We start from the raw sequence: 420,196 nt of genomic DNA, 5'->3' as shown, positions 1-420,196 counted from the left end.
TGCTTTGCACGCAGGAGGTCAGCGGTTCGATCCCGCTTGGCTCCACCATTAACTCTAGTCGCCGAAAGCTCAGAAATCAGTGTTTACCAGGATGAGATTGATTGCCTGGGCTGAACATTGATTTCTGGACTTTGCGCCAGAACTGTTCTTTAAAAATTTGGGTATGTGATAGAAGTAGACCGATGTGTTGTTTTCACTGGCAGCATGTCGCGTCAAGGTAAAATTTGCGTGTTCTCTATGCAAATTTTCGGCGAATGTCGTCTTCACGTTATAGACAGTAACCAGATTGCTTGGGGTTATATGGTCAAGTGAAGAAGCGCATACGGTGGATGCCTTGGCAGTCAGAGGCGATGAAAGACGTGGTAGCCTGCGAAAAGCTTCGGGGAGTCGGCAAACAGACTTTGATCCGGAGATGTCTGAATGGGGGAACCCAGCCATCATAAGATGGTTATCACACACTGAATACATAGGTGTGTGAGGCGAACCAGGGGAACTGAAACATCTAAGTACCCTGAGGAAAAGAAATCAACCGAGATTCCCTTAGTAGTGGCGAGCGAACGGGGACTAGCCCTTAAGCTTCTTTGATTTTAGCGGAACGCTCTGGAAAGTGCGGCCATAGTGGGTGATAGCCCTGTACGCGAAAGGATCTTAGAAGTGAAATCGAGTAGGACGGAGCACGAGAAACTTTGTCTGAACATGGGGGGACCATCCTCCAAGGCTAAATACTACTGACTGACCGATAGTGAACCAGTACCGTGAGGGAAAGGCGAAAAGAACCCCGGAGAGGGGAGTGAAATAGAACCTGAAACCGTATGCGTACAAGCAGTGGGAGCCTACTTTGTTAGGTGACTGCGTACCTTTTGTATAATGGGTCAGCGACTTATTTTCAGTGGCGAGCTTAACCGAATAGGGGAGGCGTAGCGAAAGCGAGTCTTAATAGGGCGTCTAGTCGCTGGGAATAGACCCGAAACCGGGCGATCTATCCATGGGCAGGTTGAAGGTTAGGTAACACTGACTGGAGGACCGAACCGACTACCGTTGAAAAGTTAGCGGATGACCTGTGGATCGGAGTGAAAGGCTAATCAAGCTCGGAGATAGCTGGTTCTCCTCGAAAGCTATTTAGGTAGCGCCTCGTGTATCACTGCTGGGGGTAGAGCACTGTTTCGGCTAGGGGGTCATCCCGACTTACCAAACCGATGCAAACTCCGAATACCAGCAAGTGTCAGCACGGGAGACACACGGCGGGTGCTAACGTCCGTCGTGAAAAGGGAAACAACCCAGACCGTCAGCTAAGGTCCCAAAGTCATGGTTAAGTGGGAAACGATGTGGGAAGGCTTAGACAGCTAGGAGGTTGGCTTAGAAGCAGCCATCCTTTAAAGAAAGCGTAATAGCTCACTAGTCGAGTCGGCCTGCGCGGAAGATGTAACGGGGCTCAAACCATGCACCGAAGCTACGGGTTCAACGCAAGTTGAGCGGTAGAGGAGCGTTCTGTAAGCCTGTGAAGGTGAGTTGAGAAGCTCGCTGGAGGTATCAGAAGTGCGAATGCTGACATGAGTAACGACAATGCGAGTGAAAAACTCGCACGCCGAAAGACCAAGGGTTCCTGCGCAACGTTAATCGACGCAGGGTGAGTCGGTCCCTAAGGCGAGGCTGAAGAGCGTAGTCGATGGGAAACGGGTTAATATTCCCGTACTTCTAGTTACTGCGATGGGGGGACGGAGAAGGCTAGGCCAGCAAGGCGTTGGTTGTCCTTGTTTAAGGTGGTAGGCAGAGATCTTAGGTAAATCCGGGATCTTAATGCCGAGAGCTGATGACGAGCTTTCTTTTAGAAAGCGAAGTGGTTGATGCCATGCTTCCAGGAAAAGCCTCTAAGCTTCAGGTAACTAGGAACCGTACCCCAAACCGACACAGGTGGTTGGGTAGAGAATACCAAGGCGCTTGAGAGAACTCGGGTGAAGGAACTAGGCAAAATGGCACCGTAACTTCGGGAGAAGGTGCGCCGGTGAGGGTGAAGTATTTACTACGTAAGCCCATGCCGGTCGAAGATACCAGGCCGCTGCGACTGTTTATTAAAAACACAGCACTCTGCAAACACGAAAGTGGACGTATAGGGTGTGACGCCTGCCCGGTGCCGGAAGGTTAATTGATGGGGTTAGCGCAAGCGAAGCTCTTGATCGAAGCCCCGGTAAACGGCGGCCGTAACTATAACGGTCCTAAGGTAGCGAAATTCCTTGTCGGGTAAGTTCCGACCTGCACGAATGGCGTAACGATGGCGGCGCTGTCTCCACCCGAGACTCAGTGAAATTGAAATCGCTGTGAAGATGCAGTGTATCCGCGGCTAGACGGAAAGACCCCGTGAACCTTTACTATAGCTTTGCACTGGACTTTGAGCTTGCTTGTGTAGGATAGGTGGGAGGCTTTGAAGCGTGGACGCCAGTTCGCGTGGAGCCATCCTTGAAATACCACCCTGGCAACCTTGAGGTTCTAACTCTGGTCCGTTATCCGGATCGAGGACAGTGTATGGTGGGTAGTTTGACTGGGCGGTCTCCTCCTAAAGAGTAACGGAGGAGTACGAAGGTGCGCTCAGACCGGTCGGAAATCGGTCGCAGAGTATAAAGGCAAAAGCGCGCTTGACTGCGAGACAGACACGTCGAGCAGGTACGAAAGTAGGTCTTAGTGATCCGGTGGTTCTGTATGGAAGGGCCATCGCTCAACGGATAAAAGGTACTCCGGGGATAACAGGCTGATACCGCCCAAGAGTTCATATCGACGGCGGTGTTTGGCACCTCGATGTCGGCTCATCACATCCTGGGCTGAAGCCGGTCCCAAGGGTATGGCTGTTCGCCATTTAAAGTGGTACGCGAGCTGGGTTTAGAACGTCGTGAGACAGTTCGGTCCCGATCTGCCGTGGACGTTTGAGATTTGAGAGGGGCTGCTCCTAGTACGAGAGGACCGGAGTGGACGAACCTCTGGTGTTCCGGTTGTCACGCCAGTGGCATTGCCGGGTAGCTACGTTCGGAAGAGATAATCGCTGAAAGCATCTAAGCGGGAAACTTGCCTCAAGATGAGATCTCACTGGAGCCTTGAGCTCCCTAAAGGGCCGTCGAAGACTACGACGTTGATAGGTTGGGTGTGTAAGCGCTGTGAGGCGTTGAGCTAACCAATACTAATTGCCCGTGAGGCTTGACCATATAACACCCAAACAATTTGGCTGTTAGACGGTAAGTCGACAAACAGACCGAAAATCTGCACGAACACGCAATACCGATTCGATCACATACCCAATTCGCTGCAGCGGCTAAACCCCGAGGCAGCAACCGAATTGCTTGACGACCATAGAGCGTTGGAACCACCTGATCCCATTCCGAACTCAGAAGTGAAACGATGCATCGCCGATGGTAGTGTGGGGTTTCCCCATGTGAGAGTAGGTCATCGTCAAGCTCCTACACCAAACCCCCGATCCGCGTAAGCGGGTCGGGGGTTTGATTTTGGAGCGCAGAAAAGCGGCCGCGCAGAACTGAGCCTGAACCGAGGCAGGCTGCTCCGATGCTGCCGGTGGCTGTAAAGGCGCTACGGCGGTTGAGGTAAAAGTACGGCTGCTGCACTGGTACAGCATTGTCGGTGATAGCTTGGCTCGCTAAGCGGACGCTGCTGGATGAAAGCAGGCAAGCTCATATGGCCAAGCATAATGATGTTGGAGCCATATCGTTGAAGGGTGTCCTGGCTGCCGCAGCGAGGCTAGCGCTTACGGCGGTGCGATAAGGTCGACCATTTAACATGAGCCCGGCAAGCCTGCCTTTGCGCTGTAACCGACCAAGTCCAAAGACCGACGAGAGGCAAGGTACTCGTTCTTCCACCTCGTTCCGATTCTGCCCGGGGGCCTGGTCAACAATCCTGCCTGAATGACGATTACCATTCGTGCCACCTGGCATATTCACTGGCTGGCAGAGCGGGGAGATTCCTCATCCCGGTCAGCTCGAATGAATGAACGGCTGCGTCCGATGCGCGGCATTCGTCATGCAACAAATCGAACGGGCTGCCGTTTGAGTTGATGGTTCGGCAGCGTGACGTGCTCGAGTCGTCGACGATTCCGATAGATGGACCGCAGTGTGACTACGCCCCGTCGTCCTCCACAGCAAGCGTCACGGCTGAGCAGAGCCTACTTCGGAAGGTTTGAAGCTGTTCGTACGTTAGCCAGACCTTGCGCTGTAGGAATGGGACCCGCCGCGATAGGCGACCCACTATCGCTTCTGGTGAAAGTCCACCACAACAGCGCCCTTGCCTGAAGGCCCTATCGATTGCTGAATGGCGTCCAGAAGGGTCTGTTGGGTGAACGGCTTGGCCAGGACTTGAAGCTGACGTGGGCTGTCGGCGAGATCGGCGTAGCCGCTGACCACAAGGACAGGCAGCTCTGGCCGCTCGTTTCGCAGCCGGTCCGCCAGTTGAGCGCCGGTCATGCCAGGCATCATGTGGTCCGTTATCAGAATGTCGTAAGCAACACGTTGGGTAAGTAGACCCAATGCCGTTTCCGCACTGTTGACCGCGGTTACCTGGCAGCCGAGATCCTCGAGCATCGAAGCCGTATTGTCCAACACCAGGGGATCGTCATCCACGACCAAGACCGACAGCGATAGCTCGGCAGGGGCAGTTAGCTGTGGGCCGGGGCCAGGTTCGACACGGTCCGACGTTTGCTCGGCCTGTCGCTCTGTGGCGATGGGTAGCCAGATTTCCACTATGGTGCCCTTGCCGGGGCGGCTGTGGATCTGCAGACGACCCCCGGATTGTTCGGCCAGGCCATGGGCCATCGACAAACCCAGCCCCGTGCCATTGCCGGGGCCCTTGGTTGTAAAAAATGGATCGGTAGCGCGGGCAAGAACTTCCGGCTCCATACCGATACCGTCGTCTCGAACGATAAGAATGACGTAGCCGGGCGCATCGATTCTTCCGGCTTCGGCGGCTGTTCGGGACTGTCCCTCGATGCAGATCGATCCGCCGTCCGGCATGGCGTCCCGGGCGTTGACGACCAGGTTGATCAGGACCATCTCCAGCTGGTTCGCATCGACGTACGCCTGTGGCAGATCTAGCGGAAAACGCAGATCGATGCTGATGTTGGTTTCCACCGAGCGCTTCAAGAGCTCTCGCATCCCGATCACCAGATCTGGCAGTGCGACGGCGCTTGGTCGCAACTCCTGTTTACGCGCGAAGCTCAACAGACGTTGCACAAGCCCCGCACCTCGGCGAGTCGCCTGCAAGCCATTTTCGATCAGGGATTCGGTACGGGGATCTGACGGCGGCAGCCGTTTGCGCAACAGTTCGAAGCTGCCACCGATGACGGCCAAGAGATTGTTGAAGTCATGGGCGATGCCGCCGGTCAGCTTGCCCATCGCCTCCATCTTTTGCGCCTGCCGCAAGGCCGCTTCAGCCTGCCGGCGTTCCGTCACGTTGATGAGCCCGCCGAGGATAAGCGGCCCGGTAGATGTACGTTCCACCCGGCTCGAGGCCAGCACATCGACGAACGTTCCGGCTCGGGCGACCAAGCGGTACTCCGCGTCTCGGCATTCGCTAGTTTCGAGCAGCGACGGCCAGTCATGCTCGAGGAACTGACGAGACGATGCCTCGGTCATGAAACACACGAGCGGTCTGCCGATCACGTCCTCACGGCGGTAGCCCACCAGTGACAGCCACGCATCGCTTACCGATTCGAGACGCCCATCCTGATCCAGTGAGTGCAATGGCAGAGGCGTCTTGCTGTACAACTCGCGCAATCGCTCTTCGCTCAGGCGCAGGGCCGAAGCCTCCTGCCAGCTACGACGCGCCTGACGCCTGTCGTACATCGAGGCCACCAGCCCAAAAAACAGAACGATGAAGGTCGCCGCGGATATCGCAACAGCCAGCGATAACATATCCAGGTCACCGCCATGCGTGGCGCTCATGGCGTCGTCCAATGGCGTGAAATGCGCGCCGATCATGGCCACGTAGTGCATGCCGGAGATCGCGACTCCCATCGCCGCAGCCGACAGCGCCTGCCCTGACAGGCTGGTACCTCGGCCTGATAGCCACAACGCTACCGTCGCGGCGCTGATTGCGATGATGAACGACAGTACCACCCAACCGGTGGCGTAGCTGAGCTCGGCATCTACGACCATTGCCGCCATGCCGATGTAGTGCATTGCACCGATGCCCAGTCCCATGAAAAGGCCACCCAAGCCAAGCGTTCGGGGCGTAATGCCGCGCTTGCTTACGGCAAAGAAGCTGATGGCGGTAACTGCGATAGGTACCGCAAAGGATGCGAGCGTCAACGCCAGGTCATAACGGACCTGCATGCCCGGCATGCCGAATGCCAGCATGCCTACGAAGTGCATGGCCCAGATGCTGCCGCCCATGCAGAGGGCAGCGGCGCCGACAAAGGCCTGTCGAGGCCAGCCGTCGGTCTCTCTTGTGCGGCTGGAGAGGTCCAGGGCGGTGTAGGAGCCGGCTATCGCGATGATGACCGACAGTACGACCAGAGAGACGTTGTAAGTGGTATGCATCATGCGGATCAGCTCCCGGTAGCGCAGCGAGAGAAACGTGCACGACGTCGTCTAAGAACTTTGACTCATATAGCGCCGATACGTCCCGTCACCGGGCGCCCGATTATCGGTCAAGTACGCGGAGCTTGGAAATCTGCGCGGATCTTTACCTGCGCGCCTCAACGGCTTTTGAACGATCGGCAAGTCTACGCACCTTGAGGATCGCGCCTCCAACACAGTGGGACAACACCGTCGCGGGACGTCGAGCTGACGCGAGCGGGATTGCGAAGTTCTAAGTAAAGCGGTCATCGGCCCATGCCGTCCCGCCCATATTGCTTATCTACTGGAACGCCGGCGCGCCTCGAAGCTCCAACAGGACGTTAATGGAGAATACCATCCCGATGCTTTTCGCTTTCGTTAATCCCGCAGACGGCCTTGCCCGCGTCCCTTACCGTTCCGTTTCACGGTTTACTAAGGCCGTGCACGGATGAAAGCCAGCCGATGGATCATCGTGGCCCTGCTGATTGTCGCAGTGCTCTGTTTCTTCGCCTTTCGACCTCGGCGAGTACCTCACCCTCGAATCCATCAAGGCCCACAGCGGCGCCCTGAAGGCCAAAGTCCAGGATCATCCATGGTGGGCCGCTGGGGTGTTCTTCGTTGTTTACGCGGCGCTTACGGCGCTGTCGTTTCCCGGAACGGTGGTGCTGACCTTGCTTGCCGGGGCCCTGTTCGGTCTGATAGAGGGGACGTTGCTCGTATCCTTCGCCTCGAATGCGGGGGCACTGGTGGCCATGCTCATCAGTCGTTTCATGCTGCGAGACTGGGTGCAGAAGCGATTCGGCAAGCAGATCGCCGGGATCAACAAGGGGCTGACGCGCGATGGCACCTTCTACCTCGTCTCGTTGCGACTGATCCCCATCGTACCGTTCGTGCTGCTGAATCCAGCGTTGGGTCTGACGCGAATCAAGGTCTGGACCTTCTGGTGGACCACCCAACTCGGCATGCTGCCCGGCAATGCCATCTATGTTAACGCGGGCGAGAAGCTGGTCGCCGTGCGCGCGCTGTCCGACATCCTGTCGCCGAGCATCATCAGCACGCTGGTATTGCTTGCGGTGTTCCCGGTCATCGCCACGCGGCTCCTTACCTATTACAAGGCTCGCAAGGTGTACCGCGGCTGGCGCAAGCCGAAGCGCTTCGATTACAACCTTGTGGTAATCGGTGGCGGTGCGGGCGGGCTGGCGACGGCGCGCATAGCGGCGACCTACAAGGCGCGGGTGTGTCTGGTTGAGCGCGAGCGCCTCGGTGGCGTTGCCATGCATGAGGGCGGTGTGCCAACCAAAGCATTTCGACGCCTGGCAAACGAACTTCATACGAGGCACGGCGGCCAGCCCCCCGTCGAAGCGTTTGGCGAATTGATGATGCAGGTCCGCCAGTTGACCGAGTCCGCCCGGCATCACGCATCGGTCGACGATTGCACGCGGCATGGCGTCGAGGTGGTTGAAGGCGAAGCACGGCTGAGCTCGCCCTGGACGGTCGAGGTGGAAGGCCGCACGCTGACCACCCGGGCGGTCGTCATTGCCACTGGAAGCCGGCCGTGGCTACCGCCTATCCCCGGTCTGGACGCAGTCGAGCCCCTGACCTGCGATACCTTGCTGCAATTGCACGAGCGGCCCGAGCGCCTGCTCATTCTCGGCGGCGGGGCAGGCGCCTGCGAGTTCGCCCAGCTCTTTCAGCGCATGGGTTCCAGGGTCACCGTAGCCAGCCCCGACGAGCGCCTGCTTGACCAGGAAGATGCTGAAGCTGCCCAGGCGCTGACCGCTGCACTGATTGCCGCCGGCATCGACCTGCGCCTTGGACTGACGGCGCAGCGGGTCGAGTCGACCGGCAGTGAGCACCGGCTGATTTGCCGGGCAGGCGAGGGCGAAGAGCAATCGCTGCCCTTTGATCGGTTGTTGCTGATGCTCGGGCAATACGCCGATGTCGAAGGACTGGGACTGGACGAGTTGAAGCTGCATTGTGGCGATGACGGTACGCTGGAAGCGGACGAGTATCTGGCCACGCGTTACCCGAATATCTACGCGGTGGGTAGCGTCGCCGGGCCGTACGGGGCTCCGCATGTGGCGGAGCACCAAGCCTGGTACGCAGCGGTCAACGCGCTGTTCGGCGGGCTCAAGCGGTTCGTGGTAAGCGATCGAGTCCTGCCTCGGGCCGTGTATACCTCGCCGGAGATGGCTACGGTGGGCCTGACCGAACACGAAGCCGGGGCGTTGAAGCTCGAGTTCCAGACTACCCGACTGGACCTGGCGACCCTTCCCGGTGCAGTTGCCGAACGCGCCGAGCAGGGGTTCGTCAAGGTGCTCACCGAGCACGACCACGACCGCATTCTGGGAGTCACCATCGTTGGCGAGCAGGCGAGTGAAACACTGGCCGGGTTCGTTGTGGCGATGAAATACAAGGTGGGCATGCACAAGCTGGGCGACGCAGTCCAGCTGAGTCCGACCCAGGGTGAAGCACTGCGACGTGTCGCCGAAGCCTGGCGGCAACAGCATCGCTCGCCGAGGATGCTCACCTGGGCCGAGCGGCTGAACCGCTGGCGGGTCGAAAGGTAGACATCAACCTGGCTGTAGTTGCTGTCACTGGTGTTTGCGCCGCATTCACCTAGGTCGAGCGATCATCGATTCGACGGCTGCGGCTGGAATCCGACGACACTGGCGAGCACCGGCACGGGGGTGGTCCGCGCCTGCCGTGCTCGCCGAACCAGGAAGGATCGCTCAAATGACCGGCGTCCAAATCATCAGCAGCGTCCGTTACTCCCGCTGTCCCGACTCGAGCATCGTTTCCGGCCGCACCCACTGATCGAACTCTTCACTGGTCAGGTAGCCAAGCTCCAGCGCTGCCTCTCGCAAGGTGGTGCCTTGCGCATAGGCCTTCTTGGCGATTTCGGCCGCTCGGTCGTAGCCGATATGCGGATTCAGCGCAGTGACCAGCATAAGGCCGCGCTCGAGATGTTCTGCCATGCGTGCCGGGTCGGGCTCGAGGCCGGCGATGCAGTGGGTATTGAAGTTGCGACAGCCGTCGGACAGAAGCCGAATCGACTGGAGCAGGTTGTGGATGATCACCGGCTTGAACACGTTGAGCTGCAGATGACCCTGGCTCGCTGCGAAGCTGATGGTCATGTCGTTGCCCATCACCTGGCAGGCGAGCATGGACAGCGCTTCGCACTGGGTCGGGTTGACCTTGCCAGGCATGATCGAGCTGCCAGGCTCGTTGGCTGGCAATCGCACTTCGGCGAAGCCTCCGCGAGGTCCTGAGCCGAGCAGACGAAGGTCATTGGCGAGTTTCATCAAGGCGACCGCCAGCGTCTTCAGCGCGCCTGAGAGCGCGACCAGTGGCTCGTGGCCGGCCAAGGCGGCGAACTTGTTCGGTGCCGAGACGAACGGCAGGCCGGAAAGGGCGGCCAGCTCGGCTGCGATCGCTTCGGCGAAGCCATGCGGCGAGTTCAAACCGGTACCTACTGCGGTGCCGCCTTGCGCCAGTTCATAAACAGCCGGAAGGCACTGGCGAATCGTCCGCTCGGCGATGTCGAGCTGAGCGACGAATGCCGACATTTCCTGGCCGAAGGTGATCGGCGTGGCGTCCATCATATGGGTGCGCCCGGTCTTGATCAGCTTGTTGTGCCGCGCGGCCAGTTCGGCCAGCCCGCCGGACAGCTCGGCCAAAGCCGGAAGCAGCTCACCGTGGACCGCCTTGGCAGCGGCAATGTGCATCGCTGTGGGGAAGCAGTCGTTGGAGCTTTGCGCGCGATTGACGTGGTCGTTGGGATGCACGGGAGACTTGCCGCCACGCTTGCCACCGGCCAGCTCGTTGGCGCGTCCGGCGATGACCTCGTTGACGTTCATGTTGCTCTGCGTGCCGCTACCGGTCTGCCAGACCACCAGCGGAAACTGGTCGTCGTGCTGGGCATGCAGGATCTCGTCGGCGGCCTGTTCGATCAGTCGCGCGACATCGGGCGGCAGGTCGCCGATGCGGTTGTTGACCCTGGCTGCCGCCTTCTTGATCAGCGCCAGCGCATGCAGCACCTCGATCGGCATGCGCTCGGCACCGATTGCAAAATTGCTCAGCGAACGTTGCGTCTGGGCACCCCAGTAAGCCTGCTCCGGTACTTCGACCTGCCCCAGGCTGTCGGTTTCTATACGCGTCATGCCATGCTCCTGCTCGATATTGCTGGTTTAGGCCGCCTTGCGGTGCCGGCGGTTCCATAGCCCGCCGGTCGTTGCTTGAGGCATTGGAACTCTCGGCGCAGAATGTGTCCATTGAGGGCTACCTATCGCCTTCCCAAGGGATTTCCAATGCCAACCTTACGTACCCAGGCGTTGCGCTGTGCAATGCTGTTTTTCTGCATCAGCTCTTCGGCATTGGCCGACACCGCCAGCCACGCCAGCAACGCGGAACGTTTCCTCAAGATGGCGAACGCCGATCGGCTTGCAGTGCCTGTCTATGCACAAGTACAGCAGATGTTCGCGCAGCGTTTCGCCGAGGCTCAGGCGCCCGAGAGCAAGAAGGCGATGCTCGAGCGCTATCAGGCCCAGGCCAACACCGCGCTGGACAAGGCCATAGGCTGGGACAAGCTGAAGCCCGATCTGGTGTCCCTCTATACCAGTCAGTTTTCCGAAACCGAGTTGAATCAGCTGATCGATTTCTATCAGTCGCCACTGGGCAAGAAGATGCTCGCCAAGTTGCCGGAGCTCAATGCACGGTCTGCCCAGCTAACCCAGGCCAAACTCGAAAGCGCGGTGCCGGAAGTGAACAAGCTGTTAGCCGACATGACGGCCGAACTCGAAAAACAGAAGCCTTGAGAGAGCAGGCAATGCGCAAACTCGATCTGATCCAAAACGCCCTGCAGGTTTTGCAGCCCGAACACCTGGAAGTGCTCGATGAAAGCCACACTCACAGCCGCGGCCTGGAGACGCACTACAAGGCGGTCATCGTCAGCGAGCAGTTCGCGGGTCTGAACTCGGTCAAGCGGCACCAGAAAGCCTACGCCGCCATGGGCCCGCTGATGCAGCAGATCCATGCACTCGCCCTGCACACCTACACGCCGGAAGAATGGGCCCAGCAGCGTGTGGCTCCGGCATCACCGGTTTGCGCCGGTGGGCATAAATAGAGGCGACAACAGACGGGAAACATCCCGGATGTTCTTTGCTAGAATCGCGCTCGCGCCGGCCCACGCCGGCGCTTTCGTTTGTATCCGGTCCACCCTTTACGCGGGTGACCACTGGTGGAAAAGCCCATGACACGAAAAATCGTTGTGGCAGCGCTTTACAAGTTCGTATCGCTGCCGGACTACGTCGCCTTGCGTGACCCTCTCTTCGCGACGCTTACCGAAAACGGCATCAAGGGCACCCTGTTGCTGGCGGAGGAGGGCATCAACGGTACGGTATCCGGCACCCGCGAGGCGATCGATGCGCTGCTCGACTGGTTTCGCCGCGACCCTCGCCTGGCTGACATCGACCACAAGGAATCCTACTGCGACGAACAGCCGTTCTATCGCACCAAGGTGAAGTTGAAGAAGGAGATCGTCACGCTGGGCGTACCCGGTGTCGATCCCAATCAGCGGGTCGGTACCTACGTCGAGCCGCGGGACTGGAACGCGCTGATCGACGATCCCGAGGTTCTGCTGATCGACACCCGCAACGACTACGAAGTGGCAATCGGTACCTTCGAGGGCGCGATCGATCCGCAGACCAAGTCGTTCCGCGAATTCCCCGATTACATCAAGGCGCATTACGACCCTGCGAAGCACAAGAAGGTCGCGATGTTCTGCACGGGTGGCATTCGCTGCGAAAAGGCCTCGAGCTACATGCTCGGCGAAGGGTTCGAAGAGGTCTATCACCTCAAGGGCGGCATTCTCAAATACCTGGAAGAGGTACCCGAGGCCCAGTCGCGCTGGAAGGGCGACTGCTTCGTGTTCGACAACCGGGTCACCGTTCGCCACGACCTCAGTGCCGGTGAGTTCGACTTGTGCCATGCCTGTCGCGCCCCGCTGTCCGTGGAAGACCGGCAATCGGAGCACTACGCTGCGGGTATCAGCTGCCCGCATTGCTGGGACACTCTGAGCGAGAAGACGCGAGCCGGCGCGCGCGAACGGCAGAAGCAGATCGAACTGGCCCGCCAGCGCAACCAGCCTCACCCCATCGGCCGTGATCCGCGGGAGCAGGAACGCTGATTCACGCCGGCCCGCGAGCACGCCAAGCATTGAGGGGAGTAACGAAGTGGCCCGACTGATCTATGTGATGGATCCCATGTGCTCGTGGTGCTGGGGCTTCGCTCCCGTGCTGCAGGGGCTTGCCGAGCAGGCCGCGGAGCAAGGCGTGCCGCTCGTGCTGAGGGTCGGCGGCCTGCGCCGAGAACAGGTCGCGATGGATGAGGCCGGGCGCTCGCGCACGCTGTCCTACTGGCAGGCCGTGCACGCTGCCACCGGCCAGTCATTCGACTTCGACACGGGGCTGCCGGCCGGATTGATCTACGACACCGAACCCGCCTGCCGAGCCCTGGTCGCCGCGCGCGGGCTCGAGGAAAGCCGGGTCTGGCCGCTGTCGCTGCTGATCCAGCAGGCCTTCTACCAGCAGGGGCGTGATGTCACGCAAGCCGCGCTGCTGGTGGAGCTGGCCGAGGCGGCCGGGCTCTCCCGCGAGCGCTTCGCCGAGCGCTATTACGACCCGGCCACCAAGGCCGAAACGTCAGCGGATTTCAGCTGGGTCGAGAATCTTGGTATCGCCGGGTTCCCGACCTTGCTCGCCGAGCACCAGGGCCAGCTGGCCTTGCTCACCAATGGCTACCAGCCTCTGACGGTGCTGGCTCCATTCCTGGGCCGCTGGCTGGAGCACAACGCGCATGCCTGACCAGCTCAGTTGGGCGGAGATTCGCCGCCTTGCGCTGCACCACCGCAAGGCCTTGATTCTGGCCAATCTGGTCGCGGTTCTGGCCACGCTCTGCAGCGTGCCGATCCCCTTGCTGTTGCCGCTGCTGGTAGACGAAGTGCTGCTCGGCACCGGCGACGCGGCGCTGCGCGTGATGGATCGCTTTCTGCCCGCCAGCTGGGAAAGTGCGGCCGGCTACATCGGCCTGATGCTTGGCATGACCCTGCTGCTGCGGGCCTCGGCGCTCGTGTTCAACGTCCTGCAGGCACGGCTGTTCGCCCGGCTTTCGAAGGACATCGTCTACCGCATTCGCGTGCGGTTGATCGAGCGCCTCAAGCGCATTGCCCTTGGCGAGTACGAGAGCCTTGGCGGCGGTACGGTCGCGACCCATCTGGTCACCGATCTGGAGACCATCGACAAATTCATCGGTGACACCCTCAGCCGTCTGCTGGTGGCGGTGCTATCGATCATCGGCACAGCGGCGATCCTGGTCTGGATGCACTGGCAGCTGGCGCTGCTGATCCTGCTCTTCAACCCGCTGGTGATCTACGCCACCGTGCAGCTGGGCAAGCGGGTGAAGCACCTGAAGAAGCTGGAGAACGACAGCACCTCGCGCTTCACCCAGGCGCTTACCGAAACCCTCGATGCGATACAGGAAGTGCGTGCCGGCAACCGCCAGGGATTCTTCCTCGGTCGACTGGGGCTACGCGCGCGGGAGGTCCGCGATTACGCCGTCGCTTCGCAATGGAAGACCGACGCCTCCAACCGCGCCAGCGGTCTGCTGTTCCAGTTCGGCATCGACGTGTTCCGTGCCGCGGCGATGCTGACCGTGCTGTTTTCCGACCTGTCGATCGGCCAGATGCTCGCGGTATTCAGCTACCTGTGGTTCATGATCGGCCCGGTGGAGCAACTGCTGAGCCTGCAGTACGCGTTCTACGCGGCCGGCGGGGCGCTGGGGCGGATCAATCAGCTGCTGGCGCGAGCCGACGAGCCGCAATATGTCGGCGGTCGCAACCCATTCGCCGATCAGGCGACGGTGGCGATCGATGTGCGCGACCTGCGCTTCGCCTACCAGGACGAAGCGGTCCTCGAGGGGTTGAACCTGAGCATCGCGCCGGGGGAAAAGGTCGCGATCGTCGGCGCCAGCGGCGGTGGCAAGAGCACCCTGGTGCAGCTGCTGCTGGGGCTTTACCAGCCGCAATCGGGGCAGATTCGGTTCGGCGGCGTTCCGCTCGAGGAAATCGGCTTGGCTACGGTGCGCGACAATGTGGCGGTCGTGCTGCAGCATCCGGCGCTGTTCAATGACAGCGTGCGTGCCAACCTCACCATGGGGCGCGAGCGGGACGATGAGGCGTGCTGGCGGGCGCTGGAGATCGCCCAACTGGCCGATACCATTCGCCAGCTGCCGAACGGGCTCGACAGTATCGTCGGGCGCTCCGGTGTGCGACTGTCCGGCGGTCAGCGGCAGCGGCTGGCCGTGGCGCGCATGGTGCTCGCCGAACCCAAGGTGGTGATCCTGGATGAAGCGACCTCGGCCCTCGATGCCGCGACCGAGTACGCCTTGCATCAGGGATTGAATCGGTTCCTCCGCGACCGCACCACCTTGATCATCGCCCATCGCCTGTCAGCGGTGAAACAGGCCGATCGAGTGCTGGTGTTCGACGGTGGGCGCATCGCCGAGGATGGTGATCATCAGCAACTGATCGCTGAGGGCGGGCTTTATGCGCGCCTGTATGGGCATCTGCAGCACTAGATTGCCCCACGCAGTACCGGACCATCGCCGTTTCGCCTGCCGGTGATTGTTTCGCCGCCCCGAGCCAGGCGGCGACCGCCAGTCTTAAGGCGTCAAAAATATCCTGACGCCACACTCAACTATTAGTAATCTCTGCCGACTTCCCGAGCGTGCCCCTTTTTGTGGAACCTTTCTGATGGAACCAGTGCAGAACCTATTCACCAATCTTTCAGTTGCCAAAAAGCTTATCTGCGGCTTCGGTCTGGTACTGCTGCTCACGCTGGGCGTCGCGGCGACCGGCTTCGTTGCGGTCGACGAGATTCTGGGTCGGGCGCAACAGATCGAGCAGCTGTCCAGCGTCAATGCGTCGATTCTTGCGGCGCGCGGCGCAGAGCGTGACTACGCGCTGACACGTCAGCAGGCCTCGGCCGACGCGCTGCACACATCGCTACAGCGACTCGGTTCCGAGCTGACCGGCCTGGCCGCCACTTCGAGCACGCAGGAGCGTGCCTACCTGACGCGAATCCAGCAGGCCGCCGACGAGTACGGCCGACAGTTCGACCGCTACATGCAGCTGATCGAACGCGGCATGGCGCTGCGCACGCGCATGCAGGATGCCGCGCAGGTCAGCCGCGAAGAGTTCGAGTTCATCGAGCTGGACATGTACGACGCCGTGCGCGTGCTGCGCCTGGAGGGGGATCGCCTCAAGGGCAGCGACCCGCTGACGGTGGCCGAGGCGACCTCGGGCCTGACCAAGCAGATTCTCGACATGCGGACCCAGGAAAATCTGTTTGTGGCCAACAGTTCCGATGCGGCCGCCAAGAGCTGGAGCGAGCTGCACGCCAACGTGGTTGCCATCGGCAGCAATCTGAAGATCTGGCTGAACGACGATCAGCAGGCCTCCATGGACAAGGCGCTGGTGGAGCTGGAGCACTATCGCAGCGCATTCGACGAATTCCGCCAGAATCGCGCCGAGCGAATCGCCCTGGAAGGCTCGATGGCGCAACAGTCCGAGGTGGTGATCGCCGCTGCGAACGAGGCGCTGGACAACGCGAGCAATGCCATGCAGCAACAGCGCCGCAGCAGCTACCTGCTGCTCGGTGTGATCGGTTCGCTGGCGATCTTCGTTGGCCTGCTGGCTGCCACGATGATCTCGCGGATGATCGTCGGCCCCCTGCGCACCACCGTCCAGCAAGCGCAGCGCGTCGCCAGCGGCGACCTCACGCACTCCCAGCCCAGCTCGCGCCGTGACGAAGTGGGGCAGTTGCAGGACGCCATGCATGGCATGACGCAAAGCCTGCGCAACCTGATCGGTCGCATCGGCGGTGGCGTCAGCCAGATCGCCGCGGCAGCCGACCAGCTTTCCGCCGTGACCGCGCAGACCAGTGCCGGCGTTCAGACCCAGCGGGTGGAAACCGAGCAGGTCGCCACTGCCATGCATGAAATGGCGGCCACGGTGCAGGAAGTCGCACGCAACGCCGAGCAGGCCTCCATCGCCGCGCGTCAGGCGGATCAGCAGGCGCGCCAGGGGGATCGGGTGGTGCAGGACGCCGTGGGGCAGATCGGCCATCTGGCCGGTGAGGTGGATCAGTCCGCCCATGCGATCGAGGCGCTGCACGCCGAAAGCGGGCGGATCGGCAGCGTGCTCGAAGTCATTCGCGCGGTTGCCGAGCAGACCAACCTGCTGGCGCTCAACGCGGCCATCGAGGCGGCCCGTGCCGGCGAGCAGGGCCGCGGTTTCGCCGTGGTGGCCGACGAGGTGCGGGCTCTGGCGCGCCGTACCCATGATTCCACCGAGGAAATCGAAGGGCTGATCGCCAATCTGCAGCGGGTTGCACAGCAGGCCGTCGAGCAGATGCAGAGCAGCCGCAGCCTCACTCAGCGCACCGTCGACCTGGCCAACGAGGCTGGCGTCGCGCTGGGTCGGATCACCGAATCGGTGTCTACCATCGAGCAGATGAACCAGCAGATCGCCGCGGCAGCCGAGCAGCAGAGCGCGGTAGCCGAGAACATTTCCGAAAGCGTGACGCGCGTGCGTGATATCGGCGATCAGAGCGCCAGTGCCACAGAACAGACCGCCGGTGCCAGCGCCGAGCTGGCTCGCCTGGGCGTGGAGCTGCAGGAGCTGGTCCGCCAGTTCCGTACCTGACGGCGCGTGGCAGACGCGGCTCGCGCGCGAGCCGCGTTATCTGATCGTCTTGCCGTTCAGCTCGGCCGCCCAGGCGGCCAAGGGCAGCGCGGGTTCCTGCTGCCAGATGCGCTGCCAGATGCTCTCCAGGCGGCGCATATTGCCCCGATTGGCCGGCAGGCGTTCGGGGCGTTCCACCAGCTGCCAGCCCTCGGCGCTGCGTTCGGCCAGAGGAAAACGAAACGGATGGAAGCCGGTCATGCCCAGCCGCAGATCGGTCACCAGCAATTGGTCGCCGTCCACGTCGTAGCGCAGTACATCGCCGCTGAACCAGCGCAGCCGTTCATGCTGAGGAGAGCCGTCCAGCGCATCGGCCAGGTGGGCATTGCGTGGCAGGCGCACCAGCACCGGTGGCGCGTCGTCCCACCAGCTCACCAGCGTCTCGTAGTAGTGCTCGCCATCTACCAGAATCACCCGCCAGAGCAGGCTGTTGAACGGCGTCGGTGTGCTGAACATCCGCTCGACCTCGATGCCCTGGCGGGTGATGCTGGCCTGCACGCGCTGTTCGGCCATCTGCTTGCCGGCAAGGGTGAAACCCAGGTAGCAAGTGGTCAGCACCAGCGCGTAAGCGGGCCATCGGGCCGTGCGGCCATGCAAGCCGAACAGCGCGCCGGCCAGCACCGCGATCAGCAGCGGCACGCTGTAGAGCGGGTCGATGATGAAGATGCTGGACCAGGCGATCGGTGGGGTGGTCAGCGGCCATAGCAGCTGGGTGCCATAGCTGGTGAAGGCGTCCAGCAACACATGGGTGACCAGCACCAGCCAGACGGTGAGGAACAGTCGGGTGCCGGAGTATCGCTCATCGGGGCGGAAGCGCCTGATCAGCCAGGTCAGCAACACGGCCACGATGCTGAGGACGAACAGCGAATGGCTGAAGCCGCGGTGATAGGTCATGTTGGCGACTGCATCGCCGTAGTCGATGACCACGTCGAGGTCGGGCAGGGTGCCGAGCACGGCGCCGTAGGCGAGCGCCTTGCGGCCTTGCCAGCGTCCGAGCATCGCGCCCTGTACGCTGGCGCCGAGTAAGGCCTGGGTGATCGAGTCCATGTGCAGATCCCTGGGGGCGGGGAAATTACCTTAGCCGAAGCGCCGGCGGCACCTGATCGGCAAATTTCGAAAAAGTATGTCGTGGTTCGGCACGGCGTAGGACAATCGCCAGCTCAATCGTCCATGGCGCACTCCATGCTGGAAATTTCCAATACCGTGCAGCTGCCGGATGCCGAGATCGAATTGACCGCGATACGCGCCCAGGGTGCCGGCGGGCAGAACGTCAACAAGGTGTCCAGCGCGTTGCACCTGCGTTTCGACATCCGGGGCTCGTCACTGCCGGCGTTCTACAAAGAACGTTTGCTGGCGCTGCGCGACAGCCGCATCACTGCGGAGGGTGTGGTCGTCATCAAGGCGCAGCGCTATCGCACTCAGGAACAGAACCGCCTCGATGCGCTCGAGCGGCTGGCGGAGCTGATTCGCAGCGTCGGCAAGGTGGAGAAAGCCCGCCGCCCGACCAAACCGACCCTCGGCTCGAAGACGCGCCGGCTCGAAGGCAAGAGCCGGCGAGGCGCGATCAAGGCGGGGCGAGGTCGGATCGACTACTGAGGTCAGGTGCCGGTGCGCACGTCGGGCGTTGCCTCGGGGGGCGGCACGTCATCCAGCTCGACTTCGTTGGCCGGCTCATGCTTGGCGGCGTCTTCCGGCGTGTCGGGCATCAACTCCATGACGGTGGGGCTGGTGCGCAGGATCGGCGTGAAGTGGCCGTGCGGCTCGGTCACCAGATCGAACACCTTGCGCGGCCGGTAGAAGGCATAGAACGCCAGTACGCCCAGGCCCACCGCGAAGAACAGCGGCAGGGCGATGGGCCCGACCAGATGCATCAGGCCGCCGGCTGCCACCGGGCCCAGCGCGGCGCCGAAGCCGTTGGCCAATAGCAGGCCGCTGGAGCCGGAAAGGATCTCGTCGGGATTGAGCTGATCGACCATCTGCGCGACGGCGATGGAATAGATGGAAAATGCCAGACCACCCCAGACGAACATCAGCCCCAGCAGCAGCGGGCTGGCCATCAGAGGTGCCACGGCAAGCGCGAGAACGGCCGCCAGCGCCACTACCCAGAGCAGCACGGTGCGTCGCTCGTGCTTGTCGGAAAACAGCCCGATCGGCCACTGCAGCACGGCCCCGCCCAGAATGGTGACACTCATCAGCAGCCCCACGCCTGCCGCATCGAAGCCGATCTCGCTGGCATACACCGGTGCCAGGCCCCAGAAGCCACCCAGCACGAAACCCGAGATGCCGGCCGCCATCAGCGGCAGTGGGGCGATGCGCGCCAGCTGCAGCAGGTCGGTCGGCGGTATGTCGGGCAAGGTCGGCTGTGGCTGGCGGGTCAGGGTGATGGGCATCATCGCGCCGCCGATGAGGATGGTCGCCAGGGCAAACAGGGTGAATTCCATCGGGCTGTCGAGCCCAAGCAGTTGCTGAGCCGCCGCCAGCGCACCCAGGTTGACTGCCATGTACACGGCGAATACCTGGCCGCGTTTCTCGCCGCTCACCTGGGCGTTGAGCCAGCTCTCGATCACCATGTAGAGCGTGACCAGGGCGATACCGTAGACCAGGCGAAGGACCAGCCATACCCACGGATTGACGATCATCACGTGCAGTAGCACGGCGGTGGCGGCCACCGAGGCGTAGAAGGAGAACGTACGAATATGGCCGATGCGGCGAATCAGCGATGGCGCCAGCCAGGTGCCGATCAGGAACCCGGCGAAATAGCCGGACATCAGCAGGCCGACCATCCCCGTCGAGTAGCCTTCGGCCACACCGCGCAGGGTCAGGAGTGTGTTGAGTAGCCCGTGGCCGAGCAGCAGCAGAGCCACGCCGGCGAGCAGTGAACTGATGGGAGCGATCAAGGACGTCATGCGGTAACCCTAGGCAGCGAAGCCGGCGAAGGCAAGTCCAGGTACGTCGGGCGCTGGCCGATGGCGCCACCTAACTTGCTGATTTCAGAATAAATTCGCAATGGATGGCGAAATGGTGCGAGTCGGCGGCACCCCTGCGTTGTGCATTTGGCAGCGGACGGCATTCAGGATTCCCGCAACGTGGCGCACTGCAGGGGCTCGGCATGACGCACGGCCTGATTCAACGACCGCACGGCCTCGACCATCGCCTGGCGGTCGAGCGCGCCGCTCAGACTGATCGCTGCCTGGTCGACCACCGCCTGGGCGTGGCGCAGCAGCACTCGTTCGGTGTCAGCGTCCTTGGCGGCGTAGAGCAGGTTCTTGCAGGCTTGCAGCAGTGCTTGCAAAACCTGCAGGTCGTCCGCGCCGTAGCGGCGTTGAGGGCCGAAGGTCATCTGCAGCAGCTGGTGCAGGTTCAGTTCGCGGATGAATATCCGCGGTCGATCCTGGGCGTGAGCGACCTCATGGTCGGGCATCTCCATGCGCTCGGCCAGCAGCACGCTCAGCATGTCGATCGCCTTGATCGCGGTTCCCGGGTCGTTGATACCCGGGCTCAGCGCGCGCACGGCGATCTCGACGATCTGCTTGAAGCCGAAGAAGAAGTGTCGGTGCGCATACTCCTCGACGTAGAAATCGAAACAATCGAGCAGACGGTTCGTGCAGTCATCGTCGAGTTCACGGTCGATGCGCATCAGCGGGTGCCCGGGCATGACGAAGAAGCCGTAATGCACTTGCACCGTCATGCGCGCGTCGTGCTCGTCGAGAACGTCGTGGGCGGCTGTGACATTCAGCGCCTTGAAGTACCCCGAGCGCCGCGCCCGCACGACGGACCACTGCGCGTCGTCCGGCCAAGCCGGGCCATGGCTGTCTTGCAGCTGACGACGGCGTGTGCGCAGCTGAGCGAGAGTCTGTTTGTAGACGCGGTTGAGGATGAAATCGACCTGGATGGAGAGCGAAATGGAACGGATGAAGTAGACGAAAAGGCAAAGGCAGATGACTGCGAGCCCCAGCGCCAGGAAGATGCCCAGGCTCGGTACGTTAATGTCGTCGCCTTCCTGAATGGTCGAGATCAGCATCAGTGAATTGATGATGGTGCCGAGGTAAACGCCCAGCACGACCTGATGGCTGCGACTGCTGATCAGCCCCGGGATCACCCGCGGTGACAGCGACGACGCGGCCGAGTTGAGCACCACCATGACCATCGAGAAGCTGAACACCATCAGCGAGATGATGCCCGCCACCAGCGTGCCGAGGATCAGACGGGCGTTGTCGGCGTTCTTCACCAGCCCCAGATCGAGGTCTTCCTTGTAAGGCTGCAGCCAGGTCATCTCCAGGACGATGGTGACGACGCACAGGCTGGCGAGGCCGACCGCGATCAGAGTCGGGTAGAAGGCGATGCTACCGGTGACGCGGTGATACAGGCGAAACAGCCTGTTGGTGACTGCGGACATTGGGGCTCCCTGCGATGGTCCGCCGAAGCGGGGCTACCCGCCTTTCGGCAGCATCGGGGGCGTAACGTTCGCTCAGGCCTTGTCACCGGGAACCAGGGTCGCGATCAGCGCGCGCACGCTGCCGGGCAGGGCGTCCAGCTCACGGACCAGAATGCTGCGTTCGCGCACTGCCCAGGGTTCGTCCAGTGTCACCAGCGCGAGCTGCATGGTGCGGCTGTGTCGGCGCGCTGCCGACTCGGGGATGATGCCGATGCCCACACCGGCCTCGATCATCCGGCAGACCGCCTCGAAGCTGGAGACCTGGATGCGCAGGGAGAGCTGGCCGCCGAGTTTTTCCACCTGATCGCGCAGGAATGTCAGCAGGGTGCTGCCCTCGTGCAGGCCGATGTGCTGATAGGCCAGGGTCTGGCGCAGCGTGACCTGTGCTTCCCCGGCCAGCGGATGGCCGACCGGTACCGCCAGCAGCAGGCGGTCGGTGCTGAAGTGCAATACCTGCAGCCCTTCGGCCTGCACCGGGCCCGCGATGATGCCCATGTCGGTGCTGCCGTCCAGCACACCACGCACGATGTCGCGGCTCAGGCGCTCCTGCAGGTCCACCGTGACGCCGGGGCGCTCGGCGAGAAATCCGGCCAGCACCTCCGGGAGGAATTCGGTTACGGCCGTGGTATTGGCGAAGATGCGGATGTGACCGGCCGAGTCGGTGCCGTATTCGGCGAACTCGCTTTTCAGATAGTCCACCTGGCGCATGATCAGCCGCGCATGCTGCAGCAGCTTGTGGCCGGCCGGCGTCAGCTCCACCCCGCGGCTGTCGCGGTAGAGCAGGCGGCTGTCGAACTGGGCTTCCAGCGCCTTGATGCGTGCACTGGCGGCTGCCGGTGAGAGGTGCGCGCGGCGCGCGCCCTGGGTCAGGCTGGGGGACTCGGCGATATGGATGAACAGGCGCAGATCGGCCAGATCGAAATGCATGAGGCGCCTCGGCTTGGGTCGGGCGTTCAGCTTAGCCGAACGCTGGTGTCGGTAAATACAAATTCTCGGAACGCCGGCTTCGTAGCATCCTGCGGCAAAACAAGACAACAGCGGAACCCGACGATGACCGATACCTCTGCCTGGATTGGCCGCAGCGAAGAAGTCCACGACCAGCTCAGCCGCAACCTGCTGATGCGCATCGCCGCGACCTTCGGTGAAAGCACTCCCGCCCATGGCGAAGCGCTGCCGCCTTTGTGGCAATGGTGCTTCTTCCAGGACCCGATTGCCGAAAACGGGCTGGGCGAGGACGGCCACCCGGCGCGCGGTGGCTTCCTGCCGCCGGCGGACAACCGCAACCGGATGTGGGCCGGTGGCCGCGTCGAATTCTTCCGCCCGCTGGAAGCGGGTGGCGAGGCCCGGCGGGTATCGACCATCAAGCACATCGAGGAGAAGCATGGCCGCACCGGTGCGTTGCTGTTCGTTACCGTGCAGCACGACTACCTGCAGGACGGCCGCCTGGCCATCCGCGAGGAGCAGGACATCGTCTACCGCGAGCCGAGCCCGCCGAAGACCAGCAGTGGCGAACCCATGGTCGCCGGAGGCTGGCGCGAGGCGGTCACACCGACGCCGACGTTGCTGTTCCGTTATTCGGCGGTCACCTTCAACGGCCATCGCATCCATTACGACTGGCCCTACGTCACCGAGACCGAAGGCTATGCCGGCCTGGTCGTTCACGGCCCGCTGATCGCCACGCTCAACCTGCGCGCCTTCTGCCGCGCCAATCCCGACGCCCGCCTGCGCCGCTTCGCCTACCGCGGCCTGCGCCCGCTGATCGCGCCGCAGCCGTTCGAGGTCGGCGGCCGCATCGTCGCGCCGGGCAAGGCCGAACTCTGGGCCGGCGACCACAACGGCCTGGCGCAGAAAGCCGAAGTGGAATTCGACTGAATCGTAGGGTGGATCACGGCGCAGCCTTATCCACCGTTGAGGCCGCGTGCCGCACAAGCGAGAAACCGAGATGACCCCGAACAAGACCGAAGAACTGAGCTTCATCCGCGAAGGCGTGCGCGCCCTCTGTGCCGAATTTCCCGCCGAATACTGGCGCAGGATCGATGAGGAAAAGGGCTTTCCGGAAGCCTTCGTCACCGCCATGACCGAGGCCGGCTGGCTCTCGGCGATGATCCCGGAAGAATACGGCGGCTCCGGCCTGGGCCTGGCCGAGGCCTCGGTGATCCTTGAGGAGGTCAACCGTTGCGGCGGCAACTCCGGGACCATTCACGGGCAGATGTACAACATGTTCACCCTGCTCAGAAACGGCAGCGAGGAGCAGAAACGCTACTACCTGCCGAAGCTGGCGAGCGGCGAGCTGCGCCTGCAGTCCATGGGCGTCACCGAGCCGACCACCGGCACCGACACCACCAAGATCAAGACCACCGCCGTGCGCCAGGGCGACAAGTACGTCATCAACGGGCAAAAGGTGTGGATCTCGCGCATCCAGCATTCCGACCTGATGATCCTGCTGGCACGCACCACGCCGCTGGCCGAGGTGCAGCGCAAGTCCGAGGGCATGTCGATTTTCCTCGTCGACCTGCGCGAGGCCATCGGCAACGGCCTGACCGTGCAGCCGATCGCCAACATGGTCAACCACGAGACCAACGAGCTGTTCTTCGACAACCTGAAAATCCCCGCCAGCAGCCTGATTGGCGAGGAGGGCAAGGGCTTTCGCTACATCCTTGACGGCCTGAATGCCGAGCGCACGCTGATCGCCGCCGAGTGCATCGGCGATGGCCGCTGGTTCGTCGAGAAGTCCGCGCAGTACGCCCGCGATCGCGTGGTATTCGGCCGGCCCATCGGCCAGAACCAGGGCGTGCAGTTCCCCATCGCCGAAGCGCATATCGAGATCGAGGCCGCCGACCTGATGCGCTGGCGCGCCTGCGAGGAATACGACGCCGGTCGCAATGCCGGGGCGGCCGCCAACATGGCCAAGTACCTGGCAGCGAAGGCCAGCTGGGAGGCGGCCAATGCCTGCCTGCAGACCCACGGCGGCTTCGGCTTCGCCAACGAATACGACGTCGAACGCAAGTTCCGCGAGACGCGGCTGTACCAGGTGGCGCCGATCTCCACCAACCTGATCCTGTCGTACGTGGCCGAGCACTTGCTCGAGCTGCCGCGTTCGTTCTAACGGAGCCAGACGTAGGGTGGAAAACGGCGAAGCCTTTTCCACGCGTATCGAACAGGCGACACAGGGGGTGGAAATGCTTCGCGGTTTCCACCCTACGAAAAAGGGAAGTGCGTCATGAATATCAGCCATCTCGACCACCTGGTGCTGACCGTCGCCGACCTCGAGGCAACGATCGACTTCTACACCCGCGTGCTCGGCATGCAGGCGGTGACCTTCGGCGAAGGGCGCAAGGCGCTGGCCTTCGGCAACCAGAAGATCAACCTGCACCAGGCCGGGCGCGAATTCGAACCCAAGGCCGAGCGGCCGACCCCGGGTTCGGCGGACCTCTGCTTCATCGTTGCCACACCGCTGGCCGAGGTGATCGCACACCTCCAGGCGCAGCAGGTCGCCATCGTCGAAGGTCCGGTGCAACGCACCGGCGCGACCGGACCGATCCGCTCGGTGTACCTGCGCGACCCCGACCAGAACCTCATCGAACTGTCCAATCCGTTAGAGAATCCGCTGGAGCCCAACGCATGAGCCAGCACACCCGTGCCCTGACCGAATTCCTCTCCGGGCTCGCCTACGAGCAGATCCCCGAACCGGTGCTCGCCCGCACCGAAGACCTCTTTCTCGACTGGCTCGGCTCGGCCCTGGCCAGCGCCGGCGCGCAACCGATTCCGCTGTTCGAGCGTTACGCGCAGAAGATGGGTCCGGCCGACGGGCCGGCGCGCATTCTGGTCAACGGCCAGAGCAGCTCGGCCTATTTCGCCGCGCTGGTGAATGCCGCCAGCTCGCATCTGGTGGAGCAGGACGACCTGCACAACAGCTCCGTGCTGCACCCCGCCACCGTGGTGTTTCCCGCGGCGCTGGCGGCGGCGCAGGATCTCGGCAAGTCCGGCCGCGAGCTGCTGGTGGCCTCGGTGGCCGGCTACGAGGCGGGCATCCGCATCGGCGAGTTCCTCGGCCGCTCGCATTACCGCATCTTCCACACCACCGCGACGGTCGGCACCCTGGCCGCGGCGGTGGCCGTTGGCAAGCTGATGGAGTTCGACCAGCAGCAGTTCACCCATCTGCTTGGCAGCGCCGGTACGCAAGCGGCGGGGCTGTGGGAGTTTCTCCGTGACGCGGCGGACTCCAAGCAGCTGCACACCGCCAAGGCGGCTGCCGATGGCCTGCTCGCCGCCTACCTGACCGCCGATGGCCTGACCGGCGCGCAAGACATCCTCGAAGGCGAGCAGGGCATGGCGGCGGGCATGTCCCGCGATGCCGAGCCGAGCAAGCTGTCCGACCGGCTCGGCACGCGCTGGGCGCTGGCGGAAACCTCGTTCAAGTTCCACGCCTCTTGCCGGCATACCCACCCGGCGGCCGATGCGCTGCTGGCGCTGATGCAGCGCGAAGGGCTCGGGGCCGATGACATCGCCTCGGTCACCACCCGCGTGCACCAGGGCGCGATCGACGTGCTCGGCCGCGTGACGGTGCCGCAGACGGTGCATCAAGCCAAATTCTCCATGGGCACCGTGCTGGGGCTGATCGCCCTGTACGGCAAGGCCGGCCTGACCGAATTCCACAGCCATGCGCTCAGCGACCCGCGCGTCGGCGAGTTCCGCGAGAAGGTCTCGATGACGCTCGATCCCAAGGTGGACGGCGCCTACCCGGCACGCTGGCTCGGTCGCGTCGAAGTGACCACCACCGATGGCCGCACGCTGCACGGCGCCATCGACGAGCCCAAGGGCGACCCGGGCAACACGCTGAGTCGCGCCGAGCTGGAGAACAAGTTCCGCCGCCTGGTGCAGTTCTCCGCGGCGCGCAGCGATGACCAGGCGGGCGCGCTGATCGATACGGTCTGGCGCCTGCGCGAGCTGCAGCGGCTGGACGCATTGGCCTGAACTGAATCGTAGGGTGGATGACGGCGAAGCCTTATCCACCAATGTGGCGCCAGAGCCCCAGGGGCTGGAACAAACGCGTGGAAATGGCTTCGGCGATTTCCACCCTACGCCGAAATTGCAGGAACCGAACATGAACGACACCCAAGTCAAACCCCGCCCACTCGATGGCATCACCGTGGTCAGCCTCGAGCACGCCATCGCCGCGCCGTTCTGCACGCGCCAGCTGGCCGACCTCGGCGCACGGGTGATCAAGATCGAGCGGCCCGGTGCCGGCGACTTCGCCCGCGGCTACGACGAGCGGGTCGACGGCCTGGCCTCGCATTTCGTCTGGACCAACCGCTCGAAGGAAAGCCTGAGCCTGGACGTGAAACAGGACGCCGCCGCCCGGGTACTCGACCAGCTCTTGGCCAAGGCTGACGTGCTGGTGCAGAACCTGGCTCCGGGCGCCGCCGCGCGCATGGGGTTGTCCTTCGAGGCGCTGCACGAGCGCTTTCCGCGGCTGATCGTCTGCGACATTTCCGGCTACGGCGAGGGCGGCCCCTACGAGCAGAAGAAGGCCTATGACCTGCTGATCCAGAGCGAGGGCGGCTTTCTCTCCGTCACCGGTGGGCCGGGTGAAACCGAGATGGCCAAGGCCGGCTGCTCCATCGCCGATATCGCCGCGGGCATGTACGCCTACACCGGCGTGCTTTCGGCGCTGATGCTGCGCGACAAGACGGGCGAGGGCAGCCGCGTCGACGTTTCCATGCTCGAAAGCCTGGTGGAGTGGATGGGCTACCCGTTGTATTACGCCTACAAGGGCGCGACGCCGCCGCCGCGTGCCGGCGCCGCCCACGCCACTATCTACCCCTACGGCCCGTTCCCCACTGGTGACGGCGGCACGGTGATGCTCGGCCTGCAGAACGAGCGTGAGTGGCTGGCGTTCTGCGACAAGGTGCTGCTCCAGCCGGAGCTGGCGCAGGACGAGCGCTTCTCCAGCAACGCCCGGCGTTCGGAGCATCGCACCGAATTGCGTGCACTTATCGTCGAAGCGTTCAGCCACCTGAGCGCCGAAGAGGTGATCGCCCGGCTGGATGCCGCGCCCATCGCCAATGCCCATGTCAACGACATGGCCGGTGTCTGGGCGCATCCGCAGCTGGAGGCCCGCCAACGCTGGAGCGAGGTGGACAGCCCGGCCGGTCGCTTGCCTGCGCTGCTGCCGCCGGGACGCAACAGCGCCTTCGCCCCGCGCATGGACCCGATCCCCGCCTTGGGCCAGCACACCGACAGCCTGCTGGCCGAGCTGGGTTACGCCCCCGGCGACATTCAGCGCTTGCACGAGCAGGGCGCGGTATGAGCGTGCCCAGGAGCCAGCCCATGAACTCATCGATCATCCGTAGCGCGCTGTTCGTCCCGGCGACCCGCCCGGAACGCATCCCCAAGGCGCTGGCGAGCGGCGCCGACGCGGTCATCGTCGACCTCGAGGATGCGGTCGCGGAGAACCTTAAGGCAGAGGCGAGGGGCAACCTCGATGCCTTCCTGGCTGCCAACCCGGCGGCGCGCCTGCTGGTGCGCATCAACGCGCCAACCCATGCCGAGCAGGCCGCGGACCTGGCGCTCTGTGCCCGTCATGCCGGCGTCGCCGGCGTGCTGCTGCCAAAGGTCGAAAGCGCGGTGCAGGTTGCGCTGGCGGCCAGCTGCGGCAAGCCGGTCTGGCCAATCGTCGAAAGTGCCCGCGGGCTGGCCAATCTGGCGGAAATTGCCGACGCCCAGGGTGTCGAGCGGCTGTCCTTCGGCGCGCTGGACCTGGGCCTCGATCTCGGCCTGGCCAATGGCACCACCGGCGCCGAGCGCATGCTTGACCAGGCACGCTATGCGCTGCTGCTGCAGTCGCGATTGGCCGGGCTGGCAGCACCGCTGGACAGCGTCTTTCCCGACATCAAGAACCTCGAAGGCCTCGCCCGTGCCGCTGCCGACGCGCGTGACATGGGCTTTGGCGGCCTGCTGTGCATCCACCCGAGCCAGGTGGCCGTGGTGCACGAAACCCTGATGCCCAGTGCCGCGGAACTGGACTGGGCGCAACGCCTCCTCGCCGCCGGAGCTTCCGGCGATGGGGTTTTCGTGGTGGACGGACAGATGGTCGACGCCCCCGTCATCGGCCGTGCCCGCCGCCTGCTGCAACGTGCCGGGCAAGCGGTGCCCTGACCGCAACGCTTGCCCGCGAAACGTACCAACCGACAAAAACAAGAGGGTACTTCCATGCTGAGTAACAAGCTCAAGGCACTCGCCTGCGCGCTTTCTTTCACCGTCGCCGGGTTGGTGCATGCCGCCGACCCCGTGACCATCAAATTCGCCCATGTGGTGGCGGACAACACACCGAAGGGGCAGGGCGCCCTGCTGTTCAAGAAACTCGCCGAGGAACGCCTGCCGGGCAAGGTGAAGGTCGAGGTGTATCCGAACTCCTCGCTGTTCGGCGACGGTAAGGAAATGGAGGCCCTGCTGCTCGGTGACGTGCACATGCTGGCGCCCTCGCTGGCCAAGTTCGAGCACTACGCCAAGGCCATCCAGATCTATGACCTGCCGTTCCTGTTCGACGACCTGGCGGCAGCCGATCGTTTCCAGAGCGGCCCGCAGGGCAAGGCGCTGCTGCGCGCGATGGAGGACAAGAACATCACCGGTCTGGCCTACTGGCACAACGGAATGAAGCAGCTTTCGGCGAACAAGCCGCTGCGCGAGCCGAAGGATGCCCGCGGGCTGAAGTTCCGCGTGCAGGCCTCGGCAGTGCTCGACGAGCAGTTCAAGGCGGTGCGCGCCAACCCCCGCAAGATGAGCTTCGCCGAGGTCTACCAGGGCTTGCAGACCGGCGTGGTCAACGGCACCGAGAACACCTGGTCGAACTATGAAAGCCAGAAGGTGCACGAGGCCCAGCCTTACATGACCGCCTCCGACCACGGCCTGATCGACTACATGGTGATTACCAACACCAAGTTTTGGAACGGCCTGCCGGAAGACGTGCGCGGCGAGCTGGAAACGATCATGGAAGAGGTCACCGCTGAGGTGAACCGCCAGGCCGACGACCTTAACCAGCAGGCGCGCCAGGCCATCGCCGCCTCCGGCAAGACCGAAATCATCGAACTGACCCCCGAGCAACGCGCCCAGTGGCGCGAGGCGATGAAACCGGTGTGGAAGAAGTTCGAGAATGAGATCGGCGCCGAGCTGATCGAAGCGGCGCAGGCGGCCAACCGCTCCTGAGCCTCCAGAGGCACCAAGCGGCGGAGAACGAACGGGCCTGTCCGATGTGACCGGCCCGTTTTTTTTGGTTCTTCGCGGACTCTGGGGGAAGAGCGAGTTGACAGTCAGGGAAGCAGGTAAATTGGCAGTCGCCAAACACACCCTTCACCTGTCCCTGCTGTCGCCGTGCATCCTATTGATCTTGCCTCGTTCTGGCCAGGCTATGACGTCGTTGCCTGCCGTTCATCTGCCAACAACTCCCTTCTGATTGAGCTTGAGCCTCAAGCCGGTTCAGTGCCCAGGTGCGGGCGTTGTGGTCAGCTCAGCCCGTTGATTCACGAGCGCCGGATTCGTCTGGTGCGTGATCGCGATCTGTTCGATCAGCGCGTCCTGCTTCAACTACCCGTGCGCCGAGTCGATTGCCTGAACTGTGGTCGGGTGACCGAGCGGATCGACTGGCTGGAGCCTGCATCTCGCCTGACCCGGCGGTTACGGGTCTGGCTCGAAAGCCTGCTGCGGCTGCTGCCGATCAGCCACGTCAGCCGGCTCACCGGCCTGCACTGGCACACCCTCAAGACGCTCGATAAACGACGCCTGGAAGCCGAGGTAGGCACCTTCGATTCAAGCGGTGTCCGCCGGTTGGTGATGGACGAGTTCGCCCTGCACAAGGGGCATCGCTATGCCACGGTCATCATGGATGCCGAGCGAACACGGGTGCTGTGGGTCGGCCACGGCAACAGCCGTGAGGCGATCCGCCCGTTCTTTGAATTGCTCGGCGAGCACTGCCAGCAGATTGAGGCGGTGGCCATGGACATGAACACGGCTTTCGGCCTGGAGGTAAAGCAACATTGCCCGCAGGCCGAAGTGGTGTACGACCTGTTTCACGTCGTCGCGCGCTACGGCCGGGATGTGATCGACCGTATCCGGGTCGACCAGGCCAACCTCCTGCGCGAAGACAAGCCGGCACGAAAGGCGGTCAAGCAGAGTCGTTGGCTGCTGCTGCGAAATCGCGACAACCTGAAGGACGGACAGGCCGTGCAGCTACAGGAACTGCTCGCAGCGAACCAGCCGCTGGCTACGGTCTATGTACTCAAGGATGCCTTGAAGGATGTCTGGTACGCCCCCAGCGTACGAGAGGGTTGGCGACGCTGGCGAACCTGGCTGCGACATGCTCGCGAGAGCGGCCTCGCGCCGCTGCAACGCTTCGCTCGCAACCTGCGCAAATACGCCCGAGGCATCCTTGCCAGTGCTCACTTCCACATGCATACCAGCGTCCTTGAGGGTGTTAACAACCGCATCAAGGTGATCAAGCGCATGGCCTATGGATTTCGGGACTCGGAATACTTCTTTCTGAAAATCAAGGCCGCCTTCCCCGGGAAAGCGCGATGAACCTTTTTTTATGCCTGAAACCAGGCTTATGCTGACCGACCAAAGCGCGCAAGGAGACGCCGGCATGAACCGTTACGCCACGGTCAGCACACCCGTGCTGGATATCGCTTATCTCGAATGGAACCCCCGCGGCCAGCAGGTGGCCGTGCTCGTGCACGGCTGGCCGGATTGCCCCGCAGGCTGGGAGCCCGTGGCCGAGCGCCTGGCCGCAGCTGGCTACCGGGTACTCTGCCCGACGCTGCGCGGCTTCGGCCAGACACGCTTTCGCGATGCGCTGACCCCACGCAGCGGTCAGCTCGCCGCGCTGGGGCGCGACCTGCTGGATTTCGTCGACGCATTGCGCCTCGACCAGCCGGTGCTGGTCGGCCATGACTGGGGGGCGCGGGCGGTGGCCAATGCCTGCGGGCTGCGCCATCACGCGGCGGCACGGCTGGTAATGCTCGCGGTGGGTTACGGCACCAATGACCCGAACCAGCACATCTCGCTCAGCCAGGCGCGCAACTACTGGTACCACTGGTACATGGCCACCCCGCGCGGCGAGCAGACGGTAGTTGAGGATCGCGCGGCCTTCACGCGGCTGCTGTGGGATACCTGGTCACCGGCCGGCTGGTACGCCGAGGCGGATTTCATCCAGGCGCTGGAGGCGTTCGACAACCCGGACTGGGCTGCCGTGGTACTGCACTCCTACCGCCACCGCTGGGGCTTCGTCGACGGCGATCCTGCCTATGCATCGGACGAGGCGCTGCTGCAACCGGCCCCGGTGCTCGCCGTGCCGACGCTGGTGCTGCACGGCGAGGCCGATACCTGCAACGCACCGGAAACCTCGGCCGGGCGTGAGGCCTTGTTCAGCGGCCCATACCACCGACAGCTATTGCCGGGCGTCGGCCACTTCCCCCAGCGCGAAGCGCCGCAGGCGGTGGCCGAGGCGATTTTGCATTTCTGTCAGGGGGATTGAGCCGTTGCTAGATGCTACGAACTGAGAGAACTTGTTTTTCCGGGCTGCAAAAACTGTCGTCGGCTTTGCTTGACCTGTCGGTTTGTCTCCGCGGAAGACGGTTTGGGGATATCGACAGCTTATCTAGCGGCAATGGTTGAGAGTGTCCGTAAGGTCGCAGGATGGGCAATGTTGGTTGCACGGATTTCATACCTCGTTGGGCTGGTGTATAAACACTCTGCCTTCCTAGAGAGGCTCGAGCTAGAGGCTTGAAAAGGTGAATGGAAACCTATCAACCACTCCCCTTCGTCAGCTATGCACCGACTGGTGCCTAATATAGCTATGCACCATTGGTGACTATTCATAGTGTGCGGCTACGAAGTTATCGGCATGGTGGAGAAAAAAGAATAGCAGGAGATTTTGATGCGACGGCGATGGGGTACACCTGAAGAACAAATCAAGAAGCTCGAGCAGGAACTATGTTCGGCCCGATACGCGATTGTGGACTTGGCGCCAGTTGCTTACCGACAAGTTTTAACTAGCTACTACCACTGCAGTGATCGGTCTGAGTCTTACCATTGGTTAGATTCGGTGGTTGAACAAATAATAGAAACAGTGGAGGCACTGCCAGACGAGAAGGGGGCGTTCTTTGGGGCTCGGGCCTATTGTCCGCTGTGTGGCGAAGGAACTTCTTCCGCCTATGAAAGAGGGTATGCTTTGCCTGAAGGGCTGCGTAGGCACCTAACGGGCTGGGGCAAATCTCAGATATGTGTGGTAACGGAAACCGCGCATAAGCTCGCGCTCGATCACTTTCATGACGAATTCAGCGCGGCTGAAGAGGCACAGAAGCTAGAGCAGCAAAAAATAAAAAATGAGCGAATGCAGCGCGAAATTTTGATTCGAACTGGTCCGACAAGCAAACCAGAGCTGTTGGGCGAAACCGGATATTTTGGCGAACCGCGCAAGCCAAGTGATTGGGTAAAGGCAGAGTCGCGTTTAGTTGAGCTCGGATTTCAAATGTCAGAAGAGGAGCGCGTGAGGCAATATGTACTCGATGCCGAAGAGTACGGAGTTTATGCAGATCCTCGAAGCAACAAGGAAATAGAATTTCGCGTCTATCGAAAGCCATTTCCGAAGTACGTCTCGCGGACACGCGTTCGCGCATGTTCCCGGTTCGTGATCAAAGATTCTTGGAAGAATGATATCCAGGGTAAGTTCCAAGCAAGGTTGGAAAAGGCGTTAACCGAACTGTGAGTGCTGTAGGGGAAGTTTGACTCGCCGGCCATTTTGCTGTCACGAAAAATTTGTCGCCTCGAACACTCCTGAGTTCAAGCGTTAGGTTTCTCTAGCAGATACGGAGTTGTCCGCGATGAAGGAAGACATCGGCTTACCGAAAATATATATTGAAAAAATAAAAAACAGCTACAGTCTTCATTGGGACTACCAATCAAGCGAAGCCAGCAATATTTTTTTTCAAAAGAAGGAATATCTTGATGGGTATATCGACGGAATTATTAATGCTCTAGCTAATTCTGAAACTAAAATTTTGTGTGCTTCTGGAGTAACAGGAATAATTCATAATTTGACTAGCGAGGCAGCTTTAAAGCTTGAAAAGCTTATCTCCGAACTGTTACACCCACTGGTGAAGAGAGAACACGAGAGGCTAGTCAAATACAATAATCTCCCGCATATCAAAATTGAGCGTGAGAAAAGTGGCATCTGAAAATGCGCTCAAAGCGCTTACTCAGTTGGCTGAGGCCGGCGAAGCCGGCCCCTTAGCTTAATCGTTAGATCGCTTGGAAAAGCATATGCCCCCATCGTCACAAAACGACCGCTCGTTGATGCCTTTGCTGATCACCAGCATGGCCGTTGTTGCTCCACTTCTCTTTATACTTGGGTTGGTAGTCGGCAACCACCTCCAAGGAAACGCAAGCCTCACCGCGGACTCAATCTCTTCATGGTTGTCTGCAATTGCAACTGTCGCTATTGCAATCTTGACATTCGTACTCGCAAAGGAAACCTGGTATTTGCGAGAGGCGCAGGTTCGACAACTTGAAGAGCTGAAGCGCGAGAATATTCGGCCTAGTATCGGAATTCAGCTTGATAGCAGCCCCGTCGGGATCCACTTCATAGATGCAAGAGTCACCAATTCCGGTAAAGGCATAGCAAAGAAGGTCCGCTTTGCCTTTAAGGACCGGTCGGGGGCAGCACTGCCTCCTGACAACGATCCCGTCACAGAAAAGTTCCTAAAACTTTCGATGTTCAGCAAAGGAATAGAGACAATCGGTATTGGTCAAACAATGTCTAGCTTTGTCTTCAGTTTCCTCGATCTGGGCAAAGAACTGGAAGGCAATATATTTGAACCGTACCTCAACATCGTCATCGACTTCGAAGATGTTGAGGGCAACAAATATCAGAACACATTCGAAATTGACTTTGCACAGTACGAAGGCGTGAGTCACCTAGGCGGTGCAGATGCTCTGCACAAGATTTCGGATGAGATGAAGAGGATTCGAGAACTACTCGGAAAGGTAGTAAAGACCTCGAGAAACAGACTTGAGGGAGACACTGCATAAATAGCCAGCCGCCCCCACCCTTGGCACACTGAGCCCCCTCAACCAGCCCCCTCCATGAGCTTTGTTACGCGCGTGCAGAAGACCTTCTCCGAACTCGAATACACCGGCAAGAAAAAGCAGACTCGCCGAGATCGCTTCCTGGCTGACCTTGAACAGCTGGTGCCCTGGGCACAAGTGGAGGCGCAAGTGGCGCCGTTCTATAGCGACACCACAGGCAAGCGTGGACGCCCTGCGATTGGGTTGTCGCGCATGCTGCGCATGTATGTCGTGCAGCAGTGTTTCGGTCTCTCCGATGAAGGTACCGAAGATGCCGTCTACGACAGCCAGGCCATTCGTGGTTTCATCGGCATCGACCTGGGCCGTGAGTCGGCACCGGATGCCACTACCTTGTTGCGATTTCGCCGCTTGCTGGAAACCCATCAGCTAACGCGGGTGCTGTTTGAAACGATTAACCAGCATCTGGCCAGCCGGGGTCTGCTGCTCAAGGAAGGCACTATCGTCGACGCTACCCTGATCGCCGCGCCGCCCTCGGTCAAGAACCGAGAAGGTAAGCGTGATCCTGAGATGCATCAGGCCAAGAAAGGCAATCAATGGCACTTCGGGATGAAGGCCCACGTTGGTGTCGACGCCACATCGGGACTCGTGCACAGCGTGGTAGGGACTGCCGCCAACGTGGCGGATGTCACCCAGGTCGATCAGTTGCTGCACGGCGCCGAAACCTATGTTTCGGGTGACGCTGGATACACTGGTGCGGCCAAGCGACCGGAGCATGCTGAACGGGACGTTGTCTGGTCGATTGCAGCACGGCCAAGCAGTTACAAACATCACGGCAAAGACAGCGTGCTGTACCGAGTCAAGCGCAAAGTCGAATACGCCAAGGCGCAGCTGCGTGCCAAGGTCGAGCATCCCTTCCAGGTGATCAAGGTGCGCTTCAATCATCGTAAGGTTCGCTACCGTGGACTGGAAAAGAATACAGCGCAGTTGTTCAGTCTGTTTGGGTTGGCCAATCTGGTACTGGCCAAGCGGTATTTGCAACGGACGGCGGGATAAGTCCGTCCGAAAGGCGGGGCTGGCCCGCTAATCAGCAAAATCAGGGTAGAAATCGGCCCAAGAAACGCAGAATAAGGCCGGTAGGTTGAAAAAACCGGGTTGAAAAAGGGGGACGGTGAGAATTGGCTAATTGTTCAGCGTCTCCTTGAGGTGGATGTATTCAACGAAATCGATAGGCAGGTCGAGATCGAGCTGAATCGTAAACGTCTTGAAGAGGCCCGCAGCCAACATAGCGGTGGAGCGGCCTAACCATTCGATCAACCTGACTACCCAAAGCTGCGCTTTGGGTACCCTCCATGCCTCCGCATTCCGGCGGCAGGTTATTTCCAACGTAAGCGTTCATTCCAAGACATCCTGCCATCCCGCTGACTTCCGCCCTAGAGTGACCTCGCATTCAACAACGCGAGGTTATTTCCATGAGAAAACACCGCACCGCAGAACAGTGGCAAGTCCTAATCGGTCAGCAGCGTGACAGCGGCCTGTCGGCCACGCAGTTCTGCAAGGAGCACAAACTCGGTTATGCCAGCTTCTGTAGTTGGCGCAAGCGCCTGTTGAGTCAGCCGGTCGGTGAGGCTGCGGATTCTGGTTATGCCAGCTTCCTGGATCTGTCATCGCTGATGGATGACTCGGCCTCTCCCGGAAGCGGCTGGAATATCGTGCTGAGCCTGGGTAATGGTGTTGAGCTAAGGCTGAGCCAGATCAGATGATCGGTCTGGATAGCCAGGCCCGGATCTGGCTGTGCACCGAGCCCACGGATATGCGCAAATCCTTCCGGGGGCTGAGCGCTCTGGTCCGCAATCAACTCAAGCAAGATCCGCTCAGCGGGCAGTATTTTGTCTTCGTTAACCGTCGCAAGACCCAAATGAAGATGTTGTATTTCACGCCCACGGGCTACTGCCTGTGGGCCAAGCGACTGGAGCAGGGGCAGTTCCGGGTACGGCCGTCTTCTTCGGGACAGCGCCCCTTAAACCTGACTGATCTCCAGTTGCTGATTGACGGTATCGAGGTGCAAAAGTACCGTCAGTTCAAGCGTTTTCGGGGCACGTAGCGGGTTGTGTTCCGGTATAATATCGGCCATGAATTCAATGGCTTCCGCGTCCTATTCCAACGCCCCTTCCTACTCGGTACTGGCCGAGGAGAATGCCCTGTTGCGTGAGCAGCTACAGGTCATGCAGCGGCAGTTGGACTGGTTCAAGAAGCAGCTGTTCGGCCCCAAGTCCGAGAAGCAGGTGTATGACCTCCCGGAGCAGGGCGGCCTGTTCCAATCGAATGATGCGGCTAGCCCGGAGAAGCCTCTCGATGCGGAGAAACGCCCGGTTCGGGCTTATCAGCGAGGCACCGGAAAGAAACAGCGGGACGACGACTGCCTGAACGATACGGGTCTGCGTTTTACAGCGGACGTGCCAGTGGAAGTTGTTGAACACCTGCCGCCGGAGCTAAGCGGCCCCGACGCCGACCAGTACGACATCCTTGGCACCAAAACGACCTATCGGCTGGCCCAGCGGACGTCCAGTTACGTGGTGTTGCAAGTGGAACGCCCCGTATTTCGGCGCAAGGGCAGCGACAAGCCCGTGACCACGCCGGCCCCGTCCAACGTACTGGACAACAGCCTGGCCGACGTCAGCTTGTTGGCGGGTCTGATGGTCGACAAGTTCCAGTTTCACCTACCGCTGTATCGCCAACACCAACGCATCCAGCAAGCGGGTATTACCCTCAGCCGCAGCACCCTCACCAATCTGATCAAGCGATCTATTGATCTGCTGCGGCCGATCGTGGATGCCCAGACCGACAATGTTCTGCGCAGCCGGGTGTTGGCGATGGATGAGACGCCGATTAAAGCTGGCCACCAGGGTCGGGCAGGCCCACAAAAAGGCAAGATGAAATCCGGCTGGTTCTGGCCGTTATACGGCGATGCCGATGAAGTGGTGTTCACTTACTCGAACAGTCGAGGCCGAGCCCATATCGAGCAGGTACTGAACGAACAGTTCAGCGGAACTCTGATCAGTGACGGCTATGCTGCTTATGCCCGCTATGCCGCCGCACAGCAGAACATCATCCACGCGCAGTGCTGGGTGCACAGTCGTCGTTACTTCATTGAGGCGCAGAAGGACCACCCGATAACTGCCACCGAAGCCCTTCAGCAGATTGCCAAGCTATACACCAACGAAGAAGAGATCCGCGTCCAGCAACTGACCGGCGAAAAGAAACGCCAGTACCGGCTGCTCCACTCAAAGCCGGTGGTCAGCGACTTCTTCCAATGGTGCCGGGATCAACTGGCACAGGGCGGTCTGCTGCCCAGTGATTTATTGACCAAAGCACTGAACTACGTGCTCAGCCGTGAAGCCAGCCTGACCGTCTTCCTGGAAGACCCAGACGTCCAGCCAGACACCAACCACCTGGAACGGGCCCTGCGCCCCATTCCCATGGGACGCAAGAACTGGCTGTTCTGCTGGAGTGAACTCGGCGCGGAACACGTGGGCATCATCCAGAGCCTGATCACTACGTGCAAACTGCACGACATCAACCCGTACACCTATCTGGTGGACGTGCTGCAGCGCATCAGTCAGCACCCGGCCAGCAAGGTCGCTGACCTGACGCCTCGGCTCTGGAAGACCCGGTTCGCCGATAATCCGTTACGCTCGCTGATCGATCCGCGCCATTCTGATCGACAGACCGCACAGCCAAAGGGCACCCTCCATGCGCATTGAAGACATGAGCATCGATCAGCTATTGGAGCTGAACCGAATGATCTGCCGGCGCATTGATGAACTGCAAGATCAAGAAAACCTGCAGGCGCTGAGTCGGCTGCACGTGGGGCTGAAGGTGACCTTCGAAAGCCGAACTGGCTTGACTATGGGGATCGTCACCAAGATCAACCGCAAGAGCGTGATCGTCCTGGCCGAGAACGGCACGAAACAGTACAAGGTCTCACCGGAATTGCTAAGGCCCCTTCGGGACGTAAAGTAAGTCCAGTACGTCGTGGAATGAACGCTTACTTTCCAACGTTCCGCAGCAGAATCTGTCTGTTCCGACTGCCTCGCTGCTCTCATGGCGCCACACCGTCCAATAGGCGCTCCGCACGCGATCAAACGCCGGCTTCCTGCATCCACTTCGGTTTCGGGTAACGGCGATCGGCCTTGCCGGCCTTGAGTACCGCGCCCGGCACGTCGTGGCCGACTAGTTGGGGCAGGTCGGCGGCGTATTGCAGCAGGCGGTCGAGATCGACGCCGGTGTCTAGGCCCATGCGCTGGAACATATGCACGAGATCTTCGGTGCAGATATTGCCGCTGGCGCCAGGGGCGTAAGGGCAGCCGCCGAGTCCGCCGAGAGAGGCATCGAAGCGGTCGATGCCGGCGTTCAGCGCTGCCAGCGCGTTGGCCAGGCCCATGCCGCGCGTGTTGTGGAAGTGTGCGGTGAATACTGCCTGCGGCCAGCTGTTCAGCACTTCGCGGCAGATGCGCTCGACCTGCGCCGGGTCGGCCATGCCGGTGGTGTCGCAGAGGGTGATGCCCTGCACGCCGATTTCCAGCAGGCGTTGCACCAGCTCATAGATGCGCCGCTCGGGCACGTCGCCCTCGAAGGGGCAGCCGAAGGTGGTCGATAGCGAGGCGTTGATGAATACGCCACTGCCGCGAGTGACTTCGATGATTTCGCGGAACTGCACCAGCGACTGTTCGGGCGTCATGCGCAGGTTGGCCAGGCCGTGGGTGTCGCTGGCCGACATCACCAGGTTGATCTCGTCCACCTCGCAGGCCAGCGCGCGCTCGCAGCCCTTCACGTTGGGCACCAGCACGGTGTACTCGACGCCCTCCGCACGGCGGATGCCGCGCATCACGTCCTCAGCGTCGCGCAGGTTGGGGATGGCCTTGGGCGAGGTGAAGGAGGTGACCTCGATCTTCGCCAGCCCGGTTTGCGAGAGGCGGTCGATCAGGGCGATCTTGGCTTCGGTCGGCACGAAGTCCGCTTCGATCTGGAAGCCGTCGCGGGTGGCGACTTCCTGGATATACAGGCGTTTGCTCATGGGGAGTCCTGGGGTTTCGTAGGGTGGATGACGCTCTACCCATCCACCGTTGTGGCTTGCTGGCTGGTGGACAAGCTTCGCCTTGTCCACCCTGCGTGGCGTTCAGATGATCCCGCGTTCGCGCAGGCCCTGGCGTTGTTCATCGGTGAGGCCGAGGCCGGCCAGCACATCGTCGGTGTGCTCGCCCAGTTGCGGGCCGCCTTCGCCGATGCGCCCTGGCGTGCGCGACAGCTTGGGCAGCACGCCCGGTACCTTGAGCGGGCCGGCGAAGGTCTGCACCTGCTCGATCATCTGCCGCGCCAAGTAGTGCGGGTCCTTGACGATATCGGCGGCGGTGTAGGGATAGCCGGCCGGCACGCGGGCGCCCTTGAGTGCTTCGATCACCTCGTCGCGGCTGTGCTGGATGGTCCATTCGCCAATGGCGGCATCGATCAGCTCGGCGTGCTGGGCGCGGCCGTCGTTGTGGGCGAAGCGCGGATCATCGGCAAGGTCCTGGCGGCCCATCAGGGTCATCAGGCGCTTGTAGATGCTGTCGCCATTGCCGGCGATCAGCACGTAAGCGCCGTCGTTGCACAAATAGGAATTGGACGGCGTGATGCCGGGCAGGGCACTGCCAGCCGGCTCGCGTACATAGCCGAAGGCGTCGTATTCGGGCACGAGGCTTTCCATCATGGCGAACACCGACTCGTATAGCGCCACGTCGATCTCCTGGCCCTGGCCGCTGCGGTTGCGCTCCTGCAGGGCGAGCAATACACCGATCACCCCATACAGCGAGGACAGCGAATCGCCAATGCTGACGCCGACCCGCACCGGCGGCTGGCCGGGATAGCCGGACAGGTGACGCAGGCCGCCCATGGCTTCGCCGATCACGCCGAAGCCCGGCAGGTCGCGATAGGGGCCGGTCTGGCCGTATCCGGAGATGCGCAGCATGATCAGCCGAGGGTTCAGCTTCGACAGCTCATCCCAGCCCAGGCCCCATTCTTCCAGCGTGCCGGGGCGGAAGTTCTCCACTAGGATGTCGGCTTCGGCCACCAGCTGGCGGACGATTTCCTGGCCTTCCGCGGCTTTGAGATCGAGCGTCACCGAGCGCTTGTTGCGCGACTGCACATGCCACCAGAGCGAGGTGCCGTCCTTGAGCTTGCGCCACTTGCGCAACGGGTCGCCGACCTTGGGCGGCTCGATCTTGATCACATCGGCGCCGAATTCGCCGAGCAGCTTGCTGGCGAAAGGGCCGGCGATCAGTTGGCCCATCTCGATCACCTTGAGGCCCTGCAGCGGCAGGTTCTTGTCTGTCTGTTCGCTCATCACGACACCTGTGCCGGTTGATTCATGGTGCCGAGCATGACCGACCCATCGGCAGCGGACAATTGGTCGTTGGCCAAGCATGGCTTCGCGCTCCACGAAGCCGGGAGACGTGGGGCCGTGGAATAGCGGCGGGAATAGGTGCATGCTTCGTCACCCGCGAATACGGAAGCTTGCCCATGCGCCGCATCGATTTCGTTACCCTTCGGCTGTTCGTCGCCATCGCCGAGACCCGTAGCCTGACCCGCGCCGCCGAGCGCGAGCATCTGGCGCTGGCAGCGGTGAGCAAGCGCGTCAGCGATCTGGAAGGGCAGCTCGGCGTCAGCCTGCTCTATCGCCAGCCCAAGGGCGTCGAGCTGACGCCGGCCGGCCACGCGCTGCTGCACCACGCGCGCAACCTGCTGGACAACCTGCAGCAGCTGGACGCTGACCTCAGCGAGTTCAGCCAGGGCGTGAAGGGCCATGTGCGCATCCACGCCAACACCTCGGCAGTGATCGAGTTCCTGCCCGAAGACCTGAGCGCCTTCGCTCGCCAGCACCCGGAAGTGAAGATCGACCTGGAGGAGCGCGTCAGCAGTGACACCCTGCGCGCCCTGCGCGAGGGGCTGACCGATATCGGCATCTTCGCCGGGCACCTGCCGGCCGAGGACCTGCAGGTGTTTCCCTACCGCGAGGATCGGCTGGTGCTGGTCACGCCACGCGAGCATCCGCTGGCCGGCCGCGAATGCATTGCACTGCGCGAGGCGGCAGGCTTCGACTTCATTGGCCTGCAGCAGGACGCCTCACTGCATGCCCTGCTGCAGCAGTCGGCACAGCAGATGGGCATGCCGCTGCGCCTGCGCATCCAGGTACGCAGCTTCGAGGCGATCTGCCGGATGATCCACACCGGCATGGGCATCGGCGTGCTGCCCGAGCAGGTGGTGCGCAACTACCTGCCGGCGCTGGACGTGGCGATGGTGCCGCTGACCGATGTCTGGGCGCGGCGTGAACTGAAGCTCGGCGTGCGCAACCTGGAAAGCCTGTCGGTGACTGCCCGGCAGATGCTCGAGCACCTCACGCTTCGCGAAGGCCAGGCCTGAACGAAGCCGTTCGGCGGCGCGATCGCGTCACGGCCTTCGCCAAACGCGAAGTCGCGCTTGGCCAATTAGCAATTCAGCCCGAGGGGGCAGCGGGGTAGAGTCGGGCCAGCGATATGGCTCACACAACTACAAAACGGAGCTCCCCATGGCACGACTCACCCGTGGCATCACCCGTCTGCTCGCCGCTTCGGCACTGTTCACCGTCCTCGGCGCCCAGGCCGATCCGATCCTGATCAAGTTCTCCCATATCACCGCCGACAGCACGCCGAAGGGCCAGGGCGCGCTGATGTTCAAGAAGCTCGTGGAAGAGCGCCTGCCCGGCCAGGTGGAAGTGCAGGTGTTCGCCAACTCCTCGCTGTACGGCGACGGCAAGGAGATAGAGGCACTGCTGATGAACGAGGTGCAGCTGCTGGCGCCGGCACCGTCGAAGCTCGAGCAGTACACCAAGCAGCTGCAGCTGTTCGACCTAATGTTCCTGTTCGACGACATGGCCGCGGCGCAGCGCTTCCAGCAGTCGGACAAGGGGCGCGCCATGCTCAAATCCATGGAGGACAAGGGCATCACCGGCCTGGCCTACTGGCTCAACGGCATGCGCCACTTCACCGCCAACAAGCCGCTGCGCGAGCCGGCCGACGCCCGCGGGCTGAAATTCCGCGTACAGCCTTCGGACCTGCAGGCCGCCCAGTACACCGCCCTGCGGGCGGTGCCGCGCAAGATGGCCTTCGCCGAGATCTACCAGGGCCTGCAGACCGGCGTGGTCAATGCCCAGGACAATCCCTGGTCGAACATCTACAGCCAGAAGTACCACGAGGTGCAGAAGTACATCACCGAGTCCGGCCACGGCATCGGCAACTACCTGCTGATCACCAACACCAGGTTCTGGAACGGCCTGCCGGCAGAGGTGCGCGGCGAGCTGGAAGCGATCATCGACGAGGTCACCGTGGAGGTGAACCGCCAGGCCGAGGCGCTGAACGAGAAGGCCAAGCAGGGCGTGATCGACTCGGGCAAGAGCGAGATCCTGGTGCTGACCGACGAGCAGCGTGCCCGCTGGCGCGAGGCGGTACAACCGGCCTGGAAAAAGTTCGAGGGCGAGATCGGCAAGGAGCTCATCGAGGCGGCCCAGGCAGCCAACTCTGCGCCCTGAGGCAAGCCCGCCAATGGTCTGTTAGACCAATGTGCAGTTTCGGCCACGGCGCTGGCTGCACAGAATGGCGGCGTCTATCTGCGTGATCGGACAAGTGTGTATTCCAACCGGATGGTTGACCGAGCGGCCCCTGAGGCCGCTTTTTTTTGCCTTCAGCTTTTCGCCGGAATTGGCAGTAATGCCAGCGGCGCCAGTTCGTCATGCAGGCGGTTGATGCGCTCCAGCAGATCGTTGACCGCACGGCGGTCACGGTCGTTCTGCAGGTCCGTATCCGCGGCGTCGCGCAGTGCCGCCAATTCATCCACGTAGGCCTCCAGCTGGTCGCTGGAGGCCTGCCCGTGCAAGGCAGTCTTCAGGCACTGCATCAGCGCCATGACGATCGCCGGGTCATTGCTGCCATAGGTACGAATCGGGTCGAGGATAAGCGTCAGCCGTCGTTGCGGGCTCAGCCGTGGATAGAAGAGCCTGGGCTTGCCATTGTCGATGCAGCCCACGTCCAGCGGCGGAACGCCACCCAGGCGACCGAGCAACACACCGTGCAGATTGAGCACGCGTATTGCCGTGCCCGGGTCGTTGATCGACGGGCTGATGGCCTTTACCGCGATTTCGGTCATCTGCCGCATGCCATAGAAAACGTTGGCGCCGGCGAACTCTTCATCGTGGAAATCGAAGCAGTCGAGTAGCTGTCGGGTTCGCCGGGCATCCAGTTCGGCGCTGACCTTGAGCAACGGATGCCCTTCGACCAGAAAGAAGCCGGGTTCCACCTGTAGCACCGCCTGCAGATCGTCCGGCCCCAAGAGCTCCCGCAGGCGTTGCTCATTGACCTCGCGCAGATAGCCGGGCGTGACCGCTTCGATGCAGTACCAGTCGCGGTCATCCGGCGCCGTGGTGATCGACCCCAGGCGCTCGCAACGCTGCGCCAGGTTATGGCAGGCGCTGCGGTAGAGCTGGCCGACGATCCAGTCCACCTGGATGGACTGCGAGATGGAACGGATGAATACGACGAACAGGGCCATACAGCCCAGGCCCATCAGTACGGCGAGCAGCACGCCGAATGCAGGCAGGCTATCGGGTTCGTTCTTGTTGATGAAGGCGATCATCAGCAGGAAGAACAGGATGCAGCCCAGGTAGTTGCCGAGGATCAGCTGGTTGCGCCGATCGCTGATCAGCCCGGGCAGCACGCGCGGGGAGAGTCGCGAGGCGGCCCCGTTGAGCACGACCATGACCATGGAAAAGCTGAACACGGTCAGCGAAATGATGCTGGTGATGAGCGTGCCGAGGATTTCCCGGGCGTTGTCCGCCTCTGCCAGGCCGGGCGGCAGCATGTTTCGCCAGGCGTGAGCCAGGTCGGTCGTTTCGAAGAGCAGGACGAGACCGCCCAGCATGAAGTAGCCGGCCGGAATCACGGTGGGGTAGAAGACGATGCTCTGGGGGATCCGCTGCAGCTGACGAAACAGGGCATTGCTTGGTGCTGACATGGGGGCTCCCGGCGATGGCTGTTACGAATTGAGACAGCAGCCCTCGGCAAATGGCCGCGAAACAGTGTCTATGCTTGGAGAGTGGCCGCTAGTCGCGGCCGCTGCGGTATTCGGCATCGGCTGAAGCAGACGTCTGACAGGCGCGTGGTTGGCGATCCGCACGGGAAGGGTGGATCGATCGGGTGGTGAGGGTTCGCCTGCGAGACAAGGCTGCGACCGGAAAATAACCAGATAACCCGAGGTGACTGCCATGTGTGCTGCGTCCGTGTATCCCGTGTCCCCTGAGGCTGCAAAGCACTCCCTGACCGACGAGGCCGCTTATCGGGCCATGTATCAGCAGTCGGTGATCAACCCTGAAGGATTCTGGCGTGAACAGGCGGCACGGCTGGACTGGATGCGGCCCTTCAGCGAGGTCAAGCGCACCTCCTTCGACGACCACCACGTCGATATCAAGTGGTTTGCCGACGGCACGCTGAACGTGTCGGCCAATTGCCTGGACCGGCACCTGGCCGAGCGCGGCGATCAGGTGGCGATCATCTGGGAGGGGGACGACCCCTCGGAGCACCGCGAGATCACCTACCGCGAGCTCTACCAGGAGGTCTGCAAGTTCGCCAACGCCCTGCGTGGCCAGGATGTGCACCGCGGTGACGTGGTGACCATCTACATGCCGATGATTCCCGAGGCCGCAGTGGCAATGCTGGCCTGCGCGCGCATCGGTGCGATCCACTCGGTGGTGTTCGGCGGCTTCTCGCCGGAGGCATTGGCCGGGCGCATCATCGATGGCAGCTCGAAGGTGGTGATCACTGCCGATCAGGGCATACGTGGCGGCAAGACCATCGCCCTGAAGGAGAACGTCGACGAGGCGCTGACGAACCCGCAGACCCGTTGCGTGCAGAAGATCATCGTGGTGCGCCGCACCGGAGCGAACATCCGCTGGCACCCGCACCGGGACGTCTCCTACGACGACCTGATGCGCGTGGCTGGCGAGGTCTGCGCGCCGAAGGAAATGGGCGCCGAGGAGCCGCTGTTCATTCTCTACACCTCGGGCTCCACCGGGAAACCCAAGGGCGTGCTGCACACCTGCGGCGGCTACCTGCTGTACGCCGCGCTGACCCACGAGCGGGTCTTCGACTACCGCCCCGGCGATATCTACTGGTGCACCGCCGACATCGGCTGGATTACCGGTCATAGCTATCTGATCTACGGCCCACTGGCCAACGGTGCGACGACCCTGATGTACGAAGGCGTGCCGAACTATCCGGACGTCACCCGCATCGCCAGGATCATCGACAAGCACCGGGTCAACATCCTCTACACCGCGCCAACGGCAATCCGCGCGATGATGGCCGAGGGGCCGGCGGCGATGGAGGGTGCCGACGGTTCGAGCCTGCGCCTGCTCGGCACGGTCGGCGAACCGATCAATCCGGAAGCCTGGCACTGGTACTACGAGACGGTCGGTCGGTCGCGCTGCCCGATCGTCGATACCTGGTGGCAGACAGAGACCGGCGGCATCCTCATCAGCCCGTTACCCGGTGCCACGGCGCTCAAGCCCGGCTCGGCGACGCGGCCGCTGTTCGGCGTAGTGCCCGGGCTGGTGGACAATCTCGGCAACCTGCTGGAAGGCCCGGCGGAGGGCAATCTGGTGATTCTCGACTCCTGGCCAGGGCAGATGCGCACCATTTACGGTGACCACGACCGTTTCGTCGATACCTACTTCAAGACCTTCCGCGGCATGTACTTCACCGGCGACGGCGCGCGCCGCGACGAGGACGGTTACTACTGGATCACCGGGCGCGTCGACGATGTGCTCAACGTCTCCGGACACCGCATGGGCACCGCCGAAATCGAGAGCGCCCTGGTGGCGCATGCCAAGGTGGCCGAAGCCGCGGCCGTTGGCGTGCCGCATCCGCTCAAGGGCCAGGCCATCTATGTTTACGTGACTCTGGTTGCTGGTACCGAGCCCAGCGACACGCTGCGCCAGGAGCTGCAGCAGTGGGTCCGGCACGAGATCGGTCCGATCGCGGTGCCGGATACCATCCAATGGGCGCCGGGGCTGCCGAAGACGCGGTCCGGCAAGATCATGCGCCGCCTGCTGCGCAAGATCGCCACGGACGACTACGACACTCTGGGCGATACCTCGACGCTGGCCGACCCTGGCGTCGTCGACCAGTTGATCGCTGCCCACGAGGCGGTGAAGCAGCGCTGAACTCGCGGGCGTCCTGCGAGCGGTCTACGAGGCGGCCGGAATGCCGTTACGGCTCCCCGTGACCGCTGCGTGCGAGCTTGCTCGCGCGCCGGTCGACTCGCGGGGCTCATGTCGCCTGGCAGCTTCGTTCGCGGACAAGTCCGTTTGCCACAGGCCCGCAGGGCGATGTTCAGACGCCGGCGGGCGGGCTTTTCAGATCGTCGTTGCCGGTGACCGTGGTGCCGTTGGTGGCAGCTGCGGCGTTGGCCTGCAGTTGCTCCTTGTTCGAGTCATAACGCTCGAACGGCATATGGTGCGAGCGCCCTTCGGCCATGCCCGCCTGTTCGCTGACTTCATTGAACACGCGCTTGGCCTCGCAGTGGCCGGTCACGCCCCGGGCAACGGCCATCCCGCCGATGCCCAGTTGCAGCAGGCCGCCGAGGCCCCCGCGGCGCAGACCCTTTGCGAGGAAGTACAGGCCGCCGGCCAGGGACATGGCGCGCTCCCAGCCGTGGACGTTCTGTTCGAGGTGCTTGGAAGAGTTGTTCATGGGGGGGCTCCGACGAAGACATTCTCAATGAATGACTCTTGCCGGAGCCGCCTGTTCGCCACCGCAGGTCGGCAGGCATGGTCCGATCAGGCCATGCCGAACACCTTGAGCACGAAGGCGTACTCCAGCGCCACGTCCTTGAGCGCCTGGTAGCGTCCGCTCATGCCACCGTGACCTGCGCCGAACTCGGTCTTGAGCAGCAGCAGGTTGTCGTCGGTGCGGGTGGCACGCAGCTTGGCGACCCACTTGGCGGCCTCCCAGTACTGCACGCGGCTGTCGTTGTAGCCGGCCACGGCAAGCAGTGGCGGATAGGCCTGGGCCCGGACGTTCTCATAGGGCGCATAGGCGCGGATGCGTTCGTGCACCTCGGGCTGGTTCGGGTCGCCCCATTCGTCGTACTCGGTCACGGTCAGCGGCAGGTCGGCATTGAGCATGGTATTGAGCACGTCGACGAAGGGCACCTCGGCGATCGCCGCGCCGAACAGTTCCGGACGCAGGTTGAGTACGGCACCGATCAGCAGGCCGCCGGCACTGCCGCCGCTGATGGCCAGGCGTGGCGATGTGGTGTAACCGTCGGCCAACAGCTGCTCGGCACAGGCGATGAAGTCGCTGAAGGTGTTCGGCTTGTGCTCCAGCTTGCCGGCGCGGTACCAGGCCTCGCCGAGATCGCCGCCGCCACGCACATGGGCGATGGCGAAGATGAAGCCGCGGTCGAGCAGCGACAGCCGCGCGTGGGAGAACCAGGGGTCGAGGCTGTGGCCGTAGGCGCCGTAACCATAGAGGTAGAGCGGTGCGGGCTTGCCGAAGCTGTCACGCCGGCCGACCAGGCTGATGGGAATCTGCGTGCCGTCCTGGGCGGTGGCCCAGATGCGCCGACTTTCATAGGCGTCCGCATCGAAGGGGCCTTCCACCGGGGTTTCCTTGAGCACCTCCTGTGTGCCGTCGGCCAGGGTCAGCTGGCGGATCTGCGCCGGGCGATTCAGCGCCTCGTAGCGCAGGCGGATCACCGTGCTGGTGAATTCCAGCGAGTTCTGCACGTGCAGGCTGTAGGCCGCATCGGGCAATTGCAGGCGATAGGGTTGGACGCCCTGCGGTCGTACCTCGATCACCGGCAGGCCGCTTTCGCGCAGGGTCAGGGTGATCGCCTCGGCGTTCAGGCTGACATCCTCGAGCATCACCGCGTCATCATGCGGGACCAGCTCCTGCCAGTGCTCGCGGCCTGGTTCGGCCTCGCTGGCGTGATAAAGGGCGAAGTTGATGCCCGCCTGGTTGCTGCGGATCAGCCAGCGCCACTGGCCTTCGTACAGGCCATGATCGGGGAAGTACTCGTGATCCTCCTGGCGCGGCGCCAGGCAGGTCCAGCTGCCCTCCGGCTGGTCCGCCGACAACACCCAGGCTTCGCTGGTGGTCTTGCTGTGGGAAAGGATGACCAGCTGGCGGTCGGAGCTGGCGCGGTAGCAATGCACGAAGAAGCGCCCGTCCGGGTCGTGATAAACCTCGCTGCTGTCCGTATCGCCAAGGCGGTGGCGGTAAACCTTGTGCGGGCGGTGGGTGTCGTCCAGCTCGCCGTAGAACAGGGTCTGGCTGTCGTTGGCCCAGGTCATGCTGCCGTCGCAGTTGTCGAAGGGCAGCTCGGTGACCTCGCCGCTGGCCAGGTCCTTGACGTACAGCCGGTAGATCTCGTCGCCCTCGCGGTCGAGGCTGTAGGCGAGCTTGCTGTGGTCCTGGCTGACGCTGAAGGCACCCAGCGAAAGAAAGCCGCCGCCGGCCAGCTCGTTGGGGTCGAGCAGCAGCTGTTCGGCGCTTTCATCGACGGTCAGCGAACCATCCAGCGGGCGCGGGCAGCGGTAGTGCCGCGGATACTCGTCGCCTGCGGTGGTGCGCTGGTAGTACAGCCACGGCCCCCACGGGGAGGGCAGTGACAGATCGGTTTCGCGGATGCGGCTCTTGATCTCCTGAAACAGGGCTTCACGCAGTTCGGCCTGATCGGCGAGCTGCTCCTCGAGATAGGCATTCTCCGCCTTGAGATAGGCCAGCACGTCCTCGGCGTCGCGATTCTCCAGCCAGCGGTAAGGGTCGGTGCCGGTGTCGGCGCGGGCGATGGGGGCTTGGGACATGCAGTACTCCGGATTCGGTGGTGCGTTGGCCGCACATGGCGTGCAACGAAATGCGGCAGTGTACCTGCTCGACTGCGTCTAGGATTGACCCGGTTGGTACGGCCCGGTTTCAGCCGGGCCGACCGCCGAGCAACGCGGCCATGGATAGGGTGAATGCAGGCGGATCGGCGCTGTCGATGATGACCGGGTAGTCGCGAAATGTCCGCTTGCAGGTTACTTTCGGTTAGGCAAAGCAGCCGATTGACAATGCTGCGCTTTTCCCCGAAGGTGTGCCGACCCAAATCAAACGGGCGTATGAATCGAGCGTTTGCCAGAGCAGATGCCGGTCACCCGGATTATCGTGTCGGTGGGTGTCGTTCGCCGTGAGGCGCGGTCGAGTCAGGGCCGAAGACGTGAGACACGTAACGTTCAGCTTCCATACCTGGAGATCAGTTGATGATTTACGAAGGTAAAGCCATCACGGTTAAGGCTCTTGAGAGCGGCATCGTCGAATTGAATTTCGACCTCAAGGGTGAGTCCGTCAATAAATTCAATCGCCTCACTCTCAACGATCTGCGCCAGGCTGTCGATGCCATCAAGGCCGACGCTTCGGTCAAGGGCGTGATCGTCACCAGCGGCAAGGATGTGTTCATCGTCGGTGCCGACATCACCGAGTTCGTCGACAACTTCAAGTTGCCCGATGAAGAGCTGGTTGCCGGCAACCTCGAAGCGAACAAGATCTTCAGCGATTTCGAAGACCTGGGCGTACCCTCCGTGGTCGCCATCAACGGCATCGCCCTGGGTGGCGGTTTCGAGATGTGCATGGCTGCCGACTATCGCGTCATGTCCACCACCGCCAAGGTCGGCCTGCCGGAAGTCAAGCTGGGCATCTACCCGGGCTTCGGCGGTACTGTGCGTCTGCCGCGCCTGATCGGTGTGGACAACGCCGTCGAGTGGATCGCCTCCGGCAAGGAAAATCGTGCCGAAGACGCGCTCAAGGTGCACGCGGTCGATGCCGTCGTCGCTCCGGAGAAACTGCAGGAAGCTGCCCTGGACCTGGTCAAGCGCGCCATCTCCGGCGAGCTGGACTACAAGGCCAAGCGCCAGCCGAAGCTGGACAAGCTCAAGCTCAACGCCATCGAGCAGATGATGGCCTTCGAAACCAGCAAGGCCTTCGTGGCTGGCCAGGCCGGCCCGAACTATCCGGCTCCGGTCGAAGCTATCAAGACCATCCAGAAAGCCGCCAACTTCGGACGTGACAAGGCCATCGAAGTCGAGGCCGCCGGCTTCGTCAAACTGGCCAAGACCTCGGTTGCACAGAGCCTGGTCGGCCTGTTCCTCAGCGATCAGGAATTGAAGAAGAAGGCCAAGGCCTACGACAAGCAGGCCCGCGACGTGAAACTGGCTGCCGTACTCGGCGCCGGCATCATGGGTGGCGGCATCGCCTACCAGTCGGCCGTCAAGGGCACGCCGATCCTGATGAAGGATATCCGCGAAGAGGGTATCCAGATGGGCCTGGACGAAGCCTCCAAGCTGCTCGGCAAGCGTGTCGAGAAGGGCCGTCTGACGCCGGAGAAGATGGCGCAGGCGCTCAACGCGATTCGTCCGACCATGTCCTACGGCGACTTCGGCAACGTCGACATCGTCGTGGAAGCCGTGGTCGAGAACCCGAAGGTCAAGCACGCCGTGCTGGCCGAGGTGGAAGGGCATGTACGCGAGGACGCGATCATCGCCTCCAACACCTCCACCATCTCCATCAGCTACCTGGCCCAGGCGCTCAAGCGTCCGGAAAACTTCTGCGGCATGCACTTCTTCAACCCGGTGCACATGATGCCGCTGGTGGAAGTGATCCGCGGCGAGAAGACCAGCGAAACCGCCATCGCCACCACCGTCGCCTACGCCAAGAAAATGGGCAAGAGCCCGGTCGTGGTCAACGACTGCCCGGGCTTCCTGGTCAACCGCGTGCTGTTCCCGTACTTCGGCGGCTTCGCCCGCGCCATCGCCCACGGTGTCGACTTCGTTCGTGCCGACAAGGTGATGGAGAAGTTCGGCTGGCCCATGGGCCCGGCCTACCTGATGGACGTCGTCGGCATGGACACCGGCCACCACGGCCGTGACGTGATGGCCGAAGGCTTCCCGGATCGCATGAAGGACGATACCCGCACCGCCGTCGACGTCATGTACGACGCCAACCGCCTCGGTCAGAAGAACGGCAAGGGCTTCTATGCCTACGAGATGGACAAGAAGGGCAAGCCGAAGAAGGTCGTCGATGCCGAGGCCTACGAGCTGCTCAAGCCGATCGTCGCCGAGACGCGCGAGCTGTCCGACGAGGACATCATCAACTACATGATGATCCCGCTGTGCCTGGAAACCGTGCGCTGCCTGGAAGACGGCATCGTCGAGACCGCTGCCGAAGCCGACATGGGCCTGATCTATGGCATTGGCTTCCCACCCTTCCGTGGTGGCGCGCTGCGCTACATCGATTCGATCGGCGTCGCCGAGTTCGTCGCGATGGCCGACAAGTACGCCGACCTGGGCCCGCTGTACCACCCGACCGCGAAGCTGCGCGAGATGGCTGCCAACGGCCAGCGCTTCTACGGTTAATCGAGGGAGAGAGAATTCATGAGCCTGAATCCAAGAGATGCAGTCATCGTCGACTTCGGTCGCACCCCGATGGGGCGCTCCAAGGGCGGCATGCACCGTAACACCCGCGCCGAGACTATGTCCGCACAGCTGATCGACGGCCTGCTGGCGCGCAATCCGAAGATCGACCCGGCCGAGGTCGAGGACGTAATCTGGGGCTGCGTGAACCAGACCCTCGAGCAGGGCTGGAACATCGCCCGCATGGCGTCGCTGCTGACCCGCATTCCGCACACCAGCGCCGGCCAGACCGTGAGCCGTCTGTGTGGTTCGTCCATGAGCGCGCTGCACACCGCCGTGCAGGCTATCCAGACCAACAATGGCGACGTGTTCGTCATCGGTGGCGTGGAGCACATGGGCCACGTCAGCATGATGCATGGCGTCGACCCGAACCCGCAGCTGTCGCTGCACGCGGCCAAGGCGTCGGGCATGATGGGTCTGACCGCCGAGATGCTCGGCAAGATGCACGGCATCACCCGTGAAGCCCAGGACCAGTTCGGCTACCGCTCGCACCAGCTGGCATGGAAAGCGACTCAGGAAGGCAAGTTCAAGGACGAGATCATCCCGATGGAAGGCTACGACGAGAACGGCTTCCTCAAGGTCTTCGACTACGATGAGACCATTCGCCCGGAAACCACCCTCGAGGGTCTGGCCGAGCTCAAGCCGGCGTTCAACCCGAAGGGCGGCACCGTGACTGCTGGTACCTCCTCGCAGATCACCGACGGTGCGTCCTGCATGATCGTCATGTCGGCCCAGCGCGCCAAGGACCTCGGACTGCAGCCGATGGCCGTGGTTCGTGCCATGGCGCTGGCGGGCGTGGACCCGGCGATCATGGGTTACGGCCCGGTTCCGTCGACCCAGAAGGCCCTCAAGCGTGCCGGTCTGACCATGGACGACATCAGCCACGTCGAGCTGAACGAAGCCTTCGCCGCACAGGCCCTGCCGGTGCTCAAGGACCTCAAGCTGCTCGACAAGATGGAAGAGAAGGTCAACCTGCACGGCGGTGCCATCGCCCTGGGTCACCCGTTCGGCTGCTCCGGTGCGCGCATCTCCGGCACCCTGCTGAACGTGATGAAGCAGAACAACGGTACGCTGGGTGTCGCTACCATGTGTATCGGTCTGGGCCAGGGGATCAGCACGGTCTTCGAGCGCCTCTGACAGACAGATGCAGATGACTGCGCTAGGCTGACAACCATTTCTGCAGTTTTGCGGAAAGAATGTTGTCAGCCGGTGCATGGAAGCCGGGGCCTGGTGCCCCGGTTTTTCTTTTTTGTCGTTGCGTGGAGGTAGGCATGCAGTTGGAGCCGGGGCGTTATCGCCATTACAAGGGGCCGGAATATCGCGTATTCGCCGTGGCCCGGCACTCCGAGACGGAGGAGCTGGTGGTGTTCTACCAGGCGCTGTATGGCGAGCGCGGACTCTGGGTGCGGCCACTGTCGATGTTTACCGAGACGGTCGAGGTCAACGGTGAAACGGTGCCGAGGTTCGCGCTGATCGAAGCCGAGCCCAGCGTCTTTCGGGATTGAGCTGGCACAGGGCTACCAGTGCCGCGCTTGACCTCAGCTCCATCGCCACTATATATAGCGGTGCTTTTTAGACAGAGCGCTAACCCAGGCGTCCGGTTCATGGCCTCGAATCGTCGCTCTGGTCCGCGCCAGGCCGAGCCGAGCAGGAATATCCTGCAGAGCCGCCCCGTTCGCAAAACGCGCACGAACGTTCGCTGATGCCTTGCCGATTACCGACGGCACGGGTATTCAAACTGCCGGAGGCGCCGCCTCTGTTCACCTCTAGATTCAGGAACTCTCCTCTCCATGGGTAAATCGCTGGTCATCGTGGAATCACCGGCCAAGGCCAAGACAATCAACAAGTATTTGGGCAACCAGTACGTGGTGAAGTCGAGTATCGGCCACATCCGCGACCTTCCCACCAGCGGCTCGGCCAACAAGGAGCCGGTCAAGCGCGGCAAGGCTGCGGCGGCCGAAGCGCCCGCGCTGTCGCCCAAGGAGAAGGCCAAGCGTCAACTGATCGCGCGCATGGGCGTCGATCCGGAACATGGCTGGAAGGCCAAGTACGAGATCCTGCCCGGCAAAGAAAAGGTCATCGAGGAGCTGCGCCGCCTGGCCAAGGAAGCCGACACCATCTATCTCGCGACCGACTTGGATAGAGAAGGGGAGGCCATCGCCTGGCACCTACGCGAATCCATCGGTGGCGATGACAGCCGTTACAAGCGCGTGGTGTTCAACGAGATCACCAAGAAGGCGATCCAGGAGGCCTTTTCCCAGCCGGGCGAGCTCGATCTGAATCGTGTCAACGCCCAGCAGGCGCGGCGCTTCCTCGATCGGGTGGTTGGCTACATGGTTTCGCCGCTGCTCTGGGCGAAGATCGCCCGCGGCCTGTCTGCCGGTCGCGTGCAGTCGGTGGCGGTGAAACTGGTGGTCGAGCGCGAGCGCGAGATCCGCGCCTTCGTCCCGGAAGAATACTGGGAAGTTCATGCCGACCTGGCGACTGCCCAGCAGGCCAAGGTGCGCTTCGAAGTCGCCCGCGAGAAGGGCGAGGCGTTCAAGCCGCTGAACGAGGCGCAGGCCAATGCTGCGCTGGAGAAGCTCAAGGGCGCCAGCTACAGCGTGACCAAGCGCGAGGACAAGCCGACCAGCAGCAAGCCTTCGGCGCCCTTCATCACCTCGACCCTGCAGCAGGCGGCGAGCAATCGCCTCGGCTTCGGCGTGAAGAAGACCATGATGATGGCCCAGCGCTTGTACGAAGCCGGTTACATCACCTACATGCGTACCGACTCGACCAACCTGTCGGCCGACGCCATCAGCATGGTGCGCGGTTTCATCGAAGGCGAGTTCGGTGACAAGTACCTGCCCGAGAAGCCGAACCTGTATTCGAGCAAGGAGGGCGCCCAGGAAGCGCACGAGGCGATTCGCCCGTCCGATGTCAACCTGCGGCCGAACCAGCTGTCCGGCATGGAGCGCGATGCCGAGCGCCTGTACGAGCTGATCTGGCGCCAGTTCGTCGCCTGCCAGATGCCGCCGGCGCAGTACCTGTCCACCAGCGTGACGGTCGAGGCCGGTGACTTCGAGCTGCGTGCCAAGGGGCGCATCCTCAAGTTCGACGGCTACACCAAGGTCATGCCGCAGCAGAGCAAGGCTGGCGAGGACGACGTGCTGCCGGAAATGAGCAAGGGCGACGCCATGAAGCTGCTCAAGCTCGACCCGAGCCAGCACTTCACCAAGCCGCCGGCCCGCTATTCCGAAGCCAGCCTGGTCAAGGAGATGGAGAAGCGCGGCATCGGCCGGCCATCCACCTATGCGGCGATCATTTCCACCATCCAGGATCGGGGCTACGTCTCGCTGCACAATCGCCGTTTCTACTCGGAAAAGATGGGCGACATCGTCACCGAACGCCTCTCCGAGAGCTTCAACAACCTGATGGACTATGGCTTCACCGCTGGCATGGAAGAGCATCTGGACGACGTCGCCCAGGGCGAGCGCGACTGGAAGCATGTGCTGGACGAGTTCTACGGTGATTTCCGCAAGAAGCTCGAGGTCGCCGAGTCCAGCGAGAATGGCATGCGTGCCAACCAGCCGACCCTGACGGACATCCCGTGCAAGGTCTGCGGCCGGCCGATGATGATCCGCACCGCGTCCACCGGGGTGTTCCTCGGTTGTTCCGGCTACAGCCTGCCGCCGAAGGAGCGCTGCAAGTCCACGGTGAACCTCATTCCGGGTGACGAGATCGCCGCGGATGACGAGGGCGAGTCCGAATCCCGCGTGCTGCTGGGCAAGCATCGCTGCCCGATCTGCAGCACCGCGATGGATGCCTACCTGCTCGACGAGACGCACAAGCTGCACATCTGCGGCAACAACCCGGACTGCTCCGGCTACGAGATCGAGGAAGGTCAGTACCGTATCAAGGGGTACGAGGGGCCAAGCCTGGAATGTGACAAGTGCGGCAGCGAGATGCAGCTCAAGACCGGTCGTTTCGGCAAGTTCTTCGGCTGCACCAACGCCGAATGCAAGAACACCCGCAAGCTGCTGAAGAATGGCGAGCCGGCGCCGCCGAAGATGGATGCGGTGAAGATGCCGGAGCTCAAGTGCGAGAAGGTCGACGATACCTACGTACTGCGCGATGGCGCTTCCGGGTTGTTCCTGGCTGCCAGCCAGTTCCCGAAGAATCGCGAGACCCGCGCGCCGCTGGTGCGAGAGCTGATTCCCCACAAGGACGAGATCGATCCCAAGTATCACTTCCTGCTCCAGGCACCGCAGCAGGATCCGGACGGCCGCCCGGCGGTGATCCGCTTCAGCCGCAAGACCAAGGAGCAGTACGTGCAGAGCGAAGTTGATGGCAAGCCCACCGGCTGGAAGGCGTTCTACGACGGCGGCAAGTGGCAGGTCGAAGACAAGCGCTGATCCTGGCTCGACCGACTCGCCAGGCGAGTCGGTCGGGTTGATTGCCTCACGCCCACGCCGTCTGTTCGTCGTTCGCTCTGGTGCGGCGTTCGTCGAAGGTCCATTCTCTGCACATTCTCTTCCGGAGAGCATGCCATGGCTCACGAGCTCTACACCCGTACCAACCAGAAGATCTTCTTTGCAGGCCTCTCGCTGGAAAGCTGGCGCAAGGCCGAAGAGACTGCCTCGATGAACTCTCAGGGGCTTATCCAGGCCGAGCGCGAGGCGTGTCTGTTTCACCTGTACGGCGCGTTGCTCGGCCTTTGCCACGAGATCGCCGGCTACTATCGCTCGCCGGGCGCCGATGCGCCGGTGGTGGAGGCGTTCCTGACGCGCAGCGTTCTAGAGGCCGCGCCGAGTCCGGAGCTCGCCGAGCTGCTGGAACTGTCGGAACAGCCGAGTACCTGGCTCGGGCAGTTGCTGGCCGCCTATCGTCAGCTGTTCCAGCCGCCGCGCGCCCCGGCCAAGGCCAAGACCGATCCGCGGCAGCCATTGATCGAGGCGGTCACCGTCGAGGACGAGACTCCGCCGCTGACCCGCGCCGAGCTGGAAGCGTGGCGGCAGAACCTCAAGGGGCTGGCGCTGCGCTTTCGCGAATCGCTCACCGAGTGGTAACCGGCGACGCCGGGCTAATGGCGATGCCTGATGCGCAGGACCAGGGCGATGCCGCCCAGAATCGCGGTGCCGGCCAACAGTAGCGTTGTGGTCATCGCTTCGCCCAGCAGCACGGCACCGGCAATGGCCGCCAGTAGCGGAACGCTGAGTTGCACGCTGGCGGCCTGTATCGCCGCCAGACCGGGCAGGGCGGCGTACCAGATGGCATAGCCGACCCCTGACGTCAGCGCCCCGGAAAGCAGCGCGTAGGCCACGCCCGGCCAATCCCACGTCTGCTGGCCCAGCGAAAGCAGGCAGAGCACCGCGGCCAATGGAACCGCCCGGAGAAAATTACCCGCAGTGGCTGCAAGCGGTGTGGCTGCACCACGTCCACGGAGCGAATAGACGCCCCAGGCGATGCCGGACAGGATCATCAGCAAAGCGCCATCCAAGGGCGGGGTGCTGCTCCCCGGGAGCAGCAGGATCACCAATCCACTGACCGCCAGCAGCAGGCCGGCGAGCTGCCCGGCGCTGAAACGCTCGCCTCTCAGCAAGCCCCAGGCAAGCATGCTCAGCTGTACGGCACCGAACAGCAGCAGTGCGCCGGCGCCGGCGTCCAGGTCGATATAGGCAAAGGAAAAGCAGGCCGCGTAGACGAACAGCGCCATGGCACCGACCCAGTCGCCCCCCAGAGGCTGGTCGGTCCTGTCGGCGCGCAACAGCAGCCAGAGGGTGAGCGCTCCGGCGACTATCCGCAGGCCGGTGAAGCTGGCTGGATCGATGGCGGTGTCCCGCAGCGCGATCCGGCAGAGGATCGAGTTGCCGGCGAACGCCAGCATGGCCAGAGCGGTGAGCAGCAAGGTGCGGGTGGTCATGCACGATTCCTTGTCCCGGCGCAGAGGTGCGCGCGCTTTTTTCAGCGCATGCTACGTTGCCGATCCGCCTTGGGCACGTCATTTCGGGGCGCAACGCACGAGGTGTGCGCCCAGCAACGCGCCGGACTGGTGGCCTGAAGCGCCAAAGGCTGCCGCGACGGCGACCGGCTGCTACAATGGCGGCCTTTCACGCGGAGCTGATCCATGCCTACATCTTTTCTGGAAATCGTCGAGCTACCAGACGGGCGCATCGTGCTTCGTCGTGCCGAGGACGAAGAGGTGTTGGTCACGCTCGACTTTTCCGACGACGCCAAGCTCTTCCTGCAGGGGCAGCATGTGGAGATTGCCAAGGCGATGTTCAATGTTGGCGTTCAGATGGCGGGTCGGATGACAGAAGGCGATTTCGACCACGATGCAGAAGAGCCGCGCGTTCTGCACTGAGCGCAGCTGCTCCGGGGCTCGACCTTCACTTCACAACAGGCAGCACGTCCCTGTGCCCGCCACTCAACAACCCAGACGAATATTCAGGCTCTGCGCCTCGCCCAGGCTGGCGGCGTTGCGCAGCTTGCTGCGTGTCGCGTCGTCGATCTGACCGAGCCAGCTGATGACGGTATGGCTGCAGCCGGACGCCAGCGCCTTGCACGCGAGTTCCAGCGCGCCTTCCGTGTTGCGTGGTTGCAGCAGGATGATGCGCTCGCGGTTCAGGCCGCACTTGCGCAGGAAGCTCTGTGAAAGGAAGGCGGGCGGCGCGATCAGTGTCAGCCAGCGGCTGTCCGTCGCGTCGCCGAGTTCGCGCAGGATCGGCGTGAGCAGCAGATGGCAGTGCTGACTGCTGCCGCTGAGGCTCAACTCGCTCAGGTGATCCTTTTTCTCCTGCTCGGCTTTGCTGCGCGGTGCAAGGCTGCCGAACGGTGCCAGGCTTTGTGCGATGACACCGTCGAACAGCGATAGCTGGGGCCGGGAAGTGCTGGTCTGGTACTGCATAACCTTCTCCTCAGCGGCGTATGACGCCGACACTCAAGCCTTCGATGACCAATTCCTGATGTTCGAGGTCGACTTCGATGGGGGCGAATTCCGCGTTCTCCGCCAGCAGCCAGACCTTCTTGCCGTCGCGCTTGAAACGCTTGACGGTCACCTCATCGCCGACCCGCGCCACCACGATCTGGCCGTTGCGGGCCTCACGGGTGGTGTGCACGGCCAGCAGGTCACCGTCGTAAATGCCGATGTCCTTCATGCTCATGCCGTGCACACGCAGCAGATAATCGGCGCGCGGATGGAAAAAGGCGGGGCTGATCTGGCAGGATTCCTCGACATGCTGCTGGGCCAGTATCGGTGCGCCAGCAGCGACGCGGCCGATGATGGGCAAGCCGGTTTCGGCAGGTGCGGGCTCGAAGTCGGGAATACGTATCCCGCGGGAGGCGCCGGGCGTCATCTCGATGGCGCCTTTGCGGGCGAGCGCCTTGAGGTGCTCCTCCGCGGCATTGGGCGACTTGAAGCCGAGCTCCTGAGCGATCTCCGCGCGGGTTGGCGGATAACCGTTGTCTTCCAGGCAGCGCTTGATGAAGGCGAGGATTTCCGTCTGGCGAGGCGTCAGCTTGATCATGTCGGTCTCTGTTCTTTTATACAGTGACTGGGATTATATACAGTGATCCGGCCTTGGCAATGAATGTTTCATGTCGGGTCAGCCGGCGCGCTGGGCAGTGCGTCTGCGACAATGACGCTAGTGCCATGCGGCGTTTCGTGGTTGACTTGCCGGTCGGTGAAACGTAAGTTTCAAACAGTTGTTTGTCTTTCGGAGGGGGCATGGCGCAGTCGGAAACAGTTGAGCGCATTCTTGATGCAGCGGAACAGCTGTTCGCGGAAAAAGGCTTCGCCGAGACCTCGCTTCGTCTGATCACCAGCAAGGCTGGGGTCAACCTCGCGGCGGTCAACTATCACTTCGGTTCGAAGAAGGCGCTCATCCAGGCGGTGTTCTCGCGTTTCCTCGGGCCGTTCTGTGCCAGCCTGGAGCGTGAGCTGGATCGCCGCGAGGCGCTCACCGACAAGAAGGACACGCTCGAGGAGCTCCTGGAAATCCTCGTGGAGCAGGCATTGGCGGTCAAGCCGCGTAGCGGCGACGACCTGTCGATCTTCATGCGCCTGCTGGGCTTGTCCTTCAGTCAGAGCCAGGGCCACCTGCGGCGCTACCTGGAAGACATGTACGGCAAGGTGTTCCGTCGTTACATGCTCAAGGTTCACGACGCCGCGCCGGCCATTCCGCCCATCGAGCTGTTCTGGCGCGTGCACTTCATGCTCGGGGCTGCGGCATTCAGCATGTCCGGTATCAAGGCGCTGCGTGCGATCTCCGAGAACGATTTCGGCGTTCGGACTTCCATCGAGCAGGTGATGCGTATGATGGTGCCGTTCCTGGCCGCCGGCATGCGTGCCGACAGCGGTATCGATGACAATACCCTGGCGGCGGCGCAACCGATCGCGCGGCGCAACGCCGTGGCCATCCCGGCGAAGGCTTGAGCTACAAGCCTGCCGGGTGATCGGCTAAGCTAGCCGCCCATGGCCTTTCTCGATCTTCTGCATATCTCCGTCGCTGACCAGCAGCTTTATGGCTTTGCCGGCGGGCAGCTGCGTCTGCGCTTTCCGGTGTCCACCGCTCGTAACGGTGTCGGCGAACAGAATGGTTCCGGCTGTACACCGCGCGGCGTGCATCAGGTGCGTGCGCGCATCGGTGATGGCCTGCCCGAGGGGGCGGTGTTGCGCGGGCGGCGCTGGACCGGTGAAATCTGGACACCCGAGCTGCATGCGGTGTTTCCCGGGCGCGACTGGATCCTGACCCGCATCCTCTGGCTCAGCGGTTGCGAGCCGGGCGTCAACCGGATGGGGCAGGTCGACACGTTCCGCCGCTACATCTACATCCACGGCGCGCCCGATTGCGAACCTATGAGTGTGCCGCTTTCCCACGGTTGCGTGCGTATGCGCAATGCCGATCTGCTGCAACTTTTCCCCAGGGTGCCGCCTCACTGTCAGGTGCGCATCACCGAGGCACCTTGCCCGAGCTGGGCTGCCGCTGAACTCGAATAAGGATCTGCGTCTGTATGCACGGTTCATTGATGCTGGACATCGCCGGTACCTGGCTGACTGCCGAGGATCGGCACCTGCTGCGCCAACCCGAAGTGGGTGGGCTCATTCTGTTCGCTCGCAATATCGAGTCTCCGCGACAGGTGGAGGAACTGTGCCGTGCGATCCGCGCCGTGCGCCCCGATCTGCTGCTGGCGGTGGATCAGGAAGGCGGCCGCGTGCAGCGGCTGCGCCAGGGTTTCGTGCGGCTTCCGGCAATGCGCGAACTGGCGCGTTGCACCGACGCTCCCAGGCTGGCCGAAGCCTGTGGCTGGGTCATGGCCAGCGAGGTGCTTGCAGTGGGCCTGGATTTCAGCTTCGCGCCGGTTCTCGATCTGGATCATCAGCGCAGCGCGGTGGTAGGCGCACGCGCCTTCGAGGGTGACCCGCAGGTCGCGGTGACGCTGATCGACGCCTTTATTCGCGGCATGCATGCCGCCGGCATGGCCGCCACTGGCAAGCACTTCCCCGGGCACGGCTGGGCCGAGGCCGATTCGCATGTCGCGATACCGGTGGATGAGCGCAGCCTCGACGAGCTGCGCCGCTGTGATCTGATTCCCTTTATGGCGCTGAGTGGCACGCTCGATGCGATCATGCCGGCGCATGTCATCTATCCTCAGGTCGACGAGCAGCCCGCCGGTTTTTCCCGACGCTGGTTGCAGGACATCCTGCGCATTGAGTTGGGCTTCAAAGGCGTGATCTTCAGCGACGATCTCTCGATGGCCGGGGCGCATGTCGCAGGCGACGCGGCGCAGCGGATCGAATCCGCTCTGGGCGCTGGTTGCGACATGGGGCTGGTCTGCAACGATCGTGGGGCCGCAGAGCTGGCGCTGACTGCGCTGCAGCGCTTGAAGGTGACGCCGTCGACCGCGCTGGCGGGAATGCGTGGCCGGGCGGGCTGCCCGGCGGACTACAAGCAGAACCCTCGCTGGCTGGACGCCATCGGCGCGCTGAAGGCTGCCGATCTGATTGACTGATCCTTCTCTTTTCAAGGAATCCCCATGACTGTCCATGCCATCATCGGCGGCACCGGCCTGACCCAGTTGACCGGCTTCAAGCTGCACCGCGCACAGCTGATCGATACGCCCTATGGACGTCCCTCTGCGGAAATCATGCGGGGCGAGTATGGCGGTCGCGAGGTGCTGTTTCTTGCGCGGCACGGCCATCCGCATCGTGTGCCGCCTCACCAGGTGAACTATCGCGCCAACCTTTGGGCATTGAAGCAGGCGGGCGCTGACGCGGTGCTCGCGGTCAATGCAGTGGGTGGCATTCAAGCGGCGATGGGGTCCGGACATTTCTGCGTGCCGCACCAGATCATCGATTACACCTATGGTCGTGAGCAGACCTTCTTCGAGGGTGACATCGATCATGTGACGCATATCGATTTCAGCTACCCGTACGACGAAGCGCTGCGCGAACGACTGATCGGCGCGCTGGCGGCAGAGGGTTTCGCCTTCAGCAGTCACGGTGTTTACGGCTGCACCCAGGGCCCGCGCCTGGAAACCGTGGCGGAAATCGTTCGGATGGAGCGCGACGGATGCGACATCGTGGGCATGACCGGCATGCCCGAGGCGGCTCTGGCCCGCGAGCTGGAACTGCCGTACGCCTGCCTGGCGCTGGTGGTCAATCCGGCTGCGGGCAAGGCGAGCGGGGTGATCACCATGGCGCAGATCGAGGCGGCACTCGCCGCGGGCATCGGCAAGGCCCGACTGGTCCTGGCGCGGATGCTGGCCGGTTGACTGCTCTTCAGGCAGGTGCGCGCGGTCCGGGCGGCTGCCTGCCACGACGTTGTCATAATGCGGCCTGAGACTGGTATTTTTGCGGCGGCACCCCATTGCGGTGAAGATGCTGCTTGCTACACTTGGCCGTCCTTTGGAGTACCGGAATGTCTTGCCAGGCACACACAATAAGAATTCTAAGAACGGTCGTGTTGCTGACGCTGCTTGGCGGCCTGGCCGGTTGTTCGACCTGGTTCTCGGGTAACTTCAAGGACCCGAAAGTCGAACTCACCAAGGTCGATATCATCAAGGCGCGGCTGCTGGAACAGCAGTTCATGCTGCGTTTTCGCATCGACAACCCCAACGATCGCAGCCTGCCTGTACGCGGCCTCATCTACACCGTCCATCTCAACGACGTGGAGCTGGCCAGCGGCGAGTCCAGCGGTTGGCTGACCGTTCCCGCCAACAGCTTCGAATATTACGAAGTGCCGGTGCATACCAACCTGTGGCGGCACATGAAGTACATCGTGCGGCTGCTGGAAAAGCCGGATCGGCCGATCAACTACCGACTGGCCGGCGAGCTCAAGACCGGGCTGATGGCCGGGCGACGCGTGCACATTTCCAGCAATGGCGAGATAATCCCGGGCAACTTTATTCCGGAGTAGTACCCAGATGAGTCACGAGCCCCATGTGCATGGTCCCGACTGCAACCACGATCACGACCATGACCATCACCACGTTCACGGTCCGCATTGCAATCATGGCCACGAGCCGGTGCGTAATCCGCTGAAGGACGTCGGACGCAACGACCCGTGCCCTTGCGGCAGCCAGAAGAAATACAAGAAGTGCCACGGCGCCTGAGCCTGTCATGACACTTTCCATGAGCCTGTTCGCCGCCGCCACGCTGCTGATCGCCGCGCTGGCGGGCTATGCGCTGTATCTCTGGCGCCGTGTCTGGCGCAATGAACGGCAGCAGGCCGAGCTGAAGGAAAAACAGCAGACGGCGCTGGCGGAGGATCTGCGGATTCTCGCCAGCTGTCTGCTGGACGAGCAGCTGCCGCTCATCGAGGGCGCCATCCGCATCAAGGTGCTGCTCGACAATTACGACGCCGAGCTCGGGCAACATCCGCGCTGTCAGGTGTTCCAGCAGTTGTTTGAGGCCACCGAACAGGTGCCGACCCATGCTGCCTGGAAGGCCCTGGACAAGAGCGAGCGCCGTCGCCACGAAGCGCAGTTCAGCGCGCTGGAACTGCGGCACAAGGCAGAGGCGCGCCGCTCGGCCCGTTGGCTGCTCGACGAGGCTCTGCCAAAATCGCGCGACGCGGCCTGACCGACCTTCTTCGCCGTACGCCCTCTAATCTGTTAGCACCATCCTCGCCAAGCCCGCACAGGAGTCTTCGATGTCTCTGCGTCTGCCGTACGCCCTGGTTCGCCTGACGCTGGGGGCCGCGCTCGGCCTGGCCGGCCTCGGCGGTTGTCAGGCCTATCTCGATAACCGCTACAGCGCCAGTCTGCCGCCGGCACAGGGCATTCAACCGCTGACCGGACTGGCGGGCAGTGCGAGCATCCGGCGCAATTCCATGGGCATGCCGCTGATCGAAACCTCGTCGTTTCACGATGCGCTGTTTGCCATGGGATACGTCCACGCCACCGACCGACTGAGCCAGATGGTCAGCCTGCGGTTGATGGCCCAGGGCCGCCTGGCGGAAATGGTCGGCCCCGGGGTGCTGGAAACCGACCGTTTCATGCGGGCGGTCAATCTGCGCCAGAGCGCCGAGCTGCTGTACCGTGAATCCTCGCCGAGGATGAAAAAGTTCTTCGAGGTGTACGCCCGTGGCGTGAACGCCTACCTGTATCGCCATCGCGACAAACTGCCGATGGACCTCGCCGAGTCCGGCTACAAGCCGGAGTACTGGAAGCCCGAGGATTCGGTGCTGGTGTTCTGTCTGCTCAATTTCGGCCTTTCGCAGAACCTGCAGGAAGAGGTCGCCGCGTTGCTGATGGCACAGAAAGTGGGTAGCGACAAGCTGGCCTGGCTGTTGCCCATCTACCCGGACGAGGTGTTGCCGTTCGACGAGGTGGACAAGCTCAAGGGCTTGAAGCTGGGTGGCAATGTGCCCGGGCTGGCGGCACTCGAACGTGCCACACAGCCGCTGGCGGCTCTGACGCCGGCCGGCATGGCGGCTTCCAACAACTGGGCCATCGCCGGCAGCAACACGCGCAGCGGCAAGCCGATCCTGGCCAACGACACGCACCTGCCGCTGTCGATGCCCTCGTACTGGAATTTCATGCAGATCCGCGCACCGAAGTTCCAGGCGGCGGGTGTCACCATCGCCGGCGTCCCCGCCGTGGTGGCGGGCTTCAACGGCAAGCTCGGCTGGGGCATGACGATGGTCATGGGCGACAACCAGGACCTCTATCTCGAGCAGGTGCGTCGCGAAGGCTCGCGGCTGATGTACCTGGCCGACGGCAAATGGCTGCCGGCCCGCGAGCGCCACGAGACCTACTTCGTCAAGGGCGAGCGGCCGATCCGCGAGACCATTTTCGAGACTCGCAACGGCCCGCTGCTCAACAGCGTACTCGGCGAGCGCAAGCACCCGCTGCAACCGTTGCAGCTCGGTAGTGGCTACGGCCTGGCCCTGAAGACCACGCAGCTGGAAGCCGATCGCACGCTGGACGCCTTCTTCGACCTGTCCCGCGCGCAGTCGGTGGACCAGGCCTTCGAGGCGGCCCGGGAGATTCGCGCCGCCGCGCTCAATCTGGTGTTCGCCGACCAGCAGGGCATTGGCTGGCAGGTGACCGGGCGCTTCCCCAACCGTCGCGAGGGGCTGGGGCTGGTGCCGTCGCCGGGCTGGGACGGTCGCTACGACTGGGATGGCTATGCCGACCCGATGCTGCATCCCTACGACCAGGACCCGTTCCAGGGCTGGCTAGGCACCGCCAACCAGCGCAGCGTGCCGCGCGGCTATGGCATGCAGCTGTCCAGCTCCTGGTACGGCCCGGAGCGCTACGAGCGACTGGCGGAGCTGGCCGGGCGGGGCAAGCATGACACCCGCAGCACCATCGCCATGCAGTACGACCAGGTCACGCCGTTCGCTGCCAAGCTCAGGGCGATGTTCGAGGCGCCGGGCATGGCCGGGCCGCTGCGCCAGGCGATCGATGCCCTACCGGCCGCCGAACGCAGCAAGGCGCGCGAGGCGCTGGATCGGTTGCTCGCCTTCGATGGCAAGCTCGCGGCCGATTCGGCCAACGCCGCGCTGTATGGCGCCTTCCTGCACGAGAGTGCGCGGCACATCTTCCTCGACGAACTGGGGCCTGAGGACTCGCCGGCCTGGCGTGCGCTGGTACAGACCGCCAACACTTCCTATTCGGCTCAGGCGGACCATCTGCTCGGTCGCGAAGACAGCCCGTTCTGGAACGACCAGCGCACCGCGCAGAGCGAAGACAAACCGGCGATCCTGGCGCGCAGCCTGGCCGCTGCGGTGAGTTTGCTGGAAACCCGTCTGGGCAACGAGCGCAGCGCCTGGCAATGGGGCAAGCTGCATACCGCTCGCTGGACCTCCGGCGCGACGCAGCTGGCACCGCACATGGCGGCCGGCCAGCGCAGCAGAATCCACGCCATCGGCAACTACCTCGATCGTGGTCCCTATGCCATGGGCGGCGATCACAGCACGCTGAACGCCTCGGCCTATCACCTGGGCACGGACTTCGATACCTGGCTGATCCCGGCAATGCGCATCATCGTCGACTTCGGACTGGACGAACCGATGATCGGGCTGAACAGTTCGGGCCAATCCGGCAACCCGGCCAGCCCGCACTACGCCGACGGCATCGAGGCGTGGCTGAAGGCGCAGTACCTGAGCTTCCCGTTCAAGACGGAAAATCTCGACAAGGTCTATGGCACGCAGCGTCTGTTGCTGACCCCGGCCGGCAAGTGAGGTCGCCCCGCGCCGGCTTCAGGTCGGTCGCGGCGTCGCGGGTATCACCTCGAGCACGCGGATCGTGTCCGGCGCAGGGTAGTGCCAGCGCACGTCGACATCCCAGAACTGCGCGCCGTAGCGCCGCTCGGGCTCCGGCTTCTGGTATGCGGGGCGCGGGTCCTGTGCCAGGCATTGCTCGATGAGTTCCAGTAGTGGCTCGCCGAGGCGCAGCGCTTCGCGGTGGGCCTGCAGCAACCCGCTTTCCGTCCACTGCACCTCGATCAGTGTCGGCGCGTCCGCAGCCATGTCGTTGCGCGCATCCGGCAGGGCATCGGCGTAGGGCACATAGGGCTTGATGTCCAGCACCGGCGTGCCATCCAGCAGGTCGATGCCGGAGATGAACAGCCGATCCGCTTCGACGCGATCCAGCCTGACCACCGATTGACCGATTCCGTTGGGGCGATGCGTCGCGCGGGTGGCGAACACGCCGACCATGCGATTGCCGCCCAGGCGCGGCGGTCGCACCTTGAGACGTGGTGTGCTTTCCAGCGCCTGATGGAAGAGGAACAGCAGCCATACATGGCTGACCTGTTCGAGTCCGGCCACCGCATCGCCCTTGTCGAACGGCGGCAGCAGTTCCAGCACGCCGCGTGCGGCCGGGGCCAGGCTGGGTTGGCGCGGAATGGCGAACTTTTCCTTGAAGCAGGAACGGACGTAGCCGATCGGCGAGACGCTGTGTTGCATGGGGCAGGCCTGGATACGGACGGGCGGCTGCGCATCTTACCCGCTATGGCGCCGCGCTGCGCGACGTCGGGCCGCGTCCTCTCGGGAGGTGGCGGCCCGGCGCCGGAGGCTTACAGGCCGAGCAGCTTGGCGACGTAGTCGGCATCCTTGTCGCCGCGGCCGGAGAGGTTGACCAGGATGTGGCTGTCCTTGCCCAGCGTCGGCGCGGTACGAATCGCCCAGGCCACCGCATGGGCACTTTCCAGAGCGGGGATGATGCCTTCGACGCGCGACAGGGTCATGAAGGCATCCAGGCACTCCTGGTCGGTCGCGGTCTGGTAGTTCACCCGGCCGATGTCCTTGAGGTAGCTGTGCTGAGGGCCGACGCCGGGATAGTCCAGGCCGGAGGCGATGGAGTGCACTGCGGACGGGTTGCCCTCGGCATCTTCCAGCACGTAGCAGGCCATGCCGTGCAGTTCACCGGGTTTGCCCTTGGACAGGGTGGCCGAATGGCGGCCGGGCTTGTCCAGGCTTTCGCCGGCCGGCTCGATGCCCACCAGCTCGACCGCGGCGTCTTCCAGGAAGGCTGTGAAGATGCCCATGGCATTGGAGCCGCCGCCGACGCAGGCGACCACCTGGTCCGGCAGGCGACCATGCCTGGCAAGAAACTGGCCGCGCGCCTCTTGACCGATGATCGACTGGAAATCGCGGACCATCTTCGGGAACGGATGCGGGCCTACCACCGAGCCGATGGCGTAGAGGTAGTTCTGCGGATCCTTCAGGTACTCCTCGAAGGCGCTGTCCACCGCTTCCTTGAGCGTCGCCGCGCCTCGGGTGACCGCCACCAGCTTGCAGCCGAGGATCTTCATCTTGGTGACGTTGGGATGCTCCTTCTCGATGTCCACCTGACCCATGTGGATTTCGCAGGGGATGCCCACCAGCGCGCAGGCGGTGGCCAGGGCGACACCGTGTTGGCCGGCGCCGGTCTCGGCGATCACCTTGGTCTTGCCCATGAACCGGGCAAGCAGTGCCTCGCCCAGACAGTGATTGATCTTGTGTGCCCCGGTGTGATTCAGGTCCTCGCGCTTCAGGTGAATCTGGGCGCCACCGAGCTGCTCGGAAAGGCGCCGGGCATGGAAGATCGGGCTCGGCCGGCCCACGTAGTCGGCGAACAGGGCCGCCAGTTCCTGCTGGAAATCCTCGCGCTGGCGGATCTCTTCGTAGGCCAGGTTGATGTCGTCCATCGCCTGCTTGAGGTGCGGCGGCACCAGCTGGCCACCGTACGGGCCGAAGTAGCCGTTGGCGTCGGGCATGGCAGTGAAACGAGGATCGGACGACATGGGTTCATCTCTGCAGGTTGAAGGGAGCGCCTGGTTACGCGGGGCCGATCATAAGCCAGCGTCCGTACCGCTGAAAATGCAGCCGCAGCCACGCCGCGATGCTCACCGGTTCGCTGCTGCGCATTGTCGAACGCCGGGGTAGCGAAGGCGCTGGCCGGCACCGAGCAGGCTGTGGGTGGTTCGCGTTGTTAGCGGGATTGGCATTTATCGTGTAGGATGCCTCGCTTATTTCATCTGATCGGAGCAAATCAACGCTTTTGTTTTGTCGGCGCTCTTGTCGCCGAAGGGTATGGCTGTCATCAGCACAGCACGTCTTGCATGCCCGCCCCGCCATCAGGCCCGCGCAATTCCCATGGAATTGCACGCTACCTGCCGCAATACGTCGCACTGCGATGTCGTAAAGCCAGAACAAGTTCAGGAGATAGAACTGATGAACGAGGCTGAGCTCTCGCCCAATGATTCCGAAGCGCCCGCTGATCGAATCAATCCCGTAGTGTTCTACGGTTCCGCCATCGCCATCGTGGTATTCGCCGTATGGACGATGTTCTTTACCGATCGCTCGCTGGCGGTCATCAACACGGTACTCGGCTGGATATCCAACAGCTTCGGCTGGTTCTACTTTCTCGCCGTGCTGCTGTACCTGCTGTTCGTGGTGATCGTCGCCACCAGTCGTTACGGCAAGATCCGCCTCGGGCCGGATCACTCCAAACCCGAATTCAATGTGGTGACCTGGGCGGCGATGCTGTTTTCCGCCGGGATCGGCATCGACCTGCTGTTCTTCTGCATCGCTGAGCCGATCACCCAGTTTCTCGAACCGCCGGTAGGTGAGGGCGGCACCACCCAGGCGGCACGCCACGCCATGGAGCTGACCTTCCTGCACTGGGGACTGTCCGGTTGGGGCGTATACACCCTGGTGGGCATGTCGCTGGCCTATTTCAGCTTTCGCCAGGGGCTGCCGCTGTCGATCCGCTCGGCGCTGTATCCGATCTTCGGCAAGCGCATCCATGGCCCGATCGGCCACACCGTGGATGGCGCGGCCGTGCTGGGCACGATCTTCGGCATCGCCACGAGTCTGGGCATCGGCATCATCCAGCTGAACTTCGGCCTCAACTACATCTTCGGCATCCCCGAAGGGACCCTGACCCAGGCCGTGCTGGTGGTGCTGATCGTGGTGTTTTCGGCCATCTCGGCGGCCACCGGCGTTGAGCGCGGCATTCGCCGGCTTTCCGAGTTCAACATGCTGTTGGCCGTATTGTTGCTGTTGTTCGTGCTGGTGGTGGGCGACTCGGTGTTCCTGCTCAATGCTCTGGTGATGAATGTCGGCGACTACTTCTCCAACTTCATCAGCCTGTCGCTGGACACCTACGCCTACCAGCGCCCGACCGACTGGCTGAACGCCTGGACGGTGTTCTTCTGGGCCTGGTGGATCGCCTGGGGGCCTTTCGTCGGGCTGTTCCTGGCGCGCATTTCCCGCGGCCGGACCATTCGTGAATTCGTCATCGGCACGCTGTTGCTGCCGCTGGCCTTCATGATGGCCTGGATGTCGATCATGGGTAACAGCGCCATCGAGATGGTCATGGGCGGCGCGCTGGAGTTCGGCGAGCAGGCCATGAACAACCCTGGCTCATCGATCTACCTGTTCCTGCAGAGCCTGCCGTGGTCGGGCATCACCACCATCGTGGTGACCATCCTGGCCATCGTCTTCTTCGTCACCTCGGGCGACTCCGGTTCGCTGGTGCTGTCGAACTTCACCTCCATCCTCAAGGATGTGAACAGCGATGCGCCGGTGTGGATGCGCATTCTCTGGGCCGCGATCATCGGCGTGCTCACCCTCGCGCTGCTGATCGCCGGTGGCCTGACGGCGCTGCAGGGCACCGTGGTGATCATGGGGCTGCCGTTCTCCATCGTGCTGCTGTTCATGATGGTGGGGCTGTTCAAGGCCCTGCATGTTGAAGGGGTAATGGCCGACAGCTACCAGAAGAGCCTTGCCGGATATCTGTCCGGGCGAGCCACGCTGGAGCACACCCACATGAACTGGAGCCAGCGTCTTTCGCGGGCGATGAGCTTCCCCAGCCTGTCGCAGATTCGCCGCTATCTGAAGGAGGTCGGCAGGCCGGCCATGGAAGAGATCAAGAAGGCGCTGGGCGAGAAGGGCGTACCGGTGGAGATCCTCGAGGGCGAGCCGGGCAACGAGCATCTGATCCTCAACGTCAACCTGGGCAGCGAACAGGATTTCACCTATCAGATCTGGCCGGTGCGCAGCACCATGCCGTCGTTCGCCATGCGCACCCAGAGCAGCAAGGCCGATTACTACCGGCTCGAGGTGCACCTGCGCCAGGGCAGCCTGGGTTACGACCTGATGGGCTACTCGCGGCGCCAGCTGATCGAGGACGTTCTCGACCACTACGAACACCACATGCACTTCCTGCATCTGCAGCGCGAGAACGGTGGGGGTGAAAGCGGCATGCCCAACCCGGGCGCGACACCGACGCCCTGACCACACGCGTCCGGGCGATCCCTGGGCGTTCCATTCACATCGCGGCAGCGTCGATCCGCTGTCGCCTCGATTACAGGAGCTAGAACATGGCCCGTTTTCCACGGCAGCAACTCTATATCCATGGCGGCTACGTCGACGCCAGCAGCAACCAGACGTTCCAGAGCATCAACCCGGCCAACGGCGAAGTCCTGGCCGATGTGGCTGAGGCCGGTGCGGCCGACCTGGAGCGCGCGGTCGAAAGCGCCGAGCGGGGCCAGCACATCTGGGCGGCACTGACCGGTATCGAGCGGGCGCGAATCATGCGTCGCGCGGTCGATCTGCTGCGCGAGCGCAACGACGAGCTGGCGCTGCTGGAAACCCTGGATACCGGCAAGCCGCTGAGCGAAACCCGCAGCGTCGACATCGTCACCGGCGCCGACGTGCTGGAGTACTACGCGGGCCTTGCCCCGGCCATCGAGGGTGAGCAGATTCCGCTGCGCGACAGCAGCTTCGTCTACACCCGACGGGAGCCGCTTGGCGTGGTCGCCGGCATCGGCGCCTGGAACTATCCGATCCAGATCGCCCTGTGGAAGGCGGCTCCGGCGCTGGCCGCCGGCAACGCGATGATCTTCAAACCCAGCGAAGTCACCTCGCTGAGCGCGCTGAGGCTGGCGGAAATCTTCAGCGAGGCCGGGCTGCCCGATGGCGTGTTCAACGTGCTGACCGGCAGTGGTGCCGGTGTCGGGGCGCTGATCACCGAACACCCACGCATCGCCAAAGTGTCTTTCACCGGTGGCGTAGCGACGGGCAAGAAGGTCATGGCCAGCGCGGCAGGCTCTTCGCTGAAGGACGTGACCATGGAGCTGGGCGGCAAGTCGCCGCTGATCATTTGCGAGGATGCCGATCTGGATCGCGCAGCCGATATCGCGGTCATGGCCAACTTCTTCAGCTCCGGCCAGGTGTGCACCAACGGCACCCGGGTGTTCGTCCCGGCGGGCCTGAAAGCGGCGTTCGAGGCCAAGCTGCTGGAGCGTGTGCAGCGCGTTCGCCTGGGTGATCCGCAGCAGGAGGCGACCAACTTCGGCCCGCTGGTCAGCTTTGCGCACATGGACAAGGTGCTCGACTACATCGCCCAGGGCAAGGCCGCCGGCGCGCGCATTCTGTGTGGCGGCGAGCGGGTGACCGAGGGCGAGTACGCCAAGGGCGCCTTCGTCGCCCCGACCATCTTCAGCGACTGCAGCGACGACATGAGCATCGTGCGCGAAGAAATCTTCGGCCCGGTGCTGAGCCTGCTCGAATACCAGGACGAAGAGGAGGTCATCCGTCGCGCCAACGCCACCGAGTACGGCCTGGCCGCGGGCGTGGTCACCCCTGACCTGGCGCGGGCGCACCGCATCATCCATCGCCTCGAGGCCGGCATCTGCTGGATCAATACCTGGGGCGAATCGCCGGCGCAGATGCCGGTCGGTGGCTACAAGCAGTCAGGCATCGGCCGCGAGAACGGCATCGCCTCGCTGGCGCACTACACGCGAGTCAAATCGGTACAGGTGGAGCTGGGCGAGTTCGCCTCGGTGTTCTGAGGGAAAGGAGGACGCATGGAATACGACTACATCGTCATCGGCGCGGGTTCGGCCGGTAATGTGCTGGCCGCGCGCCTGACCGAGGACGCCGACGTCAGCGTGCTGCTGCTGGAAGCCGGCGGCCCGGACTACCGGCTGGATTTCCGCACCCAGATGCCTGCCGCGCTGGCGTATCCGCTGCAGGGCACGCGCTACAACTGGGCCTACAAGACCGATCCCGAACCGCACATGAACAATCGCCGCATGGACTGCGGCCGCGGCAAGGGCCTGGGTGGTTCCTCGCTGATCAACGGCATGTGCTACATCCGCGGCAACGCCCTGGACTACGACAACTGGGCTAAGGCACCGGGGCTGGAGGACTGGACCTACCTCGACTGCCTGCCGTACTTCCGCAAGGCCGAGTCGCGCGACATCGGCCCCAACGACTACCACGGCGGCGACGGCCCGGTCAGCGTGACCACGCCCAAGGCCGACAACAACGAGCTGTTCCATGCCATGGTGGAAGCGGGCGTGCAGGCTGGCTATCCGCGTACCGATGACCTCAACGGCTACCAGCAGGAAGGCTTCGGCCCGATGGATCGCACCGTCACGCCCCAGGGCCGGCGCGCGAGCACGGCGCGCGGTTATCTGGACCAGGCCAAGGAGCGGCCGAACCTGACCATCCACACCCATGCTGTCACCGACCGCGTGCTGTTCGAGGGCAAGCGTGCCGTCGGCGTTCGTTACCTGCGCGGCCGCGAGCAGCCACAGGTGGCGCGTGCGCGCCGTGAAGTGCTGCTGTGTGGTGGCGCCATTGCCTCGCCGCAGATCCTGCAGCGCTCGGGGGTTGGCCCTGGTGCGTTGCTGAAGAAGCTCGGCGTCACGCTGGTGCAGGAGCTGCCCGGCGTCGGCCAGAACCTGCAGGACCATCTGGAGATGTACCTGCAGTTCGAGTGCCTGAAGCCGGTGTCGCTGTACCCGGCGCTCAAGTGGTGGAACCAGCCGGCGATTGGCGCCGAGTGGCTGTTCCTCGGCAGCGGCATCGGTGCCAGCAACCAGTTCGAGGCCGGCGGCTTCATCCGCAGCAGCGACGAGTTCGAATGGCCGAACATCCAGTTCCACTTCCTGCCGGTAGCGGTCAGCTACAACGGCAGCAACGCCCATGACGGCCACAGCTTCCAGGCCCACGTCGGCTCGATGCGTTCACCCAGTCGCGGTCGTATCGAGATCCGCTCCACCGATCCGCGGGTCGATCCGAGCATCCTGTTCAACTACATGGCCCACGAGCAGGACTGGCGCGAGTTCCGCGATGCCATTCGCCTCACCCGCGAGATCATCGCGCAGCCGGCGCTCGATCCCTACCGTGGTCGCGAGCTGAACCCGGGTGTGGAAGCGCAGAGCGATGCCGAGCTGGACGCCTTCGTCCGCGAGCACGCGGAGACGGCCTATCACCCGTCCTGCTCCTGCAGGATGGGCACCGACGACATGGCCGTGGTCGACGGGCAGGGCCGTGTGCATGGAGTGGACGGGTTGCGCGTGGTGGATGCCTCGATCATGCCGCAGATCATCACCGGCAACCTCAACGCCACCACCATCATGCTGGCCGAGAAGATCGCCGACCGGATTCGCGGTCGCGAGCCGTTGCCGCGCAGCACGGCGAGCTACTACGTCGCCAACGGCGCACCGGTGCGGCAACCGCCGCAGCGTTGACGGACCTGCAGTCCGTCGGTGGAGAAGGCTTCGCCGAGGACTGGTTGCACAGAAATGAAAACGCCCCGCTAGTGCGGGGCGTTTTCCTGTAGCGGAGCAGTTCAGATCACTTCGGCCCAGAGGTCGTACTCGTCGGCGTGGGTGACGCGTACGCGGACCTTGTCGCCCGGCTGCAGGGGCTGTTCGCTGTCGATGTAGACCATGCCGTCGATCTCCGGGGCATCGGCCCAGGAACGGCCGATGGCGCCGTCCTCGTCCACTTCATCGATCAGCACGTCCAGTTCCTTGCCGACCTTCAGCTGCAGGCGCGCGGCGCTGATGGCCTGCTGATGCGCCATGAAGCGGTCCCAGCGATCCTGCTTGATCTCGTCCGGTACCGGCTCCAGGCCCATGACCTCGGCCGGTGCGCCGTCCACCGGCGAGTACTGGAAGCAGCCAACGCGGTCGAGCTGGGCTTCGGTCAGCCAGTCGAGCAGGTACTGGAAGTCTTCCTCGGTCTCGCCGGGGAAGCCGACGATGAAGGTCGAGCGAATGGTCAGCTCGGGGCAGATCTCGCGCCATTTCTTGATGCGCGCCAGGGTCTTGTCTTCGAAGGCCGGGCGCTTCATGGCCTTGAGCACCTTCGGGCTGGCGTGCTGGAAGGGGATGTCCAGGTACGGCAGGATCTTGCCGGCGGCCATCAGCGGGATCACGTCGTCGACGTTCGGGTACGGATAGACGTAGTGCAGGCGCACCCACACGCCCATCTTGCCCAGCTCCTCGCACAGCTCGAGCATGCGCGTCTTGACCGGCTGGCCGTTCCAGAAGTCCAGCTTGTACTTGAGGTCGACGCCATAGGCGCTGGTGTCCTGGCTGATCACCAGGACTTCCTTCACGCCGGCCTTGACCAGGCGCTCGGCTTCGCTGAGCACATCGCCCACAGGACGGCTGACCAGCTTGCCGCGCATGGACGGGATGATGCAGAAGCTGCAGCTGTGGTTGCAGCCTTCGGAAATCTTCAGATAGGCGTAGTGACGCGGGGTGAGCTTGATGCCCTGTGGCGGCACCAGGTCGACGAAGGGGTCGTGCTCAATGTTTGGCGGCACCACTTCATGTACCGCATTGACCACCTGCTCGTACTGCTGCGGGCCGGTAACCGCCAGCACGCTGGGATGCACGCCGCGGATGTTGTTTTCGTCCACGCCCATGCAGCCGGTGACGATTACCTTGCCGTTCTCGGCGATCGCCTCGCCAATGGCGTCCAGCGATTCGGCCTTGGCGCTGTCGATGAAACCGCAGGTATTGACCACCACCACATCGGCATCCTCGTAGGACGGCACGATCTGGTAACCCTCCATGCGCAGCTGGGTGAGGATGCGTTCAGAGTCGACCGTTGCCTTGGGGCAACCCAAGCTCACGAACCCGACTGTTGGCGTTTTGCTCATCGACTTTGAACCTCGAAAACCGCGTATGAAAAAGGCGCGCGAGTATATAGAGCTGAGCATTTTTTAGCCAGACTGGAGGCGTCAGCGCTCGACCGTTCAGCGGTTCGTCGCTCCTATGCTAAGGCCGCGAGCGAGATGCCATGGCGATCTGGCTGGACTAACGTCCACATCCCTTTGGCCCTATGAGGAGGTCTAATTCGGGCCGTGTTGAATGGATGTCAAAACGCTATCATTGCCGTCTCATTAGACCGAGCAAAGGGACTTCATGAAAACGTTGCTATCGAACTGTCTGGCGATTGTGACCGCCATGGGCTTGTGTACGGCGGCAATCGCCGAGGATGCGCTATTCAAGGAGCATATATATGGCGCGCCGTTCAGCACTTACAGCAATCAGGCAGGCTATTACGATTGTTCTGCAGAAATTGGGGCCACCGCACTGTGCGTGGATGACGTCAAGTTCGTAGGTCACTCTTTTACCGCAGCCTTACTGTTTTCCGGCGAGAAGCTTTATATGGTCAGTCTGCTGTCGAGTTTCGAGCAGCAGGCCTACGTGCAGGCGGTCGCTGCGCTGGCTAAGTCCTTCGCCCTCGTTTCGCTGGCCGACGCCAGCTCGCAGCTAGATCTTCTTGATCTGGATCGTCAGAACAACCGGCAGGATTTTGCGGCCAAGTTGTCGAGTTACGAAAGTGTGGCCGCTAACGCGGGCAACCTCACCTACACCTTCATTGAAGGCCTGGATCGGGCGAAAAAGTACCCCAATGTCACGACAGCAGTAGCCGCCGCCAAGGACAACACCCGTGCTGCTGAACTAGTGATAATGGATGATGGTGCAGACTCGATACTTGCGATCCGCTTTTCCTTTCCCAAGCTGGAGGCAAGAAAGCTCCAGGACGCGCTCGCCAGTCCGGTAGAGGATTTCTAGCTGATCCATGCGTCCGCTTACTTTCTCTCAGCGGTTTGCCGCCGCAACTGCATTCGCAGCGGGGCGTCGCCGGCGAGGCAGATAGCGTTTGAGCGCCAGTGCCGGTGATTCGATCAGATGCCAGGACAACGCGGCAGCGATAAAGCTGCCGGCGAAGGCCAGGAGCATGAACGGTATCAGCGGTAGCTGGCCGTCGGTCCAGTGCATGATCAGCTGCTGGATCGGAAAGCTGAAGATATACAGGCCGTAGGAGAAATCGCCCGCCTTGCCGAACCCGGCCAGCCGCGGTATGCGCAGCTGGGCGAGGTATAGCGTGAGGTAAGGCAGGGTCAGCACGTGCACCAGCTGCCAGTATTCGCTGCGTGCACTGAGCACGTTCACGGACACCAGCAGCGCGACGAGCTTCCAGTTCCATACGATGCGTTCGCGGTACAGATAGAACGCTACCCCCGCGTAGAAGAACATTCCCAGCCGAGTGACTTTGCGCAGCAGATCGGCTTGCATCTCGTAGGCCGGTATGAGGTGGAAATGCACGGCCATCATCAGTGCCAGACCAACCAGTGCGGCACTGCGCCCGAAGACCTTGAGTAGCCCCAGCGTCATTACCGTGGCGTACATCAGTACTTCGTAGGGCAGTGTCCAGAGAGAGCCGTTGACCGTATTTGCAAACGGGTTGGACTCGAACACTCCTGGCAGTCGGAACTCGGTAATCAGCAGCATGTTGCCCAGGTAGTTCCAGGTACCCGGTGCCGCTATGTAATCACCCAGCGACCATTCGGTTGCCAGTGGGCCGACCAGCAGTACGGCGAACAGCACCGACACGATCAGCGCAGGAAAAATGCGCAACGCTCGTTTGGCGGCGAACTCCAGCACGCTGTGACTGTTCAGCCAGGATGCTGCAATGAGAAAACCGCTCATCACGAAGAACACGTGTACGGCGATGTCCGCCGAGTCGTAGCTGCCGCTGAATAGCCTCAATGGCTCGCTTGCACCTCGGCCGGACAGCCAGAAGCTGTGGCCGAATACCACCATCGCGGCGGCGAAAAAGCGCAGGAAATCGAAATTGTTGTCTCGGTTCGCCGGGGTGGGCACGGACATTGGAACCTCCTTGTGGGTGTGGTCAACGCAGCGGGAATGTCCGGCTCATCCCAAGCGTGCGGCTCTCGCCGTCGCGGATGGCCTGTTTGATCAGCCGCAGCCGTTCCGGCGCCTGCTGGCGGCGCGCGACATGGTGCAGTAGGCCGAGAAAGATCAAACGGTTCAGGCGGTACAACCAGGGCGACGCTGCCCAGACATAGGTGTCGAACCAGGCTTGGTTGCGGGCGGTGTAGTAGGCGCGGAAATCGGAGTCGCCTAGCAGGAAGGCCTCGTAGATGTTGCGAGTGTGGGCCTTGATGTTCCACGACAGCTCCAGCTCGTCGATCAGTGCGCCGGTGACCAACCGCAGGCGGCCTCCTTTTGCTGTGATACGCCGGGTGTACTCGGTGTCGTCGGCATACAGCATCAGCTCGCGCAAAGGCACTCCGATGGCCTGATACAAGCTGCGATGCGCGAGCATGCCGCCGTACGGTGCGAACGGCAGATCCATGGCCCGTGGTGGCGTTCCTTGCGGTTTACCCCATGGCAGACGGCGCCAGATCTTGTAAGGCAGCTGTGCTATGTGGAAGCCGAAATAGCTGGAGCGCGGCTGAATGGCAAAACGCTGTGGCACACCGCGAGCGATGTCTTCCTGCTGACTGGGGCGGAAGCCCAGCACCGCGGCATTCTGCAAGCCCACCTCATCGCCCAGCCGCGCCAGTTCCTCGTGCAACAGGCGCACGGCGGACGCGGTGGGCGCGTTGTCGTCATCCATCATCCACAGGTATTCGGCGCCTTCTTCGAGCGCGGCCTGCAGGCCCACCGCATAGCCGTTGGCCGAGCCGGTGTTCTGCTCCAGCGGGATGATGCGGACCTGGCCGGGCCAGCGGCTGGTGAGCTGTTCGAGCGGTGCGCGGGAGGCGTTGCTGACCACCACCACGCGGGTGATCTGCTCGAAGGCAAAGGCCTGTTCGATCAGGCGACGCAGGTAGATGAGGCGATCGCCATAGGTGACCGTGACGATGGTCGTCTGGCGCTTGACCGGCATGTCGCAGGCCATGTCCGCCACGGCCGGCGTCTGTTGGCGGCACGGTTGAATGCGAGCCTGGTTGTGCATGGTGACGGTCCTCAGCTCTGTTCCGGTGTGGCAAGCGGCGTGTGGTACGCCTCCACCTCGGGCTCGGGTGTTTCTTCCTGCGGGCTGAAGAAGGCGTGGAAGGTGCGGATGAAGCCGGAAGGGCTGTCCGGCACGGGAATGAGTTCGGTGTACGAGTAGCCATCGGCCAGAACCAGCGAGGTTCTGGCGGTTCCTTCTGTGCTCATGCTTTGGCTCCTGGGCGGCCGGCTGCTGCGTCGCCGATGATCAAAATGAATAACGTCTGCTGTCCGTCGGGGCATACCAGAACGAGCCGGAGGCTGGCTCGACGACGCGATGGCCCGGATGGCCAGGCGACTGACTGGTGCCCTGGCTGCCGCTGGTGGTGGCGCAGGGCAGCGCTGAATCGTTGGATGACTCGCTGTAGGCGATCGGGCTCGGGCTGCGGGCGTTGTCGCAGGACGGCGAGGTGCTGCCCAGAACGTCCGGTATGCCCGCGTCGGCGCTCAGCGACTCGACGATCACCATGGCACTGGCCGGATCGACCACCAGCACGAGTGCGAAACCGAGGGCGCGGGTGGCCCTCATCCACTGCTTTACCGTGTTCATCCTTGAAACCTCGTAAATGCGTACATGAATGGCTGGGTAGGTTGTTCAGGCTTGCTTGATCGGCACCACCGCGGCTGGGTAGAGCGGGGTGCTGGGCTGCGCTGCGGAGCCAAGGTCCTGGCCTTCGAAGCGGGCCTCGCGCTCGCGGGCCTCGACGAAGGCGCGGATTTCCTGCTCGAAGCGCTCGCCGGAGAAACGTTCCGAGTTGCTGCGGCAGTTGGCAGGGGTGATGCGTGCGCGATTCGCTTCGAATTCCGCGATGGCGGCAATGATCGAGTCGGTCGTCTGCTCCGGGTAAAACACGCCGGTCGGCTCCGGCTGGTCGAGCCCGCGCACGGTTTCCAGCACCCCGCCGCGGCCGTAGGCGATCACCGGCGTGCCGCAGGCCTGAGCCTCGATCGGGGCGATACCGAAGTCTTCCTCGGCGGCGAAGACGAAGCCCTTGGCGCGCTGCATGTGGTGCAGCAGTACCTCGAAGCTCTGATAGCCGAGCAAGGTCACGTTGGGCCCTGCGACTTCGCGTGCCTTGTCCATCTCAGGCCCGGTGCCGATGACGATCAGGCGCTTGTCCGGCATCGCCGCGAAGGCCTCGATGATCAGCGGGATCTTCTTGTACGGCACCATGCGCGAGGCGGTCAGGTAGAAGTCCTCCTTGGCCTCGTGGAGCGTGAACTGGCGCGTGTCTACCGGTGGGTAGATCACCGTGGACTGGCGCCGGTAGCTCTTGTTGATGCGCCGGCCGATGAAGTGCGAGTTGGCGATGAACTCGTCGACGCCGCTGGCCGTGCGCTGGTCCCACATGCGCATGTAGTGCAGCAGCATGCGCGCGAGCTTGGCCTTGATGCCACGCTCCAGGCTGGCCTCGTGCAGGTACTGGTGCTGCAGGTCCCAGGCATAGCGGATCGGCGAATGCACATAGCTGATATGCAACTGGTTGGGGCCGGTCAGTACGCCCTTGGCCACCGCGTGGCTGCTGGAAATGATCAGGTCGTAGGAGGACATGTCCAGCTGCTCGATGGCCAGCGGCATCAGCGGCAGATACTTCTGGTAGTGCGTCCGCGCCTTCGGCAGCTGCTGGATGAAGGTCGTGGTAGCGCGCTTGCCGCCCAGATGGGCGCGGTCTTCATCGGAGAGGAAGTCGATGACGGCGAACAGGTCGGCCTCCGGCCAGACCGCGCACAAACCGGCCAGCACGCGCTCGGCGCCGGCGTAGGTCACCAGCCAATCGTGAACGATGGCAACTTTCATGGGATGACATCCTTGGTCGAAACGAATGAGCGGCCAGGCCGCGATACGGAAAGCGTTGGTCAGCGGCTGTGCAGGCGGCCCAGGGGCAGTACGCCGCGCTGTCCGGTGAGCCGATTGCCGGCGCGCGTCAGCGGGTGCTCGAGCAGGCGGCGGCAGAGCAGGGCGGATGTGATGGCCAGCGCCAGGCCAAATACCGCGCTGGCACTGGCCGCCAGCGGACCGTTCAGGCCCAGCGTCTGCGTCAGCAGCTGGCCCAGGCGCTGCATCGCCGGCAGCAGCAGGTAGAGCGAGCAACTGAGGCTGCCGAACCAGATGAGCAATGGCGCCCGCAGGCGCAGGCGACCGGTGAACAGCAGGAACAGGGCGACGGCCACGGCGTAGCCGAGCAACTGTCCCGGCCAGGCGGCCTGCTGTGCCGAGCCGTCCCGCGCCCAGCCGGCAACGAAAATCACCGGCAGCACCAGCAGGTAAACCCGCAGCGTGTAGCGCGCATATTCACGGGCGCGCCGGCGGGCGTAGCTGCTGGCCTCGTGCTGCACCTCGTAGCGCAACGAGGCGAAGAACATCAGCGACAACACCAGCGGCAGGGTGACCGGCAGCGTCCTGTCGATCAGCTGCTGGGTCAGGGCCAGCAGCAGTGCGGCCGCGAGCAGCACCAGGGCGCAGCCGGCCCGCAGGCTCACGCTGTGCAGCAGGCCGAGCGCATGCAGCAGCAGGCACAGCCCGTAGAACAGCAGAAGGGGCGGCAGGGCGCCGTAGGCGCTCACGGCCTCGAATGCCATGCCTGGGTAGCGGCTCGTCACGCCGGGCAGCCAGGCCGGCAAGCTTGGTAGCAGCACCGCAGTCAGGAGGACCGCCAGCAGATACACCGGCAGCAGGCGCAGCAGGCGCCGGATGGCGAAGCCGCGTCCGTCATTGCCACCTGCATGCAAGGCGGCCGGTACCAGAAAGCCGCAGCCGAACAGCAGCCACAGCGTGGCCACCAGCCAGAGGTCGATGGCCGGCGAGGAACCGGGCTCTGTCAGCAGCGACAGCGCTACGACATGAACAATCAGAAGGATGGATGCGCCGCCTCGCAGCGCGTCGATGTGCACCAACCGTTCCATGGTCTGCCTCGTTTGACGGATGGAAATGTACGGGCCGGGCATAGGCTCGGCGCTGCTAGGGGCGGTCCGACGACCAGGCGATGAAGGTCGGCGGCTTGCTTCTGCCCATCAGCGTCTCGTCGATCAGCTGGGAAACCGTCTGCGCGGAGCGCTTCCAGGAGTAGCGCTCGACGTTGGCCAGCCCGAGGGTGCGCAGGTCTTCGCGCAGGCCGGCGTCCTGCAGCACGTGGCGCATGCAGCGGGCGATGTCCTCGATGTTCAGTGGCTCGAAATACAGGACGCTTTCGCCGAGCACTTCGGGAATCGACGCCGCCCGCGCCGCGATTACCGGGCAGCCACAGGCCTGCGCCTCCAGCGGCGGTATGCCGAAGCCTTCGTAGAGCGACGGAAAGACGAACGCGGTGGCGCCTTGGTATTCGCGCACCAGCTGCTCGTCGTCGAGGCGGCCGAGCACGCGTACGCGAGGATTGCCTTCCAGCCGGTAGTCGCTGCCGGAGAACACCGAGTGGGAGTCGCCGACGATGTGCAATTCCACCTCGTCGAAGCCTTCCAGGCTGAGGAAGGCGGCCACCATGCGAGCGAAGTTCTTGTGCGCATTGGGCGACGACACGGCCAGCAGATATGGCCTGCCAGCCGGCGGCTGGCTTCCCGCGGCGGGTGGGCGGAACTTCGCCGATACGGCATTGGGTACCACACAGATGTTCTCTCTCGGGTAGCCGTAGTAGCGGGCGATTTCCTTGCGGGAAAAGTCGCTGACCGTGATCAGTGCCTTGATGCGCTTGAGCAGCAGCGGCGTCAGGCTCTTGTAGGCACCGCGGAAGGTGCGCGAGTAGCTTTCCGGATGGCGCACGTAGGTGATGTCGTGGTGGGTGGCGATCTGGTTGCGGTAGATCAGCGGGGCGGTGTTGCACAGCGATACCAGCGGCGGCCGACCATTGCGCGCCAGCCACAACGGCAGGTCCAGTTGTTCCCACAGGTGCCCGCGGTTGCGTCCGATACGGCGTACCTGCAAGCGTTCGGCGCTGCCGTGCACGGGCGTGTCCTGAGGCGCGACAAAGGTGAGGTCCTTGCGCATGGCGCCTAACTCCAGGCAGACCTGTTCGGCGAAACGTTGCACGCCGCGGGTTTCCTGGGTCAGGAAGCGAGCGTTGATGACGATCATGGGGCTCTCCTTGCAAAGGGCGATCGCGCGGGCCGGCAGCGCTCGCGCGATGACTGTGACGCAGCGGGTGCGTTGCGTTGTGATTGGCAGCGGGCCAGTGGACCTGGCCCGGTTCTATCGGCCGGCGGCCGAGCGCAGGGCCGGCGCGGCGGCCGGTTGCGCGCAAAGCGGCGGGGCGCTAGTCCTGCACGGCGCGCAGGCTGACGATCTTGGGAAAGCCATCGAGCTTGAGCGTTGTGCGGCAACGACCGCCCCTGCCCGTGCATTCCCAGCGGGCGTTGCTGGTGACACGGCCGTGCTGTGGTTGCGCCGTATCGATCAACGCCACCCGGCCGGGTTGCGGGTCGAGCGCTTCGAGCTCCAGGTTGCGCGGCTTGCCGGCGCTCCAGGCCACCAGCAGTTCGTCTTCACCACGGGCGAAACGCAGCGCCACCACGTCACCGTCGCTGTTCTCGTCGCGGCCGATGAAGCGGTAGTTGGCGACGATATCGCTGACGGCGGTGAGCACGCGGTAGGCCGGCTTCGGTGTGAAGTCCTGGCGGACCAGGCCGAAGTTGTGCTCGCGCTCGGTCCTGTCGGTACCGTCGTTGCGGAAGTCGTACCACCACATGCCGCGGATGCTCGGCAACGTCCTGGCGAGGAAGAACGCCCGTGCCAGGTAGGCCGCCTGCAGGTTCTCGTCGATGCCGCAGGCACCCTGATGCGAGGGCCAGGCCATCTCGGTGAGGTAGAGCGGCACGGGCCGTCCCGCGGCGCGGGTCAGCTCCTTGTCCACCTCGGCCATCCAGTCGATCCAGGCTTCCGGGGTGTTGCGTCGCCAGCCGCGGCAATGCACGTAGGGATGCAATGACAGGCCGTCCACCGATTGCATCAGCCCGTTCTCCAGCAGACGCAGGGCGAATCCCGACTCGATGCCCTGGGTGGTCACCGCGCCGGCCAGCACCTTGGCGGCGGGGTCGCGCTGGCGAACGATACCGGCCGCATCGGCGATCAGGCGGGCGTAGTCCTGGGTGAACCTGGGGTCGCGCGGGTCCTCCACGTCCCATTCGTTCCAGATCTCGTAATAGGCCACCTGACCCTTGAAAGCCTCGCTGAGGTGATTGACGTAGCGGTTGAACGCCGCCCGGACCGGCTCGGTGCGGGGTTTCTCGCCGCCGCCGTGGTGCTGGTTGCCATAGCCGAGGATGAACTGGGTGCTCAGGCCGTGACGGGCGGTTTCCTTGAGGTAGCGGTGCCAGGACGGCTCGATCTTCAGCTGGTTCGGCTGGCGCTCGACATAGGCCCAGTGGGCATCGGTGCGCACGGAGGTGATGCCGGCATCGCGCATCATGGCGTAGGCGCGGCCGCTGGGATCACCGCGGTGCAGCTCGTGGGCGCAGACACCGACGACGAAGGGTTCCTCGGTGGTCTGTGCGGCGATCTGAAGGGATGCACCGAGCAGCCCCCCGAGCAGCAAAGCGTGGAGCAGGGTAGAGCGAATCGTCATGTGGATCATCCGTGATGGTTGATGCTCAGGTCAGGTGTCGCAGTTCCGGCAGCCGTTGCGGGGCGAGGCCGCGGGCCGACGCCCGGGCTGGCGTCAGCACGTGGGAAATGGCCAGGCCGAGGAACAGCGTGGCGGTGGTCACCTCCAGTACGTCCGTGGCCCAGGCCACCAGGCACAGGCAGAAGACGATCGGCAGCAGTGCGTCGCGCAGCCTTGGCCCGCGCTCGTGCAGGCGCAGCATCAGGGGAAAGCAGAGCAGGTAGAGCAACACGCCGAACACGCCGAGCATCCCCCACAGGTACAACGCGGTGTTATCGGCGATGACCAGCAGTTCCAGGCCTGGCACCGGATAGGCGTGACCGGCACTGCCCACCGCACCGAAGCCCGCGCCCCACCAGCCCCAGCCCTCGCGGAGCATGACGCCGATGAAGTTCGGCCAGCTGTTGATCAGCCGGTCGGCGAACGAGGCGAGCAGCGTGCCGCTGTTGGCCGCATTCGGGTCCAGGCTCAGCACCAGACTGATCGCCGGCAGCATCAGGCCGACCAGCACGGCGATGAGGAAGGCTGCGGCGCTGGCGAAGCGATAGGCCGTGAAGATCAGCATCAGCAGCGTCAGTACATAGGCCGCCGCGGTGGACTTGTTGGTGGTCAGCACGATGCCGATAAGGGCCGCGACGTAAAGCAGCAGCCGCAGCAGCCGCGAGCGGATGAATGCGGCGATGAACAGGCTGTAGACCGCGATCATCACCGACAGCGCGGTGGACATGCGGGCGAAACCGCCGATGCGGTCGATGTCGTCGAATGCCCAGGAGCGGTTGGCGCTCAGTTCCACCTCGCCGACCATGTAGCTGTAGCCCTTCCAAGGCACGCTGGTCGTCAGGTCGAGGGCGATGCCGACGAACGAGGCGATCAGGCAGAAGCCGATGACTCGCCGCAACAGCCCGAGCCGCAGCTCCAGATGGCGGCCGCAGATCAGGCCGAACAGCAGCGGAATGTAGATGAACAGGCTGAAACCGATGTTATGCAGCTCCGCCCCGTGCATCAGCGCCAGCTGGCTGGATGTCACCAGCCCCAGCATCACCAGCCAGAACAGCGGCCAGCCGCGGTAGCGCAGCAGCTCCAGACTCAGCGCTGCCAGGCAGGCGACCTTCGGCAGGTACAGCAGCCAGGAGATCCCGGCCATGTCGAAGTAGTAGCGCAGGGCACCGGAGAAGGTTTCAGTCAGCAGCAGCGAGGCGACGACCAGCGTCAACAATGTCGGCTTGTCGAAGGCCAACGGGTTCGAGTCGCGTCGCCGTGGAGTGATCAGCAGGCTCTGGTTCATGGTGAATTCTCGTTCCCTGAAGTGTCTCGTGCAGGATGGACTGGTACTGGCCCAGCATGCGTTCCATATCCAGCAGCGACAGCACGCTGGCTCGTGCCTGGCCGGCGAGGCGCTGGCGCAATCCGCCGTCGATGTAGAGCCAGAGCATGGCGATGCCGAGCGAATCAGGATCGTCGGGCGAGCAGAGCAGGCCGTTGTGCTCGTCGCGGATGATCTCCGGCAGGCCGCCCATGTTGCTGGCGATCACCGGCAGGTTGTTGGCGCAGCCTTCGACGGCCACCAGGCCGAACGGCTCGGCCCACAGCGACGGCACTACCAGTACGTCGATGCTCTGCATGAACTCGTCGCTGTCGCAGTAGCCGAGGAAGCTGACCTTGCTCGGGTCGGCCATGGCCTTGAGCTTGCTCTCGTAGTCCAGCTTGCCGCGCCCGGCGATATCCAGCCGGGCATCGATCTCCAAGCGCTGGAACTGCTCGATCAGCCAGCCCACGCCCTTGTTCTCCGAAAGCGTGCCGATGTAGCCGAAGCGCAGCGGATGGCTGTTGCGCAGCTTGGGCTTGCTGTTCTGCCCGGTAGTGGCGGGCGTGCGGTTGTGCACCACGTGCTGGCGCGCGCGGCTGAAGTAGCCCTGGGCGGTGATGCGCTCGAGCACGAAGCGGCTGACCCCGATCACCGTCGCCACCTGCGCCGAGGCGCGGGCATGGCCGAGGCGGAATACCGAGCACAGGCCGCACTGGCGCTGGCAGCTCTTGCCGTGGTTGAACATGGTGTCCTTGGGGCAGAGCAGGTAGAGGTCGTGCAGTACCTGGACGATCGGCAGACCCGCGGCGGAGATTTCGTCCCAGGCGGAAACCGACCAGCCGGTTAGGTTGTTGCTGACGACGATCTCGGGCTGCTCGCGCTGGATCACTTCGCGTACGTACTGGCGCATGTCGGCGTTGTAGCGGTCGCGGTAGTGCCAGCCGAGGCGGGCGAGGCGACCGGGGCGCTGCTGGGTGTAGTGCCAGTAGTGATTCGCCAGGCCGGCACGGTAGACCCGTACCCCGTCCTGCAGCTGCATGCTCAGGCCGGCATCCGGGCCGGTCGCCAGCACGGCTACTTCGCAACCGCGGCGCTGCAGCCCCTCGGCCAGATGGCGGAGGATGACTTCCGCACCTCCGCCGATGTGCGGTGCGTAGAACGCATTGAGAAATAGGATCTTCATCGTTGGCTCGCTGTTTGAACCTGTCAGGTCTTCGGGCGACGCGCCTTGCCTGGTTCAGGAGTGGCACTGGAGATAGCGGGTCGGCACCCGTACCTTCTGTTCCCGCTGCAGCAGGTTGAGGAGGATGACGGAGCGCTCCTCGCCATCGCTGCTGACGAAGATGGCTTCGATCTCGCTGAAGCTGCCGCCACTGACCTGTACCCTTTCGCCGGGCTTGAAGTTGGCAGCAGGGGCACGTTCGTCCTGTGCCAGGCGCTGGCGCAGCTGCTCGATCAGCTCGTCACGCACGGGTGTCGGCTGGCCGCCGAAGGACACCACGCGGTTCACGCCGCGGGTGGAGCGAATCGGGTACCAGTTGTCGTGGGTGCTATCGAGGCGAATGAACAGGTAGCCGGGAAACAGCGGCTCGCCAGCCTTGGCGCCCTGTCCGCTTCGCGTCGCCGCCGACGCCTTGAGCGGGCGATAGCACTCGAAGTGCTGGCGCAGCAGGTGCTCCTCGGCGCGGGCCTCCTGGCGCGGCTTGGTCTGGATCAGATACCAGCGTGCGGTCTTGTTCGTTGTCATGAGGATGTCCTTTCCTGATTGACCTGCTCGGTTCCGGATGGCCGGTACCCATCATGCCGTCGCCAGTGCTGCGCGCTTTTCGTGGCCCTCGAACACGCTGAAGCGCAGCAGCAGATCCTTGAGTTGTTCGCGACTGTTGAACATCAGCACGTCGATGATCGACAGCGAGGGCACGAACGGGTGCTTGAACTGCGGATAGGTGAGGTCATCCATGCGCAGGAAGCGAAGCAGCAGCCCGTCGGCCCGGAAGCGAGCGGGGCAGTACAGTTCGATGCCGCCTATCGGGTTCAGGTATAGCTCACCGTCCATGCGATGCACGATCTGGATGACGCGGTCCTGCATGTCCATCTTCGCCGGCAGGCCCAGGCTGGAGCCGCGGTAGATCGGTGTGCGAATGTCCATGTAGGCGCAGATCCTGCGCAGGGCGTTCTCGGTGAACAGCGCCAGGTTGCGCTCCGGATACGCGAGGATGCTGCGGATCAGCGGCAGCACGGTGTCGCGCTGCGGAGCCTTGGCATAGCAGCGCTCGAGCATTTTCATCAGCGCCTCGGCTTCGCGGTCGAAGTCGTCGCAGAGCCAGCGCTCCCTGATCTGCTCGGCCTGGTGACCTTTGCGCAGCGGGAAGGTGATCAGCTTGGGCTGGCCGTTGACCAGCACGCGGTTGCGGTTCATCCACGAGCCCTTCACATACTGCAGGTCATCGCCCAGGACGAACACATCGCTGAGGGCGATCAGCTGGAAATAGCCCAGGTACGGAAAGAGATAGGGCTGCATCATCGAGACGGTTCTGAGCACGGCGCACCTCCTTGTCTGGCGTTCAGGCTTGCTGGGTATAGGTGTAGTAACCGTAGGCGCCGCTGTCATAGGGCGACGTGGACGCCTTGCGTTTCACGGCATTGAGGATCACGCCCTTGAGCAGCACGCCGTTCTGCGCGAGGCGGCGCTTGGAGGCGTCGATCTGCGAGCTGGTGCTGAGGCCGAAGCGGGCCACGAGCAGATTGGTGCCGGCCTGCTGCGCGACCAGCACCGCGTCGGTGACGGCCAGTACCGGGGGCGTATCGATGACGATGAAGTCGTACAGCCGCTCGGCCTCCTTCAGCAGGCGCGAGAAGTTTTCATGCATCAGCAGCTCGGACGGGTTCGGCGCGGAGAAACCGGCGGAGATGAAGTGCAGGTTCTTCACCTCGGTGCGGTTGGTGATCTCCGCCAGGCTCAGGCCACTGGCCAGGGCGTCCGACAGACCATTGCGCGGCGCCATGCCGAACAGCGTGTGCAGGTAGCCGCGACGCATGTCCGCGTCGATCAGCAGCACGCGCTGACCGGTCTGCGCGATCACCGCGGCGAGGTTGCTGGAGACGAACGACTTGCCCACCGCAGGCGTCGGGCTGGTGATCATCAGCACCTTGTTGCGTGCTTCGAGCATGGCGAACTTGAGGCTGGTGCGCAGGCTGCGCAGTGATTCGACGGCCAGGTCGGTCGGCTCGGTCAGGCTGAGCAGGCGAGTCTTGCCGTCGCGTGCCTTGCGGCGGCGGTTCAGTTGTTCCTGCGACGGGCTGTATGGCAGGCCGGCATAGACCGGTACACCGAGCTTCTCGATCACGTCCGGGCTTTCAACGCCGCGGTAGAAGGCCTGGCGCAGCAGGATCACGGCGGCCGATACCAGCAGCCCGACGAAAATGGCCAGCGCCACCACCAGCGGCCGAACCGGCTTGGATGGCTTCTCGGTCATCGAGTAGGCGTTGTCGATGATGCGCACGTTGCCGATGGTGCCGGCGCGCAGGATGTCTTGCTCCTGTGCCTGGTTCATCAGCAGCGTGTAGGTCTGGGTCGTGACTTCCATGTCACGTTGGAGGCGTAGCAACTCCTGCTGCGTCATGGGGAGGGCGTCGACCTTCTTCAGCAGCTGTGCCTTTTGCGCCTGCAGCTCGTTCATCTGGGTGATCAGCGTGCGATAGGTCGGGTGCTCGCGGGTATAGAGGCGGTCGTACTCCACGCGCTTGAGCGACAGTTCGGATATCTGCGTTTCCAGCGCGACGATCTGGTCCAGCACGCCCTTGGTCTCGATGCTGATATCCACCGACTTGGAGCTGGTCTGGTAGGCATTCAGCGCGGCTTCGGCCTTCTCCAGCTCCTTGCGTACCTGAGGTAGTTGAGAGCGCAGGAAGTCCAGGCGCTGGGCCGCCTCGGCGGAGCTGCGTTGGATGTTCTGGCTGACGTACAGACGGCTGATTTCGTCCAGCACGCGGCTGGCCAGCTGCGGGTCGGGATCTTCCAGCGACATGTAGATGATCCCCGAGTCCTTGCCGGCCTCGCCGACTTTCAGGCGATCCTGGTAGTCCAGCGCAGTCGTCTGCGGGCGATTTCTGACCAGCCTGAACTCGGTGCCCGGACGAGCCTCGAGTTCGGCGATCTGCACCTTGAAGCCCTGGGTTTCCACGGCCTGGTTGACCTGGCCGCGGAGGATCAGCTGCTCCTCGTCGTCATACAGGCTGTAGTTACCGGCCGTGCCGGCTACCAGGGTGAGGTCCATGCCCAGATAGGCCTCGGGTACGTCGAGCTGGAAGACGTCGAGCTTCTCGCCGCCCCAGGCAAAGGCGGTCAGCCCGAACAGGGGCTTGGCCAGCGCGCCGTCGGTTGCCGGGTCATGCTGACGGGCCATGTAGCCGCCGATCAGCGGAAACTGCCGCGGCTTGGCGACGATGTAGAGCTTGAGTTCCTCGACGGCCTTGCCGAGCACTGCGCGGGATTTCAGCAGGGAAATTTCGGTGACCGCCTGGGAAACCGAGTCCGGGCGGGGGGATATTTCCGGTATGCCGGTAATGGCGGCCTTCTTCGGCTCGATCTGGATCATCGCGGTGGCCTGGTAGATCGGCGTGGCGATGAGGGCGTAGAGCACGCCGAGCACGGTGAACAACCCGGTGATGGCGATGATCAACGCCTTGTGGTCGTAGGCCGTGCGCATGATGCCGGCCAGGTCGATGCGATTGTCCGCATCGTATTCCAGTGAAGAGCGGGTCAGGGCAGTCATTGGGAGTCCTTCCTCATGGTGCGTGTATGCAAGATGGCGGTTGGGCTGATCAGCTCCTGGCCAGCCGTGGAGTCAGCCTGCGCAGCAGGTTGAGCGAGATGTTCTGGGCGATGGTCGAGAGTGCCTGGAGCTTGCTGAATGGCGAGACCAGCGAGAGGCACTCGCCGAAGACCTGGACCAGGAAATACTCGTAGAGCGCGTTGTTGCCGATGCGGTGGTAGTAGCGCGCCAGGCAGTAGTGCGCGTGCATGGCCATATGAATGCGCTGCTTGCTCGAGCGCATGGAGAAGATTCCGCCTTCGTGCACGCGGTATGCGGCCGGGCTGATCTCGGCCATGAACTTGCCCTTGCCGTAGGCGCCGAGCAGCGACCACCAGCAGATATCCAGCACTTCCACGCCCAGCAGCTCAGGCGGCAGTTCCTGGATCAGGTTGCGGAAGCACACCGTGAGCGTGGAGATCGGGCGGCCCTGCATCAGTTCGAGGGCGGTGGCGTCCTTGCGCAGCTTTCCGGTGAGCTGCGGGCTCTGGATGATGCCCTTGCTGTTGAACATGAAAGCGTCGTGGTAGGTGATGACGTAGTCACGATGCTGTTCGAGGAAATCCACCTGCTGTTGCAGCTTGCTGGGGTCGGTCCAGTAGTCGTCGCCCTCGCAGTAGGCGATGTACTTGCCGGCCGCACGGGCGAACAGCCGCGTGCTGAACGGCACTCCGAGGCTGAACTGGTTCTGCGTCTGGTAGATCGGTTTGATGATGCTGGGATAGCGCGCCGCGTAGTCGGCGACGATCGCGGCGGTGGTGTCGGTCGAGGCGTCGTCGTGGACGATCACCTCGAAGGGGAAATCCGTTTCCTGCTGGAGAAAGCTCTCCAGCGTCTTCCGAATGAAGGACGCATGATTGTAGGTGAGGCAGACGATGCTCAGCAGCGGTTCGGTCTTGCCGCCCCAGCGCTCAATCAAGGCTTGCTCGCTCTTCAATTCCATTTTTGGATGCTCGCTTGGTGATGAGTAGATAAAGCTTGTTGACCAGTGACTTCGAGCTGGCGGCCACCAGCAGCAGGCAGACCGCCCCGCTCGTGGCCAGCGCCAGCAGGATGTCGAAGCGGTTGTCGCTGACGATTGCCTCGAACAGGGGCGCGCCGATGAGCAGCCCGAGAACGGTCGTGGCGGTGATACGCAGCATCTCGCCCATCCAGACGCCGTTGAGCCTGGGGGCGAAGCGTCGATGCACCACGGGCGGCCAGATCAGGAACGTCGCCAGCCGCAGGAAGAACCACGCCAGTGCCGCGCCGTAGGCGCCGTGCACCAGCGCTGCGTAAATCACGATCGGCATGCTGATCGCCGTCGAAATGACGCTGTACCAGATGTGCAGACGTAGCTGGCCGTAGGCGTACTGCAGGTAGAACTGGAACGCGCCCACCGCCATCAGCGCACTGCCTGGCACGTACCAGAACAGCAGGCGCTCGCTCCACTGGGCGGCGGCCTGGTCGCCGGTCCAGGCGAATATCAGTGCCTGTCCGTGCCAGGCGATCACTGCAGCCAGGGGAAACAGCACGCTGCAGACGAAGCGGCTGGCGTTCAGGTAGAGCCGCTCCATGTCGGCGATTCGCCCTTCGGCCACCAGCATGGTCATGCGCGGCAGAATGGTCTGCACCAGCGGGTTGGTCAGCGTCATGATTCCGGTGGTAATCAGCGCCACCAGCGAGAAATAGCCGTACTCCTTGAGCAGGAGCACCTTGGAAAGCAGCACCTTGTCCAGCTGGGTCAGGGCGATCCACAGCAACGAGGTGAAGCACATGCCGCCGGCGAACGGCAGCACCGGCCGCACGACCTTCCAGTCGATCCCGGCCAGCAGCCCGGGCCCGGAGAGCTGTACATAGGCCTTGCTGGCGAAGGCGAAGGTTTCCACCAGCGCGACCGCGGTCTGGAACAGGAAGAAGTCCAGTGGCTCCTTCGACACGTAGGCGACCAGGAACAGCCCGCCGAAGTAGCGCAGTGTGGCGATCAGCATGTTCGCCGCATTCAGCCAGCCGTGCAGTTCCACGCCCTGCAGGCCGCTCTTGTACAGCGTCGCGTAAAGGCGCAGGCCGATCATCAGCCCCATCAGGCTGATGCAGTTCATGATGGTCCCGGTGCTCAGCTCGCGTGCCTGCAACCAGGTCTCGGCGATCCAGCCGCTGGCCAGGTAGATGGTCAGGCAGGCGAGCAGGGCGATCGGCAGCAACAGCAGCTCGAACGAGCGCAGCAGGCGACCGGCAGGGCCGCGGCCTGCGGCGAGGTCGCCCTGCCCACGGTAGTGTGCGACCTGCCGCACCAGCGCCGGCGACATCCCTGCATCGAGCAATTGCAGCCAGGCCTGCAGCACGGCGAAAAAGCCGATCAGTCCGTACGCCTCCGCGCCCAGGTGGCCCAGATAGAACGGCAGAATCAGGATGCCGATCAGCAGGGCATAGGCCTGGCCGAGGTAATTCAGGCTGGTGTTGCGGATCACCGATAACCGCTTGGGATCAGACATGAGCTGTGGTCGCCCTCGAACTTCAGGAGATGTGCTTGTACTCGGCAGTAGCCATCTGGTCTGCGCCGAGCAGTCCGAAGGCATCGGCGAAGGGCTGGAACAGGGTCCGGCTAGATTCGGTGCTGTGGATCGATTCCTGGATCAGCGTCTGCACGACCTTTTCCTGCACCTTGCGCGGCAGGCCGGGATAGATCGGCAGGCACAGCACCTTGCGGCTCAGCGCCCGTGATCGGGTCTGCGGAACCTGCGGCTGCAGGTGCTCCAGCGTGTCCAGGGACGGATAGAAGTAGCGCCGTGGATTGATGCCATTCGCATTGAGCTGGCCGCGGCAGCGCAGCAGCTGGGACTCGTCGGCCAGCGCAACGGGGAAATAGCTGTAGTTGCACCGCGAATCCGGCTGCGGCCGCTGCAGCTCGAAATGCTCGCCCAGGCGCCGTTCGTAGCGCTGGCCGATCTCCGCTCGGCATTCGAGGATCATCTCGATGTCATCGAGCACGCACATGCCCATGGCGGCGGAAAACTCGTTGAGCTTGGCGTTGATGCCGATGCCGTCGATCTGATCGGTGTCGACGATGCCGAAGTTGCAGAGCAGGCGAACCCGCGCGGCCAGTTCGTCATCGTTGGTGACGATGGCACCGCCTTCGATAGTGTGGAACAGCTTCGTGGCGTGAAAACTCAGGGTGCTGATATCGCCCCAGTTGTAGACCGACCGGCCCTTGTGCAAGACGCCGAAGGCATGGGCGCCGTCATAGACGACCTTCAGGTTGTGCTTGCGCGCGATCTGTTCGATGCGCTCCACATCGCAGGGGTTGCCGAATACATGAGTCGCGACGATGGCCGAGGTGTCCCGCTGGATGTGTCGTTCGATCTGCTCCGGGTCGAGGTTCCAGGTGTTCGTATCGATATCGGCGAAGATCGGCCGGATGCCTTCCCATTGCAGCGAACTGGTGGTGGCGACGAAGCTGAACGGGGTAGTGATGGCACTGCCGGTGATGCCCAGTGCGCGATAGGCGATCTGCAGGGCAATGGTGCCGTTGTTGGTGAGAATGATGTTGCGAACGCCGAGGTAGTCCTTGAGGCGTTGTTCCAGGGCCGCCACCAGGGGTCCGTTGTTGGTGAGCCAGCCGGTGTTGTAGATGCGGTCGACATATGCCTTGAACTTGTTCTTGCTGCCCAGGTAGGACTTGGTCACGTTGATCATGGGGATTTCCTTATCGAATGGCTCGCCAGCCGGAACGGCCCGGCAAGCGAGCGGATGGGCCGAAGGTGCGCTCGCTCAGACGGGCTGTTGCTCACCCACTTCGCTGGCGCGTCTTGCTCTGCGCTGGTTGTTTCGAAGGATCAGGCGGGTCAGCAGACTCCCGGCATGCGGGTCGCCGTAATGGAAGATGGCGGTGGCGCGCAGCTTCGCCGGGTCACAGGGTTTGTTGGCGTGCAGCGAGCGATAGCCCCAGAACAGGTAGAGGTTGCCGGGGACCAATTGCAGCCGCTGCGGCCTGAGCAATCCGATGCCGATCGCACAGGTGATCAGCTTTCGGCTCAGGCGGTTTTGCAACAGCGCCTTTTCCAGCACGTTTAACAGCACGAAGTGGCGGATGGGGCGAAGGTTGGGAAACATCAGCAGATCGCCCCGTTCGTTGCCGTCCTGGGGGATTTCCACGGGCAGCAGGGCGGTGACCAGCGAGGCGTCGAAGTGGTAACAGTTCGACTCCTTGCGCCCCGTCTGCCCTTGCACGCAGCGCATCACCATGTAAATGCGATTGCTGTGTGCGGCTCGCCCGGCGCAGGCCCGGTAGACATCGGCCAGCAACTTCTGGAATTCCGGCGCGGCCCCCAGCACGGATAGCAACGAGTCTGCTACTTCCTCGCCGCCGTGGTAGGCGAAGTACTCGCCTTTATGTCGTCGAGCCTGTTCCTGTACTTGCTCGCGTAGTTGATGCAACTGAATGCTATTCAGGAAGTCGTGCAGGCAGGCAAAGCCTTGTTTGTTTATTTGCGAAGCGATGTAAGCCTGATCCTGATCTTTCAAATTATAAAAGATGGATGACACGGTCGTTCTCCCTGCGCAAAGGCTAGGTGAGGCAATGCTGATTTGAATGGAGCGGCGCTGGGCGTCGTTCAGCTTGGGCTGTAGCGGGACTGCAACTAATACGGACGGCAGGTAAACGAGGGCACGCTTAATGCGGAGGCTTTAAATTAAAGAGACAAAGCTACCGCCATCAGCCTATATAAGCTGTTGAAAAATTTTCTTGTCATATATATGCCTGGCCTGCGGGCTTGAACTGTCTGTCACCCAGGTTTCATGGGGCCTGTAGCCATTCGGGCAAAGCTACCGCACCCGGAACAGTTTTCCAGAAGCCATTTGAAAACGAGTGACAACAAGAGCCCTCGCGCTTCTACTAAAAAAGAAACGCTTAGTTCAGACAGGGGATTAAATCTTTCATCACAAAACTTGACCTGTCCTGTTGGTCTTAAACTGCTCTGTGACGTATTGCTCCCTGGTGCGAATAGATATCCGTCATAATGTGAAACAAGTCAAGCGGGCAAGCCAAAAATTTGTTATGGCGGCTGCGTGGGTGGCGCTCAGCGAGTCTAACTTATTGACCGGAAAAGGTTTGCGTCCCGCAAGAGCGAAAAGAAGCGCTATCAGCTAACGTTATATAAAAAAGCGATAATTAGATGCGCGCTGAATAGTCAACCCGGGGTGTATGATGCAGTTGTATAAAGATACAGGGTGTTATTCCGAGTGCATCAAGCAACTATTTGCCTGAAGGTTTAATTCCGTGCGTCGATTCGGAGAAGGAGGTCCGTGGCGAAGAAAGGAGCAGATAGAAATCGAGCTTGATAGGCAAAACGAAAAAGGGGCCACTCTTTCGAGTGGCCCCTTTTTCTGAGGTGGTTGCGGGAGCCGGATTTGAACCGACGACCTTCGGGTTATGAGCCCGACGAGCTACCAGACTGCTCCATCCCGCGTCTGTGGGGGCGCATTCTACAGCCCGGAGAGGCGATGTCAATCACCTGGGCTGAAAAAAGCTTTTTTCTTCAAATGCTTAGCAGTGCCATGGCTTGCGGTGTGCAATCTGGAACAGCGCCATAACAAAAAAGGCCACTCATTTGAGTGGCCTTTCGAATTGGTTGCGGGAGCCGGATTTGAACCGACGACCTTCGGGTTATGAGCCCGACGAGCTACCAGACTGCTCCATCCCGCGAGGCGCATTCTACAGCTTTGAACGCTGCTGTCACGGGTTTATTTCAAATCGCCTGGAAACCAGGCTGGCCTGCCAGGAGCGAAGGGGCAATGGGGCAGGGGAGTCAGGCGAAGCAGCGGGCCGGATGGGGCGGGGCGTCTGCCGTGGCTGGTGCCGCCGGGCGATCCGCAACATGCCCCAGAGCATGGCGAGCGCGACCGAGATCCAGCCCAGTACCATCATCGCAACTATGAGCGCAGGTTCCATCCGGTGCTTCCTCTGTGTAATCGATCATCGTCCTTGAGGTTGTGACCCCGGTGGCGAAAAGCGGTTCCGGAGCGCCATCGGTCGCCAGCCATCGCACTCAAGGCGAGGGCTGCTGCCAAACGTTCAGGCGGACGAATGCGGAGGTACCGGTTATGCGTATTCCAACGACGTTGCTGCTCGCGCTACTCGCTTCCACGGCGGGCGCACAGAGCCTGGAGCTGCCTTTCGCTGGGGTGCCCGTGGCGCAGAACACTGGCGCGCCGGATCGCGGTGCAGCCGGTAACGGTTCGATGGGCATCGGCAGCGGCGTAGAGCATCTCGACGAAGCTGAGCGCACCGATCAGGGCGGTTCCAGGCAGCCATCTGGCGAGCAGCTGGATGATTCGGCCGAGCCCGGTCATGGTGGCAATGAAACCGAGATGGAACATCGCCGTCGGCCGAAGCTGGAGAGGCGCAGCGATTAGCGGCTCTCAACCATCAGGAGGTTTCCATGAAATCGATAATTGCCTCAGTGGCTGCACTGGTTCTGCTCAGCTCAGCCGGTGCGTTCGCGGAGTCGTCGGATAAGCAGCACGGCGACGCTCGAGCTTCCGGAGCCGCGGAGGACGCGGTGGATACCATGCCTGCGTCCCCGGAAGAACGCGGCGGCTCCGATGGCGAAAAGGATTCCAGCGGCCAGCGCGACAGCGATCTGGGCACCATGGGCACCGGCAATACCGGAACGACGGGTGGCATGGGCGCGACTACCGGGACCGATTCCATCGGCGGAACCATAGAGGAATAGGTCGGCCAGCTAGCGCCGATTCATAAAGGCGCGACGCATCCGTACAATGCCGGCCTTTTCATCATGTAGTGACCGGTATGCAGATTGCTTTGGCACCCATGGAGGGGCTGGTCGACGAAATCCTCCGGGACGTCCTTACCCGAATGGGCGGCGTCGACTGGTGCGTGACCGAATTCATCCGCGTGTCTGATCGCCTATTGCCGCAGAGCAGCTTCGGCAAGCTCGCCCCGGAGTTGAAGAACGGTGCGCTCACTCGCGCGGGCACACTGGTGCGCGTTCAGTTGCTGGGTTCCGACCCGATCTGCTTGGCGGACAATGCCGCTTTTGCCTGCACGCTCGGGGCACCGGCCATCGACCTCAACTTCGGCTGCCCGGCCAAGACCGTCAACAAATCCCGTGGCGGTGCGGTGCTGCTGAAGGAGCCGGAGCTGCTGCATGCGATTCTCTGTGAAGTACGCAGAGCCGTGCCGGCGCATATCCCGGTAACCGCCAAGATGCGCCTCGGCTTCGACAGCCCGGACGGCGCACTCGATTGCGCCCGCGCGCTGGTGGCTGGCGGGGCAGAGCAGTTGGTGGTGCACGCACGAACGAAGGTCGAAGGCTACAAGCCGCCTGCGCATTGGGAGTGGGTCGCGCGGGTGCAGGAGGTTGTGCCGGTGCCCGTCTATGCCAATGGCGATATCTGGTCGCTGGAGGACTGGCGCCGCTGCCGTGAGGTCAGCGGGGCAGAGGACATCATGCTGGGGCGCGGGCTGGTTTCACGTCCGGACCTGGCCCGGCAGATCGCTGCGGCTAAAGCCGGCCAGCAGATCGCGCCGATGAGCTGGGAGGAATTCCGACCCGTGCTGCTGGATTTCTGGCAGCAAGCGCGGGGAAAGATCGCGCCGCGTTATGCGCCGGGTCGGCTCAAGCAGTGGCTGGCCCTGCTGACTCGCAATTATCCGGAGGCGGTGGCGCTGTTCGCCGAGCTGCGCCGGGAAAACGATTGCGCGCGGATCGATGCGATGCTCGGCGTCGATACGCGCGAATTGCGTGCCGCCGCATTGGCCTGAGCCGAATCAACGCCCACCGGCTACATCCAGTAGCGCTCCGCTGGTATAGCTGGCCTGTTCGCTGGCGAGCCAGAGGATGGCTTCGGCGATTTCCTCGGCTTGCCCGCCGCGCCCCATCGGCACACTTGCCTTGACCCGCTCGACACGATCCGGCTCGCCCCCGGCGGCGTGGATATCGGTATGGATCACGCCCGGGCGCACCGCATTGACCCTGATGCCTTCGCTGGCGACCTCTTTGGCCAGGCCCAGGGTCATGCTGTCGATGGCGCCCTTGGCGGCCGCGTAGTCGATGTATTCGCCTGGTGCGCCGAGGCGGGCGGCCACCGAAGACAGGTTGACGATGGCGCCGCCCCTGCCGCCATGGCGCGTCGACATCCGCTTGATCGCCTCGCGTGCGCACAGGAAGCTGCCGATCACGTTGGCGCCCAGTACGCGGGTCCAGCGCGCCGCATCCATCTGTTCCAGGCGCATCTGCTGCTCGAGCATGCCGGCGTTGTTGACCAGCACGTCCAGCCGGCCGAACTCCCGGTCGATGGCTTCGAACATGTGCAGCACCTGGGTCTCGTCAGCGACGTCGGTCTGTACGGCGATCGCTGTTACGCCCAGGCCGCGGACCTGCTCGAGCACCGCGTTCGCGGCATCCGCGCGCTGGTGATAGTTCAGGCACAAGGCATAGCCCTGTTGCGCCGCCAGTCGTGCAGTGGCGGCGCCGATGCCGCGGCTGGCGCCTGTGATCAGCATGACTCTGGACATGTGCTACCTCTCGTCGCCTGGCTCGTTTGCGGCCTCTTGAAATCCGTTTTTCGGTACCTATCTACGGCTCAGCGGGATGCCGAAGTCGGGTCCCGCCCGTTTCAACTCGCTGATTTCAGGAGGTTTATCATGAGTTCATTCCCCATGGCCCCTCTGTTCCGGCAATCCGTGGGCTTCGATCGCTTCAACGACCTGTTCGAGTCGGCCTTGCGTAACGACACCGGCAGCTCGTACCCGCCCTACAACATCGAGAAGCACGGCGACGATCAGTATCGCATCGTGGTGGCTGCCGCCGGTTTCCAGGAGTCCGACCTCGATCTGCAGGTAGAGCGTAGCGTACTCACCATCACTGGCGGCCGCCGCGAGAACGAGGCGGAGAACGTCACCTACCTGCACCAGGGCATCGCCCAGCGGGCGTTCAAGCTGTCGTTCCGTCTGGCCGATCACATCGAAGTGAAGGGCGCAGCGCTTAATAGCGGCCTGCTCCACATCGATCTGGTCCGGGTCGTGCCGGAAGAGGCCAAGCCCAAGCGCATCCCGATCAATGCCGACCAGCGACCCGCGCTGGAGGGTTGATCCGCTGACAGGAGAAGGGCGCCGCATGGCGCCCTTTTTCATTCTAGCCAGTCAGTCGCGTTCGGCATCCAGCAGCGCCATGAAGGCCCTGGCCGCGTTGGACAGGGTGCGTTCCCTGTGCAGGATGTAGCCGAGCTCTCGTGTCAGCTGGACACCCGGCAAGGGTAGGCTGACCACCTGTTCGTCCAGCATGCGACGTGGCAGCACGCTCCAGGCGATGCCGATGGAGACCATCATCTTGATCGTCTCCATGTAATTGGTGCTCATGGTGATGTTGGGTGTGAGTCCCTCGCGCTCGAACAGGCGCTGGGCGATGTGGTGGGTAAATGTATTGCCGCCCGGGAATACCGCCGGATGGCCGGCGACGTCCGCCAGGGTGATATCCGCCTTGCTGGCCAACGGATGCTCGGGCGCGACGACGAAATCCAGTGGATCGTCCCAGACCTTCACCGCCAGCACCGGTTCGGCGGTCTGTGGCGCCAGGGTGATCACCGCCAGCTCGGCACGGCCGTGCAGTACCTCGTCATAGGCCACTTCCGAATCGAGAAAACGGATGTCCAGGCTGACCTGCGGGTGCGCGCGGGTAAAGGCGCGCAACAGAGGCGGCAGCCGATGCAGGCCGATGTGATGGCTGGTCGCCAAGCTCAGCCGTCCGCCAATATCGCCGTTGAGGTTGGTCAAGGCACGGCGGGTGTCGTCCAGTACATTCAGGATCTGGTAGGCGCGGGGGAGCAGGGCGCGGCCAGCTTCGGTGAGACTGACGTCGCGGCCCAGCCGATCGAACAGGCGCACATCCAGCTGCGCTTCCAGCGCGGCGATGCGCTTGCTCACCGCCGGCTGGGTCAGGTGGAGGCGTTCGGCGGCCAGGGAAAAGCTGCGGGTTTCCGCGACTGCGATAAAGGCGTTCAGGTTGGCGAGATCCATGGAAGACTTCCGGATGGTTGTGAATTCCAGTCAGGAATGCATCGGATGAAAAATATGAATTTGAGTAATTCAATGCAAGCCCCTAGCATCGACCCCATAAGCGCAAGGGCTATTCGCCCCGCATAGAAAGCAGATGAGGAAAAGTCCGATGGCCGGCAAGACGCTCTACGACAAGCTCTGGGAAATGCACGAGGTGAAACGTCGCGATGATGGTTCGTCGCTGATCTACATCGACCGTCACATCCTCCACGAAGTGACGTCGCCGCAGGCCTTCGAAGGGCTGCGCCTGGCCAATCGCAAGCCGTGGCGCATCGACGCCAACATCGCCACCCCGGACCACAACGTGCCGACCACCAAGGGCGAGCGCCAGGGTGGTCTGGAGGCCATTGCCGACGAGGTTTCGCGCATTCAGGTGCAGACGCTGGACGAGAACTGCGACGATTTCGGCATCCTCGAATTCAAGATGAACGACGTGCGTCAGGGCATCGTCCACGTGATCGGCCCGGAGCAGGGCGCGACATTGCCGGGCATGACCGTGGTTTGCGGTGACTCGCACACTTCCACCCACGGCGCCTTCGGTGCGCTGGCCCACGGTATCGGCACCTCCGAGGTCGAGCATGTGCTCGCCACCCAGTGCCTGGTGGCCAAGAAGATGAAGAACATGCAGGTGCGCGTCGAAGGCAAACTGCCGTTCGGCGTCACCGCCAAGGACATCGTGCTCGCCGTAATCGGCAAGATCGGTACCGCCGGTGGCAATGGCCATGCACTGGAATTTGCCGGCAGCGCGATTCGCGACCTGTCCATGGAGGGTCGCATGACCATCTGCAACATGGCCATCGAGGCGGGCGCCCGCGTGGGCATGGTCGCCGTGGACGAGAAGACCATCGCCTACGTCGAAGGGCGGCCTTACGCCCCGAAGGGTGCCGATTGGGACAAGGCCGTGAAGCTGTGGCAGGACCTGGTTTCTGACGACGACGCGGTGTTCGACACCATCGTTGAACTCAAGGCCGAGGACATCAAGCCGCAGGTCAGCTGGGGCACCTCGCCGGAAATGGTACTGGCTGTCGATCAGAACGTGCCGGACCCGGCCGTAGAGGCCGACCCGGTGAAGAAGGATTCCATCACCCGCGCGCTGAAGTACATGGGCCTGCAGGCCAATCAGGCCATTACCGACATTCGTCTGGATCGCGTGTTTATCGGTTCGTGCACCAACTCGCGGATCGAGGATCTGCGCGCCGCAGCCGAAGTCGCCAAGGGGCGGAAGGTCGCCGCGAACGTCAAGCAGGCGCTGGTGGTGCCGGGCTCGGGCCTGGTCAAGCAGCAGGCCGAGGCCGAAGGGCTGGACAAGATCTTCATCGAGGCCGGCTTCGAATGGCGCGAGCCGGGCTGCTCCATGTGCCTGGCGATGAACCCGGACAAGCTTGGCAGCGGCGAGCATTGCGCCTCGACCTCCAACCGCAACTTCGAAGGCCGCCAGGGTGCGGGCGGGCGTACCCACCTGGTCAGCCCGGCGATGGCTGCTGCCGCAGCGGTTACCGGCCACTTCATCGACGTACGCGAATTGATCCAGGCCTGAGGAGACGAGACATGAAAGCCTTTACCCAACACACCGGCCTGGTCTGCCCACTCGATCGCGCCAATGTCGACACCGACCAGATCATTCCGAAGCAATTCTTGAAGTCGATCAAGCGCACCGGCTTCGGTCCCAACCTGTTCGACGAGTGGCGCTATTTGGATGTCGGTCAGCCGAACCAGGATTGCTCGCAGCGTCCGCTGAACAAGGACTTCGTGCTGAACTTCCCGCGTTATCAGGGCGCCAGCGTATTGCTGGCCCGCGAGAACTTTGGCTGTGGCTCCTCCCGTGAGCATGCGCCGTGGGCGCTGGACGAATACGGCTTCCGCGCCATCATCGCGCCGAGCTTCGCCGACATCTTCTACAACAACAGCTTCAAGAACGGCCTGTTGCCGATCGTGCTGAAAGAAGAGGAGGTGGACGAGCTGTTCCAGCAGGCCGAGGCGACGGAAGGCTACCAGCTGACCGTCGATCTGGCTGCGCAGACGGTTACCCGTCCGGACGGCAAGCAATACGGCTTCGAGGTCGATGCCTTCCGCAAGCACTGTCTGCTCAATGGTCTGGACGATATCGGTCTGACCCTGCAGGACGCCGAGGCGATCAAGGCCTTCGAAGTTCGCCACCAGCAGAGCCAGCCTTGGTTGTTCGGCGCGATCAAGTAGTCTGTACGACAAGCAGGGTGGGGTTCGGTCTCATCCTGCGGAAAGATCCTCGCAATGGCGCCCCGACTGCTCGGCGCCATCTGGCAACGCAAAAAAGCCGAGGCTGGTGCCGAACGAAAAACCAGGTGGGCTCAGCCCATCGGTACGCCCTGCCTCGATGTGACCTCTTATAAGGAATAGGAAATGTCCAAACAGATTCTGGTTCTCCCCGGCGATGGCATCGGCCCGGAAATCATGGCCGAGGCGGTCAAGGTGCTGCAGCTGGCCAGTGACAAGTTCGATCTGGGCTTCGAGCTGAGCTATGACGAGCTGGGCGGCGCGGCCGTCGACAAGTACGGTGTGCCGCTGGCCGACGAGACGCTGGAGCGTGCCCGCGCCGCTGACGCCATTCTGCTGGGCGCGGTCGGCGGGCCCAAGTGGGACACCATCGATCCGGCCATCCGTCCGGAGCGTGGTCTGCTGAAGATCCGTTCCCAGTTGGGCCTGTTCGGCAACCTGCGTCCTGCGCTGCTCTATCCGCAGTTGGCCGATGCCTCGTCGCTCAAGCCCGAAATCGTCGCCGGTCTGGATATCCTGATCGTGCGCGAGCTGACCGGTGGCATCTACTTCGGCCAGCCGCGCGAGAGCAAGGTGCTGGAGAACGGCGAGCGCATGGCGTACGACACGCTGCCGTACAGCGAGAGCGAGATCCGCCGCATCGCCAAGGTCGGTTTCGACATGGCCATGGTGCGCAACAAGAAGCTCTGCTCGGTGGACAAGGCGAATGTGCTGGCTTCCAGTCAGCTGTGGCGCGCGGTCGTCGAGGAAGTCGCCAAGGACTACCCGGAAGTCGAACTCAGCCATATGTATGTCGATAACGCGGCCATGCAGCTGGTGCGCGCGCCGAAGCAGTTCGACGTAATCGTCACCGACAACATGTTCGGCGACATCCTGTCGGACGAGGCCTCCATGCTCACCGGCTCCATCGGCATGCTGCCGTCCGCCTCGCTGGATGCCGGCAACAAAGGCATGTACGAACCGTGTCATGGCTCGGCACCGGACATCGCCGGCAAAGGTATCGCCAACCCGTTGGCGACCATTCTTTCCGTTTCGATGATGCTGCGTTACAGCTTCAACCAGGTCGCGGCGGCCGATGCCATCGAACAGGCGGTAAGCGATGTGCTCGATCAGGGCCTGCGTACTGGCGACATCTGGTCCGAAGGTTGTAACAAAGTCGGTACTCAGGCGATGGGTGATGCAGTAGTCGCGGCCCTCGCGAAGTTGTAATCTTTCGGCCCGCCTTAATCTGCGCGGGCCACTTTTTCTATAGGTGTAGTTGCGATGAAACGTGTAGGTCTGATCGGTTGGCGCGGTATGGTCGGTTCCGTGCTCATGCAGCGGATGCTGGAAGAGCGGGACTTCGACCTGATCGAGCCTGTGTTCTTCACCACCTCCAACGTCGGCGGCCAGGGCCCCGATATTGGCAAGGAAACCGCTGCGCTGAAGGACGCCTACAGCATCGATGAGCTGAAAGGTCTCGATGTGATCCTGACCTGCCAGGGCGGCGACTACACCAACGAAGTCTTCCCCAAGCTGCGCGAAGCCGGCTGGCAGGGCTACTGGATCGACGCCGCCTCGGCCCTGCGCATGCAGGACGACGCGGTGATCGTGCTCGACCCGGTGAACCGCCGCGTGATCGACCAGCAGCTGGATGCCGGGACCAAGAACTATATCGGCGGCAACTGCACTGTCAGCCTGGCGCTGATGGGGCTGGGTGGCCTGTTCGAGGCCGGCCTGGTGGAGTGGATGAGCGCCATGACTTATCAGGCGGCGTCCGGTGCTGGCGCGCAGAACATGCGCGAGCTGATCAAGCAGATGGGTGCCATCAATGCGGCGGTGGCCGACGACCTGCTCAATCCCGCCAGCGCCATTCTCGACATCGACCGCAAGGTGGCCGAAACCCAGCGTAGCGAGGCTTTCCCGGTCGACAATTTCGGCGTGCCGCTGGCCGGCAGCCTGATCCCCTACATCGACAAGGAGCTGCCGAACGGGCAGAGCCGCGAGGAGTGGAAGGCACAGGCCGAAACCAACAAGATCCTCGGTCGCTTCAAGAACCCGATTCCGGTCGATGGTATCTGCGTACGTGTCGGGGCCATGCGTTGCCACAGTCAGGCGCTGACCATCAAGCTGAACAAGGATGTGCCGATCTCCGACATCGAGGGGCTGATCAGCCAGCACAACCCCTGGGTCAAGCTGGTGCCCAATCATCGCGACGCCAGCATGCAGGAGCTGAGCCCGGCGGCAGTGACCGGCACGCTGAGCGTTCCGGTCGGGCGCCTGCGCAAGCTGAACATGGGCTCGCATTATCTGGGCGCGTTCACCGTCGGCGATCAGCTTCTGTGGGGTGCCGCCGAGCCTTTGCGCCGCATGTTGCGTATCCTGCTGGAACGTTGATGAGCATTGCTTGAAGTGCCGAAACGCCGCGATTCGTCGCGGCGTTTTCGTCTGCGCAGCGCGCCGCTCGGCGGCGCTGCTTGCAGCGATCAGCCATTTCGCTACAGTGCCCGTCCTGATGCATGGAGAAGATGATGCCCTCGCTTGTCGGAGTTGCGGTTGTAGGAGCGGTCAGCCTGGTAGGTGAGGCCCTGGTCGAAGTGCTCGAAGAGCCTGGATTTCCACTTTCCGAGCTGCACTTGCTGGATAGCGGCGAGGGTATCGGCCACAGCGTGCCGTTCAAGGGACGTAACCTGCGCACTGGCGATGCGGATCGGTTCGATTTCACTCGCGTGCAATTGGTGTTTCTCGTCGGAGCGAGCGATATGGGCGCTCGATGCCGAGTCAGCGCGAAGGCCGCTGGATGCAGAGTCATCGATCTGTCCGCTACGGTCGCGGTCGAGCAGCAGCCTTGTCTGGTGCCGGAGGTCAATGGTGGCCGAGTCGAGGCGATCTCCGATTGCCGCTGCTTCAGCAGCCCGCTGCCGGAGTCGGTCGCGCTCGCGATTGCGTTGGCACCTATCCAGCAGCAGTTGGATCTGCAGCGAGTTACGGTTACGGCTTGCCTGCCGGTCTCCAGTCGCGGTAGTGCGGGTGTCAAGGAGCTTGCGCGGCAGACCAGCGAGCTGCTGAACGCGAGGCCGCTCGAACCGCGAGTATTTGGTCGGCAAATGGCTTTCAATATGCTCGCCCAGGTCGAGGAGCTTGACGGCGCCGGGCATGCCGATCAGGAGCGACGTGTGGCAGCAGAGCTTCGGCAGCTGCTGGGCCTTCCGAAATTGCAGGTTGCCGCAACCTTCATCCAGGTGCCGGTTTTCTTTGGCGAGAGTCTGGTGGTTTCTCTGCTGGGTGGCGCCGAAGCCGACATGCAATCGTTGACGGCAGCACTGGACGCGGCGCCCGGCATCGAACTGGTCGAGGCTGGTGACTATCCGACCGCGGTCGAGGATGCTGTGGGGCAGGACGTCATTCATGTAGGCCGCGTCCGCCAAGGCACCAGCGACCCGCGTGAAGTCAATTTGTGGATTGTGTCTGATAACGTGCGAAAAGGCGCGGCACTGAATGCTGTGCAGTCCGGTGAGTTGTTGATAAAAGACTATCTGTAAAAGATACTTACTGGAAATTCAAAGAATATTTCTAGCCGATGCGCTGAACGGCTTATCGCTGAAGGGGAGCCACCGTAAGGTGGCGCGGGCAGTGAAATAAGACCCTCTCGTAGTTCGAGAAAAAGATAAACAAGGGATTAAATAATGGTTCGGGTTCGCAATCTGGTGCTGGCAATCGCGGCTGCTACCGCGCTGACTACAGAAATGGCCCATGCGCTTGGGTTGGGAGAGGTCACGCTTCAGTCGTCTTTGAATCAACCGCTGATCGCCGAAATCGAGCTGCTCGATGCCAAAAACCTGGCACCGGGAGAGGTGATTCCGGTTCTCGCCTCGCTTGAGGAATTCAATCGTGCCGGTATTGATCGCCAGTACTTTCTGACCGACCTGAAGTTCACGCCCGTACTGCGTCCAAACGGAAAAAGTGTCATCCAGGTTTCGTCGAGCAAGCCGGTACGCGAGCCATATCTCAATTTTCTCGTAGAGGTCCTCTGGCCTAACGGTCGCCTGCTGCGCGAGTACACGCTGCTGCTGGACCCTCCGCTTTATTCGCCTGAAACTGCTGCCGCTGCTGCGCCGCAGTTGCCTATTTCTGCCCCTGCTCGCGCCGTCGAGCCCGTTCGCACCGCACCGCCTCGTCCGGCAGCCGCACCTGCGGCGCCCGCTACTGGCGTTTCCGTGGCAGCGCCAGCGCAGTCCGGTAGCGAATACAAGGTATCGGCTCGCGATACGCTGTGGGATATCGCGGAGCGTAATCGTCGTAACGGCACGGTCCATCAGACCATGCTGGCGATCCAGGATCTGAACCCCGATGCCTTCATCGGCGGCAATATCAATCGAATGAAGAGCGGGCAAGTGCTTCGTCTGCCTGATGCAGAGCAGATATCCCGCCGTTCGCAAGCTGAAGCGATCACCCAGGTCGCCGAGCAGAACGCTGCCTGGCGTCAGAGCCGAGGAGGCGCTGTAGCAGGTGCTCGTCAACTGGATGCGACCCGTCGCACCGAGGCCGGTGCTGCGCCCTCCCGTAGCGACTCCGGAGACAACCTCCGTCTTGTGGCTGCTAATGCCGGGAAGTCGACGGCAGGATCCGAAACCGGCTCTGCCGATGGTGGTAAGGCTCTTCGTGACAAGCTTGCGGTAACTCAGGAAAGCCTCGATTCCAGCCGGCGTGAGAATGACGAGCTGAAAGATCGGTTGAATGATCTGCAAGGACAGCTGGAAAAACTGCAGCGGCTCATGCAGCTCAAAGATGATCAGCTGGCCAAACTGCAGGCGCAGCTCGGTGCGGAAGGGCAGGTTCCGGAGGCGTCCGGTGCCGAGAATGCCGGTCAGGCTGAGCCGTCTGCTGGCGCGCCGTCTGAAGGCGGTGCCGCCAACGAAAGCGCCGCACCTGATGAGCCGTCGGCTGGCTCGGGCACAGGTCAGCAAGACTCTGCGCCAGTCGCCGCGCCTGCCCCCGCTGAGCGTCCTGCGGCGGCGCAGCCGGCCGCCAAGCCCGCCGCGCCGGCCAGACCGGTCGCCCCCGCGGTAGAGCCTGAGCCTCGCGGGCTGATCGACGACCTGCTTTCGAACACCCTGCTGCTCGGCGTGGTCGGCGGTAGCGCACTGTTGCTGCTGCTGTTGGGGCTCATGGCCTTGTCACGTCGTAACGCGATGAAGGAAGCCGAACTGCAGGAAAGCCTGCTGGCTGAAGAGGCTGTCGAAGACCTGCGCGTCGGAACGCCTGCTTTCGTCGATATCGGACAGGAGCATCCAGAGCCCGCCCCCTTTTCCGGCTCCGCCAGCACTGCGTCGGACGAGCTGACGTCTAGCACTGGGGATGCCTTGGCCGAGGCTGACATCTATATCGCATATGGCCGCTTCAATCAGGCTGCCGAACTCTTGCAGAACGCACTCAATGACGAGCCGCACCGACGCGACCTGCGCCTGAAACTCATGGAGGTCTACGCAGAGCTCGGCAATCGCGATGGTTTCGCTCGTGAAGAAAGCGAACTGCGCGAAATCGGCGGGGCTGCCGGCGAAGTCGAGCTGCTCAAGCAGAAGTACCCGGCCATGGCCGCTGCGCTGGCAGGTTCGGCAGTTGCGGCTGCGGCTGCTCATAAGAATGTGGATAGCCTCAGTCTTGATGACCTGCAGCTTGACGAGCCTGTTGCGCCGGCTGCAGGGCAGGATCTGGATGATGCCTTCGATCTCAGCCTGGATGATCTGGATATCGATCTGAATAACGAGCGTCCTACGGCGGTACCGGCTGACGACTCGCTGAACTTCGATGACCTGATGCTGGATGAGACTCCTGTCGAGCGGAACGAGTCGCCAGCTACAAGTGACTTCTCTTTCGAACTCGATCAGGGCGAAAGCCTGCAGGAAACTTCGCAGGAGAATATCTCCGACTTCTCCTTCGATCTCGAGGCTGAGAAAAGCACGCCGGCCGATAGCGGGTTTTCGCTGACTCTCGACGACGAGCCGACCGAAGCACCCACGGCTTTCGACGGTGACGATCTCGATTTCGAACTGGCCGAGCCGGTCAACACGAACACGCCTGAGCAGCTGCCAGAAGATTTCGATATCTCCCTGGACGAGCCTGAGGTGGAAGCGCAACCCCAGAGTTTTGCCGAGCAGTTGAATGTGGTCGAAGCTGAGCTGGATGATCTGTCCAATGATCTGAGCGAACCAACCCCAGTGCCGGCTGCGACGAGCGCTGCAGGCGGTGCGGACGATGACTTCGACTTCTTCTCCGATACCGATGAGACCACCACCAAGCTGGATCTTGCCCGCGCTTACATCGACATGGGGGATGCCGAAGGTGCTCGCGATATTCTGGACGAAGTGATTTCCGAGGGCAGCGACGTGCAACAGCAAGAGGCGCGCGAGATGCTCGCCAAACTAGCCTGATCATGAACCAAGCAGTACCCGAAACGGCAGCCGAAATGGCTGCCGTCGGCGTTTCCAGAATAGCTCTCGGTGTCGAGTACAAAGGATCCCGTTATCGCGGGTTCCAACGCCAGCGCGCCGGTGTGCCTTCCATTCAGGAGTCGCTGGAGAATGCCTTGACCAGAGTCGCCGGCGGGCATCCCGTTACGCTCAGTTGCGCCGGCAGAACCGATGCGCTGGTGCATGCCAGCGGCCAGGTGGTGCATTTCGACACCCCGGTAGAACGGAGCATGCACGCCTGGGTAATGGGGGCGAACATGAACCTGCCGCCCGATATCAGCGTGACCTGGGCCAAGAAGATGCCCCCGCATTTTGATGCGCGTTTCAGTGCAATGGCTCGTCGTTACCGCTATGTGATCTATAACGATCAGATTCGGCCGGCGCATATGGCGGAAGAGGTCACCTGGAACCATCGCCCGCTGGATATCGAGCGGATGCGTGCCGCCGCGGCAGCGTTGGTTGGCACGCACGATTTCAGTGCGTTTCGTGCTCGACAGTGTCAGGCCAAGTCGCCGATCAAGACCATTCATCATCTCGAGTTGCTCCAGTTCGGACGGCTCATCGTGATCGACGTACGCGCGAACGCATTCCTTCATCACATGGTGCGTAATTTTGCCGGTGTGCTGATGACCATCGGAGCAGGCGAAAGGCCGGTGGAGTGGGCTGCGCAAGTGCTGGAGTCGCGAGTTCGACGCACAGGCGGCGTAACTGCTCATCCCTATGGCCTTTATTTGGTCGAGGTCGATTATCCGGCAGAGTTCGAACTACCTGAACGCTACCTCGGTCCGCATTTTCTTTCCGGCTTGCCAGATGTGCGGCGCTGATGGGAGAGGGCTCCGCAGCATTCGCTTGCAGCTGGCAGGCCTTTTGTTACCATCCGGTTTCCCTGTAGATAGGTAAGCTCCTTTGCCAGTCGTTCGCAGCAAGATTTGCGGCATAACCCGGGTTGAAGATGCGCTGATCGCAGCCAAGGCCGGCGCCGACGCCATCGGGCTGGTTTTCTATGGCAAAAGCCCGCGTGCGGTCAGCCTGCAGCGGGCGCGCGAGATCGTTGCCGCGTTGCCCCCATTCGTCACGACGGTAGGTCTGTTCGTGAACGCCAGTCGCTGTGAAATCAACGAGATTCTCGACGCCGTTCCGCTGGATATGCTGCAGTTCCATGGCGATGAGTCGCCGGCACAATGCGAAGGGTTCCACCGGCCGTGGTACAAGGCGTTGAGAGTAGGCGGCGGAGAGGATATAGCCGCGCAGGTGGCGCTCTATGCCAACGCCAGTGGCATTCTCCTCGATACCTTTGTCGGCGGCGTTCCTGGAGGCACAGGAGAGTGCTTCGATTGGTCGTTGATTCCGCCGAACTTGTCCAAGCCGCTGATTCTGGCAGGAGGGTTGACGGCGGATAACGTCGAACAGGCCATTGCCCAGGTTCGACCGTACGCGGTGGATGTCAGCGGTGGGGTGGAGGCGAGCAAGGGCATCAAGGATGCCGTCAAGGTTGAAACCTTTGTCAGGCGTGTGCGCTCGGTCATGTGACGCCTGACCAGCCGGGGCCGTCCAGTAACGAGTCGCCGGTGGACCGGCACCGTTTCGCTGATTCATCTCCCCCCGGGCGGTAATCAGGTTTTTGCGGCTGCGCCTCCAGGCGCGTCCGATGAGCGATCAGGAGAGCAGCAAGCCTCCGATCGCAAAACGATCAATCTGCCTGCAGCGCGTGTGCGCTCGGGACTGAAGCTTTGGAGAACAAGAGCATGAGCAACTGGCTGGTAGACAAACTGATCCCTTCGATCATGCGCTCGGAGACGCAGAAGAGTTCGGTACCCGAAGGCCTCTGGCACAAATGCCCCTCCTGCGAGGCGGTACTGTACCGCCCCGAGCTGGAGAAGACCCTCGATGTATGCCCCAAGTGCCAGCATCACATGCGCATCGATGCGCGTACCCGACTCGACATCTTCCTCGATGCCGACGGCCGCGAAGAGATCGCTGCGGAGCTTGAGCCGGTCGACCGTCTGAAGTTCCGCGACAGCAAGAAGTATAAGGATCGTCTGTCTGCAGCGCAGAAGCAGACGGGGGAGAAGGACGCCCTGATCGCCATGAGCGGCAAGGTCCTCAACGTTCCGGTAGTGGCTTGTGCGTTCGAGTTTTCCTTTATGGGCGGCTCCATGGGTGCAATCGTGGGCGAGCGCTTCGTGCGTGCCGCTAACGTCGCTCTGGAAAAGCGCTGCCCGCTGGTGTGCTTCTCCGCCTCGGGCGGCGCACGCATGCAGGAGGCGCTGATCTCGCTGATGCAGATGGCCAAGACCTCCGCGGTCCTGGCACGCATGCGCGAGGAAGGCTTGCCGTTCATTTCTGTGCTGACCGATCCGGTCTACGGCGGCGTTTCCGCCAGCCTGGCGATGCTTGGTGACGTGATCGTGGCGGAGCCTAAGGCCCTGATCGGCTTCGCGGGTCCGCGGGTAATCGAGCAGACTGTGCGCGAGAAACTGCCGGAAGGCTTCCAGCGCAGCGAGTTTCTGCTTGAACACGGTGCGATCGATCTGATCATTCCCCGTGCCGAGCTGCGTAGCCGCCTCGCTCGCCTCTTGGCCCAGATGCAGAAACTGCCGACGCCGGTAGAGACATCTCAGGTAACGGCCAAGGCATGACCAGCCGGAGCCTGGCCGACTGGCTCGCCTACCTGGAACAGTTGCACCCGACCGCCATCGACATGGGCCTCGATAGGGTTCGCGCGGTGGCGGCCAGGATGGCCATGACACGGCCGGTCCCTCTGGTGGTCACGGTCACTGGCACCAACGGCAAGGGCTCCACCTGTGCCTTCATCGCCTCGTTGCTGAATGCTCAGGGGCTGAAAATTGGCAGCTACAGCTCCCCCCACCTGTTGCGCTACAACGAGCGTGTCCTGCTGAGTGGTCGTGAAGCGAGCGACGCAGAGCTTTGCGAAGCGTTTGCCGTGGTCGAAGCGGCTCGTGGCGAGATTTCCCTTACCTATTTCGAAATGGGCACGCTGGCGGCGTTCTGGCTGTTCGAGCGTGCCGGGCTGGATGCCGTAGTGTTGGAGGTCGGGCTCGGCGGGCGGCTGGATGCCGTCAATATCGTCGATGCCGATCTGGCGGTGATCACCAACATCGGCCTGGATCATGCCGACTGGCTGGGCAATAGCCGCGAGAGCGTCGCGTACGAGAAGGCCGGTATCCTCCGCGAGGGCAAGCCCGCGCTCTGTGGTGACCTGGATCCGCCACAGCCATTGCTGGACCACGCCAATTCACTGAGTGCACCCCTGCTGCTGCGTGGGCGAGATTTCGATCTGGCGATGGGGGCAGGGGATTGGCATTGGCGGGGCGTCGACGCCGCTGGAGCGCCGCTGGAACTACACGGCTTGCCGCTGCTCACCTTGCCAATGGAGAACGCGGCGCTAGCGTTGCAGGCCTACGCAATGCTCGGGCTGCCGTGGGACCCGGCAAGGCTGGCCCGCGCGCTTCTGCAGACACGGGTCGTGGGGCGTCTCGATAGCCGACAGGTCGTCTGGAATGGTCGGCGGATTGCGCTGTTGCTGGACGTTGGCCATAACCCGCATGCCGCAGCCTTTCTCGCGCAACGTCTCGAACAACGGCCGGTCGCTGGGACAAGACTGGCGGTCTTTGGGTTGCTGGCAGACAAAGACCTGTCGGGCGTGCTCGATGCCCTCGTGCCATCGATTTCGGATTGGGCGGTGGCCCCGTTGCCTACGCCGCGGACGCAATCGGCTACACAGTTGGCTCAAGCGCTGCTTGAGCGCGGTGCATCGGTCAGCGAGTATGCAACTATCGAGCAAGCACTCGATGCTCAGTGCGCCAGGGCGGAATCGGTCGACGAGATACTGGTTTTCGGTTCGTTCTACTGCGTGGCCGCGGCACTCGAGTGGCTGGAACAACAGGTAGGGGATGGTGGACATGGCACTGCTGGATAAAGGATTGCTGCAACGCATGGTCGGCGCGCTGGTGCTTATAGCGATCGCGGTCATATTCGTGCCGATGCTGTTCAATCGGCAGGACGACCTGCGGCATGTCACCGTTGATGCGCCCAGCATTCCAGCTGCACCAGTGGTGGCGGAGATCGAAATGGAGCCGGTCGACGTTCCGGAACCGCAGTCCGTACCCGAAGGTTTCGAGATCATCGAGGAAGGCGCCGAGCCGGACGCCGCGCCGCCTGCCGTCGCATCGGCTCCAGCACCCATCGAGCCCATCGCGCCTGCCGCGCCGACAGCCTCCGCGCCAGCGACGCCCGAGCAGCCAGCACCGGCGAAGACCGAGCCACCGGTTGCGGAGCCGCGGCTCGACAACAATAACCTGCCTGTCAGCTGGTCGATTCAGCTGGCCAGCCTGTCGAATCGGGCAAGCGCGGAGAGTCTGCAGCAGGCGTTGCGCTCCCAGGGCTACAACGCCTACATTCGCACGGCGGACGGCATGAATCGTGTGTTTGTCGGGCCGCTCGTGGAGCGCAGCGAAGCGAACAGGCTTCGTGATGTGTTGCAGCGCCAGCAGAAGCTGGACGGTTTCGTGGTGCGCTTCAAACCTGAAGGAAGCTGACTCGCTCGGCTGGTCAGGCAGCGGATGGCCGGTCGCAGTTGTCCTCTCATCGCCGGGTCACTGGCGCGTACCCCTGGCGCTTGCGCTCTGCTAAAATGCGCCGCCTTTTCCTCCTTGCAGAAAACATCGTGGCATTCACCTGGGTCGATTGGGCCATCATCGCCGTCATTGCCGTTTCCAGCCTGATCAGCCTGAAGCGCGGCTTCGTCAAGGAGGCGCTTTCGCTGCTGACCTGGATCATCGCTGGCGTGGTTGCCTGGATGTTTGGTGGTGCGTTGTCCCACCACCTCGCTGAGTACATCAGCACACCGTCGGCCCAGGTGATCGCGGCCTGCGCGCTGTTGTTCGTGGCGACCCTGCTGGTCGGAGCGCTGGTGAATTTTCTGATCGGCGAGCTGATCAGGGTGACCGGTCTGTCGGGGACCGATCGGTTCCTCGGCATGGTATTCGGTGCCGCACGAGGTGGCCTCTTGATCGTGGTGCTCGCCGGCTTGCTGAGCCTCGGACCGGTGGAGCAGGACCTGTGGTGGCGCGAATCGGCATTGTTGCCACACTTTCTCCTGATCGCCGATTGGTCGAAGAACCTGATTCTCGGATTCAGCGGGCAATGGTTCGCTGGGTCGCTCAACCCGCCGGGTTGAGGTCTTTCGTTTACGGATGCTCGGCCTGCCGCGGTATCCGGTCTGCCTGTAATAACTGAGAGGTTCCTTGCATGTGTGGCATTGTCGGCATCGTCGGTAAGTCGAACGTCAATCAGGCGCTGTATGACGCGCTTACCGTACTGCAGCACCGCGGCCAGGACGCAGCCGGTATCGTGACCAGCCACGATGGGCGGCTGTTTCTGCGCAAGGACAACGGCCTGGTGCGCGATGTGTTCCAGCAACGCCACATGCAGCGCCTGGTCGGCAACATGGGCATCGGTCATATCCGCTATCCCACGGCTGGTAGTTCGAGCTCGGCCGAAGCGCAGCCGTTCTATGTGAACTCGCCGTACGGCATCACGCTTGCGCATAACGGCAACCTGACCAACGTCGACCAGCTGACCAAGGAAATCTACGAGTCGGACCTGCGCCACGTGAACACCAGCTCCGACTCGGAGGTGCTGCTCAACGTGTTCGCCCACGAACTGGCCGTGCGCGGCAAGCTGCAGCCGACCGAAGAGGACGTCTTCGCCGCCGTCAGCAAGGTCCACGAGCGTTGCCGCGGTGGCTACGCCGTGGTGGCGATGGTGACCGGTTATGGCATCGTCGGGTTCCGCGACCCGAATGCAATTCGCCCGATCGTTTTCGGCCAGCGCCACACCGACGAAGGCGTCGAGTACATGATCGCTTCGGAAAGCGTGTCGCTCGATGTGCTCGGCTTCACCCTGATTCGCGACCTGGCGCCTGGCGAGGCGGTGTACATCACAACCGACGGCAAGCTGTTCACCCGTCAGTGCGCCGATGCACCGAAGCTTGCGCCCTGCATCTTCGAGTACGTCTACCTGGCGCGTTCCGACTCCCTGATGGACGGGGTTTCGGTGTACAAGGCTCGTCTGCGCATGGGCGAGAAGCTGGCCGACAAGATTCTGCGCGAGCGCCCGGACCACGGCATCGACGTGGTCATCCCGATTCCGGATACCAGCCGCACCGCGGCGCTGGAGCTGGCCAATCGGCTCGGTGTGAAGTTCCGCGAAGGCTTCGTCAAGAATCGCTACATCGGCCGCACCTTCATCATGCCCGGACAGGCGGCGCGCAAGAAGTCGGTGCGCCAGAAGCTCAATGCCATCGATCTGGAGTTTCGCGGCAAGAACGTCATGCTGGTGGATGATTCCATCGTGCGCGGCACCACCTGCAAGCAGATCATCCAGATGGCTCGCGAAGCCGGCGCGAAGAACGTCTACTTCTGTTCGGCGGCGCCGGCGGTGCGTTATCCCAACGTCTATGGCATCGACATGCCCAGCGCCCACGAACTGATCGCCCACAACCGCACCACCGAGGAGGTGGCCGAGCTGATCGGGGCCGACTGGCTGGTCTATCAGGATCTCGAGGATCTGATCGATGCGGTGGGTGGCGGCAAGGTGAAGATCGAGAACTTCGATTGCGCGGTGTTCGACGGTAACTACATCACCGGCGACATCGACGAGGCCTATCTGCACAAGATCGAACAGGCGCGCAATGACCTGAGCAAGGCCAAGACCAATGCCGTCAGCGCGATCATCGATCTGTACAACAACTGATTCATGCCGGCACGCCAAGCGCTGCCGGCTGAGGTAAGACTATGACCATCGAATGGGAAGCCGGACGGCTGGATAGCGAGCTCGACGGGGTCGGGCTCGACACCCTGGCCGTGCGCGCCGGTCAGCGCCGTACGCCGGAAGCCGAGCATGGCGAGCCGCTGTTCTTCACGTCCAGCTACGTGTTCCGTAGTGCCGCCGATGCGGCCGCACGTTTTGCCGGCGATGTACCGGGCAATGTCTATTCGCGCTATACCAACCCGACAGTGCGGGTCTTCGAAGAGCGCATCGCTGCGCTGGAAGGTGCCGAGCAGGCGGTCGCCACCGCCTCAGGAATGGCGGCGATCCTCGCCACGGTGATGAGCCTGTGTTCGGCGGGCGACCATGTGCTGGTATCGCGCAGCGTGTTCGGGGCCACCGTCTCGCTGTTCGAGAAGTACTTCAAGCGCTTCGGGGTGCAGGTCGATTACGTCCCGCTCACCGACTTCGCCGCATGGGAATCGGCGTTCAAGGAAAACACCAAGCTGGTATTCGTCGAATCGCCGTCCAATCCGCTGGCTGAGCTGGTGGACATCGCCGCGCTGGCGCGCCTCTGCCACGGCAAGGGCGCCATGCTGGCGGTGGACAACTGTTTCTGCACGCCAGTGCTGCAGCAGCCGCTGAAACTGGGGGCCGATATCGTCATCCACTCGGCGACCAAGTACATCGACGGCCAGGGCCGCTGCCTTGGCGGTGTGGTTGCCGGGCGCAGCGAGCAGATGAAGGAAATCGTCGGCTTCCTGCGTACCGCCGGGCCGACGCTCAGCCCGTTCAATGCCTGGGTGTTTCTCAAGGGGCTGGAAACCCTGCGCCTGCGCATGCAAGCTCATTGTGCCAGCGCTCAGATACTGGCCGAATGGCTGGAACAGCAGCCGGGCGTCGAGCGGGTGTTCTACGCTGGCCTGCCGAGCCATCCGCAGCACGAGCTGGCCAAGCGGCAGCAGAAGGGCTTCGGCGCGGTGCTGAGTTTCGAGGTGGTCGGAGGGAAGGAGGGCGCCTGGCGTTTCGTCGATGCCACCCGGCTGATCTCGATCACTGCCAACCTGGGCGACAGCAAGACCACCATCACCCATCCCGGCTCGACCACCCATGGTCGGCTGTCGGCCGAGGATCGCGCGACCGCGGGCATCAGCGACAGCCTGATACGCGTTGCGGTGGGTCTGGAAGACGTGGACGATCTCAAGGCCGACCTGGCCCGCGGGTTGGCCGCACTCTGAGCCACCGCACCATCCCATAGCGGCACCGTTCGACTGCCGCTGTGGGGTTGGTTGCCTCATCCCCCGCTGAATACGCAACGCCGCCAGGTGCCGTCGGTTACTGACGTAGATCGATGGCCGGTGCGGGCTCGCCACGGCCATCGAACAGCTGCGTAGGATTGGCCGGAAGGATGGTCGGACTGGCCGAATCGGTCTCGATCACCCGGATATCGCTGTACTTCTTCCCGGACAGCGCGGCGAGCCCGGCGCGATCGCGTATCACCGTCGGCCGCAGGAAGACCATCAGGTTGCGTTTGACGTGAGTCTCCTGTGTGGAGCGGAATAGCGCGCCGAGCAGGGGGATATCGCCGAGCAGCGGTACCTTGGCGTTGGTCCGCGTCACGTCGTCCTGGATCAGGCCCCCAAGGACGATAACCTGGCCATCCTCGGCGAGGATGGTGCTCTTGATCGAGCGCTTGTTGGTCACCAGATCGACTGCCTGGGCGGTCAGGCTGGCGCTGGGAGCGATGGAGGAAATCTCCTGCTCGATCTGCAGGCGCAGGGTCGCGCCTTCGTTGATGTGTGGCGTGACCTTCAGCGTGACGCCGATATCCTGGCGCTCGATGGTGGTGAAGGGGTTGTTAGCGCCCGCCGCGTCGGTGGTGTACGAGCCGGTCTGGAACGGGACGTTCTGGCCGACAAGGATTTCCGCTTCCTGGTTGTCCAGGGTCAGCAGGCTCGGCGTCGAGAGCAGGTTGCTCTTGCTGTTGGACGACAGTGCAGTGATCAGCGCGCCGAAGCTGCGCGTGCCGACGCCGATGATGGCGCCGTCGGGCAGGTTGTTGGGAATTTCATTTTCGTTGATCGCATTGAGCACGCTGCCGACGGAAATGCCGGTGTTGCCGAAATTGACCCCGCCCGCGCCACCCGTGCTGCCGCGCGCATCGATGGCCCACTGCACGCCCAGGGCATCGGTAATGTCACCGGACACCTCGACGATTGCCGCCTCGACCATGACCTGGGCGCGTGGAATGTCCAGCTGTCGGACGATGCTTTCCATGGTGCCGATCAGCTCCGGGTCGGCGAGCAGTACCAGTGCGTTCAGGCTCTCATCGGCACGGATGAGGATGTTCTGTGGGCGGCTGGTGGTGGCTTCGCCGCCTTCGGGGCTCTTCAGACCTTCCGATATGTCGCCTAGGGTCTCGGCCAGGGACTTGGCGTCGTTGTGGCGCAGCCGGATGACGCGCGTGTTGGCCGAGCGTGTGGTGGGCGTGTCGAGGGTCTGCGCGAGCGCCGCGAGCTTGCTGCGCGCCTCGCTGGGGCCGATGAAGATCAGGCGGTTGGTGCGTGAGTCGGCGATGATCTGCACGCCGGCAGTGGACTTCGCTTCGCCGCGTACCAGTGAGTTGCGCAGGACCTCGGCTATGTCCACCGCCCAGCCGTGCTGCAGGTTCAGCACGCCGTAATCGTTGCTTTCGGCTCGGTCGAGCTGGCGCACCAGATCCTGGATACGAGCGATGTTGGCGCTGCGGTCGCTGATGATCAGTGCGTTTGCCGAAGATACGGCCGCGAGGTGACCGTACTGCGGCACCAGGGGACGGATCAGCGGAATGAGTTCCGCAGCTGAGGTGTGCTGCACCTGGATAACCCGTGTTTCCAGCTGATCGCCACCGCTCGGGCCGCTGCCGGCCTCGGCCTTGGCTTCGGCATTGGGCACTACCCGTGCTACATCACCCTGGGTGAGCACGCTGAATCCATGGGTGGCCATGACGGAGAGGAAGAGCTGATATACCTCGCTCAGCGACAGCGTGGCGTTCGACACCACGCTGACCTGGCCCTTCACGCGCGGATCGACGATGAACGTCTGGCCGCTGAGCTGGCTGATCTGATCGATGAAGGCGCGTATGTCGGCGTCCTTGAGATTGATCGTCCAGCCATCTTGGCGAGTATTGCTGGGCTCGATGCCGGGTTCGGCGGCCAGCAGGGGCAGGGGGGCGGCCAGCAGGCTGGTGGCGATTAGGGCAAGCAACGGGCGCGAAAAAGGCTTCGACATCGGTCAATCGTCTTCCATGGGCTGGTCGTTGGAGGGTGCGGCATCCGGCTGGTTCACGGCTTCTTCCAGCTGCTGGCGCAGGGCGTCCATCTGTTGCTGCATCTGCTGTGTCTCCTCGTCCTGCGGTTCGGCATAGGGGACCTCATCCTGATAGGACACGTCGGCCGGCTCGTCCGGAATGTAGCTTGGCGAGCGCACCTGTGGGAAATGGAGCACCTCGACGGTACCGTTGCGCAGCAATTCGACGCGATCAGGGAACACCTGATGCAGGCTGACGCCGCTGCTGAGTTCCTCGCCTTGCCAGTACAGCCGCGGTGGCTGGCCATCGACCTGGACGATGGCGCTGGAGCGCTGCGGCTCGGCATGGACGAAACTGCCGCGTAGCGTGAATCCGCTCGCCGCTGCGGTTGGCGTATAGGTTTCGGAGGCGGCGGTGGTGCCAAAGAGGATTTCAAGTCGCTGCATGTCGGGCCTGCCCAGGCTGGCGGCCTGATCTTCATATAGGTCGGCAGGTGCCGGGGCACGGGTCAACTGGACCCATTGCTCGATCTGGGTCGCCAGATAGAAGGCGAACAGGCAGAGAAGCACGGCGCTGAAAAACAAAGGGACGTAGCGGCGGTAACTGTGAAGTTTTCCCGGCAGTGGCAAGCGAAATACTCCGTGGCGCTTTTGTTGTTCGGTTCCCTGTACGCAGGTTGCCTCTGTCAGGCGTTACAGCATTTCTAGAACACTTTCGGCACTGGCGCAGCGAATTTGCCGGCACGTGCGACGACTCGATGATGGGCCGCCAAGATTACAAAGCGAGGTGGCAGCTCCTGTTGACCACGGTTCAGTAAAAAAAATTCAATGCTGTTGTTGACTTAGCTTAGGGGGGTGAGTAAATTGCGCGCCTCGCAAGGCGATCGGCTGATTAGCTCAGCTGGGAGAGCACCTGCATCACACGCAGGGGGTCGGCGGTTCGATCCCGTCATCAGCCACCAACCTTTGTGAGATTACGGACGAAAGTCCGGCCGACGCGCAGCGGTAGTTCAGTCGGTTAGAATACCGGCCTGTCACGCCGGGGGTCGCGGGTTCGAGTCCCGTCCGCTGCGCCATACATCGCCACCTTTCGACTGAAGGTGGAACAAGGAAAGCTGCCAAGGGCAGCTTTTTTTGTGCCCACTGCTTGGCCCTTGGAAGTCAACACGAATGCCGCTTCGTAGGGGGCGGCTGCAACGTCGTCGCCCTTCATTCCTGTTCCGGCATTTCATCCGATAGCCACCGCCGCGGTCCCGTACCGCCATTGCCGGCCGAGTCGTTCGGATTGGCCAGCTTGCAATGCTGCAGCGAGAGGCAACCACAACCGATGCAATGGTCCAGATCCATGTCGAGTCGTTGCAGTTCATTGATGCGCTGCGCGACCTGCTGCTTCCAGCCGCGAGAAAGCGCCTGCCAATCATCGTTGGTTGGCAGTTTGTCGGTGGGAAGGCGCGCAAGCTGCTTGCCGATCTCATCGAGCGAATAGCCTATCTTCTGCGCGAAGATGATGAAGGCCACTCGGCGTAGCGTCGAGCGTGGGAAGAATCGCCGGCTGCTGCCTTGACGCGAGGAGCTGATCAATCCGAGCGATTCGTAATAGCGAAGTGCAGACGCGGCCACGCCGCTGCGTTTGGTGATTTCACCGATCGGTAGCAAAGGATCCTTCTTGAACGCTTGTGCAGGCATCCGTTGGTCTCCCTGATTCGACAGACGAAGGTACGTTTGGGTTGGGGAAGAGCAGGGCATCGCCATGATCGAGAGCCCGTGTCTGGCTATTTACGGAAAACTGGCAATGCGTGTCATGGCGGCAAATCATCCAAACAGAAGCGGGTACAGCGACAGCACCAGCATTATCGCCATCGATACGTTGAATACCCGCAGGTGTCGCAGGTCGGTCAACCAACGGCGTAGGGCCGTGCCGAACGTAACCCAGACCGTCACGCTAGGGGCGTTCACCAGCGCGAACAGCAGGGCGAGCAACACGACCGCCTGCATGCCGCCCCCAGTGGGCAAATACGCCGTTATGGCCCCGATCGCCATGATCCACGCCTTGGGATTGACCCATTGAAAGCCTGCTGCTTTCCAGAACCCGAACGGCCGGCCATTGGGTGAAGCGTCCTGCATCGGCGCGGCCGTCGCGGTCTGCCAGGCCAGGTACAGCAGGTAAGCGCCGCCCACGATGCGCAGCGCGGCGTACAGCGAGGGATAGTCCTCGAAAAGGCGCCCCAGCCCCGCGCCCACTCCCACCACCATCACACCGAAGCCGATACTGATCCCTAGGACATGGGGCAGGCTGCGTACGAACCCGTAGTTCACCCCGGAGGCCAGCAGCATGGTGTTGTTCGGGCCAGGAGTGATGGAGGTCACGAAGGCATAGGTGATGAAGGCAAGCAGGGTCTCTGGCGGCATGGGTCCTCCCGGTGCTGTCGACTGGCAGCGGTGTGCTTTCGGCTGGCAGGCATGAGCCAGGAAGTTTCTGCCATCGGGTAACCGTGATCCATGTACAGCCGTCATCGAATCGACCCGGTCAGTGGTCCCGCGGCCCTTGTGATTGCGGGTGACGGTGGGGCTCAAGGTTCAAGCTCTCCGTTGCTCCCGGTCGGGGCTGTGCCACGTCATGTCGATATGGGTTTTCCCGCCTTGCGACGTGATGAACCCGAGGCGCTCGTAGAAGCGCCTTGCCGCCACGTTCGTCCTGAAGACGCTGAGCTCGATGGGCATATCACGTGCGGTCGCCTTCGCCTGGAGCTGGACCAAGAGCCGAGTACCGACCCCGCGGCCTTGAAGCACAGGCAGCAGCGCAATGTTGCGCAGGTAGATCCGCTCTGCTTGATCCTGTACCTGCAGGTAGCCCGTGAGCTCGTTGTCCACTTGCGGCACCCAGGTGCTGGCTGTGGCCATCTCTTCGAGGAAGTTGGCGCGTTGCCAGCGCTCGTCCCATCCCCAGATCCGGGCGATGTGGGGCAGGAACACGGCCCGGTGGATCTCGAACAGCTTGAGCAGATCACTGCAGGCGGCTCGACGAAGTCCCACCCGACTCATTTGTGGCAACGAACAGCTGTGCAATGGGCCATGCGTGTCTGCTTCACTTTGGTCGATCATGGTGCCCGGCCGTCCTGGGCCCTGCCCAGCGCCAGCGGAGTCGGTATGGCGGTGGTCTGTGTAGCCGACCGATTTGCCTGCATCCAACGAGAGCTCATTGAAAAGGCACATGGGCTTCTGGTCCTGTTCTGCGCGGAGTTGAAGGTGTCGTCATGAGCGAGCGACAGACGCAACGAACTCTAGAAGTTCAAGCGAACTTGAGGTCAATAGAGGGAGCGATGTTTTTCGGGTACTGGGTCTATGAGACCGAGTGCCGTCGTTTCGCGGCGGAGGTGGCAATGGCACGCAATGGAATTCCGTCCATGGCTCAATGCAGGCATGGTGAGCATCGCCCAAGCTCTGATGCGCGGCAGCTGACGGTCAATGCGCTGCGCGCCTGCCGAGAAGGCCGAGGTCATCTCGACGTGACGCTGATCGGCATGCCATTGATCCATGCCCGTGGGCGCGTAAGTTAGTTGGTGCTTTCCGGCACGTAGATCATGCGTCCATCGTTCAGTTGGTAAGTGACGCCGGCCTTGGAGCCTTGCCCCTCGCCGATCTCGCCGCTGGACTGGTACTGCTTCAGTTCCTTTCCGTCCTTGATCAGCATGCGCATGTTCGCTTCGCCCGGATTCTCGACGACCACGACCTTGTCTTGGCTGAACGGGTTGAGGGGGTTCTGCACGATGACGATGAGCAGGATCCCGATCACCACCAGAAAGAGGTCGATGAGGTTGACGACCGAAAGCAGTGGGTCGTCTTCATCGTCATGGTCGAGAAAACGCATCAGTTCTGCTCTCCCATGCGCTCGATGGCACGCAGCTCCTGAAGCAGCCAGCGGCGGCGCACGGTGAGCACGAAGAATGCGATGCTCGATGCGATCAACGCCAGGATCACGGCCGAAAAGGCGATCACCAGATTTTCACCGATGCCCTTGGCGTCGCTCTCCGTCAGCGCCAGCAGGGCAGGACCCATGGGGATCATGGTGGCCACGAGCCCCAGCATCGGAGCGCTGCGCGATGTCACCCGCAGCCATTCCAGGCGCTGCATGATCCACAGCTCGAGATCGTCACTGGTGCCGCCATGGACGCGCTGATGTGCGGCCAGCGCCGAGCGGTAGCGACCGGCGCGGCGCTGCCAGGCCTCCATGACAAAACTGCCCAGCGCAAGAAACGCATAGGCCAGTGCCGCCAGGATGAGCAGCAGAACGGGTGCGAGAAATACTCGGGTAAGTTCGTACAGACTGGACTCAAGGATGTTCATCAGATTCTTTTCGTTCGTTTTAGGGAAGGACGGTGATACGGCGATTGGCCCGTTGCTGGTGCCCTGCACCGAGCAGCAGCAGAAGAAGCAAGGCGCTGGCGCCCAGCAGCAGCGGCAGGCGATCGTGTTCGCCGGTCGGCTCGGACAACGGCTGCATCACCTGTCCGCGTACCGTCTCGCCAGCTTCAGGCGCGCCGGATGAGGCCGACTCGGTAGGCGATTGCACCGGTGTCGGTGCCAGACCGAAGCCGGACGCCAGTTGCTGGATGAACTCGCGAGTTACCGGCTCGCCGGCGTCGGCGTCAGCGCCTCGCTCGGTGGTCAAGGCTTGCCAGCGTTCGGCCAGCTCGCGCCGCGTCTGCGCCGGGGCATCCCAGTAGCCTTTGCGGATCGCCTCGACCATGCGCTCGATCAGCTGGGCCTGAGCCGTGGGATTGTGTGTCTCGAACCACTCATTTACGCCAAGCGCTCGCTGGTCCTTCACGAAGGTGTCGTGCAGCGCCTGCCATTGGTCTGCGCGCACCATGCTCCGGTCGGCCGCCTGCCAGCCCCACAGGTTGTTGGCCACGTTCAGGACTTCCAGCGTGCCGGCGTATCCTTCCTGCTGCATGGCGGCGATCCATTGCGGGTTCAGATAACGACTGCGCAGCTCGCTGGCGAGGTAACCTGCCGCCCCTGTGGTGCGCGGTTCCCGCTTGCGCAGATCGGAGATGTAGAGCGATGGGCTCGTGCCATCAAGATGGCGGACGGCCAAGGAAAGCCCCCCGAGGAACTCAAATGGATGATCGGTGGCGAGCACGCCGTTGAGCTCGCTGGAGCGTGCCATGACCGCCGCCTGAACACCTTTCAGCTGTTCGGCGAAGAGATTCTGGCCGTCGACTTTTTCGCCCCAACTGCCGGTGCCGTAGGCGTACTGCAGGCGGGACAGGAACTGCTGCGCCAGCTCCGATTCCTCTTTCCAGCTCGTCGAGTCCAGCGTCAACTGCGAGACGCCGGTGCCGTAATCACCTGGCTCGTTGCCGAACAGCCGTAGCTGCGAGAGGCGCTCTGCCTCGGCGGCTCCCAAACCCTGATCGCGCAGGCGGGTTGCCAGCGAGCGGCTGTTGCTGGCCAGGACGTTACCTGGTTCGTCCAGGCGGGAGAGCCGTTCAACCACCTCCGCCAGCAGGCGCATGAACCCGTCAAACTGATCGCGGTAGACACTGGTGACCTGTACCACGACGTCGATGCGCGGCCGGCCGAGCTCTGCTACCGGGATTATCTCCAGCGCCTGCACGCGCCCACCTGCGTCCCAGACGGGACGTACGCCCAGTGCGTGTAGAACCTGGCTTTCGAGGATGCCCAGATGGCGCATCGCCTCGGACGACCACAGGCTGAAGGCGAGCTTTTCTGGCGACTTGCCTTCATGATCCTGGCGGTAGCTTTCGAGCAGTTGCTCGAATGCCTCGGCGCCTGCCTCGTAAGCTGCCCGAGTCGGCAGCTTGTCCGCCTCGAACGCATAGAGGTTGCGACCACTGGGTACGCCCGGGTTGCGTACCGGATCGCCGCCCGGGCCAGGCGCGACGAAACCGCCGGCAAGTCCTGCGAGCAACGCTTGGAGCTCACCCGTCTCGGCCAGTTGCGCGTCCAGCTCTAGCGCTCGTTCGAGCTGCTCGCGCAGCCGACCATCGTCAATCGTGTCGAGGCGTTCGCCGTCGCGCAAGAAGCGCTGCAGGGTGCGGTAGGGGAGACTCGCCTGCAGCCCGGCGAAGTCCTCGGCTATTGGCTCGTCTTCGGCGAGGCCCAGCGCACGAAGAAAGGGCTGCCCCAATTGCTGCATCACCGTTGCGAGGCGATGTTCGGGCTGCGCGGGATCTCCGAAGGTATGCAGCCCCAGGGGCACGTTCGCTTGTGCCATCTCGTGCAAATGATCATGCAGCGCTTGCATGAACCTCTGAGGCTCGGCGCGCATGCGGGCATCGTCCCAGCCCAGGTCCGCCAGCATCTTCGCGTCCACGGCCTTCTGGCGGATCTGCTCGGCAGTCGCTTGTAGCACCGCGCCCTCATCGAGCTGCTGGTATTCGTGGATCAGCGAGTGGAGATCGCGCAGCTCGTCGTAGAGCCCGGCGGGCGCAAACGGGGGCGTCTGATGGCTGATGATCACGGCACGACCCCGCCGGCGTGCCTGGATGGCCTCGCCGATGTTGTCCTGGATATAGGGGTAGAACACCGGCAGGTCACCGAGTGCGAGGAAGGGGTAGTCGCCGACGGCGAGCCCCCGATCCTTGCCCGGCAGCCATTCCTGAGTCCCATGGGTGCCGAAGTGGATCAGCGCATCGGCTCCGAACTCCTCTCTCAACGCCTGGTAGGCGGCGAGATAGAGGTGATCGGGCGGCACCTTGCTGTCGTGGTATGCCTCGCCAGGACGACCCGCACGTGGCGGTTGCGGCAGCAGCAATACGCTGCCCAGACGGATTGCGGGTATGACGAAGTGGGGCTGTCCTTCGATCTGCCGCAGCGCCCAGTGTGTGGCAGGATCACCCCAGCGTTCGACCAGGAGCCGCCGGCTTGGCTCCGGCAGCTCCGTGAGCCAGCCCAGGTAGTTGTCCAAGGGCAGCGAGATGGCGAGCTTGTCGGCGAGCAGAGTATCGAGCGTCTCCGGGCGGTAATAGCCGCCCAGCAGGCGTTGTGCGGTTTCGATCAGCTCGGTCTCGCCGCGTTCGGGCACGACATAACCCGCTTCCCGCAGCGCAGACGTCAGCTTCGCGAGGCTGCGCGGTACATTGAGGTTGGAGGCGGCAACGTTCTTTTCCCCATCGGGATGGTTCCAGAACATCAGCGCCAGACGCTTTTCGGGAGCGGGAAGATGACGCAGTCGGGCCAGACGATCGACCTTGTCTAGCAGGGCGTCTAGCTGTTCGGGAAGCGGTGCAGGCTCGCCATTCTCGATGGCGGCGATTACCAGCGGATCGGTCATCCCCCAGCTTTCCGGGACGGTCAGCATGGTCGCTGCGGTCCTCGGCGTGATCCCGCTGGCCGAGGCACGCCAGTGCGCACGGTCACCTTCGCGCCAGGTGAGGGCTGTCAGCACCGGGATGCCCAGCGCCAGAAACTCCGCCTGCCGTGCCGGCCCATTCTGCATGTGCTGCAGGTTGACAAGCACATCGCTGCGGGCGGGCCCCAGTGCATTCGTCAATGCCTCTGGGTCTCTGTCGTCCATCCAGAAGGCCATGGGCGCCTGGCCACGTGCCTCGCTGCGTGCAACCAGTGCGTCGATCAGCCGGAGCTGGTCGTCGACCAGCGCACCGCGATGAATAGCGAAGGCCACACGCGGCGCGCTCGGTGCCCAGCGGTCGGCACCCCAGGCCAGATAATCCTCCACTCGCTCGAAGGGGTTCGGTGCTGCAGGGTGGTAGTAGCCGGTTTCGGCCAACTCGGCTGGAGGCGCGATCGAGTCGGTAGGCTTGCCGTCATGCCAGGCGCGCAGATAAGCGAAGAGGTGCCTGAGATTCTGCTGGCCGCCATTGGCGTAATAGCCGATCAGCCGCCTGGCCACCGGCTCGGGCAGGTTGCCGAACGCGGGCGGACCGCCGCCTACGCGAATCCAGGGTGCGCGCCTGTCGGACAGTGTCTCGCCTAGGGCACGCTGCACCGCGGAAAGGTCAGCTGGCCGAGGCGTGTCGAGGATGAGCAGGTCGGGGGGATCGGCCTCCAAGTCCGGCATGCTCAGGGCGGCACGGCTCAGCACGACATGGGAATCCGCTGCCAGCTCCTTGAGCTTGTCGATCTTGCCCTGCAATACGAAGTCGGTCGCGACGACCCGTACAGTGAGGGGCTCGCGCGGCAACTGGGCGAAGGCAGGCAGGCTCGCGCCCGCCATCAGGATGGTGAGCCCGATGTGGATCAATCCGCGCATTTCAGAAGCTCAAGCTCACACCGACGTGATAGGTCCGCCCGGGCTCGGTAAAGGCGTAGTTGTCCGCGGCGTCGCTGAAATCTCTGTCCGTCAGGTTCTCGATCCCGCCACGGATGCTCAGGGTGTCGCTGATGCGCTGGCTGATTTCCAGGTGCCAGAGGCTGTAGGCGGGAACTGCATGGGCCGTGTTGCTGGAGTAGGACAGTTGGCTGCCGACATACTCGCCGCGCAGTTGTCCGGTGAAGTCTGCAGTGGGCGTCCATTGCAGCCGGGTGTTGGCCAGGTGACGGGCACGGTCGCCCAGCCGGCGATCGGCGCTACGATCGATGGCGTCGAGGTAGGTGTAGTTCAGCTCCCAGCGGAGATCGGCCGGCAGATCCAGACCGCCACCAAGCTCCAGGCCGCGGATTCGCGCCTTGTCGACGTTGTCGTAGTTGCGGACCTCACGGCCGCGGAGTCCGCAGCTGGCGACGCACACGGTCTGGATGAGCCCGCGAACATTGTTCTGGAACACGCCGCCATTGAGCGTCCAGCCACTGCCCTGGTAGTCCGCGCTGAGCTCGTAGGTGGTGTTGATCTCGGGTTCCAGATCGGGGTTGCCGTAGATGGTGAACATCCCGCCGCCGCCGATGGCCGAGTAGCCAGGGGAGAGCTGCTTGAGCGACGGCGCCTTGAAGCCGCGCCCACCGCCACCCTTGAGCGTCAGCGCATCGCTGACGTGATGCACGAGGTAGGCGCGCGGGCTGTTGTGCCAACCGTATTCCTCATGCCGATCGAAGCGATTTCCAACGACGAGCGACCAGGACGGGGCGAATTCGATTTCGTCCTGCAGGAACAGGGCGCGATGGATGATCCGCGCATCACCGCTGGCAAAACCTCGGTCCTCAAGCTGCTCCTTGCGCCATTCGCCGCCGAGGGTGAACAGGTGGGTGTCGGCCTGGAGGGACGCGCTGCCATCGATCACGTCGTCGGTGAGCTCCTGGCGCGGCGAAGTTGGGATGACCCCGTTGGTGTAGCGATTGTTGCGCTCCAGTGAGTTGCGATAGGCGCGCACGGAGGTTTTGCCCCAGGCCCATTCTCCACTGTGCGCAAGCGACAACCGCTCACGCTCGATGCGATCACGGGATTCGTAGTCGACCGGTGCACGGCCTGCGCTGCGGGTATTGCGCCAACGATCTTCCTCGCCGCTTGCAAATCCGAGGTCGATGCGTTGTGCCGCGTCCGGTGTCCAGCTGAGCGTTGCGCTTGCGCTTTGGGCGTCTCGACCTTCGATCTCGGACAGATGCGTATCCCGGTGCAGGGGTGTTTCCTGACGGCGCCGCGTCTCTCCTGTCAGCGACAGGCCAATCACGCCAGGCACCAGCGGACCGCCGGTATAAACACCTAACTGATGGGTCTGACCTCCTCGGCCATCTTCCCTCACTCCGCCGTTGAGCTGCGCCGCTCCCTGCCAAGTATCAGTGCTGCGGCGGGTGATGACGTTTACCACGCCGCCGAGGGCTTCGGAGCCGTACAGCGAGGACATCGGGCCGCGCACGACCTCGATGCGCTCGATGGCTTCGACCGGCACCCAGCCCAGATCGAAATCCGCGTGCGCCACGGCGCCGCCTGCGTTGCCGATGCGCTGTCCATCGATCAGTACCAGGGTGTGTTCGCTTCCCATTCCACGGATGCTCACGCCCCGGCGCGTCATGCCAACGCCGGTGAACTGCAGCCCGGCAGTACCGCGCAGCGCATCCTCGAGATCCTGAACCGGTCGCAGTGCGAGCTCCTCCCGACTGATCACCGACACGCTGGCAGGCGCATCGCCAAGCTGCCGGAGGGTCGACGTGGCGGTCACGACGGTTGGTTCCAGATGCAGCGCCTGGTCGGCGAAGGCCGACAGTGGAAGGAGGGCGAAGGCGGGGATCAGGCGTGCGCGGTGGCAGGCATTGCTCAGGCGGTTACGGCGGGACATCGGGTCGTCTTCCTTGAAGGATCGGGCGGACGGGCACAGCGGTGCCGTCCGCTCAAGAGAGCGGGTCGGATCGCTGTGACGCGGGAGATTTATTTCTTCGTGGCGAAACCGGCGAAGCGCTTGTTGAAGCCGGCAATGCGCCCTTCGGTGGTGGTCTTGCGCTGCTTGCCTGTGTAGATGGGATGCGAAGCACTCGAGACATCAAGGGCGATGTACGGGTAGGTATTGCCGTCGGTGTGCTGGTGGGTGCGCGTTGTCTCGGCCGTCGAGCCGATCAGGAAATAAACGTCTGCTGCCGTGTTATGGAACAGCACAGGCCGATAGTCGGGGTGGATGCCTGGTTTCATGTCAGAGTCTCCGAGAAGGAATACGCTGATGATGTTATATCATAACAATCGGTGCAAGCCTCCGGAGCCGGATATGACTTCAGACGTCGAACTTCTGCAGGATGCTTGAAGAATCCTTGAGCCATTCGCTGCGCCGTCCTTGTCGCGATGTGCCTTCGGTCTACACGGCAGGCCAGACCGAAGGTCGAATGACTAACCTGCGAAGCCAGGGCTGCGAGCCAGCCTAGCTGGTCGGTGGGCAATTCCCGTTTGCGCTCGGAGGCGCTGGGCTCTACAAACTAACGTGCTGCCCAGTAACAGTCCGGCAGTGCCACACGACGAGGACTCGATGACCACCGCCAATCAGCAATTTGCCAGCGACAACTATTCCGGCGTATGCCCAGAAGCCTGGGAGGCCATGGCCAGAGCGAATCAGGGGCATGACAGGGCGTACGGCGACGATCAATGGACAGCGCGCGCGGCCGATCACTTTCGGGCGCTGTTCGATACCGACTGCGAGGTGTTTTTCGCTTTCAATGGCACGGCTGCGAATTCCCTGGCGCTGTCGTCGCTCTGCCAGAGTTACCACAGCGTGATCTGCGCCGACATTGCCCACGTCGAGACCGACGAATGCGGCGCCCCCGAGTTCTTCTCCAATGGTTCCAAGCTGCTGCTCGGCCGGTCCGAGCAGGGCAAGCTGACGCCCGCGGCCATTCGTGAAATCGCCCTGAAGCGCAAGGACATCCACTACCCCAAGCCGCGCGTGGTGAGCCTGACCCAGGCCACCGAAGTCGGTACTGTGTACCAGCCCGAGGAGTTGCGCGCGGTCAGCGATACCTGCAAGGAGCTTGGCCTGCATCTGCACATGGATGGTGCCCGCTTTGCCAATGCCTGCGCTCATCTCGGCCTTGCTCCTGCCGAGTTGAGCTGGAAAACCGGGGTCGACGTGCTCTGTTTCGGTGGTACCAAGAACGGCATGGCGGTGGGCGAGGCCATCCTGTTCTTCAATCGGGATCTGGCCATCGATTTCGAGTACCGCTGCAAGCAGGCCGGCCAACTCGCCTCCAAGATGCGATTCCTTTCTGCGCCGTGGGTTGGCCTGCTGGAAAACGGGGCTTGGCTCAAGTACGCCGAGCACGCCAACCGCTGCGCTCGGCTGCTGGCCGAGCTCATAGGCGAATTGCCGGGGGTTGAGCTGATGTTTCCGGTACAGGCCAATGGTGTCTTCGTCAGCCTTCCGCCAGCGGCGCTGGAAGCGCTGAAACACCGCGGCTGGCTGTTCTACACCTTCATCGGCGTCGGCGGCGCACGCTTCATGTGCTCCTGGGATACCAGCGAAGCGCGGGTGAGGCAGCTGGCCGATGACATTCGTGCGGTCGTGATCGGCGCTATATAAGCGAGGCCAAACCTCCAAGCTGGCCGCCCCCTGACGCAACATGGCCAGCGACAGCTGATGTGGTCGGTCGACGATCTCGAACACCGGCCGCTTTGTATAACAGCTCGAGGCATTAGGCTGAGGTTTAACTGTGTGAGTGTTCGAGGAGTGCGCGACGGAATGCCTGGGCAACAGGGCCCAGCGGCTCGTCCAGGCGGTGCGCCAGGTAGGCTTCGGACTGCACCTCGCTGTTGCGCCCGAGGTCGGGAATGGGCACGCGCACCAGGCGGCCCGAATCCAGATCGTTCTGCACCTGCCATGTCGGCAGTCGCCCCCAGCCGAGGCCCTCGCGTATCAGCGCCAGCTTGGCATCCTGAGTGTTGACCCGGCAGGTGAAGGGGGACAGAACGCCGAATGAGCGGCCCTCCGAGAGCGGGGTAGGGTCGGTCAGAACGATCTGCAGATGGTTGGCGAGATCGGCGATTCCGAGCCGCTCGCGCTCTTCCCGTGCAGCGAGGGGATGTGTAGCGCACACCACCGCAACCTGCTGTACCGAGCCGATGGCTTCCAGCGACAGCCGAGGATTACGGAAGTCCTCACCGACGATTATCGCCAGCGCGCAGCGCCTGTCCTCCAGCGCGGCGATCGGCCCTCCCAGCGCTTGCACATCCATGCGAAAGCAGGTCGACGGAAATTCGGCGCTCGCTGCGGCAACCGCCCGCGCCACCGACTCGATCGGGAACAGGGTATCGACTACCAGAGCCAGTTCCAGCTCCACCCCGGCGCCCAGCGCACGGGCGCGCGCCCGCATGGCATCGGCACGCAGCAGGATGTCGCGCGCATGCGCCAGCAGGGCCTCGCCTTCGGGCGTCAGTACCGGCCGATAACCGCTGCGATCGAACAGCTGCAGTTCCAGCTCTGCCTCCAGATTTGCAATCGCATGGCTGACCGCCGATTGCACGCGCAACAGCCGCGCCGCGCCGGAGCGAAAGCTGCCGCTGTCGGCAACCGTGACGAACGTCCGGATCTGATCCAGCGTCATTGCATCGAGCGTGATCTGCTCCGTAGATCGTGTTGATCGAAATTTAATCACTCTTGCAGAGCATCGCCAGTGCTTATCGTTGGCTCGGTCCAATGACAACGAGGATTCGAGCGATGACTAAGGTACTGGTGCTGTATTACTCCTCTTATGGGCATGTCGAGACGTTGGCCCACGCCGTGGCCGATGGGGTTCGTCAGGCAGGAGCGCTCGCACAGGTTAAAAGGGTGCCGGAACTCGTTCCGGAGCACGTCGCACGCAAGGCGGGCTACCGGACGTTGCAGCCGGCGGATGCCGCTTCCGTTGCCGTGCTACCCGAGTACGACGCCATCGTCATCGGCACGCCAACGCGCTTCGGCAACATGGCTGCACAGATGAAGAATTTCCTCGACCAATGCGGCGGCCTGTGGGCGGACGACCGTCTGGTGGGCAAGGTTGGCAGCGTTTTTACCTCGACCGGCAGTCAGCACGGGGGACAGGAGAGCACGATCCTGGCGACCCATACGGTGTTGCTGCACCTGGGCATGGTGATCGTCGGGTTGCCCTACAGCTTCAAGGGTCAGTTACGGATGGACGCCGTCACTGGCGGATCGCCCTACGGTGCCTCCACGCTTGCCGATGACGGCAGCGGCGGCGACCGTCAGCCAAGTGAGAACGAACTGGAGGGCGCCCGTTATCAGGGCCGCCACGTCGCACGTGTGGCGGCCGCGCTCGCAGGTGCTGGCGGTGGTATCGCCGGATGAGCCGCTCGCTACGAGGCGCTCGATCGGCGCTTGCCAATTGGTTGGTGCTGGCCAGCGGCGTCGTCGCGGCACTGCATCTGGGCAAGGCCGCCATCGCCACCCCGATGCTGCAGACGGACATGGGGCTGAGTCTCGCTCAGGCCGGCTGGCTGACCAGTGTTTTCGCTGTGCTGGGCTTGCTGGGCGGTGCCCCGGCAGGTGCGCTGGCTGCCGTCATGGGACGGCGCACAGCGCTGTTGCTCGGCCTCGCGATCATGGCGCTGTCCGGTTTCGCCGGTACCCTGGTGCCTTCATTCGGTACGCTGCTGGTTTCCCGGCTGTTGGAAGGGCTCGGGTTTCTGCTGGTGATCGTCGCCGGGCCGGCGATACTGGAGCGCCTCGCGACCGGTGCGGAGCGTGATCGTGCGCTGGCGCTTTGGAGCTGCTTCATGCCATGCGGGATGGCCCTGGCCATGACGGCCGGGCCGTTTTTCTCGGCCTGGCAATGGCTGTGGTGGTCCAGTTCGACTCTGGCGCTGATCGCTGCGCTGGCGGTTTTCTACTGCGTCCCCGGGGACCCGAGGCACCGCGTGGCAGGGCGACTGTTCGACGGTGTTCGGCGGGCATGGTCCAGCGCCACGGTCCTGCTGGCGTCCACATTCGCGCTGTACAGCCTGATGTTCTTCGCCCTGTTCGCTTTTCTGCCGGTGCTTCTGATGGAGCGCATGGACGTCACGTACCGCGATGCCGGCTTGCTCAGCGCCTTGGCCAGTGCGGTCAACATCAGCGGCAACCTCGCCGCCGGCTGGCTGCTGGCGAGAGGGATCGGGCGCGGTGCGCTGATCCTCTTTGCCAGCGCGACCATGGGCGCAGCCGCGCTCGGAATCTTCCTCGGACTGTTCCAGCCACTGACGACCTTCCTGCTGTGCCTGCTTTTCTCGGCCGCTGGCGGCCTGATTCCGGCAACGTTGCTGGCATCGGCGCCGCTGGCGGCCCGGGAATCGACCCTGGTGCCTGTCGTGGTCGGTGTCGTCATGCAGGGAAGCAATCTTGGCCAGCTCTCAGGCCCGGTGCTGGTGGGAGGGATGACGGCAGCCCTTGGATGGGGGGCCGCCGGATGGATCGTCGCCGCCGCAGCCATGATCACTGGCGCCATCGCGCTCGTGCTTCAGGCTACGCTGGTCCGCAACGGCTGACGCGCAATCACGTGCTATGGCCTGTCTCGGCGATCGAACATCCCGTCGAGCTCTGCACCGGAGGCCGCGTCGGCGAAACCATCGAAACGGCCGTGCTCGGCAAGGGAGCGAGCGGCGCGCAGGAAGCCTGCCCACGCCGTGCGGGCCAATGCACCGCCGACACTGATGCGCCTGACGCCGAGGTCCGCGAGGTCCTGCACGGTGAGATCGGTGTCCCAGCCGATCAGCACGTTGACCGGCTTCGGCGCCACCGCCGCAATCACCGCACTGATCTGCTCTCGCGTCCTGAGCCCCGGTGCATAGAGGCAATCGGCGCCAGCATCGGCGTAGGCTTTCAGGCGCCGGATGGTGTCGTCCAGATCGGGACGGCCGACGAAAAAGTTCTCGGCGCGTCCGGTCAGGATGATTTCGCCGCCCGCCGCATCGATGGCTTGCCGCGCGGCCTGCATGCGTTCCGTTGCCTCGGCGATCTCGCGCAGGGGCGCGCGCGAATCGCCCGTCGAATCCTCGATGGATATCCCCGCCACGCCGGTCTCGATTGCCATGCTCACGTTCTCGGCGACGCCATCAGGCGTGGCGGCGTAGCCGCTCTCGAAGTCGGCATTGATCGGCAGGTCTGTAGAGCGAGCCATCAGGCGCAGGTGGGCGAGGACATCATCACGCGTCATCTGTCCATCTGCATGCCCGCAGGACCAGGCGTAACCTGAGCTGGTGGTGGCCAGGGCCTTGAAGCCGAGGCTGGCGAGAGCCGCTGCGCTACCGACATCCCAGGGGTTGGGCAATACGAAGCAGCCCGAACGGTGAAGCTCGCGGAAAATGGCTCGTTTCTCGGACTGGCTGCGATCGACCATGGGTACCTCGGCTGGCTGGTGGGCGCGCCGGATTCGCTATGCCGGCGCGGTTAAGCGTAGATGGTGCGCTGCGACTTGGCATTCGTGCCTGATTTCGGTGCGTCGAGACGATCGCTGCGCCTTTCTGGAGCGTACTGCACGTATTTGCAGCCTGCCCAGGCGGGTAGCCTGACGCAAACAGGCTGGAGCGTTTCTTGCTCGGTGATGGCTTTCTGCCTTTTCGCAGCCGACCGTACGGTCACGCGAAACACCTCAAGCCCGAAACGATGATCGATAAATCCGCCAACCGCCGCAGCAGCCTGCTCACCTGCGAGGTCCTAGACCGCTCTCGCGTACTCGATACCCTGGTCAACAACCTGGAAGGAATGGCCTATCGCTGCCGTAACGATGCGTCGTGGACGATGATTTTCGTCAGCCAGGGCTCGCTGGGGTTGTGCGGCTACAGCGCCGCGGCGCTGGTGGATGACGCGGAGGTATCGTGGGAGCAGATCACCCATCCGGATGATCGCGCGCGGGTGCGCCGCAGCATCGATGGAGCCATCGCAGCCCTTGGCCGCTTCACCGTGCATTACCGGATCCGCACCGCGGCGGGTTTCATCAAATGGGTCATCGAGCGCGGCGTCGCGGTGCCGGACGAGCAGGGCGAAATCGTCGTCGAAGGCTTCATCGAAGACATCACCGCCCAGCGCGCCGTGCTCGAGGCACTGGAGCAGGCGGAGCTGCGCTATCGCAGCATCTTCGAGAACGCCTCGGAGGGGATCTTCCAGTCGACCCGCGATGGCCGCTACCTGGCTGCCAACCCCGCGCTGGCCCGCATCTATGGCTACGACAGCGCCTCCGAACTGGTTGCCGACCTGGCGGACATCGAGCGTCGTCTGTACGTCCAGCCGGGGCGGCGCGAGGCGTTCTGCCAGCTGATGGAGCAGCATGGCGAGGTGCTCAACTTCGAGTCAGAGGTCTACCGGCGCGATTGCACGCGCATCTGGATTTCCGAGAACGCCCACGTGGTGCGCGGCCCCAATGGCGAGTTCATCTGCTACGAGGGCACGGTGCAGGACATCTCCGAGCGCAAGCATTACCAGCAGCAGTTGGAGCGGCAGGCCAACCACGACCTGCTGACCGGTCTGCCCAACCGCATACTGCTCAACGACCGGATCGAGCAGGGCTTGGCGCGGGCGGCACGCCTGGGCTACTACCTGACGCTGGTGTTCATCGACCTGGACAACTTCAAGTTCATCAATGACGGCCTCGGCCATGTCGCTGGCGACGAGCTGCTCAAGAGCATCGCGGCGCGCCTGGCCGGCAGCCTGCGCGGCTCCGACACCGTGGCGCGGGTGGGGGGCGACGAGTTCGTGCTGGTGCTAGGAGACCATTACCGCATCAGTACCGTGATCTCCTTGCTCGAGCGCGTGCTGAACGAGATTCGTCGCCCTGTGACCCTTGCCGGGCGCGAATTCCAGGTTGGCGCCAGCCTCGGCGTGGCGATGTTCCCGGATGACGGAGAGGATGCGCAAACCCTGCTCAAGCATGCCGATATCGCCATGTACGCGGCGAAGAAACGGGGACGCAACAACTTCCAGTTCTTCACCCATGACCTCAACCGCATCGCCGATGAGCGTCTGAATCTCGAGGCTGCGATGCGCACCGCACTGGAGCGCGACGAGTTCGCGGTGCATTACCAGCCGAAGGTGGATGCCCAGCGGCGCATCGTCGGCTTCGAGGCGCTGGCCCGCTGGACACACGCCGACCTTGGGGTGATCGGCCCCGATCGCTTCGTGCCGGTGGCCGAGGAAAGCGGCCTGATCATGCCCCTGACGCTGGCCGTGCTGCGCCGCGCATTCAGCGACGCCCGGCGCTGGAATGCGGGACGCCAGGTACCGCTGCTGGTGGCGGTGAACCTCTCACCGCTGCTGTTTCTCGGCGACGATGTGGTCGAGCGGGTCATGGCGGTGCTCGACGAGGTGGGATTGTCGCCGCTGCTCGTCGAACTGGAGATCACCGAAACGGTGTTTCTCGGCGATGGCAGCCGCGCCGTATCCATTCTTGCCGACTTCAAGGCACGCGGCTTTCGCCTGGCCATGGATGATTTCGGCACCGGTTACTCGGCGCTCGGCTATCTGCGGCGGTTCCCGCTGGACATCATCAAGATCGACCGTTCGCTGGTCACCGGTCTCGAGCAGGAGGACGAGGTGGCGATGATCGCCCGCGCCGCCATCTCGCTGGGCAAGAGCCTGCACAAGACCGTGGTTGCCGAAGGCGTAGAGAACGCCGCGCAATTCGAGTTCCTGCGCCACAACGGCTGCGACGAATTCCAGGGTTACCTGCTGTCGCGGCCGTTGCCGGCGACGGGAATCGACGCGCTGCTCGCTGCAGGGGACGAGCTGCGCTTCTAGCCGTTCGCTCAGCCTGGCGGATCGGGGATCGCGCCGTCCTGCCAGAGCCGCAGCAGCTCCTGTGGCGCGCGCTCCTCGGCGATCTGCAGGATCATCTCGGCATCGCTGTCCTCGCGGCGATAGTGCAGTTCGACCTTGAAGAAACGCTGGTCGCCACGACCGACGTCCTTGCTGGCGATCGGCAGGCAGCGCTCCACAACCGAGCAGAGGCCACGGCGCTGCGCCGGGTCGCAGTCGGCGAATTCGATCTGCCGGGGGCGGGCGAGCGCCGGCGCGGCAACGAGACCGCCCTGGCGCGAGATCCGCAAGGATGTTTCAGGGCCCAGGGCCGGCATCTTCATGTTGCCTCCTCAGCGCGGTGAAACGCCGACCTGCAGCCATGCCTGCTGCACGGCTTCGGCTTCGCTGGAGCCGCGGCCGAACAGGCGCGTTGCCTGTTGCAGCGTGACGCCTGCGAACGTCGCGAAATCGGCATCGTTCGGAAGTTGCGGGTCGCAGATGGTGGCGTACCAGATGCGCCCGGCCTGTTCCCATGCGTAGCCGCCCAACGCTATGGCCGCGAGGTGGAATGCGCGGTTGGGGATGCCGGAATTGAGGTGCACGCCGCCGTTGTCTTCGCGGGTTTCGATGAAATCGCACATATGCGCCGGCTGCGGGTCGCGGCCGAGCAGCGGGTCGTCGTAGGCGGTGCCGGGGTTGGCCATGGAGCGCAGCGCCACGCCCTGGACCTTGTCGGTCAGGAGTTCGGCACCGACCAGCCAGTCGGCTTCGGCGGCGGTCTGGCCAAGCGCATATTGCTTGGTCAGCACCCCGAAGACGTCGGAAACCGACTCATTCAGCGCCCCTGGCTGGTTGTAGTAAACCAGCGCGACCTCGCTCTCGATCAGCCCGTGGGCCAGCTCGTGAGCGACCACGTCGAGGGAGCGGGTGAAGCGTTGGAAGAGCTCACCGTCGCCATCGCCGAACACCATCTGCTCGCCGTTCCAGAAGGCGTTTTCATAACCCTGGCCATAGTGCACGGTGCCGATCAGCGGCATGCCCAGATCGTCGATGGAGTCGCGCTGGAACACCTGCCAGAAGAAGGTGTAGGTCGCGCCAAGGGCATCGTAGGCCTCGTCCACCGCGGGGTCGCCTGAAGCGCTCTGACCCTCGCGGCGACGGAGCGTGCCGGGCAGCTGCATGCGCTGCTCGGCATCGTGGATGCGCCGTTGTGGATGACCGGGCGTGCGCAGCTCGCCGAGCTCCGCGATCGCCGTGGGGCGTGGCGGTCCCGGGTTGGGCTGCAGGCTCTGCACGTGGTCCAGCGTTTCGCGAGCACAGCTGCGCAAGTAGGGCGAGCCGCGATCGATCATGCGGTCGAGAATGTACGGCGGGATGAATGAACGGATGGGCACCGGCGAAACTCCTGGTCGGATGCGGCTAGCTGCAGCATAGACCGCTCAGGTTCGATCGGGCCGACCGCCGATCCAGAGGCTGCGACGACTTGCTGCGGCGGTTGCGCTGCACCCTTGGCGCAATCTGCTGTCACTTGTGCTGGACCCCGTATTCGCCGTCACAGACGAGGCGGGAGGTCATCAGACGAGGAGTTGCCCAATGTTCGGACTGGAAGCACTCGAGCTGGCACGTGTGCAGTTCGCGTTCACCATTACCTTCCACATCATCTTCCCGGCCATCACCATCGGCCTGGCCAGCTACCTCGCCGTACTCGAGGCGCTGTGGCTGAAGACAAAGCAGGAGGTCTACCGGGACCTCTACCACTTCTGGCTGAAGATCTTCGCGGTGAACTTCGGCATGGGCGTGGTCTCGGGCATCGTCATGGCATACCAGTTCGGCACCAACTGGAGTGCCTATTCGGAGTTCGCCGGTAGCGTCACCGGGCCGCTGCTGACCTATGAGGTGCTGACGGCCTTTTTCCTCGAGGCCGGCTTTCTCGGCGTGATGCTGTTCGGCTGGAATCGCGTCGGGCCCAAGCTGCACTTCTTCTCCACGGTGATGGTGGCCGTGGGCACCCTGATCTCCACCTTCTGGATCCTCGCTTCCAACAGCTGGATGCACACGCCGCAGGGCCACGAGATCATCGATGGCGTGGTGGTGCCGGTGGACTGGCTGGCGATCATCTTCAACCCGTCATTCCCCTATCGCCTGGCGCACATGTCGGTAGCGGCGTTCCTTGCCACCGCGTTCTTCGTCGGCGCTTCGGCGGCCTGGCATCTGCTGCGCGGCAAGGACAACCCGGCGATCCGCAAGATGCTCTCGATGGCGATGTGGATGGCGCTGCTGGTCGCTCCGGTACAGACGGTAATCGGTGATTTTCATGGTCTGAACACCCTCGAATACCAGCCGGCGAAGATCGCAGCGATGGAAGGGCACTGGGACAATTCCGAAGGCGGGCCGACGCCGCTGCTGCTGTTCGGCTGGCCGGACATGGAGGCCGAGGAAACCCGCTACAAGATCGAGATTCCCTATCTCGCCAGCCTGATCCTCAATCACAGCCTGACCGAGCCGATCCCGGCGCTGAAGGATTTCCCGCCCGAGGACCGGCCGAACTCGACCATCGTGTTCTGGACGTTCCGCATCATGGTCGCGCTCGGGCTGCTGATGATCATCACCGGCATCTGGAGCCTGCTGCTGCGCCGTGGCGATCGGCTGTACAGCTCCCGGGCGTTTCTGCGCATGGTGCTGCTGATGGGGCCGTCCGGGATCATCGCCATTCTCGCCGGCTGGTACACCACCGAGATCGGACGTCAGCCCTGGGTCATCTACGGCCTGATGCGCACCGCCGACGCGGTCTCGAATCACGGCGCGGGGCAGCTGGGGCTCACCCTGGCGATGTTCGTAGTGGTCTATTTCGCCGTTTTCGGCATCGGCATGGTGTATGTCCTGCGGCTGGTGAAGAAAGGGCCGGTGATCAGCGAAGGACGCGAGAAAGGTGCCGGCGGGCCGGGCGAGGCGCGCACGCCGATGCGTCCGATATCCGCCGCGGACGAGGCGATCAACCATGAACAGGGCGATCAACTGGGCGAGAGGAACTGAGCCATGGGTATCGATCTTTCACTTATCTGGGCAGTGATCATCATCTTCGGGATCATGATGTACGTGGTGATGGACGGCTTCGATCTAGGCGTCGGCATCCTCTTCCCGTTCGTGCAGGACACTTCCGATAGGGACGTCATGATGAACACCGTGGCGCCGATCTGGGACGGCAACGAGACCTGGCTGGTGCTGGGCGGGGCAGGGCTGTTCGCGGCCTTTCCGCTGGCCTATTCGGTGGTGTTATCGGCGCTCTACCTGCCGATCATCTTCATGCTGATGGGACTGATCTTCCGCGGCGTGGCATTCGAGTTCCGCTTCAAGGCCAGCAAGCAGAGGCAGCACGTATGGGACAAGGCCTTCATCGGCGGCTCGCTGGCGGCGACCTTCTTCCAGGGCGTGGTGCTCGGCGCATTCATCAGCGGCCTGCCGGTGGAGGGGCGCGCCTATGCCGGCGGCGCATTCGACTGGCTGACGCCGTTCTCGCTGTTCTGCGGGCTGGCGCTGATCGTCGCCTATGCACTGCTCGGGTGCACCTGGTTGATGATGCGCACCGCCGGCGAGCTGCAGCGGCGCATGCACGACATCGGCATTCCTCTGGTCTGGGCGGTGTTGGCAGTAACCGGCATCGTCAGCCTGTGGACGCCGCTGACCCACCCGGATATTGCCGAGCGCTGGTTCAGCATGCCGAACCTGCTGTACTTCATGCCGGTCCCGGTGCTGGTTCTGCTATGTGCCTTCGGCCTGCTGCGCTCGATCCAGCGGTACGCCAACTACACGCCGTTCCTGCTCACCCTGGCGCTGATCTTCCTCGGCTATAGCGGGCTGGGTATCAGCCTCTGGCCGAACATCATCCCGCCATCGGTGACCATCTGGGAGGCGGCCGCACCGCCGCAGAGCCAAGGCTTCACGCTGGTCGGGGCACTGCTGATCCTGCCGCTGATCCTGATGTACACGGCGTGGAGCTATTACGTGTTCCGCGGCAAGGTCAGTGCCGAGGATGGGTACCACTGATGGCCCCGCATGAACGAAAGCCCGCCGGCGAGGGCGAGCCGAAGCCACTCTGGCAGCGCATGAGCTGGCTAGTACTGATCTGGAGCGGCAGCGTGCTGGCGCTGGGCGTCGTGGCCTGGCTGCTGCGCCTGGCAATGAACGCGGCGGGGTTGTCCTCGCCGTCCTAGCTGCACACCTGCTCCAGCTGCCGGCGACAGTCGATCGTTGGCGTCGCCCCGTGCTCTCCGGTCACGATAGGTTCACCAGCGGGCTGTAGGCTCCCTGGCACGAAGCTTGATAACTGATCGATGAACATTGGCTCGACGTAGCCGCAGGCTGGGAGATTCGCGATGGACGACTATCAGGATGAACTATTGGAATGGCATGCCGCCGAGCATGATCATCCGGACAGTGCCGAGGACGCCGTCGAACTCTAGTCCGAAGGGTCGACTGGTCAGCCGCCGCGCCGCTGCGCGCGCCGGTAATCACCGGGCGTCTGACCGCTCCAGCGCTTGAAGGCGCGCTGGAACGCCTCCGCGGAGGAAAAGCCGAGCAGCCAGGCGATTTCGCCGAAGGCCGATTCGGTATCGCGGATATAGGCCATCGCCAGATCGCGACGTGTGTCGTTCATGATTGCGCGGTAGCTGCTGCCTTCTTCGGCCAGTTTGCGCCGCAACGTCCAGGCGGGCATCTGCAGGCGGGAAGCGATCTGCTGCAGGTCTGGCTCCTGCCCCTTGAGCATGGGCCCGAGCATCTGCGTGACGCGTTCGCGCAGGCTGCGTGTGCGGGTACGCCGCTCCAGCTCGCCTTCGCACAGCTCGACCAGGTGCCTCCAGGTGCCGGGACAGTGCTCCGGATTGCGCAGGGCCAGCGCGCGCTGATCCAGCTGCAGCTGGTTCGCTTCGGCGCCGAAGGCCACCGGGCGACCGAACAGCGCTTCGTAACGCGCCGCATATTCCGGTGCCTCGAACTCGATATGGATTGCCGCGGGCACCAGCGGCTGCCCGCACAGGCGTGTCAGCTGGGCGATCCAGCTGGCGAGCACGGTGTCGACCACGAAACGGTTGTAGGCGTTGTACGGGCTGATGGAATAGAAGCGCAGCCAGGCACCGGCGGCGTCTTCGTGGAAGCTCGAGCTGCCGCGATAGTTGGAGGCATACAAGGGTTCGTAACGGATCAGAGCCCGCCCCGCGTCTCGCACCGTCGGCGCCTGGGCGGCGGTCAGTCCGGCGAGCCCGAGGTGGCTCGGCTTGCGCAGACGTCCCATCTCCAGGCCCAGCGCGGGATCGCCGGCCAGCTGAATCGCCGCATGGCCGAGCCGCATATAGCGCGGGATGGACAGCCGTGCATGAGGCTCGGCGAGGCGCTCTGCATCCAGCCCATAGGCCTGCAGCAGCGGTTGCGGATCCTGCCCATACAGCTGCAGCGCCTCGCCCAGACTGTGCAGGAAGCCGACCGAAAGATCGCCCAGCCGCACCCGTTGCGCATTCATGGCGCGCTGCCAAGCCAGTGGTTCTTGATCTGTACCGGAATGCCATGCCCCGGTGGGGCCGGGCGGCGCGGGGAGCCGAGCAGGTTCCAGGGTACGGCCAGGGTATGCACGGACATGGCTGAGGGTTCGGCGAGCCGGTTGTCGGGTGCGCTGCCGCAGGCAGATTGTGGGTCCGCCAGGGCGCCCGGTACCGCCAGCAGTCTCGCCTCCGCTGGCGGTCGCTGCAGGTAGGCATCGCAACCTAGCAGCACCGCCAGCGAACCTGCGGGCGTTTCGATCAGTCGGTGCGGTTCGGGGATCGGGGCGACGCTGTAGCGTCGCTCGTACCGGCTCAAGGCGTGCTTGTACTGCAAGGCACCGAGCGGCTTGCCGCGGCCGTCGAAGGTCAGGCTGATCTGGCGCAGCGGTCCGTCGCCGATCTTGAGCCGGTCGTTTTCCAGATAGGGCTCGGGCAGCACGATCGAGCCCGCTACCAGGGTGACGCCGAACTCCTTGGCGAGGCCGCCGAAAATCGCCTGGTACTCTTCGGCCATCTGCCGCGCTTTGAGGCGCAGCACGGCACCGGTGCGGCGGTCGTCGCCCTGGTTGCCGGTCAGGGCGCGCAGATACCGCCCGGGGTTGCTCAACGCCATCCACTGCATGGCGTCGCGTAGCGTTCGCGCCTGCTGGACTTCCGGCTTCTCGCCCAGGGCGAAGAGGCCGGTGCCGACATGCTCGGGCAAGACCACGACGGTGCGCTCGCTGAGCAATCCTTCATCCGCCGCCTGTTGCAGGTAGGTACGGAACTTCAGCTGCAGCCGCTCGCGGCTCTGGTAATCGGCCGGTTGCAGTCGGGTCTCGATGCCCAGCAGATTGCCCGCGGCGCCGGCCTGACCGCGGCTTTCGATGGGCAGGGTGCGCAGGTCGGATAGCAGTGGGCCGCTGCGGCGGTCGTGGGTCCAGTCGAAATAGACCGCGAGCGAGACGCCGGCCAGGACCGCCAGCAGTGCGAGATTCAGGTAGGTGCGCATGAAAAGAAGGCCGTGATGAACGCCGTCAGACTAGGTAAAGCGGCGTGGCTTGCCAAGCGTTTTGCGCTGAATGATCAGAAAGTTGTCATTTATGATCATTGAGCGTGAGGTTTGGGCTGTTTATCGTCGCTGCATATCCGACCGCAGCCCCAAGAGGCTCGGCACCGACAATGATGAGGACACACCGATGACCGCCTTCCCGCATCTGCTGGCTCCGCTCGATCTGGGCTTCACCACGCTGCGCAACCGCACCCTGATGGGCTCCATGCACACCGGTCTGGAGGAGATGCCCAACGGCTTCGAGCGGATGGCGGCGTTCTTCGCCGAGCGCGCCCGCGGTGGTGTCGGCCTTATCGTCACCGGTGGCGTGGGGCCCAATGAGGAGGGCTCGGTGCGCGCCGGTGCCGCCAAGCTGTCAACGCCGGAAGAGGCCGAAGAGCACAAGATCGTCACCCAGGCCGTGCACGAGGCCGGCGGCAAGATCTGCATGCAGATTCTGCACGCCGGTCGCTATGCCTACAGCCCGCAGCTGGTCGCACCCAGTGCGATCCAGGCGCCGATCAACCCGTTCACCCCGCGGGAGCTGGACGAAGAGGGCATCGAGAAGCAGATTCGCGATTTCGTCAACTGCGCGACCCTGGCCCAGCGCGCCGGCTACGACGGCGTAGAGATCATGGGTTCGGAAGGCTACTTCATCAACCAGTTCCTGGTCGCCCACACCAACCACCGTACCGACCGCTGGGGCGGTAGCTACGAGAACCGCATGCGTCTGCCGGTGGAGATCGTGCGCCGGGTGCGCGAGGCGGTCGGCCCGAACTTCATCATCATCTATCGCCTGTCCATGCTCGACCTGATCGAGGGCGGCAGCATCTGGGAAGAGGTGGTGCAGCTGGCAAAGGCCATCGAGCAGGCCGGCGCCACGCTGATCAACACCGGCATCGGCTGGCACGAGGCGCGGATTCCGACCATCGCCACCAAGGTGCCGCGCGCGGCGTTCACCAAGGTCACCGCCAAGCTGCGCGGCGAGGTGAACGTTCCGCTGATCACCACCAACCGCATCAACACGCCGGAAGTGGCCGAACAGGTGCTGGCGGAGGGTGATGCCGACATGGTGTCCATGGCACGCCCGTTCCTCGCCGATCCGGAGTTCGTCAACAAGGCGGCCGCTGGGCACAGCGAGCGGATCAATACCTGCATCGGCTGCAACCAGGCCTGCCTGGACCATACCTTCAGCGGCAAGCTGACCACCTGCCTGGTCAACCCGCGTGCCTGCTATGAAACCGAGCTCAACTACATTCCCACCACCGCGGTGAAGAAGATCGCGGTGGTTGGCGCCGGTCCGGCTGGCCTCGCTGCAGCGACCGTTGCAGCGGAGCGGGGGCATCAGGTGACGCTGTTCGACGCAGCAAGCGAAATCGGTGGGCAGTTCAATGTCGCCAAGCGCGTGCCAGGCAAGGAAGAGTTTTACGAGACCCTGCGCTATTTCCAGAATCGGCTGGAGGAAACCGGGGTCGAGGTGCGCCTGAATACCCGCGCCACGGCAGAGGCGCTGCTGGCAGGCGGTTTCGACGAGATCATCCTGGCCACGGGCATCGTGCCGCGCACCCCCGAGATTCCCGGAATCGACCATCCGAAGGTGATCGGCTATCTAGACGCGATTCTCGAACGCAAGCCGGTCGGTCAGCGCGTGGCGGTGATCGGTGCCGGTGGCATCGGCTTTGACGTGTCGGAGTACATCACCCACGATGGACAATCCACCAGCCTGGACCGCGAGGCATTCTGGAAGGAGTGGGGCATTGATCTCGGTCTTTCCGTGCGCGGCGGCATCGCTGGCATCCAGCCGGCGCCGCATGCACCCAAGCGCCAGGTCTATCTGCTGCAGCGCAAGAAATCCAAGGTTGGCAACGGGCTGGGCAAGACCACCGGCTGGATTCATCGTACGGGACTGAAGAACAAGCACGTTCAGATGCTCAATTCGGTCGAGTATCTGCAGATCGACGACGCCGGGCTGCACATCCGTGTCGGCGAGGGCGAGCCGCAGGTGCTGCCGGTGGATACGGTCATTCTCTGCGCCGGTCAGGAGCCACTGCGTGAGCTTCAGCAGACGCTGGAGGCGGCAGGCGCCCGGGTCCACCTGATCGGCGGTGCCGATGTGGCGGCTGAACTCGATGCCAAGCGCGCCATCAATCAGGGCTGCCGTCTGGCCGCGGCGCTCTGATTCCATTCAGGCTTAACCCACGGAGCACGCGTATGGACATCAAGACAATGCTGCAGCCGCAAGCCGCCGAATGCCTGCAGGCCTGGCACGCGATGATCGCCCAGCGCGATCTGAGCGGCTTGCCGGAACTGCTGCACCCCCAGGCGGTGTTCCGCTCGCCGATGGCTCATAAGCCTTATGAAGGAGCCCCTGCGGTCAACCTGATCCTCAATACCGTTCTGCAGGTGTTCGAAGGCTTCCGCTATCACCGCGAGCTGGCCAGCGCCGAAGGCCGAGACGTCGTGCTCGAGTTCAGTGCCAGGGTGGGTGATCGCGAACTGAAGGGCATCGATCTGATCCGTTTCGACGAAACGGGCCGGATCATCGAATTCGAGGTGATGGTTCGCCCCATGAGCGGCTTGCAGGCACTTGGCGACGAGATGAAGCGCCGCCTCGCCGCCTATGGCGGTAGCTGAATTAGCTAAGCTCATCGCAAATCCGCCGGACGGCTCTGGCGGGTCGCGCGATGCGCGGGCTCGCTGCCAACCGAGTCACATTGCACGCTTGATCAATTCCCCTAAACTCGAGCCCCAAAGAGACGCGATCGTGGATGAGCGTTTCAGTATTCGGGCTCGCGGTGACGGGCGATAAGGGAAGTCGAGCATGCAGAACAAACCGCAGATGGTCGAGGCCGTGCTGTTCTACAACGAAGGCACCATCTGCAAGGAAATGCTGTATCCGGAGTTCGAAGCGGTGCTGGACGGGGTGGTTGCGTTGCCCGAATTCGCTGACCGCCAGATGCATGCCGTCTACGTGATGATCAACCCGCGGCTGCAGGTGCGTGCCGCCGTCTTTTTCTGCCTCGACTTCAATGAAGATGGTTCCGCCGATGACGGCTGGAACATTCCGCTGCGCCAGCTGGCCGAGCGCACCGGCCGCGGGCCGGACATGGGGGCCGGCCCCATTCGCCTGGCCTGTCGCAGCCAGTGCCCCGTCTCCTGGCACCAGATGCATATGTGGGATCCCAAGGTCAGCGCCGAGCGCAACGATCTGGCAGTGCTGCGCGACACCATCAAGCGCAACCAGCTTGGCCTGCTGGTGGAGGACGAGGGCGCGCCTGTCGTGCCTGCCGAACGCCTGCAGATGGTGGCCGAAGACGCCTGGTATGCGGCCGAGGCTGGCAAGGAGGCCACTACCCAGCGATCCGAAAGTCACGAGCGGGAGCAGCGCCAGAAAGCCGCGTTGCTCATCAAGCAGCAGCGTCAGCGCATCGCCAATCTCGAACGTTTGCGGGAAGAGGACGCGCTCAAGAGCGCTGCTGCGGCGGACAAGGAGCGCAAGCTTCTGCAGGACGAGATCCGCTCGCTGCAGCAGCAGCTGCAGCAACAGACCGAACTCAATGCCAGCCTGCATGCGCAGATGACCGCGCAGGCGGAAAGCTTCCAGAAAGCCCGCGAGGAGATGAGCAAGCAGTTGCGGACGCTGGAAGTCAGCGGTCGTGTCGAGATCGGCGCGGCGCGAGAGCAGTTCGAGCATGAGGCCCAGGCGCGCATCGCCGCAGCAGTGGCCGAGTACAAGGAGCAGGTGGCGATCCGCGACGTAGAACTGGCCTATCGCAATGAGCTGGACGCGCAGCAGGATGAGGAGATCCAGCGGCTGAAGAACGAATGCGAGACGCTGCGGCAGAGCGGTGACCGGGTGCTGGAGGACCTGTCGCGCCAGGGCGTGGTGTTCATGGCCTACCATCCGGGCGCCGGGCATCTGACCATCGCGCTGCAGGACCTTGCTCGCTACCGAGCCAACCCCCTTGCTTATGCCGCTGCCAAGTGCTTCGTCTCCGAGGAACAATACCGGCAATGGCTCGAGCACTACCAGAAACCCGCCTGTATCGCGACCTTGGCCAGTGGTGAGCGTTGCGCCATGCCGCTGGACAAGGTCGATGCACCGAGTCGTTTCGTGATCGGCGAATCCAACTGCTGTGCCCGGCATCGCAAGGAAGACCGGCAGCGTACCGGTAGCTGAGCCGTTTGTTGATTTCCGAACATTGCGTCGTCTCCGATGCCTCGCTGATTCTGCAACGTCTGCATCTGGACTGGTTGCAGCAGGCCGCTGTCGACGTGGTGGTGTTGCGGCTCGACCTGGTGGACCCGGAGCTGTCCGGAAACAAGTGGTTCAAACTCGTTAACCATCTGGACGCAGCCCGCCGTGCCGGCTCGCCGGGGCTCATCAGCCTTGGTGGTCCGCATTCCAACCATCTGCACGCTCTGGCCGCGGCCGGTCACCGTTTCGGTTTCGCGACGGTCGGCCTGCTGCGCGGACACGAGCAGGACACGCCGACGGTGGCCGATCTGCAAGCCTGGGGCATGCAGATCCACTGGCTGGGCTACGGTGGCTTCCGGGCACGCAACCTGCCCGGCTTCTGGCAGCCATGGCAGCAACGCCATCGCGGTTACTACTGCATTCCCGAGGGCGGAGGCGGGCTACTTGGCGCCCTGGGTTGCGCCGAACTCGTGCCAAGGCTGCCATCGGCACTGGCTGCGGTCGGCTGGGACGATTACGACGCTGTCTGGCTTGCCGCCGGAACCGGAACGACCCTGGCCGGACTGGTCATCGGTGAGGCCGGGCGGCATCCGGTAATCGGCGCGCTGGCCGGCCCGCCATCGCATGCTGTCGATGACAATGTGGCGGCGCTGCTCGCGCAGGCGGGCGTTGCCAATGAGGGCTACGAGCTGCTGGATGCCAGCCGCGGCGGTTTCGCCCGGTTCGACAAGGAGCTGGCGCAGTTCATGTACACGGCCGAGCGTGACGGCGGGGTGCCGCTTGATCCGATCTATACCGCAAAGACCATGATGGCATTGCGCCTTTATATCGAGCGCGGTTATGTTGCCGCCGGCACACGCGTGCTTTTCGTCCACACCGGTGGATTGCAGGGGCGCCGTGCTGCTGAGAGTCAGCTGCACAAGCTGATCCATGGCTAGAGGTTGGATTTTCCAGGATGAACAAACCGCTGCACCCTGATCAGCTGCGTGATCTGATCCCGTTGAACGCGCTGTCGCCACGTCAGCTCTGGGAGCTGCGTGCGCGCACCGTGCCGCTTGTGCTCACCGCAGGCGAGGTGCTTGAGCTGGACGAACGGCACGCGACGACACGCTACTACCTGATGGCCGGGAAGCTGCTCGTCAGCGATGTCGAGGGGCAACAGGGGCTGCTCGCGGCGGGGACTCCGGCGGCGCTGCATAGCCTGCTGTCAGAACGGACGCGGGAGGTGCGGGCACTGGAGGATTGCCATCTGCTGAGCGTGGATGCCGTGGAACTCGATCGCCTGCTTTCCTGGCGCCAAGCGCTGCAGGATGTGCTGTTGCAGCTGACCATGGACGGCGAAGAAACGGAGTGGCTGGAACGTCTGCTCGACAATCCCCTGTTCGCCCAGGTTCCTCCGCAGAACATACGCAGCATGCTGCACCGGCTCGTGTCGGTCGAGGCACCGGCCGGGCAGACGCTATTGCGTGAAGGCGAGGCGGGGGACTGCTGCTACTTCCTCAAGAGTGGTCGCGCGCAGGTACTCAAGGCCGAGGGCAGTGGCGAACAGCTCTTGGCGGAACTCGAAACCGGCGCCTGTTTCGGCGAGGAAGCGCTGCTGGAAGATCGTCCGCGCAACGCCAGCGTGGCAATGATCGAGGACGGCAGCGTGCTGCGCCTGGGCCGGGCCGACTTTTTCGAATTGCTCAAGGCGCCGGTGGTGAGCGAGGTCGATCTGGACGAAGTGGCCGATCTGCTCGGCTGCGGCGCTCAGTGGCTGGACGTTCGGCTCGCCGATGACTACGAGCGCGGCCATGCCATGCAGGCGCTGCACATGCCGCTGCACCTGCTGCGGCTGAAAACGCGACTGCTGAATCCCCGCCGCACCTACCTGTGCTATTGCGAAAGTGGCAAGCGCAGCGCGAGTGCGGTCTTCCTGCTGACCCAGCTCGGTTTCACTGCCTATGCGCTGCGGGGCGGGCTCGATGCGCTCGGCAGCGATGATCGCGCGGCGCTGCTGTGGGAGTGCGGCACCGGCTATCTGGCTCGGTCCGATGGACGCATAGAACGCAGCCTCTGAGCGGGTTGGCTCAGGCCGCGCTTCTGCGCAATGCGGCATGGCGGCGGATTTCCCGGCGCGCACTACGTGCCAGCCGCACGCTCAGCAGCAGCGCCGCGCAGCTGAGGCCAGCGATCAGGCCCTGCCAAAGCCCGCTTGGCCCGCTCGCTGGGCCAAGCTTATCGGTCAGCCCCAGCAGGTAACCCACCGGCAATCCGATGCCCCAGTAGGCGAACAGCGTGTAGACCATGGTCATGCGGGTGTCCTGATAACCGCGCAGCGCGCCCGCCGCGGTGACCTGAACCACGTCCGAGAACTGGAACAGCGCGGCATAGAAGAACAGGCTGGCGGCGACCGCGATCACCGCTGGATCAGGCGTATAGATCCGTGCGATCTGCTCGCTGAACAGCAGCATGACGCTCGCCGAGAAACAGGCATAGACCAGCGCTGCGGCGATCCCGACGCCGGCTACGAAACGGGCATCACGCGGTGCGCTACGGCCCAGCTCCTGACCGATGCGCACGGTCACGGCCATCCCCAGCGACAGCGGGATCATGAAGATCAGCGAGGTGAAGTTCAGGGCGATCTGATGCCCGGCCACCACCGTCGCACCGAGCGCACCGATCAGCAGCGCGATCACGGAGAAAATGCTCGCTTCGGCAAACACGGCGATGCCGATGGGCACGCCGACCGACAGCAGGCGACGAAGCAGCGGCCAGCGCGGGCCCTCGAAGTGGGAGAACAGCTGGCTTGCCTGATAGGCCGGCGCACGCTTCACCCAGATGGCCATGGAGGTCAGCATGAACAGCATCACCAGTGCCGTGGATACGCCGCAACCCACACCACCCAGCGCCGGCATACCGAGCTTGCCGTAGATGAACACGTAGTTCAGCGGGATGTTCAGCAGCAGGCCGAGAATGCCGATGACCATGCTCGGCCGTGGGTGACCCAATCCGTCGCTGAAGCAACGCAGTACCTGATACAGCGCCATGGCCGGGAAGCCGCAGGCGACGGCGCGCAGGTATGCCATGGTTGGATCGATCAGGGCGGGTTCGACCTTCATCAGATGCAGCACCGGCTTCGCGTTCCACATCAGCAGTGCACTGCCGATGCCGATGCCAACGCCCATCCACAGGGCCTGGCGCACCAGCGGGCCGATTTCGGCGTGATGCCCGGCGCCGAAGCGCTGGGCGACGTTGGGTGTGGTGGCCAGGGTAATGCCGCTGACCAGCAGGTAGACCGGCACCCAGATCGAGTTGCCCAGCGCGACGGCAGCCAGGTCGTGCGGACTGACGCGGCCGGCCATCACGGTATCGACAAAGCCCATGGCAGTGCTGGCCAGCTGAGCGATCATCATGGGCAGGGCGAGGGCGAAGAGGGTGCGCAGTTCAAGGCGGACCCGTCTGAGTCGAAGCTCAGTGGGCATTGCGAGGCGTTCCAGTTGTATACAAGAAACGCGCTAGTCTACGCCGGGTCGCTGCACGCAGGAAGGCGGCAAAGCGTCGGCGGCCCGTCTAGAATGTGCTTCCCCCAACCGGAGCCACACCATGCACATCCTTGCCGACGAAAACATCCCGCTGGTCGATGAGTTCTTTGCCGGTCTCGGCGAGATCCGTCGCATGCCCGGGCGTCGCATCAATCGGGCGGCGCTGGAGGGCGTGGATGTGCTGCTCGTGCGCTCGGTGACGCGGGTCGATCGCGAATTGCTGCAAGGCACCGCGGTGCGCTTCGTCGGCACCTGCACCATCGGCACCGACCATCTGGACCTCGACTATTTCGAACAGTCCGGCATCGATTGGGCCAGCGCGCCTGGCTGCAACGCGCGGGGGGTGGTCGATTACGTATTGGGTTGCCTGTTGGCCTTAGCCGAAGTCAGGGGCGAAGCCCTGGCGCGACGCCGCTTCGGCGTGGTGGGTGCCGGCGAGGTAGGCGGGCGCCTGGTCGAAGTGCTGCGAGGCCTCGGCTGGGATGTGCGCGTTTGCGACCCGCCGCGCCAGACTCGCGAGGCAGGCGGTTTCGTGACGCTGGATGAAGTGATTGCCGAGTGCGATGTCATCAGTCTGCACACCCCGTTGAGCATGAGCGGCGACTGCCCGACCTTCCATCTGTTCGACCGTCAGCGCCTGAGTGGGCTGCGACCGGGGGCCTGGCTGATCAACGCCAGCAGAGGAGCGGTGGTGGATAACGCGGCGTTGCGCGATCTGCTACTGCAGCGCCCGGATCTCGAGGCGGTGCTGGATGTCTGGGAAGGCGAGCCACAGGTGGACGTCGAACTGGCTGATCTGTGTCGCATCGCCACGCCACACATCGCCGGCTACAGCCTGGACGGCAAGTTGCGTGGCACGGCGCAGATCCATGCGGCCTACTGCGCCGCTCGCGGCCTTGAGCCGACCGTCGAGCTGGCGCAGTTGATGCCTGGCCCTGCGCTTGCCGGGCTCACCTTCGCCGCATCGGCAGAGCCGGCCGAGATGCTGGCAACGCTGTGCAGGGCGGTCTACGACCCGCGTCGCGACGACGCGGATTTCCGCCGCAGTCTCCAGGGCGACGATGCGCAGCGCCGGGCCGCCTTCGATCTGCTGCGCAAGGCCTACCCGGCGCGACGTGAGATCGACGGTCTCGCCGTAAGGATAGAGGGGGACAATCCGGCGTTGACGGCGGTGGTGAGCGCGCTCGGGGCCCGCTTGCTGCGCTAGCCACGGATCGGACTCAGCTCGGATGCAATTTCCATCCTGCTCCGCTAGCATTACCCGTCCTGTGCGACACGTGTGTACGTGTCGTGCTTGGTTTGGTTTACTGCACCATGGCTCCAAACCCTTTGCTATCAGGGGGTTAATGCTTAAAACAGCAGTCAATGTACCGGCTCTGCCTGGTAAACCTATGCTTCGGACGCTCTGCGTTTTAGCGAAGCTAGGCAATAAATCTGCATCAGTTCGCGCCCAAAATGGGTTCAGAGTGAGGTGCAGACACAGGAAAGTAGCTTTCCGGTCCGTCTGGATTGTTACAAATAATGTCTAAGCCTGAGGGTGAATTCCGCCCTCAGGGCAGAACTTCGTCCTCTTGTTTGGCATAGAGCCTTATCACCGTCGTGAGACGTTGGGGACGTTGAACCAAGCACGGAGCGTCAAGCTCCGAAACGCATTGCTCAGCTCCGCTTGCACAGGGAGTACCGAGCCGGGCATGTACCTGCCCGTTCATTAGATCGGCATGCGTCAGGGGCCAACCCTGGGGTGTGAAGCCCGATTAACAATGTCTCGCTCGCAAGAGGGTGTTATCCGGTGACGGAGAACGCTTCGCGTCCGAATTGCACGGACGTGTCGAGGCTAATGACCCAACCCGCATGGCTAACACATGTGAATCGTCGCCAGAACCCTCGTCATAATGGACGGGCCTACGGCAATTATTGGCCTCAGCCAAAAACGGCAATGCAGTCGGTCATCACTGTGGGATGAGGTGATGCGGTACCGCAGACTGCCGGGGGAGAGACGAAGCCTAAACGGGGAATTGATGCGTCTCGGGGAACGTGGCAATCCCGACCACCCGCCTGGTCAGCAACATCGGTCAGGCAGGCAAACCGCAAGGGGCGCTGATGGGTGTGGGGAATGGGAGGATGCAAAAAGCGAAGGGCTGCCTGTAATGGGTGGCATACCGGTTGAAACATCACCGGCAGGGGCAACCCTGGCTGACTTGCATCTGGTTTACGAGCGCAAAACATAGCCGCTGATTCCAGCGATAACAAACGACCCTATGGGCGACTACTGCCCATAGGGGAGTAGTCCGTCCTGAAAGTCGTGATCTCAGGAGGACAGTATGAAAACGCAACCAGCAGCACCGGTCGCGTCTGCGTCCTTCGACGGGATGACGAACTGGCACGATCTTGATTGGGCCAGGATTCAACAAGCCGTTCGGAAAACGCAGCTAAAGATTGCGCAGGCAACTGGGGAAGGCGACTGGCGCAGGGTTAAACGCCTGCAACGACTGCTGACCCACTCGTTCTATGGCCGCTGTCTGGCTGTAAGGCGAGTCACGGAGAACCGGGGTCGCAAGACGCCGGGTGTCGATGGAGAAACCTGGGGAACGCCTCAGGCCAAGCTCCAGGCCGTGGGACGTCTGTCGAAAAAGCGAGGCTATCGGCCCAAGCCGCTACGGCGGGTTTGGATACCGAAGCCCGGCAAGCCAGAGAAACGCCCACTGGGTATCCCGACGATGTTGGATCGGGCCATGCAGGCGCTGTATCTGCAAGCGTTGGAACCTGTAATCGAAAGCACCAGCGATCTGAAATCCTATGGATTTCGCCCGGATCGTTCGACTGCTGACGCAATGGTCGAGCTTTTCCACCTGCTGTCGCCACAAACGGCGCCGGTCTGGATTCTGGAAGGCGACATCAAAGGTTTCTTCGACAACATTAACCATGAATGGCTGTGCCGGAATGTTCCGATGGACAGGACGGTGCTGCGCAAGTGGTTGAAGGCCGGAGTTATCGACCGGCGACAACTCATGGCTACGGAGGCCGGGACGCCGCAGGGTGGGATCATCTCGCCCTGTCTGGCAAACGCCACCCTGAATGGTCTGGAGACTCAGCTAAAGCGCCATCTGGTGAACAAGTTGGGGACCCGGAACGCTAAGAAGAGCAAGGTACAGTGTGTTCGCTATGCGGATGACTTCGTCGTAACTGCAGCCTCGAAAGAGCTGTTGGAGGAAGAGGTCAAGCCCTGGGTAGAGCAATTTCTGTCGGTACGAGGAGTTGCGCTGTCACGGGAGAAAACGCAGATCACGCACATCCACCAAGGCTTCGATTTTCTGGGGTGGAATTTCAGGAAGTACGTGCCGAAATCGCCGTATAGGAATGCCAAGCTGCTGATCAAGCCCTCGAAGAAGAACGTCTCGGCGTTCTATCGGAAAGTGCGTGAGATCATCAAAGGCAGCGGAGCACTGACGCAGGACGCGTTGATCGGCCAGCTGAACCCGGTACTGAAGGGGTGGGCGCAATACCACTCCACGGTCGTGGCAAAACAAACCTTCAGCAAGCTGGATAGCCTTATCTTCTGGCGACTCTGGAGGTGGGCGAAGCGGAGGCATCCGCGGAAGTCGGCTGACTGGATCAGGAAAAAATACTTCCGATCCATAGGTGGGCAGAACTGGGTGTTTGCGTATCCCTACAAAAATGGCAAGGGAGAAAGGCAGTTCCGGCGGCTGTACGAGCTGGCGGAGACCGCAATCGTGCGTCACAAGCGTTTATCGGGAGAGTATCAGCCCTACGACGCGACGCAGGAGCTGAAGTGGGAGGCGTTGAGGGTTCAACGGATGCAGCACACGCTGCGTTATCGAGGACAGATCCTCAGCATCTTCCGTAGGCAGAAGGGGCTATGTGCCCTGTGCGGGCATGCGATCAGCAAGGAAACCGGTTGGCACGACCATCACGTCATCAGGCGTGTGGACGGCGGGACGGATACCTTGAGGAACCGTGTGCTGCTTCATCCCAACTGTCATGCGCTGGTGCATAGCCGGCGTGAAAAGGTAACTCTGCGATACGGTGGCCAGAGATGCTAATATCTCGCACCATTAATGTCGGTTAGCCTCTTGGCTGGCTTTTCGTAAACTTGAGCCGTATGCGGTGAAAGCCGCACGTACGGTTCTTAGGGGGGGACGGGCCAGTAATGGCCTGTCCCTACCCGACCTGCCTAGTTCCCCGCGATGGTGTTATGAGTTATCAGGTTCTTGCACGTAAATGGCGTCCGCGCTCGTTCCGCGAAATGGTCGGCCAGACGCATGTGCTCAAGGCCCTGATCAACGCGCTGGACAATCAGCGCCTGCACCATGCCTATCTGTTCACCGGTACCCGCGGCGTCGGCAAGACGACGATCGCGCGGATCATCGCCAAGTGCCTGAACTGCGAGACGGGCGTCAGTTCCACACCCTGCGGGCAGTGTTCGGTCTGCCGGGAGATCGATGAGGGGCGCTTCGTCGACCTGATCGAGGTGGACGCCGCAAGCCGCACCAAGGTCGAGGACACGCGCGAACTGCTGGACAACGTGCAGTACGCGCCGAGCCGCGGACGCTACAAGGTCTACCTGATCGACGAAGTACACATGCTCTCGTCGCACTCTTTCAACGCGCTGCTCAAGACCCTCGAAGAGCCGCCGCCCCACGTCAAGTTTCTGCTCGCGACCACCGATCCGCAGAAGCTGCCAGTGACCATCCTGTCGCGCTGCCTGCAGTTCTCGCTGAAAAACATGCCGCCGGAGCGAGTCGTTGAGCACCTGACCCATGTGCTTGGCGTCGAGAACGTTCCTTTCGAGGAAGATGCGCTGTGGCTGCTCGGTCGCGCCGCGGATGGTTCGATGCGCGATGCCATGAGCCTGACCGACCAGGCGATCGCCTTCGGTGAGGGCAAGGTGCTGGCCGCCGATGTGCGGGCGATGCTCGGCACGCTCGATCACGGTCAGGTCTATGGCGTACTGCAGGCGCTGCTCGAGGGCGACGCCCGGGCACTGCTCGAAGCCGTTCGTCATCTCGCCGAGCAGGGGCCGGATTGGGCCGGCGTACTCGCGGAAATGCTCAATGTGTTGCATCGCGTCGCCATCGCCCAGGCGCTACCGGAAGCGGTGGACAATGGCCAGGGCGATCGCGATCGGGTGCTGGCACTGGCGCAGGCGCTGCCAGCCGAAGACGTGCAGTTCTATTATCAGATGGGTCTGATCGGGCGACGCGATCTGCCATTGGCACCCGATCCGCGCAGTGGCTTCGAAATGGTTCTGCTGCGTATGTTGGCGTTCCGCCCGGCGGATACGGGTGACGCGCCACGAACATCGCTAAAGAATTTGGGAATCAGCCCGGCCACAGCTGATTCCAAGCCTGCAGCGGTGGCCGGTACCGCTGCCCCCGGCGTGTCGCCTGTTTCAGCCCCCGCTCCGGTTGCTCCTGCCGCCGCTGTGGCGCCGGCTCCGGTGGTGATAGCCAGTCCGGCTGAGTCGGTGGCCACAGTGGCCCCCGAACTGCCTGCCGTGGCGACGTCGCCGGCAGCGCCTGCGCAAGAGCAGGCCGTGCCGGTGATCGATGTACCCTGGAACGAACCGCCCGAGGTCCCGCCGGTTGCCGTCGAGGCCAATGCAATACTGCCCGAGCCGGCACTGGACGGGCCACCCGATCATGTGGCTGCCGTGGTTCAGGTCGAAGAGCCTGACGATGATGAGCCGCCGCTGACCGACGAAGACTATTTCGAGGTCGAAAATCAGGCCGAGGCTTACTTCGAGGAGCTGCAGCGGGACGAGACGGACCAGCAGGAGGTCGAACCGCTGCCGGCAGTTGAGCCTGCCACCGGGCTGGCTGCCGAATGGCTGGAGCTCTATCTCAAGCTCGGTCTGTCCGGCCTGACCGGCAGCATCGCGGCCAACTGCACGTTGATTTCGGTGGAGGGCGATCGCTGGCTGATGCACCTCGACCCGGCCCAGAGTGCCCTGTTCAACTCGACGCAGCAGCGCAGGTTGAACGATGCGTTGAATCAGTACCACGGGCGTACGTTGCAGCTCGATATCGTGCTGCAGAAGCCCGAGCAGGAAACGCCGGCGCAGGCCGCGCAGCGTCGTCGCGCCGAGCGACAGCGCGCCGCTGAACAATCTATTCATGCGGACCCGCTGGTCCAGCAGTTGATGCAGCAGTTCGCCGCGGTGATCCGCGAAGGCACCATCGAACCCGTAGAACACTCAGAACCCTGATCGAATTGAGGTGATACCCATGATGAAAGGTGGCATGGCCGGCCTGATGAAGCAGGCGCAGCAGATGCAGGAAAAGATGCAGAAGATGCAGGAAGAGCTGGCGAACGCCGAAGTCACTGGCCAATCCGGTGCCGGCCTGGTCAGCGTGGTGATGAACGGCCGTCATGACGTCAAGCGCGTCAGCCTCGATGACAGCCTGATGCAGGAAGACAAGGAAATCCTCGAAGACCTGATCGCTGCGGCCGTCAACGATGCGGTACGCAAGATCGAGCAGAACAGCCAGGAGAAGATGGCCGGCATGACCGCAGGCATGCAGCTCCCGCCGGGCTTCAAGATGCCGTTCTGATCCAGCGCGCAGTTCCAGCCGGGCCGCCCCCTCGCTGTGGGGCGGCCGGTTTTTTCAGTGATTCCATTTCGAGACGTACATGAGCTTCAGCCCGCTGATTCGGCAACTCATCGATGCCCTGCGCATTCTTCCTGGCGTAGGACAGAAGACCGCGCAACGCATGGCGCTGCAGCTGCTCGAGCGTGACCGCAGCGGTGGTCTACGCCTGGCGCAGGCGTTGACCCGGGCGATGGAAGGGGTCGGCTACTGCAGGCAGTGCCGTACGCTGACCGAAGACGAACTCTGCCCGCAGTGCGCTGACCCGCGGCGCGATGATTCCCTGCTATGCGTGGTGCAGAGCCCGGTCGACGTGTTTGCGGTCGAGCAGACGGGCTTCCGTGGGCGTTACTTCGTGCTCAAGGGACATCTGTCTCCGCTCGATGGCCTGGGGCCGGAGGCCATCGGTATTCCCGAGCTGCTGGGGCGGGTGGCGGATGGCGCATTCAGCGAAGTCATCCTGGCAACAAACCCCACTGTCGAAGGGGAAGCCACCGCGCACTACATCGCACAGATGCTCATTCCCAAAGGTCTGACCATCAGCCGAATTGCCCATGGTGTTCCACTGGGCGGCGAGCTGGACCTGGTCGATGGCGGCACACTGGCTCACGCCCTCGCAGGGCGCAAGCCGATCAGCCTATAACTCGACGTCTTTAGCTTATTGCTACTTGCTAGTGCCGTTCTGCAGATAGTTCGGGTAAAGTTCTAAGCCATAAACGTTAGATAACCAAAGCGAATATACTGCTTTGTTTTGGTTATATGCGCTGGCTATCCGAATCGAGGTCGAAATGAAAGCGAAGCTCTGGCTGGTTCCTGCTCTTGTGCTCCTGAGTGCGTTCGCGCAGGCGCAGGAAAAGTTCAAGGTAGGTTACATCCGGGTGATGGACGATGCCCAGGCCATGGTCGCCCACGAGGCAGGGCTGTATAAGAAGCACGGCCTGGACGTCGAACTGATCGAGTTCAGTTCGGGCACCGATCTGATCAAGGCCATCGTCGGCGGTCAGCTGGATACCGGTGTGCTGGGCTTTACCAATGCGGTGGCCTGGGCGTCCAAAGGGGCCGATCTGAAGGTGGTGGGTGGTGCGCAGCAAGGTTATCACTCGATCCTGGTGCGTGAAGATACCGACATCCAGGACGTTGCAGGCCTCAAGGACCGCACACTGGCTTCGCAGCGCGAAGGCAGCACTGCCGATGCGGTGCTGCGTGGCGTGACCTTGAAGAATGCCGGCCTCAAGCCGAGCGATGTCAACATCATGGGCGTCAGCCCGGCAGTTGCGGTGCAGTCGCTGGTATCCGGGCGAGTGGATGCCGCCTTCCTGTTCGAGCCCTACGACCGCATCGCACAGCTGGTGGCGCCGGTTCGCCAGGTCTACGAGATCGGCGAAGTGTGGCCGTTCCCGTGCATGGTGGTGATCACCTCCGGCGACACCCTGGCCAAGCGCAAGGATGCCGTCTGGAAATCCCTGGATGCTCAGCGCGATGCCATCGAACTGCTGGACAAGCAGCCGGCCGAAGCGGCGAAGCTGATCGCCGGCTACTTCATCGCCGAGCCAACCTTGAAAACCCTCAAGCGCGGCGAACTGGCCCGCGAGGTGGTCATCGAGGAGGCCATTGGCACCCAGACCTTCAGCGCCAAGCTTGGCGACGACGATCTGGCCCGTATTCAGGAGCTTGCTGACATCCTGCAGGAGCAGGGCTCGCTGAAGACTCGCGATGGCAAGCCGTTCGATACCCGAGCCATTCTCGATCTGAGCTGGCAGGAAGCACGGGAACTCTGATCGGCGCTGTGCCTTTCGGCAACACAAAGGCCCGACCCTGAGTCGGGCCATTCATTTTGCCCGCATTGCCGGGCCGTTTCGTTTCTGGATTTGCGGATTTTTATGCAGCTCAGGTTTGAAGATGTAGACAAGCGCTTCGGGCAGCTCGAAGTCATCAAGGGGTTCAGCGGCGAGTTCGCCCAGGGCGAGCTGGTCGCCCTGGTCGGGCCTTCGGGCTGCGGCAAGTCGACCTTGTTGCACCTGGTGGCGGGGCTGGAGAAGCCCAGCGCTGGCCGCGTGCTTGCCGATGGCAAGCCGATCACCGAGCCGAGCCCGCGACGTACCCTGGTGTTCCAGGAGCATGCGCTGTACCCCTGGCTGAGCCTGCAAGGCAATGTCGCCATGGCGCTCGAGCTGCAAGGCGTCGCCAAGAGCGAGGCCTTCGAGCAGGCGCGTGTCTGGCTCGAGCGTGTCGGGCTAAATGGCTTCGAGCATTACTATCCCCACCAGGTTTCTGGCGGTATGCGCCAGCGCACCGCGCTGGCCCGCGCCTTTATCGCCAAACCGGAGGTGCTGCTGCTGGATGAACCGTTCGGCGCCCTCGATGCTCTGACCCGCATGGCACTGCAGGACGTGCTGCGCGAGCTGATCGAGGAGCATCAGCCGACCGTGCTGCTGGTCACCCATGATGTGGACGAGGCGCTCTATCTCGCCGATCACGTACTGGTGTTCAGCCCGCGGCCGACTCGAGTGCTCAAGACCTTCAACTTCACCCATTGTGAGAAAAGCCACGACTTGTCGGCGTTTGCTGCCGAGCGTAAGGAGATTCTCAGCCTGTTGGGTATCAAGACGGAGGTAGCGCACCCATGAGTCAGGCTCGTCGTCTAACCGGCCCGAAGAAATACCTGGCCGTCGTTCTGGCCATCCTGTTCATTCTGCTGATCTGGCAGGCGGCGGCCTGGAGTCTGCCGGCATTCCTCATGCCGGGTATCCCGACCGTGGTCGAGCGCCTGATCACCACCATCCAGCAACCCGAGTTCCGCGACGGCCTGTATGGCAGCATGAGCCGCCTGGGCAGTGGCTACGGCTTCGCCTTGCTGTTCGGCATCGGTTTCGGCCTTGTCGGCGGCGTGTTGTTCTTCTTCCGCGAGATCCTGCGCTCGGCCATCGTTATCCTGCAGTCGATTCCGTCGATTGCCTGGGTGCCGCTGTTCCTGATCGTGATGGGGTTCGGCAATCTGCCGATCATCGTCGTGGTGGCGCTGGCGGCGTTCTTCCCGATGGCGCTTTCGGTGATGAACGCCACCGAGAGTGTGCAGCCGGTGCATGTCTCTGCCGCACGGGTGATGGGCGCTTCGCGTTGGCAGCTGCTGCGGCGCGTCTATCTCCCGGCGGTGATGCCCGAGCTGATCACCGGCGCCCAGCTGGCCTTCGGCAACGCCTGGCGTGCACTGATCTCTGCCGAGATGCTGATCGGCTTCGGCCAGGGGCTGGGGCGCTCGCTGGCTTACTCCGGGGAGATCGCCGATATGGTGGGAGTCATGATGAACATTCTGGTGATCGCCATTCTTGCCACCCTGATCGATCAGGTGGTGCTGGAGAAGTTCAAGCAGCGGATGCTGCGCTATCAGTACGTCTGAGGTTCGGCCAGTGCCTGTCTTTTCGCACATCGTTCTCTGGCTCGCCTTGTTCACGCCCGCAGTGGGGCTGACCGAGTCGCTGCGGATGGAGTTGCCCGAGCATCGCGTGCTGTCGAGCAGCGAGACCGAAAGTTTCGAGGCGGCGCTGGCCGAGCAGCTTGGCGTCGAACTCGGGCGCCCGGTGCAGTTCGGGGTGCCGGAAGGGCAGGTCGGCGTGCGCGTGGAGGCCAGCCAGCAACGTGGCGTGACCACTTACTATCGCGCTGTCCCCGCGGCTCTTGTCCCCACCGACGCAGGGCCCGCCGCCTGGGCGGAACTTCGCGACCAATCCGTCTGCGTCAGTACTGCAAGCCCCTATGCGCCAGTGCTGCGCGAGCGTTTTGTGGCATCGCCGCGAGAGTATCCCAGCTCGGCGCATGCGCTTATCGGTCTCAAGCTGGGCGAGTGCCAGGCCGTTGTCGAGGATGAAGCCTTGCTGACCGAACTGGCTACGTTGCCGGAGTGGCGCCGCTACAAGCGCCTGCTGCCGCCGCTGGCGGATGCCGAGCGGCAGCTTCGGCTGACCGCGGATCAGGCGGGGTTACAGCAGGAAATCGACGCACTCGTCGCGCAATGGAGTGTGGACGGGCGCCTGGCAAAGCTGACGCAGCAGTGGATCGACGAAGTTGCCTTTCAGGCCTATGTGTTGGCCGACACCCTGGATTGCCACTGACTGCTTGATTGCTTTCGAGCTGCGCGTGTGCGAAGGGCTCGTCAGCGTTCTGTATCAACGATCTGCGGCAACATCCGCCGCAACCCCTCGAGCTGGAGCGGGGCACGAATATGCCCCCGCAGCGTGCCGTCGGGGCCCACCAAGGCCAGATTGCCGCTATGGCTGACGCTGTAGTCCCCCTGCGTCTCGCTTGCTGGAACGAATGGCAGGCCCAGTGCCCTGGACAGCCGCTGCAGCTGCTCCATATCGCCGGTGAGGCCGTTGAACCCGCCGCGGTAGTAGTCCAGGTACGTTTTCAGCTGCTGAGGTGTGTCACGCGCAGGATCGGCAGTGATCAATACCAGCTGCAGCTGGTCGCGGGTTTCCTTCGGGAGCTGGCTGAACAGCCGGCGCATGTCGCTCAGCGTGGTCGGGCAGATATCCGGGCAGGCGGTGAAGCCGAAGAACAGAATATGCCAGCGTCCCTGTAACGATCGCGTGTCGAACCGCTGGCCATCCTGGTCGACCAGTTCCAGAGGCGGTATCGCGCGCTCACGGGGCAACAGGAGGATATTGGCCTGATCCAGCAGGACGTCGCGATCCAGCGCCAATGCGGGTGTGGCCAAGGCCAGCGCAAGAATCAGCAGGCAGCGCCAGAGAGTCATTGGCACAGCGGCTCCTCTAGATCGCGTCGAGGCCGTAACTGATCAGCGGTCGCTCAGCGCGAAAGCGGTCAGGGTAAAGGTTGGAATGCCAATGTCCTGCAGCTTCTGCGATCCGCCGAGCTCGGGCAGGTCGATGATCGCGGCGGCTTCATGGATGCTGGCGCGCATGCGTCGCACCAGCTGGGCAGCGGCGAGGAGGGTGCCGCCGGTGGCGATCAGGTCATCGAACAGCAGTACCGAATCGCCTTCGCACAGGCTGTCGGCATGGATCTCCAGGTGCGCTTCACCGTACTCGGTGCAGTAGGCCTGCGACAGTACGTCTGCAGGCAGTTTGCCCTGCTTGCGGAACAGTACCAGTGGCTTGTTCAGCTCATATGCGAGGATCGAGCCGATCAGAAAACCGCGGGCGTCGAGCGCGCCGATATGAGTGAAGTCGGCTTCCACGTAGCGCTGGATAAGACTGTCAGCCACCATGCGCAGCGCTTTCGGCGACTGGAACAGAGGGGTGATATCGCGAAAGATCACGCCCGGCTGCGGAAAATCCGGCACCGGGCGGATCAGGGTCTTGATGCTGAATTCGTCGAAGATCATCGGGTTACTACTCCAAAAACTCGGTGACTCAGACGTCCATGGCGCCGCCGGCGAGGGCGCACAGTCCGATGGAATCCAGGATGCGCACTTCCTTGCCCTCGGCTTCGAGCAGACCGTTCTGCTGGAAGCGGGTAAACACGCGGGATACGGTCTCGACTGCCAGCCCTAGGTAGTTGCCGATCTCGTTGCGCGACATGGGCAGGCGGAACTGATTGGCGGAAAAGCCCCGAGCGCTGAAACGAGCCGACAGGTTGATCAGGAAGGTGGCGATGCGCTCGTCGGCAGTCTTCTTGGACAGCAACAGCATCATCTGCTGATCGTCGCGGATTTCGCGGCTCATGATGCGCATCAGTTGGCGGCGAAGTTGCGGCAGCAGCACGCTCAGCTCGTCGAGACGCTCGAAGGGGATTTCGCAGACCGATGTGGTTTCCAGTGCCTGGGCCGTGACTGGGTAGCTTTCGGTATCCATGCCGGAAAGGCCGACCAGCTCACTGGGCAGGTGGAAGCCGGTGATCTGTTCTTCACCGCCATCGGTCACGCTGAATGTTCGAAGCGCACCGGAACGCACGGCGAAGACCGAACTGAAGGTATCGCCCTGGCGGAACAGTGTCTCGCCTTTCTTCAGCGGGCGGCCGCGCTTGACGATATCGTCCAGCGCGTCCATGTCCTGCATGTTCAACGACAGGGGCAGGCAGAGCCCGGAAAGGCTGCAATCCTTGCAATGAGCTTGCCGCTGCGCACGGACCTTGATCGATTCGGACATAGAGGGCTTCCTGGAAACCGGTTTATAGCGCGCAAGGTTAACTCAGTACGAACGCTATGGCCAATTGGCGCAAGGGTCGCAGGTCGGAAAATTGGACGATGGTCTGAGCCGCTAGATGACGCGCGAGAAGCCCTGGTTGCCGTGCTCGGGCAGGTAGTGATCGAAGAGCATGCAGATCGAACGCACCAACAGGCGTCCGGCCGGCTGAACGATGAGATGGCTCTCGCTGATCTCGATCAGTCCGTCTGCGGCCATCTGTTCCAGCATCGGCCAGGGCTCGGCGAAGTAATGGCGGAATTCGATGGCATGATCGTGTTCGATTCGGGCGAAGCTGAGCTCGAAATCACAGATGAGCGCCTGGATGACGTCGCGGCGGATCAGATCGTCCTGATTGCAGCGCAGCCCCCTGGCGGTGGCGAGCTGACCCCGGTCCAGCTGATGCTGGTACTCCGCGATGTCGCTGTGGTTCTGGCAGTACAGGTCGCCGATCTGACTGATGGCCGACATGCCCAGGCCGACCAGATCGCAGTGGCCGTGGGTCGTGTAACCCTGAAAATTGCGTTGCAGGCTGCCGTCTTCCTGAGCCATGGCCAGTTCGTCGTCGGGTAGCGCGAAGTGATCCATGCCGATATATCGATAACCGGCATCGGTGAGCAGGTGGATGCTCTGCTCCAGCATTGCCAGTTTCTCTGCAGGCGCCGGCAGATCACTGGCGTTGATCCGTCGCTGCGGTGCGAACCGCTCGGGCAGGTGAGCGTAGTTGAACAGTGACAAGCGATCGGGTTGCAGATCGATAATGGCCTCAACCGTCTTGGCGAAGCGTGCCGGGGTCTGCAGCGGCAGACCGTAGATCAGGTCGATGTTCAGCGAGCGATACTGCAGTGTACGTGCCGCTTCGATGATGGTGCGGGTCTGCTCCAGTGTCTGCATGCGATTGATGGCGCGCTGAACATCCGGGTCGAGATCCTGCACGCCGATGCTGATGCGATTGAAGCCAAGCTCGCGCAACAGGCCGATGGTCGGCCAGTCCGCTTCCCTCGGGTCGACCTCGATACTGAAGTCTCCATGGTCGTCGTCCTGCAGATTGAAATGCTGACGCAGATGTTTCATCAGGCGGCGCAGCTCGTCATGGCTTAGGAAGGTCGGCGTGCCGCCACCGAAGTGCAGTTGCTCGACCAGCTGGTCCTTGCCCAGATGGCAGGAGATCAGCTCGATTTCCTTTTCCAGGCGCTCCAGATAAGGCTGCGCCCGACCACGGTCCTTGGTGATGATCTTGTTGCAGCCGCAGTAGTAGCAGACGTTGGCGCAGAAGGGCAGATGGACGTACAGAGACAACGGGCGGGACGCCTGGCGGCTGCTGCGCAGGGCGTGGAGCAGATCGAACGAACCGATCTTGTCATTGAACTGGGCCGCGGTCGGGTACGACGTGTAGCGCGGGCCGGCCTGATCGTAACGACGGATCAGGTCGGAATCCCAGCGAATGGAGTCGAGCATGTGGCGTTCCCGGTCATGACGGCGGTCGCTGGATTCTAGGTGCAGGGCCTCGCGACGGACTTGACCTGTATCAAAGTTGATCAGACCCTAGTGCGTTGGGTCCGATCGCTCCCGACATGCGGAAGGATCGCCGTGATTCGTGGTCAGATGGTCACCTTCCTCCGTTTCGAACCAGTAGATCCTAAATGTCGCTAGAGGAGAGTTTCATGCACAGTCGTCAGCAGGAAATCGCAGCCGCGCTCCATGTCTGCGCACCTTTCACCGGGCCGGAGTCCGTACAGACGGAAATCGACCGTCGGATACGCTTCATCCAGTCCTGCCTGCGCGAGTCCGGCATGAAGACACTGGTGTTGGGTATCAGCGGCGGGGTCGACTCGACGACTGCTGGCCTCTTGGCGCAGCGGGCCGTCGAGGGGATGCGCGCCGCTGGCGAGGGAGACCACTACCGTTTCATCGCCGTGCGTCTGCCGTATCAGGTCCAGCATGACGAGCATGAAGCTCAGCTGGCGGTGGATACCATCAAGCCCGATGAATGCCACACGGTGAACATCGGCACCGCGGTACTCGGTCTGGCGGCCGCTACCGAAGCACTCGAGCCGCTGAGCCCTGAACAGCGTGATTTCGTGCTGGGTAACACCAAGGCGCGGATGCGCATGGTTGCTCAATACACCATCGCCAATGCCCGTCAGGGGCTGGTGATCGGAACGGACCATGCGGCGGAGGCGGTGATGGGTTTCTTCACCAAGTTCGGTGACGGTGCGTGCGACCTGACGCCACTGGCCGGTCTGGTCAAGGATCAGGTTCGGCAGATCGCCGCCGCGCTGGGAGCGCCAGAGCAACTGGTGCACAAGGTGCCGACCGCTGACCTCGAAGAGCTGTCACCGGGTAAGCCTGATGAGGCGGCGCACGGCGTCAGCTACCGCAACATCGACGACTTCCTGCAGGGCAAGCCGGTACCGGACGAGGCCGCCCAGATCATCGTCGACACCTATGACAAGACCGCACACAAGCGTCAGCTACCGAAGGAGCCTTGAGTTCCGCGCTCAGACAGACTAGTGCGAATGCTCGCCGTGGACTGCTGCATTGCCGTGCCCCATGAGCCATTGCTGATGAGGACCCGGCAGGGTCCACAGGCCGAACAGGATCACCATCAGGCCACCGGCGATGCGTACGCCGCGTTTGCGCAGCAGTCCCGTCAGGCGCTCGGCGGCCAGGCCCGTGGCAAGCAGAACCGGCCATGTGCCGATGCCGAAGGCCAGCATCAGCAGAGCACTGTCCCACGCATCGCCCTGGCTGGCCGACCAGAGCAGGGTGCTGTACACCAGACCACATGGCAGCCAGCCCCAGAGTGCCCCGAGAACGAGCGCGCGGGGCAGGCTGGTTACCGGCATCAGCCGGCTGGCGACGGGCTGGATATGGCGCCAGAGACCACGCCCTAGCGCTTCCACGCGGGTCAGGCCGCTCCACCAGCCAGCGAGATAAAGCCCCATGCTGATCAACAGCAACGCGGCAACGACACGCAGTGCCGTCGCCGCCGGGCTATTCGCAATCGCCCAGCCTGCCAGACCGATCAGAAAGCCGGCAACGGCATAGCTGGCCACCCGCCCCAGGTTGTAAGCGAGCAGCAGGCGCAGGCGCTTTGCGCGCTGTTCCGGCGGAATGGCCATGGTCAGCGCGCCCATCAGTCCGCCGCACATCCCCAGGCAATGTCCGCCGCCCAGCAGGCCCAGGACCCAGGCGGAAAGCAGAAGCGGAGCCAGTTCAGTCACCTTTGCGCTGCTCCGGCTGCTGTTTGGCATCATCCTGTGCGTCCGCGGGACGCTGGGGCTCTTCGTCATCGAACAGAATGCTGTGCGCCGGCCCGTCTAGGTCGTCGAACTGACCGCTGTCCACTGCCCAGAAGAACACCCAGATCGCAACGGCCACCAGGACCACGGCAACAGGGATCAGGATATACAGAGCGGCCATCAGGACCTCCAGAGGCCGAAATCAGCGTTTCGGCTGCGATTAATGGCGTGTCGCCTTGCGCATCGGCGCCAGTGGGGCGGTCCGCTGGCGGATCAGCCGCGGCCCGCTGGATCCGGCTGGCGCGTGAGCCGTAGGGCGTTGAGTACCACCAGCAGCGAGCTGATCGACATCCCGAGCGCCGCCCATAGAGGAGTGACCCAGCCCACTGCGGCGAACGGCAGAATCAGGCCATTGTACAGACTTGCCCAGGCAAGGTTTTCGATGATGATGCGTCGGCTGCGCCGGGCGATATCGAAGGCCTGCGCGAGGCTGCCGAGACGATTGGACAGCAACACGGCATCGGCGCTGGTCTTCGCCAGATCCGTTGCCGAGCCCATGGCGACGCTGATATCGGCCGCGGCCAGCACCGGGACATCGTTGACGCCATCGCCGAGCATCAGCACGCGATGCCCTTCGGCCTGTAATGCCTGCAGCCTGGCGAGCTTCGCCGCCGGAGTCATGCCACCTTCGGCCTGGTCAATGCCCAGGTCGCTGGCGATCTGCGCCACCATCGGCGAGCTGTCCCCGGAAAGCAGCAGTGTCCGCCAGCCGCGTCGGCGGCAGGCTTCCAGCAGAGCCGGGGCGTCGTCGCGTAGCCGGTCGTCGAGTACCAGCCAGGCCAGCGGGCCTTGCTCGTCGCCCAACAGAAGCCACTGGCCGTGTTCGCCAGGAATGGCCGGCGCGGAACCGGCGAAACCTTCGGCCACGAAGCCCGGCTGGCCGATGCGCAGGTTGCGGCCTTGAACGCTGCCCTGCAGGCCGACGCCTGGTACCGTCTCGACGGATTCGGCAGCCAGCGGCGCGCGGCCGAAGGCGCGGGCGATCGGATGCTCGGAGCGGTTCTCCAGCGCCGCGGCCAGCGCGAGACAGCTATCGGCATCGAGCTCACCGAGCGGGTGCACGGCGCAGAGCGTGAGGCGCCCTTCGGTGAGGGTCCCGGTCTTGTCGAAAACAACGGTGTCGATCTGGTTGAGGCCTTCCAGGACATGTCCGCGGGTCAACAGCAGGCCGAGCTTATGCAGGGTGCCGGTGGCCGCCGTCAGCGCAGTGGGGGTCGCCAGCGAAAGGGCGCAGGGGCAGGTTGCTACCAGCAGCGCGAGGACAATCCAGAAGGCGCGTTGCGGGTCGATCTGCCACCAGACCAGGCCGACGATGCTGGCCACCACCAGCACCACCAGCAGAAACCATTGGGCGACGCGGTCAGCCAGTTCGGCGAGCTTGGGTTTGTCGCCCTGGGCGCGTTCCAGCAGGCGGACAATGGCGGACAGCCGGGTGTCGTCGCCCAGTGCCTGGACCTCCACGGTCAGCGGGCCTTCGACATTGAGGGTGCCGGCGGTAACCGAATCGCCGGCACCGCGTGGAAGAGGCAGGTATTCCCCCGTTAGAACCGACTCGTCGACGCTGGATTGCCCGCTGAGAATCACGCCGTCAGCCGGGATCAATCCGCCGGGCTGCACCAGCACCTGGTCACCGAGCTGCAGTTCGCTGAGCAGGATGCGGTGACTGTGACCGTCGGCATCCAGCTTCAGGCAGGACGCCGGCAGCAGGTTGACCAGTTGCGCGGTGGCGGCCGCCGTGCGCTCGCGTGCCCTGCGCTCCAGGTATCGCCCGGCCAGCAGAAAGAGGGCGAACATGCCCACCGCATCGAAATAAAGCTCGCCTTGGCCGGTGACGGTCGACCATATGCCGGCGACATAGGCGCCGCCGATGGCCAGCGATACCGACACGTCCATGGTCAGGTGGCGGGTACGCAGATCCCGTAACGCACCCTTGAAGAAATCGGTACAGCAGTAGAAGACGATGGGCGTGGTCAGCAGCAGCGCGGTCCAGCGGAGGGTGACGAAGAAGCTCTCCGACAGGTCCAGGTTGAACTCCGGCCAGGTCGCCATGGTTGCCATCATGACCTGCATCCAGAGCAGGCCGGTGACACCCAGTTGGCGCAACGAGCGCCGGTTCTCGCTCGCCAGGCGTTCGGCCGCCTGGTCGGCCTGATACGGGTGGGCCGCGTAGCCGATGCGGCGCAGTTCGCCCAACAGCTCGCTGAGCGGTAACTGCGCATCGCTCCAGCGCACGTTCAGGCGATGATTGGACAGGTTGAGGTTGGCCTCGGCCACGCCCTTCAGGTTGCGCAGATGGCGTTCAATCAGCCAGCCGCAGGCCGCGCAGCTGATGCCTTCGATCATCAGGGACGTGCTTGCCAGCTCGCCCTGGTGCTGAACGAAAGGTTGCTGTACGTCCTTGCGGTCGTACAACGCCATTTCCTCGCTGAGCTCCTGTGGGAGCGCCTGGGGATTGATCGCCGTGTCGCTGCGGTGCAGGTAGTAGCTTTCCAGGCCGCCCTTGACGATGGCTTCGGCCACCGCCTGACAGCCCGGGCAACACAAGGCCCGCGTCTCACCCAGCACGCGGGCCTGAAAGGGGCTGCCGGGAGGAACCGGCAGCCCGCAGTGGTAGCAGGGGAGGGGCTTTGCCATCAGCAGCTCAAGGCTTCAGTTCGAGCGCGCGGCCGGTTTCAACCGTCTTTTCACCATACAGGCGCCAGTCCTGGTCGCCTTCTCGGCCGAGGAGCTCGATGAAGCGTCGGCCGGTGATCGACTCCTGCATCTGTCCCTGATAGATGCCATCGCCCTGCGGTTGCAGGACCACGCGGCGGTCACGCTCCGGCTGGGTCGGGGAGAGCAGATTCAGCACCAGTTGCTGAGGCCGGCTCGCACCGCTCAGCTGCACCTCGGCCAGACCGCGCTCGTCATTGAGGACGATACGGGCCTGCATCTCCAGACGCTCCGCCAGCTTTTCGCGCTCGAGGGACTGGTTGATTCCTTTGCCGGCATCGTAGTAGTTGTCCGCCACCAGCGTATCGGCGTTGCGGATGGCAATCGTCAGCAACGACACCCCCAACACAACCGAACTCAGCAGAATCGCGATGACAAACCAGGCCCAGAACTGGGTGTACCAACGTGTTTGTTCGTTATCGGAGCGCATGCATTACCTTTCTAGCGGATGCTTGGGCCGATGAAACGGCTGTCGGCATCGTCATTGATCGATTCGTCGTCTACCGAACGGACATGGAAGACGATCTCATTGGTGCTCGAGGGCAGCTTCTCCGGTGCGATGGACAGTTCCACCGGCACGGTCACCAGCTCACCCGCTTCGGCCCGTATCTCGCTTCGGCCCTCATAGACCAGGCCGTCGAGACCCGAGGCCTCGATCACGAAGGTCTGCTCGCGCTGAGCCTTGTTCATGACCTTGAGGGTGTACACGTTCTCGATATTGCCTTGCTCGTTCTCGCGATAGAGCACGCGATCCTTGAGCACGTCCAGCTTGACCAGCGGGCGATCATACACGGCATAGGTGAACAGCCCCATCATCGCCAGCAGCGCGACCGCGTAACCGATCAGCCGCGGACGCAGCAGATGGGTCTTCTGGCCGGACAGGTTGTGTTCGGTGGTGTAGCTGATCAGCCCGCGTGGGTAGTTCATCTTGTCCATGATCGCGTCGCACGCATCGATACAGGCCGCGCAGCCGATACATTCGATCTGCAGACCGTCGCGGATGTCGATGCCGGTCGGGCAGACCTGCACGCACATGGTGCAGTCGATGCAATCACCCAGGCCCATGGCCTTGTAATCGGCGTCCTTCTTGCGCGGGCCACGCTTCTCGCCGCGGCGCGGATCGTAGGAAACGATCAGCGTGTCCTTGTCGAACATCACGCTCTGGAAGCGTGCATACGGGCACATGTAGATGCAGACCTGCTCGCGCAGATAGCCGGCGTTGCCGTAGGTGGCGAGCGTGAAGAAAGCCACCCAGAACAAGGCCCAGCCGCCAACCTGCAAGGTGAGTAGGTCAGGTACCAGTTCGCGGATGGGGGTGAAGTACCCGACAAAGGTGACCCCCGTCGCGAAGGAGACGAACAGCCAGATGCTGTGCTTGCCCAGCTTGCGGATGAACTTGCCGCCGCTCATGGGAGCCTTGTCCAGCTTCATGCGCTGGTTGCGATCACCCTCGGTGACCTTTTCGGCCCACATGAAAACCCAGGTGAACACGCTTTGTGGGCAGGTGTAGCCGCACCATACGCGGCCGGCGAACACAGTGATGAAGAACAGGCCGAAGGCGCAGATGATCAGCAGCCACGACAACAGCATGAAGTCCTGAGGCCAGAAGGTAGCCCCGAAGACATGGAATTTGCGCTCCGGAAGATCCCACCAGACAGCCTGTCGGCCGTTCCAGTTGATCCATGCGGTGCCGAAATAAAGGATGAAGAGAACCGCTCCGCCGACGCGGCGGACATTGCGAAACAGGCCGGAGAAGGCTCGGGTGTAGATTTTTTCACGCGCGGCATAGAGGTCAGCGGACGCTCCTGCCTTGGACGGAGGGGTTACATCACGAACGGGGATCTGCTCAGTCATCGAGTGCGTACCACGGCGGAAGGTGGGTGTCCCGGCCGATACGTGCCAACCGGGATCATTTTTCTGTCCAGCTGCGAATGGTACGCCCGGAGCGTTGAGGTCGGGTGTGACAGGTCGTCACTCCCGACCTCGGTCAATCACTGCTCCGGTTGCTGCGACAGGCTGTAGACGTAGGCTGCCAGCAGGTGAACCTTGTCATGGCCAAGGATCGCTTCCTGGGCAGGCATGCGGCCATTGCGACCGTAGCGCAGGGTCTGTTGGATCTGAGCGAAGCTCGAACCATACAGCCAAACGTTGTCGGTCAGGTTCGGCGCGCCCATGGCTGTAACGCCCTTGGCTTCCGGTCCATGGCAGACTACACAGTTGGCCGCGAAGATTTTTTGACCCTGCTCAATGTCGACGTTAATACCCTCTGGGGTATCACGGCCGGACAGGCTGCGAACGTAGCCAGCCACGTTGCGAATGCCTTCTTCGCCGATCACGTCCTTCCACGCCGGCATTGCAGCCTGACGGCCATGCAGGATGGTGGTCTTGATCGTCTCGGGCTCGCCGCCCCACAGCCAATCATCGTCGGTCAGGTTGGGGAAGCCATAGGCGCCCTTGGCGTCGGAGCCGTGGCAGACGGAGCAGTTGGAGGCGAACAGACGGCCACCCATCTTCAGCGCCTGCGGGTCCTTGGCCACTTCCTCTACCGGCATGGCGGCGTATTTGGCGTACAGCGGGCCGTACTGCTCGTCGGCCTTGTCCATCTCGCGCTGCCATTCCTTGACCTGAGTCCAGCCGTCCTCATAGCCGGGCAGCAGGCCTTTCCAGTTGCCCAGGCCGGGGTAGAGTGCCAGGTAGCCGAGTGCGAACACCACGGTGCCGACGAACAGCATGAACCACCAGCGCGGCAGCGGGTTGTCGTACTCCTCGATGCCGTCATAGGAGTGGCCAACGGTTTCTTCGGTGCTGTCAGGGCGTTGGCCCTTGCGAGTTGCCAGTAGCAGCCAGACCAGCGCGGCAATGGTGCCGAGGCTCAGCAGGGTGACGTACCAACTCCAAAACGAGGTCATTTATTTCTTACTCCTGGAAGCTTCTTCATCACGCTTCTTGGCGTCGGTCTCGTCGTCCGCGAAGGGCAGATTGGCGGCTTCGTCGAAGCTTTGCTTGCGTTTGCTGCTGTAGGCCCAGAGCACCACGCCAATAAAGGCGACGAATACCAGAATTGTGCCCAGGCCACGAAGAGTCCCGATTTCCATCATGCGTTACCGTTTGTTGGTGAGTGCGGTGCCGAGTACTTGCAGATAGGCCACCATGGCGTCCATCTCGGTCTTGCCACGAACGGCATCCCGCGCGCCGGCGATGTCTTCGTCGGTGTAGGGCACGCCGAGGGTGCGCAGCGCCGACATCTTCTTGGCGGTGTCCTTGCCATCGAGGGTCTTCTCGACCAGCCACGGGTAGGACGGCATCTTCGACTCGGGCACGACGTTGCGCGGGTTGTACAGGTGCGCACGGTGCCAATCATCGGAGTAGCGGCCGCCGACACGGGCCAGGTCCGGACCGGTACGCTTGGAGCCCCACAGGAACGGATGGTCGTAGACGCTTTCGCCGGCGACGGAGTAGTGGCCGTAGCGCTCGGTTTCGGCGCGGAACGGGCGCACCATCTGCGAGTGGCAGCCCACGCAACCTTCGCGGATGTACAGGTCACGGCCTTCCAGTTGCAGCGCGGTGTACGGCTTCATGCCCTCGACCGGCTCGTTGACGGCGTCCTGGAAGAACAGCGGGACGATCTGGGTCAGACCACCGATGCTCACCGCCAGGATCATGAACAGGGTCAGCAGACCGATGTTCTTTTCAAGTATTTCGTGGTTCTTCATCTATCCGTTTCCTCAAGCGATCTGCGCGGCAGCGTCGTACTGGGCTGCTTTGGCGACACGCACGGTGCGCCAGGTGTTGTAGGCCATCAGCAGCATGCCGGCGAGGAAGAAGGCGCCGCCGAGCGCACGGACGATGAAGCCCGGGTGGCTGGCTTCCAGCGCTTCGACGAAGGAGTAGGTCAGGGTGCCGTCTTCGTTGATTGCGCGCCACATCAGGCCCTGGGTGATGCCGTTGACCCACATCGAGGCGATGTAGAGCACGGTGCCGATGGTGGCCAGCCAGAAGTGCGCATTGATCAGGCCGATGCTGTGCATCTGCTCGCGACCGAACACTTTCGGGATCAGGTGGTACATCGAACCGATGGTGATCATCGCTACCCAGCCGAGGGCGCCAGCGTGTACGTGGCCGATGGTCCAGTCGGTGTAGTGGGACAGGGCGTTGACGGTCTTGATGGCCATCATCGGACCTTCGAAGGTCGACATGCCGTAGAACGCCAGCGAAACCACCAGGAAGCGCAGGATCGGATCGGTGCGCAGCTTATGCCAGGCGCCGGAGAGGGTCATCATGCCGTTGATCATGCCACCCCAGCTCGGTGCCAGCAGGATGATCGACATTACCATGCCCAGGCTCTGCGCCCAGTCCGGCAGGGCGGTGTAGTGCAGGTGGTGAGGACCGGCCCAGATATAAAGGGTGATCAGCGCCCAGAAGTGGACGATCGACAGGCGATAGGAATACACCGGACGCTCGGCTTGCTTCGGCACGAAGTAGTACATCATGCCAAGGAAGCCGGTGGTCAGGAAGAAGCCCACGGCGTTGTGGCCGTACCACCACTGCACCATCGCATCGGTCGCGCCCGAATAGATCGAGTAGGACTTGAACCAGCTCACCGGGATTTCCAGGTTGTTGACGATGTGCAGCATCGCCGTCACCAGGATGAAGGCACCGAAGAACCAGTTACCCACATAGATGTGCTTGGCCTTGCGCTTCATGATGGTGCCGAAGAACACGGCAATGTACGACACCCATACCAGGGTGATCAGGATGTCGATCGGCCATTCCAGTTCCGCGTATTCCTTGGAGCTGGTGAAGCCTTGCGGCAGCGTGATGACCGCCAGCACGATCACGGCTTGCCAACCCCAGAAGGTGAAGGCAGCGAGACCATCGGAGAACAGCCGCGTCTGGCAGGTGCGCTGAACCACGTAGTAGGACGTGGCGAACAGTGCGCAACCACCGAAGGCGAAGATCACCGCGTTGGTGTGCAAGGGACGCAGACGACCGAAGCTCGTCCACGGCAGGTCAAAATTGAGCGAGGGCCACACCAGCTGCGCGGCGATGAAAACACCCAGGCCCATCCCAATGATTCCCCACACCACCGTCATGATGGCGAATTGGCGAACCACCTTATAGTTATAAGCAGTCTCACTTATTGCTGTGCTCATGCAAGGCTTCCACGCTAATGGCATTTTCGAAGGCAAAAACGGCGGCAAGTATGGAGAAAGCAGGGGGGCAATGCAAACGACGCCCGGGCTCTCTTTGCTGGCCGAAACCCTGATTTAAAGCGTCTTCCGTGTGCTGTGCAGGGACGATTCGCACCAGGCCGGTGCGCGGGATTTATCGAGTTCGCCTTATGGTTCTAGGCGGGGCGGCGAATCGGAAGCAAAGCTTAAAAGTGCTGCTGCGGAGGGGGAAGGTCTTCGGTCGGCTGAGGATGCGACAGATAGTCGCAGCGCCGTGGAAGTTGCCTTGGAACAAGGCGGGAAGGGCGGTACGAGTGTACCGCCCTTTTACGACTCACTGCTTGGCGACTTGTTCCGGGTTTTTCGACAAGCTGTAAACGTAGGCAGCGAGCAGGTGCACCTTGTCGTTACCCAGGTACTGCTGCTGAGCCGGCATCTGGCCGTTGCGGCCGTGACGGATGGTCTGCTGCAGTTGGCCCAGGCTCGAACCGTAGATCCAGCCGGAGGCATGCTGCAGGTTCGGCGCGCCCAGCGCGGCCATGCCTTCGCCACCCTGGCCGTGGCAGACGGCGCAGGTCTGCGCATAGACCTCCTTGCCTTTGCCCAGATCGGCATCGGTGCCTTCCGGCAACGGCAGGCCAGCAAGTTCCTTGCGCACGAAGGCAGCAACGTTCTTCACGCCTTCTTCGCCGATGGCCTGGCCCCAGGCCGGCATTGCCGCGATACGGCCGTTCAGGATGCTGGTCTTGATCGACGCCGCATCACCGCCCCAGCGCCAGTCCTGGTCGGCCAGGTTCGGGAAGCCGAGAGATCCCTTGGCGTCAGAGCCGTGGCAGATCGCGCAGTAGTTGGCGAACAGGCGAGCACCCATTTTCACGGCTTGCGGGTCCTGTGCCACTTCTTCCACCGACATGGCAGCGTACTTGGCGAAGATCGGGCCGTACTTCTCATCAGCCTGGGCGACCTCGCGCTCCCACTGCTTCTCCTGGGTCCAGCCACCTTCGTAGCCGGGCAGGACGCCTTTCCAGTTACCCAGGCCCGGATAGAGCACGAGGTAAAGGATGCCGAATACCAGGGTGCCGATGAACAGCAGGAACCACCAGCGCGGTAGCGGGTTGTCGTATTCCTCGATGCCGTCGAAGGCATGACCCATCGTTTGATCGGTGGTGCCGGCCGACTCGCCCTTGCGGGTGGCGAAGATCAGCCAGAACAGAGCGACGATGGTGCCCAGCGTCAGCAGGGCGATGTATCCACTCCAGAAAGTGCTCATGTGCTACTCCTGGACAGCCCGAGCAACTCTGGCTGTCCGCGATTGAAGTCCCTGACGGCTGGCTTGGCAGCCGTCATTTTTTCTTGGCTGCGATTAGCGCTTGTTGGTCAGAGCCGTACCGAGCACCTGCAGATAGGCCACCATGGCGTCCATCTCGGTCTTGCCCTTGACGGAGTCGCGAGCGCCGGCGATGTCTTCTTCGGTGTAAGGCACACCGAGGGTGCGCAGCGCCGACATCTTCTTGGCGGTGTCCTTGCCGTCGAGGGTGTTCTCCACCAGCCACGGATAGGACGGCATCTTCGACTCGGGCACTACGTTGCGCGGGTTGTACAGGTGCGCGCGGTGCCAGTCATCGGAGTAGCGGCCACCGACACGGGCCAGGTCCGGACCGGTACGCTTGGAGCCCCACAGGAACGGATGGTCGTAGACGCTTTCGCCGGCAACGGAGTAGTGGCCGTAGCGCTCGGTTTCAGCACGGAACGGACGGATCATCTGCGAGTGGCAGCCGACGCAGCCTTCGCGGATGTACAGGTCACGGCCTTCCAGTTGCAGCGCGGTGTAGGGCTTCATGCCTTCGACCGGCTCGTTGACGGCGTCCTGGAAGAACAGCGGGACGATCTGGGTCAGACCACCGATGCTCACCGCCAGGATCATGAACAGGGTCAACAGCCCGACGTTCTTTTCTAGTTTCTCGTGCGATTTCATTTACCTAGGCTCCTCAGGCGATCTGCGCGGCAGCGTCGTACTCGGCGGGCTTGGCAGCCTGCACGGTGCGCCAGGTGTTGTAGGCCATCACCAGCATGCCGGCGAAGAAGATCGCACCACCGATCATCCGCACCACGAAACCGGGGTGGCTGGCTTCCAGTGCTTCGACGAAGGAGTAGGTCAGGGTGCCGTCGTCGTTGATCGCACGCCACATCAGGCCCTGAGCGATACCGTTAACCCACATCGAGGCGATGTAGAGCACGGTGCCGATGGTGGCCAGCCAGAAGTGGGTGTTGATCAGGCCGATGCTGTGCATCTGCTCGCGACCGAACACTTTCGGGATCAGGTGGTACAGCGCGCCGATGGACACCATGGCAACCCAGCCGAGGGCGCCAGCGTGTACGTGGCCGATGGTCCAGTCGGTGTAGTGGGACAGGGCGTTGACGGTCTTGATCGCCATCATCGGGCCTTCGAAAGTGGACATGCCGTAGAAGGCCAACGAGACCACCAGGAAGCGCAGGATCGGGTCGCTACGCAGTTTGTGCCAGGCGCCCGACAGGGTCATCATGCCGTTGATCATGCCACCCCAGCTCGGTGCGAGCAGGATCAGCGACATCACCATGCCCAGGCTCTGCGCCCAGTCCGGCAGGGCGGTGTAGTGCAGGTGGTGCGGGCCGGCCCAGATGTAGACGGTGATCAGTGCCCAGAAGTGGACGATCGACAGGCGATAGGAATAGACCGGACGTTCGGCCTGCTTCGGCACGAAGTAGTACATGATCCCGAGGAAGCCGGCGGTGAGGAAGAAGCCCACGGCGTTGTGGCCGTACCACCATTGGACCATGGCATCGGTCGCCCCGGCGTATACCGAGTAGGACTTCATCGCGGTGACCGGCATTTCCAGGTTGTTGACGATATGCAGAATCGCCACGGTCAGGATGAAGGCACCGAAGAACCAGTTGCCGACGTAGATGTGCTTGACCTTGCGCGTCGCCAGCGTGCCGAAGAAGACGATCGCATAGGCCACCCAGACAATGGTGATCAGGATGTCGATCGGCCACTCCAGTTCCGCGTACTCCTTGGAGCTGGTGAAGCCCAGCGGCAGGGAGATCGCGGCGAGCAGGATGACCAGCTGCCAGCCCCAGAAGGTGAACGCGGCCAGTTTCGGCGCGAACAGGGTGGTCTGGCAGGTGCGCTGGACCGAATAATAGGACGTCGCGAACAATGCACAGCCACCGAAGGCGAAGATCACCGCGTTGGTGTGCAATGGGCGCAGACGACCGAAACTGGTCCATGGGAGGTCGAAGTTCAGGAAAGGCCAGGCCAATTGTGCTGCGATGAAAACGCCGAGCCCCATCCCGACGATTCCCCACACCACCGTCATGATGGCGAATTGGCGGACCACCTTGTAGCTGTAGGCGGTACTGGTTGCTGTGTTCATGTATGGGCTTCCATCCACGGGTAATGAGCAGTTTTTTCTTTCTAATAGAAAGCGGGGCAAGGATGGGGAAAGGGCAATCTGCCGGTATTGACGCGGGTCAATACACACAAAGTGACAAAGGGCATCTCGTCGGCTGGAACCATCCGCAGGGCGTGGCGTCGGCCAGTCTGATTCTGGCCCACGGCGCCGGTGCGCCGATGGACAGTCCGTTCATGGAGCAAATGGCTGTGCGCCTTGCCGCGCGCGGGGTTGCGGTGTGCCGCTTCGAGTTCGCCTATATGGCCGCGCGGCGCCTGGGTGCGAGCAAAAGACCACCCAGCCCGCAGGCGCAGCTGCTGGCTCAGTGGCGGGAGGTCCATGCCGAGGTGCGACAGCAGGCCACAGGACTGCTGGCCATCGGTGGCAAGTCCATGGGCGGGCGAATGGCCAGCCTGCTGGCCGACGAGCTGGGTGTCGACGGTCTGGTGTGTCTGGGCTATCCGTTTCACCCGGCCGGAAAGCCGGAGAAAACGCGCACCGCCCACCTGGAGAAATTGCTCACGCCTACGCTGATCGTCCAGGGCGAGCGTGATGCGCTGGGTAATCGCGCGACAGTCGAGCAGTACCCGCTGTCAGCTGCCATCAGCTTGCACTGGCTGGCCGCCGCCGACCACGATCTCAAGCCGCTGAAGCGTTCCGGGCAGACGCATGATCAGCACATGAACGCTGCGGTCACGGCGGTGGCGACGTTTCTGCGAGGCTTGGCCTAGGCTTCAGGCCCGGTCGGCCGCCCAACTGGCTGACCGGGCGGGTTACCCGATCAGCGGTTGAAGCGCTCGACCAGCGAATACTGGCCCTCGGCCGTTGCGGTCAGCGCTTCGCTGAGCAATGCCGAGCTGCGCGCGTCGCCGGACGTCTGATCGGCCAGACGGGCGATGGTGCTGACGTTCTGGCTGATCTCCTCGGCCACTGCGCTCTGCTCTTCGGTGGCGGAGGCGATCTGGGTGGTCATGTCGATGATGTTGCCCATCGCCTCGTTGATTCCACTCAGGGCCTGGTCTGCCTGGATCATCTGCTCGACGCCACGGGCCGCGTGCACACGGCCCTGCTCGGTCGTGGACACCGCATGCTGAGCTTGCGATTGCAGCTTCTCGATCAGCTGGTGGATTTCGCCGGTAGCTGCCGCGGTACGTTGCGCCAGCTGACGCACCTCATCGGCGACCACCGCGAAGCCGCGGCCGCTGTCACCGGCTCGTGCGGCCTCGATTGCAGCGTTGAGCGCCAGCAGGTTGGTCTGGTCGGCGATGCTCTTGATCACATCAACCACGCTGCCGATGGCCTCGCTGTCGCTTGCCAGCTGGTTGACCGACTCGCCGGCTTTGCTGACCGATTCCGATAGCTGCTGAATCGCCTTGCGGGTGTCGGCGGTGACTTCGCGGCCGTGAACGGTCAGCCGGCTGGCTTCACGCGTGGCGTCGGCTGCCAGCGCGACGTTGCTGGCCACCTCCTGCGTCGTTGCGGCCATCTCATTGATCGCCGTGGCCACCTGCTCGGTTTCCTGATGTTGCTGCGCCAAGCCGTTGGCGCAATTCTGCGCCAGGGTATCGGCCTGTTTGGCCTGGCCCTGCAGCTGCACCGCCGTGTCCTGCAGGCGGGTCAGGCAGGTCTTCAGATGCGCCTGCTGGCTGAGCATCGCCATTTCCAGCTGGGCCTCGACGCCTCGGCTATCGGTGTACATGCAGGCGATAAGCGGGTCGCTGGTGGTCTCTTGAGCAAGCTGCATCAGGCGCCGCAGACCGCGCTGTTGCCAATGCAGCCCGGCAAGCCCGAGCGGAACGGACAGCAGCGCGGCCGCGACGAATCCCATCGCGTGATCGAAGGAAGCGCCTACCAAAAAGCCGACCTGGCTGACGAGGATGAACGGCAGCCACTTCTTCAATACCGGAAGCCAACTATTGCGGCGGGGCACACCGCTCTTGCCGGCGTTCAGTCGGGCATATAGCGCTTCGGCCCGTTGGACCTGCTCGCGGCTCGGCTTGGTTCGCACCGATTCATAGCCGGTTACCTGGCGTTGCTGATCCAGGATCGGCGTGACGTAGGCGTTGACCCAGTAGTGATCACCGGTCTTGCGCCGGTTTTTCACGATCCCCATCCACGGCTTGCCCTGCTTGAGGGTCACCCACATGTGTTCGAACACCGCGGGCGGCACATCGGGATGGCGCACCAGATTGTGTGGTGCTCGAATCAGTTCGTCGCGGCTGAAACCACTGACTTCGGCGAAGATGTCGTTGCAGTAGGTGATCTGCCCTTTCAGGTCGGTGGTCGAGATGAGGCGTTGCTGGTCGGGGAAGGCATATTCACGCTGGGATACGGGCTGGTTGTTACGCATCGACTTTTCACGCCTGGCATTGAATGTTCGGAGGAGCGCGCCTGACCTTTGATGTTCTTCTGAGTCTGGGCTGACCTATGGGTCGGCCATGGCATGGCGTTCTTGAGACGGCAAAGCTGATTCGAGGATCAACTTTGGTCGAAAGGCGACTGACGGCAGATTCGGCTTAATGGTTCTGCAATCTTTTTGCGAGAGGGTTAATGCGTGTCCGGACGTTCCGGTCGGCGGGGCGGTGGCGAAGTCAGGGACCGGACAGCGTGCATGGATGTTCAGGCGGCTGGAGATTGGACGCCAGTGGACGGCGAAACGCCGGTGCGAACGGATTCGCACCGGCGTTTTTTCTGCCTAATCAGCTGCCGATCAGCTGGCGCAATACATAGTGCAGGATGCCGCCGGCCTTGAAGTACTGGACCTCGTTCAGCGTGTCGATGCGGCTCAGCACCTGGAACGAATCGCGCGAGCCGTCCTGCCGTTCCACGTCGACGGTGAGCAGCTGGCGTGGCTTGATGTCCGCGCCGAGCCCTCGGATCGACAATTTCTCCGTGCCGTTCAGACCCAGCGACTGACGCGTCTGCTCGCCGACGAACTGCAGCGCCAGCACGCCCATGCCGATGAGGTTGGATCGGTGGATGCGCTCGAAGCTCTCGGCGATGACCGCCTTCACGCCCAGCAGGTTGGTGCCCTTGGCGGCCCAGTCACGGCTGGAGCCGGTGCCGTATTCCTTGCCGGCGATCACCACCAGCGGCACGCCTTCGGCCTGATAGCGCATGGCGGCGTCGTAGATCGACAGCTTTTCACCACTCGGCTGGTAGAGCGTGTTGCCGCCTTCCTCGCCGCCGAGCATCTCGTTCTTGATGCGGATGTTGGCGAAGGTGCCGCGCATCATCACTTCGTGGTTGCCGCGGCGCGAGCCGTAGGAGTTGAAGTCTTCCGGCGCCACCCCCAGCGACTGCAGGTACAGGCCGGCCGGCGAACTCGCCTTGATGTTGCCGGCGGGCGAGATGTGGTCGGTGGTGATGGAGTCGCCGAACACCGCCAGAACCCGGGCATTCTCGACGTCCGCCGGTGGCGCTGGTGGCTGGCCGATATCTTCGAAGTAGGGCGGGTTCTGCACGTAGCTGGAGCCGGCATTCCACTGATAAGTGTCGCCGGCGCTGATCGGAATCTTCTGCCAGTGCTCGTCACCGCTGAATACGTCGGCATAGCGGCTGCGGAACATCTCGCCATCGATACGCGCCACGGCTTCGGCGATTTCGGCGCTGCTCGGCCAGATATCCTTCAGGTACACCGGCTGATTCTGGCCGTCGTAGCCCAGCGGCTCGCGGTCCATGTTGATGCGCGTGGTGCCGGCCAGGGCGAAGGCGACCACCAGCGGTGGCGAGGCCAGCCAGTTGGCCTTGACCAGCGGGTGCACGCGGCCCTCGAAGTTGCGGTTGCCGGACAGCACCGACGATACGATCAGGTCGTTGTCGGTAATCGCCTGGCCGATTGCATCCGGCAACGGTCCGGAGTTGCCGATACAGGTGGTGCAGCCATAGCCCACCAGGTTGAAGCCGAGCTGGTCCAGATAGCGCGTCAGCCCGGCCCGCTCGAGGTAGTCGGTGACCACCTTGGAGCCCGGCGCCAGTGAGGACTTGACCCAGGGCTGACGCTTGAGCCCGCGCTCAACAGCCTTCTTGGCGACGAGGCCGGCGGCCATCAGTACATTGGGGTTCGAGGTATTGGTGCAGGAGGTGATTGCCGCGATGACCACCGCGCCGTGCTTGAGGTGGAAGTTCTCGCCCTTGACCTCCACCGAGGTGTCGGCCTGCTGCTTGCGCCCGCCGGTTTCCAGTAGCAGGTCGAAGTTGGCGCCGATATCGCCGAGCGTGACCCGGTCCTGCGGGCGCTTGGGCCCGGCTACGGACGGCTGCACCTGGGCCAGGTCCAGCTCCAGGGTAGCGGTGAACACAGGGTCCAGCGAATTGCTGTCACGCCACATGCCCTGCGCCTTGCTGTAGGCCTCGACCAAGGCAATGCGCTCCTCGTTGCGGCCGGTCAGGCGCAGGTAGTCGATGGTGATCTGGTCGACCGGGAAGAAGCCGCAGGTAGCGCCGTACTCGGGCGCCATGTTGCCGATGGTGGCACGGTCGGCCAGCGGCAGGTGATCCAGCCCCGGGCCGTAGAACTCGACGAATTTGCCGACCACGCCGTGCTTGCGCAGCATCTGCGTCACGGTCAGCACCAGGTCGGTGGCGGTGACGCCCTCGTTGAGCTTGCCGCTAAGGCGGAAACCGATCACCTCAGGAATCAGCATCGATACCGGTTGGCCGAGCATCGCCGCTTCGGCCTCGATGCCGCCGACACCCCAGCCGAGTACGCCGAGGCCATTGATCATGGTGGTGTGCGAATCGGTGCCGACCAGGGTGTCCGGGTAGGCGACGGTTTCGCCGTTCTCTTCGCGGGTCCAGACAACCTGGCCGAGGTATTCCAGGTTGACCTGGTGGCAGATGCCGGTACCCGGCGGCACCACGCTGAAGTTGTCGAAGGCCTGCTGGCCCCAGCGCAGGAACTCGTAGCGTTCGCCGTTGCGCTGCATCTCGATCTCGACGTTCTGCTCGAAAGCCTGGTCGCTGCCGAAGCGGTCGACCATCACCGAGTGGTCGATCACCAGGTCCACCGGCGACAGCGGGTTGATCTTCTGCGGATCACCGCCGGCCCTGGCCACGGCATCGCGCATGGCCGCGAGGTCGACTACTGCCGGGACGCCGGTGAAGTCCTGCATCAGCACCCGGGCGGGGCGGTACTGGATTTCCTGGTCCGAGCTGCGGGTTTGCAGCCAGCTCACCAGCGATCTGAGATCGTCACTGCGTACGGTCACGTCGTCTTCCCAGCGCAGCAGGTTCTCCAGCAGCACCTTGAGGGAGGTGGGCAGTCGGCTGATGTCGCCCAGCTGGGCGGCTGCGTCGGGAAGGCTGTAGTAGTGGTAGGTCTTGCCGGCAACCTCGAGGCTGCGGCGACATTTCAGGCTATCCAGGGAAGGCATTCCTCATCTCCTTGTGCCCACACGGTGAGGGCTGGCTGATGAACGAGCTTTGAAACTAGCCCTTGGGCAGGTGTTTCGCTACTGCACTGGACCGGGCGATGCGGGCGAGGGTTCCCGCGGTCGGCTATGATGCGCGGCTTTGGCGCAGACCCGACCGCTCACAGGAGCCGAACATGAATACATTGTTGCTGCATTGCCGCCCCGGGTTCGAAGGCGAGGTCTGTGCCGAAATCAGTGAGCACGCCGCCATCCTCGAAGTCGCCGGCTATGCCAAGGCGCGGCCTGACAGCGCCTGTGCCGAGTTCATCTGCAGCGAGCCCGGCGGCGCCGAAAGGCTGATGCGCCGGCTGCGCTTCGCCGATCTGATTTTTCCGCGGCAATGGGCACGTGGCGACTACCTGCAGCTTCCGGAAACCGATCGCATCAGCGTGTTGCTGGCGCACCTGGCGGACTACCCGGTGTGCGGCAGCCTGTGGCTGGAGGTGCTGGATACCAACGATGGCAAGGAGCTTTCCAACTTCTGCCGCAAGTTCGAGGCGCCGCTGCGCAAGGCGCTGGTCAAGGCCGGGCGCCTCGACGAGCAGGGCAAGGGGCCGCGCCTTCTGCTCACGTTCAAGAGCGGTCGCGAAGTATTCGTCGGCATCGCCGAGGCGAACAACAGCGCGCTGTGGCCGATGGGCATCCCGCGCCTGAAGTTTCCGCGCCAGGCACCCAGCCGCTCGACGCTCAAGCTGGAGGAGGCCTGGCACCATTTCATCCCGCGTGAGCAGTGGGATACGCGGCTGGCGGCGGGCATGACCGGAGTCGATCTCGGCGCGGCGCCGGGCGGCTGGACCTGGCAGCTGGTCAACCGGCATATCAAGGTCAGCGCGGTGGACAACGGGCCGATGAACGCCGACCTGATGGATTCCGGGCTGGTGGAACATTTTCGCGCCGACGGCTTTACCTTCCGCCCGAAAAGGCCGGTGGACTGGATGGTCTGCGACATCGTCGAAAAGCCGGCGCGCAATGCTGCGCTGCTGGAAACCTGGATCGGCGAGGGCCTGTGCCGCGAGGCGGTGGTGAACCTCAAGTTGCCGATGAAGCAGCGCTACGCCGAGGTCAAGCGCCTGCTCGAACGTATTGCCGACGGGCTGGCCGAACGCGGCGTCAAGGCCAGTATTGGCTGCAAGCAGCTGTATCACGACCGGGAAGAGGTGACCTGTCACCTGCGCCGCCTCTGATCGTTGATCGGCAGCGGATGACCTGTTCTCCCGCTTGCGCCACAATGCACGCCTGTTTTCCGGAGCCCACTGATGAGCCAATCAGCTGAAATGACTGTCGACGCCGTTCTCGACGCCACCGGCCTGAACTGTCCCGAGCCGGTGATGATGCTGCACAACAAGGTGCGCGACCTGGCTGGCGGGGCCATGCTCAAGGTCATCGCTACCGATCCCTCGACCCAGCGCGACATTCCCAAGTTCTGCGTGTTCCTCGGCCATGATCTGGTCGAACAGCAGGCCGAGGCCGGTACCTATCTGTACTGGATTCGCAAGAAACTCGACTGACCGCGCCTTCCCGCAGGGCCGACGCTCGGCGCCGTTGCGTGTCAGAGATCGGGCGCGGCGGCTCGCGTATTCTGCCGCCGCCACATGCGGGTCAGCCAGCGCCAGGCGATCCAGCCGCCGCCGATCAGGTAGATCAGCCCCCCCGGCACCCACATGATCAGCCCGGCCAGCTGCTGATCTTCCACTGAGCGGCCTTCACCGTAGAACGACACGCTACCGAAGGTGAGCAGGGCGCCCAGCAGACCGGTGTGCATCAGCGTCAGCAGCACCGCCATCAGTGCCTGTGGAACCTGCTTCGGGTTCGCGCGCAGCACCGACCACCAGAACAGCCAGCCGGTGAACAGGAAGCATGCATGCTCGAAGGCATGCCACCAGAGGTTGTCCAGCGCCAGCACATAGAGCTTCGGTGTGTGCCAGATCCAGATCACCGCGCCATGCAGCAGCGCCAGCAGCGTGGGGTAGCGCCCGGCACGCAGGATCCCGGTCCATAGCGGATGGGCGAGGCGGCCGGTGACCCCGCGCCATTGCGGCAGCGGTCGCGCCAGCGCCCACAGCGGGGCGATCACGATGATGAACAGCATGTGTTGAGTCATGTGCCAGGCTGTGCTGGTTTCCGCCCAGTCGTCGATGGGGCCGAACACCGAGAACACCACCAGCAGCATTGCCGCGTGAAAGCAGAGGGCTTCATGGCGCCGCGGCGCAACCTTGCGACCGCCGAGCAGGTACAGCAGCCAGGCCGCTGCCACCAGCAAAGCGGTCAGCAGCAGCGGCGCGCGGTCGAGCACATGGGCGTCGAACAGGCCGTGGGCGAAGGCAGGCGTCGATACACTCAGGGCTACCGGCAACGTCAGCAGTCCCGGTGATATTCGCCGTTTGGCTCGGGAGATCACAGGCATGGCGGTATCTGCAACAGCGGAATGCCGACGAACAGCGTGGCCAGGGCCGCGATGAAGTGAATCCCCGCAGCGATCTTGGTGACGAACTGCTGCCGTTCGTTCTGTTCCTCCGGTGCCCGCGACAGACGCCAGAAATAGCGCGCCATCCACAGCAGCAACGCGAGGGTCAGCAGGGTCAGGGCACCCAGGCTGCCGTTCAGCCAGTTCCATACGCCCTGGGCCGGGTCGGGCGGGCTGAGCTTGCAGATCACCGCCTGGCCGCCATACATGGCGATGAACCACAGGCTCCAGATGATCAGGCCGATCGGAATCTGGATCGGATGGTAGGGCGACGTCCGCGCATACCTCATCACGCACCTCCCCAGGTGGCCGGAAACAGCACGATGGCCGCATAGCTGACCCAGAGCACACCCAGGTTGTAGTACCAGAGCTGCTCGACCACGACGGGCTCGTATGGCGCCTTGTCGCCCACGTAACCGAGGGCTACGCGCCATGCCTGCAGACCGGTGAGCACCGCTGCCAGCGTGCAATGGATCAGGCTGTACGCGAGCATCACGAACACCACGGCATCATGTGCGGTTTCGGTAGGTGCCAGCCCCGCGCTCAGCATCAGCCACAGCAGCATCACCGACTGCGCCAGTGCCAGCAGCCCCAGCCACGCCAGCTGCGCCATCAGCCCGTGGTGCGTGCCGGCCCGCAGGCGCTTGATCAGACGGTGCAGCCAGAGCGTGCCCGCACTCAGCAGCACGGCGCTGGCGAACATCAGCCAGCCGTTGAGCTGGCTCTCCGGCACCCGCCATTGCGGCGAAACGGTCCAGAGGTAGAACCAGCCGAACAGCAGCGACAGATACAGCGCGCCGTTGGCCAACAGCGTTACGCCCATGCCCCACAGGCCCGGCCCGTCGAAGGTGCGTGAATGCAGCGGCGGCTCACCGGGCTGGGTATGGGCATCCGGCGCGGCGGCGGGGTGGGCACCGTTCTCCCACGACCAGCGCAGCAGTACCACCACTGTCGCCACGGTCGCGCCGAGGGCGACCCAGTAGAACTTGTTCAGCAGGCTGAGGCAGAGCACGGCGAGGAACACGGACGCGATGAACGGCAGCCAGCTGTTGCCCGGTAGGTGAATGATCTCGCGCACCTTGCCGGTCAGCGGGTCGCTGCCCCAGGTCTCCCGGCGGCCATGATCGATGACCGTCAGCGCGTGCTCGCCTCGGGCTACGCTGTCTGGCAGGTCCGGGTCCTTCCATAGCGGGTGGCGATCGGTTACGTCCGGCAGGCTGACGAAGTTGTAGGCGCTCGGTGGCAGGCAGGTGGCCCACTCCAGCGTATCAGCCTGCCAGGGGTTCTTCGGCGCCGGCTTGCCGAAACGAAAGTGCAGGACGATATCCAGCAGGATGGTCGCGACGCCCACCGCCATGATGAAGCTGCCGATGGAGGACACCAGGTTGGGCATGTCCCAGCCCAGTCCCGTGTCATAGGTGTAGACCCGCCGCGGCATGCCGATCAGCCCGGTCCAGTGCATGATCAGGAAGGTCACGTTGAAGCCGATGAAGAACAGCCAGAAGCCCCAACGGCCGAGCTTGGCCGAGGGCATGCGGCCAGAGAAGTGTGGCAGCCAGTAATACAGCCCGGCCATCAGCGGGAAAACCATGCCGCCCACCAGCACGTAGTGCATGTGAGCAACCACGAAATGGGTGTCGTGTACCTGCCAGTCGAACGGCACCAGCGCCAGCATTACCCCGGTCAGGCCGCCGGCGACGAAGACGATCAGAAAGCCCACCAGCCAGAGCATTGGCACCCTGTACACCGGCTTGCCGAGCCAGAGTGTCGCCAGCCAGGCGAAGATCTGCACGCCGGTGGGGATTGCCACCAGCATGCTCGCCGCCGAGAAGAACGCTGTGGCCAGCTGCGGAATGCCGACCGTGAACATGTGGTGCACCCACAGCCCGAAACTGATGAAGCCGGTGGTCAGCACGCCCAGCACCACCCAGCGGTAGCCCACCAGCGGACGCTGGCAGAACACCGGGATCAGCGTCGAGACGATTCCCGCGCCCGGCAGGAAGATGATGTACACCTCGGGGTGGCCGAACAGCCAGAACAGGTGCTGCCAGAGCACCGGGTCGCCGCCCCGGGCGACATCGAAGAACGGCATGCCGGCCGCGCGCTCCAGCTCCAGCAGAATGGAGCCGAGGATCAATGGCGGGAAGCCGACCACGATCATCATGGCCATCACCAGGATGTACCAGGCGTACAGCGGCATCTTGTGCAGCGCCATGCCGTTGGTACGGGTGCGCAGGATCGACACCACCAGCTCGACCCCCGCCGACACCGCGGAAATCTCCACGAAGGTGATGCCGAGCAGCCAGAAATCCGAGTTCACCCCCGGCGTATGCGCTGAACTGGACAGCGGCGTGTACATGAACCAGCCGGCCTTCGGCGCGATGTCGAGGAGGATGCTCGACAGCAGGATCAGCCCGCCGAACAGGTAGCAGTAATAGCCCAGCGCGGACAGCCGCGGGAATACCAGGTCGCGGGCGCCGATCATCTTCGGGATCAGGTAGACCGCCAGCCCCTCCATCATCGGCACGGCGAAGAGGAACATCATCACCGTGCCATGCATGGTGAAGACCTGGTTGTAGACGTCCGGCTCCATCAGCTCGTAGCCGGGCAGGGCGAGCTGCGTGCGGATCAGCATCGCCAGCAGGCCGCCGACGAGGAAGAAGAAGGCGCCGGTCACCAGGAAGCGAAGACCAATGCTGGTGTGGTTGACGATGGTCAGCGCGCGCCAGCCGCGCGGGTTGCCCCACACCTCGTTGAACTGGTCGTGCAGCTGGTCAGGGTCGGTGGCGGGGGCGCCAGTGTTACGGGTCGGGGTCATGGAGCGAGCGTCTCCAGCCAGTCGGCAAGCTGGCCGAGGGTTTCTTCGGGAATGTCATCGTGGCGGGGCATGGCAATGCCGTGCTTGATGCTCTGATGATCGCTGAGCCAGCGGCGCAGGCCTTCGGCGTCGTTTGCAATCACCCCGGCACCCAGCGTCGGGCGGGTCGCCAGGTCGCTCAGATCCGGGGCGCGATTGCCGTCACTGACACCGGCGACGCGGTGGCACTGCCCGCAGCGCTCGTCGAACACCTGGCCGGCGGCGCCGCCCGGCGGCTGGTGCTCACGCCCGGTGCGGGCCTCGATCCAGGTGGCGAACGCATCGGCTTCGAGTGCTTCGACATGCAGGATCATGTGCGCGTGCTGGCTGCCGCAGAACTCCGAACACTGCCCGCGGAAGACGCCAGTCTGGGAGGCCTGCAGACGCAGGGTGTTGGTTCGCCCGGGGACCATGTCCAGCTTGCCCCCCAGGCGCGGCACCCAGAATGAGTGGATCACGTCGGCGCTGGTGACCTCGACGTCGACGGGGCGGTCCACCGGCAGGATGAACTGGTTGGCCGTCACCACGCCGCTTTCCGGATAACGCACCTCCCACCACCACTGATGGCCGATCACCTGAACCCGCAGCGGCTGTTCGCCTTCCACCGGCAGCGGCAGCATGCTGCGTCCGGTAGGGATGCCGAAGGCCAGCAGCGCGACGATGCTGACCGTGGGCAGGACGAGGCCGCCACCGATGATCCAGCGCCGGTTGATGCGCTTGGCCTCTTCGGCGCTGTGGGTGCGCGGCTGACGCAGCATGGCGTAGATCCACAGCGCGCTGACCACCACCAGCACCACCACGGAGAAGCCGAACATCGCCCACCAGACATTAGCCACATCGCGCGCCATGGGGCCGGCCGGCGACAGCGCCGATTGCGGCCCCTCGCAGCCGAGCAGCGAAGGAACTGCCAGCGCCAGCGTGGTCCATTTGAAAGGGTTGCCGCCTCGTCTCGTTGAGCGGGCGGCCTGTTTCAGTTTGGAGCCTGGGAGGGCCGGATGGCCACAGAACGCGAGTCCATCAACAGTAACGCTGCCATTGCGGGCCATCCGCTGCACCCGATGATGATCCATTTCCCGGTCGCTGCCCTGATCGGTCTGGTGCCGGCGGACCTGGCCTACCTCTGGACTCTCGACGAGTTCTGGTGGCGTGCTGCGCTCTGGCTGTCCGGCGTCGGCGCGATCGGCGGCTGGATCGCCAGCATCGCGGGTGTCATCGACCTGGTATCGGTCCAGCAGATCCGCCGCAAGGTCACCGCCTGGTGCCATGCGATCCTGGCGGTGATGATGCTGTCGTTGGCCTCGCTGAACTGGCTGCTGCGCTACCAGGGCATGGACCGCGGCGACGGCGACGCGATGTGGGGGCTGTATCTCTCGCTGCTTACGGCCGTGCTGATCTCCCTGGCCGCTTTCCTTGGCGGGCGGCTGGTCTACGAGCACGCGGTCGGTGTGGATCTGGATGGCGAGCAGGCGCCCTGAGCCGTCGCAACGACGTGCCGGAGACGGCCAGCTCGGGCAGGCGGGATGGGAATGGTCGAGGCGGGCCGGGCGATCGGTCATGCGAGGTGGTCATTCCTTGAGTCAGAAGGGTTTGGCCAGTACCAGCCACAGGGTCAGGGCAATCAGAACCGGCACCAGTACTCCCAGTGCCATGCACTGGTATGTGACGCCGCGCTCCGGCTCACGTTCGATACGCAGGACCAGAACGCCACACAGCGCATGACAGAGCGCCATGGCGGTGACCACCGTGAGTTTCATGATCAGCCAGCCGGCGAGGGTGCCGTCACGCAGGAACAATGCCGTGCCGGACCCAATGGCCAGTAGCGCGGCCGGTGTGCTGATGAGGGTGAAGACCATGCGGGTGAGGTGGGCATGGTCGCGGTAGAACAGCTGCTCGCTGCGCTTGGTGCCAGCGGCGATCATCGCCGGAAGATAGAGCAGCGAGCCGCACCAGCAGAGCAGGGCGGCGAAATGCAGCAGTTTGAGCAAGGGCATGCCGGTCTCCATCCTGCCTGACGCGAATCTGAGGATGTGACAGTGGCGCTTCAGGGCAGTTCGTCGCTTTTGCCGGCGAACTGCCTTCCCGGTCGTTCGCGGGCGTCAGCTTTGTGTCTGCTGCTCTCGCGGCTCGAACAGCTGGCTGCCGCAGCGGCTGCAGAATGCTGCGTTGGGTTCGTGGGTGAGCTTGTCGCAGGTGGGGCAGTTGTGGCGCAGGCTGTCCTGGCGCATCGCATTGGCCAGCTCGGCGGTGAAGATGCCGGTCGGCACGGCGATGATCGAGTAACCAGTGATCATCACCACGGTGGCCAGCGCCTTGCCCAGCGGTGTCAGCGGGACGATGTCGCCGAATCCGACGGTGGTCAGGGTGACTACCGCCCAGTAGATGCTTATCGGAATGCTGGTGAAGCCGTTGCTCGGGCCCTCGATGACGTACATCAACGTGCCGTAGACGATGATCAGGGTGGTCACGCTGAGCAGGAAGACAATAATCTTCTGCCGACTGCCCTGCAGCGCCACCAGCAGGAAGTTGGCCTGGCTGAGATAGGGCGCGAGCTTGAGGACGCGGAATATCCGCAGCATCCGGATGACGCGCACCACCAGCAGGTACTGCGCATCCGGGAACAGCAGGGCGATGAAGGCCGGCAGCACCGAGAACAGGTCCACCATGCCGTAGAAGCTGAGGATGTACTTGCGGGGTTCGGGGTGAGTGTAGATGCGCAGCACGTACTCGACGGCGAAGATCGCCGTGAAGCCCCATTCCAGATTGGTCAGCAGCTGGCCGTGCCGCTCGTTGAACGAGGCGATGCTGTCGAGCATCACCACCACCAGGCTGGCGAAGATGATCACCAGCAGCCAGGTGTCGAAGCGCTTGCCGGCCGGGGTGTTGGTGAAAAAGATGATGGTGTAAAGGCGCTCACGCCAGCTCATCGCTTTCAGGGAGTCGTTGTCCATTGGCCGTGGTCTCTCGCATGGGTGGCAGATTTCGCGGTCGCCTGCCAAAGCGGCCCATTAAAGCATTGCCCCGGGCCGGCTGCATGCCACTCGGTGGCGTTGGCGGTACGCCATTGGTAACGTCGCTTTGCCTGAATCGTACTTAGCGCATAGTCTGAACACAGGCGCATCCCGCAGTTGGAGAGTTCCATGCCCGATTCCCAGTTGGTCGACCCATTCGGCCGGCGCATCACCTACCTGAGGTTGTCGGTAACCGACCGCTGCGATTTTCGCTGCACCTATTGCATGAGCGAGGACATGGTCTTCGCGCCCCGTGCGCAGATCCTCACGCTCGAAGAGCTCTATGCGGTGGCCGATGCCTTCATCAGCCTGGGCGTCAAACGCATCCGCGTGACGGGTGGCGAACCGCTGGTGCGCAAGGGGCTGACCGGCTTGTTGGCGCGGCTCGGTGCGCGCAACGAACTGGAAGATCTGGCCATCACCACCAACGGCTCGCAGTTGCCGAGCCTGGCTGCATCGCTGCGTGAAGCCGGCGTGAGACGGCTTAATATCAGCCTCGACTCGCTCAAACGCGAGCGTTTCGCCGAGCTGACCCGCCGTGATCGGCTCGACCAGGTGCTCGAAGGCATCGAGGCTGCGCGTAGCGCCGGCTTCAAACGCATCAAGCTCAACAGCGTGGTGCAGAAGGGCCGCAACGACGACGAGATTCTCGACCTGGTGGAGTTCGCCATCGAGCGTGGGCTGGATATCAGTTTCATCGAAGAGATGCCGCTGGGCAGCGTGTCCAGCCATCAGCGCCAGATAACCTTCTGCTCCAGCGACGAGGTACGTGAGCGCATCGAGGCACGCCATACGCTGGTGCGTAGCAGCCATGCCACAGGTGGTCCTTCGCGCTACTGGCAGGTGGCCGGCAGCGAGACGCAGGTCGGCTTCATCTCGCCGCACAGCAACAACTTCTGCGGCAGCTGCAACCGCGTGCGCGTGACAGCCGAGGGCAAGCTCGTGCTGTGCCTTGGCCACGAGGGCGCGCTGGATCTGAAAAGCCTGATGCGGCGCTATCCGGGCGACAGCGAGCGCCTGCGCAACGCCCTGGTGGATGCGTTGCAGCTCAAGCCGGAAAAGCATCACTTCCGCACCGACGAGCAGGTTCAGGTGGTGCGTTTCATGAGCATGACCGGCGGCTGAGACCGTTTCGTCTTCCATTCACTGAATGGCGCTTCATTTCCTTGATCATCCTGTCGCCATAGAGCATGGCGTGGCCCGCGGCTGCGTTTCTGTGCACCGACGCGCTGCGAGTCAACCGGGGTGCCGTGATAAACTTCGCGGCTTCTTGCCAGCAGCCCAATCGATGCCAGGAATCCCGATGCTCATGGCGACTCCGCTTGTTCGTTCCCCCGTCGACCGCCACGGATAGGCCGCATGCGACTGAAAAGCATCAAACTCGCCGGTTTCAAATCCTTCGTCGATCCCACTACGGTCAGCTTCCCGAGCAACATGGCGGCGGTGGTCGGCCCGAACGGCTGCGGAAAATCCAACATCATCGACGCCGTGCGCTGGGTCATGGGCGAAAGCTCGGCGAAGAACCTGCGCGGCGAGTCGATGACCGATGTCATCTTCAATGGCTCCAATACCCGCAAGCCGGTAACCCAGGCGAGCATCGAGCTGATCTTCGACAACTCCGACGGTACGCTTACCGGCGAGTACGCCGCCTTCGCCGAAATCTCCATCCGCCGTCGCGTCACCCGTGACTCGCAGAACACCTACTTTCTCAACGGCGTGAAGTGCCGGCGCCGCGACATCACCGACATCTTCCTCGGCACCGGGCTCGGGCCGCGCAGCTATTCGATCATCGAGCAGGGCATGATCTCCAAGCTGATCGAGGCCAAGCCGGAGGATCTACGCAACTTCATCGAGGAGGCGGCCGGCATCTCCAAGTACAAGGAGCGTCGGCGCGAAACCGAGAATCGCATCCGCCGCACTCACGAGAATCTGGCGCGCCTGACCGACCTGCGCGAAGAGCTGGAACGCCAGCTCGAACGCCTGCACCGTCAGGCGCAGTCGGCGGAGAAGTATCAGGAATACAAGGCCGAAGAGCGCCAGCTAAAGGCGCAGCTGTCGGCACTTCGTTGGCAGGCCTTGAACGAGCAGGTCGGCCAGCGCGAGCAGGTCATCGGCGATCAGGAGGTCGCCTTCGAGGCTCTGGTGGCCGAGCAGCGCAGTGCCGATGCGAGCATCGAGCGCCTGCGTGACGGTCACCATGAGCTGTCCGAACGTTTCAATCAGGTGCAGGGTCGCTTCTATTCGGTGGGCGGCGATATCGCACGTGTCGAGCAGAGCATCCAGCATGGCCAGCAGCGCCTGCGCCAGTTGCAGGACGACCTGCGCGAGGCGGAGCAGGCGCGGCTGGAGACTGAATCGCACCTCGGCCACGACCGCACGCTGATCGCTACCTTGGGTGAAGAGCTGGCGATGCTCGAGCCCGAGCAGGAGCTGTCCGACGCTGCTGCCGAGGAGTCTGCCGCCCAGCTGGAAGAAGCCGAAGCCGCCATGCAGGCCTGGCAGGAGCAGTGGGAGCGCTTCAACCAGCACAGCGCCGAGCCGCGCCGCGCCGCGGAAGTGCAGCAATCACGCATCCAGCAGCTGGAGCAGAGCCTGGAACGCCTGGCCGAGCGGCAGCGCCGTCTGGATGACGAGCGTGCGTTGCTGGCGGCCGACCCGGAAGATGTCGCGATCCTTGAATTGGACGAGCAGCTTGCGGCCAGTGAGCTCGAGCTCGAAGCATTCGCCGCGGCGGGCGAAGCGCTCAATGAACGTCTTGAGCAGCTGCGTGAAGAGTTGCAGCTGGCGACCCGAACCCAGCAGCAGGCGCAAGGTGAACTGCAGCGGCTGAACGGGCGAATCGCGTCGCTGGAGGCGTTGCAGCAGGCGGCAATGGAGCCGGGCAAGGGCGTCGCTGAATGGTTGCGCGAACAGGGGCTGGACCAGCGCCCACGCCTGGCGGATGGGCTGCGGGTCGAGCCGGGCTGGGAGCTGGCGGTGGAAACCGTGCTGGGCGCAGATCTACAAGCGGTGCTGCTGGACGATTTCGCCAAGGTCGAGCTTGCAGGCTTCCAACAGGGCGCATTGAATCTGGTCAGCGCGCCGCGCGGCGGTGACCGCCGCCCGGGCAGCCTGCTGGAGCGGGTCGAGTCGGCGCTTGATCTTTCGCCATGGCTGGGCCACGTGCGACCGGTCGAGTCGCTGGAACGCGCATTGGCCGAGCGCCCGTCGCTGGCGGAGGGCGAGAGTCTGGTCAGCCGGGATGGCTATTGGGTCGGCCGGCATTTTCTGCGGGTGCGTCGCGCCAGCGAGGCGGAATCCGGCGTGTTGGCGCGTGGGCAGGAACTGCAGCGTCTGCTGGCCGAGCGTGATGAACGCGAAGCGAGCCTGGCGGCGATGGAGGATCGCGTCGCCGCGTTGAGCGGCGAACAGTCCCGACTCGAAGGTGAGCGCGAGCTGCAACGTCGTCAGCAACAGGAAGAAGCACGCAAGCACAGTGACCTCAAGGCCAGGCTGTCGGCCGGTCAGGCGCGGCTGGAACAGCTAGCGCTGCGTCGTCGTCGGCTGGACGAGGAGCTTGCCGAGCAGCAGGAACAGCGCGAGATCGAGACCGAACAGCTGGGTGAAGCGCGCCTGCAGTTGCAGGAAGCGCTGGAGACGATGGCGCAAGACACCGAGCAGCGCGAAACCCTGCTGGCCAGCCGCGATGGCATCCGCGAGCGGCTCGATCGTATCCGCCAGGACGCCCGGCAGCACAAGGATCATGCCCATCAGCTGGCACTGACGGTCGGGTCGCTCAGGGCGCAGCACGAGTCGACGCGTCAGGCCCTGGAGCGGCTGGAGCAGCAGTTCGAGCGCGCCGTCGAACGCCGCGAGCAGCTGACGCTGAACCTGGAGGAGGGCGAGGCACCGCTGGAAGAGCTGCGGATGAAGCTCGAAGAGCTGCTGGAGCGCCGCATGGGCGTCGAGGACGAGCTCAAGCACGCGCGGCTGGCCCTGGAGGACGCCGACCGCGAGTTGCGTGATGCCGAGAAACGGCGCACGCAGGCCGAGCAGCAGGCACAGCTCCTGCGTGGGCAGCTGGAGCAGCAACGGCTGGATTGGCAAGGGCTGAGCGTCCGGCGCAAGGCGTTGCAGGATCAGCTGCAAGAGGACGGCTACGACCTGCACGGCGTGCTCGGCACACTCCCTGCCGATGCAAGCGAGCCGAGCTGGGAAGCGGAGCTGGAGCGGCTGAGCCAGCGCATTCAGCGTCTGGGGCCGATCAACCTGGCGGCGATCGATGAGTATCAGCAGCAGTCGGAACGCAAGCGCTATCTCGACGCGCAGAACGATGATCTGGTCGAGGCGCTGGACACACTGGAAAACGTCATCCGCAAGATCGACCGGGAAACGCGCAACCGCTTCAAGGAAACCTTCGACCAGATCAACAGCGGTTTGCAGGCGCTCTTTCCGAAAGTCTTCGGTGGCGGTAACGCTTATCTGGAACTTACAGGGGAAGATTTACTCGATACCGGGGTGGCCATCATGGCGCGCCCGCCCGGAAAGAAGAACAGCACCATCCATCTACTGTCCGGCGGCGAGAAAGCGCTGACTGCGCTGGCGCTGGTATTTGCGATCTTCCAGCTCAATCCGGCGCCGTTCTGCATGCTCGACGAAGTTGATGCGCCATTGGATGACGCCAACGTCGGTCGCTATGCGCGGTTGGTTAAGGAGATGTCGGAGAAAGTTCAGTTCATCTATATCACCCATAACAAGATCGCCATGGAAATGGCCGATCAACTGATGGGGGTGACCATGCATGAGCCAGGCTGCTCGCGGCTGGTGGCGGTGGACGTCGAGCAGGCCGTTGCGCTTGCCGAAGCCTAGGATTAAGCCGCTTGTTTGAGCGTTTTTGATACAAGGAAGGGCACAAAAAGAGAACTACCGCACGGTGCAAATCTACCGTTCGTCGTGCTAGCTTAGAGCACAATTTTTACGATGCGCTAAAAGCAGTCCCGGCTTGTTGCGTCTTTATCATCGAATTCAGAGGTTAAAGCATTAATGGATATCGGTCTGCGCGAGTGGCTGATCGTCATCGGCATCATTGTCATTGCCGGCATTCTGTTCGACGGCTGGCGTCGCATGCGTGGTGGCAAGGGCAAGCTCAAGTTCAAGCTGGACCGCAGTCTTTCCAACCTGCCCGACGTCGACGACTCCCCCGAGCTGCTCGGGCCGGCGCGTGTCGTGAATCGTGAGCATGAGCCCTCGCTGTCCGAGAATGATCTCCCACCGGTAACTGCGCGCGAATCCAGCAAAAAGCGCCGCCAGGACGAGCCCTATCAGGGCGATCTGCAGCTCAGCACCGAAGAGCCGGTCCCGACGTTGCTCGACCCCGTGGTCGGAGACGATGACGACTTGCAGGAGCGGCCGCAGAAGGAGCAGGCGCCGGTGGAAGAGGTGCTGGTCATCAACGTCATTTCCCGCGACCCGCACGGCTTCCGCGGCCCGGCTCTGCTGCAAAACATTCTGGAAAGCGGTTTGCGATTCGGCGAGATGGATATCTTCCACCGCCATGAAAGCATGGCCGGCAACGGCGAGGTGCTGTTCTCCATGGCCAATGCGGTCAAGCCCGGCACCTTCGACCTGGACGACATCGATCACTTCACCACCCCGGCCGTGAGCTTCTTCCTCGGTCTGCCCGGCCCGCGCCATCCGAAGCAGGCCTTTGATGTCATGGTCGCTGCCGCGCGCAAGCTCTCCCAGGAGCTTAATGGCGAACTGAAGGACGACCAGCGCAGCGTGCTGACCGCCCAGACCATCGAGCATTACCGTCAGCGCATCGTCGAATTCGAACGCCGGCAGATGACCATCAAGCAACGCTGATAACTCACCGCACCGGGCCTCGCGCCCGGTGTTGCGTTTGAAGGGGCAGACTCGCTTTCACTGGCCTGTCGCCTCGCTCTGCAGAGCATCGTAGGGTGGGCTTCAGCCCACCGGCACTTCGCTTCAGCGCATCGTCACGCAACCTGCCTGCCAAGTCCGACCCCAGCCAACAGAACCTGCAGACCTGCCTTCGGACTCGCATTCGGCTAGAATCCGACGCCTTCCATATCAACCAAGGTGTGCTGATGCGGTCTGAATCAGCACAGCCCCAGTCACGGCTTCGTCCTATGCCTTCTGCCCAAACCGCCGCCGAGCGTATTGCCGAACTACGCAGCGAAATCGACGCCCACAACTACCGCTACTACGTGCTCGACGAACCCAGCGTTCCCGATGCCGAGTACGACCGTCTGTTCAATGAGCTCAAGGCGCTCGAGGCAGAGCACCCGGAGCTGGTGACACCCGAGTCACCAACCCAGCGGGTGGGAGGGGCGGCACTGGCGGCGTTCGGTCAGGTACGCCATGAAGTGCCGATGCTGAGCCTGGGCAATGCCTTCGAGGAGCAGGACCTGCTCGATTTCGACCGCCGCGTGCGCGAAGGGCTGGATCTGCCGGCGGGCGACCTGTTCGGCGATGGCGCTGTAGTCGAGTACAGCTGCGAACCCAAACTGGATGGTCTGGCGGTCAGCCTGCTTTATGAGAACGGTCATCTGGTGCGCGGCGCCACCCGGGGCGATGGCAGCACGGGTGAGGACATCAGCACCAACGTGCGCACCGTACGCAACATTCCATTGAAGCTGCATGGCAGTGGCTGGCCTGCGGTACTCGAGGTGCGCGGCGAAATCTACATGCCCAAGGCCGGCTTCGAAGCGCTCAATGCGCGACAGCTGGAAAGCGGCGGCAAGCCCTTCGCCAATCCCCGTAACGCCGCAGCCGGCAGCCTGCGCCAGCTGGATTCGAAGATCACCGCCAGCCGGCCGCTGGAACTGTGCGCTTACGGTGTTGGACGCAGTGATGGTGAGCTGCCAAATACGCACATCGGAATTCTCGAAGCGCTGAAAGGCTGGGGTCTGCCGATCAGTCGCGAACTGAAGCTGGCCAAGGGCGTTGCCGAATGCCGCGCCTATTACGACGCCATCGGTGCAAAGCGCGACGCGCTGCCTTACGAAATCGACGGTGTGGTGTTCAAGGTCAATGCCGTCGAGCAGCAGCGCGAACTGGGCTTCCGTGCACGCGAACCGCGCTGGGCCATCGCCCACAAGTTTCCCGCGCGGGAAGAGATCACCGAGCTGCTCGACGTGGAGTTCCAAGTCGGTCGTACTGGCGCCATCACCCCGGTCGCCCGGCTCAAGCCCGTGCAGGTTGCAGGCGTCACGGTGTCCAACGCAACCCTGCACAACATGGACGAAGTTGCACGTCTGGGCGTGATGATCGGCGATACGGTAATCGTGCGCCGCGCCGGTGACGTCATTCCGCAGATTCTCGGCGTGATCGCCGAGCGTCGCCCCACCGATGCCCGCGCTGTGCATGTGCCAGAGCAATGCCCGGTGTGCGGCTCTGCCGTAGAGCGCACCCAGCTGATCAAGCGCAGCAAGGGGCGTGAATCCGTCAGCGAAGGTTCGATCTACCGCTGCGTGGGGCGCCTGGCCTGTCAGGCGCAGCTGAAGCAGGCGATCATTCATTTCGTTTCGCGCCGCGCCATGGATATCGACGGGCTGGGCGACAAGATCGTCGAACAACTGGTCGACCGCGGCTTGGTCAGTTCGCCAGCGGATCTGTACTGCCTGACCTACGAGCAGATCATCGAGCTGGAAGGGTTCGCCGATATCTCCACGCGCAATCTGCTCAACGCCATCGACGCCAGCCGCAGGCCGACCCTCGCGCGTTTCATCTTCGCCCTGGGCATTCCCGATGTCGGTGAAGAAACCGCCAAGTTGCTGGCCCGTGCGTTGGGCTCCCTGGAGCGCATTGGTAGGGCGCTGCCGGATGTGCTGGTCTACCTGCCGGAAATCGGCCTTGAAGTGGCCCACGAAATCCATAGCTTCTTCGAAGATGAGCACAACCGCACGGTCATCGCTCAGCTGCGCGAACGCGGTGTGGAACTGCAGGAGGAGGGCGAGCTGCATCCCGAATTCGCCGCCTGCGCCACCCTGGCTGGCCTGATCGATAAACTGAACATCCCCTTTATCGCCAGCACCGGCGCAAAACGCCTGGCGGATCGCTTCGGCAGTCTGGAAGCCATCATCGCCGCCGACTGGCTCGACCTGCGCCAAGTCGAACGCCTCACCGAAAAGGCCGCCCGCTCGCTGCGCGAATACTTCGGCAACCCCGCAAACGCCAACCGCGCCCGCCTTATCGAAGCGCAACTGCGCGAGTTCGGCATGCACTGGCAGAGCGAACGCAAGCAAGCCGCAGGCCTGCCACTCGCCGGCCAGACCTGGGTCCTTACCGGCACCCTCGAAACCATGAGCCGCGACCAAGGCAAAGCCCGCCTCGAAGCTCTTGGCGCCAAGGTTGCGGGTTCCGTATCGGCCAAAACCAGCTGCGTGGTTGCGGGGCCGGGCGCCGGCTCGAAACTGACCAAGGCCAATGAGCTGGGGCTGGAGGTGCTGGATGAGGAGGCATTTCTGCAGCGGCTGGCGCAGCTGGAAGGCTTTTGACCGAGACCCGATAACCATCACCTGTTATGTCCCATCTGCTTGATGGCATAACCGCATTTGACTACTGCACCCGCCCCCGGTAGGAGCGGGCCATGCCCGCGAAAACACCCGCATCCCTACAGCTGCCCAGCCGTCCTCTTGCACGTGCGCGGCGCGCAATTAAAGTTTCCCGCCCCCTGTCCGAAAACCTGTGCAGGCAGGCTCGCTTATTTCGTGAGCAGGCCGGCGTCGTACAGGTTGTTTCCGGGGCGTGCAATATTATTTTCAACCGCCTCCTAAAGCTCACCGAAACGGCGCCGATAAGCTAATCGAATGCGAACTCGATGGGTGCCTGGGCAAAGCCGGACCCGGAGTCGCAAGCTCAGGCAAACCAAAGTAACCAGCGCCCTTGGAGGCTCATCATGGCTCTTACTGTCAATACCAACATTGCTTCGCTGAATACTCAGCGCAACCTCAGCAACTCTTCCAATGCTCTCAGCACCTCCATGCAGCGCCTGTCTACTGGTAGCCGCATCAACAGTGCTAAAGATGACGCAGCCGGTCTGCAGATTTCCAACCGTCTGACCAGCCAGATCAATGGCCTTAATGTTGCGGTTCGTAACGCCAACGACGGCATTTCCCTGGCGCAGACCGCTGAAGGTGCTCTGCAGCAGTCGACCAATATTTTGCAGCGTATGCGCGACCTTTCTCTGCAGGCCGCAAACGGCAGTAATAATCTGGATGACCGTACCTCGATCCAGAAGGAAATTACCGCCTTGGTTAGCGAGATGGATCGTATTAGCGAGACCACCACCTTCGGTGGACGCAAATTGCTTGATGGCAGTTTCGCTACTCAGTCATTCCAAATAGGCGCGAATGCTAATGAAACCATTAGCGTCTCTATCGAAAAGATGGACACGGCCACATTGGAGGGGACAGTTACCACTCCCGCCACTACAGCCAAAACCGTGGGTGCATTTACTGGGCCTACCGGCGGAACAGGGACACTTTCCGTCACATACGATGGCGGAACCGCAATCGATGTAACACTTGCCGACGGTGATGATATCGATGCCGCTATCACTAAGCTCAATGCAGACGCCGGCGTTAGTGCAGTGGCGACGGCATCCAAAGATGCTGATGGCAATCTGGTTCTCGAGGCCAAAGAGGCTGGTAAAACCATGACGATTGCGGCAAGCGGTGGAAACGGAACTGCCTACACCTCCGACACGGCTAAAACTGTGGTTGGCGCGCCCGCAGAAGCGGAAGTTAAAACGGTTGCATCGATCAACGTAGCCGATGAAACCGGTGCTGGTGCCCAAGCGGCTATTCAAATTATCGATGGTGCCATCAAGCAGATTGACTCCCAGCGTGCTGACCTTGGTGCGGTGCAGAATCGCTTCGATAACACCATCGCGAACCTACAGAACATCGGTGAAAACGCTTCTGCAGCCCGCGGCCGTATCCAGGATACCGACTTCGCCGCTGAAACCGCCAACCTGAGCAAAAACCAGATCCTGCAACAGGCTGGTACCGCGATTCTGGCCCAGGCCAAGCAGCTGCCGCAGGCAGTTCTCAGTCTGCTCCAGTAAGCCTAGAGTAATGAATGGGGTGGTTTGCCGCCCCATTTGTCCATTGAGAGGTGAACCATGGACGTCGCAAGAATTGCGCTCAATTCCCTTGCGTCATCCTCTGGCAACACTGCGATGCCCAGCTCCCGTTCGGAGGCTGGGCTTTCGGCCTTGGGCGCAGAGAATGAAGCCGGCAAGGCCGAGCAGAAACCGGATGTTGGCGAGGCGGTAGAGCGGATTCGCACGCAGATGCAGGCGTTGCAGCGTAACCTCAACTTCAGCGTGGACGATTCCACCGGCGAAGTGGTGGTGCAGGTGCTCGATGGCGAATCAGGCAAGGTAGTACGGCAGATTCCTTCCGAGGATCTCCTGCGGCTGGCCGAGCGCCTGGATGAAATGCGCAGTCTATTGTTCGAGGCTACTGCCTGACGGCACGGTTCTTGTTTGCTTTTTTGCAGTGATGCGTGATGTGGTTAATTTGACGAGGTGAGGCTATGGCAGGCGTAACAGGTATTGGTTCGGGCATCGACATCGACAGCATCGTAAAGAGAATGGTCGCTGCCGAGCGTGCGCCCAAAGAGTCGCAGCTCGCCAACCTCGAAAAGAAGACCACTACGCAGATCACTGCAGTTGGCGCGCTGAAAAGCGCGATCAGTGATTTTCAAACTGCCCTTCGCGGCTTGAACAAGCCGGAGCTGTTTCAGGCACGTTCAGCAACGTCGAGCAAGTCGGACCTGGTAGGTGTTACCGCTGGCACAACGGCCGGCGCGGGGAGCTATCAGGTTGAGGTTAAGGAGCTTGCAACCAGCAGTAAGGTTGCATTGGCTGCCGTGAAAAGTACGGCAGAAGCACCCGCGCGCTTTGGAAGTGGCTCACTGGAGATAAAGCTCGGCAATGAGGGCTCGTTCTCCATTACGGTCGATGAAAGCAACAATACATTGGCTGGCATACGCGACGCCATCAACAAGCAGGGCGCTGAAAAAGGCGTAACGGCAACCATCGTTACCGACGATCAGGGCGCTCGCCTGGTGCTGAGCAGCAGTAAGACGGGGGCGGATAAGGACATCACTGTTGGAGCCTCGCCGTCCGGGGTAGCAGGTGAAGGCCAGCAAAGCCTGAGTGTTCTGGCGTTCGATGGCGTGGAGCCAGATGATGACGCTGGGCCTCGCATCCTGGCCCAGGCTCAAAGTTCGGTTATTACCGTAGACGGGCTCACAGTCACCAGCGAAACCAATAAGGTCGAGGGCGCCATTGAGGGCGTCACGCTCGATCTAAAAGCCAAGACAGCCAAAGATGAGCCGCTGACCATCAACGTCGCGGAAGACAAAGCGGGCGTTAAAAAGCAGATCCAGTCTTTTGTCGATAGCTACAACAAGCTGATCGGCGTGATCAATGAGCAGACGAAAGTTACCAGCGTGGGTGATGGCAAGGCGCCGGTCACCGGTGCTCTGGTGGGTGATGCCACGGCGCGAACCTTGTTGGGGACGATTCGCAGCGAGTTGACCAATGTGCAAGGTGAAGGCGCCCTCCGTGCGCTGGCCGACTTGGGCATTACCACGCAGAAAGATGGCACGCTGAAAATCGACGATGACAAGTTGAGCAAGGTAATGGACAGCAACTTTGCCGAGTTGCCGGCGTTGTTCACGGGTGAAAAAGGCATTGCCACTCGCCTAGACGAGAAGCTGAAGCCCTATACCGAAACGGGCGGTATTCTTGAGCAGCGCAACAAGGTGATGACCGAGACGATTTCGAACATCGACAAGCAGAAGGAAGATCTTAATAGGCGCATGACCTCGCTGCAGGATCGCCTGTTCAAACAGTTCAACGCGATGGACTTGCTGGTGGGTCAGCTCGCCAATACATCCAGCAGCCTGCTTGCTTCTCTGGAAAATCTGCCCTGGGCAGCTAATAACTCCAAGAGGTAAGTTGGGTCACTAGCGGAAATCGCCCACCCAGCACCTAACACTAACTTGTTGTTGGCGGCTCGGGGTGGGTCGTAGCCTTCGTGCATGCCTGTAGCTCCGTTCGCCGCGAGGGCGCGCCTTGTACAGATTGGTTGCTCACTGCTGCTTTCGTGGGAGGCCAGACCTCGGGGTGATGTTGCTGGGCTGAACAGCGTTGCGCCCCTGCAGACAGCCTTTTTGTTTATTCATTTGCTCAAGTCTGGCCGTTCGCTACCGATACCTTGGGCATGTGATTGATGTGACGAGAGGCTCATCCAAATGTACGCAATGGCAGCAATGAAGCAGTACCAGCAGGTCGGGGTTCAGGCTCAGGTAGGCGAGGCCGATCCGCATCGCTTGATTCAGATGCTGATGCAGGGCGGTCTGGATCGTATTGCGCAGGCCAAGGGCGCCATGGAGCGTGAAGCCTATGCCGAGAAGGGCGTGCTCATTGGCAAGGCGATCAACATCATCGGCGGGCTGCGTGACGCGCTGGATAAGGACGTCGGTGGAGAGTTGGCAGACAACCTTGACCGCCTTTATGAATACATGACGATGTGCCTGTTCGAGGCCAGCCGGCATAACAATATCGACAAGCTGAACGAAGTAGGCAGGCTGCTGGGCGAGATAAAACTCGCCTGGGATCAGATTGCCCCGAAGGGTTGATCTATCATGTACCCAGTTCATCATATAGCGCGTTCAGCGACGCTGATCGATCTGGAGAATATATGAGTTCAAAAGCACGCCTTTTCGCCGACTTCACTGAGCGGTTGCGTAATGCGCTAGCAAACGGGGATTGGGAAGGGATCGCCGCTCTGGACGATGACTGCAGCGCTCTGATTGCGACTTTACAGGATGAAGATGCAGCGGACGCTGAGCTGCGTGAAGCGATCGAGGCGATGGCCGAGGTATACGCCAAGCTTCAAGCGGCGGGACGCTCGGAGCGCGAACGGCTTGCGCAGGAACTCACCAAGTTGAGCCAGGGCAAACAGGTGACACAGGCCTATAAGCCGTTGGGCTGATGGTGGGGCATCAGCTGTTCTGCGTTTGGTGATGTTCAGTCGGTGAGTGAGCTGCGACGCTCAAGCCTCAAAAGTCCCTTACGGAAGGTGGATGGCGCAACGTCCATCCACCTGGCTAGCGCCTCAGGCAGTGTTCGTTCGCCTTAGCGATACTCGCAAAGATAAGCCGTATCCACCTTGACCTTCAGCTGAAACTTGCTGTTCGCCGGCACGGTGAACCGGCTGCCGCTGGCGAAGGTTTCCCAGGCGTCGCTACTCGGCAGTTTCACGTCCAGGCTGCCGGCAACTACGTGCATGACTTCCAGTTGGGCGGTGCCGAACTCGTATTCACCTGGCGCCATGACGCCGATCGTGGCCGGGCCTTCAGTCATGTCGAAGGCGATGGATTTGACGGTGCCGTCGAAGTACTCATTGACCTTGAACATTTGGATTCCTTTGCAGGGTCGGGAAAAGGGTCGCCAGTATGCCCAAGCGCCAGGCCTGGCGTCACCTGGCAGAAGTGCTAGCTGCGAAAAATGAAGTAGACCGCTCCGACCATGCAAAGCCCTGCCCATAGATAATCGAGCTTCAATGGCTGCTGCATGTACAGCACGCTGAAGGGCACGAACACCATCAGCGTGATCACCTCCTGCATGATCTTTAGCTGGCCGATCGACAGCTCGGTATAGCCGATGCGGTTAGCCGGCACCATCAGCATGTATTCGAAGAAGGCGATGCCCCAGCTGATCAGTGCGGCGATCAGCCAGGGTTTGCCGTTCAGGCTCTTCAGGTGGCCGTACCAGGCGAAGGTCATGAAGAGGTTGGAGCAGCAGAGTAGGGCGGCGGTTTGCAACCAGACAGGCATGATGGTTGTGGGCTCGAAATGATGACGCGCTAGGGTATTTCCAAGCGTTTTCGCCTGCAATGATGCATCTGGTGCGCGAGCTTCAGCCGGATTATTATCGCGCCCGTTTTTTCACTGAGTGGCAGTTTTATGGATTGTCGCCCTGGTTGCGGTGCATGCTGTATCGCGCCCTCCATTAGCTCCTCGATACCTGGCATGCCTCATGGCAAGCGCGCTGGGGAGCGCTGTATTCAATTAAGCGCTGACTTTCTCTGTTTGCTGTTCGGCGATCCGCGGCGGCCGGCGGTGTGCTCGGCTTTTTCGGCTGATCCTGTTTGTTGTGGGGAAAACAGGGAGGACGCGATTCGTCTGCTTGGCTGGCTGGAGCAGGCGACGGCGTAGCGATAGCCCCGGGTGGTACTGCCTAGAGGCCGCGTCCTCTAGGGGTTCCGGCTCGTACTTACGGCTACAACTAATGGTCCTGCAAAAGCAAAAAAGGCTGCCCAAAGGCAGCCTTTTTGTGCGCGGGGTTTGTCGCTTAACGCGGCAGGTCGCGCTTGGTGTGGCCGGTGTACAGCTGGCGCGGACGACCGATCTTCTGGCCGGAGGCGATCATTTCCTTCCAGTGGGAGATCCAGCCGACAGTACGCGCCAGGGCGAAGATGACGGTGAACATGCTGGTCGGGATGCCGATGGCCTTGAGGATGATGCCCGAGTAGAAGTCCACGTTCGGGTACAGATTGCGCTCGGCGAAGTACGGATCGTTGAGAGCGATCTCTTCCAGCTTCATGGCCAGATCCAGTTGCGGATCGTTGATGCCCAGCTCGCCCAGAACCTCGTCGCAGGTCTGTTTCATGACCTTGGCGCGCGGATCGAAGTTCTTGTAGACGCGATGGCCGAAGCCCATCAGCTTGAACGGATCGTTCTTGTCCTTGGCCTTGGCCAGGAACTTCTCGACGTTCGACACGTCGCCGATTTCGTCCAGCATGGTGAGTACGGCTTCGTTCGCGCCACCGTGTGCCGGTCCCCACAGGGCGGCGATACCGGCGGCGATACAGGCGAACGGGTTGGCACCGGTGGAGCCAGCCAGGCGCACGGTGGAAGTCGAAGCGTTCTGCTCATGATCGGCATGCAGGATGAAGATGCGATCCATGGCCTTGGCCAACACCGGGCTGATCGGTTTGATCTCGCATGGGGTGTTGAACATCATGTGCAGGAAGTTTTCCGAGTAGCTCAGGTCGTTACGCGGATACATCAGCGGCTGACCGATCGAGTACTTGTAGACCATCGCGGCGATGGTCGGCATCTTGGCGACCAGGCGCACGGCGGAAATTTCGCGGTGGTGCGGATCGTTGATGTCCAGCGAATCGTGGTAGAAGGCCGAAAGCGCGCCGACAACGCCACACATGATGGCCATGGGGTGGGCGTCACGACGGAAACCATTGAGGAAGGACTTCAGCTGCTCGTGAACCATGGTGTGGTTCTTCACGGTGCTGACGAACTGTGCCTTCTGTTCGGCGGTCGGCAGTTCCCCGTTCAGCAGGAGATAGCAGGTTTCCAGATAGTCGGATTTCTCTGCCAGCTGCTCGATCGGATAGCCGCGATGCAGCAGGATGCCCTTGTCGCCATCGATGTAGGTGATCTTGGACTCGCAAGAGGCGGTCGACATGAAGCCGGGATCGAAGGTGAAGTGACCCGTGGAGGTCAGGCTTCGTACGTCAATTACATCAGGCCCTACGGTACCGGTTAAAACGGGCAGTTCGACGGGGGCAGCGCCCTCGATGATCAACTGCGCTTTCTTGTCAGCCATGTATGGCCTCCTGTTTTGTGCTTGGAATCATCATGGCCCCCCACGCAGGGCCCGCATCACTATAGTGTGATAAAGCGCAAAGTCAATTTGCGCGAACCCATGCCGTAGAGGGCTCTGCAGGGGGATGCGTACAGCTTGGGTGCACTGTTTACGGCATTTATATAGAGGTCGCTATCAGCCTTTAGTGGCACTTCACCACATTGTCATTAGTGACCTAACTGTTTATACTCGGACACCGACCGGCAGGGGCCTTACAGGCAGTATTCTGTAGGTTGTCACTCGTGGGTAGCGGGTACTGCTGCGTACTCTTCCCAACAACTTTGCCCTGCGCTCTGGGGCTCTCAAGTGTGAAAAAAGCCGTGAAAAGCCAACGACCTGTAAACCTAGATCTTAGGACAATAAAACTCCCCATCACTGCTTACACGTCGATTCTCCACCGTGTATCCGGTGTCATCCTGTTCGTCGGTATCGCCTTGTTGCTGCTCGCGCTCGATACCTCGCTGTCTTCGCCAGAAGGCTTCGAGGAGGTTCGTGCGTACCTGGGTAGTCCTCTGGCCAAGCTGGTGAGCTGGGCGTTGCTGTCCGCACTGCTGTACCACCTTGTGGCGGGTGTTCGTCACCTGATCATGGATTCTGGCCATGGTGAGACGCTGGAAGGCGGCAAGCTGGGCTCGAAAATCGTTATCGTCGTATCGGCGGTGCTGATCGTTCTGGCGGGAGTGTGGATATGGTAACCAACGTCACCAACTTTTCGCGCTCGGGTCTGTATGACTGGATGGCGCAGCGCGTTTCTGCAGTGGTTCTTGCGGCTTATTTTCTGTTCCTGCTTGGGTACCTGATTGCGAACCCAGGGCTGGAGTATTCCCAGTGGCACGCGCTGTTCTCGGCCAACTGGATGCGAATCTTCAGCCTGCTGGCTCTGGTCGCCCTGAGTGTGCACGCGTGGGTAGGCATGTGGACGATCTCCACCGACTACCTGACCAATATGGCGATCGGTAAGTGGGCTACCGGCGTTCGTTTCCTGTTCCAGGCGGTGTGTGGCATTGCCATGTTCACCTTCTTCGTCTGGGGCGTGCAGATTCTTTGGGGTATCTGATTCATGGCTAACATTCGTACGCTTTCTTTTGACGCCATCATCGTCGGTGGCGGTGGCGCCGGTATGCGCGCGGCGCTGCAGCTGTCCCAGTCTGGTCACAAGACCGCTGTGGTCACCAAGGTTTTCCCGACTCGTTCGCACACCGTTTCCGCTCAGGGCGGCATTACCTGCGCCATTGCTTCGGCCGACCCGAACGATGACTGGCGCTGGCACATGTACGATACCGTCAAGGGCTCCGACTACATCGGTGACCAGGATGCGATCGAGTACATGTGTTCTGTCGGTCCTGAGGCTGTGTTCGAGCTCGAGCACATGGGCCTGCCGTTCTCCCGCACCGAGCAGGGCCGCATCTATCAGCGTCCGTTCGGTGGTCAGTCGAAGGACTTCGGTAAGGGTGGCCAGGCCGCTCGTACCTGTGCCGCTGCAGACCGTACCGGTCACGCACTGCTGCACACTCTTTATCAGGGCAACCTGAAGAACGACACCGTGTTCCTCAACGAGTGGTACGCGGTCGACCTGGTGAAGAACCAGGACGGCGCAGTCGTTGGTGTCATCGCCATCTGCATCGAAACCGGCGAAACCGTCTACATCCGTTCCAAGGCTACCGTGCTTGCCACTGGTGGCGCTGGTCGCATCTATGCATCGACCACCAACGCCCTGATCAACACCGGTGACGGTGTAGGTATGGCTCTGCGTGCCGGTGCCCCGGTTCAGGATATCGAGATGTGGCAGTTCCACCCGACCGGTATCGCCGGTGCCGGTGTGCTGGTAACCGAGGGTTGCCGCGGTGAAGGTGGCTACCTGATCAACAAGCATGGCGAGCGCTTCATGGAGCGTTACGCGCCGAACGCGAAGGACCTGGCCGGTCGCGACGTCGTTGCACGTTCGATGGTCAAGGAAATCCTGGCGGGCAACGGTTGCGGTCCGGATGGCGATCACGTGATGCTGAAGCTGGATCACCTGGGCGAAGAAGTGCTGCACAGCCGTTTGCCTGGTATCTGCGAGCTGTCGAAGACCTTCGCTCACGTCGATCCGGTCGTCGCGCCGGTGCCGGTCGTGCCGACCTGCCATTACATGATGGGTGGTATCGCCACCAACATTCATGGTCAGGCCATCACTCAGGACGCCAACGGCAACGACAAGATCATCGACGGTCTGTTCGCTGTGGGCGAAGTGGCCTGCGTATCCGTACATGGTGCCAACCGTCTGGGCGGCAACTCGCTGCTCGACCTCGTTGTGTTCGGCCGCGCTGCCGGTCTGCACCTGGAGAAGGCGCTGAAGGAAGGTATCGAGCATCGCGGTGCCAGCGAAACCGATCTGGATGTTGCGCTGGGGCGTCTGGCTGGTATCAACGAGCGCAGCACCGGCGAAGACGTTGCTCCGCTGCGCAAGGAGCTGCAGAGCTGCATGCAGAACTACTTCGGTGTATTCCGTACTGGCGAATACATGCAGAAGGGCATCGCTCAGCTGGTGGATCTGCGTCAGCGTATCGCCAACGTCAAGATCTCGGACAAGAGCCAGGCGTTCAACACTGCGCGCATCGAGGCGCTTGAGTTGCAGAACCTTCTGGAAGTCGCCGAGGCTACTGCAATTGCCGCGGAGCACCGCAAGGAATCCCGTGGCGCCCATGCTCGCGAAGATTTCGAAGAGCGTGATGACGAGAATTGGCTGTGCCACACCCTGTACTTCCCGGGTGACAAGCGCGTTGCCAAGCGTGCCGTGAACTTCGCTCCGAAGACCGTTCCGGCATTCGAGCCCAAGGTTCGGACTTATTGAGGTCGCCGATATGTTGCAAGTGAGTGTTTATCGCTACAACCCCGATCAGGACGAAAAGCCGTTCATGCAGGACTTCCAGGTCAATACCGAAGGTAAAGACCTGATGGTTCTGGACGTCTTGGCTCTGATCAAGGAACAGGACCAGGGTTTCTCCTATCGTCGCTCCTGCCGCGAAGGCGTGTGCGGTTCCGACGGGATGAATATCAATGGCAAGAACGGTCTGGCTTGCATCACCCCGCTGTCCTCCGTGGTCAAGGGCAACAAGCTGGTCATCCGTCCGCTGCCAGGTCTGCCGGTCATTCGTGACTTGGTCGTCGATATGAGCATCTTCTACAAGCAGTACGAGAAAGTGCGCCCGTATCTGATGAACGATACGCCGCCGCCGGCTATCGAACGACTGCAAAGTCCGGAGGATCGCGAGAAGCTGGACGGTCTGTACGAGTGCATTCTGTGCGCTTGTTGCTCGACCAGCTGCCCGTCGTTCTGGTGGAACCCTGACAAGTTCCTCGGTCCCGCTGCGTCGCTGCAGGCCTACCGTTTCCTGGCCGACAGTCGCGACACCGAAACCGAGAATCGTCTGGCCGGTCTGGACGATCCGTTCAGTGTGTTCCGCTGCCGCGGTATCATGAACTGCGTCGACGTTTGTCCGAAGGGATTGAACCCTACCAAGGCAATCGGTCACATACGCAACATGCTGCTGCAGAGCGGTACCTGATGACACCCCGGTCGGGAAAGGTTATGCGCTAGCCTGGAACGGCCGGATTGCTTTACCCGTGACACCTGCGGCGCCGAAGTCGAAGCTCGGCGCCGTAGTTTTAGTAGGAATCCCAGCTCACAAAGCCGGGATTTCACTCTGAAAATTTGATGACCAGCAGGAGCATCCGGGTTGTGCCCGGGAACTATCTGCGCGGTCCGTAGTGGCTTTACCTGAGTCGCTGCTTCAGAACTTGGGAAGTCATGCTGCGGTTTCCACGCTGGTGGTGTCTCCTTATCGAAGGTGACCAGACATGCAAGAAAGCGTAATGCAGCGCATGTGGGACAGTGCCCACCTATCCGGTGGTAACGCTGCCTATGTGGAAGAGCTTTATGAGCTCTACCTGCACGATCCCAACGCTGTGCCCGAAGAGTGGCGCACTTACTTCCAGAAGTTGCCCTCCGGTGGCAGCGCTTCAGCCGATGTATCGCATTCGACGATCCGCGACCACTTCGTCCTGCTGGCCAAGAACCAGCGCCGTGCTCAGCCTGTATCCGCAGGCGCTGTCAGCAGCGAGCATGAGAAGAAGCAGATTGAAGTCCTGCGCCTGATCCAGGCCTACCGAGTGCGCGGCCATCAGGCAGCACAGCTCGATCCGCTTGGCCTGCAGCAGCGCACCGCACCCGCCGATCTGGCGATCAACAATTACGGTCTGACCGACGCTGATCTCGACACCGTGTTCCGCACCGGTGACCTGGCCATGGTCAACGGCCAGGCCACTCTGCGCGAAATCGTCAACGCTCTGCAAGAAACCTATTGCCGCACCATCGGCGCGGAATACATGCACATCGTTGATTCCGAGCAGCGCAGCTGGTTCGTCCAGCGCTTGGAAAGCGTGCGTGGCCGTCCGGAGTTTTCGCCGGAAATCAAGAGCCATCTGCTTGAGCGTCTTACCGCTGCCGAAGGTCTGGAGAAGTACCTGGGTACCAAGTATCCGGGTACCAAGCGTTTCGGCCTGGAAGGTGGCGAGAGCCTGATTCCGCTGCTCGACGAGATCATCCAGCGCTCTGGCTCTTACGGTACCAAGGAAATCGTCATCGGCATGGCCCACCGCGGCCGTCTGAACGTGCTGGTCAACACCTTCGGCAAGAACCCGCGCGATCTGTTCGACGAGTTCGAAGGCAAGAAGGTCGAAGGCCTGAGCTCCGGTGACGTCAAGTATCACCAGGGTTTCTCGTCCAACGTGATGACCCCGGGCGGCGAGATCCACCTGGCCATGGCGTTCAACCCGTCGCACCTGGAGATTGTTTCTCCGGTGGTCGAGGGTTCCGTACGCGCCCGCCAGGATCGTCGCAACGACCCGATTGGCGACAAGGTCCTGCCGGTCACCATCCACGGTGACGCAGCCGTCGCCGGTCAGGGTGTCGTGATGGAAACCTTCCAGATGTCGCAAACCCGTGCCTACCGCACTGGTGGCACCATCCGCATCGTGGTCAACAACCAGGTCGGCTTCACCACCAACAAGCAGGAAGATGCTCGCTCCACCGAGTATGCGACCGACGTGGCGAAGATGATCCAGGCGCCGATCTTCCACGTGAACGCTGACGATCCCGAGGCGGTGCTGTTCGTCACCCAGCTTGCCGTCGACTATCGGATGCAGTTCAAGCGCGACATCGTCATCGACCTGATCTGCTACCGCCGTCGCGGCCACAACGAAGCGGACGAGCCAAGCGGTACCCAGCCGCTGATGTATCAGAAGATCGCCAAACAGCGCACCACCCGTGAGCTGTACGCCGACTCGCTGATTCAGTCCAAGGTACTGGACGACGAGCGTGTTCAGGCGAAGATCGACGAGTATCGGACTGCGCTGGACAACGGTCTGCACGTGGTCAAGAGCCTGGTCAAGGAGCCGAACAAGGAACTGTTCGTCGACTGGCGCCCCTATCTGGGTCATGCCTGGACCGCGCGTCACGACACCAGCTTCGATCTGAAGACCCTGCAGGACCTGTCCAACAAGCTGCTGCAGACGCCGGAAGGCTTCGTGGTGCAGCGCCAGGTTTCGAAGATCCTCGAGGACCGCCAGAAGATGGGCGCAGGCGCGCTTGCCATCAACTGGGGCTATGCCGAGACCATGGCCTACGCAACGCTGCTGTTCGAAGGCCACCCGGTACGTATTTCCGGCCAGGACGTGGGTCGCGGTACTTTCTCGCATCGCCACGCAGCGCTGCACAACCAGAAGGATGGCAGCACCTACATCCCGCTGCAGCACCTGTACGAAGGCCAGCCGCGTTTCGATCTGTACGACTCCTTCCTTTCCGAGGAAGCGGTTCTCGCGTTCGAATACGGTTACGCCACTACCACGCCGAACGCGCTGGTGGTGTGGGAAGCGCAGTTCGGCGACTTCGCCAACGGCGCCCAGGTGGTCATCGACCAGTTCATCACCAGCGGTGAGCACAAGTGGGGCCGTCTGTGCGGTCTGACCATGCTGCTGCCGCATGGCTATGAAGGGCAGGGGCCTGAGCACTCGTCCGCGCGTCTGGAGCGTTACCTGCAGCTGTGCGCCGAGCACAACATCCAGGTCTGCGTACCGACCACGCCGGCGCAGGTCTACCACATGCTACGTCGTCAGGCGATTCGCCCGCTGCGCAAGCCGCTGGTAGCACTGACGCCCAAGTCGCTGTTGCGCCACAAGCTGGCCACCTCGACCTTGGAAGAGCTGACTCAGGGCTCCTTCCAGACGGTGATTCCGGAGATCGATCCGATCGATCCGGCCAAGGTCGAGCGCGTCATCATGTGCAGCGGCAAGGTCTACTATGACCTGCTGGACAAGCGCCGTGCTGAAGGTCGTGACGATATCGCCATCGTCCGTATCGAGCAGCTTTATCCGTTCCCAGAGGAAGACCTCGCCGAGGCGCTCGCGCCGTATCAGAACGTCAAGCACATCATCTGGTGTCAGGAAGAGCCGATGAACCAGGGCGCCTGGTACTGCAGCCAGCACCACATGCGCCGTGTTGCGACCGCACACAAGAAGGAACTGTTCCTTCAGTATGCGGGTCGTGATGCATCGGCGGCACCGGCGGTCGGTTACGCCTCGATGCATGCCGAGCAGCAGGAAAAACTGCTGCAGGACGCGTTCACCGTTTAATCCATTCGTGCGAGAGGCCGCGAACGTTCGCGGCCTCGATGTAGAAACCGAATCAATAGGACCCCTGAATAATGGCTATCGAGATCAAAGCCCCTACATTCCCGGAATCGGTCGCCGACGGCACCGTTGCCACCTGGCACAAGCAGCCGGGCGACGCGGTTAAGCGTGATGAACTGATCGTCGACATCGAAACCGACAAGGTGGTCATGGAAGTACTGGCCGAAGCTGACGGCGTGCTGACCGAGATCGTCAAGAACGAAGGCGACACCGTGCTGAGCGGCGAGCTGCTCGGCAAGCTGGAAGCAGGCGCTGCTGCCGCCGCTGCACCCGCTCAAGCTGCCGCCCCGGCCCCGGCCGCTGCTGCTCCGGCAGCCGCTGCCAGCGCGGGTGGCGAAGAGCCGATCCTGGCCCCGGCGGCCCGCAAGCTGGCCGAAGAGAACGGTATTGATCCGAACAGCATCCGCGGTACCGGCAAGGACGGTCGCGTGACCAAGGAAGACGTCGTCGCCGCCGTCGAAGCCAAGAAGTCCGCTCCGGCTGCCGCTGCCAAGCCGGCCGCTCCTGCCGCTGCGGCTCCGATCTTCGCCGAGGGTGATCGCGTCGAGAAGCGCGTGCCGATGACCCGCCTGCGTGCCAAGGTCGCCGAGCGTCTGGTCGAAGCCCAGTCCTCCATGGCTATGCTGACTACGTTCAACGAAGTCAACATGAAGCCGATCATGGAACTGCGCGCCAAGTACAAGGACCTCTTCGAGAAGACCCATAACGGCGTGCGCCTGGGCTTCATGTCCTTCTTCGTCAAGGCTGCGGTGGAAGCGCTCAAGCGCCAGCCGGGCGTCAATGCCTCCATCGACGGCAACGACATCGTCTACCACGGTTATCAGGACATCGGCGTCGCCGTTTCCAGCGACCGCGGTCTGGTGGTGCCGGTCCTGCGTAACGCCGAGCACATGAGCCTGGCGGAGATCGAAGGCGGCATCAACGAGTTCGGCAAGAAGGCCAAGGCCGGCAAGCTGACCATCGAGGAAATGACTGGCGGTACCTTCACCATCTCCAACGGTGGTGTGTTCGGTTCCCTGCTGTCGACCCCGATCGTCAACCCGCCGCAGACTGCCATCCTCGGCATGCACAAGATTCAGGAACGTCCGATGGCCGTCAACGGTCAGGTGGTAATCCTGCCGATGATGTACCTGGCGCTGTCCTATGACCATCGCTTGATCGACGGCAAGGAAGCTGTGACCTTCCTGGTTACCATGAAGGACCTGCTGGAAGACCCGGCCCGTCTGCTGCTGGATATCTGATAGAAACGCCCCGGGCTGCAGTTGGCAGGTCAGGTGAAAGCCGGTCTTGCTGCCTGCAGCCTTTGGCTTTTAGCTGCTTTTGAAGAGGATTCGTAATGAGCCAGAAATTCGACGTCGTCGTCATCGGTGCCGGCCCCGGCGGCTATGTTGCCGCTATTCGCGCAGCCCAGCTGGGTCTGAAGACCGCGTGTATCGAAAAGTACCAGGGCAAGGATGGCAAGACCGCTCTGGGCGGTACCTGCCTGAACGTAGGCTGCATTCCTTCCAAGGCTCTGCTGGACAGCTCCTACAAGTTCCATGAAGCCCACGAGAGCTTCAAGGTGCACGGCATCAGCACTGGCGAAGTGGCCATGGACGTTCCGACCATGGTCGCGCGCAAGGACCAGATTGTTAAGAACCTCACCGGTGGTGTATCGGCCCTGCTGAAAGCCAACGGCGTGACCGTCTTCGAAGGCCACGGCAAGCTGCTGGCCGGCAAGCAGGTCGAAGTTACCGGCCTGGACGGCAACGTACAGACTCTCGCTGCCGAGAACGTCATCCTGGCTTCGGGTTCCACCCCGGTGAACATCCCGCCGGCGCCGGTTGATCAGAAGGTCATCGTCGACTCCACCGGCGCACTGGATTTCCAGAGCGTGCCGGGCAAGCTGGGCGTCATCGGCGCCGGTGTGATCGGTCTGGAGCTGGGTTCGGTCTGGGCCCGTCTGGGCGCTGAGGTCACCGTCATCGAGGCCATGGACAAGTTCCTGCCGGCCGCCGACGAGCAGATCTCCAAGGAAGCGTTCAAGGTCCTGTCCAAGCAGGGTCTGAAGATTCTGCTGGGCGCGCGCCTGACTGGCTCGGAAGTGAAGGGCGATCAGGTGACTGTCAACTTCACCAGTGCTGAAGGCGAGCAGCAGATGACCTTCGACAAGCTGATCGTTGCGGTCGGCCGTCGTCCGGTCACCACCGATCTTCTGGCGGCCGATGCCGGCGTCGATATGGACGAGCGTGGTTTCATCTTCGTCGACGATTATTGCGCCACCAGCGTTCCGGGCGTATACGCCATCGGTGACGTGGTTCGCGGCGCCATGCTGGCGCACAAAGCGTCGGAAGAGGGCGTGATGGTTGCCGAGCGCATCGCTGGCCACAAGACCCAGATGAACTATGACCTGATTCCGTCGGTCATCTACACTCACCCGGAAATCGCATGGGTCGGCAAGTCCGAGCAGGCGCTCAAGGCCGAAGGCGTTGAAGTCAACGTCGGCACCTTCCCGTTCGCGGCCAGTGGCCGTGCCATGGCTGCCAACGACACCGCCGGCCTGGTTAAGGTCATCGCCGATGCCAAGACCGACCGCGTGTTGGGCGTGCATGTAATGGGCCCAAGCGCCGCTGAGCTGGTTCAGCAGGGCGCCATCGGCATGGAGTTCGGCACCAGTGCCGAAGACTTGGGCATGATGGTGTTCTCGCATCCGACCATGTCCGAAGCGCTGCATGAAGCGGCCCTGGCAGTGAATGGCCACGCCATCCACATCGCCAATCGCAAGAAGCGCTAATCGGTTTAGTGCTGTACCCGGGGCCCGACGTATCCAGCGATACACCGGGCCTTTTGCAAACTGCAGGTTCGAAAGGATTGCAGGTCGCTGAGAGGTATCGTGAATTCGCAGATAGTTTTCAGCGACTTGTGAGGGAGGCACGGCGGTTCGTCGTGCCGTAAATGCGCCAATACCAAAACAGACGGTAGAAAGCATGAATCTTCACGAGTACCAAGGTAAACAACTGTTCGCTGAATACGGTCTGCCCGTGTCCAAAGGCTATGCGGTAGATAGCCCGAAGGAAGCAGCGGAAGCCTGCGACAAGATCGGCGGCACACAATGGGTGGTCAAGGCCCAGGTGCATGCCGGTGGACGTGGCAAGGCGGGTGGCGTAAAGCTGGTTCGCAGCAAGGATGAGGCCCGGGCGTTCGCCCAGCAGTGGCTCGACAAGCGTCTGGTGACCTACCAGACCGATGCCAATGGTCAGCCGGTCAGCAAGATTCTGGTCGAGGCGTGCACCGATATCGACAAGGAGCTCTACCTGGGCGCCGTGGTCGATCGCGCCAGTCGCCGGATCGTCTTCATGGCGTCCACCGAAGGTGGCGTGGACATCGAAAAAGTCGCTCACGACACGCCCGAGAAAATCCTCAAGGCCACCATCGATCCGCTGGTAGGCGCGCAGCCCTTCCAGGCGCGCGAACTGGCGTTCCAGTTGGGCCTCAAGGGTGACCAGGTCAAGCAGTTCGTACACATCTTCGTCGGCCTCGCCCAGCTGTTCCGGGACTATGACCTGGCCCTGCTGGAAGTGAACCCGCTGGTGATCAAGACCGACGGCAATCTGCACTGCCTGGACGCCAAGATCAACATCGATAGCAACGCCATCTATCGCCAGCCGAAGCTGCGCGACATGGCCGACCCGTCACAGGACGATCCGCGCGAGGCGCATGCTGCCAAGTGGGAGCTGAATTACGTGGCGCTCGACGGCAACATCGGTTGCATGGTCAACGGTGCCGGTCTGGCCATGGGCACCATGGACATCGTCAACCTGCACGGCGGCGCGCCGGCGAACTTCCTCGACGTGGGCGGTGGCGCCACCGAGGAGCGCGTGACCGAAGCGTTCAAGATCATTCTCTCCGACAGCAACGTCGCTGCGGTTCTGGTGAACATCTTCGGTGGCATCGTGCGTTGCGACATGATCGCCGAGGGCATCATCGGTGCCGTACGTGAAGTGGGGGTCAAGGTGCCGGTGGTGGTGCGGCTGGAAGGCAACAACGCCGACCTGGGCGCCAAGATGCTGAGTGAGAGCGGTCTGAACATCATCGGTGCGAACAGCCTGACCGATGCGGCCATTCAGGTTGTCAAAGCCGCGGAGGGCAAGTAATGAGCGTACTGATCAACAAGGACACCAAGGTCATCTGTCAGGGCTTCACCGGCTCGCAGGGCACCTTCCATTCCGAGCAGGCAATTGCCTACGGTACCAAGATGGTCGGTGGTGTAACGCCCGGCAAGGGTGGCACGATGCACCTCGGGCTGCCGGTGTTCAACACCGTGCGCGAAGCGGTCGAGGCGACGGGCGCCGATGCGTCGGTCATCTACGTACCGGCACCGTTCTGCAAGGACTCCATCCTCGAAGCGGCCTTTGGTGGCATCAAGCTGATCGTCTGCATCACCGAGGGCATTCCGACGCTGGACATGCTGGAGGTGAAGATCAAGTGCGACGAGCTCGGTGTGCGCCTGATCGGGCCGAACTGCCCCGGCGTGATCACGCCCGGTGAGTGCAAGATTGGCATCCAGCCGGGGCACATCCATATGCCCGGCAAGGTCGGTATCGTCTCGCGCTCCGGCACGCTGACCTACGAAGCCGTGAAGCAGACCACCGACGCCGGTTTCGGCCAGTCGACCTGCGTCGGCATTGGTGGCGATCCGATTCCGGGCTCGACCTTCATCGATATCCTCAAGCTGTTCCAGGACGATCCGCAGACCGAGGCTATCGTGATGATCGGCGAGATCGGCGGTTCGGCCGAGGAAGAAGCGGCGGCCTTCATCAAGGCCAACGTGACCAAGCCGGTAGTTTCCTATATCGCGGGCGTTACGGCTCCGGCCGGCAAGCGTATGGGCCATGCCGGTGCGATCATCTCCGGCGGCAAGGGCACGGCGGAGGAGAAGTTCGCCGCGCTGCAGGACGCAGGCGTTAAGACCGTGCGCTCGCTTGCCGATATCGGCAAGGCGCTGGCGGAAGTCACAGGCTGGCAAATGAAGGCTTGATGAAAAAAGGCCCGGCGAAAGCCGGGCCTTTTTCGTTGGGCTTACCCAGGCCGCTTGCGCGGCGCACCTTGGGCGCTCTCATGGGTCGGCTGCGACCTTCTGGCCGCCGGCTTCCGCAGCGAATATCGACGTTCTGATCGGCATTCGCGCTGCATCGTGGCATCATTGCCACTCATTCATACGTGTTTCGCTCCACAAGAGCGATGGCGTGCATCGAAGGTTCGGCCCAACCGGCTGAGTGACGTTTCCCCTTATCCCTGAAGGAAACCCGTATCCCATCATCAGGCCTGTGTGATCGCTGAACCGCCGCTTTGGCTGCGCGGGCGTCGCGCCATTTGTGCCGTTATCTCTCTGGTAGTTTTCCCTGCATGAATCGTTTGAAAGGTTTTGACCTGCTTGCCCTCGGCTTCATGACGTTTGCGCTGTTTCTCGGTGCGGGCAATATCATCTTCCCGCCCAGCGCCGGCATGGCGGCGGGCGAGTTCATCTGGCGCGCGGCGCTGGGCTTCCTCCTCACGGGCGTCGGTTTACCGCTGCTGACCGTGGTTGCGCTGGCGCGCGTTGGCGGCGGGATGGATCGACTCACCGCACCTCTGGGCAAATTCGCCGGTACGGTGCTGGCTGTCGCGGTGTACCTGGCGATCGGTCCGCTGTTCGCCACACCGCGCACCGCAGTCGTTTCGTTCGAGATGGGTATCGCGCCGTTCAGTGGCAACTCGGGCATGCCGCTGTTCATCTACACGCTGGTGTTCTTCGCGGCCATGCTGTTTCTGGTGCTGAATCCGGGGCAGTTGGTCAACCGCATCGGCAAGTTCATCACGCCGGTGCTGTTGGCGGCCTTGCTGGTGCTCGGTGGCGCTGCGATCTTCGCTCCGGCGGGCGAGGTGGGAGCGGTCAACGAGAGCTATCGTGGCGCGCCGTTGATCAAGGGCTTCCTCGAGGGATACCTGACCATGGATACGCTGGGTGCTCTGGTGTTCGGTATCGTGATCGCCACGGCCATTCGTGATCGCGGTGTAACCGAGCCGGCGCTGGTGACCCGTTACTCGATGATTGCCGGCGTGATCGCCGCCATCGGCCTGTCGCTGGTCTACCTGGCCCTGTTCTATCTCGGTGCCACCAGTCAGGGCATCGCCGGCGGAGCGGAGAACGGCGTGCAGATCCTGACCACCTATGTGCAGCACACCTTCGGGACGCCGGGCAGCCTGCTGCTGGCTGTGGTCATCACCCTTGCGTGCCTGACCACCGCCGTGGGGCTGACCACCGCCTGTGGCGAGTTCTTCAGCGCGCTGCTGCCGGTCTCCTATCGCAGTGTGGTGATCGTGTTCGCGCTGTTCAGCCTGCTGGTGGCGAACCAGGGGCTGACGCAACTGATCAGCGTGTCGGTGCCGGTACTGGTCGGTCTGTACCCGCTGGCCATCGTGCTGGTAGCGCTGAGCCTGCTGGATCGCTTCTGGCTGTCGTCGTCGCGTGTCTTCGTGCCCGTGATGGCGGTGACGTTGGTTTTCGGCGTTGTCGATGGCCTCGCCGCGGCCGGTCTCGGCAGCTGGGTGCCGGCGCTGTTCACGCAGCTGCCGCTGGCGGATCAGAGCATGGGCTGGTTGGTTCCGGTTCTGGTGATGTTGGTACTGGCGGTCGTCACCGATCGACTGCTCGGCCGTGCCGAGCGGGTGCAGCACCGCGCGTAAGCTCAGGCAAGGCGCCGCATCGCTCGACGATGCGGCGCTGACCTCGGAAGCGGCTGGCTATAATCTGACGACCTTTCCGAGGACCCGCCATGACGTTATCCGATACACACGTGCCGCATCTGATCGCCGTCCTGTGGTTCATCCTCTGCTGGGTCGGCTATACACGCTATGCGGATTGGCGGGGGCGCGATACCGCCTGCCTGGCGAGTGTCATGCATCTTTATCGGCAAGACTGGATGCAGCGCCTGCTGTTGCGGGAGAACCGCATCGCCGATGCCAATGTCATTGGTAACCTGGAACGCAACGCCTCGTTTTTCGCCTCCAGCACGCTGATCATCCTCGCGGGCATCCTGACTGCGCTGGGCGCGTCCGACCGCGCGGTTTCGCTGCTGGCCGATCTGCCGTTCGCGCAACCTGTCAGCCGCGGGCTTTCGGAGATCAAGCTGCTGTGCCTCGCGGTGGTTTTCGTCTATGCGTTCTTCACCTTCAGCTGGTGCATGCGCCAGTACAACTTCGCCGCCGTGCTGGTGGCCTCCGCTCCGATGGTGGGGGAGCGCAACGTCAGCGATCAGGAGCGCAGAGCTTTCGCCGATCGGGCTGCACGGGTCATCTCCATGGCGGCCAACCAGTTCAACTTCGGCTTGCGCGCTTACTATTTCGGCATGGCGACGCTGGCCTGGTTTATCCATCCGTGGTTCTTCATGCTTGTCACCGCTGGCGTGGTGCTCATCCTCTATCGCCGGGAGTTCCATTCCGACGTGCTCGAGGTGATGGTATTCACGCCAACTTCGCCGACCGAATCGCCCAAGGAATAGGGCGCGCTGCTGGCGAGACGGTATCATGCGCGGCCCGACCCACATCCGAGAGTTCGAATGAGCGATAGCCAGATACTCGAGCGCACGCAGCGCTTTCTGTCTTTTCTGCGGCACTGTCAGGTGCTCGGGCTGAGCGTTGAGCATGCCGATCGCCGGGGGCTGACCTTGCGCCTGCCGTACAGCGAAAAGATAGTCGGCAACCCCGAGACCGGCGGCGTCCACGGCGGCGCCATCACCACGCTGATGGACACCACCTGCGGAATCTCCACGGCCTGTGCATTGCCAGAGCTGGAGGTGTGTCCGACGCTCGATCTGCGCATCGACTACATGCATCCCGCCGAGCCCGGTCACGACATCTTCGGCTTTGCCGAGTGCTACCGCGTCACACCAACGGTGATCTTCACCCGTGGCGTGGCCTATCAGCGAGATATCAACGAGCCGATCGCGCATGCCGTGGGCACCTTCATGCGCATGGGCAAGGCGGCTCAGGGCCCGTTCGGCAAAGGCGGTGCAGCATGAGCGAGCTCAATCTCAACGCGCTGGTGCAGAGCGCTCATGCCAACAACGATTACGATTCGCTGATCAAGCTGGTTCCCTATGCCCGGCTGATCGGGATCGAATGCCTGCGGCTTGGCGACGAGATGGTGTTCCGTCTGCCGCAGAACGAAGACAACATCGGCAACCCGCTGCCGGCCATCCATGGCGGCGTCATCGCGGGCTTTATGGAGCATGCGGCAATGCTGCATCTGCTGATGTTCATGGGGGCGCCACATTTGCCCAAAATCATCGACTTCTCGATAGATTATCTGCGTGCCGGTCACTATCGTGACACCTTCGCTGCCTGCCAGGTCTGGCGCCAGGGCCGCAGGGTCGCCAATGTCGCGATCACCGCCTGGCAGACCCATCAGGCCGAACCCATCGCCACCGCCCGCTGCCACTTCAAGATCGACGAGCCCTGACGCATCGACGGGTAGCGGCGCTGCGGTGTGCGCTGTTACCCCCTGCGATTGCGTGAAGGAACTCGAATGGAAGCACTGTTGATACTCGGCGGCCTGTTACTGATGCTCGCCGGTTTCGTCTGGCTGATCAGCCAGGCATTCACGACCAGCCTGCTGTGGGGGCTGGGCAGCTTGCTGCCGCCGATGACGCTGGCTTTCGCGTTCAGCCATTGGCGTGTGGCACGCAAGGCCGTGGTGCTTTCCTGTCTCGGAATCATTCCCCTCGTGGTCGGGCTGTCTTTGCTGGCCAGCCGCGATTCCGAGCGGCTGACTGCCATATTCAGCCTGGGCTGGCTGCCCGCCCAGTCGCAGCCCGAGCTGGAGATGGGCATGCGGGGGCAGTTGAACGGCCGCCGGTTCGTGCCGCAGCAAGGGGAGCTGATCAATGGCGTGCTGAGCTTGCGCGCAGGGCAAGGATTTTTTGCTCGCCAGGAAGTCACCATCCGTCTGCACCAGCCCGTAGACGGGGCGGTGCGTGTAGATGTCCTGCCGGATGACAGCGGCGACCTGCCGGAAGTGGAGATCGCCTGGTTGGGGCAGGATGAGGAGTTGCCCGAGACGCGACGTCTTGATCGCGGCTACACCCTGCATCTTGAGCTGCAGCCGGTAGCGCCGAATCGGCTGAAAGGCGATTTCCATCTGGTCTTGCCGCCGCAGTACGACACCAGTCTCACTGGCGTTGTCGAGCTGTATACAGACCGTCTGCGTTATCGCGACGGTCAGGTCGATCGCCGTCACGACTCGCGCGACACCATCGCTTACGTCGTCGAAGACTATCTGCAGCGCCGTCACGCAAGCCGCGATGTCGTGCTGCAGGCCTTGCCTTCGCTGACATTGCCCGCCGATGAGTTGCAGCTGGAGGCGCAGGCGCAGGTGAAGGGGGAGCCGCAGGCGTTTACGCTGCGTCTGGGCAAGAACGAGCAGGGCTGGCATGTGAAGGGGGATGACTATCCGCCTCTGGCGGCGGAGAAGGCAGCCTCCGTGCCGGCAAGCAAGACGGTGGAACCCGTCGGCGCTGTGCCCGCCGCACCGCGCAAGGTCGATGGGCGCCTGTACTTTTCCATGGAGCAGGTGCTGCGCAATCCGGGGCGCTACCAGCACCGGCTGATGCGTGCCCATACCGAGCGTGGCGGCATTGCCGAAGGGCGCTTCGCCGGGCTGGACGGCGATGGCAATCTCGTCATCCGACGGATCATTCGCGGGCCTGGCGAGGCGACCTACAATCTGGCGCCCGGCGAGATCGTCCTGCTGGAGCTGATCGAGCCCTGATGCGGGTCGGCCGGCGCCCTGTCGCGTCGGCCGCCCTTGAAATTCGTCGTCCCGTCCCCATCTGCCAGACATCGCCGCAGCCGCGGTCCGTGCCCTATAGATGACGTGGAGTTCGTAGACGATGAGTGTGGAAACTCAAAAAGAAACCCTGGGCTTCCAGACCGAAGTGAAGCAGCTGCTTCACCTGATGATCCATTCGCTGTATTCGAACAAGGAAATCTTCCTTCGCGAACTGATTTCCAACGCTTCCGACGCCGCCGACAAGCTGCGCTTCGAGGCGCTGGCCAAGCCGGAGCTGCTCGAAGGTGGCGCCGATCTGAAGATTCGCCTGTCCTTCGACAAGGACGCCAAGACTGTAACCCTCGAAGACAACGGCATCGGCATGAGCCGCGAGGACGTGATCGCCCACCTCGGCACCATCGCCAAATCCGGCACCGCGGATTTCCTGAAGAACCTTTCAGGCGACCAGAAAAAGGATTCGCACCTGATCGGCCAGTTCGGCGTGGGCTTCTATTCGGCGTTTATCGTCGCCGACAAGGTCGACGTCTACAGCCGCCGCGCCGGTACCCCGGCCAGCGAAGGCGTGCACTGGTCGTCGAAGGGCGAGGGCGAATTCGAAGTCGCGACCATCGAAAAGGCCGAGCGCGGTACCCGCATCGTCCTGCATCTGAAGAAGGATGAGGAAGAATTCGCCGATGGCTGGCGTCTGCGCAATATCGTCAAGAAGTACTCCGACCACATTGCCCTGCCCATCGAGTTGCCGAAGGAGCACTACGGTGAAGAGAAGGACAAGCCTGCCGAGGTCGAGTGGGAAACCGTCAACCGTGCCAGCGCCCTCTGGACCCGTCCGCGCAGCGAAGTGAAGGACGAGGAATATCAGGAGTTCTACAAGCACGTCGCTCACGACTTCGACAACCCGCTGTCCTGGAGCCACAACAAGGTCGAGGGCAAGCTGGAGTACACCTCGCTGCTCTACGTGCCGGGGCGCGCGCCGTTCGATCTGTACCATCGCGAAGCGCCCAAGGGCCTCAAGCTCTACGTTCAGCGCGTGTTCATCATGGATCAGGCCGACGAGTTCCTGCCGCTGTACCTGCGTTTCATCAAGGGTGTGGTGGACTCCAATGACCTGTCGCTCAACGTTTCGCGCGAGATCCTGCAAAAGGATCCGGTAATCGACTCGATGAAGTCGGCGCTGACCAAGCGCGTGCTGGACATGCTGGAAAAGCTGGCCAAGGACAAGCCGGAGGACTACAAGAAGTTCTGGTCGCAGTTCGGCCAGGTGCTCAAGGAAGGCCCGGCAGAAGACTTCGCCAACAAGGAGAAGATCGCCGGTCTGTTGCGTTTCGCCTCTACCAGCGACACATCGGGCGAGCAGTCCGTGTCGTTGGCCGACTACCTTGGCCGCATGAAGGAAGGTCAGGACAAGATCTACTACCTGACCGGCGAGAGCTATGCACAGGTCAAGAACAGCCCGCACCTGGAGGTCTTCCGCAAGAAGGGCATCGAAGTGCTGCTGCTCACCGACCGCATCGATGAGTGGCTGATGAGCTATCTCACCGAGTTCGATGGCAAGCAGTTCGTTGACGTGGCGCGCGGCGATCTGGATCTGGGCAAGCTGGATTCGGAGGAGGACAAGAAGGCCCAGGAAGAGATCGCCAAGGCCAAGGAAGGGCTGATCGAGCGTCTTAAGGGGGCGTTGGGCGAAGAGGTGGCCGAGGTCCGGGTATCCCACCGCCTCACCGACTCGCCGGCCATTCTTGCCATCGGCGAGCAGGATCTCGGGCTGCAGATGCGCCAGATTCTGGAGGCGAGCGGGCAGAAGGTGCCGGAGTCCAAGCCGATCTTCGAGATCAATCCGCAGCATCCGCTGATCGAGAAGCTTGACGCCGAGCCGGACGAGGATCGCTTTGCTGATCTTTCACACATCCTGTTCGACCAGGCCGCGCTGGCTGCCGGTGACAGTCTCAAGGACCCGGCGGCTTACGTGCAGCGCTTGAACAAGCTGCTGGTCGAGCTCTCGGCCTGATCGGCAGACGCAGTAAACAAAACGGCCCGTCACTGACGGGCCATTTGCGTTTACGAGCCCTTCTCAGAGCAACATGCTGACCAGTCGAGTGCCGTGAGTGAGGTTGTCGGCCACCGGACAGCGTTTTTCGATCAACTCCAGTAACGCCTGCTTGCCGGCGCGGTCGAGATCAGCATCGATGTCCACCTTCACCCGCAACTCCTGAAAACCGGGGCGCATGCTCGGGTCGCGCCCCAGCAGGCCCGACGGATCGTAGTCGGCCTCGATCTCGAAGCGCATGCCACGCAGTTCGATTTTTTGCTGGTGCGCGATAAAGCGGCCAATAGTGCCGAAGCATCCTGCTACCGCAGCCAGGATGGCTTCCAGCGGAGTTGGGCCCAGATCCTGACCGGCCGCGTTTCTGGGCTGGTCCATGATCAGGCGGTGGTTGCCGCACTCGACTTCGATCGCCATGCCGGCATTCATCTGTCCACGGGCACTGATGGTTTTCATGGCCATGCGCTGAGTTCCTTTGCTGATTCGAACAACGATGCGGCGAATGGCATCGATCTGACCGGATATTAGGAGCGCAGCGGGGAGGCCACGTTGATTCTGGTCAAATACGGTGGGGGGTATGCGGGATGCGGGCTCGTGGCCCCGCAAGCTGAACGCTCATGCGTGCCGGCGGTCTACTCGCTGGCTGTCAGGAGGACCGAGCTTTGTACATCCAGAGAATCTTTTGCGCGCTTTCCATCTGCCTGGTGGCCCCATTCACCGCGGCCGAGGAGCGGGAGTACCGGTATAGCGATGCACACCTGCACTATGTGGACTTCTTCCAGGAAACCGACGGCATGCAGAAGCTGCTCGAGGCAATGGATGCAGGACGCATCGATCATGTGATGATCAGCGGCATTCCGGTCGCAAAGAAATGGCACGAGAACGAACCCAAGCGTCCACGCTATTACGCAGGCGATGACGCGCCGGTGTACTGGTACAGCGCCACCGATGTGCTGGTGGCCGCGGCGCTGGAGGAGCTGGACGAAGAGCAGCGCAAGCGGTTTCATCCGTTTCTCTCCGGCTTCAATCCCAACGACAAGAACGCCGATGCCCATATCCGTCGCATGCTCGAGTTGCATCCCGGGCTCTGGCAGGGGTTGGGGGAGATCTTCACCCGCCATGACGATGTAACGGCCCTGACCGAAGGCGACACGCCGCGCGCCAACAACGAGGCGCTGGCCCGGGTCTACCACCTGGCTGCCGAGTTCGACCTGCCGGTGATGCTGCACTCGAACATCACCTCCAAGCGCGAGCGCAATCCGCTGTATCTCGCCGAGCTGGAGGAGCCGCTGCGCAACCACCCGCATACCCGCTTCATCTGGGCCCACGCTGGCACCAGCATGGAGCTTCATCGGCATCAGGAGAAGCTGGAGTTTCTGTACGATACGGTCAGCCGACTGCTCGGCGACTATTCCAATCTTTACATCGACCTATCCTGGACGATGCTGCGTCCTTACCTGCTGGACGAGCAGGGCAATCCGGACCCCAAATGGGTGGCGCTGGTCGAGCAATATCCGGATCGCTTCGTGATCGGTTCGGACGTGGTAGGACGTTTCGACAGCTTGGCCTCGGGTATGCAGGCATTCGAGCCGTTCCTCGATGCACTCCCTGAATCGGTGGCGCAGGGCGTCGCTCGAGACAACTTCCTTGCGCTGTTGCCACGCAAGCGGCAGCGGCAACTGCGCTGATCGTCACGCTGCTGTCATCGTTGCGTCATAACCTGCCGGCTCCGTAATCCATTAAGGAGCAGGTACATGTCGTTAGTCCGTTTGGCGTTGGCCGTGGCCGTGCTGGGAATAAGTGCGCCGCTTGCGCAAGCCGACGTGCAGGTGGTGGGACCAGTGGAATATGGTCTGTTCGAAACAACGAAAGAGGATTTCCAGCCCGGGGAGCGCGTTCTGACACGACGCGATCAGTCGATCCGCCAGACCACCGACATTCCCGCGAAACTCGGCAGCAAATTCGGCCTGCGTTATCGCCTGGTGGGCAAGCAGGCTGCTGATACGCCGTTGACGTTGCTCTACCTGACGCCAGGCGTGCAGACGCCCGACGGCAAACGGCACGACAAGTTCGAAGTGGTCCAGGCGCTGGTCCCTGACGTGGAGCAGGATGTCATGGCATTCGAATTCACCGAGCCCCACGAAGTAGTGCCTGGCGAGTGGCGGATGATGGTGTTCCAGGGCGATCGCAAGCTGGCCGAGCAACGCTTCACGGTACGCGAGCAGTAGTGGCTAATCGCAGTCGGACCGTTAGTCGATTAGAACCCTCGGGGCGGTCCATCGGCGGCAGGATTCAGGTGAGCCGTTTTGCCTTTCGATGATGCAGCATGCCACGCGCTCCCCGCTGGTTTCGGTTGAGATCGGTTATCATTCGATAAACATATTTCATTGCTGGGCGTCAAGTGATGCGTCAATCGATCCGATATACGGTTTATCTACCGTAATCACGAGGGTCGCGTCATGTTCAGACAAATGAGAATTGCCACGAGGGCAGGCTTGGGATTTGGCGTCGTCGCACTGTTTGTCTTTCTGTTGGGTGCGTTTGCGTTGTCCCGAATAACAGTAATGGAAGACGAAGCTGAACACGTTGACCAGCAACTCCTGCCGACCATTCAGTTGCTCGGTCAGATCAATCAGCGGTTTCTGATGATTCGTGCAGGAACGTTGCGATTGCTGATCGTTGAACCGGGTGAGCGGAACGCAGGGGCGGCTGGGCTCGATGCGGTGCGCAAGACGCTGGCCGAAGAGCGCCAGGAGCTGGATCGGCTGATCACCAGCGTGGAGGGGAAGGCTTTGCTTGCGGCGTTCGATCAATCGCTGGCGCGCTACGAGGGCTTTCAGCGCAAGATGGTAGAGCTAACCTTGGAGGGCCGCGTGGATGAGGCGATCAGCCTCACCCGAGGCGAGCTCAATGAACACGCGCTCAAAACTTCCCAGGCGGTCGCCGACCTGATCGATCTCAACCGCAAGGCCGCCAATGCTGCTAGCGCTCATGCCCTCGACGTGGCGGAAAATGCCTTCCAGGGCGTAGTCGTTGCGATCATTCTGGCGCTCGTTGCCACCGTCGTGCTGGCGATGTTGTTGACCCGCAGCATCGTGCAACCACTGGCGGAGGCGGTGAGCGTGGCGGAAGTCATTGCCGGTGGTGACCTCACTCGTGGCATCAAGATCGTGGGGAATGATGAACCCGCGCGCCTGCTCGCCGCGCTTCAGGCCATGCAGCAAAGTCTTCGCGATACCATCCAGGGTATTTCCCACTCATCCAATCAGTTGGCCTCGGCGGCGGAAGAACTCAACGTCGTGACCGAAGACTCTACCCGTGGCTTGCATCAGCAAAACCACGAGATCGAGCAGGCCGCCACCGCAGTCAACGAAATGACCACCGCGGTGGATGAGGTGGCGCGCAATGCCGTCGCGACGTCCGAAGCCTCGCGCGAGTCCGACGAGACGGCGCAGCATGGCCGCCAGCAGGTCATCCGCACGGTCGAGTCGATCGACCTGCTGGCGGGCGACGTAACCCAGACGGCCGCCGAGGTGGAGCGGTTGGCAGGCCAGGTACGCGATATCAGCAAGGTGCTGGACGTGATTCGCTCCATCGCGGAGCAGACCAATCTGCTGGCCCTCAACGCCGCTATCGAAGCGGCGCGCGCCGGTGATGCTGGACGGGGGTTCGCCGTGGTTGCCGATGAGGTGAGGGCGCTCGCGCACCGCACACAGCAGTCGACCGCAGAAATCGAACAGATGATCGGCGATGTACATCAGGGCACCGACAAGGCGGTGCATGCCATGCAGGCGAGCAATGAGCGCGCCAGGACCACGCTGGAGCTGGCGCGGGCAGCCGGTGAGGCGCTCGATGGCATCGCCAGCGCGATCAGCCAGATCAGCGAGCGCAACCTGGTGATCGCCAGTGCGTCGGAGGAGCAGGCTCAGGTCGCCCGTGAGGTTGATCGCAATCTGGTCAACATTCGCGATCTGTCGCTGCAATCTTCAGCGGGTGCGAACCAGACCAGTGCAGCCAGTCAGGAGCTGGCACGCCTGGCGATCGACCTGAACAATCTCGTGGCACGTTTCCAGGTCTGATCCCGAGGGCGCTCGCCAGGGCGCCCTTTGTTCTTCAAGCGCTTCGAGCCGACTACGTCGCCCACCCGTGACAGCTCAATGCTGGGCATGGGCGGTCCAGCGGCGTACCATCCCGCGTTTTTCCATGGCAGGAACGGTCCGTTCGGGGCCGTTCTTTCCCAGCTGCGAGATGCGCCTATGTCCGATATGCCTCGAATCGTCCGCTTCATCAGTCGCACCAGTCTGGTACTCCAGATCGTCATCGGACTGGTCGTCGGAGCGTTACTGGCGCTCTTCCTGCCGGCTGCCGCCAAATCGGCCGCGCTGCTGGGCGACCTGTTCGTTCAGGCGCTCAAGGCCGTAGCGCCGGTTCTGGTATTCGTGTTGGTGACTTCGTCACTGGCCAACCACAAGCGCGGTCAGCCCACCCACATACGGCCCATCATCGTGCTTTACGCGCTGGGTACGCTGAGTGCGGCGGCGGTTGCGGTGCTGGCGAGCTTCCTGTTTCCGACCTCGCTGACGCTGGTAAGCGAAGCAACTGACGTGATACCGCCGTCCGGGGTAGGAGCGGTCCTCAATACGCTGCTGTTCAATATCGTCGACAACCCGGTGCGTGCGCTGCTCAATGGCAACTTCATCGGCATCCTGGCATGGGCAATCGGTCTCGGCTTCGCCTTCCGCCATGCACAGGACAGCACACGCCGGCTGATCGGCGACCTGTCCGATGGCGTCACGCTGATCGTCAAGGTGGTGATCCGCTTCGCGCCGCTCGGCGTGTTCGGTCTGGTGGCCGGCACCCTGGCCGATTCCGGTTTCGATGTACTGCTCGGCTATGCGCGGCTGCTGCTGGTACTGGTGGGCGCCATGCTGTTCATGGCGCTGGTGATGAACCCGCTGATCGTGTTCTGGCAGATTCGCCGCAATCCCTATCCGCTGGTGTTCACCTGCTTGCGCGAGAGCGGCATAACGGCCTTCTTCACCCGCAGTTCGGCCGCCAACATTCCGGTGAACATGCAGCTGTGTCAGCGTCTCGGGCTGCACAAGGACACCTACTCGGTTTCCATCCCGCTGGGCGCGACCATCAACATGGGCGGTGCGGCGATCACCATCACGGTGCTGACCCTGGCTGCGGTCAATACCCTCGGCATTCAGGTGGATATCGCCACGGCGGTGCTGCTGAGCCTGTTGGCGGCGGTCTGCGCTTGCGGTGCCTCGGGTGTGGCCGGTGGCTCGTTACTGCTGATTCCGCTGGCCTGCAGTCTGTTTGGCATCTCCAACGACCTGGCGATGCAGGTGGTGGCGGTCGGCTTCATCATCGGCGTGGTGCAGGACTCGGCCGAGACGGCGCTGAATTCCTCAACTGACGTGCTCTTCACCGCAGCGTCCTGTATTGCCCATGGCGATATCGACGAGGGTGCCGAGCGGCGCGTTTGAATCAACCGATAACGGAAACAAGAACGGCGCCCTAGGGCGCCGTTCTCGTGTGTCGCTTGCTGGATCAGGCCTTGTAGCGGCGCAGTACCAGCGTGGCGTTGGTGCCGCCGAAGCCGAAGCTGTTGCTCATGATCGTGTCGATCTGAGCGTTCTCGCGGGTTTCCCGCAGGATCGGCATGTCCGCGACTTCCGGGTCCAGCTCGTCGATGTTGGCCGAGGCTGCGATGAAGTTTCCTTCCATCATCAGCATCGAGTAGATCGCCTCGTGGACACCGGCAGCGCCCAGCGAATGGCCGGAAAGGCTCTTGGTCGAGCTGATGGTCGGGATCTTGTCGCCGAACATGTTGCGCACGGCCTTGATCTCGGCCACATCGCCCACCGGGGTGGACGTGCCATGGGTGTTCAGGTAGTCGATCGAGCCTTCGACGGTGGACATCGCCTGCTGCATGCAGCGCAGGGCGCCTTCGCCGCTCGGGGCGACCATGTCGTAGCCATCGGATGTAGCGCCATAACCGACGATTTCCGCGTAGATCTTGGCGCCGCGCTTGAGGGCGTGCTCCAGCTCTTCGACCACGACCATGCCGCCACCGCCGGCGATGACGAAACCGTCACGCTTGGCATCGTAGGCGCGGGAGGCCTTTTCCGGAGTTTCGTTGTACTGGCTGGACAAGGCGCCCATGGCGTCGAACAGGCAGCTCTGGCTCCAGTGTTCCTCTTCACCGCCACCGGCGAAGACGACGTCCTGCTTGCCCATCTGGATCTGCTCCATCGCATGGCCGATGCAATGTGCGCTGGTGGCGCAAGCCGAGGCGATGGAGTAGTTGATGCCCTTGATGCGGAACGGGGTCGCGAGGCAGGCCGAGACGGTGCTGCTCATGGTGCGCGGAACGCGGTATGGGCCGATGCGCTTGACGCCCTTGTCGCGCAGGATGTCGATGGCTTCCATCTGATTGATGGTGGAGGCGCCACCCGAGCCGGCCACCAGACCGATGCGCGGGTTGGAAATATCATCCAGGCTGAAGCCGGCGTCCTTCACGGCCTGCTCCATCGCCAGGTAGGCGTAGGCGGCAGCGTCCCCCATGAAGCGCAGGACCTTGCGGTCGATCAGCTCTTCGAGGTTCAGGTTGACGGAGCCGGAAACCTGACTGCGCAGCCCCATGTCCGCGTAGGACTGGTTGAAGCGAATGCCGGGGCGGCCGGCGCGCAGGTTGCCGGAGACGGTCTCTTTGTCATTGCCCAGGCAGGAAACGATACCCAGGCCAGTGATCACGACGCGACGCATGCGGATGTCCTTCAAAAGCTGTCGGTAGAGGTGAACAGGCCGACGCGCAAGCTTTCGGCACTGTAGATCTCGCGGCCATCAACGCTAACGGTGCCGTCGGCGATACCGAGAATCAGCGAGCGGTTGATGGTGCGCTTGATGTGGATGTTGTAGGTGACCTTCTTGGCGGTCGGTAGCACCTGACCGAAGAACTTCACTTCGCCCGAGCCGAGGGCGCGGCCGCGGCCAGGATTGCCTTGCCAGCCGAGGTAGAAGCCGACCAGCTGCCACATGGCGTCGAGACCCAGGCAGCCGGGCATGACCGGATCGCCTTCGAAGTGGCAGGCGAAGAACCAGAGATCAGGGTTGATATCCAGCTCGGCGACCAGCTCGCCCTTGCCATACTTGCCGCCCACTTCGCTGATGTGAACGATACGGTCGACCATCAGCATGTTCGGCGCAGGCAGTTGCGCATTACCGGGACCGAAGAGTTCGCCGCGGCTGCAACGAAGCAGGTCTTCCCGAGTAAAGGCGTGTTGTTTGGTCATGCGTATTCCTCAATGGGCCCCGCGAAGGGCTTTGCTGCTTACATACCGGGCCCGAGTTCGAGGCCTGATCATCAAGACTAGTCATAGACTGTCGCGTTGTGGCTAAAGTCACAGCCTGACAACAGCGACGCCATTCACCCGTACCTGCGGCTGAAGGACGCAAAGACAGAATCGGGCGGCTACTTTAACACTCCTGAAAGGCTAACGAGGACCTTGCGACAGCTTGTCCTCTATAGACAATCGTTGCAGTGGCGGTTGCATGGCCCGGGTGAATCGGTTTCCAAGCGTGTCCGCTGGCGTCGGATGCAACTGTAACCGGATGATTTCACAGGGACTTGCTGTTGCGCTGTTCGCTGCGAACGCGAAACGTATAATGCCTCGCACTGCCATTTCGGATGGCCCACGACGGAACCCTCATGACACGACAGCAACCCATTGCGGTACTCGGCGGCGGCAGTTTCGGTACCGCGATTGCCAATCTGCTGGCCGAAAACGGTCACCACGTCCTGCTCTGGATGCGCGATGCCGAACAGGCCGAAAGCATCCGTACCCTGAGGCAGAACCCGCGCTACCTCAAAGGTGTCGAGATCCTTCCGCTGGTGGAGCCGACCACCGATCTGTCTTCCACTCTCGATGCATGCGAGCTGGTCTTCGTCGCCCTGCCGTCCAGCGCGCTGCGCCAGGCGCTGCAGCCGTTCGCGACGCAGTTGGGGGGCAAGATGCTGGTCAGCACCACCAAGGGCATCGAGGCCGAGAGTTTCATGCTGATGAGTCAGATCCTCGAGCAGATCGCGCCCCAGGCGCGCATCGGTGTGCTCTCCGGGCCGAACCTGGCGCGCGAAGTCGCCGAGCACGCGCTGACCGCGACGGTGGTCGCCAGCCAGGACGAGGCCTTGTGCCGCCATGTGCAGAAGGTGCTGCATGGGCGTACCTTTCGTGTGTATGCCAGCTCCGACCGTTTCGGTGTCGAGCTGGGCGGGGCGCTGAAGAATGTCTACGCGATCATGGCGGGCATGGCGGCGGCGCTGGGCATGGGCGAGAACACGCGCAGCATGCTGATCACCCGGGCGCTGGCGGAGATGACGCGATTCGCCGTAAAACTCGGCGCCAACCCCATGACCTTTCTCGGCCTCGCCGGGGTCGGCGATCTGATCGTCACCTGCACCTCGTCGAAGAGTCGCAACTTCCAGGTCGGCTATGCGCTTGGCGAGGGACTCAGTCTCGACGAGGCGGTTTCGCGGCTGGGCGAGGTTGCCGAAGGCGTGAACACCATCAAGGTGCTCAAGTGCAAGGCCGAGGAGCTGCAGGTCTATATGCCACTGGTCGCCGGCCTGCATGCCATCCTGTTCGAGGGGCGTACGCTCGATCAGATCATTGGCGTGCTGATGCGTGGCGAACCCAAGACCGATGTGGATTTCATTTCAACCGACGGATTCTGAGCCGAGGCTATGTCCATGAACCAATCGAATCAGGCTACGGAGCGCGAATCGCTGATTCTGCGGGCCGTCTGGATGCTGATCTTCTTCTTCGTCTGGCAACTGGCCGAGCTGGCGCTGCTGGTAGTCGTGGTGTTGCAGCTGGTGATGCGCCTGGTCAAGGGGAACGCCGACTCCGGCCTGCAGGGCTTCGGCGACAGCCTGAGCCAGTACATTGCGCAGATCGGTCGTTTCGCCACCTTCAATACCGAGCGCAAGCCCTGGCCGTTGTCGGATTGGCCCACACCACGCCCAGCGGATGTGGAACTGGTCACGCCGGTGCCGCCGGCTGCGCCCAGTGAATCGAATGACTCTCAACAAGGCCCTACGGCATGAGGCTCTGGTTGCTGCGTCATGGCGAGGCCGAACCACGCGCACGTACGGATGCCGAGCGCAACCTGACCGAGGGAGGCCGGCGTGACGTGCGCCGCAGCGCCACTTTTCTACGCGGCAAGCCGCTGCAGGTAGTGCTGGTCAGCCCCTACCAGCGTGCACAGCAGACCGCTGATGAGGTCTGCAAGGCACTGGGTTTCAGCGGCCGGCGGGAAACCGTGGACTGGGCCACGCCCGAGTCGGATCTCGAAGAGGCCTTGCGAGCGCTCGATCTGCGCGGCGAGAGCGATCTGCTCCTGGTCACGCACCAGCCCTTCGTCGGCAACCTGGCCGGTTGGCTGGTCAATGGCAGTCATTCCGAGCCGCTGCCGATGGCGACGGCGTCGCTCGCCGAACTAGAAGGGGAAGCCATCGCGGGCGGGCTGATGCAGCTGGCGTCCTTGCACCATGTTGGTTAGGGTTGGTCGGGTCCGCTTGGTCATGCGTGGTCACAGCGGCATCCCAGAACAACAATAGCCCTCAGGAGTATGCGCCTTGAGCATCTGGCACCGTCAGCCCGACCTGGAAGAGCTTCACAGCACTCGCAAGAACACCATCACCGATCTGCTGGATATCCGCTTCGAGTCCTTCGATGACTCGTCCATCACCGCAAGTATGCCGGTCGATGCTCGCACCCATCAGCCGTATGGCCTGCTGCATGGCGGCGCCTCCGTGGTGCTGGCCGAGACCCTGGGTTCCATGGCCAGCTATCACTGCATCGACACCAGCAAGTTCTATTGCGTGGGGCTCGAGGTCAATGCAAATCACCTGCGTGGCCTGCGCAGTGGACGGGTGACCGGGGTATGCCGGCCGGTGCATCTGGGGCGTTCGACCCATGTATGGGACATTCGCCTGAGCGGCGAGGACGGCAAGCCGAGCTGCATTTCCCGGCTGACCGTTGCTATCGTGCCGCTGGACAAGGGCGGCTTACCGAGCTGATCGCCGGCGGGCCGGACAATGCGGCCTGCTGATTGGCCTGAATGCCCTTCATTCGGCAGGGCTATGGCGATTGCCGCCTGCCGAGGGCTGCCAGACAATGAGGGCTCAGTCTGTCCGGCACCTTCAGTTCATGTCGCAACCTATCTTTTTCGCTCATGCCAACGGCTTCCCCTCGGCGACCTATCGCAAGCTGTTCGAGGCCCTTGCGCCCGAATACCGGGTCGCGCACATGGATCGGCACGGACATGATCCGCGTTTCCCGGTGGACGATAACTGGAACAACCTGCTCGACGAGCTGTTCGAGCAGCTCGAAGGCCTGCGCGAACCGGTGTGGGGTGTCGGGCATTCGTTCGGCGGCATGCTGCACTACCGCGCCGCGCTGCTGCGGCCCGAGCTTTACCACGGCGTGGTCATGCTCGATTCACCGTTGCCGACCTGGTTCGACCAGACCGTCATCTGGGCTGCCAAGCGGCTGGGCTTCATCGACCGGCTGACCCCGGCCGGCCGCACGCTCGGACGCCGGGAACAGTTCTCCAGCGCCGAGGAAGCGCGCGCCTATTTCGCCGGCAAGGCGCTGTTCAGCAGCTTCGATCCCGAATGCCTGGAGGCCTACATCGAACACGGGCTGGAGCCGGCGGGGCAGGGGCTGCGCCTGCGCTTCGATCCGCAGACCGAGATCAGCATCTACCGCAGCGTGCCGCACCTTACGCCCGGCTGGCCGCCCGCGCTGAAGATTCCGTTGGCCATGGTGCGCGGCCGCGAGAGCCGTGTGGTACTGCCACATCATGCCTACCTGCTGCGGCTGATGGCTCGTGGCGAAGCGCATACGCTGTCCGGTGGCCACATGTTTCCGTTCGAGCGACCGCAGCAGACGGCCGAGAAGCTGCGCGAGCTGCTGGGGCGCTGGGATGCAGGTCGCGCGTTGTCCCGGGGGGCGGCATGAGTATGTTGTTCGAAGAGGTCCGGCTGAGCCTGCCTCATCTGGAGGTGGCGGCGCACCTGTACGGACCTGAAGACGGCAAGCCGGTCATCGCGCTGCACGGCTGGCTGGACAACGCCGCCACCTTCAGTCGGCTGGCCCCGCGCCTGCAAGGGCTACGCATCGTCGCGCTCGACCTGCCGGGGCATGGCCATTCGGACCACCGCCCGGCCGGCGCGGGGTACAACATCTGGGACTATGCCCACGATGTGCTGCAGGTCGCCGAGCAGTTCGGCTGGCAGCGCTTTTCCCTGCTCGGGCACTCCATGGGCGCGATCGTCTCGGTGCTGCTCGCCGGTGCCTTGCCAGCGCGCATCGAGCGCCTGGCATTGATCGACGGCGCCATCCCCTATACCGGCGAGGCGGACAGCGCGCCGCAGAAACTCGGTGCCGCGCTCGAGGCATTGCTGGCCGTGGACGACAAGCGCAAGCCCGTCTATTCCACGTTCGACAAAGCCGTGCAGGCGCGCATGAAAGGTGTCGGCGCGGTCAGTCGCGAGGCGGCCGAGCGTTTGGCGCAGCGCGGACTGATGCCGGTGCCCGGCGGTTATACCTGGCGAACCGACGCGCGTCTGATGCTGCCTTCAGCCATGCGGCTGACGCGTGCCCACGCGCTGGCATTCGTCCGCCAGGTCGCCTGCCCCAGCAGTCTGGTGCTGGCCGAGCAGGGGCTGATGATCCAGCCGGAGCTGCGAGAACTGGTCGACGGGCTGCCCTTCGCGGTGCAGCGCCTGCCCGGTGGCCATCATCTGCATCTGGATGACGAGCCGGGCGCCGAAGCGGTTGCTGCAGTGTTCAACGCCTTCTTCCACGGCTGAGAGCATCCAAGCGTTTGCAATACTCTCTCGCAAAGCCTTGCTTGACTTGCTTTTGCCAACTGGCGAGGCTGGACGGCAACGTTCCCAGCCGAGTCAGCGCAATGATCGAATGCTCCACCGTCGCAACGCTCGCTGGCCAAGCCCTTGCGCTTGACCTGGGCTTGCCGCAGCCGCCGAGTTCAGGCGAACAGTCGAAGGTGATCCGTTGAGGAGTTTTATGCGACGTGCATGGATGGCCGCACCGGCTTTGTTTCTGTCCGCTGCTGCAATCGCGGCCGATGTGGCCGGCAGTGCTGATCTCGAGCGTGTGCCGCGCTTCGCCCAAGCGCAGATCATCGACTACCGGCAGTCCACCGTTCAGGAACGCATCTACCCGCAAGACTCCATACGTCGCATCAGTGGCAACCTGCGCATGGCCGCTCAGGTGGTCGCCTCTGGTCGACTGACCGCCGTGACTTACCAGCTGCCGGCTTCGCACACTGGCATCGAGGCCTTCACCCAGGCCCGCGGCGACCTGCTGGAGCAGGGTGCCGAACTGTTGTTCTGGTGCGAAGGGCGCGAATGCGGCTCCAGCAGCCTGTGGGCCAACGCCATCTTCGGCAAATCCATGCTCTACGGGCCGGAAGCGCAGCAGGCCTATCTACTGGCTCGCCTGCCAGAAGGGGAAACCGAGGGACAGGACGACCTGATCGCGCTATACGGCGTGACCCGCGGCAATGGTCGGCCCTACCTGCATGTCGAGCAGCTGCAACCCGACGAGCCGCTGGCCCAGGTGCTGCCCACCGCGGCGACCCTGCTGCGTCAGCTGCGCAGCACCGGCGAGCTGCGCCTGCCACGCCTGGCTGATCAGCCGACTGCCGAGTGGGGCGAGCTGTTGGCCAATGTCCTTCGGCTGGACAGCACGACGCGCATCAGTCTCGCGGGGCAGGGCGCCGCAGCGTGGCGAGAGGCGCTGATCGCCGAGCGCATCCGCGGCGGGCGACTGGAAGTCGACGAGTCGCAGGAGTCGGGACTGCTGATCCGCCTATTGCGCTGACACGGCATTGCGGCTGCAATAGCCGACTCTGTCGACGCACCCAATGCATAGGGTGCGTCGGTATCTTTGCGTAGAGTAATTTCCCATGCTCAACAATGATCGCCTGCTTGCGCAGATCCTGCTGCTCGGCTTGCTGGCAGCCTGTCTCTGGGTGTTGGCGCCTTTTGCGTCGGCCTTGTTCTGGGCCGCCGTGCTGGCATTCGCCAGCTGGCCGGTGATGCGCCTGCTGACCCGCTGGCTGAACGGCAACGCCACGCTCGCGGCGGGGCTGCTCACCTTCAGCTGGATGGTGCTGGTGGCCGTGCCACTGGTATGGCTGGGGTTCAACATCGCCGATCAGATTCGCGACGCCAACGCGCTGCTGCACGACCTGCAGGTCGAAGGGTTGCCGCCTGCGCCGGAATGGCTCGGTGAGCTGCCGTTGATCGGTGATTCGCTGGTGAACTTCTGGAACACGGTGGACGAGCAGGGCACTGCACTGATCGCCAGCATCAGACCTTATATCGGCCAGGTCGCCAACTGGCTGCTGGTGCGCAGTGCGCGGATCGGCGGCGGCATGCTCGAATTGGCACTGAGCCTGGTGCTGGTGTTCTTCTTCTATCGTGACGGGCCACGGCTGTCGGCCTTCGTGCACAGTCTGCTGCACCGGCTGATCGGTGATCGTGCCGATCATTACCTCGAACTCGTGGCCGGAACGGTGCAGCGAGTGGTCAACGGGGTGATCGGGACCGCCGCGGCACAGGCGATTCTGGCCTACATCGGTTTCCTCATCGCCGGTATTCCGGGCGCGCTGGTGCTGGGTCTACTGACCTTCGCCTGCAGTTTCATCATGGTACCCCCGCTGATCTGGGGGCCGGCAGTCGCCTGGCTGGCCTGGCAGGGCGACTACGGCATGGCGGTGTTCCTCGGCATCTGGGGCATGTTCGTCATCAGCGGCGTGGACAACGTGCTCAAGCCCTATCTCATCAGCCGGGGCGGCAACCTGCCGCTGGTGGTGGTGCTGCTCGGGGTATTCGGCGGCATCCTGGCCTTCGGCTTCATGGGACTGTTCCTCGGTCCGACGCTACTCGCGGTCGCCTACAGTCTGCTCGGCGACTGGCTGATCAAGGAGGTGCCGCAGATGCCGACCCATGAGTCGACACAGCTTCCAGGCGAGTCGCGCGAGTCGGTCGGCCCGTAGCGTCAGGCTGCGCTCACTGCTCCTCTTCGTAACGCACCAGCGCGTCATGAGCGACGATGCGCCCGAGGGCGATCAGCTCGGGCGCCTTGTAGAACTCGTAGAAGCGACAGGCGCGCTTGGGGATGTTGACCAGCACGTTGGGCGGGTAGCCGGCGATCTTGTACTGCGCCAGCGATGACTGCATGACGTCGAAACTCTGGTTGATCAGCTCCAGCAGCGAGGCCGGCCCGGTCACGTCGACCACTGTTGCACCTTCAGCGGATTTCGGTGCACTGCGGCTGGTTGGCGCCGCCGGTGGCTGATCACCGCGCAGCAACTCGCCGGCGCGGATGTCGTCGAGTTCGGCCAGCGCGGTCTCCTCCTTGCGCCAGAAGGGCAGGTGCGAACTGATCGAACTCATGATCGTGTCGAAGCGTCCGGGGCGCTCGATCTCCGGCAGCGGATACTGCTTGTGGTTGTTGGCGTTGAGGTTGACCGCGATGATCATGTCGCAGTGCGCCGACACCACCGGGACGATGGGCAGAGGATTGAGCAGGCCGCCGTCGACCAGCATGCGGTTACCCTGCATCACCGGGGTGAACAGGCTGGGAATGGCGGCGGAGGCGCGCATCGCCAGCTCCAGGCTGCCTTCCTGGAACCAGATTTCCTGCTGGTTGGTGAGGTCGGTGGCAACGGCGGTGAAGGGGATCGGCAGGTCCTCGATGCAGATCTTGCCGACCATGTCGCGGATCCGACCGAACACCTTTTCGCCGCGGATCGCCCCCAGGCTGAAGCTGGGATCGACCAGGCGCAGCAGATCCAGGTAGTCCAGGCTCTCGATCCAGGCGCGATATTCGTCGAGCTTGCCCGCCGCGTAGATGCCGCCAACCACGGCGCCCATGGAGCAGCCGGCGATGCAGGCGATCTCGTAGCCACGCGCTTCCAGCTCCTCGATCACGCCGATGTGCGCATAGCCCCGCGCACCGCCGGATCCCAATACCAGTGCAACTCTCTTGCTCATGCGGTTCTCCCTGTGGCATCGGCGATAGCTTCATGCCTGGCCGGCGAGCCTGCAAGGGCGAATGCGTGGCCGCCTTTGCTACAATCGCCGCCCGTTTGTGCACGTGTCACGAGAGAGTCCGATGAGCGAACCGATCCGCCTCACCCAGTACAGTCACGGCGCCGGCTGCGGCTGCAAGATATCGCCCAAGGTGCTGGACGTGATTCTTGCCGGCAGCGGTGCGCAGAATCTCGACCCGCGTCTGTGGGTCGGCAACGCCTCGCGCGATGACGCGGCGGTCTATGGCATCGACGAGGAGCGCGGTGTGGTATCGACCACCGACTTCTTCATGCCCATCGTCGATGATCCCTTCGACTTCGGCCGCATCGCCGCCACCAATGCCATCAGCGACATCTATGCCATGGGCGGCGACCCGCTGATGGCCATCGCGATCCTCGGTTGGCCGGTCAACGTGCTGCCGCCGGAAGTCGCCCGCGAAGTGATCGCCGGGGGCCGTGCCGTCTGCGATGCCGCCGGCATTCCGCTGGCCGGCGGGCACTCGATCGATGCGCCCGAGCCGATCTTCGGGCTGGCCGTCACCGGCCTGGTGAACAAGCGCCAGATGAAGCGTAACGACACCGCTACCGCCGGCTGCAAGCTGTACCTGACCAAGCCGCTGGGCATCGGTATCCTCACCACCGCCGAGAAGAAGGCCAAGCTGCGCGTCGAGGACGTCGGCTTGGCCCGCGACTGGATGTGCACGCTGAACACCGCCGGCAGCCGCTTCGGCAAGCTTGAAGGCGTTCGTGCCATGACTGACGTGACCGGCTTCGGCCTGCTCGGCCATCTGGTGGAGATGGCCGATGGCAGCGGCCTGACCGCGGAGATCGAATACGCCCGCGTACCGCGCCTGCCTGGCATCGAATACTACCTGGAGCAGGGCTGCGTACCGGGTGGCACCCAGCGCAATTTCGACAGCTACGGGGAGCGCATCGCCACGCTCGACGAGCGCCACAAACCTCTGCTTTGCGATCCGCAGACCAGTGGCGGGCTGTTGGTCGCCGTGGCGCCGGAGGGCGAGGCGGAGTTCCTCGCGGCCTGTGCCGAGCTCGGCCTTGCGCTGGAGCCGATCGGCCAGCTGGTCGCCGCGCGTAGCCATGCGGTCGAGGTACGTTGATGCGCGGCGACACGGAGAATTATCGCGAGCTGTTCCTCAACGACGTTCCCATGATGGATGCCCGTGCGCCGGTGGAGTTCGGCAAGGGGGCCTTTCCCGGCGTGGTCAATCTGCCGCTGATGAATGATGTGGAGCGGCAGAAGGTCGGCACCTGCTACAAGCAGCACGGCCAGAAAGCCGCCATCGAGATGGGCCATCAGCTGGTCTCCGGCAAGACCAAGGCCGAGCGACTGCAGGCCTGGGCCGATTTCGTCCGCGCCCACCCGGACGGTTACCTGTACTGCTTCCGTGGTGGTTTGCGTTCGAAGATCGTCCAGCAATGGTTGAAGGACGAGATGGGCATCGACTATCCGCGCGTGGTCGGCGGTTACAAGGCGATGCGTCACTTTCTGCTCGAAACCATCGAGCAGGCGGTGGAGCAGTGCGAGTTCGTACTGGTGGGCGGCATGACCGGGACCGGCAAGACCGAGGTGCTGTCCCAGCTGGGCAACAGCCTGGATCTCGAAGGGTTGGCCAACCACCGCGGCTCCAGCTTCGGCAAGCGCGCCACGCCGCAGCCCTCGCAGATCGATTTCGAGAACGCGCTGGCGATCCGCCTGCTGAAGATGCGCGCGACAGGGATCGAAAGCTTCGTGATCGAGGACGAGGCGCGCCTGGTCGGGCGCTGCTCCATCCCGCTGCCGCTGTTCCAGGGCATGCAGCAGTTTCCGTTGATCTGGCTGGAGGACAGTCTGCAAGGCCGGGTCGAGCGCATCCTCAAGGACTATGTGATCGACCTGTGCGCCGAGTTCATCAGCGAACAGGGTGAGAACGGTTTCGCTGCATTCGCTGAGCGTCTTCAGCAAAGTCTGGTCAATATCAACAAGCGGCTCGGCGGCGAGCGTTACCAGCGCCTGGCCCTGCTGATGGATCAGGCCCTGGCGGAGCAGGCGCGCAGCGGTGCGGTCGATCTGCATCGCGCCTGGATCGAAGCGTTGTTGGGCGAATATTACGACCCGATGTACGCCTACCAACGCGAGAGCAAGGCCGAGCGGATCGAGTTCGCCGGTGACCAGCCGTCTGTCGTCGAGTATTTGCGTAACCGTAAGGCGCGTAGCGCGCCGTAACCCTGAATGGCACATGAGGGATGATGCGATGAAAACCTGGCTGACTTTGCCTTTGCTGGTTGTGCTGCTGGCCGGCTGTGCCGGCAAGACCGCGTACCGTGACAGCTGTGCTGCGGAGTTGGACGCGGCATGGAAGGAGCAGAGCCTGGCGGAAGCCGAGGGCTTTGCCGGTACCGTGAGCTATTCCAAGGCCATGGCGTTGCTGACCGGCGCCAAGACCCAGCAGCAGTTCGAAGCCTTCCGCGGTTGCACGCAGAAGGCACAGAAGGCACGTTTCTACCTCCGTGAATCCCGGGCCGGACGTTAAACCGGTAATCGCCGCTGCTCGGCCGTGCATTGAGTGCGGCCTGGGCAGCCGTTGGCGAGCGGTTTGGCTGGTCCGGTCAGCTTCCTGTCATCGGGCGTGAGCACTGCGCTTCGCGCCAGCATCCCCAGCGTCTTCAGCGCGCACGCTCGCCTGGCGCGCGGTCAAGCGGCCGGCTGCCAGAGCAGGGCGCAAATCACAAAGTCGTCACCGGGCGTTTCCATTGCTTTGCCTGGCCGCGGCCGACCAGTAGCATCGGGACGACGAACGAAGGAGATTTCGATGCGCACCCGATTGGACGCCTGCCTGCGAGCAGTCAATGAAGTATTGCTCGGCAAGGAGGCGCAGGTCCGGTTGGCCATGGCCTGCCTGCTGGCCCGCGGTCACCTGCTGGTGGAAGACATGCCCGGGATGGGCAAGACCACCCTGAGTCATGCCCTGGCCAAGGTGCTGGGCCTGGACTTCCAGCGCATCCAGTTCACGTCCGACCTGCTGCCTGGCGACATTCTCGGCACCTCGGTATTCGACAAGGACAGCGGGCAGTTCGTCTTCCACCCCGGGCCGATCTTCGCCGAGCTGGTGCTCGCCGACGAGATCAACCGCGCCACGCCGAAAAGCCAGAGCGCGCTGCTCGAAGCCATGGAGGAGGGGCAGGTCACCATCGAAGGGGCGACACGCCCCTTGCCCGAGCCGTTCTTCGTCATCGCCACGCAGAACCCGGTGAGCTCTGGCGGCACCTTCGCGTTGCCGGAGTCGCAACTGGACCGCTTTCTTATGCGCGTCTCCCTGGGCTACCCCGCCAAGGCGGCGGAAAAATCGCTGCTGCTGGGTGAGTCGCGGCGCGATCTGCTGACCCGACTCGAACCGTTGCTGCAGCACGACGAACTGCGGGCAATCCAGGATGCAGTCGGCCATGTGCGGGTCAGCGATGCCCTTGTCGATTACGTGCTGCGTCTGGTGGAGGCCACGCGCACTCAGCCGCAGTTCGCCTGGGGGCTGTCGCCGCGCGGCAGCCTGGCGTTGCTGGCGGCTGCCCGCGCCTGGGCATTCCTCGACGGACGCGACTACGTGATTCCGGAGGATGTGCAGGCGGTGTTGCCCACCGTGGTCGGCCACCGTCTGCGCGAGCGCGCGGATGCCACCGGTCACGGGGGCGGTGCGCTGGTGCAATGGCTGCTGCGCGAGGTGCCGGCGCTGTGAGGCAGCTGTCCGCCCCCTACTGCGGGCGTCCGGCGTGAGGTTGCTGCCGCGCTTTCGTGACCGCTGGTTGCTGCGGCGCATTCCGCCGGCTTCCAGCGTGCGGCTGAACCAGCGGCGAATCTTCATCATGCCGACGGCGGTGGGGCTGATGTTCATGGTGGCGCTGCTGCTGATGCTGCTTACCGCGATCAACTATCAGAACAGCCTGGCCTATGGGCTGACCTTTCTGCTTGGCTCCCTCTATCTGGTCACCATCCTGCACACCTGGCGTAACCTGGCCGGGCTGGTGCTGCAGGCCGGCGGCACCACCGCGGCGTTCGTCGGTGAGCAGGCCTTGCTGCGCGTCCGCCTGGAGAGCCAGGGACGCGCCTATCAAGCCGTTGCGCTGGGCTGGCCGGCGAGCGGGCTGCGCCTGGTCGACGTTCCGGCCGGAGGCACCGTGGAAGTCGAGTTGAGCCTGCCGACCCGTCGCCGCGGTTGGTTGCGACCGGGCCGAGTGCGGGTGGAGAGCCGTTTCCCGCTGGGGCTGCTGGTGGCCTGGAGCTGGATCGACCTGGAGCTGGCCGCGCTGGTCTATCCGCAGCCGTCGGCAGCCGAGCGTCCCCAGGGCGGCAGCGCGCCGGAGGCCGAGGATGAAGGCGTGCTGACCCGCGGCTCGGGCGTCGACGACTATCAGGGCTTGCGGGCCTGGCAGCCGGGCGATCCGCGTCGACGCCTGCACTGGAAGGCCTATTCGCGCGGCCAGGGCCTGTTGGTCAAGGATTTCGCCAGCCTGCTCGGTAACGATCCGCTGCTGGATTTCGACGCGCTTACCGGCGATACCGAGCAACGACTGTCGGTGCTCTGCCACTGGGTCATCGACCTCAGCGAAAAGCAGCAGCCGTTCGCGCTGCGGCTGCCGGCCGGCTTGTTCGGCCCGGACAGCGGCCAGGCGCATCGAGATGCCTGCCTGCGTGCGCTGGCGCTGCACGGCCTGGCCGATGGGGGCGATGCATGAGTGCGAAGCCGGGTATTCCGCGCAACAGCCTGATCTGGCTGCTGGTGGCGCAGGTGCTGGTGATCCTGCCGCATCTCACCCATCTGCCGCTGTGGATCATCGGCCTGTGGCTGGGCTGCGCGGGCTGGCGAATCCAGATCTTCCGCATGCGCGCTCGTTACCCGCGCAGCTGGACCAAGGCGCTGCTGATGATCGGGGCGGGATTCGGGGTGTACTTTTCCCGCGGCAGCCTGGTCGGGCTCGAGGCCGGTGTGGTGCTGCTGATTGCCGCATTCATCCTCAAGCTGGTGGAGATGAGTACCCGCCGCGATGCGCTGGTGCTGATCTTTCTCGGCTTCTTCGCGGTGGTGACCAGCTACCTGTTCGAGGACAGCCTGCTCGCCGGGCTCTACAGCCTCCTTCCGGTCACCGCATTGCTCGCCGCGATGATCGGCCTGCAGCAGAGCAGCCTGGTGACGCGGCCGTGGCCGACCGTGCGGCTGGCCGGCGCGCTGCTGTTGCAGGCGGTACCACTGATGCTGGTGCTGTTCCTGTTCTTTCCCCGCCTGCCACCGCTGTGGTCGCTGCCGCAGGCCGGCGACAGGGGTACGACCGGTCTGGCCGACCACATGGCGCCTGGCGATATCGCGCGGCTGGGGCGCTCGGCGGAGCTGGCGTTTCGTGTCAGCTTCGACGGCGAGATTCCCCCTCGCGACCAGCTCTACTGGCGCGCGGTGACCTTCGAGCGTTTCGATGGCCGGCGCTGGTCGCAGTCTTACGCATCCAACGTGCCCCAGGCACCGGAGTGGCAGGCGCTGGGCGAGCCGCTCAGCTACAGCGTGGTCATGCAGCCCAGCGGCCAGCCCTGGCTGTTCGCCCTGGACGTTGCTCAGGTTGCGTCGGGCGGGGCTCAACTGATGACCGATTTCCATCTGCAGCGCCGCCAGCCGGTGACCAAGCCGCTGATGTACCGGGTGACATCCTGGCTGGACGCACGACGCGAAGCCATCGGTGCGCCGGAAAGCCTTGCCCGGGCGCTGCAGTTGCCGGAGCAGGGCAACCCGCGCAGCCGCACCTGGGCTGCCGAGCTGCGGCGCAGCGCACAGGAGCCACAGGCAGTGGTGGATGCACTGCTGCGGCATTTCAACCGCGAGCCGTATCACTACACGTTGGAACCACCGCCGGTGGGTAGCGATATCGTCGACGACTTCCTGTTCCAGACCCGCAGCGGCTTCTGTGCCCACTACGCCGGCGCCATGACCTTCGTGCTGCGCGCGGCGGGCATTCCGGCGCGCGTGGTGGCCGGCTACCAGGGCGGCGAGGTCAATCCTGCGGGCAACTACCTTTCGGTGCATCAGTTCGATGCCCATGCCTGGGTCGAATACTGGGTCGCCGAGCGCGGCTGGGTCAGTGTCGACCCGACTTTCCAGGTCGCGCCCGAGCGCGTCGAGCAGGGACTGGAACAAGCCTTGGCGCGGGAGCGGAGCTTTCTCGCCGACGAGCCGCTGTCGCTGCTGCGGTTCCGCGACGTCGGCTGGATGAACACGTTGCGGCTGCGCTGGGACAGCCTCAACTATGGCTGGCAGCGCTGGGTTCTCAATTATCAGGATGAGCAGCAGTCGCAGATGCTGCAGCGCTGGTTTGGCAAGCTCGACGGCCAGGCGCTCGGTCTGGGCCTGGTCGCCGTGCTCGGGCTGCTGACCGGAATACTGGCGCTCGTGCTGTTCAAACCCTGGCGGCGGGAAAAAGATGTTCAGCAGCGCCAGTTCGATCGCTTCGAGCGCCTGCTGGCACGCCAGGGTATCCGCCGCCACAAAGGCGAGGGGGCACGTAGCTTCGCCGAGCGGGCCGCTACCGAAATGCCCGATCAGGCGCCAGCAATCCGCGCATTCGTCCGGCTGTACGAGGCGCAGCGTTACGCGCAGCTGCCCGGGCCGGGAGAGGAGCTGTCGCGCGCCCTGACCAACGTTCGACGCGCCATGCCCTGGCGGATCGCTGCCCCGCGGCGGCATTCCTGACATTCATTGCCAACATGGATGATTCGGCATTTCATCCGGCCGCTTCTGCCAGACAGGGTCGCGCCGCCTCCCATGCACCTTTAACATCGCCGGCATAACGAACGATAACGAGGTGCATATGGAGCTTTGCGAGCTGCTGCAAGCGGTACGTGACAATCCCGAAAGCGTGGTCGTGCCGGCCAGCTGGGGGCAGGGGCGTGCGGGTTTCGGCGGCCTGGTCGCAGCGCTGGTATTCGAGAACATGCGCGCCAAGGTGCCTGAAGGACGCCCGCTGCGCTCGCTGGCGATCACCTTCGTTGGTCCGCTGGCGGTGGACAAGCCAGCCAGGTACGAGGCCGAAGTGCTGCGCGAAGGCAAGGCGGTGAGCCAGATGCTGGGCCGGGTGGTGCAGGATGGCCAGGTGGTCACCATCGTTCAGGGCAGTTTTGGCGCGCCGCGCAGTTCGATGATCGATGTGCCGGCCGAGCCCGGTCCGTCAATGCCGCCAGTGGAAGCCTGCCAGGAGCTGCCCTACGTACCGGGCGTGACGCCGGAGTTCACCCGCTACCTGGCGATGCGCTGGGGTGTCGGTGGCCTGCCGTTCAGCGGCAACAGCTCCCGCCAGATGGGCGGCTGGGTTCGTCAGCGTGGCGACGTTCCGCGCGAACCGATGACCGAGGCGCACCTGCTGGCGCTGGTGGACGCCTGGCCGCCCGCCGTGCTGCCGCATCTCAAGAGCTTCGCGCCGGGCAGTTCGCTGACCTGGACCATCGAGTTCATCCAGCCGATGCCCGTGCTCGACAGCCATGAATGGTGCATGTACCGCGCCGAGGTCGAGCATGCCCGCGACGGCTACGGACATTGCGCTGCGGCACTGTGGTCGCCATCTGGCGAGCTGATCGCGCTGAGCAGACAGACCGTGACGGTGTTCGGCTGAGGCCGGGCGTCGCGCCGACCTGACGTAGTCCTCTGGATGGTCTGAGCGCTCGGCACACTGCCTCGCTCGTGCCGACCCGCTCAGCAATGATCTGTAGCAAGGTTGCGCGCCATGGCGGGTCGCGCGCAGGCAGGCTGAGCTAGTCTCTTAACCAAAGAGCCTGAGCCGTGGACAGACTCGAGCGACAGCAGGCGGATCGGCGCCGTGCTGTTTGCCGCCACACAGGGGAGATTTGGCGATGAAGATCGAGCGATTCGAAGACCTGATCGACTGGACACGCGACACCCATGCCATGCTGGCCCGCTGCATGGCACGTTGTTCCGACAAGCACGACGAGACCCGCGCCAAGTGGCTGCTGGTCTACATCGCCGATCACGAGCGAGCGCTGGCCGAAACGGTCGACAAGATCGAGAAGCACGCCGATCCGAAAGCACTGCACACCTGGATCTATGATTACCTGACGCGCAATCCGGTACTGCGCAACCAGGCCTGCAAGGCCTACGACACCATGAGCGTGGAGGAGATATCGCTGGATATCTTCACCATCCACAACCAGGTCATCGACCTCTACCGTTCCCTGGCGCGTCGGGCCGAGATCGACGGTGCGCGCAACCTGGCCGAGGACCTGCTGCATCTCGAGGAACACGAGACGATGCGCCTGGCGCGCCAGGTCAGCCGCATTCACGAGATGTAAGCGCAGACGCGTTTCGAGCATACTGCCGCACCACTCAGAGACTGCTTCACGGGACGGTGGATGTTCGAGCTTTCCGGCTATCTCGGCCTGTTCCTGGCAGCCTTCGGCGCTGCGACCCTGCTGCCCATGCAGTCCGAAGCCGTGCTGGCCGGGCTGCTGCTGACCGAACGCTATGCAGCATGGGAGCTGGTGGCGCTGGCGAGTCTGGGCAACGTGCTGGGCTCGCTGGTGAACTGGCTGCTGGGCCGTTATGTCGAGCACTTTCGTCACAAGCGCTGGTTCCCGGTCAACGAACGTCAGCTGGCGAGGGCGCAAGCCAGCTATCACCGCTACGGCCGCTGGACCCTGCTGCTCAGTTGGGTGCCGATCATCGGCGATCCGCTGACGCTGGTGGCCGGGGTGATGCGCGAGCCGCTGTGGAGCTTCCTGCTGATCGTCAGCCTGGCCAAGACCGGTCGTTATCTGATGGTAATGGCGCTCACGCTCGGCTGGATGTGAGGCGAGGGCTGACAGACGCGGCGGCCTGGCCGATCATGGCGGGCATCGATGGAGGAACCCGAGCCGCATGATCACCGAGGCGCAATTGAAGACTGACAAGGCGGTCACCGCTAGCCGCGACAGTATCAGCGTGCGGCTTGTGGTCGAGGCGCTGCGCGGCTTCCTGCAACCGGGGCTGACCGCCGAGCAGCTGCTGGAACAGATCGGTCTCGAACCCGGCTGCCTGCGAAACCCCGATGGGCGCATGGACGTGCGCGACTACTCGCAACTCTGGCTGCGTCTGGCACGGCGGTTCGATGACGAGTTCTTCGGCATGGACCCGCGACGCCTGCGCTCGGGCAGCTTCGTCTTTCTCAGCCGCAGTTGCATGCAGCAGCCGACGCTGGAGAAGGCTCTGGTGCATGCGCTGGAATTTCTCGGCCTGGGTCTGGAAAACCTGCGCGGCAAGCTGATCCGTAGCCAGAGTCTTGCCGAAGTGGTGTTGCGCGAGCGCAACGCCGAGCCGGCCCGGGCGTTCTGCTACTTCACCTACTGGATGCTGCTGCACGGGCTGGCCTGCTGGCTCGTGGGACGGCGCATTCCCTTGCTGGCGGTGGAGCTGCGCTGCGCCGAGCCGGAGTACACCGACGACTACCGGGTCATGTTCTCCGACAACCTGCGCTTCGCGCGTCCCTCGACGCGCATCATCTTCGCTGCCGAGGTGCTCGATCTGCCGATCCGTCGCAGCGAGGCGGAACTGCGCAGTTTCCTTGCCGAGGCGCCTGCCAACATTCTGGTACGCTACCGGGACCATTCCAGCCTGGCCAGTCGCATCAAGCAGCACCTGCGAAGCCTCCCCGCCGAGCGCTGGCCGGACAGCGAGACACTGGCGCAGGCACTGTGCATGTCGGCCTCGACGCTGCGTCGCCGTCTGGCAGAAGCGGGGCAGCCTTACCAGGCCATCAAGGACGGCCTGCGTCAGGAAATGGCCACCGAGTGGCTGGCCGACGCCAGCGTCAGCTATGGCGAGATTGCCGAGCGACTGGGGTTTGCCGACGTCAGCTCGTTCTACAAGGCCTTTCGCAAGTGGACGGGTATCAATCCGGGCCACTACCGCAACCTCATTCTCGCGCCGGCTCGAGGCTGAGCGCGGAGCTGCTGGGCTCCACCCCCAGCGCTTTTGCCCACGCTCTATGGGCAGACCTGTAATCGCTTTTTGCCATTGGCCAAAACGGTCAGGCAGGTTGAATAGATCGACCATTGCCGCCCGCCCGTCGCTGTCCAAAGATGATCCCGGCTTCGAACCCCATAACAACAAGCACGGGAGAACGCCATGCGGATTCAGGACAACGTATTCCTTATCACCGGCGGCGCGTCCGGCCTCGGCGCCGCAGCGGCGCAGGCGCTGGTCGAGGCCGGCGGCAAGGTGGTTCTGGTCGATCTCGACGAGACGGCCGCACAGGCCACTGCCGACGCACTGGGCGCGAACGCGTTCAGTGTGGTCGCCGACATCCGCGACGAGACGGCCGCCCGCCATGCCGTCAGCGCTGCTCGCGAACGCTTCGGTGCGCTGCACGGATTGGTCAACTGCGCCGGCGTCGCCGGCGGCGAAAAGGTCCTCGGCCGCAACGGGCCGCACAGTCTGGACAGCTTCAGCCGCATCGTCGGCATCAACCTGATCGGCAGCTTCAACATGCTGCGCCTGTCCGCCGAGGCGATGGCCGAGAACGCGCCGGACGAAGGCGGCGAGCGCGGCGCGATCATCAATACGGCGTCGATCGCCGCCTTCGACGGGCAGATCGGCCAGACCGCCTATGCCGCGTCCAAGGGCGGTGTGGTCAGCCTGACATTGCCGGCCGCCCGCGAGCTGGCGCGCTTCGGCATCCGGGTAATGACCATCGCCCCCGGCGTATTCGAGACGCCGATGATGGCCGGCATGACCCAGGAAATCCGCGACTCGCTGGCTGCCGGCGTGCCATTCCCGCCACGTCTGGGGCATCCGGCCGAATACGCCGCGCTGGTGCGGCACATCTTCGAGAACAGCATGCTCAACGGCGAGGTGATCCGCCTCGACGGTGCCTTGCGCATGGCCGCCAAATGAAGGAAGCAGAGATGAAAGATGATCCGATCGTAATCGTCAGCAGCGCACGCACGCCCATGGGCGGCTTTCAGGGCGACCTGCAGGGCATGACCGCCTGGCAACTCGGCGCTGCCGCCATCCGCGCCACGGTGGAACGCAGCGGGCTGCCGGCCGAGAACGTGCAGGACGTGCTGATGGGCTGTGTGCTACCTGCCGGCCAGGGGCAGGCACCGGCACGGCAGGCGGCATTGAGCGCCGGACTGACCCGCGCCACTACCTGCACCACCGTGAACAAGATGTGCGGCTCGGGCATGCAGACGGTGATCATGGCCCACGATCAGCTGCTCGCCGGCAGCGCCGATATCGTTGTCGCTGGCGGCATGGAAAGCATGAGCAACGCGCCGTACCTGCTCGACCGCGCCCGCGGCGGCTACCGTATGGGCCACGGCCGGGTGCTCGACCACATGTTTCTCGATGGCTTGGAGGATTCGTTCGACAAAGGCCGGCTGATGGGCACTTTCGCCGAGGAATGCGCCGACACCTTCGGCTTCAGCCGCGAGGAGCAGGATGGCTACGCGCTGGAATCGTTGCGCCGCGCCCAGTCGGCCATAGCCGAGGGGCGTTTCGCCGAGGAGATCGTCACGCTGGAGGTCACCCAGGGCAAACAGCAGCGGCAGATTCGTGACGACGAGCAGCCGCCCAAGGCGATGCCGGAGAAGATTCCCAGCCTCAAACCGGCCTTCCGCGAGGGCGGCACGGTGACCGCGGCCAATTCCAGTTCGATCTCCGACGGCGCCGCCGCGCTGCTGCTGATGCGCCGCTCCGAGGCCGAGCGCTGGGGTCTGCAGCCGCAGGCGGTGATCCACGGTCACGCGGCCTATGCCGATGCACCGAACCTGTTCACCACGGCGCCAATCGGGGCGATCCACAAGCTGATGGAGCGCACCGGTTGGGCCGTCGAGGAGGTCGATCTGTTCGAGATCAACGAGGCCTTCGCCGTGGTTGCCATGGCCGCCATGCGCGAGCTGGGCCTGGACCACGCCAAGGTCAACGTCAACGGTGGCGCCTGTGCGCTCGGGCATCCCATCGGTGCTTCGGGCGCGCGAATCCTGGTGACGCTGCTTTCGGCTTTGCGCGCCCGTGGCCTGCGCCGCGGCGTGGCGGCGATCTGCATCGGCGGCGGCGAAGCCACCGCCATGGCCGTCGAACTGGTCTGAGGAGGCGCCCATGTTGCCCAATGAGGATCAATGCGCGATCGCCGAGATGGCCCGGCAGTTCGCCCGGGAGCGCTTGAAGCCCTTCGCCGAACAGTGGAGCCGCGAGCACCGTTACCCGGCCGAGGCGATCGGCGAGATGGCTGCGCTCGGTTTCTTCGGCATGCTGGTGCCGGAGCAGTGGGGCGGCAGCGACACCGGCTACCTGGCCTATGCCATGGCGCTGGAGGAGATCGCCGCCGGTGACGGCGCCTGCTCGACCATCATGAGCGTGCACAACTCGGTGGGTTGCGTGCCCATCCTGCGTTTCGGCAACGACCAGCAGAAGCGCGATTTCCTTGCCCCGCTGGCGCGCGGCGAGCAGATCGGTGCCTTTGCCCTCACCGAACCTCAGGCCGGCTCCGATGCCAGCAGCCTGCGCACCCGCGCCCGGCGCGACGGCGATCACTACGTGCTCAATGGTGCCAAGCAGTTCATCACGTCGGGCAAGCATGCAGGCACGGTGATCGTTTTCGCCGTCACCGATCCGGACGCCGGCAAGCGCGGTATCAGTGCCTTTATTGTGCCGACCGACAGCCCGGGTTATCAGGTGGTACGGGTCGAGGACAAGCTCGGCCAGCACGCCTCGGACACCTGCCAGATCGCCTTCGAGGATCTGCGCGTGCCGGTGGCCAACCGGCTGGGCGAGGAGGGCGAGGGCTACCGCATCGCCCTGGCCAACCTGGAGGGCGGCCGCATCGGCATCGCCGCCCAGGCGGTGGGCATGGCCCGCGCCGCCTTCGAAGCGGCGCGCGACTACGCCAGGGAGCGTGAAACCTTCGGCAAGCCGATCGTCGAGCACCAGGCGGTGGCCTTCCGCCTGGCCGACATGGCCACGCAGATCGCTGTGGCACGGCAGATGGTCCATCACGCTGCGGCGCTGCGCGAGGCCGGACGGCCGGCATTGGTGGAGGCCTCGATGGCCAAGCTGTTCGCCTCGGAGATGGCGGAAAGGGTCTGCTCGGCAGCGATCCAGACCCTTGGTGGCTACGGCTACCTGTCCGACTTCCCGGTGGAGCGCATCTACCGCGACGTACGGGTTTGCCAGATCTACGAAGGCACCAGCGACATCCAGCGCCTGGTCATCTCCCGCAACCTCGGAGGATCTGACTGAGCACCGCTGCGCCGCCCGCGTGCGTGAGGCGGCCAAACGAAGAACCATGCCGGTAGAACGCCGTTTCCTCGACCGGCACGTCGACAATAAAAACAAGATAGAGGTAGGAAACATGCAACCAGGTTTGATGCAGAACGCCCCCCTGCTGATCAGCGGCATCCTCACCCACGCCGCCCGTGCCCATGGCGACCGCGAAATCGTCTCGCGGCTGGTCGATGAACCCCTCTGGCGGTACGACTATGCCGGCCTTGCGAACCGCGCCGCGCAGGCTGCCAGTATGCTGCGTGCGCTGGGCATCGGCCCCGGCGACTGCGTGTCGTCGCTGGCCTGGAACACCCATCGTCATTACGAACTGTTCTTCGCCGTACCCGGCATCGGCGCGGTGCTGCACACCGCCAATCCGCGGCTGTCGGATGAGCAGATCGTGTACACCATCAACCATGCCGGCAGCCAGGTGCTGCTGTTCGACAGCAGCTTCGCCGCCTGCGTCGCCCGTCTGCGGCCGCGGCTGAGCAATATCCGGCATTTCATCGAACTGGCCGCGCAGCCTTCGTCCGGCCTCGAAGGGGTGATGGGCTACGAGCAGCTGATCGCCGTCGAACAGCCGCTCGCCTGGCCGCAGTTCGACGAGAACGCTGGTGCGGTGCTCTGCTACACCTCCGGCACCACCGGCGACCCCAAGGGCGTGCTCTACAGCCACCGCTCGGTGGTGCTGCACGCCATGGCGGCGGGGCTTTCCGGTGCGTTCGGACTGTCCGCCTTCGACTGCATCATGCCCTGTTCGTCGCTCTATCACGGCACCGCCTGGGGCCTGCCGTTCGCTGCGGCGATCAATGGCTGCAAGTTCGTCCTGCCGTGCGACAAGATGGACGGCGCCAGCCTGCAGGAGCTGATCAAGAGCGAGGGCGTTACCCTGTCCGGCGGCGTGCCGACCATCTGGACCATGTACCTCGCGCATCTGGAGCGCAGCGGCGAGGATTCGGGCAGCCTGGCACGGCTGGTGATCGGCGGTTCCGCCGTACCGCGGGCCATGGCCGAGACGTTCCAGACCAAGTATGGCGTGGCGGTCTGCCAGCTGTGGGGCATGACCGAGACCAGCCCCCTGGGCGTGGTGGCGACGCCGACGCCCAAGCTGGCCGAACGCGGCCAGCAGGCCACCAACGACACCATCTGGTCGCGCCAGGGGCGGTTGCAGTTCGGCATCGAGCTGAAGGTAGTGGACGAGCAGGGCAACGAGCTGCCCTGTGATGGTGTCAGCTCCGGCAGCCTCAAGGTGCGCGGGCCGTGGACGGTGGAACGTTACTACCGCAGCGAGAAAAGCGCGCTGGATGCCGAAGGATGGTTCGACACCGGGGACATCGCCACGCTGGACGCCGATGGCTTCATGCGCATCACCGATCGCAGCAAGGATGTGATCAAGTCCGGTGGCGAATGGGTCAGCTCCATCGATATCGAGAACGTGGCCGCGGCCTGCCCGGGCGTGAAGGTGGCGGCAGTGGTAGGGGTGTTCCACCCGAAATGGGAGGAGCGCCCGCTACTGGTGGTCGAGCCGCACAGCGATGCCGAGATCACGGTGGAGCAAATCCTCGCCCACCTGGAGCCGAACATCGTCAAGTGGTGGATGCCTGACGCGGTGATCTTCGACGCGGTGCCGCTCACCGCCACCGGCAAGATCGACAAGAAGGTCCTGCGCGAGCGTTATCGCAATCATCTGGTCGAGAACCAGCCCAGCGTCGTCAACCAGTAACGCCTGTTACCGGACGCGCTCCGCGCTTCGGCGCGGGGCGCGTCCGCGCGCGTGTGCATCGAGGAGATCGACCCATGAACGAACATGACGACACCCGTAGCGGACCGCTGTGCGGGCTGCGCGTGCTGGAATTCGCCGGCATCGGCCCCGGTCCGCATTGCGCCATGCTGTTGGCCGACATGGGCGCCGAGGTGCTGCGTATCGAGCGCGAAGGTGGCAATGGCTGGCCGAACCCGGTGGTCGATCGCGGGCGCAAGACGCTGACCCTCGACATCCGCAGCGTGGCGGGGCGAGAGCGCAGCCTGGCGCTGGCCGCGGACGCCGACGTGCTGATCGAAGGCTTCCGCCCCGGGGTGATGGAACGGCTGGGGTTGGGGCCGGACGAGCTGCTGGAACGCAATCCGCGGCTGATCTACGGGCGCATGACCGGCTGGGGGCAGAGCGGCCCGCTGGCGAAGGCCGCCGGGCACGATATCAACTACATCGCGCTGACCGGCGCGTTGGCGGCGATCCGTGGCGAAAGCGGGCCGGCCATCCCTCCGTTGAATCTAGTCGGTGATTTCGGTGGTGGCTCGCTCTACCTAGCCGTCGGCATTCTCGCTGCCTTGTGGGAGCGCGAGCGCTCAGGGCAGGGGCAGGTGATCGATGCGGCCATCGTCGACGGGGTGTCGTCGCTGATGACGTTCTTCGCCGGCTTGCTGCCGAGTGGGCGGATCGACCTGCAGCGTGATCGCAATCCGCTGGCTGGGGCGGCGCCGAACTATCGCTGCTACCGCTGCGCGGACGGCCGCGAAATCGCCATCGGCCCGCTGGAACCGCAGTTCTGGGGCGAGCTGCTGGAGCGCATGGACGCACCGGAAGCGCTGTGGGCGGGCTGTGCCGATCCGGCCGAGTGGCCTGCGCAGGGCGAGTTGCTGGAGCGGCTGTTCGCGACCCGCACCCAAGCCGAGTGGTGTGCCTTGCTGGAGGGCAGCGACGCCTGTTTCGCGCCCGTGCTGGAACTGGCCGATGCGCCGCAGCATCCCCATCTGCGCCAGCGCGGGGTCTATCAGGAACTCGACGGGATGATGCAGGCGGCGCCGGCGCCGCGGTTTTCGCGCACACCGGGCAAGGCGCGGCGAACGCTGCGGTGCAGTACGAACGAAGGGTGGGACTGAGCGCGCGGCGGGGTGAAATGGCGAAGAAGCCTGTGGGCTTTTTTCAATAAAAGCCTCGCTGGGGCCGTTCATGGTGCTGCCCGGGCGCCCTGCTTATCAGCATGGCTTTTATTGGACAAACAGTCAGGAAATGGATTCCAGAATATCTGCGACTTATGTTCGAACAGCCGCCAAAGTTATTGAACGGTATCGACGAAAGTATGGGGTAATCCCTGTAAAGCCCGCCCTAGACGTGCCGCACGTCGGTTTTGGTTGCAGGCTTTTAACGGCGGACTAATATGAAAACGGAGGCTGCTTATTACAAGAAAAACGGGGAGTCAAACGTATGAATAACAATGCCGAACAACAAGTAGTTGCACTTGAACTGTGTCGTTTCCTGGCCCATTGCGTCGCTGCGATCGTTGTCGTGGGGATGCTTTTCGTGGGTCTGATCGGATCCTGGCACGCTGCCCTCAGTGTTGGCGTCGTTCCACTGCTGGCCATTCTGGCCTGCGATTACATGGCAAGACGCAAGGAAACTGCTGTGCAAACAGCGGACGCCTGATACGCCCAGGCGCTAACCAGCCGAAGAACCTACCTATGCCCATCGAGCGATCGACACCCTGACGGTGACCACTGTCGGGGTGTCCTGCGTTGAGCGCCCGATGCGGAGCTGCAGCTGTTACTGGAAACCTGTCCGAAGGTGTTACTCCTTTCGTACGGCGTAACGGTCTCCTGGAGTGGGCGGTAACGAAAGGGCTGGCGCGGCAGCCTCCCGTGACAGGTGAAGAAGGCTAACTTGAATCGCCCCGGGTTTTGTGGAGGCCGTTTCGTTTAAGTCAGGCCGCCATGGCCTGACCTGCTTGTTGCTGGTGGAAGTTTGCCTCAGCCTCCGCAGGCGGGATATATCCGATTGAGCTCAGCAGGCGTTGGTGGTTGTACCAGTGCACCCATTTCAAAGTCGCCATTTCGACGGCTTCGCGGCTCTTCCATGACTGACGGTAAATCAGCTCGGCCTTGTACAACCCGTTGATGGTTTCGGCCAAGGCGTTGTCGTAGCTGTCTCCCTTGCTGCCAACCGAAGGCTCAATGCCGGCCTCTGCCAGCCGTTCGGTATAGCGGATCGAGACGTACTGGCTTCCACGGTCGCTGTGATGGATCAGACCACCGGTACGGTGTGGCTGGCGGGCGTACAGGGCCTGCTCCAGGGCATCCAGTACGAAGTCTGTCTTCATGCTGGTACTGACTCGCCAGCCGACGATCCGCCGTGCAAAGACGTCGATCACGAACGCCACGTACAGCCAGCCCTGCCAGGTCGATACATAGGTGAAGTCCGACACCCACAACTGGTTCGGGCGGTCGGCATGGAACTGGCGTTGGACACGATCCAGCGGGCAAAGGGCCTTGTCGCCGGCCACCGTTGTCTGCACGATCTGGCCACGTCTAATGCCCTGCAATCCGGCCCGACGCATTAACCGCTCCACCGTGCATCTGGCGACCTCGATGCCTTCTCGCCGCAGCTGCTTCCAGACCTTCACCGCGCCATAGCACTGCATATTGGCATCCCACACTCGCTGGATTTCCAGGGTCAATGCGTCATCGCGCTGAGCACGACAACAGCGCAGTGCCGGGTTGCGCTGTTGAGCCACGTGCCTGCGGTAACCGGACGGGGCGATCTGCAACACGCGGCAGATCGACTCGACCCCGAGACGGTCACGATGCTGATCGACAAACGCCCTCAGGACTTGGTGCGGCGGTCGAGCTCCGCCTGGGCAAAATACGCACTGGCCAGGCGCAATATCTCGTTTGCCTTACGCAGTTCGCGGTTTTCGCGCTCTAGGGCTCTGATGCGCTCGCGCTCTTCACTGGTCTGACCGGGGCGCTGCCCCGCATCGGTCTGCTGGCGACGAATCCAGCCATGCAGGGTTTGCGCGGCACAGCCAATCTTCGGAGCGATGGCCTCAATGGCTGCCCACTCGGACGGATAGTCGTTCAGGTGTTCCAGAACCATGCGCACAGCACGCTCACGGACTTCAGGGGAGTAGGTAGTAGTCTTTCTCATGGCCTCATCTTCTCAAGAGTTGAGGCCTCCACGAAACCCGGGGTGATTCAAACTCATTGAAAATAAAGGAATCTCAAAAGCTGGCACGGCGAATGCTTTCTAATGGGCACAACAAGAACAAGAAAGCACACCCAATAACAAGAACAACACGTAGCGACTCCGACACAATAAAAACAAGCAGGTGGGAGACGTAGCAAACTGATTCTTTTGGAGAGGAATTGCCCGACAGGTTCCTGTCGACCGGACCGAGAACAATAAAACTGCCTTGAGGCAGCTCCAGAACCGGTTGAACCCGCGAGGGCAGTGGCAACTTCAGCGACCAAAATAATCCGTTTGTTCTTTCTGTCCCGAATGGGACTGCTATGCGGACGATGGTCCGATCGGGCTGCGAACAAAAACAACAAGCCCGTCAGCAGAAGAAGAACAAAGCAACACGCCCTGAAGGGGAGCCTAGCGGCTCCCCTTTTTATTTGGCTGTGGTTATGGGCTTCGAGCGGGTGGTGGGCTGAAGCCCAGCCTGCAGACCATCGGGCAGTCAGGTGGAGCGGGGACGTCACATCCCGTGAGGTATTTACCCTAGGGTGGGCGTTGGCCCGCCAATGAAAGCTGAAAATTCACCCCAGGCTGCCCGGATTTGCCATCAGGCAGCACTGCGGCATCGGCGGCGCCTTTTCCAAGGGTTCATCGCTAAAGCGGATAGTTCGCCAGCTCCCGCGCGATCAGCAGGCGCTGGATTTCGCTGGAACCCTCGTAGATCTGCGTGATACGCGCATCGCGGTAGTAGCGCTCCACCGGGTAGTCCTCGAGATAGCCGTAGCCACCGTGGATCTGCACTGCCTGCGAACAGACCTTCTCCGCCATTTCCGAGGCGAACAGCTTGGCCTGGGAGGCTTCGGACAGGCACGGCAGGCCGGCGCTCTTCAGCCGCGCGGCATGCAGAATCAGCAGACGCGCCGCATTCAGTTGGGTCTGCATGTCGGCAAGCATGTTGGCGATGCTCTGGTGCTCGGCAATCGGTTTGCCGAACTGCACGCGCTCGCGGGCGTAGAGCAGAGCGGCCTCGAAGGCCGCACGGGCGATGCCCAGCGCTTGCGCTCCGATGCCGATGCGTCCGCCTTCGAGGTTCGACAGCGCAATCGCCAGGCCCTTGCCACGCTCGCCAAGCAGGTTGGCCTGCGGGATTCGGCAGTCGCTGAGCGAGACCGCGCAGGTGTCCGAGGCACGGATGCCCATCTTGTGTTCGCTGCGCTCCACCGCAAAACCAGGGGTGTCGGTGGGCACCAGATACGCGGAAAGACCCTTCTTGCCGAGGTCCGGATCAGTCACCGCGAAAACGATGGCCAGCTTCGCCCGCTTGGCATTGCTGCAGAACTGCTTGCTGCCGTTGAGCACCCACTGGCCATCCACCAGTTCGGCGCGTGTGCGTAGGTTGTGCGCCTCCGAGCCGGCCTGCGGTTCGGTGAGGGCGAAGCAGCCGATGGCGCGACCGCTGGCCAGTTCAGCCAGCCACTCGTCCTTCTGCGCCTGCGAGCCGTAATTCAACACCGGGCCGCAGCCCACCGAATTGTGGATGCTCATCAGCGCGCCGGTGGCGCCGTCGCCGGCGGAGATTTCTTCCACGGCCAGGGCGTAGGCCACGTAGTCGATATAGCTGCCGCCCCATTCTTCCGGGACGACCATGCCGAGCAGGCCAAGCTCGCCCATTTGGGCGACCAGAGCGTCGTCGATCCAGCCGGCCTTTTCCCAGGCCTGTGCATGGGGGGCGATCTCGCGGCGGGCGAAGTCGCGCGCCATGTCGCGGATCATGCGTTGGTCTTCGCTGAGTTCGAGGTCATGCATTGCGCGGTCTCTTCTTGTTGTTGTGCTGCAAAAGAGCTTCAGGCCGTGGCGCTGCGGCGTGTCTTGCCGGTGGTGGCCTTGAAGCCGTCGAAGAACGCCTGGACGCGCTCCGGCGTGACCTCTGCCAGCGTCGGCGGATTCCAGCGCGGTGACTTGTCCTTGTCGATGATCAGCGCACGCACGCCTTCCATGATGTCGCCCTTGGCGAACCATTGACGGTCCAGGTGCAGTTCCAAAGCGAAGCAGTCGGCCAGTGGCAGTTCGCGGCCGCGCCGCAGCATCTCCAGGGTGACGCACATGGCCAGCGGCGAACGGCTGTCGAGCACTTTCAGCGTTTCCTCGGCCCAGTCGGCAAACTCCGGGCGTGTCTCGGCGGCCAGCGATGCGCGGATCGCCGCCACGTCGCTTTTGCCGAAATGCTCATCGATGGCCTGATGCAGAGTCTTCAGCTCGGAACCCGGCAGTTTGTTGCTGCCCAGCGTCGCCACCAGGGTGCGCAACGCCTCCTGCGGATGAACGGACCAGCTCATGCGGTCCAGGCAGCGATCCAGCTCGGCAATCTGGTCGTGGCTGACGCACCAGTCCGCCAGCCCCACGTGCAGCGCATCGGCGGCGCGGATCTGCAGGCCGGTGACGCCCATGTAGGTGCCAAGCTCACCCGGCAGGCGCGAGAGGAAATAGCTGCCGCCGACATCCGGGAAATAGCCGATGCCGACTTCCGGCATGCCCATGCGCACGCGCTCGGTGACCACCCGCAGCGACGCGCCCTGGACCAGGCCCATGCCGCCGCCGAGGACGAAACCGTCCATCAGCGCCAGCAGCGGCTTCGGGTAGGCGTGGATGTACTGGTCGAGCGCGTATTCCTCTTCGAAAAAGGTTTCATGCTCGGTGTCGCCGCGCTGGAAGCTGTCGTACAGCGAACGGATGTCACCGCCAGCGCAGAAGGCCTTCTCGCCATTGGCGCGCAGCACCACGGCATGGATCTGCGGATCGGCAGCCCAGGCGCTGAGCTGCTGGTGCAGCAGGCGGACCATTTCCAGGGTCACCGCATTCAGCCCGGCCGGGCGGTTGAGGGTGAGGTGGCCGACGTGGTTGCGTACGGCGGCCAGCACGGGGCGTTCGGTTGCACTCATGGTCAGGTGTCCTTGCGGTACTGATTGATGATCGCCGAGAAATCCAGGCCGCCATGGCCCTGGGCACTGAAACTCTGGTAGAGCTGCTGGGCGAGGGCGCCGAGAATCACCGGCTGACGCACCTGCTTGGCGGCCTCGGTGGCCAGGCCCAGATCCTTGAGCATCAGGTCGCTGCCGAAGCCGCCGCTGTAGCCGCGCGAGGCCGGTACATTGTCCAGCACGCCAGGGAAGGGGTTGTAGGTATCCGAGCTCCAGCAGCGGCCGCTGGAGGTGTTGATCACGCCGGCCAGGGTCTTGGCATCCATGCCCAGCGCGACGCCCAGCGCCATCGCCTCGGCGACGCCGATCATGGAGATGCCCAAGAGCATATTGTTGGCGACCTTGGCCACCTGGCCGTTGCCGGCTGCACCGCAGTGCACGATGTTCTTGCCCATGGCCGCGAGGATCGGCTGCGCACGATCGAAGTCCGCATCGCTGCCACCCACCATGAAGGTCAGGGTGCCGGCTGCTGCACCGCCGGTGCCGCCCGAAACCGGTGCGTCGAGCATCGGGTTGCCATGCTCGGCAGCGGCCTTGGCCACTTCGCGGGCGCTGTGCGGGTCGATGGTGGAGCAGTCGATCAGCATCACGCCGGCTCGGCTACTGGCGATCAGACCGTTCTCGCCCAGGTACACGCTCTTCACATGGGCGGCGGCCGGCAGCATGGTGATGATCAGCTCGGCGTTGCCCTGGGCGATGGCGGTCGGGGAGTCGACCGGCAGCGCGCCGGCGCCGACCAGGTTTTCGACGGCCGCGGCGTTGAGGTCGAAGACACTGAGCTGGTGGCCTGCTTTGAGCAAGTTGTGGGCCATGGGCGCGCCCATGTTGCCCAGGCCGATGAATCCGATATGCATGGCGTGTTTCCTCTTGTTGTTATGGCCAGATGCGGCTTAGCGATTGGTGAACTCAGGCTTGCGCTTCTCGCTGAACGCGGCCATGCCTTCCTTCTGATCCGCGGTCGCGAACACCGCATGGAACACGCGACGCTCGAAGCGGATGCCTTCGGCCAGCGTGGTCTCGAAGGCGCGGTTGACGCTTTCCTTGATCATCATGGTGGCCGGCAGGGATTTCTCGGCGATCACCCGAGCAGCCTTGAGGGTTTCCTCCAGCAGGCTTTCGGCTGGGAATACACGGGCGACCAGGCCGGCGCGCTCGGCTTCGGCGGCGTCCATCTGGCGACCGGTCAGGCACATGTCCATCGCCTTGGCCTTGCCCACTGCGCGGGTTAGGCGTTGGGTGCCGCCAATGCCCGGCAGCACGCCGAGGTTGACTTCCGGCTGGCCGAAGCGCGCATTGTCGGCGGCGAAGATCATGTCGCAGAGCAATGCCAGCTCGCAGCCGCCACCCAGCGCGTAACCGGCGACGGCGGCAATCAGCGGCTTGCGGCGCGTGGCGATGCGGTCAGCTTCGGCAAAGAGGTCATCGAGATAGACCTGCGGGTAGGACAGCTCGGCCATTTCCTTGATGTCGGCGCCGGCGGCGAACGCCTTGGCCGAGCCGGTGAACACGATGCAGCCGATCCGCGGATCGGCCTCGAGCTGGCCCAGGGCCTGGTTCAGCTCGCTGATCAGCTGCGCATTGAGCGCATTGAGCGCCTGCGGCCGGTTGAGGGTGATCAGCGCAACGCGCTCCTGGATGTCGACGAGCAGGGTTTCGAATGTCATTTCAGCGTCCTTGAGGACCGGCGCGTCCGCCGGCCCGGTGCGTGATGTCACTTCAGGTTGATGGTGGTGTTGACCGGGCCGCCGACCTCGTTTTCGTCGAACCAGCGCTCGGTTATGGTCTTGGTCTGGGTGTAGAACTGCACCACCTGCTTGCCGTAGGGGCCGAGGTCGCCGAGCTTGGAAGCGCGTGAGCCGGTGAAGGAGAACATCGGCACCGGCACCGGGATCGGTACGTTGATGCCCACCTGACCCACGTCGATCTCTTCCTGGAAGTGGCGCGCCGCCGCGCCGGAGCGGGTAAAGATGGCGGTGCCGTTGCCATTCGGGTTGGCGTTGATCAGCTCGATGGCTTCGTCCATGGTCGCCGCCGCCATGACGCAGAGGACCGGGCCGAAGATTTCTTCGCGGTAGATGCTCATCGAGGGGGTGACGCCGGAAAACAGGGTCGGGCCGACGAAGTTGCCCTTTTCGTAACCGCTGACGCTCGGGTTGCGGCCATCCAGTTCGAGCCTGGCTCCTTCCTGTACACCACGTTCGATCAGCCCGCTGACGCGATCCAGCGCCGCGCAGGAAACCAGCGGGCCGACGTCGGTGCCAGCCTCGACACCGGCGTTGACCTTGAGGGTCTGCGCCTTGGCTACCAGATCGGGAATCCAGGCCTGCGCCTCACCCACCAGCACCACCACCGACAGCGCCATGCAGCGCTGGCCGGCCGCGCCGAAGGCGGCACCGGCGATGGCGTTGAGGGTCTGCTCCTTGTGCGCATCGGGCAGCACGATGGCGTGGTTCTTCGCGCCCATCATGCACTGCACGCGCTTGCCGGCCTGGCTGGCACGGTTGTAGACGTGGGTGCCGACCTTGGTCGAACCTACGAAGGACACCGCCTTGATATCCGGGTGGTCGCAGATCGCATTCACCGCATCGGCGCCGCCATGCACCACGTTGAGTACGCCCGGCGGCACGCCGGCTTCCAACGCCAGTTCGCACAGGCGCATGGTGACCATCGGGTCCTGTTCGGACGGTTTGAGGACGAAGGTATTGCCGGTGGCGATGGCCATCGGGAACATCCACAGCGGAATCATCGCCGGGAAGTTGAATGGGGTAATACCGGCGCAGACGCCCAGCGGCTGCAGCAGGGTATAGGTATCGACGCCGGCGGCGACGTTGTTCGCCAGCTCGCCGAGCTGCAGGTTGCCGATACCGGCGGCGTGCTCGACCACTTCCAGGCCGCGGAACACATCGCCCTCGGCATCGGCCAGGGTCTTGCCCTGTTCGGCAGTGAGGATCGCCGCCAGCTCCTTCATGTTCTCGCGGATCAGCTGCTGGTACTTGAGGAAGATGCGCGCACGCGCACCGATCGGCGTCTTGCGCCAGGTCTTGAAGGCCTGCTGGGCGCTGGCGACGGCGCGGTCGATTTCCTCGGCGGTCGCAAACGGCACGCGCGCCAGGATTTCCTGCGTCGCCGGGTTGACGACGTCGCGCCAGTCCTGGGTGGTCGATTCGATAAATTCACCGTCGATCAGCAGTTTGACGGTAGGAATGGCGTTGGACGTTGTCATATGGCTCTCCGCCTGAAAAGGCACTGTTGTTGTTATTGGCTCGCGGACGGCTGCGAGGGCTGCATTGAATGTAGCAATGCAAAAAATCACATTACAATGCGATCGACTGCAGAGTCGCTCTGCATAAATGCACAGGAACCTGCTGGAGGCGGCAACCATGGACTGGGACAATCTGCGCTATTTCCTCGAAGTCGCCCGAGCGGGGCGGCTGACCACTGCGGCGCGTCGGCTCGCGGTCGACCACACCACGGTCTCGCGCCGGCTGCAGGCGCTGGAAAAAAGCATCGGCCTGCAGCTATTCCTGCGCGAGCCGGGTGGCTACAAGCTCACCGAAGCCGGGCGCAACCTGTTGCCGCGGGTCGAGGCCATGGAAAGTGCCAGCGTGGCCATCGAACATTCACTGCCCAGCATGGGCGATGGCCTTTCCGGGCAGGTACGCATCGGCGCCACCGAGGGTTACGGCACGGTGATGCTCGCTGGCCAGCTCACCGGGCTCAGCCGGCGCTATCCGCACCTGAACATCGACCTGCTGGCGCTGCCGCGCGCGGTGCGCCTGTCGCGTCACGAGGCGGACATCGTCATCACCCTGGAACGCCCGGAGCGCGGACCGTTCATCATCACCCGGCTGACCGACTACGTGCTGCGGCTGTATGCGTCGCCGGCGTATCTCGACGAACACCCGCCGATCCGCAGCCGCGAGGATCTGGCAGAGCACCGCTTCGTCAGCTACGTGGATGACCTGCTGTTCAGCAAGGAGCTGCTGTTTCTCGATGGGATCGCCGATCCCCGCTCGGTCGGGCTGCGCAGCACCAGCCTGCTGGCGCAGCAGGAAGCGGTAGCGATGGGGGCGGGGATCGCGATCCTGCCGGCGTTTTCCGCCGATGCCGATCCACGGTTGCGACTGCTGCTGCCAGAGAAGGTCAGCTTTACCCGCACCTTCTGGATGCTGATGCCCATCGAGTTCAAGGACCTGGCGCGCATGCGCACCACTTGGGACTACCTCAAGGAGATGGCACAGCAGAATCAGGGGCGGTTGCTGGGGCAGGCTTGATCGGGCGTCGGTACGGCGAGGCAGGCGCCGACTCCCGGCGCGCAAAGGGTGGGCTTCAGCCCACCTTGCAGTGGTTCAGACCTGCGGCGTGCCGCGCGTCTCGTGACCCATCGGCGTGCTGTCGGGCAATGTCACGTTGTCACCCTTGAAGTCCGGGCTGTGGACTTCCGAATCCAGCGGCATATGACTGTAGCGCTGGCTCGGCAGGGCTGGCTTGCTCTCCATTTCAGTCAACATGCGCTTGGCTTCGCAGCGCCCGCTGATGCCGCGCGCCAGCGCCATACCGCCCATGGCGAGCTCCGCCAGCCCGATCAGCCCGCCCCGACGCAGTCCTTTGCCCATCATCACCAGCCCACCGGCAAGCGAGGCGGCGCGTTCCCAGCCGTGGACGTTCTGTGGGGCGGATTTGTCGAACAGTTGCTTCATCATCTGCGTCTTCCTCAAAAGGCAAGTGGTTAATAGAGGACTGCGCCGCTGCGCTGGCGTTCCGAGCGTTCATCGCTGCCAGTGAATCAAGCCCAGCTCCAGCGGCACAGACAGCCCCAGTTGGCTGCCAGGGACGACCCGCGCAGTGTAATCCGCCGCCGAGCGGTCGGCAGGCAAGTGGCCTTGGTAACTGGCGAAAGCACCGTCGTGTTCGATGAGGGTGAGGGGATGGACCTCGGCGGGAGCTTCGCCCCGGCCTTCGTCATAGAGCTGCACGGCAAGCTGTCGCGGTTCCAGATGGCCGAGATGCAGACGGACGTCGACCTGGAGCTGGCCGTTCTCGCGGGCCCATTGCACACCGGTGAAGGCCAGTTCATGCCAGTAGCTGCGCAGGCGGGTGAGCTGGTGCGACAGCGTGCTGGCCAGCGCCGAACCATCGGCGCAGCGCCGGCGGTAGGCCGTCGCCATGGGCAAGTAATACTGTTCGGTATATTCGCGCACGGTTCGATCGGCGGAAAAACGCTCGACCAGCGCGCTCATGCTGCGCCGCATGCGTTGCACCCAGGCGGTGGGCACCCCTTCATCGTCACGGGCGTAGAAAGTGGGGACTACCTGGGTTTCCAGCAGCTGATAGAGCTGCTCGGCATCCACTTCATCGTGCTCCGGGCCGTATTCCAGGCCGTCGCCAACGGCCCAGCCGAGGTCGGTGGCGTAGGCTTCGGCCCACCAGCCGTCGAGTTGCGACAGGTTCAGGCCGCCATTGGCCAGCACCTTCATGCCGCTGGTGCCGCTGGCCTCCCAGGGCCGCCTCGGCGTGTTCAGCCAGACGTCCACGCCTTGCACCAGGTGTCTGGCGATGCGCATGTCGTAGTCCTCGAGAAAGACCACGCGGCCGGCGATGTCGGGCCTGGCGGCGAAACGTTGCCACTCGGTCAGTAACGCCTGCCCGGCGCGGTCGGCCGGATGTGCCTTGCCAGCCACCAGCAACTGCACCGGGCAGCTGCGGTGGTTGAGGATGCGTGCCAGCCGTTCGGGGTCCTGCAGCAGCAGGTTGGGGCGCTTGTAACTGGCGAAGCGACGGGCGAAGCCAAGCGTCAGCCGTTCCGGATGCAGGCGTGAACCGGCCACTTCGATGTCCGCTGGCGAGGCGCCATGCACGGCCAGGCTACGGGCCAGATGGCTGCGCACGAAGCCGAGCAGTTCGTTGCGCGCATGCTGGCGGATCTGCCACAGCCAGCGGTCGTCGACCTGGGCCAGCAGTTCATCCACCGAAGCGTGATCGATGCCGCGCCAGGGAATCTCGTCGCCGTGCAACTCGTACCAGTGGGCTTCGGCATTCGGCGACACCCAGGTCGGCAGGTGGATGCCGTTGGTGACATGCCCGACCGGTACCGCCGCCAGCGGCCAGCGCGGATACAGTTCGCGGAAGATGTAGCGGCTGGTGTGCCCGTGCAGCTGGCTGACTGCATTGACTGCGCCCGCCCCGCGGGTGGCCAGGTAGGCCATGTTGAACGGCTCGTGGGAGTCCTGCGGCTGCTTGCGCCCCATGGCCAGCAGCGTCTGCATGGAAATGCCCAGCTCGTATTCGGCATAGCGCTCCAGATACTGGCTCACCAGCTCGGGCGGAAAGCGATCGAACCCGGCTTCGACCGGTGTATGGGTGGTGAACAGATTGCCGGCGCGCGTCGCATTGAGGGCCACGGCGAAGGAGACCCGCTCCCGGGCCATATGGCTGCGCGCCCGCTCCAGCACGGCGAATGCGGCATGGCCATCGTTCAGGTGGAGCACATCGGGCTGCAGGCCGGCGGCTTCCAGCAAGCGCCAGCCGCCGATGCCCAGCACGAGTTCCTGGCGCAGGCGCATCTCGTTGTCGCCGCCATAGAGTTCGCTGGCGATCAGCCGCGCGATGGGTGGATTGGCGGGGTCATTGGTATCGAGCAGCAGCAGGCGATTGAGGCCGACCCGGGCCTGCCAGCCGCGCAGCCAGATCTGCAACCCCGGCAGCTGTATGGCCAGCCTCAGAGGCGCGCCGCTGGCGTCATGCAGCGGCTCGATGGGCATCTGCCGGGTGTCGTTGACCGGGTACAGCGCCTGCTGCCGGCCGTCCGGGCCGATGCTCTGGCGGAAGTAGCCGTGCTGCCAGAGCATGCCCACCGCGGTGACCGGCACGCCGAGGTCGCTGGCGGCCTTGAGCTGGTCCCCGGCGACGTTGCCGAGGCCGCCGGAATAGATCGGCAAGGCTTCGCTGAGCATGTATTCCATGGAAAAGTAGGCGACTCGCGCGAGGCGTTCGCCGTACTGCTGGCTGGCGAACCAGGTCGGCTGCTCCAGCCGTGCCTGGCGCGCCTTGACGATGCCGTCCACCAGGCGGTGGCAGTCGACGCGGCGCAGCAGCGCCTCCAGCTTCTGCTCCGGCACGGTACTGAGGATCAGGCTGGGATTGCGGGTCAGCGCCCAGAGGTCGTTGTCGATCAGCTGCCAGAGGTCATCGTTCTGGCTGGTCCAGCGAATCGACTGGTCGAAAGCCAGTTCGCGCAGGGTGTCGGGTGTGAGGGCGGGGCGATCGGATGCAGGTGCCAAAGGAACCTCTCTTCTGAACCGGTGAGCGCTGTCTCGTCCAGTATAGGCCTTGCGCGTAGCGGGGATAACCCTCAGCGGCGCGGCCCGGCCTCGGGTTGTGGCACATCCTGCGATGTTGCCGGTTCTTCGGCTATGGTCTCGGCGGCCTGCCGCTGGTCATCACGATCAGCCTCGAGCCCTTGCTGCTCTTCAGTGTGCTTCGGGTCGTACTGCAGCTCGATGAACACCGGGAAATGATCGGAGCCGATGTCCGGCAGGCGCAGCAGGCGGACGAAACGGAAGTGCGCGCTGTGAAAGAAGTGGTCCAGAGGCCAGCGCAGGAACCAGTGATGGGCATGGAAGGTGTTGTACATGCCGCGGCCCACGCGTGGATCCAGCAGCCCGCTGATCTTGCGGAACAGGCGGGTGGTCGGCGACCAGGCCACATCGTTGAGGTCGCCGGTCACGATGATCGGATCATCGCTGTGCTGGATGCTTCTGGCCACCACCAGCAGTTCCACGTCGCGCTCGGTGGACTCGTCGTTCTCCGTGGGGCTGGGCGGTGCCGGATGCAGGAAATGCATGCGCACCGAAAGGCTGTCATCGACACGCACCCGGGCATGCATGGAGGGTACGTCGTTTTCCACCAGGAACTTGAGTTCCGGCTCCTCCAGCGGCAGGCGCGAATACACGTGCATGCCGTAGAGGTTGTCCTGCGGGCAGCGAATACTGTGGGGATAGTCGTCGCTCAGCTGGTCCAGGTGTGCTTCCCACCAAGAGTCGGTTTCCAGTGTCACCAGCACGTCGGGTAGGTACTCGTGCACCAGCGCCAGCAGGCGCTCGACCTGGCGATTGGGCCCCAGCACGTTGGTGGCCATCACGCGGATGCGTGGCCGCGGGGCGTCTGGCTCGGCACGTAGCACCTCGTTGCGCCAGAGGCGGGTGTAGGGCGCGATCCACCAGAGCTGATAGATCAGGCAGGCGGCGCTGGTCAGCGAGGCGAGCAGATGCCAGGGCTGGCCATAGTCCAGCAGCGGCGCCTGCGCGACCAGCAGTACCGCCAGCAGTGTGGCGAGCTGCAGGCGTGGAAATTCCCATACGCGCACCCACCAGGCGCGATGCCGCCAGAGAGGCAGCAGTGTGACGAATGCGAAAAGGCCTGTGCTGGCCAGCAATATCCCTTCGAGCATGACGTTTCCCATTGTCGGCCGATCGTTACGGCGGCGGCCTTGCACATCGACGGGCAAGGGCCGAGGCATTCGACAGGCAAACAGGCGAAGCGTCGCAAGAAAAAACAGGCCCCGAGTGGACGGGGACTGTCTGGGCGGTCAGTTCTCCGCTGACAGCATGCCGCTGGTCAGTGCCGGCAGGTGCTCGGGCTGGCACAGGCTGTTCGCGCCTTGCAGGTACGGCTGCAGGATCGGCGCCATGCCCTTGAGGGTCTGTACCGGCAGCGCCGAGGTGAAGCGGAAGCTGTCGGCGGCCCGGCCCGGCACATAGGCCGTCAGCGTGCCGAAGTGATTCGGCCCCAGATAGAAGACGAAGGTGGCGGTGCGGTTCAGCGCCAGCGAACTGATCAGCCGGCCGCCGGCGCCGACGCTCTGGATGCGGTTGTCGCCGGTCCCGGTCTTGCCACCGATGCGCAGCGCGCTGCCATCCTCCTGCTTGAAGGCACCTTGCAGACGCCGCGCCGTGCCGCCTTCGACCACGTTGGCCAGCGCATCCTGCAGCGCCCGTGCGACTTCCACCGGCATCACGCGCTTGCCGGACCCGGCCACGAAGCCCAAGCGCGTCTCGTATGGCGTGCCCTCGGCGAAGTGCAGGTTGTCGATACGCACGCTGGGCAGGCGGACACCGTCGTTGAGGATGATGCCCATCAGCTCGGCCAGCGCGGCCGGCCGGTCTCCGGAACTGCCAAGCGCGGTAGCCAGCGACGGCACCAGGTTGTCGAACGGATAGCCGAGGCGCTGCCAGCGCCGATGGATATCGGTGAAGGCTTCCACCTCCAGCATGATGCGGATGCGACTGTCGCGCGCGCTCTTGTGGCGGCTGCGGAACAGCCAGCCATAGACTTCCTGACGCTCGGCGCGGCTGTCGGCGACCACTTCGGAGAGCGTTGCCTGCGGGTTGGCGATCAGATAGCCGAGCAGCCACAGGTCCAGCGGATGGGTGCGGGCGATATAGGCCTGATCGGGCAGGCTGTAGGCGCCCGGACCGTAACGGGTGTATAGCGAATCGAGTTCCTTCTCGCTTAGCGCCGCATCCGGCAGGTGCTGCTTGAGGAAGCGGTCGAACACTGCGCGTTCGGCATCCGGCATCAGGTAGCGATGCACGGCAGCCAGGCGTACGGGCGTCGGGCGCATGCCCTGAAGGAAGGTCTCGATACGCTCGTCGGCGCTCTTGTTGCGGTATTTCTTCCAGAACCGCTGCAGAAACACCGAGCCCTCGCGGTCGGCGAAGCGGGTCAGGTATTCCTGCCGGCGCGGGTCCTTGTCGTCTTTCAGCAGCTCGGCGCTGTTGATGGTCTCGTAAGTGCTGTAACTGACCAGATCGCGCATCAGGCGCACAAACGGCAGGTTGATCGACTCGCGCAGCGACTCGCGCACCGTGGGAATACGGCCGTCGTCCTCGCGGCGGAAGTTGCCGAAGCGGTGCATGCCGGCGCCGGTGAAGAAGCGCTCGGCCGGGCTCGCCGAGTAGCGGCGCTCCAGCGCTGCATCGAGCATGCGGTCGAGGCTGCGATCGCTGTTGGTTGCCAGGTAGTCGATGGCCCAGCGGCTGAGATTGGCACGCGCATCGATCTTGCGCAGTTCGCTCGCGCTGAGTTCGGAATAGCGCTGGTGCAGCTCGGCGATGACTTCCAGGTAGGTAGTCAGCACCCGCAGCTTGGCCGTCGAGCCCAGTTCCAGCTTGCTGCCTTCGTTGATGTCGAACGGCTGGTTGGTGTTGTCGGTCTGCACCCGCACACGGAAGCCTTCTTCGCCGCGCTCGAACAACGTGAAGCTGTAGCGTACGTCGCCGGTCTTCTCCGGCGAGAGCATGCGGTCGCCGAACAGACCGACCGACTCGGCGAAGGCCGGATCGGCCAGGCGCACCAGATATTCGCTGATCTGGCTCTGCAGATCACCCTGCAACGACGTACTGGCGGTGAGGTCCAGCCGGTCCAGGTCATACAGCGGCAGGCCGAGCAGACCGGCAAGGCGCATGCGCGCCACGGTGATGCCCTTGGTGGCTTCCACGGGCTGGATCGCCGCGTCGCGATTGGGGTTCTGCGCCACGACGCGCTGGCTCAGCGCGGCATCGCGCAGGGCCGTGTCGATGATGCCGCCGTTGGCCAGCAGGCGAATATGGCTGTCGGTCAGGGCCGCCATTTCCTCGCGGCCCGCGCCCAGGTAATAGGAGGGCCGGCGCTGAGCGATCAGCAGCGACAGCACCTGACGCAGCGCCTGGCCACGGGCCTGCTGGTCGACCGCTTCCGGGCTGCGTGGATCGAGCAGGCGGTTGACCTCGCGGAAGTCGGCACCGAACCAGAGCCGCAGGCCGTCGGCGATACCGTGCACTTCGCCGTGACCCGGTGCGGCGGAAAGCGGCACGCTGTTGAGGTAGTCACGCACGATGCGCTGGCGGGTGGCGAGCGTCTGCGGACCTTCGCGGTAGGTCCGTACGCTGGCGGAGACCATCTGCCGGATCTTTTCCTGCGGATCACCGGTGCGCCCCTCGGGGGAGTGACGATACTTTTCCACCTGAGTGGCCAGGGTGCTGCCGCCAGCGGCCTGGCCGCCGAGGCCCAGGCGCTTTTCCAGCTGGCTGATGGCAGCCTTGGTGAACCGCGGCCAGTCCACCGCCGGGTTGGCGTTCGGCCGGCTGGCGTCGAGCAGGCCACGATCCTCGATGAACAGCAGGCTCATCACCACGAGCGGGGGGATGTCCTCGAAGCGTTCGTAGTACTGACGTGGATAGCTGTTGGTATAGAGCGGCAGCCCACGGCAGTCGTTGATCGTCAGGCCGGCCTGGGATTCTTCCGGGTAGGGCGGGAAGAAGCCGCGGCTGGTGTAATCCAGCAGCGCGCGCGAGAAGCGCGCCTGTTCCTCGATGCGGAAATTGCGCTGCACCAGCCGTTCGATGAAATTAGGTAGATCGACGTAACCCAGTCGACGATCGAAGGGGCCATCCTCGGGAAACTGGATGCGCGGACTCGGCCCGGGCTTGACGGTGTAATCCAGGTCGGCGGCATAGCGGCTCAGCCACTGCGACTGCCAGCGTGAACTCTCCAGCTCCTGCCAGCCGAGATAGCCGCCACCGGCCAGCAATGAAACGCCCACGAGCAGCGCCAGGCGCCGCGCCGTCTTGCGACGGCCCTTGCCGGATGTACGGGATGATGCAGGGGAGGGGGCGCGCGTGTTACGCCCATCCTGGGATGTCTTGTCGGATCGCCATACTGCGCCCATGTGTGCCTGGCTTCCTAGCAGTTCTCTACGCCAACCATAGTCGGCGCGCGGGGCTTAAGCGATGTCCGTTTGACGAACGGAACGGCTCAAGAATGCCCTTGCGCGGGCTGTGGTTGCCTGTCATCGCCATCGCTCGCTACCGTAGCGCGGGTCAGCAACGAAACGATGGCCGCCGGACGATGACGCGACGCACATGAACGACAAGGATTGGGTCAGGCGCCCGCACGAACCGGGGCGGCTCGAGCGACTGGAGGCCTACTTCGCCGGTTACGGATTCGCTCCTCACCGGCACGACACCTATGCCATCGGCTGTACGCTGGCGGGCCTGCATCGTTTCAACTACCGCAAGTTCGCGCGCCACAGCCTGCCGGGCGACACCTTCGTGCTGCATCCGGACGAGCTGCACGATGGCGAGGCCGGTAATGAAGCGGGGTTCCGCTACCGCATCGTCTACATCGAGCCCGCCTTGTTGCAGGGCCCGCTGGGCGGCCAGCCGCTGCCCTTCATCGACGAAGGCGTATCCCGCGACCCGCGCCTGCAGCGAGCCATTGGCAGCCTGTTGCAGTGTCTGGACCGGCCACTCGAGGGGTTGGAGGAAGAGGATGCGCTATACGACCTTGCTCAGGTGATGGCCTCGATCGCCGGGACGAAGGGGCGGCGGCGCAGCGTCGATTTCCGCGCGGCCGAGCGGGCCCGGGATTACATCCACGAATTCCTGACCCAGCCCGTCAGCCTCGATGAGCTGGAGCAGGTGTCAGGCCGCGATCGCTGGAGCCTGTCGCGGGATTTCCGCGCGCTGTTCGGCACCAGCCCTTATCGCTATCTGACGCTGCGGCGGCTCGACCAGGTTCGCCGCCTGCTGCTCGGAGCAATCTCGCCCAGCGAGGCCGCGCTGATCGCCGGTTTCGCCGATCAGAGTCACATGAGCCGCCAGTTCAAACAGGCCTATGGGCTTTCGCCGGGGCATTGGCTGCGGCTGATCCGCCAATCCTGAACCACCTCGTCTGCACGATCGTGCAAGACGCTTCCGCGCGGCACGACCGAGACTGGCCGTGACAGGTTCGTGCAGCGGGGTTTCAAGTGACAGAGGCAACGGAAGATTTCGCTCGACTGCAGGGGCGTCGTGCGGCGAGCCTGGCTGGCTATCGACGTGCTTTGCCGGCCGCGCTTTCGGTCATGCCGGTGGGCATGCTGTTCGGCATATTGGCGGCGCGTTCCGATTGGTCGTGGTGGGAGGTGCTGCTGGTCGGTTTGCTCGGCTTTACCGGCAGCGGTCAGTTTGCCGCTTTGCCGCTCAGCGAGGGCGGCGCAGGCTTTCTCACCCTGCTGCTGGTCACGGCCTCGATCAACAGCCGCTACGTGCCCATGGCGCTCACCACGGTAGACCGCCTGCCAGAACGAGCGCTGGATCGCGCCTGCTGCGCGCACATGCTCGGCGACGAGGCTTACGCCAGCGAGCGCGACGACGATGGGCCCGGCGTGGTGCTGCGCCTTCGCCTGATGATTTTCCTCGCCTGGGTGCTGACCGGCGTGCTGGGTGCGTTGCTGAGCCGCGCACTGCCTACAGCCTGGCTCGGCGACGATCTGAATCTCGCCTTCCCGGCGAGTGCAGTGTTGCTGTATCTGGCCGTGTCGCAGCTCAGGAGCCGGATCGGTTCGTTGCAGCACGATCGGCAGATGGCGTTGATGCGGATCGCGTTCGTTGTCGCAGGGGCGAGTGGGCTGATCCTGCTGCTCGGGCCGGTGTATTTCTGGGTCCCCGGCGTGCTGCTGGCGACCTGGCTGCTGGGCAGGCGTCGGTCATGAACGATGCAGCGCTGGTCGCCATGGCTGCCCTTTCGACCACCAGCGTGCTGGTGCGCATAGTGCCCGCATTCGTTCGCCTCTCGCTGGGCGAACGGGGGCTGCACCTGGTCGGACAGGTGATGCCGATGGCCGTGTTCGTCAATCTCGCCGTGTATGTCGTCTACAGCGAAATCGGCAGCTCACCCGTGGCCGGCGGGCTGGCGCTGATGGCTGTCGCGGTGCTGGCCGTGCAGGGGCGCATCGGGTTGATGGGCAGCACGCTGCTGGCGGCTGCCATCTACTATCTGCTGGCCAGCCACCTGGCCTGAGCGGCTCAGAACCAGCGATCGTTGCGTTTGCGGCCACGGGTCAACGACGGCAGGATCAGGCCCACCAGCAACCCGGCACCGGCAATGCTGCCGCCGTAGACCATGTACTGCATGAGGACCTGCTTGTTCTCGTCACCGAGGCGGGCCTGGGTGGCGCGCAGTTCCGACTGTGCTTCGGTCAGTGCCGTCTCGAGGGTCATGCGCCGGGCTTCGAGCTCGTCGATCAGCGCCTTGCGCGAATCCAGGGTTTCCTGCATGCCCTGCACGCGGACCTTCCAGCTGTCGTCGATGGTCTTGAGCTGCTCGCTGAGTTCGGCGACCTGCTGCTCCAGTTGCGGCAGACGCTCGGCCTGGCCGGGCACTTCCTGCAGCTCCCTGCTGGGAATCCACACGGTGCTGCCCGACTCGGAGCGTACCTGGCTGTAGTCACCCTGGGTGCTGATCAACTCGACCTTCTGGCCAGAGGTCAGGGTGCCGACGATGCGATAGCCATCGGTGGGACCACTGCGAACGAAAGTATTCAGACTGTCACTGACCCAGCGAGCGTTGCTGTCATTGTTTTCCTGGGCATGGATCGGCGTTGTGGCCAGCAGCGCGCCAAACAGGCCGGCGCCGATGAAATGGCGCGAAGTGAAGCGGGAAAGCAAGGCAGAAAGATGAAGAGATATGGACATGAAAGATTCGCGATATTGGAAGAAGAATAAGTCCCCGGGGCGGGGCAGTGGGGTTGGCTGCACCTGGCCCCGCTGGGGCGCTGTCGAATACCGGACGACAGGCGCATCGGAAACAGCCGGGCGGGTCGGTTGACCGCAGCCGGGCGCGCGAAGCACAGCGCGCCGTCAACGGAGCGCGCAGCTGCCGCTCCGTATGGTGCATCAGCTGAATGACAGCCCACGGCGGGGAAAGTTCAGGCATGCCAGCGCAGCCGATAGGCGGCAGGACGTGGAGGGCAGGCGAGGCAACAGGCGCACTGGCCGACTCGACGTCATGCCTCGTGGTTGCGACTGCCGGTGTGCAAAACCCGGTCGTTTCTGGTCTGATTGCCGGCATTACATGACGGGTAGTGGTCCGCCCCTGGTCAAGGCTATGGAAGAGGGGGAGCAGCTCTGGAAAATCTTACCCGCGAGGAGCTCGTGGCCGAGGTGGTGCGCTTGCGCGCAGCGCTGGAGGAGCGCGCCATCGGCGACACCGAGGTGCGCTATCGCCTAGCGGCCAAGGCAACCAACGATGCCGTCTGGGATTGGGACCTGGACAGCGATCATGTGCTCTGGAACGACGCGCTGGAGCAGGCCTACGGCCATCCGCTGGCCAGCATCGAGTGCACCGGCGACTGGTGGCTGGCGCACATCCACCCGGACGACCGCGGCCGCATCGACGCTTCGATTCATGCCGTACTCGATGGCGGCCAGACTGCCTGGAACGACGAATATCGCTTCCGCCGTGTGGATGGCTCCTATGCGGAGATTCTCGATCGAGGCCATGTGATCCGTGACGAGCACGGGCGCGCCGTACGCATGATCGGTGCGATGCTCGACCTGACCCGCGTTCGCGCCGCCGAAGCGGCATTGCGCCAGAGCGAGGAGCGCTTCAGCGCTATCCTGCAGACCATCGAAGCCGCCTTCGCCATCGTCCAGGTCAAGTTCGACGCCGATGATCGGCCGGTGGACTACCAGTTCGTCGAGGTCAATCCGGCGTTCGAGCGGCAGACCGGCGTTGACCTGCACGGCAAATGGGTGACCGAATTCGCGCCGGAGCTGGAACGGTTCTGGTTCGATGCCTATGGCCACGTCGCCAAGACCGGCGAGCCGGCCAGCTTCGAAAGTTACGCGCAAGCGTTCGGTCGCTGGTTCGATGTGCGGGCGGTCCGGGTAGGTGCGCCGGCAGACCGCCGCATCGCCATTCTCTTCAACGACGTCACCCAGCGGCACGATGCCGAGGATCGCCTGCGCGTCAGCGAGTCCCTGGCGCGCGAGAACGTTCAGCGCGTCCAGCTGGCGCTGGCGGCCGGGGCCATCATCGGCACCTGGAACTGGGATCTGCGGACCGACCGGTTCACCGTCGATGAGGGTTTCGCCCGTGGGTTCGGCCTGGACCCGGCGCTGGGGCGCGAGAGGCTGAGCCTGGAGCAGATCATCACTAGCGTGCACCCGGAGGATCGCCCCGGACTGATCGCTGCCATCGACGAAGTCATTGCCCGTGGCGGAGCTTACGCCCATCAGTATCGGGTCCGCCGTGCCGACGGTCGTTACTACTGGATCGAAGCCAACGGCCGCGTCGACCACTCGCCGGAAGGCATCGCGCTGAGCTTTCCGGGCGTGCTGATCGATGTGGAAGACCGACGCTCCATCGAGGCCGAACGCGACCGTGCCACCGCGGCGCTGCGCGCTCTGAACGATACCCTGGAGCTGCGCGTCGCCGAGCGCACGGCCGAGCTGATCCATGCCGAGGAAAAACTGCGTCAGTCGCAGAAAATGGAGGCGGTCGGTCAGCTCACCGGCGGGCTGGCACATGACTTCAACAACCTGCTGGCCGGCATCAGCGGTGCGCTGGATCTGATGGGCATGCGGATCGCCCAGGGGCGGCTCAACGATATCGACAAGTACATGCTGGCCGCACAGAGCGCGGCCAAGCGCGCCGCCGCGCTGACCCATCGGCTGCTGGCGTTCTCACGCCGACAGACGCTCGATCCGCGGCCATTGGACGTGAACCTGCTGGTCGAAGGTATGACCGAGCTGATCCAGCGCACGGTCGGGCCGAGCATTCTGGTCGAGACCGTCAGTGCTCCCGACCTCTGGCCGGCATCGGTGGATGCCAGCCAGCTGGAGAACGCCATCCTCAATCTGTGCATCAATTCGCGCGATGCCATGCCGGACGGCGGTCGTATCATCATCGAGACGGCAAACCAGTGGCTGGACGCGGAGGCGGCGCTGGCCAACGACCTGCCGGCCGGTGAGTACCTGTCGTTGACGGTGACCGACACCGGTACCGGGATGGCGCCTGGCGTGATCGCCAAGGCGTTCGACCCCTTCTTCACCACCAAGCCGATCGGCGAGGGCACCGGCCTCGGCCTTTCGATGATCTACGGGTTCGCCAAGCAGTCCGGCGGACAGGTGCGTATCAGTTCGGAACTCGGCAAAGGCACGTCGATGTGTATTCATCTACCGCGCTATCACGGCGAGGCGGGTGCCAGCACTGCGGCCCCGGCGCAGTCGGCCGCAGCGCTCACCGGCTCCTGCGGGACGATCCTCATCGTCGATGATGAGCCGACGGTACGCCTGCTGCTGACCGACGTGCTGGGTGATCTGGGCTACACCCTGATCGAGGCGGCTGACAGCCTCACCGGGTTGAAGCTGCTGCAGTCGGATGTCGGTATCGACCTGCTGATCACCGATGTCGGCCTGCCGGGGGGGCATGAACGGGCGGCAGATGGCCGATGCCGGGCGGGAGGTGCGCCCCGGCCTGAAGACCCTGTTCATCACCGGCTATGCGGAAAGCGCGGCGCTGGGCAACAGCTCTCTCGGTGCCGGAATGCAGGTGCTGACCAAGCCGTTCTCCATCGACATCCTTGCCACCCGGGTGCTCGAGCTTTTACGCGGCTAGGCGCTTGCTGCCTGCCACTGCCAGTTGAACAAACGGATCAATGGGCATAGCCTCTCGCTCTGCTCACGGGCCGCCGGTCGGACGGCCCGTTCTCCTTTCCCGGATCTGTTGGCGCGGGTCGAATGAAATCATTGCTGCACCCAGGCAGGACCGTTGCTCTCGTTTTTCTGTTCGCCATCCTCTGCGGCACAGCGCTGCTCTCGTTACCCATAGCCCATGCCAGCGGCGAGACCGGCCCGTTGCTCACGGCCTTCTTCACCGCTGTCTCGGCGGTCTGCGTCACCGGTCTGGTGGTGGTCGATACGGGCACCTACTGGTCGACCTTCGGCCAGGTCGTGATCATGGCGCTGTTCCAGCTCGGTGGCTTCGGCATGATGACCCTGGCGACCCTGCTGGGCTTGCTGGTCAACCGATCGTTCCGCTTGCGCGCCAAGCTGATCGCACAGGCCGAGTCCCATGTACTGGGGCTGGGCGACATCAGCAGCGTGGCGAAACTGGTGCTGGTCGTCACGCTGGTGATGGAGCTGGCGGTCATGCTGCTGCTGACCCTGCGCCTGCATCTGTCGTACGGGCTTGGCTGGAGCGAGGCCGCCTGGAGCGGTCTGTTCCATTCCGTATCGGCGTTCAACAATGCCGGCTTCTCCATCCACGTTGATGGCCTTGTGCGCTACGCCACCGATGGATTCATCCTGCTGCCGGTGATGAGCGCGATCATCATTGGCGGTATCGGCTTCCCCGTTCTCAACGACCTGCGCCGCAGGTGGTCGGACCCGCGGCACTGGTCGTTGCACACCAAGCTGACGCTGTCGGGGACGGCAGTGCTGCTGGTGGGCGGCTTCATGGCAGTGCTGCTGTTCGAGTGGTCCAATCCGGGTACGCTCGGTCCCATGGCCTGGGCCGACAAGCTTCTTTCGGCAGCCTTCGTTTCGGTCTCGGCGCGTACGGCCGGTTTCAATGCGCTCGATATCGGCGCGCTGACCCATGAGAGCTGGGCGCTGCACTATTTCCTGATGTTCATCGGTGGCGGCAGTGCCGGTACTGCCGGTGGGGTGAAGGTCGGAACCGTGGCCATCCTGGCGCTGCTGGTGATCGCCGAGATCCGCGGCAGGGCCGACACCGAAGCGTTCGGCCGCCGGGTCGGCAGTTCGGCCCAGCGCCAGGCGATCACCGTGCTGGTGCTGGGGAGCGCCATGGTCGTGCTCGGTACGCTGGTCATCCTGCGTGACACCGACATTCCCACCGATCAGGTGATCTTCGAAGTCATTTCCGCATTCGGCACCGTCGGCCTGTCCACCGGTATCACCGCCGATCTGCCGGAGACCAGCCAGCTGATGCTGACGCTGCTCATGTACGTCGGCCGGGTCGGCACCATCACCCTGGCCGCCTCGCTCGCGCTGGGCGAGCACCGCATGCCTTACCGTTATCCGGAGGAACACCCAATTGTTGGCTAAATTGTTGTTTTCAGAGCAATTTTCGTTCTCCAAAGGCGACAGTGTGGTGGTCATCGGGCTTGGGCGCTTTGGCAGCTCGGTGGCGCGCTCGCTGACACGCCTTGGCCATGACGTGATGGGTATCGATCAGGCCGCCGAGCCCGTTCATGCATGGGCCGATCTGCTGACCCATGCGGTACAGGCCGACTCCACCAATGTCATGGCCTTGCGTCAGCTTGGCGTTGCCGATTTCCCCCACGCCATTGTCGGCATCGGCAGTGACCTGGCGGCGAGCCTGATGACCATCATGGCGCTGACCGAACTGGGCATCAAAGACATCTGGGTCAAGGCGCTGACCACCGAGCATGGGCAGATCGCAACGCGGATCGGCGCGCATCATGTGGTCTACCCCGAGGCGGACATGGGCGAGCGGGTTGCCCATCTGATCTCCGGACGGATGATGGACTTCATCGAGTTCGACGACGGCTTCGCCATCGCCAAGATCCATGCGCCCGAGCGCATCCACAACAGCACCCTGGCCGCAGCGGCGGTGCGCGAGAAATTCGGCGTGACCGTCGTCGGCCTCAAGCGGGCCAACCAGGATTTCCAGCACGCGACGCCCAGCACTCAGGTGCTGCCGGGCGATCTGCTGATCGTCTCGGGGCCGACCCATGACATCCAGCGTTTCGCTGGCCAGGGGCGCAAGGGAAGCTGAAGCTGGTCTTCGTTAGTGCGGTGGTCCGGAGGCGACTACGCTTCTCGGGCGGCCGAGCCACGACCGTTCGCCCGCGACCCCTGGCGCGGCGCTCTCGGCACTGACGGAGGAGACACAAGGTGAATTCATTAAGCGGTGGCTGCCTGTGCGGCGACGTGCGCATCGTGACGGCGGGGCAGCCCTATCGAGTCGGCATCTGTCATTGCCTGGACTGCCGCAAGCATCACGGCGCGCTGTTCTACGCCGCTGCGGTGTTCCCGCAGGATGCGGTGACCGTCGAGGGCAAGACGGCCGAATACGCCGGACGGTACTTCTGCCCCCGCTGTGGCTCATCGGTTTTTTCCCGCTTCGCCGATGAGATCGAGGTACACCTGGGCGCACTGGATGCGCCCGACCAGCTGACGCCGACCTACGAATGCTGGACCGTGCGCCGCGAAGCCTGGCTGCCAGCGTTTCCGCTCAGCCGGCGCTACCCCCACGACCGTGACGATTCCAGTCGCTTCGAATGAGCGTCATTGCCCGCTGGCGATCAGCTGCTGCTCGGTCGTCCGCGTGTTCGGCAGCACGCGGATCGCGATGAACTTGGAGGTGGGCGTATGGCTGCGCGCGCCGAAGCTTTCCAGCGGCACCAGCGGGTTGGTTTCCGGGTAGTAGGCGGCAGCCTGACCCTGCGGGGTGTCGTAGGCGAGCAGGGTGAAGCCGCTAACGCGCCGTTCGATACCGTCGTCCCATAGCGAAACCAGATCGACCTGCTGGCCGGATTCAAGGCCCAGGCGCTGGATGTCGGCGGGGTTGACGAACACCACCTCGCGCATCCCCCTGACGCCGCGGTAGCGGTCGTCCAGGCCGTACAGCGTGGTGTTGTACTGGTCGTGGGAGCGCAGCGTCTGCAGGATCAGATCGGCACCGATGCCCGCCTGGCGCGCCTGCTCTGGCAACAGGTCGGCCGGCAGCGCATGCGCCTTGAACTCGGCGCGGCCGCTGGCGGTGCTCCATTCCCGACGCGCGGCCGCGTTGCCCAGATAGAAACCGCCAGGGCGATGCAGGCGGTGGTCGAAGCCGGCGAAACCCGGGATGGTCGCCGCGATCAGCTCGCGGATTCGTGCGTAGTCCTCCACCAGCCATAGCCAGTCCACCGGGCGCTTGCCCAGCGTGGCGGCGGCGATACCGGCGACGATGGCGGGTTCCGAACGCATCTGCGTCGACAGTGGCTCCAGCTGGCCCCGGGAGGCGTGGATCATGCTGAACGAATCTTCCACGGTCACCGCCTGCGGGCCGCAGGCCTGGCGGTCGATGTCGGTGCGGCCGAGGCAGGGCAGGATCAGCGCATCGCGACCCATGGTCAGGTGGCTGCGGTTGAGCTTGGTGCTGATCTGCACGGTCAGCGCGCAGTTGCGCAACGCCTGGCGGGTGCGCGGGCTGTCCGGCGTGGCCTGGGCGAAGTTGCCGCCCAGGCCGATGAATACCTGCACCTCGCCGGCCAGCATGGCCTGGATGCATTCCACGGTGTTGTGCCCGGGCTGGCGGGGCATCGGCAGGGCGAAATGGCGCTCCAGCGCATCCAGTAGTGCGGCCGGCGGGCGTTCGTTGATGCCCATGGTGCGATCACCCTGCACGTTGCTGTGGCCGCGCACCGGGCAGGCACCGGCCCCAGGCTTGCCGAGGTTGCCGCGCAGCATCAGCAGGTTGGCGATCTCCTGGATGGTCGCCACCGAATGATGGTGCTGGGTGATGCCCATGGCCCAGCAGACGATGGTCCGCCCGGCGTCGCGGTAGATCGCGGCGGCCTGGCCGATCGCGTCGCGTTCGAGCCCGGACTGCTGCTCGATCTGCGCCCACGGCGTGGCATCGATCGCCTCCATATAGGCATTGACGGCATGGGTGTGCTCGGCGATGAAGTCGCGATCGAACACCGCCGGTCCGCCGCTCCCCAGCGCTTCGCGTTCCCATTGCAGCAGGTACTTGGCGATGCCGCGCAGTACGGCCAGATCGCCGCCAAGGTTGGGGCGCAGGTAAAGGCTGTGGGTTGGCGCGTCCTGGTTGGCGAGCATCTCGATGGGCTTCTGCGGATGCTGGAATCGTTCCAGGCCGCGTTCGCGCAGTGGATTGAAACAGACCACCTGGGCACCGCGCTCCAGCGCCTGGCGCAGCGGTTCGAGCATGCGCGGGTGGTTGGTGCCGGGGTTCTGGCCAAGTACGAAGATCGCATCGGCGTGGTCGAAATCTTCCAGCGTTACCGTGCCCTTGCCGACACCGATGGATTCGGTGAGGGCGACGCCGCTGGCCTCGTGGCACATGTTCGAGCAGTCGGGAAAGTTGTTGGTGCCGAAGCTGCGGCCGAACAGCTGGTAGAGGTAGGCCGCTTCGTTGCTGGCCCGGCCGGATGTGTAGAAGGCTGCCTGGTGCGGGCTGGCCAGGCCGTTCAGGTGTCGCGCGATCAGCGCGAACGCATCATCCCAGGTGATCGGCCGATAGCGGTCGCTGGCCGCGTCATAACGCACCGGTTCGGTGAGGCGCCCTTGGTATTCGAGCCAGTAATCGCTCTGCTCACGCAGCTGGCTGACGCTGTGGCGGGCGAAGAAGGCGGCATCCACGCGGCGGCGCGTGGCTTCCCAGTTCACCGCCTTGGCGCCGTTCTCGCAGAACTTCACCGCACCGGCCTCCGGCGAATCGCCCCAGGCGCAGCCGGGGCAGTCGAAGCCCCCGTTCTGGTTGGTCTTGAGCATGGCGCGGATGTTCTTCAGCGCATTGCCGCTGCCGAGCCAGGCGCTGGCCACGCTGCGCAGGGCGCCCCAGCCGCCAGCCGGGCCGGCGTAGGGCTGGAAGCGGGTGGCGGGATGGAAGCGGGACATGCGGCTCATGGGTGACATCCGTTCTGGTCGGGCAGCGCAGGCGCAGGGCTGTAGACCCGCGGAGCGCTATGGTGGGGCAGATGAATGAGGTTGAGGTGGTGCTGACGCGCCCACTGCACGGTGAGCTGAGTCGGTGCCGAGAGGCTGACCAGCGTGCCGATGCCGGCGCGCACGGCCTTGTGGATCAGTTCCAGGCTGCAGCGACTGGTGACCACGACGAAGCCTTCGCTCGGCTTGCGGCGTTGCAGCGTCAGCGCGCCGATCAGCTTGTCCAGCGCGTTATGCCGGCCGATGTCCTCACGGCAGAGGGCGATCTTTCCGTTGCCGTCGACATACAGCGCCGCGTGCAGCGCACCGCTGTCGCGCGCCATCAGCTGGGCGCTCGCAATGCGCTGGCGCAGCTCATGGAAATGCCCTTCGGGCGGCAGTGCTGTCGGCTGCAGCGGCACCAGCCGCGGCAGTGCCTGATCCAGCGCATCCACCCCGCAGAGTCCGCAGCCGCTGGTGCCGGCGAGCTGGCGACGCTGCTGCTTGAGTGTCCAGAACGCCCGCGGGCTGACCTGTACGTCCGCGCGGCGAGCGCTGCCGTCGCCGAGCAGGCGCAGGTCACGCAGGTCATCGAGTCGCTCGATCAGCCCGCCTGCGAGGCTGAAGCCGACGACGAACTCTTCCAGATCCTGCGGCGTCACCATCATCACGGCATGGTTCAGACCGTTGTAGCTGATGGCCAGCGCGCATTCCTCGGCCAACAGCGCAGCGCGTGCATCGTGCGGTTCGGCGGAGTTCAGAGTGGCGTAGAGCATGGCGGCTGCCTGCGACAGGTCGACGCAGGCAGCCTAGGAGCGCCGGTGCCGGCCGTCCAATCGCTATGTCCGATGGTGTGATCGATGGCGTCGATCACCAGCCCCTTTCATCGCTGTTGCAGCAGTTCGCGGGCCTCGTTGAAACAGGCCTCACCCAGTGCGGATCGCGGAGAGTCGCGCCGCAGGATCAGCCCCAGCGGCGCCAGAGTGCTGGCATTGTCGATAGGCGTCAGCGTCAGCCGGCTGTCCAGGGCCTCGAGTCCGCTATCGAGCGGCATGATGGCGCAGCACAGACCGGCGCCTACGGCCTGCAGCAGGTGATGTACGGCATCGGTCTGCAGCCGTGGCGCAAGGCTCAGGCCACGGCTGCGCAGCGCGTGGTCGATGGACTGGCGAAAGTGCATGCCGCCGGTCAGCAGGCCCAGGGGCAGGCCAGCCAGGGCCTCCCAGCTCAGAGAAGGGGCATCGAAGCGGAAATGGCGCTCGTCATGCGCCAGACCCATGCGCGTTTCGCCCAGGGGCAGGCTGGCGAAGTGCGCGTCGTCGAGGCGCTCCAGATAGGACAGGCCGAGATCCAGCAGATTACGGCTGAGTCGCTCGAGAATCTGCTCGCTGCTGAGTGCGAACAGCTCGAAACGCAGGCTCGGATGGCGTTCGCCGAACGCCCTTACCAGCTGCATCGGGTCGAACCCGGCCAGCGGCACTACGCCCAGGCGCAGCGTGCCGACCAGCTGGCCGCGGCAGGAGGCGGCCTCGGCCAGCAGTCCGTCCTGAGCGGCCAGCAGGCTACGCGCCCAGGCCAGGATGCGCTCACCTTCGGGCGTGAAGCCTTCGAAGCGCTGGCCACGAATCACCAGCTGCAGACCGAGCTCGTCTTCCAGGGTGCGCAGGCGCATCGACAGCGTCGGCTGAGTAACGTGACAGCGCGCCGCCGCCTGGCTGAAATGCCGCGTTTCGTCGAGCGCCACGAGAAACTTCAGCTGCTTGATGTCCATGCCCGGTCCGTTTGCATCGAAGGTAGTGCGGGCCGAACCTTAGCATTTCCTCAGGGTGCGTCGAACAGTGGCTGCAGCCCGCTGGGCACCACGCCTGTCCAGCGCTTGAAGGCGCGGCGGAAATTGGTAGTGTCGTTGAAGCCCAGGTGCCGCGCCACAGCCTCGTTACCCAAGCCACAGGCCTGGTAGAGGTAGAGCGCGACGTGCTTGCGAACCAGGTCCAGTTGTTCCTGGAAATGCGTACCGTGCTTGGCCAGCTTGCGCTTTAGCGTCGCCGGGCTCATGGCGAACGCGACGGCGACGCGCTCGAGATTCAGCGGCTCGCGGATGTGCGCCTCCAGGTACTGGTAGAACGCATCGAGAAAGGCGCACGGCCCGTCCAGCGCATCGATCTGTTGCTGGCTGGCCTGCACCGCGACCTGGCCCACGGTGGTCGACGCCTCCGGCCAGGGCTGATGCAGGTATTCGCGCGGTAGGCTGAGCAGGGTCAGCTGGCGGTCGAACTGCAGCGCATCGCCCAGATGCACCCAGTACTGCTCGATGTGCCGCGGCTGCGCATAGGCGAACTGGAAGCGCCAGGGCAACCGCAGACCGGAGCCGCGTTTGCACAGCGCGACGATGGCGGTCAGGTGCGCCTCCACGAGAAACCGCTGGTGCCGCCCACTGGCGCCACCATCCAGCCAGTACAGGTGAATCTGGCGTTCATCCAGCAGCAGCCTTGGAGCCAGCAAGGGGCAGAGCAGGGCGCGGAACTGACAGAGGCGTTCCAGCGCCTGCTCGAGATTGCCGGCATTGGCCAGCGCCAGGCTGACTTCGCCGTAATGGCCGGGCAGCAGGCGCTGGCCGAAGAGGAAACTGCTGTCCGCTGCGCCGAGCAGGCGTTCCGCGTTGCCGATCAGGGTCAGCAACTGCGCCGGGCTAACCCGCGCCCGGCCACTGGCGATGTCTTCGTAGAACAGCCCGCTGCCGCGCAGCAGCGCGTGGCTGTCGATGCCGCGCGACAACGCCAGGTCCAGCAGGACCGCCGGCTGGTGATGCGCGGCGATGAAGCGGCTGTCCCACTCGTACCAGCGTAAGGGGCTGCCCATGGTCGTCTCAGGCGCAGCGCGGCAGTGACTGCTTGGCCTTGGCCAGCGCGAGGTTGAGGCGCTGGAGCAGCTGCTCGGCATCGTCGTCGAAGGCCATCACCCACCGCGGTACTGGCGCTCAGATGCAGGCGTTCGCCATGCTGGCGCGTCTTGTGGGCGAGGCTGGCCACGGCGGTCTGCAACTCCTCGGCAAGCTGCCGCGCCTGCTGTTCGGCAGTATCCGGCAGGAGCACGACGAAGCGATCGCCGGCCAGGCGGCAGAGCAGGTCCTGATGACGAAGGTTGAGCACCAGCAGCTGCGCCACGGCCTGCAGCACCAGATCGCCCTCGGCCTGGCCGTAGCGCTGATTGACCCGGCTGAAGTCGTCCAGGTCGATCGCCAACAGAGACAGCGGGCGCTGCTCCTCGTCGGCCTGGCGCAGGGTCTGATCGAGCTGCCGCCGCAGGTATTCGGCGGTGCTCAACGGGGTGAGGTTGTCGAACAGCCGATGTTCGCGAAACAGCCGCTCGCGCTTGTGCATCTGCGCGTTGATGGCGCGTTGTTCCTGGTTCAGGTGGTAGATGCCGAAGGTCAGCAGCAACAGACCCACAGGCATGGGCGCGGTTTCCAGCCAGTTGTCCCAGGCGATGCTGGCGGGGATCTGGATGAATTCGTCGAGCAGGTCCATCCACCAGGAAAAGCAGATGCAGGCCAGGCCCAGTGCGAGCAACCGCGTCACCCGGCCGGCCGGGCGGCTGTGCAGCAACATGACCAGCCAGGCGAGGGCGAGGGCGGCGCAACCGCCTTCGCCGACGACGTCCATCCAGTCGATCTCGCCCCAGGATTTGACCGTGCCGACGGCGAGCAGCAGCTGCAGGCCGACGTTGGCGGCCAGGGCGAGGCCGAGGAGGGTGAGGGTGTGGAGTTTGAGGAGGGATTTCATGAGGTCTCCGTGGCGGGTTCGCGCCAGTGCGTGAGGGCACGGAAACAGATGGATGTGGCGGTTGGATGAATGGGGTGGGGGTTGAATTGGCTCAGGGTTTTTTTGGTTTGGTTGATTTGCTGGATGGGATTGGGGATGTGGTTTGCCCTGATGGATTTGGATCAGTTCTGGACGAGGGGCTTGCTGGCATCGAGTCGATGCCGATTGCCGAGTTGCCTGGCGATTCAGGTTTCGCCCTGCTGGGCGAGTCACTTTTTCCAGACGCGGAAAAAGTAACCAAAAACGCTTTGCCCCTGCATCCGGCCCCGCGCTCCGCGCGGGGTTCGTTCGCTCCATCGCCGCTTCAGGGGTCGGCTTACAAGGGCCTTCCATGGCCCTTTAAGCCTTTCGCCGCATCCATGCGGCTCACCCCCTTACGCAACGATTCCGCTCTCCCTACTGAAGGGGCGAGGCTGGGGCCTGCGACGATTTTCAACAGACGGATGATGACGATCAGCCGACCCGTGTCGTTCGTTGGAAACGTCCTTTACGGTTTTCCCTCATATTGGATCCTAGCAATCACGGACTTGCAGGCGACATCGATCGCCCCTTTCAGGAGGCCGAATGTAGTCGCTACGTAGCGGGGCGAGCGGCATGGATGCCGCGAGAGAACTAGGCGTCCCCCCGTAAAGGGCCATGGATGGCCCTTGCACGGTGACCCTCGGAGAAGCGATGGAATGAGGGAAGTCTCGCGTAGCGAGACCCGGATGTAGGGGCAAGACTTTTTGGTTCCTTTTGGCGGGGCCGGCCATCCGGGCGACTGCCAAAAGGAACTCGCGCAGCAGCGCGAAACAGAAGTACCGGAACACCCGGAAAATGGGTTGCTCCCCCAACTTGATCCCAGCGTGTCTGCGATAGGCATTTCCATATCCATACCGCTAAAAACAGGTCATATCAGCTCAACCCCACCCCCAAAATCCCGCAAAACCCACTCTTCCAAGCTCTCCCCAAATTTCCTGTCACAGAACCGCCACATCCCCCACCTACCGTCCGCTGCAGTTCCGGGATGGACCCGGCAAACACCATTCGGGGGAATCGTTCATGAACACATACCGCAGCGGCATCCGCCACGCAGGATTCCGCATCAGCCTGCTGGCCCTGGCCGTCAGCGCCGGTTCGGCCTGGGCCGAGGAGCCGCTGGTCATGGAGCACGTCGAAGTGATCGGCCAAGCCGTCAGCATCGACGAAGCACTGAAGGACCAGCGCAGTTCCGACAGCGTCAAGAGCGTGGTCCATGCCGATGGCATCGGCCAGTTGCCGGATGACAACGCCGCCGAAGCGCTGCAGCGCATTCCGGGCATCTCGGTGGAGCGCGACCAGGGTGAAGGGCGCTTCGTCAGCGTGCGTGGCATCGCGCCGGACCTGAACAGCGTCACCATCAACGGAACCCTGGTGCCCTCGCCGGAAAGCAAGCGCCGCGCGGTGGCGCTGGATGTGCTGCCGTCCGAGCTGGTGCAGTCGCTGTCGGTGGTCAAGACGCTTACCCCGGACATGGACGCCAACTCCCTGGGCGGCACCATCGAGGTGGAAAGCCTCTCGGCGTTCGATCATGACGGCCTGTTCTACAGCATCAGCGGCGAGGGCAGCTACGACGAGAATGTCGAGAAGACCAGCCCGAAGTTCTCCGGCGCGATCAGCAACCGCTTCAGCCTTGGCGATGGCGTCGACAATTTCGGTGTGGCCGCAGCCGTCAGCTGGCAGGAGCGCAAGTTCGGTTCGGACAACGTCGAAACCGGCGGCAAGTGGGACTTTGCCGACGATGGCGCACGCCTGGAAGAGTTCGAGCAGCGCGACTACGAGATCACCCGCGAGCGCACCGGTTTCGGGCTGAACTTCGACTACAAGCCGGATGACGTCAGCAGCTATTACCTGCGTACGCTGTACAGCCGCTTCAAGGACACCGAAACGCGCAACGCCGCCGGCGTGGAGTTCGACGACGCCCAGCTGCCCGGCGAAACCGGCGATGCCGAAGGCTGGCGCGAGCTGAAATCGCGCGAGGAAACCCAGACCATCCAATCCTACGTGTTCGGCGGCGAACGCATGATGGGCCTCTGGACCCTGAGCGGACAGGTCGGCTACAGCCAGTCCCGCGAGCGCAATCCGGGTGGCATCTCCGGCGCGACCTTCGAAGGCGACTTCGCCGACGCCGGTTTCTCCAGCAGCCGCAAGCCGCGCCTGACAGTGGATTCGGCCTTCTACGATCCGGCTTCCTTCGAGCTGGATGAAGTGGAGTGGGAGAAGAGCGATACCCGCGACCGGGAGAAGAATATCCGCCTGGACCTGGCCCGCGACTACGACATCCAGGGCTACGCGGCGCAGGCCAAGTTCGGCGGCAAGCTCAGCCGCCGGCACAAGGACAACGACAGCGAGGTCTGGGTCTATGACGACTTCGACGACCTGACCCTGGCCGATTTCCAGGGTGGCAACGTCGACTACGCGCTCGGCCGCTTCGGCCGCGGCATCAGCGCCTCGGCGATCAAGGGCGCCATCGCCGGGCTGGACGCCAGCGAGTTCTACGACGAGGAGGAGTCGCGCATCAATGACTTCGACATGCACGAGGACATCAATGCCGCGTACCTGATGAACACGGTGGACGTTGACCGCTGGCGTGTCATCGCCGGCCTGCGCTACGAGGGCACGCGCTTTCGCGCCAAGGGCACCGGCATGCGCGACGACCAGTTCGAGTCCATTTCCAGCAGCAACGACTACCACCACTGGCTGCCCGGCCTGCACGTGCGCTACCAGCTGACCGATGACACGCTGATCCGCGCCGCATGGACCAACAGCGTGGTACGCCCGACCTTCGGCCAGCTGGCACCCGGTTTCGTCATCGATGGCGACGACGCCGAGTTCGGTAACCCCGATCTCAAGCCGCTGGAGTCCGTCAACTACGACCTCGGCATCGAGCACTACATGGGCCGCGCCGGGGTGGTGTCCGCCTACCTGTTCTACAAGGACATCGACAACTTCATCTACAACACCGACCTGGCCGGCACCGGCCAGTGGGCGGCGTTCGACGAAGCGCTCAGCTTCCAGAACGGCAGCAGCGCCAAGCTCTACGGGCTGGAGCTGGCCTACTCGCAGAAGCTCGACTGGCTGCCGGCGCCGTGGAACGGTTTGTTGCTGGGCGCCAATGCCACCTTCAGCAAGTCCGACGCGGACATCAAGGGCCAGGGCATGCGCCGCAGCATCGACCTGCCGAACCATTCCGATACGGTCGGCAACCTGATGGTCGGCTGGGAAAACGACCGGCTCAACCTGCGCCTGGCCGCCAACTACAAGTCCGACTACCTGTACGAGGTGGCCGGTATCGACGACAAGGCCCACGACCTCTACGTCGATGACCAGCTGTTCGTCGACTTCAAGGCCGGTTACTTCATCACGCCGAGCCTGCAGCTGACCTTCGAGGCGCTGAACCTGACGGACGAGTCCTATTACGTCTACACCGGCCGCCGTTCCTACAACGCCCAGTACGAAGAGTACGGCCCGACCTACAAGCTCGGCCTGACCCTGACCCACTTCTGACCCCTTGCCGCTCCGGTGCCCGCCGTTCCCCTTTACGGCCGGGCACCGGCCTGCGGCACCTGAATGGATATCGCATGAACGCATTACCCAAAACCCTGCTGCTCGGCCTGTGCATCACCCTGGCCGCCTGCCAGTCCGCCGGTCAGGACAAGGCGCCACAGAGCACGCGGCTGAGCATCACCACGCCAGCGCAGACGGGCCTCGAATACGCGCAATTGCTGGCCGGCAATGGCCCCTGGGCGGATGCCGAGCGCGTCCAGCTGGACACGCAGGGCCTGCGCCTGCTGGACAAGGCCGGCAACACACTGGCCCAGCACAGCGGGCGTTTCGAGGGCCTCGACCATCGCCTCGAACGTCGGGGCCTGCTGCTGGCCACCGTGGAGCGCAAGCGCCAGCAGGCGATGCTGATCGGCCTGGATGACAACCGGACCTGGAGCCAGCCGCTGTATCTGCCGCGCACCGCGTTCGCCATCGAGGGGCTGTGCCTGTACCGCGACAGCGCGCGCAACGACTTCGTATTCCTGCTCGGCGAGGAAGGTGTCGGCGAGCAATGGCTGGTGGGCAGCCAGGGCCGCCTGCTCGGTGAAGCACGGCGCGTGCGCGGGCTCAGCCTGCCGCCGCAGAGCACCTTTTGCCAGACCGATGACATGGCCGGGCAGCTCTACGTCAACGAGGAGAACGTCGGCTTCTGGCGCTACCCGGCGGATGCCGAGGCGCCGCTGCAGCGTGAGCCGGTCGATCTGGTCAAGCCGTTCGGCGCGCTGACAAAGGTGGCGGCTGGCATGGCGTTGGTGCCGGGTGGTCTGTTGGCCCTGGATGCCGAGGCGCCGGCGCTGCACCTCTATCGCCAGAGCGAATCGGGTTGGCAGGCGGACGGCGTGCTGCCGCTGGACGGCCTCGATGAGCCGGAACGCATCAGCGCGCGTCGCACCTCCGAAGGAGTCGAACTGCTGCTGGCGGACGAGCACGGCCTGCATCGCGCCCAGCTGGCGTGGCAGCCACAGGCACTGCCGCATCCCGAACCCATCGTCAGTCTGGCGGCAGCGGTGGAGACCGGCCCGGTGCCCAGTCTGGGGGACGCCGCCGATGACCCGGCGATCTGGGTCAATCCGCGCGATCCTGCGCAGAGTCGCGTGCTCGGCACCGACAAGAAGGGCGGGCTGGTGGTGTACGACCTGGAAGGCCGCCAGCTGCAAAGCCTGACCGTCGGCCGGCTGAACAACGTCGATGTGCGCAGCGGTTTCCGCCTCGGCAGCAAGCGCGTGGACCTGGCCGTGGCCAGCAACCGGGATCACAACAGCCTGCACCTGTTCGCCATCGACCGCGCGAGCGGGGTGCTCCGCGATATCGGCCAGATCGCCACGCCGCTGAGCGATATCTACGGCCTGTGCATGTTCCAGAACCGCCAAGGTGTCACCTACGCGATCGCCAACGACAAGGATGGCACCTTCGTCCAGTACCGCCTCGATGGCCAGTCCGGCCAGCCGCACGGTGAACTGGTGCGGCGTTTCAAGCTGGACAGCCAGCCCGAGGGCTGCGTCGCCGATGACCGTGGCGAGCGGCTGTTCGTCGGTGAAGAGGACGTTGCGGTCTGGGTGGTCGATGCCCGTGCCGAAGTGCCGGCAGCGCCCCAGAAGGTGATCGGCGTTGGCGGGCCGGTGTACGACGACATCGAAGGCCTGGCGCTCTACCACGGCGAGGGTGGCGATTACCTGGTGATCTCCAGCCAGGGCAACGACAGCTACGTGGTGCTCGATGCCCAGGCGCCGTATGCCGTGCGCGGCGCGTTCCGCATCGGCCTGAATGCCGAGCGCGGTATCGACGGCGCTTCGGAAACCGACGGGCTGGAGGTCACCTCGGCAAATCTCGGCAGCATCTGGAGCCGCGGCATGCTGGTGGTGCAGGACGGCCGCAAGCGCATGCCCGAAGGCACGCAGAACTACAAATACCTGCCCTGGTCAGCCATCGCCGATGCGCTGGGTCTGGATTGATGTCATCGCCCGGTAACCGACCCGCCATCCAATAGCAGCTGCCCATGCGGGCAGGAGGAAAGATTCATGCAAACGACTCTCGAGCACATGTCCGTCTGGGGCCTGATCAGCGAGGCCAGCCTGGTGGTGCAGGCGGTGATGGTGTTCCTGGTGCTGGCTTCGCTCTCCAGCTGGTACCTGATTATCCGTCGCAGCGCCGCGCTGCACCGCAGCGAGCGCCTGCTGCACAGCTTCCAGCAGCGCTTTCGCCAGGGCGGCGATCTCGCCCAGCTCTACCGCGAAGGGCAGCAGCAGCCGCTGCCGGAGGAGGCCGCGTTGCAGCGCATCTTCCTCGCCGGTTACGGCGAGTTTGTCCAACTCCAGCGTGAAGCGGGCATCGCCCCGGATGCGGTCGCCGAGGGCGTGGAGCGCAGCCTGTACGTCGCCATTGCCGAGCAGGAGGAACGCCTGGAGAAGGGCCTGCAGTTCCTCGCCACGGTGGGTTCGGTGAGCCCCTACATCGGCCTGTTCGGCACCGTGTGGGGGATCATGAACTCCTTCCTCGGCCTTTCGCAGGTACAGCAGGCCACGCTTTCCACCGTCGCCCCGGGTATCGCCGAGGCGCTGATCGCCACGGCCATCGGCCTGTTCGCGGCGATTCCCGCGGTGATGGCCTACAACCGCTTCGCCGCCCACGGGCAGACGCTGGTCGGCCGTTACTACGCCTTCGGCAACGAGCTGCAGGCGCGCCTGCATCGGCGCCTGCACGCTGCTTCGCCCAGCGTCGCCGCAGCCGCCTGAGGAGGTCAGCAATGCTAGTCAGGCCACAGCGCAAACACGGGCCCAAGGCGGAAATGAATGTGGTGCCCTATATCGACGTGATGCTGGTGCTGCTGGTGATCTTCATGGTCACCGCGCCGATGCTGGTGCAGGGCGTCAAGATCGAGCTGCCGAAGGTGGCGGCCGAGGCGCTGCCGGTGGAGAACGAGCGGCAGATCCTGACGCTTTCGGTGAAGGCCGACGGCGGCTTCTACTGGAACCTCGGCAGCGAGCTGGACGTCGAGAACCAGACCGACAGCGCCGTCGACCTGGCCGAGCTGCAGGCCAAGGTCGGCGCGGTCATTGCCGCGCGGGGCGACACCCAGGTCTATATCCGTGCCGACGAGGCGGCGGACTACGGTCGTGTGGTCGCCGCTATCGCCGAGCTGCAGCGCGGCGGGGTGGTCAACCTGGGCCTGATCACCGAGGCGCCGGCCGCTGCGGAGCAGGAGCGATGATGGCGCTCGGCTTGTCGGCGCCGCCCGCGCCCGTGCTCACACAGCGGCGATGGACCGGTGCCGCTGGCGCGGCGCTGACCACGCTGGGCTTGCATGCCGGGCTGTTCGTCTTGCTGCTGACCAGCTGGACGCCGACGATGGACGCACCGGTTGCCACCCAGGTGATGCAGACCCAGCTGATCAGCCTGCCGCCGCCGGTGCCAGTACTGCCCGAACCGCCGGTTGCGAAACCGGTCGAAGCGCCGCCGCCCCCCGTTCAGGTCGAAGCGCCACCACAGGTGGAGCAGGCCGACCTGGCCTTCAAGCGCGCCGAACGGGAGCGCGAAGCCGAGCAGCAGCGCAAGCAGCAGCTGGAACGTCGCCGCCAGGAGCAACGCCGCCGTGACGAACAGCAGCGTCGGGAGCAAGAGCGTCTGGCCGAGCAGGCACGGCTGGACGCGCAGCGCCGCCAGGCCGAGGCAACGGCCCGTGCCGAAGCGGCCGAGCGTGCCCGGCAGGCGGCTGTCGCGGAGGCAGCCAGCCGCCAGTACCAGCCGATCGCCAAGAAGCCGCCGGTCTATCCGCAGCGGGCGCTGGACGCCGGGCTGCAGGGCGCCTGCACGGTGAGCTACACGGTGGACGTCCAGGGACGGGTGCGTTCGCCCAAGGTGGTTGGTGACTGCCATCCGCTGTTCATCCGTCCATCGCTGATCGCGGCCCAGAGCTTCCGCTACCAGCCGCGCATCGTCGATGGGCGGGCGGTGGAGGTGCCCAACGTGCAGAACACCTTTCATTACCGCATCGAGTGATGCGGTTCAGCCATCCAGGATTCGTTTCGATGAAACAGGATTTCAGCGATTTTCACGCCGGCATCGCCGCCCATGATGACCAGGCGATCAACCCCAGCCGCAACTCGCCGCTGCGGGATGTCATCGACCGGCGCCGCCGCGGCCTGCTCAAGGGCGGCCTGGGCCTGGCCGGCATCGCCTTTCTCGGCGGCGCAATGGCCGGCGCCCGGGCTGCTGCCGGACCTGCGCGACTGATCGGTTTCCAGGGCATTCCGGCGCAGCTCGACCCGCAGTTCGACCGGGTCGAGGTGGCCCCAGGGTACAGCGCGCGGGTGTTCTTTTCCTGGGGCGACCCGGTACTGGCCGATGCGCCTCAGTGGCAGGCCGATGCCAGCGACGACTGGCAGGCGCAGCTCAAGCAGGCCGGCGACAACCACGACGGCATGCATTTTTTCCCGTTCCCCGATGCGCCGGACACCCACGGCCTGCTGGTGATCAATCATGAGTACGTCAACCCGACGCTGCACACCGACGGCATGCGTCTGGAGGAAGGCCGGCGCCCGCTGGAACAGGTGCGCAAGGAGCAGGCGGCCCACGGTCTGAGCGTCATCGAAGTGCGCAAGGATGCCCGTGGCCAGTGGCAGCGGGTGTTGCCGTCGCGCTACAACCGGCGCCTCAGCGCGTTGACGGAGATGGCCATTTCCGGGCCGCTGGCGGGCCATCCGAGCATGAAGACCGTCGCCGACCCGGATGGCAGGACCGTTCTGGGCACGCTGAACAATTGCTCCAGCGGCTTCACCCCCTGGGGCACCTATCTGATCTGCGAGGAGAACTGGCACAACTACTTCGTCAACCACGATCCGCAGGACCTGGCGGCGCGGGTCTCGCACCAGCGTTACGGCATCGCCGGCAGCGGCTTGAGCAAACTCTACGGCTGGGAAACCGCCGATCCGCGCTTCGATGCCACGCCGCAGGCCGACCAGCCCCACGGTGGCTACGTCAACGAGCCGCACCGCTTCGGTTGGGTGGTGGAAGTCGATCCGTTCGCCCCTGACAGCGTACCGGTCAAGCGCACCGCGTGCGGCCGATATTGCCGCGAATGCTCGGTGCTGTCGCTGGGCGAGGATGGGCGCATGGCCTTCTACTCGGGCGACGATACGAAGGGCGAGTATGTCTACAAGTTCGTGCCCAACGGTCGCTTCGTGGCCGGGGCGGACGCCGACAACCGCCGCCTGCTGGATGAGGGCACGCTGTACGTTGCCCGCTTCGACGCCGACGGCAGCGGTGAGTGGCTGGCGCTGGTGCATGGCGAGCACGGGCTGACCGCAGAGAGCGGCTTTCCCAGCCAGGCCGAGGTGCTGCTCAATGCCCGCGCTGCCGCTGACCGCGCCGGGGCGACGCCGATGGACCGACCCGAATGGGTGGCGGTGCACCCGCACAGTCGCGAGGTCTACGTGACCCTGACCAACAACGACGGCCGCGGTGCGAAACAACCGCTGGACCGGGCCAACCCGCGCCCCAACAACCTGCACGGGCAGATCCTGCGCTGGCAGGAAGAGGGCGGTGATCCGACCGCCACGCGCTTTGAGTGGGAGGTCTTTCTGCTCGCCGGCGAGCGCAGCGGGGCGCGGGACGCCCAGGGCAACCCGGTGGCGGCCAATCTGGTCGGTACCATCGACGGCGACTGCTTCTCTTCGCCGGATGGTCTGGCATTCGATGCTGCTGGCCGGCTGTGGATCGAGACCGATTTCGACGACGACCAGCCAGCCATGCAGGCCATGGGCACCAACCAGCTGCTCTGTGCCGACCCGGTCACCCGGGAGGTTCGGCGTTTTCTGGTGGGCCCGCGTGGTTGCGAGATCACCGGCATCACCTGGAGCCCGGACTACCGCGCCATGTGGGTGAACGTGCAGCACCCGGGGCTGAGCTTTCCGGCCAGCGACGGCCAATCACGCCCGCGCTCGTCCACCGTGCTGATCACCAAGGACGATGGCGGCGTGATCGGCAGCTGAGGCGCTCGTCAGCACAGCTGCTCGATGGCATCGAGCAGCTCGTCCTGACTGAACGGCTTGGCCAACCGGTGCAGCGGAAGCGCCGGCGCGGTGGAGGGCAGTTCGGCGTAACCGGAAACCAGCAGGATCGGCAATTGCGGGCGGGTCTCCCGCACCACGGCTGCCAGCTGCGCACCGCTCATCAGCGGCATGGCGTGGTCGGTGATCAGGATGTCGACCTGATTGACCTGCAGCAGATCCAGCGCTTCCCCGGCCGACCGCGCGGTGAGCACGCGATGTCCGGCCGCTTCCAGGATGCCGGCGGTGCTGAACAGCACCAGCTCGTCGTCGTCCACCGCCAGCAGGGTCAACGGCTTCGTCGTGCGCCGGGGGCTTTCATCGGGTGCCGGCGTGGAGACAGGCGCCGATGCAGGCGCGTTTTCCGCCGCCAGGGCCGGTAGCCAGATCTCGGCGGTGGTGCCCGCACCCGGCGAGCTGCGCAGCACCAGCCGACCGCCGGATTGCTCGGCCAGCCCATGGACCATGGACAGCCCGAGCCCGGTGCCCTTGCCGACCCCCTTGGTGGTGAAGAAGGGCTCGGCTGCGCGCTTGAGGGTCGCTTCATCCATGCCGCTGCCGTTGTCGTTGAGATCCAGGCGCACATAGCGGCCGGCGGGCAGGCCGTTCTGCTCCTCGGGTAGCGTCAGCTCTTCGGCGGCGATGCGGATACGGCCGACGCCGGACATGGCGTCACGCGCATTGGCGGCGAGGTTGAGCAGAGCGGTTTCCAGCTGGTTGGGATCGGTCTTCACCTGCGCCAGCCGGGCCGGCAGCTCGACCTGCAGCTGGATGGTCGGGCCAAGCGAGCTGAGCAGCAGCTCCTTCATGCCCGCGATCAGCTGCGGCAGTTCGATCGGTGTCTTGTGCAGTTCCTGCTTGCGCGCGAAGGTGAGCATGCGCGCGGTGAGCGAAGCGCCGCGTTCGGCACCGGCTCTGGCATTGTCCACCAGGCGCAGCAGCGCGGGGTCGGCGGGCATGCGCCGACGCAACAGGTCGAGGCTGCCGAGCACGGCCATCAGCAGGTTGTTGAAGTCGTGGGCGATACCGCCGGTGAGGTTGCCCAGCGCCTCCATCTTGTGCAGCTGCTGCAGCGCCTGTTCGGCGTTCACCCGTTCGCTGATGTCCAGCGCCTCGGGTACCAGGGCCACGATGCTGCCGTCCTCGCCCGGTACCGGGCGCATGGAGAAATCGAAGACGCGCACGCCTTGCGGCATGTTCAGTGTCATGGTCACGTGCTCGGTGGCGCCGGCCGCTACCCGCCGTGTCATCTCTCGCATCACCTCGGGCATACCCGGTGTCGCGGCGAACCAGGGCGATTCCCAGAACGGCATATAGGCCAGTTCGTTGAAGCGGTCGCTGATGCCGGCCAGGGCCGTGGCGTTCACGTAGAGAATCGCGCCGTCCGGCGCGAGCATCGCCATGTACAGGTGCGAGGTCTCCAGTACCGCGCGGATGTTGGCCTCGCTGCGGGCCAGCGCCGCGGTGCGCTCGAGCACCTTGGCTTCCAGCTGTTCGAGGAAGCTCTGCTCGCGCTGGCGCACCGCGGCGGCGGAACGCACCCGTTCGATGTGGGCCCAGGAACGGTCGGTGACCTCGGTGAGCAGGGCCAGCTCGCAGGCGCTCCAGGCCCGCGGTACGCGGCTGTGAATGGCCATCAGTGCGGTCAGCCGGCCTTCCTTGACCAGCGGCATGCAGATGGTGGCGGCGATGTCGAGTTGCTGGAAGGTCGCCGCGTCGGCGGCGGGCAGGCGGGCAAGGTGATCGTCGACGATGAAGGGTTCGCCGGCGCGCAGCTTCTGGACCGCCAGACTGCCGAACGCGGCGAGGCGGTAGTGGCCGACGATGCTCATGCAGCCCGGCGCCGACCAATCGCCACGGATGGTGAAGCTGTCCTGGTCGGGCTCCATGTCGGCGTAGGCGCAACTGGACAGTCCCAGGTGTTCGCCGAGCATGCGCGTGGTGGTGGCCAGGATGGCATCGGCATCGACACTGCGCGCCGTCTCCTTGGACAACGCATCGAGGAAGCGCAGGCGCTGCTCGTTTTCACGCAGCGCCAGGTCGGCCCGGGCACGCTCGGTGACATCGTGGCCCTCGACGAAGATGCCGCCGACGTTGCCATCGATATCGGTGACCGGCTGGAAGACGAAATCCAGCACGCGGTCTTCTTCCGCGGCGCCGCGGGTGCGCTGCAGACCGATGTGAATGCCGGAACCGACGAAGGCCTCGCCGCTGCGGTAGACCCGGTCGAGGATTTCGATGAAGCCCTGGCGCTCCACCTCCGGCAACGCATCGCGCACCGGCTTGCCGATGATCTCGCGCTCGCCGACGAGCCGGCAGTAGGCCGGGTTGACCATTTCGAATACGTGCTCGGGGCCGCGCAGCATCGCCATCATTCCCGGCGCCTGCTCGAACATCTCTTGCAGGCGTGCCTGCTGGCCCTGCAGCTCACGCTCGGCCATTACCCGTTCCGTGGTTTCCACGACCATGGCAATCACGCCGGCCGGCTGCGCCTGCTCGTCGAACACCGGCGAATAGTCCAGGTTCATCCAGGCGCGGGCCGGGCGGCCGTTGCGGTACAACGCCAGCTCCTGATCCTTGTAGGAGAGCGTGCCGCCGGCCAGGCCGACCTTCATCACGTGGTCGTTGAAGTCGGCCACTTCCGGCCAGCCCAGGCGCACTTCCGAGCCCAGCAGCTGCGGATGACGGCTGCCGGCGAACCCGGAATAGGCGTCGTTGTAGATCATGATGCCGCGCTCGCCCCAGAGCAGGACGATGGGTGTTGGCGAGAGCAGCAGCATCGCCGTGACGGTCTTCAGGCTCTGCGGCCAGTCCCGCAATGGCCCCAGTGGAGTGCTAGACCAATCGAAGCGTCGGATCAACGTGCCCAGTTCGCCACCGTCCGGGAGGAAGCTGTGGCTCGCATCATCAGGCGTGGGGTTGGCTGCTGGTTCCATCAGAAGCGTTCCGTCATCCGGTAGAGGGGCATTCGGCTCGGCCGAAAGATAGGCTGTTCAGCTCGGACAGCCATCTGCGCGAAATCCTGCAGGCGAAGCTGCCCGGCGCCTCATCTCAGCGAGTTTGCCTGCCGTTCGTTCCCGCGGCAGCCAGAGTACAGGGAAAAACCCTTACCATATCAATGATATGTGAATGGTCACGGTGAATTTCCGATGCTTTCTGCCGTCAAGCGCTACAGGTCCCTGGTCGCCGGGGTGCTGAAGCGCTGCTTTCCACGCACCTCGGCCCATCTGCGCGACGAGGACGAGCTGCTGTTCCGTCGTTGGGGGCATGGGCCGGACAAGGCGCAACCGCAGTCCACGGGCAAGCGCAGTGGCAAGGCCCAGGGCAAGCCCAGGGGCGCCAAGGGCAAGGCCAAGCCGAAGTCGGCAGCCAAGGCGGACGCCAAGGAAGGCGGCCCCGCCAAACCCCGGCGAGCGGCTGCGCAGGGCATCTACCCGGCGGCCGCGCTGAAGGTGGACGAGGACCAGGTTCGTGCCATGCGCGAGCGTGTCGAGCAGGCGGTGGCAGCCGGTATCGTCAGCGCGCCGTCGGAGGAACAGTGGGCGATGATCCTGGGGCGCAGCCCGCTGACGCGCATCTTTGCCGGCGCCGGTTCAGGCAAGTCGACCACCTTGCTGCTGCGCGTGGTATTCATGCTCTGCCACCTGGGCATCGAGCCGGGACGGCTGACGGTGATCTCCTTCACCAATGCCTCCTGTGGGCAGCTGCGCGAGCAGCTGCTGCGGGTCCTGGCGTTCTGGCAGTTCCCGTTCGACGAGCGCCAGGCGCGCCAGTGCGTGCGCACCTTCCACTCGGCCATGGCACAGCTGGCGCGCGAAGTGCTCGGCACGGCGCGGTGGTTCGAGCAGCTGGACGACAAGGCTGCCGCGGGCGACGAGCCGGACAACCCGCTGGCGAATGCACGGTTGCGTCCGGCACAACAGCGCCTGCTCAAGCAGGCCTACCAGCGTTGCTATGCCGAGCAGCCGGATTTTCGCGAGCAGGTGCACCGGCTGCTCGATCTGCCCGGGCCGGCGGTCGAGCCTGCCAAGGGCAGGCGTGCCGCGCCAAAGGCGCCGGAGAAGCCCTTCAGCCTGGCCGGCGAGTTCGCGGCATTGCCGTTGTACGAGGCGTTTCACGTGCAGGCCGGATTCATCGAGAGCATCGGCCTGCGCATCGATCGCCTGCAGCCGTCCGGACTCGAATGCACATCCCGCGAGCGCCAGTTCATCGAGGCACTGATCGCGTTCCACGGCTGTTTCCAGGCGGTGCTGCGCGAGCAAGGTCTGCAGACCTTCAACGCCGCGTTCCAGCAGCTCGGCGAGCGCCTGACCGCCGCTGACGGCGTACCGCCGGCGAGCCTCGCACCGTTCCAGCACCTGCTGATCGACGAGTTTCAGGACATCTCGCCGCAGATCGTCAAGTGGTTGCAGGCGCTGCATCGGCAGCTGGCCCGCCAGGGTTCGAGCCCGAGCCTGATGGCCATCGGTGACGACTGGCAGTCGATCTACGGCTGGCGCGGCAGTTCGCCGGAGCTGTTCATGGAGTTCGACCGGCACTTCCCGCGGCGTGGCGCCAAGGGCAGCGAAACGCTGCTGCTGGAAACCAACTACCGTTCCATCGAACCGGTGATTCGCGATGGCGAGGCGGTGCTGGCTGGTGTGCGCTTCAAACAGGCCAAGACCAGTCGGCCGAACCGGCCCATGCAACCGGGTGACCACGGCGTCCGGCTGGTCACCGGTTTCGAGCTGAACGGTGGGCTGGCACAACTGGTCGCCGAGATAAAGGCGCAATGCGCCCACGTCGTCGAGCGTGGCAGCCGCGAGCGCACCGCGGTGCTGCTGCTTGGCCGACGCAACGACACGCTGCGCGCCATCCAGGCCGAGCTGGATCGCAAGCTGCCGGTCAAGGCCTATACCATCCATCGCGCCAAGGGCCTGCAGGCGGAGGTCGCCATCGTCGTCGACGACTGCCTGCCACCGCAGCCGCACCCGCTGCGCAATGCGCTGTATGCGTACTGCGGGTTCTTTCGCAACAGCTATGACCAGGCGATGGCCGACGAGAGTCTGCGCCTGGCCTATGTGGCGATCACCCGCGGCGTCAGTCGGGTGCTCTGGTACACGCGCAAGGCGCAGGGCGCGACGGCACTGTTGCGACCGCGCGGCTAGCGCAGCAGCAGGGCAACGACCGTCAACCCCAGCAGCAGCGACAGGCCTTTCCAGAACAGCAGCGGGTTGCGTTCCAGCAAGGGTGGGCGAGTGCGGTTGAGCAGCGCCGGGTTGGGCTGGCGCAACTCGAAGACGAACTCGGACAGATCGGCGTAGCGCCGCCGTGGATCGGGATGCAGCGCCTTGGCCAGTACCTCGTCGACCCAAGCCGGGATCTCGCGCTGGGCGTCGCGTACCGAGCGGTAGTGCAGGCGCTTCTGCGCGGCCAGGGTGCGTGCCTTGCAGACATCGGTGCCATAGGGCAGGCGACCGCTGAGCAGCTGGTAGGCGATCACCGCGAGGGAGAACTGATCCGAACGCGGCGAGCCCGCCTCCCCAAGGAAATACTCCGGCGCGGTGTAGGCGGCGGTGCCGAGCAGCGCCTCCTGCGGATCCGGGGCCTGTTGGTCGGCGAGCCCGGCAACCCGTGTCGAGCCGAAGTCGATGATCTTCAGCGTGCCGGTGGCGTCGATCAGCAGGTTCTGCGGGCGCAGGTCCTGATGCAGCATTTCCAGGCGGTGAAAGGCGCGCAGGCCGCGGGCGATCTGTTCGACGAAGCCGCGTACGGTGGTCAGGTCCGGCGTCGGGTGGTCGAGCATCCACTGCGCGAGCGTCTGCCCTTCGATGAATTCGCTGACCGTGTACAGGTAGTGCCGCCGGCGTGGCGGCGGGCAGGCCTTGACCACGTGAGGGTTGTCGATGCGCCGGGCGATCCATTCCTCGAGAAGGAAGCGCTCGAGATAGGCCGGGTCGCCACGCAGATCGAGCGACGGCGTCTTCAGCACCACCTGCGCGCCGCTCTTTTCGTCGACAGCCAGATGCACATGGCTGCGGCTGCTGGCATGCAGCTGGCGAACGATGCGGTAGCCGTCGAACTGCATGCGCGGCTCCAGCAGCGGCGGCAGGGCCAGTTCGCCGAGCTGGCGCTGCACGTCGTCGGCCGCTTGCTCGGGCAGGCTGTCGATGCGCACCAGCTGCACGGTGAGGTTGTCATCGCTGCCGTTGACCAGCGCCTGCTCGACCAGCTGCCTCGCTGCAGCGTCCAGGTCGTCGGCATGGGTCGCGATGATATCGGCCATCGCGCGCGGATCGAGGTGCTCGTACACGCCGTCGGTGGCGAGCAGGAACAGGTCGCCCAGTGCCAGCGGGAGGTTGCGGTAGTCGATTTCCAGATGCGGGTTGATGCCCAGGGCGCGGCCGAGATAGCTGGTTTCGGCGCTGACACGCACGCGGTGATCCTCGCTCAGCTGTTCGAGGGCGCCTTCACGCAAGCGATGGATGCGCGCATCGCCGATGTGGAACAGGTGCGCGCTGCCGCCCTTGAGCACCAGCGCACTGAAGGTGCAGACATAGCCGCGGTCGCGGTCATAGCGGTAAGGGCCTTGGCGGGTCTGCGCATGCAACCAGGAGTTGACTGCCACCAGCACGCGCTGCGCCGACTGTTTCACCGACCAGGCGTCGGAGGTGCAGAAGTAGTCGGAGAGAAAGCTCGCCACCGCGGTTTCGCTGGCGATATGGCTGACCTCGCTGCTGCTGATGCCATCGGCCAGTGCGATGGCGATGCCCTTGCTGGCGAGCTGCGCGTCGGTGGGAATGCAGGCGCCGTGAAAGTCCTGATTGAGCGGCTTGCGTCCGGCATCCGAATGCTGGCCGAGGGCGATGACGAGTTGGCTGGGCATCTTCGATCTGCACGAAAGCCCCGGGCGCGAATGCGCAACCGGGGCTTTCGGCCGCACTCCCGATCAGTAGACGCTGCGCTTGGGCGCGGTGCGTACGTGGGTGGTGTAGAGCGTGAGGCCGGTGAAGGCCAGGCCGCCCACCAGGTTACCCAGCGCGGTGGGGATCTCGTTCCAGACCATGTAGTCCATGACCGAGAAGTCGCCGCCCATGATCATCGCCGAGGGGAACAGGAACATGTTCACCACCGAATGCTCGAAGCCCATGAAGAAGAACAGCATGATCGGCATCCACATGGCGATGACCTTGCCGCTGACCGAGGTGGAGATCATCGCGCCGACCACGCCCATCGAAACCATCCAGTTGCACAGCATGCCGCGCAGGAAGATGGTCGCCCAGCCCGCCGCGCCGAACTCGGCGTAGCCCAGCGTGCGATCCTCTCCGATGTGCGAGATCTTCTCGCCGATAGGTCCGGGTTCGGTGGAAAAGCCCATGGTGAAGACGAAGGCCATCATGAAGGCCACCACCAGCGCGCCGCCGAAGTTGCCGAGAAACACCCAGCCCCAGTTGCGCAGGATGCCGCCCACGGTCACGCCCGGGCGGCGGTCCAGCAGCGCCAGCGGCGTCAGCATGAAGACCCCGGTGAGCAGGTCGAAACCCATCAGGTAGAGCATTACGAAGCCCACCGGAAACAGCATGGCACCCACCAGCGGCGAGCCGGTCTGCACGGTCACCGCGACCGCGAACACCGCGGCAAGAGCCAGGATCGCGCCGGCCATGAAGCCGCGGATCAGGGTGTCGCGGGTGGACATGAAGATCTTCGATTCGCCGGCGTCCACCATCTTGGTGACGAACTCGGAAGGGATGATGTAGGACATGTCGGTCTCTCTGAATGGCAGTAGGGGGCCAGGCCCGCGACGGCGGCCGCGGGGCGCTGGCTGAGCGATGTGGGTGGCTGGCGAGTCGGGTCAGCTTCGCGGTCAAGGCCGCTCCCGCAGGATCGCTGCGGTGTGCAAGGGACGTTGCCCGGGCAACGGGCGGCGATCAGCCCGCGGCGATCTGTACCTCGTCGCCGATCAGGCGCACCGGCCAGACCTGCAGGCGCTGCTCCGGGTACTCCAGGCAGCTGCCATCGGCCAGGCGGAAGTGCTGCTTGTACAGCGGCGAGGCGATCACCAGTTCGCCCTTGAGGCTGCCGACGATGCCGCGGCCGATCACGTTGGCGCCGGACTTGGGGTCGCGGTTCTCGATGGCGAACAGCTGCTCGCCGTCCGCGTTGTCAGGCAGGTGGAACAGCGCCACCTGGGCGCCATCGTGCCAGGCCACCACACCGGAATTGGCGACCAGATCGGCACGGCTGCACAGCGTCTGCCAGGCCGCCGGCGCGTTGGAACGGGAGTCGAGACGAACGACATTGGACTGGCTCATCAGAGCACCTCCTGGGTAAGTGGGATCAGGTGAAGTTCGCTGGCGCGCACCGGCCGACGCTGGCCACGCTCCTTGACGAAGTGGATGTCCGGGTCGGCGCGCCCGTCGTTGACGAAGGTGCGGAAGCGCTTGAGCTTCTCCGGATCGGAGATGGCGTTGGCCCATTCGCACTGGTAGCTGTCGACCACGTGCTGCATCTGGCTCTCCAGCTCGGCGGCGAGGTTCAGGCTGTCGTCGAGGATGACGTCCTTCAGGTAGTCCAGGCCGCCTTCCAGGCTTTCGCGCCAGACCGAGGTACGCTGCAGCTTGTCGGCGGTGCGCACGTAGAACATCAAGACGCGGTCGATGATGCGGATCAGCGTTTCGTCATCGAGATCGGTGGCGAACAGTTCGGCATGCCGCGGGCGCATGCCGCCGTTGCCGCAGATGTAGAGGTTCCAGCCCTTGTCGGTGGCGATCACGCCGATGTCCTTGCTCTGCGCCTCGGCGCATTCGCGGGTACAGCCCGATACGGCGAACTTGATCTTGTGCGGCGCACGCAGGCCCTTGTAGCGGTCCTCCAGGCGCAGCGCCATGCCGACGCTGTCCTGCACGCCGTAGCGGCACCAGGTGCTGCCGACGCAGGATTTCACGGTGCGCAGGCTCTTGCCGTAGGCGTGGCCGGTTTCGAAGCCGGCGGCGATCAGCTCGCCCCAGATGTCCGGCAGTTCGTGCAGCTGAGCGCCGAACAGGTCGATGCGCTGGCCGCCAGTGATCTTGGTGTAGAGGTCGTATTTCTTCGCCACCTGGCCGATGGCGATCAGCCCCTCGGGGGTGATCTCACCACCCGGGATGCGCGGCACCACCGAGTAGGTGCCGTTCTTCTGCATGTTGGCCATGAAGGTGTCGTTGGTGTCCTGCAGCGGAATCAGCGCCGGATCGGTGATCGGCTGGTTCCAGCACGAGGCCAGGATCGAACCCACCGTCGGCTTGCAGATGTCGCAGCCGACATGGCCGCGGCCATGCTTGGCCAGCAGTTCGGCAAAGCTCTGGATGCCCTCGACGCGGACGATGCCGTAGAGCTCCTGGCGGGTGTAGGCGAAGTGTTCGCAGAGGCTCTTGTCAACCGCCACGCCGCGCGCCGCCAGTTCGGCGTCGAACACCAGCTTGAGCAGGGCATTGCAACCGCCGCAGCCGGTGGCCGCCTTGGTCGCGGCCTTGAGTTCGCCGAGATCGGTGACGCCGGCATCGACCTGGCAGCACACCGCGCCCTTGCTGACGTTGTGGCAGGAACAGATGGTCGCGCTGGCCGGCAGGGCGTCCGGACCAAGCGTTGGAGCGCCCTCGGTCTGCGGCAGGATCAGGCCGGACGGATCGGCCGGCAGCTTGATGCCGTTCTGCGCGTACTGCAGCAGGGTGTCGTAGTAGCTGTTGTCGCCTACCAGCACCGCGCCCAGCACGCGCTTGCCATCGGCGGAGACGACCAGGCGGCGGTAGCTGGCGCTGGCCTCGTCGATGAAACGGTAGCTCCGGCTGCCCGGGGTCGCGCCATGGGCGTCACCGATGGAGCCGACATCCACGCCGAGCAGCTTGAGCTTGGTCGACATGTCTGCACCGAGGAACGGCGTGTGCGCTGCGTCGGCCAGCTGCGCGGCAACGCAGCGGGCCATGCTGTAGCCCGGGGCGACCAGGCCGAACACGCTGCCGTTCCAGCTGGCGCATTCGCCGATGGCGAAGATCGCCGGGTCCGAGGTACGGCAGTCACTGTCGACCACCACGCCGCCGCGTGCCGCCAGTTCCAGGCCGCAGTCACGGGCCAGGGCGTCCTGCGGGCGAATGCCGGCGGAAAACACGATCAGGTCGGTTTCAAGAAATTCGCCGTCCTGGAAGACCATGCGGTAGGCGTATTGCTCGCCAACGATGATTTCCTGGGTGGCACGCGACAGGTGCACGCCGACACCCAGCGCCTCGATGCGCGCCTTCAGCGCCGCGCCGCCGGCATCGTCCAGCTGCACCGGCATCAGCCGCGGGGCGAACTCGACCACGTGGGCTTCCAGGCCGAGAGACTTGAGTGCGTTGGCCGCTTCCAGGCCGAGCAGGCCTCCGCCGACCACCACACCGCGGCGTGCGCCGGTTGCGGCCGCGCGAATGCCGTCGAGATCCTCGAGGGTGCGGTAGACCAGCCGCGAGTTGCCTTCGGCACCGGGAATCGGCGGCACGAAGGGGTAGGAGCCGGTGGCCAGGATCAGCTTGTCGTAGGGCTGGCGGCCGTTGCCGGTGACCACTTCCTTGCGCTCGCGGTCGATCTCCAGCACCTGCTCGCCCAGGTGGGCCTGTACGCCGTGGCGGCTGTAGTAGTCGGCTTCGCACATCGCCAACGATTCGGCATCGCGGCCGCCGAAGTACTCGGACAGGTGTACGCGATCGTAGGCGCGCTGGCGCTCCTCGCCGAACACGTGCACGTCGTAGCGGGCTAGGGCGTCCTGTTCGATCAGCTGTTCGATGCAGTGATGCCCGACCATGCCGTTGCCGACGATGACCAATGTCTCGTGCTTGAGCGGGGTGACGGTTGAACTCATAGCCTTTCCTCTCGAGCGGCTGCGGCACGCGGCCGGCAAAACGCAAAAAAGGCGCCTGGAGCTGGGGTCAGCTCCAGGCGCCTTTGCCTGGTTTCAAAAATGTCGTGGGGGTGATTGGCCAGGCGTCGTTGCCTGGTTCACCCGGTCCCGTGCCTACTGGCGTGCGGTCGTCGCTGACCGCCTGGGACGTGCTGCCGTGCTGGCAGCTGTTGCAAGGGATTTAGCAGGTTGCGTGCCAGCTGCGCCGGGGCACCGCTGCAACCCCCCGGCCGGCGGGCCCGTGCGGGCTTGTCCGGGGGTGCGAATCGCCGCCGGCCGCGCGAGGCGGTTGAACCACTTCGGTGCGAAAAGGGCAGTGCGCTCACTGCTTTGGGGCGATTCGCGCGCGACGGTCAGCCGTCGAAAGCCTCGCGAACCAGCTGCGGCAAGGCCTGGCCGGCGGGCAGCGCGAGCAGGTGTTCTTGCGCACTCCGCGGCGCCTCGCCCTGTGGGTTGACATGCACCAACGTGGCGCCGGCCGCCCGCGCCAGATGTGGCACTTCAGCGGCGGGATAGACCACCCCTGAGGTACCGACCGACAGCAGCAGGTCGCACGCCTGGGCAGCGGCGAACGCGGCGCGCAACGCATCGCCCGGCAGGCTCTCGCCGAACCAGACCACGCCGGGCCGCAGGCGTCCGCCACAGTGGCGGCAGCGCGGCGGTTCGAGACGACGTCCGGCTTCGGGTTCGTCCGGTGCGGGCAGCGGCTCGGCCGGTTCACGGGCGCAGGCGAAGCAGCGTGGCCGGTGCAGGCTGCCGTGCAGGTGGATCACCTCGCGGCTGCCGGCGCGTTCGTGCAGGTCGTCGACGTTCTGCGTGATCAGCGTCAGCTGCGGCACATGGCCGGCGAGTTCGGCGATGGCCATGTGCGCGGGGTTCGGCCGAGCCTGGAGAACCTTCATCCGGCGCCACTCGTACCAGCCCCAGACCAGCGCAGGGTCGCGACGATAGGCGTCGGCAGTGGCCAGTTCGGCCGGATCGAAACGCTCCCACAAGCCGGTGAGCGCATCGCGAAAGGTCGGGATGCCGCTCTCGGCGGAGACGCCGGCACCGGTGAACACCACGACATGGCGCGCCGAACGCAGGGCGCTGAGCAGGGAAGAGGGGATCACGGGCGGCTCCGGTGGCTGGCTGGCCGGTCATCAATAGCACCGTGTGACGGGCTTGCCAAAGGTTGCGCTGCACCGATTGCGGGGCGGGTGGCTACCGTCCGGCTGCTCGCTGGGCCCATCTGTCACCTACTTGACGGGCGTCAAAGCCGCCTGGCTCCGCTCCCGGATGATGCCGAGTACGCGAGATTCGAGGGTGGGAGGCGCTTATGCTTGGCTCAGTGACCTGGGACGAGGCCTTGGTACAACGTTACGGACAGTTCGGGCAGCTGCACTGCAGCTATCCGGCTGCGGTCGATTTCAGCGACCGTGTCGCACCGCTGGACCTGTTGCGCGCCCTGCGCGAAAGTCGCCGCGGCGGACGGCCGCTCTCCCTCTCCATTCATCAGCCGGACGGCGCCGGCCTGCAGCCCGAGGCCGCGGCGGCTTACCTGCAGCGGCTCGAGCGCGAGATCGAGCAGCTCGGCTGTCACGCCGGGCCACTGCAGGCGGTCGAACAGCTGCGCCTGAGCGTCGGCACCCTCGGTATCGAGGCGCTGCGCCGCCTGCTCAGCCAACTCAAGCGGCGCTTCGCCTTCGTCGAACCCCATGCCGGCAGTTTCCTGGCCGAGGTGGAGCTGGCCCATGTCGACTGGCCGCTGATCGGTGCGCTGCACGAGCTGGGCTTCAACCAGCTCAGCGTCGCGGTACCGGACCTGCGCGCCGATGATGGCGGCACGGTGGAGTACTTCCGCAGCTCGGCCCGCATCCGTGCGGTGATCGAGGCGGCACATGCGCTGCACTATCGCTCGGTGAACCTGGACCTCGGCTACGGTCGCTCCTGGCAGACCCCGTCGAGCTTCGCCCGGAAGCTGGCTTCGATCATCGAGCTCGCGCCCGATCAGGTCACCATGTTCGATTACCGTGACGCCGTGCCGGCCGCTGTCGGCCGCCTCGGCCTCGCGTCGCCGGCCGACACCCTGGCGATGTACCGGCACGGGGTGGAGCAGTTGAGCGCGGCGGGCTACCGCTACATCGGCCTGGGCAAGTTCGTGCTGCCGCATGACGACCTGGCCATGGCCCAGGAGATCGGCGCGCTGCACCATGACTTCTGCGGCTACAGCCTGCATGGCGACTGCGACCACCTGGGCTTCGGCGTCGGCGCCGTCAGCCGGGTGGGCGGCCTGTTCTGCCAGAACGCCGATCGCGTGCCGGCCTACCAGCGGGCGCTCGATCAGGGCCAACTGCCCTGCGTTCGCGGCCTGCATGCCAATCACATCGATCCGTTGCACCGCCTGCTGCTCGAGCGCCTGCTCTGCACCTTCGCGCTGGATTTCGATGCCCTGAGCCTGCAAAGCGGCGTCGATGTGCGTCAGCGCTATGCGCAGCACTGGCCGGCGCTGCGCCAGCTGCACGCCGATGGTGTGATCGTGCTGGACGACAGCGGGCTGCGGGTTCCCGCGCAGGCGCGGTTGCTGGTCGCGGCAGTCTGCGCGGCCTTCGAGCAGCCTGGCGCGGTGACCATCGGCCACTCGGCCGGGAACACCGCGCGGCGCTGAGGGCCGTTACAGGGCGAAGCGACCACCCAGGCTGCCGAGGCGGCCGGCCAGTTCGTGCAGCTGGCGACCGCCGCTGTCCAGCGCGCTGGCATCCCCGGCGTTGCGTTCGGCCACCTGCTGCACGCTCTGCAGATGGCGGCCCATGTCCGCCGAAACGGCAGTCTGCTCGTGGGTGGCCGCGGCGATCATCTCGTTCATCTGGCTGATGGCTTCGATCTCGTTGGCGATGGCGTCGAGCAGGGCGGTGGTGTCCTGGCTGCTGCTGACGCAACGGGCAACGCTGGCGCGGCTGTCGTGCATCGCTTCGGTGGCCTGGCGACTGCCCTGCTGCAGTCGGCTGATGATGCCCTGGATTTCGCTGGTGGAGGCGGCAGTCTTGCGCGCCAGGCTGCGCACCTCGTCGGCCACCACGGCGAACCCGCGCCCCTGTTCGCCGGCGCGCGCCGCTTCGATGGCAGCGTTGAGGGCCAGCAGGTTGGTCTGTTCGGCGATGTTGCGGATCACTTCCAGCACGCGATCGATCTGCTCCGCTTGTGCCGCCAGGTCCTGCACCACGCGGTCGGTACCCTCGATATGTTCGGCCAGGGTGCCGATCTCGTTGCGCACGCCGCTGACCGCCAGGCGACCGTCACCGGCCTTGCGACTCGCACCCTGTGCGGCCTGGGCGGCGCGATCGGCATGGCCGGCGACGTCGTCGATGGCCACCGTCATCTGTTGCATCGCCTCGACCATATAGGCGGTTTCGTCCAGTTGGCGGCTGGCGCCCTCGCGTAGCTGGCGTGTCGCCGTGCTCAGGTTGGCCGCGGTGCCGTCCAGCCCGGCGGTGTCGCGCACCACCGCGCCGACCAGTTCGCCGAGCTGGTCCAGCATATGATTGAAGCGCTGGGTGACCGGGCCACTGGCGCGGCTGCGGCAGCTCAGGTCGATGCGCTCGGGATGCGCGGTGATGGCGGCAGCGGCGCCGAGCAGGGCTTCGCCTTCGCGGGCTTCGGCATTGGCGCGGATCGCCAGGTAGATGAGGATGGCGCTTTCCAGTACCACGTAGAAGGCATGCAGGAACACCACGCCCCAGGTTCCGTCCGGCACCAGATAGACGCCCGCGCCCTGTCGCTGCAGGGCAAAGAAGCTCAGGTGATGCACCGCGATGGTGGCGGCCGCGACGACGATCGGTAGCCAGTCGCGGTAGTACACCAGGAATGCCAGCAGGGCGAAGATGCCGAAATGCATTTCCAGCAGACCATGGGCCTGGTTGATCTGCAGTGCGGCCAGCACCATGAACGCGGCACCGATCAGGCAGCGCAACAGACGCTGGCCAGGAATCAGCAGGTACAGCGCGGTCATCGAGATGGCGGTCAGTCCGCCGATGACCAGCGCCTGTGCCCAGTTGCCATAGAACGCCGCGATCCCGCAGGAATAGGCCAGCAGAAACCAGATCACGCCGAGCATGATGCGGTCGGCCTTGAGGTAGTGCGCTTGCAGCGTGACGCTATCGGTGCTCATGGGTGACTCCGGATGATGTGCAGTCTGGTTATCGGCAGCCGAGGCGCCGAATTACCCGACATAGAGGGGTTTCCGACGAGTGCCCGGTTTACCCAGCAGCAGCTGTGCGGTGCCGATGGCGCGCTCGAGAAAGCCGCCTTCGCAGTAGCACAGGTAGAACTCCCACAGGCGGTAGAACTGCTCGTCGTAACCGTGGCGCTCCAGCTCGCCGCGCGCCTGGCGGAAGTTCTCGTGCCACAGGCGCAGGGTGCGCGCGTAGTGCTCGCCGAAGTCCTCCATGTGCAGCAGGTTCAGATCGGTATGCTGCGTGGCGACATCGAGCATGCGCTGCAGCGAGGGCAGGGCGCCGCCGGGAAAGATGTAGCGCTGGATGAAGTCGACATTGCGCCGCGCCTGCTCGTAACGCTGGTCGCGGATGGTGATCGCCTGCAGCAGCATCAGGCCGTCGTCCTTGAGCAGCCGCGCGCACTGGCGGAAGTAGCCTGGCAGAAAGTCATGCCCCACGGCCTCGACCATCTCGATGGAAACCAGCTTGTCGAATCGTCCTTCGAGATCGCGGTAGTCCTTGAGCAGCAGCGTGATGCGGTCCTGCAGACCCTCTTCCTCGATGCGCCTTTGGGTATAGGCGAACTGCTCGTGCGACAGCGTCGTGGTGGTCACCCGGCAGCCATGGTGGATCGCGGCATACAGCGCCATGCTGCCCCAGCCGGTACCGATCTCCAGCAGATGATCGTCGGCTTGCAGATCGAGCTTCGCGCAGATGCGCTCCAGCTTGTGCAGCTGGGCCTGCTCCAGGCTCTGCTCGGGCGTGGCGAACATGGCCGCCGAGTACATCATGGTCGGATCGAGGAAGCGCTCGAACAGCTCGTTGCCCAGGTCGTAATGCGCGGCGATATTGCGCTGCGAACCGGCGCGGGTGTTGCGGTTGAGCCAGTGCAGCGCCTTGATCACCGGCTGGCCGAACAGCGCCAGCGCGCCGCGCTCGATGCTGTCCAGCACATCCAGGTTCGTAACGAACAGGCGGATCACGGCGGTCAGGTCAGGGCTGGTCCAGTAACCATGGATGTACGCCTCGCCCGCGCCGATGGAGCCGCGTGCGGCCACCAATCCCCAGAGACCGCCATCGAGCACATGGATCTCGGCCTTCAGCGGGCTTGCCAGGTCACCGAACAGCTGCTGCTGGTCCCCGTGGTGCAGCGTCAGCTGACCGTGACGCAGCTTGTACAGCTGATGCAGCACGGTGCGGCGCAGCAGGCCGGCGGCCAGTCCCATCCCGGCCAGCGGGTGGGCTTTGACGGTCAGGCTAGGGCTCTTCATGGCGGCCTCCTGTGGAGTGGGTAACGGCCAACCCGAACGGCTTCGTCGGGGGCCGATGGTTGAAGATCGGCGTGCGCTTGAGCAGCAGGCGCAGCGCCTGCCAATAGATGGCGAGCAGGGTCTTGGCGGTCATCCAGGGGAAACCGAACAGATAGCGATGCACGGCGCCGCGGCCAAGCGGCTGGCGTTCCAGGCCGAGGGTGGCGTCGAACAGCTTCTGTTCGCCCTGCCAGTCCTCCATGTGCACGCCGATGCGCCGGCCCGGCGGGTTGAAGCGCATGCGGTACTCCAGGGCCTCCGGCAGGAACGGCGAGACGTGGAAGGTCTTGGCCACGCTGCAGCGCAGATTGCGGTTGCCGTTGGCCGGCAGTACGTAGTGATAACGCTCGCGCCAGGGCGTGTTGCTCACCTCGCAGAGCACCGCGGCGAGCTGCTCCTGTTCATCGAAGCAATAGAAGAAACTGACCGGGTTGAAGCACAGGCCCCAGCTGCGCGGCTGGGTCAGCAGGCGCACCGCGCCGGTGACCGGTCGACCCAGCGCTTCGCTCACGCGCTGGCGCACGGCATCGGCCAGTGCGATGCCCTGTCCGGTGTACTCCGGCAGGTAGTCGCGCTCGCGGAAGGAGAAGGGGGCGAAGCGCCCACGGCCACTCAGCGGTGAAAGGCCGAGCACCGCATCCTGCTCGGCCAGGTCCAGGTAGAGCAGCCCCATGCGGTAGCTGAACGCATGGGCGCGCGGCGCGAAACGCCGGTGCTGCACCCAGCCGCGGTACAGCGCGCTGTGTACGATGGCGCCGTTCACAGCGCGGCTCCGAAGGCTGCGGCGACGCGCAGGGCACTGACCACGCCGTCCTCATGGAAGCCGTTGCCCCAGTAGGCGCCGCAGAAGTAGCTGTGGTTGGCACCCTGCAGCTCCTCGGCGCGGGCCTGGGCGGCGATGCCGGCAAGGCTGTACTGCGGATGGGCGTACGTGAAGCGCGCGAGAATCTGCTCCGGATCGATGGCGTCGGTCTGATTGAGGCTGACGCAGAAGGTCTGTGGCGCCTCGATACCCTGCAGGATGTTCATGTTGTAGGTGACGGCTGCCGGCTGCTGGCTCGGTCCGCCGAGACGGTAGTTCCAGCTGGCCCAGGCACGCGGGCGCCTGGGCAGCAGGCGGATATCGGTGTGCAGCACCACGTCGTTACCGGCGTAGCCGATGGCGCCGAGGATGTCGCGTTCCGCCTGGCTCGGCCGTGCCAGCAGGCGCAGCGCCTGGTCGCTGTGGCAGGCGAAGATCACCTTGTCGAAACGCTCGGCACCGGCCGGGCTCTGGATCGTCACGCCATGCTCGTCGCGCAGCACCTCGAACACCGGACAGTTGAGGCGGATATGCTGGCTGAAGCCCTTGGTCAGCGGTGACACGTATGCGCTCGATCCGCCCTCGACCACGTACCACTGCGGGCGGTCGTTCACCGACAGCAGCCCGTGGTTCTTGCAGAAGCGGATGAAGAACTCCAGCGGAAACTCCAGCATGTCGGCCGGCGACATCGACCAGATCGCCGCACCCATGGGCACGATGTAGTGATCGATGAAGCGCTGGTTGTAGCGACCCAGTCGGAGGTAGCTGCCAAGGGTGACCTGAGGGGTGATGCGACCGTTGTGGTAGTCGTCCAGCGCCTCGCGATTGAAGCGCAGGATGTCGCGCAGCATGCCCCAGAAGGGGGGCGAGAGCAGGTTGCTGCGCTGAGCGAACAGGGTGTTGAGGCTGTGCCCGTTGTATTCCAGGTCCCGCTGGGGGTCGCAGACCGAGAAGCTCATCTCGGTGGGCTTGTAGCGGACTCCGAGCTGGCCCAGCAGCTTGATGAAGTTGGGGTAGGTCCAGTCGTTGAAGACGATGAAGCCGGTGTCCACCGCGTAGTCGCGTCCGTGCAGGCGCACGTCCACCGTATGGGTGTGGCCGCCGATCCAGCTGGCCGACTCGAACACGGTGACGGCGTGCTGGCGGGCCAGCAGATGCGCACAGGTGAGACCGGCAATACCGCTGCCGATGATGGCGATCTTCATGGTTATCCTTCCTTGAGAGGCGTGCGCGCCAGTCGCCGACCGAGGGCGAACTGCAGGCGCGCGGGCAGGTGCGAGAGCAGGCGCAGCACGGCGATGAACGGCGCGGGAAAGGCGATGTGCAGCGGGCGGCGTTCCAGGCGCCGGGCGATCTGTCGTGCAGCCTTGTCCGCCGGCCAGCGCATGGGCATGGGAAAGTCGTTGCGACGGGTCAGCGGTGTATCGACGAACCCCGGGCTGACCAGCGTGACGTCGATGCCTTCGCTGGCCAGGTCCAGACGCAGCGATTCGAGCAGGTAGCGCAGCGCGGCCTTCGACGCGCCGTAGGCTCCGGCGCGCGGCAGCGGCAGCCAGGTCACCGAGCTGCCGATGCCGACCAGATGCGGTCGCACCCCCTGCCGCAGCAGGGGCAGTGCAGCCTCGATGCAATGGCCGGCGGACAACAGGTTGGTCTGCACGACCCGCTGCAGCAGGGCCGCCTCGAAATGCCGGGCGTCGATGTACTCGCAGCTGCCGGCATTGAGGATCACGCTGTCCAGCGCGCCCCAGTGCGACTCGATCGCCGCGCCGATGGCACGTACCTGTTCGCTGTCGGTGAGGTCGCCAGGCAGTGCCAGTACCCGCCCCGGATAGCGTCGGGCAAACGCCAGCAGCGGCTCGGCGCGACGTGCCGATAGCGCCAGACAATGCCCCTCGGCCAGCAGCAGACGTGTCAGTTCGAGGCCGATGCCGCTGCTGGCACCGGTCAGCCAGATCCGTCGCGAGAGATTCATGCCAGTCTCCGCTGCAGCCAGCGGATCGCCGAGCCGAGCAGCGGCACGTGCTGGTAGAGCAGCGCGCCGGCATCGAAATAGTCGCGATGTCGCTCCACCTTGCCGTCGGCGTTCCAGCGCAACAGCGAGCACCCTTCCAGGCTGATCAGCTGGCCGCGATTGAGGCGCGGGTGGCGAAAGCTCATCAGCCAGCGCAGGTAGCCCTGTCCCTCGCACACCTGGTCGTGGCTGATGAACTCGAAATGCAGCTGCTCGACGTTGGCGTACAGTTCGGCGAAGTAACGCTGCAGTTCGGCCAGGCCCACCACCTCGTGCAGCGGGTCGGTGAAATGCACGTCATCGCTGTAGAGCTCGCCCAGGCGCTCCAGCTTGTCGGCATCCAGACTGGCGAACTCGGCCGCGAAGCGATGCAGAAAGCTGCTCATGGCCGGACGTCCGGCAGGTTGCGGAAGGCGTCCAGGGCTCGCGCGCGGCTTTCCCCGAGGTCGATGATCGGTGCCGGGTAATCGGCCTTGCCGAACAGGCTGCGCTGCGCGGATGGGTTGTGTATCTCGCGCTTGCCCAGTCCCTGCAGTTCCGGCAGCCAGCGGCTCAGGAACTGGCCGTCCGGGTCGAAGCGCTGTGACTGGCTGATGGGGTTGAACAGGCGGAAGTAAGGCACCGAGTCGGTTCCGGTGGACGCGCTCCACTGCCAGCCGCCGTTGTTGGCCGCCAGATCGCCGTCGATCAGGTGGCGCATGAACCAGCGCTCGCCCTCGCGCCAGTCGATCAGCAGGTTCTTGCTGAGGAACATGGCCGTGACCATGCGCAGGCGGTTGTGCATCCAGCCGGTTTCCCGCAGCTGCCGCATCGCCGCATCGATGATCGGAAAACCGGTGCGGCCCTCTTGCCAGGCCTGCAGCTCGTCGGTCGCGCGGCGCCACGGCAGCGCTTCGGTCTCGGCGCGGAAGGCGCGGTGCATCGAGACCCGCGGGTAGCCGACCAGGATGTGCTTGTAGAACTCACGCCAGAGCAGCTCGTTGATCCAGGTGGTGGCGCCGGCGCTCCCGCTGTCCAGCTCGCCGCGGTTGCTTGCCACGGCCGCGTGCAGACACTGGCGGATGGAGATGACACCAGCCGCGAGATAAGCCGACAGCTGACTGGTGCCGGGCTCGGCCGGCAGGTCGCGGCGTTGGTGGTACTGGTGCAGATCGTCTTCGATGAACGCCGCCAGGCGGTGCTGGGCGAAGGTTTCGCCGGCGGGCCACAGCGTGCGCAGGTAGTCGCTCGGCCGATCGAAGCCGCGCACCTCGTCCGGTGGCACGTCGCTGGTGACGGTCATGGGTTGTTGCGGGGCCGGTGGCGCGACGCATGCCGGCAGCGACATCGACAGGCGTGCAAGGCAGGCGCGACGGAACTGACCGAACACCTTGAAGTAGCCACCCGACTGGGTGAGCACGCTACCCGGCGCGAACAGCAGCTGGTCGAGATAGCCGCGCACGTCGATGCCGGCGGCCCGCAGCCGGGCGGCAACGGCCTGGTCACGGCGCTGCTCGTTGACGCCATATTCGTCGTTGTAGTGCAGGCGCTGCACGGCCAGCTCCTGGCAGAGCTTGAGCAACGCGTCGGGCGCGGCCTGCCAATCCTCTACGTCGCGAATCAGCAGCGGCACATTGAGCGCCTGCAGGCGGCCCGCCAGCTCGACGAGGTTGCGCAGCCAGAAGTCCACCTTGCAGGCGGCATCGTCATGGGCGAGCCACTGGCCGGGGGTGATCAGGTAGACCGCGACGGTGGGGCCGGCGGCCATGGCAGACGCCAGGGCGGTGTTGTCGCTCGTGCGCAGATCGCTGCGCAGCCAGATCAGCTGCGTCATGCGGCACCTCCCTCGCTGCCGGGCAACAGGCCGGCGTGCTGCAGGCACTGCAGGGCGCTCAGCGAATCGTGGGCCAGTGTCAGGCCACGCTGGCCCTGCAGCACCGGCGCGTGGATGTGCACGGCCGGGCCGGTCATGAACAGCGGTGCGGCGCTCTGTTCGAGCAGACGCGGCAGGTCTCGCTGCAGGCAAAGGCCCGGCAGGCTGTTGCTGGCATACAGCAGGACGGCGCGCGGCCGAATGCGTTCGCCGGCCAGACTCAGCTCGTTGAGCGGCACCGGCCATTCGATGACTTCCACCGGGCAGTCGGTGCTGGAGACCAGCCAGGCGCTCAGCCAGAGGCCGGGCGTGAAACTGTCCTGGTCGAGATTGACCAGCAGCAACGGGCGGCCTGCCTGCTGTCGTTTGTTGAAATAGATGCGGCTGCCCAGCTTGCTGCGCAGCCAGGAGTGGAACAGCACGCGCTCCAGCGATGCGCCGTACTGGCCCTGCCAGCGTCGCTCCAGGGCTTCGAGCAGCGGCTGCAGCAGGTGCTGGAAAAGCGTGCGCGGCGGGTAAAGGGCGACCGCGCGGTTGAATGTGTCATCCAGCTGCCGTTCGCTGAAGCGATCGATCGCCTGCAAGAGCTCCTCGAGCAGTGCAGACCACTGATTCTGCTGCGGCAGCTCCGGGGGCGTGCTGGTGCCGAGCAGTGTCTTGATCTGGCTGACCGCCACGCCGCGATTGAGCCAGGTGACGATGTCACGGATGCGCTCGATGTGGGTGTCGTCGTACAGCCGGTGCCCCTTGGCCGTGCGCAACGGCACGATAAGCCCGTAGCGGCGCTCCCAGGCGCGCAGGGTCACGGCGTTTACGCCGGTGATGCGGGCCACTTCGCGGATGGGCAGCAGGCCGTCGGCGGTCAGCTGCGCCAGGTCCGTTGGTTCGATCATGGTCAGATTCCGTTACGCAGACTGAGTGTTTCGGGGTGCGGCTGCAGGTAGGCCTGGCGCGCGATGTAGTGGTCCGGGTGACGGCGGAAGTGGTGCTTGAGCAAGGTCAGCGGCACTACCAGCGGAATCACGCCTTCGCGGTACTGGTCGATCAGCCGGCGCAGTTCACGGCGGTCGTCCGATCCGAGGGCATCCTTCAGGTAGCCGCTCAGGTGCAGCAGCACGTTGCAATGCGTGCCGCGAGTGGCGGGCTTCTTCAGCGCCCGCATCAGCTGGCTGAAGTAGCCTGGGGCGAAATCTTCCAGCGCGTGCTCGGCCAGGGCCGCGACCCGTCGGCCGAGCGCCTTGTATTCCAGCGGATTGCTGGCCATGAGCTGGTACTTGTAGCGCGAGTGGAAATCGACGATGGCGCGACGGCTCAGACCGGTCTGCAGCAGGCGCTGCCAGTCGGCGTAGGCGTAGACGCGGGTGAGGAAGTTCTCGCGCAGCACGGCATCGTTCAGTCGTCCATCCTCCTCGATCGGCAGATCGGGGCGTGCCTGCATCAAGGCCTGGGCGAACACGCCGGTGCCACCGCCGGGCAGGGTGTGGCCGTTGGCGGCATAGACCTTGACCCGCTCCATGCCGCAGGACGGCGACTTCTGCATCAGGATGTAGCCGCTGATGTCGTGCAGCTGCTCGGCGATCTGCCGACCGTAGGCGGACAGCGCGTCAGTCACGTCCAGCTCCGGGCGCACCGTACCGACCGCACGCGGCGCATCGGCATCGCCCACCAGGCGGATCGGTTCACGCGGCGTGCCGAGACCGATGGCCACTTCCGGGCAGACCGGCACGAATTCGAAATGCTGTGCCAGTGTCTCGCTGCACAGGCGCGATTCCTTGTGGCCGCCATTGAACCGCACCGGGTTACCGAGCAGGCAGGCGCTGATTCCGATTCGGGGGGTGGGGAGCATGGTGTGCATGATGACAACCTCTTGTACAAGATGAATTTCTGTACAACTTAATGTCATCATATTCCTCGTCTTGTACAAGTCAATATGCGATGTACAAGATCTCGCGACTTTTCTTGTACAAGAAGGCGGCTGCCGGCAGAATGACGCTCAGCAACGCGGTGTCGCATCCTTGGCGGACCGTCAATGCGCGCTTCAGGCTCGCAGCGTTACCGATGGTTGTGGCTCTTTCTGCACCGAACGGGGCGCCATCAGCTGTACATTCGAATAACCATGTATAGGTGTATGCTGTAGGCGAGGCGGGTCGACCAGCACAGCGCGCAGCGCAACAGGAGCTCACCATGAACATCTTGCTCACCGGCGGTACCGGGTTGATCGGGCGGGCGCTGTGTCGCCGCTGGCTGGCCGACGGGCATCGACTCTGGGTCTGGAGCCGCTCACCGCAGCGTGTGGCGCAGCTGTGCGGCGCCGAGGTAAAGGGCGTCGGCAGCCTGCAGCAGCTCGATGCGGTAGCGCTGGATGCCGTGGTGAACCTAGCCGGTGCGCCCATAGCCGACCGACCTTGGACCAAGGCACGCAAGAGCCTGCTCTGGGACAGCCGAGTGAGGCTGACCGAGGAGCTGGTGGAGTGGTTGGGCCGGCGCGAGCAGAAGCCGGCGCTGCTGATCTCTGGCTCGGCAGTCGGCTGGTACGGCGACGGCGGCGAGCACCGCCTGACCGAAGCTGATCAGCCGGTCACCGCCGACTTCGCCAGCCAGCTGTGCAACGCCTGGGAAGAGCGCGCCAGCGAGGCCGCGGTGTTGGGTATTCGCGTGGTGCTGATACGCACCGGGCTGGTGCTGGCGCGTGATGGCGGCTTCCTGCAGCGCTTGCTGCCACCGTTTCGCCTGGGGCTGGGTGGCCGGCTGGGCAATGGCCGGCAGTGGATGCCCTGGATTCATATCGAAGACCAAATCGGTCTGATTGATTTTCTTCTGCGGCAGCCGGCGGCCAGCGGCCCGTACAATGCCTGCGCACCGACGCCGGTACGCAACCTGGAGTTCACTCGCAGCCTTTCCCGCTGCCTGCATCGACCGGCGTTGCTGCCGGTTCCGGCAGCGCTGCTCAAACCTTTGCTCGGCGAACTTGCCGGGTTGCTGCTCGGTGGCCAGCACGCCCAGCCGCAGCGGTTGCAGGAGGAGGGCTACAGCTTTCGCTTCACCGATCTGGATTCGGCGCTGGCCGACTTATTGACGCACCCCTGAGCGGTGCACCCTGTGTGAAAATAGCGCGCCTGCCTGGAGCGAGGCGCCACCCTTTAACGTAGTCAGGAAGTTTGCATGACAGAGCAGGCGTTGTTGTTGGTCAATCTGGGTTCGCCAGCCTCCACGGAAGTCGCCGATGTGCGCCGCTACCTCAACCAGTTCCTGATGGACCCGTACGTGGTCGATCTGCCGTGGCCGCTGCGCCGCCTGCTGGTCTCGATGATCCTGATCAAGCGGCCCGAGCAGTCCGCACATGCCTATGCCTCGATCTGGTGGCCGGAAGGGTCGCCGCTGGTGGTGCTCAGCCGCCGACTCCAGGAGGCGGTGAAACCGCATTGGACAAAGGGCCCGGTGGAACTGGCGATGCGCTATGGCGAGCCGTCGATCGAAGGGGCGCTGAAGCGCCTGGCCGGACAGGGCATCACCCAGGTGGCCCTCGCACCGCTCTATCCGCAGTTTGCCGACAGCACCACGACGACCGTCATCCAGGAAGCGCGCCGGGTCATCCGCGAGCACGGGCTGGATCTCAAGCTGTCGATCCTGCAGCCCTTCTACGATCAGCCGGAATACCTCGACGCGCTGGTGGCCAGCGCCATGCCGCACCTGCAGCAGGGCTTCGATCATCTGCTGCTGAGCTTCCATGGGCTGCCGGAGCGGCACCTGCACAAGTCCGATCCTACCGGTGCGCATTGCCTGAAGGGTGACGACTGCTGCCAGCGTGCCGAAGGTGCCGTGCTCGCCACTTGCTACCGCGCCCAGTGCATCCGCACTGCCGAGGGCTTCGCTACGCGTGCCGGGCTGCGCAGGGATCAGTGGTCGGTGTCGTTCCAGTCGCGACTGGGGCGTGCCAAGTGGATCGAACCCTACACCGAGACGCGCCTGGACGAACTGGCCGAGCAGGGCGTGAAGAAGCTGCTGGTGATGTGCCCGGCGTTCGTCTCCGACTGTATCGAGACGCTGGAGGAGATCGGTGATCGCGGACGCGAGCAGTTCATCGAGGCGGGTGGCCAGGAGCTGGTGTTGGTGCCGTGCCTGAATACCCACGAGGATTGGGTGCAGGCGCTGGTCCAGCTCTGCAGCCGAGCGCCGCAGGCGCTGTAAGCCTCGCCTGCGGTGACGTCGCCACGGGCGACGCCCTGGCCGTCATGCGCGGCCGTGGGCGACGCCGTGCGCTGTGGCTGAAACCATCTCCTCCAGTTCCATCGCCGGCATCGGCTTGCCGAACAGATAGCCCTGGAACCGATGGCAGCCATTGCCGAGCAGCACGCTTCGTTGGGCTTCGCTCTCGACGCCTTCTGCAATCACCTCCAGCCCGAGTCCACTGGCCAGCGCACAGATGGCCCGCACGATGGTCAGGCTGCTGGCGTCGTCCGGCAGACGGCGGATGAAGGTCTGGTCGATCTTCAGCTCGTCCAGCGGTAGCTGCTGCAGGTAGCTCATGGACGAATAGCCGGTACCGAAGTCATCGATGGAGAAACGGATGCCGTGCTGCTTCAGGCGCGTCATGCGGGCGATGGCTTCGGGCATGTTGTCCAGCAGCAGGGTTTCGGTCAGCTCCAGCTTGAGCCTGGCCGGATTGGCGCCGCTGCGCTCCAGCAGGTCGAGCAGTTTCTCGACGAAATGATCCTGATACAACAGATGAGCGCTGAGGTTGACCGAGAGCGTCAGGTCGGCGAATGCCGGTGTCGCCGCCCAGCGCGCCAGCTGGCCGCAGGCCTGCTGCAGCACCTGCAGGTCGAGGGCATGGATCAATCCGGCGTGTTCCGCCTGGGCGATGAAGGCGGCCGGGCTCAGCAGCCCGCGTTGCGGATGCTGCCAGCGCACCAGGGCTTCGGCCCCGATGACCCCTGCGTTCTGTTCCAGCTGCGGCTGGAAGCTGAGCACGAACTCGCCGTTCTTCAGGCCTTGGCGAATCTCCGCTTCCAGGCGCAGACGTTCCTGTACCGCCAGTTGCATGCGCGGGTCGAAGAAGCGCAGGGCGTTCTTGCCGGAAATCTTGGCCTCGTACATAGACATGTCGGCGCGCTTCATCAGCTCGTCGCTGCTGCAGGCCTCGCCGCCGAACAGCACCACGCCGATGCTGGCGCTGCTGTACAGGCCGAGTTCGTTGAGGCGGTACGAACGATCCAGCGAGTTCAGCAGCTTCATGCCGATGTGTTCGGCCTGGGCCGCGGCGCGTAGTGGGTCGTCGCCGAGGTTCTCCAGCATCACCACGAATTCGTCACCGCCGAGGCGCGCGACCGTGTCGCTGGCGCGCACCTCGGCATGCAGTCGCTCGGCGGCGACGCGCAGGACCTGGTCGCCGGTTTGGTGGCCATGCAGATCGTTGATGTTCTTGAAGTTGTCCAGATCGATGAACATCAGCGCGCCCAACTGGTTGCTGCGCCGGCTGGCGGCCATGGCCTGGTGCAGGCGATCGAGCAGCAGCCGGCGATTGGGCAGACCGGTCAAAGGATCGTAGAAGGCCAGGTTGTGGATCCGCTCCTCGGCCGCCTTGCGATCGGTGATGTCGGTAAAGGCGGCGACATAATGGGTGACCTCGCCGTGGACGTTGCGTACGGCACTGATGGTCAGCCACTCGGGAAATATCTCGCCGCTCTTGCGCCGGTTCCAGATCTCGCCTTCCCACACGCCGGTGGCTTCGATGCTCGACCACATGGAACGGTAGAAGTCCGGCCCGTGTCTCCCGGACGCGAGCAGGGCGGTGGTCTGGCCGATGGCTTCGGCGGCACTGTACCCACTGATGCGGCTGAAGGCGCCGTTGACGCGCAGGATGCGGTTCTGCGCGTCGGTGATAAGCATGCCTTGCTGGGATTCGAAGGCGATGGCCGCGATGCGGCGCTCCAGTTCGGTATTGACGCGATCGGTGATGTCGCGGCTCAGCCAGACCACGGCGCGCTTCTGCCCCGGAGGCTGTTCCAGAGGCAGCGCACGGCCTTCGAAGACCTTCGGGCCGCCGAGCGTCGGCAGGCTGTATTCGATCAGCTGCGGTGAGTCGCTGTTGAGGGTCTGCTGGATGAAACCGAGAAATCGCCGCTCCTCGGCCTCGGGCATGACGTCATGCAGGCGGCGGCCGAGCAGCTTGGACGGCTCGTCGTACAGCAGGCTGCGCTCGGCGCAGAGGATTTCCAGGTAGCGGCCGTCCTCGTCGAGCACCAAGAGCAGGTCGGGAATGGCCTGGGTGATGGCGCGCAACCGTGCTTCGCTGAAGCGCAGCGCCTGTTCGATCCGATCCCGCTCCAGCAGATCGTTGAGCAGCACGCCGAGGGTGGCAGTGGCCAGAGGAAGGATCAGCAGCGTCGGCAAGGCGATCTCCCGCACCGCCTCCGCGCCCAGCGGGCTTGGCAACAACAGGGCGATCAAGCCGAGCACGCCCAGGTGCAGAAGCACGCCGAACCCGAGCAGCTGCCAGAAGGCGATGCCGATCAGCCGCCTGCGCGAAGCGCAGCGGTAGGCCAGGCCGAGCGCGATGGGCAACAGTACATTGGCCAGCCCCGGTACCACGCCGGGCCCGCCCATCCACAGGCGAAACCCACCCGCCAGTACGCCCGCTATGCCCGCCACCAGTGGTCCGCCGAACAGCCCGGCCATGCTCAGTACCGCGGTACGTGCATCGAGGATGATGCCGGTCTGGCCGATGCTGGTGTTGAGCATGCCGAAAATGCAGGCGCTGCCGAACCAGAGGCCGGCGAGCAGTTTCGCGGTGCGTTGTCCGCTGCGGTTCCAGCTGCGGGTGGTAAAGGCCAGCAGCCAGCACAACGCGAGCAGCATGACCGCGTTTTCTACGACGGCATCGAGGGTCAAGACAGCATCCTAGGGCAAGAATGCCCACTGCAGGATTGTGGAAAATAGCAAATCGCCATTATTCCACGTCGAATGCGCTCGGCGGAACGAAACTTAGGTAGGGGTTCGCGGGAGGAAGTGCATGGCTGGCAGGCGGACCTCGTTCCGGCCCGCCGTCTGGTAGCGTGACTGGGCTTTCAGCGCTCCGCAAGCTTCGCCTTGAGTTCGCGGATTTCCGCTTCCAGCGCTTCGACTCGCTGCAAGGCGTCGACCTCGGCGGTGACGTTCTTCTGGATACCGATGAAGTAGGTCAGCTGGTCCGCTTCGTTGAATACCGGGGTGATGGACAGTTCGTTCCAGAACGGCGTGCCGTCCTTGCGATAGTTGCGGATGATCTGCCGGCAGGGCTTGTTGTTCTTCACCGCATCGCGGATGGCCTGGAGGCCTGGCTGGTCGCGGTCCTCACCCTGCAGAAAACGGCAGTCGCGATAGAGGATGTCGTCAACCGCGTAACCGGTCAGCCGCTCGAATGCCGGGTTGGCGTAGATCAGAATGTTGTCGTCGCCTTCCTGCTCGGCGACCACGATTCCGTCGTTGGAAGCTTCGATAACCAGTTGCAACAGCTTGGCATTGATCATGTCACGACATCCTGAAAGGGCATGCCGCGCATTCTAGAACAACTTGCCCCGATCGGTGCCTGGCCATGATGGTCATCGCACAGCTCAATCGGCTCGTTTGCGGAAGAAGAGGGTGACCTGTCCCAGTTCGATGCCGAGCTTGCTCATGAAAGAGCGGTTCGCCAGGGTCTGTTCGTCGATGAGGTACATCCAGTCGTCGAAGTCGACACGGTAGACCTCGTCATCCACCGGCAGGCTGAGCACATAGCGCCAGCGCAGCGCATTGCCGGACACTTCGCCGCGCGCCTCGCCGATCACGTCGGCGGCAGTACCGCGCCAGCGACCCGGTGTGTCTTCGGTCAGCGTCCAGACCCGTCGCTGGGTGGTTCCGTCGCTGTAGCGGAAGTGCTCGTCCAGGATCAGCTTGTCGCCATCGAGGCTGCCGTCGATTTCCACCCGAAAGCGCTTCACCACTTCGCCGGAGCGCTTCTGGAACATGCCCCAGGCGTCGACCTCGCCAACGAAATAGTCCCGCAGGTCCAGACGGGGTTCCTCATTGCGGTAATGCTCGACATCGACTGCAGTGCAGCTCATCAGCAGCAGGCATAGCGCCAGGGTCATCATTTTCTTCACGGCGCGGGTTCTCCGCTTGGCGTGGATGTGAGCAGCCGCGCCGCCAGCAGTTTCAGCAAGCAGGGCAGGCCGGCATAGATCAGCGCGAGGTTCCAGCCGGCGGGTGTGCCGGGCTGGTAGCCGGTGAGCGCCAGCAGCGGCAAGGCCAGGCCGGCGATGGCCAGGGCCAGCTTGGCAAGCAGGCTCCACAGGCCGAAGTAGCCGGCGGTGGCGTCGCGTTCGGCTGCCGGGATGACGTCCGCCAGCAGCGCCGGCGGCAGTGCGAGGTCTGCGCCCAGAGCAAGCCCCGAAAGCACGCATACCGCGGCATAGGCCCACGCCGAACCGGGGGCCAGCAGCAGGGCCCAGACGAAGGCGGCACAAGCGCTGAGCATACCGATCCGCCAGCTGCGGCGCTTGCCGAGCCGGTCCGCCAGCCGTGTCCAGAGCGTCAGGCCGGCCGCCCCGCTCAGGAAGTAGAGCGCCAGAAACAAGCCGGTCAGCTGCGCCAGCTGCAGGCGATCGGCGATGAAGAACAGGGCCAGTGTGGCTGGAATCGCCACCGCCACGGCGTTGATGAAGAAGATTCCCGCCAGCCGGCGGAATGCGCCATTGCGCAGTGGCTGGCGCCAGCTGGCGGGCACGCGTTGTGCGCTGCGCCGTGGCTGCGGCGCAGCGCACAGCAGGATGACCATCGCGGCGCAGAGCAGCACGGCGAAGGTGGCGGCAAAGACACTCAGCGCTGCAGCCATGCCGTACCGTGTCGCCAGTGCACTGGGCAGGACGCTGGCGAGGACAACACCGAGCAAACCGGCACCTTCGCGCCAAGCCGCCACCCGGGTGCGTACATCAAGCTGATCGGAGAGCCGCGCGCCCCAGGCCAGGTAGGTGATGTTGAGCAGGCTGTGCAGGGTGTAGGCGAGGGCCAGCGATGCCCCCAGCCAGACTGCGAGGGCGAGGCTGTCGAGGGCAGGGGGCACCAGCAGCGCCGCCATCGCCAGGCTCAGAAGGAGGGCGGAGCTCGCCAGCAGACGCGTCCAGCCGCGCGGCGAGCGACGGTCTATCAGCCGGCCGAGCCAGGGGTCCTGCACGGTGTCCAGCAGGCGCGCCAGGAACAGCACGCTGCCGGTCAGGGCCAGACCGAGGCCGAGGTCGGCAGCATAGAAGTTCGGTACCAGCACATAGATCGGCAGCATGGCCATTGCCAGCGGCAGGCCGAGCACGCCGTAGGCGGCAAGGGCGGATTGCTTCATCGCTCACCCAGCAGACTGCGTCGCAGGCCTGGGTCGCGGCTGCGCGGGTCGAACCAGATGGCGAAGAAGGCCTCGGCAAACTGCGGGTCGGTCACCTCGTGGTGCAGCCGCTCGTTGACATAGAAGCGGCAGCCGCGTTCAGGCAGGTACACGCCGGTGATGCGCTCGCCGGGCCGAACATCGACGAAGGCCTGCTGCATGTGCTCACGCCAGCGTGCCGGCACAGATGCATCGAGGTCCGGACCGGAGAGTCGCTTCATCTCGTCGAGGCTGGTGCGCACGAAGTCGCCGCGACTGATGGAGCGGTGATAGGTCAGCTCCAGCGCGAAGGGCGTCCGGGCCTGCAGCGGCGTCGTCGGGCTCCACAATCGGGCGTCATAGATGCGAAAGCCGAATATCCGCAGCGTGCCCTCGCCAACCAGGCGCGCGTCCGGCATGGCCTCGCGCCAGCTGCCGCTGGCGAGGCCCGGCAGCAGGCAAAGCAGGCTGACCAGCGCGACGACACCCCGAGCGTTCATGGAGTCGCCTCAACGCTGGCCCGCAAGCGTGATGGACACCGAGTCGGCGAAGCGCAATGCGTGAGGCTTGTCGACCTCCACTTCGGCGTAGCACACCGCCGGATGGGCCATGACCAGATCGAGCAGTTCCTGGGTCAGGCGCTCGAGCAGGGCGAAGCGATTCTGCTCGACGTGGCGGATGATCGCCTTGGTGATGGTGCGGTAGTTGAGGGCCTGCTCGATGTCGTTGTCGCGAACCGCGTCGAGCGCCGGGTAGAGGATGAGCAGATTGATCAGCACATCCTGGCGGTTGAGAATTTCGTCCTCATTGATGCCGATGTAGGTGCGCAGGCGCAGGTCCTTCACGCGGATGCGCGCCATCCCAGGTTCCAGGCGCGGCATCACTGGCCCCTGCCGATCAGCTGGAGAAACTCCATGCGCGTGTTGCAAGAGTTGCGGAAGGCACCGAGCATCACCGACGTGTTCATCACCGAGTTCTGCTTCTCCACGCCGCGCATCATCATGCACATGTGCTTGGCCTCGATGACCACCGCGACTCCGGCGGCGCCGGTCACTTCCTGGATCGCTTCGGCGATCTGACGGGTGAGGTTTTCCTGGATCTGCAGGCGCCGCGCATACATGTCGACGATGCGCGCCACCTTGGACAGACCCAGCACACGCCCGGTGGGGATGTAGGCGACATGCGCCTTGCCGATGAAGGGCAGCAGGTGGTGTTCGCACAGCGAGTACAGCTCGATGTCCTTGACGATCACCATTTCATCGTTGTCGGAGGCGAACAGGGCGCCGTTGACGATTTCCTCCAGGCAGCGCTGGTAACCGCCGCACAGGTACTGCATGGCCTTGGCGGCGCGCGTTGGCGTATCCCGCAGCCCCTCGCGCTCGGGGTCTTCGCCGAGGCCGGTGAGTATGTCGCGATAGTGACCGGGCAGATCGTTCATGGTGGAGTCCCTTTCAGAAAGGAAGTGAGCGGTCCTGTGCCCCAGTCCCGCAGCAAAAAACTATACGATGTACACAATATGTACAAGTATATGTACAGCTTTTTGCCCGCTGCAACTGCAATGATTCGTCATCACGCTGCTTCGAGTGCAAAACGGCAATCACTCGCCAGCGCTACGGTTGGCGGGCTCGTTGCGTTGGCGGCAGGCCGGGGGAGGTGCCAGTGGGAGCGGTCTGGTCCGCGAACGCCACTTCGGGATACTCGTTAGGGACGAGACCTGATGCTTCGGGTAGCCATCGCCGCTCAGCGCTCGTCCCTGGCCCTCGCTCTGGGCTTGGACGACGGAGCAGCACATCTTTCCGCACAACGCTGTGCGCCGTCTGGGTGAGGCAGCCAGTTCAAATGCGGGCGCAGCAGACGGATCGGCTTGCCGTTCCAGCCAGCGCACCTCGCGCGCGCAGAGCGGGCAGGAGCGGTCCACATAGAGCGTCAGCGGCAGGTCCGGCGTCATTTCATCGCATCTCGCATTTGTACAACGTTTGTAGAGGGTATGCGGCGAAACGCTGGGTTACAATCTCGGCATTTCCATCAGCGAGCCGCCCCATGACCGAGCCTTCCGGCGCTTCGACCCTCGCCTCGAATGCCTTCGAGCAGCAGGAGCTGTTTCCCATCCGCGAAGTTTCCCGCCTGACCGGTGTCAACCCGGTCACCCTGCGTGCGTGGGAGCGCCGTTACGGCCTGATCCGGCCGACGCGCACGGACAGCGGGCACCGCCTGTACTCCATGGCCGACGTTGAGGCTGTTCGCAGCATCCTCGCCTGGACTGAACGTGGCGTCGCGGTCAGCAAGGTCGGCAGCATTCTGGCCCGCAGCGCGGCTACCCGCGAGGCGGAGAAGCCGACGGTCACCGCTACCGGCGAATGGAGCGAATGGCAGGCGCAGCTTCGCGACGCGGTGCGCAGCTTCGACGAGGTGCGCCTGGAGCAGCTCTACGGGCAGGTGTTTTCCACCTATCCGCTGGCCGTGGTGTTCCAGGACGTGCTGCTACCGGTCTGGCAGGCGTTGTTGCTGCGCCAGGACGAATTCGGTGGAAGCAGCGAGTGGTTGTTCCTCGACGCTTTCCTGCGCGCGCGGGCGCTGCAGCGCTTGCAACTGGCCCGTGTGCCGGGCGCCGAGCGTGTCCTGCTCAGCGCGCTGCCGGGGCAGTGCCGTGAACTGGAATTGCTGGTGGCCGGCCTCTTGCTCAGTGGTGACAGCCTGGCCGTCACGGTATTGCCGCTCGGTCAGCCACTCGAGGAGCTGGCGCTGGTGTGCGACAAGATGCGTCCTCAGGGGCTGGTGATGTTCTCCAACGTACCGCCGAACGAGGTTCAGCTGCGCCAGTTGAACAAGCTGTCGCTGAGCCTGGATTGCCCATTGGCGCTGGCCGGCGAGGCCGCCGAGCTCGGGCGCGAGGCCCTTGCGGGCTCGCCGATCGCCTGCCTCGGCAGTTCCGGCAAGCTGATGCAACGCCGCCTGCGGCAGTTTCTCGCCGGCCAGCTGGACACCTGAGCGAATCGCTGCGCGGCGTAAAGGAGTGCCAGCCATGAAACCCAGCGTTCCATCTGCCGTGCCGCCATCGCGCCATCGATTGCCCGGCGGCATGCGGCTGGGCTTCATCGCGTTGCCGCCTGGCAGCCAGGCCGCGGCGCTGGTGCGTGTGCATGCCGGTGCGCATGATGCTCCGCTCGATTATCCCGGCCTGGCGCACTTTCTCGAACACCTACTGTTTCTTGGCAGTCACGCCTATCCCCAGGCGCAGTCGCTGATGCCCTTCGTGCAGGGCTGTGGCGGTCAGCTCAACGCGTCGACCCGCGAACGCCACACTGATTTTTTCTTCCAGGTACCGAGCGACGCGTTCGACGATGCGCTCAAGCGTCTGCTCGACATGCTGGCCCGACCACTGCTCGACCCAGCGGCGCAATTGCGCGAGCGGGAAGTGCTGCAGGCAGAATTCCTGGCGCGCGGCCGCGACCGCGAAACCCTCTGCGATGCTGCCATCGGTACAGCGCTTGGTGAAGCGCATCCGTTCGCGGCGTTTCACGCCGGCAACCGCGAGACGCTGCCGGTGGAAGACGAGGCATTTCAGCGGGCGCTGCACGGCTATCACCGGCGTTTCTACCAGACGGGCCAGCTCGAACTGCTGATCGCGGCGCCCTTTGCCCTTCAGCAGGTTCTGCAGACGCTCGATTGCCCGGAATGTCAGTTGCCGGGCGGTGAGCCCGTCACTCGTTCGATCCCACCGCTGCGAATGGCCGAAGGTCCCGCGTTGCGCCTGCAGGTCGCCGGCGCGCGGCCCTGTCTGAATCTGACATTTGCCCTGGATGGTCTGCCGGGCGAAGCCGCAGTAGCGCTCGATCTGCTCGGAGCATGGCTGGCTTCCCAGGCGCCGGACAGTCTGCTGGCGCGGCTGCGCGAGCCGGACTGGTGCGATCGGGTCACATTGCGCGTGCCGTACTGGCATCGCGGACAGGGTGTGGCGGTCGTCGAGCTGCAGCTGACCGACCAGGGCATCGCCGCGCGTACCCAGGTCGTCGCCGCCGTGCAGCAGTGGCTGCGCTTCATGACATCCGAGGCTGCGTGGGCGGCTGTCTGGGACGAATACGTGCAGATCCGCCAGCGCGGGCTATTGGGCCGCGAGCCGCTTTCCCTGCTGCGCTACTGGGTGGACCCGGCGGCCTGGACGCCGACCCTCGACGCGCAACGCGTGCGCCAAGGGCTCGAGGCGCTGGGCGAGCAGCTGCACCGCAATCAGCCGCTGATCCTAACTGTCGATGACGAGGACGGAGACCTGTCTGAGCCTATCGAGCCGTCGCCGCAGGGTTTCGCTTTGCGGCTGTCCATGGAACGCTTGGTGGTGCATGCAGCACCGGATTGGCAGTGGCGCCTGCCTTCACATAATCGCTGGTTGAGCGAACGGCTGCCGCCTCGCCGGGTGACTGCGGAGAAAGCCGGGCTGCGCTGGCTTGCACATGGCGACGGCGAGGCCTCCGGAGGGCTGGGCGCGCTCTACCTGCGCTGGCGTTTCGCTGCGCAGCAGCCGGTACCGGGACTCTGGTACGTGCTCCAGGCTGCCCTGCAGCCTTATACCCTGGCGGCCGAGCAGGCCGGCGTCGAGCTGCGCTTCGAGAACTACGGACGCAGCTGGTGCCTCGCACTGTTCGGTTATGCCGAAGCGCTTCCCGTGATTCTGCGCGACCTGGTGGGGATCCTGGAGCAGCCGCCGGCGGCCGTGTTCGACCAGGGCCGCCGTTTGCAGGCCGACGCCGTGCGGCCCGGTGCGGACGAAATCCTCATTCGCCAGCTACTACGTCGCTTGCCCGTTCTGCTCGAGCCACCGGTGGCCGATGGGGGCGGGGAGCTGGATCAGTCGGCCCTCGCGCAGGCATGGCATCTGTCACAGTGGGACGCACTGGCAGTCGGGTTGCCGATGCACCTGAGCGGCCCGCTGCATGATGTGCTGGATGAGCTGCCCGGCGTTGCCACGCCGCTCGTGCAGCGAGATGAGGCCAGTCCCGCTCGCTATCGCTGGTGCCGCTTCGGCGACCCCGGAACGGAGACTGCACTGGTGCTGTTCTGCCCGCTGCCGTCTCGCACCCCTGCGGTCGAAGCCGCCTGGCGCCAGCTGGCGCGGCTCATGGAGGGCGCGTTCTTCCGCCGCCTGCGCAGCGAATTGCAGCTCGGTTATGCGGTGTTCTGCGGCTTCCGCCAGTTCGGCGGGCAGGGCGGGCTGGTCTTTGCGGTGCAATCACCCAGCGCGACGGCCGGCGAGCTCCTCCGCCATATCGAAGCCTTCCTCGAATCCTTTGCCGGTCAGCTGGACGACCAGCCCACCCGCGCTTCCCAAGCCAGCGGTGCGCCGCCAGGTGGCAGCGATATACGCCGTCATGCCGAGGCCAACTGGCAGGCGCTACTGGCAGGCTGCGATGCCGGCCATCCGGTTGCGGTCGCCGCGGCGATGGCGCAACTCGACTCCGAGGCGCTACGCCTGCAACTGCGGGCCCTAAGGGCGGCCGATGGCGGCTGGATCGTGGTCGCCAATGCCGACGCTGCGGATACGCGCTGGCACAGCCGCTGACCTCGTAACCGTCGCCCACTCCTTTCCGCTGCATTAACCCCAGTCATCGCAGGCGCGACGGCTGGGCTGTGCGCTGCTTTGGGTGTACGACCTAAGCCTGGTCGATCAGCCGCAGGGAGGAGATGCTTTGCGGGCAAGACGGTCTGCGTGCCGAAAGTAGTAGCGTTTCGCCGCTATCGCAGCGTATGTGCGCCAGGAGGGCCTTTCGATAATCGCTCCCGACACGACTGCGAGTCGTCAATACAGCGGAGAGCGCCATGCACAACAACAAGAAAGCCTTATCAACCCTGCTGCCACTGGCCCTGGCCAGTGCTGTTGCCATGACCGTGAGCCAGTCGGCCATGGCTGAGATCGTGCTCTATGACGAGAACGACACCACTTTCTCCACCGATGGTTATTTCAACACCTTCTACGTTCACAGCGACGTGGAGCGGGACGGCGAGCAGTTCGATCGCAAGCAGTCCCGGGTGAAGATGGGCTTCCTGCCCAACTGGATCGGCTTCAACTTCGGCAAGCAGGTCGGCGACCTCAAGCTGGGCGGCCGCTCCTCGTTCTGGGTCACCATCAACGATAGCGATACCAACGGTACCGAAACCGGCATCGACGTACGTCAGTTCTACGCCACCGCGGCCAACGAGCAATGGGGTGAAGTGCTGTTCGGTAAGGACTTCGGTCTGTTCGGTCGTTCCAACATCCTGCTCGACGAGATGCTCAGCGGCTACGGCCAGGTCAGCGACACCCTGGGGCTGGTCGATGGCGGCGGCGTCTCCTTCGGCAACATCGGTACCGGCTACCCGTACCCGTTCCCGACTTCGCAGATCACCTACCGCTCGCCGAAGATGAATGGTCTGCGTATCGCCGCGGGCATCATGGACCCTGTGGACACCACCGAGGACACCGATTCCGATCTGGACAAGGCCTACCAGGAAGCGCCACGTTTCGAAGCCGAGGTGACCTACGAGTTCGAACTGGGCGGTACCCAGTTCTACACCTGGATCAACGGCATGCAGCAGAGCTCGGACAACACCGACAGCAGCATCGACAAGGTTGACTCCAAGGGCCTGGGTTACGGTGTGCAGGCCAAGATGGGCAACCTGTCGCTGACCGCTTCGGGCTTCCAGGCCGAGGGCATCAACCCGTTCTTCACCAACAATGCCGGCGAGGCGCTGCTGCGTGAAGTGGACAGCGACGGCTACCTGCTGCAGGGCTCCTATCGTTTCGGCAAGAACCGCGTGGCGCTGTCCTACGGCAAGACCAAGGACGACGGCAACGGTCTGGGCAGTGCAGCCGACTACGAAACCCGCGGCATCGCGCTGTTCCACAGCATCAACGACAACCTGACCCTGGTCGCCGAGCTGAATCAGTTCGAGATCGAAGGGCGCGACACTGCAGCGCTGGATGAAGAAACCCGTACCTTCGCAGTGGGTGCGGCACTCAGCTTCTAAGCCGAATACAGGGCGCGGATGGCAGCCGAACCGTAGGTCGCGCCATCCGTTGCGATGCAGTGGTGCGTACGTCGAGCGTCCCCACGCCCTGAACACAGCGCTCTGCGCTGTAACCGCAAAGGCCGGCTCCCTCAGGGGCCGGCCTTTTCGCCATCAGCGCCGCCGGCGTCGGTTCCGCACGCTAGGCAGCGCCTGCGTTGTTTCGTCGCGATGCTACCTAGGCAGGCCTTTTCCGGTACTCAAGTAGCATTTTCGTGCCATATGCCCTGCCCAAGAATGGGGTCATCCGATTCAGGCTGTGCGGGGTGCGTGCGTGACCGAACATCAAGGCGAAGTGATCCGCACGGCGATGTCCGATGCACGGCTGGCCGAAACGGTGGCCCAGGATCTGGCCCGACAGCTGATGCATCCGCATCTGGGCTTCGTGCTGTTCTTCTGCTCGGCCGAATACGACCTGCCCGCGCTGGGTGATGCGCTGCGCCAGTACTTCGGCGGCGTGCGCCTGGTGGGCTGCACCTCGGCTGGCGAGATCACGTCCCAGGGTTACGGACGCAGTTGCGTGACGGCGGTCGGCTTCGACCACCGCAGTTTTTCCATCGCCTGCGAGCTGATCGACGAGATGGACCGCTTCAGCCTGATCGAAGCGCAGCAGCTGGTCGAGCGCCTGGGCAGTGACTGTCGCAGCAACTCGCTGGCGCCGATCAAGGATCACAGCTTCGCGCTGACACTGCTCGACGGCTTATCCAGCCGCGAGGAGCTGGTGCTGTCGGCCCTCAGCGCCGCCTTCGGCAGCATCCCGCACTTCGGCGGGTCGGCCGGTGACGACAATCATCTGAGCGACACCTACGTCTATTACGACGGCCGCTTCTACAGCGGCGCGGCAATCGTGGTGCTGATCAACACCTGGCTGGATTTCGAGGTGTTCACCACTCATCACATCCTGCCGCGCGAGGAGAAGCTGGTGGTAACCCGCGCCGACAGTACCAGCCGTCGGGTCTACGAACTGAACGCCGAGCCGGCCGCCGAGGAGTATGCGCGGCTGGTCGGTGTGCCTGTCAGTGACCTCGACCATCGACTGTTCGCCGCCCACCCGCTGGCGGTGCGTATCAACGAACACTACTACGTGCGCTCGATCCAGAAGGTCAACGACGACCTAAGCCTGACCTTCTATTGCGCGGTGGAGAACGGCATCGTCCTCACCGCCATGCAGCCCGGTCCCTTGATGCCCAACCTGGAGGCGCTGTTCCAGCGACTGGAGCAGCGCCTCGGCCCGCCGCTGCTGACCATCGGCTGCGATTGCTTCCTGCGCCGGCTGGAAATCGAGGCCGATGGCAGCAGCGAGCAGACATCGGCCTTTCTCCGACGCCAGCAGGTGATCGGCTTCAACACCTACGGAGAGCAGTTCAATGGCATGCACATCAACCAGACCTTCACCGGTGTCGCCATTGGCCGACCGGGAGGACGGGCGAGTCGCTGAGCTGCTGGCGCGGCAGGCCGAACTCGAACGGGAGAACCACAAGCTCAAGCGCATCAATGCGGCATTGATCGAGCGCGTGGAATCCAGCGGTGCCGGCCGCGATGCCTCCTACGCGGCCTTCCAGCACTCGGTGGAACTGGCCGAGCAGGTGCGCGAGCGCACCGATGCCCTGAATCAGGCGATGGCTGAACTCAAGGGCAGCAACCAGCTGCTCAGCGATGCGCGCTTGCGCGCGGAAACCGCTCACCAGCATCTGGTGGACGCCATCGAGAGCATCTCCGATGCCTTCGTGCTGTTCGACCGCGATCAGCGCATCGTGCTGTTCAACCGCCGCTTCAAATCGCTTTGGACACGCACCCGCGCGCGCATCAATGCCGGCACGCGCCTGGCCGAGGTGCGGCGCATGGCCGAAAGCACCGGCCTCATCGTGGAGGAGCACCGTGGCAAGGGCGACGAACCCACGGTATACCGGCTGAACAACGGTCGCTGGGTGCAGGTCAGCGAGCGGCCGACCCGCGAAGGCGGGCTGGTGATTCTCTACACCGATATCACCGAGGTGAAGGTCAGCGAGACCATGCGCCGCGAGCAAGCGCTGGCGCAGAAGTCGCGGCTGCTGCAGCGGGCGGTGGACAACCTGTCCCAGGGCGTGGCGATGGTCAGCGCCGAAGGCGCGCTGGAGCTGTGGAACCGACGCTTCCTCGAGCTCTGCGGGCTGGCGCCTATCGAGGCGCATCGACCGTTCGAGGAAGTCATGGCCGACAGCGAGCTGACCCTGCTCACGCCCAACAGCCGTGACGCCCGCGGCCGGCCGATTCGCGAACTGGAACAGCGTCTGTTCGACGGTCGGGTACTGGAGATTCGTACGCACCCACTGCCCACCGGCGGTTTCGTCAATACCTTTACCGATATCACCGAGCGCTACCGTCATGCCGAGGCGCTGCGCGAGAGCGAGCGCTGGATCCGCCTGATCACCGACCATGTGCCGGCGCTGATCGCCTACGTGTCGGCCGATCTCACCTACGAGTTCACCAACAAGGTCTACGAGGAGTGGTACCGCTGGCCCAGCGACGGCATGCTCGGCCAGTCCCTGCGCGAGGTGCACAGCGGCGAGCACTGGCGGCAACTGGAGCCCTATATCGATCGCGCGCTGTCCGGCGAAAGCGTCAGCTTCGAGATGGCCGAGCGCAACCATGCCGGCCAGCAGCGCTACATGCTGCGATCCTATGTGCCGAACCGGCAGGCCAACGGCGAAGTAGCCGGTATCTTCGTGCTGATCCAGGACATCACCGACCGCCGGCGCACCGCCGAGGCGCTGCATCAGGCCTACCAGAACCTCGAACAGCGGGTTCGCGAGCGCACCGCCGAACTCACCAGCCTCAACGACCAGCTATTGCGCGAGATCGACGAACGCAGCCATGCCGAGGCGCGGTTGCGCGAAGCCAAGCGCGAAGCTGAATTGGCCAACCTGTCGAAGACCAAGTTCCTCGCGGCGGTCAGCCACGACCTGCTGCAGCCGCTCAATGCCGCGCGGCTGTTCACCAGCGCTCTGCTGGAGCAGCCCGGCGCGTCCAGCGGCGGGCTGATCCGCAGTATCAGCAATTCACTGGAGGACGTGGAGAACCTGCTCGGCACACTGGTCGATATTTCCAAGCTGGATGCCGGCGTGATCAAACCGGATATTGCGCCGTTCGCCGTCAGCGAGCTGCTTGAAAATCTCGCCATGGAGTTTCGCCAGATTGCCGGTGCCGAACAGTTGCAGCTGGACTTCATTCCTTGCTCGGCGCTCGTGCGCAGCGATATCCAGTTGCTGGCGCGCATCCTGCGTAACCTGCTGACCAACGCCATTCGCTACACGCCCAAGGGACGCGTGCTTCTGGGCTGCCGCCGGCGTCGGCAGAGCCTGTCCATCGAGGTCTGGGATACCGGCGTGGGCATCCCCGCGGACAAGCTCGAGGAAATCTTTCAGGAGTTCAAGCGCGGCGAGGGCGTGCGACCGAATCAGGATCGCGGCCTCGGTCTGGGTCTGGCCATCGTCGACAAGATCGCCCGCATGCTCGGCCATCGCATCCGGGTCAGCTCGCATCCGGGTCGCGGTTCCTGCTTCGCCATCGACGTGCCGCTGGCCAAACGCGCGCCCAAGGCGCGGCCGGAGCCGAGCACCACCGAACTGGTCCTGCAGCGACTACAGGGCGCTCGGGTGTGGGTGCTGGACAACGACACGGCGATCTGCGCCGGCATGCGTACGTTGCTCGAAGGCTGGGGCTGCAAGGTGATCACGGCACTGTCCGAAGAAGACCTGGCGCGGCAGGTGGACAACTTCCACGCCGAGGCCGATCTGATGATCGCCGACTACCACCTGGACAACGGCCACACCGGCATCGATGTGGTGGCCACCGTCAATGCGCGGCGCGCCAGCCCGCTCCCGGCCTTGATGATCACCGCCAACTACAGCAACGAGCTCAAGCAGCAGGTCCGTGAGCTCGGCCATATGCTGATGCACAAGCCGGTGCGGCCGATGAAACTGAAGACTGCCATGTGCCATATGCTCGAGCACGGCAGCGCGGGCTAGAGGCCTGCGCTGCCTTCGCGGCTGGAGTGGTCAGCGCTGCGGCCGCGTCCAGATTCCACGCCCCGGCAGCCGCTCGCGGTCATGCGTGCGCTCCAGGCCCAGCGCGGGGCCCTTGGGGACGATTCCAGTGCCGTTGATCTGCCGATGGCTGGCGTAGTAGTGGTGCTTGATGTGGGTGAAGTCCACGGTCTCGGCGATTCCCGGCCACTGGTACAGCTCGCGCAGCCAGTTCGACAGGTTCGGATAGTCCTCGATGCGGCGCAGGTTGCACTTGAAATGCCCGTGATACACCGCATCGAAGCGAATGGCAGTGGTGAACAGGCGCCAATCGGCCTCGGTCAGGTACTCGCCGGTCAGGTAGCGCTGCTTGCCCAGTCGCCGCTCCACCCAGTCGAGTTCGCGAAACAGCTCGTCGAAGGCTTCCTCGTAGGCGTCCTGGGTGGTGGCGAACCCGGCGCGGTAGACCCCGTTGTTGATCGCCGGATAGATCCGTGCGTTGAGCGCATCGATCTCGCCGCGTAGCGGCTCCGGATAGAAATCCAGCCGCGAGCCGGTGATGCCATCGAAGGCGGTATTGAGGATGCGGATGATCTCGGCGGACTCGTTGTTGACGATGCACTGGCGCTCGCGGTCCCACAGCACCGGCACGGTGACGCGGCCGGAATAGTCCGAATCGTCGCGGGTGTAGCGCTGGTGCAGAAATTCCAGATCGTCCAGCGCGTCGCCGCTGGAGCCGGTGGCCTTGTCGAAGGTCCAGCCGTTCTCGGCCATCAGCCAGCTGACCACCGAAACGTCGATGAGCGATTCCAGCTCCTTGAGCTTGCGGTAGATCAGCGTGCGGTGAGCCCAGGGGCAGGCAAGTGACACGTATAGGTGATAACGACCGGCTTCGGCCGGATAGCCGGTCTTGCCCTTGGGGCCCGGTGAACCGTCCGGCGTGATCCAGTCATGGCGCTTGGATTGTTCGCGCTCGAATCTTCCGTCGCGGTTTGCATACCAGCGGTCATGCCACTGGCCATCGATCAGTAATCCCATGATGCCCTCCTGTTACGGAATAGGAGGGCAGTCTAGGAAGCATCGTTCGATCGATGTGACCGAACGGCCGCTTAATCCTATCGCTTAAATCGATGAGTGGCGGCTCTGCCAGTAGTCACGCGCCTGCTCGAAAGCCGCGTCCCGCGGGGCGCCAAGGCCGCGCAGGGCCAGGGCCATGGTGGCGATCACGGCGAGTTCGCCGTAGGCATCTTCTTCCCGACCTTCCCAGACCGCCAGCAGATGCCGAGGGTCCAGCTGGGCCGGTTTCACATGGCGGCGCTCGGACAATGCCGGCCATTCTTCATCCCAGGGCAGCCCGCCAGTGGTGCCGTAGAGGTGGGAAATATTGTCCGGATTCATCTCGACCTCGCCGCCTTCGCCCTTGATGACGATGGCGTGGTCGCCGAGCAGGGTGCTGGCCTGGCGATGGGTGTCCTGATAGCCGGGATGGAAGATGCTCTGCAGCCCGCAACGCGCACCCAGCGGGTTGAGCAGGCGCGCCAGCGAGTGGATTGGCGAGCGCAGGCCGAGCAGGTTGCGCATGTCGATCATGCGTTGCAGCACCGGCATCCAGGCACCCAGTGGAATGAAGGCAAGGCGGTTCTCATCCAGCGCAGCACCGACCTCGGCCCAGTCGTCGCAGCGGCGGATACCGAGCAGTTGCAGCTGCTGTTCGGTATAGATGCGCCCGGCGGTGTGGGCGCCGCCGCCGTGCATGACAATGCGCACGCCGTTTGCTGCCAGGCACCTGGCTGCGAGCAGGTACCAGGGCAGGTGGCGTTTCTTGCCAGCGTAGCTTGGCCAGTCCAGGTCGACAGCCGTCTTCGGCGCTTGCACCCGCTCGCGTACCGCTTCGGCGAATCCGGCCAGCTCTTCGGCGCTTTCTTCCTTGTGCCGCAACAGCATGAGGAAGGCGCCGAGCTGGGCCTCCTCGACCTTGCCGTCGAGCAGCATGCCCATGGCTTCGCGGGCTTCTTCACGCGTCAGGTCGCGGGCGCCACGTTTGCCCTTGCCGAGGATGCGCACATACACGGCGAAGGGGTGTTCGGCAGGAGTCTCGAGGATCATAGGCAATTGCTCGGTTTCGGCAGCCCCGCCAGCTTGGCGGCCAGTTTGGCTGGGGTGCCCTTGAACAGACGGTTGAGGTGCAGGCTGTGGCCTTTTTCCGCGCCGAGTTTGAGCGCGGCATACTTGATCAGCGGTCGCGTCGCCGGGGAGAGCTGGAACTCGGCATAGAAGGCGCGCAGCAGATGAATGATCTCCCAGTGCTCGGCTTCGAGGGCCAGCTCCTCCCGCGCCGCCAGGGCCTCGGCCACGGCTTCGCTCCAGTCCGCCAGATCGACGAGAAAACCGTCCTGGTCCAGCGCGATCTCGCGCCCTTCGACGATCAGGCTCATAGCCAGCTGTTGACCCGCGGATAGCGACAGGTCAGCTCGACGAAGCCGGGATAGTCCAGCAGCTGGACGCGCGGCGGCACGACGGTGATCGAGCGTGCCTGAACGTCCTCTTGCAGGGCGAACAGCGCGACCTGCTCGGGAAGCTGGTGCAGCGCCAGGCACGGTTGGCTGCCGGGCTGTAGCGCGTAGGTGGTGTCACCGGTCAACAGCAGGGCGTCGGCGTCGCCCAGCAGCTGCAGGCAACTGGCGAAGCGGCTGTCGCTGAACGGCGAATGAGAAAGCAGGTGCAGAGTAGCCATCAGAGGGTGATCACGTGGTCGTAGCGGTTGATCAGGGCGCGCAGGTCTGCATCGTCGAGGACCTCGACCGGCAGCGCCAGCGTCGATTCTGCGAGCTGGCGCTCGCTGAGGCTGCGTCGCGCAGCGAACAGGGCATCGATACCGAACAGCGGCAGTGCCTGCAGATTCGCGGTCAGATCCTTCTGTTCGACGGATGCCGCCAGCTGCGCGGGGGCGAGCTGGAATACGCCATCGTCGAGAAACAGCAGCCCCAGCGGTAGCTCGAAGGCGCCGCCAGCCAGCACGATGTCCAGCGCTTCGCGGGCGGATGGGCCGGACCAGGGCGCCTGGCGGCTGATGATGAGCAGGGAGCGCGCCATCAGTGACCTCCGAAGCAGACGAGGCGATCGGCTTGCTGTGCCGCCTCGTGCAGTTGGCCCAGCCCGGACAGCTCCCAGCCGGCGGCGAGGTTTGCCGCGGGTCGCCGATAGCGCTGCGCTTCGCCGGCATCCAGCACACCGCGACGCAAGCCGGCCGCGATGCAGACCACGCCATCCAGTTGGTTGGCGGTGACGAAGCGGCTCCATTGCGCCGCGACATCCAGTTCGTCCTGGGCCGCGACGATGTTCGCCGAGGCGCTGTGTACGCCGTCCTGGTAGAAAAACAGGCGACTGATCTCGTGGCCGCCAGCCAGCGTGGCTTCGGCGAAGCGCAGCGCGCGACGCGTGGCCGGTGAGTGGGGCGGGGCGAACAGGGCGATTACGAATTTCATCGGGGCACCATTGCGAAACAGCCGACATGATACGCCAGCCGGGCGTATGAAGAATCCGTCGTCGGCCATTCCGGTGCTCGTCCGTCGACGACGGTGCCGCGAGAATGCCCGAGTCTGCGAGCGGGCGGGGAGGGGCGGTCGGGCGGGCCAGCATTGCTCGGGTCTTCGCCCCTCCGGTAGATTGGCCGGCTTTCTGCCCGGTACCGGGCCTGGCTGTCTGGATATCCCATGTCTGTTGCCGACGCTTCCGCTTTGCCTGATTCCGTCTACCGTCAGCCTGGCTTTGTGCCATTTCTGATCAGTCGCGTGCTGGCCATGTTCGCCGTGCAGATCCTCGCCGTCGTGGTGGCCTGGCAGGTGTACGACATGACTCGCGATCCGCTGTCGCTGGCCTATGTCGGCCTGGCGCAGTTCGTCCCGATGTTCCTGCTGCTGATGCCTGCCGGCGACCTGATCGATCGCTACGATCGCAAGCGCATCCTCGCCCTGAGCTGGGCGCTCGAGGCAATCTGCGCGGCGGCTCTGCTGTGGCTCTCGCTGAGCGGCGGGGCGGTGCTCAGCTTCTATATCGTGTTGGTGTTCTACGGCTGTGCCCGTGCTTTCACCGGACCGGCGTTGTCCAGCCTGTTGCCGCAGATCGTGCCGCGCGAGCGCCTGGCTGCAGCCATCGCCGCCAACAGCATGATCGTGCGCGGCTCCACTATCGCCGGCCCGGTGTTCGGCGGAGGCCTCTACGCAATGGGTGGCGGTGGGCTGACCTATGCGGCTTGCCTGCTGTTCTTCCTCGCGGCAATCGTGCTGTTGCAACGGGTACCGGTGCGCTACGGCGAGGCCATGCGGGCGCTGGAGGCTACCGCATGGCAGCGCTTCACCGCAGGCATCCGCTTCATTCGCTCGCGGCCGATCATCCTCGGCACCATCTCGCTGGACCTGTTTGCCGTGCTGCTCGGCGGCGTGGTCGCGCTGTTGCCGATCTACGCCCAGGAGGTGCTGGAAGTCGGCCCGACCGGCCTTGGTGCACTGCGCAGCGCCATGGCGTTGGGCGAGGTGATGGTGGGCTTCTACCTGAGCACGCGGCCGTTCAACCGCCATGTCGGCATGACCATGTTCATTGCCGTGGCGGTGTTCGGTCTCGCCAACATGGTCTTCGCGCTGTCCAGCCTGTTCTGGCTGTCGTTCGCCGCGTTGTTCGTCGCCGGAGGTGCGGACATGGTGAGCATGTACATCCGCTCGTCGCTGATCCAGTTCTCCACGCCTGACGCCATGCGTGGACGCGTCAATGCCGTGAACATGCTGTTCATCGGTTCGTCCAACGAGCTCGGTGAGTTCCGCGCCGGCACCAGTGCCGCCTGGCTCGGTGCGGTACCGGCGGCACTGCTGGGCAGCTTCTGCACGCTGGCGGTGACCGGCGGCTGGATGCTCGGCTTCAGAAGCCTGCGACAGGTAGACCGCTTCGAGGATGCCTCGCCCGAGGCTCAGGCCTCGCGCGCCGGCTGAAACGCGACGGATTGACCGCCCAAACGAAAACACCCTGCGAAAGCGTTGCCTTCGCAGGGTGTCGGATTGCTCGCCGAGGCGGGCAGGTTCAGCGCTGAATCAGTCGTCGCCGCCGAAGATGCCCAGCAGCTGCAGGAGGCTGATGAACAGGTTGTACAGCGAAACGAACAGGCCGATGGTGGCCATGATGTAGTTGCGCTCGCCACCATGGATGATCGCGCTGGTCTGGAACAGGATGCAGGCCGAGGAGAACAGCACGAAACCTGCGCTGATCGCCAGCTGCAGCCCGGTGATCTGGAAGAAGAAGCCCGCCAGCATCGCACCGATCAGCACGAAGAAACCGGCAGTGATGAAGCCGCTGAGAAAGCTCATGTCCTTGCGGGTGATCAGCACGTAGGCCGACAGCCCGAAGAACACCAGTGCGGTCATCGACAGCGCCGAGCTGATCAGCTCACCACCGTTGGCCAACCCCAGGTACATGTTGAGGATCGGGCCGAGCGTATAGCCCATGAAGCCGGTCAGGGCGAAGGTGGACACCAGGCCCCATACCGAGTTGCGCAGTTTGGCGGTAAGGAAGAACAGGCCGTAGAAGCCGATCAGCACCACGAAGATATTCGGGTAGGCGGCGTTGGCCTGCATGGACAGGTATGCCACCAGGCCGCTGAACGCGAGCGTCATGGCCAGCAGCCCGTAGGTGTTGCGCAGGACCTTGCTGACCTCACGCTGTTCGACCTGCGTGTGGCTAAGCGCGTATTCGTGTTCGTGCATGGCGACACTCCTTGGATGAAATCAAGCCTGGGACGATTTGTCCCGGATCATAACAGAGGCAGTCCAGCTGCCTAGCATCAGTGTTTGACAGTGTATTTCTATCCGGTACTATTGCGCCCGCTTTATCCGGAAGTGTGGCCGAGTGGTTGAAGGCAGCGGTCTTGAAAACCGCCGAAGGGGAGACCCTTCCCAGAGTTCGAATCTCTGCGCTTCCGCCATCTGAAAACCTGAAGGCCCCGTATTCCGGGGCCTTCAGCGTTTCTGGGGTCCGGAAAACTGAGGGGAAATGGTCCCAGTTTGGTCCCATCACTTAAATGCGCGCGGCAAGGCGAGACGCCCGCCAACGCACATCGCCGCGTTTTATCTTGACCCATCGAAAACGGGTAATTTTGGTAATTTCCTTTTGAGGGGCGCCGGAAAGCCTTTTCTGTCAGTCACTTAGGATTGGTTCTTAAAGGTAATTTTTTGGTAATTCAGAGGTAATGAACTTACCTAATCAGATGGTCATGTTGCAGAAAACTCCAGTCCTTTAAAATCAAGCACTTATAGAAAAATTACCTTTTGCCTTACCCGAAATTACCTTTGAAGGTAAGCGGGCGAGCCCAGCAAATACGGGCCCTAAAGCCGCATTCTTGAAGCGCCTGACCAAAATTACCCATTTCCGAATTCTCCTCTGAAATCGGTGGGTTCTGTTAGCCCCGTAGACGCTGCAGGAAGAGGCTTGGCGCGCAGGGATTCGCAGGGTTGCCGGTCGCCTGAAACGCCTCTCCAGCGCGCAGCCTGTGCCGCTCTCGGCCATGCTGCAGGGGTGCGGAAAATGCCATAGGTTTAGCCCGCAGGTGTGGTGGGGGGACAACGGCGCGCGCCGGGTGATGATCTGGCTAGGTCGGCCGCCGCTGATCGAAACGTGAGGGAGTTGGCACCCTTGGGTCAGGACAGCCCATAGCCGCCTGCTACAATTGCCGGCTCAGACAAAAGGAATTGTCCGATGATGCGGATTAGACAGCCCGAGGCGTTCGCCCTCGCGCAGGAACACTTCAGGCCGTTGCTGTTCACGGCCGCTATGGATTCCCCTCAGACCATCCATTGCATGTTGATGGACGAGCAAACCGGGGAGTCGCTCGTACTCACAGGCCTGCCTTGCGGGATATCGGTCACCAAGTCGCAGCTGGCGGGGCTGATCAATCTGATCGAGCTCGATATCGCAGCGCTTAGGCCATCGCTCCTGCAGCGTCGGCAGGAATGCGCCGGCTAGATTCAGGCCACAAAAAAGCCGCCTCGAGGGGCGGCTTGGGTGCATCGGGGCGGTGATCAGTTCTTTGCCGGCAACTCAAACTCCCTGAACCGCACTACCTCCTCCCCAACCCACTCATTCACCTGAGCCAGCCTTGCCTGGATCGGCTCCAGCTCGTTGACCGCCCACACCTCAGCGGCCTCGCGCAGCGAGCCAAAGCCCCCCGCGTTCTGCGGCACGATGCCCATCAGCTGGGGCGGGATCCGGAGCGCGGCCAGCAGATCGTCGCGGCTGATGTTCTTGATCGATCCGAACTCATCCTTCGCTGCCACCTCGCTCACCGGCAGCAGCTGGATGCCGTCCTTCTTGCCGCCCGGTGCGTACATGAACAGGTTGCGGAAGTTGCCCGGCCCCTTGGCTGATTTCAGCGCGGTGCGCAAGGCATCGACGTCTTCTTCCTTCTGCGCCGCGTCGGTCATGTACATGATGAAGCCGGCGTGCGAGCCGTTCTGGTAGTACCGCCGGCGGAAGAGGGTGGCCGACTCATTCAGCAGCGCCGATTGCAGCGCCGACAACCACTCCGGCAACCCGTACACCTCCTGGTTGATATCCGCCTCGCGCAGATGGCAGATCGTCCCGGCCTTGAATTCATGCTCATCGCGCCAGCCGCGCACCTGGTAATAGGTTTCCAAGTCGGCACCGCGGCGCATGTACTTCGCCAGCGTCGGCTGCAGGCTCAGCGGCTGGCCGAGCATGTTCTGCCGACGCTCCAGGTACGCATTGCCACACCACAACCAATCCAGGGCGAACTGGCCGAATGCCTGCCGGCTCAGCAGGCGATGCGGGATAAAGGTGCGCTCCAACATGTTGCGCTTGAAGTTGAGCCCGCTCTGCAGGAACACGCTCGCCCTGGTCGACTTCGCCAGCCCATCCAGCGACAGCGGCGGCTCGTACCAGCGGCCGTTGAGCCAGCATTCCAGATAGTCCAGCAGCTCGCGCCCGTCGAGCACCGGCATCGGGTCGCCGAAAGTGAAAGCCTCGATACCGGGAGCAGGGGCGGCGGCAATGTCGGTAGTCATCAGTAAATCTCCATGAAGCTGGTGTTCTGGGCGGTCATGCCCTCGAGGGGCTCGTTGTGCAGGGCATGGAACAGCGCCCAGGCCAGATCCGCGTGGCCGGTCTCTTCGTTGCGGCCTGCGGTGTAGGTCATCTGCCGGCCGCTGGCCGTGGTGGTTTTGCGGATCGCCATCAGCGAGGAGGCAAGGTCCGTCCAGCCGGCGTCGAATTCGAGCCGGCCCTTGTGAATCACGTCGTAGGCCTTCAGCACCAAGCGTGTCTTCACCTCCGGCGAGTAGCTGAAGGTGGTCAGGTTCGGGAAGAATTGCTTCACCAGCTGCGCCACGCCCGAGCCCATGCCCGTCATGTCGATGCCGATGTACGTCACCCAATAGCGCAGCGTCACCCGGCGGATCGCTTCGGCCTGGGCGGCGAAGTCCATCCCGCGGAACTGATGGCGCTCGAGCACGCGGAACTTCCCGCCCGGTACCAGCGGCGGCGCCGCCACGATCAGGCCAGCGCTATCGCCGGTCTCGGCCGGGTCATAGCCCACCCACACCTGGCGATCGCCAAACGGCCGATCGGCGAACGGCTTGTAGTCCTCGTTCCACTCGATCCAGCTATCCACCATGCACGGCTGCAGCACCGCCAGCGGAAAGATCGAGGCCCCGTCGTCGACGAACTGGCACATCAGCAGGTTCGCGTAGGCCTCGGCGCTGTACTCCAAGCGCAGCTCCTCGATGTCGAACAGATCGCAGCCGCGCTGCTCGGCATCCAGGATGGTCACAATCTGCCGCCAGAGCCGGTCCTCGCACAGCCGCCCCTGCTGCAGGGCGTCATGCGAAACATCGATGCTGATCCGCTGCGCCGCCGGCTTGCCCTTGTTGAAGCGCTCACCCGTCCAGAACGAATAGGCCTCATGCGCCATAGAGGAGGGCGTCGAAAAGTAGGTGCGGCGGTATTGCTTCTGCATCGCCATGCCGCTGGCGACCTTGTTCAGCTCGTTGAACTTGAACGTCCAGAAGAATTCGTCGAAGTAGAAATTGCCGTGATAGCCCTGCGCCGTCCGCGCGTTGGTACCGAGGAAGTGCAGCTCCGCGCCGTTGCTCAGAATGATCGGGTCGCCGGTCAGCTCCACCTGGCACACCTCGCGGGCGAACGCCTGGATGTACGCCTTGAAGATGTGCGCCTGATTCTTCGACGCAGACAGGAAGATCTGATTGCGCCCCGTCACCAGCGCATCGAGCAGCGCCTCCCGGGCGAAGTAGAACGTCGCACCGATCTGCCGGCTCTTCAGAATCGCCCGCGTCCGCTGATTGCCCGCCCGGTACCAGTCCAGCTGGTAACCGAAGCACCCATCGCGGAACGCCTCCTCGAGCTGCTCGACGTGCTCCTCGGCGAACTCGTTGCGCTTCGGCGCCTTCTTCGGCCCGGCGTTGCGCTTGTCCAGGTTCGGGTTGAGCTCCGCCTCAGTGCCACCGCCCTTGAATCGCTCGATTCGTGCCTGCCGCTCCAGCTGGCGGTGCAGCAGGTCAATTTCCTTGAAGTCGCCGCCGCTCTTGCCGTCCTTCAGGATCAGCTGCACCAAGCGGGCCTCCAGCGCGCCGCCGATGCGCTCGACGTTGTCCGCCCGGTCCCATTCGTCCCGGGCCTTCCAGCTGTGGACGGTCTTTTCCTTCTCGTCCAGGTAGTCGGCGATATCCGTGATGCGCCAACCCGTCCAGTACAAAAACTTGGCCTGGCGGCGGTTGTCGCGTTGAGCGGGGAGTTCGGCGGGTGCATTCATGGCGCCGATGCTGCCGCTCACGCGCGCGAGCCGTTACTCCGGCGCCCTGTACGTCCAGCCAGTACAGGGTGCGCGAATTGCCCGCAGTTCGCCGGCTGCCGACCATGCCCTCACTACCTGCCCAGCAGCCAACAGTCGAGGACAGCCCGCATGGCCGGCAACAGCAAAAAATTCCGCTCCAAGATGTTCCGCATCGGCGTAGAAGGCGCGACCACTGATGGTCGCAAGATCGAGCGCAGCTGGCTGGAGGAAATGGCCGCCAGCTACAACCGCGACACCTACGGCGCCCGCATCAACATCGAGCACATCAAGGGCCTGTCCCCGGATTCGCAGTTCGGCGCCTACGGCGACGTGGTTGCACTGAAGGGTGAAGAAATCCAACTCAACGGCGAAACCAAGTACGCGCTGTTCGCCCAGCTCGAGCCGAACGACGCCCTGCTGGCGTTGAACAAGAAGGGCCAGAAGATCTACTCCTCCATGGAGATCCAGCCCAAGTTCGCCGACACCGGCAAGGCCTACCTGGTCGGCCTCGCGCTCACCGACTCCCCCGCGAGCCTGGGCACCGAGGCCCTGGAGTTCAGCGCCCAGCACGGCACCCTGACCAGCCGTAAGCAGGACAAGGACAACCTTTTCACCGCCGCCGAGCCGGCTGAGCTGGAGTTCGAAGAAGTCACCGACCAGCCCGGCGCCTTCAAGGACCTGGCCGCCCGCGTCAAGGCGCTGTTCACCAAGGGCAAGGAAACCGAGGGCCAGTTCAGCGAGCTGGGCGAAGCCGTCACCTCCCTGGTCGATTTCGCCGAAAAGCAGCAGACCAGCCTGGATGCGTTCCGCACCGAGTCCACCGCGCTGGGCGAGAAGGTCACCAAGCTCGAGGAAACCGTGGCGGATCTGACCACCAAGCTCGGCCAGACCCAGGACCACAACCAACAGCAGCGCCCGCCGGTTCCCGGCAACAGCCAGCAAGTCCTCACCCAATACTGACCGACGCCGGAGCACCCCATGCGTAACGAAACCCGCAAACTGTTCAACGGCTACCTGCAGCAGGTGGCCAAGCTCAACGGCGTGGACAACGCCACCGAGAAATTCAACGTCACCCCGACCGTGCAGCAGAAGCTGGAAACCGCCATCCAGGAGGCCAGCGGCCTGCTCAAAAGCATCAACATCATCGGCGTTGAGCAGCAAGAGGGTGAATCCCTGTTGTTGGGCGTCAACGGCCCGATTGCCAGCCGCACCAACACCGCAGGCGGCAACCGTCGCAACCCGGCCGACCGCAGCGCGCTGACCAAAGACAGCTATGTCTGCAAACAGACCAACTTCGACAGCGCGTTTCCCTACGCCCTCATCGACGCCTGGGCCAAGTTCCCGGACTTTCAGGTGCGCCTGTCCAGCTCCATCACCGAGCGCCAGGCACTGGATCGCATCATGATCGGTTTCAACGGCACCAGTGCCGCTGCCGTGTCGGACCTTGCCACTAACCAGCTGCTGCAGGACGTCAACATTGGCTGGCTGCAGAAGATCCGCACCGGCGCGGCTGACCGTGTGCTCGACGAAGTCGTCGACGCATCCGGCAAGGTCACCGTGGGCGCCACTGGCGACTACAAGACCCTCGACGGCGTGGTGTTCGACGCCCTGCAGATGCTCGACCCATGGCACCGTAGCCACCCCAACCTGGTGGTCATGGTTTCCCGCGATCTGCTGCACGACAAGCTCCTCGCCGCAGTCGAGAAGGGTGCCGCTTCCAACCAGGAAGAGAACGCCGCCGACCAGATCGTCACCAAGGCCCGCCTCGGTGGCCTGCCGATCGTCGACGCGCCGTTCTTCCCGGCCGGTACTGTGCTGGTCACCACCCTGAGCAACCTCTCCATCTACTTCCAGGAAGGCGCACGCCGCCGCCATGTGAAGGACGAACCGGAATACGACCGCATCGCCGACTACCAGTCGAGCAACGATGCCTACGTGATCGAGGACTTCGGTCTGGTCGCCCTGGTCGAAAACATCGAGGCCGTGTAAGCCATGCTCAGCCCAGCCCAACGCAACCAGCTGCGCAAACGCGCAGCTCTGCAGGCAGCTGAGGTAGCCCCGGCCATGTCCATGGCCGGCGCCACCGCCTACGAACAGCAGCTGCTGCAACTCAACCAGGACCGGCTGCGCCTCAAGCAGGTGCAGTCGGAGCAGGGCAAGGCTGAGCTCAAGCGTTTGCTCATCCCGGCCTATCAGCCCTACATCGAAGGCGTGCTGGCCGCCGGTAAAGGCGCCCAGGACGATGTGCTCACCACGCTGATGGTCTGGTGCATCGATGCCGGCGAGTTTGCCGCCGCGCTGTCTATCGGGGCCTATGTGATCGAGCACAACCTCAAGATGCCGGACCGCTTCGCTCGCACCACCGGTTGCCTGCTGGCTGAAGAGATCGCCAACGATGCTCTGAAAACTCAGAAAGCTGGTGGCACGTTTGACCTGTCCCTGCTGCTGCGCGCGGCTTCGCTCACCGACGAACGAGACATGCCGGACCAGGCCCGCGCCAAGCTTTACCTGGCGATAGGGCGCACCAACCTGCAGCTCGCCGAAGAGGATGGCGTAGAAGCGGATGCCGCACGCGCTTGGCTCGACATCGCGCGGAAGTACCTGGCCCGCGCCATCGACCTGCACAGCAACTGCGGCGGCAAAAAGGATCTGGAGCGCGTCGAGCGCCTCCTCAAGAAACACGCGGAAAGCAAGCCAGCCGACACCGGTACCGGCGAGCCAACTGAGCCCGACCAACCGACGTCCGAGCAAGACGAAAGCCAGCCGAGCGAAGAGGGCGCACCGAGCACCGACACCGGTACCGGCGAGCCACCCGCTAACTGAGCGTCCCCCACGCACTCGGCGGCTCGGGGCTGATCGACAGGTTTTCTCCTTGCCTTGTCGTGACGCCCCGACCACCGCCGAACCAGGGCAGAATTTATGAGCGCATTCACCGGAACAGGGGGCAGCCAAGAGGCGCACCCCATCACCAATGACGGCTGGTTTCCGGATCTGGACGGCCAGCACTTGCGCGAATCCCTGCGCCTCGACGGCAGCGTCACCGATGCCCGCCTCGAGGTCGCAGCCGTCAACGCGGTGATTGAGATCAACCGCGAACTGAAATCCTGGAAGGCCCAGCAGCTCGCTGCCGGCAACGCCAGCCTGGCCGATGTGCCGGCAGATGAGATCCAGGGCGAAAGCCAGCTGCTGCACCTCTACCGCCGCGCCATCTACTGCAGCGCAGGCGCCGAGCTGGCCGAGCGCATGCGCGATTACAGCGCCACCGGTGACGGTGCCGAGCGCGCCGAGGCCCTGACCCCGACCGCCGACGAATACCGCCGCGATGCCCGCTGGGCCATCCGCAACATCCTCGGCATCACCCACACCACCGTGGAACTCATCTGATGGCCAGCCTGCGCGCCCAGCAGGGCGACACCGTCGACGCGATCTGCTGGCGGCACTACGGGCGCACCGCCGGCGTGGTCGAGCAGGTGCTCGACGCCAACCCCGGCCTGGCCGACCTCGGCCCGGTCATCCCGCACGGCACCATGGTTGAGCTGCCCGAACAGGCCGTGCGCGCTGAACAACGCCAAGTGGTGAATTTGTGGGATTGAAGGATGAAACGCATGCATGACCGTCCCGAAATGGCCTGGCTCGCCACGTGGCTCCAGGAGAATTATCCGATCCTGTATGCGGCAGGCCTGTCCGCTGCCATCGCCGGCTCGCGGCTGATGCTCGGCGGCGGCTCGCTGCGCCGCATCGCCATCGAGTCAGTCGTCTGCGGCCTGATCACCCTGGCTGCCAGCAATGGTCTGGCGCTGTTTGGCATTCCGCAGGAATACGCCCCGTTCTTCGGCGGCATCATCGGCCTGATCGGCGCTGAGGGCGTTCGCGCCGGTGCCAAGCGCCTGTTCGAGCGTAAGGTGGAAAGCGTATGAGCGAACTACTGATCATCGGCTCGCGCGGCCTCGCCGTGCGCAACCTGCAGGCCGCGCTCACGCTGGCCGGCTTCGCTGTAGCCGTGGACGGCGACTTCGGCGAGCAGACCGAGCGCGCCGTTGTTGCCTTTCAGCGCCGCGCCGGCCTGGTGGACGATGGCATCGCCGGCCCGAAAACCCTGTCCGCGCTCGCCGGCCGCGACACCTCCAAGCTGCTCAAGCGGCAGGATCTGCAGCAGGCCGCCGACCGCCTCGGCGTGCCGCTGGCCAGCGTCATGGCCGTCAACCAGGTGGAAAGCAGGGGAGAGGGCTTTGCCAGCAACGGCCGCCCGGTGATCCTCTTCGAACGCCACGTCATGCACGCCCGCCTGCAGGCCAATGGGCTGAGCGAAGCGGAGGCCGATGCACTGGCCGCCAAGCATCCCGCCCTGGTCAACCGCAAGGCCGGCGGCTACGTCGGCGGCACCGCCGAGCATCAACGCCTTGCCCAGGCGCAGCAGATTCATGCTGTCGCCGCGCTGGAATCCGCCAGTTGGGGCCTGTTCCAGATCATGGGCTACCACTGGCAGCGCCTCGGCTACCACGACGCCCAGCACTTCGCCGACACCATGGCGCTCAGCGAGGCCGCGCAGCTCGACGCGTTCGTGTCATTCGTAGAAACCGACACCGCGCTGCACAAGGCGCTCAAGGGTAAGAAGTGGGCCGAGTTCGCGCGCCGCTACAACGGCCCGAACTACGCCCGCAACCTCTACGACGTGAAGCTGGCCCGGGCCTATGCCCAGTTCGCCGGCGAGCAGGAGCGGGCAGCATGACCACCGCCCGCCAGCTCCTCTACGGCCTCGCCCTGGTTGCCGCGCTCTGCCTACTGATCTGGATGCAGCAGCAGCGCATCGAAGCCGCCCAGGCGCAGGCCGATCTCGCCACCGAGCGCCTGCAAGCCGCCCAGCAGCGCAACGCCCGCCAGGCCGCCACCATCACCCGCCTCACCGGCGAGCTCGCCACCCAGCGTCTGGACCAGCTCGCCCTGCAGCAAACGCTCAGCGACCTGCGCCAGGCCTACGCCACCGATCAGCTCAAGAAGAAGGAACGCCGCCGTGAAGACCCAACCCATGCGACTTGGGCTGCTCAGCCTCTGCCTGATGCTGCTCGCCGCCTGCACCAGCGCCCCGCCATTACCGGAGCCGCAGGTTACCGTCAATGGCTGTCCGATCGTGACGCGCTGCACACTGGACCCGGCGGCGCCGGCCAGTAACGGCGAACTGAGCGACGACAGCGACTACCTCATGGCTGCCTGGGGCGAATGCGCCGCCAAGGTCGACCTGGTGGTGGACCACAACGCGCGCAGCACCCAGCCATGAACAAGCCCGAATCCCTGCGCGCCCACCTGCTCGCTGCCATCCCTGAGCTGAAACGCAACCCCGACCGCCTGCTGGTCTTCATCGACAACGGCAGCCTGCGCAGCACCGCCGCGCCCGGCCTGTCGTTCGAATACAGCTACACGCTCAACCTGATCCTCACCGACTTCGCCGGCCATCCGGATGCCGTCGCCATCCCGCTGTTCGCCTGGGTGCTGGTCAACCAGCGTGAGCTGATGGAGAACCAGGAGCGGGGCAGGGACGCCATCAAGTTCGAGGCCGACATCCTCGACAACAGCAAGGTGGACCTGTCCATCACCCTGCCGCTCACCGAGCGCGTGATCGTCAAGCGCATGGATGACGGCGCCCTGCAGGTCGACCACCCGCCAGAGCCGCAGCTCGACGAGTTCTTCCCGGCCGGGCCATGGCAGTTGTTCGGCAACGGAGAACTGCTCGCTGAGTGGGAAAGCACCGTCGGCACCGGAACCGACATAGCCAGCCCGCAACCAAGCCGTAGCAATGGCTGACGGCCTGCGCGCCCTCGAGGACTGGGCCGGCGCGCTGCTCGCCCAGCTGCAGCCGGCCGAGCGCCGCAAGGTCACCCAATCGATCGCCCGCGACCTGCGCCGCAGCCAGCAGCAGCGCATCGCTGCCCAGCGCAACGCCGACGGCACCCCATTCGCCCCGCGCAAGCCCCGGCAGGAGCTACGCGCCAAGGCCGGGCGCATCAAACGCAAGCGGCAGATGTTCGCCAAGCTGCGCACCGCCCGTTACCTGCGCCTGCAGAGCGACGCCAGCACCATCGCCATCGGCTTTGCCGGCCGGCTATCGCGCATCGCCCGCATCCACCAGTATGGCCTGCGCGATCGCCCGGCGCCCGGCGCGCCGGATGTGCAGTACGCCCGCCGCGAACTGCTCGGCTTCACCGACGCGGATCTCGAGCTGATCCGCGACCGCCTGCTCGAGCACCTGGTGCGCTAACCCTGTAACGCCAGCCGCTTCACAGCCCCGCGAATGCACCCCGCGCGCGCGAACGCCAGCATGGGGCCATGAATATCACCGACCTTCTGCGCCGCCTCGAAAACCTGATCCGCCTCGGCACCATCGCCGCGGTGGACCATCAGGCTGCGCGCTGCACCGTCAGCACCGGAGGCCTCAGCGTGCCGAACCTGCCCTGGCTCGCCCTGCGCGCCGGCAGCAGCAGCGACTGGGACCCGCCCACGGTCGGCGAGCAGTGCATCCTCGTCGCGCCAAGCGGCGAACCGGCCCTGGGCGTCGCCCTGGTCGGCCTCTACTCACAGCAACGTCCGGCGCCGTCGAACAGCGCCACCGTGCGCCGCCGGAAATATCCGGACGGGGCTGTGATCGATTACGACCACGCCACCCATGCGCTCACCGCCACGCTGCCTGCTGGTGGCACGGCCAAGCTCACCGCGCCCGGCGGCGTCACCATCCTCGGCGATGTGGACATCACCGGCCTGGTCACCGTCAGCGAAGACGTGATCGCCGCCGGCATCAGCCTGGTCAACCATGTGCATGGCGGTGTCCAGGGCGGCCCGAGCAAAACGGGGGCGCCGCAATGATCGGCATGTCCGCCCGCACCGGCCGCGCCATCGAGGGCAACGCCCACCTGGCCCAGTCCATCGCCAACATCCTCACCACGCCCATCGGCTCGCGTGTGATGCGCCGCGAATACGGCAGCCTGCTGCCCGACCTGATCGATGCGCCCCTCAACGACGCAACCCGCTTGCAGGCCTACGCGGCCACTGCCATGGCGCTAATGCGCTGGGAGCCGCGCATTAGGCTCAGCCGTGTGCAGCTCGGCCTCGGCGAGCGTCCGGGTCAGGCCATGCTGGATCTCGAAGGCACCCGCACCGACAGCAACGAGCCGCTGAGCCTGCGCGTGCCGCTGCAACTGGGAGCAGTCGCATGAGCATTGACCTGTCGCTGCTGCCTGCGCCAACCATCATTGAGCCATTGGACTACGAGCAGATCCTCACCGAGCGCAAGGCGCGACTGCTGAGCCTTTATCCAGAGGCCGAGCAGGCCGCCATGGCCGAACTGCTCGAACTGGAATCAGAGCCGCTGACCAAGCTGCTGCAGGAAAACGCTTACCGCGAACTGATCCTGCGCCAACGCATCAACGACGGCGCGCATGCCGTCATGCTGGCCTTTTCCGGCGGCGCCGACCTTGAGCACCTGCTCGCGTTGCTGGGTGCTGAGCGTCTCGACGGCGAGCCGGATGATGAATACCGCCAGCGTGGCCAGCTCGCCCCGTTCGGCTTCAGCACCGCCGGCCCCGTCAACGCCTACCGCTACCATGCCCTGAGCGCCGCCAGTGACGTGCTCGATGCCAGGGCAGACCAGCCGCAGCCAGGCGTCGTGCGCGTCACGGTGCTTTCCCGTACCCGGCAAGCCGCCACCCCTGAACTGCTGCAACAGGTCGCCTCGGCGCTCAGCGCTGATGACATTCGCCCGCTCAACGATACCGTCCAGGTGCAGGCCGCCATCCTTCGCCCCTGGGCAATCAACGCCCGCATCTACGTAGGCAGCGGCGCTGCGCCCGAGCCACTGCTGGCCGCTGCGCAGAAAGCTGCCGAGGCCTACGCCGCAGCCCAGCACGCCATCAACGCGCCGGTGCGCCTGTCCGGCATATTTGCTGCCCTGCATCAGCCGGGCGCCTTGCGTGTCGAGCTGCTCAGCCCAGCAGCAGACATCGAGCCGCAGGTGCAGACCGCACCGCTCTGTACGGCGGTCACGCTCACGCTGGTGACCGGCCATGAGTGAACTGCTGCCACCCAACAGCACGACTCTTGAGCGGGCGCTGGCCGTATCGTCCGCAGTCGACGCGCTGCCGGTCGAACTGGGCACGCTCTGGTCCGCCGAGCGTTGCCCCGCCGCGCTCCTGCCGTACCTGGCCTGGACGCTGTCCGTCGACTTCTGGGACATGGCCACCACCGAAGCGCAGCAGCGCGCGCTGATCGCCGGCGCCATCGCCTGGCACAAGAAACGCGGCACGCCCTGGGCCATCAAGCAGGCCCTGGCCGCCATCGGCTACCCAGTGCTAGAGCTGGTCGAGCAGGCCGAATACCACCGCGAATGGGTTTCGGCTGGCGGTCGTACCCTGGACGGCAGCTGGTCGCTCGACGCCGGCGCCACCCTGTTGCCGCCTGAAGCGGGCGGCGCCGTGGTGCGCCGAACAGCCCTCAACCATTGGGCCGAATACGCGATTCGTCTGAATGCCGTCGACGGCGCCTGGTCGCGAGAGCAGCAGGACCGTATCCGTCGCATTGCCGAGGCCTACGCCCCGGCGCGCAGCCGCCTGGTTGCCATCATCACCAGCCTGTCCACCCGTTTCGGGCGCCCGGTTCAGGTCACCGGTCTGCGGCAGCTCGTTCGCGTCCGCCTCGCCAAATGCCAGCGCGTGCAGTCCCTGCAGCGCCGCACGCTCGACGGCTGCTGGTCGCTCGGCGGCGAGACCGCGCCGCAGCAGCTCGACGGCACGCAGCAGCTCGACGGCGGCACCCGGCTCGACGGGCTGCGCCTGCTCGCTACCTGGGCTTGGGCGGCAGGGCATGCCCGCGTCATGCAGCGCGTGCGCATGCAGTTGCGCGCCACGGTCGGTACCGGCGCGGCAATTGCGCCGGTGCAACTGGCGCCGCCCTTCCTGTCTCTGGACGGCAGCGCACGGCTCGACTCGCTCACTCTGCAGGGCTGGCCGCTCGACCAGGGCATCGCCCTCGGTGACGCCGCCCTTGATCGCATCGCCCTTCACAAACTGGACGGCACCTGGCGCCTCGGCGCTCGGCCTGCCGCCACCCGCGTCCGCGCCCGTATCACAGCTCGCATCCGCCAGCACGGCCTCACTCAGCAGGTAGCCCTATGACCGAAAGCGTCCCAATCCTGACCACTGTGGCGTACCGCAGCCACCTGGCGCTGACTGCCGCCACCGGTGGCGAGCTGTCGCCGATTGCCTTCCTGGCCTTCGGTACCGGCACGCGCGCCTATTCGCCGGATGAAGACGCCGCCCTGCAGGCCGAGGCCGTGCGTCTACCGGCCACCGCGACCGTAACAGGCCCCGAAGTCACCGCCTCGGCCACGCTGCCGGGCTCAGCCGTCGCCGGCCAGACCATCACCGAGGTTGGCGCCTTCACCGCCTCCGGCGTACTGGTCGCCCGCAAAACCATTGCCCCCATCGAGCTCGAGCCCTACGGCGAGATGGATTTCGACATCGTCTTTGAATACTGAGGTAGAGCCCCATGCCCCTGACCCCCAGCGCCAACCCGCAGCTGAGCGAAAGCATCCCGCAGCTGACAACCAACAGCGTCGCGCACCCGGACACCTGGAACCCCATCCACCAGGCGCTGCTGGATAACGACGCCTACCTCGCGCGCGTGCTCGAAGAGACCGGCGCGACGCTTGGCGAGCAGGTCGCGACCCTCGACCAGCGCCTCGACGGCGTCGAGGCCACCAGCTCAGTGGCCGTGCAGCGCGCCGTCAGCCTCGACTGGCTGTACCGCGGCAACGCGATCAGCTTCGAGATGTTCACCCCCGGTTATACGTTGATCGATATCGATCCGGTGGCCGTGGTGCAGGGCATCAATGGGGATGACTCGCTCGACGTGGCCGACACCAGCGCGCTGCGCGCCGGCGACTACTACGTGCTGACCGACCCAACCGCCCTGGACGAAGAGGGCAATCCGGCGCCGGTATCCGCCCTGGTGCAGATCGCCAACATCCTCTCCGGCCAGCGCGTGCGCCTGACCGCCAACCTGGCGCGTGACTGGTCCGCCAGTGCCACGCTGTCGCGCTCCAGTCTCGCCGTGCAGGGCGCTGCGCTGGCCCGCGGCGAGGTCGGCGATATCTACCTGACCAAGGCGATCAACATCGGCACCGACAGTGATGGCGGCGCCGTGGTCATCCGCCGCTCGCTCAGCGCCGCCGAAGCGCGCCTCTACTATCGCGATGCCTACCAGGGCACCTGGAAGGAATGCGGCTGGTCCATGCGCCGCAGCGGCGGCAGCATCCCCGCCGGCATGGCGGACTACGAATACATCCTGCCGATGCGCGGTGACGGCTGGTTGCGTCTGGATATCGAAGGCGAGGCGCTGACCCTCTCGCACATCGTCGCCCTGGGCACGCCCACCGGCCTCGGCGGCTTCCTCAACCCGGAGCTGGCCCCAAGCACACCGGCCATCGCCTCGCCGGCGGACGCCTCGGTCGGCATCATGGAGCGCCCGACGCTGGCCCTGGACAACTACACCAGCCCCGCCGGCAATGCCCAGCAGGCAGTGCAGTTCCAGATCTCGACCGACGCCCTGTTCGCCACCGTGCTGCACGACTCCGGCGCCCTGGGCTCTGGCCTGTCGTACCGCGTCCCGGCTGAGGTGCTGCAGGCCGGCAATACCTACTACCTGCGCGGTCGCGTCCAGGACGTTGCTGGCCTCTGGTCCGACTGGTCCGCCGTGACCAGCTTCGCCACCGCTGCCGATTTCATCTACGTGGTCGCGCCGACCATTACCGGCCCGGTCAGCAATGCGCTGGACGTACCCGAGCAGCCAACGCTGGCCAGCTCCTCGTTCACCGTCTCCGGCGGCGAAGACACGCACGCCGCCAGCCAGTGGCAAATCCGCACTGCCGGCGGCACCTTCAGCGCCCCGGTCTGGGACAGCGGCACCGATGCGGTAAACCTGCTGACAGCGGTGGTCCCGGCGGGCGTGCTGCAAGCGGGCGAAACCAGCTACTACGTGCGCGTGCGCCACCAGGGCGTCACCAAGGGCTGGTCGGAATGGTCCGGCGAGAGCAAGTTCACCACCAAGGCCGCGTTCGCCACCATCATCGGTATCGCTCTGCTCGCCACCGGCGGCGGCTCCGGCACCTGGGCGCGCGTGGATGAAAACGGCGCGACCAGAGTGACCGACTCGGCGTTTTTCAGCAGTCACCAGACCTACGGGCAGATCCAGGACGTCACCATCGACGGCCAGGCCATGGTCAAGATCCCCGCGTTCTACGTGAAGGCCGGCACCATCGCTGCCGGCCCCAACGCCGGCAAGCGCGCCTGGTGGATCAGCGACCAGCCGGCCGCGGGCTTCACCTTGCATCCGGCGTTCATGCGCGCCGGCGCGCCCATCGGCCAGTTCTGGGTCGGCAAGTACCAGGGCACGGCGGACGGAACCAAGCTGGGGTCCAAGCCGGGCGTGACACCGCTGGTTTCCATCGACTTTCCGACCATGCAGGGCCGCGCCGCCGCGCGCAACGTCGCTGGCGTCTCGGGCTTCCAGCTGTGGGACTACTACCAGCTGTCCGCCATCCAACTGCTGGCCGCCATCGAGATGGGCGGCGCCAACAGCCAGGCGCTGATCGGCCAGGGCAACGTCAGCACGAGCGCGGCCCAGAACGTCGATTCGGCCACTGTGGCGCAAGCCACCTGGCGCGGCATCGTCGGCCTCTGGGGCAACGTCTGGCAGATGGTCGACGGGCTGCGCACCGATGCGTCCAAGCGCTATGAGCTGTGGGACAAGCAGGGCAACAAGGGCTACATCAACACCGGCGCCACCGCTCCGGCCAACGGCTGGACCGTCAGCCTGGCGTCGCAGTTCGGCGCCGACTTCGATCTAGGCCCGCTGTTCGTCCCGGCCAGTACCGACGCGACGGAGGCCAACGGCACCACCGGCGACTACAGCTACGCCAACGCCAGCTGCGTGGCGTACCACGGTGGCACCTCCGGCAGCGACTCGCACGCCGGCCTGTTCTATCTGAACGTCGCCAACGCCGCGTCGAACGCGTACGCGAGCATCGGCGGCCGCCTCGCAAAGGTGTGATGGGTTCTGTCACCTGAGTCATGTAACCGGGCTAGCCCGCCGAGCGGGCGCCCCTTTCAGGAGTTCCAAATGATGAAGATCGAAAACGCCGTGCTGATCGTGGGCGCTGTCAGCGTCAACCTGCCGCTGCTGGGCACCGATGCCGTGGTGCATGCCTGGCGCGTGCCCGCCGAGTATCGGGAAAACGAGCTGTTCGTTGCGGTTGACCAGTCGGGCCAGCCGGGCGAGATCCCCGCCTGCGACCCGCAGCAGATCGAATACCTGGGCGCGCTGGACTACCCAGCCGCCGAGGACGAAGCGCTCAAGGCCGCCAAGCGCCGCAAGCTGGCTGAAATCAACGCGCTGTGCGATGCCGAGCTGGACGCCTTCTCGCGCACCTACCCGGTAGGCGAGGTGCAGAGCTGGCCGCAGCAGGTGAAGGAGGCCGAGGCGCTGGCCGTCGATCCGGCTGCCCCGGCTCCGCTGCTGGCCGCAATCGCTGCTGAGCGCGGCATTACCGTGGCGGATCTGGCCAGCCGCGTGCACGTCAAAATGGACGCCTACGCGCAGCTCTCCGGCGCGCTGATCGGACGCCGCCAAGCGGCAGAGGATCAGATCGATGCGGCGGCCACCCTGGAGGATCTGGAGGCCATCGCATGGTAAGCCGGGTGCGCATGCTCGGTATCTGGACGCTCTGCGTGCTGGTTGCGGTCATCGCTCTGGTCTGGATGCTGCTGGCGGCCATCGCCGGCAGCGCCCGCGCCTGGAAATTGGCCGTCGCGCATGACCAGCTGGCCAACACCGCCTTCGGTGGCGATGAGGACGAGACCATCAGCTCCCGCGCCGCGAAAGCCGCACGGGGCGGCGAGCGGTGGGGCTGCGTGCTCTGCAAACTGCTCGACAAGCTAGACCCCGGCCACTGCGAAAGGAGCATCGAGCACGACGAGGGGAAGCCGCTGCCGTGAGTGATGCGCACCTGATCCTGCTGACCAAGCTCGAGGAGCTGGACGCCTACACGCACACCGTGCTGCACCAGTTCCCGAAACTGGAGCGACACCTGCTCTGCGCGGATCTGCGCGACACCACCAACCGCCTGCTGCGGCTGACGGTGATCGCCTGGAAGCGCAAGCAGAAGGCCGCAGCGCTGTTTGACCTGGACGTTGAGCTGGAAGTCTGTCGCGGGCTGATCCGCAAGGCGCATCGCCTGAGTTACATCAACACCCGCCGGCTCGATGTCTGGATGCGTCACGTCAATGAGATTGGGCGCATCGTCGGGGGCTGGATCAAGCACGAAGGGGCCTCGGCTCCGCGCAAATAGCTACAGCATCAGGGCAATGGCTTATTACGGTGGCAACTACGGCAACGGCTCGAACGCCGGCCTGTTCTATCTGAACGTCAACAACGCCGCGTCGAACGCGAACACGAACATCGGCGGCCGCCTCGCAAACGATTACCGCCAGAAGGCGCCAGGCTCACGGGCCGGCGTCCAGTGCGTTTCCTTTGGGGCCTTTGTCCAGACCATGTTGTCGAAGATTTACAGGGCGTCGCGGCTAGTAGCCTCGGCCAATGCGGCGGCGCCTGCCCTATCCCTCGCATGAGGTAAGGTTTCTGCTGTGCCTGTTACAACCGCTGGCCTATGGGGCCAGATCACCAGTTTCGAAAACCTCTACAACGCCTACCTTGAAGCCCGTCGCGGCAAGCGCGATCGCGGGGCGGTGCTGCACTTCTCGGCCAACGTCGAAGAGAACCTGGTCAACCTGCAGAACCACCTGCTGTGGAAAAGCTGGCGACCGGGCAAGCAGCGCGAATTCGTTGTAAAGGAGCCGAAGATCCGGCTGATTCAGGCGCCGCCCTTCGCTGATCGCATCATCCATCACGCCCTGGTCCGCGTGGTCGAGCCGCTGTTCGAGCGCAAATTCATCCACGACTCCTACGCCTGCCGCGTTGGCAAGGGCACCCAAGCGGCTGTCGCCAGGGCGCAGCACTTCCTGCGGGTGGCCAAGCGCAACCACGGCCCCGGCTGCTACGTGCTCAAGGCCGATATCAGCAGGTTCTTCGCAAGCATCCGCCACGCCTCCCTGCTGCGCGAGATCGAGCGCACCGTGCGCGACCCCGATGCGCTCTGGCTGTGGCGCCAGATCATCGCAGGCTACGGCCACGAAGCTGGCATCGGCCTGCCGGTGGGCGCACTGACCAGCCAGCTCGGCGCCAACGTGCTGCTGAACCACCTCGACCACGTCGCCAAGGACGAGCTTGGCCTCAAACATTACGTGCGCTACATGGACGACTTCATCGCCGTGCTGCCGAACAAGGCCGCTGCCGCCGAGGCCATGCGCGCGCTGTCCGCTACGGCCAACAGCCTATGCCTGGCGATGAACCCCAAGACCGCGATCCACCCCTGGCAGCGCGGCCTCGACTTCTGTGGCTACCGCATCTGGCCCACCCACATCTTGCCGCGCAAACGCAACATCAAACGCGCCCGCGCCTCGTTCCGCCAGCTGGCCACACGCTACGCCCGCGGCGAGATCGATCAGGAGCACGTTCGCCAGCGGGTGAACAGCTTCCTGGCCTACAGCAAGCATTGCCAGGCGCAGAGGGCGGTTGAGGGCGTGCTGGGGGATTTGGTGCTGAGCAGAAAGTCCGCGCTGTAACCCCCACCGCTACACAGCCCGCCGCGTGCGCCCCTTGCGCGCGCGCGTCACCCTCAAGGCTCACTGATCCGGCACTCGCCCAGGAGCCTCAACCCCATGGCCACCGATTACCATCACGGCGTCCGCGTCCTCGAAATCAACGAGGGCACGCGCCCCATTCGCACCGTTTCCACCGCCGTGGTGGGCATGGTCTGCACCGCGTCGGATGCTGATGCGGTCAAGTTCCCGCTCAACAAGCCGGTGCTGCTCACCGACGTGCTCACCGCCTCCGGTTCCGCCGGCGAGCTGGGCACCCTGGCGCGCAGCCTGGATGCCATCGCCGATCAGGCGTCACCCGTCACCGTCGTGGTGCGTGTGGCCGATGGTGAAGGCGTCGACGATGCCGCGAAGGAAGCTGACCAGGTCAGCAAGATCATCGGCGGCGTGAGCGCCTCTGGCGAATACCTGGGCATGAAAGCCCTGCTGGCGGCCGAGGTGCAGCTCGGCGTCAAACCGCGCATCCTCGGCGTGCCCGGGCTCGATTCGCTGCCGGTCACCACCGAGCTGGTATCGATCGCCGAGAAGCTGCGCGGCTTCGCCTATGCCAACGCCTACGGCTGCGAGACCGTCAGCGATGCCATTGCCTACCGCGCCGGCTTCGGTGCGCGTGAGCTGATGCTCATCTGGCCGGACTTCGTCTCCTGGGACACCACCACCAACTCCAACGCTCCGGCCAGCGCCGTGGCTCGCGCCCTGGGCCTGCGCGCCAAGCTGGACGAGCAGGTGGGCTGGCACAAGACGCTCTCAAACGTGCCGGTCAACGGCGTGTCGGGCCTCTCCAAGGACATCTACTTCGACCTGCAGAACCCCGCCACCGACGCCGGGCTGCTCAACGCCGACGAGGTCACCACGCTGATCCGCCGCGACGGCTTCCGCTTCTGGGGCAGCCGCACAACCAGCGCCGACCCGCTGTTCGCCTTCGAGAACTACACCCGCACCGCCCAGGTGCTGGCAGACACCATGGCAGAGGGACATTTCTGGGCTGTGGACAAGCCGATGCACGCCTCCCTGGTGCGCGACATCGTCGAGGGCATCAACGCCAAGTTCCGCGAGCTCAAGCGCGGCGGCTACATCATCGACGGGCAGTGCTGGTTCGATGAAGCGGCAAACGACAAGGACACCCTCAAGGCCGGCAAGCTGTTCCTGGACTACGACTACACCCCCGTCCCGCCGCTGGAAAACCTGCTGCTGCGTCAGCGCATCACCGACCGCTACCTGGTCGACTTCGCCGCCGGCATCACCGCCTGACCCCATTGACCCGCGCGGCCCCGGCCGCGCCGTAGGAGAGCCCAGCCATGGCCCTGCCCAAGAAACTCAAGCACATGAACCTGTTCAACGACGGCAACAGCTACGTTGGCCAGTGCAAGTCCGTCACCCTGCCGACCCTCGGACGCAAGTTCGAAGACTGGCGCGGCGCCGGCATGGATGGCCCGGTGAAGGTCGACATGGGCCACTCAGACGACGGCATCCAGATTGAATGGACCCTCGGCGGCTGGGACCTGACCGTGCTGCGCCAGTTCGGCGCCGTGAAGGCGGACGGCGTCATGCTGCGCTGGGCCGGTTCCGTACAGCAGGACGACACCGGCGCCGTGACCGCCGTCGAGGTGGTCGCCCGCGGCCGGCATGAGGAGATCGACTTCGGCGACGCCGAGTCCGGCGAAGACACCGAGCACTCCATCACCACCACCTGCACCTATTACAAGCTCAGCGTGGACGGCAACGTCGAGATCGAGATCGACCTGCTCAACTTCGTTTTCATGGTCAACGGCGAAGACCGCCTCGCCGAGCACCGCAAGGCCATCGGCCTGTAAGCCATGCGCGGCCAACGCCCACCGTTTCGCAACCCGTCGCAGCCACCAGGCGCTGCGGCAACCCCAACCCCAAGGAGTACACCCATGAGCAAGACCGAAGCCAGCGAAGCCCCCGTTGAGGTGGCGTCCGAGAATCCCAACGAACGCACCGTCGAGCTGGACGGCGCCATCGTGCGCGGCGCCCAGACCATCACCAGCATCACCCTGCGCAAGCCGATGGCCGGCGAGTTGCGCGGCGTTTCCCTGGTTGAGCTGATGCAGATGGAGGTGCTCGCGCTGCGTAAGGTGCTGCCGCGCATTACCACGCCGACCCTCACCGATATTGAAATTGGCCGGATGGACCCTGCCGACCTGCTGCAGTGCGGCGTGGCGGTTGCTGGTTTTTTGCTGCAGAAGTCGGCGAGGGAGGCCTCCCTCGACGCGTAGAAGATGCGATGGCCGATATCGCCATCGTCTTTCACTGGGGCCCAGCGGAGATGGAACTGCTGGGCCTCGCCGAACTGATGGAATGGCGCGAGCGCGCCCGCAAGCGTGCAGAGGTGAAGCATGGCGCGTGATCTGAAGCTGGAGGTCGAGCTGGGCCTGATCGACAAGGCCCTCGGGCCTATCAGGGCGATCACGCAGGGTAGCGGCAAGCTGGCCAAGCAGCTCAAGGCCAGCCGCGACCAGATGAAGGAGATGAACCAGCAGCAACGGGACATCGCCGCCTTCCGCACTGCCAACATCGAGATTGCCAAGCAGTCGCGCGCCATGCGTGATCTTGAAACCAAAATGCGCGGGCACACCGACGCTCTTGAGCAGCAGCGCACCGCACACGTCAACCTCAAGGGCAACCTCAAGGCCGCGCAGACGCAGTACAACAAGCTGTCGAAGGCGCTGATCGATGGCAAGGGAAGCTCTGCCGAGTTCCACCGTGAGCTTGAGAAAGCGCAGATCAAGCTGCAATCCGCACAGCAGGCGTTCACCCGCTCAGCCAGTAGCATCAAGAAGTACCAGGATCGCGTCCGTGGTGCAGACACCCAGCTCGAGCAGCTAAAACGGCAGCAGGAGGCCAGCAAGACCAGCCTTGGTTCATTGCGCACCAAGCTGGAACAGGCAGGGATCAGCACCGACAAACTGGGCAACAAGGCGCGCACGATGCGCACCGAGCAGGAGCGGCTCAACACTGTCCTGGAACAGCAGAAGGCTCGTCTCGCTGCCGTGACCAAGCAGCAGGAGCAACTGGCGAAGGTACGCAGCGCCTATGCCAAATCGCAGCAACTCGCGGGCAGCATGGCGGCCGCAGGTGCTGGTGGGTTGGCCACTGGCTACGCGCTAAGCCGCCCCGTATCCGCCGCCATCAGCGCGTTCGCCCCGGCGGAGAACGCCACCACCCAACTGAAAGTCTCGATGATGGGCGCCGACGGCAGCGTCGCGGAGGACTTCCAGAAGATCTCCGACCTCGCCACCAAGCTCGGGGATAGGCTGCCGGGCACCACGGCGGACTTCCAGAACATGATGACCATGCTCCGGCGCCAAGGCCTGAGCGCGGCCTCGATTCTCGGCGGTACCGGCGAGGCGGCAGCTTACCTCGCCGTGCAGCTGGAGATGCCGGTGGTGGAAGCCGCCGAGTTCGCGGCCAAGATGCAGGACGCCACCCGCGCCAGCGAAACGGAAATGATGGGGCTGATGGATGCCATCCAGCGCACCTTCTACCTGGGCGTGGACAGCAGCAACATGCTCCAGGGCTTCAGCAAGCTCGCGCCCGTGATGGGCGTAGTGAAGAAAGAAGGCCTCGCCTTCACCGACATGATGACGCCACTGCTGGTCATGATGGACCAGACCGGCATGGCGGGAGAGTCCGCCGGTAACGCGCTGCGCAAGGTCTTCCAGGCCGGCCTGGACATGAAGAAGGTCGACAAGGCCAACGCCTCGCTGGAAAAGCTCGGCATCAGCCTGGATTTCACCGATGGCAAGGGCGAATTCGGCGGCATGGATGCGCTGTTCCAGCAGCTCGACAAGCTCAAAGGGCTAAACAGCGTCCAGCGCACCAGCGTGATGAAGATGCTGTTTGGTGACGACGCGGAAACCCTGCAGGTCGTCAACACCATGATGAGCAAGGGGATCGCCGGCTACCGCGAGGTCGCCGGCAAGATGACCGCTCAGGCAGATCTTCAGAAGCGCGTGAGCGAGCAGCTCGGCACGCTCACCAACGTGACCGAGGCCGCTCAGGGCAGCTGGACGAACGCCCTGGGGGAAATCGGTGCAACGGTCGCGCCGACGCTCAAGGAAATAATCCAAGCTCTCGGCGAACTCGCTAACCGGCTTGGTGCCTGGGTGCGCGAGCATCCCGAGCTGACCAAGCAGATATTCATGACGGTGGCCGGCCTTGCGGCATTGGTAGCGGCTGGTGGTGCGCTGGCGATCACCGTTGCCAGCATCATTGGCCCGGTCGCCATGATGCGCTTCGCCCTTGCCTCCATAGGCATCAAGCTGCCGAGCATCATTGGCATGTTCAAGGCGCTTGGTGCAGGCGTCTCGGCGGTGGGAGGTGCGTCTGGTTTGTTCCTTCGCATGGGCACTGCCTTCCAAATGGCCGGCGGCGGCGTCGGCGTGCTGCGGATGGCATTTGGTGGCCTATTCAAGCTGTTGTTTGGCTTCATGCGCGCGAATCCGATTGCTGCGCTGATTCTCGGCATCGGCGGCGCCGTTATGCACCTCGTTGGCCGTATCGACCAAATCAAGGCGCTATTCAACGCAGGCGATTGGATGGGGCTGGGCAAGGAAATCATCAACGGGATCATCGCCGGCTTGAATGCCGCGACGCTGGGCATGTTCGGCGTCGTTGCCGATATCGCCACCGGAGCGGTGAAGAAGTTCGCCAGCGTGCTCGGAATCCACTCACCCTCACGCGTGTTCGCCGAACTCGGCGGCCACACGATGGATGGGCTCGCCGTAGGCTTGCAGCAGGGGCAGGGCAATCCCTTTGCGGCGATGGAGAACATCGGCCAGGGATTGACCGAAGCTGGCAGCAGCGCCGTGGCCAGTGCCGGTAATCCGTTCGCCGCTTTGGCGAACGTACCGATCGACAGCCGCCCGCCACTTTCAGCACGAACGCCAGCCGGAGCCAGCGGCGGCTCAAGCAGCATTCAGATCACCATCAACGCGGCCCCCGGGCAGGACGCCAACGCAATCGCCCGCGCCGTAGCCGCCGAACTGGACAAGCGCGAGCGCGAGAAGGGCGCCCGTGCCCGCTCATCCCTATTCGACCAGGACTGATTACCAGGAGTAATGGACCATGATGATGGCCCTCGGCATGTTCGTCTTTTCGCTGGAGACCCTGGCCTACCAGGAATTCCAGCGCCAGACGGAATGGCGCCACGGCTCCACCAACCGCATCGGCACCAACCCGGCGCGCCAGTACCTGGGGCGCGGTGATGACAGCATCACACTGCCGGGCGTACTGCTGCCCGCGCTGGCCGGCACCCAGCTCAGCCTGGACGCCCTGCGCACCATGGCTGACACCGGCAAGGCGTGGCCGCTGGTGGAGGGCACCGGGAAAATCTACGGCACCTGGGTCATCGAGAGCCTGAGCGAGACGCGCACGCTGTTCTTCCGCGACGGCCAGGCGCGCCGCATCGAGTTCACCCTTTCGCTCAAACGCATCGACGATGGCCGGGTGGATCTGCTCGGCAGCGCCATCGCCGCCGGCGGTAACCTCCTGCGGAGGCTGCTGTGATCGAGGAACTGCTCACCCAGGGCAAGGGCCTGCTCGACCAGGCCAAGGGCTACGCCCAGCAGGCGGCGGACCAGTACCGCGACGCCACCGCCTACCCGCAGCCGATCTGCCGCGTAGTAGTCAACGGGCAGGACATCACCAGCGCCATCGAGCAGCGCCTCATCAGCATCGAGCTGACCGACAACCGCGGCATGGAGGCCGACCAGCTCAGCATCAGCCTCAGCGACCACGACGGCCTGCTGGCCATCCCGCCACGCGGCGCCGTGGTGCGCCTCTGGCTTGGCTGGCACGATACCGGCCTGGTGGACAAGGGCAGCTACACCGTGGACGAGGTCGAGCACAGCGGCGCACCGGACGTGCTCAACATCCGCGCCCGCAGCGCCGACCTGCGCGAGGGGCTCAAGGCCAAGAAGGAACGCAGCTGGAGCGGGCAGACCTTGGGCGCCATCGTCCAGACCGTGGCGGGTGCCTACGGGCTCAGCCCGGTGATCAGCGCCGCGCTGGCCGTCATCCAGCTCGCCCAGGTCGACCAGGCCAACGAATCCGACGCCAACCTGCTCAGCCGCCTGGGCCAGCAGTTCGACGCCATCGCCAGCATCAAGGCCGGGCGCCTGCTGTTCATGCCGGCCGGCAAGAGCACCACCGCCAGCGGCGCCGCGCTGCCGCACATCACGCTCACCCGCGCCGACGGCGACAACCACCGTTACCTGCAGGCCGACCGCGACAGTTACAGCGGCGTGCGCGCCTACTACTACGAGCTGAACAGCGCCGAGAAGAAGGAGGCGATCGCCGGCGGCGGCGACAACCTCAAGGACCTGCGCCACACCTACACCGACCAGCAGGCCGCCCTGCGCGCCGCCCGCGCTGAGTGGTCCCGCCTGCAGCGCGGCACCGCCACGCTCAGCTACACCCTGGCCAAGGGCCGGCCGGACCTTATCCCCGAACTCACCTACAGCCTGATCGGCGTGAAGGCCGACATCGATGCCGTGGTCTGGCTCGGCGCCAACGTGCGCCACAGCTTCACGCCGGAGAGCTACACCACCTCGCTCGAGCTGGAATCCAAGCTGCCGGACGCCGACGACATCGCCGACCTGGCCGAGGCCGGCAACTACACCGGCGTGCTCGCCTGGTACCGCGACGAGAAAACCGGCGAGCAGAAGAAACTCACCGAAGGCGACCAGGCCAGCCCCAAACGGCTGCTGCACCTGTACGCCGAAAAGAGCAGCGCCCAGCGCGCCGTGGAGCGGGAATGGAAACGGATACAACAAGCGAACGCGTGACCGAGCAGGAGCCGGCGCTGCCGGAGCCGCAACGCTCCGCCTGGGAGCTGATCGACGAAGAATGGGGCGAGAAGGGCGAGGCGCCGATGTGCATGTAGCATGGGCATGAAAAAGGCGCCTTTCGGCGCCTTCAGCTTTTGATGGGTACGCTCAATGAATCGTGCTTTCTCGCCAGTCGAAGAAATGCGCGAACAGCCGCTGAATCGGTCCGATCTGCGCAAGCTCTTCTTTCTTGTAGCCCATGGCGCGCATCTGCTCGTTGTGGCACAGGCAGTTGAGTACCTGCATCACTGGTGGCTCTTCGGCCTCAATGCTTAGCCGGGCCTCGCTGACCTCGTGCAGCACCTGTTCGGACTCGGCGCCTAACATTCTTTTCTCCAACGCGATGAAGCGTCGCGCAAAGTCATCGTGCTCGCGTGCTCGGCGAGAACTACCTACCACAAGGTTTACCGCTGCGAGCACCGTCACTAGGCCCGAGGAGATAAGCGCCAGGTCCTCCGTATTGGTGCTCTTCAAAATGCCGTAGATCGCCGCGGAGCCGAAAATGACGCTCAGCATGGAAGAGCATTGATCGAGTCGATCAAAAAAGCCGCGGCGGCGTTTGTGGTAACGAATGGAGCGCCGGACACCGAACAACATATCGTGCCAGCGGTCGGCCAGGCTGGCCTTATCGGTTACTTCCTCCATCGTTATCTCTCCTGCTTGGCGGTTTGAGAGTGTCAGTCACATCATCGAAGATCGGGCGGCGGTCTTGCCGTTCTGAATAGTCTTCATGCGATGGGCGGCCACGGTCATGGCGGCTTTTCTCAAGGCTATCATCGTCGCGCTTGTTATCACGGTCTTTCACGCTAAAACTCCTGTTTGTGTCGTGCATTACAGTTATCAATCGCCGCCCTTCAGGCCTGTGATGACGTACAGCACATCTGCCTCGCTACGCGCGGCCAAGGCCTGCAGGTAATCGATGGGAATCACGGAAGATCCGTTCTCGAAGCGCTTCTGCTTGTAGTCGGTGATACCGGCGAGGTGGGCCAGTTCGTGGATGGCCAGGCCGAGGCGTTCGCGTTCTTCGGTTAGGCGCGCGCCGAAGGCGTGGTCGAGGGTTTCGTCAGTGATCATGTGACGTCCTTGTTTAGTCGGGGATGAGTGCCTGCTATTGGCAAAGGCTCTCGCAGGGGATGCCATCTTTGTCGCGGTCCAGCCGGCTGTTGCCGCACTGCTCCAGCTGGAAGCGGGCTTCTGCGCAACTGCTCATCTGGCCGCACGTCTTACGCGGCGAGCAGCTGTATTGGCCGTCGTTTGCCGCGGCAACGAGAGGTGCACCGCCGTATGGCTTGATTGCTGGGGCTTTGGTTCCTTTTCGCCAGTCCCAGGGCGCGAGGCGCTCCGCTTCAGGCAGCGACCAGAGGCCGCGCTTGGCGGCGCGCGCCTCAGCCTCTACAGCAAGTAGCGACTTGTCCCGGTTGTACTGGCGATACACCCAGGCGGCGCCGAGACTTACCAGCTCGCGGTTGACGTCCACGCCGTTCACATAGACGCGACCTACGGTGCGGCCGTAGCGGTCTTTTTCGTGGGATTCGATAGTGGCTTGCTTACCGAAGGCGAGATCAGAGAGCGCTTGGCGTGCGCGCGTTCCATATGGCTGAGCGCGCTCTGGGGTATCGATTTCGGCCAGGCGGACTTTCACCTGCTGACGATCAGCTGTAAGCAGGGTGAGGGTGTCACCATCTGCAATTGCGACGACTTTGCCTGCGAGAGGCCCCGCATTTGCCCAACCTGCCATTGCCAACGCAAAGAAAAGTACCGTGGCAGTTCGCATCCTTGCTCCTTAGCTGTTCCAAGTGAGAACACATCAGGGCGCAAGATTAAGGCGTTGAAGGACAGCCGCCAACTCCTGTAGTTGCATTTCGATATCACGAAGCCGCTTCTTATCGCGCGCGACGGCCTCGACAGCCCTTTGGCCGTCTTCGTCCAACTCACGGTACAGATCAAGCATGGCGCGTTCAGGCGGTGGCATGCCGTAGCCGCCTCGATATTCCTGCTGTGAGCCAATCGCGGCATTTCGCCGCAGCATTTCCCCTTCGCCAGTCAGTAGCCAGTCGATCGATATTCCCAATTGAGAACCCAGACTGATAAGCGCATCTGGACGAGGCTCGCGATGGCCGCCAGCCCAGTTCTGTAGAGAGCTATAAGGGATTCCGCTTTGTTCTGCCGCTTGCTTGAGCGTAAGGCCTTGGGCCTCTATCGCAGCTCGGATTCGCCTACCTATTCCCATTTGGGAAAAATCCTCTTGACTGTTCCCGGTTGGGAACTTAATCTCGCCTCGCATTGGGAACATATTAGCTAACCGGGGACCGCCGAACCATGAACAAGCGCCAAATCCACGCTCGCCTCATCGAGCAGGGCCTCACATTCCGCCAGTTCGCCCTTACAAAAGGGTATGACCCGCGCACCGTCACCCAGACCGTGGCCCGCTGGGCAGGTTCCCAGACCATGCCAAATGGCCGGATTGCCTTCTCAATCATGCGCGACCTCTCGCAGCAGATCGGTGTGGAGCTGATCCCCGGCCTGCTCGCACATCCCTTCGCCAAAGCCAGTTAAACCGTAACCGGCTTAAGCCACAGGGAAAACTAGAAGATGAAGCGCGAAGTTCTAGCCAGCCGCCGCCAAGTGATGACCGCCACGCTAGCTGCATACCCCGGTGGCCGCGAATGTGCTGCGGCCCGCTTGGGCCTCCCGCCGAAAAAGCTGGACAACCACGTTTACGAGAACGCCGGTAGCCGCCCGCTGAGCGATGAACAGATTCATCAGCTCGAACAAGAGGCGTGCACCACCCATCTGCCTGATTACATCGCTGCGCTGTACGGCGGCGTGTTCGTACCGCTCGCCAACCCGGACGAACTCGACAACATCGACCTGTACGCCCGTGCCCTGGTGACCACAACCAAACGTGGCGCCGTGGACCAGTTCATCGCCGACGCGCTCGCAGACGGCGTGATCGATGCACTGGAGGTAGAGGCCATCCTGGCGGCGCACCGCAAGCACATCGCGGCGCGTCACGAGGAAGTCCAGGCGGTGCTTCTGCTTCACACCAAGCGGCAACAAGGAGAGCAACAGTGACTACCAACCTCATCCCGGTGTTACAGGGCGAGATCGAAGGGCGAACGCAGCAGCTGTGCGATGCGCGCGACCTTCATCAATTCATGCAGGTCGGGCGCGATTTCAGCACCTGGATCAAGGACCGAATCGAGCAGTACGGCTTCGTTGAAGGCGAGGACTTTTCCCCCGTTCTGGGGAAAAGTACCGGTGGAAGACCCACCAACGAGTACCACCTCACCCTCGATATGGCGAAGGAATTGGCCATGGTCGAGAACAACGACCAGGGTCGCCAAGTGCGCCGCTACTTCATCGCGATGGAGCGCCAAGCGCGGGAAAGCCGAGGGGCTTCTTACCTCAGCATGAACCACCAGTTGGCCATGCACCGGCAGATCCCGAAGCTGATCGCCCAGCTCAAGGCGGAAACGGTGCCAGCCATCCGCGCCACGCTGTATGCGCAGCTCACCCAGCACTGCCATCAGCTCGCCATTCCGGCTCCGGCAATGGACTGTGTGGGGCGTAGTGTGCAGCCGCCGCCAGGCCTGTTCGACGACAAGGTGTAAACAGCCGCAATACAGCTCCATGTCCACCGGCGGTGGGCTGGAGTCTGGCAAACAGTAGTAGGCGCCTCGGCGTCGATCTTTACCGGCATTGGCCGGGCCGGCTTTACGGCAACAGGGGAGGGGAACCAGTGAGCGTAGCCAACAACGGCGGATACAAATGCCTATGCCCGGCCTGTGGCCAGCGCATGCGCATCCGCAACAGCGAGGCGCAAACGCCGACGTTCAAAACCATGTACGCGCAGTGCATGAACATGGCCTGCGGCGCGACCTACGCCGGGTCGCTGACATGGGACCACGCACTCAGCCCATCCGGGCTGGATGCACCGCGCGTGGTACTGCCGGTGGCGCCTTCGGTGCTGCGCATGCAGGCACTGCGCGACAGCCGCGAGAAGACCGACCAGCTCGACATGCTCGACCAAATGGAACCGGAGGTAGCAACCGCATGAACGTCTCAACCATCAACGACGCCCAGGAATACCGGGCGAGCATGCAGCGCGCCGCGCTGACCTTTCTGCAGCGCCACCAGGGCGAGCACCTGACTGACGATGGCCACCTGTTCGCGCGTGCCGTCAGCTACCTGGTCAACGGGCTGGACGTACCGACGTTCATGGCGGATCGCTTGGTGCATCTGGCGATGAGCGAGCTTGAGTGCCGCAAGCGCACGGCGATCGGCATCAGCTATGGCACTGACGATGCCACCCGCGTGGCCCTGCGAAGTTTTTTTTCGGGCGAGGCGGTATTAATCCCCCTGCGCCACCTGCCGGCACGCTTGCAGCCGCCCGCGGCGCCGCTGGCTGCAGCAGCCACGCACTGATCACCCCCTGAATTGACCCAAGCCCATGCCCGCCTTTGCGCGGGTAGGGGAAAGTTGCGCCCGAACGGTGGCCCCATGAGTACAGACGTTTCCATCCATATCCAGTTGAAGCCCGCCCAGGCCGAGGCCTATCTGCGCTGGCTGACCAGCCAGTACGAGCAGCTGATGGCTGCCTGCTGGTACGACGATCGCTATCGCTACACCCCGCAGGGGCTGCGCGGCCCGAAGATCCTCCGCGACCACCCGCACATCGCTGGCCTCAACCGCACCATGCGCGAGCTGGTGAAGGCCCGCCAAGGAGCTAAGGCATGAGCACTCATCCGATGCCCGCCTGCGAGGCGCTTGCGGCCGACCCGGCGCGTTACATGTTTAAGCAGCAGCTGGCTGAGCTGGTCGAGGCACGCGACTACGACGAGAAATTTCGCATGATCTGCCGCCTGGGCGGCTATCTCAGCGCTCTGCTGGAGACCGACGTGATCACCTGCGAAGAACACAAGGCGCTACGGGAAGAGATGCACGAATTCGTCTGGGGGCCGGCCCAATGAAAGAAATGGACCGCCACATCCGCGAAGAGGTGCTACGCCGTTTCGAGGGCGACTTCGGCCTCAAGCGCCGCGCCGGTACCGACTACATGCGCGGTGGCACCTGCCCGAGCTGCGGCAAGAAAGAGCTGTATTCCCGCTACGACCAGCCCTGGTTCATCAAATGCGGCCGCGAGAGCAAGTGCGGCGAGCAGTGGCATGTGAAAGAGCTGTTCGACGACCTGTTCGATGACTGGAGCAAGCGCGCACCAAGCACCGAGCAGGCGCCGGCCGCCAGCGCCGATGCCTACCTGCAGTTCGCCCGTGGCTTTGACCTGGGCATGATCCGCGGCTGGTACAGCCAGGAGAACTACTGGAACCGCGAACTCGCCCAGGGCAGCGCCACGGTGCGCTTCACCCTGGAGAAGGGTGGCTACTGGGAGCGGCTGATCGACCGCCCGCACCGCTTCGGCAAGCAGAAGGCACGCTTCGCGCCTGGCCAGAGCATGAAAGGCTACTGGTGGTGCCCGCCGAGCGTGGACCTGCTCGAGGTCGACGAGCTGTGGATCGTCGAGGGCATCTTCGACGCCATCGCGCTGCTGCATCACGAACTCGACGCCGTGTCGGCCATGAGCAGCAACGCCTTCCCGGCCGAGTCGCTCAAGGCGCTGGTCAAGGCTCGCGCCGAGGCCGGTCGCAAGCTGCCGCGGCTGGTCTGGGCGCTGGACAACGAGCCGGGCGCGCATCGCTACACCCGCCGCTGGGCAAAGATGGCCCGCGAGCTGGGCTTTACCTGCGAGGCCGCGCAGATCCCGCAGCGCGACCGCAAAGTGGACTGGAACGACCTCCACCAGCGCTGGGCATTCATTGAGGGCGACGACAAGCGTGAGGAGCAGATCGAGCGCGACCTGCGCGAGGCGCGCTACCACGGCAGCCTGCTGCTGGCCGAAAGCGCGGCGGAGAAGGGCGCGCTGATGTACGAATGGCGCGAGCGCCACGAATTCCACTTCGCGTTCGAGAACCGCTTGTACTGGTTCAAGATGGATATCGACAAGTTCAACAAGGCCATGCAGGGCCTGGAGGACTCCGAGCGCCAGGAAGATCAGCAGCTGAATGACCGCCAGCGCCGCGACAAGGCCCTGCGCCAGTGCGGCGCTGTGGTGGAAATCGCCAACTGCTATCCGCAGGCGCTGTACTTCCAGCGCAACGAGGTGACGGACGAGAGCTGGTACTACTTCCGCGTGGACTTCCCGCACGACGAGCCAACGGTGCGCAACACCTTCACCGGCGGCCAGGTGGCGGCGGCCAGCGAGTTCAAGAAGCGCCTGCTGGGCATGGCGGCCGGCGCGGTGTTCACCGGTACCGGCGCGCAGCTCGATCGCATCATGCGCGACCAGCTCTACGGCCTGAAAACCGTCAAGACCATTGACTACATCGGCTACAGCAAGGAGCACAGCTGCTACGTGTTCGGCGACCTGGCCGTGCGCGGTGGCGTGCTCGAGCAGGCCAACAAGGAGGATTACTTCGAGTTCAAGCAGCTGCGTTTGAAGACGCTGCAGAAGTCGATCCGCCTGGAGATCGCCCGTACCGACGAGGGCTACCGCGCCGAGTGGCTCGACTGGCTGTGGACCTGTTTCGGCACCCAGGGCATCGTCGCGCTGGCGTTCTGGTTCGGCTCGCTGTTCGCCGAGCAGATCCGCGACGAGTATCAGAGCTTCCCCTTCCTGGAAGTGACGGGCGAGGCCGGCGCCGGCAAGAGCACCCTGCTGATGTTCCTCTGGAAGCTGTTCGGCCGCCCGGACGAGGAGGGCAAGGACCCTTCGAAAATGTCCAAGGCGGGCCTGCGTCGGTGGATGGGCCAGGTATCCGGCATGCCGCTGGTACTGCTCGAGGCCGACCGCAGCGATAACGACCGCGGCGCCGCCAAGGCCTACGACTGGGACGAGCTGAAACCGCTGTTCAACGGCGGGACCCTGGGCGTGACCGGCGTGAAAACGGCCGGCAACGAAACCTACGAGCCGCCGTTCCGCGGCACCATCGTCATCAGCCAGAACGCCACGGTGATGGCCAGCGAGGCGATCCTCACCCGTATCGTGAAGTTGCACTTCGTGCGCCCCGAGGTCACCGCCGCCAGCCGCGCCGCGGCGGACAACCTCAACCATCTGAGCGCGATGGACGTCAGCCACTTCCTGCTGATGGCTGCCCGGGCAGAGGGCAAGGTGCTGGAGACCTTCCGCGCCCAGGTGAAGGTGCACGAACAGGCGCTGCGCGAACTGAAAGAGATCCGCATCGAGCGAATCATCAAGAACCACGCGCAGCTGCTCGCCCTGGTCGACTGCCTGCGGCTGATCATCCCGCTCACCGATCGGCAGCACGCCGGCGCGCAGCGCGAGCTGGTGGCCATGGCGCTGGCTCGCCAGACCGCCGTCAACGCCGACCCGGCTGAGGTGGCCGAATTCTGGGAGGCCTTCGACTACCTGCAGGGCCTGAGCGAAGACCCGGTGGTCGACCACTCGAAAAAGCCGGACGTGATCGCCGTGAACCTCAACGAGTTCTGCGAGCGCGCCGCCGAGCACAAACAGAAGATCGCCGACATCGGCACGCTGCGCACCCTGCTGCCCAACAGCCGTTCCCGCAAATACCTCACCCACAACAAGGGCGTGGACAGCGCCGTGCGCGCCGCCTTCAACCGCCGTAACCAATGCAGCCAGCGTGGCACGACCGTGAAGTGCTGGCTGTTCCAGAACCCCGGGAGCACGGAGCGATGAGCGGAATGTTTGGCGAGAAGCGATCAATCACCCAGCACAAGAGCGTCGAGTGGTACACCCCTGCGTGGGTGTTCGATCGGCTCGGCATTCAGTTCGACCTAGACCCAGCCAGCCCGCACGACATGGAGAGTTTCGTGCCAGCGGTTCGCAAGTACACAGTTTTCGATGATGGCCTCTCGAAAGAGTGGTACGGGCGCTGCTGGCTCAACCCACCCTACGGGCCAGATACCGGTTTTTGGATCCGCCGAATGATCAGCCACGGTAACGGCATCGCCCTCGTTTTCAGCAGAACAGATGCCATTTGGTGCCAAGAGGCTATGAAGGCCGCAGACGCGATGCTCTTCGTTAAAGGCCGTATCGACTTCGTTCCAGGCATCGAAAACCAGCACAAGCGCAGCCGAGCCGGCGCTGGGACAGTGATGTTTGCGTTCGGCACCGAGAACGCAGATGCCCTCTCTCGGATGGAAGACCAAGGCGTATTCATCCGGAACATTCCGACCGGGCGCGGCAACGCCTGATCGGTCGAGCAACACCCCAACCCAAGGAGAAGCACCATGCAAGACGAAAAAACCACCGAGCCCAAGCCGTTTTCAGCACTCAAGGAGGCGCTTTTCTACCTTGATTACGCCAACGACTCAGTTCTCGAGGCGGAACGCGACCTGGCGAAAGCAAAGCAGGCGTTCACTGACAAGCTGCGAGCGCTCGGGCCTGTCTGGCTTCAGGCATCCGATGCGGCTGAAAAGATGGGGGAGCAACTGCCAGACGCGTTCCGTGAAGGCGGGCTGCTCATCAAGTTTGACGAGGAAGGTGTAGCGAGCGCCGAACGCTTACCCGACGCCGCCTCGAGCCACACGTTGTACACGCTGGCCAACAAGGCTGGCGAGTAAGCAGACCAACCCAAGGAGAAGCACCATGCAAAAGCATTTCAGCCTTACCAACGCCATGCGCGAAAAAGTCGCCAACCAACTCACCGTGCAGGCGGTCGCCCAGCACGGCCCGCGCATCGCTGCTGACCTCGCCGCGCTCAACGAACAGTACTGGGCAAAGCACCGCGCCGCCGTTGAGGCGCTGCCCGGATTGAGCAAGAAGCACTGGCCGGACCTGATCTTGGCCGGAGCGGTGACAGCTACAGCGAGCTGCACGCCCAGCTATATGCAGCTGCGCGAGGGCAAGGCCCCGTACGAACAGAAGCTGGTGGCCGTGTACAAGCACCACAAGGAAGACGCTCGCAATGCGCTAGTTGCCCAGGTGCTGGGGTCGTCTGCCTTCGAGGGCGTCAGCCGCTACCTGGAGCGTGAGCGTTATGAGGGGCACTGGCTTATCGGCTTGAAAAGCCCAACTGGTGGTGTTCCGCGCCTGCATTACATGGAGCGAATCACCGACCCCGCGTTGGAATCGCTCGCGCTGCTGATCTGCTCCGAGATTGCGGGTGTGATCGACGCGGCGGTTGCTTTCCGCGCCCAGGCGATGGACGTGCTGCTGGCCTGCCGCACCTCCCGCCAAGTCGAAGACCTGTTCCCCGAGGCCGCCAAGCTGCTGCCGCAGCCGGTGAAAAACGAGAAGGCGCTGGCACCGACCGAGCTGGCTGCCAACGTGCGCAACATGCTCAACCAGGGCGTTCCGCCCGTTGTGGCCCAGGCGTGAGGGTGGCGGCGATGAACCACTACGACGATGACGAACCAGGCCTCAGCCTGCGCGCCCGACTGGCCATGACCGGCTGGATCGGTACCGGCCTGGCCGGCCTGCTGACCGCGGCCAACCACCTGCCGGACCTGTTCCTGCTGATCGCACGCTGAAAACAAGAAGGCCCGGTGAGCGGCAACTCACCAGGGCCTGACCAACCCAAGGAGAAGCACCATGCAAGCACATCACACCCAGGGAGGCGGGGCACAGCATAACCCAGCTTGCCACCCGCACCTGATGACCATAGCCGACGTCCCGGAGAAGCTCTGCCGCAAGTGCGGTGACACCTGGCCGGCCGACACCGAGTTTTTCTACCGCCAGGCCGCCAAGTCGGACGGCCTCGGCAGTGTCTGCAAGGCCTGCTATTCCGAGACACCCAGCGTCACCGCCCGCAACCGCGACAGGGCCGGACGCATCAGCTCGGATTGGGAGCGGCTGTTCCAGGAGGAGGTGCGCCATGCGTGAACGCCCAACTATGGCCAGCCAACGGCTGGACCTGCCCAGCCTCTGCGATATCTGCGGCAAGGCCCGATCCACCCGCAAGCACGCGTCCTGCAGCCGCATCCGCCAGCAGATCAAGCAGAACGAGTGGGCCAGCTATATGGCCAACGTCTCCGCGAAGAAAGCCCAGGGAGGCCGCCGCTATGCCCGTTGAAATCCGCACCCGCTTTGCTGGCATGACCTACGTGGCCACCGTACGCGGCGAGAAGCGTACCGCCAGCAACACCATCGGCGCCCGACAGGCCGCCGAAGCCATGGCCCGCAAGCTGGGCCTCGATCCGGCGCTGCTGCGCGAGACCCAGCGCGACCTGCTGCGCAATGGGGTGGAGCTGTTCGTGCATCCGGAAACGCCGAAGGCAAAGGAGGTGGCCCATGGCTGACCACACCAGCACGCAGTGCGATCTTTTCTCCCCGGCGAACATGGCCTCGGTTGCTTGCTTCCCTCCGGCGCCTGCGCTCGTCGCCCATCGCTGGCCATATCCCGGGCTGAGCGGTGAGGACAGCGCGCGCTCTTCGCTCGCGCAATCCGCGCAGTTCGTTGAGGTCATCGCTCTGACAATCAAACGCCAGCGCGCGGCGCTGATAACCGACGCCGAAGTGAAAGCCCTGCTACCGGCAGACTGGAAGCACATCCTCGGCCGCTGGGTGCACGCCACGCTGGCCGGGTGGCAGGGCGAGCAGCACGGCATCCAGGTTGAGCACGTCAGCCACGGCGATGGTGGATACCACTGGCAGTACCGTATGGCCGATAGCCAGTCCGGGTGACCAACTGACCTAGAAATCACACCAACCAATTCGAGGCCCGGCAACGGGCCTTTCTCTATTGCTGCGGGTGCGGCGCCGGTACCGTGCCCGCAGGGTTTCGCGTGGGGACGCATATGGCAGATGGAGTTGAAGTGCGCGGGAACTCCGTGCGCGTGGACTTTCGGTGGCAGGGCAAGCGCTGTAAGGAGCCGTTTCCTGGCCCGCCGACACCGGGCAACCTGGAAAAGGCGGCGCGGCTGGTGGCGATCATCAAGCACGAAATTCAGGCCGGGACATTCAGCTACGCGCGCTATTTCCCCGACTCGGCGCGGGTGAAGGAGGGCACGTTTGGTCATTGGATTGATCTCTGGCTGGATATCAAGCGCAACGAGCTGGCCAAGTCCTCGATGGATGGGCACGAGAGCAAGATCAACTGCCATATCAGGAGACAGTGGGGCGAGCGCCAGGCAGAGGACATCAGTTTTGTGGAGATGCAGCGGTGGGTGCAGAAAGGGCTGATGCCCAAGCTGCACAACAAGACGGTGCGCGAAATCGTGGCGATCGTGCGGCAGATCTACCAGCTCTACCGGACCACCAATGCCGTGGCGTTCGACCCAACGGAGGGCATCGTGATCCGGCTGCCGGACGATGAAGACCCGGACCCGTTCGAGCGCAAGGAGATCGATGCGATCCTGGGCACCCCATCACCTGGCCGCGAGCAGGAGCTGGCTCTGATCAAGTTCATGATCTGGACAGGACCGCGTGTCAGCGAGGCGATCGCATTAGCGTGGGAGGACGTCGACCTGGCGAAGGGCGAAGTGACCTTCCGCCGGGCGAGAGTGCGCAGCGCCTACAAGGTAACGAAGACGCGCCGTTCGACTCGCAAGGTCAAGCTGCTGAAGCCTGCCCTGGAAGCGCTACGCGAGCAGGCCGAGCGCACGGAGAAGCTGCCAAAGGTCGAGGTTGAGACGACCGATCGGGATAACCGGACGGTGCGCAAGCAGTACCTGCGGTTCGTGTTCCATAACTCGCACACCAATCAGGCGTACTCAACCTCGGACAACATGCGCAACGGGTGGTGGAACGGCCACCTCAAGGCAGCGGGCGTTCGCCATCGCGGGCCGAACAACTGCCGGCACACGTTCGCCAGCCAGATGCTCACCAGCGGCGTGGTGCCGCTTGATTGGATTGCCGAGCATATGGGACACACGTCCACCTCGATGATCCACAAGCACTACGGCAAGTGGATCAGCAACGACGCGGCCGACATGACCAGCCTTATCGAGCGGCAGCTGAAGCTGTAGCCGGTCCCGCTCCCAAACAGCCCAAAGCCCCGATTTCCGGGGCTTTTTCGTATGTGCCGGGACCACGGATGGTCCCAAAATGGTCCCATTACCCAGCTGCCTGAGAAAAAGTCCTTAGAAATCAACGACCCAAGGCGGCCGTGCGATGATTTCGAATCTCTGCGCTTCCGCCATCTGAAAACCTGAAGGCCCCGTATTCCGGGGCCTTCAGCGTTTCTGGGATGCGCAATCCTGCAATCGGCGTTCCCATGTTGTTCCCATCCTCCAGCCTTTCAGCACCTGACTTTTCCTGGCCCCCTGGGTCAGGCCTGGCGTTCCGTTTGGTGCCTGTCCCACCGCGTACCCGTGATATCTCCATCCGGCTTGTGGCGCTGTTGGCAATCGGGCCGCCTGCGAGGCGGCCGCTGCTGCTAGAATCCGCGCCCCGACAAAAGGAGTTGTCGCCATGAAACGATTCAGACAGCCGGAGGCCTTCGCTCTGGTCCAGCAACACTACGAACCGCTGGTGTTCAACGCACGGATGGACTCGCCAACCACGGTGCGCGTGATGTTGCTCGATGAGGCCACCGGCGAATCCCTGTTGCTGACCGGCCTGCCGTGCCGCATCTCGCTGTCGCGCGCTGAAATCGCTGGCTTGATCGCCTCCATCGATGCCGATGCCGCCGCGCTTCGGCCCACTCTGCTGAACAAGCTCAAGCGTCCACGGCTACTCGGCTGATCGACCCGTTCCGCTTGTCCCGCCTGCCATCTCCAAGCCCGGCGCTATCGAGCTCAACAGACGTCTGGTGAGAAACGGTGCCTGTTCCCTCAGCGAAAAGAGCTTGGGCGATAGAAGCCAGGTATGGGTGATGCCCATCAGGCTCGAATAGAGTAGCAAGGCCAGTGATCGCGCCGATCCTTCATCCGCGTGCGCCTTGGCAATCAGCTCTTCCAGCAACTGCACCATGGCACGGGTGAGCTTGCGTTCGCGTTTCAGGGTGCTCGCCATCTGCGCGGTGAGTTCGGTCTTGTTTAGCAGGATCTCGAAGGACTGCCGATACCAGCGCTCGTCCAGCAGCAGGCGAAACCATTCACCGACGAAGTGCTCCAGCGCAGCCTGCGGGTCGCCGGCCAGCTGGCGACTCTGCTCGATCAGCTGCTCCAGCGGCTCCTGGGAATAGGCCAGCACCGCTTCGTACAGCTCATCCTTGCTCTTGAAGTGCCAGTAGATCGGGCCACGGCTGAAGCCGGCGGCCTCGGCGATCATCGCCAGAGTGGTGTTCGAATAACCGTTGCGGCTGAACAGCTCGAGCGCCGCGGCGATGATCTTGAGGCGGGTCTGTTCGGCGTCTTCTTTGGTACGGCGCATGAGGCTCCTCGAAATGCGCGGCGGCCACGCAGCGTGCCGGCAAGGCCCGCTGCGTGGCAAGCCCTCACAGGGCGCCGTCGGCGGCCATCTGCATGTAGGTGGTGTCGAAGCGCAGCTTGAGATTGCCCTGATCACCGAGCGCGCCGGCCGGCATGGCGATACCGACAAAGTCCGCCGAATCGGCACCGTCGCCCAGCAGGCCGTGGTCGAAGGAGAACTTGCGCACGCTGTCCATCGCTTCGTGGGCCGGTTCGCCGGAGATGAAGGCGACCGCTTCGGCTGGCTGATAGAACATGTGGGTGCCCTTGAGTTGCGCCTCGTAGCCGGCCTGGTCGGTACCGGAAGCTGCGCCCAGTTGGGCGCGTAGCTCGGCGCCTTGCGGCGTGTCGCTGGCCATGATTGCCATCACCTCGTACCAGGCGCCGGTGACTGCCTTGCCGAACGCGGGGTTGTCGGCCAGCGTCTCGCTGTTGACGATCAGCAGGTCCTTGACATGGCCCGGCACGCTGGCCGAGTCGAAGACCTGATGTGCATCCGGTGTGGCGGCGACTTCCTGCAGCAGCGGACTCCAGGTCGCCACGTTGCGTACATCGGCCGTGCTGAAGGCAGCGACGATGTCGGCGTCCGAGGTGTTGACCACCTGCACGTCCTTCTCCGACAGGCCTACGCTGTCCAGCGCCTTGGCCAGGATGTAGTGCGACACCGACAGTTCCACCAGGTGCACCTGCTGGCCCTTGATCTGTTTGAGATCGCTGGTGCCCTTCATCACCAGGCCGTCGTTGCCGTTGGAGTAGCTGCCGACGATCAGCGCGGTGGTGTCGACGCCACCGGCCGCCGGAATCGACAGCGCATCCATGCTGGTAGCGACCACGCCGTCGAACTGGCCGGCGCTGTACTGGTTGATGGACTCGACGTAGTCGTTGATCTGGCTGATGTTCACCTCGATCCCGTACTTGTCGGCCCACTTCTTCATGATTCCTGACTCGTCGGCGTACTTCCAGGGCATCCAGCCGACGTAAATGGTCCAGGCCAGGTTGAAGGTCTTTTTCTCCTCCGCTTGGGCCAGCGGGGCGAGGGCGGCGAGGGCAATGGCCCCGGCGCAGAGCAGCTTTTTCATCATGGTGCCGTGCATGGCGGTACTCCTGGTTCAGAAGAACTTCAGATAGCGCTGGATTTCCCAGTCGGAAACATGGGTGTGGTAGGCGTTCCATTCGTCGCGCTTGAACTCGACAAAGGCCTGGTACATGGCATCGCCGAACACCTGGCGCGACAGCGGGTCGGCCTCGAAGGCGTCGATGGCTTCGCTGAGGGTGCGCGGCAGGGTCTCGATACCCATCTGCGCGACCTCCCGTTCGCTGTAGTGATACATGTTCTCGCGGTGCGGCTGGCCGGGATCGAGCTTGTCGCGGATGCCCTCCAGGCCGGCGGCGAGGATCATCGCTGCACCGAGGTAGGGGTTGCAGCCGATGTCGGCGGCGCGGCATTCGACCCGCGCGCCCTGGGACGGAATGCGCAGCATGTTGGTGCGGTTGTTGTTGCCGTAGCAGCAGAACACCGGCGCCCAGGTCGAGCCGGACATGGCGCCCTTGCGGATCAGCCGCTTGTAGCTGTTGACCGTAGGCGCGATGACCGCGCAGATGGCCTTGGCATGTTTCAGTACCCCAGCGATGAAGTGATAGGCCAGCGGGGTCACGCCGCAGCCGTAGGGGTCTTCGCCATCGACTTCGAACAGATTCTTGCCGGTCTCGATGTCGGCTAGCGACATGTTGTAGTGCGCGCCGCTGCCGGTGCGGTTGGCCGAGGGCTTGGGCATGAAGGTGGCGAAGGCGCCGTGCTTGCGGGCGATCTCGCCCGCCATCATGCGGAAGAACACGAAGCGGTCGGCCATGCCGAGGGCGTCGGTGTACTTGAAATCGGTTTCGAACTGGCCGTTGGCGTCCTCGTGGTCGAAGGAGTAGACGCCCCAGCCCATCTCGTTCATCGCCTGTACCAGTTCGTCGACGATGGGCAGGTTGTCCATCAGCAGGCGCGGGTCGTAGCAGGGCTTGGCCATGTCGTCGCGCTCGGAAATGGGCGCGAAGCCGCCATCCGGGGTGTCCTTGAACAGGAAGAACTCGGTCTCGATGCCGAGGTTGAAGGTGTAGCCCAGCGCCGCAGCGGCTTCGGTCTGGCGCTTGAGGATGCCGCGCGAGCAGGCGTCGAAGGGCTTGCCGTCCAGGTAGAGGTCGCTGGCGAACCAGGCGAGATCGCGGTTCCAGCTGCACTGGGTGGCGGTCGCCGGGTCTGGCATCGCGGCCACCTCGTTGTCGCTGATCTCCTGCGGGACGCCGTCCAGCGCCGCACCGGTGTAGAGCTCGGAGCCGCGGAGCATCTGGCCGAGATGGGCGATGGGGACGAACTTGCCCTTGATCACGCCGTGGATGTCGACGTAGCTGGCCATCGCGTACTTCACACCCTTGTCCTGCAACTGCTGCTTCAACTCCTCGACGGAGGAGAGGGGAAAGCTGGTCATCGGCTTGCGCTCCTTGGAGTCATGAATGGCGGCCGGGGCCGCTGGCACGATTCCTTCATCCAATATACATGCCAGCGTGTATAGAAACGGGCCGACGCTGGTGCCGCCTGGCGCCCTATGCGCCACTGCAGGAGTCACGCAGATGATTGAAATAAAAAGGGAAAAGAAATTTTTTGCGCTGGGCGAAATGCGCCTCGAAAACGGCGAACGCCTGCGCAATGCGCGGCTCTGCTATCAGGTAGTGGGCACGCCGAACCGCGCCCGGGACAACCTGGTGCTGATTCCGAGCTACTACGGCGGCACACATTGGGGCAGCCTGCCCCTGCTTGGTGCGGATGGCCCGCTGGCAGGTGGCGATTACTGCGTGGTGCTGACCAACCTGTTCGGCGCAGGCTGGTCGACTTCGCCGAGCAACGCTGCGCCCGGTCAGGGCGCAGCGGACTTCCCGCGGGTCGGCCTGCTGGACAACGTGAGGGCGCAGAAGGCGTTGCTCGATCGGTTGTATGGCGACGACTGGCAGCTCGCCCTGGTCAGCGGCTGGTCCATGGGCGGCATGCAGACGCTGTTCTGGGCAATGGCTTATCCGGAACGGATGCGTGCCATCCTGCCGTTCTGCTGTACGGCACGCTGCTGGCCGCACAATCGGGTGTTTCTCGAAGGGGTGAAGGCGGCACTGTGCGCCGACGCCTCCTGGCAGGGAGGGCGCTACAGCGTGCCGCCGGAACGTGGTTTGCGGGCTTTCGGCCGTGCCTATGCCGGCTGGGCCTATTCGCAGGCGTTCTATCGTCATGAGCTGTGGCGCGAGCTGGGTTTCGAGAGCCTCGAGGCGCTGCTCGACTACTGGGAACAGGATCATCTGGAGCAGGACGCCAACGACCTGCTCTGCGTGCTGCATACCTGGCAATCGGCCGACCCGGCCGGCAGTTTCGCTGCCGACTCGCTGGCCGAAGCGCTGGGTCGCATCCGTGCGCGGTCCATCCTGATGCCCGGCAGCAGCGATCTGTATTTCACCGTCGAGGATGCCCGCCACGAGGCCGCGCTGATTCCGGGTGCCGAGCTACGGGTGCTCGAATCGGACTGGGGCCATTGTGCCGGTGGGCCGGGCCGCAGCGCGGCGGCCATGCGCCAGGTGTTCGCGGCAATGGCCGAACTGCTTGGCCGCTAGCCTTCAGCCGGCCACGGCGCTGAGTTTGGCCAGTTGCTCGAGGTCGGTCTGCATGCCGGAGGTTTCGCGGATCCGGGCGAGGATCTCGCGCTTGAGCTCAGTGAATTCCGGCGCGAGCTTCATGTCCTGGTGGCGCTGGGCCGGCAGCGGCACCTCGTAGATGGAATCGATGCGCCCGGGGCGGGGCGCCATCAGCACGATGCGGCTGCCCAGATAGATGGCTTCTTCGACATCGTGGGTGACGAACAGGATGGTGCTCTTCTCCAGCCGGTGCACGTGACGGATCAGGTCGTGCATGACCTCGCGGGTCTGCGCATCCAGCGCGCCGAACGGCTCGTCCATCAGCAGCGTCGCCGGTTTGGGCAGCAGGGCGCGGGCAATGGCGACGCGCTGCTGCATGCCGCCGGAGAGCTGGCTGGGGTAGGCATCGGCGAAGCGCGTCAGACCCATCAGGTTGAGCAGGGCATCGGCGCGGCCGGCGGCGGACTCCACGTCTCCATCGTGGCGCACGGTATCGCCGATCACCTTGAGCTGGCGGCAGAACTTGATGTTCTGCATCACCGTCAGCCAGGGGTAGAGGCTGTAGTGCTGGAAGACCATGGCGCGGTCGACGCCGGGGCCGTCGATGGGCCTGCCGTCGAGCAGGATCTCGCCGCGACTCAGCGTCTCCAGGCCGGCGATGATGCGTAGCAGGGTGGACTTGCCGCAGCCCGAGGCGCCGACGAAGGTGACGAACTCGTTGGGCTGGATGTCCAGGTCGATCGACTGCAGCGCCTGCACCTCACGGCGCTCGCTGACGAAGGTCTTGCCGACCTGGCGTACACGAATCTTGGCATCGGACATGGTCATTTCCTCATCCAGGGAAAGGCGCGGCGGTGCAACCAGCGGAAGGCCTGATCGGTGATCAGGCCGATGAGACCGATCAGCAGGATGCCGGCGAAGATCTTGTCGGTGTGCATGTAACGCTGCGCCTTGAGGATGGCGTAGCCCAGGCCGGAGTTGGCCGCGACCAGTTCGGCCACCACCAGGTAGGTCCAGGCCCAGCCGCAGGTGATGCGCAGGGTGTCGAGCAGCGCAGGCTTGGCCGACGGCAGGATCACCAGCTTGACGATCTCGCTGCGGTTGGCGCCCATGGTCTGCGCCGCCTCGATCTGCGCCATGGGTACGCGGCGCACATCCTCGGCGACCATCAGCACCATCTGGAAAAAGGTGCCGATGAAGATGATCAGCACCTTGGAGCCTTCGTCGATGCCGACCCAGAGCATCACCAGCGGAATGAAGGCCACGGCCGGCATATAGCGGATGAAGTCGGTGAGCGGTTCGAGAAAGGCCTGCACCGGCCGGTACGTGCCGATGTACAGCCCCAGCGGCAGGGCGATCAGTGCCGAGGCGCCGAAGCCGGCCATGACCCGCCAGACGCTGATGCCGATGTCTCCCAGCAGCCCCTCGCTGGTCCACCAGCGGCCGATGCGCTCGAGCACTGCGCCGGGGCTGGGCATGAACATCGGGTCGGCCAGACCAAGGGCGGTCCACAGCCACCAGACGATGAAGGGCAGGCTCAGCCCGGCGCCGGTGAGCAGCCAGGCGCTGCGCCGCGAGAGTTCGCCGCGAATGCGCCAGAAACTGCCTCTGCGGACCACCGGTTCGGCTCGTGCGACGGGTGCTGTGGTGTGTCGTTGTTGAGCGGCGGGGGCAGTGGAGGGAATGCTGATCTGTGCGGTCATGCGGGGACCTCCTCTGTAGCGGTAGGCACATCCAGTTCGACGCGTTGCCAGCCGCCGGCCGCCGGATAACGGCCCAGCGCGGCGAGGTCCGCGGCGGGCAGACTGGCGGGGTCGGCGAAGTTCCAGTAGCTCGACAGCAGCGCGTCGCCGACGCGGCCGGGCAGCGTCGAATGGGTGATCTGCCAGGGTGTGGCGCCGTTGCGGTGGCGGCCGAAGGACAGCTCGCAGGCCAGCAGCTGCGGCCGCAACGCGGGGCCGATGGCGGCCAGCTGTTCACGCAGATGCCCCGAGCTGGCCGGCAGCAGAATTGGCCGCTCGGCGGCGAACAGGAAGTAGTCGCCCGCTACCAGCAGGCAGGCCTGGCGGGCTGGCTGCTCCGACGCGCGCAGCCAGATCCCCCAGTTGCGCCCCTGCGATTCCGGCAGGCGCTGCCAGATTTCGTGATAGCTGCCGTCCAGCCCGTCTTCCAGCAGCCGTTCCGGGGTCTCGAAGCGCATCAGGCCGATATCCGCAGGCCCGCCCGGCGGCTGGAAGTCGATCAGCCGATGCCACTGGCAGATATCGCCGTTGACCTCGGTGATGCCGGCAAAGCCGGCCTGTTCACTCAGCGCCAACTGCTGGGCATGGCTGCAGGTTTCAAGCGAAGCTGCCGGTGCCACGGGTTGCCCCCCCGGCAGACGCAGGTCGGCGTGCAGGCTGGCGGTCTGCAGCCAGTAGACTTCGCTGGTTTCGTCGCGCAGGCCGGCCGTGGTGGTCAGCAGGCGGCGGCGCCAGACGCCGAGATAGGCATCGGGAACGGTTTTCATGGGTAATGCTCCGCAAATGACGTGCTTCGGACGCGATCAGGCTGGGGGGTCATGCCGATCCCTCCAGCAGGCTCAGCAGCCGATGGCTGTCGATCACGCTGCCGAACAGGCCGCCTTCCACCTCGATCATCGCCAGCGCAGCCGCATGCAGTTGCGGGTCGGCCGATGCGCAGGCGTCGCGGACGGTCAGGCAGTCGAAGCCAAGGTCGATGGCCTGGCGCAGCGTCGAGGCCACGCAGACCTCGGTGGTCACGCCGGTCAGGATCAGCCGCTCGATACCGCGACGGCGCAGGATCAGTTCGAGATCGGTATGGGCGAAGGCGCTGTAGCCCGGCTTGTCGATCACCGGCTCGCCGGCGCGCGGTTGCAGCTCGTCGATCAGGTCGTGACCGAATTCGCCGCGCACCAGCAGGCGGCCGAGGGGGCCGGGGCTGCCGATGGGACCGCCAGCGGCCTGGGCGCGGCGGCGCTTGGGCTCGGGCAGGTCGGAAAGATCCGGTCGATGGCCTTCACGGGTGTGCACCACCAGCATGCCCACGCCGCGGGCGCGATCCAGCAGCGCCTGGATCGCCGGGATCGGCGCGCGCAGGCGGCTGACATCCATGCCGGCCTGGTCGGCGTATCCGCCCAGCGCGCAGAAGTCGCGCTGCATGTCGATCACCAGCAGCGCCGTATGCTCGAGGAACAGCGGGTTCGTCGTCAGGCTCACAGCGCAAACTCCTTGCACACCGCGGCGGCAATGCCTTCGACGATGTCGTGGGCCAGCCGCTGGCCTTTCGCCGCGCTGGAGCCTCTGGCCGAGGACAGCACCCCGGAGGGCGGCACCCATTCGGTACGGGTGGGGTACATGTCGTAGGGCGGAAAGTCGGCCGGGGCGTCGTCGGGAATCTTCTCCATCGCGACCAGTTGCGGATGGAAATGCAGCATCAGCGAGGTCTCGATCACCGCGGCATGCTCCAGCGCGAAACCGGGAAAGCCTTCCGGGAAGATGTCGGTCAGGGTCTGCTCGTGGCAGAAATCCCAGTGCTCCAGGCGCATCACCTCCAGCCCGGCGTCCGGCCCGAGGTCGCGCAGCGCCAGCTGGATGCCCTCGGCGACGAACCACTGGTTCTCGTAATGGCCGAGCACCAGCACCAGGCGGCGCACACCGTGGCGATGGAACTCACGCACGGCGTCGCGCACCAGAGCGCTCAAGGTTGCGCCATCCAGGCTGGTGGTACCGCAGAAGTGCTGGCCGCCGCCGCATTTCGGTTGCGATTTGTAGCCGTATGACAACGCCGGTGCCACCAGCCCGCCGACTCGTGCCGCCACGTCCGCGCTGATGGCACTGGCCAGCAGCGCGTCGGTGCCCAGCGGCAGGTGCGGGCCATGTTGCTCGGTGGCGCCGCAGGGCAGAAAGACCACGGCGCCTTCGCGCACGCGGCGTTCGTAATCGACCCAGCTCAGTTGATCCATGTGCACGGTCATGCGCAGGTGCTCCTTGTCGCGATTGAAAGGGGACGTTCCGGCCAGCCGGCGATCAGCGCGGCGGTGGTGATCAGGGCGCCGCCGAGCCATTCGTTCGGGCCGATGGCGTGGCTGCCGAACCAGGCGGACGACAGCACCGCGGCTATCAGCTCGAACACCACCAGCACCGCGGCGCGGCCGGCTTCCAGATGAGTCAGGCCGTACTGCACGGCGGCCATGCTGACCAGGCAGCCGAGGGCGAGCAGGGCGATCTGCCAGCTCAGGGTCAGATCCAGGGGCGGAAGTGGCTGGCGCAGCAGCAGGCAGAACAGCCCACCGAGCAGCGCGCTGCCGACGAAACTGACCAGCGCCTTGCTCGCCAGTGGCACCCGGTCGGCGGCGCGAGTGGCGAGGTTGTTGAGGCTGAAGGCGAGGCCGGCGGAAAGCGCCAGCCAGTCGTTCGCGCCGGGCGCGTCCAGCGCTTCGCTCGTGACGCCGAGGGTCAGGCCGATGCCGAGCATCGCCAGCCCAAGGGCGAACAGCCGCGTGCCGCTGAGGCGTTCGCCCAGCAGCAGCCAGCCGCCGACCATCGCCCACACTGGCGCCAGGTAGAACAGCAGCATCACCCGCACCACGTTGCCCTCGGCCAGGGCGGTAACCAGGGCGGCGGTGGCCCAGCCACCGCACAGGCCCATGGTGAGCACCTGGCGATACTGGCTCGCCCACTGGCGGCGCTGCTGCCAGAGCACCGGCAACGCCAGCAGGCTGAGCAGCGAATAGGTCAGCAGCACCAGCGGCATGCCGGCCAGGCCGCGGGCCGCGAAGAACTGCAGCGGCAGCCAGCCCAGCCCCCACATGATGGCGCCGCCGATCAGCATGCCCTGTGGCATCAGGCTGTTCATGCGCCCATCCAGGAGCCGCCGTTGGGCCCGAGCAGCTGTCCGGTGAAATAGCTCGCCTGCGGCGAAAGCAGGAAGACGATGGCCGCCGCGACTTCCTCCGGCGTGCCCAGGCGCGCCATGGGGATCGCCAGCTCCTTGGCCATCCACTCGTCGCTCATGTGCTCCGGGCTGACCATCGCCGTGGCGATGGGGCCGGGTGCGACGCCATTGATGCGGATGCCGTCTGCAGCGAACTCGCGGGCCAGTGAGCGGGTCAGGCCGATCACCCCGGCCTTGGCCGTGCAGTAGGCTACGTACTGTTCGCGACCGAGAAATCCGAGGTCCGAGGCGATATTGACGATGGCGCCGCTGCGCCGCGGCTGCATCTGTGCCAGTGCATGGCGGCAGCAGCGGTAGACGCCGGCGAGATCGACGCCCAGCACCCTTGCCCAGTCCGCCTCGCTGGTTTCGAGAAAGGGCTTTTCCAGGATCACCCCGGCGTTATTGACCAGCAGATCCAGCGGTCCCTGTGCCTCGATGGTCTCGAACATTGCCGCGACCGCAGCCGGATCGCTGACATCGGCCTCGATGGCCCAGGCGCAGCCGCCGCTGGCGATGATCTGCTCGACCACTCGTTCCGCCAGGTCGTGTTGATCGCGATGATTGATCCAGACCCGCGCGCCTTCGGCGGCCAGCGCGAGTGCGGTGGCACGGCCGATGCCGGTCGCTGCGCCGGTGACCAGAGCGGTCAGCCCGGTAAGGATGGCAGCCATCAGTGCATCACCTCGCCGTGGCTGACCGACAGCGCCTGCCCGGTCAGGGCGGCGGCCAGCGGTGAGCCGAGGAACAGGAAGGTGCCGCCCAGATCGGCCGGTGTCAGCAGCTCCGGAATGGCCTGGTTGGCGAGTATCGCCGCGAGCTCGGCGCTGTCGCTGCGGCCGTTGGCGTCCGCCATCACCTTCAGCGAGCGCATGGCCGCATCGGTGCCGATCCAGCCGGGGCACACCGCGTTCACCCGGATGCGCCGCGGGCCCAGCTCCCAGGCCAGCGAGCGGGTCAGGCCGACCACCGCGTGCTTGCTGGCGACATAGGCGGAAAAGCCCGGCACGCCTTTCAGTCCCCAGATGGAGGCCTGGTTGATCACGCTGGCGCCAGCGCGCAGGCGTGGCAGCAATGCGCGGGTCAGGCGTTGCATGGAACCGACGTTGTTCTCCAGTAGGGCCGACCAGCGCTGATCGGCCTCGAAGCTGCACTCGCCCAGCGGCGTGGCGTACTCGACACCGGCGTTGTTGATCAGCACATCGGCGTTGAGGCCGCGGCAGGCGAGGTCATCGGCGTACTGCTGCACCGCCTGCCGATCGCCCAGGTCCAGTGCGGTGCAGTGCAGCGGCGTCTCGCCAGCGAGTTCGCCGGCGAGCCGGGCCAGGGCGTCGGCGTCACGGTCGAGCAGCTCCAGGGTGGCGCCAGCAGCGGCGAAACTCTGCGCCAGACCACGACCGATGCCCCCGGCGGCGCCGGTGATGACCACGCAACGGCCGCGGTAATCCAGTGCCTTGTGCATGTCACACCGCCGTCAGGAACGAGACGCCCACGGCGCCGTAGAAGTTGTCGGCCTTGTTCGGTCCTTCGCTGACCACCCCGTAGTCATCGTCCAGCACGCGGCGTACGCGGTAGCGGTGGAAGCTGCCGAGCAGCTTGCGCATCGGGATGACCTGGTTGTAGGTGCTGCCGTACAGCTCGGCGTGCAGCTTGGGCAGGCGATACCAGGGCGCCACCGGCTTCTCGTGGTGGGCGTTGTGGAAGGAAAAGTTGAGCAGCAGCAGGTTCAGCGCCGGCCAGCGCTCGGAAACCACGTTGCTGTAGGTGTTCTGCTGCTCGTAGCTGCGGTCGCGGCGCTTGTCCTCCGGCAGCTTGCCACCGTCCTCCAGCACGGCGAAGGCCTCGTAGGTGTGCTGATAGGCATCGGCGAAACGCAGCACGCTGAGCATGATCATCCAGGCCACGGCGTAGAGCAGCACGGCCTTCAGCGAGAGCACCGCGAGCCCGGCAAAGAGCAGTGTGCGAATGGCCAGCACCGCGGCGACCTTGCCGCGCCGGGCGCGGTGCTTGTCGTTGTCGGTGATGAAGGGAAGGGCGATCACATAGAAATGCATGATCAGTTCCACCGCCGGCACATAGGCCCATTCCAGCGCCAGCACCAGCTTCTGGAACCACAGCGGGCGTGCCTTGAGGAAGGCCTTGCTGTCGAAGGTGATCACGTCGGCGCGGTCGACGTGGTGGCGCATGTGCTTCTTGCGCAGGTCCTGGAACTCGGCGTAGCAGCTGCCGCACAGCCAGCTGCAGACATTGCCGGCCCATTCGTTGTGCTTGGGCACGCTGAAGATGGCGCCGTGGGCGAATTCGTGGATCAGGTAGGCGGCGATGATCATGCCGTGGGCCAGCAGCAGCGTGCCCAGCACGTTCAGCCAGCCGTTACCGGCGAACAGCAGAGCCACGCCGCCGCCGTAGGCGAGCGCGGTATAGAGGATCGCCAGCGTGTTGGGCAGGCGGCCATCGGCGTAACGGTACAGAGGTTTGGCAGTCATGGTTTTTCTCCAGCACAGGCGGGCGACGGCCCGCCCGGCGTCGGCTTACTGGGCGAGCGCTTCGGTGAACTGGGCGTCGTAGGTCTGGCTGAAATCCGGGATGGTCGGGATCTGCCCGTTGTCCTTGAGCAGCTTGGCGATGATCGCGCCGCTGCCATGGAAGGAATGGGTGTCGTCGCCTGGGGTGAAGCTCTTGCCCATCTCCGCTAGGGGGATGTTGTAGGCGCCGGCCATCTGCTCGACGGCTTCCTCGGCGCTGACGCCGAGCACCTCGCCGATGATCTTCGCCGACTCCTCGGGGTGCGCCTGCATGTAGGCCAGGCCGTCGAGATAGCCCTGGATCATTGCCTTGATGGCGGCGGGCTTCTTGGCGATCACCGCCTCGTCGAAGACCAGCACATCGGTGATCAGCCCCGGTGCGTCCTTGGACGAATAGACCACCTTGAATTTGTCGCCGCCGCCCATGGAGAGGATCTGCGAAACGTTGGGCTCGTAGGTCACGCCGACCGGCAGGTTGCCCGAGGCCATGGCGCCGGGGATGCCTTCCGGAGTCATGTTGACGGCGTCGATGTCCTTGTCGCTCATGCCGTTCTGCTGCAGCGCGTAGGCCAGCAGGAAGTCGGAGGGCGACAGCGGGTTGAAGCCGACCTTCTTGCCCTTGAAGTCGGCGATGGACTGGATCGACGCGTCGGCAACGATGGCGTCACCGCCGTTGGAGAAGTCGATGGGCATCACCACGCGGTGCTTCAAGCCCTTGGCGACCGAGGCCACTACCTGATCGTAGGTGAGCATGCCACCGTCCAGCGCGCGGCTCACCATGGCGGTGGGAATCAGCGCCGGGTCGTTGAAGAACTGCAGGTCCACGTCCAGGCTGTGGGGCTTGAACAGGTCGAGCTTGTCGGCGACATAGAAGGGGCCATAGCCGGCCCAGACCACGGTGCCGATCTTCAGCTTCTCGGCAGCCTGGCTGGCCAGCGGTGAAAACAACGTCGCGACGGCCAGGCCGGCGGCGAGGAGGGTCTTGTTCAGCGAGCGCAGTGTGGACATGGCGTGATTTCCCTACACATTGGAATGACAGGCACGGGATGACATCGCGTCTCCCGGGCTTTTATCCCTCCGTGTAGTCCCGTCCCTGGGACCGGAGAACTCTCGGACCAGCGCCCACTCCCTGTGAGCCGGAACCCTAGTTCTCCTTGAAGTTGCTCCTGATTGTGCCAAGCGTCATGAGTGCCGGAGGCGACTCATCCCGTGCAAGGGTGATAGAGCAGGTTGCGTGCCAGATGCGGTGGCTGGCAGCGAACTCGTGGAGTTTCAATGAGTTGCAGCTAGCGCCGGAGCCAACACGGGTGGCGCGCCCGGCACGGCGCTGCTCATTAATGGGGAGGCTTGCTCCGCGATAGTGCGGATGGTGCAGCTGATGACACCGTTCCGGCCCAACCGCCGCCACGGGCCAGGCGGCGCATGGGGCGGTCAGCCCGTTACGGCTTGGCAGAGGTCAGATCGGCACCGGCGCATCCTCGCGCAGCAGGCCGTCGTGCTTGAGGGTCTGCCAGAACTCGCGGGGCACCTGGGTGTTGAAGTATTCCATGTACTGCCGAGGACGCTCGGGATTGGCCGTGCCCGGGATGACCGAGGCGACCACCGGGTTGGCCAGGCAGAAGTGCAGGGCGGCGGCCCGCAGATCGACGCCGCAGCGCTCGGCAGCGGCCTTGAGCTGCTCCCTGCGCTGGGCGACCTGTGGTGGGATCTGGTCGTACTCATAGTGATCGCCACCGGCCAGGACGCCGGAGTTGAACGGCCCGCCAACGACGACGCCAACGTCGCGTGCCTGGCAGGTCGGGAACAGGGTGTCCAGCGCCTCGTCGTGCTCCAGCAGCGAGTAGCGGCCGGCCAGCAGGAACACGTTCGGGTCGCTCTGCTCCAGAGCCAGGCGGCATGGCTCGACCAGGTTGACCCCCAGGCCCCAGCCGCGAATCACGCCTTCATCGCGCAGCTGGGTCAGCGCCTTCGCCGCGCCGTTCATGGCCTGCTGGAAGTACTCGCGCCATTGCGGGCCCCATTGGTCTTCGGAAACGTCGTGGATGAACACCACATCGAGGCGATCGACGCCCATGCGCTCCAGGCTGTCCTCGATGGAGCGGCGTGCGCCGTCGGCCGAATAATCCGGCACGCGCTTGTTGGGCAGCTCGTCGACGAAGGGCTTGGCGTTTTCCGGCTGGCTGGCCGGCTGCAGCAGGCGCCCGACCTTGGTGCTCAGGACGTACTCGTCACGCGGCTTGCCACTCAGCAGGCGCCCGAAGCGCTGCTCGGCGAGGCCCGCGCCGTAGTGCGGCGACACGTCGTAATAGCGAAAGCCGGCGTCCCAGGCGGCATTGAGGGTGGCGTCCGCAGTTTCTTCGCTGAGCGGATGGAACATGTTGCCCAGCGGTGCGCCGCCGAGACCGATGCGTGGCAGGGTGATACGCATGGAGTCCTCCTTCGGATGCAGATGGTGCCGACCGGAGTCGGCGTGGCTCTGCATCGGAGGTCGGCCCGGCGCTGGATGTTCCGACAATGCGACGGGATGGCCGCAGTGCAACCCCGTCGCTCCTCGTCTGCCTCAGCTGCGACGCTTCAGATAGGTGCGCCAGCCGCCAAGTTCGGTGATGTCCTGGGCGCCGTCCAGGCCGTAGGGCTCGCAGATGAAGCCTGTTTCCCAGCGGCCGTCGGCGAGCTGCACCTTGCCCAGGCCGAGCGGTGCCGGAATGCCGGTGAGAAAGGAGCCGAGCTCCTGGCTCGGCAGCTCCCAGACTTCAACCTCGACGGCCGCTCCGCCTTCGGCGCCGCGAACCATGCCCGGGCGCAGCGGTGGCCCGCCGGCCAGCGCGTAGAGCTTGTAGTCCGGCGAGCTGCGGGTGGTTTCCAGCAGCCGTCCGCCACGCTGCCTGAGCTGCCAGTTCAGCGGCAGGCCGTCCAGGTGCGCTCCGCAGACCACCACGCGGGCGCGGTCGTTGCGTGCCGGATTCCGGGGCGGCGGGGTAATGAGCGCGTTGCCGCCGATCAACTTCAGCCCTGTCTGATGCTGCAGCGCATCGGCCAGGCTCAGCAGGTACTGGTCGGTGAACACCCGGCCGAACAGCGTCACGCCCCAGGGCAGGCCGTTGTGCATGGTGGCTGCCGGCACCGCGACAGCGGCGTAGTCGAGCATGTTCATGAAGTTGGTGTAGTAGCCCAGGTCCGAATTGCGCTTGACCGGCTCGGCGTGAAGTTCGGCGAGCGTCACCGGGCGCGGGTAGGCGGGCGTCAGCACACAATCGACCTCGGCCATCGTGCGGCCGCAGACGGCCTTGAGTTGCTGCAGGCGGTATTGCGCCTGGAACAGCTGCACGGCGGTGGTGCCGGGAGCTTTTTCCAGTACGGCCTTGATCACCGGTAGCACGGCATCCGGCTGCTGCTCGATCAGCGCGCCCGCCACGCTATAGCGTTCGGCGACCCAGGGGCCTTCGTAGAGCAGGCGTGCAGCTTCAAGAAAGGGCTCGAAGTCAATCTCAACCGGCTCGCCGCCGAGGGCTTTCAGATGCTCGATTGTGGCGGCGAACAACGCCGGGCTTTCGGCGCAGCCGAGAAATTCCAGCTGCTGGGGTATGCCGAAGCGGAAGGTCTTGATCTGGCCGAAGGCCGAGCCGTCATTCCACAGCGGGTTGCTGCGGCTGTACTCGTCGCGCGGATCGAGCCTGGCGGTGAGCGCCAGCAGCTGACTGGCTTCGGCCGCCGTCGCGGTGAAGAAGGTCACGCAGTCCAACGTACGGCAGGCCGGGACAACGCCGGCGGTGGAGATCAGCCCTTTGCTGGCCTTCAGACCCACCAGGTTGTTCAGTGCCGCCGGCACGCGGCCGGAACCGGCGGTATCGGTGCCCAGCGCGAAGCTTGCCAGCCCCAGCGCCACGGCCAGCGAGGAGCCAGCGCTGGAGCCGCCGGAGGGGTAGTCCGGGTGCACCGAGTTGCGGCATTCGCCATAGGGCGAGCGGGTGCCGTTGAGGCCGGTGGCGAACTGGTCGAGGTTGGTCTTGCCCAGCGGCACCGCGCCCAGGGCGATCAGCTGATCGACGATGGTGGCGCTGGTATTCGGTTTGTAGGCATATGCGGGACAGGCGGCGGTGGTGGGCACACCTGCCAGGTCGATATTGTCCTTGATGGCGAAGGGCACGCCGTAGAGCGGCAGCTCGGCGGGCGTCTTGCTCTCCAGCGTGGCCAGGTAGGGCTCAAGTTCCTCGGCGCTCAGCAGGTGGATAAAGGCGTTGAACTCGCCGTTGAGCGCGGCGGCCTTGTCGCGCAGGGCAATGATCAGCTGGCGCGGGGTGGTGTCCCCGGCAGTGTAGGCGGCGCTCAGGGTGGCGAGGCGCAGGTCAAAAGTCGTGGTCATCTCATGTCCCTCGTAGGGTGGAAAACGGCGAAGCCTTTCCCACCGCGATGTTCGTTGTCGGCCCGGTGGGCCGGTGGGTGGACAGGTGAAGCGCTGTCCACCCGACGTTGCTTCGGGTGCCGAGGGGCCTCACGCCTCCTCGATCACCACCACCCGCTGGCCTGCGCGCACCGGCGAGCCGGGCTGGGTGCGGACTTCCTTGACCACGCCGGCGACCGGCGCGGTGAGCGGAATTTCCATCTTCATGCTCTCGAGGATCACCAGCACGTCGCCGGCCTCGACCCGCGTGCCCTCCGCCACCGACACCTGCCAGAGGTTGCCGGCAATGTGGCTTTCGATGCCGTGCTGGCCGGCGCCGAGCGGGGCGTCCTCGCCGAGGTCGGCGGCGACTTCCTCGCTCTCGAAGTGCGCCTGGCCCGATTCGATCCAGCGCTGGCGCTCGGCGTCGAAGGCGCCGCGCTGCTGGCGGCGGAAGGCGTCGATGCTGTCGGCCTCGGCGGCAAGAAAGTCCTGGTAGTCGGACAGGCGCAGCTCGGTGTGCTCGATCTTCAGCGGGTAGCGGCCCAGCGGGAAATCGCGGCGGATCCTCAACAGCTCCTCGGCCGAGACCGGGTAGAAGCGGATCTGGTCGAAGAAGCGCAGCAGCCACGGCTGGCCGCCGAACGCCTCGACCGCGCGGTAGCGGTTCCACATCTGCAGGGTGCGGCCGACGAACTGGTAGCCGCCCGGGCCTTCCATGCCGTAGATGCACATGTAGGCGCCGCCGATGCCCACCGAGTTCTCCGCGGTCCAGGTGCGCGCCGGGTTGTACTTGGTGGTGACCAGGCGGTGGCGCGGGTCCAGCGGGGTGGCCACCGGCGCACCGAGGTAGACGTCGCCCAGGCCCATCACCAGGTAGCTGGCGTCGAACACCGTGCGGTACACCGCGTCGAGGTTGGGCAGGTCGTTGATGCGGCGGATGAACTCCAGGTTGCTCGGGCACCAGGGCGCGTCCTTGCGCACCGTGGTCATGTACTTCTCGATGGCCAACTGGCAGGCCGGGTCGTCCCAGGACAGCGGCAGGTGGACGATGCGCGAGGGCACCTTCAGATCCTGCGCGGCGCACACGGCTTCCCACAGGCCGGCGACGATCTCCAACAGATCTTCCAGCGCCAGGGTCTCGGGCTGGTAGTGCACCTGCAGGGAGCGGATGCCGGGGGTCAGGTCGATCACCCCATCGAGCTGCTTGGCTTCGAGGGCCTGCATCAGCGCATGGCCACGGAAGCGCAGCACAAGGTCCAGCTCCGGCGCGCCGATTTCCAGCAACAGGTGGGTGTCGCCGGAGAGGCGGGCGACCAGGCGGCTGTCTGCTTCACCGATATCGAGCACGATGGGCGACTGCAGCGCCACCGGCGTGGCGACCACTGCCGCCGGCGCGAGGCTGGCGCACTCGGCATCGGCGGCCTTGGCCAGCTGGCGTGCGGTCAGCACATCCACCGGGACGAAGCGCAGCTTGTCGCCGGCCTTTAGCTGGCCGAGCTGCCACAGATCCGCCTCGATGATGGTCACCGGGCAGACGAAGCCGCCCAGGCTCGGGCCGTCCGGGCCGAGGATCACCGGCATGTCGCCGGTGAAGTCCACCGCGCCGATGGCGTAGGGGTTGTCGTGGATATTGGATGGATGCAGGCCGGCCTCGCCGCCGCTCTCGCGCACCCACTCGGGTTTCGGGCCGATCAGGCGCACCCCGGTGCGGCTGGAGTTGAAGTGCACTTCCCAGTCGGTGGCGAAGAACTTGTCGATATAGCCTTCGGTGAAGTATTCCGGCGCGCCGTGCGGACCGTAGATCACCCGCAGCTCGCGCACCGCCGGCAGGGCGCTGCACAGCTCGGCGGCGTGCCTGGCGCCGGCCGACGAGTCGCTCAGCGGTGCCAGGTGCAGCACGTCGCCGGCACGCAGGGCGCGGCCGCCGTGACCGCCGAACTGGCCGAGGGTAAAGGTGCTCTTGCTGCCCAGATACTCCGGCACCTGCACGCCGCCGCGCACGGCCAGGTAGGAGCGGGCACCGGCGCCGGCGATGGTGCCGATGGTCAGGATGCTGCCGGCCTTGACCAGAATGGCGGTGCACATTGGCTGCGCGACGTCATCGAGCTTCACGGGGATCTCGGCGCCAGTCAGCGCCACCACCGCATCGGTGTTGAAGCGCAGGATCGGCCCGCTCATGGTGATTTCCAGCCCGGCGGCGTCCTCGGGGTTGCCCAAAAGGGCGTTGCCCAGGCGCAGCGCGCGGCTGTCCATCGGGCCGGACGGCGGCACACCCACCGCCCAGTAGCCGAGGCGGCCGGGGAAGTCCTGCACGGTGGTCTGGGTGCCGGCGCTGATCACCTCGAAGGTGCTGGCCGAGTAGCGCAGGCCTTCCAGGCAGCGGGTCCAGGGGTTGCCGCTGGCGAAGGGTGTAAAGCCGAGGATCTGGCGCAGGTAGTCGCGGTTGGTCTCCACGCCGTAGAGCAGGGTGTCGCCGAGGGCGGCGTCCAGCGCGACGCGGGCCTGTTCACGGCTCGGCGCCCAGCTGATGACCTTGGCGATCATCGGGTCGAAATACGGCGGGATCTCGCAGCCGGCCTCGACCCAGGTGTCGATGCGCAGGCTCTTGCCGTCGGCGGCCGGGAAGGCCACGGCGGTCAACAGGCCCGGGCTCGGCTGGAAGTCACGGCCCGGGTCCTCGGCGTAGACGCGCGCCTGGATCGCGTGGCCGCTCGGCTTGAGATCCTTCACCAGCTCGGCCAACGGCGGCAGGTCGCCGGCGGACAGCTCGATCATCCAGCGCACCAGGTCCACGCCCCAGACCTGCTCGGTGACGCCGTGCTCGACCTGCAGGCGGGTGTTTACCTCGAGGAAGTAGAAACGCTCGGCTTCGGCGTCGTAGACGAACTCCACGGTGCCGGCGCTGCGATAGCTGACCGCCTTGGCCAGGGTGATTGCCGCCTCGCACAGGGCCTCGGCCATGCCGGTCAGCAGGTTCGGCGCCGGGGTTTCCTCCAGCACCTTCTGGTTACGCCGCTGCACCGAGCAGTCGCGCACGCCCAAGGCGATGACTTCGCCGGCGCCGTCGCCGAACACCTGCACCTCCAGGTGGCGGGCGCGCTCGATGTATTTCTCGATGAACACGCCCGAATCGCTGAAGTTGTTCTGCCCCAGACGCTTGACCGCGTCGAAGGCATCAGTGAGCTCCGCCGCCGAGCGGCACACGCGCATGCCGATACCACCACCACCGGCGGTGCTTTTCAGCATCACCGGGTAGCCGACCTGCTCGGCTGCGCCGAGGGCATCGGCGAGGCTGTCGAGCAGCTCGGTGCCCTCCAGCATCGGTACGCCGCGTTGTTTGGCCAAGGCGCGGGCGGTGTGCTTGAGGCCAAACACCCGCAGCTGTTCCGGCGTCGGGCCGACGAAGGCGATCCCGGCGGCCTCGCAGGCTTCGGCAAACGCCGCGTTCTCGGAGAGAAACCCGTAGCCGGGGTGGATGGCTTTCGCGCCGGTTTCACGGGCGATGCGGAGAATCTTCTGCGCGTCCAGATAGGTCTGTGTGGCCGGGCCTTCGCCCAGGCTGTGGGCCTCGTCGGCCTGCTGCAGATGCAGGCTGGCGGCGTCGGCCTCGGAGTAGACGGCCACGCTGTTCACATTCAGGTTGCGCAGCGTACGCAGGATGCGGCAGGCAATGGCGCCGCGGTTGGCGATCAGCAGTTTGTCGAACATGGTCAGTAACCCTCGAAGGGCTGGCGGGCCGTCCCGCCTTTATTCATCAGTGCCACGGCCGTCCGTGGTTGGGGAGGGTTTCTTCGTTGCCGGCCGCTGGGGTCGCTGCCCGGCGCGTGCCTGCAGCAGCGGCAGCAGGTAGCGACGCAACAGCGGCATCAGTTCCACACCAGCACCTCGGCGGGCGTCGGGTTCCAGCCGTTGCAGGGGTTGTTCAGCTGCGGGCAGTTGGAGATCAGCACGATCACGTCCTGCTCGGCCTTCAGCTCCACATACTTGCCTGGCGCGGAGATGCCGTCGGCGAACGTCAGGCCGCCTTCGGGGGTCACCGGCACGTTCATGAAGAAGTTGATGTTGGCGCCAATGTCGCGCTTGGTCAGGCGACCGTCGTTGAGGCTCGCGCGCAGGAAGTTGTCACGGCAGCTGTGCATGTAGCGCTTGTCCAGCGCGTAGCGCACCACGTTGCTCTCCTGGGCGCAGGCCCCGCCGAGGGTGTCATGGCGGCCGCAGGTGTCGGCGGTGATGGTCAGAAGCGGATTGCCGAGGTTCGAATAGAGCACCGTGCCGGTGGTGAGGTAGACGCGGTTCTGCCGGCGCAGGGTGCGCTGTGGATCGTAGCGCTCGCGCGGGTTTTTCGCGCTGAAGAACAGCGTGTCCACCGCCTGGTTGCCTTCGAGATCGAGCAGGCGCAGGGTCTGTCCGGCCTTGACTTCGAACAGGTACGGTTCGCCGGCCGGGATCACATGGCGGAAGGCGGCGGTTTCGGGGTGCAGGCTGCTTTCGGTAAGGCTCATCGCGGCCACCTCCTCAGATGTACAGACGTTCGGTGTTGTGAAAGGCACGGCCGTTTTCCGGGCGCGAGGTGCGGCAGAGCACGCTGATGCCATCGCTCTCGACCTTGTGCCAGCTCAGCTGCACCGGTTTGGGTGCGTACAGCGGATTGGGGTCCAGCGGATGCTGCAGGGCAGTGAGGATCACCAGGGTGTCCATCGGTGCGTACAGTTCTATGTAATCGCCGGCCTTGGAGTGGCCCTGGTGGAAGGCGAAGGCGCCGTCGGCAGTGACGTCCACGCGACTGAACAGATTGAGCACCATGAGCAGGTCCTGCAGGTTCAGGTTCCACTTGCCCATTTCCACCAGCAGGTTGTCGGTGCCATTGCGGAAGAAGCCGTTGCGCAGTTCCTGATAGCGGCCCTGGCCGTACTTCTCCATGACTTCATCGGCGTTCAGCACGCCGCCGAAGCTGTCGTGCCAGCCGCAGGTGTCGGCCGTGATGGCGGCGAGTACGCGCCCCATGTCCGAGTACAGGCAATGCCCGGCGGTGAGCTTGGCGGTGTGCTGGCCCTTGAGGGTATCCGGCAGGTTCAGCCGCTCGCTCTTCTCCTGGGCGTTGAGCAGCATCAGGCTGACGTTGGCGCCGCCTTCGAGATCGGTCAGACGCAGCAGTTGGCCCCGCTTGAGGACGAAGGAGGTGTGGCCGCCGCCGGGAACGGTTTCTTCGTACAGCGTGGGGCGGATCGCGAGTGAAGCACTCATGTCAGGCTCCTTGATAGGCAGTGCGAAATGGGTCGGCGAGGGCGGTCGGCAGACCTGCGGACGCGCCGGGAGCATGGCGGCCCTCGTGCAGTGGAATGTCGTAGGTCACCCGTGCGCCATAGGCACCCGGGGCGTGGGGATCGATGCGCGGTTTGTCGAAGACCAGGATGCGGCTGCCGAGGGTGAAGCCTTCCGAGAGGTCATGGGTGACCATGAACACCGTCAGCCGGGTTTCCCGCCACAGCTCCAGCAGCAGCTCATGCATGTCCTTGCGAATGCCGGGGTCGAGGGCGCCGAAGGGCTCGTCCAGCAACAGTACGCGGGGCTTCATCACCAGTGCCTGAGCGATGGCAAGGCGCTGCTGCATGCCGCCGGAGAGCTGTGCCGGGTACTTGTCCAGCGCATGGCCGAGGCCGACCTTGTGCAGCATCTGCGCGGCCTGCTCACGGGCATCGCGCTTGCGGCGTCCGAGCAGACGACCCAGCAGTGGGGCGCGCGGCAGTTCCAGGCCGAGGGCGACGTTGTCCAGCACCGTCAGGTGCGGAAATACCGAGTAGCGCTGAAAAACCACGCCGCGGCTGGCGTCCGGTTCGTCTGCCAATGGCTGGCCATCCAGCAGGATCTCGCCACGGCTGGGCGCTTCCTGGCCGAGCAGCAGCCGCAGGAAGGTCGACTTGCCGCAACCGGAGGCACCGACCAGGGTGCAGAACTCACCTTCGGCAATCTTCAGGTTCAGGCGCTCCAGCACCACCTGGTCGCCATACTGCTGCCAGACATTCCTGACCTGGATGAACGGTCTGGCATCGCCTGCGCTGCGGCTTATAGGTGCGTCGTGCTCCAGGTGGGCGACGGATCCGCCCGCAACGGCTGCGCTCTTTCTGTCGCTCATGCCTTGGCTCCTTCATACCAGGGGAACAGCAGCTGGGTCAGGCGCCGCAGCGAGAAATCCATGGCCCACGCCAGCAGGGTGATCCAGGCGACGTAGGGCAGGATCACGTCCATGGCCATGTAGCGGCGTACGAGGAAGATGCGGTAGCCGAGCCCGTCCGTGGAGGCGATGGCTTCGGCGGCGATGAGGAACAGCCAGGCCGAGCCGAGCACCAGGCGCAGGCTGATGAGCAGGCGCGGCAGCAGCTGCGGCAACACCAGGCGCAGGATCAGCGTCCAGGTGTTGGCGCCGAGGGTCTGCGCCTTGATCAGCAGTTCGCGGGGTATCTCGCGAGCACGCTGCTCGAGGTCGCGGGCGAGGATCGGGGTGATACCGATGACGATCAGCATCACCTTGGACAGCTCGCCCAACCCGAACACGATGAACAGGATCGGCAGGATCGCCAGCGGTGGCACCATCGACAGCACGGTTAGCAGGGGCGACAGCGGCGCACCGAAAAGCGGCAGGGTGCCAGCGGCGACGCCCAGGCAGAGGCCGGCCACGGCGGCGATGGCCAGTCCGCTACCGAGGCGCTTGAGACTCGAGGCGGTGTCCTGCCAGAACAGGTAGTCGCCCGAGCGCTTGTCCGGGGTGAAGGCGAGGCGTTCGACAGCCGCGCTCATCTGGCCGAAGCTGGGCAGGAGCTTGTCGTTGGGATTGATTTCCAGGCGCTGGGTAGAGCTGGTCAAGTACAGCGCCAGCAACAGGGCGAAGGGCAGTATGGCCAGAGCAAGCCAGCCGCTGCGGCTCGGCGTTCGATTGATCAGGCGCATGGGCAGGTGCCCCACTGCGAGGCAGCCGCGGGGGCGGGTAGAGCGGCGAGTGGCAGAGCCGATACGAGCGGGCACATGGCAAACCCTCCAGTGTTTGGGGATGGCGCAGGAGCTGCGTGCGGATCACGCTGTTCTCCCGGGCTTTTATCCCGCCGTGTAACCTCACTGGAGGTCGCCAACTCTCGGACCAGCCACTCGCGAGCGAGTCGGAACCCTAGTCGGCTATTTCGAATTGTCGCAGCAGCTTCACCTGCAGGATCGACAAAGCAAGAGCGGTGCCAAGGCAGGATTGGCAGGTGTCAGCGGCTTTTGCGCTGAGCCAAGGCTGGCGAGACGCCCCTTCATGGGGCATGAGACGGGGTGCTGCCTGTTTTTCGGGCAGGCCGCGCCGCGTTGTGGTGCACGCGGCGCGGGGCGTACCTCAGAGCCTGAGCTGGCCGATGGCGCGACTGAGGTCGGTGGAGAGGGCGGCGAGTTCGGCGCTGGTGCTGGCGGAGCTGACGGTCTGCTCCACGGTGCGCTCGGTGACGTCGCGAATGCCGGTAACCGAGCGGTTGAGCTCCTCGGCGACCTGGCTCTGCTGCTCGGCGGCCACGGCGATCTGCGTGTTGCTTTCGCGCATCTGCGCCACGGCTTCGGCGATGGCTTCCAGGGCTTGGGCGGCCTCGTGTGCCTCGCGCACGCAATCGTCGGCCTTGAGCGAGCTCTCCTGCATGAATTCCACGGCATCGCGGGTCATCGATTGCAGTCCGGTGATCATCTGGGTGATCTCGTCGGTGGAGTCCTGAACGCGCTTGGCCAGGTTGCGTACCTCGTCGGCCACCACCGCGAAACCGCGACCCTGCTCACCGGCGCGGGCGGCTTCGATCGCAGCGTTGAGTGCCAGCAGGTTTGTCTGCTCGGCGATGCTGTGAATCACGCTGACCACACCGTTGATCTTCTGGCTGTCGGCAGCGAGCTGCTCGATCATCTCTCCGGTCTGCTGCACACCCTGGGACAGGCTGGAAATGGATTTCTCCACCCGCCCGACCACCCGATGGCCGTCGCCTGCAAGGCGATCGGCGTTCTGCGACAGGTCGCGGGTTTCGCGGGCATGTTCGGCAATCTGATGCACCGTCGCGCTCATCTCGTTGATCGCCGTGGCTGCCTGGTCGGTTTCGCCTTGCTGGCCGCGCATGCCGCTATGCACATCGTTCATGCTCGAGGCCAGCCGGCTGGCGCCCTGATCCAGGCGCGCGGCGGCCTGGGCGACGGTGCTGACGACGCGCTGATAGCCGCCCTGCATCGCATTGAACGCGCCGGCCATCTGACCGACTTCGTCACGGCTGTCCAGCGGCACGCGGGCCTGCAGGTCGCCGCTGCGCTCGACGTGCAGCATGACGTCCTTGAGCGTGTTCAGGTGGCTGAGCAGGAAACGGATCAGCAGCTGCGAGGCGGCGAGCAGACCGAGCATCAGCACGGCGACGGCGGCGGCATAGCTGAAGAAATGTTGCCCCAGCACCTGGATCACGCTGGGCGCGCGAGCCATAACCGCGAGCCTCTGACCGTCGGGCCGGGACAGCATTTCCACACCGATCAGCGGATGGGTGGAAAACAGGCGGTCGTGGTCCAGTGCTGTCCAGCCGGAGTCGGCCAGTGACTGACGTCCGATCACGGCGCGCTGCCCCGCGGGATAGAGGGTCAGATCAGCGGCCTGCGGCAATGCCGCGTCATTCGGCCAGGCTGCCAGCACGCTTGCGCGCGCCTGGGCGGCACTGCGGGCATCGGCACTGCGTGCGCTCTGCTCCAACTGCACGGCGTAAAGCACCAGCAACAGGGCGATGACGAAGCTCACCATGTTGAGCGCCCAGAACTTGTACTTGAGCGACAGATCGCGAATCCAAACGGCCATGGCTGCTCTTCTTCTATTTGAGGGTTCCCGGAGCGCGGCTTGGCGCTTTCGGCACGACGGGATAATTAACGGCCGCCGGGCGCGGAGCTTGAGTGCAATCTGCGAATCAATCGATGTCCGGCAGGCCGAAGAACTGGCGCGCCGTCAGGGTTGTATGCGCGGCCAGCTGAGCTTCGCTTTCGCCACGATGGCGGGCCCCCTCGCGCAGCACTTCCGGCAGATACGCCGGTTCGTTATGTCCGCTTTTCGGCTTTGGTCGCAGGCTGCGAGGCAGCAGGTAGGGGGCGTCGCTTTCCAGCATCAGCCGGTCCGCACGGATGTCCCGCACCAGAGGATGCAGATGGGTGCCTCGCCGCTCATCGCAGATCCAGCCGGTGATACCGATGTGCAGATCGAGGTCGAGATAGGCATACAGCGCCCGCTTGTCGCCGGTGAAGCAATGCACGACCGCTGCACTCAGCCGATCACGGAATGGTTTCAGGATCGCCACCAGTCGTTCGCTGGCGTCCCGTTCGTGGAGGAACACCGGCATTGCGCTTTCCACTGCGAGTTGCAGTTGCTCTTCCAGGGCGCGTTCCTGTTGCGGTCGGGGCGAGAAGTCGCGGTTGAAGTCCAGCCCGCACTCACCGACGGCACGCACCTCGGGCTCGGCCAGAAGAGCGCGCAGCTGGCTGGCGTTGTCCCCGGTCCACTGGCTGGCGTCATGCGGGTGCACGCCGGCGGTGCTGAACAGGTGCTGGCGGGATTCGTCGAGTTCACGGCACAAGGTCAGGGCGGCTTCGCTTTCCGCGAGGCTCGTGCCAGTCAGCACCATCTGGGTCACACCGGCGGCTCTGGCGCGCTCCACCACCGCGGAGGGGGCGGAGGCGAACGAGCGGTGAGTCAGGTTGACGCCGATATCCACGAGTTGCATGAGAACCTCTAAAAAGTAAATGTTATTTAAATCAAATAGATAGGAAATATAGCTAAACCAGTTTTTCAGGCGAAACTGGCGCATTCGTTCGAGCTGTGCGAATCTTTGCCACCTTTTGCGGGCAGGGAGCACCGCATCAGCGTTCTTCGTGTCCCAAACCGGTACATCTTCGATGTCACGATTGCTGCCACTTCTGCTCTGTCTGTTGCTGGGTTCGCTGCCGCTCACGGCAAGCGCCCGCATGGCCGGACCGGAGGCCTGGCAATCGAGCGACAAGGTACGTGATCTCGCCGAAATCCGCCGCAGCGGCGTGTTGCGAGTGCTGGTCAACCAGAGCCGCAACAGCTCCGGTGAGATCAAGGGCGAGGCGATCGGCGTGGAGTACGCCCGCTTGCGCGCCTTCGAACAGTACCTGAACCGCAACGCCGCATCCGGAAAGGCCATCACCCTCAAGATCGTTCCCAAGGCTAAGGATCAGTTGCTCGGAGCGCTGCAGCGCGGCGAAGGGGATCTGGTTGCACCCGGGGAGCTGCTTCCACTGACCGGTATGAAGGGCATCAGCCGCAGCCGACCGGTGGTCAGCGACGTTGCCCTGGTGCTGGTCAGCCGCCAGGGTGGGCCGCGCTACCAGCGCCTCGAACAGCTCTCCGGGCGCAGCCTGGCGCTGCCGCCGGGCAGCGCGGCCGGGCCTGCACTGGCGCAGCTGAACAAGCAGCTGATGGAGCGCAAGCTGGCCCCCATTGTCGCCGAGTGGGTCGACCCGACGCTGGCGGTGGAGGATGTGCTGGAGATGGTGCAGGCCGGGGTCTACCCGGCGACAGTCGTCGAGCAGACCATCGCCCAGCGCTGGGCCAAGGTCATGCCGAAGCTGCGCATCGAGCAGCACCTGAGCCTTGGCGAGAAGACCAGCATGCACTGGTTCGTGCGCAAGGAGGCCAGCATGCTCCGGGCCAGTGCCGATCGGTTCCTGAAGGACTATGACCTCCCCGACAATCAGGATGCAGCGTTCGAACGGGTCTACCGGCGGCTGTACAAGGTGCAGTATCCGCTGGATCGGGTTGGCCGCCAGCGCCTGGAAAAGGTCCGTCCGACCCTGCAGCGCTACGCCGAGCAGATCGAGCTGGACTGGCTGAATCTGGCCGCGCTGGCGTTCAAGGAGTCGACGCTCAACCCCGCCGCACGAGGCGCAGGCGGTGCCACCGGCCTGATGCAGGTGACGCCGGCGACCGCGCGCGCAATGGGCGTGAGCAGCGTCCAGCAGCTGGACAACAATGTGCAGGCCAGCGCCAGGTACCTGGCCAATATCCGTCGCAACCATTTCGCCAGCCCGCGGTTGAACGAGCGCGAGCGCATGGCGTTCATTCTCGCTGCCTACAACCTGGGGCCGCAGCGCGTGCAGAGCATGCGCGCCGAAGCCAGGCGGCGCGGCCTCAACCCGGACCAGTGGTTCTTCCAGGTCGAGCGCATCGCCATGGAAACGGTCGGCATGGGAGTCGTGGCCTACGTCAACAGCGTCAACAAGTACTACCTGGCCTACCAGCGCGAACGCTATCTGCTGGAGGCGGACCGCAAGACCGCCGCCAACTGACCCGCTCAGCGAGTCCGATCCTCCTGCACAACCGCGAGCAGACGCAGGCGCTCACTGTCGCTGAAGCGCTGTGCTTCAAGCCGCTCGACGGCGGCACGGCGTTCGACCTCATCCAGCCCGCGGGCGGTTTCGATACGGGTACGCTCCTGCTGGTAGCTGGCGACGCGCTGCTGCCACTGCCGTCGTTGCAGATCCAGTGCCTCCAACCGATCCGCTGCCTCGCTGCCGACCAGTTGTTGGCGCAGCTGCCGCAGCTGCTGTGGACCCGCTCCGTTCGCCAGCAGGGCGGTGGTCTGCTCACGCAGTTCGGTCTGCAGCTGGGGCATCAGCAGGTCCTGCAGTTCAGCGGGCAGCCCGGCTCGCAGCTGGTCGATCGCGCGACCCTTGGCATCGCTGTCCAGCGCGGGATCGAAGCGAATGGCCAACCGCTCCAGACTGAAATGGTCATAGGCTTCTTCCAGGCCGAAGAACGCCTGGTGAGTCGCCGGATCGAGCGCGTGCGCGCGCAGCGCTCGTACGGCGCTCAACCGGTCCCGCATCGAGGCGAGGTCCGCAACCCGAGGATGCTGCGCTTCGAAATCACCGAGTTGGCGCTTGTAGTTGAGATATTGGTTGAGCACGGCAAGTGCCTGCGCCTGGGCAGGCTCCGGCAATTGCGCAGCGATATGGTGCCGCAGGCGCTCGATGCTCTGTTTGAGCGGCTCCTCGCCAATGGCGCTGAGGAAGTAGTCGAACAGCTGACGCAGCTCTGGACCGATGATCAGGTTGCCGGCGGCGTCCAGCTGGAACTGGCCGTCGACCTCGGTGCCCTTGAAGGAGGCGGGCAGCTTCGCCATGACCTGCGGTGCCGCGCCGGTCGCTGTGCGCTGGGCAGGACGAGCGGCAGTGAGGTTGGCGGCGGGAGACGATGCGGGTGCTTCTGCCACCGGCGTCACGGTGGTTTCGGGCCGGGCGATAAAGAAGCCCAGGCCCAGCGCGATGGCCAGCGGCAACAGAAGGATGGATCTGCTCATGGACTCGCCTTTCGGTAGCGGCCGGGATCGATGATCCCGGCCTGGTTCAAGGAAACGGCTGCGTCAGAGCCCCGCGTTCTTCAATCGGTTCGCGTGCTGGCGGTAGACGCTGACAGGATCGGTCTCGAACAGGCTGGTCAGCCCCATGAACTGGTTGACCTCGTCCAGATGGTTCATGCGGTAGTTGTCGCGGATCACCATCCCCAGGTGCGAGCTGCAGCGTCCGACCAGCCCGTCATTGGGTCCGCTGAAGGCCAGCGAGCCTGCGCCCATCATGGCGTCGCTCACGTCCAGCGGATTGGTCAGCGGACTGGTGCCGCTCCAGGAGTAGTAGTGCACGCCATTGACCTTGTAAGCGCCTTCGCCGCATGCGGTGGTGGGTATGCCCTGGGGGAACTTGGCATTGAAGCGGGCCGCGCCCTCGCTGTTGAGCGATTCCAGCGAACCCAGGGAGTTCTGCGGAGCGGTGCTGGAACTGCCGGAGACGAAGTTGATGAACGCGCCCATGGCGTTCACCAAGCCGGCGATTATGGCCTCACCGGATGAACCCTCTGGAACCTTGCGGATCAGATCCGCCACGTCCGAGCCCTTGTGGGGCGCGCCGACACTGGTGACCGAGGCGATCAGGTCCGGCCGTACGCCTGCCACGTACCGGATGGTCGGTCCGCCGTGGCTGTGGCCGATCAGGTTGACCTTCGGCTTGCCGCTGATAGCAACGATTTCCTCGACCTGGGCCAGCAGTTCCTCGCCACGCAGTTCCGATGTGTTGAGCTGGCTGACTTCGGTGACATAGACCTGCGCGCCGTCTCGGCGCAGCGCACTAGGGATGCCATACCAATAGTCGATGCCCAGCAGACTGTCGAAACCCAGCATGCCGTGGGCGAGCACGATCGGGTACTTCGTGGCGGTGTAGCCGCTGCCGGTGGCAGCGAATGCCTGACCGGAAAGCGCCAGGGCGCTTCCGAGACAGAGGGCGAGCAAGGTTTTGTTCTTGTTCATGGACGCACTCTTCGAATGTGAATCGGGCTATGGGGCAGTCCCTTGCCGTTCACCGCGCATGGCGCGTACTGCGCCCTTGCCAGCGCAGCATTCGTGCCAGAGCCGACCCACTCGGCAGCGTCCGCTCTAACTGGCGGATCGCAGCGATGCGGCTAGCGTTGCGCTACCAGGCGGGTTGGGCGTGCCTGTTACGAAGCGAAACGCCGGAGTGGGTGATTAGGTGATGATCTGGCTTTTTCGCAGAACATGAGCGTTTAAAGCCTGCATGATCGACGATTATCGTGACTAAATGTTCTGTATCCGACTGCCTGGTCATGGATAATCGATGGCGACGACGTACCAGAGCTTTGTTCCGGTCGGCGTCTGCACCTGCACCTCGGCGTCCAGCGCCTTGCCAACCAGTGCGCGGGCGAGGGGTGAATCGATGCTGATCATGCCCTGGCGCAGGTCCAGCTCATCGGGACCGACGATGCGGTAGCGCGCCTGCTCACCGTCTTCATCCTCGAGCGTCACCCAGGCACCGAAGTACACCTTGTTGGGGTCGCTGGGTCGTTCGCTGACAACTTTCAGCTTTTCCAGACGCTTGGTTAGAAAGCGAACACGGCTGTCGATCTCGCGCAGCATTTTCTTGCCGTAGGTGTACTCGGCGTTCTCCGACCGGTCGCCCTGGGCGGCGGCTTCGCTGACCGACTGGGTAACCTGTGGTCGCCTGACATGCCACAGTTCGTGCAATTCGGCGCGCAGCCGGGCCTCGCCTTCTGGTGTGATCAGCGGCGTGCCGGCCGGGCGGGGTGGGCGATAACGGCTCATTGAATTCCGACCTCGCTGCAAAAGCGCCGATTGTAGCGCTTCAGTTCTCGCGCAGTACGCTCAACGGGCTCGCGTTGAGGGCGCGACGCGTGCCGATCAGCCCGGCGCTGCCGACCAGCAGCGCGCCGATCAGCGGCAACAACAACAGCCAGGGATGCGGCTGCCAGCGCAGGTCGAACGCATAGTGATAGAGCAGGGCGCTCACCAGTTCGCAGCCAAGCGCGGCGAGCAGGCCGCTGGCAGCGCCGAGCAATCCGAACTCGGCCCGGCGCGCCCTCAGCAGCAGACGCCGTTCGGCCCCTAGCGCGCGCAGTAGCGCACCCTGGCGGATGCGTTCGTCCAGTGTCGCTTGCAGACCGGCGAAGAGCACGGCCAGCCCCGCCGCCAGCACGAACAGCAGTACGTACTCCACCGCCAGCGAGACCTGCGCGAGGATGCTGCGCAGCTGGGCCAGCAGCGCCTCCACCTGGAGCAGGGTCACCGACGGGAACGCCCGCGCCAGCTCCACCAGTTCGCGCTCGTTGCCTGGTGGCAGGTGAAAGCTGGTCATGTAGGTGGCCGGCATGCCCTGCAGGGTGTCGGGCTCGAAGATCATGTAGAAGTTGGGCTGGAAGCTGTCCCAGTTGACCTCGCGCAGGCTGGTGACGCGAGCGTCACGCGTCAGCCCGCCTATGGTGAAGCTCAGCTGGTCGCCCAGCTTCAGCTGCAGGCTTTCGGCCAGTTCGGCCTCGACGGACACGCCTGGCAGCTCCGCCTCGGCCCGCTCATGCCACCACTGGCCAGCCACCAGATGATTGTCCTTGGGCAGGTCGGCCGACCAGGTCAGGCTGAGATCGCGACGAATCGCGCGTTCGCCCTGGGACTCCTTGCTGACCAGCTGGCGGACCGGCTCGCCATTGATCGCCACGAGTCGGCCCGGCACCACCGGATACAGTGGCGCGGCATGGCTGGAGAGTGCGTCGATTCGCTCGGCGAAGGCATCCTTTTCTGCAGGCAAGACGTTGAGTACGAAATGGTTGGGTGCGTCGTCCGGCAACTGGTCCTGCCAGGTGTCGAGCAGCTCGCCGCGCAACAGGGCGATCAGTGCCATGGCCAACAGGATCAGGCCGAAGGCAAGCGCCTGTCCCGCCGCTGCAAGCGGATGCCGCAGCAGCTGACCCAGCCCCAGCCGCCAGCTCAGCGAAGCGCCGGCAAGCAGGCGACGCATACCCTTCAGGCCGAGCAGCAACAGGCCTCCCAGCACCAGCGTGGCAAGCAGGCCGCCGCCCAGCAGAGCCAGGGTGATCTTCAGGTCCAGGCTCAGCCGCCACATGATCAGGCCGAGGGCCAGGATCGCCGTGCCGTACACCAGCCAGGCGCTGGGTGGCACCGGCAGCAGGTCGCGGCGCAGTACCCGCAATGGCGGTACGCGACCCAGTCCTGCCAATGGCGGAAGGGCAAAGCCCGCCAGCGCCACCAGACCCGTGGCCACACCGGCTGCGGCGGGCCAGATGCCGCCGGGGGGAATCTCCTGCGCCAGCAGATCGCGCAGGAGGTAGAACAGCCCGTGCTGTGCGGTCCAGCCGAGCAGGGCGCCGACAAGGCTGGCCAGCAGGCCAAGCATGCCCAGTTGCAAGGTATAGAGCAGCAGCGCGTCATGGCGGGAAAGGCCCAGACAGCGGAGCAGCGCACTGGCATCGAAGCGGCGTGTGGCGAAGCGGGCAGCCGACAGCGCCACGGCAACGCCCGCCAACAGAATCGCAGCCAGGCTCGCAAGGTTCAGATAGCGTTCCGCACGGCCCAGTGCGCCCCCTATCTGCCGGTTGCTGTCGCCGGCGGTTTCGATGCGTTGATGGGCTTGCAGCCCGGGCTGCAGTGCCTGCTGGTAAGCCGCCAGTGCGGCGCTTTCGCCGCGCCAGAGCTCCCGGTAGCGCACTCGGCTGCCAGGCTGGACGACACCGGTCGCGGCAAGATCATCCAGGTGCATCAGCACGCGTGGCGTCAGGCTGTAGAAATCACCGACCCGATCGGGCTCGTAGGTCAACACGCGGGTCAGGCGCAGCAGCTTATTGCCGACTTCGATGTCGTCACCGATTGCCAGGTCCAGGGCGGCGAACAGCCTGGCCTCGGCCCAGGCTTCACCCGGGGCCGGACCGGCGCCGGCTTCTTCGGCGCCGTAGGGCTGCGCCGCACTGCGCAAGGCGCCGCGCAGGGGATAGCTGCTGCTGGCCGCTTTGACACTGGCGAGCTGCAAGTCCTGGTCGGTGGCGATGACGCTGGAGAATTCGACCACCTGGGCATGTTCCAGCCCCTGTGCCTTGCCGGCGTCGATCTGTTGCGCCGAGGCAGGTGCACTGCCGCCCAGCACCAGGTCGGCGCCAAGGAACTCGCTGGCCCGCAGCAGCATGGCGTCGTTCAGGCGTGCACCGAAATAGCCGATGGCGGTACTGGCGGCGACGGCGATCAATAGGGCGAAAAACAGCACGCGCAACTCGCCGGCGCGAGCGTCGCGCAGCAACTGCCGGTAAGCCAGAGCGAACAGGCGCGCCTTGGGTAGGCCCATCATTCGCTCGTCTCGCTGGCGATCTGGCGCCCGCCCTCGAGGCGAAGCACGCGATGGCAGCGCCTGGCCAGGCGCTCGTCGTGGGTGACCAGCACCAGGGTCGTGCCGCGTTCGCGGTTAAGCTCGAACAACAGTTCAGTGATATGCGCGCCAGTATGGGTGTCGAGGTTGCCGGTGGGTTCGTCGGCAAACAGCACCTCGGGCTCGGCGGCGAAGGCGCGGGCCAGTGCGACGCGTTGCTGCTCGCCACCGGATAGCTGGCGGGGATAATGCTGCAGGCGCTCGCCCAGGCCGACGCGAGAGAGCAGCTCGGTGGCGCGCTCGCGAGCGTCGCGGCGCCCGTCCAGTTCCAGCGGCAGCATGACATTCTCCAGGGCGTTGAGGCTGTCGAGCAGCTGGAACGATTGAAAGACGAAACCGACGTGTTCGGAACGCACCCGCGCCCGCTGGTCTTCGTCGAGCGCCGCCAGCGCATGGCCGGCCAGATGAACTTCGCCCGAACTCGGTAGATCGAGCCCGGCCAGCAGGCCGAGCAGTGTCGACTTGCCCGACCCTGAGGTGCCGACGATGGCCAGGCTGTCGCCCTTAGCCAGCTGCAATGAAAGGTCGGCCAGGATGCTCAGCTCGCCTTCCGCGCTGGGTACCACTTTGTTAAGGTTCCGGGCGTCGAGAATATTGCCGCTCATGAGGGAATCCGATGCGAAGGTGGCTGAAATGCGGGGCCCTGGCGCTGCTGTGCTGGACTCAGGGAGCCCTGGCCGGAACCGTACTGGTGGTCGGCGATAGTATCAGCGCCGCTTTCGGGCTGGAAACCAGCCAGGGCTGGGTGCATCTGCTGCAGGAACGCCTCGTCGAGGGCGATGAATCCTGGCGTGTGGTGAACGCCTCCATCAGTGGCGATACCACGGCTGGCGGGCTTGCCAGGCTCGATCCCCTGCTTGAGGAACATACCCCTGAAGTGGTCATTCTGGAGCTGGGCGGCAATGACGGATTGCGTGGGCAATCACCTGTGCAATTGAAACAGAATCTTGCCGACATGATCGATCGCAGCCGCGAAGCCGGTGCTGAAGTGTTGCTGCTGGGCATGCGGATGCCGCCGAATCTGGGGCAGCGCTATACCCGTGCATTCGCCGATGCGTTCGACTCGCTTGCGCAGGAAAAGAGCGTCGCCTACGTGCCGTTCCTGCTGGAGGGTGTAGGGGGCGTTGCCGGGATGATGCAGGCCGACGGCATCCATCCGACGGCCGAGGCGCAGAGCCAGTTGCTCGAGACGGTCTGGCCGGCACTCGAGCCCTTGCTTTGAGGCGTGGCCGCAGCTACTGTCGCGCCCTCGATTGGAGCCTCAGATGTCGCGCTCAGCCAGGACCCTTTACGCTTATCGACTCATCGTGCCGGACGAACAGTACGACATGTTCGCCTGCCGCGAGAATCGACTGCACCTGGCGCTGCGGCAACTGGAACTGAGCGGAAATGCCGACCGCACGTTGTGCGGCGGCTTGCTGCCGGCTCAGCCCCGTTGGCGGGAACTCGAGCGGGCCACGCTGAAGGACCGTCAGTTGTGTCCCAGCTGCCGTCAGCTGCTCGAGGCGCGCCGCAAGGGCCTTCCGTCTGCCACTGCGGCCTGGTAGCTCACGTTTCGGTCGGTTCAAGTACAATCGCATCTATCCTTCTACTCTGGATTCTCAAGGACTCTTCAATGGTCTCGCGCGCGTTTG

The 420,196-nt window shown here is 64.0% G+C and carries 380 protein-coding genes, 6 tRNA genes, 2 rRNA genes, 5 pseudogenes, 2 riboswitches and 1 other annotated feature (2 of these 396 only partly in view); of the genes and pseudogenes, 228 read left to right on the top strand and 165 right to left on the bottom strand.

Annotated features, from left to right (window positions below):
• The 3 genes from P5703_RS12885 to rrf all read left to right on the top strand — a co-directional run.
• Positions 1 to 48: transfer RNA gene (locus tag P5703_RS12885), tRNA-Ala, on the top strand; it begins 28 nt to the left of the window's first position.
• Positions 49 to 302: 254 nt separating this feature from the next.
• Positions 303 to 3,191, top strand: a 23S ribosomal RNA gene (locus P5703_RS12880).
• A gap of 134 nt (positions 3,192 to 3,325) precedes the next feature.
• Positions 3,326 to 3,441, top strand: a 5S ribosomal RNA gene (gene rrf, locus P5703_RS12875).
• A gap of 800 nt (positions 3,442 to 4,241) precedes the next feature.
• On the opposite strand, the gene P5703_RS12870 is transcribed toward rrf, so the two are convergent.
• The gene (locus P5703_RS12870; RefSeq protein WP_285587281.1) at positions 4,242 to 6,533 is read right to left on the bottom strand and encodes an MHYT domain-containing protein; all 2,292 of its coding nucleotides are present in this window, start codon (positions 6,531 to 6,533) and stop codon (positions 4,242 to 4,244) included.
• 674 nt (positions 6,534 to 7,207) lie between these two features.
• On the opposite strand from P5703_RS12870, the gene P5703_RS12865 reads away from it, so the two are divergent.
• Positions 7,208 to 9,118, top strand: a complete 1,911-nt coding sequence (locus P5703_RS12865; RefSeq protein ID WP_285587278.1) for a dihydrolipoyl dehydrogenase family protein — start codon at positions 7,208 to 7,210, stop codon at positions 9,116 to 9,118.
• A 198-nt stretch (positions 9,119 to 9,316) separates the two neighbouring features.
• Here P5703_RS12865 and P5703_RS12860 read toward each other — a convergent pair whose 3' ends face one another.
• A complete protein-coding gene (locus P5703_RS12860) occupies positions 9,317 to 10,711 on the bottom strand; it encodes a class II fumarate hydratase (RefSeq protein ID WP_013982449.1) in 1,395 nt (464 codons plus the stop codon).
• 147 nt (positions 10,712 to 10,858) lie between these two features.
• Between P5703_RS12860 and P5703_RS12855 the strand changes: the two genes are divergently transcribed.
• From P5703_RS12855 to P5703_RS12840, 4 genes are all read left to right on the top strand, one after another.
• Positions 10,859 to 11,365 (top strand): DUF2059 domain-containing protein, encoded by a 507-nt coding sequence (locus P5703_RS12855; RefSeq protein ID WP_279641745.1) that lies wholly within the window; start codon positions 10,859 to 10,861, stop codon positions 11,363 to 11,365.
• Between the two features lie 11 nt (positions 11,366 to 11,376).
• The gene (locus P5703_RS12850) at positions 11,377 to 11,673 is read left to right on the top strand and encodes a BolA family protein (protein ID WP_013982451.1); all 297 of its coding nucleotides are present in this window, start codon (positions 11,377 to 11,379) and stop codon (positions 11,671 to 11,673) included.
• 126 nt (positions 11,674 to 11,799) lie between these two features.
• Positions 11,800 to 12,735 carry an oxygen-dependent tRNA uridine(34) hydroxylase TrhO gene (gene trhO / locus P5703_RS12845; protein WP_084901457.1) on the top strand — a complete coding sequence of 312 codons (936 nt, stop codon included), beginning with the start codon at positions 11,800 to 11,802 and terminating at the stop codon, positions 12,733 to 12,735.
• 46 nt (positions 12,736 to 12,781) lie between these two features.
• Positions 12,782 to 13,411: a DsbA family protein gene (locus P5703_RS12840; protein WP_279641746.1), complete on the top strand. Its 630-nt coding sequence runs from the start codon at positions 12,782 to 12,784 to the stop codon at positions 13,409 to 13,411.
• Here the strand turns inward: P5703_RS12840 and P5703_RS23945 are convergent.
• Positions 13,391 to 13,498, bottom strand: a pseudogene (locus P5703_RS23945) (hypothetical protein); the annotation flags it as partial. The gene P5703_RS12840 and the pseudogene P5703_RS23945 sit on opposite strands and share 21 nt — an antisense overlap.
• Here P5703_RS23945 and P5703_RS12835 point away from each other — a divergent pair.
• Entirely contained in the window at positions 13,464 to 15,182 is a 1,719-nt protein-coding gene (locus tag P5703_RS12835; protein ID WP_352230423.1) for an ABC transporter ATP-binding protein, read from the top strand. The pseudogene P5703_RS23945 and the gene P5703_RS12835 overlap by 35 nt on opposite strands.
• Before the next feature lie 175 nt (positions 15,183 to 15,357).
• On the top strand, positions 15,358 to 17,310 hold the full coding sequence (locus P5703_RS12830; RefSeq protein ID WP_279641748.1) for a methyl-accepting chemotaxis protein: 1,953 nt from the start codon (positions 15,358 to 15,360) through the stop codon (positions 17,308 to 17,310).
• 36 nt (positions 17,311 to 17,346) lie between these two features.
• On the opposite strand, the gene P5703_RS12825 is transcribed toward P5703_RS12830, so the two are convergent.
• Positions 17,347 to 18,396, bottom strand: a complete 1,050-nt coding sequence (locus tag P5703_RS12825; RefSeq protein ID WP_279641749.1) for a metal-dependent hydrolase — start codon at positions 18,394 to 18,396, stop codon at positions 17,347 to 17,349.
• Between the two features lie 135 nt (positions 18,397 to 18,531).
• On the opposite strand from P5703_RS12825, the gene arfB reads away from it, so the two are divergent.
• Positions 18,532 to 18,945, top strand: a complete 414-nt coding sequence (arfB, locus tag P5703_RS12820) for an alternative ribosome rescue aminoacyl-tRNA hydrolase ArfB (RefSeq protein WP_013982457.1) — start codon at positions 18,532 to 18,534, stop codon at positions 18,943 to 18,945.
• Between the two features lie 2 nt (positions 18,946 to 18,947).
• Here the strand turns inward: arfB and P5703_RS12815 are convergent, their stop codons facing one another.
• The 3 genes from P5703_RS12815 to P5703_RS12805 all read right to left on the bottom strand — a co-directional run bounded on the left by P5703_RS12815 (position 18,948) and on the right by P5703_RS12805 (position 22,711).
• Positions 18,948 to 20,255 carry an MFS transporter gene (locus P5703_RS12815; protein ID WP_011912848.1) on the bottom strand — a complete coding sequence of 436 codons (1,308 nt, stop codon included), beginning with the start codon at positions 20,253 to 20,255 and terminating at the stop codon, positions 18,948 to 18,950.
• Positions 20,256 to 20,419: 164 nt separating this feature from the next.
• Positions 20,420 to 21,745 carry a DUF2254 domain-containing protein gene (locus P5703_RS12810; protein WP_049325632.1) on the bottom strand — a complete coding sequence of 442 codons (1,326 nt, stop codon included), beginning with the start codon at positions 21,743 to 21,745 and terminating at the stop codon, positions 20,420 to 20,422.
• A gap of 72 nt (positions 21,746 to 21,817) precedes the next feature.
• Complete coding sequence (locus tag P5703_RS12805; protein ID WP_041755444.1) at positions 21,818 to 22,711, bottom strand: LysR family transcriptional regulator; 894 nt, start codon at positions 22,709 to 22,711, stop codon at positions 21,818 to 21,820.
• A gap of 123 nt (positions 22,712 to 22,834) precedes the next feature.
• Between P5703_RS12805 and P5703_RS12800 the strand changes: the two genes are divergently transcribed.
• The 17 genes from P5703_RS12800 to P5703_RS12720 all read left to right on the top strand — a co-directional run bounded on the left by P5703_RS12800 (position 22,835) and on the right by P5703_RS12720 (position 38,884).
• Complete coding sequence (locus P5703_RS12800) at positions 22,835 to 23,656, top strand: HTD2 family dehydratase (RefSeq protein WP_017245632.1); 822 nt, start codon at positions 22,835 to 22,837, stop codon at positions 23,654 to 23,656.
• Between the two features lie 70 nt (positions 23,657 to 23,726).
• Positions 23,727 to 24,890 carry an acyl-CoA dehydrogenase family protein gene (locus P5703_RS12795; RefSeq protein WP_049325631.1) on the top strand — a complete coding sequence of 388 codons (1,164 nt, stop codon included), beginning with the start codon at positions 23,727 to 23,729 and terminating at the stop codon, positions 24,888 to 24,890.
• 114 nt (positions 24,891 to 25,004) lie between these two features.
• Complete coding sequence (locus tag P5703_RS12790) at positions 25,005 to 25,409, top strand: VOC family protein (protein ID WP_014596401.1); 405 nt, start codon at positions 25,005 to 25,007, stop codon at positions 25,407 to 25,409.
• The gene (locus P5703_RS12785) at positions 25,406 to 26,758 is read left to right on the top strand and encodes an MmgE/PrpD family protein (RefSeq protein WP_279641751.1); all 1,353 of its coding nucleotides are present in this window, start codon (positions 25,406 to 25,408) and stop codon (positions 26,756 to 26,758) included. Before P5703_RS12790 ends, P5703_RS12785 begins: the two co-directional genes overlap by 4 nt.
• 130 nt (positions 26,759 to 26,888) lie before the next feature.
• Positions 26,889 to 28,094 (top strand): CaiB/BaiF CoA transferase family protein, encoded by a 1,206-nt coding sequence (locus tag P5703_RS12780; RefSeq protein WP_279641752.1) that lies wholly within the window; start codon positions 26,889 to 26,891, stop codon positions 28,092 to 28,094.
• A gap of 20 nt (positions 28,095 to 28,114) precedes the next feature.
• Positions 28,115 to 28,942 carry an HpcH/HpaI aldolase/citrate lyase family protein gene (locus P5703_RS12775; RefSeq protein ID WP_049325629.1) on the top strand — a complete coding sequence of 276 codons (828 nt, stop codon included), beginning with the start codon at positions 28,115 to 28,117 and terminating at the stop codon, positions 28,940 to 28,942.
• Positions 28,943 to 28,996: 54 nt separating this feature from the next.
• A complete protein-coding gene (locus P5703_RS12770; protein WP_279641753.1) occupies positions 28,997 to 29,989 on the top strand; it encodes a TRAP transporter substrate-binding protein in 993 nt (330 codons plus the stop codon).
• A 165-nt stretch (positions 29,990 to 30,154) separates the two neighbouring features.
• Positions 30,155 to 31,357: an ISL3 family transposase gene (locus P5703_RS12765; protein WP_285585726.1), complete on the top strand. Its 1,203-nt coding sequence runs from the start codon at positions 30,155 to 30,157 to the stop codon at positions 31,355 to 31,357.
• A gap of 64 nt (positions 31,358 to 31,421) precedes the next feature.
• Positions 31,422 to 32,312 carry an alpha/beta fold hydrolase gene (locus P5703_RS12760; protein WP_279641754.1) on the top strand — a complete coding sequence of 297 codons (891 nt, stop codon included), beginning with the start codon at positions 31,422 to 31,424 and terminating at the stop codon, positions 32,310 to 32,312.
• A gap of 402 nt (positions 32,313 to 32,714) precedes the next feature.
• Positions 32,715 to 33,545: a hypothetical protein gene (locus tag P5703_RS12755; RefSeq protein ID WP_279641755.1), complete on the top strand. Its 831-nt coding sequence runs from the start codon at positions 32,715 to 32,717 to the stop codon at positions 33,543 to 33,545.
• 115 nt (positions 33,546 to 33,660) lie between these two features.
• A complete protein-coding gene (locus P5703_RS12750; protein WP_279641756.1) occupies positions 33,661 to 34,014 on the top strand; it encodes a hypothetical protein in 354 nt (117 codons plus the stop codon).
• Between the two features lie 118 nt (positions 34,015 to 34,132).
• Positions 34,133 to 34,867, top strand: a complete 735-nt coding sequence (locus tag P5703_RS12745) for a DUF8453 domain-containing protein (protein WP_279641757.1) — start codon at positions 34,133 to 34,135, stop codon at positions 34,865 to 34,867.
• A 54-nt stretch (positions 34,868 to 34,921) separates the two neighbouring features.
• Positions 34,922 to 35,917, top strand: coding sequence for an IS5-like element ISPsp6 family transposase (locus P5703_RS12740; protein WP_003282265.1), 996 nt, complete (start codon positions 34,922 to 34,924; stop codon positions 35,915 to 35,917).
• 416 nt (positions 35,918 to 36,333) lie between these two features.
• Positions 36,334 to 36,624, top strand: a complete 291-nt coding sequence (gene tnpA / locus P5703_RS12735; RefSeq protein ID WP_004423344.1) for an IS66 family insertion sequence element accessory protein TnpA — start codon at positions 36,334 to 36,336, stop codon at positions 36,622 to 36,624.
• Positions 36,621 to 36,965 (top strand): IS66 family insertion sequence element accessory protein TnpB, encoded by a 345-nt coding sequence (gene tnpB / locus P5703_RS12730; RefSeq protein WP_004423345.1) that lies wholly within the window; start codon positions 36,621 to 36,623, stop codon positions 36,963 to 36,965. The genes tnpA and tnpB overlap by 4 nt, the downstream gene beginning before the upstream one ends.
• 28 nt (positions 36,966 to 36,993) lie before the next feature.
• Complete coding sequence (gene tnpC / locus P5703_RS12725; protein ID WP_502989182.1) at positions 36,994 to 38,625, top strand: IS66 family transposase; 1,632 nt, start codon at positions 36,994 to 36,996, stop codon at positions 38,623 to 38,625.
• On the top strand, positions 38,615 to 38,884 hold the full coding sequence (locus P5703_RS12720; protein WP_003458515.1) for a hypothetical protein: 270 nt from the start codon (positions 38,615 to 38,617) through the stop codon (positions 38,882 to 38,884). Before tnpC ends, P5703_RS12720 begins: the two co-directional genes overlap by 11 nt.
• 118 nt (positions 38,885 to 39,002) lie before the next feature.
• Here the strand turns inward: P5703_RS12720 and P5703_RS12715 are convergent, their stop codons facing one another.
• Positions 39,003 to 39,938: a hydroxymethylglutaryl-CoA lyase gene (locus P5703_RS12715; RefSeq protein ID WP_279641758.1), complete on the bottom strand. Its 936-nt coding sequence runs from the start codon at positions 39,936 to 39,938 to the stop codon at positions 39,003 to 39,005.
• 102 nt (positions 39,939 to 40,040) lie between these two features.
• The gene (locus tag P5703_RS12710; protein ID WP_104098189.1) at positions 40,041 to 41,243 is read right to left on the bottom strand and encodes a CaiB/BaiF CoA transferase family protein; all 1,203 of its coding nucleotides are present in this window, start codon (positions 41,241 to 41,243) and stop codon (positions 40,041 to 40,043) included.
• 176 nt (positions 41,244 to 41,419) lie between these two features.
• Between P5703_RS12710 and P5703_RS12705 the strand changes: the two genes are divergently transcribed.
• Both P5703_RS12705 and P5703_RS12700 read left to right on the top strand, forming a co-directional pair.
• The gene (locus P5703_RS12705; protein WP_279641759.1) at positions 41,420 to 42,319 is read left to right on the top strand and encodes a LysR family transcriptional regulator; all 900 of its coding nucleotides are present in this window, start codon (positions 41,420 to 41,422) and stop codon (positions 42,317 to 42,319) included.
• A 145-nt stretch (positions 42,320 to 42,464) separates the two neighbouring features.
• Positions 42,465 to 43,463, top strand: a complete 999-nt coding sequence (locus tag P5703_RS12700) for a TRAP transporter substrate-binding protein (RefSeq protein ID WP_285587244.1) — start codon at positions 42,465 to 42,467, stop codon at positions 43,461 to 43,463.
• A 152-nt stretch (positions 43,464 to 43,615) separates the two neighbouring features.
• On the opposite strand, the gene P5703_RS12695 is transcribed toward P5703_RS12700, so the two are convergent.
• Entirely contained in the window at positions 43,616 to 44,941 is a 1,326-nt protein-coding gene (locus P5703_RS12695; RefSeq protein WP_279641761.1) for a DUF2254 domain-containing protein, read from the bottom strand.
• Positions 44,942 to 45,191: 250 nt separating this feature from the next.
• Here P5703_RS12695 and acs point away from each other — a divergent pair, with 250 nt between their 5' ends.
• Complete coding sequence (gene acs, locus P5703_RS12690; RefSeq protein WP_279641762.1) at positions 45,192 to 47,147, top strand: acetate--CoA ligase; 1,956 nt, start codon at positions 45,192 to 45,194, stop codon at positions 47,145 to 47,147.
• A gap of 169 nt (positions 47,148 to 47,316) precedes the next feature.
• On the opposite strand, the gene P5703_RS12685 is transcribed toward acs, so the two are convergent.
• On the bottom strand, positions 47,317 to 47,676 hold the full coding sequence (locus tag P5703_RS12685; RefSeq protein ID WP_013982476.1) for a YgaP-like transmembrane domain: 360 nt from the start codon (positions 47,674 to 47,676) through the stop codon (positions 47,317 to 47,319).
• An 86-nt stretch (positions 47,677 to 47,762) separates the two neighbouring features.
• Positions 47,763 to 49,793, bottom strand: coding sequence for a S9 family peptidase (locus P5703_RS12680; protein WP_049341149.1), 2,031 nt, complete (start codon positions 49,791 to 49,793; stop codon positions 47,763 to 47,765).
• A 435-nt stretch (positions 49,794 to 50,228) separates the two neighbouring features.
• Between P5703_RS12680 and fadB the strand changes: the two genes are divergently transcribed.
• The 5 genes from fadB (at position 50,229) to P5703_RS12655 (ending at position 57,481) form a co-directional block, all read left to right on the top strand.
• Positions 50,229 to 52,376, top strand: coding sequence for a fatty acid oxidation complex subunit alpha FadB (gene fadB / locus P5703_RS12675; protein ID WP_279641763.1), 2,148 nt, complete (start codon positions 50,229 to 50,231; stop codon positions 52,374 to 52,376).
• 18 nt (positions 52,377 to 52,394) lie between these two features.
• A complete protein-coding gene (fadA, locus tag P5703_RS12670) occupies positions 52,395 to 53,570 on the top strand; it encodes an acetyl-CoA C-acyltransferase FadA (RefSeq protein ID WP_186415806.1) in 1,176 nt (391 codons plus the stop codon).
• A 134-nt stretch (positions 53,571 to 53,704) separates the two neighbouring features.
• Positions 53,705 to 53,938 carry a DUF1653 domain-containing protein gene (locus P5703_RS12665; protein WP_013982479.1) on the top strand — a complete coding sequence of 78 codons (234 nt, stop codon included), beginning with the start codon at positions 53,705 to 53,707 and terminating at the stop codon, positions 53,936 to 53,938.
• A 285-nt stretch (positions 53,939 to 54,223) separates the two neighbouring features.
• Complete coding sequence (gene topA, locus P5703_RS12660; protein WP_011912884.1) at positions 54,224 to 56,827, top strand: type I DNA topoisomerase; 2,604 nt, start codon at positions 54,224 to 54,226, stop codon at positions 56,825 to 56,827.
• Between the two features lie 135 nt (positions 56,828 to 56,962).
• Positions 56,963 to 57,481: a DUF6586 family protein gene (locus P5703_RS12655; RefSeq protein ID WP_011912885.1), complete on the top strand. Its 519-nt coding sequence runs from the start codon at positions 56,963 to 56,965 to the stop codon at positions 57,479 to 57,481.
• Positions 57,482 to 57,495: 14 nt separating this feature from the next.
• Here the strand turns inward: P5703_RS12655 and P5703_RS12650 are convergent, their stop codons facing one another.
• Positions 57,496 to 58,335 carry a DMT family transporter gene (locus P5703_RS12650; protein ID WP_285587234.1) on the bottom strand — a complete coding sequence of 280 codons (840 nt, stop codon included), beginning with the start codon at positions 58,333 to 58,335 and terminating at the stop codon, positions 57,496 to 57,498.
• A 204-nt stretch (positions 58,336 to 58,539) separates the two neighbouring features.
• On the opposite strand from P5703_RS12650, the gene P5703_RS12645 reads away from it, so the two are divergent.
• Positions 58,540 to 58,776, top strand: coding sequence for a hypothetical protein (locus P5703_RS12645; protein WP_017246022.1), 237 nt, complete (start codon positions 58,540 to 58,542; stop codon positions 58,774 to 58,776).
• 63 nt (positions 58,777 to 58,839) lie between these two features.
• On the opposite strand, the gene sulA is transcribed toward P5703_RS12645, so the two are convergent.
• Together sulA and lexA are read right to left on the bottom strand one after the other, a co-directional pair.
• Positions 58,840 to 59,319 carry an SOS-induced cell division inhibitor SulA gene (gene sulA / locus P5703_RS12640; protein WP_285587229.1) on the bottom strand — a complete coding sequence of 160 codons (480 nt, stop codon included), beginning with the start codon at positions 59,317 to 59,319 and terminating at the stop codon, positions 58,840 to 58,842.
• A gap of 10 nt (positions 59,320 to 59,329) precedes the next feature.
• A complete protein-coding gene (gene lexA, locus P5703_RS12635) occupies positions 59,330 to 59,938 on the bottom strand; it encodes a transcriptional repressor LexA (protein WP_285587225.1) in 609 nt (202 codons plus the stop codon).
• Between the two features lie 200 nt (positions 59,939 to 60,138).
• On the opposite strand from lexA, the gene P5703_RS12630 reads away from it, so the two are divergent.
• The 8 genes from P5703_RS12630 to P5703_RS12595 all read left to right on the top strand — a co-directional run bounded on the left by P5703_RS12630 (position 60,139) and on the right by P5703_RS12595 (position 67,102).
• Entirely contained in the window at positions 60,139 to 60,846 is a 708-nt protein-coding gene (locus P5703_RS12630; RefSeq protein WP_011912890.1) for a TetR/AcrR family transcriptional regulator, read from the top strand.
• A gap of 39 nt (positions 60,847 to 60,885) precedes the next feature.
• The gene (locus P5703_RS12625; RefSeq protein WP_285587223.1) at positions 60,886 to 61,410 is read left to right on the top strand and encodes a L,D-transpeptidase; all 525 of its coding nucleotides are present in this window, start codon (positions 60,886 to 60,888) and stop codon (positions 61,408 to 61,410) included.
• A 14-nt stretch (positions 61,411 to 61,424) separates the two neighbouring features.
• Entirely contained in the window at positions 61,425 to 62,423 is a 999-nt protein-coding gene (gene nagZ / locus P5703_RS12620; RefSeq protein ID WP_285587220.1) for a beta-N-acetylhexosaminidase, read from the top strand.
• 24 nt (positions 62,424 to 62,447) lie between these two features.
• Positions 62,448 to 63,185, top strand: coding sequence for an S-methyl-5'-thioinosine phosphorylase (locus P5703_RS12615; protein ID WP_285587217.1), 738 nt, complete (start codon positions 62,448 to 62,450; stop codon positions 63,183 to 63,185).
• Positions 63,186 to 63,331: 146 nt separating this feature from the next.
• The gene (locus P5703_RS12610; RefSeq protein ID WP_037000790.1) at positions 63,332 to 63,829 is read left to right on the top strand and encodes an LEA/WHy family protein; all 498 of its coding nucleotides are present in this window, start codon (positions 63,332 to 63,334) and stop codon (positions 63,827 to 63,829) included.
• A gap of 7 nt (positions 63,830 to 63,836) precedes the next feature.
• The gene (locus tag P5703_RS12605) at positions 63,837 to 64,025 is read left to right on the top strand and encodes an SEC-C metal-binding domain-containing protein (RefSeq protein ID WP_013982487.1); all 189 of its coding nucleotides are present in this window, start codon (positions 63,837 to 63,839) and stop codon (positions 64,023 to 64,025) included.
• Between the two features lie 7 nt (positions 64,026 to 64,032).
• Positions 64,033 to 64,494, top strand: a complete 462-nt coding sequence (locus P5703_RS12600; protein WP_011912895.1) for a DUF2489 domain-containing protein — start codon at positions 64,033 to 64,035, stop codon at positions 64,492 to 64,494.
• 70 nt (positions 64,495 to 64,564) lie between these two features.
• Complete coding sequence (locus P5703_RS12595; protein WP_285587213.1) at positions 64,565 to 67,102, top strand: penicillin acylase family protein; 2,538 nt, start codon at positions 64,565 to 64,567, stop codon at positions 67,100 to 67,102.
• Positions 67,103 to 67,120: 18 nt separating this feature from the next.
• Here P5703_RS12595 and tsaA read toward each other — a convergent pair whose 3' ends face one another.
• Entirely contained in the window at positions 67,121 to 67,828 is a 708-nt protein-coding gene (tsaA, locus tag P5703_RS12590) for a tRNA (N6-threonylcarbamoyladenosine(37)-N6)-methyltransferase TrmO (RefSeq protein ID WP_011912897.1), read from the bottom strand.
• A 110-nt stretch (positions 67,829 to 67,938) separates the two neighbouring features.
• On the bottom strand, positions 67,939 to 69,147 hold the full coding sequence (gene trpB / locus P5703_RS12585; protein ID WP_011912898.1) for a tryptophan synthase subunit beta: 1,209 nt from the start codon (positions 69,145 to 69,147) through the stop codon (positions 67,939 to 67,941).
• 430 nt (positions 69,148 to 69,577) lie between these two features.
• Between trpB and P5703_RS12580 the strand changes: the two genes are divergently transcribed.
• From P5703_RS12580 to betA, 3 genes are all read left to right on the top strand, one after another.
• Entirely contained in the window at positions 69,578 to 71,644 is a 2,067-nt protein-coding gene (locus tag P5703_RS12580; RefSeq protein WP_125865742.1) for a choline transporter, read from the top strand.
• Positions 71,645 to 71,730: 86 nt separating this feature from the next.
• Positions 71,731 to 73,203: a betaine-aldehyde dehydrogenase gene (betB, locus tag P5703_RS12575; RefSeq protein WP_285587205.1), complete on the top strand. Its 1,473-nt coding sequence runs from the start codon at positions 71,731 to 71,733 to the stop codon at positions 73,201 to 73,203.
• A gap of 15 nt (positions 73,204 to 73,218) precedes the next feature.
• Positions 73,219 to 74,892: a choline dehydrogenase gene (betA, locus tag P5703_RS12570; RefSeq protein WP_181121349.1), complete on the top strand. Its 1,674-nt coding sequence runs from the start codon at positions 73,219 to 73,221 to the stop codon at positions 74,890 to 74,892.
• Positions 74,893 to 74,993: 101 nt separating this feature from the next.
• Here the strand turns inward: betA and rimO are convergent, their stop codons facing one another.
• Complete coding sequence (rimO, locus tag P5703_RS12565; RefSeq protein ID WP_181121351.1) at positions 74,994 to 76,316, bottom strand: 30S ribosomal protein S12 methylthiotransferase RimO; 1,323 nt, start codon at positions 76,314 to 76,316, stop codon at positions 74,994 to 74,996.
• Between the two features lie 265 nt (positions 76,317 to 76,581).
• On the opposite strand from rimO, the gene P5703_RS12560 reads away from it, so the two are divergent.
• The gene (locus P5703_RS12560; RefSeq protein WP_102819831.1) at positions 76,582 to 77,238 is read left to right on the top strand and encodes a hypothetical protein; all 657 of its coding nucleotides are present in this window, start codon (positions 76,582 to 76,584) and stop codon (positions 77,236 to 77,238) included.
• A 27-nt stretch (positions 77,239 to 77,265) separates the two neighbouring features.
• On the opposite strand, the gene P5703_RS12555 is transcribed toward P5703_RS12560, so the two are convergent.
• From P5703_RS12555 to P5703_RS12465, 19 genes are all read right to left on the bottom strand, one after another.
• Complete coding sequence (locus P5703_RS12555) at positions 77,266 to 78,336, bottom strand: acyltransferase family protein (protein WP_181121353.1); 1,071 nt, start codon at positions 78,334 to 78,336, stop codon at positions 77,266 to 77,268.
• 22 nt (positions 78,337 to 78,358) lie between these two features.
• Positions 78,359 to 79,432 (bottom strand): glycosyltransferase, encoded by a 1,074-nt coding sequence (locus P5703_RS12550; protein ID WP_285587190.1) that lies wholly within the window; start codon positions 79,430 to 79,432, stop codon positions 78,359 to 78,361.
• Positions 79,433 to 79,443: 11 nt separating this feature from the next.
• On the bottom strand, positions 79,444 to 79,638 hold the full coding sequence (locus tag P5703_RS12545) for a hypothetical protein (protein WP_285587188.1): 195 nt from the start codon (positions 79,636 to 79,638) through the stop codon (positions 79,444 to 79,446).
• 40 nt (positions 79,639 to 79,678) lie between these two features.
• On the bottom strand, positions 79,679 to 80,020 hold the full coding sequence (locus P5703_RS12540) for a hypothetical protein (protein ID WP_279647697.1): 342 nt from the start codon (positions 80,018 to 80,020) through the stop codon (positions 79,679 to 79,681).
• A gap of 45 nt (positions 80,021 to 80,065) precedes the next feature.
• Entirely contained in the window at positions 80,066 to 81,268 is a 1,203-nt protein-coding gene (locus P5703_RS12535; protein WP_285587182.1) for a glycosyltransferase family 4 protein, read from the bottom strand.
• 59 nt (positions 81,269 to 81,327) lie between these two features.
• The gene (locus P5703_RS12530) at positions 81,328 to 82,374 is read right to left on the bottom strand and encodes an acyltransferase (protein WP_181121358.1); all 1,047 of its coding nucleotides are present in this window, start codon (positions 82,372 to 82,374) and stop codon (positions 81,328 to 81,330) included.
• 55 nt (positions 82,375 to 82,429) lie between these two features.
• Positions 82,430 to 83,536 carry a glycosyltransferase family 4 protein gene (locus P5703_RS12525; protein WP_013982499.1) on the bottom strand — a complete coding sequence of 369 codons (1,107 nt, stop codon included), beginning with the start codon at positions 83,534 to 83,536 and terminating at the stop codon, positions 82,430 to 82,432.
• A gap of 178 nt (positions 83,537 to 83,714) precedes the next feature.
• Positions 83,715 to 85,022, bottom strand: a complete 1,308-nt coding sequence (locus P5703_RS12520; protein WP_185750330.1) for a hypothetical protein — start codon at positions 85,020 to 85,022, stop codon at positions 83,715 to 83,717.
• A 25-nt stretch (positions 85,023 to 85,047) separates the two neighbouring features.
• Entirely contained in the window at positions 85,048 to 86,346 is a 1,299-nt protein-coding gene (locus P5703_RS12515) for a hypothetical protein (RefSeq protein WP_242100078.1), read from the bottom strand.
• Positions 86,240 to 87,550 carry a glycosyltransferase family 4 protein gene (locus tag P5703_RS12510; RefSeq protein WP_285587166.1) on the bottom strand — a complete coding sequence of 437 codons (1,311 nt, stop codon included), beginning with the start codon at positions 87,548 to 87,550 and terminating at the stop codon, positions 86,240 to 86,242. The genes P5703_RS12515 and P5703_RS12510 overlap by 107 nt, the downstream gene beginning before the upstream one ends.
• A 54-nt stretch (positions 87,551 to 87,604) precedes the next feature.
• Positions 87,605 to 88,114: a transcription/translation regulatory transformer protein RfaH gene (gene rfaH, locus P5703_RS12505; RefSeq protein ID WP_068507173.1), complete on the bottom strand. Its 510-nt coding sequence runs from the start codon at positions 88,112 to 88,114 to the stop codon at positions 87,605 to 87,607.
• A 51-nt stretch (positions 88,115 to 88,165) separates the two neighbouring features.
• Positions 88,166 to 88,909: a WbqC family protein gene (locus tag P5703_RS12500; protein WP_151320755.1), complete on the bottom strand. Its 744-nt coding sequence runs from the start codon at positions 88,907 to 88,909 to the stop codon at positions 88,166 to 88,168.
• A 22-nt stretch (positions 88,910 to 88,931) separates the two neighbouring features.
• Positions 88,932 to 91,142, bottom strand: coding sequence for a polysaccharide biosynthesis tyrosine autokinase (locus tag P5703_RS12495; RefSeq protein ID WP_285587155.1), 2,211 nt, complete (start codon positions 91,140 to 91,142; stop codon positions 88,932 to 88,934).
• Between the two features lie 49 nt (positions 91,143 to 91,191).
• The gene (locus tag P5703_RS12490) at positions 91,192 to 92,124 is read right to left on the bottom strand and encodes a glycosyltransferase family 2 protein (RefSeq protein WP_011912915.1); all 933 of its coding nucleotides are present in this window, start codon (positions 92,122 to 92,124) and stop codon (positions 91,192 to 91,194) included.
• Complete coding sequence (locus P5703_RS12485; RefSeq protein ID WP_285587153.1) at positions 92,093 to 93,655, bottom strand: lipopolysaccharide biosynthesis protein; 1,563 nt, start codon at positions 93,653 to 93,655, stop codon at positions 92,093 to 92,095. The genes P5703_RS12490 and P5703_RS12485 overlap by 32 nt, the downstream gene beginning before the upstream one ends.
• A gap of 22 nt (positions 93,656 to 93,677) precedes the next feature.
• The gene (locus P5703_RS12480; protein WP_285587150.1) at positions 93,678 to 94,856 is read right to left on the bottom strand and encodes a DegT/DnrJ/EryC1/StrS family aminotransferase; all 1,179 of its coding nucleotides are present in this window, start codon (positions 94,854 to 94,856) and stop codon (positions 93,678 to 93,680) included.
• Between the two features lie 75 nt (positions 94,857 to 94,931).
• The gene (locus tag P5703_RS12475; RefSeq protein WP_285587147.1) at positions 94,932 to 95,705 is read right to left on the bottom strand and encodes a hypothetical protein; all 774 of its coding nucleotides are present in this window, start codon (positions 95,703 to 95,705) and stop codon (positions 94,932 to 94,934) included.
• Positions 95,706 to 96,551: 846 nt separating this feature from the next.
• Positions 96,552 to 96,628: transfer RNA gene (locus P5703_RS12470), tRNA-Met, on the bottom strand.
• A 159-nt stretch (positions 96,629 to 96,787) separates the two neighbouring features.
• Positions 96,788 to 96,864, bottom strand: a tRNA-Met gene (locus tag P5703_RS12465).
• A gap of 398 nt (positions 96,865 to 97,262) precedes the next feature.
• Here P5703_RS12465 and P5703_RS12460 point away from each other — a divergent pair.
• The 3 genes from P5703_RS12460 (at position 97,263) to P5703_RS12450 (ending at position 98,946) form a co-directional block, all read left to right on the top strand.
• Complete coding sequence (locus tag P5703_RS12460; RefSeq protein WP_285587144.1) at positions 97,263 to 97,574, top strand: hypothetical protein; 312 nt, start codon at positions 97,263 to 97,265, stop codon at positions 97,572 to 97,574.
• Between the two features lie 26 nt (positions 97,575 to 97,600).
• On the top strand, positions 97,601 to 97,894 hold the full coding sequence (locus tag P5703_RS12455; RefSeq protein WP_068507164.1) for a hypothetical protein: 294 nt from the start codon (positions 97,601 to 97,603) through the stop codon (positions 97,892 to 97,894).
• Between the two features lie 77 nt (positions 97,895 to 97,971).
• The gene (locus tag P5703_RS12450; protein WP_285590189.1) at positions 97,972 to 98,946 is read left to right on the top strand and encodes a tRNA dihydrouridine synthase; all 975 of its coding nucleotides are present in this window, start codon (positions 97,972 to 97,974) and stop codon (positions 98,944 to 98,946) included.
• A 6-nt stretch (positions 98,947 to 98,952) separates the two neighbouring features.
• Here P5703_RS12450 and P5703_RS12445 read toward each other — a convergent pair whose 3' ends face one another.
• Positions 98,953 to 99,699 (bottom strand): SDR family oxidoreductase, encoded by a 747-nt coding sequence (locus P5703_RS12445; protein ID WP_285587137.1) that lies wholly within the window; start codon positions 99,697 to 99,699, stop codon positions 98,953 to 98,955.
• 129 nt (positions 99,700 to 99,828) lie between these two features.
• Here P5703_RS12445 and P5703_RS12440 point away from each other — a divergent pair, with 129 nt between their 5' ends.
• Entirely contained in the window at positions 99,829 to 100,275 is a 447-nt protein-coding gene (locus tag P5703_RS12440; RefSeq protein WP_011912923.1) for an Hsp20 family protein, read from the top strand.
• Positions 100,276 to 100,326: 51 nt separating this feature from the next.
• On the opposite strand, the gene P5703_RS12435 is transcribed toward P5703_RS12440, so the two are convergent.
• Entirely contained in the window at positions 100,327 to 101,199 is an 873-nt protein-coding gene (locus tag P5703_RS12435; RefSeq protein WP_285587136.1) for a LysR family transcriptional regulator, read from the bottom strand.
• A 148-nt stretch (positions 101,200 to 101,347) separates the two neighbouring features.
• Between P5703_RS12435 and leuC the strand changes: the two genes are divergently transcribed.
• The 14 genes from leuC to P5703_RS12365 all read left to right on the top strand — a co-directional run bounded on the left by leuC (position 101,348) and on the right by P5703_RS12365 (position 117,970).
• Entirely contained in the window at positions 101,348 to 102,775 is a 1,428-nt protein-coding gene (gene leuC, locus P5703_RS12430) for a 3-isopropylmalate dehydratase large subunit (protein ID WP_011912925.1), read from the top strand.
• Between the two features lie 11 nt (positions 102,776 to 102,786).
• Complete coding sequence (gene leuD / locus P5703_RS12425; RefSeq protein ID WP_045157824.1) at positions 102,787 to 103,434, top strand: 3-isopropylmalate dehydratase small subunit; 648 nt, start codon at positions 102,787 to 102,789, stop codon at positions 103,432 to 103,434.
• A gap of 183 nt (positions 103,435 to 103,617) precedes the next feature.
• Positions 103,618 to 104,700: a 3-isopropylmalate dehydrogenase gene (gene leuB / locus P5703_RS12420; RefSeq protein ID WP_013982518.1), complete on the top strand. Its 1,083-nt coding sequence runs from the start codon at positions 103,618 to 103,620 to the stop codon at positions 104,698 to 104,700.
• A 54-nt stretch (positions 104,701 to 104,754) separates the two neighbouring features.
• Positions 104,755 to 105,867, top strand: a complete 1,113-nt coding sequence (asd, locus tag P5703_RS12415; RefSeq protein ID WP_013982519.1) for an aspartate-semialdehyde dehydrogenase — start codon at positions 104,755 to 104,757, stop codon at positions 105,865 to 105,867.
• 134 nt (positions 105,868 to 106,001) lie between these two features.
• Positions 106,002 to 107,012, top strand: a complete 1,011-nt coding sequence (locus tag P5703_RS12410; protein WP_279641783.1) for an aspartate-semialdehyde dehydrogenase — start codon at positions 106,002 to 106,004, stop codon at positions 107,010 to 107,012.
• Between the two features lie 144 nt (positions 107,013 to 107,156).
• A complete protein-coding gene (locus P5703_RS12405) occupies positions 107,157 to 109,901 on the top strand; it encodes a motility hub landmark protein FimV (RefSeq protein WP_279641777.1) in 2,745 nt (914 codons plus the stop codon).
• 2 nt (positions 109,902 to 109,903) lie between these two features.
• Positions 109,904 to 110,764: a tRNA pseudouridine(38-40) synthase TruA gene (truA, locus tag P5703_RS12400; RefSeq protein ID WP_011912931.1), complete on the top strand. Its 861-nt coding sequence runs from the start codon at positions 109,904 to 109,906 to the stop codon at positions 110,762 to 110,764.
• A gap of 82 nt (positions 110,765 to 110,846) precedes the next feature.
• On the top strand, positions 110,847 to 111,470 hold the full coding sequence (locus tag P5703_RS12395) for a phosphoribosylanthranilate isomerase (RefSeq protein ID WP_045157828.1): 624 nt from the start codon (positions 110,847 to 110,849) through the stop codon (positions 111,468 to 111,470).
• Positions 111,471 to 111,685: 215 nt separating this feature from the next.
• A complete protein-coding gene (gene accD, locus P5703_RS12390) occupies positions 111,686 to 112,579 on the top strand; it encodes an acetyl-CoA carboxylase, carboxyltransferase subunit beta (RefSeq protein ID WP_017245300.1) in 894 nt (297 codons plus the stop codon).
• Complete coding sequence (gene folC, locus P5703_RS12385; RefSeq protein WP_279641778.1) at positions 112,576 to 113,880, top strand: bifunctional tetrahydrofolate synthase/dihydrofolate synthase; 1,305 nt, start codon at positions 112,576 to 112,578, stop codon at positions 113,878 to 113,880. Before accD ends, folC begins: the two co-directional genes overlap by 4 nt.
• Entirely contained in the window at positions 113,855 to 114,499 is a 645-nt protein-coding gene (locus P5703_RS12380; protein WP_279641779.1) for an SPOR domain-containing protein, read from the top strand. The genes folC and P5703_RS12380 overlap by 26 nt, the downstream gene beginning before the upstream one ends.
• Positions 114,500 to 114,594: 95 nt before the next feature.
• Positions 114,595 to 115,140 (top strand): CvpA family protein, encoded by a 546-nt coding sequence (locus tag P5703_RS12375; RefSeq protein WP_017245303.1) that lies wholly within the window; start codon positions 114,595 to 114,597, stop codon positions 115,138 to 115,140.
• A gap of 71 nt (positions 115,141 to 115,211) precedes the next feature.
• A complete protein-coding gene (gene purF, locus P5703_RS12370; protein WP_013982531.1) occupies positions 115,212 to 116,717 on the top strand; it encodes an amidophosphoribosyltransferase in 1,506 nt (501 codons plus the stop codon).
• A gap of 41 nt (positions 116,718 to 116,758) precedes the next feature.
• Positions 116,759 to 117,970: an O-succinylhomoserine sulfhydrylase gene (locus P5703_RS12365; protein ID WP_279641780.1), complete on the top strand. Its 1,212-nt coding sequence runs from the start codon at positions 116,759 to 116,761 to the stop codon at positions 117,968 to 117,970.
• A gap of 97 nt (positions 117,971 to 118,067) precedes the next feature.
• On the opposite strand, the gene gspD is transcribed toward P5703_RS12365, so the two are convergent.
• Both gspD and P5703_RS12355 read right to left on the bottom strand, forming a co-directional pair.
• Positions 118,068 to 120,002, bottom strand: a complete 1,935-nt coding sequence (gene gspD, locus P5703_RS12360) for a type II secretion system secretin GspD (protein WP_279641781.1) — start codon at positions 120,000 to 120,002, stop codon at positions 118,068 to 118,070.
• A gap of 3 nt (positions 120,003 to 120,005) precedes the next feature.
• Positions 120,006 to 120,650, bottom strand: coding sequence for a type II secretion system protein N (locus tag P5703_RS12355; protein ID WP_279641782.1), 645 nt, complete (start codon positions 120,648 to 120,650; stop codon positions 120,006 to 120,008).
• Between the two features lie 256 nt (positions 120,651 to 120,906).
• On the opposite strand from P5703_RS12355, the gene P5703_RS12350 reads away from it, so the two are divergent.
• Positions 120,907 to 120,982 (top strand) — tRNA-Val (locus P5703_RS12350).
• A gap of 37 nt (positions 120,983 to 121,019) precedes the next feature.
• A tRNA-Asp gene (locus P5703_RS12345) sits at positions 121,020 to 121,096 on the top strand.
• Positions 121,097 to 121,229: 133 nt separating this feature from the next.
• Here P5703_RS12345 and soxR read toward each other — a convergent pair.
• From soxR to P5703_RS12330, 3 genes are all read right to left on the bottom strand, one after another.
• Positions 121,230 to 121,706, bottom strand: coding sequence for a redox-sensitive transcriptional activator SoxR (gene soxR / locus P5703_RS12340; RefSeq protein WP_017245306.1), 477 nt, complete (start codon positions 121,704 to 121,706; stop codon positions 121,230 to 121,232).
• A gap of 126 nt (positions 121,707 to 121,832) precedes the next feature.
• The gene (locus tag P5703_RS12335) at positions 121,833 to 122,429 is read right to left on the bottom strand and encodes a LysE family translocator (RefSeq protein WP_279641836.1); all 597 of its coding nucleotides are present in this window, start codon (positions 122,427 to 122,429) and stop codon (positions 121,833 to 121,835) included.
• 168 nt (positions 122,430 to 122,597) lie between these two features.
• The gene (locus P5703_RS12330; protein ID WP_232102343.1) at positions 122,598 to 123,122 is read right to left on the bottom strand and encodes a GNAT family N-acetyltransferase; all 525 of its coding nucleotides are present in this window, start codon (positions 123,120 to 123,122) and stop codon (positions 122,598 to 122,600) included.
• A gap of 152 nt (positions 123,123 to 123,274) precedes the next feature.
• Between P5703_RS12330 and P5703_RS12325 the strand changes: the two genes are divergently transcribed.
• Entirely contained in the window at positions 123,275 to 123,577 is a 303-nt protein-coding gene (locus P5703_RS12325; RefSeq protein WP_279641837.1) for a hypothetical protein, read from the top strand.
• Here the strand turns inward: P5703_RS12325 and P5703_RS12320 are convergent.
• The 5 genes from P5703_RS12320 to P5703_RS12300 all read right to left on the bottom strand — a co-directional run bounded on the left by P5703_RS12320 (position 123,574) and on the right by P5703_RS12300 (position 130,563).
• The gene (locus P5703_RS12320) at positions 123,574 to 123,888 is read right to left on the bottom strand and encodes a DUF2149 domain-containing protein (RefSeq protein WP_061373476.1); all 315 of its coding nucleotides are present in this window, start codon (positions 123,886 to 123,888) and stop codon (positions 123,574 to 123,576) included. The genes P5703_RS12325 and P5703_RS12320 overlap by 4 nt on opposite strands.
• The gene (locus P5703_RS12315) at positions 123,888 to 124,364 is read right to left on the bottom strand and encodes a MotA/TolQ/ExbB proton channel family protein (protein WP_014596463.1); all 477 of its coding nucleotides are present in this window, start codon (positions 124,362 to 124,364) and stop codon (positions 123,888 to 123,890) included. Before P5703_RS12315 ends, P5703_RS12320 begins: the two co-directional genes overlap by 1 nt.
• 19 nt (positions 124,365 to 124,383) lie before the next feature.
• Positions 124,384 to 128,259: a cobaltochelatase subunit CobN gene (gene cobN / locus P5703_RS12310; RefSeq protein WP_285587127.1), complete on the bottom strand. Its 3,876-nt coding sequence runs from the start codon at positions 128,257 to 128,259 to the stop codon at positions 124,384 to 124,386.
• 1 nt (position 128,260) lies between these two features.
• Positions 128,261 to 130,216 (bottom strand): TonB-dependent receptor domain-containing protein, encoded by a 1,956-nt coding sequence (locus P5703_RS12305; RefSeq protein ID WP_279641839.1) that lies wholly within the window; start codon positions 130,214 to 130,216, stop codon positions 128,261 to 128,263.
• 89 nt (positions 130,217 to 130,305) lie between these two features.
• Positions 130,306 to 130,563, bottom strand: a complete 258-nt coding sequence (locus P5703_RS12300) for a type B 50S ribosomal protein L31 (protein WP_279641840.1) — start codon at positions 130,561 to 130,563, stop codon at positions 130,306 to 130,308.
• Between the two features lie 328 nt (positions 130,564 to 130,891).
• Between P5703_RS12300 and P5703_RS12295 the strand changes: the two genes are divergently transcribed.
• A complete protein-coding gene (locus tag P5703_RS12295; protein WP_079328591.1) occupies positions 130,892 to 131,938 on the top strand; it encodes a threonine aldolase family protein in 1,047 nt (348 codons plus the stop codon).
• A 124-nt stretch (positions 131,939 to 132,062) separates the two neighbouring features.
• On the opposite strand, the gene P5703_RS12290 is transcribed toward P5703_RS12295, so the two are convergent.
• Positions 132,063 to 132,959, bottom strand: a complete 897-nt coding sequence (locus P5703_RS12290; protein WP_125460563.1) for a LysR family transcriptional regulator — start codon at positions 132,957 to 132,959, stop codon at positions 132,063 to 132,065.
• Between the two features lie 113 nt (positions 132,960 to 133,072).
• Between P5703_RS12290 and wrbA the strand changes: the two genes are divergently transcribed.
• Together wrbA and P5703_RS12280 are read left to right on the top strand one after the other, a co-directional pair.
• Positions 133,073 to 133,699, top strand: coding sequence for an NAD(P)H:quinone oxidoreductase (gene wrbA, locus P5703_RS12285; protein WP_279641841.1), 627 nt, complete (start codon positions 133,073 to 133,075; stop codon positions 133,697 to 133,699).
• Positions 133,696 to 134,874, top strand: coding sequence for an MFS transporter (locus P5703_RS12280; protein ID WP_279641842.1), 1,179 nt, complete (start codon positions 133,696 to 133,698; stop codon positions 134,872 to 134,874). The genes wrbA and P5703_RS12280 overlap by 4 nt, the downstream gene beginning before the upstream one ends.
• Before the next feature lie 14 nt (positions 134,875 to 134,888).
• Here the strand turns inward: P5703_RS12280 and P5703_RS12275 are convergent, their stop codons facing one another.
• A complete protein-coding gene (locus P5703_RS12275) occupies positions 134,889 to 135,725 on the bottom strand; it encodes an isocitrate lyase/PEP mutase family protein (RefSeq protein WP_017245320.1) in 837 nt (278 codons plus the stop codon).
• 194 nt (positions 135,726 to 135,919) lie between these two features.
• On the opposite strand from P5703_RS12275, the gene P5703_RS12270 reads away from it, so the two are divergent.
• Positions 135,920 to 138,118, top strand: coding sequence for a putative bifunctional diguanylate cyclase/phosphodiesterase (locus P5703_RS12270; protein ID WP_041755457.1), 2,199 nt, complete (start codon positions 135,920 to 135,922; stop codon positions 138,116 to 138,118).
• 8 nt (positions 138,119 to 138,126) lie between these two features.
• Here P5703_RS12270 and P5703_RS12265 read toward each other — a convergent pair whose 3' ends face one another.
• A complete protein-coding gene (locus P5703_RS12265; protein WP_017245322.1) occupies positions 138,127 to 138,459 on the bottom strand; it encodes a protealysin inhibitor emfourin in 333 nt (110 codons plus the stop codon).
• A 9-nt stretch (positions 138,460 to 138,468) separates the two neighbouring features.
• Positions 138,469 to 139,512, bottom strand: a complete 1,044-nt coding sequence (locus tag P5703_RS12260; RefSeq protein ID WP_234492765.1) for a M4 family metallopeptidase — start codon at positions 139,510 to 139,512, stop codon at positions 138,469 to 138,471.
• A 199-nt stretch (positions 139,513 to 139,711) separates the two neighbouring features.
• On the opposite strand from P5703_RS12260, the gene P5703_RS12255 reads away from it, so the two are divergent.
• Genes P5703_RS12255 through P5703_RS12245 form a run of 3 tightly spaced genes read left to right on the top strand, consistent with a single transcriptional unit; the run spans position 139,712 to position 142,329 of the window.
• Positions 139,712 to 141,151 (top strand): cytochrome ubiquinol oxidase subunit I, encoded by a 1,440-nt coding sequence (locus P5703_RS12255; protein WP_279641843.1) that lies wholly within the window; start codon positions 139,712 to 139,714, stop codon positions 141,149 to 141,151.
• A gap of 3 nt (positions 141,152 to 141,154) precedes the next feature.
• Positions 141,155 to 142,162 carry a cytochrome d ubiquinol oxidase subunit II gene (gene cydB / locus P5703_RS12250; RefSeq protein ID WP_279641844.1) on the top strand — a complete coding sequence of 336 codons (1,008 nt, stop codon included), beginning with the start codon at positions 141,155 to 141,157 and terminating at the stop codon, positions 142,160 to 142,162.
• Positions 142,162 to 142,329, top strand: coding sequence for a DUF2474 domain-containing protein (locus tag P5703_RS12245; RefSeq protein ID WP_011912960.1), 168 nt, complete (start codon positions 142,162 to 142,164; stop codon positions 142,327 to 142,329). The genes cydB and P5703_RS12245 overlap by 1 nt, the downstream gene beginning before the upstream one ends.
• 266 nt (positions 142,330 to 142,595) lie before the next feature.
• Here the strand turns inward: P5703_RS12245 and P5703_RS12240 are convergent, their stop codons facing one another.
• Positions 142,596 to 143,633, bottom strand: a complete 1,038-nt coding sequence (locus tag P5703_RS12240; RefSeq protein ID WP_285587122.1) for an AraC family transcriptional regulator — start codon at positions 143,631 to 143,633, stop codon at positions 142,596 to 142,598.
• On the bottom strand, positions 143,630 to 144,643 hold the full coding sequence (locus tag P5703_RS12235) for a carbon-nitrogen hydrolase family protein (protein WP_243364748.1): 1,014 nt from the start codon (positions 144,641 to 144,643) through the stop codon (positions 143,630 to 143,632). The genes P5703_RS12240 and P5703_RS12235 overlap by 4 nt, the downstream gene beginning before the upstream one ends.
• A gap of 187 nt (positions 144,644 to 144,830) precedes the next feature.
• Here P5703_RS12235 and P5703_RS12230 point away from each other — a divergent pair, with 187 nt between their 5' ends.
• The 5 genes from P5703_RS12230 to P5703_RS12210 all read left to right on the top strand — a co-directional run bounded on the left by P5703_RS12230 (position 144,831) and on the right by P5703_RS12210 (position 150,939).
• The gene (locus tag P5703_RS12230; RefSeq protein ID WP_017245326.1) at positions 144,831 to 146,861 is read left to right on the top strand and encodes an NADPH-dependent 2,4-dienoyl-CoA reductase; all 2,031 of its coding nucleotides are present in this window, start codon (positions 144,831 to 144,833) and stop codon (positions 146,859 to 146,861) included.
• A 32-nt stretch (positions 146,862 to 146,893) separates the two neighbouring features.
• Complete coding sequence (locus P5703_RS12225; protein ID WP_011912964.1) at positions 146,894 to 147,316, top strand: nuclear transport factor 2 family protein; 423 nt, start codon at positions 146,894 to 146,896, stop codon at positions 147,314 to 147,316.
• A gap of 187 nt (positions 147,317 to 147,503) precedes the next feature.
• Positions 147,504 to 148,862, top strand: a complete 1,359-nt coding sequence (locus tag P5703_RS12220; RefSeq protein WP_019407644.1) for a hypothetical protein — start codon at positions 147,504 to 147,506, stop codon at positions 148,860 to 148,862.
• Positions 148,863 to 148,870: 8 nt separating this feature from the next.
• Positions 148,871 to 149,818, top strand: a complete 948-nt coding sequence (locus P5703_RS12215; protein ID WP_279641846.1) for a 1-aminocyclopropane-1-carboxylate deaminase/D-cysteine desulfhydrase — start codon at positions 148,871 to 148,873, stop codon at positions 149,816 to 149,818.
• Positions 149,819 to 149,835: 17 nt separating this feature from the next.
• Complete coding sequence (locus P5703_RS12210; RefSeq protein WP_279641847.1) at positions 149,836 to 150,939, top strand: cyclic nucleotide-binding domain-containing protein; 1,104 nt, start codon at positions 149,836 to 149,838, stop codon at positions 150,937 to 150,939.
• A gap of 10 nt (positions 150,940 to 150,949) precedes the next feature.
• On the opposite strand, the gene P5703_RS12205 is transcribed toward P5703_RS12210, so the two are convergent.
• Positions 150,950 to 152,344, bottom strand: coding sequence for an MATE family efflux transporter (locus P5703_RS12205; RefSeq protein ID WP_011912968.1), 1,395 nt, complete (start codon positions 152,342 to 152,344; stop codon positions 150,950 to 150,952).
• Positions 152,345 to 152,465: 121 nt separating this feature from the next.
• Between P5703_RS12205 and pdxB the strand changes: the two genes are divergently transcribed.
• From pdxB to P5703_RS12160, 9 genes are all read left to right on the top strand, one after another.
• Positions 152,466 to 153,611 (top strand): 4-phosphoerythronate dehydrogenase PdxB, encoded by a 1,146-nt coding sequence (pdxB, locus tag P5703_RS12200; RefSeq protein WP_011912969.1) that lies wholly within the window; start codon positions 152,466 to 152,468, stop codon positions 153,609 to 153,611.
• A gap of 1,114 nt (positions 153,612 to 154,725) precedes the next feature.
• On the top strand, positions 154,726 to 156,465 hold the full coding sequence (gene ltrA, locus P5703_RS12195; RefSeq protein ID WP_011912970.1) for a group II intron reverse transcriptase/maturase: 1,740 nt from the start codon (positions 154,726 to 154,728) through the stop codon (positions 156,463 to 156,465).
• Positions 156,466 to 156,617: 152 nt separating this feature from the next.
• Positions 156,618 to 158,630: a DNA polymerase III subunit gamma/tau gene (gene dnaX, locus P5703_RS12190; RefSeq protein ID WP_285587116.1), complete on the top strand. Its 2,013-nt coding sequence runs from the start codon at positions 156,618 to 156,620 to the stop codon at positions 158,628 to 158,630.
• A gap of 19 nt (positions 158,631 to 158,649) precedes the next feature.
• A complete protein-coding gene (locus P5703_RS12185) occupies positions 158,650 to 158,976 on the top strand; it encodes a YbaB/EbfC family nucleoid-associated protein (protein ID WP_008567825.1) in 327 nt (108 codons plus the stop codon).
• A 79-nt stretch (positions 158,977 to 159,055) separates the two neighbouring features.
• Positions 159,056 to 159,655, top strand: a complete 600-nt coding sequence (gene recR / locus P5703_RS12180; protein WP_011912973.1) for a recombination mediator RecR — start codon at positions 159,056 to 159,058, stop codon at positions 159,653 to 159,655.
• A 145-nt stretch (positions 159,656 to 159,800) separates the two neighbouring features.
• Complete coding sequence (locus P5703_RS12175) at positions 159,801 to 160,790, top strand: ABC transporter substrate-binding protein (protein ID WP_013982562.1); 990 nt, start codon at positions 159,801 to 159,803, stop codon at positions 160,788 to 160,790.
• Positions 160,791 to 160,892: 102 nt separating this feature from the next.
• On the top strand, positions 160,893 to 161,639 hold the full coding sequence (locus P5703_RS12170) for an ABC transporter ATP-binding protein (RefSeq protein WP_013982563.1): 747 nt from the start codon (positions 160,893 to 160,895) through the stop codon (positions 161,637 to 161,639).
• A complete protein-coding gene (locus P5703_RS12165; RefSeq protein WP_011912976.1) occupies positions 161,636 to 162,409 on the top strand; it encodes an ABC transporter permease in 774 nt (257 codons plus the stop codon). Before P5703_RS12170 ends, P5703_RS12165 begins: the two co-directional genes overlap by 4 nt.
• Before the next feature lie 10 nt (positions 162,410 to 162,419).
• A complete protein-coding gene (locus P5703_RS12160; RefSeq protein WP_053527952.1) occupies positions 162,420 to 163,121 on the top strand; it encodes a type 2 periplasmic-binding domain-containing protein in 702 nt (233 codons plus the stop codon).
• Between the two features lie 41 nt (positions 163,122 to 163,162).
• Here P5703_RS12160 and P5703_RS12155 read toward each other — a convergent pair whose 3' ends face one another.
• From P5703_RS12155 to hemN, 4 genes are all read right to left on the bottom strand, one after another.
• The gene (locus P5703_RS12155) at positions 163,163 to 163,771 is read right to left on the bottom strand and encodes an SCO family protein (RefSeq protein WP_285587113.1); all 609 of its coding nucleotides are present in this window, start codon (positions 163,769 to 163,771) and stop codon (positions 163,163 to 163,165) included.
• A gap of 36 nt (positions 163,772 to 163,807) precedes the next feature.
• Positions 163,808 to 164,356, bottom strand: coding sequence for an adenine phosphoribosyltransferase (locus P5703_RS12150; RefSeq protein WP_063543415.1), 549 nt, complete (start codon positions 164,354 to 164,356; stop codon positions 163,808 to 163,810).
• A 28-nt stretch (positions 164,357 to 164,384) separates the two neighbouring features.
• Entirely contained in the window at positions 164,385 to 165,119 is a 735-nt protein-coding gene (gene fnr, locus P5703_RS12145) for a fumarate/nitrate reduction transcriptional regulator Fnr (RefSeq protein ID WP_011912980.1), read from the bottom strand.
• 111 nt (positions 165,120 to 165,230) lie between these two features.
• The gene (gene hemN / locus P5703_RS12140; RefSeq protein ID WP_125866134.1) at positions 165,231 to 166,613 is read right to left on the bottom strand and encodes an oxygen-independent coproporphyrinogen III oxidase; all 1,383 of its coding nucleotides are present in this window, start codon (positions 166,611 to 166,613) and stop codon (positions 165,231 to 165,233) included.
• A gap of 206 nt (positions 166,614 to 166,819) precedes the next feature.
• On the opposite strand from hemN, the gene nadE reads away from it, so the two are divergent.
• Positions 166,820 to 167,647, top strand: a complete 828-nt coding sequence (gene nadE / locus P5703_RS12135; protein ID WP_017245335.1) for an NAD(+) synthase — start codon at positions 166,820 to 166,822, stop codon at positions 167,645 to 167,647.
• A gap of 18 nt (positions 167,648 to 167,665) precedes the next feature.
• Here the strand turns inward: nadE and P5703_RS12130 are convergent, their stop codons facing one another.
• From P5703_RS12130 to ccoN (P5703_RS12075), 12 genes are all read right to left on the bottom strand, one after another.
• On the bottom strand, positions 167,666 to 168,382 hold the full coding sequence (locus P5703_RS12130; RefSeq protein ID WP_013982568.1) for a sulfite exporter TauE/SafE family protein: 717 nt from the start codon (positions 168,380 to 168,382) through the stop codon (positions 167,666 to 167,668).
• Positions 168,375 to 168,581 carry a cbb3-type cytochrome oxidase assembly protein CcoS gene (ccoS, locus tag P5703_RS12125; RefSeq protein WP_011912984.1) on the bottom strand — a complete coding sequence of 69 codons (207 nt, stop codon included), beginning with the start codon at positions 168,579 to 168,581 and terminating at the stop codon, positions 168,375 to 168,377. The genes P5703_RS12130 and ccoS overlap by 8 nt, the downstream gene beginning before the upstream one ends.
• 92 nt (positions 168,582 to 168,673) lie before the next feature.
• Positions 168,674 to 171,094 carry a heavy metal translocating P-type ATPase gene (locus P5703_RS12120; RefSeq protein WP_285587107.1) on the bottom strand — a complete coding sequence of 807 codons (2,421 nt, stop codon included), beginning with the start codon at positions 171,092 to 171,094 and terminating at the stop codon, positions 168,674 to 168,676.
• A gap of 7 nt (positions 171,095 to 171,101) precedes the next feature.
• Positions 171,102 to 171,602, bottom strand: coding sequence for a FixH family protein (locus tag P5703_RS12115; protein ID WP_017245337.1), 501 nt, complete (start codon positions 171,600 to 171,602; stop codon positions 171,102 to 171,104).
• A gap of 11 nt (positions 171,603 to 171,613) precedes the next feature.
• Positions 171,614 to 173,026 carry a cytochrome c oxidase accessory protein CcoG gene (gene ccoG, locus P5703_RS12110; RefSeq protein ID WP_013982572.1) on the bottom strand — a complete coding sequence of 471 codons (1,413 nt, stop codon included), beginning with the start codon at positions 173,024 to 173,026 and terminating at the stop codon, positions 171,614 to 171,616.
• 137 nt (positions 173,027 to 173,163) lie between these two features.
• Positions 173,164 to 174,081: a cytochrome-c oxidase, cbb3-type subunit III gene (ccoP, locus tag P5703_RS12105; protein WP_192476577.1), complete on the bottom strand. Its 918-nt coding sequence runs from the start codon at positions 174,079 to 174,081 to the stop codon at positions 173,164 to 173,166.
• Complete coding sequence (locus tag P5703_RS12100) at positions 174,082 to 174,267, bottom strand: CcoQ/FixQ family Cbb3-type cytochrome c oxidase assembly chaperone (RefSeq protein ID WP_003294837.1); 186 nt, start codon at positions 174,265 to 174,267, stop codon at positions 174,082 to 174,084.
• A gap of 6 nt (positions 174,268 to 174,273) precedes the next feature.
• Positions 174,274 to 174,885, bottom strand: a complete 612-nt coding sequence (gene ccoO, locus P5703_RS12095; protein WP_011912990.1) for a cytochrome-c oxidase, cbb3-type subunit II — start codon at positions 174,883 to 174,885, stop codon at positions 174,274 to 174,276.
• Between the two features lie 12 nt (positions 174,886 to 174,897).
• Positions 174,898 to 176,325 (bottom strand): cytochrome-c oxidase, cbb3-type subunit I, encoded by a 1,428-nt coding sequence (gene ccoN, locus P5703_RS12090; protein WP_011912991.1) that lies wholly within the window; start codon positions 176,323 to 176,325, stop codon positions 174,898 to 174,900.
• A 352-nt stretch (positions 176,326 to 176,677) separates the two neighbouring features.
• Positions 176,678 to 177,613, bottom strand: coding sequence for a cytochrome-c oxidase, cbb3-type subunit III (gene ccoP / locus P5703_RS12085; protein ID WP_125866132.1), 936 nt, complete (start codon positions 177,611 to 177,613; stop codon positions 176,678 to 176,680).
• A 93-nt stretch (positions 177,614 to 177,706) separates the two neighbouring features.
• Complete coding sequence (ccoO, locus tag P5703_RS12080; RefSeq protein WP_003301811.1) at positions 177,707 to 178,318, bottom strand: cytochrome-c oxidase, cbb3-type subunit II; 612 nt, start codon at positions 178,316 to 178,318, stop codon at positions 177,707 to 177,709.
• Positions 178,319 to 178,331: 13 nt separating this feature from the next.
• On the bottom strand, positions 178,332 to 179,756 hold the full coding sequence (gene ccoN / locus P5703_RS12075; protein WP_181121212.1) for a cytochrome-c oxidase, cbb3-type subunit I: 1,425 nt from the start codon (positions 179,754 to 179,756) through the stop codon (positions 178,332 to 178,334).
• Positions 179,757 to 179,818: 62 nt separating this feature from the next.
• Here ccoN (P5703_RS12075) and P5703_RS12070 point away from each other — a divergent pair, with 62 nt between their 5' ends.
• Positions 179,819 to 180,505, top strand: a complete 687-nt coding sequence (locus tag P5703_RS12070) for an alpha/beta family hydrolase (RefSeq protein WP_285590176.1) — start codon at positions 179,819 to 179,821, stop codon at positions 180,503 to 180,505.
• Between the two features lie 50 nt (positions 180,506 to 180,555).
• Here P5703_RS12070 and P5703_RS12065 read toward each other — a convergent pair whose 3' ends face one another.
• The gene (locus P5703_RS12065) at positions 180,556 to 182,124 is read right to left on the bottom strand and encodes a methyl-accepting chemotaxis protein (RefSeq protein WP_279642111.1); all 1,569 of its coding nucleotides are present in this window, start codon (positions 182,122 to 182,124) and stop codon (positions 180,556 to 180,558) included.
• Between the two features lie 349 nt (positions 182,125 to 182,473).
• Complete coding sequence (gene acnA, locus P5703_RS12060) at positions 182,474 to 185,149, bottom strand: aconitate hydratase AcnA (protein ID WP_285587086.1); 2,676 nt, start codon at positions 185,147 to 185,149, stop codon at positions 182,474 to 182,476.
• 173 nt (positions 185,150 to 185,322) lie between these two features.
• Between acnA and rlmM the strand changes: the two genes are divergently transcribed.
• The gene (gene rlmM, locus P5703_RS12055) at positions 185,323 to 186,372 is read left to right on the top strand and encodes a 23S rRNA (cytidine(2498)-2'-O)-methyltransferase RlmM (protein WP_084903143.1); all 1,050 of its coding nucleotides are present in this window, start codon (positions 185,323 to 185,325) and stop codon (positions 186,370 to 186,372) included.
• Positions 186,373 to 186,444: 72 nt separating this feature from the next.
• On the top strand, positions 186,445 to 186,696 hold the full coding sequence (gene tusA, locus P5703_RS12050; protein WP_011912999.1) for a sulfurtransferase TusA: 252 nt from the start codon (positions 186,445 to 186,447) through the stop codon (positions 186,694 to 186,696).
• A gap of 41 nt (positions 186,697 to 186,737) precedes the next feature.
• Here the strand turns inward: tusA and P5703_RS12045 are convergent, their stop codons facing one another.
• Genes P5703_RS12045 through coxB form a run of 4 tightly spaced genes read right to left on the bottom strand, consistent with a single transcriptional unit; the run spans position 186,738 to position 191,357 of the window.
• Positions 186,738 to 187,592, bottom strand: coding sequence for a cytochrome c oxidase assembly protein (locus P5703_RS12045; protein ID WP_285587079.1), 855 nt, complete (start codon positions 187,590 to 187,592; stop codon positions 186,738 to 186,740).
• On the bottom strand, positions 187,583 to 187,942 hold the full coding sequence (locus P5703_RS12040) for a hypothetical protein (RefSeq protein WP_020306155.1): 360 nt from the start codon (positions 187,940 to 187,942) through the stop codon (positions 187,583 to 187,585). The genes P5703_RS12045 and P5703_RS12040 overlap by 10 nt, the downstream gene beginning before the upstream one ends.
• Positions 187,942 to 190,470: a cytochrome c oxidase subunit I gene (gene ctaD, locus P5703_RS12035; protein WP_285587076.1), complete on the bottom strand. Its 2,529-nt coding sequence runs from the start codon at positions 190,468 to 190,470 to the stop codon at positions 187,942 to 187,944. Before ctaD ends, P5703_RS12040 begins: the two co-directional genes overlap by 1 nt.
• Complete coding sequence (gene coxB, locus P5703_RS12030; protein WP_285587074.1) at positions 190,467 to 191,357, bottom strand: cytochrome c oxidase subunit II; 891 nt, start codon at positions 191,355 to 191,357, stop codon at positions 190,467 to 190,469. The genes ctaD and coxB overlap by 4 nt, the downstream gene beginning before the upstream one ends.
• A gap of 147 nt (positions 191,358 to 191,504) precedes the next feature.
• Between coxB and P5703_RS12025 the strand changes: the two genes are divergently transcribed.
• On the top strand, positions 191,505 to 191,984 hold the full coding sequence (locus P5703_RS12025; protein ID WP_013982584.1) for a DUF2231 domain-containing protein: 480 nt from the start codon (positions 191,505 to 191,507) through the stop codon (positions 191,982 to 191,984).
• Positions 191,985 to 192,086: 102 nt separating this feature from the next.
• Here the strand turns inward: P5703_RS12025 and P5703_RS12020 are convergent, their stop codons facing one another.
• Together P5703_RS12020 and P5703_RS12015 are read right to left on the bottom strand one after the other, a co-directional pair.
• Positions 192,087 to 192,500, bottom strand: a complete 414-nt coding sequence (locus P5703_RS12020; RefSeq protein ID WP_011913003.1) for a CopD family protein — start codon at positions 192,498 to 192,500, stop codon at positions 192,087 to 192,089.
• Between the two features lie 105 nt (positions 192,501 to 192,605).
• A complete protein-coding gene (locus tag P5703_RS12015) occupies positions 192,606 to 193,457 on the bottom strand; it encodes an ion transporter (protein WP_125920891.1) in 852 nt (283 codons plus the stop codon).
• Positions 193,458 to 193,646: 189 nt separating this feature from the next.
• Here P5703_RS12015 and moaA point away from each other — a divergent pair, with 189 nt between their 5' ends.
• From moaA to P5703_RS11970, 9 genes are all read left to right on the top strand, one after another.
• Positions 193,647 to 194,642 carry a GTP 3',8-cyclase MoaA gene (gene moaA, locus P5703_RS12010; RefSeq protein WP_013982585.1) on the top strand — a complete coding sequence of 332 codons (996 nt, stop codon included), beginning with the start codon at positions 193,647 to 193,649 and terminating at the stop codon, positions 194,640 to 194,642.
• A gap of 234 nt (positions 194,643 to 194,876) precedes the next feature.
• Positions 194,877 to 198,365: a chromosome segregation protein SMC gene (gene smc / locus P5703_RS12005; RefSeq protein WP_285587070.1), complete on the top strand. Its 3,489-nt coding sequence runs from the start codon at positions 194,877 to 194,879 to the stop codon at positions 198,363 to 198,365.
• 174 nt (positions 198,366 to 198,539) lie between these two features.
• Positions 198,540 to 199,361, top strand: a complete 822-nt coding sequence (gene zipA / locus P5703_RS12000) for a cell division protein ZipA (RefSeq protein WP_011913007.1) — start codon at positions 198,540 to 198,542, stop codon at positions 199,359 to 199,361.
• A 287-nt stretch (positions 199,362 to 199,648) separates the two neighbouring features.
• Positions 199,649 to 202,018 (top strand): NAD-dependent DNA ligase LigA, encoded by a 2,370-nt coding sequence (ligA, locus tag P5703_RS11995; RefSeq protein WP_285587064.1) that lies wholly within the window; start codon positions 199,649 to 199,651, stop codon positions 202,016 to 202,018.
• A gap of 401 nt (positions 202,019 to 202,419) precedes the next feature.
• Positions 202,420 to 203,589 carry a flagellin gene (locus tag P5703_RS11990; protein ID WP_285587062.1) on the top strand — a complete coding sequence of 390 codons (1,170 nt, stop codon included), beginning with the start codon at positions 202,420 to 202,422 and terminating at the stop codon, positions 203,587 to 203,589.
• 114 nt (positions 203,590 to 203,703) lie between these two features.
• Positions 203,704 to 203,997 (top strand): flagellar protein FlaG, encoded by a 294-nt coding sequence (locus P5703_RS11985; RefSeq protein WP_256044023.1) that lies wholly within the window; start codon positions 203,704 to 203,706, stop codon positions 203,995 to 203,997.
• Positions 203,998 to 204,062: 65 nt separating this feature from the next.
• Positions 204,063 to 205,493 (top strand): flagellar filament capping protein FliD, encoded by a 1,431-nt coding sequence (fliD, locus tag P5703_RS11980; protein ID WP_279641861.1) that lies wholly within the window; start codon positions 204,063 to 204,065, stop codon positions 205,491 to 205,493.
• Between the two features lie 297 nt (positions 205,494 to 205,790).
• Positions 205,791 to 206,177 (top strand): flagellar export chaperone FliS, encoded by a 387-nt coding sequence (gene fliS / locus P5703_RS11975; RefSeq protein ID WP_013982593.1) that lies wholly within the window; start codon positions 205,791 to 205,793, stop codon positions 206,175 to 206,177.
• A 62-nt stretch (positions 206,178 to 206,239) separates the two neighbouring features.
• On the top strand, positions 206,240 to 206,533 hold the full coding sequence (locus P5703_RS11970) for a flagellar protein FliT (RefSeq protein WP_003285453.1): 294 nt from the start codon (positions 206,240 to 206,242) through the stop codon (positions 206,531 to 206,533).
• A gap of 143 nt (positions 206,534 to 206,676) precedes the next feature.
• Here P5703_RS11970 and ppnP read toward each other — a convergent pair whose 3' ends face one another.
• Together ppnP and P5703_RS11960 are read right to left on the bottom strand one after the other, a co-directional pair.
• Positions 206,677 to 206,958, bottom strand: a complete 282-nt coding sequence (ppnP, locus tag P5703_RS11965; RefSeq protein WP_003285451.1) for a pyrimidine/purine nucleoside phosphorylase — start codon at positions 206,956 to 206,958, stop codon at positions 206,677 to 206,679.
• A 77-nt stretch (positions 206,959 to 207,035) separates the two neighbouring features.
• On the bottom strand, positions 207,036 to 207,377 hold the full coding sequence (locus P5703_RS11960) for a DMT family protein (protein ID WP_003285450.1): 342 nt from the start codon (positions 207,375 to 207,377) through the stop codon (positions 207,036 to 207,038).
• A gap of 129 nt (positions 207,378 to 207,506) precedes the next feature.
• On the opposite strand from P5703_RS11960, the gene P5703_RS11955 reads away from it, so the two are divergent.
• Positions 207,507 to 207,758, top strand: a complete 252-nt coding sequence (locus P5703_RS11955) for a YkgJ family cysteine cluster protein (RefSeq protein ID WP_080902069.1) — start codon at positions 207,507 to 207,509, stop codon at positions 207,756 to 207,758.
• 136 nt (positions 207,759 to 207,894) lie between these two features.
• Here P5703_RS11955 and gltA read toward each other — a convergent pair whose 3' ends face one another.
• Positions 207,895 to 209,166 carry a citrate synthase gene (gltA, locus tag P5703_RS11950; protein WP_003294794.1) on the bottom strand — a complete coding sequence of 424 codons (1,272 nt, stop codon included), beginning with the start codon at positions 209,164 to 209,166 and terminating at the stop codon, positions 207,895 to 207,897.
• A 347-nt stretch (positions 209,167 to 209,513) separates the two neighbouring features.
• Here gltA and sdhC point away from each other — a divergent pair, with 347 nt between their 5' ends.
• The 15 genes from sdhC (at position 209,514) to htpG (ending at position 227,747) form a co-directional block, all read left to right on the top strand.
• Complete coding sequence (sdhC, locus tag P5703_RS11945) at positions 209,514 to 209,900, top strand: succinate dehydrogenase, cytochrome b556 subunit (protein WP_279641862.1); 387 nt, start codon at positions 209,514 to 209,516, stop codon at positions 209,898 to 209,900.
• Positions 209,894 to 210,262 carry a succinate dehydrogenase, hydrophobic membrane anchor protein gene (gene sdhD, locus P5703_RS11940; protein WP_279641863.1) on the top strand — a complete coding sequence of 123 codons (369 nt, stop codon included), beginning with the start codon at positions 209,894 to 209,896 and terminating at the stop codon, positions 210,260 to 210,262. Before sdhC ends, sdhD begins: the two co-directional genes overlap by 7 nt.
• 3 nt (positions 210,263 to 210,265) lie before the next feature.
• A complete protein-coding gene (gene sdhA / locus P5703_RS11935) occupies positions 210,266 to 212,038 on the top strand; it encodes a succinate dehydrogenase flavoprotein subunit (protein ID WP_279641864.1) in 1,773 nt (590 codons plus the stop codon).
• A gap of 10 nt (positions 212,039 to 212,048) precedes the next feature.
• Positions 212,049 to 212,753 (top strand): succinate dehydrogenase iron-sulfur subunit, encoded by a 705-nt coding sequence (locus P5703_RS11930; protein ID WP_013982597.1) that lies wholly within the window; start codon positions 212,049 to 212,051, stop codon positions 212,751 to 212,753.
• 292 nt (positions 212,754 to 213,045) lie between these two features.
• Complete coding sequence (locus tag P5703_RS11925) at positions 213,046 to 215,877, top strand: 2-oxoglutarate dehydrogenase E1 component (protein ID WP_049339634.1); 2,832 nt, start codon at positions 213,046 to 213,048, stop codon at positions 215,875 to 215,877.
• Positions 215,878 to 215,948: 71 nt separating this feature from the next.
• Positions 215,949 to 217,175, top strand: coding sequence for a 2-oxoglutarate dehydrogenase complex dihydrolipoyllysine-residue succinyltransferase (odhB, locus tag P5703_RS11920; protein ID WP_003285440.1), 1,227 nt, complete (start codon positions 215,949 to 215,951; stop codon positions 217,173 to 217,175).
• 95 nt (positions 217,176 to 217,270) lie between these two features.
• Positions 217,271 to 218,707 (top strand): dihydrolipoyl dehydrogenase, encoded by a 1,437-nt coding sequence (lpdA, locus tag P5703_RS11915; RefSeq protein ID WP_011913021.1) that lies wholly within the window; start codon positions 217,271 to 217,273, stop codon positions 218,705 to 218,707.
• A gap of 193 nt (positions 218,708 to 218,900) precedes the next feature.
• Complete coding sequence (gene sucC / locus P5703_RS11910) at positions 218,901 to 220,067, top strand: ADP-forming succinate--CoA ligase subunit beta (protein WP_017245264.1); 1,167 nt, start codon at positions 218,901 to 218,903, stop codon at positions 220,065 to 220,067.
• Positions 220,067 to 220,951 carry a succinate--CoA ligase subunit alpha gene (sucD, locus tag P5703_RS11905; RefSeq protein WP_011913023.1) on the top strand — a complete coding sequence of 295 codons (885 nt, stop codon included), beginning with the start codon at positions 220,067 to 220,069 and terminating at the stop codon, positions 220,949 to 220,951. The genes sucC and sucD overlap by 1 nt, the downstream gene beginning before the upstream one ends.
• Before the next feature lie 368 nt (positions 220,952 to 221,319).
• Complete coding sequence (gene brnQ, locus P5703_RS11900; RefSeq protein ID WP_014596526.1) at positions 221,320 to 222,639, top strand: branched-chain amino acid transport system II carrier protein; 1,320 nt, start codon at positions 221,320 to 221,322, stop codon at positions 222,637 to 222,639.
• A gap of 89 nt (positions 222,640 to 222,728) precedes the next feature.
• On the top strand, positions 222,729 to 223,454 hold the full coding sequence (locus P5703_RS11895) for a DUF599 domain-containing protein (RefSeq protein ID WP_013982601.1): 726 nt from the start codon (positions 222,729 to 222,731) through the stop codon (positions 223,452 to 223,454).
• 57 nt (positions 223,455 to 223,511) lie between these two features.
• Positions 223,512 to 223,973 (top strand): PaaI family thioesterase, encoded by a 462-nt coding sequence (locus tag P5703_RS11890; protein ID WP_011913026.1) that lies wholly within the window; start codon positions 223,512 to 223,514, stop codon positions 223,971 to 223,973.
• Positions 223,970 to 224,413 carry a PaaI family thioesterase gene (locus tag P5703_RS11885; protein ID WP_011913027.1) on the top strand — a complete coding sequence of 148 codons (444 nt, stop codon included), beginning with the start codon at positions 223,970 to 223,972 and terminating at the stop codon, positions 224,411 to 224,413. The genes P5703_RS11890 and P5703_RS11885 overlap by 4 nt, the downstream gene beginning before the upstream one ends.
• A 66-nt stretch (positions 224,414 to 224,479) precedes the next feature.
• Entirely contained in the window at positions 224,480 to 225,721 is a 1,242-nt protein-coding gene (locus P5703_RS11880) for an MFS transporter (protein ID WP_285587042.1), read from the top strand.
• 121 nt (positions 225,722 to 225,842) lie between these two features.
• Positions 225,843 to 227,747 carry a molecular chaperone HtpG gene (gene htpG / locus P5703_RS11875; protein ID WP_011913029.1) on the top strand — a complete coding sequence of 635 codons (1,905 nt, stop codon included), beginning with the start codon at positions 225,843 to 225,845 and terminating at the stop codon, positions 227,745 to 227,747.
• Between the two features lie 63 nt (positions 227,748 to 227,810).
• Here the strand turns inward: htpG and P5703_RS11870 are convergent, their stop codons facing one another.
• A complete protein-coding gene (locus P5703_RS11870) occupies positions 227,811 to 228,245 on the bottom strand; it encodes an OsmC family protein (RefSeq protein WP_019407611.1) in 435 nt (144 codons plus the stop codon).
• Between the two features lie 200 nt (positions 228,246 to 228,445).
• Here P5703_RS11870 and P5703_RS11865 point away from each other — a divergent pair, with 200 nt between their 5' ends.
• From P5703_RS11865 to sstT, 4 genes are all read left to right on the top strand, one after another.
• Positions 228,446 to 229,471: an amidohydrolase family protein gene (locus P5703_RS11865; protein ID WP_045632222.1), complete on the top strand. Its 1,026-nt coding sequence runs from the start codon at positions 228,446 to 228,448 to the stop codon at positions 229,469 to 229,471.
• A 66-nt stretch (positions 229,472 to 229,537) separates the two neighbouring features.
• Positions 229,538 to 230,011, top strand: coding sequence for a DUF3859 domain-containing protein (locus P5703_RS11860; RefSeq protein WP_045632223.1), 474 nt, complete (start codon positions 229,538 to 229,540; stop codon positions 230,009 to 230,011).
• 243 nt (positions 230,012 to 230,254) lie between these two features.
• Positions 230,255 to 231,862 (top strand): methyl-accepting chemotaxis protein, encoded by a 1,608-nt coding sequence (locus P5703_RS11855; protein WP_045632224.1) that lies wholly within the window; start codon positions 230,255 to 230,257, stop codon positions 231,860 to 231,862.
• Between the two features lie 177 nt (positions 231,863 to 232,039).
• Positions 232,040 to 233,278: a serine/threonine transporter SstT gene (gene sstT, locus P5703_RS11850; protein WP_045632225.1), complete on the top strand. Its 1,239-nt coding sequence runs from the start codon at positions 232,040 to 232,042 to the stop codon at positions 233,276 to 233,278.
• Positions 233,279 to 233,342: 64 nt separating this feature from the next.
• On the opposite strand, the gene fabB is transcribed toward sstT, so the two are convergent.
• Positions 233,343 to 234,560, bottom strand: a complete 1,218-nt coding sequence (gene fabB, locus P5703_RS11845; RefSeq protein WP_013982608.1) for a beta-ketoacyl-ACP synthase I — start codon at positions 234,558 to 234,560, stop codon at positions 233,343 to 233,345.
• 11 nt (positions 234,561 to 234,571) lie between these two features.
• The gene (fabA, locus tag P5703_RS11840; RefSeq protein ID WP_011913037.1) at positions 234,572 to 235,087 is read right to left on the bottom strand and encodes a 3-hydroxyacyl-[acyl-carrier-protein] dehydratase FabA; all 516 of its coding nucleotides are present in this window, start codon (positions 235,085 to 235,087) and stop codon (positions 234,572 to 234,574) included.
• 416 nt (positions 235,088 to 235,503) lie between these two features.
• Between fabA and P5703_RS11835 the strand changes: the two genes are divergently transcribed.
• The 8 genes from P5703_RS11835 to P5703_RS11800 all read left to right on the top strand — a co-directional run bounded on the left by P5703_RS11835 (position 235,504) and on the right by P5703_RS11800 (position 241,886).
• On the top strand, positions 235,504 to 236,526 hold the full coding sequence (locus P5703_RS11835) for an NAD(P)H-dependent glycerol-3-phosphate dehydrogenase (protein WP_013982610.1): 1,023 nt from the start codon (positions 235,504 to 235,506) through the stop codon (positions 236,524 to 236,526).
• A gap of 15 nt (positions 236,527 to 236,541) precedes the next feature.
• On the top strand, positions 236,542 to 236,898 hold the full coding sequence (locus tag P5703_RS11830; protein WP_185755104.1) for a DUF4389 domain-containing protein: 357 nt from the start codon (positions 236,542 to 236,544) through the stop codon (positions 236,896 to 236,898).
• A complete protein-coding gene (sixA, locus tag P5703_RS11825; protein WP_013982612.1) occupies positions 236,895 to 237,353 on the top strand; it encodes a phosphohistidine phosphatase SixA in 459 nt (152 codons plus the stop codon). The genes P5703_RS11830 and sixA overlap by 4 nt, the downstream gene beginning before the upstream one ends.
• Before the next feature lie 76 nt (positions 237,354 to 237,429).
• A complete protein-coding gene (locus P5703_RS11820) occupies positions 237,430 to 237,873 on the top strand; it encodes a hotdog fold thioesterase (protein ID WP_017245275.1) in 444 nt (147 codons plus the stop codon).
• 130 nt (positions 237,874 to 238,003) lie between these two features.
• Positions 238,004 to 238,816, top strand: a complete 813-nt coding sequence (locus tag P5703_RS11815; RefSeq protein WP_017245276.1) for an alpha/beta fold hydrolase — start codon at positions 238,004 to 238,006, stop codon at positions 238,814 to 238,816.
• Complete coding sequence (locus P5703_RS11810) at positions 238,813 to 239,670, top strand: alpha/beta hydrolase (RefSeq protein ID WP_019407604.1); 858 nt, start codon at positions 238,813 to 238,815, stop codon at positions 239,668 to 239,670. The genes P5703_RS11815 and P5703_RS11810 overlap by 4 nt, the downstream gene beginning before the upstream one ends.
• A 217-nt stretch (positions 239,671 to 239,887) precedes the next feature.
• Positions 239,888 to 240,706, top strand: coding sequence for a DUF4892 domain-containing protein (locus tag P5703_RS11805; RefSeq protein ID WP_011913044.1), 819 nt, complete (start codon positions 239,888 to 239,890; stop codon positions 240,704 to 240,706).
• 85 nt (positions 240,707 to 240,791) lie between these two features.
• Complete coding sequence (locus P5703_RS11800; RefSeq protein ID WP_011913045.1) at positions 240,792 to 241,886, top strand: AI-2E family transporter; 1,095 nt, start codon at positions 240,792 to 240,794, stop codon at positions 241,884 to 241,886.
• Between the two features lie 13 nt (positions 241,887 to 241,899).
• On the opposite strand, the gene P5703_RS11795 is transcribed toward P5703_RS11800, so the two are convergent.
• A complete protein-coding gene (locus P5703_RS11795; RefSeq protein ID WP_011913046.1) occupies positions 241,900 to 242,886 on the bottom strand; it encodes a patatin-like phospholipase family protein in 987 nt (328 codons plus the stop codon).
• Between the two features lie 121 nt (positions 242,887 to 243,007).
• On the opposite strand from P5703_RS11795, the gene selD reads away from it, so the two are divergent.
• The 16 genes from selD to P5703_RS11715 all read left to right on the top strand — a co-directional run bounded on the left by selD (position 243,008) and on the right by P5703_RS11715 (position 259,628).
• Positions 243,008 to 244,042 carry a selenide, water dikinase SelD gene (gene selD / locus P5703_RS11790; protein WP_013982616.1) on the top strand — a complete coding sequence of 345 codons (1,035 nt, stop codon included), beginning with the start codon at positions 243,008 to 243,010 and terminating at the stop codon, positions 244,040 to 244,042.
• Positions 244,042 to 245,148: a tRNA 2-selenouridine(34) synthase MnmH gene (gene mnmH / locus P5703_RS11785; protein ID WP_049339653.1), complete on the top strand. Its 1,107-nt coding sequence runs from the start codon at positions 244,042 to 244,044 to the stop codon at positions 245,146 to 245,148. The genes selD and mnmH overlap by 1 nt, the downstream gene beginning before the upstream one ends.
• A gap of 28 nt (positions 245,149 to 245,176) precedes the next feature.
• On the top strand, positions 245,177 to 245,455 hold the full coding sequence (locus P5703_RS11780) for a hypothetical protein (protein ID WP_011913049.1): 279 nt from the start codon (positions 245,177 to 245,179) through the stop codon (positions 245,453 to 245,455).
• A gap of 279 nt (positions 245,456 to 245,734) precedes the next feature.
• Positions 245,735 to 246,652 carry an AAA family ATPase gene (locus tag P5703_RS11775; protein ID WP_011913051.1) on the top strand — a complete coding sequence of 306 codons (918 nt, stop codon included), beginning with the start codon at positions 245,735 to 245,737 and terminating at the stop codon, positions 246,650 to 246,652.
• A gap of 34 nt (positions 246,653 to 246,686) precedes the next feature.
• Positions 246,687 to 247,649, top strand: coding sequence for a DUF58 domain-containing protein (locus P5703_RS11770; protein WP_125882180.1), 963 nt, complete (start codon positions 246,687 to 246,689; stop codon positions 247,647 to 247,649).
• On the top strand, positions 247,646 to 249,646 hold the full coding sequence (locus tag P5703_RS11765) for a transglutaminase TgpA family protein (RefSeq protein WP_013982620.1): 2,001 nt from the start codon (positions 247,646 to 247,648) through the stop codon (positions 249,644 to 249,646). Before P5703_RS11770 ends, P5703_RS11765 begins: the two co-directional genes overlap by 4 nt.
• Before the next feature lie 118 nt (positions 249,647 to 249,764).
• Positions 249,765 to 250,562, top strand: coding sequence for an acyl-CoA thioesterase (locus tag P5703_RS11760; RefSeq protein ID WP_285587017.1), 798 nt, complete (start codon positions 249,765 to 249,767; stop codon positions 250,560 to 250,562).
• Positions 250,563 to 250,800: 238 nt separating this feature from the next.
• Positions 250,801 to 251,256 carry a hypothetical protein gene (locus P5703_RS11755; protein WP_013982622.1) on the top strand — a complete coding sequence of 152 codons (456 nt, stop codon included), beginning with the start codon at positions 250,801 to 250,803 and terminating at the stop codon, positions 251,254 to 251,256.
• A 60-nt stretch (positions 251,257 to 251,316) separates the two neighbouring features.
• Complete coding sequence (locus tag P5703_RS11750; RefSeq protein ID WP_011913057.1) at positions 251,317 to 251,754, top strand: YqaA family protein; 438 nt, start codon at positions 251,317 to 251,319, stop codon at positions 251,752 to 251,754.
• Positions 251,755 to 251,821: 67 nt separating this feature from the next.
• Positions 251,822 to 252,880, top strand: a complete 1,059-nt coding sequence (locus tag P5703_RS11745; RefSeq protein WP_045158202.1) for an AraC family transcriptional regulator — start codon at positions 251,822 to 251,824, stop codon at positions 252,878 to 252,880.
• Positions 252,881 to 253,066: 186 nt separating this feature from the next.
• On the top strand, positions 253,067 to 253,834 hold the full coding sequence (locus P5703_RS11740) for an SDR family NAD(P)-dependent oxidoreductase (RefSeq protein WP_285587011.1): 768 nt from the start codon (positions 253,067 to 253,069) through the stop codon (positions 253,832 to 253,834).
• Between the two features lie 11 nt (positions 253,835 to 253,845).
• Entirely contained in the window at positions 253,846 to 255,030 is a 1,185-nt protein-coding gene (locus P5703_RS11735; RefSeq protein ID WP_285587008.1) for an acetyl-CoA C-acyltransferase, read from the top strand.
• A 10-nt stretch (positions 255,031 to 255,040) separates the two neighbouring features.
• Positions 255,041 to 256,180, top strand: coding sequence for an acyl-CoA dehydrogenase (locus P5703_RS11730; protein WP_125882176.1), 1,140 nt, complete (start codon positions 255,041 to 255,043; stop codon positions 256,178 to 256,180).
• Between the two features lie 127 nt (positions 256,181 to 256,307).
• The gene (locus P5703_RS11725) at positions 256,308 to 257,927 is read left to right on the top strand and encodes a long-chain fatty acid--CoA ligase (RefSeq protein WP_017244968.1); all 1,620 of its coding nucleotides are present in this window, start codon (positions 256,308 to 256,310) and stop codon (positions 257,925 to 257,927) included.
• Between the two features lie 74 nt (positions 257,928 to 258,001).
• A complete protein-coding gene (locus P5703_RS11720; RefSeq protein ID WP_020306199.1) occupies positions 258,002 to 259,084 on the top strand; it encodes a CaiB/BaiF CoA transferase family protein in 1,083 nt (360 codons plus the stop codon).
• A gap of 325 nt (positions 259,085 to 259,409) precedes the next feature.
• On the top strand, positions 259,410 to 259,628 hold the full coding sequence (locus P5703_RS11715; protein ID WP_014596553.1) for a hypothetical protein: 219 nt from the start codon (positions 259,410 to 259,412) through the stop codon (positions 259,626 to 259,628).
• Between the two features lie 274 nt (positions 259,629 to 259,902).
• Here P5703_RS11715 and P5703_RS11710 read toward each other — a convergent pair.
• The 6 genes from P5703_RS11710 to P5703_RS11685 form a co-directional block, all read right to left on the bottom strand.
• A protein-coding gene (locus P5703_RS11710) for an IS3-like element ISPst4 family transposase (RefSeq protein WP_085987735.1) occupies positions 259,903 to 261,125 on the bottom strand; the annotation gives its coding sequence in 2 pieces (ribosomal slippage) (positions 259,903 to 260,840 and positions 260,840 to 261,125; 1,224 coding nt in all).
• Positions 260,731 to 260,847 (bottom strand) — a sequence feature (AL1L pseudoknot). It overlaps the preceding gene by 117 nt.
• A gap of 687 nt (positions 261,126 to 261,812) precedes the next feature.
• Positions 261,813 to 262,964 carry an acyl-CoA dehydrogenase family protein gene (locus P5703_RS11705; RefSeq protein ID WP_049325650.1) on the bottom strand — a complete coding sequence of 384 codons (1,152 nt, stop codon included), beginning with the start codon at positions 262,962 to 262,964 and terminating at the stop codon, positions 261,813 to 261,815.
• 38 nt (positions 262,965 to 263,002) lie between these two features.
• Complete coding sequence (locus tag P5703_RS11700; protein ID WP_044315571.1) at positions 263,003 to 264,097, bottom strand: enoyl-CoA hydratase/isomerase family protein; 1,095 nt, start codon at positions 264,095 to 264,097, stop codon at positions 263,003 to 263,005.
• Between the two features lie 2 nt (positions 264,098 to 264,099).
• The gene (gene mmsB, locus P5703_RS11695) at positions 264,100 to 264,990 is read right to left on the bottom strand and encodes a 3-hydroxyisobutyrate dehydrogenase (protein ID WP_020306202.1); all 891 of its coding nucleotides are present in this window, start codon (positions 264,988 to 264,990) and stop codon (positions 264,100 to 264,102) included.
• 36 nt (positions 264,991 to 265,026) lie between these two features.
• On the bottom strand, positions 265,027 to 265,800 hold the full coding sequence (locus P5703_RS11690) for an enoyl-CoA hydratase (protein ID WP_125868979.1): 774 nt from the start codon (positions 265,798 to 265,800) through the stop codon (positions 265,027 to 265,029).
• 47 nt (positions 265,801 to 265,847) lie between these two features.
• Positions 265,848 to 267,359 (bottom strand): CoA-acylating methylmalonate-semialdehyde dehydrogenase, encoded by a 1,512-nt coding sequence (locus P5703_RS11685; protein ID WP_279641822.1) that lies wholly within the window; start codon positions 267,357 to 267,359, stop codon positions 265,848 to 265,850.
• A 157-nt stretch (positions 267,360 to 267,516) separates the two neighbouring features.
• On the opposite strand from P5703_RS11685, the gene P5703_RS11680 reads away from it, so the two are divergent.
• Positions 267,517 to 268,410: a LysR family transcriptional regulator gene (locus P5703_RS11680; RefSeq protein WP_020306210.1), complete on the top strand. Its 894-nt coding sequence runs from the start codon at positions 267,517 to 267,519 to the stop codon at positions 268,408 to 268,410.
• A 75-nt stretch (positions 268,411 to 268,485) separates the two neighbouring features.
• On the opposite strand, the gene P5703_RS11675 is transcribed toward P5703_RS11680, so the two are convergent.
• The 4 genes from P5703_RS11675 to P5703_RS11660 all read right to left on the bottom strand — a co-directional run bounded on the left by P5703_RS11675 (position 268,486) and on the right by P5703_RS11660 (position 275,843).
• Entirely contained in the window at positions 268,486 to 268,839 is a 354-nt protein-coding gene (locus P5703_RS11675; RefSeq protein ID WP_014596560.1) for a YgaP family membrane protein, read from the bottom strand.
• A gap of 66 nt (positions 268,840 to 268,905) precedes the next feature.
• The gene (glgP, locus tag P5703_RS11670; protein WP_279641823.1) at positions 268,906 to 271,416 is read right to left on the bottom strand and encodes an alpha-glucan family phosphorylase; all 2,511 of its coding nucleotides are present in this window, start codon (positions 271,414 to 271,416) and stop codon (positions 268,906 to 268,908) included.
• Between the two features lie 71 nt (positions 271,417 to 271,487).
• Positions 271,488 to 272,585 carry an endonuclease/exonuclease/phosphatase family protein gene (locus P5703_RS11665; protein WP_256068868.1) on the bottom strand — a complete coding sequence of 366 codons (1,098 nt, stop codon included), beginning with the start codon at positions 272,583 to 272,585 and terminating at the stop codon, positions 271,488 to 271,490.
• A 138-nt stretch (positions 272,586 to 272,723) separates the two neighbouring features.
• The gene (locus P5703_RS11660; protein WP_285586986.1) at positions 272,724 to 275,843 is read right to left on the bottom strand and encodes a transglycosylase domain-containing protein; all 3,120 of its coding nucleotides are present in this window, start codon (positions 275,841 to 275,843) and stop codon (positions 272,724 to 272,726) included.
• A 193-nt stretch (positions 275,844 to 276,036) separates the two neighbouring features.
• On the opposite strand from P5703_RS11660, the gene P5703_RS11655 reads away from it, so the two are divergent.
• The 3 genes from P5703_RS11655 (at position 276,037) to P5703_RS11645 (ending at position 277,957) form a co-directional block, all read left to right on the top strand.
• Positions 276,037 to 276,837: an AraC family transcriptional regulator gene (locus tag P5703_RS11655; RefSeq protein ID WP_125460045.1), complete on the top strand. Its 801-nt coding sequence runs from the start codon at positions 276,037 to 276,039 to the stop codon at positions 276,835 to 276,837.
• A gap of 161 nt (positions 276,838 to 276,998) precedes the next feature.
• Entirely contained in the window at positions 276,999 to 277,649 is a 651-nt protein-coding gene (locus P5703_RS11650) for an AzlC family ABC transporter permease (RefSeq protein ID WP_020306218.1), read from the top strand.
• The gene (locus P5703_RS11645; RefSeq protein ID WP_013982642.1) at positions 277,646 to 277,957 is read left to right on the top strand and encodes a hypothetical protein; all 312 of its coding nucleotides are present in this window, start codon (positions 277,646 to 277,648) and stop codon (positions 277,955 to 277,957) included. The genes P5703_RS11650 and P5703_RS11645 overlap by 4 nt, the downstream gene beginning before the upstream one ends.
• 5 nt (positions 277,958 to 277,962) lie before the next feature.
• Here P5703_RS11645 and P5703_RS11640 read toward each other — a convergent pair whose 3' ends face one another.
• Positions 277,963 to 278,631 carry a TIGR04211 family SH3 domain-containing protein gene (locus tag P5703_RS11640; RefSeq protein ID WP_013982643.1) on the bottom strand — a complete coding sequence of 223 codons (669 nt, stop codon included), beginning with the start codon at positions 278,629 to 278,631 and terminating at the stop codon, positions 277,963 to 277,965.
• A gap of 471 nt (positions 278,632 to 279,102) precedes the next feature.
• On the opposite strand from P5703_RS11640, the pseudogene P5703_RS11635 reads away from it, so the two are divergent.
• From P5703_RS11635 to P5703_RS11620, 4 genes and pseudogenes are all read left to right on the top strand, one after another.
• Positions 279,103 to 281,557, top strand: a pseudogene (locus P5703_RS11635) (PAS domain-containing protein).
• Between the two features lie 122 nt (positions 281,558 to 281,679).
• Positions 281,680 to 283,008 carry a TrkH family potassium uptake protein gene (locus tag P5703_RS11630; protein WP_084899021.1) on the top strand — a complete coding sequence of 443 codons (1,329 nt, stop codon included), beginning with the start codon at positions 281,680 to 281,682 and terminating at the stop codon, positions 283,006 to 283,008.
• Complete coding sequence (locus P5703_RS11625; RefSeq protein WP_013982646.1) at positions 282,998 to 283,702, top strand: potassium channel family protein; 705 nt, start codon at positions 282,998 to 283,000, stop codon at positions 283,700 to 283,702. The genes P5703_RS11630 and P5703_RS11625 overlap by 11 nt, the downstream gene beginning before the upstream one ends.
• A gap of 119 nt (positions 283,703 to 283,821) precedes the next feature.
• Positions 283,822 to 284,211, top strand: coding sequence for a GFA family protein (locus P5703_RS11620; RefSeq protein ID WP_084899023.1), 390 nt, complete (start codon positions 283,822 to 283,824; stop codon positions 284,209 to 284,211).
• A gap of 3 nt (positions 284,212 to 284,214) precedes the next feature.
• On the opposite strand, the gene P5703_RS11615 is transcribed toward P5703_RS11620, so the two are convergent.
• The 5 genes and pseudogenes from P5703_RS11615 to P5703_RS11595 all read right to left on the bottom strand — a co-directional run bounded on the left by P5703_RS11615 (position 284,215) and on the right by P5703_RS11595 (position 290,363).
• Complete coding sequence (locus tag P5703_RS11615; protein ID WP_151320714.1) at positions 284,215 to 286,563, bottom strand: FdhF/YdeP family oxidoreductase; 2,349 nt, start codon at positions 286,561 to 286,563, stop codon at positions 284,215 to 284,217.
• The gene (fdhD, locus tag P5703_RS11610) at positions 286,560 to 287,357 is read right to left on the bottom strand and encodes a formate dehydrogenase accessory sulfurtransferase FdhD (RefSeq protein WP_017244989.1); all 798 of its coding nucleotides are present in this window, start codon (positions 287,355 to 287,357) and stop codon (positions 286,560 to 286,562) included. Before fdhD ends, P5703_RS11615 begins: the two co-directional genes overlap by 4 nt.
• Positions 287,358 to 287,464: 107 nt before the next feature.
• Entirely contained in the window at positions 287,465 to 288,352 is an 888-nt protein-coding gene (locus P5703_RS11605) for a LysR family transcriptional regulator (RefSeq protein ID WP_014596577.1), read from the bottom strand.
• A gap of 50 nt (positions 288,353 to 288,402) precedes the next feature.
• The gene (locus P5703_RS11600) at positions 288,403 to 289,440 is read right to left on the bottom strand and encodes an AraC family transcriptional regulator (RefSeq protein WP_014596578.1); all 1,038 of its coding nucleotides are present in this window, start codon (positions 289,438 to 289,440) and stop codon (positions 288,403 to 288,405) included.
• A 7-nt stretch (positions 289,441 to 289,447) separates the two neighbouring features.
• Positions 289,448 to 290,363, bottom strand: a pseudogene (locus P5703_RS11595) (GGDEF domain-containing protein).
• Positions 290,364 to 291,443: 1,080 nt separating this feature from the next.
• Between P5703_RS11595 and P5703_RS11590 the strand changes: the two are divergent.
• The 6 genes from P5703_RS11590 to P5703_RS11565 all read left to right on the top strand — a co-directional run bounded on the left by P5703_RS11590 (position 291,444) and on the right by P5703_RS11565 (position 299,953).
• On the top strand, positions 291,444 to 293,927 hold the full coding sequence (locus tag P5703_RS11590; protein WP_279641825.1) for a TonB-dependent receptor: 2,484 nt from the start codon (positions 291,444 to 291,446) through the stop codon (positions 293,925 to 293,927).
• A 74-nt stretch (positions 293,928 to 294,001) separates the two neighbouring features.
• On the top strand, positions 294,002 to 295,918 hold the full coding sequence (locus P5703_RS11585) for a phytase (RefSeq protein ID WP_285586976.1): 1,917 nt from the start codon (positions 294,002 to 294,004) through the stop codon (positions 295,916 to 295,918).
• 66 nt (positions 295,919 to 295,984) lie between these two features.
• Positions 295,985 to 296,698, top strand: coding sequence for a protein TolQ (gene tolQ / locus P5703_RS11580; protein ID WP_049325066.1), 714 nt, complete (start codon positions 295,985 to 295,987; stop codon positions 296,696 to 296,698).
• An 11-nt stretch (positions 296,699 to 296,709) separates the two neighbouring features.
• Complete coding sequence (tolR, locus tag P5703_RS11575; protein WP_037004434.1) at positions 296,710 to 297,174, top strand: protein TolR; 465 nt, start codon at positions 296,710 to 296,712, stop codon at positions 297,172 to 297,174.
• Positions 297,174 to 297,962, top strand: coding sequence for an energy transducer TonB (locus tag P5703_RS11570; RefSeq protein WP_049325067.1), 789 nt, complete (start codon positions 297,174 to 297,176; stop codon positions 297,960 to 297,962). The genes tolR and P5703_RS11570 overlap by 1 nt, the downstream gene beginning before the upstream one ends.
• Before the next feature lie 29 nt (positions 297,963 to 297,991).
• Entirely contained in the window at positions 297,992 to 299,953 is a 1,962-nt protein-coding gene (locus P5703_RS11565) for a PhoX family protein (protein WP_049325068.1), read from the top strand.
• Between the two features lie 8 nt (positions 299,954 to 299,961).
• On the opposite strand, the gene P5703_RS11560 is transcribed toward P5703_RS11565, so the two are convergent.
• Positions 299,962 to 302,946, bottom strand: a complete 2,985-nt coding sequence (locus P5703_RS11560) for a PAS domain-containing protein (RefSeq protein ID WP_125851333.1) — start codon at positions 302,944 to 302,946, stop codon at positions 299,962 to 299,964.
• 213 nt (positions 302,947 to 303,159) lie between these two features.
• On the opposite strand from P5703_RS11560, the gene P5703_RS11555 reads away from it, so the two are divergent.
• The gene (locus tag P5703_RS11555) at positions 303,160 to 305,157 is read left to right on the top strand and encodes an ATP-dependent helicase (protein WP_011913095.1); all 1,998 of its coding nucleotides are present in this window, start codon (positions 303,160 to 303,162) and stop codon (positions 305,155 to 305,157) included.
• Here P5703_RS11555 and P5703_RS11550 read toward each other — a convergent pair.
• The 5 genes from P5703_RS11550 to P5703_RS11530 form a co-directional block, all read right to left on the bottom strand.
• A complete protein-coding gene (locus P5703_RS11550) occupies positions 305,154 to 306,875 on the bottom strand; it encodes a bifunctional protein-serine/threonine kinase/phosphatase (protein WP_125851334.1) in 1,722 nt (573 codons plus the stop codon). The genes P5703_RS11555 and P5703_RS11550 overlap by 4 nt on opposite strands.
• Before the next feature lie 63 nt (positions 306,876 to 306,938).
• The gene (locus P5703_RS11545) at positions 306,939 to 307,751 is read right to left on the bottom strand and encodes a formate/nitrite transporter family protein (RefSeq protein ID WP_011913097.1); all 813 of its coding nucleotides are present in this window, start codon (positions 307,749 to 307,751) and stop codon (positions 306,939 to 306,941) included.
• A 166-nt stretch (positions 307,752 to 307,917) separates the two neighbouring features.
• The gene (gene nirD / locus P5703_RS11540) at positions 307,918 to 308,301 is read right to left on the bottom strand and encodes a nitrite reductase small subunit NirD (protein WP_011913098.1); all 384 of its coding nucleotides are present in this window, start codon (positions 308,299 to 308,301) and stop codon (positions 307,918 to 307,920) included.
• Complete coding sequence (gene nirB, locus P5703_RS11535) at positions 308,301 to 310,859, bottom strand: nitrite reductase large subunit NirB (RefSeq protein ID WP_111481470.1); 2,559 nt, start codon at positions 310,857 to 310,859, stop codon at positions 308,301 to 308,303. Before nirB ends, nirD begins: the two co-directional genes overlap by 1 nt.
• 392 nt (positions 310,860 to 311,251) lie before the next feature.
• Positions 311,252 to 312,010, bottom strand: coding sequence for an SIR2 family NAD-dependent protein deacylase (locus P5703_RS11530; protein ID WP_095460056.1), 759 nt, complete (start codon positions 312,008 to 312,010; stop codon positions 311,252 to 311,254).
• 206 nt (positions 312,011 to 312,216) lie between these two features.
• Between P5703_RS11530 and P5703_RS11525 the strand changes: the two genes are divergently transcribed.
• Complete coding sequence (locus tag P5703_RS11525; protein ID WP_014596591.1) at positions 312,217 to 313,545, top strand: oxygen-independent coproporphyrinogen III oxidase; 1,329 nt, start codon at positions 312,217 to 312,219, stop codon at positions 313,543 to 313,545.
• A gap of 6 nt (positions 313,546 to 313,551) precedes the next feature.
• Here the strand turns inward: P5703_RS11525 and P5703_RS11520 are convergent, their stop codons facing one another.
• From P5703_RS11520 to P5703_RS11480, 9 genes are read right to left on the bottom strand one after another with little or no spacing between them, the layout of a single operon-like run.
• A complete protein-coding gene (locus P5703_RS11520) occupies positions 313,552 to 315,045 on the bottom strand; it encodes a methyl-accepting chemotaxis protein (RefSeq protein WP_285586960.1) in 1,494 nt (497 codons plus the stop codon).
• A 51-nt stretch (positions 315,046 to 315,096) separates the two neighbouring features.
• Complete coding sequence (locus P5703_RS11515; RefSeq protein ID WP_279641832.1) at positions 315,097 to 316,362, bottom strand: SAM-dependent methyltransferase; 1,266 nt, start codon at positions 316,360 to 316,362, stop codon at positions 315,097 to 315,099.
• Complete coding sequence (locus P5703_RS11510) at positions 316,349 to 317,164, bottom strand: DUF1365 domain-containing protein (RefSeq protein WP_045158963.1); 816 nt, start codon at positions 317,162 to 317,164, stop codon at positions 316,349 to 316,351. The genes P5703_RS11515 and P5703_RS11510 overlap by 14 nt, the downstream gene beginning before the upstream one ends.
• The gene (locus tag P5703_RS11505; RefSeq protein ID WP_218422583.1) at positions 317,161 to 318,408 is read right to left on the bottom strand and encodes an NAD(P)/FAD-dependent oxidoreductase; all 1,248 of its coding nucleotides are present in this window, start codon (positions 318,406 to 318,408) and stop codon (positions 317,161 to 317,163) included. The genes P5703_RS11510 and P5703_RS11505 overlap by 4 nt, the downstream gene beginning before the upstream one ends.
• Positions 318,409 to 318,410: 2 nt before the next feature.
• Entirely contained in the window at positions 318,411 to 319,178 is a 768-nt protein-coding gene (locus P5703_RS11500) for an SDR family NAD(P)-dependent oxidoreductase (protein ID WP_048329278.1), read from the bottom strand.
• Positions 319,175 to 319,603, bottom strand: a complete 429-nt coding sequence (locus P5703_RS11495) for a nuclear transport factor 2 family protein (protein ID WP_017245009.1) — start codon at positions 319,601 to 319,603, stop codon at positions 319,175 to 319,177. The genes P5703_RS11500 and P5703_RS11495 overlap by 4 nt, the downstream gene beginning before the upstream one ends.
• Positions 319,600 to 321,030, bottom strand: a complete 1,431-nt coding sequence (phrB, locus tag P5703_RS11490) for a deoxyribodipyrimidine photo-lyase (RefSeq protein WP_285586955.1) — start codon at positions 321,028 to 321,030, stop codon at positions 319,600 to 319,602. Before phrB ends, P5703_RS11495 begins: the two co-directional genes overlap by 4 nt.
• Complete coding sequence (locus P5703_RS11485) at positions 321,027 to 321,962, bottom strand: MerR family transcriptional regulator (protein ID WP_125919106.1); 936 nt, start codon at positions 321,960 to 321,962, stop codon at positions 321,027 to 321,029. Before P5703_RS11485 ends, phrB begins: the two co-directional genes overlap by 4 nt.
• A gap of 2 nt (positions 321,963 to 321,964) precedes the next feature.
• Entirely contained in the window at positions 321,965 to 322,924 is a 960-nt protein-coding gene (locus tag P5703_RS11480) for a YbgA family protein (RefSeq protein ID WP_045633201.1), read from the bottom strand.
• 329 nt (positions 322,925 to 323,253) lie between these two features.
• On the opposite strand from P5703_RS11480, the gene P5703_RS11475 reads away from it, so the two are divergent.
• Positions 323,254 to 324,156, top strand: coding sequence for a TIGR01777 family oxidoreductase (locus P5703_RS11475; protein ID WP_045633202.1), 903 nt, complete (start codon positions 323,254 to 323,256; stop codon positions 324,154 to 324,156).
• A gap of 75 nt (positions 324,157 to 324,231) precedes the next feature.
• Positions 324,232 to 325,257, top strand: coding sequence for a ferrochelatase (gene hemH, locus P5703_RS11470; protein WP_011913112.1), 1,026 nt, complete (start codon positions 324,232 to 324,234; stop codon positions 325,255 to 325,257).
• 42 nt (positions 325,258 to 325,299) lie between these two features.
• On the opposite strand, the gene P5703_RS11465 is transcribed toward hemH, so the two are convergent.
• The 7 genes from P5703_RS11465 to folE all read right to left on the bottom strand — a co-directional run bounded on the left by P5703_RS11465 (position 325,300) and on the right by folE (position 331,877).
• On the bottom strand, positions 325,300 to 327,960 hold the full coding sequence (locus P5703_RS11465) for an EAL domain-containing protein (protein WP_014596600.1): 2,661 nt from the start codon (positions 327,958 to 327,960) through the stop codon (positions 325,300 to 325,302).
• 176 nt (positions 327,961 to 328,136) lie between these two features.
• Positions 328,137 to 328,577, bottom strand: coding sequence for a PAS sensor domain-containing protein (locus P5703_RS11460; RefSeq protein ID WP_011913114.1), 441 nt, complete (start codon positions 328,575 to 328,577; stop codon positions 328,137 to 328,139).
• 84 nt (positions 328,578 to 328,661) lie between these two features.
• Positions 328,662 to 329,180 carry a DUF3833 domain-containing protein gene (locus P5703_RS11455; RefSeq protein ID WP_258188508.1) on the bottom strand — a complete coding sequence of 173 codons (519 nt, stop codon included), beginning with the start codon at positions 329,178 to 329,180 and terminating at the stop codon, positions 328,662 to 328,664.
• A 5-nt stretch (positions 329,181 to 329,185) separates the two neighbouring features.
• A complete protein-coding gene (locus tag P5703_RS11450; protein ID WP_285586943.1) occupies positions 329,186 to 330,421 on the bottom strand; it encodes an MFS transporter in 1,236 nt (411 codons plus the stop codon).
• On the bottom strand, positions 330,418 to 330,939 hold the full coding sequence (locus P5703_RS11445; protein WP_200631532.1) for a chalcone isomerase family protein: 522 nt from the start codon (positions 330,937 to 330,939) through the stop codon (positions 330,418 to 330,420). The genes P5703_RS11450 and P5703_RS11445 overlap by 4 nt, the downstream gene beginning before the upstream one ends.
• 9 nt (positions 330,940 to 330,948) lie before the next feature.
• A complete protein-coding gene (gene folX / locus P5703_RS11440; protein WP_011913118.1) occupies positions 330,949 to 331,320 on the bottom strand; it encodes a dihydroneopterin triphosphate 2'-epimerase in 372 nt (123 codons plus the stop codon).
• A complete protein-coding gene (gene folE / locus P5703_RS11435) occupies positions 331,320 to 331,877 on the bottom strand; it encodes a GTP cyclohydrolase I FolE (RefSeq protein ID WP_125842584.1) in 558 nt (185 codons plus the stop codon). Before folE ends, folX begins: the two co-directional genes overlap by 1 nt.
• 602 nt (positions 331,878 to 332,479) lie before the next feature.
• Between folE and P5703_RS11430 the strand changes: the two genes are divergently transcribed.
• From P5703_RS11430 to nahK, 5 genes are all read left to right on the top strand, one after another.
• Positions 332,480 to 333,427, top strand: a complete 948-nt coding sequence (locus tag P5703_RS11430) for a MerR family transcriptional regulator (protein ID WP_049340138.1) — start codon at positions 332,480 to 332,482, stop codon at positions 333,425 to 333,427.
• 34 nt (positions 333,428 to 333,461) lie between these two features.
• On the top strand, positions 333,462 to 335,993 hold the full coding sequence (pqqF, locus tag P5703_RS11425; protein ID WP_285586934.1) for a pyrroloquinoline quinone biosynthesis protein PqqF: 2,532 nt from the start codon (positions 333,462 to 333,464) through the stop codon (positions 335,991 to 335,993).
• 257 nt (positions 335,994 to 336,250) lie between these two features.
• The gene (locus P5703_RS11420) at positions 336,251 to 337,438 is read left to right on the top strand and encodes a porin (protein ID WP_285586931.1); all 1,188 of its coding nucleotides are present in this window, start codon (positions 336,251 to 336,253) and stop codon (positions 337,436 to 337,438) included.
• A gap of 313 nt (positions 337,439 to 337,751) precedes the next feature.
• Positions 337,752 to 338,915 (top strand): nitric oxide-sensing protein NosP, encoded by a 1,164-nt coding sequence (nosP, locus tag P5703_RS11415; protein ID WP_125853336.1) that lies wholly within the window; start codon positions 337,752 to 337,754, stop codon positions 338,913 to 338,915.
• Positions 338,845 to 341,484, top strand: coding sequence for a hybrid sensor histidine kinase/response regulator NahK/ErcS' (gene nahK, locus P5703_RS11410; RefSeq protein WP_085987733.1), 2,640 nt, complete (start codon positions 338,845 to 338,847; stop codon positions 341,482 to 341,484). Before nosP ends, nahK begins: the two co-directional genes overlap by 71 nt.
• A 30-nt stretch (positions 341,485 to 341,514) precedes the next feature.
• Here the strand turns inward: nahK and P5703_RS11405 are convergent, their stop codons facing one another.
• The 6 genes from P5703_RS11405 to tusD form a co-directional block, all read right to left on the bottom strand.
• Positions 341,515 to 342,519: a glutathione S-transferase family protein gene (locus P5703_RS11405; RefSeq protein ID WP_014596611.1), complete on the bottom strand. Its 1,005-nt coding sequence runs from the start codon at positions 342,517 to 342,519 to the stop codon at positions 341,515 to 341,517.
• An 84-nt stretch (positions 342,520 to 342,603) separates the two neighbouring features.
• Entirely contained in the window at positions 342,604 to 343,587 is a 984-nt protein-coding gene (locus tag P5703_RS11400; RefSeq protein WP_285586928.1) for a glycosyl transferase family protein, read from the bottom strand.
• Positions 343,584 to 343,916, bottom strand: a complete 333-nt coding sequence (locus tag P5703_RS11395) for a TusE/DsrC/DsvC family sulfur relay protein (RefSeq protein WP_169917459.1) — start codon at positions 343,914 to 343,916, stop codon at positions 343,584 to 343,586. Before P5703_RS11395 ends, P5703_RS11400 begins: the two co-directional genes overlap by 4 nt.
• On the bottom strand, positions 343,913 to 344,215 hold the full coding sequence (gene tusB, locus P5703_RS11390; protein WP_169917458.1) for a sulfurtransferase complex subunit TusB: 303 nt from the start codon (positions 344,213 to 344,215) through the stop codon (positions 343,913 to 343,915). Before tusB ends, P5703_RS11395 begins: the two co-directional genes overlap by 4 nt.
• Positions 344,215 to 344,574, bottom strand: a complete 360-nt coding sequence (gene tusC / locus P5703_RS11385; protein WP_014596615.1) for a sulfurtransferase complex subunit TusC — start codon at positions 344,572 to 344,574, stop codon at positions 344,215 to 344,217. Before tusC ends, tusB begins: the two co-directional genes overlap by 1 nt.
• Positions 344,574 to 344,966: a sulfurtransferase complex subunit TusD gene (gene tusD / locus P5703_RS11380; RefSeq protein WP_125851409.1), complete on the bottom strand. Its 393-nt coding sequence runs from the start codon at positions 344,964 to 344,966 to the stop codon at positions 344,574 to 344,576. Before tusD ends, tusC begins: the two co-directional genes overlap by 1 nt.
• 228 nt (positions 344,967 to 345,194) lie before the next feature.
• On the opposite strand from tusD, the gene P5703_RS11375 reads away from it, so the two are divergent.
• A complete protein-coding gene (locus P5703_RS11375; RefSeq protein WP_019406271.1) occupies positions 345,195 to 346,463 on the top strand; it encodes an MFS transporter in 1,269 nt (422 codons plus the stop codon).
• A 99-nt stretch (positions 346,464 to 346,562) separates the two neighbouring features.
• Here P5703_RS11375 and P5703_RS11370 read toward each other — a convergent pair whose 3' ends face one another.
• Positions 346,563 to 347,231, bottom strand: a complete 669-nt coding sequence (locus P5703_RS11370) for a Bax inhibitor-1/YccA family protein (protein WP_011913132.1) — start codon at positions 347,229 to 347,231, stop codon at positions 346,563 to 346,565.
• A 128-nt stretch (positions 347,232 to 347,359) separates the two neighbouring features.
• Here P5703_RS11370 and P5703_RS11365 point away from each other — a divergent pair.
• Together P5703_RS11365 and P5703_RS11360 are read left to right on the top strand one after the other, a co-directional pair.
• Positions 347,360 to 347,449: transfer RNA gene (locus P5703_RS11365), tRNA-Ser, on the top strand.
• Positions 347,450 to 348,219: 770 nt separating this feature from the next.
• A complete protein-coding gene (locus tag P5703_RS11360) occupies positions 348,220 to 348,486 on the top strand; it encodes a DUF1652 domain-containing protein (RefSeq protein WP_285586918.1) in 267 nt (88 codons plus the stop codon).
• Positions 348,487 to 348,542: 56 nt separating this feature from the next.
• Here P5703_RS11360 and P5703_RS11355 read toward each other — a convergent pair whose 3' ends face one another.
• A complete protein-coding gene (locus P5703_RS11355) occupies positions 348,543 to 349,544 on the bottom strand; it encodes a phage portal protein (RefSeq protein ID WP_285586916.1) in 1,002 nt (333 codons plus the stop codon).
• Complete coding sequence (locus tag P5703_RS11350; protein WP_285586914.1) at positions 349,544 to 351,307, bottom strand: terminase ATPase subunit family protein; 1,764 nt, start codon at positions 351,305 to 351,307, stop codon at positions 349,544 to 349,546. The genes P5703_RS11355 and P5703_RS11350 overlap by 1 nt, the downstream gene beginning before the upstream one ends.
• 150 nt (positions 351,308 to 351,457) lie before the next feature.
• On the opposite strand from P5703_RS11350, the gene P5703_RS11345 reads away from it, so the two are divergent.
• The 30 genes and pseudogenes from P5703_RS11345 to P5703_RS11200 all read left to right on the top strand — a co-directional run bounded on the left by P5703_RS11345 (position 351,458) and on the right by P5703_RS11200 (position 372,997).
• Positions 351,458 to 352,288 carry a GPO family capsid scaffolding protein gene (locus tag P5703_RS11345; RefSeq protein ID WP_285586911.1) on the top strand — a complete coding sequence of 277 codons (831 nt, stop codon included), beginning with the start codon at positions 351,458 to 351,460 and terminating at the stop codon, positions 352,286 to 352,288.
• 18 nt (positions 352,289 to 352,306) lie between these two features.
• Positions 352,307 to 353,317 carry a phage major capsid protein, P2 family gene (locus P5703_RS11340; protein ID WP_285586908.1) on the top strand — a complete coding sequence of 337 codons (1,011 nt, stop codon included), beginning with the start codon at positions 352,307 to 352,309 and terminating at the stop codon, positions 353,315 to 353,317.
• Between the two features lie 3 nt (positions 353,318 to 353,320).
• A pseudogene (gpM, locus tag P5703_RS11335) lies at positions 353,321 to 354,013 on the top strand (phage terminase small subunit); the annotation flags it as partial.
• Positions 354,014 to 354,247: 234 nt separating this feature from the next.
• Complete coding sequence (locus tag P5703_RS11330; RefSeq protein WP_285586905.1) at positions 354,248 to 354,712, top strand: head completion/stabilization protein; 465 nt, start codon at positions 354,248 to 354,250, stop codon at positions 354,710 to 354,712.
• Complete coding sequence (locus P5703_RS11325; RefSeq protein WP_285586902.1) at positions 354,712 to 354,921, top strand: tail protein X; 210 nt, start codon at positions 354,712 to 354,714, stop codon at positions 354,919 to 354,921. Before P5703_RS11330 ends, P5703_RS11325 begins: the two co-directional genes overlap by 1 nt.
• Before the next feature lie 3 nt (positions 354,922 to 354,924).
• Positions 354,925 to 355,245 (top strand): phage holin, lambda family, encoded by a 321-nt coding sequence (locus P5703_RS11320; RefSeq protein ID WP_176698477.1) that lies wholly within the window; start codon positions 354,925 to 354,927, stop codon positions 355,243 to 355,245.
• Positions 355,242 to 356,057, top strand: a complete 816-nt coding sequence (locus P5703_RS11315; protein WP_285586896.1) for an N-acetylmuramidase domain-containing protein — start codon at positions 355,242 to 355,244, stop codon at positions 356,055 to 356,057. Before P5703_RS11320 ends, P5703_RS11315 begins: the two co-directional genes overlap by 4 nt.
• A pseudogene (locus P5703_RS11310) lies at positions 356,054 to 356,416 on the top strand (DUF2570 domain-containing protein); the annotation flags it as partial. The gene P5703_RS11315 and the pseudogene P5703_RS11310, both read left to right, overlap by 4 nt.
• The gene (lysC, locus tag P5703_RS11305) at positions 356,340 to 356,603 is read left to right on the top strand and encodes an Rz1-like lysis system protein LysC (RefSeq protein WP_502989181.1); all 264 of its coding nucleotides are present in this window, start codon (positions 356,340 to 356,342) and stop codon (positions 356,601 to 356,603) included. The pseudogene P5703_RS11310 and the gene lysC, both read left to right, overlap by 77 nt.
• Positions 356,600 to 357,127: a phage tail protein gene (locus P5703_RS11300; RefSeq protein WP_285586892.1), complete on the top strand. Its 528-nt coding sequence runs from the start codon at positions 356,600 to 356,602 to the stop codon at positions 357,125 to 357,127. The genes lysC and P5703_RS11300 overlap by 4 nt, the downstream gene beginning before the upstream one ends.
• Positions 357,120 to 357,581, top strand: coding sequence for a phage virion morphogenesis protein (locus P5703_RS11295; RefSeq protein ID WP_285586890.1), 462 nt, complete (start codon positions 357,120 to 357,122; stop codon positions 357,579 to 357,581). Before P5703_RS11300 ends, P5703_RS11295 begins: the two co-directional genes overlap by 8 nt.
• Before the next feature lie 68 nt (positions 357,582 to 357,649).
• Positions 357,650 to 358,183 (top strand): phage baseplate assembly protein V, encoded by a 534-nt coding sequence (locus tag P5703_RS11290; RefSeq protein WP_285586887.1) that lies wholly within the window; start codon positions 357,650 to 357,652, stop codon positions 358,181 to 358,183.
• Positions 358,180 to 358,533, top strand: a complete 354-nt coding sequence (locus tag P5703_RS11285) for a GPW/gp25 family protein (RefSeq protein ID WP_285586885.1) — start codon at positions 358,180 to 358,182, stop codon at positions 358,531 to 358,533. The genes P5703_RS11290 and P5703_RS11285 overlap by 4 nt, the downstream gene beginning before the upstream one ends.
• The gene (locus tag P5703_RS11280) at positions 358,530 to 359,387 is read left to right on the top strand and encodes a baseplate assembly protein (protein ID WP_285586883.1); all 858 of its coding nucleotides are present in this window, start codon (positions 358,530 to 358,532) and stop codon (positions 359,385 to 359,387) included. The genes P5703_RS11285 and P5703_RS11280 overlap by 4 nt, the downstream gene beginning before the upstream one ends.
• A complete protein-coding gene (locus P5703_RS11275) occupies positions 359,380 to 360,486 on the top strand; it encodes a phage tail protein I (protein ID WP_285586880.1) in 1,107 nt (368 codons plus the stop codon). The genes P5703_RS11280 and P5703_RS11275 overlap by 8 nt, the downstream gene beginning before the upstream one ends.
• The gene (locus tag P5703_RS11270; RefSeq protein ID WP_285586878.1) at positions 360,483 to 360,848 is read left to right on the top strand and encodes a hypothetical protein; all 366 of its coding nucleotides are present in this window, start codon (positions 360,483 to 360,485) and stop codon (positions 360,846 to 360,848) included. Before P5703_RS11275 ends, P5703_RS11270 begins: the two co-directional genes overlap by 4 nt.
• An 11-nt stretch (positions 360,849 to 360,859) precedes the next feature.
• The gene (locus P5703_RS11265) at positions 360,860 to 363,421 is read left to right on the top strand and encodes a glycoside hydrolase family 78 protein (RefSeq protein WP_285586871.1); all 2,562 of its coding nucleotides are present in this window, start codon (positions 360,860 to 360,862) and stop codon (positions 363,419 to 363,421) included.
• A gap of 69 nt (positions 363,422 to 363,490) precedes the next feature.
• A complete protein-coding gene (locus P5703_RS11260) occupies positions 363,491 to 364,063 on the top strand; it encodes an HI_1402-related protein (RefSeq protein ID WP_285586870.1) in 573 nt (190 codons plus the stop codon).
• A complete protein-coding gene (locus P5703_RS11255; RefSeq protein WP_237146094.1) occupies positions 364,057 to 364,365 on the top strand; it encodes a hypothetical protein in 309 nt (102 codons plus the stop codon). Before P5703_RS11260 ends, P5703_RS11255 begins: the two co-directional genes overlap by 7 nt.
• Complete coding sequence (gene avd, locus P5703_RS11250) at positions 364,362 to 364,718, top strand: diversity-generating retroelement protein Avd (protein WP_285586865.1); 357 nt, start codon at positions 364,362 to 364,364, stop codon at positions 364,716 to 364,718. Before P5703_RS11255 ends, avd begins: the two co-directional genes overlap by 4 nt.
• Before the next feature lie 16 nt (positions 364,719 to 364,734).
• Entirely contained in the window at positions 364,735 to 364,998 is a 264-nt protein-coding gene (locus P5703_RS11245; protein ID WP_237146092.1) for a hypothetical protein, read from the top strand.
• Between the two features lie 15 nt (positions 364,999 to 365,013).
• Positions 365,014 to 366,051 carry a reverse transcriptase domain-containing protein gene (locus P5703_RS11240; protein WP_285586860.1) on the top strand — a complete coding sequence of 346 codons (1,038 nt, stop codon included), beginning with the start codon at positions 365,014 to 365,016 and terminating at the stop codon, positions 366,049 to 366,051.
• Positions 366,052 to 366,147: 96 nt separating this feature from the next.
• The gene (locus tag P5703_RS11235; RefSeq protein WP_285586858.1) at positions 366,148 to 367,338 is read left to right on the top strand and encodes a phage tail sheath protein; all 1,191 of its coding nucleotides are present in this window, start codon (positions 366,148 to 366,150) and stop codon (positions 367,336 to 367,338) included.
• A gap of 47 nt (positions 367,339 to 367,385) precedes the next feature.
• Positions 367,386 to 367,901: a phage major tail tube protein gene (locus P5703_RS11230; RefSeq protein ID WP_230356671.1), complete on the top strand. Its 516-nt coding sequence runs from the start codon at positions 367,386 to 367,388 to the stop codon at positions 367,899 to 367,901.
• An 84-nt stretch (positions 367,902 to 367,985) separates the two neighbouring features.
• Positions 367,986 to 368,327, top strand: a complete 342-nt coding sequence (locus tag P5703_RS11225; RefSeq protein WP_279649784.1) for a phage tail assembly protein — start codon at positions 367,986 to 367,988, stop codon at positions 368,325 to 368,327.
• An 8-nt stretch (positions 368,328 to 368,335) separates the two neighbouring features.
• The gene (locus P5703_RS11220) at positions 368,336 to 368,458 is read left to right on the top strand and encodes a GpE family phage tail protein (protein WP_279649783.1); all 123 of its coding nucleotides are present in this window, start codon (positions 368,336 to 368,338) and stop codon (positions 368,456 to 368,458) included.
• Positions 368,448 to 371,159, top strand: a complete 2,712-nt coding sequence (locus P5703_RS11215) for a phage tail tape measure protein (protein WP_285586853.1) — start codon at positions 368,448 to 368,450, stop codon at positions 371,157 to 371,159. Before P5703_RS11220 ends, P5703_RS11215 begins: the two co-directional genes overlap by 11 nt.
• A 19-nt stretch (positions 371,160 to 371,178) precedes the next feature.
• A complete protein-coding gene (locus P5703_RS11210; RefSeq protein WP_279649781.1) occupies positions 371,179 to 371,619 on the top strand; it encodes a phage tail protein in 441 nt (146 codons plus the stop codon).
• Between the two features lie 29 nt (positions 371,620 to 371,648).
• Positions 371,649 to 372,899, top strand: a complete 1,251-nt coding sequence (locus P5703_RS11205) for a phage late control D family protein (protein ID WP_279649789.1) — start codon at positions 371,649 to 371,651, stop codon at positions 372,897 to 372,899.
• On the top strand, positions 372,869 to 372,997 hold the full coding sequence (locus tag P5703_RS11200) for a hypothetical protein (RefSeq protein ID WP_279649780.1): 129 nt from the start codon (positions 372,869 to 372,871) through the stop codon (positions 372,995 to 372,997). Before P5703_RS11205 ends, P5703_RS11200 begins: the two co-directional genes overlap by 31 nt.
• Positions 372,998 to 373,049: 52 nt before the next feature.
• Here the strand turns inward: P5703_RS11200 and P5703_RS11195 are convergent, their stop codons facing one another.
• The 4 genes from P5703_RS11195 to P5703_RS11180 form a co-directional block, all read right to left on the bottom strand.
• Positions 373,050 to 373,586, bottom strand: a complete 537-nt coding sequence (locus P5703_RS11195; RefSeq protein WP_279649778.1) for a hypothetical protein — start codon at positions 373,584 to 373,586, stop codon at positions 373,050 to 373,052.
• A gap of 195 nt (positions 373,587 to 373,781) precedes the next feature.
• On the bottom strand, positions 373,782 to 374,015 hold the full coding sequence (locus P5703_RS11190) for a helix-turn-helix domain-containing protein (protein WP_279649777.1): 234 nt from the start codon (positions 374,013 to 374,015) through the stop codon (positions 373,782 to 373,784).
• Between the two features lie 34 nt (positions 374,016 to 374,049).
• Positions 374,050 to 374,715, bottom strand: coding sequence for a thermonuclease family protein (locus tag P5703_RS11185; protein ID WP_279649776.1), 666 nt, complete (start codon positions 374,713 to 374,715; stop codon positions 374,050 to 374,052).
• A 33-nt stretch (positions 374,716 to 374,748) separates the two neighbouring features.
• Positions 374,749 to 375,234, bottom strand: coding sequence for a helix-turn-helix domain-containing protein (locus P5703_RS11180; protein WP_285586842.1), 486 nt, complete (start codon positions 375,232 to 375,234; stop codon positions 374,749 to 374,751).
• Between the two features lie 26 nt (positions 375,235 to 375,260).
• Between P5703_RS11180 and P5703_RS11175 the strand changes: the two genes are divergently transcribed.
• From P5703_RS11175 to P5703_RS11090, 18 genes are all read left to right on the top strand, one after another.
• The gene (locus P5703_RS11175) at positions 375,261 to 375,497 is read left to right on the top strand and encodes a hypothetical protein (RefSeq protein WP_003294388.1); all 237 of its coding nucleotides are present in this window, start codon (positions 375,261 to 375,263) and stop codon (positions 375,495 to 375,497) included.
• 36 nt (positions 375,498 to 375,533) lie between these two features.
• Positions 375,534 to 376,016 carry a YmfL family putative regulatory protein gene (locus P5703_RS11170; protein WP_177412659.1) on the top strand — a complete coding sequence of 161 codons (483 nt, stop codon included), beginning with the start codon at positions 375,534 to 375,536 and terminating at the stop codon, positions 376,014 to 376,016.
• Positions 376,013 to 376,555: an antA/AntB antirepressor family protein gene (locus P5703_RS11165; protein ID WP_279649773.1), complete on the top strand. Its 543-nt coding sequence runs from the start codon at positions 376,013 to 376,015 to the stop codon at positions 376,553 to 376,555. The genes P5703_RS11170 and P5703_RS11165 overlap by 4 nt, the downstream gene beginning before the upstream one ends.
• A gap of 128 nt (positions 376,556 to 376,683) precedes the next feature.
• Positions 376,684 to 377,001, top strand: a complete 318-nt coding sequence (locus P5703_RS11160; protein WP_278412721.1) for an ogr/Delta-like zinc finger family protein — start codon at positions 376,684 to 376,686, stop codon at positions 376,999 to 377,001.
• On the top strand, positions 376,998 to 377,369 hold the full coding sequence (locus tag P5703_RS11155) for a hypothetical protein (protein ID WP_104097571.1): 372 nt from the start codon (positions 376,998 to 377,000) through the stop codon (positions 377,367 to 377,369). Before P5703_RS11160 ends, P5703_RS11155 begins: the two co-directional genes overlap by 4 nt.
• Positions 377,370 to 377,444: 75 nt before the next feature.
• Positions 377,445 to 377,681: a hypothetical protein gene (locus P5703_RS11150; protein WP_285586826.1), complete on the top strand. Its 237-nt coding sequence runs from the start codon at positions 377,445 to 377,447 to the stop codon at positions 377,679 to 377,681.
• A complete protein-coding gene (locus P5703_RS11145; RefSeq protein ID WP_285586824.1) occupies positions 377,678 to 377,914 on the top strand; it encodes a hypothetical protein in 237 nt (78 codons plus the stop codon). Before P5703_RS11150 ends, P5703_RS11145 begins: the two co-directional genes overlap by 4 nt.
• Positions 377,911 to 380,658: a toprim domain-containing protein gene (locus tag P5703_RS11140; protein ID WP_285586822.1), complete on the top strand. Its 2,748-nt coding sequence runs from the start codon at positions 377,911 to 377,913 to the stop codon at positions 380,656 to 380,658. The genes P5703_RS11145 and P5703_RS11140 overlap by 4 nt, the downstream gene beginning before the upstream one ends.
• Positions 380,655 to 381,176 carry a DNA N-6-adenine-methyltransferase gene (locus P5703_RS11135; protein WP_285586819.1) on the top strand — a complete coding sequence of 174 codons (522 nt, stop codon included), beginning with the start codon at positions 380,655 to 380,657 and terminating at the stop codon, positions 381,174 to 381,176. The genes P5703_RS11140 and P5703_RS11135 overlap by 4 nt, the downstream gene beginning before the upstream one ends.
• A gap of 36 nt (positions 381,177 to 381,212) precedes the next feature.
• Positions 381,213 to 381,545: a hypothetical protein gene (locus tag P5703_RS11130; RefSeq protein WP_285586816.1), complete on the top strand. Its 333-nt coding sequence runs from the start codon at positions 381,213 to 381,215 to the stop codon at positions 381,543 to 381,545.
• A gap of 25 nt (positions 381,546 to 381,570) precedes the next feature.
• Positions 381,571 to 382,302 (top strand): hypothetical protein, encoded by a 732-nt coding sequence (locus P5703_RS11125; RefSeq protein WP_285586813.1) that lies wholly within the window; start codon positions 381,571 to 381,573, stop codon positions 382,300 to 382,302.
• An 11-nt stretch (positions 382,303 to 382,313) separates the two neighbouring features.
• On the top strand, positions 382,314 to 382,454 hold the full coding sequence (locus P5703_RS11120; RefSeq protein ID WP_024162234.1) for a hypothetical protein: 141 nt from the start codon (positions 382,314 to 382,316) through the stop codon (positions 382,452 to 382,454).
• 61 nt (positions 382,455 to 382,515) lie between these two features.
• Positions 382,516 to 382,806, top strand: coding sequence for a hypothetical protein (locus P5703_RS11115; protein ID WP_285586807.1), 291 nt, complete (start codon positions 382,516 to 382,518; stop codon positions 382,804 to 382,806).
• On the top strand, positions 382,799 to 382,996 hold the full coding sequence (locus P5703_RS11110) for a hypothetical protein (protein WP_230356633.1): 198 nt from the start codon (positions 382,799 to 382,801) through the stop codon (positions 382,994 to 382,996). Before P5703_RS11115 ends, P5703_RS11110 begins: the two co-directional genes overlap by 8 nt.
• Positions 382,986 to 383,222: a hypothetical protein gene (locus P5703_RS11105; RefSeq protein WP_278361774.1), complete on the top strand. Its 237-nt coding sequence runs from the start codon at positions 382,986 to 382,988 to the stop codon at positions 383,220 to 383,222. The genes P5703_RS11110 and P5703_RS11105 overlap by 11 nt, the downstream gene beginning before the upstream one ends.
• The gene (locus P5703_RS11100) at positions 383,215 to 383,607 is read left to right on the top strand and encodes a hypothetical protein (RefSeq protein WP_285586798.1); all 393 of its coding nucleotides are present in this window, start codon (positions 383,215 to 383,217) and stop codon (positions 383,605 to 383,607) included. Before P5703_RS11105 ends, P5703_RS11100 begins: the two co-directional genes overlap by 8 nt.
• Positions 383,608 to 383,720: 113 nt before the next feature.
• Positions 383,721 to 384,890 carry a site-specific integrase gene (locus tag P5703_RS11095; RefSeq protein ID WP_104097581.1) on the top strand — a complete coding sequence of 390 codons (1,170 nt, stop codon included), beginning with the start codon at positions 383,721 to 383,723 and terminating at the stop codon, positions 384,888 to 384,890.
• A gap of 445 nt (positions 384,891 to 385,335) precedes the next feature.
• On the top strand, positions 385,336 to 385,608 hold the full coding sequence (locus P5703_RS11090; protein WP_019406269.1) for a DUF1652 domain-containing protein: 273 nt from the start codon (positions 385,336 to 385,338) through the stop codon (positions 385,606 to 385,608).
• Here P5703_RS11090 and P5703_RS11085 read toward each other — a convergent pair.
• The 3 genes from P5703_RS11085 to glnT form a co-directional block, all read right to left on the bottom strand.
• The gene (locus tag P5703_RS11085; RefSeq protein WP_285586785.1) at positions 385,597 to 386,238 is read right to left on the bottom strand and encodes a TetR family transcriptional regulator; all 642 of its coding nucleotides are present in this window, start codon (positions 386,236 to 386,238) and stop codon (positions 385,597 to 385,599) included. The genes P5703_RS11090 and P5703_RS11085 overlap by 12 nt on opposite strands.
• A gap of 64 nt (positions 386,239 to 386,302) precedes the next feature.
• Positions 386,303 to 387,370: a putative urea ABC transporter substrate-binding protein gene (locus P5703_RS11080; protein WP_013982697.1), complete on the bottom strand. Its 1,068-nt coding sequence runs from the start codon at positions 387,368 to 387,370 to the stop codon at positions 386,303 to 386,305.
• Positions 387,371 to 387,385: 15 nt separating this feature from the next.
• Positions 387,386 to 388,750 (bottom strand): type III glutamate--ammonia ligase, encoded by a 1,365-nt coding sequence (gene glnT / locus P5703_RS11075; protein ID WP_106443292.1) that lies wholly within the window; start codon positions 388,748 to 388,750, stop codon positions 387,386 to 387,388.
• Positions 388,751 to 388,892: 142 nt separating this feature from the next.
• Here glnT and P5703_RS11070 point away from each other — a divergent pair, with 142 nt between their 5' ends.
• On the top strand, positions 388,893 to 389,915 hold the full coding sequence (locus tag P5703_RS11070; protein WP_068506980.1) for an alpha/beta fold hydrolase: 1,023 nt from the start codon (positions 388,893 to 388,895) through the stop codon (positions 389,913 to 389,915).
• Positions 389,916 to 389,918: 3 nt separating this feature from the next.
• Here the strand turns inward: P5703_RS11070 and P5703_RS11065 are convergent, their stop codons facing one another.
• The 19 genes from P5703_RS11065 to P5703_RS10975 form a co-directional block, all read right to left on the bottom strand.
• Positions 389,919 to 390,758 carry an ABC transporter ATP-binding protein gene (locus P5703_RS11065; protein WP_014820355.1) on the bottom strand — a complete coding sequence of 280 codons (840 nt, stop codon included), beginning with the start codon at positions 390,756 to 390,758 and terminating at the stop codon, positions 389,919 to 389,921.
• 2 nt (positions 390,759 to 390,760) lie between these two features.
• Complete coding sequence (locus tag P5703_RS11060) at positions 390,761 to 391,639, bottom strand: ABC transporter permease (RefSeq protein WP_285586775.1); 879 nt, start codon at positions 391,637 to 391,639, stop codon at positions 390,761 to 390,763.
• Positions 391,636 to 392,445 (bottom strand): hypothetical protein, encoded by an 810-nt coding sequence (locus P5703_RS11055; RefSeq protein ID WP_020306328.1) that lies wholly within the window; start codon positions 392,443 to 392,445, stop codon positions 391,636 to 391,638. The genes P5703_RS11060 and P5703_RS11055 overlap by 4 nt, the downstream gene beginning before the upstream one ends.
• A 49-nt stretch (positions 392,446 to 392,494) precedes the next feature.
• Positions 392,495 to 393,154, bottom strand: a complete 660-nt coding sequence (locus P5703_RS11050; protein WP_285586768.1) for a cysteine hydrolase family protein — start codon at positions 393,152 to 393,154, stop codon at positions 392,495 to 392,497.
• Positions 393,151 to 393,912: a creatininase gene (locus P5703_RS11045; RefSeq protein ID WP_014596624.1), complete on the bottom strand. Its 762-nt coding sequence runs from the start codon at positions 393,910 to 393,912 to the stop codon at positions 393,151 to 393,153. Before P5703_RS11045 ends, P5703_RS11050 begins: the two co-directional genes overlap by 4 nt.
• A complete protein-coding gene (locus P5703_RS11040) occupies positions 393,909 to 394,793 on the bottom strand; it encodes a DMT family transporter (protein WP_279641698.1) in 885 nt (294 codons plus the stop codon). Before P5703_RS11040 ends, P5703_RS11045 begins: the two co-directional genes overlap by 4 nt.
• On the bottom strand, positions 394,790 to 395,545 hold the full coding sequence (locus P5703_RS11035; RefSeq protein ID WP_279641699.1) for an SDR family NAD(P)-dependent oxidoreductase: 756 nt from the start codon (positions 395,543 to 395,545) through the stop codon (positions 394,790 to 394,792). Before P5703_RS11035 ends, P5703_RS11040 begins: the two co-directional genes overlap by 4 nt.
• Positions 395,545 to 396,333: an SDR family NAD(P)-dependent oxidoreductase gene (locus P5703_RS11030; RefSeq protein ID WP_151320633.1), complete on the bottom strand. Its 789-nt coding sequence runs from the start codon at positions 396,331 to 396,333 to the stop codon at positions 395,545 to 395,547. The genes P5703_RS11035 and P5703_RS11030 overlap by 1 nt, the downstream gene beginning before the upstream one ends.
• Position 396,334: 1 nt before the next feature.
• Positions 396,335 to 397,357 (bottom strand): fatty acid desaturase family protein, encoded by a 1,023-nt coding sequence (locus P5703_RS11025; RefSeq protein WP_151320634.1) that lies wholly within the window; start codon positions 397,355 to 397,357, stop codon positions 396,335 to 396,337.
• Between the two features lie 45 nt (positions 397,358 to 397,402).
• Positions 397,403 to 398,404: an ABC transporter substrate-binding protein gene (locus P5703_RS11020; RefSeq protein ID WP_279641700.1), complete on the bottom strand. Its 1,002-nt coding sequence runs from the start codon at positions 398,402 to 398,404 to the stop codon at positions 397,403 to 397,405.
• Between the two features lie 48 nt (positions 398,405 to 398,452).
• Positions 398,453 to 398,555, bottom strand: a riboswitch (guanidine-I (ykkC/yxkD leader).
• Positions 398,556 to 398,852: 297 nt separating this feature from the next.
• Positions 398,853 to 399,824 carry an aldo/keto reductase gene (locus P5703_RS11015; RefSeq protein ID WP_279641701.1) on the bottom strand — a complete coding sequence of 324 codons (972 nt, stop codon included), beginning with the start codon at positions 399,822 to 399,824 and terminating at the stop codon, positions 398,853 to 398,855.
• A gap of 132 nt (positions 399,825 to 399,956) precedes the next feature.
• Positions 399,957 to 401,759 carry an allophanate hydrolase gene (atzF, locus tag P5703_RS11010; protein ID WP_285586755.1) on the bottom strand — a complete coding sequence of 601 codons (1,803 nt, stop codon included), beginning with the start codon at positions 401,757 to 401,759 and terminating at the stop codon, positions 399,957 to 399,959.
• Between the two features lie 129 nt (positions 401,760 to 401,888).
• Complete coding sequence (gene uca / locus P5703_RS11005) at positions 401,889 to 405,488, bottom strand: urea carboxylase (RefSeq protein ID WP_242100036.1); 3,600 nt, start codon at positions 405,486 to 405,488, stop codon at positions 401,889 to 401,891.
• A 158-nt stretch (positions 405,489 to 405,646) separates the two neighbouring features.
• On the bottom strand, positions 405,647 to 406,282 hold the full coding sequence (locus P5703_RS11000; protein WP_011913149.1) for an urea amidolyase associated protein UAAP2: 636 nt from the start codon (positions 406,280 to 406,282) through the stop codon (positions 405,647 to 405,649).
• A 13-nt stretch (positions 406,283 to 406,295) separates the two neighbouring features.
• Positions 406,296 to 407,024, bottom strand: coding sequence for an urea amidolyase associated protein UAAP1 (locus P5703_RS10995; protein ID WP_045632794.1), 729 nt, complete (start codon positions 407,022 to 407,024; stop codon positions 406,296 to 406,298).
• Position 407,025: 1 nt separating this feature from the next.
• Positions 407,026 to 407,913: an ABC transporter ATP-binding protein gene (locus P5703_RS10990; protein ID WP_242100035.1), complete on the bottom strand. Its 888-nt coding sequence runs from the start codon at positions 407,911 to 407,913 to the stop codon at positions 407,026 to 407,028.
• Positions 407,910 to 408,725: an ABC transporter permease gene (locus P5703_RS10985; RefSeq protein WP_013982717.1), complete on the bottom strand. Its 816-nt coding sequence runs from the start codon at positions 408,723 to 408,725 to the stop codon at positions 407,910 to 407,912. Before P5703_RS10985 ends, P5703_RS10990 begins: the two co-directional genes overlap by 4 nt.
• Before the next feature lie 131 nt (positions 408,726 to 408,856).
• A riboswitch (guanidine-I (ykkC/yxkD leader) is annotated at positions 408,857 to 408,954 on the bottom strand.
• 192 nt (positions 408,955 to 409,146) lie between these two features.
• Complete coding sequence (locus tag P5703_RS10980) at positions 409,147 to 410,616, bottom strand: methyl-accepting chemotaxis protein (protein ID WP_125850251.1); 1,470 nt, start codon at positions 410,614 to 410,616, stop codon at positions 409,147 to 409,149.
• Between the two features lie 106 nt (positions 410,617 to 410,722).
• Entirely contained in the window at positions 410,723 to 411,529 is an 807-nt protein-coding gene (locus P5703_RS10975; RefSeq protein ID WP_242100848.1) for a TatD family hydrolase, read from the bottom strand.
• 172 nt (positions 411,530 to 411,701) lie between these two features.
• Here P5703_RS10975 and P5703_RS10970 point away from each other — a divergent pair, with 172 nt between their 5' ends.
• Positions 411,702 to 413,117 (top strand): MltF family protein, encoded by a 1,416-nt coding sequence (locus P5703_RS10970; RefSeq protein WP_242100034.1) that lies wholly within the window; start codon positions 411,702 to 411,704, stop codon positions 413,115 to 413,117.
• A gap of 5 nt (positions 413,118 to 413,122) precedes the next feature.
• On the opposite strand, the gene P5703_RS10965 is transcribed toward P5703_RS10970, so the two are convergent.
• From P5703_RS10965 to P5703_RS10945, 5 genes are all read right to left on the bottom strand, one after another.
• The gene (locus P5703_RS10965) at positions 413,123 to 414,130 is read right to left on the bottom strand and encodes a lipase secretion chaperone (RefSeq protein WP_049324412.1); all 1,008 of its coding nucleotides are present in this window, start codon (positions 414,128 to 414,130) and stop codon (positions 413,123 to 413,125) included.
• Between the two features lie 63 nt (positions 414,131 to 414,193).
• Positions 414,194 to 415,129, bottom strand: a complete 936-nt coding sequence (locus P5703_RS10960; RefSeq protein WP_011913157.1) for a triacylglycerol lipase — start codon at positions 415,127 to 415,129, stop codon at positions 414,194 to 414,196.
• A gap of 312 nt (positions 415,130 to 415,441) precedes the next feature.
• On the bottom strand, positions 415,442 to 415,939 hold the full coding sequence (greB, locus tag P5703_RS10955; RefSeq protein WP_013982722.1) for a transcription elongation factor GreB: 498 nt from the start codon (positions 415,937 to 415,939) through the stop codon (positions 415,442 to 415,444).
• Between the two features lie 40 nt (positions 415,940 to 415,979).
• Positions 415,980 to 418,481: an ABC transporter permease gene (locus P5703_RS10950; RefSeq protein WP_279641719.1), complete on the bottom strand. Its 2,502-nt coding sequence runs from the start codon at positions 418,479 to 418,481 to the stop codon at positions 415,980 to 415,982.
• On the bottom strand, positions 418,481 to 419,167 hold the full coding sequence (locus tag P5703_RS10945; protein WP_020306344.1) for an ABC transporter ATP-binding protein: 687 nt from the start codon (positions 419,165 to 419,167) through the stop codon (positions 418,481 to 418,483). The genes P5703_RS10950 and P5703_RS10945 overlap by 1 nt, the downstream gene beginning before the upstream one ends.
• 11 nt (positions 419,168 to 419,178) lie before the next feature.
• Here P5703_RS10945 and P5703_RS10940 point away from each other — a divergent pair, with 11 nt between their 5' ends.
• From P5703_RS10940 to P5703_RS10930, 3 genes are all read left to right on the top strand, one after another.
• Complete coding sequence (locus P5703_RS10940) at positions 419,179 to 419,784, top strand: arylesterase (protein WP_011913161.1); 606 nt, start codon at positions 419,179 to 419,181, stop codon at positions 419,782 to 419,784.
• A 43-nt stretch (positions 419,785 to 419,827) separates the two neighbouring features.
• The gene (locus tag P5703_RS10935) at positions 419,828 to 420,109 is read left to right on the top strand and encodes a hypothetical protein (RefSeq protein WP_013982725.1); all 282 of its coding nucleotides are present in this window, start codon (positions 419,828 to 419,830) and stop codon (positions 420,107 to 420,109) included.
• Between the two features lie 68 nt (positions 420,110 to 420,177).
• Positions 420,178 to 420,196: the start of a L,D-transpeptidase family protein gene (locus tag P5703_RS10930; RefSeq protein ID WP_014596643.1), read on the top strand. The gene runs 947 nt beyond the window's last position; 19 of the gene's 966 nt are visible here — the first part of the coding sequence; its start codon is at positions 420,178 to 420,180; its stop codon lies beyond the right edge, outside the window.

It is taken from the genome of Stutzerimonas sp. FeSN7, from assembly GCF_030263795.1.
GTDB lineage: Bacteria > Pseudomonadota > Gammaproteobacteria > Pseudomonadales > Pseudomonadaceae > Stutzerimonas > Stutzerimonas stutzeri.
This window is presented reverse-complemented; position numbering and strand designations above follow the sequence as displayed.

Excerpts from the sequence above, each read along its gene's own strand:
- recR (WP_011912973.1), top strand. The coding sequence starts at position 159,056 with ATGAGCTTCAGCCCGCTGATTCGGCAACTCATCGATGCCCTGCGCATT.
- acnA (WP_285587086.1), bottom strand. The coding sequence starts at position 185,149 with ATGCCTTCCCTGGATAGCCTGAAATGTCGCCGCAGCCTCGAGGTTGCC.
- P5703_RS10985 (WP_013982717.1), bottom strand. The coding sequence starts at position 408,725 with ATGCGCCTGATCAATCGAACGCCGAGCCGCAGCGGCTGGCTTGCTCTG.
- P5703_RS12315 (WP_014596463.1), bottom strand. The coding sequence starts at position 124,364 with ATGAACATCCTTGAGTCCAGTCTGTACGAACTTACCCGAGTATTTCTC.
- P5703_RS11090 (WP_019406269.1), top strand. The coding sequence starts at position 385,336 with ATGAAACGATTCAGACAGCCGGAGGCCTTCGCTCTGGTCCAGCAACAC.
- P5703_RS12700 (WP_285587244.1), top strand. The coding sequence starts at position 42,465 with ATGGCACGACTCACCCGTGGCATCACCCGTCTGCTCGCCGCTTCGGCA.
- P5703_RS11135 (WP_285586819.1), top strand. The coding sequence starts at position 380,655 with ATGAGCGGAATGTTTGGCGAGAAGCGATCAATCACCCAGCACAAGAGC.
- P5703_RS12120 (WP_285587107.1), bottom strand. The coding sequence starts at position 171,094 with ATGGCAAAGCCCCTCCCCTGCTACCACTGCGGGCTGCCGGTTCCTCCC.
- P5703_RS10940 (WP_011913161.1), top strand. The coding sequence starts at position 419,179 with ATGCGAAGGTGGCTGAAATGCGGGGCCCTGGCGCTGCTGTGCTGGACT.
- P5703_RS12755 (WP_279641755.1), top strand. The coding sequence starts at position 32,715 with ATGCGACGGCGATGGGGTACACCTGAAGAACAAATCAAGAAGCTCGAG.
- P5703_RS11395 (WP_169917459.1), bottom strand. The coding sequence starts at position 343,916 with ATGAGCCTGATCGTCGAAGGGCGCGAGATCGCGCTGGACCAGGACGGT.
- P5703_RS11500 (WP_048329278.1), bottom strand. The coding sequence starts at position 319,178 with ATGAATCTCTCGCGACGGATCTGGCTGACCGGTGCCAGCAGCGGCATC.
- fdhD (WP_017244989.1), bottom strand. The coding sequence starts at position 287,357 with ATGCTCTACGCCACTCTGAACTCCGCCGAACCGCACGATGCACGCGCT.
- P5703_RS12175 (WP_013982562.1), top strand. The coding sequence starts at position 159,801 with ATGAAAGCGAAGCTCTGGCTGGTTCCTGCTCTTGTGCTCCTGAGTGCG.
- P5703_RS11035 (WP_279641699.1), bottom strand. The coding sequence starts at position 395,545 with ATGGCTGCCATCCTTACCGGGCTGACCGCTCTGGTCACCGGCGCAGCG.
- wrbA (WP_279641841.1), top strand. The coding sequence starts at position 133,073 with ATGACTAAGGTACTGGTGCTGTATTACTCCTCTTATGGGCATGTCGAG.
- rimO (WP_181121351.1), bottom strand. The coding sequence starts at position 76,316 with ATGAGCAAAACGCCAACAGTCGGGTTCGTGAGCTTGGGTTGCCCCAAG.
- P5703_RS11735 (WP_285587008.1), top strand. The coding sequence starts at position 253,846 with ATGAAAGATGATCCGATCGTAATCGTCAGCAGCGCACGCACGCCCATG.
- P5703_RS12185 (WP_008567825.1), top strand. The coding sequence starts at position 158,650 with ATGATGAAAGGTGGCATGGCCGGCCTGATGAAGCAGGCGCAGCAGATG.
- P5703_RS11105 (WP_278361774.1), top strand. The coding sequence starts at position 382,986 with ATGCCCGTTGAAATCCGCACCCGCTTTGCTGGCATGACCTACGTGGCC.
- P5703_RS12680 (WP_049341149.1), bottom strand. The coding sequence starts at position 49,793 with ATGTCCCAAGCCCCCATCGCCCGCGCCGACACCGGCACCGACCCTTAC.
- P5703_RS12440 (WP_011912923.1), top strand. The coding sequence starts at position 99,829 with ATGAGTTCATTCCCCATGGCCCCTCTGTTCCGGCAATCCGTGGGCTTC.
- P5703_RS12520 (WP_185750330.1), bottom strand. The coding sequence starts at position 85,022 with ATGACGATTCGCTCTACCCTGCTCCACGCTTTGCTGCTCGGGGGGCTG.
- P5703_RS12580 (WP_125865742.1), top strand. The coding sequence starts at position 69,578 with ATGAACGAGGCTGAGCTCTCGCCCAATGATTCCGAAGCGCCCGCTGAT.
- tnpB (WP_004423345.1), top strand. The coding sequence starts at position 36,621 with ATGATCGGTCTGGATAGCCAGGCCCGGATCTGGCTGTGCACCGAGCCC.
- tnpA (WP_004423344.1), top strand. The coding sequence starts at position 36,334 with ATGAGAAAACACCGCACCGCAGAACAGTGGCAAGTCCTAATCGGTCAG.
- P5703_RS12720 (WP_003458515.1), top strand. The coding sequence starts at position 38,615 with ATGCGCATTGAAGACATGAGCATCGATCAGCTATTGGAGCTGAACCGA.
- ccoO (WP_003301811.1), bottom strand. The coding sequence starts at position 178,318 with ATGAAATCGCACGAGAAACTAGAAAAGAACGTCGGGCTGTTGACCCTG.
- trpB (WP_011912898.1), bottom strand. The coding sequence starts at position 69,147 with ATGTCGTCCGATCCTCGTTTCACTGCCATGCCCGACGCCAACGGCTAC.
- P5703_RS12375 (WP_017245303.1), top strand. The coding sequence starts at position 114,595 with ATGCGCCGCCTTTTCCTCCTTGCAGAAAACATCGTGGCATTCACCTGG.
- P5703_RS12615 (WP_285587217.1), top strand. The coding sequence starts at position 62,448 with ATGACTGTCCATGCCATCATCGGCGGCACCGGCCTGACCCAGTTGACC.
- P5703_RS11155 (WP_104097571.1), top strand. The coding sequence starts at position 376,998 with ATGAACGTCTCAACCATCAACGACGCCCAGGAATACCGGGCGAGCATG.
- leuC (WP_011912925.1), top strand. The coding sequence starts at position 101,348 with ATGGCCGGCAAGACGCTCTACGACAAGCTCTGGGAAATGCACGAGGTG.
- nirD (WP_011913098.1), bottom strand. The coding sequence starts at position 308,301 with ATGAGCCAGTCCAATGTCGTTCGTCTCGACTCCCGTTCCAACGCGCCG.
- acs (WP_279641762.1), top strand. The coding sequence starts at position 45,192 with ATGTGTGCTGCGTCCGTGTATCCCGTGTCCCCTGAGGCTGCAAAGCAC.
- P5703_RS12695 (WP_279641761.1), bottom strand. The coding sequence starts at position 44,941 with ATGTCAGCACCAAGCAATGCCCTGTTTCGTCAGCTGCAGCGGATCCCC.
- P5703_RS11890 (WP_011913026.1), top strand. The coding sequence starts at position 223,512 with ATGAGCGATAGCCAGATACTCGAGCGCACGCAGCGCTTTCTGTCTTTT.
- truA (WP_011912931.1), top strand. The coding sequence starts at position 109,904 with ATGAACCAAGCAGTACCCGAAACGGCAGCCGAAATGGCTGCCGTCGGC.
- P5703_RS11285 (WP_285586885.1), top strand. The coding sequence starts at position 358,180 with ATGATCGGCATGTCCGCCCGCACCGGCCGCGCCATCGAGGGCAACGCC.
- P5703_RS12715 (WP_279641758.1), bottom strand. The coding sequence starts at position 39,938 with ATGAGCAAACGCCTGTATATCCAGGAAGTCGCCACCCGCGACGGCTTC.
- tusD (WP_125851409.1), bottom strand. The coding sequence starts at position 344,966 with ATGAAATTCGTAATCGCCCTGTTCGCCCCGCCCCACTCACCGGCCACG.
- P5703_RS12170 (WP_013982563.1), top strand. The coding sequence starts at position 160,893 with ATGCAGCTCAGGTTTGAAGATGTAGACAAGCGCTTCGGGCAGCTCGAA.
- fadA (WP_186415806.1), top strand. The coding sequence starts at position 52,395 with ATGAGCCTGAATCCAAGAGATGCAGTCATCGTCGACTTCGGTCGCACC.
- P5703_RS12365 (WP_279641780.1), top strand. The coding sequence starts at position 116,759 with ATGACCATCGAATGGGAAGCCGGACGGCTGGATAGCGAGCTCGACGGG.
- tolR (WP_037004434.1), top strand. The coding sequence starts at position 296,710 with ATGCTAGTCAGGCCACAGCGCAAACACGGGCCCAAGGCGGAAATGAAT.
- P5703_RS12325 (WP_279641837.1), top strand. The coding sequence starts at position 123,275 with ATGAGCGAGCGACAGACGCAACGAACTCTAGAAGTTCAAGCGAACTTG.
- P5703_RS12785 (WP_279641751.1), top strand. The coding sequence starts at position 25,406 with ATGAGCCAGCACACCCGTGCCCTGACCGAATTCCTCTCCGGGCTCGCC.
- fabA (WP_011913037.1), bottom strand. The coding sequence starts at position 235,087 with ATGACCAAACAACACGCCTTTACTCGGGAAGACCTGCTTCGTTGCAGC.
- tolQ (WP_049325066.1), top strand. The coding sequence starts at position 295,985 with ATGCAAACGACTCTCGAGCACATGTCCGTCTGGGGCCTGATCAGCGAG.
- P5703_RS11085 (WP_285586785.1), bottom strand. The coding sequence starts at position 386,238 with ATGCGCCGTACCAAAGAAGACGCCGAACAGACCCGCCTCAAGATCATC.
- selD (WP_013982616.1), top strand. The coding sequence starts at position 243,008 with ATGAGCGAACCGATCCGCCTCACCCAGTACAGTCACGGCGCCGGCTGC.
- tsaA (WP_011912897.1), bottom strand. The coding sequence starts at position 67,828 with ATGCAACACAGCGTCTCGCCGATCGGCTACGTCCGTTCCTGCTTCAAG.
- P5703_RS12410 (WP_279641783.1), top strand. The coding sequence starts at position 106,002 with ATGCCCTCGCTTGTCGGAGTTGCGGTTGTAGGAGCGGTCAGCCTGGTA.
- P5703_RS11560 (WP_125851333.1), bottom strand. The coding sequence starts at position 302,946 with ATGGAACCAGCAGCCAACCCCACGCCTGATGATGCGAGCCACAGCTTC.
- P5703_RS12165 (WP_011912976.1), top strand. The coding sequence starts at position 161,636 with ATGAGTCAGGCTCGTCGTCTAACCGGCCCGAAGAAATACCTGGCCGTC.
- P5703_RS12495 (WP_285587155.1), bottom strand. The coding sequence starts at position 91,142 with ATGACTGCCCTGACCCGCTCTTCACTGGAATACGATGCGGACAATCGC.
- P5703_RS11830 (WP_185755104.1), top strand. The coding sequence starts at position 236,542 with ATGAACCAATCGAATCAGGCTACGGAGCGCGAATCGCTGATTCTGCGG.
- P5703_RS12815 (WP_011912848.1), bottom strand. The coding sequence starts at position 20,255 with ATGACGTCCTTGATCGCTCCCATCAGTTCACTGCTCGCCGGCGTGGCT.
- P5703_RS11185 (WP_279649776.1), bottom strand. The coding sequence starts at position 374,715 with ATGCGAACTGCCACGGTACTTTTCTTTGCGTTGGCAATGGCAGGTTGG.
- betB (WP_285587205.1), top strand. The coding sequence starts at position 71,731 with ATGGCCCGTTTTCCACGGCAGCAACTCTATATCCATGGCGGCTACGTC.
- P5703_RS11460 (WP_011913114.1), bottom strand. The coding sequence starts at position 328,577 with ATGATCAATGCCAAGCTGTTGCAACTGGTTATCGAAGCTTCCAACGAC.
- P5703_RS12485 (WP_285587153.1), bottom strand. The coding sequence starts at position 93,655 with ATGTCTGATCCCAAGCGGTTATCGGTGATCCGCAACACCAGCCTGAAT.
- P5703_RS11730 (WP_125882176.1), top strand. The coding sequence starts at position 255,041 with ATGTTGCCCAATGAGGATCAATGCGCGATCGCCGAGATGGCCCGGCAG.
- P5703_RS11855 (WP_045632224.1), top strand. The coding sequence starts at position 230,255 with ATGAGAATTGCCACGAGGGCAGGCTTGGGATTTGGCGTCGTCGCACTG.
- P5703_RS12040 (WP_020306155.1), bottom strand. The coding sequence starts at position 187,942 with ATGAGGTATGCGCGGACGTCGCCCTACCATCCGATCCAGATTCCGATC.
- P5703_RS12855 (WP_279641745.1), top strand. The coding sequence starts at position 10,859 with ATGCCAACCTTACGTACCCAGGCGTTGCGCTGTGCAATGCTGTTTTTC.
- P5703_RS12595 (WP_285587213.1), top strand. The coding sequence starts at position 64,565 with ATGTCTCTGCGTCTGCCGTACGCCCTGGTTCGCCTGACGCTGGGGGCC.
- gspD (WP_279641781.1), bottom strand. The coding sequence starts at position 120,002 with ATGTCGAAGCCTTTTTCGCGCCCGTTGCTTGCCCTAATCGCCACCAGC.
- sucC (WP_017245264.1), top strand. The coding sequence starts at position 218,901 with ATGAATCTTCACGAGTACCAAGGTAAACAACTGTTCGCTGAATACGGT.
- P5703_RS12770 (WP_279641753.1), top strand. The coding sequence starts at position 28,997 with ATGCTGAGTAACAAGCTCAAGGCACTCGCCTGCGCGCTTTCTTTCACC.
- P5703_RS12510 (WP_285587166.1), bottom strand. The coding sequence starts at position 87,550 with ATGAAGATCCTATTTCTCAATGCGTTCTACGCACCGCACATCGGCGGA.
- P5703_RS12240 (WP_285587122.1), bottom strand. The coding sequence starts at position 143,633 with ATGAATGCGCAACGGGTGCGGCTGGGCGATCTTTCGGTCGGCTTCCTG.
- P5703_RS12450 (WP_285590189.1), top strand. The coding sequence starts at position 97,972 with ATGCAGATTGCTTTGGCACCCATGGAGGGGCTGGTCGACGAAATCCTC.
- P5703_RS11760 (WP_285587017.1), top strand. The coding sequence starts at position 249,765 with ATGGAGCTTTGCGAGCTGCTGCAAGCGGTACGTGACAATCCCGAAAGC.
- P5703_RS12235 (WP_243364748.1), bottom strand. The coding sequence starts at position 144,643 with ATGCGCACCTACCTGAATCTCGCACTGCTGGCGGTCCTGGCCGGCGTC.
- P5703_RS12015 (WP_125920891.1), bottom strand. The coding sequence starts at position 193,457 with ATGGACAACGACTCCCTGAAAGCGATGAGCTGGCGTGAGCGCCTTTAC.
- P5703_RS11060 (WP_285586775.1), bottom strand. The coding sequence starts at position 391,639 with ATGACCGCACAGATCAGCATTCCCTCCACTGCCCCCGCCGCTCAACAA.
- tusC (WP_014596615.1), bottom strand. The coding sequence starts at position 344,574 with ATGGCGCGCTCCCTGCTCATCATCAGCCGCCAGGCGCCCTGGTCCGGC.
- sixA (WP_013982612.1), top strand. The coding sequence starts at position 236,895 with ATGAGGCTCTGGTTGCTGCGTCATGGCGAGGCCGAACCACGCGCACGT.
- P5703_RS12335 (WP_279641836.1), bottom strand. The coding sequence starts at position 122,429 with ATGCCGCCAGAGACCCTGCTTGCCTTCATCACCTATGCCTTCGTGACC.
- smc (WP_285587070.1), top strand. The coding sequence starts at position 194,877 with ATGCGACTGAAAAGCATCAAACTCGCCGGTTTCAAATCCTTCGTCGAT.
- pdxB (WP_011912969.1), top strand. The coding sequence starts at position 152,466 with ATGCACATCCTTGCCGACGAAAACATCCCGCTGGTCGATGAGTTCTTT.
- P5703_RS12275 (WP_017245320.1), bottom strand. The coding sequence starts at position 135,725 with ATGGTCGATCGCAGCCAGTCCGAGAAACGAGCCATTTTCCGCGAGCTT.
- tnpC (WP_502989182.1), top strand. The coding sequence starts at position 36,994 with ATGAATTCAATGGCTTCCGCGTCCTATTCCAACGCCCCTTCCTACTCG.
- P5703_RS12020 (WP_011913003.1), bottom strand. The coding sequence starts at position 192,500 with ATGCCCTTGCTCAAACTGCTGCATTTCGCCGCCCTGCTCTGCTGGTGC.
- P5703_RS11640 (WP_013982643.1), bottom strand. The coding sequence starts at position 278,631 with ATGTCCATATCTCTTCATCTTTCTGCCTTGCTTTCCCGCTTCACTTCG.
- P5703_RS11190 (WP_279649777.1), bottom strand. The coding sequence starts at position 374,015 with ATGATCACTGACGAAACCCTCGACCACGCCTTCGGCGCGCGCCTAACC.
- P5703_RS11675 (WP_014596560.1), bottom strand. The coding sequence starts at position 268,839 with ATGATGAAGCAACTGTTCGACAAATCCGCCCCACAGAACGTCCACGGC.
- P5703_RS11375 (WP_019406271.1), top strand. The coding sequence starts at position 345,195 with ATGTCTGTTGCCGACGCTTCCGCTTTGCCTGATTCCGTCTACCGTCAG.
- P5703_RS11630 (WP_084899021.1), top strand. The coding sequence starts at position 281,680 with ATGAAATCATTGCTGCACCCAGGCAGGACCGTTGCTCTCGTTTTTCTG.
- folC (WP_279641778.1), top strand. The coding sequence starts at position 112,576 with ATGACCAGCCGGAGCCTGGCCGACTGGCTCGCCTACCTGGAACAGTTG.
- P5703_RS11345 (WP_285586911.1), top strand. The coding sequence starts at position 351,458 with ATGGCCGGCAACAGCAAAAAATTCCGCTCCAAGATGTTCCGCATCGGC.
- P5703_RS11080 (WP_013982697.1), bottom strand. The coding sequence starts at position 387,370 with ATGCACGGCACCATGATGAAAAAGCTGCTCTGCGCCGGGGCCATTGCC.
- P5703_RS12455 (WP_068507164.1), top strand. The coding sequence starts at position 97,601 with ATGAAATCGATAATTGCCTCAGTGGCTGCACTGGTTCTGCTCAGCTCA.
- soxR (WP_017245306.1), bottom strand. The coding sequence starts at position 121,706 with ATGCCTGCACAAGCGTTCAAGAAGGATCCTTTGCTACCGATCGGTGAA.
- nahK (WP_085987733.1), top strand. The coding sequence starts at position 338,845 with ATGGCATGCACATCAACCAGACCTTCACCGGTGTCGCCATTGGCCGAC.
- odhB (WP_003285440.1), top strand. The coding sequence starts at position 215,949 with ATGGCTATCGAGATCAAAGCCCCTACATTCCCGGAATCGGTCGCCGAC.
- P5703_RS12625 (WP_285587223.1), top strand. The coding sequence starts at position 60,886 with ATGGCCTTTCTCGATCTTCTGCATATCTCCGTCGCTGACCAGCAGCTT.
- P5703_RS11715 (WP_014596553.1), top strand. The coding sequence starts at position 259,410 with ATGAATAACAATGCCGAACAACAAGTAGTTGCACTTGAACTGTGTCGT.
- leuD (WP_045157824.1), top strand. The coding sequence starts at position 102,787 with ATGAAAGCCTTTACCCAACACACCGGCCTGGTCTGCCCACTCGATCGC.
- P5703_RS12610 (WP_037000790.1), top strand. The coding sequence starts at position 63,332 with ATGTCTTGCCAGGCACACACAATAAGAATTCTAAGAACGGTCGTGTTG.
- topA (WP_011912884.1), top strand. The coding sequence starts at position 54,224 with ATGGGTAAATCGCTGGTCATCGTGGAATCACCGGCCAAGGCCAAGACA.
- P5703_RS12795 (WP_049325631.1), top strand. The coding sequence starts at position 23,727 with ATGACCCCGAACAAGACCGAAGAACTGAGCTTCATCCGCGAAGGCGTG.
- P5703_RS11225 (WP_279649784.1), top strand. The coding sequence starts at position 367,986 with ATGAGCAAGACCGAAGCCAGCGAAGCCCCCGTTGAGGTGGCGTCCGAG.
- P5703_RS10935 (WP_013982725.1), top strand. The coding sequence starts at position 419,828 with ATGTCGCGCTCAGCCAGGACCCTTTACGCTTATCGACTCATCGTGCCG.
- P5703_RS11315 (WP_285586896.1), top strand. The coding sequence starts at position 355,242 with ATGAGCGAACTACTGATCATCGGCTCGCGCGGCCTCGCCGTGCGCAAC.
- P5703_RS12870 (WP_285587281.1), bottom strand. The coding sequence starts at position 6,533 with ATGATGCATACCACTTACAACGTCTCTCTGGTCGTACTGTCGGTCATC.
- P5703_RS11450 (WP_285586943.1), bottom strand. The coding sequence starts at position 330,421 with ATGAAGCAATCCGCCCTTGCCGCCTACGGCGTGCTCGGCCTGCCGCTG.
- glnT (WP_106443292.1), bottom strand. The coding sequence starts at position 388,750 with ATGACCAGCTTTCCCCTCTCCTCCGTCGAGGAGTTGAAGCAGCAGTTG.
- P5703_RS11565 (WP_049325068.1), top strand. The coding sequence starts at position 297,992 with ATGAAACAGGATTTCAGCGATTTTCACGCCGGCATCGCCGCCCATGAT.
- P5703_RS11140 (WP_285586822.1), top strand. The coding sequence starts at position 377,911 with ATGAAAGAAATGGACCGCCACATCCGCGAAGAGGTGCTACGCCGTTTC.
- P5703_RS12025 (WP_013982584.1), top strand. The coding sequence starts at position 191,505 with ATGGCCACAGAACGCGAGTCCATCAACAGTAACGCTGCCATTGCGGGC.
- P5703_RS11480 (WP_045633201.1), bottom strand. The coding sequence starts at position 322,924 with ATGCACACCATGCTCCCCACCCCCCGAATCGGAATCAGCGCCTGCCTG.
- P5703_RS11615 (WP_151320714.1), bottom strand. The coding sequence starts at position 286,563 with ATGAGCCGCATGTCCCGCTTCCATCCCGCCACCCGCTTCCAGCCCTAC.
- P5703_RS11235 (WP_285586858.1), top strand. The coding sequence starts at position 366,148 with ATGGCCACCGATTACCATCACGGCGTCCGCGTCCTCGAAATCAACGAG.
- fliS (WP_013982593.1), top strand. The coding sequence starts at position 205,791 with ATGTACGCAATGGCAGCAATGAAGCAGTACCAGCAGGTCGGGGTTCAG.
- P5703_RS10995 (WP_045632794.1), bottom strand. The coding sequence starts at position 407,024 with ATGAGTGCTTCACTCGCGATCCGCCCCACGCTGTACGAAGAAACCGTT.
- P5703_RS12600 (WP_011912895.1), top strand. The coding sequence starts at position 64,033 with ATGACACTTTCCATGAGCCTGTTCGCCGCCGCCACGCTGCTGATCGCC.
- P5703_RS12630 (WP_011912890.1), top strand. The coding sequence starts at position 60,139 with ATGGCGCAGTCGGAAACAGTTGAGCGCATTCTTGATGCAGCGGAACAG.
- mmsB (WP_020306202.1), bottom strand. The coding sequence starts at position 264,990 with ATGCATATCGGATTCATCGGCCTGGGCAACATGGGCGCGCCCATGGCC.
- P5703_RS11805 (WP_011913044.1), top strand. The coding sequence starts at position 239,888 with ATGCGACGTGCATGGATGGCCGCACCGGCTTTGTTTCTGTCCGCTGCT.
- P5703_RS11295 (WP_285586890.1), top strand. The coding sequence starts at position 357,120 with ATGGCTGACGGCCTGCGCGCCCTCGAGGACTGGGCCGGCGCGCTGCTC.
- P5703_RS12230 (WP_017245326.1), top strand. The coding sequence starts at position 144,831 with ATGACCGCCTTCCCGCATCTGCTGGCTCCGCTCGATCTGGGCTTCACC.
- ccoG (WP_013982572.1), bottom strand. The coding sequence starts at position 173,026 with ATGACTGAGCAGATCCCCGTTCGTGATGTAACCCCTCCGTCCAAGGCA.
- P5703_RS11210 (WP_279649781.1), top strand. The coding sequence starts at position 371,179 with ATGATGATGGCCCTCGGCATGTTCGTCTTTTCGCTGGAGACCCTGGCC.
- P5703_RS12305 (WP_279641839.1), bottom strand. The coding sequence starts at position 130,216 with ATGTCCCGCCGTAACCGCCTGAGCAATGCCTGCCACCGCGCACGCCTG.
- P5703_RS12685 (WP_013982476.1), bottom strand. The coding sequence starts at position 47,676 with ATGAACAACTCTTCCAAGCACCTCGAACAGAACGTCCACGGCTGGGAG.
- fliD (WP_279641861.1), top strand. The coding sequence starts at position 204,063 with ATGGCAGGCGTAACAGGTATTGGTTCGGGCATCGACATCGACAGCATC.
- P5703_RS11030 (WP_151320633.1), bottom strand. The coding sequence starts at position 396,333 with ATGCACAAGGCACTGGATTACCGCGGCCGTTGCGTGGTCATCACCGGC.
- uca (WP_242100036.1), bottom strand. The coding sequence starts at position 405,488 with ATGTTCGACAAACTGCTGATCGCCAACCGCGGCGCCATTGCCTGCCGC.
- P5703_RS12245 (WP_011912960.1), top strand. The coding sequence starts at position 142,162 with ATGGCCCCGCATGAACGAAAGCCCGCCGGCGAGGGCGAGCCGAAGCCA.
- P5703_RS11660 (WP_285586986.1), bottom strand. The coding sequence starts at position 275,843 with ATGGGCGCAGTATGGCGATCCGACAAGACATCCCAGGATGGGCGTAAC.
- gltA (WP_003294794.1), bottom strand. The coding sequence starts at position 209,166 with ATGGCTGACAAGAAAGCGCAGTTGATCATCGAGGGCGCTGCCCCCGTC.
- sulA (WP_285587229.1), bottom strand. The coding sequence starts at position 59,319 with ATGCAGTACCAGACCAGCACTTCCCGGCCCCAGCTATCGCTGTTCGAC.
- P5703_RS12320 (WP_061373476.1), bottom strand. The coding sequence starts at position 123,888 with ATGCGTTTTCTCGACCATGACGATGAAGACGACCCACTGCTTTCGGTC.
- sdhD (WP_279641863.1), top strand. The coding sequence starts at position 209,894 with ATGGTAACCAACGTCACCAACTTTTCGCGCTCGGGTCTGTATGACTGG.
- fadB (WP_279641763.1), top strand. The coding sequence starts at position 50,229 with ATGATTTACGAAGGTAAAGCCATCACGGTTAAGGCTCTTGAGAGCGGC.
- P5703_RS12405 (WP_279641777.1), top strand. The coding sequence starts at position 107,157 with ATGGTTCGGGTTCGCAATCTGGTGCTGGCAATCGCGGCTGCTACCGCG.
- P5703_RS11475 (WP_045633202.1), top strand. The coding sequence starts at position 323,254 with ATGAACATCTTGCTCACCGGCGGTACCGGGTTGATCGGGCGGGCGCTG.
- P5703_RS11870 (WP_019407611.1), bottom strand. The coding sequence starts at position 228,245 with ATGGCCATGAAAACCATCAGTGCCCGTGGACAGATGAATGCCGGCATG.
- P5703_RS11400 (WP_285586928.1), bottom strand. The coding sequence starts at position 343,587 with ATGATCCTCGAGACTCCTGCCGAACACCCCTTCGCCGTGTATGTGCGC.
- P5703_RS11280 (WP_285586883.1), top strand. The coding sequence starts at position 358,530 with ATGAGCATTGACCTGTCGCTGCTGCCTGCGCCAACCATCATTGAGCCA.
- P5703_RS11125 (WP_285586813.1), top strand. The coding sequence starts at position 381,571 with ATGCAAAAGCATTTCAGCCTTACCAACGCCATGCGCGAAAAAGTCGCC.
- P5703_RS11515 (WP_279641832.1), bottom strand. The coding sequence starts at position 316,362 with ATGAAGAGCCCTAGCCTGACCGTCAAAGCCCACCCGCTGGCCGGGATG.
- sstT (WP_045632225.1), top strand. The coding sequence starts at position 232,040 with ATGTCCGATATGCCTCGAATCGTCCGCTTCATCAGTCGCACCAGTCTG.
- P5703_RS12445 (WP_285587137.1), bottom strand. The coding sequence starts at position 99,699 with ATGTCCAGAGTCATGCTGATCACAGGCGCCAGCCGCGGCATCGGCGCC.
- P5703_RS11780 (WP_011913049.1), top strand. The coding sequence starts at position 245,177 with ATGAAAACCTGGCTGACTTTGCCTTTGCTGGTTGTGCTGCTGGCCGGC.
- P5703_RS11100 (WP_285586798.1), top strand. The coding sequence starts at position 383,215 with ATGGCTGACCACACCAGCACGCAGTGCGATCTTTTCTCCCCGGCGAAC.
- P5703_RS10990 (WP_242100035.1), bottom strand. The coding sequence starts at position 407,913 with ATGAGCGACAGAAAGAGCGCAGCCGTTGCGGGCGGATCCGTCGCCCAC.
- P5703_RS11340 (WP_285586908.1), top strand. The coding sequence starts at position 352,307 with ATGCGTAACGAAACCCGCAAACTGTTCAACGGCTACCTGCAGCAGGTG.
- betA (WP_181121349.1), top strand. The coding sequence starts at position 73,219 with ATGGAATACGACTACATCGTCATCGGCGCGGGTTCGGCCGGTAATGTG.
- P5703_RS12065 (WP_279642111.1), bottom strand. The coding sequence starts at position 182,124 with ATGCGTAACAACCAGCCCGTATCCCAGCGTGAATATGCCTTCCCCGAC.
- P5703_RS12760 (WP_279641754.1), top strand. The coding sequence starts at position 31,422 with ATGAACCGTTACGCCACGGTCAGCACACCCGTGCTGGATATCGCTTAT.
- ccoP (WP_125866132.1), bottom strand. The coding sequence starts at position 177,613 with ATGAGCACTTTCTGGAGTGGATACATCGCCCTGCTGACGCTGGGCACC.
- P5703_RS11070 (WP_068506980.1), top strand. The coding sequence starts at position 388,893 with ATGATTGAAATAAAAAGGGAAAAGAAATTTTTTGCGCTGGGCGAAATG.
- P5703_RS11430 (WP_049340138.1), top strand. The coding sequence starts at position 332,480 with ATGACCGAGCCTTCCGGCGCTTCGACCCTCGCCTCGAATGCCTTCGAG.
- P5703_RS10965 (WP_049324412.1), bottom strand. The coding sequence starts at position 414,130 with ATGAGCAGATCCATCCTTCTGTTGCCGCTGGCCATCGCGCTGGGCCTG.
- P5703_RS12550 (WP_285587190.1), bottom strand. The coding sequence starts at position 79,432 with ATGCACAACCAGGCTCGCATTCAACCGTGCCGCCAACAGACGCCGGCC.
- P5703_RS11040 (WP_279641698.1), bottom strand. The coding sequence starts at position 394,793 with ATGAACAGCCTGATGCCACAGGGCATGCTGATCGGCGGCGCCATCATG.
- ctaD (WP_285587076.1), bottom strand. The coding sequence starts at position 190,470 with ATGACCCCGACCCGTAACACTGGCGCCCCCGCCACCGACCCTGACCAG.
- dnaX (WP_285587116.1), top strand. The coding sequence starts at position 156,618 with ATGAGTTATCAGGTTCTTGCACGTAAATGGCGTCCGCGCTCGTTCCGC.
- ligA (WP_285587064.1), top strand. The coding sequence starts at position 199,649 with ATGCCTTCTGCCCAAACCGCCGCCGAGCGTATTGCCGAACTACGCAGC.
- tusB (WP_169917458.1), bottom strand. The coding sequence starts at position 344,215 with ATGGCTACTCTGCACCTGCTTTCTCATTCGCCGTTCAGCGACAGCCGC.
- P5703_RS11590 (WP_279641825.1), top strand. The coding sequence starts at position 291,444 with ATGAACACATACCGCAGCGGCATCCGCCACGCAGGATTCCGCATCAGC.
- tusA (WP_011912999.1), top strand. The coding sequence starts at position 186,445 with ATGAGCCAATCAGCTGAAATGACTGTCGACGCCGTTCTCGACGCCACC.
- P5703_RS10960 (WP_011913157.1), bottom strand. The coding sequence starts at position 415,129 with ATGAACAAGAACAAAACCTTGCTCGCCCTCTGTCTCGGAAGCGCCCTG.
- P5703_RS12100 (WP_003294837.1), bottom strand. The coding sequence starts at position 174,267 with ATGGAAATCGGGACTCTTCGTGGCCTGGGCACAATTCTGGTATTCGTC.
- purF (WP_013982531.1), top strand. The coding sequence starts at position 115,212 with ATGTGTGGCATTGTCGGCATCGTCGGTAAGTCGAACGTCAATCAGGCG.
- P5703_RS12830 (WP_279641748.1), top strand. The coding sequence starts at position 15,358 with ATGGAACCAGTGCAGAACCTATTCACCAATCTTTCAGTTGCCAAAAAG.
- P5703_RS11700 (WP_044315571.1), bottom strand. The coding sequence starts at position 264,097 with ATGAGTGCAACCGAACGCCCCGTGCTGGCCGCCGTACGCAACCACGTC.
- P5703_RS11025 (WP_151320634.1), bottom strand. The coding sequence starts at position 397,357 with ATGACTGCCAAACCTCTGTACCGTTACGCCGATGGCCGCCTGCCCAAC.
- P5703_RS12650 (WP_285587234.1), bottom strand. The coding sequence starts at position 58,335 with ATGACCACCCGCACCTTGCTGCTCACCGCTCTGGCCATGCTGGCGTTC.
- P5703_RS11680 (WP_020306210.1), top strand. The coding sequence starts at position 267,517 with ATGGACTGGGACAATCTGCGCTATTTCCTCGAAGTCGCCCGAGCGGGG.
- P5703_RS11245 (WP_237146092.1), top strand. The coding sequence starts at position 364,735 with ATGGCTTATTACGGTGGCAACTACGGCAACGGCTCGAACGCCGGCCTG.
- P5703_RS11180 (WP_285586842.1), bottom strand. The coding sequence starts at position 375,234 with ATGTTCCCAATGCGAGGCGAGATTAAGTTCCCAACCGGGAACAGTCAA.
- P5703_RS12775 (WP_049325629.1), top strand. The coding sequence starts at position 28,115 with ATGAACTCATCGATCATCCGTAGCGCGCTGTTCGTCCCGGCGACCCGC.
- P5703_RS11325 (WP_285586902.1), top strand. The coding sequence starts at position 354,712 with ATGGCCAGCCTGCGCGCCCAGCAGGGCGACACCGTCGACGCGATCTGC.
- P5703_RS12300 (WP_279641840.1), bottom strand. The coding sequence starts at position 130,563 with ATGAAACCAGGCATCCACCCCGACTATCGGCCTGTGCTGTTCCATAAC.
- greB (WP_013982722.1), bottom strand. The coding sequence starts at position 415,939 with ATGAGCCGTTATCGCCCACCCCGCCCGGCCGGCACGCCGCTGATCACA.
- P5703_RS12825 (WP_279641749.1), bottom strand. The coding sequence starts at position 18,396 with ATGGACTCGATCACCCAGGCCTTACTCGGCGCCAGCGTACAGGGCGCG.
- P5703_RS11095 (WP_104097581.1), top strand. The coding sequence starts at position 383,721 with ATGGCAGATGGAGTTGAAGTGCGCGGGAACTCCGTGCGCGTGGACTTT.
- P5703_RS12860 (WP_013982449.1), bottom strand. The coding sequence starts at position 10,711 with ATGACGCGTATAGAAACCGACAGCCTGGGGCAGGTCGAAGTACCGGAG.
- sucD (WP_011913023.1), top strand. The coding sequence starts at position 220,067 with ATGAGCGTACTGATCAACAAGGACACCAAGGTCATCTGTCAGGGCTTC.
- P5703_RS11200 (WP_279649780.1), top strand. The coding sequence starts at position 372,869 with ATGGAAACGGATACAACAAGCGAACGCGTGACCGAGCAGGAGCCGGCG.
- P5703_RS11800 (WP_011913045.1), top strand. The coding sequence starts at position 240,792 with ATGCTCAACAATGATCGCCTGCTTGCGCAGATCCTGCTGCTCGGCTTG.
- zipA (WP_011913007.1), top strand. The coding sequence starts at position 198,540 with ATGGATATCGGTCTGCGCGAGTGGCTGATCGTCATCGGCATCATTGTC.
- P5703_RS11795 (WP_011913046.1), bottom strand. The coding sequence starts at position 242,886 with ATGAGCAAGAGAGTTGCACTGGTATTGGGATCCGGCGGTGCGCGGGGC.
- P5703_RS12655 (WP_011912885.1), top strand. The coding sequence starts at position 56,963 with ATGGCTCACGAGCTCTACACCCGTACCAACCAGAAGATCTTCTTTGCA.
- P5703_RS11320 (WP_176698477.1), top strand. The coding sequence starts at position 354,925 with ATGAAACGCATGCATGACCGTCCCGAAATGGCCTGGCTCGCCACGTGG.
- P5703_RS11585 (WP_285586976.1), top strand. The coding sequence starts at position 294,002 with ATGAACGCATTACCCAAAACCCTGCTGCTCGGCCTGTGCATCACCCTG.
- P5703_RS11195 (WP_279649778.1), bottom strand. The coding sequence starts at position 373,586 with ATGGAGGAAGTAACCGATAAGGCCAGCCTGGCCGACCGCTGGCACGAT.
- P5703_RS12850 (WP_013982451.1), top strand. The coding sequence starts at position 11,377 with ATGCGCAAACTCGATCTGATCCAAAACGCCCTGCAGGTTTTGCAGCCC.
- P5703_RS11655 (WP_125460045.1), top strand. The coding sequence starts at position 276,037 with ATGAACGACAAGGATTGGGTCAGGCGCCCGCACGAACCGGGGCGGCTC.
- P5703_RS11775 (WP_011913051.1), top strand. The coding sequence starts at position 245,735 with ATGCGCACCCGATTGGACGCCTGCCTGCGAGCAGTCAATGAAGTATTG.
- P5703_RS11720 (WP_020306199.1), top strand. The coding sequence starts at position 258,002 with ATGAACGAACATGACGACACCCGTAGCGGACCGCTGTGCGGGCTGCGC.
- P5703_RS11265 (WP_285586871.1), top strand. The coding sequence starts at position 360,860 with ATGCCCCTGACCCCCAGCGCCAACCCGCAGCTGAGCGAAAGCATCCCG.
- P5703_RS12530 (WP_181121358.1), bottom strand. The coding sequence starts at position 82,374 with ATGGAACGGTTGGTGCACATCGACGCGCTGCGAGGCGGCGCATCCATC.
- P5703_RS12710 (WP_104098189.1), bottom strand. The coding sequence starts at position 41,243 with ATGAGCGAACAGACAGACAAGAACCTGCCGCTGCAGGGCCTCAAGGTG.
- P5703_RS12295 (WP_079328591.1), top strand. The coding sequence starts at position 130,892 with ATGACCACCGCCAATCAGCAATTTGCCAGCGACAACTATTCCGGCGTA.
- phrB (WP_285586955.1), bottom strand. The coding sequence starts at position 321,030 with ATGACGCAGCTGATCTGGCTGCGCAGCGATCTGCGCACGAGCGACAAC.
- P5703_RS11055 (WP_020306328.1), bottom strand. The coding sequence starts at position 392,445 with ATGAAAACCGTTCCCGATGCCTATCTCGGCGTCTGGCGCCGCCGCCTG.
- P5703_RS11860 (WP_045632223.1), top strand. The coding sequence starts at position 229,538 with ATGTCGTTAGTCCGTTTGGCGTTGGCCGTGGCCGTGCTGGGAATAAGT.
- fabB (WP_013982608.1), bottom strand. The coding sequence starts at position 234,560 with ATGCGTCGCGTCGTGATCACTGGCCTGGGTATCGTTTCCTGCCTGGGC.
- P5703_RS10945 (WP_020306344.1), bottom strand. The coding sequence starts at position 419,167 with ATGAGCGGCAATATTCTCGACGCCCGGAACCTTAACAAAGTGGTACCC.
- P5703_RS11750 (WP_011913057.1), top strand. The coding sequence starts at position 251,317 with ATGTTCGAGCTTTCCGGCTATCTCGGCCTGTTCCTGGCAGCCTTCGGC.
- P5703_RS12705 (WP_279641759.1), top strand. The coding sequence starts at position 41,420 with ATGCGCCGCATCGATTTCGTTACCCTTCGGCTGTTCGTCGCCATCGCC.
- P5703_RS11895 (WP_013982601.1), top strand. The coding sequence starts at position 222,729 with ATGACGTTATCCGATACACACGTGCCGCATCTGATCGCCGTCCTGTGG.
- P5703_RS11690 (WP_125868979.1), bottom strand. The coding sequence starts at position 265,800 with ATGACATTCGAAACCCTGCTCGTCGACATCCAGGAGCGCGTTGCGCTG.
- P5703_RS11260 (WP_285586870.1), top strand. The coding sequence starts at position 363,491 with ATGATGAAGATCGAAAACGCCGTGCTGATCGTGGGCGCTGTCAGCGTC.
- nadE (WP_017245335.1), top strand. The coding sequence starts at position 166,820 with ATGCACAGTCGTCAGCAGGAAATCGCAGCCGCGCTCCATGTCTGCGCA.
- folX (WP_011913118.1), bottom strand. The coding sequence starts at position 331,320 with ATGCCGCGCCTGGAACCTGGGATGGCGCGCATCCGCGTGAAGGACCTG.
- asd (WP_013982519.1), top strand. The coding sequence starts at position 104,755 with ATGAAACGTGTAGGTCTGATCGGTTGGCGCGGTATGGTCGGTTCCGTG.
- P5703_RS11360 (WP_285586918.1), top strand. The coding sequence starts at position 348,220 with ATGATGCGGATTAGACAGCCCGAGGCGTTCGCCCTCGCGCAGGAACAC.
- P5703_RS11550 (WP_125851334.1), bottom strand. The coding sequence starts at position 306,875 with ATGCCCAGCCAACTCGTCATCGCCCTCGGCCAGCATTCGGATGCCGGA.
- P5703_RS11960 (WP_003285450.1), bottom strand. The coding sequence starts at position 207,377 with ATGCCTGTCTGGTTGCAAACCGCCGCCCTACTCTGCTGCTCCAACCTC.
- P5703_RS11570 (WP_049325067.1), top strand. The coding sequence starts at position 297,174 with ATGGCGCTCGGCTTGTCGGCGCCGCCCGCGCCCGTGCTCACACAGCGG.
- P5703_RS11215 (WP_285586853.1), top strand. The coding sequence starts at position 368,448 with ATGGCGCGTGATCTGAAGCTGGAGGTCGAGCTGGGCCTGATCGACAAG.
- P5703_RS11000 (WP_011913149.1), bottom strand. The coding sequence starts at position 406,282 with ATGAGCCTTACCGAAAGCAGCCTGCACCCCGAAACCGCCGCCTTCCGC.
- P5703_RS12780 (WP_279641752.1), top strand. The coding sequence starts at position 26,889 with ATGAACGACACCCAAGTCAAACCCCGCCCACTCGATGGCATCACCGTG.
- P5703_RS12265 (WP_017245322.1), bottom strand. The coding sequence starts at position 138,459 with ATGAAGATGCCGGCCCTGGGCCCTGAAACATCCTTGCGGATCTCGCGC.
- ccoS (WP_011912984.1), bottom strand. The coding sequence starts at position 168,581 with ATGGCCGCTCTGTATATCCTGATCCCTGTTGCCGTGGTCCTGGTGGCC.
- P5703_RS12535 (WP_285587182.1), bottom strand. The coding sequence starts at position 81,268 with ATGAAAGTTGCCATCGTTCACGATTGGCTGGTGACCTACGCCGGCGCC.
- nirB (WP_111481470.1), bottom strand. The coding sequence starts at position 310,859 with ATGAGTTCAACCGTCACCCCGCTCAAGCACGAGACATTGGTCATCGTC.
- P5703_RS11145 (WP_285586824.1), top strand. The coding sequence starts at position 377,678 with ATGAGCACTCATCCGATGCCCGCCTGCGAGGCGCTTGCGGCCGACCCG.
- P5703_RS12435 (WP_285587136.1), bottom strand. The coding sequence starts at position 101,199 with ATGGATCTCGCCAACCTGAACGCCTTTATCGCAGTCGCGGAAACCCGC.
- P5703_RS11455 (WP_258188508.1), bottom strand. The coding sequence starts at position 329,180 with ATGATGACCCTGGCGCTATGCCTGCTGCTGATGAGCTGCACTGCAGTC.
- atzF (WP_285586755.1), bottom strand. The coding sequence starts at position 401,759 with ATGACCACGACTTTTGACCTGCGCCTCGCCACCCTGAGCGCCGCCTAC.
- P5703_RS11110 (WP_230356633.1), top strand. The coding sequence starts at position 382,799 with ATGCGTGAACGCCCAACTATGGCCAGCCAACGGCTGGACCTGCCCAGC.
- P5703_RS11835 (WP_013982610.1), top strand. The coding sequence starts at position 235,504 with ATGACACGACAGCAACCCATTGCGGTACTCGGCGGCGGCAGTTTCGGT.
- P5703_RS12225 (WP_011912964.1), top strand. The coding sequence starts at position 146,894 with ATGGACATCAAGACAATGCTGCAGCCGCAAGCCGCCGAATGCCTGCAG.
- P5703_RS11300 (WP_285586892.1), top strand. The coding sequence starts at position 356,600 with ATGAACAAGCCCGAATCCCTGCGCGCCCACCTGCTCGCTGCCATCCCT.
- ppnP (WP_003285451.1), bottom strand. The coding sequence starts at position 206,958 with ATGTTCAAGGTCAATGAGTACTTCGACGGCACCGTCAAATCCATCGCC.
- P5703_RS11645 (WP_013982642.1), top strand. The coding sequence starts at position 277,646 with ATGAACGATGCAGCGCTGGTCGCCATGGCTGCCCTTTCGACCACCAGC.
- P5703_RS11355 (WP_285586916.1), bottom strand. The coding sequence starts at position 349,544 with ATGACTACCGACATTGCCGCCGCCCCTGCTCCCGGTATCGAGGCTTTC.
- P5703_RS11220 (WP_279649783.1), top strand. The coding sequence starts at position 368,336 with ATGGCCGATATCGCCATCGTCTTTCACTGGGGCCCAGCGGAGATGGAA.
- P5703_RS12210 (WP_279641847.1), top strand. The coding sequence starts at position 149,836 with ATGAACAAACCGCTGCACCCTGATCAGCTGCGTGATCTGATCCCGTTG.
- P5703_RS10980 (WP_125850251.1), bottom strand. The coding sequence starts at position 410,616 with ATGGCCGTTTGGATTCGCGATCTGTCGCTCAAGTACAAGTTCTGGGCG.
- P5703_RS12115 (WP_017245337.1), bottom strand. The coding sequence starts at position 171,602 with ATGCGCTCCGATAACGAACAAACACGTTGGTACACCCAGTTCTGGGCC.
- P5703_RS10950 (WP_279641719.1), bottom strand. The coding sequence starts at position 418,481 with ATGGGCCTACCCAAGGCGCGCCTGTTCGCTCTGGCTTACCGGCAGTTG.
- cobN (WP_285587127.1), bottom strand. The coding sequence starts at position 128,259 with ATGCGCGGATTGATCCACATCGGGCTCACCATCCTGATGGCGGGCGCG.
- hemN (WP_125866134.1), bottom strand. The coding sequence starts at position 166,613 with ATGCTCGACTCCATTCGCTGGGATTCCGACCTGATCCGTCGTTACGAT.
- P5703_RS12555 (WP_181121353.1), bottom strand. The coding sequence starts at position 78,336 with ATGTCCGTGCCCACCCCGGCGAACCGAGACAACAATTTCGATTTCCTG.
- P5703_RS11740 (WP_285587011.1), top strand. The coding sequence starts at position 253,067 with ATGCGGATTCAGGACAACGTATTCCTTATCACCGGCGGCGCGTCCGGC.
- P5703_RS11520 (WP_285586960.1), bottom strand. The coding sequence starts at position 315,045 with ATGAGCACCGATAGCGTCACGCTGCAAGCGCACTACCTCAAGGCCGAC.
- P5703_RS12070 (WP_285590176.1), top strand. The coding sequence starts at position 179,819 with ATGGGGAAAGGGCAATCTGCCGGTATTGACGCGGGTCAATACACACAA.
- P5703_RS11275 (WP_285586880.1), top strand. The coding sequence starts at position 359,380 with ATGAGTGAACTGCTGCCACCCAACAGCACGACTCTTGAGCGGGCGCTG.
- fnr (WP_011912980.1), bottom strand. The coding sequence starts at position 165,119 with ATGTCCGAATCGATCAAGGTCCGTGCGCAGCGGCAAGCTCATTGCAAG.
- P5703_RS11290 (WP_285586887.1), top strand. The coding sequence starts at position 357,650 with ATGAATATCACCGACCTTCTGCGCCGCCTCGAAAACCTGATCCGCCTC.
- P5703_RS11370 (WP_011913132.1), bottom strand. The coding sequence starts at position 347,231 with ATGCACGAACACGAATACGCGCTTAGCCACACGCAGGTCGAACAGCGT.
- P5703_RS12665 (WP_013982479.1), top strand. The coding sequence starts at position 53,705 with ATGCAGTTGGAGCCGGGGCGTTATCGCCATTACAAGGGGCCGGAATAT.
- P5703_RS11445 (WP_200631532.1), bottom strand. The coding sequence starts at position 330,939 with ATGAACGCTCGGGGTGTCGTCGCGCTGGTCAGCCTGCTTTGCCTGCTG.
- P5703_RS12290 (WP_125460563.1), bottom strand. The coding sequence starts at position 132,959 with ATGACGCTGGATCAGATCCGGACGTTCGTCACGGTTGCCGACAGCGGC.
- rlmM (WP_084903143.1), top strand. The coding sequence starts at position 185,323 with ATGAATACATTGTTGCTGCATTGCCGCCCCGGGTTCGAAGGCGAGGTC.
- P5703_RS12645 (WP_017246022.1), top strand. The coding sequence starts at position 58,540 with ATGCCTACATCTTTTCTGGAAATCGTCGAGCTACCAGACGGGCGCATC.
- P5703_RS11555 (WP_011913095.1), top strand. The coding sequence starts at position 303,160 with ATGCTTTCTGCCGTCAAGCGCTACAGGTCCCTGGTCGCCGGGGTGCTG.
- P5703_RS11175 (WP_003294388.1), top strand. The coding sequence starts at position 375,261 with ATGAACAAGCGCCAAATCCACGCTCGCCTCATCGAGCAGGGCCTCACA.
- P5703_RS11230 (WP_230356671.1), top strand. The coding sequence starts at position 367,386 with ATGGCCCTGCCCAAGAAACTCAAGCACATGAACCTGTTCAACGACGGC.
- P5703_RS11405 (WP_014596611.1), bottom strand. The coding sequence starts at position 342,519 with ATGGGATTACTGATCGATGGCCAGTGGCATGACCGCTGGTATGCAAAC.
- P5703_RS11955 (WP_080902069.1), top strand. The coding sequence starts at position 207,507 with ATGGATTGTCGCCCTGGTTGCGGTGCATGCTGTATCGCGCCCTCCATT.
- P5703_RS11745 (WP_045158202.1), top strand. The coding sequence starts at position 251,822 with ATGATCACCGAGGCGCAATTGAAGACTGACAAGGCGGTCACCGCTAGC.
- coxB (WP_285587074.1), bottom strand. The coding sequence starts at position 191,357 with ATGGCGCGCGATGTGGCTAATGTCTGGTGGGCGATGTTCGGCTTCTCC.
- P5703_RS12255 (WP_279641843.1), top strand. The coding sequence starts at position 139,712 with ATGTTCGGACTGGAAGCACTCGAGCTGGCACGTGTGCAGTTCGCGTTC.
- P5703_RS12745 (WP_279641757.1), top strand. The coding sequence starts at position 34,133 with ATGCCTTTGCTGATCACCAGCATGGCCGTTGTTGCTCCACTTCTCTTT.
- P5703_RS12045 (WP_285587079.1), bottom strand. The coding sequence starts at position 187,592 with ATGCCTGTGATCTCCCGAGCCAAACGGCGAATATCACCGGGACTGCTG.
- P5703_RS11605 (WP_014596577.1), bottom strand. The coding sequence starts at position 288,352 with ATGGACATCAAGCAGCTGAAGTTTCTCGTGGCGCTCGACGAAACGCGG.
- P5703_RS10975 (WP_242100848.1), bottom strand. The coding sequence starts at position 411,529 with ATGCAACTCGTGGATATCGGCGTCAACCTGACTCACCGCTCGTTCGCC.
- P5703_RS11330 (WP_285586905.1), top strand. The coding sequence starts at position 354,248 with ATGAGCGCATTCACCGGAACAGGGGGCAGCCAAGAGGCGCACCCCATC.
- P5703_RS12515 (WP_242100078.1), bottom strand. The coding sequence starts at position 86,346 with ATGAACCAGAGCCTGCTGATCACTCCACGGCGACGCGACTCGAACCCG.
- P5703_RS11130 (WP_285586816.1), top strand. The coding sequence starts at position 381,213 with ATGCAAGACGAAAAAACCACCGAGCCCAAGCCGTTTTCAGCACTCAAG.
- P5703_RS11350 (WP_285586914.1), bottom strand. The coding sequence starts at position 351,307 with ATGAATGCACCCGCCGAACTCCCCGCTCAACGCGACAACCGCCGCCAG.
- P5703_RS12540 (WP_279647697.1), bottom strand. The coding sequence starts at position 80,020 with ATGAACACGGTAAAGCAGTGGATGAGGGCCACCCGCGCCCTCGGTTTC.
- ccoP (WP_192476577.1), bottom strand. The coding sequence starts at position 174,081 with ATGACCTCGTTTTGGAGTTGGTACGTCACCCTGCTGAGCCTCGGCACC.
- P5703_RS11495 (WP_017245009.1), bottom strand. The coding sequence starts at position 319,603 with ATGAGCAGCTTTCTGCATCGCTTCGCGGCCGAGTTCGCCAGTCTGGAT.
- ccoN (WP_181121212.1), bottom strand. The coding sequence starts at position 179,756 with ATGAACACAGCAACCAGTACCGCCTACAGCTACAAGGTGGTCCGCCAA.
- P5703_RS11880 (WP_285587042.1), top strand. The coding sequence starts at position 224,480 with ATGGAAGCACTGTTGATACTCGGCGGCCTGTTACTGATGCTCGCCGGT.
- nagZ (WP_285587220.1), top strand. The coding sequence starts at position 61,425 with ATGCACGGTTCATTGATGCTGGACATCGCCGGTACCTGGCTGACTGCC.
- P5703_RS11545 (WP_011913097.1), bottom strand. The coding sequence starts at position 307,751 with ATGTCCTACATCATCCCTTCCGAGTTCGTCACCAAGATGGTGGACGCC.
- P5703_RS11525 (WP_014596591.1), top strand. The coding sequence starts at position 312,217 with ATGCTTGGCTCAGTGACCTGGGACGAGGCCTTGGTACAACGTTACGGA.
- P5703_RS11885 (WP_011913027.1), top strand. The coding sequence starts at position 223,970 with ATGAGCGAGCTCAATCTCAACGCGCTGGTGCAGAGCGCTCATGCCAAC.
- P5703_RS11115 (WP_285586807.1), top strand. The coding sequence starts at position 382,516 with ATGCAAGCACATCACACCCAGGGAGGCGGGGCACAGCATAACCCAGCT.
- P5703_RS11665 (WP_256068868.1), bottom strand. The coding sequence starts at position 272,585 with ATGCTCGAAGGGATATTGCTGGCCAGCACAGGCCTTTTCGCATTCGTC.
- P5703_RS11255 (WP_237146094.1), top strand. The coding sequence starts at position 364,057 with ATGGTAAGCCGGGTGCGCATGCTCGGTATCTGGACGCTCTGCGTGCTG.
- P5703_RS12330 (WP_232102343.1), bottom strand. The coding sequence starts at position 123,122 with ATGATCGACCAAAGTGAAGCAGACACGCATGGCCCATTGCACAGCTGT.
- trhO (WP_084901457.1), top strand. The coding sequence starts at position 11,800 with ATGACACGAAAAATCGTTGTGGCAGCGCTTTACAAGTTCGTATCGCTG.
- P5703_RS12740 (WP_003282265.1), top strand. The coding sequence starts at position 34,922 with ATGAGCTTTGTTACGCGCGTGCAGAAGACCTTCTCCGAACTCGAATAC.
- P5703_RS11420 (WP_285586931.1), top strand. The coding sequence starts at position 336,251 with ATGCACAACAACAAGAAAGCCTTATCAACCCTGCTGCCACTGGCCCTG.
- P5703_RS11170 (WP_177412659.1), top strand. The coding sequence starts at position 375,534 with ATGAAGCGCGAAGTTCTAGCCAGCCGCCGCCAAGTGATGACCGCCACG.
- P5703_RS11990 (WP_285587062.1), top strand. The coding sequence starts at position 202,420 with ATGGCTCTTACTGTCAATACCAACATTGCTTCGCTGAATACTCAGCGC.
- P5703_RS11045 (WP_014596624.1), bottom strand. The coding sequence starts at position 393,912 with ATGACCGTGCACATGGATCAACTGAGCTGGGTCGATTACGAACGCCGC.
- htpG (WP_011913029.1), top strand. The coding sequence starts at position 225,843 with ATGAGTGTGGAAACTCAAAAAGAAACCCTGGGCTTCCAGACCGAAGTG.
- ltrA (WP_011912970.1), top strand. The coding sequence starts at position 154,726 with ATGAAAACGCAACCAGCAGCACCGGTCGCGTCTGCGTCCTTCGACGGG.
- P5703_RS12380 (WP_279641779.1), top strand. The coding sequence starts at position 113,855 with ATGGTGGACATGGCACTGCTGGATAAAGGATTGCTGCAACGCATGGTC.
- P5703_RS12605 (WP_013982487.1), top strand. The coding sequence starts at position 63,837 with ATGAGTCACGAGCCCCATGTGCATGGTCCCGACTGCAACCACGATCAC.
- P5703_RS11270 (WP_285586878.1), top strand. The coding sequence starts at position 360,483 with ATGACCGAAAGCGTCCCAATCCTGACCACTGTGGCGTACCGCAGCCAC.
- P5703_RS11505 (WP_218422583.1), bottom strand. The coding sequence starts at position 318,408 with ATGAAGATCGCCATCATCGGCAGCGGTATTGCCGGTCTCACCTGTGCG.
- P5703_RS12490 (WP_011912915.1), bottom strand. The coding sequence starts at position 92,124 with ATGGAATTGAAGAGCGAGCAAGCCTTGATTGAGCGCTGGGGCGGCAAG.
- P5703_RS11925 (WP_049339634.1), top strand. The coding sequence starts at position 213,046 with ATGCAAGAAAGCGTAATGCAGCGCATGTGGGACAGTGCCCACCTATCC.
- P5703_RS12280 (WP_279641842.1), top strand. The coding sequence starts at position 133,696 with ATGAGCCGCTCGCTACGAGGCGCTCGATCGGCGCTTGCCAATTGGTTG.
- P5703_RS12805 (WP_041755444.1), bottom strand. The coding sequence starts at position 22,711 with ATGCATTTCGATCTGGCCGATCTGCGCCTGTTCATCCATATCGCCGAG.
- pqqF (WP_285586934.1), top strand. The coding sequence starts at position 333,462 with ATGAAACCCAGCGTTCCATCTGCCGTGCCGCCATCGCGCCATCGATTG.
- P5703_RS12790 (WP_014596401.1), top strand. The coding sequence starts at position 25,005 with ATGAATATCAGCCATCTCGACCACCTGGTGCTGACCGTCGCCGACCTC.
- P5703_RS11020 (WP_279641700.1), bottom strand. The coding sequence starts at position 398,404 with ATGTCCACACTGCGCTCGCTGAACAAGACCCTCCTCGCCGCCGGCCTG.
- leuB (WP_013982518.1), top strand. The coding sequence starts at position 103,618 with ATGTCCAAACAGATTCTGGTTCTCCCCGGCGATGGCATCGGCCCGGAA.
- P5703_RS12150 (WP_063543415.1), bottom strand. The coding sequence starts at position 164,356 with ATGATCTTCGACGAATTCAGCATCAAGACCCTGATCCGCCCGGTGCCG.
- brnQ (WP_014596526.1), top strand. The coding sequence starts at position 221,320 with ATGAATCGTTTGAAAGGTTTTGACCTGCTTGCCCTCGGCTTCATGACG.
- rfaH (WP_068507173.1), bottom strand. The coding sequence starts at position 88,114 with ATGACAACGAACAAGACCGCACGCTGGTATCTGATCCAGACCAAGCCG.
- hemH (WP_011913112.1), top strand. The coding sequence starts at position 324,232 with ATGACAGAGCAGGCGTTGTTGTTGGTCAATCTGGGTTCGCCAGCCTCC.
- P5703_RS11970 (WP_003285453.1), top strand. The coding sequence starts at position 206,240 with ATGAGTTCAAAAGCACGCCTTTTCGCCGACTTCACTGAGCGGTTGCGT.
- P5703_RS11930 (WP_013982597.1), top strand. The coding sequence starts at position 212,049 with ATGTTGCAAGTGAGTGTTTATCGCTACAACCCCGATCAGGACGAAAAG.
- lexA (WP_285587225.1), bottom strand. The coding sequence starts at position 59,938 with ATGATCAAGCTGACGCCTCGCCAGACGGAAATCCTCGCCTTCATCAAG.
- P5703_RS12220 (WP_019407644.1), top strand. The coding sequence starts at position 147,504 with ATGCAGAACAAACCGCAGATGGTCGAGGCCGTGCTGTTCTACAACGAA.
- P5703_RS11755 (WP_013982622.1), top strand. The coding sequence starts at position 250,801 with ATGAAGATCGAGCGATTCGAAGACCTGATCGACTGGACACGCGACACC.
- P5703_RS12800 (WP_017245632.1), top strand. The coding sequence starts at position 22,835 with ATGACCGATACCTCTGCCTGGATTGGCCGCAGCGAAGAAGTCCACGAC.
- P5703_RS11765 (WP_013982620.1), top strand. The coding sequence starts at position 247,646 with ATGAGTGCGAAGCCGGGTATTCCGCGCAACAGCCTGATCTGGCTGCTG.
- P5703_RS11685 (WP_279641822.1), bottom strand. The coding sequence starts at position 267,359 with ATGACAACGTCCAACGCCATTCCTACCGTCAAACTGCTGATCGACGGT.
- P5703_RS11810 (WP_019407604.1), top strand. The coding sequence starts at position 238,813 with ATGAGTATGTTGTTCGAAGAGGTCCGGCTGAGCCTGCCTCATCTGGAG.
- P5703_RS12560 (WP_102819831.1), top strand. The coding sequence starts at position 76,582 with ATGAAAACGTTGCTATCGAACTGTCTGGCGATTGTGACCGCCATGGGC.
- P5703_RS11725 (WP_017244968.1), top strand. The coding sequence starts at position 256,308 with ATGCAGAACGCCCCCCTGCTGATCAGCGGCATCCTCACCCACGCCGCC.
- P5703_RS12525 (WP_013982499.1), bottom strand. The coding sequence starts at position 83,536 with ATGATCGTCATCAACGCTCGCTTCCTGACCCAGGAAACCCGCGGCGTG.
- P5703_RS11600 (WP_014596578.1), bottom strand. The coding sequence starts at position 289,440 with ATGGGCAGCCCCTTACGCTGGTACGAGTGGGACAGCCGCTTCATCGCC.
- cydB (WP_279641844.1), top strand. The coding sequence starts at position 141,155 with ATGGGTATCGATCTTTCACTTATCTGGGCAGTGATCATCATCTTCGGG.
- lpdA (WP_011913021.1), top strand. The coding sequence starts at position 217,271 with ATGAGCCAGAAATTCGACGTCGTCGTCATCGGTGCCGGCCCCGGCGGC.
- P5703_RS12750 (WP_279641756.1), top strand. The coding sequence starts at position 33,661 with ATGAAGGAAGACATCGGCTTACCGAAAATATATATTGAAAAAATAAAA.
- moaA (WP_013982585.1), top strand. The coding sequence starts at position 193,647 with ATGCCCGATTCCCAGTTGGTCGACCCATTCGGCCGGCGCATCACCTAC.
- accD (WP_017245300.1), top strand. The coding sequence starts at position 111,686 with ATGAGCAACTGGCTGGTAGACAAACTGATCCCTTCGATCATGCGCTCG.
- P5703_RS11065 (WP_014820355.1), bottom strand. The coding sequence starts at position 390,758 with ATGTCCGATGCCAAGATTCGTGTACGCCAGGTCGGCAAGACCTTCGTC.
- P5703_RS11705 (WP_049325650.1), bottom strand. The coding sequence starts at position 262,964 with ATGCATGACCTCGAACTCAGCGAAGACCAACGCATGATCCGCGACATG.
- mnmH (WP_049339653.1), top strand. The coding sequence starts at position 244,042 with ATGCGCGGCGACACGGAGAATTATCGCGAGCTGTTCCTCAACGACGTT.
- P5703_RS12545 (WP_285587188.1), bottom strand. The coding sequence starts at position 79,638 with ATGAGCACAGAAGGAACCGCCAGAACCTCGCTGGTTCTGGCCGATGGC.
- arfB (WP_013982457.1), top strand. The coding sequence starts at position 18,532 with ATGCTGGAAATTTCCAATACCGTGCAGCTGCCGGATGCCGAGATCGAA.
- P5703_RS11985 (WP_256044023.1), top strand. The coding sequence starts at position 203,704 with ATGCCCAGCTCCCGTTCGGAGGCTGGGCTTTCGGCCTTGGGCGCAGAG.
- P5703_RS12205 (WP_011912968.1), bottom strand. The coding sequence starts at position 152,344 with ATGCCCACTGAGCTTCGACTCAGACGGGTCCGCCTTGAACTGCGCACC.
- P5703_RS12810 (WP_049325632.1), bottom strand. The coding sequence starts at position 21,745 with ATGTCCGCAGTCACCAACAGGCTGTTTCGCCTGTATCACCGCGTCACC.
- folE (WP_125842584.1), bottom strand. The coding sequence starts at position 331,877 with ATGAACGATCTGCCCGGTCACTATCGCGACATACTCACCGGCCTCGGC.
- P5703_RS11815 (WP_017245276.1), top strand. The coding sequence starts at position 238,004 with ATGTCGCAACCTATCTTTTTCGCTCATGCCAACGGCTTCCCCTCGGCG.
- P5703_RS12480 (WP_285587150.1), bottom strand. The coding sequence starts at position 94,856 with ATGATCAACGTGACCAAGTCCTACCTGGGCAGCAAGAACAAGTTCAAG.
- sdhA (WP_279641864.1), top strand. The coding sequence starts at position 210,266 with ATGGCTAACATTCGTACGCTTTCTTTTGACGCCATCATCGTCGGTGGC.
- P5703_RS11150 (WP_285586826.1), top strand. The coding sequence starts at position 377,445 with ATGAGTACAGACGTTTCCATCCATATCCAGTTGAAGCCCGCCCAGGCC.
- P5703_RS11485 (WP_125919106.1), bottom strand. The coding sequence starts at position 321,962 with ATGATCGAACCAACGGACCTGGCGCAGCTGACCGCCGACGGCCTGCTG.
- P5703_RS11120 (WP_024162234.1), top strand. The coding sequence starts at position 382,314 with ATGAACCACTACGACGATGACGAACCAGGCCTCAGCCTGCGCGCCCGA.
- P5703_RS12460 (WP_285587144.1), top strand. The coding sequence starts at position 97,263 with ATGCGTATTCCAACGACGTTGCTGCTCGCGCTACTCGCTTCCACGGCG.
- P5703_RS10970 (WP_242100034.1), top strand. The coding sequence starts at position 411,702 with ATGTCACGATTGCTGCCACTTCTGCTCTGTCTGTTGCTGGGTTCGCTG.
- ccoN (WP_011912991.1), bottom strand. The coding sequence starts at position 176,325 with ATGAGCACAGCAATAAGTGAGACTGCTTATAACTATAAGGTGGTTCGC.
- ccoO (WP_011912990.1), bottom strand. The coding sequence starts at position 174,885 with ATGAAGAACCACGAAATACTTGAAAAGAACATCGGTCTGCTGACCCTG.
- P5703_RS11015 (WP_279641701.1), bottom strand. The coding sequence starts at position 399,824 with ATGCGTATCACCCTGCCACGCATCGGTCTCGGCGGCGCACCGCTGGGC.